The sequence below is a fragment of the Rhizobium sp. GW821-FHT14E12 genome (genome assembly GCF_058803745.1).
In genome coordinates, this window is record NZ_JBXAPH010000001.1 from 879,483 (window position 1) to 1,332,985 (window position 453,503).

General features: G+C 60.2%; 447 protein-coding genes, 2 tRNA genes, 2 pseudogenes and 1 riboswitch (2 of these 452 cut by a window edge). Of the genes and pseudogenes, 214 read left to right on the plus strand and 237 right to left on the minus strand.

Annotated features, from left to right (window positions below; all coding sequences use genetic code 11):
- From AC1RO0_RS04300 to AC1RO0_RS04315, 4 genes are all read left to right on the plus strand, one after another.
- Positions 1-693: the 3' portion of a LysR family transcriptional regulator VtlR gene (locus tag AC1RO0_RS04300; protein WP_007701562.1), read on the plus strand. It extends 204 nt beyond the left edge of the window; only the last 693 of its 897 coding nucleotides appear in the window; its start codon lies off the left edge, out of view; its stop codon occupies positions 691-693.
- A 566-nt stretch (positions 694-1,259) separates the two neighbouring features.
- The gene (locus AC1RO0_RS04305; protein ID WP_007701560.1) at positions 1,260-1,553 is read left to right on the plus strand and encodes an ArsR/SmtB family transcription factor; all 294 of its coding nucleotides are present in this window, start codon (positions 1,260-1,262) and stop codon (positions 1,551-1,553) included.
- A gap of 79 nt (positions 1,554-1,632) precedes the next feature.
- Positions 1,633-2,745, plus strand: a complete 1,113-nt coding sequence (locus AC1RO0_RS04310) for an alkene reductase (RefSeq protein WP_498591693.1) — start codon at positions 1,633-1,635, stop codon at positions 2,743-2,745.
- A gap of 338 nt (positions 2,746-3,083) precedes the next feature.
- Positions 3,084-3,887 carry an aminoglycoside phosphotransferase family protein gene (locus tag AC1RO0_RS04315; protein WP_498592376.1) on the plus strand — a complete coding sequence of 268 codons (804 nt, stop codon included), beginning with the start codon at positions 3,084-3,086 and terminating at the stop codon, positions 3,885-3,887.
- 9 nt (positions 3,888-3,896) lie between these two features.
- On the opposite strand, the gene AC1RO0_RS04320 is transcribed toward AC1RO0_RS04315, so the two are convergent.
- Complete coding sequence (locus tag AC1RO0_RS04320; RefSeq protein WP_498591694.1) at positions 3,897-4,871, minus strand: SDR family oxidoreductase; 975 nt, start codon at positions 4,869-4,871, stop codon at positions 3,897-3,899.
- 91 nt (positions 4,872-4,962) lie between these two features.
- Here AC1RO0_RS04320 and AC1RO0_RS04325 point away from each other — a divergent pair, with 91 nt between their 5' ends.
- A complete protein-coding gene (locus tag AC1RO0_RS04325) occupies positions 4,963-5,874 on the plus strand; it encodes a LysR family transcriptional regulator (RefSeq protein ID WP_498591695.1) in 912 nt (303 codons plus the stop codon).
- On the plus strand, positions 5,871-6,386 hold the full coding sequence (locus tag AC1RO0_RS04330) for a GrpB family protein (protein WP_498591696.1): 516 nt from the start codon (positions 5,871-5,873) through the stop codon (positions 6,384-6,386). Before AC1RO0_RS04325 ends, AC1RO0_RS04330 begins: the two co-directional genes overlap by 4 nt.
- A 3-nt stretch (positions 6,387-6,389) precedes the next feature.
- On the opposite strand, the gene AC1RO0_RS04335 is transcribed toward AC1RO0_RS04330, so the two are convergent.
- On the minus strand, positions 6,390-6,671 hold the full coding sequence (locus AC1RO0_RS04335) for a DUF2188 domain-containing protein (RefSeq protein ID WP_007701547.1): 282 nt from the start codon (positions 6,669-6,671) through the stop codon (positions 6,390-6,392).
- 231 nt (positions 6,672-6,902) lie between these two features.
- Here AC1RO0_RS04335 and AC1RO0_RS04340 point away from each other — a divergent pair, with 231 nt between their 5' ends.
- Positions 6,903-8,000, plus strand: coding sequence for a calcium:cation antiporter (locus tag AC1RO0_RS04340; protein ID WP_498591697.1), 1,098 nt, complete (start codon positions 6,903-6,905; stop codon positions 7,998-8,000).
- 69 nt (positions 8,001-8,069) lie between these two features.
- Here AC1RO0_RS04340 and AC1RO0_RS04345 read toward each other — a convergent pair whose 3' ends face one another.
- From AC1RO0_RS04345 to AC1RO0_RS04355, 3 genes are all read right to left on the minus strand, one after another.
- Positions 8,070-8,456, minus strand: a complete 387-nt coding sequence (locus AC1RO0_RS04345) for a type II toxin-antitoxin system VapC family toxin (protein ID WP_498591698.1) — start codon at positions 8,454-8,456, stop codon at positions 8,070-8,072.
- Positions 8,453-8,719 carry a type II toxin-antitoxin system Phd/YefM family antitoxin gene (locus AC1RO0_RS04350; RefSeq protein ID WP_498591699.1) on the minus strand — a complete coding sequence of 89 codons (267 nt, stop codon included), beginning with the start codon at positions 8,717-8,719 and terminating at the stop codon, positions 8,453-8,455. Before AC1RO0_RS04350 ends, AC1RO0_RS04345 begins: the two co-directional genes overlap by 4 nt.
- Before the next feature lie 83 nt (positions 8,720-8,802).
- Entirely contained in the window at positions 8,803-10,005 is a 1,203-nt protein-coding gene (locus AC1RO0_RS04355; protein ID WP_498591700.1) for a pyridoxal phosphate-dependent aminotransferase, read from the minus strand.
- A gap of 631 nt (positions 10,006-10,636) precedes the next feature.
- Here AC1RO0_RS04355 and AC1RO0_RS04360 point away from each other — a divergent pair.
- The 4 genes from AC1RO0_RS04360 (at position 10,637) to AC1RO0_RS04375 (ending at position 14,068) form a co-directional block, all read left to right on the plus strand.
- The gene (locus AC1RO0_RS04360) at positions 10,637-11,782 is read left to right on the plus strand and encodes a PQQ-dependent sugar dehydrogenase (protein ID WP_498591701.1); all 1,146 of its coding nucleotides are present in this window, start codon (positions 10,637-10,639) and stop codon (positions 11,780-11,782) included.
- A gap of 109 nt (positions 11,783-11,891) precedes the next feature.
- Positions 11,892-12,782 (plus strand): DMT family transporter, encoded by an 891-nt coding sequence (locus tag AC1RO0_RS04365; protein WP_498591702.1) that lies wholly within the window; start codon positions 11,892-11,894, stop codon positions 12,780-12,782.
- 496 nt (positions 12,783-13,278) lie between these two features.
- Complete coding sequence (locus tag AC1RO0_RS04370; protein WP_004116423.1) at positions 13,279-13,494, plus strand: cold-shock protein; 216 nt, start codon at positions 13,279-13,281, stop codon at positions 13,492-13,494.
- A gap of 148 nt (positions 13,495-13,642) precedes the next feature.
- A complete protein-coding gene (locus tag AC1RO0_RS04375; protein ID WP_498591703.1) occupies positions 13,643-14,068 on the plus strand; it encodes a BA14K family protein in 426 nt (141 codons plus the stop codon).
- Positions 14,069-14,127: 59 nt separating this feature from the next.
- On the opposite strand, the gene AC1RO0_RS04380 is transcribed toward AC1RO0_RS04375, so the two are convergent.
- On the minus strand, positions 14,128-14,766 hold the full coding sequence (locus AC1RO0_RS04380) for an MBL fold metallo-hydrolase (RefSeq protein WP_498592377.1): 639 nt from the start codon (positions 14,764-14,766) through the stop codon (positions 14,128-14,130).
- A gap of 408 nt (positions 14,767-15,174) precedes the next feature.
- Between AC1RO0_RS04380 and AC1RO0_RS04385 the strand changes: the two genes are divergently transcribed.
- The 5 genes from AC1RO0_RS04385 (at position 15,175) to AC1RO0_RS04405 (ending at position 19,178) form a co-directional block, all read left to right on the plus strand.
- Positions 15,175-15,435 (plus strand): hypothetical protein, encoded by a 261-nt coding sequence (locus AC1RO0_RS04385; RefSeq protein ID WP_007701529.1) that lies wholly within the window; start codon positions 15,175-15,177, stop codon positions 15,433-15,435.
- Between the two features lie 533 nt (positions 15,436-15,968).
- Positions 15,969-16,391, plus strand: a complete 423-nt coding sequence (locus AC1RO0_RS04390) for a MarR family winged helix-turn-helix transcriptional regulator (RefSeq protein ID WP_153510366.1) — start codon at positions 15,969-15,971, stop codon at positions 16,389-16,391.
- Positions 16,392-16,479: 88 nt separating this feature from the next.
- Entirely contained in the window at positions 16,480-17,181 is a 702-nt protein-coding gene (locus AC1RO0_RS04395) for a response regulator (RefSeq protein ID WP_498591704.1), read from the plus strand.
- Between the two features lie 25 nt (positions 17,182-17,206).
- Complete coding sequence (locus tag AC1RO0_RS04400; RefSeq protein ID WP_498591705.1) at positions 17,207-18,586, plus strand: ATP-binding protein; 1,380 nt, start codon at positions 17,207-17,209, stop codon at positions 18,584-18,586.
- Between the two features lie 10 nt (positions 18,587-18,596).
- Positions 18,597-19,178 (plus strand): DUF1349 domain-containing protein, encoded by a 582-nt coding sequence (locus AC1RO0_RS04405; protein ID WP_498591706.1) that lies wholly within the window; start codon positions 18,597-18,599, stop codon positions 19,176-19,178.
- Between the two features lie 31 nt (positions 19,179-19,209).
- Here AC1RO0_RS04405 and AC1RO0_RS04410 read toward each other — a convergent pair whose 3' ends face one another.
- The 4 genes from AC1RO0_RS04410 to AC1RO0_RS04425 form a co-directional block, all read right to left on the minus strand.
- Positions 19,210-19,551, minus strand: coding sequence for a tRNA-binding protein (locus AC1RO0_RS04410; RefSeq protein WP_174161297.1), 342 nt, complete (start codon positions 19,549-19,551; stop codon positions 19,210-19,212).
- Between the two features lie 26 nt (positions 19,552-19,577).
- Entirely contained in the window at positions 19,578-20,417 is an 840-nt protein-coding gene (gene proC / locus AC1RO0_RS04415) for a pyrroline-5-carboxylate reductase (RefSeq protein ID WP_498591707.1), read from the minus strand.
- A gap of 1 nt (position 20,418) precedes the next feature.
- Positions 20,419-20,919: a type III secretion system chaperone family protein gene (locus tag AC1RO0_RS04420; protein ID WP_007701517.1), complete on the minus strand. Its 501-nt coding sequence runs from the start codon at positions 20,917-20,919 to the stop codon at positions 20,419-20,421.
- A 391-nt stretch (positions 20,920-21,310) separates the two neighbouring features.
- On the minus strand, positions 21,311-21,571 hold the full coding sequence (locus AC1RO0_RS04425; RefSeq protein ID WP_498591708.1) for an accessory factor UbiK family protein: 261 nt from the start codon (positions 21,569-21,571) through the stop codon (positions 21,311-21,313).
- 262 nt (positions 21,572-21,833) lie between these two features.
- On the opposite strand from AC1RO0_RS04425, the gene lgt reads away from it, so the two are divergent.
- The 6 genes from lgt (at position 21,834) to AC1RO0_RS04455 (ending at position 27,944) form a co-directional block, all read left to right on the plus strand.
- Positions 21,834-22,721 carry a prolipoprotein diacylglyceryl transferase gene (gene lgt / locus AC1RO0_RS04430; protein WP_498591709.1) on the plus strand — a complete coding sequence of 296 codons (888 nt, stop codon included), beginning with the start codon at positions 21,834-21,836 and terminating at the stop codon, positions 22,719-22,721.
- Between the two features lie 78 nt (positions 22,722-22,799).
- Positions 22,800-23,897: a class I SAM-dependent methyltransferase gene (locus tag AC1RO0_RS04435; protein ID WP_498592378.1), complete on the plus strand. Its 1,098-nt coding sequence runs from the start codon at positions 22,800-22,802 to the stop codon at positions 23,895-23,897.
- Positions 23,898-24,032: 135 nt separating this feature from the next.
- Positions 24,033-24,815: a peptidoglycan editing factor PgeF gene (pgeF, locus tag AC1RO0_RS04440; RefSeq protein ID WP_498591710.1), complete on the plus strand. Its 783-nt coding sequence runs from the start codon at positions 24,033-24,035 to the stop codon at positions 24,813-24,815.
- 1 nt (position 24,816) lies between these two features.
- Positions 24,817-25,968 (plus strand): M24 family metallopeptidase, encoded by a 1,152-nt coding sequence (locus AC1RO0_RS04445; protein ID WP_498591711.1) that lies wholly within the window; start codon positions 24,817-24,819, stop codon positions 25,966-25,968.
- 55 nt (positions 25,969-26,023) lie between these two features.
- A complete protein-coding gene (locus AC1RO0_RS04450) occupies positions 26,024-26,905 on the plus strand; it encodes a hypothetical protein (RefSeq protein ID WP_498591712.1) in 882 nt (293 codons plus the stop codon).
- 106 nt (positions 26,906-27,011) lie between these two features.
- Positions 27,012-27,944, plus strand: a complete 933-nt coding sequence (locus AC1RO0_RS04455; protein ID WP_007701499.1) for a ribose-phosphate pyrophosphokinase — start codon at positions 27,012-27,014, stop codon at positions 27,942-27,944.
- An 18-nt stretch (positions 27,945-27,962) separates the two neighbouring features.
- Here AC1RO0_RS04455 and AC1RO0_RS04460 read toward each other — a convergent pair whose 3' ends face one another.
- From AC1RO0_RS04460 to AC1RO0_RS04470, 3 genes are all read right to left on the minus strand, one after another.
- Positions 27,963-29,198 carry an MFS transporter gene (locus AC1RO0_RS04460; RefSeq protein ID WP_498591713.1) on the minus strand — a complete coding sequence of 412 codons (1,236 nt, stop codon included), beginning with the start codon at positions 29,196-29,198 and terminating at the stop codon, positions 27,963-27,965.
- Between the two features lie 25 nt (positions 29,199-29,223).
- On the minus strand, positions 29,224-30,684 hold the full coding sequence (locus AC1RO0_RS04465) for a hypothetical protein (protein WP_498591714.1): 1,461 nt from the start codon (positions 30,682-30,684) through the stop codon (positions 29,224-29,226).
- Between the two features lie 106 nt (positions 30,685-30,790).
- On the minus strand, positions 30,791-32,251 hold the full coding sequence (locus tag AC1RO0_RS04470; protein WP_498591715.1) for a hypothetical protein: 1,461 nt from the start codon (positions 32,249-32,251) through the stop codon (positions 30,791-30,793).
- A gap of 302 nt (positions 32,252-32,553) precedes the next feature.
- Here AC1RO0_RS04470 and AC1RO0_RS04475 point away from each other — a divergent pair, with 302 nt between their 5' ends.
- The 5 genes from AC1RO0_RS04475 (at position 32,554) to AC1RO0_RS04495 (ending at position 37,780) form a co-directional block, all read left to right on the plus strand.
- On the plus strand, positions 32,554-33,153 hold the full coding sequence (locus AC1RO0_RS04475) for a 50S ribosomal protein L25/general stress protein Ctc (RefSeq protein WP_498591716.1): 600 nt from the start codon (positions 32,554-32,556) through the stop codon (positions 33,151-33,153).
- Between the two features lie 244 nt (positions 33,154-33,397).
- Positions 33,398-35,764 (plus strand): putative bifunctional diguanylate cyclase/phosphodiesterase, encoded by a 2,367-nt coding sequence (locus AC1RO0_RS04480; protein WP_498591717.1) that lies wholly within the window; start codon positions 33,398-33,400, stop codon positions 35,762-35,764.
- A gap of 14 nt (positions 35,765-35,778) precedes the next feature.
- On the plus strand, positions 35,779-36,510 hold the full coding sequence (locus AC1RO0_RS04485) for a substrate-binding periplasmic protein (protein WP_498591718.1): 732 nt from the start codon (positions 35,779-35,781) through the stop codon (positions 36,508-36,510).
- Positions 36,511-36,585: 75 nt separating this feature from the next.
- Positions 36,586-37,302 carry an aminoacyl-tRNA hydrolase gene (pth, locus tag AC1RO0_RS04490; protein WP_498591719.1) on the plus strand — a complete coding sequence of 239 codons (717 nt, stop codon included), beginning with the start codon at positions 36,586-36,588 and terminating at the stop codon, positions 37,300-37,302.
- 1 nt (position 37,303) lies between these two features.
- Positions 37,304-37,780, plus strand: a complete 477-nt coding sequence (locus AC1RO0_RS04495) for a GNAT family N-acetyltransferase (RefSeq protein ID WP_498591720.1) — start codon at positions 37,304-37,306, stop codon at positions 37,778-37,780.
- A gap of 21 nt (positions 37,781-37,801) precedes the next feature.
- On the opposite strand, the gene clpS is transcribed toward AC1RO0_RS04495, so the two are convergent.
- A complete protein-coding gene (clpS, locus tag AC1RO0_RS04500) occupies positions 37,802-38,113 on the minus strand; it encodes an ATP-dependent Clp protease adapter ClpS (RefSeq protein ID WP_012651940.1) in 312 nt (103 codons plus the stop codon).
- Positions 38,114-38,454: 341 nt separating this feature from the next.
- Here clpS and AC1RO0_RS04505 point away from each other — a divergent pair, with 341 nt between their 5' ends.
- From AC1RO0_RS04505 to AC1RO0_RS04525, 5 genes are all read left to right on the plus strand, one after another.
- On the plus strand, positions 38,455-39,672 hold the full coding sequence (locus AC1RO0_RS04505; protein ID WP_498591721.1) for an RNA ligase RtcB family protein: 1,218 nt from the start codon (positions 38,455-38,457) through the stop codon (positions 39,670-39,672).
- A complete protein-coding gene (gene prfH, locus AC1RO0_RS04510; protein WP_498591722.1) occupies positions 39,665-40,282 on the plus strand; it encodes a peptide chain release factor H in 618 nt (205 codons plus the stop codon). Before AC1RO0_RS04505 ends, prfH begins: the two co-directional genes overlap by 8 nt.
- Before the next feature lie 159 nt (positions 40,283-40,441).
- Positions 40,442-41,545, plus strand: a complete 1,104-nt coding sequence (ychF, locus tag AC1RO0_RS04515) for a redox-regulated ATPase YchF (protein ID WP_498591723.1) — start codon at positions 40,442-40,444, stop codon at positions 41,543-41,545.
- Positions 41,546-41,758: 213 nt separating this feature from the next.
- Positions 41,759-42,223, plus strand: a complete 465-nt coding sequence (locus tag AC1RO0_RS04520; RefSeq protein WP_498591724.1) for a MaoC family dehydratase — start codon at positions 41,759-41,761, stop codon at positions 42,221-42,223.
- Positions 42,220-42,687, plus strand: a complete 468-nt coding sequence (locus AC1RO0_RS04525; protein ID WP_498591725.1) for a MaoC family dehydratase — start codon at positions 42,220-42,222, stop codon at positions 42,685-42,687. The genes AC1RO0_RS04520 and AC1RO0_RS04525 overlap by 4 nt, the downstream gene beginning before the upstream one ends.
- A gap of 34 nt (positions 42,688-42,721) precedes the next feature.
- Here the strand turns inward: AC1RO0_RS04525 and AC1RO0_RS04530 are convergent, their stop codons facing one another.
- The 4 genes from AC1RO0_RS04530 to petA form a co-directional block, all read right to left on the minus strand.
- The gene (locus tag AC1RO0_RS04530; protein ID WP_007692558.1) at positions 42,722-43,264 is read right to left on the minus strand and encodes an adenine phosphoribosyltransferase; all 543 of its coding nucleotides are present in this window, start codon (positions 43,262-43,264) and stop codon (positions 42,722-42,724) included.
- Between the two features lie 120 nt (positions 43,265-43,384).
- On the minus strand, positions 43,385-44,251 hold the full coding sequence (locus AC1RO0_RS04535) for a cytochrome c1 (RefSeq protein ID WP_007692555.1): 867 nt from the start codon (positions 44,249-44,251) through the stop codon (positions 43,385-43,387).
- A gap of 15 nt (positions 44,252-44,266) precedes the next feature.
- Complete coding sequence (locus AC1RO0_RS04540) at positions 44,267-45,541, minus strand: cytochrome b (RefSeq protein ID WP_047456331.1); 1,275 nt, start codon at positions 45,539-45,541, stop codon at positions 44,267-44,269.
- Between the two features lie 14 nt (positions 45,542-45,555).
- The gene (gene petA / locus AC1RO0_RS04545) at positions 45,556-46,131 is read right to left on the minus strand and encodes a ubiquinol-cytochrome c reductase iron-sulfur subunit (RefSeq protein WP_498591726.1); all 576 of its coding nucleotides are present in this window, start codon (positions 46,129-46,131) and stop codon (positions 45,556-45,558) included.
- Between the two features lie 471 nt (positions 46,132-46,602).
- Here petA and AC1RO0_RS04550 point away from each other — a divergent pair, with 471 nt between their 5' ends.
- Positions 46,603-47,538 carry an endonuclease/exonuclease/phosphatase family protein gene (locus AC1RO0_RS04550; RefSeq protein ID WP_498591727.1) on the plus strand — a complete coding sequence of 312 codons (936 nt, stop codon included), beginning with the start codon at positions 46,603-46,605 and terminating at the stop codon, positions 47,536-47,538.
- A gap of 56 nt (positions 47,539-47,594) precedes the next feature.
- Here AC1RO0_RS04550 and AC1RO0_RS04555 read toward each other — a convergent pair whose 3' ends face one another.
- The gene (locus tag AC1RO0_RS04555) at positions 47,595-49,457 is read right to left on the minus strand and encodes an ABC transporter ATP-binding protein (protein WP_498591728.1); all 1,863 of its coding nucleotides are present in this window, start codon (positions 49,455-49,457) and stop codon (positions 47,595-47,597) included.
- Positions 49,458-49,648: 191 nt separating this feature from the next.
- On the minus strand, positions 49,649-51,502 hold the full coding sequence (locus AC1RO0_RS04560; RefSeq protein WP_498591729.1) for an ABC transporter ATP-binding protein: 1,854 nt from the start codon (positions 51,500-51,502) through the stop codon (positions 49,649-49,651).
- Positions 51,503-51,902: 400 nt separating this feature from the next.
- Here AC1RO0_RS04560 and AC1RO0_RS04565 point away from each other — a divergent pair, with 400 nt between their 5' ends.
- The 3 genes from AC1RO0_RS04565 (at position 51,903) to AC1RO0_RS04575 (ending at position 55,433) form a co-directional block, all read left to right on the plus strand.
- On the plus strand, positions 51,903-52,364 hold the full coding sequence (locus AC1RO0_RS04565; RefSeq protein WP_498591730.1) for a tRNA (cytidine(34)-2'-O)-methyltransferase: 462 nt from the start codon (positions 51,903-51,905) through the stop codon (positions 52,362-52,364).
- A gap of 82 nt (positions 52,365-52,446) precedes the next feature.
- Positions 52,447-53,577: a hypothetical protein gene (locus AC1RO0_RS04570; protein WP_498591731.1), complete on the plus strand. Its 1,131-nt coding sequence runs from the start codon at positions 52,447-52,449 to the stop codon at positions 53,575-53,577.
- A gap of 212 nt (positions 53,578-53,789) precedes the next feature.
- Entirely contained in the window at positions 53,790-55,433 is a 1,644-nt protein-coding gene (locus AC1RO0_RS04575; protein WP_498591732.1) for a Na/Pi cotransporter family protein, read from the plus strand.
- 30 nt (positions 55,434-55,463) lie between these two features.
- Here the strand turns inward: AC1RO0_RS04575 and AC1RO0_RS04580 are convergent, their stop codons facing one another.
- The gene (locus tag AC1RO0_RS04580; RefSeq protein ID WP_153365079.1) at positions 55,464-55,724 is read right to left on the minus strand and encodes a hypothetical protein; all 261 of its coding nucleotides are present in this window, start codon (positions 55,722-55,724) and stop codon (positions 55,464-55,466) included.
- A 158-nt stretch (positions 55,725-55,882) separates the two neighbouring features.
- On the opposite strand from AC1RO0_RS04580, the gene hemF reads away from it, so the two are divergent.
- The 3 genes from hemF (at position 55,883) to AC1RO0_RS04595 (ending at position 57,482) form a co-directional block, all read left to right on the plus strand.
- Positions 55,883-56,794, plus strand: a complete 912-nt coding sequence (gene hemF, locus AC1RO0_RS04585) for an oxygen-dependent coproporphyrinogen oxidase (protein ID WP_498591733.1) — start codon at positions 55,883-55,885, stop codon at positions 56,792-56,794.
- Positions 56,795-56,884: 90 nt separating this feature from the next.
- On the plus strand, positions 56,885-57,163 hold the full coding sequence (locus AC1RO0_RS04590; protein ID WP_498591734.1) for a hypothetical protein: 279 nt from the start codon (positions 56,885-56,887) through the stop codon (positions 57,161-57,163).
- A gap of 133 nt (positions 57,164-57,296) precedes the next feature.
- Positions 57,297-57,482: a DUF1059 domain-containing protein gene (locus AC1RO0_RS04595; protein ID WP_007692516.1), complete on the plus strand. Its 186-nt coding sequence runs from the start codon at positions 57,297-57,299 to the stop codon at positions 57,480-57,482.
- A 16-nt stretch (positions 57,483-57,498) separates the two neighbouring features.
- Here AC1RO0_RS04595 and AC1RO0_RS04600 read toward each other — a convergent pair whose 3' ends face one another.
- Genes AC1RO0_RS04600 through AC1RO0_RS04610 form a run of 3 tightly spaced genes read right to left on the minus strand, consistent with a single transcriptional unit; the run spans position 57,499 to position 60,007 of the window.
- The gene (locus AC1RO0_RS04600; protein ID WP_498591735.1) at positions 57,499-58,755 is read right to left on the minus strand and encodes a CCA tRNA nucleotidyltransferase; all 1,257 of its coding nucleotides are present in this window, start codon (positions 58,753-58,755) and stop codon (positions 57,499-57,501) included.
- Positions 58,752-59,387, minus strand: coding sequence for a CoA pyrophosphatase (locus tag AC1RO0_RS04605; protein WP_498591736.1), 636 nt, complete (start codon positions 59,385-59,387; stop codon positions 58,752-58,754). The genes AC1RO0_RS04600 and AC1RO0_RS04605 overlap by 4 nt, the downstream gene beginning before the upstream one ends.
- The gene (locus AC1RO0_RS04610; protein WP_498591737.1) at positions 59,384-60,007 is read right to left on the minus strand and encodes a DUF1285 domain-containing protein; all 624 of its coding nucleotides are present in this window, start codon (positions 60,005-60,007) and stop codon (positions 59,384-59,386) included. Before AC1RO0_RS04610 ends, AC1RO0_RS04605 begins: the two co-directional genes overlap by 4 nt.
- 168 nt (positions 60,008-60,175) lie before the next feature.
- Between AC1RO0_RS04610 and AC1RO0_RS04615 the strand changes: the two genes are divergently transcribed.
- From AC1RO0_RS04615 to AC1RO0_RS04635, 5 genes are read left to right on the plus strand one after another with little or no spacing between them, the layout of a single operon-like run.
- On the plus strand, positions 60,176-61,189 hold the full coding sequence (locus AC1RO0_RS04615) for an AAA family ATPase (protein ID WP_007692510.1): 1,014 nt from the start codon (positions 60,176-60,178) through the stop codon (positions 61,187-61,189).
- Positions 61,190-61,217: 28 nt separating this feature from the next.
- A complete protein-coding gene (locus tag AC1RO0_RS04620; RefSeq protein WP_498591738.1) occupies positions 61,218-62,138 on the plus strand; it encodes a DUF58 domain-containing protein in 921 nt (306 codons plus the stop codon).
- A complete protein-coding gene (locus AC1RO0_RS04625; RefSeq protein ID WP_498591739.1) occupies positions 62,135-64,960 on the plus strand; it encodes a DUF4159 domain-containing protein in 2,826 nt (941 codons plus the stop codon). The genes AC1RO0_RS04620 and AC1RO0_RS04625 overlap by 4 nt, the downstream gene beginning before the upstream one ends.
- A gap of 1 nt (position 64,961) precedes the next feature.
- Positions 64,962-67,034, plus strand: coding sequence for a hypothetical protein (locus tag AC1RO0_RS04630; RefSeq protein ID WP_498591740.1), 2,073 nt, complete (start codon positions 64,962-64,964; stop codon positions 67,032-67,034).
- Between the two features lie 5 nt (positions 67,035-67,039).
- The gene (locus AC1RO0_RS04635; RefSeq protein ID WP_498591741.1) at positions 67,040-67,465 is read left to right on the plus strand and encodes a GNAT family N-acetyltransferase; all 426 of its coding nucleotides are present in this window, start codon (positions 67,040-67,042) and stop codon (positions 67,463-67,465) included.
- A gap of 35 nt (positions 67,466-67,500) precedes the next feature.
- Here AC1RO0_RS04635 and AC1RO0_RS04640 read toward each other — a convergent pair whose 3' ends face one another.
- Together AC1RO0_RS04640 and AC1RO0_RS04645 are read right to left on the minus strand one after the other, a co-directional pair.
- A complete protein-coding gene (locus AC1RO0_RS04640; RefSeq protein WP_498591742.1) occupies positions 67,501-69,492 on the minus strand; it encodes a PhoX family protein in 1,992 nt (663 codons plus the stop codon).
- A gap of 141 nt (positions 69,493-69,633) precedes the next feature.
- Entirely contained in the window at positions 69,634-70,203 is a 570-nt protein-coding gene (locus tag AC1RO0_RS04645) for a GNAT family N-acetyltransferase (RefSeq protein WP_498591743.1), read from the minus strand.
- A 306-nt stretch (positions 70,204-70,509) separates the two neighbouring features.
- Here AC1RO0_RS04645 and AC1RO0_RS04650 point away from each other — a divergent pair, with 306 nt between their 5' ends.
- The gene (locus AC1RO0_RS04650; RefSeq protein ID WP_498591744.1) at positions 70,510-71,499 is read left to right on the plus strand and encodes a glutathione S-transferase family protein; all 990 of its coding nucleotides are present in this window, start codon (positions 70,510-70,512) and stop codon (positions 71,497-71,499) included.
- A gap of 12 nt (positions 71,500-71,511) precedes the next feature.
- Here the strand turns inward: AC1RO0_RS04650 and AC1RO0_RS04655 are convergent, their stop codons facing one another.
- The gene (locus tag AC1RO0_RS04655) at positions 71,512-72,003 is read right to left on the minus strand and encodes an NUDIX domain-containing protein (RefSeq protein ID WP_498591745.1); all 492 of its coding nucleotides are present in this window, start codon (positions 72,001-72,003) and stop codon (positions 71,512-71,514) included.
- Between the two features lie 68 nt (positions 72,004-72,071).
- On the opposite strand from AC1RO0_RS04655, the gene AC1RO0_RS04660 reads away from it, so the two are divergent.
- The 5 genes from AC1RO0_RS04660 to AC1RO0_RS04680 all read left to right on the plus strand — a co-directional run bounded on the left by AC1RO0_RS04660 (position 72,072) and on the right by AC1RO0_RS04680 (position 75,524).
- Complete coding sequence (locus tag AC1RO0_RS04660; protein ID WP_498591746.1) at positions 72,072-72,989, plus strand: metallophosphoesterase family protein; 918 nt, start codon at positions 72,072-72,074, stop codon at positions 72,987-72,989.
- 128 nt (positions 72,990-73,117) lie between these two features.
- On the plus strand, positions 73,118-73,651 hold the full coding sequence (locus AC1RO0_RS04665; RefSeq protein ID WP_498592379.1) for a tetratricopeptide repeat protein: 534 nt from the start codon (positions 73,118-73,120) through the stop codon (positions 73,649-73,651).
- Between the two features lie 213 nt (positions 73,652-73,864).
- Complete coding sequence (locus AC1RO0_RS04670) at positions 73,865-74,380, plus strand: RNA polymerase sigma factor (protein ID WP_498591747.1); 516 nt, start codon at positions 73,865-73,867, stop codon at positions 74,378-74,380.
- Positions 74,381-74,401: 21 nt separating this feature from the next.
- Entirely contained in the window at positions 74,402-75,220 is an 819-nt protein-coding gene (locus tag AC1RO0_RS04675; protein ID WP_498591748.1) for an anti-sigma factor family protein, read from the plus strand.
- Between the two features lie 100 nt (positions 75,221-75,320).
- Complete coding sequence (locus AC1RO0_RS04680; RefSeq protein WP_498591749.1) at positions 75,321-75,524, plus strand: hypothetical protein; 204 nt, start codon at positions 75,321-75,323, stop codon at positions 75,522-75,524.
- 52 nt (positions 75,525-75,576) lie between these two features.
- Here the strand turns inward: AC1RO0_RS04680 and AC1RO0_RS04685 are convergent, their stop codons facing one another.
- On the minus strand, positions 75,577-75,981 hold the full coding sequence (locus tag AC1RO0_RS04685) for a hypothetical protein (RefSeq protein ID WP_498591750.1): 405 nt from the start codon (positions 75,979-75,981) through the stop codon (positions 75,577-75,579).
- Between the two features lie 364 nt (positions 75,982-76,345).
- Here AC1RO0_RS04685 and AC1RO0_RS04690 point away from each other — a divergent pair, with 364 nt between their 5' ends.
- Positions 76,346-78,193, plus strand: a complete 1,848-nt coding sequence (locus AC1RO0_RS04690; protein WP_498591751.1) for an ABC transporter ATP-binding protein — start codon at positions 76,346-76,348, stop codon at positions 78,191-78,193.
- A gap of 71 nt (positions 78,194-78,264) precedes the next feature.
- On the opposite strand, the gene leuA is transcribed toward AC1RO0_RS04690, so the two are convergent.
- The 5 genes from leuA to AC1RO0_RS04715 all read right to left on the minus strand — a co-directional run bounded on the left by leuA (position 78,265) and on the right by AC1RO0_RS04715 (position 83,959).
- Complete coding sequence (leuA, locus tag AC1RO0_RS04695; protein ID WP_498591752.1) at positions 78,265-79,977, minus strand: 2-isopropylmalate synthase; 1,713 nt, start codon at positions 79,975-79,977, stop codon at positions 78,265-78,267.
- Positions 79,978-80,306: 329 nt separating this feature from the next.
- Entirely contained in the window at positions 80,307-81,491 is a 1,185-nt protein-coding gene (locus AC1RO0_RS04700) for a benzoate/H(+) symporter BenE family transporter (protein WP_498591753.1), read from the minus strand.
- Between the two features lie 134 nt (positions 81,492-81,625).
- A complete protein-coding gene (gene greA / locus AC1RO0_RS04705) occupies positions 81,626-82,108 on the minus strand; it encodes a transcription elongation factor GreA (protein WP_498591754.1) in 483 nt (160 codons plus the stop codon).
- Between the two features lie 135 nt (positions 82,109-82,243).
- Complete coding sequence (locus tag AC1RO0_RS04710) at positions 82,244-83,200, minus strand: MYG1 family protein (RefSeq protein WP_498591755.1); 957 nt, start codon at positions 83,198-83,200, stop codon at positions 82,244-82,246.
- Between the two features lie 171 nt (positions 83,201-83,371).
- A complete protein-coding gene (locus tag AC1RO0_RS04715; RefSeq protein ID WP_007692466.1) occupies positions 83,372-83,959 on the minus strand; it encodes an ATP-dependent Clp protease proteolytic subunit in 588 nt (195 codons plus the stop codon).
- A 234-nt stretch (positions 83,960-84,193) separates the two neighbouring features.
- Between AC1RO0_RS04715 and AC1RO0_RS04720 the strand changes: the two genes are divergently transcribed.
- Positions 84,194-85,000, plus strand: coding sequence for a DUF2076 domain-containing protein (locus AC1RO0_RS04720; RefSeq protein ID WP_498591756.1), 807 nt, complete (start codon positions 84,194-84,196; stop codon positions 84,998-85,000).
- 59 nt (positions 85,001-85,059) lie between these two features.
- On the opposite strand, the gene queF is transcribed toward AC1RO0_RS04720, so the two are convergent.
- Positions 85,060-85,524 (minus strand): preQ(1) synthase, encoded by a 465-nt coding sequence (gene queF, locus AC1RO0_RS04725; protein WP_498591757.1) that lies wholly within the window; start codon positions 85,522-85,524, stop codon positions 85,060-85,062.
- Position 85,525: 1 nt separating this feature from the next.
- Positions 85,526-86,440, minus strand: coding sequence for a CDF family cation efflux transporter EmfA (gene emfA / locus AC1RO0_RS04730; RefSeq protein ID WP_498591758.1), 915 nt, complete (start codon positions 86,438-86,440; stop codon positions 85,526-85,528).
- Between the two features lie 323 nt (positions 86,441-86,763).
- Here emfA and bluB point away from each other — a divergent pair, with 323 nt between their 5' ends.
- Positions 86,764-87,507, plus strand: coding sequence for a 5,6-dimethylbenzimidazole synthase (gene bluB, locus AC1RO0_RS04735; RefSeq protein ID WP_498591759.1), 744 nt, complete (start codon positions 86,764-86,766; stop codon positions 87,505-87,507).
- Between the two features lie 40 nt (positions 87,508-87,547).
- On the opposite strand, the gene AC1RO0_RS04740 is transcribed toward bluB, so the two are convergent.
- From AC1RO0_RS04740 to AC1RO0_RS04755, 4 genes are all read right to left on the minus strand, one after another.
- Positions 87,548-88,183, minus strand: coding sequence for a glyoxalase superfamily protein (locus AC1RO0_RS04740; RefSeq protein ID WP_498591760.1), 636 nt, complete (start codon positions 88,181-88,183; stop codon positions 87,548-87,550).
- Between the two features lie 273 nt (positions 88,184-88,456).
- Positions 88,457-90,646 (minus strand): anthranilate synthase, encoded by a 2,190-nt coding sequence (locus tag AC1RO0_RS04745; protein ID WP_498591761.1) that lies wholly within the window; start codon positions 90,644-90,646, stop codon positions 88,457-88,459.
- A gap of 256 nt (positions 90,647-90,902) precedes the next feature.
- Complete coding sequence (locus AC1RO0_RS04750; RefSeq protein ID WP_498591762.1) at positions 90,903-92,426, minus strand: ABC-F family ATP-binding cassette domain-containing protein; 1,524 nt, start codon at positions 92,424-92,426, stop codon at positions 90,903-90,905.
- Between the two features lie 411 nt (positions 92,427-92,837).
- Positions 92,838-95,063 (minus strand): TonB-dependent hemoglobin/transferrin/lactoferrin family receptor, encoded by a 2,226-nt coding sequence (locus AC1RO0_RS04755; RefSeq protein WP_498591763.1) that lies wholly within the window; start codon positions 95,061-95,063, stop codon positions 92,838-92,840.
- A gap of 297 nt (positions 95,064-95,360) precedes the next feature.
- Between AC1RO0_RS04755 and AC1RO0_RS04760 the strand changes: the two genes are divergently transcribed.
- Complete coding sequence (locus tag AC1RO0_RS04760) at positions 95,361-96,140, plus strand: extensin-like domain-containing protein (protein WP_498591764.1); 780 nt, start codon at positions 95,361-95,363, stop codon at positions 96,138-96,140.
- 44 nt (positions 96,141-96,184) lie between these two features.
- On the opposite strand, the gene AC1RO0_RS04765 is transcribed toward AC1RO0_RS04760, so the two are convergent.
- Positions 96,185-97,864 carry a formate--tetrahydrofolate ligase gene (locus AC1RO0_RS04765; protein ID WP_498591765.1) on the minus strand — a complete coding sequence of 560 codons (1,680 nt, stop codon included), beginning with the start codon at positions 97,862-97,864 and terminating at the stop codon, positions 96,185-96,187.
- Between the two features lie 168 nt (positions 97,865-98,032).
- On the opposite strand from AC1RO0_RS04765, the gene AC1RO0_RS04770 reads away from it, so the two are divergent.
- Positions 98,033-98,545 (plus strand): TIGR00645 family protein, encoded by a 513-nt coding sequence (locus AC1RO0_RS04770; RefSeq protein WP_498591766.1) that lies wholly within the window; start codon positions 98,033-98,035, stop codon positions 98,543-98,545.
- A gap of 15 nt (positions 98,546-98,560) precedes the next feature.
- On the opposite strand, the gene AC1RO0_RS04775 is transcribed toward AC1RO0_RS04770, so the two are convergent.
- Complete coding sequence (locus AC1RO0_RS04775) at positions 98,561-99,412, minus strand: COG3904 family protein (protein ID WP_498591767.1); 852 nt, start codon at positions 99,410-99,412, stop codon at positions 98,561-98,563.
- Positions 99,413-100,067: 655 nt separating this feature from the next.
- Between AC1RO0_RS04775 and AC1RO0_RS04780 the strand changes: the two genes are divergently transcribed.
- On the plus strand, positions 100,068-100,799 hold the full coding sequence (locus AC1RO0_RS04780) for a helix-turn-helix transcriptional regulator (protein ID WP_007692441.1): 732 nt from the start codon (positions 100,068-100,070) through the stop codon (positions 100,797-100,799).
- Between the two features lie 102 nt (positions 100,800-100,901).
- Here AC1RO0_RS04780 and AC1RO0_RS04785 read toward each other — a convergent pair whose 3' ends face one another.
- The 5 genes from AC1RO0_RS04785 to AC1RO0_RS04805 form a co-directional block, all read right to left on the minus strand.
- The gene (locus AC1RO0_RS04785; RefSeq protein ID WP_498591768.1) at positions 100,902-102,041 is read right to left on the minus strand and encodes a DUF2333 family protein; all 1,140 of its coding nucleotides are present in this window, start codon (positions 102,039-102,041) and stop codon (positions 100,902-100,904) included.
- A gap of 126 nt (positions 102,042-102,167) precedes the next feature.
- Positions 102,168-103,214, minus strand: a complete 1,047-nt coding sequence (locus AC1RO0_RS04790; RefSeq protein ID WP_498591769.1) for a hypothetical protein — start codon at positions 103,212-103,214, stop codon at positions 102,168-102,170.
- Positions 103,215-103,334: 120 nt separating this feature from the next.
- Positions 103,335-103,724: a VOC family protein gene (locus tag AC1RO0_RS04795; RefSeq protein ID WP_498591770.1), complete on the minus strand. Its 390-nt coding sequence runs from the start codon at positions 103,722-103,724 to the stop codon at positions 103,335-103,337.
- 87 nt (positions 103,725-103,811) lie between these two features.
- Positions 103,812-104,201: a c-type cytochrome gene (locus tag AC1RO0_RS04800; RefSeq protein WP_498591771.1), complete on the minus strand. Its 390-nt coding sequence runs from the start codon at positions 104,199-104,201 to the stop codon at positions 103,812-103,814.
- A 94-nt stretch (positions 104,202-104,295) separates the two neighbouring features.
- Positions 104,296-104,877, minus strand: a complete 582-nt coding sequence (locus AC1RO0_RS04805; protein WP_498591772.1) for a thymidine kinase — start codon at positions 104,875-104,877, stop codon at positions 104,296-104,298.
- Positions 104,878-105,121: 244 nt separating this feature from the next.
- Here AC1RO0_RS04805 and AC1RO0_RS04810 point away from each other — a divergent pair, with 244 nt between their 5' ends.
- The 7 genes and pseudogenes from AC1RO0_RS04810 (at position 105,122) to ade (ending at position 112,930) form a co-directional block, all read left to right on the plus strand.
- Positions 105,122-106,069, plus strand: coding sequence for a choline ABC transporter substrate-binding protein (locus tag AC1RO0_RS04810; RefSeq protein ID WP_498592380.1), 948 nt, complete (start codon positions 105,122-105,124; stop codon positions 106,067-106,069).
- A gap of 181 nt (positions 106,070-106,250) precedes the next feature.
- A complete protein-coding gene (gene choW / locus AC1RO0_RS04815; RefSeq protein ID WP_007692430.1) occupies positions 106,251-107,096 on the plus strand; it encodes a choline ABC transporter permease subunit in 846 nt (281 codons plus the stop codon).
- Complete coding sequence (gene choV, locus AC1RO0_RS04820) at positions 107,093-108,142, plus strand: choline ABC transporter ATP-binding protein (RefSeq protein ID WP_498591773.1); 1,050 nt, start codon at positions 107,093-107,095, stop codon at positions 108,140-108,142. Before choW ends, choV begins: the two co-directional genes overlap by 4 nt.
- 39 nt (positions 108,143-108,181) lie before the next feature.
- Positions 108,182-108,930 (plus strand): annotated as a pseudogene (locus AC1RO0_RS04825) (HugZ family pyridoxamine 5'-phosphate oxidase).
- A 114-nt stretch (positions 108,931-109,044) separates the two neighbouring features.
- A complete protein-coding gene (locus tag AC1RO0_RS04830) occupies positions 109,045-109,362 on the plus strand; it encodes an ArsR/SmtB family transcription factor (protein ID WP_007692427.1) in 318 nt (105 codons plus the stop codon).
- Positions 109,363-109,807: 445 nt separating this feature from the next.
- Entirely contained in the window at positions 109,808-111,136 is a 1,329-nt protein-coding gene (gene aptA, locus AC1RO0_RS04835) for an omega-aminotransferase AptA (protein ID WP_498591774.1), read from the plus strand.
- Between the two features lie 96 nt (positions 111,137-111,232).
- Positions 111,233-112,930 carry an adenine deaminase gene (ade, locus tag AC1RO0_RS04840; RefSeq protein ID WP_498591775.1) on the plus strand — a complete coding sequence of 566 codons (1,698 nt, stop codon included), beginning with the start codon at positions 111,233-111,235 and terminating at the stop codon, positions 112,928-112,930.
- Here the strand turns inward: ade and bglA are convergent, their stop codons facing one another.
- Complete coding sequence (gene bglA, locus AC1RO0_RS04845; RefSeq protein ID WP_498591776.1) at positions 112,931-114,577, minus strand: beta-galactosidase BglA; 1,647 nt, start codon at positions 114,575-114,577, stop codon at positions 112,931-112,933.
- Between the two features lie 298 nt (positions 114,578-114,875).
- Between bglA and AC1RO0_RS04850 the strand changes: the two genes are divergently transcribed.
- From AC1RO0_RS04850 to AC1RO0_RS04880, 7 genes are all read left to right on the plus strand, one after another.
- The gene (locus AC1RO0_RS04850) at positions 114,876-116,456 is read left to right on the plus strand and encodes a peptide ABC transporter substrate-binding protein (protein ID WP_498591777.1); all 1,581 of its coding nucleotides are present in this window, start codon (positions 114,876-114,878) and stop codon (positions 116,454-116,456) included.
- A 48-nt stretch (positions 116,457-116,504) separates the two neighbouring features.
- A complete protein-coding gene (locus AC1RO0_RS04855; protein ID WP_498591778.1) occupies positions 116,505-117,428 on the plus strand; it encodes an ABC transporter permease subunit in 924 nt (307 codons plus the stop codon).
- Entirely contained in the window at positions 117,425-118,342 is a 918-nt protein-coding gene (locus AC1RO0_RS04860) for an ABC transporter permease subunit (RefSeq protein ID WP_368509823.1), read from the plus strand. Before AC1RO0_RS04855 ends, AC1RO0_RS04860 begins: the two co-directional genes overlap by 4 nt.
- A 1-nt stretch (position 118,343) precedes the next feature.
- On the plus strand, positions 118,344-119,339 hold the full coding sequence (locus AC1RO0_RS04865; protein ID WP_498591779.1) for an ABC transporter ATP-binding protein: 996 nt from the start codon (positions 118,344-118,346) through the stop codon (positions 119,337-119,339).
- On the plus strand, positions 119,332-120,318 hold the full coding sequence (locus AC1RO0_RS04870; RefSeq protein WP_498591780.1) for an ABC transporter ATP-binding protein: 987 nt from the start codon (positions 119,332-119,334) through the stop codon (positions 120,316-120,318). Before AC1RO0_RS04865 ends, AC1RO0_RS04870 begins: the two co-directional genes overlap by 8 nt.
- A 94-nt stretch (positions 120,319-120,412) precedes the next feature.
- The gene (locus tag AC1RO0_RS04875; RefSeq protein ID WP_498591781.1) at positions 120,413-121,330 is read left to right on the plus strand and encodes a sugar kinase; all 918 of its coding nucleotides are present in this window, start codon (positions 120,413-120,415) and stop codon (positions 121,328-121,330) included.
- 123 nt (positions 121,331-121,453) lie between these two features.
- Positions 121,454-122,560 carry a glycosyltransferase family 4 protein gene (locus AC1RO0_RS04880; protein WP_498591782.1) on the plus strand — a complete coding sequence of 369 codons (1,107 nt, stop codon included), beginning with the start codon at positions 121,454-121,456 and terminating at the stop codon, positions 122,558-122,560.
- Between the two features lie 7 nt (positions 122,561-122,567).
- On the opposite strand, the gene AC1RO0_RS04885 is transcribed toward AC1RO0_RS04880, so the two are convergent.
- Together AC1RO0_RS04885 and AC1RO0_RS04890 are read right to left on the minus strand one after the other, a co-directional pair.
- Positions 122,568-122,855 (minus strand): type II toxin-antitoxin system RelE/ParE family toxin, encoded by a 288-nt coding sequence (locus AC1RO0_RS04885; protein ID WP_498591783.1) that lies wholly within the window; start codon positions 122,853-122,855, stop codon positions 122,568-122,570.
- A gap of 4 nt (positions 122,856-122,859) precedes the next feature.
- Positions 122,860-123,330, minus strand: a complete 471-nt coding sequence (locus AC1RO0_RS04890; protein ID WP_498591784.1) for a hypothetical protein — start codon at positions 123,328-123,330, stop codon at positions 122,860-122,862.
- A 207-nt stretch (positions 123,331-123,537) separates the two neighbouring features.
- Between AC1RO0_RS04890 and AC1RO0_RS04895 the strand changes: the two genes are divergently transcribed.
- Complete coding sequence (locus tag AC1RO0_RS04895; RefSeq protein WP_498591785.1) at positions 123,538-123,978, plus strand: MarR family winged helix-turn-helix transcriptional regulator; 441 nt, start codon at positions 123,538-123,540, stop codon at positions 123,976-123,978.
- Positions 123,979-123,990: 12 nt separating this feature from the next.
- Here AC1RO0_RS04895 and der read toward each other — a convergent pair whose 3' ends face one another.
- The 3 genes from der to AC1RO0_RS04910 form a co-directional block, all read right to left on the minus strand.
- Entirely contained in the window at positions 123,991-125,421 is a 1,431-nt protein-coding gene (der, locus tag AC1RO0_RS04900) for a ribosome biogenesis GTPase Der (protein WP_498591786.1), read from the minus strand.
- Positions 125,422-125,436: 15 nt separating this feature from the next.
- Positions 125,437-126,120, minus strand: coding sequence for a tetratricopeptide repeat protein (locus AC1RO0_RS04905; RefSeq protein ID WP_498591787.1), 684 nt, complete (start codon positions 126,118-126,120; stop codon positions 125,437-125,439).
- A 214-nt stretch (positions 126,121-126,334) separates the two neighbouring features.
- Complete coding sequence (locus AC1RO0_RS04910; protein WP_498591788.1) at positions 126,335-126,916, minus strand: NnrU family protein; 582 nt, start codon at positions 126,914-126,916, stop codon at positions 126,335-126,337.
- A 178-nt stretch (positions 126,917-127,094) separates the two neighbouring features.
- Between AC1RO0_RS04910 and AC1RO0_RS04915 the strand changes: the two genes are divergently transcribed.
- Entirely contained in the window at positions 127,095-128,075 is a 981-nt protein-coding gene (locus AC1RO0_RS04915; protein WP_498592381.1) for a polysaccharide deacetylase family protein, read from the plus strand.
- Positions 128,076-128,278: 203 nt separating this feature from the next.
- On the opposite strand, the gene sbmA is transcribed toward AC1RO0_RS04915, so the two are convergent.
- Entirely contained in the window at positions 128,279-129,544 is a 1,266-nt protein-coding gene (gene sbmA / locus AC1RO0_RS04920) for a peptide antibiotic transporter SbmA (protein WP_498592382.1), read from the minus strand.
- 415 nt (positions 129,545-129,959) lie between these two features.
- Between sbmA and AC1RO0_RS04925 the strand changes: the two genes are divergently transcribed.
- Positions 129,960-130,532, plus strand: a complete 573-nt coding sequence (locus AC1RO0_RS04925) for a PadR family transcriptional regulator (RefSeq protein WP_498591789.1) — start codon at positions 129,960-129,962, stop codon at positions 130,530-130,532.
- Positions 130,533-130,638: 106 nt separating this feature from the next.
- Here AC1RO0_RS04925 and map read toward each other — a convergent pair whose 3' ends face one another.
- From map to glpK, 13 genes are all read right to left on the minus strand, one after another.
- Positions 130,639-131,391, minus strand: a complete 753-nt coding sequence (gene map, locus AC1RO0_RS04930) for a type I methionyl aminopeptidase (protein ID WP_007692404.1) — start codon at positions 131,389-131,391, stop codon at positions 130,639-130,641.
- Positions 131,392-131,443: 52 nt separating this feature from the next.
- A complete protein-coding gene (locus AC1RO0_RS04935; RefSeq protein WP_498591790.1) occupies positions 131,444-132,505 on the minus strand; it encodes an LLM class flavin-dependent oxidoreductase in 1,062 nt (353 codons plus the stop codon).
- 104 nt (positions 132,506-132,609) lie between these two features.
- On the minus strand, positions 132,610-133,032 hold the full coding sequence (locus AC1RO0_RS04940) for a type II toxin-antitoxin system VapC family toxin (RefSeq protein WP_498591791.1): 423 nt from the start codon (positions 133,030-133,032) through the stop codon (positions 132,610-132,612).
- The gene (locus AC1RO0_RS04945) at positions 133,032-133,286 is read right to left on the minus strand and encodes a type II toxin-antitoxin system prevent-host-death family antitoxin (protein ID WP_498591792.1); all 255 of its coding nucleotides are present in this window, start codon (positions 133,284-133,286) and stop codon (positions 133,032-133,034) included. The genes AC1RO0_RS04940 and AC1RO0_RS04945 overlap by 1 nt, the downstream gene beginning before the upstream one ends.
- 119 nt (positions 133,287-133,405) lie before the next feature.
- A complete protein-coding gene (locus AC1RO0_RS04950) occupies positions 133,406-133,918 on the minus strand; it encodes a GNAT family N-acetyltransferase (RefSeq protein ID WP_498591793.1) in 513 nt (170 codons plus the stop codon).
- Positions 133,919-133,980: 62 nt separating this feature from the next.
- Positions 133,981-134,394: a DoxX family protein gene (locus tag AC1RO0_RS04955; protein WP_498591794.1), complete on the minus strand. Its 414-nt coding sequence runs from the start codon at positions 134,392-134,394 to the stop codon at positions 133,981-133,983.
- Between the two features lie 30 nt (positions 134,395-134,424).
- Positions 134,425-134,895 (minus strand): SRPBCC family protein, encoded by a 471-nt coding sequence (locus AC1RO0_RS04960; protein WP_498591795.1) that lies wholly within the window; start codon positions 134,893-134,895, stop codon positions 134,425-134,427.
- A 96-nt stretch (positions 134,896-134,991) separates the two neighbouring features.
- A complete protein-coding gene (locus AC1RO0_RS04965; protein ID WP_498591796.1) occupies positions 134,992-136,248 on the minus strand; it encodes an RNA polymerase sigma factor in 1,257 nt (418 codons plus the stop codon).
- Positions 136,245-136,619, minus strand: coding sequence for a YciI family protein (locus tag AC1RO0_RS04970; RefSeq protein WP_498591797.1), 375 nt, complete (start codon positions 136,617-136,619; stop codon positions 136,245-136,247). The genes AC1RO0_RS04965 and AC1RO0_RS04970 overlap by 4 nt, the downstream gene beginning before the upstream one ends.
- A gap of 63 nt (positions 136,620-136,682) precedes the next feature.
- Positions 136,683-137,732, minus strand: a complete 1,050-nt coding sequence (locus tag AC1RO0_RS04975) for a serine hydrolase domain-containing protein (protein ID WP_498591798.1) — start codon at positions 137,730-137,732, stop codon at positions 136,683-136,685.
- Positions 137,733-137,867: 135 nt separating this feature from the next.
- Positions 137,868-138,815 carry a S66 peptidase family protein gene (locus tag AC1RO0_RS04980; RefSeq protein ID WP_498591799.1) on the minus strand — a complete coding sequence of 316 codons (948 nt, stop codon included), beginning with the start codon at positions 138,813-138,815 and terminating at the stop codon, positions 137,868-137,870.
- Between the two features lie 59 nt (positions 138,816-138,874).
- Complete coding sequence (locus AC1RO0_RS04985) at positions 138,875-139,684, minus strand: membrane-anchored protein (RefSeq protein WP_498591800.1); 810 nt, start codon at positions 139,682-139,684, stop codon at positions 138,875-138,877.
- 186 nt (positions 139,685-139,870) lie between these two features.
- Positions 139,871-141,367: a glycerol kinase GlpK gene (gene glpK / locus AC1RO0_RS04990; RefSeq protein ID WP_498591801.1), complete on the minus strand. Its 1,497-nt coding sequence runs from the start codon at positions 141,365-141,367 to the stop codon at positions 139,871-139,873.
- Positions 141,368-141,601: 234 nt separating this feature from the next.
- Here glpK and AC1RO0_RS04995 point away from each other — a divergent pair, with 234 nt between their 5' ends.
- The 4 genes from AC1RO0_RS04995 to xdhC all read left to right on the plus strand — a co-directional run bounded on the left by AC1RO0_RS04995 (position 141,602) and on the right by xdhC (position 147,380).
- On the plus strand, positions 141,602-142,378 hold the full coding sequence (locus tag AC1RO0_RS04995; RefSeq protein WP_007694229.1) for a 3-hydroxybutyrate dehydrogenase: 777 nt from the start codon (positions 141,602-141,604) through the stop codon (positions 142,376-142,378).
- A 168-nt stretch (positions 142,379-142,546) separates the two neighbouring features.
- On the plus strand, positions 142,547-144,019 hold the full coding sequence (xdhA, locus tag AC1RO0_RS05000) for a xanthine dehydrogenase small subunit (protein WP_498591802.1): 1,473 nt from the start codon (positions 142,547-142,549) through the stop codon (positions 144,017-144,019).
- Between the two features lie 2 nt (positions 144,020-144,021).
- Positions 144,022-146,358: a xanthine dehydrogenase molybdopterin binding subunit gene (xdhB, locus tag AC1RO0_RS05005; RefSeq protein ID WP_498591803.1), complete on the plus strand. Its 2,337-nt coding sequence runs from the start codon at positions 144,022-144,024 to the stop codon at positions 146,356-146,358.
- Positions 146,359-146,567: 209 nt separating this feature from the next.
- Positions 146,568-147,380, plus strand: coding sequence for a xanthine dehydrogenase accessory protein XdhC (gene xdhC / locus AC1RO0_RS05010; protein ID WP_498591804.1), 813 nt, complete (start codon positions 146,568-146,570; stop codon positions 147,378-147,380).
- Here the strand turns inward: xdhC and AC1RO0_RS05015 are convergent.
- On the minus strand, positions 147,356-147,559 hold the full coding sequence (locus tag AC1RO0_RS05015) for a hypothetical protein (RefSeq protein ID WP_498592404.1): 204 nt from the start codon (positions 147,557-147,559) through the stop codon (positions 147,356-147,358). The genes xdhC and AC1RO0_RS05015 overlap by 25 nt on opposite strands.
- 102 nt (positions 147,560-147,661) lie before the next feature.
- On the opposite strand from AC1RO0_RS05015, the gene AC1RO0_RS05020 reads away from it, so the two are divergent.
- Positions 147,662-148,558 carry a LysR substrate-binding domain-containing protein gene (locus AC1RO0_RS05020; RefSeq protein ID WP_498591805.1) on the plus strand — a complete coding sequence of 299 codons (897 nt, stop codon included), beginning with the start codon at positions 147,662-147,664 and terminating at the stop codon, positions 148,556-148,558.
- 3 nt (positions 148,559-148,561) lie between these two features.
- On the opposite strand, the gene AC1RO0_RS05025 is transcribed toward AC1RO0_RS05020, so the two are convergent.
- Positions 148,562-148,894: a hypothetical protein gene (locus AC1RO0_RS05025; RefSeq protein WP_174161170.1), complete on the minus strand. Its 333-nt coding sequence runs from the start codon at positions 148,892-148,894 to the stop codon at positions 148,562-148,564.
- A 209-nt stretch (positions 148,895-149,103) separates the two neighbouring features.
- Here AC1RO0_RS05025 and AC1RO0_RS05030 point away from each other — a divergent pair, with 209 nt between their 5' ends.
- From AC1RO0_RS05030 to AC1RO0_RS05040, 3 genes are all read left to right on the plus strand, one after another.
- On the plus strand, positions 149,104-150,342 hold the full coding sequence (locus tag AC1RO0_RS05030; RefSeq protein ID WP_498591806.1) for a urate hydroxylase PuuD: 1,239 nt from the start codon (positions 149,104-149,106) through the stop codon (positions 150,340-150,342).
- Entirely contained in the window at positions 150,339-151,646 is a 1,308-nt protein-coding gene (gene guaD, locus AC1RO0_RS05035; RefSeq protein WP_498591807.1) for a guanine deaminase, read from the plus strand. Before AC1RO0_RS05030 ends, guaD begins: the two co-directional genes overlap by 4 nt.
- Before the next feature lie 95 nt (positions 151,647-151,741).
- Positions 151,742-152,884: an alpha-hydroxy acid oxidase gene (locus AC1RO0_RS05040; protein WP_498591808.1), complete on the plus strand. Its 1,143-nt coding sequence runs from the start codon at positions 151,742-151,744 to the stop codon at positions 152,882-152,884.
- Here the strand turns inward: AC1RO0_RS05040 and AC1RO0_RS05045 are convergent.
- The 10 genes from AC1RO0_RS05045 to AC1RO0_RS05090 form a co-directional block, all read right to left on the minus strand.
- Positions 152,878-153,144 carry a Txe/YoeB family addiction module toxin gene (locus tag AC1RO0_RS05045; protein ID WP_498591809.1) on the minus strand — a complete coding sequence of 89 codons (267 nt, stop codon included), beginning with the start codon at positions 153,142-153,144 and terminating at the stop codon, positions 152,878-152,880. The genes AC1RO0_RS05040 and AC1RO0_RS05045 overlap by 7 nt on opposite strands.
- Before the next feature lie 21 nt (positions 153,145-153,165).
- Positions 153,166-153,411, minus strand: a complete 246-nt coding sequence (locus AC1RO0_RS05050; protein WP_498591810.1) for a type II toxin-antitoxin system Phd/YefM family antitoxin — start codon at positions 153,409-153,411, stop codon at positions 153,166-153,168.
- Positions 153,412-153,481: 70 nt separating this feature from the next.
- Positions 153,482-154,222, minus strand: a complete 741-nt coding sequence (locus AC1RO0_RS05055) for a metallophosphoesterase family protein (protein WP_498591811.1) — start codon at positions 154,220-154,222, stop codon at positions 153,482-153,484.
- A 3-nt stretch (positions 154,223-154,225) separates the two neighbouring features.
- Complete coding sequence (gene uraH / locus AC1RO0_RS05060) at positions 154,226-154,582, minus strand: hydroxyisourate hydrolase (RefSeq protein ID WP_498591812.1); 357 nt, start codon at positions 154,580-154,582, stop codon at positions 154,226-154,228.
- The gene (locus tag AC1RO0_RS05065) at positions 154,579-155,079 is read right to left on the minus strand and encodes an ureidoglycolate lyase (protein ID WP_498592383.1); all 501 of its coding nucleotides are present in this window, start codon (positions 155,077-155,079) and stop codon (positions 154,579-154,581) included. Before AC1RO0_RS05065 ends, uraH begins: the two co-directional genes overlap by 4 nt.
- 5 nt (positions 155,080-155,084) lie before the next feature.
- Positions 155,085-155,447 carry a HepT-like ribonuclease domain-containing protein gene (locus tag AC1RO0_RS05070; RefSeq protein ID WP_498591813.1) on the minus strand — a complete coding sequence of 121 codons (363 nt, stop codon included), beginning with the start codon at positions 155,445-155,447 and terminating at the stop codon, positions 155,085-155,087.
- A gap of 34 nt (positions 155,448-155,481) precedes the next feature.
- Positions 155,482-155,985, minus strand: coding sequence for a 2-oxo-4-hydroxy-4-carboxy-5-ureidoimidazoline decarboxylase (gene uraD / locus AC1RO0_RS05075; protein ID WP_498591814.1), 504 nt, complete (start codon positions 155,983-155,985; stop codon positions 155,482-155,484).
- A gap of 1 nt (position 155,986) precedes the next feature.
- Positions 155,987-156,910: an allantoinase PuuE gene (gene puuE, locus AC1RO0_RS05080; RefSeq protein WP_498591815.1), complete on the minus strand. Its 924-nt coding sequence runs from the start codon at positions 156,908-156,910 to the stop codon at positions 155,987-155,989.
- A gap of 96 nt (positions 156,911-157,006) precedes the next feature.
- Entirely contained in the window at positions 157,007-157,714 is a 708-nt protein-coding gene (locus AC1RO0_RS05085; protein ID WP_498591816.1) for a DUF1045 domain-containing protein, read from the minus strand.
- 106 nt (positions 157,715-157,820) lie between these two features.
- Positions 157,821-159,005 carry an NAD(P)/FAD-dependent oxidoreductase gene (locus AC1RO0_RS05090; protein ID WP_498591817.1) on the minus strand — a complete coding sequence of 395 codons (1,185 nt, stop codon included), beginning with the start codon at positions 159,003-159,005 and terminating at the stop codon, positions 157,821-157,823.
- Here AC1RO0_RS05090 and mnmC2 point away from each other — a divergent pair.
- Positions 159,004-159,738, plus strand: a complete 735-nt coding sequence (mnmC2, locus tag AC1RO0_RS05095; protein ID WP_498591818.1) for a tRNA (5-methylaminomethyl-2-thiouridine)(34)-methyltransferase MnmC2 — start codon at positions 159,004-159,006, stop codon at positions 159,736-159,738. The genes AC1RO0_RS05090 and mnmC2 overlap by 2 nt on opposite strands.
- On the opposite strand, the gene AC1RO0_RS05100 is transcribed toward mnmC2, so the two are convergent.
- Positions 159,735-162,995, minus strand: coding sequence for a response regulator (locus AC1RO0_RS05100; RefSeq protein WP_498591819.1), 3,261 nt, complete (start codon positions 162,993-162,995; stop codon positions 159,735-159,737). The genes mnmC2 and AC1RO0_RS05100 overlap by 4 nt on opposite strands.
- Positions 162,996-163,209: 214 nt before the next feature.
- Between AC1RO0_RS05100 and AC1RO0_RS05105 the strand changes: the two genes are divergently transcribed.
- The 4 genes from AC1RO0_RS05105 (at position 163,210) to AC1RO0_RS05120 (ending at position 168,384) form a co-directional block, all read left to right on the plus strand.
- Entirely contained in the window at positions 163,210-164,796 is a 1,587-nt protein-coding gene (locus AC1RO0_RS05105; protein ID WP_498591820.1) for a trimethylamine methyltransferase family protein, read from the plus strand.
- 144 nt (positions 164,797-164,940) lie between these two features.
- Positions 164,941-165,264, plus strand: a complete 324-nt coding sequence (locus AC1RO0_RS05110; RefSeq protein ID WP_498591821.1) for a hypothetical protein — start codon at positions 164,941-164,943, stop codon at positions 165,262-165,264.
- Between the two features lie 309 nt (positions 165,265-165,573).
- Positions 165,574-167,244: a DEAD/DEAH box helicase gene (locus tag AC1RO0_RS05115; protein WP_498591822.1), complete on the plus strand. Its 1,671-nt coding sequence runs from the start codon at positions 165,574-165,576 to the stop codon at positions 167,242-167,244.
- A 261-nt stretch (positions 167,245-167,505) separates the two neighbouring features.
- Positions 167,506-168,384 (plus strand): DMT family transporter, encoded by an 879-nt coding sequence (locus AC1RO0_RS05120; RefSeq protein WP_498591823.1) that lies wholly within the window; start codon positions 167,506-167,508, stop codon positions 168,382-168,384.
- Positions 168,385-168,411: 27 nt separating this feature from the next.
- Here AC1RO0_RS05120 and AC1RO0_RS05125 read toward each other — a convergent pair whose 3' ends face one another.
- Positions 168,412-169,305 (minus strand): DMT family transporter, encoded by an 894-nt coding sequence (locus AC1RO0_RS05125; RefSeq protein ID WP_498591824.1) that lies wholly within the window; start codon positions 169,303-169,305, stop codon positions 168,412-168,414.
- A 401-nt stretch (positions 169,306-169,706) separates the two neighbouring features.
- Here AC1RO0_RS05125 and AC1RO0_RS05130 point away from each other — a divergent pair, with 401 nt between their 5' ends.
- From AC1RO0_RS05130 to AC1RO0_RS05150, 5 genes are all read left to right on the plus strand, one after another.
- Positions 169,707-171,116, plus strand: coding sequence for a circularly permuted type 2 ATP-grasp protein (locus AC1RO0_RS05130; RefSeq protein ID WP_039974008.1), 1,410 nt, complete (start codon positions 169,707-169,709; stop codon positions 171,114-171,116).
- Between the two features lie 7 nt (positions 171,117-171,123).
- Positions 171,124-172,065, plus strand: a complete 942-nt coding sequence (locus AC1RO0_RS05135; RefSeq protein ID WP_371108528.1) for an alpha-E domain-containing protein — start codon at positions 171,124-171,126, stop codon at positions 172,063-172,065.
- 12 nt (positions 172,066-172,077) lie between these two features.
- Complete coding sequence (locus AC1RO0_RS05140; protein ID WP_498591825.1) at positions 172,078-172,896, plus strand: transglutaminase family protein; 819 nt, start codon at positions 172,078-172,080, stop codon at positions 172,894-172,896.
- A 220-nt stretch (positions 172,897-173,116) separates the two neighbouring features.
- A complete protein-coding gene (locus AC1RO0_RS05145; RefSeq protein ID WP_498591826.1) occupies positions 173,117-174,970 on the plus strand; it encodes an ABC transporter ATP-binding protein in 1,854 nt (617 codons plus the stop codon).
- A gap of 127 nt (positions 174,971-175,097) precedes the next feature.
- The gene (locus AC1RO0_RS05150) at positions 175,098-176,033 is read left to right on the plus strand and encodes a GNAT family N-acetyltransferase (RefSeq protein WP_498591827.1); all 936 of its coding nucleotides are present in this window, start codon (positions 175,098-175,100) and stop codon (positions 176,031-176,033) included.
- A gap of 75 nt (positions 176,034-176,108) precedes the next feature.
- On the opposite strand, the gene araD is transcribed toward AC1RO0_RS05150, so the two are convergent.
- The 6 genes from araD to chvE form a co-directional block, all read right to left on the minus strand.
- Positions 176,109-177,854 (minus strand): L-arabinonate dehydratase, encoded by a 1,746-nt coding sequence (gene araD, locus AC1RO0_RS05155; protein WP_498591828.1) that lies wholly within the window; start codon positions 177,852-177,854, stop codon positions 176,109-176,111.
- A 63-nt stretch (positions 177,855-177,917) separates the two neighbouring features.
- Positions 177,918-179,351, minus strand: coding sequence for an aldehyde dehydrogenase family protein (locus AC1RO0_RS05160; protein WP_498591829.1), 1,434 nt, complete (start codon positions 179,349-179,351; stop codon positions 177,918-177,920).
- 65 nt (positions 179,352-179,416) lie between these two features.
- Positions 179,417-180,415: an AraD1 family protein gene (gene araD1 / locus AC1RO0_RS05165; RefSeq protein ID WP_498591830.1), complete on the minus strand. Its 999-nt coding sequence runs from the start codon at positions 180,413-180,415 to the stop codon at positions 179,417-179,419.
- A gap of 115 nt (positions 180,416-180,530) precedes the next feature.
- The gene (gene mmsB / locus AC1RO0_RS05170; protein ID WP_498591831.1) at positions 180,531-181,739 is read right to left on the minus strand and encodes a multiple monosaccharide ABC transporter permease; all 1,209 of its coding nucleotides are present in this window, start codon (positions 181,737-181,739) and stop codon (positions 180,531-180,533) included.
- Positions 181,739-183,274, minus strand: a complete 1,536-nt coding sequence (gene mmsA / locus AC1RO0_RS05175) for a multiple monosaccharide ABC transporter ATP-binding protein (protein WP_498591832.1) — start codon at positions 183,272-183,274, stop codon at positions 181,739-181,741. Before mmsA ends, mmsB begins: the two co-directional genes overlap by 1 nt.
- A 105-nt stretch (positions 183,275-183,379) precedes the next feature.
- Positions 183,380-184,444, minus strand: a complete 1,065-nt coding sequence (chvE, locus tag AC1RO0_RS05180; protein WP_007689749.1) for a multiple monosaccharide ABC transporter substrate-binding protein — start codon at positions 184,442-184,444, stop codon at positions 183,380-183,382.
- 272 nt (positions 184,445-184,716) lie between these two features.
- Here chvE and AC1RO0_RS05185 point away from each other — a divergent pair, with 272 nt between their 5' ends.
- Complete coding sequence (locus AC1RO0_RS05185) at positions 184,717-185,724, plus strand: LysR family transcriptional regulator (RefSeq protein WP_498591833.1); 1,008 nt, start codon at positions 184,717-184,719, stop codon at positions 185,722-185,724.
- Positions 185,725-185,802: 78 nt separating this feature from the next.
- The gene (locus AC1RO0_RS05190; protein ID WP_498591834.1) at positions 185,803-186,270 is read left to right on the plus strand and encodes a hypothetical protein; all 468 of its coding nucleotides are present in this window, start codon (positions 185,803-185,805) and stop codon (positions 186,268-186,270) included.
- Here AC1RO0_RS05190 and AC1RO0_RS05195 read toward each other — a convergent pair whose 3' ends face one another.
- Positions 186,271-186,531, minus strand: coding sequence for a hypothetical protein (locus AC1RO0_RS05195; RefSeq protein WP_498591835.1), 261 nt, complete (start codon positions 186,529-186,531; stop codon positions 186,271-186,273).
- Positions 186,532-186,749: 218 nt separating this feature from the next.
- On the opposite strand from AC1RO0_RS05195, the gene iolG reads away from it, so the two are divergent.
- The gene (iolG, locus tag AC1RO0_RS05200) at positions 186,750-187,742 is read left to right on the plus strand and encodes an inositol 2-dehydrogenase (RefSeq protein WP_498591836.1); all 993 of its coding nucleotides are present in this window, start codon (positions 186,750-186,752) and stop codon (positions 187,740-187,742) included.
- A 51-nt stretch (positions 187,743-187,793) separates the two neighbouring features.
- Here iolG and AC1RO0_RS05205 read toward each other — a convergent pair whose 3' ends face one another.
- Positions 187,794-189,071: an ROK family protein gene (locus AC1RO0_RS05205; RefSeq protein ID WP_498591837.1), complete on the minus strand. Its 1,278-nt coding sequence runs from the start codon at positions 189,069-189,071 to the stop codon at positions 187,794-187,796.
- Positions 189,072-189,294: 223 nt separating this feature from the next.
- Here AC1RO0_RS05205 and xylF point away from each other — a divergent pair, with 223 nt between their 5' ends.
- The 5 genes from xylF to AC1RO0_RS05230 all read left to right on the plus strand — a co-directional run bounded on the left by xylF (position 189,295) and on the right by AC1RO0_RS05230 (position 194,420).
- Positions 189,295-190,335, plus strand: coding sequence for a D-xylose ABC transporter substrate-binding protein (gene xylF / locus AC1RO0_RS05210; protein ID WP_498591838.1), 1,041 nt, complete (start codon positions 189,295-189,297; stop codon positions 190,333-190,335).
- Positions 190,336-190,625: 290 nt separating this feature from the next.
- A complete protein-coding gene (locus AC1RO0_RS05215) occupies positions 190,626-191,954 on the plus strand; it encodes a sugar ABC transporter permease (protein WP_007689766.1) in 1,329 nt (442 codons plus the stop codon).
- 15 nt (positions 191,955-191,969) lie between these two features.
- Complete coding sequence (locus AC1RO0_RS05220; protein ID WP_047456563.1) at positions 191,970-192,752, plus strand: ATP-binding cassette domain-containing protein; 783 nt, start codon at positions 191,970-191,972, stop codon at positions 192,750-192,752.
- Between the two features lie 167 nt (positions 192,753-192,919).
- Positions 192,920-192,996: transfer RNA gene (locus tag AC1RO0_RS05225), tRNA-Arg, on the plus strand.
- Positions 192,997-193,532: 536 nt separating this feature from the next.
- Positions 193,533-194,420 (plus strand): hypothetical protein, encoded by an 888-nt coding sequence (locus AC1RO0_RS05230; RefSeq protein WP_498591839.1) that lies wholly within the window; start codon positions 193,533-193,535, stop codon positions 194,418-194,420.
- Positions 194,421-195,309: 889 nt separating this feature from the next.
- Here AC1RO0_RS05230 and ampC read toward each other — a convergent pair.
- Both ampC and bla read right to left on the minus strand, forming a co-directional pair.
- The gene (gene ampC, locus AC1RO0_RS05235; RefSeq protein ID WP_498591840.1) at positions 195,310-196,500 is read right to left on the minus strand and encodes a class C beta-lactamase; all 1,191 of its coding nucleotides are present in this window, start codon (positions 196,498-196,500) and stop codon (positions 195,310-195,312) included.
- 54 nt (positions 196,501-196,554) lie between these two features.
- On the minus strand, positions 196,555-197,451 hold the full coding sequence (gene bla / locus AC1RO0_RS05240) for a class A beta-lactamase (protein WP_498591841.1): 897 nt from the start codon (positions 197,449-197,451) through the stop codon (positions 196,555-196,557).
- A gap of 168 nt (positions 197,452-197,619) precedes the next feature.
- Here bla and AC1RO0_RS05245 point away from each other — a divergent pair, with 168 nt between their 5' ends.
- Complete coding sequence (locus AC1RO0_RS05245) at positions 197,620-198,495, plus strand: LysR family transcriptional regulator (RefSeq protein ID WP_498591842.1); 876 nt, start codon at positions 197,620-197,622, stop codon at positions 198,493-198,495.
- A gap of 23 nt (positions 198,496-198,518) precedes the next feature.
- On the opposite strand, the gene AC1RO0_RS05250 is transcribed toward AC1RO0_RS05245, so the two are convergent.
- Positions 198,519-199,031: a GNAT family N-acetyltransferase gene (locus tag AC1RO0_RS05250; protein ID WP_498591843.1), complete on the minus strand. Its 513-nt coding sequence runs from the start codon at positions 199,029-199,031 to the stop codon at positions 198,519-198,521.
- 154 nt (positions 199,032-199,185) lie between these two features.
- Between AC1RO0_RS05250 and pyrE the strand changes: the two genes are divergently transcribed.
- The gene (gene pyrE / locus AC1RO0_RS05255) at positions 199,186-199,701 is read left to right on the plus strand and encodes an orotate phosphoribosyltransferase (RefSeq protein WP_498591844.1); all 516 of its coding nucleotides are present in this window, start codon (positions 199,186-199,188) and stop codon (positions 199,699-199,701) included.
- A gap of 15 nt (positions 199,702-199,716) precedes the next feature.
- On the opposite strand, the gene AC1RO0_RS05260 is transcribed toward pyrE, so the two are convergent.
- Entirely contained in the window at positions 199,717-200,712 is a 996-nt protein-coding gene (locus AC1RO0_RS05260; RefSeq protein WP_498591845.1) for a LysR family transcriptional regulator, read from the minus strand.
- Between the two features lie 120 nt (positions 200,713-200,832).
- Here AC1RO0_RS05260 and AC1RO0_RS05265 point away from each other — a divergent pair, with 120 nt between their 5' ends.
- A complete protein-coding gene (locus tag AC1RO0_RS05265; RefSeq protein WP_498591846.1) occupies positions 200,833-202,233 on the plus strand; it encodes an MFS transporter in 1,401 nt (466 codons plus the stop codon).
- Between the two features lie 72 nt (positions 202,234-202,305).
- On the opposite strand, the gene AC1RO0_RS05270 is transcribed toward AC1RO0_RS05265, so the two are convergent.
- The gene (locus AC1RO0_RS05270) at positions 202,306-203,577 is read right to left on the minus strand and encodes an RNA polymerase sigma factor (protein WP_498591847.1); all 1,272 of its coding nucleotides are present in this window, start codon (positions 203,575-203,577) and stop codon (positions 202,306-202,308) included.
- A gap of 32 nt (positions 203,578-203,609) precedes the next feature.
- On the minus strand, positions 203,610-204,002 hold the full coding sequence (locus AC1RO0_RS05275) for a YciI family protein (RefSeq protein WP_498591848.1): 393 nt from the start codon (positions 204,000-204,002) through the stop codon (positions 203,610-203,612).
- Between the two features lie 383 nt (positions 204,003-204,385).
- On the opposite strand from AC1RO0_RS05275, the gene AC1RO0_RS05280 reads away from it, so the two are divergent.
- Together AC1RO0_RS05280 and AC1RO0_RS05285 are read left to right on the plus strand one after the other, a co-directional pair.
- Positions 204,386-204,763 carry a VOC family protein gene (locus AC1RO0_RS05280; protein WP_498591849.1) on the plus strand — a complete coding sequence of 126 codons (378 nt, stop codon included), beginning with the start codon at positions 204,386-204,388 and terminating at the stop codon, positions 204,761-204,763.
- Positions 204,764-204,990: 227 nt separating this feature from the next.
- The gene (locus AC1RO0_RS05285) at positions 204,991-205,758 is read left to right on the plus strand and encodes a phosphatase PAP2 family protein (RefSeq protein ID WP_498591850.1); all 768 of its coding nucleotides are present in this window, start codon (positions 204,991-204,993) and stop codon (positions 205,756-205,758) included.
- Between the two features lie 22 nt (positions 205,759-205,780).
- On the opposite strand, the gene AC1RO0_RS05290 is transcribed toward AC1RO0_RS05285, so the two are convergent.
- Complete coding sequence (locus tag AC1RO0_RS05290; protein ID WP_498592384.1) at positions 205,781-206,173, minus strand: response regulator; 393 nt, start codon at positions 206,171-206,173, stop codon at positions 205,781-205,783.
- 225 nt (positions 206,174-206,398) lie between these two features.
- Here AC1RO0_RS05290 and AC1RO0_RS05295 point away from each other — a divergent pair, with 225 nt between their 5' ends.
- The 6 genes from AC1RO0_RS05295 (at position 206,399) to AC1RO0_RS05320 (ending at position 212,140) form a co-directional block, all read left to right on the plus strand.
- Positions 206,399-208,081 (plus strand): phosphoethanolamine transferase, encoded by a 1,683-nt coding sequence (locus AC1RO0_RS05295; protein ID WP_498591851.1) that lies wholly within the window; start codon positions 206,399-206,401, stop codon positions 208,079-208,081.
- 220 nt (positions 208,082-208,301) lie between these two features.
- Complete coding sequence (locus AC1RO0_RS05300) at positions 208,302-209,336, plus strand: LLM class flavin-dependent oxidoreductase (RefSeq protein ID WP_498591852.1); 1,035 nt, start codon at positions 208,302-208,304, stop codon at positions 209,334-209,336.
- A gap of 163 nt (positions 209,337-209,499) precedes the next feature.
- A complete protein-coding gene (locus AC1RO0_RS05305; RefSeq protein ID WP_498591853.1) occupies positions 209,500-210,405 on the plus strand; it encodes a MurR/RpiR family transcriptional regulator in 906 nt (301 codons plus the stop codon).
- Positions 210,406-210,447: 42 nt separating this feature from the next.
- Entirely contained in the window at positions 210,448-211,203 is a 756-nt protein-coding gene (locus tag AC1RO0_RS05310; RefSeq protein WP_498591854.1) for a COG4280 domain-containing protein, read from the plus strand.
- Positions 211,200-211,406 carry a hypothetical protein gene (locus AC1RO0_RS05315; RefSeq protein WP_498591855.1) on the plus strand — a complete coding sequence of 69 codons (207 nt, stop codon included), beginning with the start codon at positions 211,200-211,202 and terminating at the stop codon, positions 211,404-211,406. Before AC1RO0_RS05310 ends, AC1RO0_RS05315 begins: the two co-directional genes overlap by 4 nt.
- Positions 211,407-211,558: 152 nt before the next feature.
- Positions 211,559-212,140, plus strand: coding sequence for a histidine phosphatase family protein (locus AC1RO0_RS05320; RefSeq protein ID WP_498591856.1), 582 nt, complete (start codon positions 211,559-211,561; stop codon positions 212,138-212,140).
- Positions 212,141-212,215: 75 nt separating this feature from the next.
- Here AC1RO0_RS05320 and AC1RO0_RS05325 read toward each other — a convergent pair whose 3' ends face one another.
- The gene (locus tag AC1RO0_RS05325; protein ID WP_498591857.1) at positions 212,216-213,151 is read right to left on the minus strand and encodes a phytanoyl-CoA dioxygenase family protein; all 936 of its coding nucleotides are present in this window, start codon (positions 213,149-213,151) and stop codon (positions 212,216-212,218) included.
- 134 nt (positions 213,152-213,285) lie between these two features.
- Between AC1RO0_RS05325 and AC1RO0_RS05330 the strand changes: the two genes are divergently transcribed.
- On the plus strand, positions 213,286-214,149 hold the full coding sequence (locus AC1RO0_RS05330) for a cupin domain-containing protein (protein ID WP_498591858.1): 864 nt from the start codon (positions 213,286-213,288) through the stop codon (positions 214,147-214,149).
- Here the strand turns inward: AC1RO0_RS05330 and pdxR are convergent.
- The gene (pdxR, locus tag AC1RO0_RS05335; protein ID WP_498591859.1) at positions 214,139-215,566 is read right to left on the minus strand and encodes a MocR-like pyridoxine biosynthesis transcription factor PdxR; all 1,428 of its coding nucleotides are present in this window, start codon (positions 215,564-215,566) and stop codon (positions 214,139-214,141) included. The two genes, AC1RO0_RS05330 and pdxR, sit on opposite strands and share 11 nt — an antisense overlap.
- A gap of 96 nt (positions 215,567-215,662) precedes the next feature.
- Between pdxR and AC1RO0_RS05340 the strand changes: the two genes are divergently transcribed.
- Both AC1RO0_RS05340 and AC1RO0_RS05345 read left to right on the plus strand, forming a co-directional pair.
- Positions 215,663-216,346, plus strand: a complete 684-nt coding sequence (locus tag AC1RO0_RS05340) for a pyridoxamine 5'-phosphate oxidase family protein (RefSeq protein ID WP_498591860.1) — start codon at positions 215,663-215,665, stop codon at positions 216,344-216,346.
- A 34-nt stretch (positions 216,347-216,380) separates the two neighbouring features.
- Positions 216,381-217,043 (plus strand): GNAT family N-acetyltransferase, encoded by a 663-nt coding sequence (locus AC1RO0_RS05345; protein ID WP_498591861.1) that lies wholly within the window; start codon positions 216,381-216,383, stop codon positions 217,041-217,043.
- Here AC1RO0_RS05345 and aac(6') read toward each other — a convergent pair.
- Complete coding sequence (aac(6'), locus tag AC1RO0_RS05350; protein WP_498591862.1) at positions 217,040-217,477, minus strand: aminoglycoside 6'-N-acetyltransferase; 438 nt, start codon at positions 217,475-217,477, stop codon at positions 217,040-217,042. The two genes, AC1RO0_RS05345 and aac(6'), sit on opposite strands and share 4 nt — an antisense overlap.
- A gap of 49 nt (positions 217,478-217,526) precedes the next feature.
- Positions 217,527-218,012 carry an HIT family protein gene (locus AC1RO0_RS05355; RefSeq protein ID WP_498591863.1) on the minus strand — a complete coding sequence of 162 codons (486 nt, stop codon included), beginning with the start codon at positions 218,010-218,012 and terminating at the stop codon, positions 217,527-217,529.
- Between the two features lie 235 nt (positions 218,013-218,247).
- Here AC1RO0_RS05355 and olsE point away from each other — a divergent pair, with 235 nt between their 5' ends.
- Together olsE and AC1RO0_RS05365 are read left to right on the plus strand one after the other, a co-directional pair.
- On the plus strand, positions 218,248-219,246 hold the full coding sequence (olsE, locus tag AC1RO0_RS05360; RefSeq protein WP_498591864.1) for an ornithine lipid hydroxylase OlsE: 999 nt from the start codon (positions 218,248-218,250) through the stop codon (positions 219,244-219,246).
- A gap of 266 nt (positions 219,247-219,512) precedes the next feature.
- Positions 219,513-222,836, plus strand: a complete 3,324-nt coding sequence (locus tag AC1RO0_RS05365; protein ID WP_498591865.1) for a thiamine pyrophosphate-dependent enzyme — start codon at positions 219,513-219,515, stop codon at positions 222,834-222,836.
- Positions 222,837-222,927: 91 nt separating this feature from the next.
- Here the strand turns inward: AC1RO0_RS05365 and olsC are convergent, their stop codons facing one another.
- The 14 genes from olsC to AC1RO0_RS05435 form a co-directional block, all read right to left on the minus strand.
- A complete protein-coding gene (gene olsC, locus AC1RO0_RS05370; RefSeq protein WP_498591866.1) occupies positions 222,928-223,773 on the minus strand; it encodes an ornithine lipid ester-linked acyl 2-hydroxylase OlsC in 846 nt (281 codons plus the stop codon).
- A gap of 327 nt (positions 223,774-224,100) precedes the next feature.
- Positions 224,101-225,447, minus strand: a complete 1,347-nt coding sequence (locus AC1RO0_RS05375) for a voltage-gated chloride channel family protein (RefSeq protein WP_498591867.1) — start codon at positions 225,445-225,447, stop codon at positions 224,101-224,103.
- Positions 225,448-225,563: 116 nt separating this feature from the next.
- Positions 225,564-225,651: riboswitch (Fluoride riboswitch) on the minus strand.
- A gap of 157 nt (positions 225,652-225,808) precedes the next feature.
- On the minus strand, positions 225,809-226,837 hold the full coding sequence (locus AC1RO0_RS05380) for a DUF4062 domain-containing protein (RefSeq protein ID WP_498591868.1): 1,029 nt from the start codon (positions 226,835-226,837) through the stop codon (positions 225,809-225,811).
- A 126-nt stretch (positions 226,838-226,963) separates the two neighbouring features.
- Positions 226,964-227,791, minus strand: coding sequence for a class I SAM-dependent methyltransferase (locus AC1RO0_RS05385; protein WP_498591869.1), 828 nt, complete (start codon positions 227,789-227,791; stop codon positions 226,964-226,966).
- A 158-nt stretch (positions 227,792-227,949) separates the two neighbouring features.
- On the minus strand, positions 227,950-228,993 hold the full coding sequence (locus tag AC1RO0_RS05390; RefSeq protein WP_498591870.1) for a Gfo/Idh/MocA family protein: 1,044 nt from the start codon (positions 228,991-228,993) through the stop codon (positions 227,950-227,952).
- An 8-nt stretch (positions 228,994-229,001) separates the two neighbouring features.
- Positions 229,002-229,787 carry a ThuA domain-containing protein gene (locus AC1RO0_RS05395; protein WP_498591871.1) on the minus strand — a complete coding sequence of 262 codons (786 nt, stop codon included), beginning with the start codon at positions 229,785-229,787 and terminating at the stop codon, positions 229,002-229,004.
- 163 nt (positions 229,788-229,950) lie between these two features.
- The gene (locus AC1RO0_RS05400; protein WP_498591872.1) at positions 229,951-230,292 is read right to left on the minus strand and encodes a DMT family transporter; all 342 of its coding nucleotides are present in this window, start codon (positions 230,290-230,292) and stop codon (positions 229,951-229,953) included.
- A 19-nt stretch (positions 230,293-230,311) separates the two neighbouring features.
- A complete protein-coding gene (locus AC1RO0_RS05405; RefSeq protein WP_498591873.1) occupies positions 230,312-230,875 on the minus strand; it encodes a TetR/AcrR family transcriptional regulator in 564 nt (187 codons plus the stop codon).
- A gap of 31 nt (positions 230,876-230,906) precedes the next feature.
- Positions 230,907-231,995: an ABC transporter ATP-binding protein gene (locus tag AC1RO0_RS05410; RefSeq protein WP_498591874.1), complete on the minus strand. Its 1,089-nt coding sequence runs from the start codon at positions 231,993-231,995 to the stop codon at positions 230,907-230,909.
- Positions 231,996-232,090: 95 nt separating this feature from the next.
- Positions 232,091-232,975: a carbohydrate ABC transporter permease gene (locus AC1RO0_RS05415; RefSeq protein WP_498591875.1), complete on the minus strand. Its 885-nt coding sequence runs from the start codon at positions 232,973-232,975 to the stop codon at positions 232,091-232,093.
- 1 nt (position 232,976) lies between these two features.
- Entirely contained in the window at positions 232,977-233,879 is a 903-nt protein-coding gene (locus AC1RO0_RS05420) for a carbohydrate ABC transporter permease (protein ID WP_498591876.1), read from the minus strand.
- A gap of 73 nt (positions 233,880-233,952) precedes the next feature.
- Positions 233,953-235,221 carry an ABC transporter substrate-binding protein gene (locus AC1RO0_RS05425; protein ID WP_498591877.1) on the minus strand — a complete coding sequence of 423 codons (1,269 nt, stop codon included), beginning with the start codon at positions 235,219-235,221 and terminating at the stop codon, positions 233,953-233,955.
- Between the two features lie 250 nt (positions 235,222-235,471).
- The gene (locus AC1RO0_RS05430) at positions 235,472-236,365 is read right to left on the minus strand and encodes a sugar phosphate isomerase/epimerase family protein (protein ID WP_498591878.1); all 894 of its coding nucleotides are present in this window, start codon (positions 236,363-236,365) and stop codon (positions 235,472-235,474) included.
- Between the two features lie 19 nt (positions 236,366-236,384).
- Complete coding sequence (locus AC1RO0_RS05435) at positions 236,385-237,413, minus strand: Gfo/Idh/MocA family protein (protein WP_498591879.1); 1,029 nt, start codon at positions 237,411-237,413, stop codon at positions 236,385-236,387.
- A 135-nt stretch (positions 237,414-237,548) separates the two neighbouring features.
- Here AC1RO0_RS05435 and AC1RO0_RS05440 point away from each other — a divergent pair, with 135 nt between their 5' ends.
- From AC1RO0_RS05440 to AC1RO0_RS05450, 3 genes are all read left to right on the plus strand, one after another.
- Complete coding sequence (locus tag AC1RO0_RS05440; RefSeq protein ID WP_498591880.1) at positions 237,549-238,589, plus strand: LacI family DNA-binding transcriptional regulator; 1,041 nt, start codon at positions 237,549-237,551, stop codon at positions 238,587-238,589.
- Between the two features lie 85 nt (positions 238,590-238,674).
- Complete coding sequence (locus tag AC1RO0_RS05445) at positions 238,675-239,064, plus strand: group II truncated hemoglobin (RefSeq protein ID WP_498591881.1); 390 nt, start codon at positions 238,675-238,677, stop codon at positions 239,062-239,064.
- An 8-nt stretch (positions 239,065-239,072) separates the two neighbouring features.
- Positions 239,073-239,450 (plus strand): DUF423 domain-containing protein, encoded by a 378-nt coding sequence (locus AC1RO0_RS05450; RefSeq protein WP_498591882.1) that lies wholly within the window; start codon positions 239,073-239,075, stop codon positions 239,448-239,450.
- A gap of 16 nt (positions 239,451-239,466) precedes the next feature.
- Here the strand turns inward: AC1RO0_RS05450 and hmuQ are convergent, their stop codons facing one another.
- The 5 genes from hmuQ to AC1RO0_RS05475 form a co-directional block, all read right to left on the minus strand.
- Positions 239,467-239,781, minus strand: a complete 315-nt coding sequence (gene hmuQ / locus AC1RO0_RS05455; protein ID WP_498591883.1) for a heme-degrading protein HmuQ — start codon at positions 239,779-239,781, stop codon at positions 239,467-239,469.
- Positions 239,782-239,801: 20 nt separating this feature from the next.
- Positions 239,802-240,080 carry a hypothetical protein gene (locus AC1RO0_RS05460; protein WP_498591884.1) on the minus strand — a complete coding sequence of 93 codons (279 nt, stop codon included), beginning with the start codon at positions 240,078-240,080 and terminating at the stop codon, positions 239,802-239,804.
- Entirely contained in the window at positions 240,077-240,475 is a 399-nt protein-coding gene (locus AC1RO0_RS05465; RefSeq protein ID WP_498591885.1) for a DUF2325 domain-containing protein, read from the minus strand. Before AC1RO0_RS05465 ends, AC1RO0_RS05460 begins: the two co-directional genes overlap by 4 nt.
- Before the next feature lie 207 nt (positions 240,476-240,682).
- On the minus strand, positions 240,683-241,879 hold the full coding sequence (locus tag AC1RO0_RS05470) for an energy transducer TonB (protein WP_498591886.1): 1,197 nt from the start codon (positions 241,877-241,879) through the stop codon (positions 240,683-240,685).
- 4 nt (positions 241,880-241,883) lie between these two features.
- Complete coding sequence (locus AC1RO0_RS05475) at positions 241,884-242,339, minus strand: hypothetical protein (RefSeq protein ID WP_498591887.1); 456 nt, start codon at positions 242,337-242,339, stop codon at positions 241,884-241,886.
- 198 nt (positions 242,340-242,537) lie between these two features.
- Here AC1RO0_RS05475 and hemP point away from each other — a divergent pair, with 198 nt between their 5' ends.
- From hemP to AC1RO0_RS05510, 7 genes are all read left to right on the plus strand, one after another.
- On the plus strand, positions 242,538-242,711 hold the full coding sequence (hemP, locus tag AC1RO0_RS05480) for a hemin uptake protein HemP (protein WP_153365876.1): 174 nt from the start codon (positions 242,538-242,540) through the stop codon (positions 242,709-242,711).
- Between the two features lie 9 nt (positions 242,712-242,720).
- Positions 242,721-243,776 carry a hemin-degrading factor gene (locus tag AC1RO0_RS05485; protein ID WP_498591888.1) on the plus strand — a complete coding sequence of 352 codons (1,056 nt, stop codon included), beginning with the start codon at positions 242,721-242,723 and terminating at the stop codon, positions 243,774-243,776.
- 10 nt (positions 243,777-243,786) lie between these two features.
- Positions 243,787-244,719, plus strand: a complete 933-nt coding sequence (locus AC1RO0_RS05490; protein ID WP_498591889.1) for a heme/hemin ABC transporter substrate-binding protein — start codon at positions 243,787-243,789, stop codon at positions 244,717-244,719.
- A gap of 1 nt (position 244,720) precedes the next feature.
- Positions 244,721-245,830, plus strand: coding sequence for a FecCD family ABC transporter permease (locus AC1RO0_RS05495; RefSeq protein ID WP_498591890.1), 1,110 nt, complete (start codon positions 244,721-244,723; stop codon positions 245,828-245,830).
- A 7-nt stretch (positions 245,831-245,837) separates the two neighbouring features.
- Complete coding sequence (locus AC1RO0_RS05500; protein ID WP_498591891.1) at positions 245,838-246,629, plus strand: heme ABC transporter ATP-binding protein; 792 nt, start codon at positions 245,838-245,840, stop codon at positions 246,627-246,629.
- Positions 246,630-246,812: 183 nt separating this feature from the next.
- Complete coding sequence (locus AC1RO0_RS05505; RefSeq protein WP_498591892.1) at positions 246,813-247,160, plus strand: ElaB/YgaM/YqjD family protein; 348 nt, start codon at positions 246,813-246,815, stop codon at positions 247,158-247,160.
- 9 nt (positions 247,161-247,169) lie between these two features.
- Positions 247,170-247,574, plus strand: a complete 405-nt coding sequence (locus AC1RO0_RS05510) for a hypothetical protein (RefSeq protein ID WP_498591893.1) — start codon at positions 247,170-247,172, stop codon at positions 247,572-247,574.
- 99 nt (positions 247,575-247,673) lie between these two features.
- On the opposite strand, the gene AC1RO0_RS05515 is transcribed toward AC1RO0_RS05510, so the two are convergent.
- Together AC1RO0_RS05515 and AC1RO0_RS05520 are read right to left on the minus strand one after the other, a co-directional pair.
- Positions 247,674-248,225, minus strand: coding sequence for an RNA polymerase sigma factor (locus AC1RO0_RS05515; protein WP_007689879.1), 552 nt, complete (start codon positions 248,223-248,225; stop codon positions 247,674-247,676).
- Positions 248,226-248,236: 11 nt separating this feature from the next.
- A complete protein-coding gene (locus tag AC1RO0_RS05520) occupies positions 248,237-248,443 on the minus strand; it encodes a NepR family anti-sigma factor (protein ID WP_498591894.1) in 207 nt (68 codons plus the stop codon).
- A gap of 266 nt (positions 248,444-248,709) precedes the next feature.
- Between AC1RO0_RS05520 and AC1RO0_RS05525 the strand changes: the two genes are divergently transcribed.
- The 4 genes from AC1RO0_RS05525 to preA all read left to right on the plus strand — a co-directional run bounded on the left by AC1RO0_RS05525 (position 248,710) and on the right by preA (position 253,882).
- Positions 248,710-249,504 carry a response regulator gene (locus AC1RO0_RS05525; protein WP_498591895.1) on the plus strand — a complete coding sequence of 265 codons (795 nt, stop codon included), beginning with the start codon at positions 248,710-248,712 and terminating at the stop codon, positions 249,502-249,504.
- 186 nt (positions 249,505-249,690) lie between these two features.
- Positions 249,691-250,683 carry a sensor histidine kinase gene (locus AC1RO0_RS05530; RefSeq protein WP_498592385.1) on the plus strand — a complete coding sequence of 331 codons (993 nt, stop codon included), beginning with the start codon at positions 249,691-249,693 and terminating at the stop codon, positions 250,681-250,683.
- Between the two features lie 510 nt (positions 250,684-251,193).
- Positions 251,194-252,555, plus strand: a complete 1,362-nt coding sequence (locus AC1RO0_RS05535) for an NAD(P)-dependent oxidoreductase (RefSeq protein WP_498591896.1) — start codon at positions 251,194-251,196, stop codon at positions 252,553-252,555.
- Between the two features lie 13 nt (positions 252,556-252,568).
- Positions 252,569-253,882 (plus strand): NAD-dependent dihydropyrimidine dehydrogenase subunit PreA, encoded by a 1,314-nt coding sequence (gene preA, locus AC1RO0_RS05540; protein WP_498591897.1) that lies wholly within the window; start codon positions 252,569-252,571, stop codon positions 253,880-253,882.
- Between the two features lie 64 nt (positions 253,883-253,946).
- Here the strand turns inward: preA and AC1RO0_RS05545 are convergent, their stop codons facing one another.
- Together AC1RO0_RS05545 and AC1RO0_RS05550 are read right to left on the minus strand one after the other, a co-directional pair.
- Complete coding sequence (locus AC1RO0_RS05545) at positions 253,947-254,333, minus strand: hypothetical protein (RefSeq protein WP_498591898.1); 387 nt, start codon at positions 254,331-254,333, stop codon at positions 253,947-253,949.
- 141 nt (positions 254,334-254,474) lie between these two features.
- Positions 254,475-255,119 carry a TetR family transcriptional regulator C-terminal domain-containing protein gene (locus AC1RO0_RS05550; protein ID WP_498591899.1) on the minus strand — a complete coding sequence of 215 codons (645 nt, stop codon included), beginning with the start codon at positions 255,117-255,119 and terminating at the stop codon, positions 254,475-254,477.
- Between the two features lie 301 nt (positions 255,120-255,420).
- Between AC1RO0_RS05550 and AC1RO0_RS05555 the strand changes: the two genes are divergently transcribed.
- Together AC1RO0_RS05555 and hydA are read left to right on the plus strand one after the other, a co-directional pair.
- Positions 255,421-256,674 carry a Zn-dependent hydrolase gene (locus tag AC1RO0_RS05555; protein ID WP_498591900.1) on the plus strand — a complete coding sequence of 418 codons (1,254 nt, stop codon included), beginning with the start codon at positions 255,421-255,423 and terminating at the stop codon, positions 256,672-256,674.
- Positions 256,675-256,723: 49 nt separating this feature from the next.
- Positions 256,724-258,178, plus strand: a complete 1,455-nt coding sequence (hydA, locus tag AC1RO0_RS05560) for a dihydropyrimidinase (protein ID WP_498591901.1) — start codon at positions 256,724-256,726, stop codon at positions 258,176-258,178.
- Positions 258,179-258,208: 30 nt separating this feature from the next.
- Here the strand turns inward: hydA and AC1RO0_RS05565 are convergent, their stop codons facing one another.
- The gene (locus AC1RO0_RS05565; RefSeq protein WP_498591902.1) at positions 258,209-258,622 is read right to left on the minus strand and encodes a cupin domain-containing protein; all 414 of its coding nucleotides are present in this window, start codon (positions 258,620-258,622) and stop codon (positions 258,209-258,211) included.
- Positions 258,623-258,745: 123 nt separating this feature from the next.
- Here AC1RO0_RS05565 and AC1RO0_RS05570 point away from each other — a divergent pair, with 123 nt between their 5' ends.
- The 7 genes from AC1RO0_RS05570 (at position 258,746) to AC1RO0_RS05600 (ending at position 267,859) form a co-directional block, all read left to right on the plus strand.
- The gene (locus AC1RO0_RS05570; protein WP_498591903.1) at positions 258,746-259,537 is read left to right on the plus strand and encodes an ABC transporter ATP-binding protein; all 792 of its coding nucleotides are present in this window, start codon (positions 258,746-258,748) and stop codon (positions 259,535-259,537) included.
- A gap of 9 nt (positions 259,538-259,546) precedes the next feature.
- Positions 259,547-259,882: a hypothetical protein gene (locus AC1RO0_RS05575; protein WP_498591904.1), complete on the plus strand. Its 336-nt coding sequence runs from the start codon at positions 259,547-259,549 to the stop codon at positions 259,880-259,882.
- Between the two features lie 2 nt (positions 259,883-259,884).
- A complete protein-coding gene (locus tag AC1RO0_RS05580; RefSeq protein ID WP_498591905.1) occupies positions 259,885-260,772 on the plus strand; it encodes an ABC transporter permease in 888 nt (295 codons plus the stop codon).
- A complete protein-coding gene (locus AC1RO0_RS05585) occupies positions 260,769-261,902 on the plus strand; it encodes an ABC transporter permease (protein WP_498591906.1) in 1,134 nt (377 codons plus the stop codon). The genes AC1RO0_RS05580 and AC1RO0_RS05585 overlap by 4 nt, the downstream gene beginning before the upstream one ends.
- A 57-nt stretch (positions 261,903-261,959) precedes the next feature.
- Positions 261,960-262,928: an ABC transporter substrate-binding protein gene (locus tag AC1RO0_RS05590; RefSeq protein ID WP_498591907.1), complete on the plus strand. Its 969-nt coding sequence runs from the start codon at positions 261,960-261,962 to the stop codon at positions 262,926-262,928.
- Between the two features lie 396 nt (positions 262,929-263,324).
- Entirely contained in the window at positions 263,325-264,515 is a 1,191-nt protein-coding gene (locus AC1RO0_RS05595) for an efflux RND transporter periplasmic adaptor subunit (RefSeq protein ID WP_498591908.1), read from the plus strand.
- Between the two features lie 14 nt (positions 264,516-264,529).
- Positions 264,530-267,859 (plus strand): efflux RND transporter permease subunit, encoded by a 3,330-nt coding sequence (locus AC1RO0_RS05600; protein WP_498591909.1) that lies wholly within the window; start codon positions 264,530-264,532, stop codon positions 267,857-267,859.
- Positions 267,860-267,898: 39 nt separating this feature from the next.
- Here AC1RO0_RS05600 and ureG read toward each other — a convergent pair whose 3' ends face one another.
- The 15 genes from ureG to urtA all read right to left on the minus strand — a co-directional run bounded on the left by ureG (position 267,899) and on the right by urtA (position 281,402).
- On the minus strand, positions 267,899-268,510 hold the full coding sequence (ureG, locus tag AC1RO0_RS05605) for an urease accessory protein UreG (RefSeq protein ID WP_498591910.1): 612 nt from the start codon (positions 268,508-268,510) through the stop codon (positions 267,899-267,901).
- Between the two features lie 106 nt (positions 268,511-268,616).
- Entirely contained in the window at positions 268,617-269,288 is a 672-nt protein-coding gene (locus AC1RO0_RS05610; protein WP_498592386.1) for an urease accessory protein UreF, read from the minus strand.
- Between the two features lie 21 nt (positions 269,289-269,309).
- Positions 269,310-269,813, minus strand: coding sequence for an urease accessory protein UreE (gene ureE, locus AC1RO0_RS05615; protein WP_498591911.1), 504 nt, complete (start codon positions 269,811-269,813; stop codon positions 269,310-269,312).
- Positions 269,814-269,892: 79 nt separating this feature from the next.
- Complete coding sequence (locus tag AC1RO0_RS05620; protein ID WP_498591912.1) at positions 269,893-270,750, minus strand: GGDEF domain-containing protein; 858 nt, start codon at positions 270,748-270,750, stop codon at positions 269,893-269,895.
- A gap of 340 nt (positions 270,751-271,090) precedes the next feature.
- The gene (locus AC1RO0_RS05625; RefSeq protein ID WP_498591913.1) at positions 271,091-271,765 is read right to left on the minus strand and encodes a TIGR02117 family protein; all 675 of its coding nucleotides are present in this window, start codon (positions 271,763-271,765) and stop codon (positions 271,091-271,093) included.
- Positions 271,766-271,772: 7 nt separating this feature from the next.
- Positions 271,773-273,482 carry an urease subunit alpha gene (gene ureC, locus AC1RO0_RS05630; RefSeq protein WP_498591914.1) on the minus strand — a complete coding sequence of 570 codons (1,710 nt, stop codon included), beginning with the start codon at positions 273,480-273,482 and terminating at the stop codon, positions 271,773-271,775.
- A gap of 3 nt (positions 273,483-273,485) precedes the next feature.
- Positions 273,486-274,109: a glycosyltransferase family 29 protein gene (locus AC1RO0_RS05635; RefSeq protein WP_498592387.1), complete on the minus strand. Its 624-nt coding sequence runs from the start codon at positions 274,107-274,109 to the stop codon at positions 273,486-273,488.
- Between the two features lie 43 nt (positions 274,110-274,152).
- Positions 274,153-274,458: an urease subunit beta gene (locus AC1RO0_RS05640; protein ID WP_007689919.1), complete on the minus strand. Its 306-nt coding sequence runs from the start codon at positions 274,456-274,458 to the stop codon at positions 274,153-274,155.
- A gap of 22 nt (positions 274,459-274,480) precedes the next feature.
- On the minus strand, positions 274,481-274,783 hold the full coding sequence (locus AC1RO0_RS05645) for an urease subunit gamma (protein WP_007689920.1): 303 nt from the start codon (positions 274,781-274,783) through the stop codon (positions 274,481-274,483).
- A 31-nt stretch (positions 274,784-274,814) separates the two neighbouring features.
- Complete coding sequence (locus tag AC1RO0_RS05650) at positions 274,815-275,636, minus strand: urease accessory protein UreD (RefSeq protein WP_498591915.1); 822 nt, start codon at positions 275,634-275,636, stop codon at positions 274,815-274,817.
- Positions 275,637-275,801: 165 nt separating this feature from the next.
- Positions 275,802-276,497 carry an urea ABC transporter ATP-binding subunit UrtE gene (gene urtE, locus AC1RO0_RS05655; RefSeq protein ID WP_371108622.1) on the minus strand — a complete coding sequence of 232 codons (696 nt, stop codon included), beginning with the start codon at positions 276,495-276,497 and terminating at the stop codon, positions 275,802-275,804.
- 1 nt (position 276,498) lies between these two features.
- Positions 276,499-277,254 carry an urea ABC transporter ATP-binding protein UrtD gene (urtD, locus tag AC1RO0_RS05660; protein WP_498591916.1) on the minus strand — a complete coding sequence of 252 codons (756 nt, stop codon included), beginning with the start codon at positions 277,252-277,254 and terminating at the stop codon, positions 276,499-276,501.
- Positions 277,255-277,258: 4 nt separating this feature from the next.
- On the minus strand, positions 277,259-278,419 hold the full coding sequence (gene urtC, locus AC1RO0_RS05665) for an urea ABC transporter permease subunit UrtC (RefSeq protein ID WP_498591917.1): 1,161 nt from the start codon (positions 278,417-278,419) through the stop codon (positions 277,259-277,261).
- Positions 278,416-280,041, minus strand: a complete 1,626-nt coding sequence (gene urtB, locus AC1RO0_RS05670; RefSeq protein WP_498591918.1) for an urea ABC transporter permease subunit UrtB — start codon at positions 280,039-280,041, stop codon at positions 278,416-278,418. The genes urtC and urtB overlap by 4 nt, the downstream gene beginning before the upstream one ends.
- A 71-nt stretch (positions 280,042-280,112) precedes the next feature.
- Positions 280,113-281,402, minus strand: coding sequence for an urea ABC transporter substrate-binding protein (gene urtA, locus AC1RO0_RS05675; RefSeq protein ID WP_007689929.1), 1,290 nt, complete (start codon positions 281,400-281,402; stop codon positions 280,113-280,115).
- A 229-nt stretch (positions 281,403-281,631) separates the two neighbouring features.
- Here urtA and AC1RO0_RS05680 point away from each other — a divergent pair, with 229 nt between their 5' ends.
- Complete coding sequence (locus AC1RO0_RS05680; protein ID WP_498591919.1) at positions 281,632-285,021, plus strand: hybrid sensor histidine kinase/response regulator; 3,390 nt, start codon at positions 281,632-281,634, stop codon at positions 285,019-285,021.
- Entirely contained in the window at positions 285,014-285,937 is a 924-nt protein-coding gene (locus tag AC1RO0_RS05685) for a response regulator (protein ID WP_498591920.1), read from the plus strand. Before AC1RO0_RS05680 ends, AC1RO0_RS05685 begins: the two co-directional genes overlap by 8 nt.
- Before the next feature lie 140 nt (positions 285,938-286,077).
- On the opposite strand, the gene AC1RO0_RS05690 is transcribed toward AC1RO0_RS05685, so the two are convergent.
- The 11 genes from AC1RO0_RS05690 to AC1RO0_RS05740 all read right to left on the minus strand — a co-directional run bounded on the left by AC1RO0_RS05690 (position 286,078) and on the right by AC1RO0_RS05740 (position 299,665).
- A complete protein-coding gene (locus AC1RO0_RS05690) occupies positions 286,078-287,199 on the minus strand; it encodes a branched-chain amino acid ABC transporter substrate-binding protein (RefSeq protein ID WP_007689933.1) in 1,122 nt (373 codons plus the stop codon).
- Positions 287,200-287,378: 179 nt separating this feature from the next.
- Complete coding sequence (locus AC1RO0_RS05695) at positions 287,379-287,732, minus strand: DUF6867 family protein (RefSeq protein ID WP_498591921.1); 354 nt, start codon at positions 287,730-287,732, stop codon at positions 287,379-287,381.
- Between the two features lie 24 nt (positions 287,733-287,756).
- Positions 287,757-288,485 (minus strand): ABC transporter ATP-binding protein, encoded by a 729-nt coding sequence (locus AC1RO0_RS05700; protein WP_007689938.1) that lies wholly within the window; start codon positions 288,483-288,485, stop codon positions 287,757-287,759.
- A complete protein-coding gene (locus AC1RO0_RS05705) occupies positions 288,485-289,357 on the minus strand; it encodes an ABC transporter ATP-binding protein (RefSeq protein ID WP_498591922.1) in 873 nt (290 codons plus the stop codon). The genes AC1RO0_RS05700 and AC1RO0_RS05705 overlap by 1 nt, the downstream gene beginning before the upstream one ends.
- Positions 289,357-290,748, minus strand: coding sequence for a high-affinity branched-chain amino acid ABC transporter permease LivM (gene livM / locus AC1RO0_RS05710; protein ID WP_498591923.1), 1,392 nt, complete (start codon positions 290,746-290,748; stop codon positions 289,357-289,359). Before livM ends, AC1RO0_RS05705 begins: the two co-directional genes overlap by 1 nt.
- 4 nt (positions 290,749-290,752) lie before the next feature.
- Positions 290,753-291,655, minus strand: coding sequence for a branched-chain amino acid ABC transporter permease (locus tag AC1RO0_RS05715; protein WP_007689941.1), 903 nt, complete (start codon positions 291,653-291,655; stop codon positions 290,753-290,755).
- A gap of 306 nt (positions 291,656-291,961) precedes the next feature.
- A complete protein-coding gene (locus tag AC1RO0_RS05720) occupies positions 291,962-294,388 on the minus strand; it encodes a GcvT family protein (protein ID WP_498591924.1) in 2,427 nt (808 codons plus the stop codon).
- A gap of 218 nt (positions 294,389-294,606) precedes the next feature.
- Positions 294,607-295,161 (minus strand): sarcosine oxidase subunit gamma, encoded by a 555-nt coding sequence (locus tag AC1RO0_RS05725; protein ID WP_498591925.1) that lies wholly within the window; start codon positions 295,159-295,161, stop codon positions 294,607-294,609.
- 7 nt (positions 295,162-295,168) lie between these two features.
- Complete coding sequence (locus AC1RO0_RS05730) at positions 295,169-298,126, minus strand: sarcosine oxidase subunit alpha family protein (RefSeq protein WP_498591926.1); 2,958 nt, start codon at positions 298,124-298,126, stop codon at positions 295,169-295,171.
- Positions 298,123-298,398 (minus strand): sarcosine oxidase subunit delta, encoded by a 276-nt coding sequence (locus tag AC1RO0_RS05735; protein ID WP_498591927.1) that lies wholly within the window; start codon positions 298,396-298,398, stop codon positions 298,123-298,125. The genes AC1RO0_RS05730 and AC1RO0_RS05735 overlap by 4 nt, the downstream gene beginning before the upstream one ends.
- A gap of 13 nt (positions 298,399-298,411) precedes the next feature.
- On the minus strand, positions 298,412-299,665 hold the full coding sequence (locus AC1RO0_RS05740; protein ID WP_012652122.1) for a sarcosine oxidase subunit beta family protein: 1,254 nt from the start codon (positions 299,663-299,665) through the stop codon (positions 298,412-298,414).
- Positions 299,666-299,992: 327 nt separating this feature from the next.
- On the opposite strand from AC1RO0_RS05740, the gene cysQ reads away from it, so the two are divergent.
- The 3 genes from cysQ (at position 299,993) to AC1RO0_RS05755 (ending at position 301,925) form a co-directional block, all read left to right on the plus strand.
- Entirely contained in the window at positions 299,993-300,787 is a 795-nt protein-coding gene (gene cysQ, locus AC1RO0_RS05745; RefSeq protein ID WP_498591928.1) for a 3'(2'),5'-bisphosphate nucleotidase CysQ, read from the plus strand.
- 231 nt (positions 300,788-301,018) lie between these two features.
- Positions 301,019-301,294, plus strand: a complete 276-nt coding sequence (gene sciP / locus AC1RO0_RS05750; RefSeq protein ID WP_007533628.1) for a CtrA inhibitor SciP — start codon at positions 301,019-301,021, stop codon at positions 301,292-301,294.
- Between the two features lie 349 nt (positions 301,295-301,643).
- On the plus strand, positions 301,644-301,925 hold the full coding sequence (locus tag AC1RO0_RS05755; RefSeq protein WP_012652124.1) for a GNAT family N-acetyltransferase: 282 nt from the start codon (positions 301,644-301,646) through the stop codon (positions 301,923-301,925).
- 189 nt (positions 301,926-302,114) lie between these two features.
- Here the strand turns inward: AC1RO0_RS05755 and AC1RO0_RS05760 are convergent, their stop codons facing one another.
- Positions 302,115-302,471, minus strand: coding sequence for a hypothetical protein (locus AC1RO0_RS05760; RefSeq protein WP_007703800.1), 357 nt, complete (start codon positions 302,469-302,471; stop codon positions 302,115-302,117).
- A 440-nt stretch (positions 302,472-302,911) separates the two neighbouring features.
- On the opposite strand from AC1RO0_RS05760, the gene ctrA reads away from it, so the two are divergent.
- Complete coding sequence (ctrA, locus tag AC1RO0_RS05765; RefSeq protein ID WP_007703801.1) at positions 302,912-303,613, plus strand: response regulator transcription factor CtrA; 702 nt, start codon at positions 302,912-302,914, stop codon at positions 303,611-303,613.
- Between the two features lie 137 nt (positions 303,614-303,750).
- Here the strand turns inward: ctrA and AC1RO0_RS05770 are convergent, their stop codons facing one another.
- Both AC1RO0_RS05770 and chpT read right to left on the minus strand, forming a co-directional pair.
- Positions 303,751-304,113, minus strand: coding sequence for a response regulator (locus tag AC1RO0_RS05770; RefSeq protein ID WP_368509916.1), 363 nt, complete (start codon positions 304,111-304,113; stop codon positions 303,751-303,753).
- Positions 304,114-304,320: 207 nt separating this feature from the next.
- On the minus strand, positions 304,321-304,968 hold the full coding sequence (chpT, locus tag AC1RO0_RS05775; RefSeq protein ID WP_498591929.1) for a histidine phosphotransferase ChpT: 648 nt from the start codon (positions 304,966-304,968) through the stop codon (positions 304,321-304,323).
- A 306-nt stretch (positions 304,969-305,274) separates the two neighbouring features.
- Here chpT and AC1RO0_RS05780 point away from each other — a divergent pair, with 306 nt between their 5' ends.
- Positions 305,275-305,889, plus strand: coding sequence for a DUF1134 domain-containing protein (locus AC1RO0_RS05780; RefSeq protein ID WP_229202536.1), 615 nt, complete (start codon positions 305,275-305,277; stop codon positions 305,887-305,889).
- Positions 305,890-306,075: 186 nt separating this feature from the next.
- Positions 306,076-307,242: a hypothetical protein gene (locus AC1RO0_RS05785; protein ID WP_498591930.1), complete on the plus strand. Its 1,167-nt coding sequence runs from the start codon at positions 306,076-306,078 to the stop codon at positions 307,240-307,242.
- Between the two features lie 27 nt (positions 307,243-307,269).
- Here the strand turns inward: AC1RO0_RS05785 and AC1RO0_RS05790 are convergent, their stop codons facing one another.
- Positions 307,270-308,100, minus strand: coding sequence for a TrmH family RNA methyltransferase (locus tag AC1RO0_RS05790; RefSeq protein ID WP_498591931.1), 831 nt, complete (start codon positions 308,098-308,100; stop codon positions 307,270-307,272).
- 10 nt (positions 308,101-308,110) lie between these two features.
- Complete coding sequence (locus AC1RO0_RS05795) at positions 308,111-308,488, minus strand: hypothetical protein (protein WP_498591932.1); 378 nt, start codon at positions 308,486-308,488, stop codon at positions 308,111-308,113.
- A gap of 49 nt (positions 308,489-308,537) precedes the next feature.
- Between AC1RO0_RS05795 and AC1RO0_RS05800 the strand changes: the two genes are divergently transcribed.
- Both AC1RO0_RS05800 and rpoH read left to right on the plus strand, forming a co-directional pair.
- Positions 308,538-309,563 (plus strand): RluA family pseudouridine synthase, encoded by a 1,026-nt coding sequence (locus tag AC1RO0_RS05800; protein WP_498591933.1) that lies wholly within the window; start codon positions 308,538-308,540, stop codon positions 309,561-309,563.
- A 367-nt stretch (positions 309,564-309,930) separates the two neighbouring features.
- Complete coding sequence (rpoH, locus tag AC1RO0_RS05805) at positions 309,931-310,839, plus strand: RNA polymerase sigma factor RpoH (RefSeq protein ID WP_498591934.1); 909 nt, start codon at positions 309,931-309,933, stop codon at positions 310,837-310,839.
- 91 nt (positions 310,840-310,930) lie between these two features.
- Here the strand turns inward: rpoH and AC1RO0_RS05810 are convergent, their stop codons facing one another.
- From AC1RO0_RS05810 to AC1RO0_RS05825, 4 genes are all read right to left on the minus strand, one after another.
- Positions 310,931-313,234, minus strand: a complete 2,304-nt coding sequence (locus AC1RO0_RS05810; RefSeq protein WP_498591935.1) for a hypothetical protein — start codon at positions 313,232-313,234, stop codon at positions 310,931-310,933.
- Between the two features lie 61 nt (positions 313,235-313,295).
- Positions 313,296-314,591 (minus strand): adenylosuccinate synthase, encoded by a 1,296-nt coding sequence (locus AC1RO0_RS05815; protein WP_498591936.1) that lies wholly within the window; start codon positions 314,589-314,591, stop codon positions 313,296-313,298.
- 224 nt (positions 314,592-314,815) lie between these two features.
- On the minus strand, positions 314,816-315,667 hold the full coding sequence (locus AC1RO0_RS05820) for a GNAT family N-acetyltransferase (RefSeq protein ID WP_498591937.1): 852 nt from the start codon (positions 315,665-315,667) through the stop codon (positions 314,816-314,818).
- A 116-nt stretch (positions 315,668-315,783) separates the two neighbouring features.
- Positions 315,784-317,082 (minus strand): amidohydrolase family protein, encoded by a 1,299-nt coding sequence (locus tag AC1RO0_RS05825; RefSeq protein WP_498591938.1) that lies wholly within the window; start codon positions 317,080-317,082, stop codon positions 315,784-315,786.
- Positions 317,083-317,360: 278 nt separating this feature from the next.
- On the opposite strand from AC1RO0_RS05825, the gene AC1RO0_RS05830 reads away from it, so the two are divergent.
- Together AC1RO0_RS05830 and AC1RO0_RS05835 are read left to right on the plus strand one after the other, a co-directional pair.
- The gene (locus AC1RO0_RS05830; protein ID WP_498591939.1) at positions 317,361-318,683 is read left to right on the plus strand and encodes a UDP-glucose dehydrogenase family protein; all 1,323 of its coding nucleotides are present in this window, start codon (positions 317,361-317,363) and stop codon (positions 318,681-318,683) included.
- A gap of 14 nt (positions 318,684-318,697) precedes the next feature.
- Positions 318,698-319,702 (plus strand): NAD-dependent epimerase, encoded by a 1,005-nt coding sequence (locus AC1RO0_RS05835; RefSeq protein WP_498591940.1) that lies wholly within the window; start codon positions 318,698-318,700, stop codon positions 319,700-319,702.
- A 10-nt stretch (positions 319,703-319,712) separates the two neighbouring features.
- Here AC1RO0_RS05835 and rutF read toward each other — a convergent pair whose 3' ends face one another.
- Positions 319,713-320,252, minus strand: a complete 540-nt coding sequence (gene rutF, locus AC1RO0_RS05840) for an NADH-dependent FMN reductase RutF (protein WP_498591941.1) — start codon at positions 320,250-320,252, stop codon at positions 319,713-319,715.
- Positions 320,253-320,588: 336 nt separating this feature from the next.
- Between rutF and AC1RO0_RS05845 the strand changes: the two genes are divergently transcribed.
- Positions 320,589-321,386 carry a creatininase family protein gene (locus AC1RO0_RS05845; RefSeq protein WP_498591942.1) on the plus strand — a complete coding sequence of 266 codons (798 nt, stop codon included), beginning with the start codon at positions 320,589-320,591 and terminating at the stop codon, positions 321,384-321,386.
- Here AC1RO0_RS05845 and AC1RO0_RS05850 read toward each other — a convergent pair.
- Positions 321,374-322,342: a LysR family transcriptional regulator gene (locus AC1RO0_RS05850; RefSeq protein WP_498591943.1), complete on the minus strand. Its 969-nt coding sequence runs from the start codon at positions 322,340-322,342 to the stop codon at positions 321,374-321,376. The genes AC1RO0_RS05845 and AC1RO0_RS05850 overlap by 13 nt on opposite strands.
- Before the next feature lie 184 nt (positions 322,343-322,526).
- Here AC1RO0_RS05850 and AC1RO0_RS05855 point away from each other — a divergent pair, with 184 nt between their 5' ends.
- The 6 genes from AC1RO0_RS05855 to AC1RO0_RS05880 all read left to right on the plus strand — a co-directional run bounded on the left by AC1RO0_RS05855 (position 322,527) and on the right by AC1RO0_RS05880 (position 328,682).
- The gene (locus AC1RO0_RS05855) at positions 322,527-323,543 is read left to right on the plus strand and encodes an ABC transporter substrate-binding protein (RefSeq protein WP_498591944.1); all 1,017 of its coding nucleotides are present in this window, start codon (positions 322,527-322,529) and stop codon (positions 323,541-323,543) included.
- Positions 323,544-323,689: 146 nt separating this feature from the next.
- Positions 323,690-324,514, plus strand: coding sequence for an ABC transporter ATP-binding protein (locus tag AC1RO0_RS05860; protein ID WP_498591945.1), 825 nt, complete (start codon positions 323,690-323,692; stop codon positions 324,512-324,514).
- Complete coding sequence (locus AC1RO0_RS05865; RefSeq protein WP_498591946.1) at positions 324,514-325,380, plus strand: ABC transporter permease; 867 nt, start codon at positions 324,514-324,516, stop codon at positions 325,378-325,380. The genes AC1RO0_RS05860 and AC1RO0_RS05865 overlap by 1 nt, the downstream gene beginning before the upstream one ends.
- Positions 325,380-326,693, plus strand: coding sequence for a cytosine deaminase (locus AC1RO0_RS05870; protein WP_498591947.1), 1,314 nt, complete (start codon positions 325,380-325,382; stop codon positions 326,691-326,693). Before AC1RO0_RS05865 ends, AC1RO0_RS05870 begins: the two co-directional genes overlap by 1 nt.
- A 1-nt stretch (position 326,694) precedes the next feature.
- Entirely contained in the window at positions 326,695-328,104 is a 1,410-nt protein-coding gene (locus AC1RO0_RS05875; RefSeq protein WP_498591948.1) for an FAD-binding oxidoreductase, read from the plus strand.
- Positions 328,101-328,682: an NAD(P)H-dependent oxidoreductase gene (locus tag AC1RO0_RS05880; protein ID WP_498591949.1), complete on the plus strand. Its 582-nt coding sequence runs from the start codon at positions 328,101-328,103 to the stop codon at positions 328,680-328,682. Before AC1RO0_RS05875 ends, AC1RO0_RS05880 begins: the two co-directional genes overlap by 4 nt.
- A 19-nt stretch (positions 328,683-328,701) precedes the next feature.
- Here the strand turns inward: AC1RO0_RS05880 and AC1RO0_RS05885 are convergent, their stop codons facing one another.
- Entirely contained in the window at positions 328,702-329,121 is a 420-nt protein-coding gene (locus AC1RO0_RS05885) for a cupin domain-containing protein (protein WP_498591950.1), read from the minus strand.
- A 59-nt stretch (positions 329,122-329,180) separates the two neighbouring features.
- On the opposite strand from AC1RO0_RS05885, the gene AC1RO0_RS05890 reads away from it, so the two are divergent.
- On the plus strand, positions 329,181-329,672 hold the full coding sequence (locus AC1RO0_RS05890; RefSeq protein WP_498591951.1) for a MarR family winged helix-turn-helix transcriptional regulator: 492 nt from the start codon (positions 329,181-329,183) through the stop codon (positions 329,670-329,672).
- A 46-nt stretch (positions 329,673-329,718) separates the two neighbouring features.
- Here AC1RO0_RS05890 and AC1RO0_RS05895 read toward each other — a convergent pair whose 3' ends face one another.
- The 4 genes from AC1RO0_RS05895 to AC1RO0_RS05910 all read right to left on the minus strand — a co-directional run bounded on the left by AC1RO0_RS05895 (position 329,719) and on the right by AC1RO0_RS05910 (position 332,334).
- Complete coding sequence (locus AC1RO0_RS05895; protein WP_498591952.1) at positions 329,719-330,447, minus strand: class I SAM-dependent methyltransferase; 729 nt, start codon at positions 330,445-330,447, stop codon at positions 329,719-329,721.
- Between the two features lie 35 nt (positions 330,448-330,482).
- Positions 330,483-330,965, minus strand: a complete 483-nt coding sequence (locus AC1RO0_RS05900) for a VOC family protein (RefSeq protein ID WP_498591953.1) — start codon at positions 330,963-330,965, stop codon at positions 330,483-330,485.
- 20 nt (positions 330,966-330,985) lie between these two features.
- Positions 330,986-331,375, minus strand: coding sequence for a RidA family protein (locus AC1RO0_RS05905; protein ID WP_498591954.1), 390 nt, complete (start codon positions 331,373-331,375; stop codon positions 330,986-330,988).
- Between the two features lie 62 nt (positions 331,376-331,437).
- Positions 331,438-332,334, minus strand: a complete 897-nt coding sequence (locus tag AC1RO0_RS05910) for a DMT family transporter (RefSeq protein ID WP_498591955.1) — start codon at positions 332,332-332,334, stop codon at positions 331,438-331,440.
- A 218-nt stretch (positions 332,335-332,552) separates the two neighbouring features.
- On the opposite strand from AC1RO0_RS05910, the gene AC1RO0_RS05915 reads away from it, so the two are divergent.
- Entirely contained in the window at positions 332,553-332,978 is a 426-nt protein-coding gene (locus tag AC1RO0_RS05915) for a hypothetical protein (protein ID WP_498591956.1), read from the plus strand.
- A gap of 764 nt (positions 332,979-333,742) precedes the next feature.
- Here the strand turns inward: AC1RO0_RS05915 and AC1RO0_RS05920 are convergent.
- The 3 genes from AC1RO0_RS05920 to AC1RO0_RS05930 all read right to left on the minus strand — a co-directional run bounded on the left by AC1RO0_RS05920 (position 333,743) and on the right by AC1RO0_RS05930 (position 336,114).
- Positions 333,743-334,435 carry a hypothetical protein gene (locus tag AC1RO0_RS05920; RefSeq protein ID WP_498591957.1) on the minus strand — a complete coding sequence of 231 codons (693 nt, stop codon included), beginning with the start codon at positions 334,433-334,435 and terminating at the stop codon, positions 333,743-333,745.
- A gap of 119 nt (positions 334,436-334,554) precedes the next feature.
- Entirely contained in the window at positions 334,555-335,166 is a 612-nt protein-coding gene (locus tag AC1RO0_RS05925) for an alpha/beta hydrolase (RefSeq protein ID WP_498591958.1), read from the minus strand.
- A 15-nt stretch (positions 335,167-335,181) separates the two neighbouring features.
- On the minus strand, positions 335,182-336,114 hold the full coding sequence (locus AC1RO0_RS05930; protein ID WP_498591959.1) for a VOC family protein: 933 nt from the start codon (positions 336,112-336,114) through the stop codon (positions 335,182-335,184).
- 232 nt (positions 336,115-336,346) lie between these two features.
- Between AC1RO0_RS05930 and AC1RO0_RS05935 the strand changes: the two genes are divergently transcribed.
- The gene (locus AC1RO0_RS05935; protein WP_498591960.1) at positions 336,347-336,601 is read left to right on the plus strand and encodes a type II toxin-antitoxin system Phd/YefM family antitoxin; all 255 of its coding nucleotides are present in this window, start codon (positions 336,347-336,349) and stop codon (positions 336,599-336,601) included.
- A complete protein-coding gene (locus AC1RO0_RS05940; protein WP_498591961.1) occupies positions 336,601-337,011 on the plus strand; it encodes a type II toxin-antitoxin system VapC family toxin in 411 nt (136 codons plus the stop codon). Before AC1RO0_RS05935 ends, AC1RO0_RS05940 begins: the two co-directional genes overlap by 1 nt.
- Here the strand turns inward: AC1RO0_RS05940 and ung are convergent.
- The 3 genes and pseudogenes from ung to AC1RO0_RS05955 form a co-directional block, all read right to left on the minus strand.
- Entirely contained in the window at positions 337,008-337,706 is a 699-nt protein-coding gene (gene ung / locus AC1RO0_RS05945) for a uracil-DNA glycosylase (protein WP_498591962.1), read from the minus strand. The genes AC1RO0_RS05940 and ung overlap by 4 nt on opposite strands.
- A gap of 90 nt (positions 337,707-337,796) precedes the next feature.
- On the minus strand, positions 337,797-339,347 hold the full coding sequence (locus AC1RO0_RS05950) for an FAD-dependent monooxygenase (RefSeq protein WP_498591963.1): 1,551 nt from the start codon (positions 339,345-339,347) through the stop codon (positions 337,797-337,799).
- Between the two features lie 256 nt (positions 339,348-339,603).
- A pseudogene (locus AC1RO0_RS05955) lies at positions 339,604-339,828 on the minus strand (glycine cleavage T C-terminal barrel domain-containing protein); the annotation flags it as partial.
- Between the two features lie 281 nt (positions 339,829-340,109).
- Here AC1RO0_RS05955 and AC1RO0_RS05960 point away from each other — a divergent pair.
- Positions 340,110-340,547 (plus strand): hypothetical protein, encoded by a 438-nt coding sequence (locus tag AC1RO0_RS05960; protein WP_498591964.1) that lies wholly within the window; start codon positions 340,110-340,112, stop codon positions 340,545-340,547.
- A 121-nt stretch (positions 340,548-340,668) separates the two neighbouring features.
- Here the strand turns inward: AC1RO0_RS05960 and AC1RO0_RS05965 are convergent, their stop codons facing one another.
- Together AC1RO0_RS05965 and AC1RO0_RS05970 are read right to left on the minus strand one after the other, a co-directional pair.
- Complete coding sequence (locus AC1RO0_RS05965; protein ID WP_498591965.1) at positions 340,669-343,116, minus strand: GcvT family protein; 2,448 nt, start codon at positions 343,114-343,116, stop codon at positions 340,669-340,671.
- A 9-nt stretch (positions 343,117-343,125) separates the two neighbouring features.
- Positions 343,126-344,004 (minus strand): phosphotransferase, encoded by an 879-nt coding sequence (locus AC1RO0_RS05970; protein WP_498591966.1) that lies wholly within the window; start codon positions 344,002-344,004, stop codon positions 343,126-343,128.
- A gap of 336 nt (positions 344,005-344,340) precedes the next feature.
- Between AC1RO0_RS05970 and AC1RO0_RS05975 the strand changes: the two genes are divergently transcribed.
- Positions 344,341-345,144, plus strand: coding sequence for a DeoR/GlpR family DNA-binding transcription regulator (locus AC1RO0_RS05975; RefSeq protein WP_498591967.1), 804 nt, complete (start codon positions 344,341-344,343; stop codon positions 345,142-345,144).
- A 26-nt stretch (positions 345,145-345,170) separates the two neighbouring features.
- On the opposite strand, the gene AC1RO0_RS05980 is transcribed toward AC1RO0_RS05975, so the two are convergent.
- Positions 345,171-346,796, minus strand: a complete 1,626-nt coding sequence (locus AC1RO0_RS05980; RefSeq protein ID WP_498591968.1) for a Hint domain-containing protein — start codon at positions 346,794-346,796, stop codon at positions 345,171-345,173.
- Positions 346,797-346,918: 122 nt separating this feature from the next.
- Complete coding sequence (locus AC1RO0_RS05985) at positions 346,919-347,800, minus strand: LysR substrate-binding domain-containing protein (RefSeq protein ID WP_498591969.1); 882 nt, start codon at positions 347,798-347,800, stop codon at positions 346,919-346,921.
- A 115-nt stretch (positions 347,801-347,915) separates the two neighbouring features.
- On the opposite strand from AC1RO0_RS05985, the gene AC1RO0_RS05990 reads away from it, so the two are divergent.
- Positions 347,916-348,938 carry a YeiH family protein gene (locus tag AC1RO0_RS05990; RefSeq protein ID WP_498591970.1) on the plus strand — a complete coding sequence of 341 codons (1,023 nt, stop codon included), beginning with the start codon at positions 347,916-347,918 and terminating at the stop codon, positions 348,936-348,938.
- On the opposite strand, the gene AC1RO0_RS05995 is transcribed toward AC1RO0_RS05990, so the two are convergent.
- The 7 genes from AC1RO0_RS05995 to AC1RO0_RS06025 all read right to left on the minus strand — a co-directional run bounded on the left by AC1RO0_RS05995 (position 348,901) and on the right by AC1RO0_RS06025 (position 360,292).
- The gene (locus AC1RO0_RS05995) at positions 348,901-350,778 is read right to left on the minus strand and encodes a bifunctional diguanylate cyclase/phosphodiesterase (protein ID WP_498591971.1); all 1,878 of its coding nucleotides are present in this window, start codon (positions 350,776-350,778) and stop codon (positions 348,901-348,903) included. The two genes, AC1RO0_RS05990 and AC1RO0_RS05995, sit on opposite strands and share 38 nt — an antisense overlap.
- Positions 350,779-350,879: 101 nt before the next feature.
- Entirely contained in the window at positions 350,880-352,664 is a 1,785-nt protein-coding gene (locus AC1RO0_RS06000) for an IlvD/Edd family dehydratase (RefSeq protein WP_174161022.1), read from the minus strand.
- Between the two features lie 7 nt (positions 352,665-352,671).
- Complete coding sequence (locus AC1RO0_RS06005) at positions 352,672-353,556, minus strand: NAD(P)-dependent oxidoreductase (RefSeq protein ID WP_498591972.1); 885 nt, start codon at positions 353,554-353,556, stop codon at positions 352,672-352,674.
- On the minus strand, positions 353,553-354,539 hold the full coding sequence (denD, locus tag AC1RO0_RS06010) for a D-erythronate dehydrogenase (RefSeq protein WP_498591973.1): 987 nt from the start codon (positions 354,537-354,539) through the stop codon (positions 353,553-353,555). Before denD ends, AC1RO0_RS06005 begins: the two co-directional genes overlap by 4 nt.
- A gap of 247 nt (positions 354,540-354,786) precedes the next feature.
- A complete protein-coding gene (locus tag AC1RO0_RS06015) occupies positions 354,787-357,984 on the minus strand; it encodes an efflux RND transporter permease subunit (RefSeq protein ID WP_498591974.1) in 3,198 nt (1,065 codons plus the stop codon).
- 130 nt (positions 357,985-358,114) lie between these two features.
- The gene (locus AC1RO0_RS06020; protein ID WP_498591975.1) at positions 358,115-359,299 is read right to left on the minus strand and encodes an efflux RND transporter periplasmic adaptor subunit; all 1,185 of its coding nucleotides are present in this window, start codon (positions 359,297-359,299) and stop codon (positions 358,115-358,117) included.
- A gap of 180 nt (positions 359,300-359,479) precedes the next feature.
- Positions 359,480-360,292: an alpha/beta hydrolase fold domain-containing protein gene (locus tag AC1RO0_RS06025; protein ID WP_153364824.1), complete on the minus strand. Its 813-nt coding sequence runs from the start codon at positions 360,290-360,292 to the stop codon at positions 359,480-359,482.
- A 232-nt stretch (positions 360,293-360,524) separates the two neighbouring features.
- Between AC1RO0_RS06025 and AC1RO0_RS06030 the strand changes: the two genes are divergently transcribed.
- A complete protein-coding gene (locus AC1RO0_RS06030; protein WP_498591976.1) occupies positions 360,525-361,436 on the plus strand; it encodes a LysR family transcriptional regulator in 912 nt (303 codons plus the stop codon).
- A gap of 57 nt (positions 361,437-361,493) precedes the next feature.
- Here the strand turns inward: AC1RO0_RS06030 and AC1RO0_RS06035 are convergent, their stop codons facing one another.
- Entirely contained in the window at positions 361,494-361,952 is a 459-nt protein-coding gene (locus AC1RO0_RS06035; RefSeq protein ID WP_498591977.1) for a carboxymuconolactone decarboxylase family protein, read from the minus strand.
- 117 nt (positions 361,953-362,069) lie between these two features.
- Between AC1RO0_RS06035 and AC1RO0_RS06040 the strand changes: the two genes are divergently transcribed.
- A complete protein-coding gene (locus AC1RO0_RS06040) occupies positions 362,070-362,954 on the plus strand; it encodes a sigma-70 family RNA polymerase sigma factor (protein WP_498591978.1) in 885 nt (294 codons plus the stop codon).
- A 5-nt stretch (positions 362,955-362,959) separates the two neighbouring features.
- On the opposite strand, the gene AC1RO0_RS06045 is transcribed toward AC1RO0_RS06040, so the two are convergent.
- Complete coding sequence (locus AC1RO0_RS06045; protein WP_498591979.1) at positions 362,960-363,736, minus strand: AraC family transcriptional regulator; 777 nt, start codon at positions 363,734-363,736, stop codon at positions 362,960-362,962.
- A 113-nt stretch (positions 363,737-363,849) separates the two neighbouring features.
- Between AC1RO0_RS06045 and AC1RO0_RS06050 the strand changes: the two genes are divergently transcribed.
- The gene (locus tag AC1RO0_RS06050) at positions 363,850-364,821 is read left to right on the plus strand and encodes a DMT family transporter (RefSeq protein ID WP_498591980.1); all 972 of its coding nucleotides are present in this window, start codon (positions 363,850-363,852) and stop codon (positions 364,819-364,821) included.
- 317 nt (positions 364,822-365,138) lie between these two features.
- On the opposite strand, the gene AC1RO0_RS06055 is transcribed toward AC1RO0_RS06050, so the two are convergent.
- Positions 365,139-365,654, minus strand: coding sequence for a MarR family winged helix-turn-helix transcriptional regulator (locus AC1RO0_RS06055; RefSeq protein ID WP_498591981.1), 516 nt, complete (start codon positions 365,652-365,654; stop codon positions 365,139-365,141).
- A gap of 338 nt (positions 365,655-365,992) precedes the next feature.
- On the opposite strand from AC1RO0_RS06055, the gene AC1RO0_RS06060 reads away from it, so the two are divergent.
- Positions 365,993-366,499, plus strand: a complete 507-nt coding sequence (locus tag AC1RO0_RS06060; protein ID WP_498591982.1) for a MarR family winged helix-turn-helix transcriptional regulator — start codon at positions 365,993-365,995, stop codon at positions 366,497-366,499.
- A gap of 30 nt (positions 366,500-366,529) precedes the next feature.
- Positions 366,530-366,802 carry a hypothetical protein gene (locus AC1RO0_RS06065; RefSeq protein ID WP_498591983.1) on the plus strand — a complete coding sequence of 91 codons (273 nt, stop codon included), beginning with the start codon at positions 366,530-366,532 and terminating at the stop codon, positions 366,800-366,802.
- 124 nt (positions 366,803-366,926) lie between these two features.
- Here the strand turns inward: AC1RO0_RS06065 and AC1RO0_RS06070 are convergent, their stop codons facing one another.
- The 3 genes from AC1RO0_RS06070 to AC1RO0_RS06080 form a co-directional block, all read right to left on the minus strand.
- Positions 366,927-368,138, minus strand: a complete 1,212-nt coding sequence (locus tag AC1RO0_RS06070) for an adenylate/guanylate cyclase domain-containing protein (protein WP_498591984.1) — start codon at positions 368,136-368,138, stop codon at positions 366,927-366,929.
- A 156-nt stretch (positions 368,139-368,294) separates the two neighbouring features.
- Positions 368,295-369,197 carry an SDR family oxidoreductase gene (locus AC1RO0_RS06075; protein ID WP_498591985.1) on the minus strand — a complete coding sequence of 301 codons (903 nt, stop codon included), beginning with the start codon at positions 369,195-369,197 and terminating at the stop codon, positions 368,295-368,297.
- An 82-nt stretch (positions 369,198-369,279) separates the two neighbouring features.
- On the minus strand, positions 369,280-370,020 hold the full coding sequence (locus AC1RO0_RS06080) for an SDR family oxidoreductase (RefSeq protein WP_498591986.1): 741 nt from the start codon (positions 370,018-370,020) through the stop codon (positions 369,280-369,282).
- 124 nt (positions 370,021-370,144) lie between these two features.
- On the opposite strand from AC1RO0_RS06080, the gene AC1RO0_RS06085 reads away from it, so the two are divergent.
- From AC1RO0_RS06085 to AC1RO0_RS06095, 3 genes are all read left to right on the plus strand, one after another.
- Positions 370,145-371,056, plus strand: a complete 912-nt coding sequence (locus AC1RO0_RS06085; protein ID WP_498591987.1) for a LysR family transcriptional regulator — start codon at positions 370,145-370,147, stop codon at positions 371,054-371,056.
- Between the two features lie 141 nt (positions 371,057-371,197).
- Positions 371,198-372,544 carry an LLM class flavin-dependent oxidoreductase gene (locus AC1RO0_RS06090; protein ID WP_498591988.1) on the plus strand — a complete coding sequence of 449 codons (1,347 nt, stop codon included), beginning with the start codon at positions 371,198-371,200 and terminating at the stop codon, positions 372,542-372,544.
- A gap of 11 nt (positions 372,545-372,555) precedes the next feature.
- Positions 372,556-373,149, plus strand: a complete 594-nt coding sequence (locus AC1RO0_RS06095) for a carboxymuconolactone decarboxylase family protein (protein ID WP_498591989.1) — start codon at positions 372,556-372,558, stop codon at positions 373,147-373,149.
- A 92-nt stretch (positions 373,150-373,241) separates the two neighbouring features.
- On the opposite strand, the gene AC1RO0_RS06100 is transcribed toward AC1RO0_RS06095, so the two are convergent.
- Complete coding sequence (locus tag AC1RO0_RS06100) at positions 373,242-373,670, minus strand: OsmC family protein (protein WP_498591990.1); 429 nt, start codon at positions 373,668-373,670, stop codon at positions 373,242-373,244.
- Between the two features lie 154 nt (positions 373,671-373,824).
- On the opposite strand from AC1RO0_RS06100, the gene AC1RO0_RS06105 reads away from it, so the two are divergent.
- Positions 373,825-375,090 carry a glycerate kinase type-2 family protein gene (locus AC1RO0_RS06105; protein WP_498591991.1) on the plus strand — a complete coding sequence of 422 codons (1,266 nt, stop codon included), beginning with the start codon at positions 373,825-373,827 and terminating at the stop codon, positions 375,088-375,090.
- A gap of 3 nt (positions 375,091-375,093) precedes the next feature.
- Here the strand turns inward: AC1RO0_RS06105 and AC1RO0_RS06110 are convergent, their stop codons facing one another.
- A complete protein-coding gene (locus tag AC1RO0_RS06110) occupies positions 375,094-375,291 on the minus strand; it encodes a hypothetical protein (protein WP_498591992.1) in 198 nt (65 codons plus the stop codon).
- A 353-nt stretch (positions 375,292-375,644) separates the two neighbouring features.
- On the opposite strand from AC1RO0_RS06110, the gene ggt reads away from it, so the two are divergent.
- Both ggt and AC1RO0_RS06120 read left to right on the plus strand, forming a co-directional pair.
- Entirely contained in the window at positions 375,645-377,390 is a 1,746-nt protein-coding gene (ggt, locus tag AC1RO0_RS06115) for a gamma-glutamyltransferase (protein ID WP_498591993.1), read from the plus strand.
- A 334-nt stretch (positions 377,391-377,724) separates the two neighbouring features.
- Positions 377,725-379,179, plus strand: a complete 1,455-nt coding sequence (locus tag AC1RO0_RS06120; protein ID WP_498591994.1) for an MFS transporter — start codon at positions 377,725-377,727, stop codon at positions 379,177-379,179.
- A gap of 231 nt (positions 379,180-379,410) precedes the next feature.
- On the opposite strand, the gene AC1RO0_RS06125 is transcribed toward AC1RO0_RS06120, so the two are convergent.
- Complete coding sequence (locus tag AC1RO0_RS06125; RefSeq protein WP_498591995.1) at positions 379,411-379,932, minus strand: hypothetical protein; 522 nt, start codon at positions 379,930-379,932, stop codon at positions 379,411-379,413.
- Positions 379,933-380,392: 460 nt separating this feature from the next.
- A complete protein-coding gene (locus AC1RO0_RS06130) occupies positions 380,393-380,602 on the minus strand; it encodes a cold-shock protein (RefSeq protein ID WP_007703204.1) in 210 nt (69 codons plus the stop codon).
- A 497-nt stretch (positions 380,603-381,099) separates the two neighbouring features.
- Here AC1RO0_RS06130 and AC1RO0_RS06135 point away from each other — a divergent pair, with 497 nt between their 5' ends.
- A complete protein-coding gene (locus tag AC1RO0_RS06135; protein WP_498591996.1) occupies positions 381,100-381,324 on the plus strand; it encodes a hypothetical protein in 225 nt (74 codons plus the stop codon).
- Positions 381,325-381,478: 154 nt separating this feature from the next.
- Positions 381,479-383,032 (plus strand): VOC family protein, encoded by a 1,554-nt coding sequence (locus tag AC1RO0_RS06140; protein ID WP_498591997.1) that lies wholly within the window; start codon positions 381,479-381,481, stop codon positions 383,030-383,032.
- 51 nt (positions 383,033-383,083) lie between these two features.
- Here the strand turns inward: AC1RO0_RS06140 and AC1RO0_RS06145 are convergent, their stop codons facing one another.
- The 3 genes from AC1RO0_RS06145 to AC1RO0_RS06155 all read right to left on the minus strand — a co-directional run bounded on the left by AC1RO0_RS06145 (position 383,084) and on the right by AC1RO0_RS06155 (position 386,406).
- Complete coding sequence (locus AC1RO0_RS06145; RefSeq protein ID WP_498591998.1) at positions 383,084-383,833, minus strand: dienelactone hydrolase family protein; 750 nt, start codon at positions 383,831-383,833, stop codon at positions 383,084-383,086.
- Between the two features lie 94 nt (positions 383,834-383,927).
- A complete protein-coding gene (locus AC1RO0_RS06150) occupies positions 383,928-385,205 on the minus strand; it encodes an L-fuconate dehydratase (RefSeq protein WP_498591999.1) in 1,278 nt (425 codons plus the stop codon).
- A 40-nt stretch (positions 385,206-385,245) separates the two neighbouring features.
- The gene (locus AC1RO0_RS06155) at positions 385,246-386,406 is read right to left on the minus strand and encodes a CaiB/BaiF CoA transferase family protein (RefSeq protein WP_498592000.1); all 1,161 of its coding nucleotides are present in this window, start codon (positions 386,404-386,406) and stop codon (positions 385,246-385,248) included.
- Between the two features lie 222 nt (positions 386,407-386,628).
- Between AC1RO0_RS06155 and AC1RO0_RS06160 the strand changes: the two genes are divergently transcribed.
- The gene (locus AC1RO0_RS06160) at positions 386,629-387,042 is read left to right on the plus strand and encodes a carboxymuconolactone decarboxylase family protein (protein WP_498592001.1); all 414 of its coding nucleotides are present in this window, start codon (positions 386,629-386,631) and stop codon (positions 387,040-387,042) included.
- A gap of 72 nt (positions 387,043-387,114) precedes the next feature.
- On the opposite strand, the gene AC1RO0_RS06165 is transcribed toward AC1RO0_RS06160, so the two are convergent.
- A complete protein-coding gene (locus AC1RO0_RS06165) occupies positions 387,115-387,504 on the minus strand; it encodes a BRA0787 family protein (protein ID WP_498592002.1) in 390 nt (129 codons plus the stop codon).
- A gap of 642 nt (positions 387,505-388,146) precedes the next feature.
- Between AC1RO0_RS06165 and AC1RO0_RS06170 the strand changes: the two genes are divergently transcribed.
- From AC1RO0_RS06170 to AC1RO0_RS06180, 3 genes are all read left to right on the plus strand, one after another.
- Entirely contained in the window at positions 388,147-388,992 is an 846-nt protein-coding gene (locus tag AC1RO0_RS06170) for a MetQ/NlpA family lipoprotein (protein ID WP_498592003.1), read from the plus strand.
- 120 nt (positions 388,993-389,112) lie between these two features.
- Entirely contained in the window at positions 389,113-390,198 is a 1,086-nt protein-coding gene (locus AC1RO0_RS06175; RefSeq protein WP_498592004.1) for a methionine ABC transporter ATP-binding protein, read from the plus strand.
- Positions 390,188-390,844: a methionine ABC transporter permease gene (locus AC1RO0_RS06180; RefSeq protein ID WP_498592005.1), complete on the plus strand. Its 657-nt coding sequence runs from the start codon at positions 390,188-390,190 to the stop codon at positions 390,842-390,844. The genes AC1RO0_RS06175 and AC1RO0_RS06180 overlap by 11 nt, the downstream gene beginning before the upstream one ends.
- Positions 390,845-390,850: 6 nt before the next feature.
- Here the strand turns inward: AC1RO0_RS06180 and AC1RO0_RS06185 are convergent, their stop codons facing one another.
- Entirely contained in the window at positions 390,851-392,221 is a 1,371-nt protein-coding gene (locus AC1RO0_RS06185) for an LLM class flavin-dependent oxidoreductase (protein WP_498592006.1), read from the minus strand.
- A 221-nt stretch (positions 392,222-392,442) separates the two neighbouring features.
- Between AC1RO0_RS06185 and tauA the strand changes: the two genes are divergently transcribed.
- The 3 genes from tauA to AC1RO0_RS06200 all read left to right on the plus strand — a co-directional run bounded on the left by tauA (position 392,443) and on the right by AC1RO0_RS06200 (position 395,145).
- Positions 392,443-393,450 carry a taurine ABC transporter substrate-binding protein gene (gene tauA / locus AC1RO0_RS06190; RefSeq protein WP_498592007.1) on the plus strand — a complete coding sequence of 336 codons (1,008 nt, stop codon included), beginning with the start codon at positions 392,443-392,445 and terminating at the stop codon, positions 393,448-393,450.
- A 61-nt stretch (positions 393,451-393,511) separates the two neighbouring features.
- Positions 393,512-394,309, plus strand: coding sequence for a taurine ABC transporter ATP-binding protein (locus tag AC1RO0_RS06195; protein ID WP_498592008.1), 798 nt, complete (start codon positions 393,512-393,514; stop codon positions 394,307-394,309).
- Positions 394,306-395,145: an ABC transporter permease subunit gene (locus AC1RO0_RS06200; protein ID WP_498592009.1), complete on the plus strand. Its 840-nt coding sequence runs from the start codon at positions 394,306-394,308 to the stop codon at positions 395,143-395,145. The genes AC1RO0_RS06195 and AC1RO0_RS06200 overlap by 4 nt, the downstream gene beginning before the upstream one ends.
- 20 nt (positions 395,146-395,165) lie before the next feature.
- Here AC1RO0_RS06200 and AC1RO0_RS06205 read toward each other — a convergent pair whose 3' ends face one another.
- The 4 genes from AC1RO0_RS06205 to AC1RO0_RS06220 all read right to left on the minus strand — a co-directional run bounded on the left by AC1RO0_RS06205 (position 395,166) and on the right by AC1RO0_RS06220 (position 399,347).
- Positions 395,166-396,161 carry a prohibitin family protein gene (locus AC1RO0_RS06205; RefSeq protein ID WP_498592010.1) on the minus strand — a complete coding sequence of 332 codons (996 nt, stop codon included), beginning with the start codon at positions 396,159-396,161 and terminating at the stop codon, positions 395,166-395,168.
- Positions 396,162-396,236: 75 nt separating this feature from the next.
- Positions 396,237-397,268 carry a hydroxyacid dehydrogenase gene (locus AC1RO0_RS06210; RefSeq protein ID WP_498592011.1) on the minus strand — a complete coding sequence of 344 codons (1,032 nt, stop codon included), beginning with the start codon at positions 397,266-397,268 and terminating at the stop codon, positions 396,237-396,239.
- Positions 397,269-397,325: 57 nt separating this feature from the next.
- Positions 397,326-398,021, minus strand: a complete 696-nt coding sequence (locus AC1RO0_RS06215) for a DNA-3-methyladenine glycosylase I (protein ID WP_498592012.1) — start codon at positions 398,019-398,021, stop codon at positions 397,326-397,328.
- A 123-nt stretch (positions 398,022-398,144) separates the two neighbouring features.
- Positions 398,145-399,347 (minus strand): multidrug effflux MFS transporter, encoded by a 1,203-nt coding sequence (locus tag AC1RO0_RS06220; RefSeq protein ID WP_498592013.1) that lies wholly within the window; start codon positions 399,345-399,347, stop codon positions 398,145-398,147.
- Positions 399,348-399,570: 223 nt separating this feature from the next.
- Here AC1RO0_RS06220 and AC1RO0_RS06225 point away from each other — a divergent pair, with 223 nt between their 5' ends.
- Complete coding sequence (locus tag AC1RO0_RS06225; RefSeq protein WP_498592014.1) at positions 399,571-400,236, plus strand: TetR/AcrR family transcriptional regulator; 666 nt, start codon at positions 399,571-399,573, stop codon at positions 400,234-400,236.
- A 143-nt stretch (positions 400,237-400,379) separates the two neighbouring features.
- Positions 400,380-400,640: a DUF982 domain-containing protein gene (locus AC1RO0_RS06230; protein WP_498592015.1), complete on the plus strand. Its 261-nt coding sequence runs from the start codon at positions 400,380-400,382 to the stop codon at positions 400,638-400,640.
- Between the two features lie 300 nt (positions 400,641-400,940).
- Here AC1RO0_RS06230 and AC1RO0_RS06235 read toward each other — a convergent pair whose 3' ends face one another.
- Positions 400,941-401,195, minus strand: coding sequence for a hypothetical protein (locus AC1RO0_RS06235; RefSeq protein ID WP_498592016.1), 255 nt, complete (start codon positions 401,193-401,195; stop codon positions 400,941-400,943).
- 211 nt (positions 401,196-401,406) lie between these two features.
- Here AC1RO0_RS06235 and AC1RO0_RS06240 point away from each other — a divergent pair, with 211 nt between their 5' ends.
- The 3 genes from AC1RO0_RS06240 (at position 401,407) to AC1RO0_RS06250 (ending at position 404,410) form a co-directional block, all read left to right on the plus strand.
- Positions 401,407-401,649, plus strand: coding sequence for a hypothetical protein (locus AC1RO0_RS06240; protein WP_498592017.1), 243 nt, complete (start codon positions 401,407-401,409; stop codon positions 401,647-401,649).
- 423 nt (positions 401,650-402,072) lie between these two features.
- Entirely contained in the window at positions 402,073-403,161 is a 1,089-nt protein-coding gene (locus AC1RO0_RS06245) for a porin (protein ID WP_498592018.1), read from the plus strand.
- Positions 403,162-403,456: 295 nt separating this feature from the next.
- On the plus strand, positions 403,457-404,410 hold the full coding sequence (locus AC1RO0_RS06250; RefSeq protein ID WP_498592019.1) for a glycosyltransferase family 92 protein: 954 nt from the start codon (positions 403,457-403,459) through the stop codon (positions 404,408-404,410).
- A 298-nt stretch (positions 404,411-404,708) separates the two neighbouring features.
- On the opposite strand, the gene AC1RO0_RS06255 is transcribed toward AC1RO0_RS06250, so the two are convergent.
- Genes AC1RO0_RS06255 through AC1RO0_RS06265 form a run of 3 tightly spaced genes read right to left on the minus strand, consistent with a single transcriptional unit; the run spans position 404,709 to position 407,177 of the window.
- Positions 404,709-405,206 carry a DUF8453 domain-containing protein gene (locus AC1RO0_RS06255; RefSeq protein ID WP_498592020.1) on the minus strand — a complete coding sequence of 166 codons (498 nt, stop codon included), beginning with the start codon at positions 405,204-405,206 and terminating at the stop codon, positions 404,709-404,711.
- Between the two features lie 6 nt (positions 405,207-405,212).
- The gene (locus AC1RO0_RS06260) at positions 405,213-406,454 is read right to left on the minus strand and encodes a tyrosine-type recombinase/integrase (RefSeq protein WP_498592021.1); all 1,242 of its coding nucleotides are present in this window, start codon (positions 406,452-406,454) and stop codon (positions 405,213-405,215) included.
- Between the two features lie 3 nt (positions 406,455-406,457).
- The gene (locus AC1RO0_RS06265; RefSeq protein ID WP_498592022.1) at positions 406,458-407,177 is read right to left on the minus strand and encodes an Arc family DNA-binding protein; all 720 of its coding nucleotides are present in this window, start codon (positions 407,175-407,177) and stop codon (positions 406,458-406,460) included.
- A gap of 105 nt (positions 407,178-407,282) precedes the next feature.
- On the opposite strand from AC1RO0_RS06265, the gene AC1RO0_RS06270 reads away from it, so the two are divergent.
- The 5 genes from AC1RO0_RS06270 (at position 407,283) to AC1RO0_RS06290 (ending at position 409,223) form a co-directional block, all read left to right on the plus strand.
- On the plus strand, positions 407,283-407,468 hold the full coding sequence (locus AC1RO0_RS06270; protein ID WP_498592023.1) for a DNA-binding protein: 186 nt from the start codon (positions 407,283-407,285) through the stop codon (positions 407,466-407,468).
- Positions 407,465-407,653 (plus strand): hypothetical protein, encoded by a 189-nt coding sequence (locus tag AC1RO0_RS06275; protein ID WP_498592024.1) that lies wholly within the window; start codon positions 407,465-407,467, stop codon positions 407,651-407,653. The genes AC1RO0_RS06270 and AC1RO0_RS06275 overlap by 4 nt, the downstream gene beginning before the upstream one ends.
- Positions 407,654-408,181: 528 nt before the next feature.
- Positions 408,182-408,631, plus strand: a complete 450-nt coding sequence (locus AC1RO0_RS06280) for a hypothetical protein (RefSeq protein WP_498592025.1) — start codon at positions 408,182-408,184, stop codon at positions 408,629-408,631.
- Positions 408,628-408,903 (plus strand): DUF6074 family protein, encoded by a 276-nt coding sequence (locus AC1RO0_RS06285; protein WP_498592026.1) that lies wholly within the window; start codon positions 408,628-408,630, stop codon positions 408,901-408,903. The genes AC1RO0_RS06280 and AC1RO0_RS06285 overlap by 4 nt, the downstream gene beginning before the upstream one ends.
- Positions 408,900-409,223 (plus strand): hypothetical protein, encoded by a 324-nt coding sequence (locus tag AC1RO0_RS06290; RefSeq protein ID WP_498592027.1) that lies wholly within the window; start codon positions 408,900-408,902, stop codon positions 409,221-409,223. Before AC1RO0_RS06285 ends, AC1RO0_RS06290 begins: the two co-directional genes overlap by 4 nt.
- 33 nt (positions 409,224-409,256) lie before the next feature.
- On the opposite strand, the gene AC1RO0_RS06295 is transcribed toward AC1RO0_RS06290, so the two are convergent.
- Complete coding sequence (locus AC1RO0_RS06295) at positions 409,257-409,493, minus strand: hypothetical protein (protein WP_498592028.1); 237 nt, start codon at positions 409,491-409,493, stop codon at positions 409,257-409,259.
- Positions 409,494-409,658: 165 nt separating this feature from the next.
- Between AC1RO0_RS06295 and AC1RO0_RS06300 the strand changes: the two genes are divergently transcribed.
- The 4 genes from AC1RO0_RS06300 (at position 409,659) to AC1RO0_RS06315 (ending at position 412,758) form a co-directional block, all read left to right on the plus strand.
- Entirely contained in the window at positions 409,659-409,916 is a 258-nt protein-coding gene (locus AC1RO0_RS06300) for a hypothetical protein (RefSeq protein ID WP_498592029.1), read from the plus strand.
- Positions 409,913-410,494: a hypothetical protein gene (locus AC1RO0_RS06305; RefSeq protein WP_498592030.1), complete on the plus strand. Its 582-nt coding sequence runs from the start codon at positions 409,913-409,915 to the stop codon at positions 410,492-410,494. The genes AC1RO0_RS06300 and AC1RO0_RS06305 overlap by 4 nt, the downstream gene beginning before the upstream one ends.
- Before the next feature lie 104 nt (positions 410,495-410,598).
- Positions 410,599-411,033 carry a hypothetical protein gene (locus AC1RO0_RS06310; protein ID WP_498592031.1) on the plus strand — a complete coding sequence of 145 codons (435 nt, stop codon included), beginning with the start codon at positions 410,599-410,601 and terminating at the stop codon, positions 411,031-411,033.
- Positions 411,034-411,210: 177 nt separating this feature from the next.
- The gene (locus AC1RO0_RS06315) at positions 411,211-412,758 is read left to right on the plus strand and encodes a hypothetical protein (RefSeq protein WP_498592032.1); all 1,548 of its coding nucleotides are present in this window, start codon (positions 411,211-411,213) and stop codon (positions 412,756-412,758) included.
- A gap of 47 nt (positions 412,759-412,805) precedes the next feature.
- On the opposite strand, the gene AC1RO0_RS06320 is transcribed toward AC1RO0_RS06315, so the two are convergent.
- Positions 412,806-413,657 carry a hypothetical protein gene (locus tag AC1RO0_RS06320; protein WP_498592033.1) on the minus strand — a complete coding sequence of 284 codons (852 nt, stop codon included), beginning with the start codon at positions 413,655-413,657 and terminating at the stop codon, positions 412,806-412,808.
- Positions 413,658-413,754: 97 nt separating this feature from the next.
- Complete coding sequence (locus AC1RO0_RS06325) at positions 413,755-413,910, minus strand: hypothetical protein (RefSeq protein ID WP_498592034.1); 156 nt, start codon at positions 413,908-413,910, stop codon at positions 413,755-413,757.
- A gap of 137 nt (positions 413,911-414,047) precedes the next feature.
- Here AC1RO0_RS06325 and AC1RO0_RS06330 point away from each other — a divergent pair, with 137 nt between their 5' ends.
- Entirely contained in the window at positions 414,048-414,995 is a 948-nt protein-coding gene (locus AC1RO0_RS06330; RefSeq protein ID WP_498592035.1) for a hypothetical protein, read from the plus strand.
- Between the two features lie 130 nt (positions 414,996-415,125).
- Positions 415,126-415,755, plus strand: coding sequence for a DUF3102 domain-containing protein (locus tag AC1RO0_RS06335; protein ID WP_498592036.1), 630 nt, complete (start codon positions 415,126-415,128; stop codon positions 415,753-415,755).
- Between the two features lie 181 nt (positions 415,756-415,936).
- On the opposite strand, the gene AC1RO0_RS06340 is transcribed toward AC1RO0_RS06335, so the two are convergent.
- Positions 415,937-416,374 carry a hypothetical protein gene (locus AC1RO0_RS06340; protein ID WP_498592037.1) on the minus strand — a complete coding sequence of 146 codons (438 nt, stop codon included), beginning with the start codon at positions 416,372-416,374 and terminating at the stop codon, positions 415,937-415,939.
- Between the two features lie 45 nt (positions 416,375-416,419).
- Complete coding sequence (locus tag AC1RO0_RS06345) at positions 416,420-416,794, minus strand: hypothetical protein (protein ID WP_498592038.1); 375 nt, start codon at positions 416,792-416,794, stop codon at positions 416,420-416,422.
- A 161-nt stretch (positions 416,795-416,955) separates the two neighbouring features.
- Between AC1RO0_RS06345 and AC1RO0_RS06350 the strand changes: the two genes are divergently transcribed.
- Together AC1RO0_RS06350 and AC1RO0_RS06355 are read left to right on the plus strand one after the other, a co-directional pair.
- Positions 416,956-417,693, plus strand: coding sequence for a hypothetical protein (locus tag AC1RO0_RS06350; protein WP_498592039.1), 738 nt, complete (start codon positions 416,956-416,958; stop codon positions 417,691-417,693).
- Positions 417,694-417,978: 285 nt separating this feature from the next.
- Positions 417,979-418,527 carry a Panacea domain-containing protein gene (locus AC1RO0_RS06355; RefSeq protein ID WP_498592040.1) on the plus strand — a complete coding sequence of 183 codons (549 nt, stop codon included), beginning with the start codon at positions 417,979-417,981 and terminating at the stop codon, positions 418,525-418,527.
- Positions 418,528-418,980: 453 nt separating this feature from the next.
- On the opposite strand, the gene AC1RO0_RS06360 is transcribed toward AC1RO0_RS06355, so the two are convergent.
- Both AC1RO0_RS06360 and AC1RO0_RS06365 read right to left on the minus strand, forming a co-directional pair.
- Entirely contained in the window at positions 418,981-419,799 is an 819-nt protein-coding gene (locus AC1RO0_RS06360; RefSeq protein ID WP_498592041.1) for a site-specific integrase, read from the minus strand.
- A gap of 232 nt (positions 419,800-420,031) precedes the next feature.
- Positions 420,032-420,550 (minus strand): hypothetical protein, encoded by a 519-nt coding sequence (locus tag AC1RO0_RS06365; RefSeq protein ID WP_498592042.1) that lies wholly within the window; start codon positions 420,548-420,550, stop codon positions 420,032-420,034.
- Positions 420,551-420,876: 326 nt separating this feature from the next.
- Between AC1RO0_RS06365 and AC1RO0_RS06370 the strand changes: the two genes are divergently transcribed.
- The 5 genes from AC1RO0_RS06370 to AC1RO0_RS06390 all read left to right on the plus strand — a co-directional run bounded on the left by AC1RO0_RS06370 (position 420,877) and on the right by AC1RO0_RS06390 (position 423,013).
- The gene (locus tag AC1RO0_RS06370; protein WP_498592043.1) at positions 420,877-421,092 is read left to right on the plus strand and encodes a hypothetical protein; all 216 of its coding nucleotides are present in this window, start codon (positions 420,877-420,879) and stop codon (positions 421,090-421,092) included.
- A gap of 172 nt (positions 421,093-421,264) precedes the next feature.
- Positions 421,265-421,705 (plus strand): hypothetical protein, encoded by a 441-nt coding sequence (locus tag AC1RO0_RS06375; RefSeq protein ID WP_498592044.1) that lies wholly within the window; start codon positions 421,265-421,267, stop codon positions 421,703-421,705.
- Complete coding sequence (locus AC1RO0_RS06380) at positions 421,698-422,084, plus strand: hypothetical protein (RefSeq protein WP_498592045.1); 387 nt, start codon at positions 421,698-421,700, stop codon at positions 422,082-422,084. The genes AC1RO0_RS06375 and AC1RO0_RS06380 overlap by 8 nt, the downstream gene beginning before the upstream one ends.
- Positions 422,081-422,380, plus strand: a complete 300-nt coding sequence (locus AC1RO0_RS06385) for a hypothetical protein (protein ID WP_498592046.1) — start codon at positions 422,081-422,083, stop codon at positions 422,378-422,380. The genes AC1RO0_RS06380 and AC1RO0_RS06385 overlap by 4 nt, the downstream gene beginning before the upstream one ends.
- Positions 422,381-422,467: 87 nt before the next feature.
- Positions 422,468-423,013: a hypothetical protein gene (locus tag AC1RO0_RS06390; protein WP_498592047.1), complete on the plus strand. Its 546-nt coding sequence runs from the start codon at positions 422,468-422,470 to the stop codon at positions 423,011-423,013.
- 180 nt (positions 423,014-423,193) lie between these two features.
- Here AC1RO0_RS06390 and AC1RO0_RS06395 read toward each other — a convergent pair.
- From AC1RO0_RS06395 to AC1RO0_RS06430, 8 genes are all read right to left on the minus strand, one after another.
- A tRNA-Met gene (locus AC1RO0_RS06395) sits at positions 423,194-423,270 on the minus strand.
- Positions 423,271-423,434: 164 nt separating this feature from the next.
- The gene (mnmA, locus tag AC1RO0_RS06400) at positions 423,435-424,634 is read right to left on the minus strand and encodes a tRNA 2-thiouridine(34) synthase MnmA (protein WP_498592048.1); all 1,200 of its coding nucleotides are present in this window, start codon (positions 424,632-424,634) and stop codon (positions 423,435-423,437) included.
- Positions 424,635-424,824: 190 nt separating this feature from the next.
- The gene (locus AC1RO0_RS06405) at positions 424,825-425,475 is read right to left on the minus strand and encodes a CDP-alcohol phosphatidyltransferase family protein (RefSeq protein WP_498592049.1); all 651 of its coding nucleotides are present in this window, start codon (positions 425,473-425,475) and stop codon (positions 424,825-424,827) included.
- A gap of 4 nt (positions 425,476-425,479) precedes the next feature.
- Positions 425,480-425,866, minus strand: coding sequence for a hypothetical protein (locus AC1RO0_RS06410; protein WP_498592050.1), 387 nt, complete (start codon positions 425,864-425,866; stop codon positions 425,480-425,482).
- Positions 425,863-426,813 (minus strand): phosphatidate cytidylyltransferase, encoded by a 951-nt coding sequence (locus AC1RO0_RS06415; protein ID WP_498592051.1) that lies wholly within the window; start codon positions 426,811-426,813, stop codon positions 425,863-425,865. The genes AC1RO0_RS06410 and AC1RO0_RS06415 overlap by 4 nt, the downstream gene beginning before the upstream one ends.
- Positions 426,810-427,499, minus strand: coding sequence for a lysophospholipid acyltransferase family protein (locus AC1RO0_RS06420; RefSeq protein ID WP_498592388.1), 690 nt, complete (start codon positions 427,497-427,499; stop codon positions 426,810-426,812). Before AC1RO0_RS06420 ends, AC1RO0_RS06415 begins: the two co-directional genes overlap by 4 nt.
- Before the next feature lie 135 nt (positions 427,500-427,634).
- A complete protein-coding gene (gene serA, locus AC1RO0_RS06425) occupies positions 427,635-429,230 on the minus strand; it encodes a phosphoglycerate dehydrogenase (RefSeq protein WP_498592052.1) in 1,596 nt (531 codons plus the stop codon).
- 85 nt (positions 429,231-429,315) lie between these two features.
- The gene (locus AC1RO0_RS06430) at positions 429,316-430,494 is read right to left on the minus strand and encodes a phosphoserine transaminase (protein WP_498592053.1); all 1,179 of its coding nucleotides are present in this window, start codon (positions 430,492-430,494) and stop codon (positions 429,316-429,318) included.
- Positions 430,495-430,775: 281 nt separating this feature from the next.
- On the opposite strand from AC1RO0_RS06430, the gene AC1RO0_RS06435 reads away from it, so the two are divergent.
- Positions 430,776-431,528 (plus strand): glycosyltransferase family 25 protein, encoded by a 753-nt coding sequence (locus AC1RO0_RS06435; protein ID WP_498592054.1) that lies wholly within the window; start codon positions 430,776-430,778, stop codon positions 431,526-431,528.
- A gap of 8 nt (positions 431,529-431,536) precedes the next feature.
- Here AC1RO0_RS06435 and AC1RO0_RS06440 read toward each other — a convergent pair whose 3' ends face one another.
- Together AC1RO0_RS06440 and AC1RO0_RS06445 are read right to left on the minus strand one after the other, a co-directional pair.
- On the minus strand, positions 431,537-432,367 hold the full coding sequence (locus tag AC1RO0_RS06440; RefSeq protein ID WP_498592055.1) for an outer membrane protein: 831 nt from the start codon (positions 432,365-432,367) through the stop codon (positions 431,537-431,539).
- A gap of 250 nt (positions 432,368-432,617) precedes the next feature.
- Positions 432,618-433,472, minus strand: coding sequence for an outer membrane protein (locus AC1RO0_RS06445; protein WP_498592056.1), 855 nt, complete (start codon positions 433,470-433,472; stop codon positions 432,618-432,620).
- Positions 433,473-433,791: 319 nt separating this feature from the next.
- Between AC1RO0_RS06445 and AC1RO0_RS06450 the strand changes: the two genes are divergently transcribed.
- Positions 433,792-434,346 (plus strand): SH3 domain-containing protein, encoded by a 555-nt coding sequence (locus AC1RO0_RS06450; protein WP_498592057.1) that lies wholly within the window; start codon positions 433,792-433,794, stop codon positions 434,344-434,346.
- A 28-nt stretch (positions 434,347-434,374) separates the two neighbouring features.
- Here the strand turns inward: AC1RO0_RS06450 and AC1RO0_RS06455 are convergent, their stop codons facing one another.
- The 13 genes from AC1RO0_RS06455 to ybgC all read right to left on the minus strand — a co-directional run bounded on the left by AC1RO0_RS06455 (position 434,375) and on the right by ybgC (position 447,400).
- Positions 434,375-434,701, minus strand: a complete 327-nt coding sequence (locus AC1RO0_RS06455) for a hypothetical protein (RefSeq protein ID WP_498592058.1) — start codon at positions 434,699-434,701, stop codon at positions 434,375-434,377.
- 93 nt (positions 434,702-434,794) lie between these two features.
- On the minus strand, positions 434,795-435,247 hold the full coding sequence (locus AC1RO0_RS06460; protein ID WP_498592059.1) for a MarR family winged helix-turn-helix transcriptional regulator: 453 nt from the start codon (positions 435,245-435,247) through the stop codon (positions 434,795-434,797).
- A 175-nt stretch (positions 435,248-435,422) separates the two neighbouring features.
- Positions 435,423-436,775: a phosphoglucosamine mutase gene (glmM, locus tag AC1RO0_RS06465; RefSeq protein ID WP_498592060.1), complete on the minus strand. Its 1,353-nt coding sequence runs from the start codon at positions 436,773-436,775 to the stop codon at positions 435,423-435,425.
- A 240-nt stretch (positions 436,776-437,015) separates the two neighbouring features.
- On the minus strand, positions 437,016-438,959 hold the full coding sequence (ftsH, locus tag AC1RO0_RS06470) for an ATP-dependent zinc metalloprotease FtsH (protein WP_498592061.1): 1,944 nt from the start codon (positions 438,957-438,959) through the stop codon (positions 437,016-437,018).
- Between the two features lie 125 nt (positions 438,960-439,084).
- Positions 439,085-440,407: a tRNA lysidine(34) synthetase TilS gene (gene tilS / locus AC1RO0_RS06475; protein ID WP_498592062.1), complete on the minus strand. Its 1,323-nt coding sequence runs from the start codon at positions 440,405-440,407 to the stop codon at positions 439,085-439,087.
- A 5-nt stretch (positions 440,408-440,412) separates the two neighbouring features.
- Complete coding sequence (gene ybgF / locus AC1RO0_RS06480; RefSeq protein ID WP_498592063.1) at positions 440,413-441,468, minus strand: tol-pal system protein YbgF; 1,056 nt, start codon at positions 441,466-441,468, stop codon at positions 440,413-440,415.
- Between the two features lie 161 nt (positions 441,469-441,629).
- A complete protein-coding gene (gene pal / locus AC1RO0_RS06485) occupies positions 441,630-442,163 on the minus strand; it encodes a peptidoglycan-associated lipoprotein Pal (protein WP_498592064.1) in 534 nt (177 codons plus the stop codon).
- Positions 442,164-442,318: 155 nt separating this feature from the next.
- On the minus strand, positions 442,319-443,623 hold the full coding sequence (gene tolB / locus AC1RO0_RS06490) for a Tol-Pal system beta propeller repeat protein TolB (RefSeq protein ID WP_498592065.1): 1,305 nt from the start codon (positions 443,621-443,623) through the stop codon (positions 442,319-442,321).
- A gap of 20 nt (positions 443,624-443,643) precedes the next feature.
- Positions 443,644-444,069, minus strand: a complete 426-nt coding sequence (locus tag AC1RO0_RS06495) for a hypothetical protein (RefSeq protein ID WP_498592066.1) — start codon at positions 444,067-444,069, stop codon at positions 443,644-443,646.
- A 14-nt stretch (positions 444,070-444,083) separates the two neighbouring features.
- The gene (locus AC1RO0_RS06500) at positions 444,084-445,307 is read right to left on the minus strand and encodes a hypothetical protein (protein WP_498592067.1); all 1,224 of its coding nucleotides are present in this window, start codon (positions 445,305-445,307) and stop codon (positions 444,084-444,086) included.
- Between the two features lie 9 nt (positions 445,308-445,316).
- Positions 445,317-445,775, minus strand: a complete 459-nt coding sequence (gene tolR / locus AC1RO0_RS06505; protein WP_498592068.1) for a protein TolR — start codon at positions 445,773-445,775, stop codon at positions 445,317-445,319.
- Between the two features lie 27 nt (positions 445,776-445,802).
- The gene (gene tolQ, locus AC1RO0_RS06510) at positions 445,803-446,525 is read right to left on the minus strand and encodes a protein TolQ (RefSeq protein ID WP_007703346.1); all 723 of its coding nucleotides are present in this window, start codon (positions 446,523-446,525) and stop codon (positions 445,803-445,805) included.
- A gap of 416 nt (positions 446,526-446,941) precedes the next feature.
- Positions 446,942-447,400 carry a tol-pal system-associated acyl-CoA thioesterase gene (gene ybgC / locus AC1RO0_RS06515; RefSeq protein WP_498592069.1) on the minus strand — a complete coding sequence of 153 codons (459 nt, stop codon included), beginning with the start codon at positions 447,398-447,400 and terminating at the stop codon, positions 446,942-446,944.
- Between the two features lie 136 nt (positions 447,401-447,536).
- Between ybgC and AC1RO0_RS06520 the strand changes: the two genes are divergently transcribed.
- From AC1RO0_RS06520 to bioB, 5 genes are all read left to right on the plus strand, one after another.
- A complete protein-coding gene (locus AC1RO0_RS06520) occupies positions 447,537-448,757 on the plus strand; it encodes an NAD-dependent epimerase/dehydratase family protein (protein WP_498592070.1) in 1,221 nt (406 codons plus the stop codon).
- Positions 448,757-449,620: a glycosyltransferase gene (locus AC1RO0_RS06525; protein WP_498592389.1), complete on the plus strand. Its 864-nt coding sequence runs from the start codon at positions 448,757-448,759 to the stop codon at positions 449,618-449,620. The genes AC1RO0_RS06520 and AC1RO0_RS06525 overlap by 1 nt, the downstream gene beginning before the upstream one ends.
- Positions 449,617-450,528: an NAD-dependent epimerase/dehydratase family protein gene (locus AC1RO0_RS06530; RefSeq protein ID WP_498592071.1), complete on the plus strand. Its 912-nt coding sequence runs from the start codon at positions 449,617-449,619 to the stop codon at positions 450,526-450,528. The genes AC1RO0_RS06525 and AC1RO0_RS06530 overlap by 4 nt, the downstream gene beginning before the upstream one ends.
- Positions 450,529-450,870: 342 nt before the next feature.
- Positions 450,871-451,446 carry a biotin transporter BioY gene (locus tag AC1RO0_RS06535; protein WP_498592072.1) on the plus strand — a complete coding sequence of 192 codons (576 nt, stop codon included), beginning with the start codon at positions 450,871-450,873 and terminating at the stop codon, positions 451,444-451,446.
- Complete coding sequence (bioB, locus tag AC1RO0_RS06540) at positions 451,443-452,429, plus strand: biotin synthase BioB (protein WP_498592073.1); 987 nt, start codon at positions 451,443-451,445, stop codon at positions 452,427-452,429. Before AC1RO0_RS06535 ends, bioB begins: the two co-directional genes overlap by 4 nt.
- A 29-nt stretch (positions 452,430-452,458) precedes the next feature.
- On the opposite strand, the gene AC1RO0_RS06545 is transcribed toward bioB, so the two are convergent.
- Together AC1RO0_RS06545 and AC1RO0_RS06550 are read right to left on the minus strand one after the other, a co-directional pair.
- Positions 452,459-453,022, minus strand: a complete 564-nt coding sequence (locus tag AC1RO0_RS06545) for a DinB family protein (protein ID WP_498592074.1) — start codon at positions 453,020-453,022, stop codon at positions 452,459-452,461.
- Positions 453,023-453,036: 14 nt separating this feature from the next.
- Positions 453,037-453,503, minus strand: the 3' portion of a protein-coding gene (locus AC1RO0_RS06550; RefSeq protein WP_498592075.1) for an NUDIX hydrolase. 43 nt of this gene lie beyond the right edge of the window; the window shows 467 of its 510 coding nt (coding positions 44-510); its start codon lies beyond the right edge, outside the window — the gene reads right to left on this strand; it ends in the stop codon at positions 453,037-453,039.

The following is a 453,503-nucleotide window of genomic DNA, read 5'->3' on the forward strand; positions in this document are numbered from 1 at the left end:
ACTGCGCATGACGTTCTCCTGAAGCTCGAAACGGTCAAGATGCAATTGACCGAGACGACCGACAAGCCGAGCGGCAAGCTGCGCGTGACGACGACGGTCGGCCTCGGCCAGGGCTGGCTGACGGACAAGATCCAGGAGTTCCTGCAGCTTTATCCCGATATGCAGATCCAGCTCATCCTCGACAACGAGGAGCTGGATGTGAACATGCGCCATGCGGACTGCGCCATCCGTCTGCGCCAGCCGCAGCAATCGGATCTGATCCAGCGCAAGCTCTTCACCGTGCACATGCATGTCTATGCCGCCCCCTCCTATATCAACCGCTACGGTGAGCCGCAGTCGGTGGAGGATCTGGACGATCATCGCATCATCAGCTTCGGCGAACCGGCGCCGAACTATCTTCTCGACGTCAACTGGCTGGAGATCGCCGGCCGCTCGTCGGACAACAAGCGCCTGCCGCATCTGCAGATCAACAGCCAGACCTCGATCAAGCGTGCCTGCCTGCTCGGCATCGGCATCGCGGTGCTGCCGGACTATATCGTTGGCCGAGACCCTGGCCTCATTCAGCTTGCGATCAATGCCGACGTGCCGTCCTTCGACACATATTTCTGCTATCCCGACGAGATGAAAAATGCGGCGAAACTTAAAGTTTTCCGCGATTTTGTCGTTGCGAAGGCGCGGAACTGGAACTTCTAATCCGATCTAAACGATTGGAAAATCAACGATTTTTTGATCTAATATATCAGATACGCGTATTATGCATGGCTGATATGCACAAAACAGAGTTGAAGGATGCCCATTTAGACACCATATCGCACATAGCTGATGCACACGGTGGCTTTTCCTCCCAGTTCCACCGCATTGGCTGTTCCCCTCTGGAGGTTTTTGACCTTCATACCTATAGGGCCTCGGTTTACTCCGGAGGCCCTTTTTTTTGCCTTTTTTCGCCAGGCGCCGCCAACGCATAACTGCCATGCACAAAAAAGCATTGCGCAGTGCACAAATTAGCATCATAACGCCCACAGCTGATGCACATGGTGGCTTTTCCTCCCAGTTCCACCGCAGCAGCTGTTCCCCTCTGGAGGTTTTTAACCTTCACACCTATAGGGCCCTGGTTTATTCCGGTGGCCCTCTTTTTTTGCCCATTTTCTGAGCACGCGACAAAATACGCCACATAAAATAATATCTGGCGGCAGACCTTGATATATCGAAATCCGACGATACATAAATCGTCGACTTTCGATATTCGTGAGGTAAGCGCAATGGACAGGACTGAGATACTGAAGGCATTGGCCCATCCGGCCAGGCTCGAAATCCTCAATCACCTCAAAGACCCGCGCGCACATTTTCCAACCCAGGAGCACCCGCTGGAGCTGGGCGTCTGCGCCAGCCAGTTCGAGCGCTGCGGCCTGTCGCAATCGACCGTCTCGGCCCACCTCGGCACATTGCAGCGTGCAGAGCTGGTAACCACCAAGCGCCTTGGCCAGTGGATCTTCTACAAGCGCAACGAGGAAACCATCGCCGAATTCCTCGCGACCTTGCAGAAGGAACTCTGACAATAGGCCTTGGCTCTCTTCGCCCTCACATCGAGCCCCTCCTCCTCCCAACAATCCGCATAGCAAAATAGGACCCCCAATGACCAAACTCTTCGAACCGACAAAGCTTGGCGATATCGCCATCGCCAACCGCATCGTCATGGCGCCGCTGACGCGCAACCGCTCTCCTAACGCCGTTCCGAACGATCTGAACGTCAAGTACTATGCCCAGCGCGCCACGGCGGGCCTGATCATCACCGAAGCGACCGCCATTACCCATCAGGGCCAAGGCTATGCCGACGTGCCCGGCCTCTACACCAAGGAAGCCCTCGACGGCTGGAAGAAGGTGACCGACGCCGTGCATGCCAATGGCGGCAAGATCGTCGTGCAAATGTGGCATGTGGGTCGCATCTCCCACACCAGCCTGCAGCCGAACGACGGCAAGCCGGTCTCCTCGACCTCCAGGGCCGCCAAGGCCAAGACCTATCTCGTGCACAATGACGGCACCAGTGGCTTCGCTGAAACCTCCGAGCCACGCGCGCTTGATGCCAGCGAGATTCCGGGGATCATCGAGGATTATCGCAAGGCCGCCCGCGCCGCGATCGATGCCGGCTTCGACGGCGTCGAGATCCATGGTGCCAACGGCTATCTCCTCGACCAGTTCCTGCGCGCCGATATCAACGACCGCACCGACCAGTATGGCGGCTCGATCGAAAACCGCGCTCGCTTCCTCTTCGAGGTGGTCGACGCAGTGACCAAGGAAATCGGCGCCGGCCGCACCGCTATCCGCATCTCGCCTGTAACGCCGGCCAACGATGCCAGCGATCCGCAGCCGCAACCGCTTTTCACCTATGTCATCGAAGGCCTGGCAAAATACGATCTCGCCTATATCCACGTCATCGAAGGCGCAACCGGTGGGGCGCGCGACTTCCTGCCCTTCGACTATGACGCCCTGCATGCCGCCTACAAGGCTGCCGGCGGCAAGGCCGGCTGGATGCTCAACAACGGCTACAACCGCGAACTGGCGGAAGAAGCCGTCGACGGCGGCAGAGCCGACGTCGTTGCCTTCGGCAAGCCCTTCATCTCCAACCCGGATCTCGTACGCCGGCTAAAGGAAAATGCTCCGCTCACGCCCGTCGACCAGGCAAATCTATACGGCGGCAGCGGCCCGAAGGGCTATTCCGACTACCCAACTCTGGACGAGGTGGCTTAAGCTTCTCTTTTGCCCAAGAGAGAGGCCATTTTAGAACCGACAAGGCGCGGAATCTCCTCTCGTCCAAAAGGCCCTCGCAGCGCTGCTGCGGGGGATTTTTATGCCGGAATTTCCGGGAAGAAGACCTACTTGCAGAAATGGATGAAACCTGATCGCCTCATGATCGATGAAAGCAATGTCCGGCTTGGCAATGCGCCCCCCACACCCCATCTAACATCGCGACGATCGATGAGCAGCGCTCGCTTTTCGGTATAAAGGCCGTCCTGCGGATGACGGAGAGCAATCGATTGAAAGGACGCCCGGGCTACATGACAACGAACTCATTGCAAAACCAGGCTATATTTAAACCCTATATCGACCGTTGGTCGCTGACACCCGATGGCGAGCCCATCATCACCCATTCCAGCCATCTCCTCCCCGTGATCTGGCGCGACAAGCCGGCCATGTTGAAGGTCGCGCTCAATATCGACGAGAAATTCGGCAACCGGGTCTTGCGCTGGTGGGAGGGTGACGGGGCTGCTTACGTCTACCAGCATGATGACGATGCGGCACTTCTGGAGCGGGCAACCGGACCAGGATCGCTGCTGACCATGGCCATGGACGGCGGCGATGACGATGCAAGTCGGATCATGTGCCGTACGGCCGCGAAGCTGCATGCACCACGGCTGGCGGAATTGCCGTCCGATCTGGTGCCACTTGACCGCTGGTTCCACGAGTTGGAACCGGCCGCGCGCGCCCATGGCGGCATGCTGACTACCTGCGCCGAAGTTGCGCGGGGTCTGCTGGCGGATCAGCGGGACCTCACCGTGCTCCACGGCGATATCCACCATGAGAACATCCTGGATTTCGGCCCTCGCGGCTGGCTCGCGATCGACCCGAAGCGCGTTCATGGCGAACGCGGTTTCGATTTCGCCAACACTTTCTGCAATCCGGAACTACCGACTGTCACCGCTCCGGGCCGCCTGCAACGGCAATTGCCGATTGTCTGCGCAGAAGCAGGGCTTGAGCCGAGGCGGTTGCTACAGTGGGTCATCGCCTATGCCGGCCTTTCCGCCACCTGGTTCCTCAGCGACGGCGACACGAAAAACGCGGAGTCGGATTTTACCGTCGCCCGGATCGCACTCGCCGAACTCCAAGCCTGACGGCGCGCCTCATCGCGCCGGCAAGCAGCCGATTCCCATCAGACTTGCCTTCATCGCCTCGTCGATCGGCGTATGCGGCTCCTCACCAAGCACGGCCAGGAGCCTGTCGTTTCTCATCTGTAGCGGCACGCTCCACAGGTAGCGCATCTCGCGCAGTTCCTTCATGAGCGGCACGAAGGGTGCGGCAAGCGGCAGCACCCACCAGGGAAAGGATCTCGTCTTCACTTTATGCCCAACCGTGCGCTCGATCGCAGCGATCATCTGCCGGCCGTCGCCATCCCAATGGCCGCGCATGTGATAGACCGCGAAGGTCGGAAGCGCATCGCCCTTCTCGATCAGCCGGATCATCGTTTCGGCAACATCCGGCAGATAGGCCCATTGATGACCGATACCCGCCCTTCCCGGATAGCTCACCGACGTCACCGGCTTTCCAGCCTTCACGATCCCCTGCGCGAGCCAGCTATTACCGGCATGCTCGCCGAAGAAATCACCGGCGCGAACAATGATGACCGGCGAGCCACTCTCCGCCGCCGTCTTCAGGCGCCGCTCCATTTCAACGCGGATCGCCCCCTTGCGCGTCCGCGGACGCTGCGGGCTGTCCTCGGTCACGTTAGGAAAGACATCTGGGCCGAAATTATAGACCGTGCCCGGCAAAACGATCCGCGCGCCGATCGCCTTCGCCGCCGCGATCGTGCTGTCGAGCATCGGCAGGACCAGTTGCCCCCAGTTGCGATAACCGGGCGGGTTGACCGCATGCACGATCACATCGACCCCTTGCGCCGCCCTCAGCACATCGCTCGCCTGCATCGCATCGCCCTGCACCCAGTCGAAACCGGACTCACGACTGGCTGCCTCAGCAGCATTGCGGTTCAGCGCCCGGATGCGCCAACCGCGAGCGGCCAGCCCTCGCGCAACGGCACCGCCGATGCCGCCGGTGGCACCCAGTACAAGCGCGGTCTTTCCACTTTTCATCTGCTCAATCATCGTCATCTCCATCACTTTGATGGCGTGACTATGCCGCGCAGCGGCAATAAACGAAATTGCCGAAAAATCTGCGTATGATATACAAAAATTTATGACAACATCGGAACCGAGCTGGGATTTCTACCGCACCTTACTCGCCGTGCTGCATCACGGCTCGCTTTCGGCCGCCGCCCGGGAACTTGGCCTCACCCAGCCGACCATCGGCCGCCACATCGACGCACTGGAAGAAGCCATCGGCGCCGAGCTGTTCACCCGTTCGCAACAAGGTCTTTTACCGACGGACGCAGCCCTCGCCCTGAAGCCTTATGCGGAAACGCTGGCCAATACGACCGCCGCTCTTCTGCGTGCCGCCTCCAGTTCTCGCGACCAAGTCAGCGGCACAGTCCGCATCAGCGCCAGCGAAGTCATCGGCGTCGAAGTTCTACCGCCAATCCTGGCTGGGCTGCAGGCGACATATCCGGACCTCACTATCGAGCTTTCCGCCTCGGATGCCGTAGAAGATCTGTTGCAGCGCGAGGCCGATATCGCCGTTCGCATGGTCGCGCCCGCGCAGGACGTGTTGCTGGCGCGTTATATCGGCTCCATCTCCCTCGGCTTATTCGCTCATCGCAGCTATCTCGAACGATATGGCGAACCCAAGAACATCGGGGAGCTACGCCAGCATAAACTGATCGGATTCGACCGCCAGACCGCTTACGTCCGCACCATGATGAAGCGCTATCCCCTGTTCGACGGCGTCTCCTTCGCCTTCAAGTCGGATCATAGCATCGCCCTGCACAACGCCTTGCGCGCCGGTATCGGTATCTGCTTCTATCAGATACCGCTTGCGAAAAGGGATGGGGAACTTGTTCGGCTGCTACCAGAAATCGAACTGCCGCTCGACACCTGGGTTGCCATGCACGAAAATCTCAAGACATCGCCGCGCTGCCGCGTGACGTTCGACGCGCTGGTGGCGGGGTTGCTGGCTTACGTCAAAGAAACACCGGGATCAGGAAGAACATGACGACGAAAAATCCGGTTGAACTTGCGCCGTATAATCCGGATTGGCCGGCAGCCTTCACGCGCATTTGCGGAAGGCTTGAGGAGCTATTGACACCTTATGTCGTCACGATCGAGCATATCGGCAGCACATCCATTCCGGGTCTGGCGGCAAAACCGCTTATAGATATCGACATTGTTCTCCGTAGTTTGGACGATATCCCGCATGCCACGGAAGTCCTCCTCGAACGCAACTACGAGCCGCGCGGCAATCGCTACGACGACAATGTCTGGGCGTTCATGCTGAGGGATGGCAGGCCGCCTGAAAGGATCTATCTCTGCCCGCCGAATAACGCGACACACCAGCGGCGGATGATTTTCCGTGATCATCTGCGATCGCATCCTGCCGATGCAGCAGCATACGTCACGCTCAAACAGGATTTGGCGGCAAAATTCCGATATGACGGCGACCGCTATATCGCTTTGAAGCGGGACTTCGTCGACGCTATTATCGATCGAGCGCAGCGCAAGCCATAAAGCTCAAGCACCTGGCGCCGTATCCACCGGCGGAAAATGCACCTTGCCGTCGACCACTTCCGTTTCCGGGCGATCGCCGCCGTCGGCATATTCCTCGTGCCACTTGCCCCTTTCGTCCTGCCAGCTAATCTCGGCTGAATCGCCGCCGACCTGCTGCTCGGCCGCTACGATCCGGGCTGCCTCCACGGCTTCCGAATGGCTGGGAAACGCCTCGGAATAGACGTCTCGAAATCGATACGCCCATCCGCCGTCATGCGGCACGATTTCGTAAGTGACCTTGACCATGCATATCCTCCTTCTCATCTGCCAAGACTTTGAGAGCCGGGCACATCCGGCAGGACCGCGGTCCATCTGAGACGAGTATCGAGGATGCCGCGACATTTTATTGGGCAGACCTATGAACTCAGTATTCCATTAAACGCCGCCGACTGCAAATTTTGTCCCCCTCGTACGTGCTTGATGTGAAAAATCATTGGTTTAGAGTGCGAAAATGAATCGGCGCGCGAGGTGGGGATCTTGGCTATATCGAATTGGCTGAAGCAGGAAAAATTCCTGCTCATCGCATTGGCAATCGCGGTGATCGCCTATCTCTACGAACATGCGGTGCTGGAGATGGGACAGACCGCATCGATCCTGGCCGCCGCTGCGCTGGTTGCGACCATCGTGCTCGTCTCCATGCGCGTCGCCCATCATGCCGAAATTCTGGCGGTCAAGGTCGGCGATCCCTACGGCACGATGATCCTGACGCTATCGGCTGTCGCCGTGGAAGTCATCATGCTGGCGATCCTGATGGGCGGCGAAAGCTCGCCGACGCTGGTGCGCGATACCATCTATTCCGCCGTCATGCTCGACATCAACGGCATCATCGGCCTCGCCGCCCTGATCGGTGGACTGAAGCACGGCGAGCAGCCCTATAATGACGACTCCAGCAGGTCCTATGGCGTGATGATCCTGACGGCCATGGGCATTTCGATGATCGTGCCGGAATTCGTCCCCGAGGAGAAATGGCACTATTATTCCGCCTTCACCATCATTGCGATGATCGCGCTCTACGCGCTCTTCCTGCGCATGCAGGTCGGCAAGCACAGCTATTTCTTCAGCTACAGCTATCCGCGCATCGAAAAGCAGCAAGGGGCCGAGGAGGAGCATCACGGCGAGGAATCGACAACGACCTCCATCGTCACCATCCTGATCGGCGTCGTGCTGATCGGCGGACTTGCCGAGTTCATGTCCGCCTTCATGGATGTCGGCCTCAAGAATAGCGGCGCGCCGCCCGCGATCGCGGCAATCGTCGTCGCCACCATTTCCGCCGCCCCGGAAATCCTGACGGCACTGCGCTCGGCACTGCGCAACCGCATGCAGGCGACGATCAACATCGCCATGGGCGCCTCGCTCTCGACCGTCATCCTCACGGTGCCGGTCATGGAAGCGATCGCGCTCTACACCGGCCAGCCCTTCATCATGGCGATGACGCCGGTGCAGACCGTGATGATCATGATCACCCTCATCGCCGCCGCCATCAACCTCAACGACGGCGAGACCAACGCCATCGAAGGCATGACCCATTTCATCCTCTTCGCCACCTTCATCATGCTGACGATATTGGGGCTTTGAGTCTGATTTCAAAGGGTTGGAGCGGGAAGTGGAATCGAAATAAGAGGTCGTTGATTCATAAGCTCAATGTTAGACCTTCAATGCCAAATGGTGATGAGCCAATGCGCGATCGACAGTTGCTAGTTTAAGGCCCTCGACTTGACACTGGGCCAATAGCAATCGGTCAAAGGGATCACGCGTCGTCGGTTCAGGATCCGCTACCGTCAAGGCATGCGACGGTTCGATCGAAAGAATTGTGATCCCGAAATCTTCTAGGTGACCAGGAATGTCTTCCAATGGCATTCCTGGATCCAGCTTGCCCAATCTCGTTTTGATCGCCATTTCCCAAAGAGTTGCAACGCTAACGAAACTAACCGTCGCAGGGTCAAGCAACCGGCTCGCCATACGAGGATATTGCTTCTCGAGAATATCCCCGAGGAGGGCTAAAACGACATGGGTGTCGAACAGGACTCTCATATCTTGGGCATTGGCCTCAAAAGAAAATCCTCCGGCAGCTGCTCGTCGAAATCATCCGCGATGAATGGCACCGGGTTGACAACCCCTTTCGCACGGAGGGATGCCCTGCCCGCCTCCAGATTCAGACCGCCGCGTTTCTTATGCGGCACCAGATCGGCAACCGGCTGACCATTTCTGGTCACGACAATAACCTCGCCATCCTCGACTTCGCGGACGAGTTCGGTCAGCCTGTTCTTCATATCTCGGATGGCAACTGTCTTCATAATTTAAAAGTAGCTACATGTAGCCACAAAATCAAGAAGCCCGCCATCGCTGACGGGCTCCTTTAATTCGCTTGACTACTTGCTTACTTGCAAGCGCCGCAGAAGCGCTGGATGCGGCGGCAAGCTTCCTCGAGAAGCTCTTCCGAGGTCGCGTAGGAGATGCGGAAGTTCGGGCCAAGGCCGAAAGCGGAGCCGTGGACGACGGCCACGCCTTCCGATTCCAGCAGTTCCGATACGAAGTCCTCATCCGTCTCGATGACCTTGCCGGTCGGAGCCGTCTTGCCGATCAGGCCGGCGCAGGACGGATAGACATAGAAGGCGCCTTCCGGAACCGGGCAGGAAATGCCCTTTGCCTGGTTCAGCATCGACACGACGAGGTCGCGGCGGCCTTCGAAGATCTTCTTGTTCTGCGGGATGAAATCCTGCGGACCGTTCAGCGCCTCGACGGCAGCCCACTGCGCGATCGACGTCGCGCCCGAGGTCTGCTGACCCTGGATCATGTCCATTGCCTTGATGAGCACCAGCGGGCCGGCAGCATAGCCGATACGCCAGCCGGTCATGGCATAGGCCTTCGAAACGCCGTTCATCGTCAGCGTACGGTCATAGAGGCTCGGCTCGACTTCGACGGGCGTCGCGAATTTGAAGTCGCCGTAGGTCAGGTGCTCGTACATGTCGTCGGTCAGGATCCAGACATGCGGATGCTTGACCAGCACGTCCGTCAGCGCCTTCAGCTCAGCATGCGTATAGGCAGCGCCCGACGGGTTCGACGGCGAGTTGAACATGAACCACTTGGTCTTCGGCGTGATCGCCTTTTCGAGATCAGCCGGTTGAAGCTTGAAGCCGTTGGCCTGTGTCGTCTCGACGAAAACCGGGGTGCCGCCGCACAGCGCCACCATTTCCGGGTAGGACACCCAGTAAGGCGTCGGGATGATGACTTCATCGCCGGGGTTCAGCGTTGCCATGAAAGCGTTGAACAGGATCTGCTTGCCGCCCGTGCCGACGATAGTCTGCTCGGGGGCGTAGTCGAGATTGTTCTCGCGCTTGAACTTGGCGGCGATCGCCTTGCGCAGTTCGGGAATGCCGGCAACCGGCGTGTACTTCGTCTCGCCGCGATTGATCGCGTCGATGGCGGCCGCCTTGATATTGTCCGGCGTATCGAAATCAGGCTCGCCGGCGCCGAGGCCGATCACGTCGCGTCCTTTTGCTTTCAGCTCGCGCGCTTTCTGGGAAACGGCGATGGTGGCAGAAGGCTTTACACGGGAAAGGGCGTCGGCAAGAAAGGCCATGATGATCGGTCCTATTCGGTTGAAATGGGCAGAAAGCCTGTGGACCAGATTTCTGCGCTAAGCTCTATGTCGAATGTGGGCCGCTGTTTCAAGTGGAAAGGCGTCACCGTGACGTTATTTCGCGCGCGCGTAGACAGCGCGCCACACGTCATTGTTGGGCCACCATAGGCCTTCCATTCTCCCAAAAGGAGCGCCCCTACACGCCTTGAGTGAAACAAAGAAAGAAGACGGATAGACGTAAAAGCCGCTCGGCGGATGAATCATTTTATGAAGGACCTGATTCAATCCCTCAATTCACTCGAAATACTTCATTAAAATCAGCCATATCAGCATATATCTCAACCGCCATGAATTAACATCGCGATATTCCTTCGGCATCCAATCCGGCCTGACCGAGATACGTATTGCACACCTTTATCGTGTAGCCGTTGACCGCAACGCGTGGAAAACCCATGTTTTGGACGATGGTGCCATCACAGGTGGGTCGATCCAACATATCTCAGATGCCGAAAACCGCGGGCGACACCGGCTCGACGGACACAATGACGTTATCGACACCGTAGCGCGCTTGAACCGCGATCCGCCTACCCCACGTTGCGTAAGCTATCCTTACCACGGAGGAAATGGATCGATGCGTTTTCACAAAGCGGGATTTTCCGTTGCCCTTGTGGCGTCTGCCATACTGGCGGCAAGCGCCGCCGTCGCCGATCCGGTGAAGATCGTCAACACACAGAAAGTCGCCGTCAAGGTCGAGACCATCGCAAGTGGCCTCGACCACCCCTGGGCCGTGGAAGCGCTGCCGGACGGCGCCTATCTCGTGACGGAACGACCGGGGAACATGCGTATCATCCGCAACGGCAAGGCGTCGGAGCCGATTGCCGGGGTGCCGGAAGTCCATGCCCGTGGCCAGGGAGGGTTGCTCGACGTCGCCGTCGATCCGAAATTCACCAGCAACCGCACGATCTTCTTCACCGCATCCATTTCCGAGGACGGCGGCAGCGGTACGGCGGTCTTCCGCGCCATTCTGTCACCGGACGAGCGGCAGCTGACAGAGGTGAAGCGCATTTTCCTGATGAACAAGCTGTCACGCGGCAATATCCAATACGGCGCGCGTATCGCTATCGCCGGGGATGGCAGCCTGTTCGTCGGCCTCGGCGACCGTGGCGAGCAGGATCGCGCCCAGGATTTCCACGACGACGCCGGCTCGATCATCCACATCAAGGCCGATGGCAGCATTCCCGCCGACAATCCCTTCAAGGACGGCGCCAAGGCCCAACCGGAGATCTGGTCCAAGGGCCACCGCAATCCCCAGGGCGTCACCTTCGATACCAGCGACGGCAAGCTCTATACGGCCGAACATGGGGCGAGAGGCGGCGACGAGATCAACACGCCGGAAGCGGGCAAAAATTACGGCTGGCCGGTCATTTCCTATGGACGCAATTATTCCGGCACCAAGATCGGGGTCGGTACGGCCAAAGAAGGAATGGAACAGCCGATCTTCTATTGGGATCCCTCGATCGCACCCGGCGCCATTGCCGTCTATCGCGGCAAGATGTTTCCGGAATGGGACGGCGACCTTCTAGTCACGGCGCTGAAATTCGAGCTTCTCTCGCGCCTCGATCGCGACGGCACCGGCAAGGTGGTCGAGCAAGAACGCTTGTTCGAAGGCGATTTCGGCCGGCTACGCGATATCGTCGTCGCACCGGATGGGGCGCTGCTGATCACCACTGATGAAGATGACGGCGCATTGCTGCGTGTTTCGAGAGCAACGAACTAGCGACGGGATTTGCCGTTAGCGATCAGCCTTTCACCCTTGCCCCGGGAAAAAGCAGCTGCTAACGCAGCATCATCTTCCTTCCTTTGCTTCCCTCTCCCACAGGTTGTCGATGACTCGCATACAGGCGAATTTGGTATTGTTGCTGGCTGCCGCGATCTGGGGCAGCGGCTTCGTCGCGCAGTCGACAGCGATGAAGGCGATCGGGCCGCTCTGGTTCATAAGCCTGCGTTTTGCCGTCGCCACTATCGTCGTTCTGCCCTTCGTCTGGAAAGAAAAGCGCAAGGCCGAAAAACCGCTCACGCGCCACAACTGGCTCTTCTTCGTCCTCACTGGCGTCGCGCTTTTCGGCGGCGCGGCAACGCAACAACTCGGGCTCTTGACGACCACCGTCACCAATTCCAGCTTCATCACCGGCCTCTATGTCGTCTTCGTGCCGCTGATCGCTGTCGTCTTTCTGCGCCGGCAGCCGCACTGGATCATCTGGCCGGCAGCGTTGACGGCGCTGAGCGGTATCTATCTGCTGTCCGGCGGCTCCTTTTCCCAGCTCACCCCAGGCGATTTCCTGACCGTAGTCTGCGCCGTCTTCTGGGCTGTACAAATCACACTCGCCGGCTCGTCGGTCCGCGAAACCGGCCGACCGCTCGCCATTTCCGCCACGCAATTCGCCGTCGCCGCTGTCTTTGCCCTCGTAGTCGCCGCACTGGTCGAGCCCATCAGCCTTGCCGCCATCGGGGCGGCGCTCGGCGAAATCCTCTATCTCGGGATATTCTCGTCCGGGCTTGCATTCGCGCTGCAGGTTATCGGCCAGCGCTATACCAGCGCCCCGCAAGCGGCGATCATCCTCTCTTCAGAGGCGTTGTTCGGCGCTTCGCTTGGCGCACTGCTGCTCGGCGAAACCATGGGGCCGCTCGGCTATGCCGGCTGCGCCCTGATGTTCACCGCAATACTTGCGGTCGAATTGGTGCCTGAACTCGCGCGGCGGCGCAGCGTCGCCGCATAAAAGGCCATTGGAAATGCCCGTTATGGCTGTGCCGGATCGCTTCCGTTAGATTTTTTTAAATGACCGGAAAGACGTATTTCGAGGCCGTCATTTGGGAAAATTTCGCCTAACTTATATCGCAAACGATACAAAAACCTTGGAAATCCATTTCCCGTGAGGGAAAATTTGCGAATCGCCTTAGCACACGCGCATTACGGCAATACGCCCCTTTTAGGACATTAAAAACTTTTACTTGCCAATTCCCGATAAACACAGCACTCTCAACGGTGTTCGGGCATTTTTAAAGCATGGGAAGTCCTTAAGAAAGTGCGCGCCGGGAACGCTAATATTCCGGTCAGCCTGGTCGAGAAATGATACGCGGATATCGTTTCGTGGCCACGCCGAGGTATAGGGGACCTTTTCCTTCAAATTGCGAGAACTGCCTGCGAGCGCCCGCAAGGGCAATACAGCAATGCTGCCCGTGTGGATGGTGGGCAGAGAGAAAAGGACCTGACGCATGGCCGAGACTGGCACTGTAAAGTTTTTTAATACCGATAAGGGCTTCGGTTTCATCAAACCGGACAAGGGTGGCGCTGACATCTTTGTACACATTTCCGCAGTACAGGCTTCTGGTCTGGCAGGATTGTCGGAAAACCAGAAGGTAAGCTTCGACACGGAACCGGATCGCCGCGGCAAGGGACCGAAGGCCGTCAATCTCCAGATTGCCGGCTGAAAAGCCTGACGGCTATCATTCGAGTTGAGGCCCGGCAGAGATGCCGGGTTTTGTCATTCAGTCTGCATTCAGCTTGCCGTGCCTAGTTTATCCCCCAATGCAAGATTGGGAACGACGGTTCTACCGCTCCCGTTCAGAGGATAGACGAATGAACATGCTCGGCAAAACCCTTCTCATGTCCGCCATGGCTGCAACCCTGACGCTGACCTCCATGTCAGCGGCTTCGGCCGACGATCGCTGGCATCACCGCGACGGTTGGGTACTGGGCGGCGCCGCGGGCCTCGCCACCGGCCTGATTGTCGGCTCCGCCATCGCCAGCCAGCCACGTTATGTCGAGCCCGGCCCGGTCTATGTCGATCCCGACTACGACGCACCGCCCCCGCCCTATTACTATCGCGCGCCGCCGCGCCGCGTCTATGTCGAGCGCGATGTCAGCTATTACGCTCCGCCGACCGCCGGCCTGCGTCCCTGGTCGTCGCAATGGATGCGCTATTGCTACGATCGCTACAGAAGCTTCGATGGCCGCAGCGGCACCTATGTCGGCTATGACGGCATGCGTCACTTCTGCAACTGATCGACATATCGGCCAATGCTACAAAACGAAGCGCCGCCTCCCGCGGCGCTTTTTTTGTCCTAGAGCCCGCGCAGGAAGGGGTTGGTCCGGCGCTCCTCGCCGATCTGGCCGCCCGGGCCATGGCCGCAGATGAAGCCGACATCATCGCCCAGCGGAAACACCTTGTCACGGATCGAGTCCAGCAGCTGCTGATGATTGCCGCCCGGCAGATCGGTGCGGCCGATCGAGCCGTGAAACAGCACATCGCCGAGATGGGCGAATTTCTGCTTCCTGTTGACATAGATGACATGGCCTGGCGCATGGCCGGGGCAATGGAAGACCTCGAATTCGTGCTCGCCGAAAGATACCTTGTCGCCATCCTTAAGAAAGCGATCCGGCACGACGTTGCGCACGCCCTCGATATTGAACATCTCGCCCTTGGCCTCGATATCCTGCAACAGCGGCAGATCATCCTCATGCGGGCCAATCACTTCCAGCCCGAGTGCTTCGCGAACTTCGTCCGCGCCGCCGGCGTGGTCGATATGGCCATGCGTCAGCCAGATCGCCTTCAGCGTGATGTTGTTCTCACGAACCGTCTGCAGGATGAGATCGACATCGCCGCCGGGATCGACCACGACCCCTTCATTCGTCTCCGGGTCGAACAAGATCGTGCAATTCTGTTCGAAAGGGGTCACCGGAATGATGCCGGCCTGGAGCATGCCCATAAAGCGCCTCGTCTGTTGAATGTCCATTCTGCCGGTATAATCACAAACACCGGGCAAAACAGCCCCTTGCCCTGAAAATGCCGGGGCAGCAAGGGCAGCGCGCTGGATTCCGGCAGCAATCCGGATACGTGCTGCATCGCCTATACCGATCGCTGATTCGTCTTGCGGCGGCGTCAATACGTCGAAATCACGGGCGGCCGCATGGCCGCCTCCCCTCCAATGTGACTTTTCCCCCGAATTATTGCTAATTTCTCCCGCTTGAGTTGCCTTTCTATTTCCACCAGCCGATGCATGATGTAATTCTTATATAAATGAGGATTATCGCCACTCCCAAGGCTCGATCCGGGGCGCGGCGCGACGGCATCCGGAAATGGCTTCCGGTACAATGGGAGAAGGCTGATCATGGAAAGTTTAGGGCCTATCATCACGCAACTGGTTGCCGGCGCTATCGGCGGCAACGGGGCCAGCGCCGTTTTGAAGCAGGAAGGGATCAATCTCGTCGCAAGGACGATTGCCGGCGCTGTCGGCGGTCTCGGCGGCGGCCTCATTCTCAACCTGATCGGCAGCGAAGCCTTGACCGGCTATATCGCACAGGGCCTCTCCTCGCTGGTCGCTGGCGGCATACTCTCGGCAATCGTCGGCGCAGTGCTCGGCCGTAAGTAAGACGAAAGTATCAGATCAAGGAAAGCCGGGCGGGGAGAAACCGCATCCGGCTTTCCTTGAGTGTTCTGCGATTTTGCCCGACAGCGGCGGCAGTCGGGCAGCCATCCTTATATGGCCGCTTGTTAGGCTTTCACGGATTGCTGTCGGCGCGACGCGACAATGCCCGGTTTCTGCTACCGGCTGCGATGCTTACGTCGATCACTTTCGTTATCTCGCTACGATAAATCCCCAAAAAAACTGTCGCATCTGCGCCCATGACCGTCGGTTGTTATTCCGACAGCCTTTTCTCCACAAACTACGTGGGAGAACATGAGACCTGTTGGAGTTTTGCCAAGCCCGGTCTAGTTTCCACTTATGGCTATCCGTCCGGGCTGCAAAAGGTTGGAGAAACTTGCAGTGACGCAAAAATACGTCAATAAAGCTGACATATTTTTGCGTAAGTTTCCCCATTGCCCCAAAACAGGAAAGGAAATGCCAAGGTGACACGGCAGGTGAACCAAAAAGCGGCGAAACCGGAGCTACTGGCAGCGCCGATGCAGAATGTCGGGATCATCGATTTCGAAATCATCGAGCTGCTTTTCTTCGCCTATCGCGACTTCGTATCCGATCCTGACCAGATCCTGGACAAGAGCGGATTCGGGCGCGCGCATCACCGTGTCGTTCATTTCGTTAACCGCGAACCCGGCATGACGGTTGCGGACCTTTTGGAAACATTGAAGATCACCAAACAGAGTTTGGCGCGGGTTCTCAAACAATTGATCGATTCGGGTTATATTCGTCAGGTGGCCGGGCCTGAGGATCGTCGCCAGCGTAAGCTGTATCCGACGCAGGCCGGCCGCGATTTGGCGCTGGCGCTGGCGGAGCCGCAATCACGCCGTATTGAACGGGCATTCGAAGGCGCGTCCGACGCGACGCGCGAAAGCGTCAAACGGTTCCTGAGGGGAATGCAGGACTAAGACATGATCTCGAACCGGAGAACCGCGAAGCGGGTTTGGGATAAGATCATCTCAATCAAATAGATAAAACAAGATCGAGACGGATTGAATGACGACAAAGACAGCAATTTCCGATGATGCGGCACATCTCCTGGTCGTGGATGACGATACGCGTATCCGCGCCCTTCTCAATCGCTATCTCATGGAAAAGGGTTTCCGGGTGACAGTCGCCGCCGAAGGCGCCGAGGCCCGTCGCAAGCTCGAGGGGCTGGATTTCGACCTGATCATCATGGACGTCATGATGCCCGGCGAGTCCGGGATCGTGCTGACGTCAAGCCTCCGCGCCATCAAGAACATCCCGATCATCATGCTGACCGCCCTTGCCGAAGCCGATGCGCGTATCGCCGGATTGGAAGCTGGCGCCGACGATTATCTGCCGAAGCCTTTCGACCCGCGCGAACTGGTGCTGCGCATCAACAATATCCTCCGCCGCAATGCCCCGGCCGATGCGCCGAAGATAGAACAGGTGATGTTCGGCCCCTATACCTTCTCGCTGACCCGCAAGGAGCTGAAGAGGGCATCGGAACTCATCCGCCTGACCGACCGGGAGCAGGAAATCATGCTGCTCTTCGCCAAGCGCGCCGGCGACACCATTCCGCGCCACGAGTTGATCGGCAGCGATGCCGAAGTCGGCGAGCGCACGATCGACGTGCAGATCAACCGCCTGCGCCGCAAGATCGAGGACGATCCGGCCAATCCCATCTGGCTGCAGACGGTGCGTGGCATCGGCTACCGCCTGAGCATAGATTGATATCAAGTCTCAGGGGCCAGCGGCGATGGTGACATTCGACTCGATCAGGCGCGATCAGGACCACCCGCCGTCCAACGGCATGCGTTGGCTGTCACGCTGGCTGCGTCGACGTCTGCCGACTGGTATCTATGCGCGTTCGCTGCTGATCTTCATCCTGCCGATGATCATCCTGCAGGCAGTCGTCACCGTCGTCTTCATGGAGCGCCACTGGCAGATGGTGACGCAGCGCCTGTCGATGGCAACCACACGCGACATCGCCGCCATCATCGCGATCATCGAAACCTATCCGCAGGATGCCGACTATTCGGCCGTCACACAGATAGCCCGGCAAAAGCTCGATCTCACCATCTCGATCGAACCGGGTGGTGAGCTGCCGCCGCCGCGCGAAAAGCCGTTCTTCTCGATTCTCGACAGCATCCTCAGCGATGAAATCCACGAACAGATCAACCTGCCGTTCTGGGTCGACACACTCGGCAATTCCAGCCTTGTCGAAATCCGCGTCAAGCTGCCGGACAAGGTGCTGCGCGTCTTTGCCAAGCGCAGCCAGACCTATGCCTCGAACACTCACATCTTCATTCTCTGGATGGTCGGCACCTCACTGGTACTGATCGGCATCGCGGTTCTGTTCCTACGCGGCCAGATCCGGCCGATCCTGGCGCTGGCGCAAGCCGCCGAAAGTTTCGGCAAGGGCCAGCGGCTGGAGAATTATTCGCCGCGTGGCGCTGATGAAGTTCGCCGTGCCGGCCTCGCCTTCATCCTGATGCGCGAGCGCATCGAACGGCAGATCGAGCAACGCACGGCGATGCTCTCCGGCGTCAGCCATGACCTGCGCACCGTGCTCACCCGCTTCAAGCTGCAGCTCGCCCTCGTCGGCGAAAATCCCGATCTCGTCGGCCTCAGCGAAGATGTCGAGGACATGCAAAGCATGCTGGAGGGCTATATGGCCTTCGCCCGCGGCGAGGCGGAAGAGGATGTCGGCACGCTCCATCTCAGCGATATCCTCGACAAGGTCGAACAGGATTTCTCTCTCCACGGCAAATCCATGACCTACTCGATCGACGGCGACGATGAAATCTCCGTCCGTCCGAATGCCTTCGCGCGGCTGGTGACGAACCTTGCCTCCAATGCGCGCCGCTATGCCCAGACGCTGCGCGTCGACGCCAAGCACAGCGCCAAATGGCTGACGGTCATTTTCGACGACGATGGCCCCGGCATTCCCGTCAATGCGCGCGAAGACGTGTTCAAACCGTTCTTCCGGCTGGACGAGGCGCGCAATCTCGACAATTCCGGTACCGGCCTCGGCCTGGCGATTGCCCGCGATATCGCCCGCAGCCATGGCGGCAATGTCACGCTCGGCGACAGCCCCCTCGGCGGCCTGCGCGCCACCATCCGCATTCCTGCTTAGAGGGACGCACATGCCGATCGACATCAACGACATGCATTGGCTGAACGCGCCGCCCGTCTGGGAAATGAACCAGGGACGTATGCTCGTCCGCTCCGGCGACAAGACCGACTTCTGGCAGGGAACCTATTACGGCTTTCACCGCGACAACGGCCATTTCCTCGGCCGGCCGCGTCGAGGCGACTTTACCGCCGAAATCACCTTCATCGGGCAATATCGCGAACTCTACGACCAGGCCGGCCTGATGGTCCGCCATGACGCTACGCACTGGATGAAATGCGGGATCGAATATACCGACGGCGCCCGGCATTTCAGCGTCGTGGTCACCAACGGCAATTCCGACTGGTCCGCCTTCCAGCTCGAGCACGAATTCGATGCCATGTCTGTGCGGGTGACACGCAACGGCGACGCACTCTTCATCCAGTACCGCACCGACAGGATGGGTGAGTGGCGCATGGCCCGTCTCGCCTGGTTCGATCCGACCCTGGAAGAGGTCTCCGTCGGCCCCGCCTTCTGCTCACCGCAGCGCGAAGGATTTGAAGCAGAGTTTCTGGATTTCAGCCTGACGGAACCGCTATCGCGGGATATTCACTAAAAGACCTTCGCCCAAGGGGAGAAGGCAAGTATCACATCATCTTCTTGCCGTTTGGCACCGGCTGCGTCACGGCCGCAAGCACGATGGCACCATTTTCATCCTCGAAGCCGAGGGTCAGCACTTCGGAGCGGACGGGGCCGATCTGGCGCGGCGGGAAATTGACGACGGCGAGGATCTGGCGGCCGATAAGGCTCTCCAGCGTGTAGTGCACCGTAATCTGCGCCGAGGAGCGCTTGATGCCGATCTCCGGTCCGAAATCGATCCTCAGCTTGTAGGCAGGCTTGCGTGCTTCCGGAAAAGCCTCTGCCTCGATGATCGTCCCGACGCGGATATCCACCCGCTCGAAATCGCCATAGGTGATCTCTTCCGCCATACGCGTACCCTCTTGGTCGTGGAAATTTAGCCAGCCAGTTCCTGCGCGCGCTTGCGCGCCGCTTCCAGCGCCTCGTCGAACAGCGGCTGCATGCCGCCTTCGGCCATCAGAACGGAAAGGGCCGCCGCTGTCGTGCCGCCGGGAGACGTCACGTTCTGGCGCAGCCGCGAAGCGTCATCGGGGGACTGATGCAACAATTCACCAGCCCCCGCGACAGTTTCCCGTGCGAGCCGCATGGCGAGGTCCGCCTGCAGGCCAAGCTTCCGGCCCGCTTCCGCCATGCACTCGACGAGATAAAAAACATAAGCCGGCCCGCTGCCGGACACCGCCGTTACGGCATCGATATCGGCCTCTTCCGGCACCCATTCGACCGGACCGGACACCTTCAGAAGATCATGCACCAATTGCCGCTGGCTCTTGCCGACCTCAGCATTGGCAAAGGCACCGGTGACGCCGCGACCAACCATGGCCGGGGTATTCGGCATGGCACGCACCATCGCCGCCTTCCCCAGGCTCTTTTCGAGGGAAGCAAGCGTCTTGCCGGCAGCAATCGACACCACCACCGTATCTGGACCTACCGTTTCCTTGAACGGCGGAAGTACGGCATCCATCACCTGCGGCTTGACGGCAATGAAGAGAACGCCCGCAGTGACACCGGCGGGAACACCAGTCACATGGCCTGCGCCGGCATCGGCAATCAGCTTCAGCATCGTCTCGGACGGATTCGGATCGACCACGATCACCGAGGAACCCGGCACACCGTTTTTCAGCCAGCCCGTCAGCATCGCGCCGCCCATATTGCCGGCGCCGATCAGGATGATGGCACCGGACGATGCGAGAGCGCTTGAGGATGCCCCGGTCGTCATATCAGCATTCACCCACGGTTTCGAACAGCACGGCTTCCATGGCGCGATTTGCGTCAAGGCCCGACCATACGACGAACTGGAAAGCCTGATAGTAGGCCTCGCAGGTGTCAAGAGCGTTGGACAGTAGCACTTCCACCTGCCGGTTGGTCGGCTCGGCGCCGCCGGAAAGCAGCAGCGACTGCCGGAAGATGACGATATCCTCCTGCCGCCACAGGTCGAAGTGCCCCATCAGCACCTGCCCGTTGACACAGGACAGAAGCTTGATGACTTCGTTGGCGCGGATATCCGGAACCTTGATGTCGAAGGCGCAGGCGATATGCAGCGCCTCGAACTCCTCCATCCAAGAGAAGGATACATGATAGTCCGTCCATTTACCTTCGACGGTCATGGCGATTTCGTCTTCGCCCGACCGCTCAAACGACCAGTCGTTATTGGCGGCCACGAACTCGATCATATCGACCGGATTTGACTGGCGTTCGACTTCTATTTCCATAAGGCTCATGCAGCACCTTCTTGACCGGAACGAATGCAGCTTTCGCGTGCTTCAACATTGAGAGAACGCAAACTGTTTTACTCCGGAAACATCTTCGGGATGATGTTGAACGGCTGCCAGACTAACGCATCCACCCTGCCCGGAGCTTACCAAGTCCGTTTCGAATCATCATTTAAAATCAGTGTATAACGGCATGCCCGGCATGCCAGCCCCTGAAGGGAGATTTTGGGCAAGGGCGCTGTGGAAAGCTCTTCCGATGTCTATTCAGAAGGGAGTCATAACTGACTCTGGCGATTGGCTTTTTTGCCAGTGTCCACAGGTGGATAAATCACCGAAAATTTTAGAGGAAAAAGGCGCGAAAGCCAGTCGCCGCGCCTTTTTCTAGCAAAATTGATTGCCGTTACTTGCTTTTCGAGGAAAGACGCGCTTCCAGCGCCTCGATTCTGGCGAGCAGCACCTCGTTCTCGTCACGCGCCTTGATCGCCATTTCGCGAACGGCTTCGAACTCCTCGCGCTTGACGATATCGAGGCTGTTCAGCCAGCGTTCGGCATGTGCGTTGAAAGCCGTCTCGATCTCGCGGCGCACGCCCTGGGCCGCACCGGCGGCATCGGTCATCAACTTGGCGAATTCGTCCATGATACGGTTCGGTCCAGTGCTCATTGTAGTCTCCTTGCGGCCGTCGACCCCGAAAACGGATGGCATCATATAGGGGCCGGATAGTGCTGAGGTAAGATTTCCGAGGGGCCGATGCAAGCAAATTGAGATTGAGCGGGACAAGCCGGCCCATGACGAAAGACTTCCGAAAATCGACTTGACCGTTTCAATACCGAACGCCATCTTCCGGCCACATTGGATTTAGCATGCTCTTGTCCAAGAATCGCATCGCAATTTTGCGAACCATGCTCTAACGGATCTGACAATCTTGCTGACATCCGCCAACCTCGCCGCCATCCTGCCTTTTCCCGATATCGATCCGATCGCCTTTTCGCTCGGCCCCCTTGATGTCCATTGGTACGGCCTCGCCTATGTCGCGGGCATCCTGCTCGGCTGGCTCTATGCGCGACGGCTGGTCGACAACGGCAAGCTCTGGGTGAACGACACTGCGCCGATGACGCGCCAGCATCTGGACGATTTCATCCTCTGGGTGGCACTTGGCATCGTTCTCGGCGGCCGCATCGGCTACATCCTGTTCTACGATCTCGACAAGGTGATCGCCAATCCGATCCGCGCCATCCAGATCTGGAAGGGCGGCATGTCTTTCCATGGTGGATTGATCGGCACCACCATCGCCATGATTCTGTTCGCCAATCGCAGCAAGATCCCGGTCTGGAGCCTGTTCGATATCGTCGCCGCCGTTGCCCCGATCGGCCTTTTCTTCGGCCGCATCGCCAATTTCGTCAATGGCGAGCTCTGGGGCCGAGCCAGCGATGTCCCCTGGGCCATGGTCTTCTGCAGCCCGCACATCATTGCCGCCCATGAAGGCATCTGCCCGGCCGGCCCCGATCCGCGCCATCCGAGCCAGCTCTACGAAGCCGGCATTGAGGGCATTGTTCTCTTCATCGTCCTCTTCATCTTGACGCGTTGGGCCTTGGCACTGAAGAAACCGGGCGTCATCAGCGGCGTTTTCGTCATCGGCTATGCCTTCTCGCGCATCTTCGTTGAATTCTTCCGCCAGCCAGACGAGCAGCTCGGCTATCTCCTCGGTACCAGCTGGCTGACCATGGGTATGGTGCTGTCCCTGCCGATGGTCGCGATCGGCCTGTGGGCAGTCATTCGCGCCCGCCACGCCGCCGCCAGGCAGACGGCTTGATCTCTGGGTGAAATATCGCGTGATCCTTCCGAAAACTGCCTTATATTTTTCGGAATCATGCTCTAGCGAGACCAAATGATGACGACCCCGCTCGGCGAAAAAATCAAAGCCATTATCCGTGCGAACGGACCGGTCAGCATCACCGATTATTTCTCGCTCTGTCTCGCCGATCCGCAACACGGCTACTACAAGACGCGCGAACCCTTCGGCAGCGTCGGCGATTTCGTCACCGCGCCCGAGATCAGCCAGCTCTTCGGCGAGATGATCGGCATCTTCATGGTGCATGCCTGGCAGCGCCACGGCTCGCCGAGCGATATCCACCTGGTGGAAATCGGCCCTGGTCGCGGCACGATGATGGCCGACATGCTGCGCGTCATCAGCAAGCTCGCGCCACCGCTCTATGACGCCATGAACGTACACCTGGTCGAAACCAGCGATCGGCTGCAGGAGTTTCAGCGGCAGACGCTTGCCGACCATGGCGACAAGGTTTCCTGGCATTCCGACTTCAATGACGTGCCGGCAGGTTTCACCCTGCTTGCTGCCAACGAGCTCTTCGACGCCATTCCCATCCGCCAGTTCGTCCGCACCATGAACGGGTTTCGCGAGCGCACGGTCGGGCTTGACGCCGATGACGAGCTGACCTTCGCGGTCGGCGTCGCCGGCCTCGACCCGGCATTCCTTCCAGACGGGCAGCTACCGCCCATCGGTACCATCTTCGAGATCGCCCCTGCCCGACAGGCGGTAATGACGACGATCTGCGACCGGATCGCCGCACATGGCGGCACCGCGCTTGCCATTGACTACGGACATATGGCGACCGGCTTCGGCGACACGCTGCAGGCCGTGCGTATGCATGAATACGATCCACCGCTGGAGCATCCCGGTGAAGCGGATCTCACCAGCCATGTCGATTTCCAGCATCTGGCCCAGACGGCCGCCGCTTCCGGCCTGCAAATCAACGGATGCTGTCATCAGGGCGATTTTCTCCTCGGGCTCGGGCTGTTGGAGCGGGCATCGGCCCTTGGCCGCGATCGCGATGCGGTAACGCAGGACGGCATTCGTGCCGCCGTCGAACGGCTTGCCGGCGCCGGCGAAGGCAAGATGGGCGAACTCTTCAAGGTGCTGGCCGTCTCAAGCCCGTCGATCGATCTCCAGCCCTTTCGCCCTGCACGCTGAAAAAGACTGCTAGAGCCAGCGGATTGACAGAGCGCGCATGGCTGGGCCAACATCCCGGCCAAATCGAACCGCTTCGCCACAGATGCGTTATTCATCACGATCCACGCCAAAGAACCCATCAAAGGACACGCAGTATTGCCGACTCCGATCGAAAGCACGCTGCTGAGCGCCGCCAAAAGCGCCGGTATCCGCCACGGCTATTTCACCCGCGAGGGCGGCGTTTCGGAGGGCCTCTATCGCGGCTTGAACGTCGGTCTCGGCTCTCATGACGACCGCGCGCATGTGGAGGAAAACCGCCGCCGCGTTGCCGGCTGGTTCGGCCTGCCCCTGGAGCGGCTTGCGACAGTCCATCAGGTCCATTCACCCGACGTGATCACCGTCGGTGTCAATTACGACGGCAATCGCCCGCAGGCCGACGCAATAGTGACGGCGACGCCGGGGGTGGTGCTTGGCGTGCTCGCCGCCGATTGCGGCCCGATCCTCTTCGCCGATCCCGAAAACCGGGTGATCGGTGCTGCCCATGCCGGCTGGAAAGGCGCCTTGACCGGCGTGCTGGAGAACACCATCGAGGCGATGGTCGCGCTCGGCGCCAAGCGCGAGACGATCACGGCCTGCCTTGGCCCCTCGATCAGCCAGGCAAGCTATGAAGTCGGCCCGGAATTCGTCGATCGCTTTACCGCTTACAACCCGGGCTACACCAAATACTTCATTCCATCCGAAAAGACCGGTCACGCGATGTTCGACCTGCCGGCGCTGACGGTCGACCGCCTGCGCAAGGCTGGCGTCACCGCCGAAAGCCTCGCTCTCTGCACCTATCCCGATGCCGACCGCTTCTTCTCCTATCGCCGCACCACGCATGCGAAGGAGCCGGATTATGGCCGGCAGATTTCCGCCATTGCCATCGAGGAGACCTCCTAAAATGGCCCTGCATTTCGAACGCGGCGAATTCGACGCCCGCCTGGCCCGTCTCCTCGCAAAAATGCAGGAGGAAAAGCTAGACGCCATGCTGCTCTTCGCGCAGGAGAGCATGTACTGGCTGACGGGCTACGATACTTTCGGCTACTGCTTCTTCCAGACGCTGGTGGTCAAGTCGGACGGCACGATGGTGCTTTTGACCCGCTCAGCCGATCTTCGCCAGGCGCAACTGACCTCGATCATTTCCGACATTCGCATCTGGGTCGATCGCGTCAACGCCGATCCGACCGTTGATCTCAAGGAATTGCTGGTCGAGCTCGATCTGCTCGGCGCCCGCATCGGTGTCGAATATGACACGCACGGCATGACCGGCCGCGTTGCCCGCCTACTCGACAGCCAGATCGCCACCTTCGGCCAGATCGCCGACGCCTCCTATCTCGTCGGGCGCCTGCGTCTTATCAAAAGCCCGACGGAAATCGCCTATATCGAGCGCGCCGCCGCCCTCGCCGACGATGCCTTGGATGCATCTCTTGCGCTGATCGAACCGGGTGCCGACGAAGCCGATATCCTGGCCGCCATGCAGGGCACGATCTTTTCCGGCGGCGGCGATTATCCCGCCAATGAATTCATTGTCGGCTCCGGGCCGGAGGCCCTGCTCTGCCGCTACACCGCCGGTCGCCGCAAGCTTGACGCCAACGACCAGCTCACCCTCGAATGGGCCGGCACCTATGCCCATTACCATGCCGCAATGATGCGAACGGTCGTCATCGGCGACCCCAGCCATCGCCACCGCGAGCTCTTCAGCGCCTGCCTCGAAACCATCCAGGCGATCGAAACCGTGCTGAAACCCGGCCACACCTTTGGCGACGTCTTCGACATGCACGCCAAGATCATGGACGAGCGCGGCCTTGCCCGCCACCGGCTGAATGCCTGCGGCTATTCGCTCGGTGCCCGCTTCTCCCCTTCCTGGATGGAGCATGAGATGTTTGTTGCCGGCAATCCGCAGGAGATCGAGGAGAACATGTCGCTCTTCGTGCACATGATCATCATGGATTCCGATACCGGCACCGCGATGACGCTCGGCCAGACCTATCTGACGACATCCCAGGCCCCCAGAGCCTTGTCGCGCCATCAGCTTGAATTTCTTAACCGTTAGCGGCGTAAAATAGCGATCCTGAACGGGGTGCCCCTCGAAGGAAAGGATCGTGTACATGGGACAGGTCAGGACAACGTTGATTTCCGTTGGCTTCTGCCTTGCGCTCGCCGCCTGCAACACGACAGACGCCCTGACGCCGCCCGGAACCATCGGCGACGCCGGCTCCAGCCCCGTCACGCAACGCGATGTCGAACGTATGGCCTCCGCGCCGCAGCGCCAGCGGAGCTATCAGACTGCGCAAGACAGCTACAGCTATCAACGACAGGGCTATCAGCAGCAGGGTTACCAACCGCAAAGCTCGGGCGGAGGCTCGCTGGACGATCAGGCGGCAGCGCTCAGAAGCGGCGGCGGCAACCCTTACGCCTCCCGCCCCCTCGACGGCTCCCAGACCGCGTCCATTCCGCCGGGCAGTGCGCCGATCTCGGAATCCGACGAACAGCGCGAAGCCGATCGCCGCCTCGCCGATGACCAGCAGCCGCAGCAACAAGCAGCAGAAGATCAGCAGGGCGACCAGCAGCAGCCCGCGCAACAGCAAGAACAAGCCTCCATCGCCCCCGCAGCCGTAACCGCTGGAAACAGCGTTCGCTTCCTGCCGATTATCGGAGCCCCGGTCGAGGCCGTCACCCCGCTTTCGCGCCAGCTCGGCGCGGAGGCGCGTTCGCTTGGCCTTGCGATCAAGAGTTCGAGCGATTCCAGCGCCAGCTATATCCTGAAGGGCTATCTCTCCGCCTTCCAGGATGGACCACAGATTTCCGTCACCTATGTCTGGGATGTCCTCGACAATAGCGGTGCCCGCCTGCACCGAATTCAGGGAGCGGAAAGCGCACCGTTGAAGCGCGGCGACCCGTGGAGCGCCGTTCCGCCCGTCGTCATGCAGAAAATCGCCACCAAAACCATGTCGGAATTCAATTCCTGGCGTGACTCTCGCGGTGGATAGCCACAGGCTTTTCAGAAATATGAAAGCTATCATGCCTCTCCCCCCTTGCATTCGGGAGCAAGGCGGTTAAAAGCGCGGCTATCAGGTTGGTAACAGGCGGGCCAAAATGAAGATTTTCGCAGGCAATTCGAACAGGCACCTCGCCGAAGCGATCTGCAATTATCTCAATCTTCCTTTGGGGAAGGCAAGTGTTCGGCGTTTCGCGGACCAGGAAATCTTCGTTGAAATCCAGGAAAACGTACGTGGCGAAGACGTGTTTGTCGTTCAGCCGACATCGTTTCCGGCCAATGACCATCTCATGGAATTGTTGATCATGGTCGATGCGATGCGGCGCTCCTCGGCGCGGCGCATCACGGCTGTCATTCCCTATTTCGGTTATGCTCGTCAGGACCGTAAGGCCGGCCCACGCACGCCGATTTCGGCGAAGCTCGTGGCGAACCTCATCACCGAGGCCGGAGCCGATCGCGTATTGACGCTTGATCTACACGCCGGCCAGATCCAGGGCTTCTTCGATATCCCGACGGATAATCTTTACGCTCTGCCGATCCTGACGCGCGATATCGTGGCCAATTACGATATCGGCAACGTCATGGTGGTTTCGCCCGACGTCGGCGGCGTCGTGCGTGCCCGCGCGCTCGCCAAACGTCTCGACTGTCTGCTGGCGATCGTGGACAAGCGCCGTGATCGCCCGGGTGAATCCGAAGTCATGAACATCATCGGCGATGTCACCGGCAAGGATTGTATCCTGATCGACGATATCGTCGATTCCGGCGGCACGCTCTGCAACGCCGCCGAGGCGCTCCTGAAGAATGGCGCGACCAGCGTCACGGCCTATATCACACACGGCGTTCTGTCCGGTGGCGCCGTGACCCGCATCGCCAATTCGAAACTGAAGGAACTGGTGATCACCGATTCCATTCAGCCGACGACGGCGGTGCTCTCCGCGCCGAATATCCGCGTCATCAGCACCGCCAGCCTCATCGGCGAAGCCATCAACCGCACCAGCCAGGAAGAATCGGTTTCGAGCCTGTTCGACTAAGAACCGGCCGTCCCTTTCTTATGCCGGCTTAACACCGGCCGGATGTCTTTGCCGCCAGACAAGAAGCCCTATTCCGATCAGCCCGGCGACGAAAACCGCGGCACCCGCCCCCATGATCGATGGCCCGATGCCAAACCAGGCAAAGAGCGTCGGCGACATGAGATAGGCGAGGAAAAGGCCGAGGAAGATTGCGCACATCATCAAGCGGTAGATCTGCGCCAGACGGTGCGGCTCGCTCCTCGTCTGCATCAGATGCAGCATAGCGAGATTCTCGAAGGGGCCGTTGATCGAGGCAAAGCATGCAACGGCCATCAACCAGAAACGATCATGCATCAGCGGCAGCAGAAAAACGCCGGTGCCGAAAATCAGTTTTGCCACGATGATCCAGACCACCGGCCGCTGCGGCTTCATGTTGCTGAGGATGAGGTTAGTCGTCACGTTACCGACGCCGTAGGCCGTCATCATCAAGCTGTAATCGGTCAAGGGATCGGTGCTGGTGTCGCGCAGGTGCAGGATCATTCCGAGCAGAATGCCCATGGCCCAGGCGATATTTCCCATCAGGTTGGTGAATAGGCCATAGAGGATGGCGGCATGACCCCGTGCTGCCCTCCATCCGCCCAGAACGCCGTCGATCACCGCAGCCGCGCCAGAGAAGTCGCGACGGCGAGGCGCGGGCGGCAATCTGGCGACGGCCAGCCAGACCGCCAGGGCAGACAGCAGCAATGTCGCCGCCGTCACGGTGAAGAACTGAGATTTCGGCAGGAAGCCGTTGACCAGTGCAATCAAGCTCGGCCCCAAAATACGGGCCATGCGCCTTGTCGCGTCGAACAAGCCGTTGGTCGCATGCCGGATGTCGGGGTCGACGGCAATCGTCGGCAAGGTCGCCTGCAACGACGGATCGAACGCTGCCGTCAGCAGGGCGATGCATCCGGCAAGCACTATCAGCAACGGCAGGCTCATGACATCCATCAAGCCGGCAACGGACAGCACCAGCAACAAAAGCGCGCGCAGCACATCGGACGAAATCATCGTCGTGCTATGCCGCCAGCGATCCGTCAGGATGCCGCCGAAGAGGCTGCCGAACAGAAGCATGCCCGACTGCAACGCGGACACGTAGCCCGCGTTGCTGCCGATGAAATCCGCTGCAATCCAGACGACGGCGACCATGTAGAATTCGGATCCGGTCGCCGCCAGCACCTGGCCGGCCCATAGCAGAGAAATAGAGCGCTGGGCCAGCGGCCTTAGGACAAACATCTTCGCATTCTGAACTTCGAGCGGCTTACTTGATGACCTGGCCGTTGATCGTCACGGTCTTGTCGTCGGCGATGCTGACTTCCCAACGCGAACGTCCATCGGGATCGGTCTTGGCGAAACCCTTGGCCATCATCAGGCCGAAGGAGAACTGGCTCAGATCCGGCTGCGTCTTCGCGGCCTCCTGAACAGCGGCGATCGTCTTGTCGAGATCACGGGCAAGCACCGTCATGGTCATGGTGACACGATCGCTGTCGCCCAAAGCGCCGCGCATGCTGCCGGAAGCCTCGATGTCGTAGAGCCCCGAAACCGCACTGATCTTCGGAAAATTGACCGTTATCGTTCCATCCGGGAACATGGCCCGCTGCAACTGGTTATCCACGGCTTCCTGACCGGCAGGATGGTTGAGGTCAGTCTGCTGTAGAACGTCCGCGAGAGCGGAGAAGTTCAGATTCGGCAGTTGCACCTGCATTTCGGCAGTATCGGGAATGAAGGCGACATAGTCTTGCGGCACCAGGCCGGAAGCCAGTGTGAGCTTTTCCGCACTCAGGCCGAAATCGGCATTCATCGCATTGCTCGGCCCATCCACCTTGAAGGAGTAGCCCATGTTCTGCAGGCTGCCATCGCCAAAGAGTGTCGAGACGGAAAGATCCTTGATGGAGACCTTCTCCTCGAACGAACCGGCAATCGGCATCGCCTTCTGCAACAAGGCCTTGATCTCGGCGCTCTCGCTATCGGACAAGGTTTTCGCTTCCTTGTGATCGGAGACGAAGCGCAATATCTCGTTCAACGCCTTCAGCGGCAGCTTGGTTGCGCTCGCATTGAAATCGATCGCGCCGACCTTGATCTCGCCGAACGTCATATCGCCGGAGGAAATCTTGTTGTTGAGGGATTGCAGGCTGCCATCCATCTTGAGATCAAGCTTGCCCGGCTCGCCGCTGTCGGTCGAGGACAGCGAGTAGACAATGCTGTCGGCGGTGGCATCGTTCTTTTGCACGCCGTTGTCTTTGTCGGTGGCCTTGCTGGCGAAGGTAATGCCACTGCCCTTCAGATCCATCGAGCGGACGTAGTGGAGCGCGGGATCGAATGTCCCCTGGAAGCTGGAGGAAGCCAGGGCATAGCGAAATTCCATGTCCGTCGCGCTACCCGGCTTCGAACGCGCCGTCACGTCGATCGCATTGCTGCCTTCGATGGCCCAGAGGCCGTTGTCCTGCGGCGTCGCAAGTGCCGTCAACGGCTTGAGCCCGCTGATGACGATATCGCTGACCTTCAGCTTGTCGAAAAGCTTCTGAAGATCATAGGTGACTTCGTAATGGCCGCTTACCGGCTTCACCGCGACGAAGCCGCTCTTGGCCATGTCGTCGGGCAGGAAATAGGTCAGATTGCCAAGCAGATCCTTGGCGCCCTGCTCATTGACATCAGCCGCCTGCGACGCGCCAGCCAGGCCCGCGGCGAAAACCGCCGCCGCGGCTACTGCTTTGAAACGCATATTTCATTCCCCCAAAATACTTAGAAAAACAGTTGGAAACAAAAGAACCCTGAAGTGAGTTCCCGGTCAGATCGAAGACGCCGAAACGAGCGTCGGGTAAAAACTCTTAAGGGCTCTTCTGGCCTTTCGGCCCCTTCAACACTTGTCCGTTCACCGTGACGGTGCGGTTTTCATCCATGCTGACATCCCAGCGCAGACGGCCGTCCGGATCGGTCTTGGCGAAGCCCTTGGCAGCCATCAGGCCGAAGGACACCTTGTTCAGTTGCGGGTCCGTCTTGGCCGCATCCTGGATGGCGGTGACCGTCTTGTCGAAATCACGAGCCAGGATCGTTGCCTGCAGCGAGTAACCGGCATGGGACTGGGTAGCCCTCTTCAACGCACCGGAGACCTCGACATCGTAGACGCCGGAGGTCGCGCTGATTTTCGGAAACTCGAGCGTCGCAAGGCCGCCCGGGAACGCGATACGCTTCAGCGCCTCACCGGAAACCGGCGTTGCGCGCGTCGACACATTCTTCAGCGCTGCATCGATAATGCCCTCGAAATTGATATCGGGCATGCCGATCTGCACATCGAGCGTTTCCGGCAGGAAGGCGGCATAGGCAGACGGAATGAGGCCGGGATCAGGCGTGAAGTGCTCTGCGCGCAGGCCGAAATTGACGTTCGAGGCCTTGGTAAGGCCATCCATCTTGAAGCTGTAGTCGACCGCCTTGACGCCGACCTTTCCCTTGGCGGTCGTCACCAGCAGATTGTTCAGCGTTACGGACTCGTCCAGCGAGCCGAAACCGGGCAAGGCGCGGCGCACCAGTTCCGCGAATTTCTCGCTGCCGCTGTCGGACAGCTGCTTGGCCTTGACGTGCTGAATGAAGAAGTGGACGAGTTCGCGCAGTTCCTTCGCCGGCAGGCTTGTCGCCGCCACCTTGATATCGATGCTATCGGCGCCGAGGTTGACGGACGACGCACCGGACCCGGTCACCGTTTCATTGAAGCGCTGCAACGTGCCCTGCGATTGCAGGTTCACCTTGCCGGCCTCGGCGCCGTCGGTCACCGAACTGGAGAAGGATGCACTATCGATGGTGGCGTCCATCGTGTGACCGGTGTTTCTGCCGCTGCCAATGCTAGAGAACTTGATGCCGCTGCTCTTCGTCTCCAGCGACCGCATCACCTCGAGCGCCGGATCGAAAATACCGTCGGTCGAATTGGAGGCAACGGAATAGCTGACGTCCGCGGTCGGCGAATGGACCGAAACATCGAGGCTATTATCGCCCTTCAGATGCCATTTGCCTTCCGCGAGCGGCTGCGCGAACAGCAACAACGGCTTGAAACCGGTAACCGACAACGCGCTGGAATTGATCTTGTCGAAGAATTTCGCGAGGTCGTAGGTGATCTGATATTGATCGCCGGAGGGCGTCACGGTGACGAAGCCGCTGCGGGCAAGATCGCGAGAGAGGGAATGCGTCAGGATATTGCGCAATTCCTTGGCGCCCTGCTCATTGACGTCAGCCGCCTGCGACGCGCCAGCAAGACCGATGGAAAAAACCGCGGCGGCGGCAATAGCCCTGGAGCGCATACCCGACCTCTCCTTTTGACCCTGATCGATTGAAATCGACTGTTGAAGAGGCCGGGGGTATATGTCAAGGCATTGATAGAAATAGCATCACCGGCCCTTTATCGAGAGTTGCAATGTCATCACAGATGCGCTTTCTCCGGTGAGACTTGCACCTTGGGCCTGTTTGTACTATACGCCACGCGTCCGCGTAGACACCCTTGGAGGCAACGCGGATGAGGCAGGGCTTGCCCTCCTCCAGTTCAATCGGTCCCCGCATGCCGGCGACCGGATGAACTCTCCAAATAACCTCGAAAGGAATAGCTATGAGCCACGAAAGCTACGAGCTCAAGGCCGAGGCGCGCGAACGGGTTGGTAAGGGGTCCGCCCGTGAACTTCGCCGCAATGGTTTGATTCCCGCTGTCATCTATGGTGACAAGCAGGCCCCCATCTCGATCACTCTCAACACCAATGAAGTGACGAAGCGTATTCATGCCGGTGGTTTCCTCACCACCATCGCGACGATCGACGTCGGCGGCACGAAGATCAAGGTTCTGCCGAAGGACTACCAGCTCGATCCGGTCCGTGATTTCACGCTCCATATCGACTTTCTGCGCGTCTCCGGCAACAGCCAGGTGACCGTTGAAATCCCGGTTCACTTCGTCAACCAGGAAAAGTCCCCGGGCCTCAAGGCTGGCGGCGTGCTGAACATCGTTCGCCACGAAGTCGAAGTCCATTGCCCGGCCGACGCGATCCCGGAATTCTTCACCGTTGATCTGTCGGGCCTCAAGGCTGGCGACAGCATCCACATCTCGCACGTAACCCTGCCAAAGGGCGTAGTCCCGGTCATCGCCGACCGCGACTTCACGATCGCAACGATCGTCGCTCCGGCTGCCGGCCTTACGGAAGAAGAAGGCAGCGCCTAATCAGCGTCTTCATCGCTACGCATTCAGACCCGCCTCCCCTCTGGGGATGGCGGGTTTTTCATGTCTAGATTCTAATAAAAGTAACCAGAACTTCTACAATTTGCGGATTCAATACTTGGTTTAAATCCATTAACCCCATGGTTTCAGCAACATTTAACACATTCATGAAAGTTTACGCCAAACAGTTGTAGAGAACGGCACGCCCCAAGATCAGCCGGTCTGCGACCGGGGAGCAAGCGGAACTATGAACCATTCCGTCGAAAACAGGTTTTTCGCGATCGTCTGCGGTGCGCTGCTGGTTTTCGTCGCGCCGCTTTTTGTGCTGTTCCTTTTCCTCTCGTCCGGGCGGGCCGAAAAGGAAATCAAGGATCATATCTCCGTTCTGCTGGTCGCCAACGCCCAGGCGCTCGCCAAGCCGCTATGGGATCTCGACGAAGACAGCGTCACGCAGATCAGCGCGACGACGGTTGCCGAGGGGGCGATCGTCAAGGTCAATGTCCGCGATCTCTCCGGCCAGCTCGACGTCACGCAATCGACCATCCCCAAAGCCTATAAGGGTCCATTGGAGGCCGTCTCGCGCTCGATCATCTACAACGGTGTGGATGGCGCAAGGAACCTCGGCTCCATCACCGTCTACTATCCGACGCTCGGTCTCTTCGACGGATTGAAGAGCGAGGAGATCGTCTTCATCTCGATCTTCATCTTCGCCGTCCTGACCGTGTTCGGCGCCGCCCTGATCGGCAATCGCATCTTCGTCATCCAGCCGCTGATGCGGCTGACCCATGCGATCGAGGCGACACGGCAACTGGGTTCGCGCCATCATGTCGACTGGCAGTCGAACGACGAAATGGGCCGGCTCGCCCATAGCTTCAACGAGATGCAGAGCAAGCTGGAGCGCGAGGAGACCGAGCTGAAGCTCGCCCATCGCCGCGCCACCGATACCTATAACCTGACACCGGCCATGCTGTTCTCGCTCGACAAGGACGATTGCATCGCCGCCGTCAGCGATTATTGGCTGGCCGCCACCGGCTACGCCCGCACAAACGTGGTCGGACGCAAGTTCTCAAGCCTGGTCCTGCCGGAATCGCGCGCGAAATACGTCGAGCGCAAGCGCAGCCATCCCGACAGCGCCGCCCGCTTCGACGTCACGGTAAAATTCCATTGCCGGGATGAACGGGTCATGGACGTGCTGATCCTCGAGACGACGGCAATCCAGGATGGCCTTTCCCTCTCGGTCATGACGGATGTCACCGATCTCAAGCAATCCGAAGACCGGAACCTGCGCCAGGCGATCACCGATCATCTGACCGGCCTGTTGAACCGCCAGGGTTTCGAAACGGCGCTGGATGCCAAGATCAACGAGGCGGACAAGCGCAAGCGCGAGCTTGCCTGCCTCTTCATCGATCTCGACCGCTTCAAATGGATCAACGACAACAAGGGCCACGCCGCCGGCGACGCGGCTCTACGCGAACTGGTTGCCCGCTTGCAGGCACGGCTGGAGCCCGGCGATATCGCCGCCCGCCTTGGTGGCGATGAATTCGCCATCCTGCTGCTTGCCGAGGACGCCGAAGCGAGGGCGATCGACATGGCAACCCGCATCGCCGATGTATTCGAAGCCCCCTTTGGTGGCGATGCCCGCCTCAGCGCCAGCATCGGCATCGCCATCTACCCCCGCCACGCCGCCAATGCCGCCGAACTGCTGCTGAAATCCGATATCGCCATGTATGCCAAGAAACACGACGGCAAGAACGGCGCGCAGATCTTCGATAACGGCATGCTCGACGCATCCCGCCGCCGCGCTGAACTCGAGAACCACATCGAGAGCGGCCTCAGCGAAGACTGGTTCGAGGCTCACCTGCAGCCGATCGTCAATATCGATGATCGCTCCATCGCCGGCTTCGAGGCGCTGATGCGGCTGCATCATCCGCAGAAGGGCATTCTGCCGCCGGCCCGGATCATCGAGGTCGCCGAGGAGACGGGCTCGATCGTTCGCATCGGCAACCGCATCATGGAGAAGGCCGTCTCCAATTTTGCGCGTCTCTCGCGCCTCGACGGCATGCAGGACACCTATCTCGCTATCAATTTTTCGCCGCTTCAGTTCGAGCCGGAACTGCCGGTCCGCATCGCCGCCCTGCTCTCCCGCCATGATATCTCCCCGAAGCGGATCGTCGTCGAAATCACCGAAGCGGTATTGATGGACGACAACCCGGAAACCCGCATGGTCATCAACGAGATATGCCGCTACGGCTGCCGCATCGCGCTCGATGACTTCGGTACGGGCTATTCGTCGCTGAGCTATATCAACCGTTTCCCGGTAGACATCATCAAGATCGACCAATCCTTCATCCGCGCGATCAACGACACCGCCTCGGATGTCAGCGCCAAGAGCCGCATGCTGGTCGAAAGCATCACGACGCTGTCGCACAAGATGAACTGCACCGTCATTGCCGAAGGCATCGAGACCGAAGAGGAGTGCACGACGCTGCGCACCATGGGACTGGATTACGGCCAGGGCTATCTGTTCCACCGGCCGCAGCATCCGAACGATCTGATGAAAACATTGGCGGGATCGCAGGCGGACAGCCGTCCCTCCGTGGCGCAAGCATCGTAGAGGCGGGAAACCACATGCGCAAACTGCTGCTCCTCGTCCTTCTCAGCCTCTCCTCCTACAGCCTTCTTTCCGCGGCTCGAGCGGAAACGGTCGCCTTCACCACGGAAGAATATCCGCCCTTCAATTACCGCGACGGGAAGACGGCCGTCGGCGCGACTGTCGAGCAGGTGCGCAAGGTGATGGCCGATATCGGCGTCGACTATTCCATCGAGGTCATGCCGTGGGCGCGGGCCTATTCCCAGGCGCAGACGGTGCCGATGACCTGCGTCTTCGCCACCGCCCATAATGAAGAACGCGACAAGCTGTTCAAATGGGTCCAGCCAGTGCTGGTCGACCGTAACATCCTGATCAAGCACACTGGATCCAGCGTCACCGCTGCCACGCTCGATGAGGCACGGAAGTATATCGTCGGCACATGGCGGGAAGACTATACCGAGACCATCCTGCGGCAGACCAATTTCCCGCGGATCGATGTCGGCAGCGACTTCAGGGCCACGCTGAAAAAGCTGATGAGCGACCGCATCGACCTGATGCCGATCTCCGAAAGTTATTTCGACAAATTGAGGAAAGAAGGCAACGCCGTCGAGAAGGTAACCGTTCTCTCCGCGCAGCCCATGGGCATCGCCTGCCAGAAGGACTTTCCGGACGATTTGCTGAAGAGGATGCAGACAGCGCTCGACGCCTTGATTGCCGACGGCACGCAGAAGCGGATATTCCTGAAATACGGCCTCCACCTCGGCGACTGACGAGCGGTCCCGCCTTGACTTTGCCGTCAATTCCCTGTCGTGAAGGGCATCGGCATTTTCCAAAGGGCGAAGCGCATGCTTCTCATCGTGGGCCTCGGCAATCCCGGCGCCAAATATCAGGGCAACCGTCACAATATCGGCTTCATGGCCGTGGACGCGATCCATCGCCGTCATAGCTTTTCGCCCTGGTCGAAGAAATTCAGGGCGGAAATTGCCGAAGGCGAGCTCGGTGGCCAGAAAGTCCTGCTGATCAAGCCGCAGACCTTCATGAACCTCTCCGGCGAATCCGTCGGCGAGGCCATGCGCTTCTACAAGCTCGAGCCGTCCGACCTCGTCGTCATCTATGACGAACTCGACCTGCCCGCCGCCAAGGCGCGGCTGAAAACCGGCGGCGGCCATGGCGGACACAACGGCATCAAGTCGATCGATGCCCATTGCGGCCGGGAATACCGGCGGCTACGCCTCGGCATCGGCCATCCCGGCGTCAAGGAGATGGTGCAGAACCATGTACTCGGCGATTTCGCCAAGGTCGATCGCGACTGGCTGGAGCCGCTGTTCGACGCGATTGCCGACAATGCCGACATGCTGGTGCGCGGCGAGGATTCGCAGCTGATGAACAAAATCGCGCTGGCACTGGGCGGCAAGGCGGAAGAAGAGGCGCCGAAGCCGGAAAAGAAGACTGCCGCCAAATCGCATATCCATCAGGCCCGCAACCATAATCAACCGCGTATGCCCGAGAGCGGCCCGATGGCCGAGATGCTGAAGAGAATGTTCGGCAAGAAGGACGGTTGAGATGGCGGAAGCTGTCAACGGCAGCGACACGGTGGTGATCCGCCCGGCCGCCGCCGGCGATCTCCCCACCCTTCTCGCACTCTACCGGCACCTCAATCACGGCGATCCGGAGCTGGAACCGGCGCTGGCCGAGAGCCGGTTTGCCGACATCCTCGCGCATCCGGGCATGACGATCTTCGTAACGTTTGCCGGCACCCTCGCCGTCTCCTCCGTCACGCTGGTCATCATCCCCAACCTGACACGCGGCGCTGCGCCCTATGCGCTGATCGAGAATGTCGTCACCCATGCCGACCATCGCCAGCGCGGCCACGCCCGGACGTTGATCCATACGGCGATCGCAACGGCCTGGGAAAAGAATTGCTACAAGGTGATGCTGCTCACCGGTTCGAAGACACCCGCAACGTTGCGCTTCTATGCCAATTGCGGCTTCTCGCAGGACAAAACCGGCTTCCAGATCCGCCGCCCTATTGCGGGCTGACGGCCGCCCTTCTCCGAAACTCTACTCTTCCGGCTCGGTGGTGAACATCAACGGGAAGTCGGCGCTTTTCGCCAGATCGATGGCTTCCTGCGCCTTGGTCTCGGCAATGTCTCGCGCGCAGACCATCACCACGCAGCTGCCAAGCTTGTGCGCAGTCATCATGACACGATAGCCGGCCTCCTCGCTCATGCGGAAGACAGCTTGCAGCACCATGATGACGAACTCGCGCGGCGTGTAATCGTCATTGACGAGAATGATCTTATAAAGCTTCGGCCGCTCGACCTTGGGCTTCGTTTTGGTCTTCGGTTTTAGGACAACATCATTGTCACTCATCGGAGTCACCGTTGATGACAGGGGAAAAGGGCTTTTCGCTGATAACAGCTTTATACCGCACCGCAACCGACCATTCAAGCAAGACGAGGGTTCCACGATAGCCGTTCGGATCAATCGACCGTGAGCAGGAGGCAATCCCAACCATCAACACAACACTTGCAATCGTTTTTATTTCGCTTATACAGCCGCCATCAATTCTTCAGGACCGGGAGCAGCAAATGACCAGCGTCGTTTCATCGCGCCCCTTAGGGGCAAAAGCTTAAGCCAGCGTTGTTGCGCTGTCGCGGGCTTCTTTGATCGGCATTAACGCCGAACGATTTACCCTGTCCTGGGATCATATCATGGGCAATTCCATAGGGACCTCTGGTCCCATTGTCGTGCGCTGCGGTCAGCCTGCCGCGGTTGCACATTATTTTACATCGAAATCCTGGATCGAAGGATCGGCGCTGGAACAGCTTGCGGAACTGGCCAAGCTTCCCGGCATGCTGTCCATCGCCGGTTTCCCCGACCTGCATCCGGGGAAATACGGCCCGGTCGGTATGGCTGCGCTGGCGTCACGGCTCTATCCGCAACTGATCGGCAACGATATCGGCTGCGGCATGGCGCTCTTCGAACTCGACCTGCCACAGCGCAAGTTCAGGATCGACAAGGCAGCCAACGCGCTGCGCGAGCTTGAAAACATTGCGTTCGACGCACCCGATGTCGCAAAATTCGCACCGTTGTTTGACCTCGGAGCGAATACCGAAGCGCTTGGCACGATCGGCGGTGGCAATCACTTTTGTGAAATCCAGGCGGTCGAGGAGCTGTTTCAGTCCGACGCGGCTGAACTCTTGGACAAGCAGAAGCTCTATCTGCTCATCCATACCGGCTCGCGTAATCTCGGCGCCAATGTGTTCAACCGAACCATCGATGAAAACGGCGCTATGACAGGCGGCCTGGACCCGGCTTCGAAGGCTGGTGCAACGTGGCTGGCTCTCCACGATCTTTGTGTCGAGTGGGCAGCACTCAATCGACACATGATTGCGCAGCGAGCTGCCATGGCATTTCGCACAGGCGTACGCTTGATTGCGGACGTCCCGCATAATCTCGTGCGTACGCAAGCGGATGGCTATGTCCACCATAAGGGTGCCGCCGCCATCCAAAGCGGCGGCATCGCGCCCATTGCCGGCTCCAGAGCAAGCCTGAGCTATGTTATTGAACCGCTTGACGCAGCAGTTAAATCGCATTGGGCGATCTCGCACGGAGCCGGCCGGAAATACGATCGCCGCAACATGCACGGCCGCATCGGCACCACGCGTTCGGAGCGGGAGGCACTGCTGCGCAATCCCTGGGGCGGCATCGCCATCTGCGAGGATCGCAAACTTGCAATCGAGGAGGCAGCCGGCGCCTACAAGAATGCAGGGCAGGTATTGGAGGATCTGGTGGCCCACGGTCTCGTTCGGCCGCTCGCATCGATGAAGCCGCTGATTACCTACAAGAAGATCAGTGTCGATCACGAAGAGCCAAAGCAAGAGCGCATGCGTGACCGCAAAGCGGTAAGGAGGCGTGAAAATGGCTGACATCCATCTTCTCACCACCTCCGGCAACGGTCCGACAGAATGCCGTGTCGCGGTGAAATCCCTGCTATCCATTCTTGAAAAAGAGGCACAGGACAGAGGCTGCGAAATCGAGGTGACGGCATCGCAGGCACCGGACCAGCATGGCCCGGTTTCAGCAATCGTCACGCTGCGCGGTGCGAGTGCCGAAAACCTGGCGGAAGATTATTGCGGTTCGATCCGTTTCATCTTCAAGAGCAGGATCAGGCCGGGACACAAGCGCCAAAACTGGTTTGTCGGCGGCAGGCGGGTGGAACTCGCCGATACGTTGAACGAAACGGCTACCATTCATATGAATGATATTCGCTTCGAAACGCTGCGCGCCGGAGGTCCGGGCGGGCAGCACCAGAACACCACCGACAGCGCGGTCAGGGCAATTCATATCCCCACCGGCATCACAGTGACCTGCCGTGATGAACGCTCCCAGCACCGCAACAAGGCGCTCGCCGTGCGCCGGCTACAGGCTATGTTGCGGCTGCTGGCGGAGAGGGAGAACCAGAATGCGAAAGTCGCGCTCTTCCTAGCCAATAAGGAGCTGGAGCGCGGCAACGAAGTAAAAGTGTTCCGCCTTTGACATGACGGCCCGCCCGGCTGATTTCGGGCGGGCCTCTCTATATAGCCCAAAGCGACCCTTTTCGCCGGAAAATCGGCTCGTTCCTTGCACAAGACTTGACCCGCAACGGCCCTTCCCCCATACGCACTGCAAAGATTTTCAAGATATGGACAAGGTGCCATGGGTTTCAAATGCGGTATCGTCGGGCTGCCGAATGTCGGCAAGTCCACTCTGTTCAACGCGCTGACCAAGACGGCGGCCGCGCAGGCGGCGAATTATCCGTTCTGCACCATCGAGCCGAACACGGGTGAAGTGGCGGTTCCCGATTCGCGTATGGAGCAGCTTGCCCAGATCGCCAAGTCGAAAGAACTGATCCCGACACGCATCTCCTTCGTCGATATTGCCGGCCTGGTGCGCGGCGCGTCGAAGGGCGAAGGCCTGGGCAACCAGTTCCTCGCCAATATCCGCGAAGTCGATGCCATCGTGCATGTGCTGCGCTGCTTCGAAGACAGCGATATCACCCATGTCGAAGGCCGCATCAATCCGGTTGCCGACGCCGAGACCATCGAGACCGAGCTCATGCTCTCCGATCTCGAGAGCCTGGAGCGTCGCACCGAGCAGACGCGCAAGCGCGCCACCGGCAAGGACAAAGAATCCATGGCGATGCTGCCGCTGATGGAAGCCTCGCTCAAGCTGTTGAACGAAGGCAAGCCGGTGCGCAACCTGCTGTCGAAGCTCGATGAGGAGGAACTTCGTATCCTCAAGAGCCTGAACCTTCTGACCTCGCATCCCGTGCTCTACGTCTGCAACGTCGCCGAAGCCGACGCCGTTGCCGGCAACGAGCATACGGTCGCCGTCGCCGCCATGGCGAAGGAGCAGAATTCCGAAGTGGTGATCATTTCCGCCGCCATCGAAGCGGAAGTGGCGCAGCTGCCCGCGGACGAAGCCATGGAATTCCTCTCCGAGCTCGGCCTTACCGAAGCCGGCCTCGACCAGTTGATCCGCGCCGGTTACAAGCTGCTGCATCTCATCACTTATTTCACCGTCGGCCCGAAGGAAACGCGCGCCTGGACGATCGAACAGGGCACCAAGGCCCCGCAGGCCGCCGGCGTCATTCACTCCGATTTCGAACGCGGCTTCATCCGCGCCCAGACCATCGCCTATAGCGACTATGTCGCTTTCAAGGGCGAAGTCGGCGCCAAGGAAAACGGCAAGATGCGCTCCGAAGGCAAGGAATATGTTGTCCAAGACGGCGACGTCCTCAACTTCCTCTTCAATGCCTAGGAAATAACAGGATTGCCGGCCCTCACCTGAGCGCCGGCAATCTTCCCTGCACGGATACCGGCAGTGACCGGACCTTGGCGCGGTGCCCTCAATCAGCGCGATCGCCAAGGCGCAACCAAGAACCGCACCTCCTTCCCCGTCACGAAAATACTTGCGCCACTCCCGCCCGACATGCGATTGCGCTCGGGAGGAATGAGGAGGCCCGTGACGGATATGGCGAAACTGACATATGAGGATTTTCAGCCGGGACAGGTATTTCCGCTTGGGCCGAAGCATGTGACGGCCGAGGAAATCATTGAATTCGCAAGCGAGTTCGATCCGCAGCCGATGCATCTCGATGAAGCCGCCGGCCGCGCCAGCATTCTAGGCGGGCTTGCCGCCTCCGGCTGGCACACCTCGGCGATGTTCATGCGCATGATGTGCGACAGCTACCTGCTCAACACAGAATCCGAGGGTGCACCCGGCATTGATTTCATGGACTGGAAGAAGCCGGTTCTCGCCGGCGACACGATTTCCGGCCGCTCCATCGTGCTCGAAGCCCGCGCCATGCGCTCCCGCCCCGGCATCGGTATCATCAAGTTCCGGCATGAGATAAAGAACCAGCACGACGAACTCGTCTGCCTCGGCGAGAACGCCACCATGATCCGCATACGTTCGCCCGTGGAGGTCTCACCATGAAGATGATGGAGCTCTATCCCACCGGCGAACGGGCCGAGATCGGCAGCCATACGTTTACGGTCGAAGACATCATTCGCTTCGCTTCGCGTTTCGACCCTCAGATTTTCCATATGGACGCGGAAGCCGCCAAGGATACGCTGTTCGGCGGCCTCTGCGCTTCCGGTTGGCACACCTGCGCGGCCTGGATGAAAACCTTCGTCGCCTATTGGAAAGGCGAAAGCGCCCGCCTGATCGCCGAGGGCGGAAAACCACCCAATCTCGGCCCCTCGGCCGGTTTCCAGAAGCTGCAATGGCTGCGCCCGGTCTTCGCCGGCGACACCGTCACCTACGGCGTCACCCTGCTCTCCAGCCGCCCCCTGCCGTCACGCCCAGGCTGGACGCTCAACACCATCCTCTGTGACGGAACGAACCAGCATGGCGTGCCGGTGATACGCTTCGAGAGTACTGTGCTAGAGTTTGAGTGAGACCTTCTCTCCATCGGAGAGAAGGTGCTTGGAATCAATGTCCGCTGAATTCCACCAGCGTGTGGACCGGCACATCGAGTGCCTCCAGCTTCTTGCGGCCGCCGAGATCCGGCAGGTCGATGACGAAACAGGCGGCGACGACTTCGGCGCCGATCTGGCGCAGTAGCTGCGTGGCGCCAACGGCGGTACCGCCCGTTGCGATCAGGTCGTCGACCAGGATCACCTTTTCGCCGGGGTTCACCGCATCGCGGTGCATCTCCATCTCGTCGACGCCATATTCGAGGCTATAGGCGATACGCACGATATCGTGCGGCAGCTTACCCTTCTTGCGGATCGGCACGAAACCAGCCGACAGCTGATGCGCCACCGCGCCGCCCAGAATGAAGCCGCGCGCCTCCATGCCGGCGACCTTGTCGATCTTGGTGCCGGCATAGGGCTGCACCAACGCATCGACGGCACGGCGAAACGCCTTGGCATCCCCAAGCATCGTGGTGATGTCGCGAAAGATGATGCCGGGCTTGGGATAGTCCGGAATGGAGCGAATGCTGGCGGCAAGCTCCGAAGCGATAGTCTTCATGGAAATATATACTCTCAGGCTAAGATAGGGCCGGCCGCACCCTAGCAAGACGTGTGCGCGATACCAACAAAAAAGGCGACCACAAAGGGCCGCCTCTTGTTGATTGCAGGGCCGAACTGCCTAGTGAGCGCCAGCCTTGGCATAGACCGACCGCTTGGTGAGATAGATCAGCGTCGAAAAGATCAGCAGGAATATGATGACCATGAAGCCGAGGTGCTTGCGCTCCTCCAGATGCGGCTCCGCGGCCCACATCAGGAAGGCGGAGACATCGTGCGAATACTGATCGACCGTCTGCGGCGAGCCGTCGTCATAGGTCACCTGGCCGTCGGAGAGCGGCTTCGGCATGGCGAAGGTCGCGGCCGCATCGAAATACGGATTATAGTGCGAGTTCTGCGCGACCTGGAAGCCAGCCGGCGGTTCTTCGTAGCCGGTCAGCAGCGAGTAAATGTAATCCGGGCCGCCTTCCTGATACTGCGTGAAGATGTCGAAGATGAACTGCGGGAAGCCGCGCTCGATTTCACGCGCCTTGGCAAGCAGTGACATGTCCGGCGGCACGGCGCCGTTGTTCGAGGCGGCCGCCGCTTCGTCGTTCGGGAACGGCGACGGGAAATGGTCGGACGGAAGCGCCTTGCGCGTGAACATCTCGCCCTGAGGGTTCGGGCCGTCCTGCACTTCGTAGTTCGCCGCGAAGGTCTTGACCTGCGCTTCCGAATAGCCGAGCTCGCCCAGCGTGCGGAAGGCCACCAGCTTCATCGAATGGCAGGCGGAACAGACTTCCGTGTAGACCTTGAGGCCACGCTGGAGCTGCGCCTTGTCGTAGTAGCCGAAGGGGCCGGAGAAGGTCCAGTGCTGGGTCCTCGGCTCCTTAAGCGGGTAGTGCGGTGTCGCTTCCTCAGCGGCGGGCTTGGTCTCCGCGGCGACGGCGGCAACCGTGGCGAAGCCACCGATGAGTGCGAGCGACAGAAGGCCGGCAACAAGCTTTTTCATTGTTCTCTTCCCCGGTTACGCTTGAGCCGGAACGGCTGTCTTGCCGCTCTGCTTCTCAAGGACCGCCTCCGTAATCGAATTTGGAATGCGCCTCGGTGTTTCGACCAGACCGAGAACCGGCATGGCGACGAGGAAGAACAGGAAGTAGAACAACGTCGCGAACTGCGAGATCACGACGAAATTGCCTTCCGCCGGCTGCGAACCGAGCCAGCCAAGCAGAACGGCATCGGCGACGAACAGCCAGAAGAACAGCTTGTACCAGGGACGATAGACCGCCGAGCGGATCTTCGACGTATCCAGCCAGGGCAGGAAGAACAGCACGATGATCGCGCCGAACATCGTCAGGACGCCGCCAAGCTTGGAGTCGATCGGGCCAATGTTGAAGGTGATCGAGCGCAGCATCGCGTAGAACGGCAGGAAGTACCATTCCGGAACGATGTGAGCCGGCGTCTTCAGCGGATTGGCCGGAATGTAGTTGTCGGCATGGCCGAGGAAGTTCGGCAGGTAGAAGACGAAATAGGCGAAGACCAGCAGGAAGATGGAAACGCCGAGCGCATCCTTCAGCGTCGCATAGGGCGTGAAGGGCACGGTATCGGTCTTCAGCTTGACTTCGACGCCGGTCGGGTTCGTCTGGCCGGTCACATGCAGCGCCCAGATGTGCAGGATAACGACACCCGCGATCATGAACGGCAGCAGATAGTGCAGCGAGAAGAAGCGATTGAGGGTCGGATCATCGACGGCGAAGCCGCCGAGCAGGAAGGTCTGGATCCAGTCGCCGACCCAGGGAAAGGCCGAGAAGAAGCCGGTGATGACGGTCGCGCCCCAGAAGGACATCTGACCCCAGGGCAGAACATAGCCCATGAAGGCCGTCGCCATCATCAGGAGATAGATGATTACGCCGAGGATCCAGAGAATCTCTCGCGGCGCCTTGTAGGAGCCGTAATAGAGGCCACGAGCGATGTGGAGATAGACCGCGACGAAGAAGAAGGACGCGCCATTGGCGTGCATGTAACGCAGCAGCCAACCATGGTTGACGTCGCGAACGATCTTTTCGACGGAGTTAAAGGCAACGGTCGTATCCGCCGCATAATGCATGGCAAGAACGACGCCGGTCAGGATTTGCAGAATGAGCATCACGGCCAGCATGGCGCCGAACGTATAGGCATAGTTCAGATTGCGCGGGACCGGATAGGCAATGAAACTGTCATAGACCATGCGCGGTAGCGGCAACCGCGCGTCGACCCATTTTTCGAGCCCTGTCGATGGCTCGTAAGACGAATGACCACTCATGATTCAGTTCCCCCTCAACCGACCTTGATCTTTTTTTCTGCGGTGAACGCATATAGCGGAATGGCGAGGTTCTGCGGCGCCGGCCCATGGCGGATGCGACCGGCAGTATCATAGACCGAACCGTGACAGGGACAGAACCACCCGCCATATTCCCCTGCCTGACCGAGCGGTATGCAACCGAGATGGGTGCAGACGCCGATCATGACCAGCCAGTTCTCTTTCCCGTCACCGGCCGAACGCGCGACGTCGGTCGCTTGCGCATCCGCCGGTAGGTTGGCGTTGCGGGCGACCGGGTCCTTCAGATCGGCAATCTGCGCGCCCTTACCGTCGTCGATTTCTTTTTGGGTGCGGTTGCGGATGAAAACCGGTTTGCCACGCCATTTCACCGTCAGCGACATGCCCGGCTCAAGGCTGGACACGTCAACTTCGATGGAAGCAAGGGCAAGGGTCGACGCATCCGGCCGCATCTGGTCGATAAACGGCCATGCGACGGCGACGGCTCCGACCGCGCCGGCCATGCCCGTCGTCAGGTAAAGGAAATCTCGGCGAGTTGGCTCGCCCGTGGTTTCACTCGTAGTATGCTCGCTCAAAGCCGGACCATCCTCTTCCGCAAAACCGCAGCTAGGCGCTGCGGTACCCCCTCACTAACGGCGAATCAACGCGACCATAATTCCGCCATAGATTCCTCCGTATCCCGCCGCGTTCTAAGCTTGATCGCAAATTATGTCCAGTCTTGGCAAGGGGTGGAGGCACAATGTCGCGGGAAAAGCGCGCTATTTGGCTGCGAGCAGCGAGCTTAAAATCTCCGCCGGCAGTCAAATCGGCGTAAAAGCATGAAAAACCGTAAGATTCGCATAATAAATTTTCTCATTGCAGAGCAAAATAAACAATGATTTCAATGCTGCATCGCAACAAATTCAATGACACGCCGGTCATTGATCTCTAAGACGATAGTCTTTCCGTGCCTTGAAGCGTTATGGATTTCATGACGACATCACGCACCATTTCACGCCCTGCCGCCCGCTTTTGAGATGCGTTTTAGCAATGCCAAGGATATGTTTATGAGGCAGACGATTTACTGCGTTTTATGCGTGCTCGCGACCTTGTTGCTGGTCACGCTGTCGGCGCGCTATGTCATCGACATCTGGCTGCTCGCTTTTTTCGAGAGCCTGCAGACGCATTTCAGCCTTTTCGGCATCGCACTTGCCCTGCTCGCGCTTCTTTTCCGACGGCACTGGTATGCAGTTATCCTCGTCGTCTTCGGCGTCGGGCTCGCGTTCCATTCGGTCCTGATGCTGGGGGAATATGCCGCCGCCCCACCGACCGCGACCGATGCCGGCAAGAGCTTCAAACTGCTGTCCTTCAACATCGAGAACAGCAACTTCGAAAACGGTGCCCGCATCGCCGATTTCATCCTGAACTCCAACGCCGATGTCGTGGAAATTTTCGAGGCCGAGCCAATCAAAGTCGAGTTGCAGCGCATCAGCGATACCTACCCCTATCGCATCGGCTGCGGCGTCATGGCCACCGAATGCGATTCACTTTTACTGTCAAAGCGTCCATTTCAGGCGCAGGACATGCGCAGCCTCGGCAGCCTCTGGCGCAATCGTTTCATCCTTGCGACCATCGACATGGATGGTCAGCCGGTGAACTTTGTTTCGGCGCATCTGAGCAAGCCTTACTTCGACGAGTTTCATGCCGACGAGTTGAGCATCCTCGGCCCGATCCTTAAGGGTATTCAGGGGCCGCTGATCCTTGCCGGTGATTTCAACGCGTCGGTCATTGCCCCCGATATGCGGGACTTCCTCAAGGATACCGGGCTCAAACACACCTTTCCGGAGCCCGCCACTTGGCCGGTCATGGCCAGTGCTTACGGTATCGCCATCGACCATGTCTTCGCCCGTGCGCCGTTACAGCTGACATCCGTCCGGCAGATACCGGATGCGATGGGCTCGAACCATTTTGGCCTGATGACCGAGTTTAGCGTTTCAAAATAACAATTTGATTTTGTGCGAGCTTCTCAAGAAATCGCACGGCGCTTGCGATGACCGCGCTACTCGGCGTCCTCTGCGATAAAGCCGCCGGATTGGCGTGCCCAGAGCTCGGAATAGAGGCCGCCGCGGGCAATCAGCTCGTCATGCGTGCCGTCCTCGATAATCTTGCCCTCGTCGATGACGATCAGCCGGTCGAGCTTGGCGATGGTCGAGAGGCGATGCGCAATGGCCAGCACCGTCTTGCCTTCCATCAGCGTTTCGAGATTGGACTGTAACGCCGCCTCGGCTTCGGAATCCAGTGCCGAGGTCGCCTCGTCCAGCACCAGGATCGGCGCATCCTTCAGCATGACGCGGGCAATGGCGATGCGCTGGCGCTGGCCGCCGGAGAGTTTGACGCCACGCTCGCCGACATGCGCGGCATAGCCCTTTCGGCCCTTCTGGTCCTCCAGCGTCGCGATGAACCTATCCGCCTCCGCCCGCCGCGTCGCCTGTGCCATCTGCTCCTCGCTCGCTAGCGGACGGCCGAAGAGGATATTGTCGCGGACGGAGCGGTTGAGAAGCGCCGTATCCTGCGTGACCATACCGATCTCGGCCCGCAGCGACTCCTGTCGGACCATAGCGATATCCTGTCCGTCGATCAGGATACGGCCGCCTTCGAGATCGTAGAAGCGCAACAGCAGACTGACGAGCGTCGTCTTGCCTGCGCCGGAGCGGCCGACGATGCCGACCTTCTCGCCAGCGCGGACGGTCAGCGAGAAATCCTCGATGATGCCGCTGCCGCGACCGTAGTGGAAGGCCACATGCTCGAAGCGGATGTCCGGGCGAACGACCTGCAGATCCCTGGCGCCCGGCCGATCGACCAGACCGATCGGCTCCGAGATCATTTCCGCCGAATTCTGGATCGTGCCGAGATTGCGCATGATCGCATTGAACTGCGACATCATCCGGCCAAAGAGCATGTTGAGCCGCAGCACCATGCTGAGCGTGAAGGCAACGCCGCCGGTCGAGATCTCGCCGGCAAGCCAGAGATGGATGGCAAGGGCCGCCATCGTCGTGATCATCACACCCGACAGAAGCGCCAGCGACGAGCGCACGCCAGTCAGAAGCCGCGTGAACGGCATGACGGCTGCCTGGAAGCGGTCGAAGCCGTTGCGGATATAGTCGTCGTTCTGTTCTTCACGACCGAAGAGCTTCAGCGTCTGGATATTGGCATAGGCATCCACCATGCGGCCGTTCAACACCGACGCAGCTTCGGCGGAATTGCGGGCATGACGGCGGATGCGCGGCACGAAATAGCGGGCGAGCAGTGAGAAGACACCGATCCAGATGGTGATCACCAGCGCCAGGCGCCAGTCCAGCCCACCGACCAGCGCTATGGTCGAGGCGGCATAAATGATGATGAACCAGACCACCTGCAGCAGCGACACGACGAGATCGCCCGTCGATTGCCCCGCCGACCAGACCTTGGTGACGATTCGGCCGGAAAAATCGTTCTGGAAGAAGCTGATCGATTGACGCGCGACATGTGCGTAGGCCTGCCAGCGCACCAGATTGAGGAAGCCGGGAACGACCACCTGCTCTTCGACCAGCGCGCCGAGGCTCACCACAAGGAACCGCACGACCAGCACGACGAAGACCATGCCGAACAGCGTGCCGCCATGACCAGCAAGCAGTCCCGTCCAGCCCTCGCCCGGCTTTACCTTGTCCAGAATATCGACGAGATGCCCCACAAACCAGAACAGCGCCGCCTCGAGCATCGCCACGGCACCGCCCAATGCCGCCATCGCCAGGAACGGCCCTTTCGCCTGCCCGACATAATACCAGATGAACGCCCAGAGCGACCGCGGCGGACGAAGATCGCCGCTGCGGTAGTAGGGATCAATCCAGGTCTCGAACAATCGGTAGACGGAACGGATCAACATCCCATGCGATATAGGAGGTTTCGCCGAGCGCGCAAAGCAATGCCGTGGGTGGAGAACATTATATTTTTGTCATGTTTGGGATGACGGCGGTCCGTCAAACGAACATCGGGTGAGATGGATCTCAGCCAAACCGACCGTAGTACTACCCAAACAAAAAGGGCGAGCCCTAAAGCCCGCCCTTCCCTTGATCCCTACTGTGCCGCCGCCTCGGCCTCTTCGTGGTCCGCCAGGAACCCGCCGGACTGGCGGTTCCAAAGATCGGCGTAGATGCCGCCGCTCTGGACCAGATCCTGATGCGTGCCCGTCTCGATGATGTGGCCCTTGTCGAGAACGATCAGGCGATCCATCTCGGTCAAGGTCGACAGGCGGTGAGCAATCGCGATCACCGTCTTGCCCTGCATCAGCGCGAAGAGGTTTTCCTGGATCGCCGCTTCCACTTCGGAATCGAGCGCCGAGGTTGCCTCGTCCAGCACCAGGATCGGCGCGTCCTTCAGGAAGACGCGGGCGATCGCGATGCGTTGGCGCTGGCCGCCGGAGAGCTTGACGCCACGCTCGCCGACCTGTGCGTCGAGGCCCTGGCGGCCTTGCATGTCGACCAGCCCCTCGACGAACTCCCAGGCATTGGCACGCTTGGTCGCCTGGATGATATCGGCGTCTGTCGCCTCCGGATGACCATAGGCGATATTGTCGCGGATCGAGCGGTGCAGCAGCGACGTATCCTGCGTCACCACGCCGATCAGCGAACGCAGGCTGTCCTGCGTCACCTTGGAGATATCCTGGCCGTCGATGGTGATGCGCCCGCTTTCGAGATCGTAGAACCGAAGCAGCAGGTTCATCAGCGTCGTCTTGCCGGCGCCGGAGCGACCGACAAGGCCGACCTTCTCGCCGGCACGGATATCGAAGGTCAGGTTGTCGATGACACCCTTGGCCTTGCCATAGTGGAAGCGGACGTGATCGAAGTGGATCGCCCCCTGCTTGGCCGTGATCGCCGGAGCCGCCGGCACATCGACGATATCGTGCGGCTTAGTCAGCATCTCGATGCCGTCATAGATCGTGCCGATATTCTCGAACAGCGCCGAGACTTCCCACATGATCCATTGCGACATGCCGTTGACGCGCATGGCAAGGCCGATGGCGATAGCGATAGCGCCGATCGAGATCGAGCCGTTGAGCCAGAACCAGATCGACAGCGCCGAGACGACGAAAAGCGCCACGCAGTTGTTGACGTAAACCGCGATGTAGAACAGCGTCACCTTGCGCATCTGTCCATGAACGGTCTGCAGGAAACCGTCCATGCCGGCCTTGGCATAGCTCTCCTCACGACCCGCATGCGAAAACAGCTTCACGGTTGCGATGTTCGTATAGCTGTCGACCACCCGCCCCGTCATCGTCGAGCGCGCATCGGCCTGGGCGGCGGCGATCTTGCGCAGCCGCGGCACGAAGTAGCCGACGATGGCGATGTAGGCCGCCAGCCATGCCAGGATCGGCAACATCAGCCGCCAGTCCGCCACTGCGATGACCAGGATCATCGACAGGAAATAGGTGACGACATAGACGAAGACGTCGAGGATCTTGATGACCGCTTCGCGCACCGCGAGCGAGGTCTGCATCACCTTGGTGGCGACGCGGCCCGCAAACTCGTTGGCGAAGAAGGTCATGCTGTGGCGCAGCAGGAAGCGATGCATCTGCCAACGGGCGATCATCGGATAGTTGCCGAGCAGGACCTGATGCATGATGACGGAATGAATGACGGCCGCCAGCGGCAGGCCGACCACCACCATGGCACCCATCCAGAAGAGCTTTTTCCATTCCATCTGCAGGAACGTCGCCCGGTCGGCATGCGACAGCCAATCAACGATATTGCCGAGGAACTGGAACAGCGCGACTTCGCCGGCGGCGATCAGCATGGCAAGAAAAGCCATGGCGAGCAGCCAGGGGGCGGCCGGCTTGGTATAGTGCCAGCAGAAGGCAAACAGCCCCCGCGGCGGAACGTCCGGCACCTCGCTCGGAAAGGGATTTAGTCGCTGTTCGAACCAGCCAAACATGAAATATGCTCCAAAGACTCGACCCTTTGGCCACGGCTGCTGCATCTCAAGGGATCACAGGCTGACAGGGTGGCCGGGTGATAAAAGAACGAGGCCCTACCAGCCGCGTATCGAATCGAAAAAGGGGGAACTCGCGAAAATGCGCTTTATAGCGCCTGAATCACAGCCATGGTCGAATGGCCAGGAGGCGCATCATCACAAACGATATAGTCATCTAAGCCTCCCTGTGTCGCGAGTTGTAGAGCGGCTCCCTTTTACCGTGCATTTTTAGCTTTGAAAAGCGGAATATGCCTAAAGACGCACCGGAATCTTCAATTTTGCTGATGGACGTCATCACAAAAACAGAGCTATTCGACGAATACCCGAAGACAAATCCGGGCGTTTTCGCTAGTTGCAAACCATGACTTCGCTGCGCATCGCCCTATACCAGCCCGACATTCCCGGCAACACCGGCACGATCCTTCGGCTCGCCGCTTGCCTCGGCTTTGGCGTCGACATCATCGAGCCCACCGGCTTCGACATTTCGGACCGCAACCTGAAGCGCGCCGGCATGGATTACCTCTCCGCCGTCGCCCTGACGCGGCATGTCAATTGGGAGCGCTTCGAGGAGTGGCGAGCGACAAGCGGGCGGCGGCTGGTGCTCGCATCCACCAAAGCGGCCGAGCGCTACACGGCCTTTACCTTCCGGGAAAACGATATCCTGCTCTTCGGCCGCGAGAGTGCCGGCGTGCCTGATCATGTGCATGAAAAGGCCGACGGTCGCATCCTCATCCCGATGATCGAAGGCCAGCGCTCCATCAATCTCGCTATGTCCGTGGCGATGATATCGGGTGAGGCTTTGCGGCAGACGACGTGGTCGTGAATAGCCGTTGGCATGCCGAATAAAGTGTGAGAAGCTTTGCATTGGAATGCTCTAACTTACGGCAACCTTGGCGAGGTGACCCATGTTCCAGACGGCATTCACCCTCACTCTTACGCAATTCGCACGCACCCTCAGCCTGCCCGAACGACTGCAACGCTCGCCGATGCGCAATCTCGCCCTGGAAGCGCTTCGCCAGCGCAACACGACGCTTGATGCGCTGTTCTACGACGTCAAGGTCATCACCCCGGATGAAGCTTTCTACATCAGCGACTCCCTGGCCGCTGAAGGCACGATCATGATCGTTCCGCCAAGCGGCGGCGGCGCAACCATTCTCTGCGAGACGCTGGAAGAGTTCGCGCGACGCGGCGGGTGTGACGTGCAGGCGCTGGCGGTTGCCGGCATTGGCGGCTCTGCTCTCGGTGCGGCCGCCTTTGCCCGCAATGTTGCCGACGCGGTCGGCGCACCGGCCGCAGTCGTCGTTTCCGGCTATGGCCTCGCCGACGTCATCACCGAGACGCTTGGCGGACATTTCTTCTTCGGTCATCTCAAAGGCCTGCGCCCTGCTCTTGAAATGCTGGACGACTTTGCCGGACGGCCGAAATTCGGCGCCGCCGAAACAAACAGCGACGAGGCGACATCGCGCACCAGCCTGGACACCCGCACGGTGCGTGCGCTTCTGACCGACCCCCGCTTCTCCTTCCGCCTGCTCGTCGGCCACTCCAAGGGCAATCTGGTGCTCTCCGCAGCACTTCACGGCCTTAGTCGGCAGGACGAGGTCCGCGTCGCGAAACTGGCGGAGAGCACGAAGATCGTCACCATCGGCACGCGCATCGCCATGCCGCCGATCTTTTCCGACGTCATCGACGTCATCGGCGAGTGGGACTGGTTCGGCGAAATGAATTCCCGGCCGTTCATTACCGCCGACCGTCGCATTCCGCATGCCGGGCATCACACCAATACGGATTTGCACAGCCATCTGCCGGTGACATCAGTGCTTAAGGAGATCCTGGCCGCCGCGCCGCCACTGCATGTTGAAACCAAAACTGAAGCCTCGATAGCCGAACCCGCCGTCCCATCGCCTTCCGTGCGACCGATACGGCGGCCGGTGCCGATCGAGACGGTGAAAAAAGCATTCTCGAACAAGAGTTTGCCCAAGAGTCCGGCAAAGGAAACCAGCCCTTCCGACGAGGCGCCGCCGCCGAAGCCGCACTAAAATCGGGCACTGCGCAAATATTACTCCGATATGTCGCGCATAGTGTTGGAGCGCGGGCGCTGCGAGCGTATAATCCTTAGCCGGCGAGTAAAATCGCCGCGATTCCATACAGAAGAAAAATCACTGAAATACATGCCTTTTCAGTGACATACGTCAAGTTTCCATTTTATCGGCAATAACATCACGGCATGAGAAAGATATAAAAAGACGACATGGAATCCACCGTCGTGATGATCAATCTGTTCGGAGCCGTGGCTTTGCTGCTGTTCGGCCTCGCACAGGTAAAGGATGGTGTGTCGCGTGCCTTCGGTGCACGGCTTAGAACTGGCCTTGCCAGCGGCACGCGCGGCGGCCTTCGCTCCTTCGTCTCTGGCTTCGTCGCAACCGTGGCGCTGCAAAGCTCGACCGCGACCGCGCTGATGATCGCCTCCTTCGTCGAGCGCGATCTCGTCCTGCCCAGCATGGCGCAGATCGTGCTGCTCGGCGCCAATGTCGGCACCGCTGTCACGGCCTGGATCGTCGCAACCGGCATTGAATGGCTGTCGCCGCTGATCATTCTCATCGGCATCGTGCTCTACCGCCGCTCGGCCACCACCCAGCAGGGCGCAGGCACAGCCCTGATCGGCATCGGGCTGATGCTGCTGTCGCTGCAACTCCTGAGCCTCGCCACGGAACCGATGCGGCAGTCTCCGGCGCTCGCCGCCTTCATCGGCCTGCTCGACGGCGCACTGCCGGTGGCGCTGATCTTTTCCGCCGTGCTTGCCTTCGTCTCCTCCTCCAGCCTCGCCGTGGTCGTGCTGATCCTGTCGCTTGCCTCGGCCGGCATCCTCTCTCCGGCCCTGACGGTGGTGCTCGTCCTCGGCGCCAATCTCGGCGGCGCGATCCCGCCGGTCATGGCCACCCTCTCCGGCCCCGCCACCGCCCGGCGGGTGACGCTTGGCAACCTGATCGTACGCACCATCGGCTGTCTCATCGTGCTGCCCTTTGCGAGCTACATCGGTGCGTGGATGCAGGGCCTGCATTTTTCGCCCGCCAAGCTGCCGGTCGACGTGCATCTTCTCTTCAACATCGCCCTTGCCATCTGCGCCTGGCCTTTCTCATCCTTCCTGTCGAAGACGATGCTGCGGTTGGTGCGCGACGATCCACAGGCCGATGACGGGCCGAAGTTCCTCGATCATAATGCGCTCAGCACGCCGGTCGTGGCGCTCGCCAGCGCGACGCGCGAAGTCTTAGGCGTCGGCGATCTCATCGAGCGCATGCTGATCCGCACGGAAAATGCCTTCAACCACAACGACCTGTCGCCGCTGAAGGAAATCGCGATCCTGGAAAAGCGCGTCGACCGCATTCAGCAGGAAGTGAAGATCTATCTCTCCAAGCTCGGGCGTGAAGGGCTGGACGACGAAAATGGCCGCCGCTCGATCGTCATCATCGACTACGCCATCAACCTCGAGCATATCGGCGACATCATCGAAAAGGGCCTGGCCGAGCAGGTGGCGAAGAAGATCGGTAAAGGCCTGACCTTCTCGGACGACGGTTATCAGGAGCTGCAAAAGCTCTTCAGCATGACGATCGACAATCTGCGCATCGCCCAGACCATCTTCGTCACCCGCGATTTCAATCTCGCCCGCCAGCTCATGGAGGTGAAGGTCGATGTCCGCCGGCTGGAGAAACAATCCTCCGAGCGCCATCTCGAACGCCTGCGCGACGGCCGCGTCGACAGCCTTCAGACCAGCTCGCTGCATCTTGACATGCTGCGCGACCTGAAGCGCATCAACGCCCACATCGTCTCCGTGGCACATCCGATCCTGGATGAAAGCGGGCTATTGATCGAGAGCCGGCTGCGGAACACGCAATAGTCGCGCTTCAGTCTGCCGGCAACATTCCCATCAATCCGCCGATGGCAGGCGCCGCATGGTGAACTCGATGCGGTCGCCGTCGACCTGCCGCCAGCTTTCGACTTCGGTCCAATAGGCGGCTTTCGGGAAAGTATCGAACCATTCGCGCGCCTTGGCGCGTGCTTCCGGGCGGCTGAGACAAAAGGTCTCGCGAACGAAATCATTCTTTCTGCCAGCGGGATTTTCCTGCCGGTGCCGGAATATTCTCTGTTTCAACCCATCAAGGGGCGGCGGTCCGGGTATCTTCATCATGAAACCTCGCCTTTAACAGGGAACATAATACCGCATTTGGCAATTTGCGAGTCGATTCTCCTATGAGGCCAGCGTGCTGGTTCCGCCACGATGTTGCTGATATTCAAGGCGACAAATCGAATCGCGGGCCTCTGGCCGCCCGTATCCGGAGAGCACATATGGAACGACCGAACCTCCCCAAGGAACTGCCCGAAGACATCGAAGAAAAGAAGGAAGCGGCGCAAGGCTGGTTTCAGAGCCTGCGCGATGCGCTCTGCGCCGAGTTCGAACAGCTGGAAGACGAGCTTGCCGGTCCCCTTTCCGATCAGACGCCGGGGCGCTTCATTGCCAAGGACTGGCAGCGGGAGAACGGCGAAGGCGGCGGCGGGCGCATGTCGATGATGGAAGGCCGCGTCTTCGAGAAGGTCGGCATCCACACGTCCACCGTCTACGGCGAATTCTCGCCCGACTTTCGCAGCCAGATCCCCGGCGCCGAAGAAGATCCCCGCTTCTGGGCCTCCGGCCTGTCGCTGATCGCCCATCCGGTCAATCCGAATGTGCCGACCGTACACATGAATACCCGCATGGTGGTGACGACAAGCCAATGGTTCGGCGGCGGCTGCGATCTGACGCCGATGCTCAACCGGCGGCGCACGCAGGAAGACACCGATAGCGTCCTCTTTCACCGCGCGATGCAGATCGTCTGCGATCGCCATAAGGTGGCGGACTACCAGCGCTACAAGGCTTGGTGCGACGAGTATTTCTATCTGAAGCACCGCAATGAATCGCGCGGCATCGGCGGCATTTTCTTCGACTGGCTGCATTCCACGGAAGAAGCCGGCGGCTGGGATGCCGATTTCGCCTTCACCCGCGACGTCGGCCGCGCATTCTCCATGGTCTATCCGCGGATCGTCCGTTCGAACTTCAACGAAGCATGGACTGAAGAGGATCGTGACGAACAATTGATCCGTCGCGGGCGCTACGTGGAGTTCAATTTGCTCTACGATCGGGGTACAATCTTCGGGCTGAAGACAGGCGGCAATGTTGAGTCGATCCTATCGTCCCTGCCGCCCGTGGTGCGTTGGCCGTAAGCGCCAACATTAAAACATCAGGAGCACCCTGAAATCGTTCGGAGGAGTACCTAGGTTAGGTAATGCGCGTTTCAATCGGAGGAGATTGTAATGGCAGTACAGAATCAAGTTGCAGAGATTGCGAATGAACAGAAGCTTTCGCGCAGCGTCGATACGCCGGAGTTCATAGTTCGGCTGGCCGAGGATATGCGGGTCAGAAGCGGATCGGATCTGCCCCTCTCCTGTTTCATCGAGCAGGTCAGAATGCAGTTGGCCGGTAAGTCACCGGGCGAGATCGCCAGCATGACGGCGGATCGTCCGACGCGGCAAACGCCGGCTCCGAAATATCAATCTTCGGATTGCTTCAAGGCATGGGCCATGCCGGACTGATGTCCGGAAAGTATCGTCCGGCGGGGTGGAGGCCTTGCCGGACGGAGGAAACCTTTCTCCACCTTTCGCGTTCTGACCTTCATGCCTTACGGCATGAACAAATGACATCGCGTTGAAATATCAGGAGGCAGATATGCGACTGTTCGAATGTGGTACGCTCGTGCCCGGCTGCGACTGGCACACCCGCGCCAATGACGATGCCGAAGTAGTTCGTCGCGCCGTCGAGCACATGCGTAACGCCCATGGCGAGACGACCATCCGGGAAGGCATGGTCGACAACATCAAGGCCCGCATTCGCGACGAAGCGAACGCCGCCTAATTCCAGCCCATGGACATCAGGACTCGATCAATTCCTTCAGCCGGGCGAGCAGAGCCGCCCGGTCCATGGCGAAATTGCCGTCGAGCCATTGCTGTTCGAGCTTGCCGAGAATTTCGCCGACCCGAGGGCCCGCGCTGACGCCCGAAGCCAGCGCATCCGCGCCGCTGACCGGAAAGACCGGCTTCTTCCAGCGTGTCGTCCGCTCCAGCAGCTTTCCCAGCCGGGCGGTGCGCGCCATCTCCTCGAAATCACCTTCCGCCTTGCCCCGCGCAACGGCAAGCGCCAGCTTCAGCCGGGCCGCAACGCCGGACGTATCATAGCGGTAGAGCAAGCGATCGAAGGCCGCTTCGGAGATATCGTCCTTGATAACAGGCGTATTCGCCCAGCTCTGCAAAGAGGCCGCTTCCGCCTTGGACAGTCGCAATCTCTCGGCAAGCTTAGCCAGCCTAGCGGCATCCGGCGGCACGATGGACGCAAGCCGCAGCAAGGGATCGGGCGTCCAGCCAAGCGCTTGTTCCGTGGCGACCAGCGCCGGAATGGCATCGATGCCCCATTTCTCGGTCTCCGGCAGCACTTCGGTCAGGATCCCGACCTGCCGCATCCAGAGCAATGCCCGGCCCGGATCCTTGGCCGCAAGCAGCTTCTTCATCTCCGACCAGACACGCTCCGCCGACAGCGATGCGATTTTCGACCGCGCCGCCGCGCAGGCACGCAACCCGTCGGCATCCGGCCGGCCGCTGCCGTAATAGGCGAAGAAACGGAAGAAACGCAGGATGCGCAGATGGTCTTCGGCGATCCGCGTCGCCGCGTCGCCGATGAAACGGATATTGCGGCGCTCGAGATCGGCGAGCCCGCCGACCATATCGACGACCTCGCCGCTATCCGAGGCATAGAGCGCGTTGATCGTCAGGTCGCGCCGCTCGGCATCCGCCTGCCAGTCATTGCTGAAGGCAACCTGGGCACGGCGGCCATCTGTCTCAACATCGCGGCGCAAGGTGGTGATCTCAAACGGTTTTCCATCGATGACCAGCGTTACCGTTCCATGCGCGATGCCCGTCGGCACCGCCTTGATGCCGGCGACAACCGCCCTTTCGATGACCACCTCCGGCAACAAGGTTGTGGCGATATCGATATCGGCGACGGGCAACTCCAGCAGACTGTTGCGCACCGCACCGCCGACGACACGCCCCTCGCCGCCATCGGCGTTCAACAGGGACAGCACGCGCTGCAGGGCCTCGTCCTTGAACCAGGTCTCACCGGCAACGGAAGTCATGAATAGAGCCTTTCATAAAGCGTGCGGACAATGCCGGCTGTAATGCCCCAGATCATGTGCGATCCATAGGGCATGCGATAAAACTGACGTTCGATCCCCTGCCACACCATGCTGTCGGTGACGTGATGATCAGGGTCCATCAGGAAGGAAAGCGGCACCTCGAAAGCATCCTCCACCTCGGTTGGATTGAGCCTCAACTCAAAGCCGGGCTTGACCACCGCGAGGATCGGCGTGATGCGAAAGCCGGTCGCTGCCAGATAATGGGGCAAGCGGGCCACCGGCTCGATGAAGATATCCGCAAGGCCAATCTCCTCGGCCGCCTCGCGCATCGCCGCGATTTCCGGCGAGGCATCCTCCGGATCGATGGCGCCGCCCGGAAAGGCGATCTGGCCGGAGTGCTTGCGCAAGGTCGAGGTGCGCAGCGTGAAGATGACCTTGGCGTCCTCGCCGTCATCCACCACGGGCACCAGCACCGCCGCATCGCGCAGGTTTAGCCCCTCGACCTGCGCGATCGTTTCCGGATTGAGCACATGGTCGCCATGGTCGCGCCAGGCAAGCTCGACCGGGCCGCCGCTCTGATTGAGCGCGCGACGCCGGAATTCACCGGCGGAATAAAGGGGAAATTCGCTCATCGCGTCAGGGCATCCAGTTCGGCAACCGGCATGACGGGAAAGACAGAGGTGCCGGAGCGCACGCAGAAGATCTCCCGCCCGGCAATCACCACCGTCTCTCCCAGTTCGACGAGATCATACATCACCGCGCGCGTCACCAGTGCTTCCAGCCGGCCGCGGACATGCAGGTAGGGCTTCAATTCGTCATTATCGCCGCGAATGACGAAGCGTATAGGATGCTCCCTGCCCGCCTCGACGACATCGCCGACATTGGTGCGGAACGTCAGCAACCGTTTGCCATCTCGTTCGGTCACGCTCATCTCGACCGCGACAAAGGGCGCATCGACGACCCGGATGCCGACCTTTTCCACAGGCGTGACGAGATAGGTCTTCTCATCCGCATCCTTGCGCAGAACCGTGGAAAACAGCCGCACCAGCGGCGCGCGGCCGATCGGCGTGCCCATGTAGAACCAGGTGCCGTCGGCGCGGATTTCCATGTCGATATCGCCACAAAACGGCGGATTCCATTGGTCTACGGGCGGCAGGCCCTTCTTGCGTCCGCCACTATCGCCGGCCGCGCGCGAAATCAGCGCAGCCAGACTTGCCGCATCGCTGGTCGACCTGATTTCTTCGCTTGCCATTGTTCCGTCCCGGTTTGCACTTAGTCCTGAATACAGCCGTTTCTCACGAGATAGTCATTCGAAACGTGCTTGTCAGCTATCTTCATGGCGGTAAGTTGTATTGAGTATGAGGCAAATGTGTAAGGTCTGCGAATCGCGCGTACCGTTTTTCAGCCGTTGGAGATGCAAATGGGCATGATCAAATCGACCGAAACGAGCCTCGATGACCAGGCCATGATTGCATCGGCCGAGCGGGCACTGGGCGATATTGCCACCATCCGCGATGAGGTTTCCAAGGTCATTTTCGGCCAGGAAAGCGTCGTTGAAAACACGCTTCTCGCCGTGCTTGCCGGTGGCCACGCTTTGCTTGTCGGTGTACCGGGCCTTGCCAAAACCAAGCTGGTGACCACGCTCGGCGCCGTTCTCGGCCTTGCCGCCAACCGCGTGCAGTTCACGCCGGACCTGATGCCGTCGGATATTCTCGGCTCCGAAGTCATGGATCAGGATGAAAGCGGCCGCCGCTCCTTCCGCTTCGTCAAAGGCCCGGTCTTCGCGCAATTGCTGATGGCCGACGAGATCAACCGCGCCTCGCCGCGCACGCAATCGGCGCTGCTGCAATCGATGCAGGAATATCACGTCACCATCGCCGGCCAGCGCTACGATTTGCCGGCGCCGTTTCACGTTCTGGCAACCCAGAACCCGCTGGAGCAGGAAGGCACCTATCCGCTGCCGGAAGCACAGCTCGACCGTTTCCTGCTGCAAGTCGACGTCGACTATCCGGAACTTGCCGACGAACGCCGGATCCTGCTCGAAACCACGGGCCTTAACGAAGCGACGCCGCATGCGGTGATCGATGCCGAGCGACTGATCGAGATCCAGACGCTGATCCGCCAGATGCCGGTCAGTGACGGCGTCGTCGACGCCATCCTCTCGCTTGTGCGTTCCGCCCGCCCCGGTCAGGGCAATGCCTCGACCGACAAGCATGTCGCCTGGGGTCCCGGCCCGCGCGCCGGCCAGGCGATGATGCTCTGCGCCCGCGCCCGCGCGCTCTATGAAGGCCGGCTTGCGCCTTCGCTCGACGATGTGCACGCGCTGGCCGAGCCGGTGCTGCAACACCGCATGGCGCTGACCTTTTCCGCCCGCGCCGAAGGCATGTCGGTGCGAGACGTGATCGCAGGGCTGGTCAAGCAGTCAAGAACGTAACGCGGGATATCGAGGAGACTATAAGCGCGTGGCATCCATCGGACAGATCGTCAGCCCGACCTCAGGCAATGATGCCCTCTCCCGCGCTCGCAGCCGTGCCGCCCTCGTGCCGGATTGCCTCGTCGAAGCCAAGCGCATCGCCAACACCGTCATTGCCGGCTGGCACGGCCGGCGCAAGCGCGGCATCGGCGAGAATTTCTGGCAGTTCCGCCCCTATAGCGAAGGCGAGAGCCTGTCGCGCATCGACTGGCGCCGCTCGGCCCGTGACGATCATACCTATATCCGCGACCATGAATGGGAAGCCGCGCACACGATCTGGCTCTGGGCCGACATGTCGCCGTCGATGATGTACAAATCGACCTACGGCCATGTCTCCAAGGAAAGCCGCGCGCTGGTGCTGATGCTGGCGCTTGCCGAAATCCTCGCCCGCTCCGGCGAACGCGTCGGCTGCCCCGGCATCATGGAGCCGGTCTCCACCCGTAATGCCGCCGAACGGCTGGCGGCGGCACTGATGCATACGCCGCTCGAGGGCGGCCTGCCGCAGACCACGATGATCCGCGGCTGGAGCGATATCGTGCTGATCGGCGATTTTCTGGATGATGCCGACGATGTCATGAGCCGGATCGGACCGCTTGGCCGCCGGGGACTGCGCGGCCATGTGGTCGAGATCGCCGACCCGGCCGAGGAAATCTTTCCCTATAGTGGCCGCACCGAGTTCAGCGATCCCGAAACCGGCACGAAGCTAGTGGCCGGGCGGGCGGAAAACCTGCGCGAGGATTATCAGCGCGCCTATCTCGCCCGCCGCGATAGTCTCGGCCAGTCGCTGCGCCATCTCGGCTGGACCTTTGTGAGCCACCGCACCGACCGGCTGGCATCGGAAGCGCTGGTCGCCGTGCACATGTATCTTTCCGGCATGCCTGCAAAAGTAGCGTCGGGAGGGCAGCCATGAGCGGCCTCTCCTTCGCATTCGCCTCCCCCGCGATCCTTGGCGCCCTGATCCTGCTTCCGGCGATCTGGTGGCTGCTGCGTCTCACGCCGCCGCATCCGAGAGCGGAGGTCTTCCCGCCGGTGCGCATCCTCGCAACGATCCTGAAGCGCGAGGAAACGCCGGCGCGCAGCCCTTGGTGGCTGACGCTGCTGCGCATGGCGCTCGCCGCCCTCGTCATTCTTGCCATCGCCAATCCGATGTTCAATCCGCGCACCAATACGCTGTCGAGCAGCGGTCCGCTGGTGCTGCTCATCGACAATAGCTGGGCAACCGCCTCCGACTGGGAGCGCCGCGTGCAGACGGCGGATGCGCTGATCGACGATGCCGACGCCAAGGGCATACCCGTTTCCATCGCCTTCAGCGCCGAACAGAGCAACGACACTACGCCCGGCGCGGCCACTGCCGCCCGCGACAGGCTGCATGCGATCAATCCGAGACCGCTGGTGCCGGATCGTCAGCGCGCCGCACAGGCCATCAAGTCCGCCCTCAACGGCACCGAACCGGGCACGATCGCCTTCCTCTCCGACGGCGTCGAAAGCAAGGACAAGGACGATATCCTCACCCAACTCGCCGCCTTGAAGCCGAGCGAACTGCGCCTGATCCAGGGCGACGGCGGCGATGTGCTGGCGATCGCCGGCGCTGCCAACGCCGCAAACGACATGACGGTGACCGCGACACGGCTGAACGCCGCCAACCCGCTCCGGCTGGGCCTATCCGCCCTCGACAACCAGGGACGGCCGATCGCGGCCGGTTCGCTGAACTTCGCCGGCGGTCAGACGGTTGCCACCGGCTCGATCGCTGCCCCCTTCGAGATGCGCAACGATTTCGCCCGCATCAGCATTGACCGCCATGCAAGTGCCGGCACCGTGCATCTGCTCGACGACGGCTTCAAGCGCCGGCGCGTCGCGCTGCTGTCCGGGCAGGCCGCAGACGAATTCCAGCCGATCCTGTCGCCGCTTTATTATATCCAGCGCGCCCTGCAGCCCTATGCCGATCTGGTCCAGCCGAACAGCGCCGATCTGGCAAAGTCGATCTCTGAATTGCTCGCCGGCAATCCGTCCGTGATCATCATGGCCGATGTTGGTCGCCTGCCGCAGGAAAGCTATGGCCCGCTACAGCAATGGATCCAGAATGGCGGCACGCTGGTACGCTTCGCGGGGCCTCGCCTCGCCGCCGCTCCCGCCGACGACCCGCTGGTGCCGGTGACGTTGCGCCAGGGCGAACGTACCTTCGGCGGCGCACTCTCCTGGGCCGAACCGCAGCCGCTCGCCGATTTCCCAACCTTCGGTCCCTTCGCCGGCATGCCGAAGCCCGCCAACGTGCTTATCAAGCGGCAGGTGCTGGCCGAGCCGACACCTGACCTTGCGGAGCGCACCTGGGCAAGCCTTGCCGACGGCACACCGCTGGTAACCGAACAACAAATGAAGACCGGACGCATCGTCCTCTTCCATGTCAGCGCCGAACCGCAATGGTCCGATCTGCCGATCTCGGGTGACTTCGTCGAAATGCTGCGCCGTATCGTGCAGCTCTCCCGGTCCGGCGGCGTCAACTCGGGCAACAGCGCGCCGAAGACCAGCGAAGCCATGCCGCCCTACCGGCTGCTGACCGCCAAGGGTGCGCTGATCAGCGAAACCGGTGCTGCCCGACCGCTCGAACCGAACAACAAAGGCGCCATCACCGCCAATTTCGACAACCCACCCGGCCTCTACGGCTCGGAAGAAGGCTTTACGGCGCTCAATGTTCTACCGGACGGCGCGCAACTGAAGCCACTGGATGCCTCCGCAACGGGCCTCTCTGTTGCGCAGGAAGGCCTCATCGGCGGTGAAGCCTGGTCGGCCAAGCCGATCCTCTTCACCATCGCCTTTCTGGTCCTGCTTGCAGACAGCCTGATCGTGCTCTTCATGAACGGCGCCTTCCCGCGCCTTCGCAGATCGACAAAGACGGCCGCAACCGGTGCCGCGATGTTGCTGCTCGCAGTCTCGGTTGCCGCCTTCCTGCATCCGGGCAGCGCCTCGGCCGACGATTCCAAGCCAGGCGACGACACCATCTTTTCGCGGCTCGACAAGACGCATCTTGCCTATGTCGTCACCGGCGAGTCCGAGGTCGACCGTATTTCCGAGCGCGGTCTTGCCGGCCTTTCCGATTTTCTGACCTATCGCACGACGCTGGAGCCCGGTCCTCCGGTCGGGCTGGATCCCGCCAAGGACGAACTCGCCTTCTATCCGATCATCTACTGGCCGATTTCCGCCACCGCGCCGATGCCGTCCAACGATGCCATCAACCACATCGACGCCTATATGCGCAACGGCGGCACCGTGCTCTTCGACACGCGCGACGCGATCGACACGATGGGTGACAACACCACGCCGAGCCCGAACGGCCAGCGGCTGCAGGAAATCCTCGCCAATCTCGACATTCCCGCACTGGAGCCTGTGCCGAAAGGTCATGTGCTGACGAAGTCCTTCTATCTGCTCTCAAGCTTTCCCGGCCGCTATGCCGACAGTCCGCTGTGGATCGAAGCACGGCAGGATACGCGCGGCGACGGCAATGCCGTGACTTCGGCGGATGGCGTGACCCCGATCATGATCACCGGCAATGATTTCGCCGGCGCCTGGGCGATCGGCGACAATGGCTCGCCGCTGTTGCCGACCGTGCCGCCAGACGAGACGCAGCGCGAATATGCCTACCGCACCGGCGTCAACATCATGATGTACATGCTGACCGGCAACTATAAGGCCGACCAGGTGCATATCCCTGATATCCTGGAACGGTTGGGGCAATAGAATGAACATCGGTTTCGCCCCCTTCCTGCCCTGGCCTGTTCTCGCCGCCCTCGCGGTGATCACGCTTGCCATCGCCGCGCTCGCGGTCTTCCGGCGCATGCGTGGCGGCTGGATCCGTGCGCTTGCTGCATTCGCTCTCCTGGCGGCACTCGCCAATCCGGTGCTGATGCAGGAGGACCGCGACCAGCTCTCCACCATCGTCCCCGTCATCGTCGACCGCAGCCTGAGCCAGGAGACGCCTGAGCGCATCAAGATGACCGACGAGGCGCTGGACGCGCTGAAGGACCGGCTGGCGCAATTCCCGCGCATCGAGCCGCGCATCGTCGAAGTGCGCGAACCCGCCGAATCCGAATCACCCTCGACGCGGCTCTTCTCCGCGCTCTCCTCGGCAATCGCCGATGTGCCGCCCGCCCGCGTCGGCGGCGCGATCTTCCTGACTGATGGTCAGATCCACGATATTCCGGGCGTCAACCAGGCGCTCGGCTTCGACGCACCGATCCACGGGCTGATCACCGGCAAGCCGGACGAATTCGACCGGCGCATCGAAGTGGTGCGCGCGCCGCGCTTCGGCATCGTCAACGACGAGCAGCAACTCGTGTTGCGCGTCATCGACGACGGCAAGAGCCCCGGCGGTACGGCAGACGTGACCGTCAAGATGAACGGCGATGAGATCGCGACGCTGCAGGCGACGCCCGGCCAGGATACGCCTTTCAGCTTCAAGGTGCCGCGCGCCGGCAACAATGTGCTCGAATTCGCCGTTGCCGAAGTGCCGGGCGAAGTGACGCCCATCAACAACCACACCGTCCAGATGATCGAAGGCATCCGCCAGAACATGCGCGTGCTGCTCGTCTCCGGCGAACCGCATGCCGGCGAGCGCGCCTGGCGCAACCTGCTGAAATCGGACGCCTCCGTCGACCTCGTGCACTTCACCATCCTGCGGCCGCCGGACAAGCAGGATGGTACGCCGATCAATGAGTTGTCGCTGATCGCTTTCCCGACACGCGAACTCTTCGTCGACAAGATCACCTCTTTCGACCTGATCATTTTCGACCGTTACCAGGACCGCCCCAACGTCCTGCCGACGATCTATTACGACTACATGGCCCAATATGTCGAAAACGGAGGCGCACTGCTGGTGGCCGCCGGCCCCGAACACGCGGCCGGCAATTCGATCGCGTTGACACCGCTTTCCGCGGTGCTCCCGGCCGAACCAACAGGGCAGATGATCGAAAAACCCTTCTATCCGCGCCTGTCGGATCAGGGCCGCAAGCACCCGGTCACGCGCGGCCTCGACGGGTCGGATACCGAACCGCCGCATTGGGGCCGCTGGTTCCGCAGCGTCGACGTCGAGAAGCCGCAGGGCCAGACCGTGATGGTGGGCGCCGACAGCAATCCGCTGCTGGTGCTGAACCGCGTCGGCCAGGGCCGTGTTGCCATGCTGCTCTCCGACGAAGGCTGGCTATGGGCGCGCGGCTTCGAAGGCGGCGGGCCGCATGTGTCGCTCTATCGCCGCATCGCCCACTGGCTGCTGAAGGAGCCGGCGCTGGAGGAAGAGGCGCTGACCGCACGCGCCGCCGGCCGCACGCTGGAGGTGACCCGCCAGACGATCGGCGATGATCCCGGCCCCGCCACGATCAAGTCTCCCTCCGGCAAGACACAGACATTGCCGCTGAAGCAGACCGAGCCGGGCCTTTACCAAGCTGACAAGCGCATGGATGAGATCGGGCTCTATCAGATCGCCAATGGCAATCTCTCGACGCTGGTGCATGTCGGCGCCGTTGACGCGCCGGAATTCAAGGCGATGATCTCGACGACGGAGACGCTGAAGCCCTTGGCGGAAAAGACCAAGGGGCTTGTCACGCGGGTCGCCACCGCCAGCGGCGGCGTCACCGTCCCGCCGATCCTGCCGGTGCGCGGCGCCGTGCGTGTCGCCGACGATCAGCGCCTGACCATCCGCATGACCGACGAGACCATATTGAAGGGCATCAACAACCTGCCGCTCTTTGCGGGCTTTGCCGGTCTTGCCGCCCTCCTCTTTGGCTTTTCCGCCATGTGGTGGCGCGAAGGACGGTGAGTATCATGTCGCGACTTGATGTAACGGATACGCCTTCCGAAACCGACCTCGCGGCGATCAGCGAAGGCTTGACCGCCTTCAATACTGCCGATGTCGGTCCGTCCGAACGCCGTGCGCTCGCTGTTCTGATCCGCGACGAAAGCGGCAAGACCATCGGCGGCGTCTCGGGCTATACGGCCTGGGGCTGGCTGTTCACGGCATGGCTGTTCGTGCCGGAAACATTGCGCGGCCAGGGCATGGCCGGCAAGCTGCTGAACGCGGCGGAAGCGGAAGCGATGGCGCGGGGTTGTTTCGGCGCCTGGATCGATACCTTCAATCCACAGGCGCTGCGCGCCTATCAGCGGCAGGGCTACGCCATCTTCGGCGAGTTGCCGGACTTCCCTGCGGGTCGCAGCCGTTATTTCCTGCAGAAAAAACTATCGCCCCGCTGAGGCAGACGGGGCGATAGGTTGTTCTTTACAAAGCCTTAGACGGCGATCTTGCCACCACCGGTCTTGGTGATGGCCACCACGGCGGGACGTACCGGCATATCCGGCTTGAAGTCCGGCCAACGCGTCGACAGATCCTCGTAATAAGACGGACGGCCGTGACCGGACCAGTCATCGCCGCCGTCGCCCGGATGCTGCACGGCAACGAAAGCCGTCTGGTCATCGGGCAGGAACAACGGGCCGCAAAGCTCGGCACCGACGGGTACGCGATAGAACAGCTTCGACGTCGCTCGCGCATCGCCTTCCGTATCGACAGCCCAGAGGCCATCGGTACGGCCGGTCGCCTTGTTGCTGTTTCCGTCGGTCGCCACCCAGAGACGACCGGCGGCATCGATGGAACAGTTGTCGGGCATGCCGAACCAGCCGTTCTTCGTCGTCTCGGTCGAGAAGGAAGCGCCGACCGCTGCAACCGAAGGATCGCCGCATTTCAGCAGCACTTCCCACTTGCCCTTGGTCGCCGAGAAGACGCCGTCCTCTTCGCTGATCTCGATGATGTGACCGAAGGCATTGTCGGCGCGCGGGTTGGCGGCTTCGACCTGATCGGCCTTGCGCTTGCTGTTGTTGGTCAGCATCACATAGACCTTGCCGTTGACGGCATTGGGTTCGATGTCTTCCGGCCGGTCCATCTTGGTTGCGCCAAGCAGGTCGGCGGCACGGCGCGTTTCGATCAGCACGTCGGCCTGGCTGGCAAAGCCATGTTCCGCTGTCAGCGGCCCCTGACCGAAGGTCAGCGGCAACCAGGCAAGCGTACCATCCTCGGAGAACTTGGCGACATAGAGCGTGCCGTTGTCGAGCAAGTCGAGATTGGCGGCTCGGTCGGCGGTATTAAAGGTACCGGCCGTCACGAACTTGTAAACATAATCGAACCGTTCGTCGTCGCCGAGATAGAGGACCACGCGGCCATCCTTGGAGACGATATTGGCGGCACCCTCATGCTTGGTGCGGCCAAGTGCGGTGCGCTTCTTCGGCACCGATTGCGGATCGAGAACATCGACTTCGACGACCCAGCCATAGCGGTTCGGCTCATGCTGCTCCTTGGAGAGATCGAATCGGTCATAGAAATTCGCCCATTCGTAGCTGCCTTCCGGCACGCCATAGCGCTTGTAGTTGGCGGCCTCCTTGTGGCCTTCCGGCAGCTTGCCGGAGAAATAGCCGTGGAAGTTTTCCTCGGCCATGATGTAAGTGCCCCAGGGCGTGACGCCGCCGGCACAGTTGTTGAGCGTGCCGAAAACCTTGGCGCCGGTCGCATCGGCCAAGGTCTTCAGCCGGTCATTGCCGGCGGCCGGACCGGTCAGCTGCATCTCGGTCGTTGCAGTGATACGGCGATTATATTTGCCGTCAGGAACCACCTGCCACTTACCATCGACCTTGCGGATCTCGACGATGGTGCCGCCATGGGCCGCCATTTCGATATCCACCTGCTCCTTGCTCAGCGGCGCCTGCTTGATCTTGCCGTCGGCGATTGTCACCAGGCCCGGAAACATCAGATGCGGATTGGTATATTCGTGATTGACGACCAGCAGGCCATGCTCGGAGGAGCCCTCCAGCGGGATATAGCCGACATAATCGTTGTTGTAGCCGAACTGGCGGCGCTGTGCCTCGGCGGTCTGGTTCTTTGGATCGAAGACCGGTGAATCGGCAAAGAGCGCGTCGCCCCAGCGCAGCAGCACATTGGCGTCATAGCCTTCGGCGACATGGTGATCGGCATCGACGCCGGCTTCGACTTCCTTGAAGGCGAAGGCCGAGCCTCCGGCCGCGCGTGCCTTTTCCGCGCTTACCAATGCGAGCGGCCCCACCGTCGCAGCGATAGCGGAAACAGCGAGTGACCCTTGCAGGAAGCCGCGGCGGGAAAAGCGACGTCCGATGATTTCCCCCATCGTCGGATTGTCGGTACAGTTATGGCCTTCCCCGTCAGCGTCTTCCAGCTGACTGGTCGGAAATATATCTTTTTGCGTGAGATTTTCAGTCATTGCACTACCCCCAAAAGTTTCGCAATCGCTCTTCATCAGAACAGGCAAAACTCTAGGTTGGCCGTATGACAGGTAGATGAAAAATGCCCGCGCAAGGGAGTGCGCGGGCGGTAATCGGTCAGCCTGTGGAAATCGTGGCGGCTAAACCGCGATCGCCACCGGCGGCAGATCTTCGTCGTCAATATCCTCGGCAATGACAGCCGATGCGGCGTCATCATGCCAGGCAATCGTGCCCTTCAGCCGCTCATGCGTGTCAGCGGCGAGCGGCACGACGAGCACCCGGCCCGGATCGACCGGCCCCGGAAACGCCAGCGCGTTGTAAGCGACTTTTTCGAAGCCGAGCGGACTATAGTAAGGCGGATCGCCGACCAGGATCACGGATTCAGATCCCTTCCGCTTGGCAGCCTCGATCGCGATCCGCACCAATTCCCGGCCAATGCCCCGGTTCTTGTGCGACGGGCGGACGGCGAGCGGTCCGAGCAGATGCCCCTTGACCGAGCCGGCAAGCACCGGCGTCATCCGGACGGAGGCGATCGTCTCACCATCATCGGCGCAGATGAAGGAGAGCGAGCGGTCATGCGGGCCTTGTTCGCGAATCCGCGCAGCAGCGCGGGCGAACCGGCCGGGACCGAATGCTTCTTCGTTGATGAGTTCGATGACAGCGTCGTGCGACGCATCCTCAGTGAGGTAGACCAGATCGTGCTTGTACATTAGACCAAAGAAACCAGATAGACAGACGGGATGGTTCTCGAAAACGCTTTTCGAGCGTTCGGGATCATCGGCGTCGTCGCAGGCTTCTGGTTGCTTTCATGACAAGCGGTCCTCAAAGTGTGACAAGCCGGATAGCAGGAAATTTTCGGTTCGTCCAATGCAAAATGTGAGCGACCGTTTGCTGAGGCATGATCATGTCGGGATGATGACGTGACGCACTGTTCATCGTTTATTGTCTCGAAATTCCGCACGCACACCGTATCTTCCGGATCAAGTTTTCGACAGGATCGGCGAAAGGATGGAGCAATGGGCATGTTGGTTGACGGCGTCTGGCATGACGTCTGGTACGACACGAAGGAAACCAAGGGCCATTTCAAGCGCGCCGCCTCGCAGTTCCGCAACTGGATCACCGCCGATGGCGCGCCGGGGCCGAGCGGTACGGGCGGCTTCAAGCCCGAGGCCGGGCGCTACCATCTCTACGTCTCGCTCGCCTGCCCCTGGGCGCACCGCACGCTGATCTTCCGCAAGCTGAAGAAGCTCGAGGGCCTGATCTCCGTTTCCATCGTCGATCCGCTGATGCTGGAAAATGGCTGGGAGTTCAAAGGCCAGGATGGCGGCACGGTCGATCACCTCTTCGGTGCAAAGGCGCTCTGGGAAGTCTACGTCAAGGCAGATCCGCATTATTCCGGCCGCGTCACCGTTCCCGTCCTCTGGGACAAGCAGACCGGCACGATCGTCAACAATGAGTCCGCCGAGATCATCCGCATGTTCAACAGCGCGTTCGATGGCTTGACTGGCTCGAAGGACGACTTCTATCCATCGGACCTCAGAGCCGAGATCGATGCACTGAACGAGGTCGTCTACGACACGGTCAACAACGGCGTCTACAAATCCGGCTTCGCCGGCACGCAGGAAGCCTATGACGGCAATGTCCGTCGCCTGTTCGAAACGCTTGACATGCTCGACAAGCGTCTGGAGACGAACCGCTATCTCCTAGGCGACCGGCTGACCGAGGCCGACTGGCGGCTCTTCACCACGCTCATCCGCTTCGACGCCGTCTATGTCGGCCATTTCAAATGTAACATCCGCCGCATCGAGGATTATCGCAACCTGTCAGCTTACCTGAGAGATCTCTATCAGGTCCCCGGTATCGCCGAGACGACCAACCTTACGCATATCAAGGACCACTACTACCGCAGCCACCGAACGATCAATCCGACCGGTATCGTCCCCGTCGGTCCCGATCTGGATTTTGACCGCCCGCATGGGCGCGAAGGATTGGCGAAGGCGGCTTGAGGAACTGAAGCACTACCAATAATTCGACGGCGTCTCGCCACCTTCCAGCTCCTTCAGTCGGCGATACGTCGCCTTGGTCGTCCCCATGGGCAGGGCGTCGAGCGGAAAGAAGCCGCTTTCGACGATCTCGAGATCCGGCTTGCGCGGCGCGGTCTGCTCCACTTGCACGCGGAAGAAGACGACATGGTCTCGCTTGCTGGTGCGGTTGTTGAGATAGACGTGGAAGAGTTGCGGCCGGCCCGATATCACCAGATTGCCCTCCTCCCGCAATTCCTTCGCCAGCGCCTGCTCCACCGTCTCATGACGCTCGACGCCGCCGCCGGGCATGTGCCAGCCGGCAATATAGGAATGCCGCACCAGGAAGATCCGCCCTTCCCGATCGAAGCAGGCTGCCCGCACGCCCAAGGTCATGCCGCGGGTGAACGCGAAATAGCTGTGGAGTATCCAGCCAAGCAACCTTGCCCGCCAGCTACGGGATTCGTCGGGAGCAGCGCCGTCGCTCATGTCGCAGCCCCGCCGAAGTGACCGGCCAACGGCAAATGGGTGTATTTGTTTTGACAATGGACTGGGCTATGTCTCAACCCATGTTCAAACTCGCGCATATTTCCGACGTTCATCTGGGTCCCTTGCCCCGGCTTTCGATCAGAGAACTCGCCTCCAAACGCATTACCGGATTTGTGAACTGGCACCGAAACCGGCGCAAGCATCTTTTCGGCGGCACCCTCGATCTTCTTCTGGACGATATCAGGGCGAAGCAGGCCGACCATCTCGCCGTAACCGGCGATCTCGTCAATCTCGGCAGCGGTATCGAGATCCGCACCGCCGCCGAATGGTTGAAAACCGTTGGCGACCCCGCCTTCACCTCCGTCGTTCCCGGCAACCACGATGCCTATGTGCCCGGCGCCTACGAGAAGGCCATGCGCGCCTGGTATCCCTATGTTCAGGGAGATCTTGCCCCGCCGGAGTGGCCGGAAGATCAGCACGTCTTTCCCTATCTTCGCATCCGCGACCGCGTCGCCCTAATCGGCTGCTCGACGGCGGTCGCCACGCCTCCCTTTGCAGCAAGCGGCTTTTTTTCTGCCCGGCAGGCGCGCGAGACGGTGAACATGCTGCGCGCCGCCGGCGAGGCCGGTCTCTTTCGCGTGGTAATGATCCACCATCCGCCGATCCGTGGCGCCACCAGCTTTTACAAGCGCATGATCGGCATCCGCCGCTTTGCCGCGGTGATCTCTACCGGCGGCGCCGAGCTGGTCCTGCACGGCCATACCCATCTCAACACGCTGCATTGGTTGAATGGCCCGATCGGCCCTGTGCCCGTCGTCGGCATCGCGTCAGCTTCGCAAGGCCCTGGCGGGTTGAAGCCGGCAGCAGCCTATAATCTCTTCACCGTCGCCGGCCACCCGGGTGCATGGGAGCTTAAGGCCGAACGCTTCAGCCTCAATGCCCGTGGCGATGGCGTGGAGGCCCGGGGCGTCGATATCCTGGCGTGATAAAGGTGGTATTTTATCAACGCGGAGCTATCGTTTCGGTAGCGTTTTCGAATATCCGGAGCTACAATCCACCCAGGTGATTTCGGGAGGATGATATGGGCTTTCGCGTCGCGACGAAGAATTCCGCCATGACGGCGTTTGCCGCCATATTTCTGCTCGGCACCAGCCTGCAAGCCTTTGCCGCCGGCTCGGAGAGCGACGAGACCGCGCCGCCGCCGAAGACCAAAACGACCACCCAATGCAAGGACGGCAAGGTCTGGGACAAGGACAAGAAGGAATGCGTGAAACCGCAGAAAAGCGGCTTCAACGATGACAAGCTTTTCCAGGCCGCGCGCGAGTTCGCCTATGCCGGCCAATATGACAACGCCATCACCGTCCTGAAGCTTGCCAGAAACCAGGACGATCCCCGCATTCTCAATTATCTCGGCTATTCCAACCGCAAGGCCGGCCGCATGGAGCTCGGCATGAGCTACTACCGCAAGGCCCTGCAGCGGGACGAAAATTACATCCTCGCGCGCTCCTACATGGGTCAGGCCCTGCTCGAACAGGGCGACGTCCAGGCGGCCCGCGTGCAGCTCGTCGAGATTCGCGATCGCGGCGGCGAAAACAGCTGGGCCTATCGCTCGTTGCAGCAATCGCTGAAAGGTCAGATCACCTATTGAGACGGGGACAGGGCATCGTCTTTCTCGAGATCCTGTGAGACCGTGAAGAGGACGTGTTCAACCGCTTTTTGAAGGCTTGCGAAACGGCAGGAAAATGGTTCATACCAACACGGAACGATCCTTCGGCTCACGCAGCTTTTTCCCAGAGAAAAGCCGTCTTTTGCCGCAAGGCGTCCACAACACGACAAACCTCAACATCTCCCTGGAAAGACAATGCCGACGCCGGTAGCAGCCATCGACATCAGACGCGATCTGGTCGGCCTTCTCCCGAAGCTCCGGCGCTTTGCCGTAACCCTGACCGGCGACCTGACCGAGGCGGACGAGCTCGTGCAGAACGTCTGTCAGCGCGGCATCGCCAAATTCCATCTCTGGAACAATGATGGTCGGCTGGAAAGCTGGCTCTATACCATGGCCCGGCATCAATGGGTCGACGAGGCACGGCGCCACCGGCTGCGGTCCGTCACCAAAGGCAGCGCGCTGGAACAAGGCGAGCTGGCGACGCCCGGCATGCATATTAATCCGGTCGAGGCGAGCGAAGCGCACCGGATGGTCACATCTTTGCCCGAAGGATTGGCCAGTGTCTTCCTGCTCGTCGATATCGAAGGGCACAGCTACAAGCAGACGGCCGATATTCTCGGCATCCCCCTGTCGACAGTGGTGTCGCGGCTTTCCAGCGCCCGCCTTCACCTTGCCGCCCAGGGGCACAGCCGCTCGCCGCGAAGGTTTTAAGCATTGCAGGACATGAAGAAAATGCCGCTCGAAGCCCGCCTGTCCGCCTTTATGGACGGCGAGACGAGCCGTGAGGAAAAGGAAGAGCTGGAGCGGCTCATCGCCTCGGATCCGGAAGCACGACGGATTTTCGACGAACTGAGGCACGGCTCCGATGTCGGCCGCAAGGCTTTCGAGGAAGTGCTGAAAGAGCCTGTGCCGCTGGCACTGGTGCGTTCCATCAAGAGCGCCCAGGCCCCGAAGGCGCGTGAGCCCGCTCCCAAGCTTTCCCGGCCATCCCTGAAACTTGCCCCGACAGGCCGCCAGGCGCTCGCCGCCGCGCTCATCCTTTTCATTGTCGGCGGCGGCATCGGCTACCTCCTTGGTGTCCTGCCGCCCAGCGCGCCTCCCGCCCCCCCGGTCTCTTCCGCACAGAGCCGCACCTGGCTTGACGATATTGCCGCCTATCACCGCATCTATTCGCGCCAGCCGCGCCATGTCGTCGAAGTACAGGCGACCGAGGCCGACGAGATCAGCAAATGGCTGACAAGCACGGTCGGGGTGAAGTTCAACGTGCCGGATCTTGCCGCCGACGGACTGGTCTTCCAGGGCGCACGCATGTTCATCGCCGACGGCAAGCCGGCCGGCCAGCTGATCTACAAGAACCTCGACGGCGACGTCATTGCCATCTGTTTCACGAAAGATGACGGCGTCGCGGATAACGGCAATCTCGATGAGACCATCAAGGACGATGTGAGCATCGTATCCTGGCATCGCAACGGCACCACCTATGCCGTCGTCGGCCCCTCCTCCGACGCGATGCTCGATGAGATCGCCAACCGGGTCTCGACGGAGATCTGAGCTGGCGGCTGGCCGAAGTCCTCACTTGCGGCCTTGCCCCCGCAGGAGGATACTGCTCGTCAGTCATCGCACCCGATGGGTGCTCCCTTGGAGATCGACCATGTCCGACATCTTTCTGACTGTCCCGGAGATTGACGAGCGCATCGCGGTCATCAGAGGAAATCTGCGCGAACTGATCGAGCAAGCGGCCGCCTATTCCGGCGCTGCGGACGAAGAGCGGGCATCGGAGCGCATCGCCGATCAGGAAGAAGAACTCGAACGCCTGATCAAACGTCGCGATGAGCTTTCCAAAACGCAGTCCTGAGCACGGAGAGACGGGAGGCGCGAACCACCCTTTCCCGTCTCTTGTCGCAGGGTCAGCGAGACGGCGCGGCTGAAATCGTCGTCACGGTTTGCTCGCCCGTGAAGATGATGACGGCGAACAGCAGCACGCCGATGAAGGTGACGATCGACGCAACCGCCACCACCGGCTCCATGGCCATATTGCCGAGAAGCATAAAATAGAGCGACGGCACCATGACCGCAACGCCTGCCGTGTAGACGTAGTACTGGATCATCGCCAGCCGCCTTTCCGCCTTTCGCGGGTTCAGGGCATGATAGCCGCCGAATATCGCCATCGTCACCCAACCGAGAAGATTGGCATGCGCGTGGGCGCCGATGACGCTGTGATCCTCGGTGATCGCCATATTCAGGCCCATCCCAATTCCGACGATCAGGAATATAATCGCTGTCTTGAAGTATAGATTGGCAATGCGCGGCATGGTTCCCCCCATAAATCTATTGGATCTCAAACTTACCACACGCATGGCTTTACGAAAATAAATATTTAAAAATCGCCGCCCAAACTATTTTCTTTAAAAAATCTGATCTTTACCTGAAGCGCCATATCAATGAGCAGTATTGAGACCATCGCTCCCTGCGAGCATTCGCCCTGACGGCTCCGGCTAGAAAATCCTGCTGACATCGCCGCCATCATGCGCTATACAACCAGCAAGCGACCTTTAGAGGAGAGCACTTTGATGAGACCACACGGCACAGGAAATCACCGCTGAAAAGCAGTGCCGTGAAGGGCTGCTTGTTCGGCCCGTCCATCAAATTGCCATCTCTCGCCCCTGGAGGGCACTCATGTTTCGTCGCTTCGAAAAGCTCGTCGATCCATTCCAGAATTATGACGATCTGACCCCACCGCCGGATGTCTGGCGGTATCTCAAAAGCAGTCTGCATCCCTTCCGCTTCGTCATGACCATGAGCCTTGCACTCACCGTCATCGGCGCGGCGATCGAGGTCTGGCTGATCGGCTACACCAGCCAGCTCGTGGATATTCTCGCCACCGCCCGCCCGGATCAACTCTGGGTGTCCCACGGCACCGGCCTGCTCGCCGCGGCCGCACTCGTCCTCATCGGGCGGCCGATTGCCGGCTATCTCCGGGAAAGTCTCGACGATATCGCGTTCCGGCCGAATGCCGAGACATTGGTCCGCTGGCGAGCGCACCGCCATGTGCTCAGGCAATCCGTCGGCTGGTTCCGTCAGGATTTTTCGGGCCGCATCGCCGCGCAAGTACGCGATATCGGCAACTCCGCCACCGGAGCAGCCTATGCGGCGCTGCATACGCTGTCCTTCGTCAGCATCTATGTCGCCGGCTCGCTTTGGCTCATGGCTTCGATCGATCCGCGTCTTATCTGGCCGCTGCTCATCTGGGTCGTCTGCTATCTCGGCCTGATGGCCCTCGTCATCCCCAAGCTGCGCAAGGCATCCGAGGAGTTCCAGGGCGCCTATGCTTCCCTGACCGGCATGCTGGTCGATACCTACGCCAATATCGACATCATCAAGCTCTTCGCCAATGCGGCCGAAGAGGACCGTGAAGGACGGGAGCGTTTCGCTGCCGCCCGCGAGACCTTCGTGCGGGTCCAGAAGCTCGAGGTCATGGTCAACTCCAGCATGCTATTCCTCGGCAGCTTTCTGATCGTCGGGCTGGTCGGCTATGCCGTCATCCTGTGGCAGGGCGGCGGCGCACCGCTTGGCCTCATCGCCGCTTCCCTCGCCTTGAGTTTCCGCATCACCGGCATGGCCGAATGGATGCTCGACGCCGTATCGTCGTTGTTCAGCCATCTCGGCGCGATGCGGCAATCGCTGCTGACCGTGGCGCAACCGCTCGCTATTGCGGATGAGCCCGATGCGCGAGAGCTTGTGGTCAATAGTGGTGCGATCACCTTCCAAGATGTCACGCACCATTACGGCAAGGGCAATGGTGGCCTCAACGGCGTCTCGCTACGGATAGCGCCAGGCGAGAAGGTCGGCCTTGTCGGTCGCTCCGGCACCGGCAAATCGACGCTCGTCAATCTGCTGCTGCGGTTCTTCGATCCGGAAGCTGGCTCCATCGAGATCGACGGCCAGGATATCCGACGCGTCGCCCAGGAAAGCCTGCGCCGGCAGATCGCCATGGTAAGCCAGGATGCCGCCCTACTCCACCGCTCCGTTCGCGACAACATCGCCCATGGGGACCCGCGCTTTTCGGAGCGCGCGATTGCAGCGGCACTGGATAAAGCTGCGGCCAGTGAATTCGTCGCCACTCTGCAGGACCACGAGGGCCGCACCGGCTACGATGCCCATGTCGGCGAACGTGGCGTCCAGCTTTCCGGCGGCCAGAGGCAACGCATCGCCCTTGCCCGCGCCATTCTGAAGGACGCGCCGATCCTCGTGCTCGACGAGGCCACCTCCGCATTGGATTCGGAGGTGGAAGCCGTGATCCAAGATACGCTCTATCGTGTCATGGAGGGCAAGACGGTGATCGCCATCGCCCACCGTCTCTCGACCATCGCCCGCATGGACCGCATCGTGGTTCTCGACGAAGGGCAAATCGTCGAGAATGGTACGCATGGCGAACTACTCAGCCGAAACGGTATCTACGCCGCTCTCTGGGCACGCCAATCCGGCGGCTTCATCGGCGACGACGATCCCGCTCTGGCTGAATAGGCAGAAACAAAAAATCCCCTCGATCAGCTCGAGGGGATTTTGTCTTCACTGAACTTTTTAGTGGCTGAAATTCAGCCCTTCTTCGCCTTGATATCGAGCACGCGGTTCGCCGCCGAGACGATCGCCTCGAGAGAAGCGGCGACGATGTTGGTGTTGATGCCGGCACCGAAGAGCTTGCCGCCGGGATAGGAGGTCTCGACATAGGAGATCGCCGCGGCGTTGGAGCCATGCTGCAGCGAATGCTCGGAATAATCCTCGACCGTCATCTGAATACCGAGATAGATCGACAGCGCATTGATGAAGCCATCGATCGGGCCGTTGCCACGGCCTTCGATACGCTTCACCTCGCCATTGTCGGTAATCTCGGCTGCGACGATGCGCAGACCCTTATGCTCGGGGTCGGCAAAGGTATGGTGATCGACGAAACGGATGCGGGCACCCGGCTGATCCACATAGCGCTCGATGAAGTGCTCGTAGATCCGCTTGGCCGGCAGCTCCTTGCCTTCTTCGTCGGTGATCTTCTGGATCTCTTCGCGATATTCCACCTGCAGGTTGCGCGGCAGGTTGAGGCCGTAATCCTGTTGCATGATATAGGCGATGCCGCCCTTGCCGGACTGCGAGTTGATGCGGATAATCGCCTCGTAATTGCGGCCTACATCCTGCGGGTCGATCGGCAGATACGGCACTTCCCAGACGGGATGATTGGCAACCTTCGCCGCCTTCATGCCCTTGTTGATCGCATCCTGATGCGAGCCGGAAAAGGCGGTGTAGACCAGTTCGCCGACGTAAGGATGACGCTCGCCGATCGCCATCTGGTTGGAATATTCAAAGACGTCCTTCATGCGCTCGATATTGGAGCAATCCAGTTCCGGATCGACGCCCTGCGTGAACATATTTAGCGCCATGGTGACGACATCGACATTGCCGGTGCGCTCGCCATTGCCGAACAGCGTGCCTTCGACACGGTCGGCGCCGGCCAGCAGAGCCAGCTCGGCGGCGGCGATGCCGGTGCCGCGGTCATTGTGCGGGTGCAGCGAGATCAGCAGGTTTTCACGATTGTCGAGATTGCGGCACATCCATTCGATCTGGTCGGCATAGATGTTCGGCGTCGCCATTTCGACAGTGGACGGCAGGTTGATGATCAGCTTGTTGTCCGGCGTAGGCTTCACCACTTCGATGACGGCGTTGCAGATTTCCAGCGCCACATCCAGCTCGGTGCCGGTAAAGCTTTCCGGCGAATATTCGAAGCGATAGCCGCCGCCGGCCTTGGCCGCCATGTCGGTGATCATCTTGGCCGCATCGACGGCGATCTGCTTGATGCCCTGCACATCCTTGGCAAACACCACGCGGCGCTGCAATTCGCTGGTGGAATTGTAGAAATGCACGATCGGCTTGTTGGCGCCTTCCAGGGATTCGAAAGTGCGGGTGATCAGCTCGGGCCGGCACTGCACTAGGACCTGCAGCGACACATCGTGCGGCACATTGCCCTGCTCGATGCACCAGCGGGCGAAATCAAAGTCGGTCTGCGAAGCCGAAGGGAAACCGATCTCGATTTCCTTGAAGCCCATGTCCAGCAGCAGCTGGAACATGCGCGCCTTGCGGTCGTGACCCATCGGGTCGACCAGCGCCTGATTGCCGTCGCGCAGATCCACGGAACACCAGATCGGCGCCTTGGTGATGACTTTGGAAGGCCAGGTTCGGTCGGGAATATTGATCTGCGGATAAGAGCGGTATTTCACCGCTGCTTCGGGCATGCCTTTGGGGGAATGGCTGTTCGCGTCCATGGTTTCGTCTCTTCCTTTCCCGTCATATGCCCCGCGTCTTAGCCGATCATAGGCGGCTTGGCGATGACAAATACGGACCCGCTACGGGTATGCTGTCGATTTTGGGAGTGTGTCTCGAGGAGCGATGGCCGGGCGGGCTTTACGGCCGCCGAGCGCTCCTCAAAGGACCCGGCAACCGCGCGTAAGGCCGAGAAGAAGAAGCGAAGTGAGGGCGCGCGTATTGTCACGCAGGGCAATGCGCCCACGTACAATCTGCTCGGAAATCTTTGCGCCAGTCGTCTTCATGACCGCGCTTATAACCGCGCGGTGGAAAGGAAGCAACCCCCTGCTTATCTTTTCAGCATCTGCACCAAATGCGAGAGCGCCATCATCAACAAGCCGGCAATCAGGCCCCAGAAGGCGCCGGAAATCCCGGCAAAGGACACACCGGATGCCGTAACGAGAAAGGTGACCGCCGCCGCCTCGCGCGATTCTGCCCTTTGAAAGGCGTTCATGGCCGAGTTGGACAGAGCCCCAACCAGCGCTAACCCCGCAACGGCCTCGATCAGGACCGGCGGCGCCAAGGTCACGAAGGCGATGACGGCGCTCGCAAGCAATCCGAGGATGATATAGACGACACCTGCGATGATGGCCGCCCAATAACGTCGCTTGGGATCGGCATGCGCGTCCTGCCCGGCGCACATGGCAGCGGTGACGGCGGCAAGATTGACGGCATTGCCGCCGAAGGGCGCACTCAGCAGCGAAAACAGGCCGGTGACGGCAAAGAGCGGGCCGGGCTTCGGATCATAGTGATGCACCTTCAGCACCGCGATCCCCGGAATATTCTGCGATGCCATGGTGACGATGAACAGCGGCAGTGCAATGGAGACGAGCCCGGCGACGGTGAAGACTGGCCTGACCAGTTCGACGCTTGGCAGCAGCGAATGCTCCAGCGACATCAGCGCTCCATCCGGTATATTCACGCCGAAGGTCAGCACCAGCGCGAAGGCGACCACCGCCGCCGGCACCGCCCAGAGCCGCTTGACCGCGCCGACCACGATCCAGGCAAGAACGATGGGCAGGCCGAGCAACGGATTGAAGGCGATCGCGTTGACCGGCGCAAAGCAAAGCCCGATCAGCACACCGGCGAGCATGGCATTCGCCAATGGCGCCGGAATAGCCGCCACAGCGCGCCCAAGCGGCCGAAACAGGCCAGCAATCACGATCAGCACCGCGCAGACCAGAAACGCACCCACCGCCACCGGAAAACCACCCTCGATCGCGCCGCTGCTGGCCAGCAACGCCGCCCCCGGCGTCGACCAGGCAATGCTGATCGGCATCTTCGTGACGGCACTGACCAGAATGGCGCAAACGCCCATGGAAACCGACAGAGCCATCAACCCGGACGCCGCCTGCGCATCCGTCGCCCCTACCGCCTGCAACCCATGCACGATGACCGCAAAGGAGCTGGCAAAGCCGACAAAGGCGATGAGGCAGCCCATGAACAGGCTTTGAAGGGAGAAATCTTTGAGCATGGCAGTGGTACAGGACTCGTGGATGCGCGGGAGCGCATGGAGCATCTTGGGGGGTGGTCATGCAAGTGCTGTTTTAGGGAAGCGTGGCGCGAAGCTAAAGCTGATCGCGCTCGCACGGTAGCCAAATGTGCGCTCTACGAGATGGCAATAATCTCGAGTTCCTGATCACCGACGCTCGCGACATCTCCAACCGCTTTGCCCATCAGCAGCTTTGCCACCGGCGATACGAAGGAAATCGAGCCGGCCTTCGGGTCCGCTTCGTCCTCCCCGACGATACGATAGGTCTGCACGCGCCCATCGTCGCGACTGAAGGTCACGGTGCTCCCGAAGGCAACCGTGTCGGTCGAAGCAGGCGCAGGGATAGGCTGAGCCGTGCGAATTCTTTCCGCCAGGTAGCGCAGATCGCGCAACGGACCGGCTGCCTGGCGCCGACGCTCATTCACGTCTTCGATCGTACTCGCGGCAGCATAGGCCGCGCGTGCTTGTTGCAGCTGCAATTCAAGAGCTTTCAGCCCCGCTTCCGTCACAAGGTTCGGGTGCGGCGAGATCGGACGGTCGGGCAGCAGGGTTTCCGAAGCAGTTTCGAAACTCTCTTCCTTGGTGAAGGCAACGGCCAATCTCGAACTCCCTTTCAGCACGGCTGGGTTCTAGCCGCGCGGCGGCGATCACCCCACATGCTTGTCAGAACCATATATACGACGAGAATAGACGAACCGCCAATCTTGGCTATTAGGTGACGAGAACAGTCGGCTTTACACAAGGCCCGCATCGACTGCGGGCTTCTGCTCGATGGAGACAGCTTCCGTTACGGCCAGCTCAGCCATGGCAAGAGCGGCCTCGCGGGTCTTGGCAGCAGCGATGAAACGGCCATTGTGGCAGAAGCTCGCTCCCTCCACGCCGCAAGCCGCTTCCAGATCGCCGTTGGTAAGGCCAGCCCATGCCGCGGGCAGGTCTGCGCGCAACTCAAATCCTTGGTCGGCGCGGCGGATACCGGTCAGGCACCAGTCCTTGTCGCGCGGGTGAACGACAAACAGCAGGTGATCGGCGCCCGCCTTCACGATGGCGGGACGGAAGGGCATTCCCATCGGGAGTTCCAGAATACGCCCCTCGCCTGTCTCGACGATTGCCTGGTGCACCAGCGCCTCGGCGCGCAATTTTGCAGCGCTCTGGCCGATCCTTGCCTCAACGAAACTGCGGGCAATGCCAAGCGCATTTTGGAAACCGCGATCTTCCGCCTCGGGGTCAGTCTCATCAAAAACGGGTTTCAGAGTTTCGAGCAGAGCCGGCAGCGTGAGCCCGGCCAACTGCCCGGCAATGGAGGGGCTGAGCGCGCCATTGTCGACCAGATCGACCGGCAGAACGAAGCTGTTGTCGAAAGAGGTGTGTAGCGCCTCGATATGCGCTTCCGGCAGGCCGAAAGCGGCGAGATAATCGCGGCCGTAGTGTTTCCAGATCAATCCGAACGAACTGTAGGGCTGGCCATCGTCGCGCAGCGGTGCGCCGCGCTGGTGGTGATCGAATATCCGCTCAGCAGCGTCATAAATGCCGCCCACATCGTAGATGATGCGGTCCGCGCCGGGCGTGATCCATTCCGGCGCCCTGCTGCGGACGATACGAGCCAGTGGGAAAAGCCGGGTCAGGATGACACTGGACAGCAGTTCGTCGGCATGGAAGCCACCGGAATGGGTGACGAGGAAGTCTGGGGTCATGCCGATATGCGCCTTGTTGTTCGCGGAAGGGTCTCTTGAGGTAGGCCCCAGATAGACGTTGCCGAAGGACAGCTCAACCCATCATTCGCGGTTAAAACAGCTGTCGCTGCACGAAAAACGCCCCCGCCTGCCTTCCGGCAAGCGAGGGCGCCTACAATCGATATCGCTAGATCAAATCTCGGCCTGAGACGTGACGATCCGCGAAACCAGGCCGTAAGCCTTGGCTTCTTCGGCGGACAGCCAGTAATCGCGATCGGTGTCCTTGGCGATCTTTTCGATCGGCTGGCCGGTGGCTTCCGAGAAGATCCGGTTCAGACGCTCGTTCATCTTGATGATCTCGCGTGCCTGGATCTCGATATCGGAGGCCATGCCGCGCGTGCCACCGGACGGTTGATGCAGCAGGAAGCGCGTGTTCGGCAGGCAAATACGACGCTCCTTGGGAACCGAAACGTAGATCAGCGCGCCGGCGGAAGCGACCCAGCCGGTGCCGATGATCCAGACCTTCGGCTTGATGAATTTGATCATGTCGTGAATGGAGTCGCCGGATTCGACGTGGCCGCCGGGCGAATTCACGTAGATGCGGATATCGTCATCGCTGGCGGAAGAAAGCGCGACGAGCTGCGAGCAGACCTTCTGAGCCAATTCCTGCGTGATGCCGCCGTAAATGAAGATCGAGCGCGACTTGAAAAGATTCGCCTCCGCGTCCTTGCCCAACGGCGCTTCGTTCTTCTTGTCTTCCTGTTCGTCTTCGTCGTTCATTCGCAAGTCTCCAGCATGATGCGTCGTTCACCGCACATAGTGCGACTCAATGCGTAAAACAATGCTGGAAAAAGACAAGGCGCGAATAGACCACGAAAGCATGCCACTATGGTTGCGGGTTACCGAAATGTAACTTGCCGCGGCTTTGAAAAACCGAAATTGCATCTTACGTCAGGTCAGCGCGAGAGAAATCGCGCCCCGAATTTGCAGCAACAGATCGCCAAGGAGGCCATCATGTCGCCTGAAGAACGTCAATTGCTCGCGTCTCTCTTCGACCGCGTCCGCTCCGCAGCCAGCACCCAGCGCGACGCTGATGCGGAAACCTTCATCAACCAGTCGGTTCACGACCAGCCGTACGCGCCCTATTTTCTCGCGCAGGCCGTCATCATGCAGGAACAGGGCATGAAGGCTGCGGCCGACCGCATCCAGCAACTCGAAGCTCGCGTGCACGAGCTGGAGCAGCAGGGCACCGACAACCACGCGCAGGCCCAAAGCGGTGGCTTCCTCGGTGGCCTCGGCTCGCTCTTCGGCGGCGGCCAGCAGCAACAACGCGGTCCCGCGCCGCAAGCCGGCTATCCGCAGCAGCAGGGCCATCTCTATGACGATTACGCCCGCAATGCTCAGCCACAGCCCGGCCCATGGGGCGGCCAGCAACAGCCGAGCGGTCCCTGGAGCCAGCAGGCGGCAGCGCCTTCGGCCGGCGGCAGCTTCCTGCGCGGAGCCCTTGGCACGGCAGCCGGCGTCGCCGGCGGCGTGATGCTGGCGGAATCGCTTTCCAGCCTCTTCAGCCCGCATCTGGGCGGTTCCGCCGCAGGCGGTCTCGGCGGCCTCTTCGGCGGCACAGGCACTGGGGCCGCTGCCGGCATTGCCGGACAGCCGGCCCAGGAGACGGTCATCAACAACTATTACGGCAACGACGACAATAGCAGCCAAAATGATCAGAGCGCGGCCGATTACGCCCAGGATGCTGCCCAGGACGCTCAGGACGACGCCAATGACGATTCGTTCGACAATAGCGGCGACGACAGCTCGTTTGCCTGAGGTCAGGCTACGTGACTCAAGGAAAAGGCCGCCATCCTCAGGATGGCGGCCTTTTTCATTCAGCCTCTGCCGCGATAGGGCTGCACGCCCTGATCCGGCAGCCACACACCTTCCGGCGGCTTGCCCGTCTGCCAGAAAACGTCGATCGGGATGCCGCCGCGCGGATACCAGTAGGCGCCGATCCGCAGCCACTTGGGCTCCAGCAGTTCCACCAGCCGCTTGGCGATATAGATCGAGCAATCCTCATGGAAAGCGCCGTGGTTGCGGAAGGAATGCAGGAAGAGTTTCAGTGACTTCGATTCCACCAGCCATTCGTTCGGTACATAGTCGATGACGATATGGGCGAAATCGGGCTGGCCGGTCATCGGGCAGAGCGAGGTGAATTCCGGCGCGGTGAAGCGCACGACATAATCCGTGCCGGCATGGCCGGCTGGCACCTTCTCGAGAATGGCCACTTCGGGGTTCGCGGCCGTTTCCGTCTGGTTGCCGAGCATCGACAGGCCGGAAACATCGGTCTTGGGCATATCAGGTCTCCTTGATCACTTTGACGCGGATGCCGTGAGCCTTCTCGCCCTCCGGTTCCACATGAATGGTTATTTCCGCGCCCGCATGGATCGCCCGTATGGCGTCTTCAAGGCGGTCGCAGATACGATGCGCTTCACGTACCGGCATGGCGGCGGGCACGACAAGATGAAAATCGACGAAAGTCACAGCCCCTGCCCGGCGCGTCTTCAGGTCATGCACGCCGAGCGAACCGCCCGCATGCGTCGCGATCGCCTCCTTGATCACCACTTCCTCTTCCGGCAAAACGGCCTTGTCCATCAGTCCGTCGATGGAGGTCGAGATGACCTTCCAGCCCTGGTAGAGAATGTTGATGGCGACGAGAATGGCAAGCACTGGGTCGAAGATCGGATAGCCGGTGCCAAGCGCCAGGAGCAGGCCGACAAGCACGCCGACGGAGGTATAGACATCCGACATGATGTGCTGCCCATCCGCTGTCAGCGCCGGAGACCGATGCTCCCGACCTGCGCGGATCAAGGTCACCGCCCAGAAGGCATTAATGACGCCGGCAACGAGATTGATCGCAAGGCCGAGGACAGGCGCCTGCATCGGCTGCGGATTGCCGAGATGCCCCATCGCCTCCTGCACGATCATCAGCGCCGCGACGACGATCATCACGCCCTCGGTGACGGCGGAAAGATATTCCGCCTTGTGATGGCCGAAGGGATGGTCGTGATCGGCGGGCTTTTGCGCATAGCGGATGACGAAGAAGGCGATAAAGGCGGCTACGACATTGACGACGGATTCGAGACCATCCGACAGCAGCGCGACGGAACCCGTCACCCACCAGGCGGCCATCTTCAGTCCCATGACGCCAAGGGATAGCGGCATGCCCCAGAAGGCTAGTCGCCGTATCGTCTGGTTGCCTTGCTCGTTCATGCGTATCTCCAAAGCGGATGCGGCCCATGCATATGCGAATGAATTGCAAAAACAGCGCCATTGAAATGCAAAACCGCCCGCGCGAAATTCGCGCAGGCGGCTCATTGGGGGCTCATATGGTGCAGAACGTGCCATTTGTCAAAGGATGACCTGCGCCTGGCACACCACAATTTATCCCCAATACACCGGTTAAACGAGGCCGAGTCGCCAAACTGCTCGCGGGCTCGCCAGTGAAAATCATATTGGTAGTTTCCCGCGTGATCGCGCACTAAGCTATATCCTAGCCCAACACATCGCCGTCCTCGGTAAAACCATGGTTGAACATGCCCGCTCTTGATGATCGCATCGATCCGAACACCCTTCCTCCCGCCGCCGCGTTGCCAAAGGAGCTGGATCATCTGATCGCGGCATGCGCCTTTTCGGAAGCGGAACGCGCTGCTGTCTACCACGCCATCGAAACCCGCCGCGATGTGCGCGACCAGTTCCGCTCAGATCCCCTCCCCGAAGACCTCGTCCGCCGCCTGCTCGAGGCCGCCCACCACGCGCCGTCCGTCGGCTTCATGCAGCCGTGGAATTTCATCATGATCAGGCAGGCCGAGACGCGGGAACGCGTATGGCAGGCGTTCAGCCAGGCGAATGAGGAAGCCTGTCTGATGTTCGAGGGGGATCGCCGCGCGCAATATCAGCGGCTGAAGCTCGAAGGCATCCGCAAGGCGCCGCTCAGCATCTGCATTACCTGCGATACCAAGCGCGGCGGCCCCGTCGTGCTCGGGCGTACGCACAATCCCGCAACGGATGTCTATTCGACAGTCTGCGCCATCCAGAATCTTTGGCTGGCGGCCCGCGCCGAGGGCGTCGGCGTCGGCTGGGTCAGCATTTTTCACGAAGACGCGATCAAGACGATCCTCAACATACCGGAGCATGTCAAAATCGTCGCCTGGCTCTGCGTCGGCTATGTCGAAGAACTCTATGATATGCCCGAACTCGCCGTGAAGGGCTGGCGCGACCGCCTGCCGCTCGACAAGCTGGTCTTCGAGGAATGCTGGCAGGACTGCGAGGACATGTAAGGGGCCGCCGCTTTCCGGCAGCCCGCGGCGGCTTCAAACGTCACGATCTGAACGCGACAAACGAGATCACGTTGCCGTCCGGATCGCGCACATGAAAATCGGTGCCACCCCACGCCTGCTTGGTCAGCGGCTGCGCGAACTCCACGCCCCTGGCCTTGAACTCCTCGAACAGCCCCTGGACATTCGAGACCTCGATCGAAGCCAGAATGAGCGACCCCTCCCTTGCCGCAGCCGCCGCAAAATAGGGCTCATAGACGAGCCGCAAGTGAATCCAGATGCCGTCGCGCGACACCGCTCCATAGAAAGGTGGCGCGCCATGCAGGAATTCTGCCGCGAAGCCCAGTCTGTCCCTGAAGAAGGCCGCGCTGGCCGTCACATCCCGCACGAAAAGGATCGGCACGACACTCTTGAAAACCGGTGGCTCCGTTGATGGGGCCGGCGTCTTCGGCGCATCTGCGGCAACCGCCTTCAACTCAGCCCAATTTTTGTGGCCCGCTTCGACCGCAACGATCTCTTGCGCCAGCGCCAAAGGGAATTTCATCGCCAGGATCTCGCGATCCGTCAACGCGCTGAAACGGTCGAGCGTTCGAACTCTTCCGCCAATGGAATAGTCACGATCACGGTGCCAGCGCATCAGCAGCTTGGCTTGTTTGCGATAGGTATCGAGGGTTGGCATAGACGGACTCCTGCTGAAGATTATCAGCGGGCGGGCCTAGCCCTTTCGGCCTCCATGCCGATGTGCCCCACAGGAACGCGGAAAGATTAATTTACAACCCGAGGCAAGTCAAACCGCCCATGACATGCCTGTGTGAGCGAGATTTACAGCGACATACTCATCGCTATCATCAATGAGGTCGTGAGTTGTTGGCTCTACCAAAAAAATGCCCGCATGCACTTTTTCAGAGTGCATACGGGCATGTCCAAACTTCGAAGCTAACGGCGATCGGCCTCAGGCCGCCTTCGTCTTCACCTTGCGCGCCAGATGTGCCACCACATTCTCGATCATCCGCATACCGGCGTCGCCGCCGAGCGTCATGATCGATTCCGGATGGAACTGCACAGCCGCGATCGGCTCTTTCACATGCTCAATACCCATGATCGTGCCATCCTCGCTTTCGGCCGTGATCATGAAATCACGCGGCAGCGTCGAGGGATCGGCAAAGATGGAGTGATAACGGCCGACGGTGACTTCGCGGCCAAGGCCGGAGAACACCAGGCCCGGCTCCAGCACGCGGATACGTGACGGCTTGCCGTGCATCGGCAAGGCCAGATGGCGAAGCTCGCCACCATAGGCTTCGGCCAGCGCCTGCAGACCAAGGCAGACGCCGAAGATCGGCAGATTGCGCGCCCTCGCCTTCTTGATCGTCGCCTTGCAGTCAAAGTCCTTCGGATTGCCAGGACCGGGCGACAGCACCACCAGATCCGGATCCAGCCGGTCGAAGACCTCTTCCGGTACCGGCGTACGCACGGTCGAAACCGTGGCACCTGTCTGGCGGAAATAATTCGCCAGCGTGTGCACGAAGCTGTCTTCATGGTCGATCAACAGGATCTTCACACCCTTGCCGACGGACGCGACGTCGCGCTGCTGCTTGCCGGAATTGCCGGTCTTGGCATCACGGATGGCGGATAGCATGGCGGAGGCCTTCAGTTCGGTTTCGGCTTCTTCTTCCTCGGGGTTCGAGTCGTTGAGCAACGTCGCGCCGGCGCGCACCTCGGCAATACCGTCCTTGATACGCACGGTGCGCAGCGTCAGGCCGGTGTTCATGTCGCCGTTGAAGCCGACCATGCCGATCGCGCCACCATACCATGCGCGCGGGCTCTTCTCATGGCTCTCGATGAAGCGCATGGCCCAGAGCTTCGGCGCACCGGTGACGGTGACAGCCCATGCATGGCTCAGGAAGCCGTCAAAGGCGTCCATATCGTCGCGCAGGCGACCTTCAATATGGTCGACCGTGTGGATGAGGCGCGAATACATCTCGATCTGCCGGCGGCCGATGACCTTGACCGAACCCGGCTCGCAAACGCGGCTCTTGTCGTTGCGGTCAACGTCCGAGCACATGGTCAGCTCGGATTCGTCCTTCTTGGAATTCAGCAACTTCAGGATCTGCTCGCTATCGGCAATCGGATCGTCGCCACGCTTGATCGTGCCCGAGATCGGGCAGGTCTCGATGCGGCGGCCGGAGACACGCACGAACATTTCCGGCGAGGCGCCGACCAGATATTCCTGGTTGCCGAGATTGATGAAGAAGGAATAGGGCGACGGATTGATCGCCTTCAGCCGCTTGGAAATATCCGAAGGCTTGCTGTCGCAGCGCTCCATGAATTTCTGGCCGGGCACAACCTCGAAGAGATCACCCTTGCGGAAGCTTTCCTTCGCCTTGGTCACAAGTTCCGCATATTCGCCGGGACGATGGTCGCTCTTCGGCGGAATAGCGTCGGTATGATGGAACGGCTCGGGAGCGATATCGCCGGCCTTGCCTTCGGTGGAAATACCGCCCTTGGCGAAATCGTAGCGATCGATCCAGGCCTTGGCGGAATAGTTGTCGACCACCAGGATTTCGTCCGGCAGGTAAAGCACCATGTCGCGCTGGTCGTCGGGACGCTTGAGCTTCAGATTGATGGCATCGAACTGGAAAGCGAGATCATAGCCGAAGGCGCCGTAGAAGCCGATGCTGGCATCGGCCTGCGAATAGAAGAGATCGGTCACGGCGCGCAGCACGGTGAACACCGTCGGCATCTTCGAGCGCTCTTCCTCGGTAAAGACGCGATCCGGCGTCTTTACCGTCAGGTCGAGCTTGCGCGGCGTCGACGCGCCGAGCGTCACCTCCGAAACCGTCTTCAGCTTTTCAGTGATGAAACCGAGAATGACCTCGCCACGCTCGTTATAGGCTTCGATCCAGACGTCGCGCCCATTGCAGGACAGGCCGAGCGGCGGATCGACGACGGCGGTGTCCCAGCGAGTATAACGGCCGGGATATTCGTAGTTCGACGAAAACACCGCGCCGCGGCGCTCGTCGAGCTTGTCGATATAGGACAAAACCGCATCCGCATAGGGCGTCGGCCTACGCTGCCGGGTGACGGTAATCCCGCCCTTGGTCTCGTAGATTTCCGCACCATCATCCCGAAGGATCGTTACCATTGTTCCTCACTCCGTTATCAGGCCCGGATGACAGACGGCCAATATAACAAAAAAGCCGCCTCGAAATCTCGGGCGGCTCACTCGTCGTCTTTGAACACGATTGGTCGAGGCCGCCTTAGCGAGCCCACCACCAAACTGCAATGTTGTTCAAGGACGTGTTCATGGTGCGAATTGTTAGCGTGAGATGACGTGATGCGCAAGCCGCAATCTCAGGGAACGGACAGAAACGATATTCGGCCCGTTCCCTTGCCTTCCCCTAATCCCGCCGTCCCGCTTCCGCAAAAAACGCTTCCGGCCCTTCCACCTCGATCAGCTTCTTCCGGTCGATCAGCCAGAAACGGTTGCCGATGTTTCGGACGAAGCTGCGGTCGTGGGAGACGAGCAGGCAGCTTGCCTCCTGCGCCATCAGCTCACCCTCCAGCGCCTCCTGCCCGTCAATATCGAGATGGTTGGTCGGCTCGTCGAGCAGATAGAAGTTGGGATTGGTGAGTCTGAGCACCAGCATCGCCAGCCGGGCCTTTTGCCCGCCCGAAAGCCTGCCGATGGCGCGGCCCTGCATGTCGATGCCCATGCCGGCGCCGGCTAGCAGCGTGCGAGCCCGTTGCTCGCCAAGCTCGAACAGCCGCGTGATGACGCCAAGTGGCGTGTCGTCTTGACCGAGATTGGACAAGGCCTGGTCGCTATAGCCGAGCACCAGCGACGGCGTGGTCTTGACCGCTCCCAAGGCGGCCTGATCGGCAATGGCCTTGCGGATCATCTCGACAAGCCGGGTCTTGCCGGCGCCGTTAGGCCCGAGCAGGACGATACGGTCGCCCTGGCAGATCCAGTGCTTGCCGGTCTTGAACAGCAAGGTCCCGTCCGGCGTCTCGACGGCGGCGTCGTCGAGTGTCACCAGTATTTTCGCCTGCGTACCGCGATTGCTAAGCTTGATCGCACCAGCCGAACGTTCCTGATAGCCCGGCCGGGCCGCCTCTTCCAATCGTTCGGCGCGTGCCTTCAGCTGCTTCGTCTTCACCGTCAGCAGGTCGCTGCCGGAGTTGATGCCGAGATTGTTGAGCTTGGCCGCCTGCTTGCGCAGTTGCTGCGCCACCTTCATATCCTTCTGGAAACGCCGCTCATCCGAGGCATCGGCCTCATCCAGCGCCGCCCGCGCCCTACCGTAGGGCAAGGCATAGGTCTGCGACTGCTCTTGCCGCAGGAATAGGGTCCGGTTGGTGACGGCGTCAAGAAAGGCGCGGTCATGGCTTGCGATCAGCACCGGCACATCGCGGGGCAGAGCGTTCAGCCACTCTTCCAGCAAAGCGATCTTGGCGAGATCGAGATGATTGGTCGGCTCGTCCAAGAGCAGAACATCGGGCTCGGTCACCCAGACGCGGGCAAGCATCGCCAGCCGCTGCCAGCCACCGCTGAGCGCGGCAAGCGCCCTCCCGCGCAGCACTTCCGGCACGTCGAGTGAATCGAGTGTGACATCGACGCGCCAGCCCTCGCTCTCGGCCTGCTCGGCCGGCAGAGCGCGAAGAACCGCATCGTAAAAGGGGACATTTGAGAGATCGGCGGGCACATTCTGCTCGACATAGCCAACCGTGAGGCCGCGCGAACGGGTAATATCCCCCACCGTCGGCTCCAGCCTGCCGGCGATGCAATTGAGCAGCGTCGACTTGCCCCGTCCGTTGGCCGCAACGATGCCGATGCGGTCGCCGGCCGCGACGGTGAAATTGAGATTGGAGATCAGCGGCACACCGAGCGTGATGCCGAAATTGCGGAGATTGATCAGAGTCATGGTCTTCTTCCGGTCTGACCCGAACAAGACATCGGCGTCGATCAGAGACGCCTTGTCGCCACGCAAGCGGATGTCGTTCGGTAAATCATCGTGACGCAGCCGCGCGAACAGAAACGTTCGGCGCTGCGATACCCACAGGGGCAGACCAGAAGGAAATGAGTGAGTGACAGCCTCTGATCAGCCCTGCAAACGCATTTGCAGGGCCGGAGTCGGACCGAACTGGCGAATATGCCAAACTATCTTGCTCATACGGTCCTCCTCTCTCTTTCTCTCAAAGTGTTAAAAACTGCGTGTTTCCAATAACACCGAACATTGCGATTTTCAATTGCGCAACCTTCCGATGCCGAACCTAACGGACAAAAAAAGGCGATGCCGAAGCACCGCCCAAGTTTGCTGCATCGATAAGACGACTTAGAACTTCTGCGTCAACGTCAGCTTGAAGACCCGGCCGGGCTCGGAATAGAAGGCGGCGGGCTGTGTCATTGTCGTGGTGGTAGCGGCGCTAAGTGCATCGTAGTAGGTTTTGTTGAAGATGTTGTAGACGCCAGCGCGCAGCGTCAGGCCCTTCACCTGCTCTGGCTCCCACCATCCAGTCAGGTCGAAGATGCCGTAACCGGGCGTGCGGAAATTATCGCTGGTCTTCTTCGGCTCGCTGGTGGCTGCGATGAAGGTCAGGTCAGTTCCCCATATGTCGGTCGCATATCCCACAGTGAAGGCCGCCTTGGCGGGTGCGACGGAGTCGATCCATTCGCCGCTGTCGGAGTCCTTGCCGTTGACATAGGCAAGCGCGCCCTTGATGTGGATACCGTTGTCGAACTTCTTGTGCGCGTTGACCTCGATACCGAACATACGGACATTGGCGCGGTTGAAGTATTCGGTGATCCCCAGCGGATAGGTGCCGGTCGGATCGCGGGACACTTCCGTGTCGATGAAGTTCTTATATTTGTTGTAGAATGCGCCGATGTGGCCGCCGAAATCGTCATCGCCGAGGTTGGTGCCGATTTCGATGCCGTTGCTGGTCTCCGGCTTCAGGTCGGAGTTGCCATAGCTGACATAACCGCCGGGCACGCCGTAGTTGAGGTAGAGCTCGCTGGCATTCGGCGCCCGGAAGCCCATCGCCCATTGCGCATAGAATTCGACATTGTTCTGCGGCTGGTACGCGGCGCGAAGCTTCGGTGAAAAGCGAACATCAGACTGGCCAGACGGCAAGCCGGTGTAATTGGAGCTGTCACGATAGGCCGCCGTGTTCTTCGGCGCGTAATCATACCAATCGAAGCGCAGGCCCGGCGTCAGCGAGAAGTTGCTGGAGCCGATCTCGATCTTGTCGTCAATGAAGGCGCCGACGCGCTTGCCATCAACATCGGGCATATCAGACTGGTTGGTGTGCAAAAATGCGCAAGTCGCGCGCCAACGGGGAAGAGCGCAGTTATCCTCGCCCGCTGAATACTGATGCACCTTGGAAAAGGCGACGTTGAGACCAACCGTGACATTGTGACGGAGATCGCCGGTGTCGAAGGACTTCGACGCATTGCCGTTAAAGCCGATGCTTCGTTCTTCCAGCTCGTTTCGGCGCCAGTAATCGCCGATAACCGAGGTATTGCGATAGCCTTCCGCCCCGTTCTCGCGCACCAGGTTCTGCCAGTAGAAGACTGCATTGGCGGTGTCGATGAGGGAATCGGCGCTCTCGGCCTCATATTTGTAATCGAGCGACACGCGGTTGCGCTCGACATTATCGGTCTTGTCGTAGTCGCCCGGGCGGAAGTTGCCCGTCAGGCTCTGGGCGCTGCGCCAGTCGATGATCTTGTCCTTGTTGTAATGCTCCGCCGTAATGCCGAAGGTGCCGACATCGGTATACTGGCGGATCTTGAACAAGCCGCTCCGCTCATTGTAATCGGCTGGATCCTGCTCTGTGCGCTTGGTCGAGTAGCCGCCGACATCGCCGTTGTTTTCGCGCTCATGCCCATGCGTATAGCCGCCCTGGAAGAGGACGGCGGTATTGTCGATACGCTTGGCAACCCCTGCCGAACCGCCGATACTGCGGTCGGTTCCGTCATAGCCGAACTTGAAGATACCGCCCCAAGTGGCGTCGGGACCGATCAGGTCTTCCGGTTCCAATGTGCGTAATACGAGTGCACCGCCTAGAGCACCCGAGCCCGCACGGCTGGAATCGGCGCCGCGCACGACATCGACTGCCGAAAGTGCATTGAAGCTGAAGCTGTTGACGCCACCATCGGCATCGCGCGAGCCGTCGAGCAGATAGGGAATCTCGATACCGTCGACCGTGGTCAACACCCGGTCGTCGCCGAGGCCACGGATGTTGACGCCACCGCTGGTGCGATTGAAGCCGACGCCGATTTCAGTGCTGCGGCCAAGATCCTCGATGCTGTTGATCTGCTTGTCGTCGATCTGCTGCGCCGTGGTCTCGGTGGTCGTCGGCGAGTCGGCGAGCACATCCTTTGCCGCCTTGCCCTTGACGACGATCGGCTTCAGAGCTGTGACACGGTCGCCCTTCGGCGCCGCATCGTCTGTGGCCGTCTCATTCTGAGTTGCAGTCTGCGCAAAAGACGCCGTGCCGAGCCCAAGGGCCAGAAGCGCGGTGCATGCCAAGAGAACCGAGCGGGAGTGCCGGACAACCATAACCATTCCTTTCGAATTGCTTCACCGGGCTGGCTGGTTGCTACCGTTAAGAGCGCAAGGGGCTGGCTAGGTTCATTCCGTTAACAAGGCGGAAAAATATGCCTTCTTTCTGCCGCATAAAAAACATGAGTATTATTGTCAATATATCCACCCAAGATAATCATGAATAAAATTATCATGTTTAAAAGTGGATCGGCAGAGTTGCTGAATTGCAACGAAATCGCTGCATCGAGCGTTTCCACCATGCCATCATTAGAAACAGGCAAAATACTTCATTAGAGAGGGGTGAAATACTTGATGCTATTCCGGATCATCTCCGCCATGACTGCCATCACCGTGCTGACAGCAGCATCCCTCCCCCAAACCGGCCCGATGCCACAGCAAAAACCCGATCAAGAGCAAGCTCAGCCCTCCGCCGGGCCGCCTGTCCCGATCGAGAAACCGGAGGCTCCGGAGCCCCAGTCAACCACCGGGGAAATGCAGGGGCCACCCAGACCGCTGCTGACCATCGCGGGGGAATCGGACGACGAACATCGGGCTTGCCTGGCGCAATTGACCGCCATCGGCGCCACCTTCAAGGACATCCCCCGCATCGACGACGGCAATGGCTGCGGCATCGACAAGCCGATCGCTCTTTCCGAACCACTACCGGGCATCCAGATGAAACCGGAAGGCACGATGCGCTGCGAGACCGCCCTGGCACTCGCTCATTGGATGAAGGAAAGCGTGATACCCTCCGCCACGGCGCTGAAGGACAATGGCCGGATCGTCACAGTCAACCAGGCCTCGACCTATATCTGCCGCCTGCGCAACAACGCCACCACCGGCAAGATCTCCGAACATGCCCGCGGCAATGCCGTCGACATCGCCGGCTTCACCTTCGAAAACGGCAAGACAATCGGCATCGAGCCCCGCCGCGAGGATCCGACGCTGACCGGCGCGTTCCAGCGCACCGCCAGCGCCTCCGCCTGCCTCTATTTCTCAACCGTCCTCGACCCGGAAAGCGATGCCGCCCACGAGACGCATTTCCATCTGGATGTACTGAAGAGGAACGGCGGCTTTCGCTATTGCCATTAAGAGCAGTCACCTCGACACAAGCCCAGTTCCACCGGAATCAGAACTTAAAACAATCCCTCGATATAGCCCTGATCATTGAGGAAAATCCGTTCCGCCGCCGGCGCTTTTGGCAGGCCGGGCATGGTCATGATCTCGCCGGTGATGACGACGACGAAGCCGGCGCCGGCCGAGAGGCGCACTTCGCGGACCTGTACGATATGCCCCTCCGGGGCGCCGCGCACGTTCGGATCTGTCGAGAAGGAATATTGCGTCTTCGCCATGCAGACCGGCAGATGACCATAGCCCTGGTCCTCCCAGGAGCGCAGCTGGTCGCGCACGGCCTTATCGGCAGTCACCTCTCCGGCATGATAGATCTTCGACGCGACGATCTCGATCTTCTCGAGCAGTGGTAGATTGTCGGGGTAAAGCGGCTGGAATTTCGCCTGACCGGATTCGGCGAGCTCCACCACCTTGTAGGCCAGCTCCTCGATCCCCGCTGAACCCTCAGCCCAATGGCGGCAGAGGATGGCCTCGGCGCCAAGCCGCGCGACATAATTCTTCACCGCCTCGATCTCGGCATCGGTATCCGAGATGAAGTGATTGATGGCGACAACGACGGGCACGCCGAACTTGCGGACATTGGCAAGGTGCCGGCCGAGATTGGCGCAGCCCTTCACCAGGGCCTCGACATTCTCCTGACCGAGATCGTCCTTCTTGACGCCACCATTCATCTTCAGCGCCCGCACGGTCGCGACGATGACCGCCGCATCCGGAGAAAGTCCGGCCTTGCGGCATTTGATGTCGAAGAACTTCTCCGCGCCGAGATCTGCGCCGAACCCGGCTTCGGTCACGACATAATCGGCAAGCTTCAGCGCCGTGCGCGTGGCGATCACCGAATTGCAGCCATGGGCAATATTGGCGAAGGGACCACCATGCACCAGTGCCGGATTATTCTCCAGCGTCTGCACCAGGTTCGGCTGCATCGCGTCCTTCAACAGCACCGCCATCGCACCGTCAGCCTTGAGATCACGGGCATAAACCGGCGTGCGATCGCGGCGATAGCCGATGATGATGTCGCCGAGCCGCTTTTCCAGATCCTTCAGATCCGAAGCCAAACAAAGGATCGCCATGACTTCGGAAGCGACGGTGATGTCGAAGCCGCCCTCGCGCGGATAGCCGTTCGCCACGCCCCCGAGCGAGGCGACGATATCGCGCAGCGCACGGTCGTTCATGTCCATGGCGCGCCGCCAGGTAATGCGGCGGACATCGATGTTTTCTTCGTTGCCCCAGTAAATGTGGTTGTCGATCAGCGCCGCCAGCAGATTGTGGGCCGAGGTGACGGCATGGAAATCGCCGGTGAAGTGAAGGTTTATATCCTCCATCGGGATGACCTGCGCATAGCCGCCGCCGGCAGCCCCGCCCTTGACGCCGAAACAAGGGCCGAGGGACGCCTCGCGCACGCAGACGATCGCCTTCTTGCCGATGCGGTTCAGCCCGTCGCCAAGGCCGACGGTCGTGGTCGTCTTACCCTCGCCCGCCGGCGTCGGATTGATGGCGGTGACGAGGATCAGCTTGCCGTCCGGCTTGTCTTTCAATGCGGCAATGAATTGGGCGCCGATCTTCGCCTTGTCATGCCCGTAAGGCGCAAGATCTTCGGCCGGAATGCCGAGTTTCGCACCGATCTCGATGATCGGCAGCTTCTTCGCGGCACGCGCGATTTCGATGTCGGATTTTACCGTTGCCATGATAACCGGTCCCGCCCTGGACATGAGGTATTCACACAACCGGGATAACCCAATAAATATCCACTGTGAATAGCCGCGAATTGTCGTCCGTCGTGAAACTATCCCGCCTTGCCGCGAGGCGGCCGCCCACCTATTGTCCCGCGCCGGACGAACGAAAAAGGAAAAGACATGAAGTCCCTGGAACTACTGATCGAGCGCATCATTCTCTCCAGCCGCTGGATTCTGGTCGTCTTCTATCTGGGTCTCGCGGCGTCGCTGGCAGTCTATGCCGTCTCGTTCGGCTACAAATTCTACAAGGTCACCATCAACGTCTTCCAATATGAAGAGTCGGACATGATTCTGGCGATCCTCGGTCTCATCGACGCTGCCCTGGTGGCAAGCCTGATCGTCATGGTGATGATTTCCGGCTACGAGAATTTCGTCAGCCGCTTCGATGAAGGCGAAGGCGAGGTCTCATTCCTCGGCAAACTCGATTCCGGCAGCCTGAAGATCAAGGTCGCCTCCTCGATCGTGGCGATTTCCTCGATCCACCTGCTGCAAATTTTCCTGAACGCCACCCAGTACGACAATAGCAAGCTGATGTGGTTCACGATCATCCATCTTGCCTTCGTCGTCTCGGCCGTCCTGCTCGGCTACCTCGAAATGATCATGGCGAAAGCTAAGGGTAGCAAAGACGTCTGAGATCGGAGCGCGCGATCACTCGCCGACCGTCGCAGGTACTGCGGCGGCTGGCGGCGTCGCGCAGTCCGCAATCGATTGCCTATCCTTGCAATCCCTCGCGACGACAAGCTGATCGGCGGCGGCAAGCTCCGTCGTCAACCGCAGCTTCAGCGCATCCGTCTGCGTAATGAGATGGATCGAGGTGGGTTGAGTGCCCAGCATCAGATCGAAGAGCGTTTCATCCACGCCCATTTTCTTCAGGAAGCCGGTAAGCCTTGCCCTTTGTTGCCTGCCGAGCTTGGTCGTGTCGTATTTCCCGACGAACTGACGCCCGATCTCCTGCTTGGAAAGGACCTTTCTCTTGCCGTTCACCGTCTCGTATTCGGTGCGGTATCGGATACGGACTTCGCTGTAGGTCGTGGTGATCTGATGCACACCGAGGAGCGCGAAGGGGCTGGAGACGCGCCGGACACCGCCGGCGAAAAACAGCGGACAGGCCGAAAAGCAGATGGCGCCGACCGAAAATGTCTCGCCCTTGATGGACCCATCCTTTGCGCGCGCCGCCGAACAGATCGGTTCGGCATAGGGGCAATCGCGCGAGCGCGTCCGGCCGACCGCGATCGCCAGCTTCTGCTTACGGATCACATGGGCCATCTCCATGGCCGCCCGAACATCGCCGCCAGGCGAGCTGACGATGATCGGCAGCTTCCTGCCGCCAAGGCGCTTCAGCAATTTTTGCAATTTCTTCGGTGAATCCGCCATGATCTGCCCTTCGGCGGAAATCCAGTCCGGGCAATTGTCGGCCACGCGACAGGTGGCCATATCACCGTGAACCAGCAGGAATTCCATCGGCTGGCCAACGCTGGAACCGGCCGCCTCGGCGGGCATGCAGGAAAAGACCAGAAGAAAAATACCCGCCAGAAACCATGAGGTCTGCCGGCAACAGCACGCAACAAGCTGTTGGGAAAAACAAAAGGGCATGAAAAAGGCCTGGGAGCGATTACTATCGCAAGACCGATAGCAATCGCTTTCGGCCTTCGCAAGGCACGCCGGCATCAACGTTCATTCGTCGCGATCGGCGGGCATTGCCGCCGGCCGTTGCCGTTTTGACGGAAACCGCCTGTTCACGCGCGAAGCGTTGCGGTCGAGCCAGGCCCCACCCTCTAAGCTACACGCGGAAAGGCTGCGTGCAGATCATGCTGCGGCTGACTTGAATGTTGCCGGCATCGACAATGCCGGACCCACATGCCGCAACCCATGCACGCGCCTGCCACGGAGATTTACCGGTGGTTTTGCCTGAAATCATTACCCTTATCCGCTGTCCGGAGGGCATGTCCCGGCACCATCATGAAGGAAGTTGAGCAAACAACTTTTTTACTTGCTTAGGTGCCATTTTTAAAAAAGTATTACAAATCAGCACTTTACAATATTAAGATATATGGAAATGAAATTATTTCTGGATATGTGGTATTTTTGCGTCTAGCATTCGCCTGCAAATTCAGTATTTGATAGTGAGAACACGCTGTGGGCGCCAATAAGTCACATGTCCTATTTCATCACTGCTGAGAGACAACTGTTGCTTTCTGCCGAGTTGGCCACAGCCCGGACTCAGACTGCTTTTGCCCAAGCTTTGGAACGGACGAGCTCCGCCTTTGGCTTCAGCCAGGTGGCCTTTCTCAACGCCCCGGTTTCCGAAGACTCCATGCTGACGCCACTCGTCATCGAAGGTTCGGTACAACCGCAATTTCTGCGCGATTTTGATCGCCAGCAACTGCTCCGCCGCTGCCCGATGCTGCAGCGGGTACGGGACTCCGTGATGCCGCGCGCCTGGCACCTCCTGGAGAAGAACATCTCGCAGGACATGGAGCTGCCGCGCGAACTGCATGCGCTCCTGCTTAGCCACAATTGTCCGATGGGCATCGTGATCCCCATCAATTCCTCCGATGGGCAGCGCCTCGTCTTCTGGTTCATGGGCAACCGCAGCAGCCTCGGTCAAAGCGAGCTCAACGAGCTGAATATGATCATGCTGCAGGCACACGACATCTATAACTGCATCAAGCGCAATGACGGCTCCGTGCTGCACATGCTTTCGGCCCGGGAGCTGGAAGTCGTCCGCTGGACCGCGCAGGGCAAGACCTCGGTCGAGATCGGCCAGATCCTTTCCCTCTCCGACCACACGGTCAACGCCTACATGATGAATGCGATCAAGAAGCTCGATTGCGTCAACCGCACCCAGCTTGTCGCAAAAGCTATCCGGCTGAAACTGATCAGCTAGCCCCTCCGGCTATTCCCTAAAATTCCGAAACGTCTGGTCCGTCGACTCCGCAGGTCGCGCTTGAGAATTGGCGACCGTCAGAACAACGATCGCCCTGTCGCTTTAACGTCCACCAAGGACGGAGCGCATTTCCACCAGGTTCGAGCGAACGCGCAGGATATAAAAGCCCATCGTCGCCAGATGGCTCGGCATGATCCAGCCATCTTCGCGCCCGTTCGAGATGATGAAGGGCTGGATACGCAGCGCCGCCTCCAGCTGCTTCATGGTGCCGCCCCAGAGCGTACCGAGATTGCGTTCGGCGATGACCTGCTGGAAATCGGCCTCGATGGCGCTCAGGATGCCGTAATAGCCATAGAGCTGACCATAGGCGAACCAGAAGCGGTCGTCGGCCCGCATGTCGAACCAGCCGTAATTATGGTTCTCCGATCGCTCTGCAAGGATATCCGATGTGCTGCCGAGGTCGTTGGCGACACGATCGATGAATTGCAGGAGGTTGTCGGCCCGGCTGTCGAAGACGGCGTTGCAGGTGCCGAGATCGGTGTTGAACTTGCGCAGGCTGTTGATTGCCGCGCGATAGTAGCTCGGCGTCGGCGTCTTCGGACCGAAGGGGCGCATGCCGAAATACCAGCTCGCTTCGTCGAACTGCAGATTGCCACGGGCGCTTTGCAGATCGCCGTTGATGCCGGAGGTGCCGCGTACGCGCCCAAGCGTATCGACCAGTTCCACCGCCGTGCGCCGCACCGCCTGGTTCACGCCGCGCTGAAAGGCTGCCTTGTTGTCGAGGAACGGTGTGTCGTCCCAAGCGATACCGAAGAACCCGAGCTTGAAAAGCAGCATCGAGGAGATCCAGGCATTCTGGTTCACATTGAAATCGATGAGATCGGCGGTGACATCAACTGTCCCGGACGTCTGGCAGGCTTTCGGCGCGGTCCCAGCGGCCTGCTGTCCGCTCGCTGCCGGTAATTCCTGCCCTGCCCCGACCTTGCGGTCGTCGAACCTGTAGACGCTGGGATAGCTGGTGTCGAAGCCGCTCCAGACCTGCGTCTGCCAGATGAAATAGATGTAGAGTACCGCCAACAGCGTCACGAAGGCGGCAACCGGCAGCTTGATCAGCCAATTGCGCCGCTGATACCAGCCGTGAGCGGCGAGGAAGGGCCATACGATCCCGACGACGAGAAGCCCAAGGCCCCGCGCGATGGCGGCGCCGATCCGCTTGAAGAACGCAGTAATCGAATCAAGCATGGACGTCTCCTCTAAAGAGCCGCAGTCCTTCGGATAGGCAAAGGACGCAAGGACACTTTGAAACTGCGCAACATATTCACGCCCATGCAGATATGTGTTTCCGCAGGAGACGGCAACCGGCTGATATCATTTTTCAATCGCAGACGATAACGAGGTCTCAGGCTTGGGCTCGACCGGCTGCTCCTCTTCCGTCATCGGCACGGCCGGCAGCAGAGATTCCAGACGCCGCGTAAAGACCTTGTCGGCGTGCTCCTTGCGTCTTGCAAGATCATGACCGGCGAGCACATTGGCCTCGAATGCCCTGATCAGCGCGGTGACCGGGGCCGGTCTTTCCACGGCGGGCAAAGGTGGCGCAGCCTCCGATATCACCGCCTTCAGCAAGGCGATCCGCTGTTCGGTATCGACTGCAAGCTTGGCCGCCATCGCATTGATGGCGGCGATCTGCGCATTCAGAACTGTCGCCACCTCCTCATAGATATCGATGAGCCGCTGCAGCGCCGTCCTCTCCGGCTGCAGAGCCTGCTCCCGCGCTTGCAGATCGCTCTGCTCTGCAAGCAGCCGCTGATAGTCCGTTTCCAATTCGGATTGCGAAGTCGCATTGCGGGTGGACAAGGCGCCGGCGCGCCGGTCCAGAATTCTCGGCGCCAAATCGTCCACCTGACGCTGCAGGTCTTCTATCTCGAAATCGGCGCGCTGCCGCCGCTCGATGACCTGCGCTAGATGCGTCTCACAATCATGAAAAGCCTGGACCAACAAGGGCCTTGCCACCTTGAACAGGACATCGAGCGAGGCAGATGCTCCCAGCGCCGCATCCAGTTCCGCCACGATCAACGCCGGCTTGACATGTCCTTGGCCGATCCTGCGCCTGAACCAACTTGACGTTTCGGCCCCGGCCTTTTCATCGAACAATCGCCGATGCTGCAAATCGGCCGCCGCAGAGACCCTATCTAGTTCCTTGACCAACGACCGGCCGAGGCATTTCCAGCGCTCGAGCAACTCAAGCGTCGCGCGTACCTGCGCCTCCTCCACCGGGAAATTGATGGGGCCGAGGCGTGTGCCTCCGCGGGCGTGACCGGCAAGCATGGTGTCTGCCGCAACCAAGCCCTTGATCGCATCGTCGAGCGTCACGCGCGCCTTGTCGAGCTCGCCGCCGAAGGAATGAACCTTGACCATGAAAGCGTCTCTCAATTGCCGTTACTGGCGAGATTAACCGCTTATAGATGCAAAGAAAATGACGGAGCGCACATTGCTCGCCGGCTTCAGCCGTCGCCGAGCGACACATCTGTTGTTGTGTCAATTACCCTTGGGCACTTTATTCTGTGGTTCGCCGATCTCGATCGCGTGCCCATCCGGATCATAAAAGCGGAAGACTCGCTGCCCCCATTCCTGCTTTTCGACGGGGTGGATCAATTCGACATGCGGCGCGATATCTACGAAAGCCGCGTCAACATCCTCATGTTCGAAATACAGAAGCACGTTCCTTTGCCCATAGGGCTTGGCGGGGTCGCCGCTTTGCCGCCAGATCGTCTTCTCAAGTGAGCTGCCGTCGTGGATCGCAAAGCCGGTCTCGAAGAGAACAAAATTTCCGAAGTCTTCTATGATCTTCAGGCCGAGCCGCTCGTTGTAGAATGCCTTCGAGCAATTTATGTCGCGAACAAATGGGATGGGATTCACAAAACGCATTGCTTTTTACCGACAGGGTTTGAGAAACACGCTTGCAAGCGGTCTTGAGGCAGCGGTCCAATGATAGCGGCGGCAGAGTTTCAAACTTTACTGCGCCGCACCCGAATTCTTCAGATAGGCAATGACGTTGTCGATATCCTTGTCGCTCTTCAAGCCCTGAAAAGTCATCTTCGTGCCCTTCACCAAGAATTGCGGGCTGGGCAGGTATTTCCGCAGTAGCGCCTCATCCCAGACCTTGCCGCCATCGGCGCCGAACGCTTTCATCGCCGTCGAGTAATTATAGTCCGGCACGGTGGCGACGGGACGGCCGACCACGCCCATCAGCGATGGCCCGACATGGTTCTCATGCGCGGTCGCCGTGTGGCAGACGGCGCATTTCTTGAAGACCGTCGCGCCGGCGACCGCGTCGCCATCGGCAAAGGCAGCCGAACTGGAGAAGAGAGCAGCAGCGATGGCCAGCAGACAGAGCGATTTCATGATTCCTCCCCGATCGGGAGGCGATCCATCCCGTTGCCGCAACCATAGAGACAATTGCGATCTATTGCCGGATGACGCAATGACGCGGACGGTCCTATTCCTCCGCCATCGCCGCTTCCCAGTGACGGCGGCAGAGCGAAACATATTTGTCGCTGCCGCCGATCTCGATCTGCGCGCCGTCGCGCGCCGCTTTGCCGGCAGCATCCAGGCGCACCACCATCGTCGCCTTGCGCCCGCAATGGCAGATCGTTCGCACTTCGCGCAACTCGTCGGCAATCGTCAGCAGCTCTTGCGAGCCTGGAAATAGCTTCCCATGAAAATCTGTACGCAGCCCATAGGCCATGACCGGCAGATCAAGACGATCGACGACATGGGCAAGCTGCCACACCTGCTCGTGCGACAGGAATTGCGCCTCATCGACGAAGACGCAGGCCAGCGGCTCCTCGGCATGCATTTCATCGACCAAGGCGTAGAGATCGTCGGCGGCATCGAACGGTATGGCGTCCATCGTCAGACCAATACGCGACGCGATCTTGCCGCGACCGGCGCGATCGTCCAACGCCGCGATAAAGGCCGCGGTACGCATGCCGCGCTCCTGATAATTGTAAGCGGCCTGCAACAGCATGGTCGACTTGCCGGCATTCATCGTCGAATAATGGAAATAGAGCTTGGCCATGACGTTCTCCTTGATCGCTTCATGAGTGCTCCGCCACACGAAGGAAAGACGCCTTTGGCGAAAACCACAGGATTTACCGTGGATTCACGCAATACGGGATCAGCGCGGCAGCACTCGACCGGAAAAATGAGGGGCGTCGCAATCAGCCCCTCCAAACCGGCGCAAATACGCAGTGGTCGCTTGTAAATCTCGGTTATTGGTGGTTGCTTGGGAACGTTAGACTGGGAGTCACGTAATGATAAAAATGACATTTACCGCACTTGCTTTCGCTTCAACCCTTTCCGCGCTCACGCTGGGCGCAACCGTAGCTTCCGCCGCCGAACCGGCAAGCTGTAGCACCGTGCATTTCGCCGATGTTGGCTGGACGGATATTACCTCCACCACGGCGACGGCCTCGATCCTCCTGAAGGCTCTCGGCTACGACACCGACGTCAAGGTGCTCGCTGTGCCGGTGACCTATCAATCGCTGAAAAACAAGGACATCGACGTCTTCCTCGGCAACTGGATGCCGTCCATGGCCGAGAACATCAAGCCGTTTGCCGAAGACAAGTCGGTCGAAACCGTCGGTGCCAACCTCGAAGGCGCGAAATACACGCTCGCGACCAACGAAAAGGGTGCGGCACTCGGCATTAAGGACTTCAAGGACATTGCCACCCACAAGGACGACCTGGACGGCAAGATCTACGGCATCGAGCCGGGCAATGACGGCAACCGCCTGATCATCGACATGGTCGACAAGAACACCTTCGGCCTCAAGGGCTTCGAAGTGGTCGAATCCTCCGAACAGGGCATGCTTGCCCAGGTGTCCCGCGCCGACAAGGAAGGCAAGCCGATCATCTTCCTCGGCTGGGCTCCGCATCCGATGAACACCAACTACAAGATGACCTATCTCTCCGGCGGCGACGACGTCTTCGGAGCAAACTATGGTGGCGCTACGGTTTACACCAACGTCCGTGCCGGTTATCTGCAGGAATGCCCGAACGTCGGCGCCTTCGTCAAAAATCTCGTCTTCTCGTTGCCGATGGAAAACGAGATCATGGGCAAGATCCTGAACGACAGCAAGGAACCGGAAGTGGCTGCAACGGAATGGCTGAAGGCCAATCCGACGGCAATCACCCCTTGGCTTGCCGGCGTCACCACCAAGGATGGCGGTGACGGGCTTGCGACAGTCAAGGCCAAGCTCGGCCTCTAACATTGAAGGGACAAGGGGCGGCTTAACCGCCCCTTTCTCTTCCATGGACGGACTGCTTCCCTCCTATAGCGCCGCACATCGGGTCATGCCCCATGTGGCGCCATAGGCCGTTATTCTCCGGCGGCCGCATCCGGAACGACCCAAGACGTCCGGGTTCGCCGCCCCAAGAGTGGGCAAAGACGTGAACTGGTTAACCGATTATCGCATCCCCATCGGCCCCTGGGCCAAAGCCGTCGTCGACTGGCTGACGACCAATTTCATATGGTTCTTCGACGGCCTTTCCTTCGTCGCGTCGCATGGGATCAAAGGACTGCTATTCCTCTTGCAGGCGCCACATCCGCTGATCGTCGTCGTCGTTATCGCGGCCATCGCCTACTGGATGCGCCGGAGCGTTGCGGTCACCGCCCTCACCTTCATCGGACTGCTCGTCACCATCAACCAGGGCTACTGGAAGGAGACGACGGAGACGCTTGCGCTGGTGCTGGCCTCGACCTTCGTCTGTATGCTCGTCGGCGTCCCCCTGGGCATCGCCGCCGCGCGCCGCCCATGGCTCTATGCCATCATGCGGCCGATCCTCGATTTGATGCAGACCATCCCGACCTTCGTCTATTTGGTGCCGGCGATGATCCTGCTCGGCCTCGGCATGGTTCCGGGCCTGATCGCCACCGTCGTCTTCGCCATTCCCGCATCGATCCGCATGACCCGCCTCGGCATCATTTCGACACCGCCCTCGCTCGTGGAAGCGGCCGAAGCCTTCGGCGCGACGCCGCGACAGGTGCTGCGTAAAGTCGAGGTGCCCTTCGCCATGCCGCAGATCATGGCAGGTCTGACCCAGACGATCATGCTATCGCTCTCCATGGTATCCATCGCCGCCCTCGTCGGAGCCCCTGGCCTCGGCGTGCCGGTGCTGCGCGCACTGAACAGCGTCAATGTCGCCAAGAGCTTCGATTCCGGCTCCTGCATCGTCATTCTCGCAATCATTCTCGACCGCATGTTCCGTGCCCCCGGCGAAGGAGACCGCTCATGACCACCGCCGTCGCCTTCAACAATGTCAGCATCATCTTCGGCGACCGCCCCGAGGCGGCCCTCAAGCTTGCGGACGAAGGAAAAACCCGCGACGAGATCGGCAAGGCAACAGGCCTGGTGCTCGGCGTCGCCAATGCCTCGCTAGAGGTCGAGGAAGGCGAGATCCTCGTGCTCATGGGCCTTTCCGGTTCCGGCAAGTCGACGCTGCTGCGCGCCGTCAATGGCCTGGCGCCAGTCGTGCGCGGCAATGTCGTCGTCAACACCAAGACCGGGCCAGTCAATCCCTATGACTGTAGTCCCAAGACGCTGCGCGACCTGCGCATGCACACGGTCTCCATGGTGTTCCAGCAGTTCGCATTGCTGCCCTGGCGCACCGTTGCCGACAATGTCGGCTTCGGCCTGGAGCTTGCCGGCGTGCCGGAGCCTGAGCGCAAGAAGCGTGTCGACGAACAGCTGGAACTCGTCAATCTGACGCAATGGGCCAACCGTCGGGTCAACGAGCTCTCCGGCGGCATGCAGCAGCGCGTCGGCCTCGCCCGCGCCTTTGCCACCGGCGCGCCCATCCTGCTCATGGACGAGCCTTTCTCGGCGCTCGATCCGCTGATCCGGACCCGCCTGCAGGACGAGCTTCTGGAATTCCAGCGCCGCCTGAAGCGAACGATCCTCTTCGTCAGCCACGATCTCGACGAAGCCTTCCGCATAGGCAACCGCATCGCCATCATGGAGAGCGGCCACATCATCCAGTGCGGCACGCCGCAGGAAATCGTCAGGAACCCCGCCGATCAGTATGTTGCCGACTTCGTGCAGCACATGAACCCGATCAGCATGCTGACGGCAGGCGATGTCATGCAGCAGGGCCTCGGCCATCCTCCGGTCGGCGGCTCCGTTACCGGCACGACGACCGTGACAACGCCGCTCATCGATATTCTCGATGCGCTGACGCGCCAGCCGGGCAATATCGGCGTCGTTGACAACGGCGTGATTATCGGGACGATTTCCGCCCAGGATGTCGTGGCTGGCCTCACCAGTCATCGGCGAAAGGAATAGTCCGCCCGGACTGCTCCTTTATCCTGCGGGAGAGAAACGATGAGCGACAAGCCGTCCGTGCTGCGGGAAACCGACGACGAAGCGCGCGGGCAGGCGCGTATGCTGTTGCGCTCGGCCCGCTACGCGGCACTTGCCGTCATCGATCCTGAAACTGGCTTTCCTTCCGTCAGCCGCGCGCTGACCGGCACCGATATCGACGGCGTGCCGGTCATTCTCGTCTCCGGCCTCTCGGCCCATACCAAGGCACTGTCGAAGGACCCTCGCGCCTCGGTTCTCTTCGGCGAGCCCGGCAAGGGCGATCCCCTCGCCCATCCACGCCTCAGCGTCCAGTGCAACGCCGAGCGCGTCGATCGCGAACATCCGCTGCATGAACGCATCCGCTCACGCTTTCTCGCCCACCATCCGAAGGCGAAGCTCTATGTCGATTTTCCGGATTTCTGCTTCTTTCGCCTCGTCCCACTTGTCGCCAGCCTGAACGGCGGCTTCGGCAAGGCCTATGCTCTAACGGGCACCGATCTGATGATTCTTTCGGCGGCTAACGAAATGCTGGCAAATGAGGCAGACGCCATAGTGCGAGAATTAGTATCCCGTCGCCCGACATAGTCTCGGCCATCACGGGTGGGTCAGAGGGAGAAATGGGCGAATGGTGGCGGATTTACGACCTGGATATGGCTCGAATCGACCTAATTCGGGAAAATGGGGCGTTCAGAGGGGAATTGGACCTACCCATATGGGCGGGAGGCGGCGATATAACACACATATCTAAAATAGCATACTCGATACCTTAAATTTAGGTATATACAATCTTTCACCCGACTTGGTATTGTTAGCTATCGGGTTAGCTCCCCGGTTTAGAAATTACGCAATTTCTGATGTACGCTCCGCATTAGGAAGATCAAAAGATGAAAACAAGAAATTTGGCCGACCACTCCAACGTGGCGGCAGCACTACTATCTGCAATGGCGAACCCCAAGCGCCTGATGATTCTTTGCAGCTTGGTCAAGGGTGAAGTCCCGGTCGGCGTCTTGGCCAACCAAGTGGGGCTCAGCCAATCTGCGCTTTCCCAGCATCTTTCGAAGCTCCGTGCCCAGAAGCTGGTAAAGACCCGCCGCGATGCTCAAACCATTTACTACTCCAGCACTTCAGAGTCGGTCATCCGGGTCCTGGAAACGCTGGAAGACATTTATTGTGAACCGGAAAAAAGTAGAACGGCCGCTTAAGAGCCAAAACTGGCTCTAGGACTGCCGGAGCATGACCCTCAGGGGAACGAAACGTTCCAACCCTTGAGATCAAGCTGCTTTCATGACCACAACTATATATCTGATTTGGCTGGCAAATTTTCAATTTGCCAGCTTTTTCGTGTTGAGCCCCCATCTGCGTACAAGCGACCCACGTCACGGCCCCATCGCGTTCGCTCGTCGCTTCTCTCCGTACTGGATACGATCTGATCTGATTTGGCTTGAGCAAACAAGACAAGACGAGACAGAACTGGACTAAAAACGAAATCACCACCTCCTGCCCTTCATCCGCACCCGACCCTACCCCGTCTCCACCCCCGGCTTCATCTTGACGCCAAGGGGCCGACTGATAATTTGACCAGACAGTCAATAATCGCGCGGCCTGTGCCGCGATCGGGAAATGGCCCCGAAGGCCATGGAGAACAACATGTCCGACCGTCTGAACGCCACCCCCAACGATCTCAGCGCCTTTTGGATGCCGTTTACCGCCAATCGTCAGTTCAAGAAGGAACCACGCCTCTTCGTCGGCGCCAAGGACATGTACTATACCACCCATGACGGACGGCAGGTACTGGATGGAACGGCGGGTCTGTGGTGTGTAAACGCCGGACATTGCCGCCCGAAAATCACCGAAGCCATCAGCCGGCAGGCAGGCGAACTCGATTATGCTCCGGCCTTCCAGCTTGGCCATCCCAAGGCCTTCGAACTGGCCAACCGGCTGGTGGATATCGCACCCGAGAGCATGAACCATGTTCTTTATACCAATTCCGGCTCTGAATCCGTCGAGACCGCGCTGAAGGTGGCGCTCGCCTATCATCGCGTGAAGGGCAACGGCTCTCGCTCCCGCCTGATCGGCCGTGAGCGCGGCTATCACGGCGTCAATTTCGGTGGCATCTCTGTCGGCGGCATCGTCACCAACCGCAAGATGTTCGGCACCTTGCTGACCGGCGTCGATCACATGCCGCACACGCATGTTCCTGGGAAGAACGCCTTCACCCGCGGCGAGCCCGAACATGGCGGCGATATCGCCTCCGAACTCGAGCGCATCGTCACCTTGCATGACGCCTCGACCATCGCTGCCGTCATCGTCGAGCCGGTCGCCGGCTCCACCGGCGTGCTGATCCCGCCGAAGGGCTACCTGCAGAAGCTGCGCGAAATCTGCACCAAACACGGCATCCTGCTGATCTTCGACGAAGTCATCACCGGCTTCGGCCGCCTCGGCACGCCCTTTGCCGCGCAATATTACGACGTCACCCCCGATATCATCACCACGGCCAAGGGCCTCACCAACGGCGTCATCCCGATGGGCGCGGTTTTCGTCACCTCGGAAATCCACGACGCGTTCATGCAGGGACCCGAGCATATGATCGAGTTCTTCCATGGCTACACCTATTCCGGCAACCCGATCGCCGCGGCGGCCGCTCTCGCCACGCTCGATACCTACAAGGAAGAAGGCCTGTTGACGCGCGCCGCCGAGCTCTCGGACTACTGGGCCGATGCGTTGCATTCCCTGAAGGACTGCCCCAACGTCATCGATATCCGCAACACCGGCCTGATCGGCGCCATCGAACTCGCCCCCATCGCCGGCGAACCCACCAAGCGCGCCTTCACCGCTTTCCTCAAAGCCTACGAAAAGGGCCTGCTGATCCGCACCACCGGCGACATCATCGCCCTCTCCCCGCCACTCATCATCGAAAAGCATCACATCGACGAACTCTTCGGCAAGCTTCGGGAGATCTTGCAGAATAATATCTGAGGCTTAGTCTTCAAGAAATCACCGCCCCTCATATCCCCATTGTTGCAAACGCGGAATGGTCGGATATGAGGGGCGAACTTTATGCGAGGGATGAACATGACCGCCAAACTCGAACGCTATATCGACCAGGGTGTCGGCCGGGAGCCGGCGGATATCGTGCTCAAGGGCGGGCAGTTCTTCGATCTGGTGACGGGCGAACTCGTTACCTCCGACATTGCCATCTGCGGTGACCGGATCGTCGGCACCTGCGGCGATTATCAGGGTCGCGAGGAGATCGACATTTCCGGCCGGATCGTCGTCCCCGGTTTCATCGACACGCACCTGCATATCGAATCCTCGCTGGTGACGCCGCATGAGTTCGACCGTTGCGTCCTGCCTTACGGCGTGACGACCGTCATCTGCGACCCGCATGAGATTGCCAATGTGCTCGGCACGGAGGGCATCCAGTATTTCCTGGACAGCGCCCTCGAGACCATCATGGATATCCGCGTCCAGCTCTCCTCCTGCGTGCCGGCGACTCATCTGGAAACCTCCGGCGCCGATCTGCCGATCGAGAAGCTGCTGCCCTTCCGAGACCATCCGAAGGTGATCGGTCTCGCCGAATTCATGAATTTCCCGGGCGTCGTCTACAAAGACCCTATCTGCATGGCCAAGCTCGACGCCTTCCAGGGCGGCCATATCGACGGGCACGCGCCGCTGCTGCGCGGCAATGATCTCAATGGCTATCTCGCAGCCGGCATCCGCACCGAGCATGAATCGACGACCGCAGAAGAGGCCCTCGAAAAGATCCGCAAGGGCATGCATATCCTCGTGCGCGAAGGATCGGTCTCCAAGGACCTGCACGCGCTGATGCCGATCCTGACCGAGCGGCTGTCGCCCTATCTGGCGCTCTGCACCGACGACCGCAATCCACTCGATATCGCCGAACAGGGTCATCTCGACTACATGATCCGCACAGCAATTGCCCATGGCGTCGAGCCGCTGGCGATCTATCGCGCCGCCTCGATCTCCGCCGCCCGCGCCTTTGGCCTGCGCGATCGTGGCCTGGTGGCGCCCGGCTGGCGCGCCGATCTGGTCGTCATCGACAGCCTGGAGAACTGCAAGGCGGAGACGGTGTTCTCGGCAGGCCGCCGTGTCACCACAGAGCTATTCGCCACCCGCAAGCCGGTCGCCCCGGTCGGCCTCGACAGCGTCCGGGCGCGCCCGATCAATGCGGCCGATTTCGGTGTGCCGGTCGCAGAGGGCGAAAGCTCGGTCATCGGCGTCATTCCCGGTAAGATCATCACCGAACACCGCCGCTGCCGCCTGCCGCTCAAGGGCAACCAGACCGACCTCGACCTCGGCAATGACATCATCAAGGTCGCCGTCATCGAACGCCACGGCAAGAACGGCAACCACGCCAATGGTTTCGTTCAGGGTTTCGGGCTGAAGAAGGGAGCAATCGCCTCGACCGTCGGCCATGATAGCCACAATATCTGCGTCGTCGGCGTCAACGAGGACGACATGGCCCGCGCCGCCAACCGTTTGAGCGAAATCAACGGCGGTTTCGTTGTCGTCGAAAACGGTATCGTCACGGGCGAAATCGCCCTGCCCGTCGCCGGTCTGATGAGCCTTGAACCCTATGAAAGCGTGCGCGACACGCTGCATCATCTGCGCCAGGCAGCCTACGCCCTCGGCGCGACGCTGGAAGAACCCTTCCTTCAGCTCGCCTTCCTGCCGCTGCCGGTCATCCCGCATCTGAAGATCTCGGACCGGGGCCTTGTGGATGTCGACAAGTTCATGCTGATCGGCTGATCACCCAACCTGCCCGCAGAACACATCCAGTGCTGCGAGCGTCACCAACTCGCCCACGTCGGAGCCCTCGAAGCCCGGCATCGGCACGGCCTTAGTCACCTTTACCCCCTCCGGCAGGGCGACCTTTACAGGTTGGCGGGAAAGATTGAAGACAAAGAACAGCGTCTCATCGCCCTTCCTGCGCGTGAAGGCGAGTACGTCTTCCTTGGTGTCGAGAAAGGTCATGTCGCCGTCGAGCAGTGCCGGATGCTGCTTTCGGAAGGCCAGCGTCTTGCGATAATGATGCAGCACGGATTGCGCATCCGCCTCCTGCTTGTCGACGGCAAGTGCGGCGTGCTGATAGGGCACCGGCAGCCATGATTTCTCCGAGGTGGTAAAGCCGGCATGCGCGCGGCTTGCCTCCCAGGGCATCGGGGTGCGGCATCCGTCACGCCCCTTGAAGGCTGGCCAGAAGCGGATGCCGTAGGGATCGCGCAGGTCCTCGAAGGAAAGCTCAGCTTCGGGCAGGCCCAGCTCCTCACCCTGGTAGAGGCAAATCGAGCCGCGCAAGGTAGACAGCAGCGAAATCGCCAGCTTGGCAACACGCGGCTGCTCACCCTCCGTCTCGGCGAAGCGACTGACATGACGGTTGACGTCGTGGTTGGAGAAAGCCCAGCAGACCCAGCCGTCGGCGACATTGGCCTGGAAATCACCGACGCAATGGCGGAAATGCGCCGGCGTGAAATCCGGTCCGAGCAGATCGAAAGTATAGCACATATGCAGCTTGTCGCCGCCGCTGGTATAGGCGGCCACCGTCTGCAGCGAGCGGGCGCCATCGCCGACTTCACCGACGGTCGCACGCCCCTCATACTGATCGAGCAGCGCACGAAAACGCTTCAGGAAATCGATATTTTCCGGCTGCGTCTTGTCGTAGAGATGGTTCTGCATGCCATAGGGGTTGCTCTCCGGTGCATCCAGTCCGCCGATGACGCTTGTCGCTGGCGGATTATCCCTCAGCTGCTTGTCGCAGAAATAGTAGTTGACCGTATCCAGCCGGAAGCCGTCGACGCCACGATCGAGCCAGAACTTGACGGTGGCAAGCAAGGCATCCTGGACTTCGCTATTATGGAAATTCAAATCGGGCTGCGAGGTCAGGAAATTATGCTGGTAATATTGCCGGCGTACGCCGTCCCATTCCCAGCCCGGCCCGCCGAAGATCGACAGCCAGTTGTTCGGCGCCGTGCCGTCCGGCTTCGGATCGGCCCAGACATACCAGTCCGCCTTGGGATTATCGCGGCTCGCTCGGCTCTCGACGAACCAGGGATGGCGGTCCGACGTATGCGAGATCACCTGATCGATGATGACCTTGAGGCCGAGTGCATGCGCCGATGTCATCATCTCGTCGAAATCGGCGAGTGTCCCAAAGATCGGATCGACATCGCAATAATCAGCGACATCATAGCCCATATCCGCCATCGGCGATGTGAAGAACGGCGCCAGCCAGATGGCGTCGACACCGAGCGAGGCGATATGCGGCAGGCGGCGGGTGATGCCCTTGATATCGCCGAGCCCGTTGGCATCGGTATCCTGAAACGACCGCGGATAGACCTGATAGATTACCGCGCCACGCCACCAATCGGCTGCCGTCACCTTGCTCGCTGATGTCATCAACAATCCGCCTCGATTTCATAAGGTTTCCTTCAAGTCGCACACTAAACTTGAGGCGGCAAGCTGCCAACCGGGGAAGCATGCCACCTCAATTGAACGCGCAGGTTTTATGAGGCGGATTTCGCAAAACTCCCAGGCTGCAAAACTCCCGACCGCCAGCGGCGATTCGTCTGGGGGGCTTGAAAGCGACGTTGCTTCAGATAACTTGCGACATTGACCTGCACGTCCAGGTCATCTGCGGAACTAAAATAACCTTGAAAAAACAAGGTCCGTAACTCCAGAAAGGTGGGGAATAGATATGGCTTATTTCACCCGAAAATTCATCGCGTCGGCATTCGTCGGCACCTTATTGAGCGTTTCCGCACATGCGGCGACCCTCAATATCCACAATGGCGGCGACCCCACGTCGCTCGACCCACAGAAGATTTCCGGCGACTGGGAAAACCGCATCGACGGCGATATTTTCGAAGGCTTGGTGACCGAAGATCCCAAGGACAACCCCATCCCCGGGCAGGCCGCAAGCTGGACCATTTCCCCGGACCAGAAGGTCTATACCTTCAAGCTGCGTGACGGCATCAAGTGGTCGGACGGCACGCCGGTAACCGCCAGCGACTTCGTCTTCTCCTTCCAGCGCCTGATGGATCCCAAGACGGCCGCCCAATATGCCTACCTGCAATATACGATCCTGAACGCGGAAAAGATCAACAAGGGCGAGATCAAGGATCTCAGCCAGCTCGGCGTCAAGGCGATCGACGACAAGACACTGGAAATCACGCTCGAAAACCCGACCCCCTACTTCCTCAACGCATTGATGCACTACACGGCCTATCCGGTGCCGAAGCATGTCGTGGAAGCCAAGGGCGACGAGTGGGTCAAGATCGGCAACATCGTCACCAACGGCCCCTACAAGCCCACCGAATGGGTGCCTGGTTCGCATGTCAGCATGGTCAAGAGCGATCAGTATTACGACGCCAAGGACATCAAGATCGACAACGTCAACTACTATACGCTGGAAGATCAGGCTGCGGCGCTGAAGCGTTACCGCGCCGGCGAATTCGATATTCTGACCTCTTTCCCCGCCGACCAGTATGAATGGATCCAGAAGAACCTTCCTGGCCAGGCGCATGTGGTGCCGTTCCTCGGCACCTACTACTACGTTCTGAACTCCACCAAGCCGCCCTTCAACGACAAGCGCGTCCGCCAGGCCCTCTCCATGGCCGTCAACCGCGAAGTCATCGGCCCGAAGATCCTCGGCACCGGCGAACTGCCGTCGTATTCCTGGGTGCCGCCGGGCACCGCCAACTATGGCGAGCCGGCCTATGTCAGCTGGAAGGACGAGCCCTACGGCAAGAAGGTCGAAGAGGCCAAGAAGCTGCTCAAGGAAGCTGGCTTCGGTCCCGACCATCCGCTGAAGGCGCAGCTGCGCTACAACACCAACGACAACCACAAGCGTATCGCCGTTGCAATCGCCGCCATGTGGAAGCCGCTTGGCGTGGAAATCGAGCTCTACAACACCGAAACCAAGGTGCATTACGACGAGATGCAGCGCGGCGAAGTGCAGATCGGCCGTGCCGGCTGGCTCGCCGACTACAACGATCCGATCAACTTCCTCAATCTTCTGTCGACCGGCGTCGAGATGAATTACGGCCGCTGGAGCAACAAGGATTACGATGCGCTGATCAAGCAGGGCAATGAAGAGATCGATCTGAAGAAGCGCGCCGAGATCTACAAGAAGGCCGAACAGCTGGCACTCGACGACAGCGCCGCTATCCCGATCTACTATTATGTTTCGCAGAATATCGTTGCGCCGAAGGTTGAAGGCTTCGTGGACAATATTCAGGACATTCACCGTACCCGCTGGCTGTCCATCAAACAATAATAGGAAAAGGCCCTGCCCGCTCTTGCCGGGCGGGGCCTCAACGCACCCATGTTTCGCTATGCTCTCCGTCGTCTGCTGTCGACAATCCCCGTCTTGTGGATTGCCGTAACAGTGTGCTTTTTCATTTTGCGTCTCGCTCCCGGCGGCCCTTTCGATGGCGAACGGCCATTGCCGCCGGAAGTCAAAGCCAACCTCGCGGCCCACTACAATCTCGATAAGCCGCTGGTCGAGCAATATCTGATCTATGTCGGCGATGTGCTGAAGGGCGACCTTGGCCCCTCCTTCGCCAACCAGGATTTCAGCGTCACTCAGCAAATCATGTCCGGCTTTCCCTACACGCTGACCATCGGTGGCTGCGCCTTCGTGCTCGCCACGATCATCGGCGTGTTCGTCGGCTGTCTTGGGGCGCTGTATCAGAACCGCGGCGCCGATTACTGGCTGGGCGGAGGCCTGCTCCTTGGCCTCGTCATGCCAAGCTTCCTGATTGCTCCGATCCTTCAGCTCATCTTCGGCAACACGCTTGGCTGGCTGCCGGTCGGCGGCTGGGGCGACGGGTCGATCCGGTTCCTGGTCCTGCCCATCATCGTTCTGACCCTGCCGCACGCGGCGCGCATCTCACGCCTGATGCGCGGCTCGATGATCGAGGTGATGGGCCAGAACTTCATCCGCACCGCCAAGGCCAAGGGCATCGGCCCGCGGCTCACGGTGATGCGTCATGCCTTGAAACCGGCCATGATGCCTGTTGTCTCCTATCTCGGCCCGGCGGCAAGCTATCTGCTCACCGGTTCGCTGGTGGTGGAAAGCATCTTCGGCCTTCCCGGCATCGGCCGTTATTTCGTCGGCGCAGCGCTTAACCGCGATTACGGCATGGTTCTCGGCACGGTCATTTTCTACATGGTTCTGATCGTGGTCCTCAACCTGATCGTCGATATCGCCTATGCCTGGCTCGACCCGAAAGTGAGAATGCGATGATCCTCAATTCCGCAAAACGAGAATTGCTGGAAGCGGAATTGCTCTCAGCCGAGGGGCTGGCGCCGAAAGGACGCTCCCTCACCGGCGACGCGATGCGCCGCCTGCTGCGCAACAAGGCGGCAGCACTTTCTCTCATTGTGCTGGCACTGCTGGTGCTCATCGCCATCGTCGGCCCGAGCTTGCTTCCCTTCAACTATGAGGACCCGGACTGGAACTCCTTCCGGGGCGCACCGGATTTTGCCGTCGGCCACTATTTCGGCACCGATGGCAACGGCCGCGATCTTCTGGCACGCACGCTCTACGGCACGCGCGTTTCACTGACCGTCGCGCTCGTTGCCACCCTGGTCTCGGTCGTCATCGGCGTGCTCTACGGCGCCGTATCGGGCTATTTCGGCGGCCGCGTCGACGCCATTATGATGCGCTTCGTCGATATCATGTACGCGCTGCCCTACGTCCTTTTCGTTATCCTGCTGATGGTGATCTTCGGCCGCAACGTCTACCTGCTGTTTGCGGCGATCGGTGCACTCGAATGGCTGACCATGGCGCGTATCGTGCGGGGCCAGACGCTGTCCATCAAGCAGCGGGAATTCATCGAGGCGGCGCGGGCTTCCGGCCAACGTCCGTTCAAGATCATCCTCAAGCACATCGTTCCGAACCTCGTCGGGCCGGTCGTTATCTATGCAACGCTCACCATTCCCGAGATCATCGCCACGGAAAGCTTCCTGTCCTATCTCGGCTTCGGTGTGCAGGAACCCTTGACCTCGCTCGGCACATTGATCGCCGAGGGGTCGGCCGGCATGGAGACCACGCCCTGGCTGCTGTTCTTCCCCGCCGGTTTCCTGGTCGCGCTGCTGATGAGCCTGCTCTTCATCGGCGACGGCCTGCGCGACGCTTTCGATCCGAAGGATCGCTGACATGACAGAAACACTACTCGAACTCAAAGACTACTCCATCACCTTCCGCACGCCGGAAGGCGAAGTCGCCGCCGTCTCGAAGATGAACCTGAAGATCGGCCGTGGCGAACGCATTGCCATCGTCGGAGAATCCGGTTCCGGCAAGAGCCAGACCTTCCTCGGACTGATGGGCCTGCTCGCCAAGAACGGCCGCACCAGCGGCCAGGCGCTGCTGGACGGCAAGGACATCCTGAAACTGAAGCCGCGCGAACTCGATCATGTGCGCGGCAAGGATGTGGCGATGGTCTTCCAGGACCCCATGACGGCCCTCAATCCGTCGCTGCGTATCTCGCGACAACTGACGGAGCAGCTCGAAGTTCATGGCGGACTATCCGCACGCGCTGCCTCGACGGCCGCCCTGGACATGCTGAAGCGCGTCGGCATTCCCGACCCTTCCAGGCGCTTCAATCTCTATCCGCACGAGCTTTCCGGCGGCATGCGCCAGCGCATCGTCATCGCCATGGCACTGCTGACCAAGCCGAAGCTCCTGATCGCCGATGAGCCGACAACCGCGCTCGATGTTACCATCCAGGCCCAGATCCTCGATCTCTTCAACGAGCTGACGGCCGAGATGAACACGGCGCTGGTGATGATCACCCACGATCTCGGCGTCGTCGCCGGCCTCGCCGATCGCGTCGCCGTCATGTATGCCGGCCGCATCGTCGAGGAAGCGCCGGTCGAGGAGCTATTCGAAAATCCGGCTCATCCCTATACGGCGGCGCTGCATGCCTCCATCCCACGGCCGGACCAGGACGTCGACGATCTCGCCGTCATCCCCGGCCGGCCACCCAACCTGATGCACCTGCCGCGCGGCTGTTCCTTCTCGCCGCGCTGCGCCCATGTGGAGGACGACTGTCTGGATGCGGCGCCGCCCCTCGATCGGCTGACACCACAGCGCTGCGCCGCCTGCTTCCACCCACTTTCGGCTAATCAGGAACGGAGCCTCGTCCATGGCTGAGCAAACGCTTCTGAAGGTCGAACACCTGACCACCGAATTCGAGCTGCCTTCAAAATCCTTCTTCAAGCCGCCCTTGATCCTGACGGCAGTCAACGATGTCAGTTTCGAGCTGAAGACCGGGCGCACGCTCGGCATCGTCGGCGAATCCGGCTGCGGCAAGTCCACGCTCGGCCGTTCCATCCTGCGGCTGATCAAGGCGCAGAAGGGCCGCATCATGTGGCAGGGCGGCAACCTCCTGGATCTGTCCGAAGAGGAAATGCGCGCCGCCCGCCGCGACATGCAGATCATCTTCCAGGATCCGATCGCCTCGCTCGATCCGCGCATGACCGTCGGCGACATCATTGCCGAACCACTCACCGTATTCGAGCCGAAGCTGTCGAGAGCACAGCGGCAGGACCGCGTGCGTGAGATCATGGCGGCCGTCGGTCTGGTGCCGGAAATGATCAACCGCTATCCGCACGAGTTCTCCGGCGGACAGGCGCAGCGCATCGGCATCGCCCGCGCCGTCATCACACGGCCGAAGCTCATCGTCTGCGACGAGCCGGTCTCGGCCCTCGACGTCTCGATCCAGGGCCAGGTGATCACGCTTCTGCGCAAGCTGCGCAAGGAGTTCGGCCTGACGCTGATCTTCATCAGCCACGACCTCTCCGTCGTGCGCCTGATTTCGGACGACGTGCTGGTGCTCTACCTCGGCAAGGTGGTGGAAGCAGGTTCCGCCGCCACCGTCTTCGACCATCCGGCGCATCCCTATACGCAGGCGCTGTTCTCGGCGGCACCGATCCCGGATCCGAAACTGGCGCGCGGCCGCGAGCGTATCCGCCTGCAAGGCGACCCGCCCTCGCCGCTCTATCCGCCGCCGGGTTGCGTTTTCTCGCCGCGCTGCTGGAAGGCGACGGATATCTGTCGGACAAAGGCGCCGCCGACCGAGCAGGTCCGTCCCGGCCAGACCGCGGCGTGCTATCATATGGACTTGCCGTAAGGCTGCAAAAGTGGACGGCGGAGCCCGCCGTCCACCTTGCCCAAGCGGCCCCATGCGGGTATGCAGCAAGCAGGCAAACTGCGGGAGGCAAGTCTTGGGCGGGCGTTTTCTATCGATCGGCGAATGCATGGTGGAGCTGTCGCAGACCAAGGACGGTCACCTGCGCAAGGGCTTTGCCGGCGATACCTTCAACACCGCCTGGTATGCCCGCGCCTGCCTGCCGCAAGATTGGTCGGTCGATTATTTCACCGCGCTCGGCGATGACGCAATGTCCGACGAGATGCTTGCCTTCATGGGCGCACACGGCATCGGCACGGCCAATATCCGCCGCCTTCGCGGCAAGACACCCGGCCTCTACATGATCAACCTGAAGGACGGCGAACGTTCCTTCAGCTATTGGCGCGACAGTTCCGCCGCCCGCCAGCTCGCCGCCGACGGTGATACCCTGCGCACGGCGATCGAAGCCTCCGACGTCCTCTATTTTTCCGGCATCACCCTGGCAATCCTCTCGCACGAGGATGCAGAGACGCTGCTCGCCGAGCTCCGCCGCGCCAAGGCCATCGGCAAGCTGGTGGCCTTCGATCCCAATATCCGCCCGCGCCTCTGGTCTAGCCTCGACGCCATGCACACCCTGATCGGCGAAGGCGCCCGCGCATCGACGCTGGTTATGCCGAGCTTCGACGATGAGGCCGCACATTTCGGCGACGACTCGATTGCCGGCACCATCCGCCGCTACCGGCAGCACGGCGCCAACATGGTCGTCGTCAAGAACGGCCCAGACGGCGCGACCATCGGCACCGACGCCGGCGAAACACTGGTATCGGCGGTGAAAGTCGCCAAGGTCATCGACACCACCAGCGCCGGCGATAGCTTCAACGGCGGTTTCCTCGCCCATTATCTGGAGCACGACGATCCCATCGCCGCCGCTCGTTTCGCCGCCGAGATCGCCGCGAAAGTCATCCAGGAACACGGCGCCCTGGTGCCCCCGGAGAAGCTCCAGCTAGCGGGCTGAGCGCTGTAATATTTCCATCATGGACAACCCGCACAATAGAACAGGCGCGGGAATCACCTTTGTTGCACCGCATTTGGTTGTACCGGCACCACGAGGGCGCGGTGCGGATGGAACGTTTTGGACATGTTGCAACGTTTGTCGAACATCGATCACAATATATGGGATCAGGCTGCGACCCCGGTCGCAGTGCCCGAACGCTTGCTCATCGTTAGCGATGCCTGGCATCCGCAGGTGAACGGCGTTGTGCGATCGATCGAAAACACCAATCGCGAGCTGGCACGCATGGGCGTTGAGGTGACCATGATCACCCCGGAAGGCTTCCGCAACATTCCCTGCCCGACCTATCCGGAAATCCGCTTGTCGATCGCAAGCTACCGCAAGGTCGCAGCCCGGATCGAAGCAACCCGACCGACCTATGTGCATATCGCCACGGAAGGCCCGCTCGGACTGACGGCCAGACGTTGGTGCCTGAAGAACGGTATGCCGTTTTCAACCAGCTACCACACCCGCTTCCCTGAATATGTCGCCGCCCGGCTGCCGATCCCGCAAAACTGGCTCTATGCCTTCGTCAAATGGTTCCATAATGCCGGCTTCGGCTGCATGGTCGCGACACCGAGCCTTGCCTACGAGCTCAAGCAGAAGGGCATCAGCAACCTGCTACCCTGGAGCCGCGGCATCGATTCCACCCTGTTTCGTCCGCAGCCGCTGGAGGAGAATCCCTTCGGCCTGCCCCGCCCGATCTTCATGACCGTCGGTCGCGTCGCGCTCGAGAAGAACCTGCCGGCTTTCCTCGATCTCGACTTGCCGGGCTCAAAGGTCGTTGTCGGCGACGGCCCGGCGCGCGCCGAGTTGCAAAAGCTCTATCCGAAAGTGCATTTCCTCGGCTCGAAGTTCGGCGAAGCGCTAGCGCATGCCTATTCGCAGGCCGACGTCTTCGTCTTCCCGTCGAAGACCGACACATTCGGCAATGCCATCCTCGAAGCGCTGGCAAGCGGCGTCCCCGTGGCCGCCTATCCCGTCACCGGCCCCGCCGACATTCTCAGTGGCGATGAAACCGCCGGCGTCGTCAACGAGGACTTGGGAGAAGCCTGCCGCGCCGCCCTCTCCTCCTCCCGTGAGGCCGCCCGAGCACTAGCGCTCAACTACTCCTGGGAAGCCGCCACGACGCAATTCATCGGCAACGTCCGCGTCGCCAATCATCGCGGCCGGACGTTGGTACGCAAACACTAAATCCTTATTACTCGCTGTCGACCGGCGGCCATCGTTGCGCGCCGTGCAGGACACGGATCAGCTCGATACTGTCCTCGACCTTGTAGACGACGAGGAACGAGGTCCGCGTCACGACCAGCTCCCGCGTGCCTGGCAAGCGACCAATACGACCGGAATGAGGGAAATCGACGAGCCGTTGAATTTGCGCCTCGATCTCCCGAAGCTGGCTTCGAGCCGCAGCCGGATTGCGTTCGGAGATATAGAGCATGAAGCGCTCAACATCACCGATTGCTGTTTCATGCCAGACCAATCGCACCGGCTTACTGCGCCCTGCGTGTCAATTCAGCGCGTAGAGCGTCAAGCCGGTCTTTGACTTCCTCATCCGGCACGATGCGATTCGTCCCATCCTTGATCCCATCGAGCGCCTCCTGCACTTGCGCGCGAAACCATGTGTCGTATGCCGCCGCTTCCTGCTGCTGGCGGAGCCGCTCCGTCTGGTCGGGGCGCCTGCGCTCGATCGCGTCCGGATCGTAGTCGACAGTATCGATTTCAAAACGCGGCATTCCCAACTCCTCTCGCACAAAAGAAACGGCGGTATTCAGGTTCCGCCAGAGCCGGGGCTGATGTGAGCGTTGCGCGGCGACGGCTCGTTCGACCGTGCCATAGCGAACAAGAACGGCCCAGCCTCCCGGTTGGCCGACGACCACCGCGCCCTGGATCGCATGCGCCTCGGCAAGGTTCTTGACGGCCTTGCCGTCGATAATTTCTGTGGGCTTACCCGCGCGGATCATTTTCACCCCATGGATTTTGAGTGATCTTGGTTGAATTATTGAGTAATCGCGCAAAAAAGTCGAGGAAGAATGTAACGATAAGCAGCGTCCGCGAAATTCAACAACCATTTCTCGGGAAATCGGGAACCATGCATGGCAGTCATGCATTTTTATGGTTACGATTGTTTATCGCACGACTTAAACAGACTCCCTTACGGAGCGTTACAGATGACCGACGACCTATTGAAATTGGATAACTTCATATGCTTCGCCCTCTATTCGGCGAACCATGCGATGAACCGGCTGTACAAGCCCATGCTCGACGAACTGAACCTCACCTATCCGCAATATCTCGTCATGGTGACGCTGTGGGAAGAGGATGGTCAGACGGTCGGCGGCATCGGAGAGAAGCTGTTTCTCGAATCCAGCACGCTGACGCCGCTGCTGAAGCGTCTTGAAGTCGCGGGCTTCATCCAGCGCACCCGCAGCAAGGAAGACGAACGGCAAGTGCTGATCCGCCTGACGAGCGAAGGGACGGCGCTGAAGACCAAAGCCGCCGCCATCCCCCCTTGCATCCTTGATGCGTCGAATACGACGGCAGCCGAGCTGACGCGGCTGAAGGCGGAAATCGTCACGCTGCGCGAAGCGTTGAACAAGGGCGCGGCCTGATCCCTCAGGCCGTCACCGCTTCTTCTTGGTCTCGTAGGGATTTTCCGATGTACGGAAATGGATGCGGATCGGCACGCCCGGCATGGCGAAATCCGTACGCAGGCCGTTGATGAGATAACGCACGTAGGATTCCGGCAGAGAATCCGACCGCGTGCAGGAAATCATGAAGGCCGGCGGACGTGCCTTGACCTGTGTCATGTATTTCAGCTTGATGCGCCGTCCGGAAACAGCCGGTGGCGGGTGCTGAACCTGCTGCGTTTCCAGCCAGCGATTGAGCTTGGCGGTGGCGATGCGCTTGTTCCAGACCTTGTCGGTATCGACAATCGCCTGCATCAGCCGATCCAGGCCGTCGCCCGTCTGGCCGGCAATCGGCACAGCGCGGATGCCGCGAGCCTGCGGCAGCAGCCGGTCGGTCTTTTCGCGAAGGTCGGCAAGCACGGCCTGGCGATCCTCGATCATGTCCCACTTGTTGAAGGCGATCACCGCGGCGCGGCCTTCGCGGATAACCAGATCGACGATCTGCAGATCCTGCTTCTCGAAGGGAATGGTAGCGTCGAAAATGATGACCACGGTCTCGGCAAAACGGATAGCGCGCAGCGTATCGGCAACGGAGAGCTTTTCCAGCTTCTCGGTCACCCGGGCCTTGCGGCGCATGCCGGCGGTATCGAACATCTTCACGGTGCGGCCGCGCCAGGTCCAGTCGACCGAAATCGAATCGCGGGTGATGCCTGCTTCCGGGCCGGTCAGCAGCCGGTCCTCACCGAGAAAGCGGTTGATCAGCGTCGACTTGCCGGCATTTGGGCGGCCGACGATGGCGACGCGCAGCGGCCGGGTCTCATCATAAACCGGCTCTTCTTCTTCGATCTCCTCGCCATCCTCGCCTGTGGGGGAACGCGGAATTCTGACATTCGTCTCTGCTTCGTCATCCCTGGGCGGGAAGGCCTGGTCATGGCCGATCGCCTCGACGATCGCGTCGCGCAGATCCATCATCCCCTGGCCATGTTCGGCAGAGATCGGGCAAGGGTCGCCAAGGCCGAGCGTATAGGCATCGTAAAAGCCACTGTCGGAGCCGCGTGCTTCGGATTTGTTGGCAACCAGCACGACGGGACGGCCGCGCTTGCGCAGCATTTCCGCCAGCGTCTTGTCGACATGCGTCAGGCCCATCTTGGCGTCGACGACGAACAGCGTCAGGTCGGCCTCATCGATCGCGAGCTCGGTCTGGGCGCGCATGCGGCCTTCGAGCGTCTCTTCGTCCGCTTCTTCGAGACCGGCGGTATCGACGATGCGAAAGCGAAGATCGATCAGCTTGGCCTCGCCGGGACGGCGGTCCCGCGTGACGCCCGGCGTGTCATCGACAAGCGCCAGCTTCTTGCCAACCAGACGGTTGAAAAGGGTGGACTTGCCGACATTCGGGCGACCGACGATCGCAACCGTGAAACTCATTTAATGATTTACCCTTCAGCCGTTTGCAGCCGGAGCCTTGCCGGAAGCCGTGATGAGATCAAGCAGCATTTGCGCGCGGTTGCCGACATTGCGCGGGCTCTGGGGATCGTCGACGATCGCCTGGAACCATTGCCGCGCCTTGGCGAAATCGCCTGCCTTGTAGGCGGCAAGACCCAATACGTCGCGCGCCGAATGCCGAAATGTATTGGCGGGCACCGCCAGTTCCTGCGCCTCGGCCGCGACCTGATCATAGGTGCCGGTATCAACCAGCAGATAGGCGGCACGCAAGCGAGCCGCATCCCGGATAACCGTCGGAAGAGCTGTCTCCTTGCCGATTGCCGAGAAGGCGGCGACGGCACCGGCGGTATCGCCCTTCTGTGCCTGCAGCGTGGCGGCGCGCATGCGCGCCAGGAGCGGATAGGAACCGCTGCCATCCTTCTCGATGGCGGCAAGGGCTGCCAGCGCCTCGTCCGTCTTGTTCTGATCGGCCAGCGTCAGCGCGGAAATGAACTGATCGCCGCTGTTTCCGGCCTGCTGGCCAGACCAATAGCGATAGCCGCTATAGGCGGCGGTGCCGACAACGATAAGCACGGCAGCGCCGATGATAAGCCGGCCAAAACGGCGCCATACGAACCGCAATTGGTCCGAACGCAGTTCCTCGTTCACCTCACGGATGAAGCTGTCGTCATTGAATGCCATTCTCGTCTCCGGCCCAGGCCAAATTATTCCAAAAGAGCTTATGGGTTAGAGCATGATGCCGAAAAGTGTGAGCGGTTTTCGGACGACATCATGCTCTACTCTCATGATGCTAGAGCGGATTCAGATTTTAGGTCTATTCGACCTAAAATCATCCGCTCTACTGGCGCCTTCTACCCCATTTTGCGTCCGTTGTAAGGGGGAATGGCAGAAATCGTCACATAACGAGCGGCGAAACCCCGATAATCCACGCATGCAGCTTCCAAATAATCAATCCCCAGGCGACGACGCCGATGACGACCGCATAGAGATCGTATTTCGCCGAAACGAACGGGCGCAGCGATATCTCACCGGCGCGCTCACGCTTCTTCAGCGAAATCCGGAGAATGACACCCCAGGCGAGGAAGGCGGCAAACAGCAGCATGGCGGCGCCGTCGCCATTGGACAGCAGATGCGCCAGAGCCCAGATCTTCACCGACAGCACCATCGGATGCTTCGTCTTCACCGCGATATGCCCCGCTGGCAACAGCGAGGCGACAAGACAGATCATCGCGAACAGCATCAGCAGGATGGTGATGTGGCTCATCCAGAACGGCGGCGACCAGATCGAGGTCATGTCACGCGCCTGCCCGAAACCATAGATCAGGAGAATCAGCGTGAGAACGCTGGCAACCGAATAGCCGATCTTCCATCCGGACTCGCCGATGCTGGAGATCATCGAGCTGCGGAAACCCGGCGCGACGACGCGGATCAGGTGGAGACCAAGGAAAAGAACGATGCCGAGAATAAGCAATGACATGAGGAAATCCTGTTTCGTCGTTGTAACAACATCAGTATCTATTATGGCGAAAATTACCAGCGTCACCGCAGCTTTGCCGCATTTCCGGCAGAGGAAATGACTGGACCGGGGCATGATCCCCAAACACATGTAGCGGCTTTCGGATGAAAGCGTGCTCGTTCAGATAATCGTGGTGCCCATGTTTCGTTTTGTCTCCTTTGCGTCCCTCGCCCTTTCCCTGGCGCTTCCCGTTGCAGCACAGGCCGATGAGAAGCCTAGGCAATTGGTGATGATCTCCTTCGATGGCGCGCATGACAACGCGCTGTGGACGAAGAGCCGCGAGATCGCCTCGCGCAACGGCGCGCATTTCACCTATTTCCTCTCCTGCACCTTCCTGATGAACCACGCGCAGGCCAAGGCCTATCAGGCGCCGGGGCAGCGGGCCGGCAAGTCCAATGTCGGCTTCGCCAAAAGCGAGGACGACGTTCGCACCCGCATCGCCAATATCTGGGGCGCGCATCTGGAAGGCCACGATATTTCCAGCCACGCCTGCGGTCATTTCGACGGCAAGACATGGAGCGCGGCCGACTGGAAACAGGATTTCATGAGCGCCCGCCTGGCGCTGCGCGACGCCTGGAAGAATGTCGGCCTGGCGGACAAGGAGCCGCAAGGCTGGGAAGATTTCGCCACCCACGACGTCAAGGGTTTTCGCGCGCCGTATCTCTCCACCAGCGACGGGCTGGTGCCGGCGGAAAAGGCGATGGGCTTTCAGTATGACGCAAGCCTTGTCACCAAGGGTCCGGCGCTGCCGCAGGTGGTCGACGGCCTCTACCGCTTCGGCCTGCCGCTGATCCCCGAGGGACCCGAGAACCGTCTGGTGATCGGCATGGACTACAACCTCTATGTCCGCCATTCCAAGGGCGTCGAGGACAAGGCCAATTCCAAGACCTACGAGGACCGCACCTTCGCCGCCTTCGAAGCCGCCTTCAACAAGCAGTATAACGGCGACCGCATCCCGCTACAGCTCGGCTTCCACTTCGTCGAAATGAACGACGGCGCCTATTGGCGGGCGCTGGACCGCTTCGTCAGCGACGTCTGCCACAAGGACGGCGTCGCCTGCGTCAGCTATTCCGAGGCGATCCCGCTGATTGCGGCACGCGGCAAGCCGCAGCAGGGGTGAGGAGCGATCCAGCATAACTGGAGCAATCGACCCGGTGGGTCGATTGCAGCGACGAACGCCCTGAGCCAAAGCGAAGGACCGGTGGCGCGGCAAACGCAGAACTTCTCTCGTGAGTCTAGTTGCGGGATGAGACCGTGACCGACATGAGGTTACGCGCGATCATCGAGACATGAAAAAGGCCCCGTTTCCGGAGCCTTGTTTCATCAGCCATCCGCATGAATGACGCCAGCTTCACGCTCCAAATAGCGCTGATCGATTGTCGGCAGCGGCGTGTCATCAATCGCCGCTTCGAATGCCCGTAGGCGCTTGTAGATCGACAACAACTCGATGATCGTCGTCCATGAACTGACAAGATACTGGAACGAACCACGCACCTGGTCGAAGACGTTGGTGATCTGTGTCATCAAGCCAAGCGTCAGCTTGCCGGCAACAATCGAGGGAACCAACACGACGAAACTGAATATATTGTCCGCCTGCGAGTAGAAAATCCGCGCCACATTGAAATAGGTATAGTGGAAATAGATGCGGAAATAGTTGCGGCGCACGTTGGCGAACAACTCTGCGACCGTAGGCGGCGACGCGCGATCCGCGTGATCTTCGCCGTAAACAAGTTCCTTGCGGTAGGATGCTTCCACTCGCTGATTGAGGAATTGCAGACCGGGCAACTTGATGCCGACCGCAGCGAGGAAAACGGTTCCAAAGATAGACCAGAAGATCGCAGCCCAGACGAGCGCATGGGGAATATTGCCAACGAGCGGTAGTTCCGTGATATTCGAGCCAAGACGGAAGAGTACCGGCAGGAAAGCAATCAGCGTCATGATGGAGCCGATAAAGCTCACGCCGAGGGATTCAACAGTCTGAGAAAAGCGCATCGTATCATCTTGTACACGCTGTGATGCGCCTTCTACATGTCGCAGCTTCGGCCAGTTGGCCATATAGTAATCATTCATCGCCGTGCGCCAGCGAAAGACCCAGTGGCTGACGAAAAACAGATTGAACACACCGACAGTGATGGCCACAAAGGCGATACCGGCAAACACGAGCATGCTGAGATAAAACTCGGAAGCCGGCACTGAACCGACGGTCGTCAGCGCCTTCTGAACGAGATTGTAGAATGGGCCATACCACGCATTAACGGCAACACTGACCTGCACCGAGAAATAGGTATTGAAGATGATCAGGGCCGTACCGAGCACCGACCAATACTGCCAAGGGTGCGGGCTGTAGCGGAACCAGAAGAGCGTAAACAACGCTACGGCGACGACGTAATAGATGTAAAACCAAATAAACGGCGCCGACCAGAACACCGAAACGCCCACCGGAGCGTCCTGCCCGTCCGCCGCCGGTGGCAGACCGATGTAGGCACCCGCTTGTTCACCGCCGAAGTACCAAAGAAATATGGCGGCGAGTGACCAGACAGCGGCCGAGATGAAAAAGGCTTTCGGCTTGGGAAAGAATGATAAAAACACGAGAAGCGCAGCTTTCTTGATTGGGTTTTCGAACCGCAATGACGTTTGTTAACGGCGAACCTAAGGCAGTTCGCAAGAGGCGGCAACCGGCCTGGTCTGATTCTTACGCAGATGTAATCGCTTATCCCGTGATCGTGACGCGATTGTTCAGCTGGCCATAGGCAGCTCTCCCGAGCCGCTGCCCGATCCACTAACCCCACTCAGCAAAAAAATCACCGTCCCCTTGCAAGATGTTATCTTACGATATATATCTTACGACATGACTAACGATACAAAATCACATCACCCCAACAGGAGACACACGATGAAAGGCTTTAGAGATCACATCTTCGGCGATGGCTTTGACACCGTCGAGGCATATATCCTACGACATGGCGAACGCCGCGATTCCCGCGGCAGGCATGGGAGAGAGTTCATGAGAGGCTTCAAGGGCGGCATGTTCGGCGGCGGGTTTCGCACCGGGCGCAAATTCGACGCCGCCGATCTGCAGCTCATCATCCTCGCTTTGCTTTCCGAGCAGCCGCGGCATGGCTATGAACTGATCAAGACGCTGGAAGAGCGCTCCGGCGGCTTCTATGTGCCGAGCCCGGGCGTCATCTACCCCGCCCTCACCTATCTCGAAGAAACCGGCCTGGCCGAAGTCGAGGCCAGCGGCACGAAGAAACTTTACCGCATCACCGAAAGCGGCCAGACGCGGGTCGAAGAGAACCGCGAGCTGGTCGAGGCGACGCTTGCCAAGCTGGGTGCCATCGGCGAGAGAATGGCGCATGTCAAACGGGCGTTCGACGGCGAGAACAACGGCGGCGATGAAGGTCGTGACGGCCCATTCGGTCGCGACGCCGGCGAAGTTGACCGCGCACGTCACCTTCTGCGCGCTGCACTGCACTCGAAGCACCCGTGGAGCAAGACTGAGGGCGCACGCATTGCGGCTATCCTCGAGCAGGCCGCCGCCGACATCATCCGTGGCGAGACGAAGACCGAAGACTGAGCAATTCCAGGAAAAGCGCGTAGCGGTTTTCCATCCGGAATAGCAATCAAGACAAAAGGCTGAAGTGCTGAAACGCTTCAGCCTTTTAGCTGTCCGCTCCAGCCTTTCAGCTATCCGCCAGCGTCAGGATCATCGGCCCGTTGCGGGTCGCAACGACGGTATGCTCGAACTGGACCGTCGGCGCGCGCGGATCGCCATAAAGCGTCCAGGCATCATCGCCGCCTTCCGCCCAGGTGGCGCCAAGCGACAGAAACGGCTCGACAGTGAACACCAGGCCGTCCTGCATGATGCGGGTCTCGTCGGGATCCGCCCAGGTGGAAACCTCCGCCGGCTCCTCATGCAGCGAACGGCCAATACCGTGGCTGGCGAGGTTAGCGACCAGCGTATAACGGTTCTTCTGCGCGAAAGCGCCGACGGCGTGGCCGATCTTGGAGAAAGGCGCGCCGCTGCGCACCTGGTTCAGCCCGACCCAGAGCGCCCGCTTGCCATCACGGCAAAGACGCTCGATCTTCGGCTTCACCGGCGGCACCGCAAAGGACGAGCCGGTATCGGAAAAGAAGCCATCCTTCTCGGCGGAAACGTCGAGATTGACGAGATCGCCGGCCTGGATCACCCGTGGTCCGGGAATTCCGTGCGCCACTTCCTCGTTGACGCTGATGCAGGTGGCGCCCGGAAACCGATAGACGAGCTCCGGCGCGGAACGCGCGCCGGCGTCTTCCAGTACCTTGCGGCCGATTGCGTCAAGCTCCAGCGTCGTGATGCCCGGCTCCAGCGCCGCTGCCATCGCCTGCAGCGCATTGGCGCAGATGCGGCCGATCTCTTTCAGCTTGGTCAGTTCGTCGTCGTTCGAGATGATCATTCACGGCTTCCGGCTGGCTCGCACACGCCCCGCAAACTCCAAAGGCGAAGGCTCAAGCAGTCGCTTTCGCCTCTCCACCCTGTCCAGTCAATGCCTTTCTGACGAGCGGCGCGACTTTCGTACCGTAGAGCTCGATGCCGCGCATGATCTGATCATGCGGCATCGTGCCGATCGCCATCTGCAGCAGGAAGCGGTCGTTCTTGAACAGCTTGTGATGCGCGACGATCTTTTCGGCCACGGTTTCCGGATCGCCGACGAAGAGCGCACCGTTCGGCCCGCGTGACTGGTCGAACTGTGCCCGGCTCGTCGGTCCCCAGCCACGTTCGCGACCGATGCGGTTCATCACCTCGGCCTGCGGACCATAGAACTGATCGGCGGCAGCCTCGGTCGTATCGGCGATGAAACCGTGGACATTGATGCTGGTTTTCAGCTTTGCCTGATCCTGATCGGCGCGGCGGGCGGCCTCGCGATAGAGATCGACCAGCGGCGCAAACCGGCGTGGCTCGCCGCCGATGATGGCAATCGCCATCGGCAAGCCCAGCGCACCAGCACGCGCCACCGACTGCGGCGTGCCTCCAACCGCGATCCAGATCGGCAACGGATCCTGCAACGGCCGGGGATAGACCCCTCGCCCGTTGATCGGCGCGCGCATCTCGCCCGCCCAGCTCACCTGCTCGCCATCGCGGATCGCCAGTAGCAGATCTAGTTTTTCCTCAAAGAGCTGGTCGTAATCCTCGAGATTGTAACCGAACAGCGGGAAGGACTCGATGAACGAGCCCCGCCCCGCCATGATCTCGGCACGGCCATTGGAAATGAGGTCGAGCGTCGAAAACTGCTGGAAGACCCGCACCGGATCGTCCGAGCTCAGCACCGTCACGGCGCTGGTCAGCCGAATGTTCTTCGTCCTTGCGGCAGCGGCGGCAAGCGCGACAGCCGGAGCCGATGCCGCATAGTCTGGGCGATGATGCTCGCCAAGCCCGAAGACATCGAGGCCGACCTGATCGGCCAGCTCGATTTCTTCGATCAGATTGTTCAGACGCCGCGCCGCTTCCGCGCCCTTGTTGAGAGCAGGATCGGGATTGACGTCGGCGAAAGTATAAAGGCCAAGTTCCATGGTGAAACATCCATCTGTTGTTGATGGACGAGATAAGAAGACAAGGCTGCAATCGCAAATATGAATTATCGAACGGTTTGTTCGATAATATCGATGGGCAAGAACTAGGAAGCTTCGGTCCACGGATTGATGATATCGATATCCAATCCCTGAAAATCACGGACATTACGGGTGATAAGCGTAAAGCGATGCGCGGCGGCCGTGGATCCGATGAAGGCGTCACGCCACGGTCGAGGATTGGGAACGAACGTCGCCGCACAATGCATGGCCACAGGCTCGTCGATGGACAATATGCGCCCGTGCAGACTGGCTCTTATCTTCTCGGACCAGTCTCGTAGAATCTTGGCCTGTAAAGGATCGCGTCGTTCAAGAAGCAATATGCCATTTTCAATTTCAAAAAGCGTAATGACCGACGTGTAAAGAATATCCAGCGCAATGGCATCGAACCATTGGGCAAAGGCTGGATCGGCCTTTCCATTGCTGAGCTTTCTCAGCTCGGAAATGACATTGGTATCCAGCAGATACATTATGAAAAATCGGCCGGCTTGAAACCAAAATCACCGTCCAGCTTTGGGATTTCGAAATCAATCTCATCTGCGCCCGGAGAATAGAACGCCTCCGCGACGGTCGGCCCCTTCTTTGCCAATTTCAGATACTCATCCATGCTGAGTAAGACATGGGAAGGCTTGCCGCGATCCGTAATAAAGACCGGGCCTTCCGAGGCAGCGCGCTTGGCACCGCTTGTATCCTGATTGAACTCTCGGCTGCTCATGATCGTCATTGCCCGAACTCCATTTGTAGAGAAGTTACTACATACATTGGAGATAGGCAATTCGAATCCGAAATCAACAGCTTCCCCGCCGTCTCGGATTCAACCTCCAAAGCACCTCACGTCCAACATCAAAGCCGCGGATCGTCCGCCAAAAGCGCCCAGCGCTCATGATCGCACCACACGCCACCGATCTTCAGATATTTAGGCGAAAATCCCTCCATGCGGAAACCGAGCCTTTGCACGAGCGCGATGGAGGCCCGGTTTGCTGGCTGGATATTGGCTTCCAGCCGATGCAGGCCGACGGTATCGAATGCGTGGCTAACTGCCAGACGCAATGCCTCGGTCATGAAACCCCGGCCGGCAAACCCTACCATCCCATGGTAGCCGAGAAAGGCACTGCGGAAACCACCCCAAACCATCTGGCTGATATTGACCACCCCGACGATGCCGCCCGAACTGGTGTCGCGCGCCACCAGGCCGATATTGGGTCCGGTGACGGTCTGCCCAAACCAGACATCGAAGCCATCGCGATCGACAAAGGGAAAGGCCCAGGGCGCATGATAGGCGCGGCTCGCAACATTGGCCGCAATCAGGTCTTCGGCATCCGATTGCGCGACTGGCGCTATGGTGACGTGCAGCATGGCTCGCTCCTCTCGTTCATGCGGGAGCGAGCCTTAGCAAATCGAATCCGAAATCAACAGCTTCAGCGGCGGAACGGAATCATTTTCCGAACAGCCTCGTAGCGAAGATAAAGCCCGCCCCAGGCGATGATGCCGAGATAGAGCCCGAACAACAGGTGCGAAAATATCGGGCTACCGATCCTCAAATGTGTCGCCATCGCCCCGCCGAGTAGGCCGGTGAGGAGGATAGCCCCGAGGACAGACGTCGCCGGGATTGCGTAGAGAACAGCGCAGACGAGCGTGATCACGCCAAGCAGCCGCGCAAGCGCAGGATCACCGGAATAGCCGAGCGCCACCATCGTCTCCGTAACAACAGGCAGTGGAATGATCTTGATCGCGCCATCGAAAACGAGAAAGGCGATGATCAAGCCGCTGAGGATCAAGCCGGCCACGCGCTGCGCCCGCGAACCTGAGGATGAATCTGCTATGTAGGACATTCGTGTATCCCCCGGAATGACTTCGATAATTCAGATCCTGGCCGCTAGCGCCGCGAGTTGGTCGGTACACTGGCCCCATCCCTGGTGGAAGCCCATCTTCTCATGTGCCTCCCGGTCCTCCGCTGTCCAGTGCAGGACCGTCGCGGTGTACCGCGTCTTACCGCCGCCGAGGTCCTCGAACTGGATGGTCACCACCATAAAGGGCTTGGCTGACGGCACCCAGGCGCTGGTGAAAGCATCGGTGAAGACGATCCGCTCGTTCTGGACGACCTCGAGATAGACGCCGACATTCGGATAATCCTCACCTTCGGGGCTGCGCATGGTGACGGAGCTGGTGCCGCCAGCGCGGACATCGAGTTCGGCCGCCGACGTCGTCCAGGGCAGCGGCGAGAACCATTGCTTCACCAGCTCCGCTTGCGTCCAGCAGCGATAGAGTTTCTCGCGCGGCGCGTCGATGATGCGGGTCAGCGAAAGCTCGTGGCGTGCGGTTTGTTCAGTCATGATCCTGTCTCTCCAGTGTAAATCGGCCCGACCGGCCCATGCTCCAAGGACGTTTGCGGCCACCTCACCCCGACAGAGGATGAGAAAATTCGTCGATTATTTTGCAATTGCCGGAGCCGTCGCGCTCAAACGGTCAAGCTGCTGGCGGATATGCTCGGCCTCCGCCGGCGAGCGGGCAAGCGCGATGGCACGGTCGAAGGCCGAACGCGCCTCCCGCCCCCGATGCAATTGCATGAGCAGGCCGCCCCTCAGCCCATGAAAATAGAAATAGCTGTCGAGCTGATCCGCCAAGGTCTCCACCAGGGCTAATGCCACCTCTGCCCCCTTGAGCTTGGCAACTGCAACGGCACGGTTCAAGGTGACGACCGGTGACGGATGCACCCGCTCCAATGTTTGGTAGAGCAGATCGATTTCCGCCCAGTCCGTATCGCCGGCCCGCTTGGCCCTGGAATGCAGCGCCGCAATTGCCGCTTGAAGCTGATAGGGTCCGGGACGGCGGTGGCGGATCGCCTTGTCGAGGAGAGCCAGAGCCTCGTCGATGAGCGTGTGGCTCCAGAGCGACCGGTCCTGGTCTTCCAGCAGCACGATCTGGCCGCTCGCATCGAAGCGCGCCGCCTGGCGCGATTGTTGCAGCAGCATCAGCGCCAGCAACCCCATGATTTCGGGTTCGGTTGGAAAGATGCGCAAGAGCAGCCGACCGAGCCGGATCGCCTCATCGGCAAAGGCAGAGGCCTCGCGCCCCGGCCCGCCGGCGGAATAGCCCTCGTTGAAGATGAGATAAATCATCGCACTGACGAGCGCCACGCGCTCGGCCCGCTCGACGGCGCCCGGCGTCTCGAACGGCACGCCGGCCGCGGCAACCCGCGCCTTGGCGCGGGTAATGCGCTGCTCCATCGCGCTATCGCTGACCAGAAAGGCGCGGGCGATCTGCGCCACCGAAAGGCCGGAAACGACGCGCAGTGCCAGGGCGACCTGCTGCGTCGCCGGCAGATCCGGATGGCAGCAGATGAACAGCAGCCGCAGGATGTCGTCGCGATAGTTGGAGCCGTCCAGCCGTTCGGCGAGATCGCTCTCGGCGTCGCCGGTATCGGAGATCGCCTCTTCATCCGGCAGGGCCTGCGTCTTCGCCTGCTTGCGCACGGCATCGATGGCGCTGTTACGGCCGACGAAGATCAGCCATGCCACGGGATCACGCGGCGGCCCTTTGTCCGGCCAAGTCTTCAAGGCCCGGAGGCAAGCCTCCTGAAATGCCTCCTCGGCGATATCGAGATTGCGGAAATAGCGCAGCAGCGCGCCGACCACCTGCGGCCGGGCATTGGTGAACGCAATATCGATCCAGGCAAGATCCGTCATGTCGCGATCGTCCCCGGTCTGAAGACGTGGAGCGGTCGGATCTCATAGGAACCGACACCCGGATTGGCGACCGCCAGTTTCTTTGAAAATTCAATCGCTTCGTCGAGAGATTCAAAGTCGATGACATAGAAGCCGAGCAATTGCTCCTTGGTCTCGGCGAAGGGGCCGTCGATGACGAGCGGTTCGTTCTTGCCCTTGCGCAACGTCGTTGCCGCCGTCGTCGGCATCAGCCGCGCGACGGGACCAAGCTTGCCGGCTTCGCTCAGTGGCGCCTGCACGGCCAGCAACCGCTCCATCGTCGCCTGCTCCTCCTCCTTGGACCAGGCAAACACGGTATCTTCGTCGTTGTAGCATAGGATCGCGTAGAGCATGAGCTCCTCCTTCTCATGTAAAGACGAAGGAGTATCACCCGTACCGACAGGCTGCGTCAAAAATTATCGTTGGGAATGATCGGCTTGGCGGATGAGGCCAATCAAATTGGCCACCTGGTGCAGCCGGGGAGACTTCAATGGCAGATCGCGGTCGGTGCGCTCGACAATGACCAGATCCTCCTGAGGAATGACAAAGGCATATTGCCCGCCCGCGCCCCAGGCGAAATAAGCGCCCGTTGGAAGGCGAAACGCATTGGCGCTTGCATCGGTGGCCGCCGACGGCCGATCCGCGGTCCACCAGAGATACCCGTATCCGAACCCATGATCGGCATCCGAATCGGGCGTGGTGCTGTCCCGCACCCATTGTTGGGGAACGATCTCCTGCGCGTTCCAGCGTCCGCCGTCCAGAAAGAGAAGAGCGAAGCGGGCAAGATCCCGCGTGCTCATCCGGAACGTATAGGCGGGATGGACCGATGCGCGCCCGTAAAACTTGTGCTGCGTATGCGGGTCATAGTCCTGCATGCCAATCTTCCGGGCGATCTCATTCTCGAAGGCATCGTAGATGGAGGTGCCGGTTGCCTTCTCGTAGATCGTGCCGAGAACGTTGAAATCCCAGTTGTTGTAGTACCAGAACGTTCCCGGCGCATGGCTGAAGCGCTGCGGCCGTCGCGCGGCCATCGCCTCCGTCTCGTAAAGCGCCGGATGATAGATGCCGGACCGCGCCTCCAGGAGCATCCGGACCGTCGCCTGCTTCTCCTGATCGGACAGCGATGGGGCTTTGTCATCGATGCCCAATTGCTGGAGCGTACTGCCAAGATCGATTTGATGATGCGTAACGGCAATCCCGATCAGGGAATTGAGCAGGCTCTTGCGGATGGAGGCCAATTCCATCGGCTTGCTCGTATCTCCCCATTCGGCAACGACGGCGCCATGCTGAACGACCATGACGGCGCTGACATCGTGCCCATCGGCAAAGGCCTTCGCCTCGGCCAATTTCGGCGCCGACCATCCGGATGTCTGAGGAGATAGATGTGTCCACTCGGCTGAAGGCACAGTTTGCGCCAAGGCCGGGGTCGACAGCAGTCCAACGAATAGCAGCCAGATGAAACGCATAGCCGATGCCCTGTTTCAAACGTCGGCATCGAATTTCCGGGTGAATAAGTCTTTTCGTTGGCTGAAGCGCACCCGGCAAGTTTCTGCGACATCAGGACGCATGCGTTCCTATTCACAACGCACGGAACCGAGCAGCTAGATGCCACAGCGCCGGAGCGTCAATGTCCCTGTTTCCGCATCCAGCTCCGCAACGGCGCCGATCAAGGCGCTAACAGGGCTACGCCCATGCCCCAGCGGCAAACCGCCAAGGACCGGCACACCGAGCACAGCAAGATGTTCGCGCAGAATATCGATGACCGAGAAACGGAGATCGAATTCAAAATCGGTGAACTGGCCGACCGCGACACCTACCAGACCATCCAGATGCCCGGCCTTGCGCAGCATCGTCATTTGCCGATCCACCTGCCCTCGGTATCTGCCGTTAGCTTCAAGCAACAGGATCATCCCACTCAAGTCCGGCAAGGCCCAACCGGCCGCCGCCGTCACCGTTTCGAGATGCCCGCCGATCAGCCGCCCCGTGACCCTTCCACTCGTCGTCAACGCTGCCGTCGGCTCCTCCGGACGGGATCGGATGACGATATCCTCCGCCGTCATCAGTGCCCGGTGAAGCGCGCTGATGGTCCCTGCACTGACATCCTCTTCCCCGGAACCGGCAAAAAACGCCCCATGAATGCCGATCACGCGGCAATGCTTCAGGACACTGAGATGCAAGGCGGTGATATCGCTGAAACCGATCAGAAACTTCGGATCACGCCGGGCAGCCACGAAATCCACGCGATCAGCGATCCGGTACGATCCCTTGCCACCGCCCGTGGTAAAGATTGCCCGAACCTCGGGGTCGCGAAGCGCGGCATCAAAATCCGCCAATCGCTCCTCATCGGTCCCGGCAAGATAATCACGCTTGTGAAAGGCATGCTCGCCGAAATCGACACGAAGCCCCCAGCCTCTCAGTATTTCGGCGTGCCTCAGAACCCTATCCCTGTCGGGCGGACTTGCGGGAGAGACGAAACGGATTTTATCGCCCGGCCGCAATGGCGGCGGCGTCAAAACCCGATTGGTCTTTGCATGATCCAGTGATTCCATGCCGCAATTCTGGCATGGAATGATGACAGGTGGCAGCCTTCGATCGAATGACTAGTTCGTCAGCCGAGCGACGGGGTCAAGACGCCAGCCGCTTTTGAAACCGACCGCGCAGCCTTCGCATGGGCTTCGGATATCTGCCGGGCGCGGGCCTTGCCCTCCCAGAGCGGCAGGCCGAGGGACTGCGCGACTGCCGGGTCGGCGGTGAAGACCGGATAGCCTCGCTCGATCAGCCGCAACAGGATTTCTCTGTCCTTGCCGATGTGCAAGCGAGTCAGATTTTCCTGATTGTAAACATGACCGCCGGAATCGGGGTTGATGCCGGTGATGACGACGGCTGTAGCGCCGTTATAGAGCGCGAAAAGCACGGCGTTGATGCCGTTCGAGCATTTGTCGTCGGCGCCCAGCTCGCTGCATTGCATGCCGCCAACCCGATCGAGAAGCGCCATGCGCCGGTAGCGGTCGACGATTTCGAGATTGTCGTAGCAATAATTGAAGGCTTTCAGCCCATCCTCGAGCCGCTTGAGCCCATCACGCCAGAGCAGGATGTACAGCATCTTCGCCCGCTCGCCATTCAGCACGCGCCGGACTTCGACGGCATTGGTGTTCGTTCCCTCGATCTGATTGAACTGCACCAGCGCGACATCGGGCGCCTCGACGCCCCATGTCTTGGTGACAACCTGAGAGCCATTGATGGTAATTACCCGGAAGGTCTCGTCGAAATCCGCGGGCTTGTGCGACACCGGTGCTGATCCGACCACGACAACAGGCCCAGAGAACGGCTCTGAGAGTGTGGGAGGTTTCGGCCGAATAAGCCGATATTTCAGGCGCCGATAAAAATGCTTCTTCAGTTCCGTAAATTTAGCAGTCATGCCCCGCCCTAAGACCCCCGAAGGCGTTCACTGAGAGATAGTCGAACCCACCGAAAGCGGATCCCGGCAACAAGATGTCGCCGGGCCGCTCGTAACATCGACTATCGCCGCTTCGGGTTGCATTAGGAAAATAAAGAAATCTTACACGATCAAATTTTCGGTGAGCTGTGGATAATTCAGTGGCGTTTATCCCGCGCTCAAGGTCCGCCGCACCGCATCTTTCCAACCCTTGAGTTTGCCGCTCCGCGTTTTCTCGTCCATCGCGGGCTCGAATCGTCTGTTGCGCGCCCACGCCTTGGCGAAACCTTCGCGGTCCGGCCAGACGCCGGCGCGGCTGCCGGCGAGCCAGGCGGCGCCCAGGGCCGTGGTTTCCAGGATGGTGGGGCGATCGACGGGGGCGTCGAGCAGGTCCGCAAGCCGCTGCATGGTCCAGTCGGAGGCGACCATGCCACCATCGACGCGCAGCACCGTCTCTTTGCCATTGCCGTTGCGCCAATCCTTGTGCATGGCGTCCAGCAGGTCGCGCGACTGATAGCAGACGGCTTCCAGCGCTGCGCGGACGATCTCCTCCGGACCGGTATTGCGCGTCAATCCGAAGATGGCGCCGCGCGCATCCGGATCCCAATGCGGAGCGCCGAGGCCGGTGAAGGCTGGCACAAGATAGACCTCCTGCAGCGGATCGGCTTTTTCCGCCAGCTCGCCGGAATCGGCAGCGCGCTTGATCACCTTCAACCCATCACGCAGCCATTGCACGGCCGCGCCGGCGATGAAGATCGAACCTTCCAGCGCATAGGTCGTTTCCCCATCCAGCCGGTAGGCGATGGTGGTCAGCAGCCGATTTTTCGAGCGCACGATATCCGTGCCGGTATTGAGGAGCGCAAAGCAACCAGTGCCATAGGTGGATTTCATCATCCCACGCTCGAAGCAGGCCTGACCGATGGTCGCCGCCTGCTGATCGCCGGCAACGCCGAGGATGGGAATGGCAGCCCCGAAAAGCGACGCATCGGTAACGCCGAAATCGGCCGCGCAATCCTTCACCTCCGGTAGCATGGCGGCGGGCACGCGCAGGATATCGAGCAAATCCTCGTCCCACTCATTGCTGGCGATATTATACATCAGCGTCCGCGAAGCATTGGTCGCATCGGTGACGAAGCTCTTGCCACCGGTCAGCCGCCAGATCAGGAAGGTGTCGATGGTGCCGAAGCAGAGCTCGCCCTTGGCGGCGCGGGCGCGCGCGCCCTTCACATTGGCCAGCATCCAGGAAAGCTTGGTGCCGGAGAAATAGGGGTCGAGCAGCAAGCCGGTGCGGCGGGTGAAGAGCTTTTCCAGGTCCTGCCGCTTCAGCTTGTCGCAATAGCTCGCGGTGCGGCGGTCCTGCCAGACGATGGCATTGTGGATCGGCTTGCCGCTCTCGCGGTCCCAGACGACAACGGTTTCGCGCTGGTTGGTGATGCCGACGGCGGCGATATCTTTTGCCGTGATGCCGGCCGCCGTGATGGCCTTGCCGACAGTGAACAGCACGGACGCCCAGATTTCCTCCGGATCATGCTCGACCCAGCCGGGTTTCGGATAATGCTGCGTGAACTCCTTCTGCCCGACGCCTGCAACCTTCATATTGCCGTCGAAAACGATCGCCCGTGTCGAGGTCGTTCCCTGGTCGATCGCCAAGACATAGCCGCCCATGCATTCCTCCCGATAGTTCTGTCTTTAAAGCAACAGATACGACAGCAAAACGAATGTGAAAAGAAAGCAAAACGAAATTTTTGTCGAAAACGCCCGTTCCCGCTCGCGAATATATGAAGCATGCTGTCGCAAAAGAGTCTTGCAGCGGTGCGATTGCCATATTCGCGGGTTTGGGACTAACCTCAAGCCGCTATTGCGCTGCAACAACACGCCGCGCCGTCCAAGGAGAAGATCATGGCAAGAACAGTCGTTGTCACCGGTTCTACAAGCGGTATCGGCCTCGCCATCGCGACCGCCTTCGCCGCGAAGGGTGAAAACATCGTCATCAATGGTTTCGGCAAGCCGGAAGAGATCGATGCCATCAGAAACACGCTCGAAGCATCGGGTGGCGGCAAAGTGATCTACCATCCAGCCGACATGACCAAGCCCGCCGAGATCGCGGACCTGATCGCGACCGCCAATTCGACCTTCGGCAGTGTCGACGTCCTGGTCAACAATGCCGGCATCCAGCATGTCGAGAAGATCGAGGATTTTCCGATCGACAAATGGGACCAGATCATCGCCATCAACCTGTCGAGCTCGTTCCATACCATTCGCGCGGCCGTGCCGCTGATGAAGGCGAAGAAATACGGCCGCATCATCAATATCGCGTCGGCCCACGCCCTCGTCGCCTCCCCGTTCAAATCCGCCTATGTCGCGGCAAAACATGGTATATTGGGCCTGACCAAAACGGTAGCGCTCGAGCTTGCCGAATTCGGCGTCACGGCCAACGCCATTTGCCCCGGCTACGTCCTGACCCCGCTCGTCGAAAAGCAGATCCCGGATACGGCCAAGGCGCGCGGGATGACCGAGGAGCAGGTCAAGAACGAGGTGATCCTCAAGGCGCAGCCGACGCATGAATTCGTCAAGGCCGAGGAGATCGGCGCATTGTCGCTCTACCTTGCCAGCGACGACGCGCGCCAGATCACCGGTACACACGTCTCGATTGACGGTGGCTGGACCGCGGAATAACGATAGACGGTCGAGCATGATCCCAAAAAGTGCGAAGCGGTTTTTGGATAAGATCATGCTCAACCAAACAGATGGAATGAGATGACGGTTCGAAGAAAAGTTATCTCGTTCCAAGGCCGGGTGCGTTGCGCGTATCCGGCCTTGAAAAACACAATAATCGGGAACGACATGAACGACAGCATTCGCTTTATCCTCAACGGCGAGGATATCTCAATTTCCAGCCTGCGCCCGACCGAGACGCTCCTCGATTTCCTGCGTCTCAACCGGCATTTGACGGGCACGAAAGAAGGATGCGCGGAAGGCGATTGCGGCGCCTGCACGGTTCTGGTCGGCCGGCTGATCGACGGCGGACTTCACTATGAGTCGGTCAATGCCTGCATCCGTTTCGTCGGTTCACTGCATGCCACCCACGTCGTCACCGTCGAGCATCTGGCTGCCAAAGACGGTACGCTGCATCCGGTGCAGCAGGCCATGGTCGACTGTCACGGCTCGCAATGCGGCTTCTGCACGCCGGGCTTCATCATGTCGCTCTACGGCCTGTGGCTGACAACTGAAAAGCCGAGCCGAGAGCAGATCGAAAAGAGCCTGCAAGGCAATCTCTGTCGTTGCACCGGCTACGAGCCGATCGTCAAAGCCGCCGAACAGGTGAGCCAGAAGCGCCCGAGCGCCCTGTTCGATCCGCTGGAAAAGACACGCTCCGACATCGTCGCCCGTCTCTGGGCCATGCAGGGTGGCGACACGATCAGCATGACCTCCTCCGACGGAGATCGCCTGATCGTGCCTGGTTCGGTTTCGGCCCTTGCGCAGGTGCTCGCCGACGAGCCGAAGGCGACCGTCGTCGCCGGTTCCACCGATGTCGGCCTCTGGGTCACCAAACAGATGCGCAAGCTCGACCCGGTCGTCTTCATCAATCACCTGACCGACCTGCAGAAGATCACCGTGGACGACACTGGCCTTACCATCGGCGCCGGCGTTACCTACAGTCGCGCCTTCGCCGCCATTGCCGAAAAAATCCCGGCCTTCGCAAGCCTGATCAACCGCATCGGCGGCGAGCAGGTGCGCAACATGGGAACGATCGGCGGCAATATCGCCAACGGGTCACCGATCGGAGACACGCCGCCGCCGTTGATCGCGCTCGGCGCCACCGTCAAGCTGCGTTCGGTTGCCGGCAGCCGTACGCTGCCTCTGGAAGATTTCTTCATCGACTACGGCAAGCAGGACCGTAATCCCGGCGAATTCGTCGAAGGCATCTTCGTGCCCTACCCCGCCGAGGACATCCATTTCGCTGTCTACAAGATCTCCAAGCGCCGCGATGAGGATATCTCCGCGCTTTGCGGCGCCTTTTATCTGGCCCTGGATCAGGCCGGTGATGTCGCCGATATCCGCATCGCCTTTGGCGGCATGGCCGGCACACCGAAGCGCGCCCGCACGGTCGAGGCCGAACTGATCGGCAAACCCTGGACGGAAACGACGGTTACCGCCGCACGGCCCGCCTTCGATGCCGACTACACACCGCTCACCGACTGGCGCGCCACCGCCGAATACCGGCAACTGACCGCCAAGAACCTGCTCATCCGCTTCTATCTCGAAACCGCCGGTGCGCCGCAGGAATTGAAGCGTTTCGCGACGGTGGAGGCATAGTCATGGACAAATCCACCTTCGAGGAACGCAAGGTCATCAACGGCTCGATGCATGGGTCGCAGAAGCATGACTCGGCACACAAGCATGTGACGGGCGGCGCCGACTATATCGATGACCTGCCGGAGCCGTCTGGCTTGCTGCATGGCGCGCTAGGTCTCTCCGACCGCGCCCATGCCGACATCGCCGGCATCGATCTTTCCGCCGTCAAAGCCTATCCGGGCGTCGTCTGGGTGTTTACCGGCAAGGACATCCCCGGCGTCAACGACACCAGCTCGAACGGCATGCATGACGAGCCGCTGCTTGCCGAGACCAAGGTCGAGTTCCACGGCCAGCCGATCTTCGCTGTTATCGCCGAGACCCGCGATGCCGCCCGCCGGGCCGCTCGCCTTGCCAAAATCGATTATCGCGATCTGCCGCATTGGAGCGACATCGATGGTGCGCTCGCCAATGGCGCGCCGCTGGTCTACGAGCCGATGACGCTGAAACGCGGCGAGCCGGAAACCGAGATGGCCAATGCCAAAAACCGCATCAAGGCGCAGATGCGCATCGGTGGCCAGGAGCATTTCTATCTCGAAAGCCATATCGCCATGGCGATCCCCGGCGAAGACGACGAAGTGACCGTCTGGTCTTCCACCCAGCATCCAAGCGAAATCCAGCATATCGTCGGCCATGCGCTGAACATTCCGTCCAATGCCGTCACCGTCAATGTGCGCCGCATGGGCGGTGGCTTCGGCGGCAAGGAGACGCAGGGCAACCAGTTCGCGGCACTTGCCGCCGTCGCCGCCAAGAAGCTCGGTCGCGCCGTCAAGTTCCGCCCCGACCGGGACGAGGACATGGCCGCCACCGGCAAGCGCCACGACTTCCTGGTCGATTACGAAATCGGCTTCGACGACGACGGCCGCATCCACGCCGTCGATGCGACCTATGCCGCCCGCTGCGGCTTCTCGTCTGACCTCTCCGGCCCGGTCACCGACCGCGCGCTGTTCCATGCGGATTCCAGCTACTTCTATCCGCATGTGCATCTGACATCGAAACCCTTGAAGACGCATACCGTCTCCAACACCGCCTTCCGCGGCTTCGGCGGCCCGCAGGGCATGGTCGGCGGCGAGCGCTTCATCGAAGAAATCGCCTATGCGCTCGGCAAGGACCCGCTGGAGATCCGCCGCGCCAATTTCTATGGCCAGCCCGGTTCCGGCAGGACGCTGACGCCCTATCATCAGGAGGTGGAGGACAACATCATCCACCGCATCGTCGATGAACTGGAAGAATCCGCCGGTTATCAGACCCGGCGCAACGCCATCATCGAGTTCAACCGCTCCAGCCGCTTCATCCGCAAGGGCATCGCGCTGACGCCGGTGAAGTTCGGCATCTCCTTCACGCTCACCGCCTTCAACCAGGCGGGCGCGCTGGTGCATGTCTATCAGGACGGCTCGATCCACCTGAACCATGGCGGCACCGAAATGGGTCAGGGCCTCTATACCAAGGTGGCGCAGGTACTGGCCGACAGCTTCCAGGTCGATATCGACCGGGTGAAGATCACCGCGACCACGACCGGCAAGGTGCCGAACACATCCGCCACCGCCGCCTCCTCCGGCTCCGACCTCAACGGCATGGCAGCCTTCGACGCCGCACGGCAAATCAAGGAAAGGCTCGTCGCCTTCGCCGTCGAGAAATGGGGCGTCGGGGCAGAAGAAGTGCAGTTCCTGCCGAACCGCGTGCGCGTCGCCGATAGCGAGATCCCCTTCCCGGATTTCATCAAGCAGGCCTATTTCGCCCGCGTGCAACTCTCTGCCGCCGGCTTCTACAAAACGCCAAAGATCCACTGGGACCGCAAGGCCGGTCGCGGCACGCCGTTCTATTACTTCTCCTACGGCGCGTCCGTCTCCGAAGTCTCGATCGACACGCTGACCGGCGAATATCTGATCGACCGCACCGATATCCTCCACGATGTCGGCCGCTCGCTGAACCCGGCGATCGATATCGGCCAGGTCGAGGGCGCTTATGTGCAGGGCATGGGCTGGCTGACCACGGAAGAGCTCTGGTGGGACGCCAAGGGCCGGCTGCGCACCCACGCACCATCCACCTACAAGATCCCGCTCGCCTCCGACCGGCCGAAGATCTTCAACGTCCGCCTCGCCGAGTGGTCCGAAAATGCCGAGGCCACCATCGGCCGCTCCAAGGCCGTCGGTGAACCGCCCTTCATGCTGGCGATTTCCGTTCTCGAAGCCTTGTCGATGGCGGTGGCCAGCGTCGCGGACTACCGCGTCTGCCCGAGGCTGGATGCACCGGCAACACCGGAACGGGTACTGATGGCGGTCGAGCGGTTGAAGGGGATGTGATGGTTGGGGAGGTGGCCTACACTCCCTTCTCCCCTCGGGGAGAAGGTGCCCAAAGGGCGGATGAGGGGGTAGCGCGGCAAACTCCAACTTATCCTTCTTTTGTGCTCAGTATACTCGTCGCTACGCTCCTCGTCCCCCTCATCCGGCCTATCGGCCACCTTCTCCCCGAGGGGGAGAAGGGACTCCTCACCCTCGGGAGCAACTAAATCATGCTCCCCCTCGAAACCTTCCTCTCCCAAAACCTGCACACCATCCTGATAGAAATCACCGGCACGCAAGGCTCCACCCCGCGCGAGACCGGCACTTTCATGCTGGTCTCGGCGGATCATATCTGGGGCACCATCGGCGGCGGGCAGTTCGAGTATCTGGCTATCGGCAATGCCCGTGAGATGCTGGCAGGCACCGGCGGCATCGAATTGATGGATATCCCACTCGGTCCCGAGATCGGCCAATGCTGCGGCGGCCGCACGCAACTGCGCTGCCGGCCAGCGACGCCGGAGACGATCGACTCACTGAAACGACGACTGCGGGACGAAAGCGGCGACTGGCCGGAAGTCTATCTCTTCGGCGCCGGCCATGTCGGCCGTGCCCTGGCGATCGCGCTGAAACCGCTACCGATGGTCACCACGGTGATCGAAACGCGGCAGGAGGAGCTGGACGAGCTTCCTGCGGATATCCAAGCCCGTCTCGTCGCCATGCCGGAAGCCTTGATAGCGGATATTCCGGCCGGCGCGGCCGTCGTCATCCTGACCCATGATCACGCACTGGATTTCCTGATCGCCCAACAGGCGCTCGCACGCACCGATCTCGCCTATATCGGCATGATCGGCTCGGCGACCAAGCGCGCCACTTTCGCGCACTGGCTTGCCCGCGAGGGCGGCGACAGGACTTCGCTCGACCGGCTGACGCTGCCGATCGGCGGCGGGGCGGTGAAGGACAAGCGCCCGGAAGTCATCGCCGCCATGACGGCGGCCGAGCTGTTGACTGCGTTTACGGCTTACCGCATTCGACTATCTTCGTAGTGCGGCGCGCGCCCATCGAGAAACCCGAGATCCCGCTTGATCTGCTCGGGCATCTCATCCAGATCAAGACGCGGCAAAGACGCCGTCCGTCCGGGAAAGACCTGCGCCAAGGTTTCCAACATGCGGACCAAAACGGAAGGCCTTGCGATATTCACCTGTTCCACAGCATGGTAGTTCATGACAACACCTCAATCCAATCGATGATATGGATTGCACGTTGCTCCCGAAAATGCTGAAATTCCAATCGAACGTTCGTCTGCATACATAAAGAGAGCTTATCCATGAAGCTGTCGAAACAGTTTCCGCTGAACGCACTCCGCGTCTTCGAGGCCGCCGCCCGGCTCGGCAGTTTTACCCGCGCCGGCGAGGAGCTGGGCATGACGCAGACGGCCGTCAGCTATCAGATCAAGCTTCTGGAGGGGAATATCGGCGAGCCGCTATTCCTGCGGAAACCAAGGCAGATCGAGTTGACCGAGTCCGGAGAGCAACTGGCGCCGAAGGTAAGCGAGGCTTTTGCTCTGCTGCAGGAGGCTATGGCTTCTGTCAGCGGCGACGCCGAGACCACGCTCCTCATCGATTCGACGCCGACCTTCGCGTCGCAATGGCTTGCTCGACATCTCGGCTCGTTTCAACTGCAGCATCCGAATGTCGCCGTCCGGCTCGCCACCTCGGGCAAGCTCGTCGACTTCTCTCGCGACCCGGCCGATATCGCTATTCGCAGCGGCCGCGGAACATGGCCGGGGCTACGTGCCCATCTGTTGATGAAAGTGAACTTCACGCCGATGCTCAGTCCGGAGCTGGCAGCCAGCATCGGCGGCGTCCACGAACCGGCCGACCTTCTCAAGCTGCGGATCATCGACGCCGGCGATCCCTGGTGGGAGCAATGGTTCCAGGCGGCTGAGGTGCCTGATCCCGGCCTGCAGGGCAGGCCGAGAAGCCGGCTCGGCGCGCAATCCTTCGAAGCAAGCGCCGCCATCGCCGGACAGGGCGTGGCGATTCTGACACCCGAATTCTACGCTGACGACCTCGCCCGTGGCCGATTGATCCAGCCGTTCGATATTCTCTGTAGCGATAGCTCGGACTACTGGATTGCCTATCCGGAAAGCAGGCGCCACACGCCGAGAATCCGTGCCTTCAGGAACTGGATTCTTGGCGAATTCGGCATGCCGTTGGAATAAGGCTCAATAAGCCATGTCCGGCGCGTAGAAGCAGCGTGGTGTGTTCTCGTCCGGAAACAGGCAGAGATGATAGGACCCATCCGGCGAACGCATCGTCTTGCCCTGCGGCAGCGTGAAGATATGGGCGTGTGTCACATAGCGGTGATCGCCCGGTTGCAGCATGATCCGATAGCCACCGGGGATAACGGTGACCGTGCGGGACGGGATCATCTCGCAATCGCCAGTCTTGCTGTCGCCACTGCAACAGTAGGGATCATAAGCCCAGCCGGAAGGCGCATCATGCGCCAGGGCCGCGGTAGCAAAAAGAAAGAATACGAACGCCAGAATACCACGCATGGGCAATTCTCCGTCGAAGTGGACGGCTGCCGCGGACGCAGTCCGCTCAAAGCAGCCGATGGCGTTTCATAGCTCGCCATATTCTGATCTAATGCGAACCGAACGCACGACAAGAGTGTCGCTTTTCCCTGACATATCAAACTCCCCTCTTTCCTCCGTCCCCAACATTTTGCAATGTGTCGAGTCGGAGGAAGAAAAAGGGGAACTGAATGTATGAATATGCCATCGCGTGGGAATGGCTGGCCTTTGCTGCCCGCTGGTTCCACGTCATCACCGCCATCGCCTGGATCGGTTCGTCCTTCTACTTCATCGCGCTCGATCTCGGGCTGGTGAAGCGCGCCCATCTTCCACCCGGCGCCTATGGCGAAGAGTGGCAGGTGCATGGCGGCGGCTTCTATCATATCCAGAAATATCTGGTGGCCCCCGCCTCGATGCCGGAACACCTGACCTGGTTCAAATATGAGAGCTATTTCACCTGGCTCTCCGGCTTCCTGATGCTCTGTATCGTCTATTACGGCGGTGCCAATCTGTTCCTCATCGACCGGCATGTGCTCGATGTCAGCGTCCCCGTCGCTATCCTGATATCCTTGGCCTCGCTTGCCGTCGGCTGGATCGTCTACGATCTGCTCTGCAAATCGCCGCTGGGCAAGAACACCTGGGGCCTAATGGCGGCGCTCTATGTCGTGCTGGTCTTCATGGCCTGGGGGTATACCCATCTTTTCACCGGCCGGGCCGCGTTTCTGCATCTCGGCGCATTCACGGCGACGATCATGTCGGCCAACGTCTTCTTCATCATTATGCCGAACCAGCGCATCGTGGTCGCCGATCTCATTGCCGGACGAACACCCGACGCGAAGTACGGCGCGATCGCCAAGCAGCGTTCGCTCCATAACAACTACCTGACGCTGCCCGTCATCTTCTTCATGCTGTCGAACCACTATCCGCTGGCCTTCGGCACCGCCTACAACTGGGTCATCGCCGCGCTGGTGTTCCTGATGGGCGTCACCATCCGCCACTGGTTCAACACGACGCATGCCCGCAAGGGCCGACCGACCTGGACCTGGATCGTCACCGTCATCCTCTTCATCCTGATCATGTGGCTTTCCACCGTGCCGAAGATCTTGACTGGCGAGAAGGACGCCGAAGCCGTGGCGCCCGCCTTCCAGCAGTTTGCCTCAGATGCACATTTCCCGGCGGTAAAGCAGATGGTTTCGACACGCTGTTCGATGTGCCATGCCGCCGAGCCGGTTTATGAGGGCATTGTGCGCCCACCGAAGGACGTAAAGCTGGAAAACGACGCAGAAATCGCTATGCATGCCCGCGAGATCTATATCCAGGCCGGCCGCAGCCACGCCATGCCTCCCGGCAATGTCACCGAAGTGACGCCGGAGGAACGCAAGCTGCTGGTCGCCTGGTTCGAAAGCTCCGTCGGAGAAAAAGACCAATGACCACCCTTTTGCGCGGCCGCCTGCTGTCCTTCAAGCGCGCGCCGCAAAGCCTTGATGACACGGGCAGCTATACTTACGAAAGCGATGGCGGCCTGCTGATCGAAAACGGCGTTATCGCCGCTGTCGGCCCCTATGCCGAGGTCAAGGCGAAAGCACCGGCAGACGTTGCCGAAGTCGATCACCGGCCGCATCTAATCCTGCCGGGCTTCATCGACATGCACCTGCATTTCCCGCAGATGCAGGTCATTGCCTCCTATGCCGCGAACCTGCTGGAATGGCTGAACACCTACACCTTCCCCGAGGAATGCCGCTTTGTTGAGAGCGCCCACGCCGAGCGCATCGCCACCCATTTCTATGATGAGCTGATCCGCCACGGCACGACGACGGCGGTTGCCTATTGCTCCGTGCACAAGACCTCCACCGACGCCTTCTTTGCCGAAGCCCTGCGCCGCGACATGCGGATGGTCGGCGGCAAGGTGATGATGGACCGCAACGCGCCGCAGGGCCTGCTCGACACGCCTGAGATGGGTTACGACGAAACCCGCCAGGTGATCGCCGACTGGCATAGCAAGGGCCGCAACCACGTCGCCATCACCCCGCGCTTCGCCATCACCTCGACGCCTGAGCAGATGGAGGCCACCGCCGCCCTTGCCCGCGAGTTTCCTGATCTGCATATCCAGACGCATCTCTCCGAGAACCACGACGAGATCAAATTCACCGGCGAGCTCTATCCGGACGCGATCGACTATACCGACATTTATGCCCGCTACGGCCTGCTCGGCCCGAAAAGCCTGTTCGGCCACGCGATCCACCTGTCAGAGCGCGAAGCCGACGCCATGAGCGAGGCCGGTGCTGTCGCCGTCCACTGCCCGACGTCCAACCTCTTCCTCGGCTCCGGCCTCTTCCCGCTAAAAGCCCTGGCCCGCCGCGAAAAGCCCGTCCGCATCGGCGTCGCCACCGACATCGGCGGCGGCTCCAGCTATTCGATGCTGCGCACCATGGACGAGGCCTACAAGATCCAGCAGCTCCTCGGCGAACGCCTGAACCCGCTGGAAAGCTACTATTACATGACGCTCGGCAACGCCGAATCCCTGTCGCTCGCCGACAAGATCGGCACCCTAGAACCCGGCACCGACGCCGATCTCACCATCCTCAACGCCGCCACTACGCCGGCCATGGCGCTGAAGATGGAGGTGGTGAAAACGCTGCCCGAGGAGCTATTCCTGTTGCAGACGATGGGCGACGACCGAGCGATCGTGGAAACATATGTCGCGGGGAGACCTGCGAAATCAATCTTGAATTGAGAGCCTTCTCCCGCGATTATCAAAGTCTCACATCCGGAAACAAACCGTTCTGATCCAATCTCCCCATACCGTTTTCGTCAAGAAGGCAGACCGCCATGACCGCGCCGCTCACCATTGCCGACCTGAAGCAGCTCGCTAAACGGCGCGTGCCGAAAATGTTCTTCCAGTACGCCGATTCCGGTTCCTGGACCGAGTCGACCTATGAGGCCAACGAAGCGGATTTCAGCAAGGTCAAGCTGCGCCAGCGCGTGCTCGTCGACATGACCAACCGCTCACTGGAAAGCACGATGATCGGCCAGAAGGTGTCGATGCCCGTGGCGCTGGCGCCGACGGGGATGACCGGCATGCAGCATGCCGATGGCGAAATGCTGGCGGCGCGGGCCGCGGAAGAGTTCGGCATTCCCTTCACGCTTTCGACCATGAGCATCTGCTCGATTGAGGACGTCGCCTCGGCGACCACAAAGCCCTTCTGGTTCCAGCTCTATGTGATGCAGGACCGCGATTTCGTGATGAGCCTGATCGACCGCGCCAGAGCGGCAAAATGCTCGGCGCTGGTCCTGACGGCCGATCTGCAAATTCTCGGCCAGCGCCACAACGACGTCCGCAACGGCCTGTCGGCGCCACCGAAATTCTCGCCGAAACATGTGTGGCAGGTGGCAACCAGGCCCTCATGGTGCTGGCAGATGCTGCAGACCAAGCGGCATTCCTTTGGCAACATCATCGGCCACGCCAAGGGCGTGAACGACGTTAAATCGCTTTCGAACTGGACGACCGGGCAGTTTGACCAGCGGCTGTCCTGGAGCGATGTCGCCTGGATCAAGGAATATTGGGGCGGGCCGCTGATCATCAAGGGCATTCTCGACGTGGATGACGCCAAGGCGGCTGTCGACACCGGCGCGGACGCGATCATCATCTCCAACCATGGTGGCCGTCAGCTCGATGGCGCTCCCTCCACCATCAGCATGCTGCCCAAGATCGTCGATGCGGTTGGCGACAAGATCGAAGTCCATATCGACGGCGGCATCCGCTCCGGTCAGGATGTGCTGCGCGCCGTGGCACTCGGCGCCAAGGGCACCTATATCGGCCGCCCCTTCCTCTATGGCCTCGGCGCCATGGGCAAGGACGGCGTGACGCTGGCGCTGGAGATCATCCGCAAGGAGCTCGATCTCTCCATGGCATTCTGCGGCAAGCGCGACATCAGGGCGGTGGACCGGGGGATTATCGCGGAAATTCAATAGTGGAAGCGGCATTGAAGGACGATCAGCATTTGCCGCTCCCCTTCGCCTTCGACCCTGTAGATCAACCGATGCTCTTGCGTGACCCTGCGTGACCACAGGCCCTTTAGTTGATTGCGTAAGGGCTCCGGTTTACCAAGCCCTTCAAAGGGATGGCGCAATGCATCCCGCAAAAGCTCGTTTATCCTGATGACAATCTTGCGGTCATTTTCCTGCCAATAGAGATAATCGTCCCAACCATGTGCATGCCAGACAAGTAGCATGACGGGCTTACTTCGGATCAATCAGATCGTGGGAGACAAGTTCCTTCCATTGTCGACATCGGCGAGCGCCTCCATCAACCGTGCCGCATTGGCTGGCGTTGATAGGACATGTAGCGTCTCCATCATGCCCTCATACTCATCCTTGTCGATCAGAATAGCCGATGGCTTGTCGCGGCGAACGATCTCCACGGCAACACGATCCTGTGAGACCTCATCGAGCAAGCTCGCAAGCTCATTTCGGGCCGTTGAAAACATGACGGTTCGCATGGCTCTGGCTCCTTGGCATTACACTTGTACAATAAATGGTACAAGTCTCCGAGGAAGTCAAGAATCCTGCTTACCTTAACCAGCCCGTCGCCAGCCCACTCGCCCAGTCGGCACGACCGGCTTGGGTGGCGAATTCGGCCATCACTTGATGATCGTAAACCACCTGCCGGAAGGTCGGCACCCAGATGCCGCCAACCTTTTCCATGATGGCGTAGGACGCAAAAGGATGGCCTGCTTCGACCTTGTGATAATAAGGGAGATCATCGTCATAGGCCGGACAGCCGACGCTGCCGGGATTGACGATCAGGCGTCTGTCGGAAAGGCGGACGGCGCGTGGGATATGGCTATGGCCGCACAGGATCAGCGGAAAATCAATGCCGCCGGCGAAGGCTTCGATCTCTTCGAGCGGCTTGAGATGAACTTTACCGTCCGGCGAGACGGTTTCGAGCCAGTAGATGTTGTCGTTTACCGGCGTGGCATGGCAGAGATAGGCTTCGCCCTTATAAATCGTGCTGAAGGGCAGGCTTCGCAGCCAATCGAGATGATGCGCAGACAAGTCCGTATAAGCGGCCCTGTCCGAAATGTGCATCGCCTCTGGCGCCTGTTCAATCAAATAACGATCGTGATTGCCACGAACTGTCACGGCATCGAGCGCCAGCAAAATATCAGCCGTCTTGCCGGCGGTCAGCGGCCCGCTGAAGCAATCACCGAGATTGACGATGTCCTCGATGCCCTGCGCGCGGATATCGGCAAGTACCGCCTCCAGCGCCAGATGATTGCCGTGGATGTCCGCAATGACAGCAAAGCGCAAAACTCAGCTCCCGCGATAGGTGGAATAGCCATAGGGCGAAATCAGCAGCGGCACATGATAATGCGCCGTCGTGTCGGCAATTCCGAAACGGATCGGCACGAGATCGAGGAATGCCGGATCGGGCAGCTTGGCTCCGCTCGCGCGCAGATAATCACCCGCGTGGAAGAGCAGCTCATAGGTGCCGGCAAGGAAGCTGTCAGCTATCAGGATCGGCCCGCCATCGACGCGCCCGTCGGCATTGGTCGTCACGGTCTTCAGATGCGTCCGCGCCTCGCCGTCAATCCTGAAGAGATCGATCACCAGACCTTCGGCCGGCTTGCCGAGGGCAGTGTCGAGCACATGGGTGGTCAGTCCGGTCACAGGGTCGGCGCTCCGATGATGAAGGGGGTGTCGAAGAAGAATTCCACCAGATTGTTCCCCGGCCCGTCGCGATCGACAATAAGGAAATCACTCGGCTCGCCGAGAGCCATCAGCGGATAGTGCCAAACATTGGCACGATAGTTCACGCCCTGGTCGCCGCGCGCCAGAAAGACCTGCGGCCTGTCAGGCCTGCCATCTTCATCCTTTGAAACGACCACAAGGAACGGACGGCCGTTGAGCGGCACGAAGCTCTGGCTACCGAAGGGATGGCGCTCCATCATCTCGATCGCATAGGGAAAAGCTCTCGGCTGACCACGAAAGAGGTTCAGGATCACCCGTGCGCCGTCGCCAAGGGCCTCGGCGCTGGAAAGCGCATGAAACCGCTCCGTGGTACCGCCATTGATGAACCGCATCGTCGCCGGATCGGCCTCGATCACATCCCCGAATGGCGCGAAAGCAGCCTTTGTCAGAGGATGAATTTCGAGCGTTTTTGTCATTGTGGTCATTCACCTTCTGCCCGCCAGTGGCGGATCGCTTCGAGTTGGGATAGCAATTCCGGGACCGTGTGCGCAACGGCAGTCCAGAGATCCTCGACATCCATCGAAGCTTCGTCGGACAACAGCCGCTCACCCATGTCCCCCAGCTCGGTCCAATGCACATCCGGATGCTCGGTCTCGAATTCCGGATGTTTTTCCTGCAACTCGGCCGCCGCCGCACCAATGACGCAAAGGCTGTAGGCGACCGCGGATTGCACAAGCTTGTTTCCAGCAAACGCAACCCCATCCATGCCTTGAACGAAAAGACGCGCCTCGTCGGCGGCCTTCTGCATGCGATCCAGATAATCGACAGGGCTCTGCGTGCTCATACCTAGGCCTTGTCGCCGAAAAGCCGGAGCCGCATCACACACCTTCGTCCGGAAGCATGGATTGCAGGCGCAGCAGGGCGATCTTCTCCACCTGCGCCGTTGCGGTTGTAAATTCCGCGTCCCGGTCATTGCCGATCCGCGTTTCGAAGGCGGCAAGAATGTCGTCCTTGCCGAGGCCCTTGACCGCAATAATAAAGGGAAAGCCGAATTTCGTCACGTAGGCCGTGTTGAGTTCGGTGAAGCGGGCATGCTCCTTCGGGCTCAGCCGGTCGAGCCCCGCCCCCGCCTGCTCCTTGCGGCTGTCCTCGGTGAGCTCACCAGCAATCGCCAGCCGGCCGGCGAGATCGGGATGTGCCCGCAGGACGCCAAGCCGCTCGTCAGCGCTGGCGGCGCGGAAAATAACGGCCAAAGCGGCATGCACGCCGCCCGATGTCAACGGCTCGGCAATAGTGCCGGCGTCATAGGCACGCTGGGCGATGAACGGCGAGTGCTCGAAGACACCGCCGAAACGGCTCACGAATTCGTCACGCGACACCATCTCAGAGCGCGCCCGTGGGACGGTGATTCTCGTACCAATGATTGGCAATATCGATGCGCCTGGGCACCCAGACCTTGTCGTGCTTCAGCACGTATTCGATGAAACGCCTGAGCGCCGCCGCGCGACCCGGCCGGCCGACCAGACGGCAATGCAGGCCGATCGACATCATCTTCGGGCTGCCCTGCCTGCCCTCTTCATAGAGCGTGTCGAAGGCATCCTTGAGATAGGTGAAAAACTGATCGCCGGAATTGAAGCCCTGCGGCGTGGCGAAGCGCATATCGTTGGTTTCGAGCGTGTAGGGGATGATCAAGAATGGCTTGCCGTCGAGACCATCGACCCAATAGGGCAGATCGTCGGCATAGGAATCCGAGGAATAGAGGAAGCCGCCTTCTTCCTGCACCAGCCGCAACGTATTGTCCGAAGGCTTGCCCTGGTACATGCCGTAGGGTCGCTCGCCGGTCAGTTCGGTATGCAGGCGCACGGCTTCAAGAATGTGCTTGCGCTCCAGATCCTCGGGAAAGTCCTTGTATTCCAGCCAGCGATAGCCGTGGCTGGCGATCTCCCAACCGGCTTCCTTCATGGCGGCGACGGCTTCGGGATTGCGCGCCATGGCGAGCGTCACACCATAGACGGTCGCCTGAACCTTGAGCTCGGTGAACATGCGCCACAGCCGCCAGAAACCGGCGCGCGAGCCATATTCATAGATCGATTCCATGTTGAGATTGCGCTGGTTCGGCCAGGCAGCCGCGCCGACGATTTCCGACAGCAGGTTCTCCGAAGCCGGATCACCGTCGAGAATGCTGCTTTCCCCGCCCTCTTCATAATTGATTACGAATTGCACCGCGACGCGGGCATCACCGGGCCACTTCGGATCGGGCGTGTTGCGGCCGTAGCCGACGAGATTGCGGGGATAAATATCAGACATGAAAGCACCTTCTCGAATATGCGGAGACGGTAGCATCCACGGCCGGAAAGTCGAGACGGAAAGTGAGAAACTCACTTTCCCTTCAGGAATAAATCCCTAGGCGATTTTGCGGGCGCTGATCTTGCCCATCGGATGCAGGGAGTGCACGCGGAACGGCCCGCCCATGCCTTCTTCCATCATCAGCGCGATGTTCGACACCGGCACCGGCTCGGCAAGCACCGGCTCGAAGACATCGCGCAAGACCTGCTCCATGCGCGCGGTATCTGTGGGATTGACCGTACCCGTCAGCATCATATGGAAGCGGAATTCGTCCATGACATGCGGGTGGCCCCAGCGATGCAGATTGGCGAATTGCGTGGCCGAGAGACCGTCCGGGTCGCTGCGTTCGATTTCCGCCTCGGTCAGCGGCGCGCGGTAATGATCGAATGCCTGGATCACCGATGCGGCGAGGAAGTGCATTTTCTGGCAGGGCACCGACGGCACCAGGCCAAACGCGCTGCCGAGACGCGCGACCTCCAGCCGCGGAATCTCGAAGGGTGTAAGCGTCCCGGAAAAGCGCATGAGATCGCGCAACAGCCCCGCCTCGGACATATCCTCGGCCAGGCGAAACGGCGATTTCAACGTACCATTGAAGCCGTAGCGGCGTGGCACGGCGGTATGGAAGGCGATTTCGTGAATACCTAGCCCGCGGGTAGCCGGCGGATCGACCATCTCGCCGGAATAGACATTGCGGCCGAGCCAATTCGCGGCCACGAGCGTCAGCGGATCGCTCGCGGACGGCGTGAAGCAAATGGCGTAGCGCATAAAATCTCCTCCGGAGGGCGATAAACCGGCTGATCCACTCGGTTGCCGATGAGCAAGGAGATAGGTGATTTGCGTGACAGATTGACGACCTGAACGCAGCTTACGTTCACGTTTTATGTGATGCAGCTACAATATGGTTCAAAAGCGCAAAGCCCTGCGGCAGCTTGAAAGAACACGGAATCTCTGCGGCCTCCCGAACGGCCGCCTCGGCCAGACGATGAGCCAGGCCGAAGCTGACCTTGAAACCGCCGGTCAGCGCGATCAGACGCGGATGATCCGGATGTGTCCCCACCATTGGGTCGCGATCGATCGCCTTCGGCCGCAAACCGGCCCAGCGCTCGACCACCTCTGCATCGGCAAGAACCGGCGCCATCGCTCGGGCGGCGGCGAGCAGAGTGTCCAACTGGCTGTCCGTCGACGTCGGATCGTCGAAACGGTTCTCACTGGTGCTTCCGACCGCGACCAGCCCGCCTTCATGCGGAACGATATAGAGCCCATCGCGAAAGATCACCGGCAGGCAGGCATCGATATCCGCCTTCAACAAAGCCGCCTGCCCCTTGACCGGTTGGCCGAGCTTGGAATGGCGGCCAAGCGTCAAGCCATCGAGTATCGGAAAGGACTGATGACCGGCGGAAAGAATGCAGCGGCCGAAATGAATAGGCCCCTCGCGGGTCGTCGCAACGCCTCCCTCCGGATCGATGCTCTCGACTTCCACTCCCTCAACAAGCCGAACACGTTTCGCCTTACCGAGAAACGCGGAGAGAACACCAAGCAGCGCACGGGGCGAGACACGGGCAGCGAGCGTGTCGAAGACAAATCCGCTGGTCCCGGCGGCTGGATCGATCCAGCCATCGACAGGCACGGCGTCCAGCACCTGCCAATGAAACCCCCGCTCGCCATGGTGCCAATGCGTTTCCGCATCCTGTGAGTGGCCGAGCGCAATCTTACGCAAGTGCGGTTTCGGCAGAGGAATGAGCCGGCCGGAACGACGATATCCGGCGGAAAGCCCGGTTGCCGCTTCCAGCGCCGCAACATCACTCTCCAGAGCCACCAGCGCATCGAACTGGAACTGCTTCTTCTCGGACCATTTGTCGGGCATATGCGGCATCAGCGCGCCAAGCAGGCCGCCGCTTGCTCCGCTTCCCAGCCCGGCACTGTCGACGAGCAGCGTCTCGATGCCCAGCCGCTCCGCATGTACAGCCGCCCACAGGCCCATGATGCCGCCGCCGACGATCAGAAGCTCAACGGATGATTGACCGGCAGGCCCCGGAGGATTATCGGCTTTTCCCATGACAGATCCAGTTTCCGATCGGACGCACGCGGCCGAGACCACTGCAGTGAGCCAAGAGCTCGAATGGCGCGACGGCGATATGCCCTATTCGACCGCCTTTGGCGACCATTTTTATTGCCAGACCGACGGCCGGCTGGAATGCAGCCACGTCTTCCTCGACGGCAACGGCCTGCCCGCGCGCTGGAATGAGCAGCAGACCTTTTTGATCGGCGAGCTCGGCTTCGGCACCGGCCTGAACTTCTGCGAGACCTGGCGGCAATGGAAGCAACACGGCGAGCCGGATTCGCAACTGCATTTCATGTCCTTCGAACTCTACCCGATGCGCGCCGAGGAGATCGACCGTGCGCTATCGCGCTGGCCGGAGATCGATGCCGAACGTCAGGGACTTGTCGCCGCCTGGCCGGAAGAACCACATGGCATCGTCACGCTTGCCCTTGATGCCCGCACTCGCCTCAGCGTCGTTTGCGGCCCGGCAATGGACGGCGTGAACCAGGCAAACGCAGGCTTCGACGCCTGGTATCTCGACGGCTTCGCGCCGTCGCGAAACGCCGAGATGTGGTCGCCGGAATTGATGCAGCGTCTTTATGACAAGACCGCCTCCGGTGGCACCTTCGCCACCTATGCCGCCGCCGGCTTCGTGCGCCGTAACCTGCAAGCGGCAGGTTTTGCGGTCGAGCGACGCAAGGGCTTTGCCGGCAAGCGCGAAATGCTCTGCGGGATCAAACAGGCTTAGTTGTGGGAACGCTCGGTCTGAAGCGCTTCGTCGCCGAGCCAACGGCGAACCTTGGCTTCAAGGAGTTCGGGGCTGATCGGCTTCGACATGTAATCATCCATGCCGGCCTCCAGGCACATGTCGCGATCGACATCGAGCGCATGGGCGGTGACGCCGACGATCGGCACATGGCATCCCAACCCGGCTTCCGCCTCCAGCTGCCGGATCGTGCGCGCCGCCTGATGGCCGTTCATGACCGGCATGGAGACATCCATCATGATTAGCGACGGCCGCAGCTTGAGCCAGGCGTCCACCGCCTCCTGGCCATTCTGGACCACGAGGAAGCGCAGGCCCGTAACCTGCAGGATCTGCGTGAAGACGATCTGGTTGACTTCATTGTCCTCGGCGACGAGAACATCGATGGCGCTGACGGGTCTTGCTGACACCTCCTGCTCGACGGCCTGAATGGCGGCTTCCGCTTCAGCCTCTATCGGCAATTGCGAGGCGACCGCGGTCGCATAACCGGTCATCTGTTGCCTGCGCGCCATGCGTATGACATCGATGATGGTGCCACGCAGCACATTGGCGCGAACGGGCTTCATCAGATGTGCCTGACCGTTCAGCGCCGCGAATTCCTTGTCGCTGCCGACCACATCCATGGATGTCAGGAAAATCAACGATAGAGCTTCGAAGCGCGCGTCGGCGCGAATGGTGCGCGCCACCTCATCGCCATTCATGTCCGGCATATGGTAGTCAAGGATCACGGCATCGACCGGCATACCCATCTCGGAAGCAGCGCGGAGAATGGCGAGCCCCGTCTTGCCGTCCTCAGCGGCATAGCCGTCAAAGCCCCACTGCTGCAATTGCTCGCTCAATATCCGCCGGTTGATGTCATTGTCGTCGACAACAAGAATGCGCGCGCCCTTGACATTGACCGGCACCGTGCGCGGTTCGCTGCGCGCCGCTACCGGCGGCATGGGCAGATGTACGGTGAAGGTCGAGCCCTTGCCCCATTCGCTGTCGACTTCGAGATAGCCGCCAAAGAGATCGACCAGCCCGGCGGTGATCGCAAGACCGAGACCGGTGCCTTCATGGCGGCGCGTGGTGGAGGCGTCGACCTGCGAGAATTTCTCGAAAATGGAATCGAGCTTCTCCCTGGAAATACCAAGGCCGGTATCCTCGACGCGAAGCGTCAGCATGATCTCGCCATTGTCGATCGGCTGGCTATCCACTTCGACCAGCACATGGCCGCGCTCGGTGAACTTGATCGCATTGCCAAGCAGGTTGGTCACGATCTGGCGGAAGCGGCCGGCATCGCCCAGCACCATGGCCGGCACCTCGGGCGTGGCGCGCACCAGGAGCTCGATGTCTTTTTCCGCCGCCGGCGACGACAGGAGCGTCGCGACATCCTCCACCGCCTCGGCCGGATCGAAGGCGGCCTTGCGCAGGCGCATCTGGCCGGCATCGATCTTGGAGAAATCGAGGATATCGTTGATGATCGTCAGAAGCGCATTGCCCGACTTGACGATGATGTCGATGAAAGTCTTCTGCCGAGCATCGAGATCGGTCTTGGCCAGCAATTCCGCCATGCCGAGAACGCCGTTCATCGGCGTACGGATTTCATGGCTCATATTGGCGAGGAATTCGGATTTGGCCCGGTCGGCCGCTTCACTGCGGGCCAACAGCAGCTGTAGTTCCGCCTCGCGCTTTTTCATCTCAGTGACGTCGGTCAGCACAACGGTCCAGCGACGGCTCTCGCTCATCGCCGCTTCGAGCTGTACCCAACGCTCACCAGCCACCCGGAAGATCATAGACACCGGTTTGTCCGCCGCCATATTTTCGCGCCAGACAGATCGCAAGGACTCAGGATCGGCGCCGAAATCGCCGCGGGCAGCACAATGATCAAAGGCGGCGGACCAGTGCTTGCCGACCGCCAGACAATCCGCCGGAACGAGCAGCATGTCCGTCAGCGCGTCGTTCGCCAGCATGATGATGCCGTCCTGCAAGATCAGCAGCCCTTGCGACATCGCATGCGTCGCGTCCGTCATCAGATCGCCGAGACGTTCCAGCGCAAGATGCGCCTCGCTGATCTCTCGCTCCTGCTGGCGCACGGAGGAAATGTCGGCATAGGTGACGAGCGTGCGGCCGTTCGAAATGCGGCGCGTATCCATGATCACGGATTTGCCGTCGGCATAGCTCATCTCGGTCTGGAGATTTGGCCCGGCATTGCGGGAAGCCTCCATGCGGGCCTGGTAGATATCGTCGATATCGCCGGCATCGGCGCCGTAACGGCCAAGTTCGAAATGCTTGACGATGAGATCGCGAACAGGCCGGCCCTCGAAGCGCTCGTCCTTGGAGAAATCCCAGATGTCATAAAAGGCATCATTGGTATATTCGACGTTGCGATCGCTATCGTGGATCATCACGCCGATCGGCATGGAACGGAGGATACTTCCGAGATCCTGATGCAACGCCTCGGCGCGCGCCTGCGCCTCGATCAACTGCGTCTCGCGCAGCTTCAATACGGAAATATCGTTCATGGAACCAACGACATATCGCTTGCCATCCGAGGTGACGACACGGTTGATGCGCGTCATGATCGGATGCGGTACATGCTGCCGATCGACCACCTGCCCCTCGAAGGCGAGCCCTTGCCCCTCGTTCAGCACTTGCTCGTTTTCGACAAAATAATCATCGGCACCGGTTTCGAACATCTCATGTTCGGTCTTGCCCAGCACCTCGGCTCGGCTGAGCCCCGTAATCGCCGCATAGGCCTCGTTGGAATAGATCAGCCGATGATTGGCGTCGCGCACGAAGGAGGCAACCGGCAGATCCTCGAGAATGGTGCGATAAAGCCCGGTCTCGTCGACGTCTCCACCTAGAGCGCCGTCGTCACGCGTCTCGGAGGACGAAACCGAAGGCACGGGCGACGCATCGAGAAATATGCCGAAGACATAGAGGCGGTCCTCGGATGGCGAGAAGCTTTCGATCTGCACCCGAGACCGGACATGGCCGGCCGGATCGAAGCACAGCGCCGTCTCCTCGGAACCGAACACCAGCGACCGGCGCTCCTTGTCCTCCCGGTCGACTTCCTCGCCGCTATCGAAGAGATCGCGGCTGCGATTACCAATGAAATCGGAGATATCGCGCCGGAAAAACCGCGCATAGGCCTGATTGACGGCGACATAGCGCAGATCGCTGTTCTTGACATAAGCCGGCTGATCCAGATCGGCGATCCGGCGGCAGGCCAACTCCAGCAGTTCACCGTCCGAGTTCAACAGCGCCCCTCTTCTCACCGCTCACGATAGTTTACTGAACCAAGGCTGTATCACAAAGCGCTTTAACAAGCCGTTAACCATATTTCGCCACCCCAAACGTCGCGTTCAGGCCACTGAATATCCCAAAACGGTCACTCCCTGGTCGCAAACGACGGCAGCATCCGACGTTGAACTCTGCCAAGAATCACATTGGGACAATGGCGGAGAAAGAGCGATGAGCGACGATGCAACAACGGCCTTGCGCGAGACCGATACAGCAGCGGTGCCGGCCGAGCGCCGCCGCCGGACCGGTGGCCGCGGCGCTGAACGCAGCCGTAAACCGAGCGGTTCGAAGTACCTCAATCTCGTCAACAATCTCGCGCGCACCGAGCTTCTGTCGCCGGAGACGCTGGACGACATTCACGAGGCGTCGCTGACCATTCTCGAAGAGATCGGCATGGACATCATCCTGCCGGAAGCGCGCGAGCGCATGAAGGCAGCCGGCGCAGACGTCACGCCCGGCACCGAGCGCGTCCGCTTCGATCGCGGCATGATCATGGAACTGATCGCCTCCGTCCCCTCGACCTTCACGCTGCATGCCCGCAATCCGCTCAGAAACGTAGAAATCGGCGGCAAGAACCTCGTCTTTGCCCAGGTCGCCTCCGCACCCTTCGTCGCCGATCGCGAAGGCGGCAGGCGGGCCGGCAATCAGGAGGACTTTCGCAAGCTGATCAAGCTTGCTCAATCCTATGACATCATCCACATGACGGGCGGCTATCCCGTCGAGCCCATCGATATCCACGCCTCGGTGCGCCATCTCGACTGCCTCTCCGACATCGTCAAGCTGACCGACAAGGCGTTTCATTGCTATTCCCTGGGCAAGCAGCGCAATCTCGACGCCATCGAGATCGCCCGCATCGGCCGTGGCATCAGTATGGAGCAGATGGAGCGCGAGCCATCGCTCTTCACCATCATCAACTCCTCCTCCCCGCTACGCCTCGACGGGCCGATGCTGCAAGGCATCATCGAGATGTCGTCGCGCGGTCAGGTCGTGGTCATCACGCCCTTCACGCTGGCGGGCGCCATGGCGCCGGTGACCATTGCCGGCGCGCTGGTGCAGCAGAATGCCGAAGCGCTCTGCGGCATCGCGTTCAGCCAGATGGTGCGCAAGGGAGCGCCGGTCATGTATGGCGGCTTCACCTCGAATGTCGACATGAAGACGGGCGCGCCCGCTTTCGGTACCCCGGAATATATGAAGGCCGTGATCGCGGGCGGCCAGCTCGCCCGCCGCTACGGCATCCCCTATCGCACTTCCAACACCAACGCCTCGAATACGCTGGACGCACAGGCGGCCTACGAGTCGGCGCTGTCGCTGTGGGCGCTGACCCAGGGCGGCGGCAATTTCGTGCTACACGCCGCCGGCTGGAGCGAAGGCGGCCTGACCGCCTCCTTCGAGAAATTCATTCTCGATGTCGACATGCTGCAAATGGTCGCTGAATTCCTGACGCCGCTGGATGTCAGCCAGGACGCCCTGGCGCTCGACGCCGTGCGTGATGTCGGCCCCGGCGGGCACTATTTCGGTACCGCGCATACGCTCGCCCGCTACGAGACCGCCTTCTACTCGCCGATCCTCTCCGACTGGCGAAATTACGAGACCTGGACGGAAGCCGGCCGTCCCACAACCTATGATCACGCCAACCGCATCTTCAAGGAAACGCTTGCCCGTTATGAGCGCCCACCGCTCGATCCGGCGATCGAGGAGGAGCTCGATACCTTTGTGGCAAGGCGCAAGCAAGAAGGCGGCGTGCCGACTGATTTCTAGAGCGAAATCAACAAGCTCCATACGCCCTGCATGAACAAAATTTAATGTGGCGGGCGTCCGTTTGGCCGCGACTTCGCCCTGTTTCCCACCCAATTTCAACCTCGGCTTCGGCTGGGAGGCCTTTTGTTTGGGAAAGGAATTTCAATGTCTGTGCTTCGCACTGTAACCACGGCGGGCCTCATAGCGCTGACACTCGGCAGCGCAGCCGCCGCAACGACCACAACTGCCGCCGCTTCCGAGCGCGGCGCAATCTTCGGCGGCCTTGCTGCCGGCCTTGTCGGCGGCGCCCTTGTAGCGGAGGCGGCCCGTCCGGTTTACCCGGCTTATCCGACCTACTACCGCACCTACCCGGCCTATTACGACGGTCCGGTCTATGAGCGGGTCTACGAGCGTCCATACCATGGCTGCTACTGGTCATGGCGCCACGACCGCTGGGGCCAGCCGTTTCGTGTCGAGGTCTGCCGTTAGGTCCAACCTGCCAATCCATTAACCTGTTGACGCCGCCGGCCTTCCGGCGGCGTTTTTATTGCGCTTGCGAACAAGCTTTCGGCCGTACCCCTTGACTTTGGCGGCGAATAGGACCAAATGCGCATCAGCTTTCACCTTCCGGCCGCCGCGTGAGCGTGCCCTGCGGGACTTTATGTACGCAAGAGAAGGACAAAAGCGCTTTTGAAATGAGACCGCACCCAAGGCGGTCAGATGCGCTGGAAAGCTTTTTCCAACTTACAAGTTCCCACTTCACGCGGGGTTCTTGACGCTAGAGACAGACCGGACCGCATGGTGCGACCCGGCCTATTTGCTTTGGCGCCCCCGAAAGGTATTGAATTGACCGATTTTCACTCGCTTGGTCTCTCCAAGCAGATCGTCGATACGCTGTCGCAGAACAACTTCGCGACGCCGACGCCGATCCAGGCACAGGCTATCCCGCTTGTCCTGCAGGGCCGCGACCTCATCGGCCTCGCCCAGACCGGCACCGGCAAGACCGCCGCTTTCGGCCTGCCGATCATCGAAATGCTGTTGAAGGACGCCAAGCGCCCCGACAACCGCACCGTCCGTACACTTATCCTCGCCCCCACCCGCGAACTGGTGAACCAGATCGCCGACAACCTCAAGCTCTTCGTCCGCAAGACGGCGCTGAGGATCAACGTCGTCGTCGGTGGCGCCTCGATCAACAAGCAGCAGCTCCAGCTCGAGCGCGGCACCGACATTCTAGTCGCCACCCCCGGCCGTCTGCTCGACCTCATCAGCCGCCGCGCCCTGTCGCTCGGCCAGGTTAGCTACCTCGTCCTTGACGAAGCCGACCAGATGCTCGACCTCGGCTTCATCCACGATCTGCGCAAGATCTCCAAGATGGTCCCGGCCAAGCGCCAGACCATGCTGTTCTCGGCCACCATGCCGAAGACCATCGCCGATCTCGCTGCCGAATACCTGACCAACCCGGTCAAGGTCGAAGTATCGCCTCCGGGCAAGGCCGCCGACAAGGTGGAGCAGTATGTCCACTTCGTTTCCGGCCAGAACCACAAGACCGAGATCCTGAAGGAAAACATTTCAGCCAATCCGGATGGCCGCGCCATGGTCTTCCTGCGCACCAAGCACGGCGCCGAGAAGCTGATGAAGCATCTCGAACACGTCGGCTTTGCAGCCGCCTCCATCCACGGCAACAAGAGCCAGGGTCAGCGCGAACGTGCCCTGAAGGGCTTCCGTGACGGCGAAGTCCGCGTTCTCGTCGCCACCGACGTCGCCGCTCGCGGCATCGACATCCCCGGCGTTACGCATGTCTACAACTACGACCTGCCGGAAGTGCCGGACGCCTACGTCCACCGCATCGGCCGTACCGCACGCGCCGGTCGCGACGGCATCGCCATCGCTTTCTGCGCTCCCGACGAAGCCCGCCTGCTGCGCGACATCGAACGCCTGATGGGCATCGAGATTGCCGTTGCCAGCGGTGAAGCTCCGGCCGACCGTGGCCGTCCGGCTCGTGGCAACAACCGCGCAGGCGGTCGTGGCGGTCAGGGTCAAGGCCAGGGCCGTGGTGGCGCAGGTCAGGGACGTGCCGAAGGCCGCCCAGCCCGTCCGGCTCGTCGTCCTCATCATGAAGGTGAAGCCGGCGAAGCCCGCGCCCATAACGGCGAGCGTCAGGAACGTCGTCCACAGCGCGAGAACAATCGCAATGCCGACTTCCGCGGCCAGCGTCGCGACGAGCGCGCCCCGCGTCCGGAAGTGGACAATGATCTCGCATCGACGTCGGATTTCCGTCCGGCCAAGAAGCCCCAGCACAATGGTGCTGCAAACGAAGCTGGCGCCCATCGCGGTCCCCGCCACGCTCACGGCCGCCCCACGGGTCGCCATGAAGATCGTGGCCAGAGCGCTCAGGGCGAACAGCGCAAGGAAGGCGGCATGAAGCGCCGCGGCCCCGGTAACGGCGGCCAGCGCCGTGAACGCGCTTAATTCAATCAAGATTGAATGACGAAGGGGGCCGATTGGCCCCCTTTTTTGTTGCTGTGCGAAACCATGGAGTTCCGGCATCGGACAGTCACGGCAACAGTTTCGAAGCCTTAGAGATTTCTTGAAAATCTCATTCCGATCAGCCGAGAACATTTGAACAGTTATTCCGCCTAAATCCGGCTCCGCGCGGATAGACTGTCGATACATTCGCAAAATTCCCAATATTGGGGCAGAGCATTGCGCACGGCAGCATTGACACGGTCGATGTCGGCAAGCGACTGGGGGCAACTCTTGCTTCTCGGCGGCCTTTGGGGCGGCTCGTTCTTCTTTGCCCGTATCGCAGTGGCGGAAATTCCACCCTTGGCGCTCGTCCTCTACCGCGTATCGATCGCAGCGCTTGTTCTGCATGTGTGGCTGCGGTTGCGCGGCATTTCCTTCGCACCCGCCTTGGCAAGACCGGGCTCGTTCCTGTGCCTCGCCTTGCTCAACAACGTCATTCCGTTCTCGCTGATCTTCACCGGACAAACGAAAATCGGTGCGGGTCTGGCCTCCGTGCTCTACGCGACGACGCCGCTCTGGACGATTTTGGTGGCAAACCTGCTGACTGCGGATGAGAAGTTGTCGACAGCCAAGCTCATCGGTGTGGCGTTCGGGATCGCTGGAGCGGCCATCATGATCGGCCCGGGTCTTCTATTCCAGACCGACGGCCCGACATGGGCGAAGTTGGCGGTAGTCGGGGCGGCGATTTCCTATGCCTTTGCCGTGGTCTATGCCAAGCGCTTCAGAGATATCAAGCCATCCGTCGTTGCAACCGGCCAACTCACCGCTTCTACTATCCTGATGGCGCCGATTGTCTTCGTTCTCTACCGGCCCGAGAGCATCGCCACGTCGAACATGTCCATCTGGATGGCTGTCGGCGTTCTCGCAGTTTTCACAACGGCATTCGCCTTCATTCTCTATTTCAACATCATCGCCTCGGCCGGCGCGACAAACGCATCCCTCGTCACGCTGCTGGTGCCCGCGAGCGCAATCATCCTGGGTGCTGCCTTTCTGGGCGAAAGGCTTGAGCTTTACGAATTCGCCGGATTGGCTCTGATCGTTTCCAGCCTGCTCATCATGGATGGCAGGCTTTTCCGCCGATGAGGATGAAAACAGCCCTCGCCGGATGCCCTATTCCGGCACCACATCCGCCGTGCGCCGGTTGGTCAGATAGACGCCCATCACCACAACTAGAGTGCCGATGATGATCGGCAGGGTCAGCGGTTCGCCGAAGGCAATCGCCGCCTCGATGGCAACGGCCGGCGGCATTAGATAGATCAGCGACGCCGCACGCGACACCTGCCCCCGGCGGATAAGATAGAGCAACAGGCCGACCGCGCCCATCGACAGGCCGAAGACGGACCAGATGACGGCGAGGATCGCCTCATGGGTGCCGTCGAAATGCAGATCCTCGAACATCTGCGCCAGCGGCACGGTGACGATCAGCGCGCCGACATATTGCAGCGTCGCGATGGTGCGGAGATCGCCGGTCTGCAGATGGCGCTTCTGATAGAGCGTGCCGTAGGTCACCGACACCATTGCCAACAGATTGACGCCGAGCGGGATCGCCGATTGCCAGAGGCTGGCCGTATCCGCGCCCAGGAGCTTCGGTGAAATGGCAATCGCGATGCCGATGAAGCCGAGCAGCAGACCAAGACGCTGCACCGGCTGCAAACGTTCGCCAACCAGATAGGGCGCGGCCATCGCCGTCATCAGCGGCTGCAAGGCCGCGATGATGCCGGCGATCCCCGCCGGCACGCCCCTGGAGATCGCCCACCAGAGACAGCAGAGATAGATCCCGTGCAGAAAGATGCCCGAATAGATGGCGCGAAAGACGCTCGACCAATCGCGCGGCCATTTCGCGCCGGTAAACGAGCAAAACAGCACAAAAGCGAGCGCGGACAAGCTGTAGCGGATCATCAGGAAGGTGAACGGCCCCGAATGCATCGTCGCATATTTCGCGACGATCCAGCCCGTGGACCATAGGAAGACGAAGATGGCCGGCGCGAATTTATCGAGGGACATGGGGCTCGGACTGACATTGATTTCGCACGCCGGAGCCGGCGTCAGAATTGAGGCCGGAACGTCACGCGCCCAAGCGGGCAACCCGCTGATAGCCTAGGGCATGGAAACCGTCAAAATCGATCCGCTGAACACAAGGATCAATTTTCCTTCATGTCAGCTCTCGCCAGTCGGGCACGAGGAGATTCGGCGTGCAGTTCCGGCGCCCGGACAATGGAATAAGCAAATGCTCAAATTTTGATCGTTAGTTAGAGGCAATCGTCCGCCGCCTTCCGCCATGACAATCCAGAATGCCTGCAAATCCGGCATTTTTGGCGACTTCGAAATTCGTGCACGCAAACGCGCATACTTCTTGCATTGTCAAAACTGTTGTACTCAAATGGAAAAAAATGGGGACCGCACCTTTGGCATTTGATGAAATGATTACTGCGGATGAAAGTCCGCGCACGCCTTACGAAAAATATTTCGAATGGTACTCCGGCCAGGACAGAGGCCATCTCATTGCCAAATCCCGTGACGCGGAAAACATCTTCCGAAAGACGGGCATCACCTTTGCGGTCTACGGACACGCAGATTCCTCCGAGAAGCTCATCCCCTTCGACATCATTCCGCGCATCATTTCCGGCCGTGAATGGCGCAAGCTCGCCCAGGGTATCGAACAGCGGGTCATCGCTCTCAACGCTTTCCTCCACGACATCTACCACAAGCAGGAAATCATCCGCGCCGGCCGCATCCCGCGCGAACTGATCGAGAAGAACGATGCCTTCCTGCCGGAGATGATCGGCTTCCGCCCGCCCGGCGGTGTCTATACCCACATCGTCGGCACCGACATCGTGCGTACCGGCGAGGACGAATTCTACGTACTGGAGGACAATGCCCGCACACCTTCCGGCGTCAGCTACATGCTGGAAAACCGGGAAACCATGATGCAGATGTTCCCGGAGCTGTTCCACCAGAACAAGGTGCAGCGCGTCGAGGACTATCCGCTACAACTGCGCCAGAGCCTCGCCTCGCTCGCCCCTCCCGGCTGTACCGGCAAGCCGCGCGTCGCGGTGCTGACGCCCGGCATCTACAATTCCGCCTATTACGAACATTCCTTCCTCGCCGACATGATGGGCGTGGAGCTGGTGGAAGGCTCGGACCTGCGCGTCATCGACGGCAAGGTGAAGATGCGTACCACGCGCGGCTACGAGGCGATCGACGTGCTCTACCGCCGAGTCGACGACGATTTCCTCGACCCCCTCACCTTCCGCTCGGATTCGGCGCTCGGCGTTCCCGGTATCATGGATGTCTATCGCGCCGGCCACATCACCATCGCCAATGCCCCCGGCACCGGCATTTCCGACGACAAGGCGATCTATTCCTACATGCCGGAGATCGTCGAATTCTACACCGGTCGCAAGCCGATCCTCGAGAACGTGCCGACCTGGCGCTGTTCCGAGCCGGACAGCCTGCAATACGTGCTCGACAACCTGGCCGACCTCGTCGTCAAGGAAGTGCATGGCTCCGGCGGCTACGGCATGCTTGTGGGACCGACCGCCTCGAAGAAGGAGCGGACGGAATTCGCCGAAAAGCTGAAGAGCAGACCGAACAACTATATTGCCCAGCCGACCCTTTCGCTGTCGACCGTGCCGATCCTCGTCAACAAAGGCATCGCGCCCCGCCACGTCGATCTGCGCCCCTATGTCCTCGTCTCCGACAAGGTACGGATCATTCCCGGCGGCCTGACGCGCGTGGCACTGAAAGAAGGCTCGCTGGTGGTCAATTCCAGCCAGGGCGGCGGCACCAAAGATACCTGGGTTCTGGAGGACTGAAACGGACATGCTTGGAAGAACCGCGAATGGCCTCTACTGGATGTTCCGTTACATCGAGCGCGCCGAAAACATAGCCCGCCTTGTCGATGCCGGTCAGCGCATGTCGCTGACGCGCAGCGGAGCGGTGGAAGACGATTGGGACGGCGTGCTGCAAAGCGCCGGCGTCCGCGAAGCCTATAACGAAGTGCACGGCAAGCTGACGGGCGCCGACGCGATCGACTATCTGATGCGCGACCGCTCCAATCCGTCGAGCGTGATGTCCTGCATCGAATATGGCCGCAACAATGCCCGCATGGTCCGCACGGCGCTGACGCGCGACACCTGGGAAGCGACCAATGAGTGCTGGATCGAGCTGAAGACATTGCTCGGCAAGCGTTTGAAGACCGCCGAGCTGCCGGAGACGATCGACGTCATCAAGCGCCGCGCCGGATTGATCCGCGGCGCCTTCCACGGCTCGATGCTGCGCAACGAACTCTATAACTTCGCCCGCATCGGCACCTTCATCGAACGCGCCGACAATACGGCCCGGATCCTGGACGTTAAATATTACGTCCTGTTGCCGTCGGTCTCACATGTAGGCTCCTCGCTCGATAATGCACAGTGGGAATCGATCCTGCGTTCGGTCTCCGCTCACCGCGCCTACAAATGGGCCTACGATCCGGAATACAAGCCGGCCAATATCGCCGACTTCCTGATCCTCAACAGCCAGATGCCGCGCTCGCTCGCCTATTGCTACGACAAGATCGTCAGCAATATCAGCTACCTGGCACTGGAGCACAGTAAGCGGCTGCCGGCGCACGATACCGCCGACGCTATCTGCGAGATGCTGCAGAAGCTGACCATCAAGAACATCATGGATCAGGGCCTGCACGAATTCCTGGAGGATTTCGTTTCGCGCAACAACAAGCTCGGCGCGGAAATCTCCGACGGCTACCGGTTTTATCAGTAAGCGGATGACAATATGAGACTGACGATCAGCCACATCACGGAATACCGCTACGACGAACCGTCGCAGTTCTCGCTGCAACGCCTGCGGCTGACGCCGCTGACCGGCATCGGCCAAACCGTCCACAACTGGAAACTCACCGTGGAAGGCGCCCATCCGGAGGTCGAATATGACGACCAGTTCGCCAATCGTGTCACGCTCGTCTCGCTCGACGGCGAGCAGGATTCAACCCGCATCGTCGCCACCGGCGAGATCGAAACGCAGGACCTGAACGGTGTTCTCGGCCCGCATACCGGCTTCGGCCCCCTCTGGCTCTTCCTGCGGGATACGCCGCGCACGAAGGCCGGCAAGCTGACCAAGGAACTGCTGCGCGGCGTTTCCGGAGACAATGAACTCGGCCGGATGCACGCGCTGATGAGCGCCATCCATCAGACGGTGGACTACAGGCCCGGCACCAGCGACACGGAAACGACCGCCGAACAGGCGCTGGAGAAGAAGAGCGGCGTCTGCCAGGACCATGCCCATATCTTCATCGCCGGCGCCCGCGCGCTGAATATCCCGGCGCGCTACGTCTCCGGCTATCTGATGATGGAAGGCAAGAACGAACAGGCCGCGACCCACGCCTGGGCCGAAGCGCATGTTCCAGGCCTCGGCTGGGTCGGCTTTGACCCGGCCAACGACGTCTGCCCCGACGAGCGCTACGTCCGCATCGCCACCGGCCTCTGCTACCGCGACGCCGCCCCCGTCTCCGGCATGCGTGTCGGCGGACCGGGTGAAAGCCTAACGGTCAAGGTGACGGTGGCAAGCCAGGGGCAGAGCCAAAGCCAGAGCTGAGAGGCGCAGGGGCAGTCTGCGGGGGAACCTCGACGTGGCCTTTGTCGTCATAGCCGTAGACGACTAGATGACGATCGCCTGATATCTAGGCGCCGAGATGACCCCCATGGTCTTCTGGATAGCGAGTGTGGATGTTCTGATTGAGATTGCAGCCGGAAGGTGATCCTATTCCTGCTAACTGAGTCCTCGCCCTCCTTTCCATTTAGAGCCCGAGCGAGCCATGTCGATTTCAGATGCGATCTACCGTCCGTTCGAAAATTTGATCCGGCCACTCGATATTCCCTACCGGCCGCTACCCTCAAAAGGACCTGTCACCGTCCTTCTGCACTTCATCTCGATGTTCCGTGGCGTGTTGATCGCCATGGCCCTTTCGTCCATGGCGGTCGAAGCCATCAATCTGACGATCGTTTGGGGGCTTTCGGTCATAGTCGATGGCGTGACGAAAATGGGAGCGGCTGCCTTCCTGCACGCTGAATGGCCACTCCTTACTTTCCTCGGCCTTCTGATCTTTCCGCTCATGCCAATCGCCTCGTTCCTGACAAACACGCTGACCTCGCATACGCTTAGCGTCGGCATGCCGGCCGCCATCCAGTGGCAGGGTCACAAGGCAGTGGAGCGGCAGGATCTCGACTTCTTTCACGATCTTTTTGCCGGACAGGTCGCTTCGCGCCTGTCGCAGGTGGCATCCGCCGTACAGCAGCAGATCATCGTCGGCTTCCAGACCATACCACGCTTCTTGCTGAAAATGGTCGGGTCCCTGGTTCTGCTTGGCGCGCTATCCTGGCAGCTCGCCCTGCCCGTTTTCATCTGGATTGCACTTAATGTCGTGCTCGCCGTCAAGATGGCGCCGATCTTTACCGAACGCTCGCGCCGCACCGCCAAGCAGCGCAGCCTCGTAGCCGGAGCCATTACCGATCTCTATAGCAACATGCAGATGATCAAGCAGTTCGCGGCGGAGGATAGCGAAGCGGGTGCCATCCACAGCATCATTCAGCAGTCCGTACGAACGCAGCACAAGGAACAACGTATCTATCGCACGGCCGAACTCATCGTGATGGCCCTTAATATGGCGCTCTGGCTGTCGATACTCTCCATCGGTCTTTTCGGTTTGGTCGATGACTTTCTCACGATCGGTGAATTCGTCGCGGCAGTCTATATCTTGTATGGGCTATCCGCCTACACCTTCACTTTCCTGCAGATGGGCCAGCAGATCTTTCAGGCGATCGGGACGATCAAGGACGCGATGCCGGTGATGACGACGCCGCCCACCATCACGGATCGACCTGACGCGGCGAGCCTCGCGGTCAACAGCGGCGAGATTCGTTTCCAGGATGTCCGCTTTGCATACAAGTCCGGGAAGACTGTCATCGATAATCTGTCGCTGACGGTTCGACCCGGCGAGAAAGTGGGGCTGGTCGGCCTTTCCGGGGCTGGCAAGACGACGCTGGTGAGCCTGTTGCTGCGCTTCTACGACATCGGAGACGGCGCGATCCTCATCGATGGACAGGACATCCGTGAGATCACGCAGGCAAGCCTTCGCCGCAACATTGGCGTCATCGCGCAGGACGTCGCGCTACTGCACCGTTCGGTCGGCGATAACATCCGCTACGGCCGACCGGAGGCGACGCAGGACCAGATCGAACAGGCGGCAAAGACGGCAAAAGCCGATGGATTCATCAGCGATCTTACGGACGGCGAAGGCCGTAAAGGCTATGACGCCTTCGTCGGTGACCGCGGCATCAAGCTCTCCGGTGGTCAGCGGCAGCGCGTAGCGATCGCCCGCGTTTTGCTGAAAGACGCGCCGATCCTCGTGCTCGACGAGGCGACCTCCGCCCTCGACAGCGAATCCGAGGCCGCTATCCAGGAAAAACTCAACCTCGTGATGGAGGGAAAGACAGTGATCGCCATCGCACATCGCCTTTCGACCATTGCCATGATGGACCGGATCGTCGTGCTCGATCAGGGCCGTATTCTGGAAGAAGGCAGACCGGACGAACTGGTCGAGCAGGATGGCCTGTTTGCCCGCCTGTGGAAACGCCAGACAGGCGGCTTTATCCCTGAAGAAATTAGCTAGCTATGCTTTCGCCGCGAAACTCCCAGTTTTCTCAACACTACCCATCCACGATTATCGCACTTTTCCCACGGACAGCTGAGTTTGATAGCAACATTCGTACCCACCCCGTACCGGAGAGCTACGCGACTTGAAGCCAGATTTTCGAATTCGTCCCCTTCGAGACGGCGATACCAATGCCGTCATCAGGCTTTACGATGAGGCATCGAGCTGCGATGCCAACATCGGCCCGATCACAAATGCGCAATGGACGACATTTGTCAGGCGCCCTCAGAACCACGATGGCCGGGATTTCCGGATCGTTCTGCATGATGAGCAGCTGATAGGGTTGGCGGAATCGTCGCTGCGAGACCAAGATGGCAAGAGGGTTCGGTTCTTCAAGCTATTGGTTCAACCATCAATGCGTCGCCAGGGCATCGGAACTGCACTTTTGACCGAACTCCTGTCACTCGACGCACCCGCCACCGATCTTTCGCTTCAGGCGGTGGCGGCGAGCGGGTGGACAGATGGCATCGCCTTTCTTGAAACGTTCGGGTTTTCGCATATCGAATCCGAAATCAGCATGAGCTGTTCGTCTTTAAGGACGAGTGCGGCGTCCTCGTTGACCGGAGTTTCTATTGAACGGGCAGAAACACCGGCACTGTACGCAGACGTAGTCGCCCGCATCCATAATGCGGCTTTTGCTTCCGACGTAGCCTTTCATGCCTACCACGCATCGGAGATGGCGAACCTTCTTGCAGAAGACGAACAGGAACTCTGGATTATCAGGGACATTTCGCGGGTCGTCGGGTACTGCCGCTTCGAAAGCGAGCCGAAACAGATATGGCTAGAGGAAATTGCCATTGACCCGAGTGATCAGGGGAAGGGTCTCGGCGCGGCGCTCGCCTACCACGCTTTGCAAACAATTGGGATCGATCTAGAACGCCCCGCTGGTTTGAGCGTGTCCAGTGTCAATCGGGCAGCAGTGGCAATGTATCAAAAGCTCGGTTTCGCTATCCGGAATGAAAAGCGTCGATACAGCGCACCGCAAGTGAATTTGAACACCCGCATTTCGCGAAAATCCTGATCCTCGCAAAGTATTCCACATATCAAAAAGGGGCGGAACTTGCGTCCCACCCCTTTCCGACTTCAAACACCAATCTCAGTGGCTGTCGCGGTTATTCGGGATTTCCGAGCCGCGTGCGCCAACCAGGAAGTCCAGGTCGGCGCCGGTGTCGGCCTGCATGACGGTCTTAACGTAGAGGCCGCCGTATCCACCGGTAAGCGGCTTGACCGGGGAAACCCAGGCGGCGCGGCGCTTCGCCATTTCCTCATCGGAAATCTCGAGCTGGATCGTGCGGGCCGGCACGTCGACCGAGATCATGTCGCCGTTCTGAACCAGGGCCAGAGGTCCGCCATCGGCGGCTTCCGGAGCGGTGTGCAGGATGACGGTGCCGTAGGCCGTGCCGGACATGCGCGCATCGGAGATGCGGATCATGTCGGTGATGCCCTTTTTCAGCACCTTCGGCGGCAGACCCATATTGCCGACTTCGGCCATGCCCGGATAGCCCTTCGGGCCGCAATACTTCAGCACCATGATGCAGTTCTCGTCGATGTCGAGATCGTCGCGGTTGATGCGGGCGTGGTAGTCCTCGATGCTTTCAAAGACGACGGCGCGGCCCTTGTGCTGCATCAGATGCGGCGAGGCTGCGGACGGCTTCAGCACGGCGCCCTTCGGAGCCAGATTGCCGCGCAGAACCGCGATGCCGCCCGACTGTGTCAGCGCCTTTTCGCGCGGCACGATGACGTCGTCATTGTAGTTGACGACATCCTTGACGCCTTCCCAGATGCTTTCGCCGGTGACGGTGATCGCATCCTTGTGCAGCAGGCCCATATCGCCGACCGCCTTGATGACGACGGGCAGGCCGCCGGCATAGTAGAACTCTTCCATCAGGTGCTTGCCGGACGGCTGCAGGTTGACGATGGTCGGCACTTCGCGGCCAAGGCGATCCCAGTCGTCGAGCGACAGATCGACGCCGATACGGCCGGCAAGCGCCAGGAGATGCAGCACGGCATTGGTCGAACCGCCGACCGCGCCGTTGACGCGAATGGCGTTCTCGAAGGCTTCCTTGGTCAGGATGTCGGAAGGCTTCAGGTCTTCCTTGACCATATCGACGATGCGACGGCCGGAGAGTTGCGAGATCACGCGGCGACGAGCATCGACCGCCGGGATGGCGGCATTCCCCGGCAGGGTCATGCCAAGGGCTTCGGCCATCGACGCCATGGTCGAGGCCGTGCCCATGGTCATACAGCTACCGGCCGAGCGGGCCATGCCCTGCTCCGCATCCATGAACTCTTCCAGCGACATCTCGCCGGACTTGACCATTTCCGAGAACTGCCAGACCGCCGTGCCGGAGCCGACATCCTTGCCGCGCCACTTGCCGTTCAGCATCGGGCCACCGGACACCAGAATGACTGGGATATCGACAGAGGCCGCGCCCATCAGAAGGCTCGGCGTGGTCTTGTCGCAGCCGCCAAGCAGCACGACGCCATCGACCGGATTGCCGCGGATCGCCTCTTCGACGTCCATGGCGGCGAGGTTGCGGAACATCATCGCCGTCGGGCGCAGCGTGCTTTCGCCGACCGAGAACACCGGGAACTCAACCGGGAAGCCACCGGCTTCATAGACGCCGCGCTTCACGCGCTCGGCAAGGTCGCGCAGATGCGCGTTGCAGGGCGTCAGCTCCGACCAGGTGTTACAGATGCCGATGATCGGACGGCCGTCGAACGTGTCGGCCGGCAGACCCTGGTTCTTCATCCACGACCGATGCATGATCGCGTTCTTGCCGGTACCGCCGAACCAGTCATAGGAGCGCAGTCTGCGCGGCCATTCAGCTTTCTTCTTCATAATCTCACTACCTTTTCCGTCGTCCAGGTCGCCTCGTACGAGCCTGGACCTTGAAGTCTATGGTCAGGCCAGCGTGTAGGCCGTCTTGACCGTGGTGAAGAATTCGGAGGCGTATTTGCCCTGCTCGCGCGGACCGAAGGACGACCCCTTGCGGCCGCCGAACGGCACATGAAAGTCCACACCCGCCGTCGGCAGGTTGACCATCACCATGCCGGCTTCGGCATTGCGCTTGAAATGCGTCGCATGCTTCAGGCTGGTGGTGGCGATGCCTGAGGAGAGGCCGAACGGCGTGTCGTTGGCGACGGCAAGCGCCTCTTCGTAGTTCTTCACCCGGATGACCGAGGCGACCGGCCCGAAGATCTCTTCGCGGCTGATACGCATCTGGTTCGTCGCTTCCGTGAACAGCGTCGGCTGCAGGTAGAAGCCGGGCGTCTCGCGGCTGACAATCTCGCCACCGAAGGCAAGCTTGGCGCCTTCTTGGCGGCCGATCTCGATATAGTCTGTGTCAGTCTTCAGCTGCTTGGCGTCGACGACCGGGCCGATATGCGTGCCGGCCTTGGTGGCGTTATCGACATTCAGCGTCTTCAGTTTCTCCGTCAGCGCCGCCACGAACTTGTCGTGAATGCCTTCGGTGACGATCAAGCGCGACGAAGCCGTGCAGCGCTGGCCGGTCGAGAAGAAGGCGGAGTTTGCGGCGGCTTCGACCGCGACCGTCAGATCCGCATCGTCAAGAACGACCATCGGGTTCTTGCCGCCCATTTCCAGCTGGTACTTGCGGCCATGCTCGACGGAGGACAGCGCCACGCGCTTGCCGGTGCCGACCGAGCCGGTGAAGGTGATGCCGGAGAGAACCGGGCTGTCGAGCATGGCCTGGCCAACGACCGAGCCCTTGCCCATGACAAGGTTCAGGACGCCCTTCGGCAGGCCGGCACGATGGAGAATATCGACGATCGCCCAAGAACAACCGGGCACGAGATCGGCCGGCTTGAAGACAATGGTGTTGCCGTAGCAAAGCGCCGGCGCGATCTTCCAGGCCGGAATGGCGATCGGGAAGTTCCAGGGCGTGATGATGCCGATGACACCAAGCGGCTCGCGGGTGATCTCGACGCCGATGTTCGGACGCACGGAAGGCAGCACTTCGCCTGCAAGACGCAGGGCCTCTCCGGCAAAGAAATCGAAGATCTGCGCTGCGCGGATCGTCTCGCCGATCGCCTCGGGCAAGGTCTTGCCCTCTTCGCGGGCGAGCAGCGCACCGAGTTCGTCCTTGCGGGCGAGGATCTCGTCGCTGGTCTTCCTCAGGATCGAGTGACGCTCGAGAATGCCCGAACGCGACCATGCCGGAAACGCAGCCTTGGCGGCGGCGATGGCATCGGCAACGTCCTGGACGCTGGCGCTGGCATAGAGGCCGACGACCTCGTTGGTGTCCGACGGGTTGATGTTCTCGGCGCCGGTCGTACCGGTCCATTCGCCGGCGATCAGATTCTGATGAATGGTCATGGCCTCATGCCTTCCTGGATCTTTTTGAAAACGACCGGCCGCACGAGGCAGCCGGCCTCGACGGATTAGAGCTGGCGAACCGTCACAGCTTCTTCGGCGGCGACGGCGAGCGGATTGCGCAGCGGCAAGCCGAATTCGGCGACTTCGATTTCAAAGACATCGCCCGCTTCCGGCTTGATGCCGTCGGCGAAAGACAGCGTCGCGGTGCCGAACATGTGGACATGAACGTCGCCAGGCGCGCGGAACAGGTCGTACTTGAAGTGATGATATTCGAGATTGGCAAAGGTATGCGACATGTTCGCCTCGCCCGACAGGAACGGCTTTTCGAAGATCACCTTGTCGCCGCGCTTGATGCGGGAAGAGCCGCGAATATCCTCCGGCGCAACGCCGATGCGGATTTCCGGACCGAAGCTTGCCGGACGCAGCTTGGAATGGGCGAGATAGAGATAGTTGATCCGCTCGGTGACGTGATCGGAAAATTCGTTCGAGAGCGCAAAGCCGATGCGGAACGGCGTGCCGTCCTTGGCGATGACATAGATGCCGGCCATTTCGGGCTCTTCGCCGCCATCAAGCGCGAAGGACGGAGAAACAAGTGCCGCGCCCGGCGCTGCCGCGCCATAGCCGTTGCCTTTGTAGAACCACTCGGGCTGTACGCCCTTCTCGCCGTCCCTGGGCTTGCCGCCCTCGATGCCCATCTTGAACATCTTCATGGAGTCGGTGAGTGTCTCTTCGGCGGCTTCGTTCGTCTTCTTGTGCATGGAATCGCGGGTCGCGGCGGAGCCGAGATGCGTGAGGCCAGTGCCGGTCAGGTGCAGGTGAGCAGCGTCCGGATGGGTGATCGGCGACAGGAAGCGACCGTCAGCATAGGCTTTTTCCAGATCGATCGTCTCGCCGAGGCCATGCGCTTCGATGACGGAGACAAGCGACTTGCCGCTCTCGGCAGCTTCCATTGCCAGTGCATAGACGCTGCCTGCATTGACGACAGCCTTGGCAGCATCGCCCGGCCCGTTGCGCACGGCGACAACGATCTCGCCGTTCGAACCCTTGATCTGGGAAATCAGCATAGTTTCATCCTTTCCTAATAGACAGAGGCTGGATGCATTCCACCGCTCCGGCTCTCAGCGAGAGCCGGACTCTGTCATGGATTTGGTTTTAAATCTCGGCTGAGCGCTGTAGCGATCAGCCCTTGTTCTTGTTGTAGACGTCGATGAAGACGGCGGTGAGCAACACCGCGCCCTTGATCATCTTCTGCGAATCCGTCTGGTAGCCGAGGATCGACATACCCTGGTTCAGAACACCCATAATCAGGGCGCCGATCACCGCGCCGGTCACCTTGCCGACGCCGCCGGAAGCGGAAGCGCCACCGATGAAACAGGCCGCGATGACGTCGAGTTCCAGACCGTCGCCGCCCTTGGCGGTGGCTGAATTCAGACGCGTCGCAACGATGATGCCGGCGATGCTGGCCAGCATGCCCATGTTCACGAAGGTGTAGAAAGTCAGGCGCCTTGTATCGATACCGGAGAGCTTGGTCGCCTTCTCGTTGCCACCCATCGCATAAATGCGGCGGCCGATCGTCGTCCGCTGGGTCACGAAAGCATAGATTGCGATCAGCACCAGCATGACGATCAAGACGTTGGGCAGGCCCTTGGCGGAGGAAATCTGATAGCCGAGGAACAGGGTCGCTGCGAAAAGCAATAGATTCTGCCCGATGAAAAAGCTCATCGGCTCGACGTCGATACCGTGTTTTTCGTTCACCTGACGACGACGCCAGGAAAGGAAGAACATCACAATCGGTATGGCGACGGTCAGAAGGATCGATGTTCCATGGATACCGCCGATGTCAAAAAAGTCCGGCAGGAAGCCAGTCGCCATGATCTGGAAAGCCGGCGGGAACGGACCAATGCTGCTGCCGCTGCCGGTCATGTTGATGATCGCATAGGTCAGGCCGCGAAACACCAGCATGCCCGAAAGGGTCACGATGAACGACGGAATGCGGTGATACGCAACGAAATAGCCATGCCAGGCACCGACAAGGGCGCCCATCGCCAGGCAGATAACCGTCGCGAGAACCAGGTTCACCTGCCATTGCACGACAAGGACGGCGGCAACCGCGCCGACGAAACCGACGACGGAACCGACCGACAGGTCGATATGACCGGCCACGATGATCAACAGCATGCCGAGCGCCATCACGACGATGAACGAATTCTGCAGCACGAGGTTGGTCAGGTTCAGCGGCCTGAACAGAACGCCGCCGGTAACGATCTGGAAGAAGACCATGATGGCGACAAGCGCGATCAGCATGCCGTATTCGCGGATGTTATTGCGGATATAGTCGCCGATCGAGACGACGCTGGGGCCTTCTTTGCTTGGGCTGGCCGTAGTCATTAGTGCTTCTCCCCTGAGCGCATGATAGCGCGCATGATGGTTTCCTGGCTCGCCTCTCCCTTCGGCAATTCAGCGACGATCCGGCCTTCATTCATGACGTAGATGCGGTCGCAAGTGCCAAGCAGTTCGGGCATTTCCGATGAGATCATCAGAACGCCCTTCCCGTCGGCGGCAAGCTGGTTGATGATGGAATAGATTTCATATTTGGCGCCGACGTCGATGCCTCGCGTCGGCTCGTCGAGGATCAGCACCTCGGGATCGGAGAACAGCCACTTCGACAGCACCACCTTCTGCTGGTTACCGCCGGAAAGATTGACCGCCTCCTGAAATACGCCCGAGGAGCGAATACGCAGCTTCGAGCGGAAATTGGTAGCGACCTGCAGCTCGCGGACATCGTCGATGACCGTCGCCTTGGAAACGCCCATGAGATTGGCGAGCGTCGTGTTGTGCAAAATGCTTTCGGTCAGCACCAGGCCAAGCTGTTTGCGGTCTTCGGTGACATAGGCAAGCCCGGCATCGATGGCGCGACGCACGGTGCTGACATCCACCGGCTTGCCGTCAATAAGCACCTCGCCGCTGATCTTGTGGCCGTAGGATTTGCCGAAGACGCTCATGGCGAATTCGGTGCGGCCCGCGCCCATCAGGCCGGCAATGCCGACCACTTCGCCCTTACGGACGTTGACATTGATGTCGTGCAGCACCTGGCGGTCGCGGTGTTGCTGGTGGAAGGCATTCCAGTTCTTGACTTCGAGGATCGTCTCGCCGATCGGCACCGAGCGCGGCGGATATCGGTCAGCAAGTTCGCGACCGACCATGTTGCGAATGATGATGTCTTCGCTGATCTCTTCTTCGTGACAGTTCAGCGTCTTCACGGCCATGCCGTCGCGCAACACGGTGATCTCGTCGGCCACCTTGCGCACTTCGTTGAGCTTGTGCGTGATGATGATCGAGGTGATGCCCTGATTACGGAATTCCATCAGGAGATTGAGCAGCGCGTCCGAGTCGCTTTCGTTGAGCGAAGCAGTCGGCTCGTCGAGGATCAGAAGCTTCACACTCTTCGACAGGGCCTTGGCGATCTCGACGAGCTGCTGCTTGCCGACGCCGATGTCGGTCACGAGCGTGCTCGGAGATTCCTTGAGGCCGACCTTGGCGAGAAGTTCCTTGGTGCGGCTGAAGGTTTCCTGCCAGTTGACAACGCCTTTGGTTGCGACCTCATTGCCCAGGAAGATGTTTTCGGCAATCGACAGCAGCGGCACGAGCGCCAGCTCCTGATGGATGATGATGATGCCGATCTCTTCCGAGTCCTTGATGGTCTTGAACTGACGCACCTGGCCGTCATAATAGATATCGCCGTCATAGCTGCCGGCCGGATAGACGCCGGAGAGCACCTTCATCAAGGTGGACTTGCCCGCCCCGTTTTCGCCCACCAAAGCGTGGATCTCGCCCTGCCGGACCTTCAGATTGACATTTTCCAAAGCGTTCACACCGGGGAACGATTTGGTGATGGTCCGCATTTCGAGGATTGTATTGTCCATGTTTTGTATCCAACGCCGCAGCCGAACATAACAGACCGGGCGACCGTCTTAAATATCAGAGTCAGGGCCCGTCTTGCGGCGGGCCCTGATCGGTAAATCGGAAGACTACTTCAGCTGGTCGGCCTTGTAGTAGCCGCCCTCGACGAGAACCTTCTCATAGTTGGTCTTGTCAACTGCGACCGGGGTCAGCAGGTAGGACGGAACAACCTTGACGCCGTTGTCGTAGGTCTTGGTGTCGGTGACTTCCGGCGTCTTGCCTTCCATCAGAGCGTTGACCATGTCGACGGTGACCTTTGCGAGGTCACGGGTGTCCTTGAAGATCGTGGAGTGCTGCTCGCCAGCGATGATGGACTTGACCGAAGGAATTTCGGAGTCCTGGCCGGTAACGATCGGCAGCTTCTGACCGCCGGTGCCGTAGCCGACGCCCTTGAGCGAAGACAGGATACCGATGGAGAGACCGTCATATGGAGACAGAACGGCATCGACATGTGCATCGGTGTAGTAAGCCGAGAGCAGGTTGTCCATGCGGGCCTGAGCCGTTGCCGGGTCCCAACGCAGCGTGCCGACCTTGTCCATGCCCTGCTGGCCGGACTTCACGACCAGCTTGCCGCTGTCGATGTAAGGCTTGAGAACCGACATTGCGCCGTCATAGAAGAAGAAGGCGTTGTTGTCGTCCGGCGAACCGCCGAAGAGCTCGATGTTGAACGGGCCTTTGCCATCCTTGAGGCCGAGGCCGTCAACGATCGAGTTAGCCTGGAGAACGCCGACCTTGAAGTTATCGAACGTGGCGTAATAGTCGACATTGCCGCTGTTGCGGATCAGGCGGTCATAAGCGATGACCTTGATGCCGGCATCATGCGCCTTCTGCAGAACGTCGGACAGCGTCGTGCCGTCGATTGCAGCGATAACGAGAACCTTGTCGCCCTTGGTGACCATGTTCTCGACCTGCGAGAGCTGGTTCGGAATATCATCGTCGCCATACTGAAGGTCGGTGCCGTAGCCGGCAGCCTGAAGCTGCTTGACGATGTTGTTGCCGTCATCGATCCAGCGCGCCGAAGCCTTGGTCGGCATGGCGATACCAACGGTGCCCTTGTCTGCCGCGAAGGCAGGCGCCACAAACATAGCGACGCCGATAGCAGCGGCAGCCGTCAATGAGATAATGGACTTCATTACTCTCTCCCTTGTTTAATAATGCGACGGACAAAAAATGCCCGCCCGAAACTGCGGCAGGTTCCGTAGAAGGAACAGTTACTTCTGGTTGTGAGAAACGAAGTAGAACTCCTCCACGCTCTCACGTGCATGAGCTGCACCCGGCGCACGCTGGGCAAATTCGTACGATTTCGTATAACTGTCAAATAGAATAACTGGCAAAACATATACCGAATTTGGTATAATGTTAAAAAATAGTACTTTTTTGCCGGCGAAAGGGAAAATTGGCGGCCATGGAGAAAATATATAACGATTATTCGAGCGAAGGCATTGAGATTCACTCGGACAGTTTTCGCGACGACACCCTGCTCAGAGCCGGTTTGAAGCTCAATCACCTGCGCATGATCGTGACGATCGAGGATCATGCGCAGATTTCCGCCGCCGCCGAGTCCATGAACATGTCACAACCTGCGGCTTCGCGCATGCTCTCCGAAATGGAGTCGATTGTCAAAAGTCCGCTCTACGAACGCGTCGCGCGCGGCGTCGTGCTGACACCGTTCGGGCTGGCGCTCGCCAAGCGAGCACGGAAGATTCTACTCGAGTTGCGCGAGGCGAGCCGCGAGATCGGCGAGCTTCGAACCGGCAAAGGCGGCTCCGTCTTTCTGGGCGCCGTCACCGCCCCGGCCATCAGCCTCGTCGTACCGGCGATCCAGCGTGTGACACGCGCCTATCCCGGCATAGAAATCAATATCGAGGTGGAAAACAGCAATGTGCTGGCGCGCGAGCTCCTTGCCGCCCGCCATGATTTCATCATCAGCCGCATTCCGGACGAGCTCAATCCGCGCCTGTTCACCTCCCATGAGATCGGCGTCGAGAAAGCCTGTCTCGTGGTCCGCAATGGTCATCCGCTATTGGAGAAAGGGGTCGCCAGCCTTGAGGACCTGCCCGGCTACGATTGGGTCTTCCAGCCGCCCGGCACGATGCTCCGGCGCAAGGTGGAGGATATCTTCATTACCGCCGGCGTGCCCCTGCCGGAAAATATCGTCAACACATCCTCGCTACTGCTGACACTCGCCGTCGTCTGCAAGACGGACGCCATTGCCCCGATCGCGCTCGACATGGCGCAATTCATCTGCGGGCAATCATCGAAAGCGGGCGAATCCTGCATCCTGCCGATCGATTTCGAGCTTGAGGTAAAACCCTACAGCCTGATCACCGCCCGCGAACGCGCCATGCCGCCAAGCGCCCGGTTGCTGCACGACATGATCCTCGAGGAAAGCCGGAATCTGCTTCTGGCATGATCTCCACCCATGATCGGGCTCCCACCATAAGCTCCGCACCAACTTGAGCGCCTATCCAGAATACCTCTGGAGGCAGGCATGTTATTCGGGCAGTCACTGTTTCAATCCGTCCTCGATCGCCTCGACACGGAAGACGAGAAATCGGCAAAGAATGAGGCGGCGCATCGCATCCGCGGTCTCAACGTGAGTTTTGTCGCGACCGTCCTCGGCGGCGAGCCGGCCGGGTCCTCTCGTCCGGACGATGCCTATATCGACAATCTTGGCAATGAGATCCCCTCGCCGGAGCCGCTGCCGGTACCCGAACCGAAAGAACCGGAGCCGCCCGTCATGCCGGATCACCTGGCGCGGACATCGAGGGAAGAGGTGGCCACGGATCTTGCGATCTCCCCGCAAAGCACGCTGCAATCTCTCCACGAGAAACGCCGCGCTTTCGCCAAGGCCAATCATCCGGACAGTGTCGCCCCGCCCTTTCGCGAACAGGCAACCACGCGCATGATGATCGCCAATCAACTGATCGACGAAGCCCTGCGGCGACTGGCGCGCTAGCTATTTCTTTTCGTCAGCCGGCTCGTCGTCTTCGTCCTGATCGTCCGCAACGGCGTTTTCGACCTCAGCCTTAGGCGGCTCCGGCTTGAAGTTCAACAGCAGCATCCAGGCGCTGTAGGCCCCAAGCGCACCGACGATAACCGCCCAGAACGGCTCCGGACCGAAGGCCTCGATGGTCGCCCAGCCAAGGCAGACGCCAACGATCAGAACCCGCACCCAGAGCGGCTTATAGACGGGATGGTTGGGATCGATCAGTTGCATGGGCCTCGTTCGCCTGTTGGAGAGATCCTGTCTTTAGCGCATGATCTCGAAAACTGTGAAGCGGTTTCGGAAAAGCCTGTCCAAGGATAAGCCGTTTTCGCGATGTGAATTTCAAAATAGTGAAACGCTGGCGGCTTGACGTCGCCTTCGGAAGATGGAATGAAAATTCCATATTGATTTTTGTTCGGTTCATTTGTTCCGAATCCAGGGAGGTAAAAATGACTGTCAGATTTGGTCTTCTCGGCGCCGGACGCATCGGCAAGGTGCATGCGAAAGCCGTCAGCGGCGATGCCAACGCCAAGCTCGTTGCGGTAGCGGATGCCTTTCCAGCGGCTGCGGACGCAATTGCTTCGGCCTATGGCTGCGAAGTCCGCACCATCGAGGCGATCGAGGCCGCCAAGGATATCGACGCCGTCGTGATCTGCACGCCGACCGACACCCATGCCGACCTGATCGAGCGCTTCGCTCGCGCCGGCAAGGCAATCTTCTGTGAAAAGCCTGTCGATCTCGATGTCGCCCGCGTCAAGGCCTGCATCAAGGTGGTTGACGAGGTGAAGGGCAAGCTGATGGTCGGCTTCAACCGCCGCTTCGACCCGCATTTCATGGCCGTCAAGAAGGCCATCGACGAGGGCCGGATCGGCGCGGTCGAGATGGTGACGATCACCTCGCGCGACCCCGGCGCGCCGCCGGTCGACTATATCAAGCGCTCCGGCGGTATTTTCCGCGACATGACCATTCATGATTTCGACATGGCCCGCTTCCTGCTCGGCGAAGAGCCGGTTGCCGTCACCGCCACTGCCGCGGTTCTGGTCGACAAGGCGATCGGCGAGGCCGGTGACTACGACAGTGTTTCCGTCATCCTGCAGACAGCCTCCGGCAAGCAGGCGATCATCTCCAACTCCCGCCGCGCCACCTACGGCTATGACCAGCGCATCGAAATCCATGGCTCGAAGGGCATGGTTTCCGCCGAAAACCAGCGGCCCTTCTCGATCGAAGTCGCCAATGGCGAAGGCTATACCCGCCCGCCCCTGCACGACTTCTTCATGACGCGCTACACCGAAGCCTACGCCAACGAAATCGCCAGCTTCATCGCCGCGATCGAAAAGGGCGTCACGATCACGCCATCGGGCGCCGACGGTCTTGCCGCACTAAAGCTTGCCGACGCGGCGCTGCAGTCGGTCAAGGAAGGCAAATTGGTGAAGGTCGATTGAGACCTGCCAGTGTTATCAGAATCAGAATGGCCGGGTTATCGCCCGGCCATTTCAGTTTGCCCGCGTCACTTCGCCGGCCGCTGAACGGCCGGCGGAAGAATCGGGCATTTCCGGCGCCACGACACCCGCCTTGACGATATCGCTATCCATGATCGTCAGCGCGCGGTTGAGATGCCCCTCGAACACCAGCGTGGGTTCGTCGGCCATCACCCGCAACTCCGGCATGCCTTCCATACGCACGACATGCGAATCCGCCAGTCCTTCCGTTATCCCCTCCAGCAGCAGGTCATAATAGCGTGCGCCGGGGCCGGTGATGGCGATCGGCATGCTCTCATGCAGGCTGAGCACGCGCGACAGGCCGTTGCCGAGCGCAAGCCCCGCCTGGCGAAAGGCGAGGATGTTGCGGCGGCTGCCTTGGCGGGCGCTGGCCGCAATCTTGTCGAGTTCGGCGACCGGCACGAATTTCGCCGGGATCGTGTCGAGTGGCACATCGAAGGCGGAGCGCAGAATGGCGTAGAAGCCGGCATAAGCTTCGATGCAGCCGCGCGACCCGCAGCGACAAAGGCCGCCTCCCGGCAGATGCAGCATGTGACCGAAATTCGGCGCCGATATCTGATGACCGCCCTCCTCGCTGCGGCGCACGATGCCGAGGCCGATGCTATGGCCGAGCGACAGGGCGGCCAGCGCCCGGAAATTCGCCCCCTTCTCATTCTCTTCCTGCCGTCCCACAGCGGCGGCAACCAGCAGCGTCTCGTTGCCAAGGATGATCTTTGCCGGCCAATCGTCACGCAGCACCGCGGCAAAATCGATCTCGTCGCGCCCGAAGATCGGCGACCAGCGCAAGATCGGCTCGGACGCATCGACCAGCCCCTTGCTGCTGATCGAGATCATCAGAACCTTGTCGCGCGACAACTGCGAACGGGTAACGATACGGTCCAGCGCACTCCGCAGACCGACCACAAAGGAGCCGACGCCGGAGACATCCTGCGGCCTCTCCTCGGTGAAACGATCCATCAACCGGCCGGCATAATCCACAAGCGAATATTGCACGGCATCGGATGAAATGATGACGACGATGAGATAGCCGCAATCGCGCCGCTGCGAGAACAATACGCGCGGACGACCGCGGCCGCTGGCGGCCTGCTGCTCGGCCTTTTCGATGATCTGCGCGCGCTCCAGATCGGCGGTGATCACCGATACGGTGGCGGATGAAAGCTTCGTGAAATCAGAGAGTTCGGTATGGGCAAGCGGGCCGTGATGGCGCAGCGCCGTCAGCACCAGGACACTGTTCTTCTGACGGACCAATTCGGTGCTCGATTTGGCCAACATCAACAAGCCTCCCCCTCATTCCACCCTCCTGTCCGCACCTCCAGATGGCTCTTCTTCAACGGCCGGTTAAACCTGGCGGTGCGGGTGTTGACAGTTGAAAAAATCTCTGACACTAAATTTCTCGACTGTCGAGAAAAAAGTTGAAACCTTTCTCGTCAGCATTATCGCGGCGGCCGACGGGAGTTTCAGGATACGTGCGGTCGCATTCACTCGGGAGGATAATATGAAAGCTTTCATCAAGCTGGCTGCGGGCGCGGCCATCGTTTTGACCATGCAGACGGCAGCCTTCGCCAAGGATCTCGTCGTTGGCGTTTCCTGGTCTAACTTCCAGGAAGAGCGTTGGAAGACCGACGAAGCCGCCATCAAGAAGGCGCTTGCAGCCGTCGGCGCCAAGTATATTTCCGCTGATGCCCAGTCTTCCGCTTCCAAGCAGCTGACCGACGTTGAATCCCTGATTTCCCAGGGCGCCAACGCTCTCATCATCCTCGCTCAGGACTCCGACGCCATCGGCCCGGCCGTCGAAAAGGCCGCCGACGAAGGCATTCCGGTTGTCGGCTATGACCGCCTGATCGAAAATCCGGCCGCTTTCTACATCACCTTCGACAACAAGGAAGTGGGCCGCATGCAGGCTCGCGAAGTCCTGAAGGCCAAGCCGGAAGGCAACTACGTGTTCATCAAGGGCTCGTCTTCCGACCCGAACGCCGACTTCCTCTTCTCCGGCCAGATCGAAGTGCTGAAGTCCGCCATCGACGCCGGCAAGATCAAGAATGTCGGCGAAGCCTACACCGATGGCTGGCTGCCGCAGAACGCACAGCGCAACATGGAACAGTTCCTGACCGCCAACAACAACAAGGTTGACGCGGTCGTCGCCTCCAACGACGGCACCGCCGGCGGCGCCGTTGCCGCTCTCGACGCCCAGGGCCTCGCCGGCTCCGTACCGGTTTCCGGTCAGGACGCCGACAAGGCTGCGCTCAACCGCATCGCGCTTGGCACGCAGACCGTTTCCATCTGGAAAGACTCGCGTGAGCTCGGCAAGCGCGCCGCTGAAATCGCCCTGTCGCTTGCCGGTGGCAAGACCCAGGACCAGATCGACGGCGTCCAGACCTTTGATGGCGGCCCGAAGCATGTTGCCATGAAGTCGGTCTTCCTGACCCCGATCGCCATCACCAAGGACAATCTGAACGTCGTCATCGACGCCGGCTGGATCTCCAAGGCTGAAGCTTGCCAGGGCGTCAAGGCCGGCGCTGTCGCCGCCTGCAAGTAAACGGCGACCCTTGGACGGTTGATCCAACGATACGATCGACGCCGCAGCGGCTTTCCGTTGCGGCGTCGAATGCGGATTAGAAGCCGACAACTCTTCCTTGCAGTTGGAGACAGAGCTTCCCGCAGCGTGCCGCGCCATCGCATAACCCCTTGGCTTGCCGCATGGCGATCATCGGGACCGGACGAAGACCGGCAGGACAGGCGATGGCGAATTTTTGAGATTGGCGCGGTTGCCAGCGATAGCCAGAATGCATCGCAGGCCGCGCCCAATAGAGGGAGAACGGCAAAGCGATGGCCGACATGACACAGTCCACCACATCGAGCGGGCCTCGAAACGCAGATGCCGGCGCAATTACCCGCTTCCTGCGCGCCACCGAAATCGATACCCGCCTGCTCGGCATGATCGGAGCGCTGCTGATCATCTGGATCGGCTTCGATCTTTATCTCAGGGTCTTCGACGGCCGCGAATTCCTGACGGCCAGAAACCTCTGGAACCTTTCGGTGCAGACCTGCGAAATCGCGGTCCTTGCCACCGGCATGGTCCTGGTCATCGTCACCCGCAATATCGACCTTTCGGTCGGCTCGCTGCTCGGCTTCGTCGCCATGATCATGGGCGTCATCCAGGCGAAGTGGCTGCCGCAATATCTCGGCTTCGACAGTTCCTGGACCTGGATCATCACGCTCCTCTGCGGCCTGGCGATCGGCACGGCCATCGGCGCCTTTCAGGGCGCGATCACCGCCTTCATGAATGTCCCCTCCTTCATCGTCACGCTCGGCGGCCTTCTCGTCTGGCGCGGTCTCGCCTGGTACGTCACCAGCGGCCAGACCGTTGCGCCGATGGACTCCACCTTCGTCATCATGGGCGGCAGCGGCGCCACGGGCTCGATCGGCGCCACCTGGAGCTGGGTCGTCGGCGTGTTCGCCTGCCTGATGATCGTCGCCAGCATCGTCGGCTCACGCCGCCAGCGGAAGCGCTTCGGCTTTCCGCGCCGTCCGCTCTGGGCGGAGTATTTCCTGGGCTGCCTCGGCTCCGCCGTGGTGCTCGGCACGGTCTATCTCTTCAACAGCTATAACTGGCCGGTCGGCATCGCCAAGAGATACGCCACCGAACACAATATTACCTGGCCGGATGCGGGCCTGGATATCCCCTATGGTATCTCGGTTCCGGTTCTGATCGCCGTCCTCATCGGCATCGTCATGACCTTCATCGCCACCCGCCTGCGCTTCGGCCGCTATGTCTTCGCGATCGGCGGCAATCCGGAAGCAGCCGAGCTTGCCGGCATCAAGACCCGCTGGGTGATCATCAAGATCTTCGCGCTGATGGGCTTCCTCGCCGCCGTCGCCGCCGCGATCTCGACCGCCCGCCTGAATTCGGCCGTGAATTCGCAGGGCACCACCTACGAACTCTTCACCATCGCTGCGGCCGTCATCGGCGGCACGTCGCTCGCAGGCGGCAGCGGCACAGTCGCCGGCGCCATGCTCGGCGCCCTGGTGATGCAGTCGCTACAATCGGGCATGGGCCTCGCCAATGTCGATACGCCCATTCAGAACGTCGTCGTCGGCGTTGTCCTGGTGGTCGCTGTCTGGCTCGACATCGTCTATCGCTCGCGTGCCAAGTAAAAGGAATTCTGAACCATGACGGATCAAACCACTCCGCTTGTGGAAATGAAGAACATTTCCATCTCCTTCGGCGGCATCCACGCTGTCGACAACGCCTCGGTCGATCTCTACCCCGGCGAAGTCGTAGCCCTGCTTGGCCACAACGGCGCCGGCAAGTCGACGCTGATCAAGATCCTCTCCGGCGCCTACAAGCGCGACAGCGGCGATATCCTGATCAACGGCGAGCCCGTCGATATCCGCACCCCGCGCGACGCCAAGAAATACGGCATCGAGACGATCTACCAGACGCTGGCCGTCGCCGATAATGTCGACGCCGCCGCCAACCTCTATCTCGGCCGCGAGCTGCAAACCCGCTGGGGCACGCTCGACGACGTCGCCATGGAAGCGAAAGCCCGCGAAGTGATGGGGCGCCTCAACCCCAACTTCAAGCGCTTCAAGGAGCCGGTGAAGGCGCTCTCCGGCGGCCAGCGCCAGTCGGTGGCGATTGCCCGCGCCATCCTCTTCGACGCCCGCATCCTGATCATGGACGAGCCGACGGCAGCGCTCGGCCCACAGGAAACGGCGCAGGTCGGCGAGCTGATCAAGCAGCTGAAAAAGGAAGGCATCGGCATCTTCCTCATCAGCCATGACATCCACGACGTCTTCGACCTCGCCGATCGTGTCTCGGTGATGAAGAACGGCCAGGTCGTCGGCCACGCCCGCACCGAAGACGTCACCAAGGACGAAGTGCTGGGCATGATCATCCTCGGCAAAGTCCCGCCCAAAGCCATCCCCGGCCCCGGCGCCATGAAGGTCTGAACCACAACATTGCCACCCCATAAACAAGGCCGCGACCCCAAGGGCTCGCGGCCTTGTTTCATTTGATCGCACCGATCTGCACTTTCCCGCATTTTCCGCATTGAAGCCAAACGCTTCCTAGGCTAAGAACCTGCCATCGGACAGGCGAGTCAACCCGCCTCAGGCATGCACCCGTAGCTCAGCTGGATAGAGTGTTGGATTCCGATTCCAAAGGTCACAGGTTCGAATCCTGTCGGGTGCGCCATTTTCCCAAATCGTTCGTCCTTTTTAAGCGCAGATTGTCATTTCTTTAAACAACTCCAATTCCCCCCGCGTTGGCAGCATGCGAAATTCTCGTATGGCGGTTAGCCGCCAATGCGTATGCTCCTCATCGCTGTCACGTTTGATCGGCCCGATTTGCCTAAGGGAAATCGCCTCGGCGTCCCTGATGCCAGCAACTACGCTTCTGCGGACAGCCTCTATGTTTCTTGGGTCTCGAACAATCCCGACTCGGGTAAACGGCGTTGCGTCACCCGTTTTAATGTTCAAGTCGGTTACATTAAGCCACACGCGGTGGCGTTCTTTATGATGGGCTCCACCTTCGAATCGCACCAAATAGACTGGCATGTTTGTCTCCATGCTACATATCAACACGACCCGTCCTAGAACAACCAAACCAACAATCGTTTAAGTCAAACGTTAAATTGCAATGGTTGGTGTCTCTGCTTGTATGAGCAACCGAGGATTGATTAAAAGATCCAACTATGGGAGAAAAGATTCAACGGGTTAGGAGATTTGGACGTGACAGCACAAAAACCAAAAAACGAGAACGCACCGGACGAAGTAGCCGGGGACGCGAAATCGAAAACGTGCTTCGTCATGATGCCCATTTCCGACGTTGATGGTTACCCGGTCGGGCATTTTACTGAAGTCTACAAGCAGTTGATCGAGCCTGCCGTAACCGCAGCGGGTTACGAATGCGAACTGGCCACCTCGACCAATTCCGCACACATGATCCAGTTGGAAGTCGTAACAAAAGTGGCGACTGCCGATCTCTGCATTTGCGATCTCTCGACAAACAATCCGAACGTGCTTTTCGAGTACGGCATCCGCCAGGCATTCGATAAGCCGACAGTCCTAATCAAAGACGACAAGACACGCCGCCTTTTCGATCTGTCCGGCTTCCGAGATATTGAGTATGACTATAGCCTTCGGATCGGAAATACGCTTGAAACTCGGACACTCATCGAAAAGGCTATCATCGACACCGTGAACGGATCAAAAGATGGCAATCAAGTGTTTTCGCTCGTGAAATTGATGCAAATGACCAAAGCGGCTCTACCCACAGGACACATAGATGCGCAAGATGCCCGGTTTGCATTGCTGAACCAGAAACTAGATCGGCTTGATCGATCTCTCAACCCACCACGACCTCCTCGGCCTCCTGAGTTCGACCCATCAAACCCACTGGCTCCCGGCATTGGCGTTAGCCTTCGCAAAAATGACGATCCACCTCTCAAACTACATTTGGATGATGGCGTCCTTAGTATCTTAACACTCGACGGTTCGCTCCTTGACGCGTTCCCACTGGAGCAAGTCCACCTCAACAATATCGCCAAAAAGTTCGGTGATGCGACGGCGGTAAGAGTTCATGGTATGATTGCGTCGAAGAAGGCAAATGATCTCTGAAAACTCTCAGAGCCATATCAAATAGTTGGGCAAGTATAGACATTTTTTAGAACTGACGTAGGGGCTCAGACGTGTTTCACCCCGAGAAAAAGCAATCACAGGGTCCATAGGAGCATCATACAGCGCGACCAGCACGAATCTTGCAGCGTGCAGCGTATTGTCTTCCCGCTTGTCCTTGATATGTCTGAGGTTACAAGCGACGTAGCATCGGACTACTTGCCCTGCTCTCCATTCGGAACCACGCGGCGTTTGTATAGCGCGGTTATTAAGTTCATGCGCAATTGCTGCCGGACTATCGATGCCGCTGTCCATGAGCGTCCTAAGGACTTCTTGAAGCGATCCCGCAAAGGTATTTGCTTCCTCGATGTTGAGTTCCCCGATGAATTACCCCCTTTTTCTGCTTGCTACCGACCAGTCCCGGTCTGAGACAAGGCAATGAAAAACATCGTTTTTCATGACGCTCGATGGGGCACGGCAAGACGGCAATCTGCGTGAGGTTCGTACGGAATTCACCTGGCAGACTTCCACCCAACAATAGCCGGCTTAACAACCACCAGCTAAAAATCATGAAAAAACTGTAACTTGTCTCTCGGCTCATTGAGAGCGACATTTCCCTCGCGCCGGATAAACGAGGTGATAGACATGTCAGACTTGGAAATGTTGGTGAGACGCCGGATCGAGGAAGAACGTGCCAAGGGCACTTCCCCGGAGCGGATAACCCAGCTCATTCAAGAGCTCTTCAACAGCGTGGATGCCGCCCAGGCGAACGCGCCCGTAGCGGCTTCCCGCAGACGATAGCAAAACTCCCGTAGACTGACAGCGGCCGGCTCGCGGCATATATCCGGAGCCGGCTTGCGTCTGGAAAGAGGGCCGCGAGACCGCAGTTGCGTCAGCGCGTGCCCGCCGAGCCCGACTCCTTGTCCAGCGCCGTCAGGATTCGGTATGCGGCCTTGATCCGCGCGGGGATCGGATAGTTCTTGTTCGCCAGTATCACGATGCCGATCTCCTTGGCGGGCACGAAGGCGACATAGGCGCCGAAACCGTTGGTGGCGCCGGTCTTGTTGATCAGCACGTCCTTGCGTGGCGCCTGCGGCGGGGCAAGCTTCTCCGCCTTGTTGGGGTTGCGCGACATCTCGTTGGAATTTCCCGCCTGCAGCTGCTCAAGGCTCGTGGGATAGGCATACATCTCCCAGCCCAGCCCCTGCGTCATATCGCCAATCCTGTAATACCCCGTATGTGTCGTGGCGATCGCGTCCTGAAGCGTCTTGTCGAGCTTCGAACTGTCCATATTTGCCTCAAGGAATTGGATCATGTCGGCCGCGGTCGTCTTCACGCCATAGGCCTCCGAGTCCATCGGCCCCGGCCCGACGCGAACGGGCTTGTTGCTCTTCGAATAGCCATAGGCGTAGCTGCCCATCTGGTCCTGGGGCACACGGATATAAGTATGGGTCAGGCCAAGCGCCGGGAAGATCCTCCCTTCCATCAGATCGTCGAAAGGCTTGCCCATGCTCGCGGCGGCGAGATAGCCGAACAGGCCGATGCTCGGGTTGGAATAGAGCCGATGGGTGCCGGCGGCGTATGCCGGCTTCCAGTTCCGGTAATAGGCGATCATCTTGTCCTGATCGGTCACCTCATCCGGAAACTGCAGCGGCAGGCCGCCCGCCGTATAGGTGCTGAGATCAAGAAGGCTGATCGTGTCGAAGCTGCTGCCAGCCAGAGCCGGCAGATATTTGCTCGCCTTGTCGGAGAAGGACAGCTTTCCCTGCAGCTGCGCATAGGACGCAAGCGTCGCGGTGAAGGTCTTGCTGATGGAGCCGAGCTCGAAGAGCGTATCGTCGGTCACCTTCTGCCCGCTCTCCCTGGAGGCGACACCATAGTTGAAGACATAGCGCTTGCCCTGGACCGTGACCGCCACGGCCATCCCCGGAATGTCGTTTTCCTTCATAACGGGCCGGATCACATCGTTGACGGCGCGCTCGAGACGGTCTTGCTCGCTGCTATCGGCGGCGTGAACGCTGGTCCCATGGAGCAGAGACGCAACAGCGATCATTCCAAGTGCTGGAAGAGAGATGTTTTTCATAATGGAAACAATGTCCTCATATTCATAATTGGTCAGGGCAAAGCCCCGGCGATTTCATATCTCAGCCGCGATCCGGCCGATTTCGGCGATGACGGCATTGCGTTCGTCAGCGGCGATCGCGGGTATTTCGCAAAAGGCCGTGACGATGATCGGCGCCCGGTCCGCCGGCCAGATGGCGGCGATGTCGTTGGCATTGCCGGCCTTGTCGCCGTTGGTACCGGTCTTGTCACCGACCAGCCAGGTTTTCGGAAGGCCGGCGCGAAGGCGCGTGTCGCCCGTCTTGTTGCTGACCAGCCACGCCGCAAGCTGAGAGCGCGAGGGACCTGACAGGACATCGGTAAAGAGAAGCCGCCGTAAGTTCTCCAGCATCGCTGCCGCCGTGGTGGTGTCGCGAATATCGTCCGGGCTATCGTGATAGTTAAGCTCGGGTTCGATGCGGTCGAGGCGCGAGACCTCATCGCCGAGGCTGCGACAGAAGGCAGTCAGTGCCTCTGGGCCGCCAAAGCTGGCAAGAAGCAGGTTTCCAGCCGTATTGTCGCTACGCGTCACGGCGGCATCACAAAGCTCCGCAATCGTCATGCCCGGCGAACCGATATGCATCTCCGTCACCGGCGATCCTGACTGCACGAGGTCCTTTTTCGTGAACTTGACGCGCCGGTCGAGTGTTTCTTCTCCCCTGTCGACACGCGCAAGGACGAAGGCGGCGGCCAAAGCCTTGAAGGTGCTGCACATCAGGATGCGTTCGCTCGCGCGGTGATCGACGCGTTTGCCGCTTGCCAGATCGAGAATGCTCACGCAGATGCGACCGGGATGTTTGCGCTCAAGCTCCGCAAGCTTGGCCTCGGCGGCTTGCGTGTTCTGGGCTTTAACCTCCGAGCTGAGCACCGCGAGCGCCGGGATCGCAAGCAAACTGCCGGCAAACGTCTGCCGGCGTGACAATACCATCGTCATTCCTGTCTTCCACTTCGGGTTGGTGTCGGGGAGAGGTCGGCGATTGATCCCGTTGATGTCATTGGGGTCGCCTGTGCCTCTCGAAGCGGACTATGGCGGCGGGCGTTGCCCTAGACAAACGATCAATTCTGGGCTTAGACATGAGAAAAACTTGGGCATTGAGGGATCATGGACATCTCGCAGCTACCGCTGAACGCCCTGCGCGTCTTCGAAGCCTCGGCGCGGCATGGCAGCTTCACGCGGGCCGGCATGGAGCTTCGGGTCACGCAGACGGCCATCAGCCATCAGGTCAAGGCGCTTGAGGACGTCCTCGGCATCACTCTGTTCAAGCGGCTGCCGCGCGGCTTGGCGTTGACCGATGAAGGACATGCGTTGCTGCCGGTGCTGACCGATGCGTTTCGCCGCATGAGCGCGACGCTCAGCCAGCTCGAAGAGGGAAACTTCGACGAGATACTGACCGTCGGCGTGGTCGGCACCTTCGCGATCGGCTGGCTCCTGCCGCGCCTCTCCTCGTTCAAGGCACAGCATCCGCATGTCGACCTGCGCCTCAAGACCAACAACAACCGCGCCGACATGGTGCTCGACGGCCTCGATTTCTTCCTGCGGTTCGGCGACGGCGCGTGGCATGGAACGGAAGCAATCCACCTGATGGATGCCCCCCTTTCTCCGGTCTGCACGCCGGTATTAAACGAAGGGCTTCGCACACCGGCGGACCTGGCCGGCATGGACCTGCTGCGATCATACCGGATCGATGAATGGCCGCTCTGGTTCAGGGCGGCGGGGGCACCACCACCCAATCTTCGCGGCTGGATGTTCGATTCGTCGCTGACGCTGGTGGAGGCAGCGGCGCGCGGTGTGGGCGTGGCACTCGTCCCCGTTGCCATGTTCTCTCACGAGATCGAAACCGGCCGCATCGTCCAGCCATTTCCCATCACGGTGCTGACCGGCAGCTATTGGCTGACGCGGCTGAAATCACGCGCCGAAACCGCTTCCATGAAGGCGTTCCGACAATGGCTGATGGCGGAAATGGAAGATCAGCAGTAGCGGGCCGAAGGTCCTCGCTCAGCTTATCCCTGGCGCTGCGCGGAGAGCGCAAAAAGATTGGTCGGGGCGCCATGTAGCATGACCTCCCGCTCCAAGGCGAAGCCGCATTTCTCCAGCACATTGCGCGAGGCGACATTGACCGGACGGACAAACCCGATCACCCGCTCGGCATGCAGGTCATTGAACGCAAAGTCCAAGACCTGCCGCACCAGTTCGGTCGCATAGCCCCTGCCCCAGCTGTCCGGATGCAGATGATAGGACAGGTTAAGACCCTCGAACTCCTTCGACACGGTCACGCCGCCGAACCCGACCAGCCCGCTATCCGCTTCCACGGCCCAGCGTCCAAATCCATGGCTGCGCCAATGATCCATATCGCGCGCAAGGCGCCGGGCACTCTCCTCCGGCGTATCTGGCGTCGGGTCGGGCCGATGCACGACAAGCTCTTGTCGCGAAAAAAGCGCGGTGACGAAATCGACGTCCGTCTCCACCGGCATCCGCAAAAGCAGGCGCTTTGTCCGCCAAACCCGCTCAGTCATCGATCATCCTAACAAGCCCTCTCCCGGGAATGAGTACTGCCGCCGCAATGAGAAGTGAAGAAAAACGCCTCCGATCCCTTGTGATCGTCATGGGCACTTTGCGGTCTTCCACGGATTATGTAAATCGAAGGCGAACACGGATTAGGAGATGGTTATGAGCGACGACTTGCTGGGCACTGATATCAATGCGATTGCGCGGATCCATGGGACTTTCACGCTGCGATCCGGTCAGGTCTCAAACGAATATTTCGACAAATACCGATTCGAATCCGACCCGGCTCTTCTGCGCCGCATAGCGCGACGCATGTTGCAGCTTCTGCCGAGTGACACGCAGGTTCTGGCCGGGCTGGAACTGGGCGGCGTCCCGATTGCCACCGCAATGTCGCTGGAAAGCGGCCTGCCAGCCGCATTCATCCGCAAGGAAGCAAAGAGCTACGGCACATGCAAGGCCGTCGAGGGCCTGGATATCAAGGATAAGAAGGTCACGTTCATTGAGGACGTGATCACCACGGGCGGCGCAGTCGTCGACGCAGCTAAGCTGGTCAATGCCGAAGGGGCTGAAATCCTCGCTGTCGTCTGCGCCATCTGGCGGGGGAAAGGCGAACCCTCTCTCCCCGGACTGCCGGACCTGCGCGTCTTTCCGGCGCTACTGGCATCGGAATTGCGATAGAGCCGCAACCCAAACCTATACGGCTACGGCCAAGGGCGCCTGTTCGTAGCAGCAGGCGGCCTTGGAAACACCCACGCGGCATCCGGATTCATGAAGCGCATCCGCCACCACCTCCACAAAGAGCCGGCGGAACCATACGGCCCTGCTATCGGCCTGGTCGACCCGACGATAGAGCATGGTCACCGGATCAGCCGGCAGGTCGAGAGGCGGCTGCGAAACAGTCAGATTATGCAATTGCGCCATGCATCGGGCGATCGATTCCGGGATCGTCGCAATAGCCGGCATGGCTCTGAGCGCCATCGGCAAGGCAGAATAACGCGGCACGGTCGCCACGACCTGACGATGATATCCGACACGGGCAAGAGCGAGATCGACATTGGTCAGCGTGATGCCTTCCAGCGAGACGGTAATGTGGTCCGCCTTCGCAAAATCCTCAAGCCCAAGCGGCGCGTCCAACTTGATGTGCCGGGGATCGTAGATGCAGGCCGATGCCTGGTCGAACAGTGGGGCGCGAATGTGCCAGGATGCCGGTTCCTCATGCACCGAGATGCTGAAGTCATAGGCCCCTTCGTCGAGCAGGCGCCCGGCTTCACGCCGGTCGAAAGCCACACCGGTCAGCCGGGCATTTGGCGCAAGGCCACGCAGCCGCGCCGCCAGCGGGCCGAAAAAATCCGATTCGAGATTGTCGCACATGCCAACGCGAAACTCGCCCTGCCAGCTTGAAGGGTCGAAAGCCGCCGGTGGCCGAATGGCGCGTTCGATGCCGGAAAGTGCCTCCTCGATGGCAGGCGCAATGGACAGCGCCCGCGCCGTCGGCTGCAAACCGCGCCCGACCCGCACGAACAATTCGTCGTCGAGCGTCTCGCGCAACCGCCGTAGCGCGGCCGACAGGCCCGGCTGACCAAGCAACAGGCGTTCCGCGGCACGGCTGACATTCCGTTCCTGCATGAGCACGGAAAAGGCGAGCAGCAGATTGAGATCTATTTTTCGAAGTGCGGCATCATTCATCATCGCCAGTAATACCTGACATGGTTACTATCAATTTGCAATAGGGTTTGAACGTGTACATTTTCTCGTTCCCTGCCGTTCGCCACCTCCCAAGAGGCGGCAGCATAGAAAGGAACGATCCCGATGACTTCTTCCCAAACCCGAAGCGGGGCTGGATTGGCGTTGCTGCTGCTATGCGCCGCCAACTTCCTGGACGCCATGGATGTCTCCACCATTGGCGTGGCCCTGCCCGCCATCCAGAAAGAACTCGGCATGCAGGCGACATCGCTGCAATGGGCCGTCAGCGCCTACGTGCTCGGCTATGGCGGCTTTCTGCTGCTTGGCGGCCGTGTCGCCGATCTTTTCGGCCACCGTCGCGTCTTCCTCTGGTCGCTCGCCGTCTTCGCCGCCGCCAGCATCGCCGGCGGCTTCGTCGACAGCGCGCCGACCCTGATTGCCGCGCGCCTGATCAAGGGCATCGCCGCTGCCTTCACTGCGCCGGCAGCCCTCGCACTGCTGCTCTCCGTCTTTGGAGAAGGCAACGCCCGCGCCAAGGCGCTCGGCGTGTTCTCGTCCACCGGTGCCGCCGGCTTCGTGCTCGGCATGGTACTCGGTGGTGCTGCGACCATCATCAGCTGGCGGGCAACTCTGGTCATGGGTGCACCCGTCGCCATCCTCGCGCTGATCGTTGCGCCTTTTGTCCTGCCTGCCGATCACAAGCGAAGCGGCCCACGCGTCGGCTTCGACTGGGCAGGCGCAATCACCATCACCCCCGGACTACTGCTCTTCGTCTTCGGCGTTACCAATGCAGCAGCCGATGGCTGGCAGGCATTTGCTACGTGGGGATCCCTGGTGGCGGCTCTGGTGCTGATCCTGCTCTTTCTGCTCGTCGAGTCGCGCCATAGCGATCCGATGGTGCCGCTTGCCATGTTCCGCCGCGCCAAGCTCAGTCACGCCAATGCCATCGCCGCGCTGTTCCAGGGGGCCTATGTCGGCTTCCAGTTCATCGCGACGCTCTACTATCAGACCGTCGTCGGCTGGTCGGCCTTCGCCACTGGCTTCGCTTTCGCCATTGGCGGCGTCTGCGTCATGTTCCTCGCACCGCGCTTCGCCAGCATCGGGCAGGCTCGCGGCACGACCCTGCTCATGACGCTGGGCGTCGGACTGCAGGCCATCAGCTATCTCTTCTGGGCGCTGTCGGCCGGCCATATCGACACGATCCTGCTGGTCGCCATCTCACAGCTGCTGCTTGGTATCGGCTATGCCATGACCTATCCGTCCATTCAGGTCGCCGCCCTGTCCGATATCGAAGAGGATAAGTCCGGCCTGGCTTCGGGCATGCTCTTTGCCTCCTTCCAGATTGGCGGCGGCATCATCCTGGCGGCAGCTTCGGCCGTGTTCAGCGCAGCACCCAGTTACGGCTGGAACCCCTATATCGCCGGCATCGGTTTCGTGACGATCCTGGCCGCCGCCATAACGCTGCTGGCCGCCGTCGGGCCAAGAAAGGCGACATCGCGTCCGGATGCTTACCAGGCTGCCGAATAGCCAGCGACTTTCATACCCGCGCCAATCCGGCGCGGGTATGAGCAACCAAAGTCGTCGTTACCGAGATGAATGCTATTGCGATGACAGCGCCGCCGCGTCAGCGGCGCGTCGCCTCAACAGGTCTCGTTCACGCTGGTTTCCAGCGAGCGTGGCAGCTTCCTCGAAGGCTGACCTCGCCTCCTCGTAGCGAGCAAGCTTGTGAAGCAGATCACCGCGAACGCTCTCCAACAGATGATATCCTTTGAGCGCCGGCTCGCAGACAAGCTGGTCCATGATCGCCAGCCCAGCCTCCGGCCCTTCGGCCATGCCCACCGCAACCGCGCGATTAAGCTCGACGATCGGTGAAGGCGCAACCGCCGCAAGTTCCCCATAAAGCTTAGAAATGCGCGACCAATCGGTCGCATCGGCTGTAGGGGCCTGCGCGTGGCAAGCGACGATTGCCGCCTGCAACGCGTAAACGCCGCTGGCACCGCCAAGGTCGCGTGCCTGCGCAAGGGCCTGCAGACCTCGCCGGATCTGCAACTGATCCCACAGGGCTCGGTTCTGCTCCAAAAGAAGGATGGGCTCGCCGGCCGGATCCGTACGCGCCGCCGTGCGTGAGGCATTCAGCTCCATTAGCGCCAGCAATGCATGTGCTTCGGGCTCACCGGGCGCGACGGAAATGAGCACACGGCCCATGCGCAGAGCCTCGTTGCAGAGCTGCGGCCTCAGCCAGTCCTGGCCACGCGCTGCCGTATAGCCTTCGTTGAAAATCAGATAGACGACCTCCAGCACGGATGCGAGCCGTTGCACAAGCTCCGCGCCGCGCGGTGTCTCGTAGGCCAGCCCTGATTCTGAAAGGGTGCGCTTCGCACGGACGATGCGTTGGGCGATCGTTGCCTCGGGCAACAGGAAAGCCCTGGCAATCTCCTCGGTCGTCAGGCCGCAGATCATCCGCAACGCCAATGCGACGCGGGCCTCACGCGAGATCAGCGGATGGCAGGCAGTGAAAACGAGACGAAGCAACTCATCGCCTATGTCGTCATCGAGGGCGGCGTCCAGATCGGGCATGGCCTGCTGCTCCTCGTCCATGTCCAAGGCGATCATCTCATGCTTGCGATCGAGCATCTGGCGGCGGCGCAGATGATCGAGCGCCCGGCGCTTGGCGATCGCCATCAGCCATGCGCCCGGCCTTTCCGGAACGCCGATCTTCGGCCATCGTTCGAGGGCTGCCACCAGCGCCTCCTGCGTCAGGTCTTCGGCAAGCGGCACGTCGCGCAACATCCTTGCGAGGCTGGTGATCAGCCTCGGCTGCTCGATCCGCCAGACAGCCAGGATCGTGCGGTGGGTGTTGGCGGCCGTCATGGCCGCCTATCCCGTCTCTTTCGGCGTTTGCCTCACGCGACCGCGGCCGCATGTGGGTCGCACACACCCTCCATATCCGGCGTAAAGAATGGGCGAACCTCGCATGTGCCCTCCCAGCCCGGCATGAAATCTATGTGAAGCTGCATGAACTCGACTGCCAGCGCCACCGCTTCTTCCTTGTTCTGAAATTCGAAGATCGCATAGCCGCCGATAACCTCCTTGGCTTCGACGAACGGGCCGTCGAGGAGGTTGAGCTTCCCGCCCTTGATGCTGACGCGGGCGCCTGTGGCCATCGGCATCAGCCCGCCGGTATCGATCATGCGGCCGGCCTTGATCTCACGGTCGGCAAGCCTGCCCATGGCCTCCATGAGTTCAGGTGTCGGCACACCAACGTCAGCAGAAGTAATGATGGACATGAAGCGCATTTGACCATTCCCTTCGAGACGAGCAGCTGGCGCCATTGCCGCTGAATTGGCTCGCTCAATACAACGACGAAGCAATCCTCCGAGAATCGACAGGCGAGTTGAAAAAAGTGTCGCAGGGATCGAAAGACGGCAACTCCTCCAAGACCGTCAACGCGGCTAGACTATCAATGTCACGCCTACGTCGGCAACGTGCCCAATCGCGGCGATCCGGAACCTCGCCTTATGCCTCGAATCCAGACAAACACCTGACGCGGTTCATTGACTCCGAACGGTCGTTGCAAGATGTTGGGCCAACGCTGGAGCTCCTGGTTTTTGAAGGAATAGCAAGCCCTTCGCCTTGGGACGCGTGACACCGCTGGAGCGGGCAACGGGAGGTTACATCCATGTTCGATCACATCTCGATTGGCGTCAAAAGCCTGGAACGATCCCAGCAATTCTACGATGCAGCGCTGGCGCCTCTCGGCTACGAGCGGCTGACGAATTTCGACGGCACGGTCGGCTATGGCGCGGAACGGGCGCAATTTTGGGTCAGCCAGGTGGAACGTCCCGTCCCCGCAGATCGCGGCTCCGGCCTGCATTTCTGCTTCGTCGCACCCAGCCGGGAAGCGGTCGACGCCTTCTATGCCGCCGGGCTCGCGCAAGGCGGCGAAGACAATGGCAAGCCGGGCATCCGGCCGGATTACAGCCAGTTCTACTATGCCGCCTTCGTTATCGACCCCGACGGCTACCGCCTCGAAGCCTATTTCCAGACCGGCTTATGACGCCTGCCCGCGTGGCGGGCGACATCCCATCCGGCGACCTGCCCCACGGAATGCTGCTCGTGGCGGCGTCTCCGCGCGCCATTTTTACTAACTATTTGATGTTTCAGGCTACTGTCAGGCTTCTGCAATAAGTGCACAGTCGATGGGGATTGTCAGTGCCGTTGCCTAAGACGCCAATGAAATTCCGTCACACCTTTGCATTCGATGACGGAAGGCGACGTTTCCTGATGTATGACGACTATATTGCGTATCCGAAACGCGCGACGTCGCTCAGCAGACCTCTTGCATCGTTTCTGGCGTTGTTTGCCTTCTGGTGGCTGCTGCTGCTTGTCTTCAACAGATTTCCCGAGATCGATCTTTCTGTCGCCCAAAGCGTCTTTACCAATACGCCCTGCCCTTCCGGCGATCCGGCGAGCAAGGTCTGTGGCATATTCGCTTACGACAGGAATGCGCTCTTCGCTTTCGCGCGCACCGTCACGCTCGTCCTACCCTATATCGCAATCATCATATTGCTTGCGCTGCCGATCCTGTCCTGGAAGCGGCTCGGACCGCTTTGGCGCACGCCGAAAATCGATCGGTGCATAGCCGCGCTGTTGTCAGTGGCGCTTGGCTGCGGCGTCCTCGTCAACCTCATCCTGAAAGGCTTTTCCGGCCGGCCGCGACCACGCGGCACCGATCTCTTCGGCGGGGCGCTGGATTTCGTCCAGGCGGGCTCTTTCGCCGGCAAATGCTTGAGGAACTGTTCCTTCATTTCCGGAGAGGCATCATCAGCCGGCTGGCTTCTCTGTCTCATCCCGCTGCTGCCACCACGCTGGCGTCTTCCGCTGGGCATTCCGCTGGCTATCGTATCGTTCCTGATGCCGACCATGCGCGTGCTTACAGGCGCCCATTACCTGTCAGATGTAGTCCTTGGCTGGCTTTCGTCGCTGGTGATTTTCGCCGGCATGCTGGCGATTCTCGAGTTTTTCAGCTCCAGATCGCCGCAGCGAACCTGACAACCGCAGAACTTGCCGCTTCTCAGCCAGCCTTGGGCAGGCAGCGTGATCGATCATCCTTGGTTTTTACCGCCCTGCGGATCCGAGCCGTCAATTCGGCAAGCCCAAACGGCTTTACCAGATAATCGACCGCACCAATGCTCAATCCCGTCATCTGGTCAGAGATCTGGTCATAGGCGGAAAGGATGATCACCGGCGTCGTCCCCACCTGCGCCTCCATGGATTTCAGCAGGTCCAGACCACTTCCGTCCGGCAGGCGCAAATCAAGAAGAACCAGGTCGTAATGGCCTCCGGCAACCGCAATCTTCGCCGCTCCAAGGTCCATCGACCAGTCGACCGCAAACCCCTCCGCCAGCAGATGATCCTGCACGGCATTGCCAATAATGGCGTTGTCCTCGACCAGTAAAACCCACACGGCTGCTTCCTTATTCAAGAAAGCAAGCTATGATGGGGATTGCTGACGGTGACCTGAACTCCACCTGGCCGTGCGACAAAAAGCGCGGATAAGTGGAATCGACCAATGCACAGGCGGACGCTATTCAGGTAAATGTCAGGAAGGGTGGGCATGGTCTCGCGCTCAAACAGTCTGAGCCGCGTTCCGCGCGCTGCATTGTAAGGTATTCCCGCTCTGTTCAGGGGAATGCCCTGGAGAAAACCGTTGAACAATAAAAACACTCGGCCTGGCGGACGAAGCGTCCGACCAGCCATCGGCAGCGTCACCCTTTGCCTTATAGCTAGCCTTTATATCCTTCTTGTGACGAACCGGATGTTCTGGACCAAGGCTTACGGCTATTTTCTTGCCGAGCCTGCCGCCTTCGCCGGCTTCGTCATCGGCATCTCGGCCGTCATCATGGCGCTCTTCACGCTTTTCTCCGCCAAATACATCACCAAGCCGGTCCTTATTTTCTTCGTTCTCGTGGCATCGGTGTCCTCGTGGTTCAACGACCAGTTTGGCGTAATCATCGACAAGGAAATGATCCGCAACGCGGCGGTATCGACGGGCGCCGAGGCCGGCCACCTGATTACCACGCGTTTTTTGACGCATGTGCTGCTGACCGGCGTTCTTCCATCGCTGGTGATCGCGTCCGTACGCATCATCCATCGCCCCATTCTCAAGAAGCTTGCCTATAACACCGCCGTCATTCTTTCCTGCGTCGCGATCTTCATGGTCGCCGGCATCAGCTTCTACAAAACCTATGCCGGCGTCGGCCGAGCGCATCGCGACTTGTTGGATACGCTCAATCCGGTGATGCCGATCAACAGCGCCGTTCGCTACGTCATCGACTCCGGCCGGAACGCAAACGTCGTTGCAAAGCCTCTGGGCACTGACGCCCGTAGGGTTGGCGCCGTCGACAACGGCAAGCCGCGCGTGACGATCATCGTCGCCGGCGAAACGGCCCGCGCCCAGAACTTCTCGCTTGGCGGCTACGGCAAAATGACCAATCCCGAACTGGCGAAACAGAACATCGTCTATTTTCCCAACACCACCAGTTGCGGAACGGCAACGGCGACATCGATCCCCTGCCTGTTCTCCGTCTATACGCGGCAGCAATACAGTCATCGCAAGGGTCTGGAAACGGAGAACCTGCTCGATGTGTTGACCCATGCCAAGGTCGATGTGACCTGGCTGGACAATGACACCGGCAGCTACAATGTCACCGACCGCGTTCCCTACACCTACCTGCCGACATCGGCCGATCCCCGCTTCTGCAAGGAAGGCGAATGTCTGGATGCGATCCTGGTCGACAAGGTCGACAACTGGCTCGACAATATCAAGGGAGACAGCGTCCTCGTGCTGCATCAGCTTGGCAGCCACGGCCCGGCCTACTACCAGCGCTATCCAGAGGAATTTCGCCGCTTCACGCCCGATTGCCGAGCCAATGATTTCGGCAAATGCTCGCAGGAACAGATCAACAATGCCTATGACAATACGATCCTCTACACGGATCACATCGTTTCGGCGGTCATCGATAAGCTAAAGCAGCGCTCGGCCACGATATCGGGAGCCGTCATGTATTTCTCGGATCACGGCGAGTCGCTCGGCGAGAACGGTATCTACCTGCACGGCGCGCCATACATCATCGCGCCATCGGAGCAGACGCAGGTACCATTCCTGGTCTGGATGGCCGACGATCTGGCGAAAACCGGCGGCTATGACATGAACTGCGTTGCAAAGCAGGCGGCCGCCGGCACCCACTCGCACGACAATATCTTCCACAGCGTCCTCGGGATGATGGACATAGCGACGAAGGTCTACGACCCCAGCCTCGACGTCTTCGCCGCTTGCCGCCTTCCGGCGAACAAGCTGGCGCAACTGAATTGAGATCTGCGGGCTTGTGACGTCAATCGCGGTATCGCTAATCCGATATCGCGATTCTTTCCTTCACCCTGCAAGGCACGTCTGCGGCGTTGCTCACCCTCACTATCGCTATCGTCATATCGAATTCCTCGAACGGAACCCTCGAAACTTTGCGGGTGTTTCGCGATCGGGAACGCGCGTAAATGCCACCCGGACAATATGGCGATAGGCAACGGACACAATCATGACGGCAAACACAGTCGAATTCGGGCTCGATACTTTCGGCGACGTCACCCATGACGAGAGCGGAAAGCCGGACTCTCATGCACAGGTCATCCGTAACGTCATCGAGGAAGGCGTGCTCGCAGACCAGCTCGGGATCGACTTCTTCGGGATCGGCGAGCATCACCGCGAGGATTTCGCCGTCTCCTCGCCGGAGACCGTTCTGGCTGCGATTGCTAGCCGCACGTCGCACATCCATTTGGGATCGGCGGTCACGGTTCTGAGCTCCGACGATCCGATCCGCGTCTTCCAGCGCTTTTCGAGCCTGGACGCAGCATCGAACGGACGCGCCGAGGTGATCCTCGGCCGTGGATCCTTCACCGAATCCTTCCCGCTCTTCGGTTTCGAGCTGTCGCAATATGAAAAGCTCTTCGAGGAAAAACTCGATCTTTTCGCCGCCCTGCTCACCAACGAACCGGTGACCTGGAAAGGCAGCATCCGGCCGCCCCTCGACAAACAAAGGGTCTTCCCGACGATCGAGAAGGGTCACCTGAAGACATGGATCGGCGTCGGCGGCAGCCCGGCTTCGGTCGTGCGCGCCGCGCAATATAATTTGCCGCTGATGCTGGCGATCATCGGCGGCAGCCCCTATCGTTTCCAGCCCTATATCGATCTCTATCACAAGGCATTCGCGCAACTAGGCGGCACGGCCCAGCCGATCGGCATCCACTCCCCCGGCTATATTGCCGATACCGACGACCAGGCGCGTGAAGAACTGTGGCCTTGCTACAAGGTGATGCGCGACCGCATCGGCCGCGAGCGCGGCTGGCCGCCGGTGACACGTAGCGAGTTCGAAAGTGAAATCGAACATGGCTCGCTCTATGTCGGCTCGCCCGAAACGGTCGCCGCCAAGCTCACGCCGGTGATCAAGACACTCGGCATCAACCGCTTCCAGCTGAAATACAGCACCGGCACACTCAGCCACCAGAAGCTGATGCGCTGCATCGAGCTGTACGGCCGGGACGTCATCCCCGCGGTGCGGGCGGGATTGGCGTAACACTCTCCAACCTCAACTGTCGTGCCTGATCGGCCGAAGAGGATGATTGCAGCCGCGACAGCTCGACGCGGCCGCTGGAATCCTGTTGCCACACTTGGTAATGAATACTACATTGATCTATATCGGTAGCATTTGCTACACGACGATAGATGGAAGCATCAGCATGACAACGGATGCACGATCGCAGCCGAAGCCCAATTTCGATGCCCGGATTCTCGCTGTGATCGAGGGGCTCCCGCCCGCTGAACAGCGCATGGCCCGCTTCTTCATCGATCAGAAGCAGGCCGTGCTGTTGAACTCCGCCGCCCAGATTGCCGAGCTTGCCGGCGCCAGCGATGCGACGGTGGTGCGAACCGCCCGCGCGCTCGGCTTCGAGAGCCTCTCCGCGCTTCGCGCGGCATTACTTTCGGAGCTCACCGGAACTCCCTCACCCGGCAACCGGCTGGAGCGGACGCTCGCCGAAACCGACGGCGACGCCGCCGGCATCCTTCATCATGTCATCGGCATCCACGAAAACGCGCTGGACGTTTTGCGACGTCCGGAGATCGCCGCGAGCTTCGCGCGCGCCATCGATATTCTAGCGGCAGCAAACCGGCGTCATGTCTTCGGCATCGGCCCTTCCGGCGCAATGGCGGACTATGCCAGCCTGCAATTCAACCGCATCGGTCTCCCCACCTACCCGCTCTCCGCATCAGGCATTGCTCTCGCCGACCGCCTTCTCTGGCTCGGCAAGGGCGACGCTATCCTGATGATGGCTTACGCGCCGCTCTATCGTGAAGTCGAAGTCGTACTCGACCAGGCCGGCCGGCATGACGTGCCGGTGATCCTCATCAGCGACAATCTCGGCCCCCTGGTCGCCGACAAGGTGGCGGAAATTCTCCCCATCCCACGCGGCAAGGCCGATCATCTCGCCATGCATGCCGGCACCATGGTGCTGATCGAAGCCATGATCGTCGGGCTCGCCGCGCATCGCCGGCAAGCCGCCTTCGACAGCCTGGATCATCTGAGCACCCTGCGCGGCTCCATCGACAAAGCTTGGAGCAAACGCGGCACGAAGAGAAAGAAATAGCATGCGGAATCAAACCCCTATCCGCCACTCAGGATTCATTACATGAATAGCCTCACCCCCATACTCTCTACCCTGACGGCTTCTTTCCTCGGCTCCTTCGTCGAGGTCGTGGAAGCCTTCACCATCGTCCTTGCCGTCGGGGTCACCCGCAGCTGGCGCCCGGCCTTGATCGGTGCGGCGCTCGCGCTCGCCCTGCTGGCCGCCCTCGTCCTCATTTTCGGGCCGCTGCTAGCGCTGATCCCGATCCATACGATGCAATTCGTCATCGGCGTTCTCCTGATCCTGTTCGGCATGCGCTGGCTGCGCAAGGCCATCCTGCGCTCGCTCGGCGTCATCGCGCTCCATGACGAGGCAGCCGCCTTCACCAAGGAAACGGCAACCCTGCGGCAACAGTCAGACGACCGGCGCGCCGATTATCTCGCCGGCCTCGCCTCCTTCAAGGCGGTGCTGCTGGAAGGTGTCGAGGTGGTCTTTATCGTCATCGCCGTCGGCGGCGCGCACGGCATGACGCTCTATGCCGGCCTCGGGGCGCTCGCCGCCTTCGTCCTGGTGATGCTGATCGGCCTCGTGGTGCACCGCCCGCTCGCTACCGTGCCGGAAAACACGCTCAAATTCGTCGTCGGGCTGATGCTGACCAGCTTCGGCATCTTCTGGACCGGCGAAGGCATCGGTGCGGACTGGCCGGGAGCGGATCTGGCGCTGATCGCCATCTTCGCGATCGTCTCGCTGGTGTCCTTCATCATCGTTCGCAGCCTGCGCGGCTCGACCGGAAAACCCACGGCAAAGGCAGCCCAATGAGTATTCTCCGTACCACCCTGTCCGAACTGATCGGCATGTTCATCGATGACGGCAGCCTTGCGACCCTCTGCCTGATCCTGGTCGCCGCCATCGCCGGAGCCGTCGAGCTTCTGGCACTACCGCCGTTCGCCGGCGGAGTTCTCCTACTCGCGGGTTGCTTGGCCATTCTGGTGCACAGCGTCCTGCGTGCCGTAAAACGATAAGATCATCATTCCCCTGCAAGCCATTGGCGCGCAGGGGAAATCGTAAAACTCCTCATGCCTTCCGCCAGACGCGACCATGTCTCTATCCCTCGACAGAGCGTCTGGCAGATGCGAAGAAGCTGAAAGGTTCAGCGTGATCGAGAGGCGTTCAGATGAGCAATGCATATCCGGAGATCTATCTGGTTCGGCATGGGCAGACGGAATGGAGCCTGTCCGGCAGGCATACCGGACGAACCGACATTCCCTTGACCGCCGCCGGAGAAAAGGCCGCCCGTAAGGTCGCCGCCCGCCTGCCCGCCATCGACTTCGCCGCCGTCTGGTCGAGCCCGTCGCAGCGCGCCCGGAACACCTGTGCGCTGGCCGGCTTCGGTGACGTCGTTGTCATCAAGGACGATCTGGCGGAGTGGGATTACGGCGCCTATGAAGGCATCACCACCAAGGAGATTCAGGCACAACGCCCCGGCTGGGAGATTTTCCGCGACGGATGCCCAAATGGCGAGACGACAGCCGATGTCGGTGCACGAGCCGACCGGATCATCGGCCAGCTCCGAGAGGTCAACGGCAACGTCCTGATCTTCTCCAGCGCCCATTTCCTAAGGGTCTTCGCCCCCCGCTGGATTGGCCTGCCGCCGGAAAATGGCGCACGTCTCGTGCTCGACACCACCAGCATCAGCACTCTCGGCTACGACCACGACCTGAGCGAACCCGTCATCCGCCGCTGGAACCAGATCTAACGGGTCATCAGACAGCGATCGAGCGGCAACAAGGCCGCTCGATCAGTGCTTTACATCAAACCGCAACCAACCGCCCTACCAGGCAGCCAGCCCCAACAACTTTTCACCGAGCGGCGTCAGAACCGCCGTCTCCGCATTATGCTTTTCCCATTCACGGGGATCACCCGGAAACGAATCGCGCTTCGGATGATCACGCTCGCGCCATAGGCGGATGCGCTCCTCACGTTCGGCGACATCATCGAATTCGGCCGGGTGCATCGACACATATTGCGCCATACGCACGCGGTTTTCCGCATGGTTGGGACGGACACCGTGAGCCAGCAGCGAATTGAAGATCATCAGGTCGCCCGGCTCCATCTCGATATTGACGACCGAGAGGCCGGTCATGTCGGGATGCATCGGGTCGCGATCCCTCGGCTGCGTCTTCTCCCACTCGTCGAAACGCTCGAACAGCTCCGGCACGCATTGAAAGCCGCCGACGTCTCCATCCTGTTTCTTCAGGCTCAGGACACCCTGCACGCCGATCGGCAGCGGACGGCGCGATGTGTCGACATCCCAATGGATGAAGCCGTTCGGATTGCCCTTGACCTTCTTCGGCGCATTGAGATTAGCACGGTCGATCGTCACCCACAGGTCCTCGCGATCCCAGATGTCCACGAAGACATCGTAGATGCGCCGTTCCATGCGGTTGTCCCACAGCGCCTGGTGATTGTAGATCTCCAGCATGCCGGTGTTGTTGAGCTCCTTCATCTTGTGCTCGCGGCGCTGCGGCGCATACCAGGTCGATGGATCGTTCGGATCTTTCTCGTCAAATGCCCAGAGCACATCCACAAGCCGCTCGACATTGGCGGCGGGTACCGCCTGCCGCACGATCACGTAGCCCTTGGTGATCCAGTGCTGCCAGTCCTGCTGCGAAAGAACGCGCAGCGGCAGCGTCTTATTGATGTCCTTCAATTGCGTCGTGACCGAGGACGCGGTCGGATGAGCGTCTCGTTTCAGGGCCTGTTGCATATGGTTCCTCCCATCGGATCGATGCCTGTCGTTTCAGGCGACGACCGATTTGTAACGGGATGCATGCCGCTCATGTTGCCCTGCCCCGGCAATTTCTGATACTATTCTGGCTTATTTGAGTATAGTGGCGCCCGATGAGACCCTATCTTGAAGTATTGCAGCGCTCGCCCGAGGCCTCGTGGAGCATGCTCAACCGGCGGCTTGACGACGCCATCCCCTTCCAATGGCACCATCATCCCGAATTCGAGCTTACACTGACGCTGAATTCGATCGGCCAACGTTTCATCGGCAATCACAGCGGCGACTACGACGACGGTGATCTCGTGCTGGTCGGGCCGAACCTGCCGCATACATGGGTCTCGCGCGCCAAGATCGACCAGCACCAGCCGCATGTGGCGCTTGTCCTCTGGTTCCATCGCGATTGGCTGTTGCGCATGACCGGCGGCGCTGTTGAATTTCGGCCGGTCGAGGCGATGCTGGAACGAGCCGATGGCGGCCTGCATTTTTCGAAGGAAACCGCAGAGGCAGTGCGGCTGGAATACGAAGCCGTCTTCGACAAGCCGCCAGTGGAGCGCCTGTTGTCCCTCTTGAACATCCTTGCCAGAGTTGCCGATGACCGGCAGGCGACACCGCTTGCGAGCGTGCCGAGCCAATCATCCGAACTCAAGGAGAGCCGCGAGCGCATCGACCGCGTGCTGACGCATATGCATCTCCACTATGCGCGCACCATAGGCCTGGAGGAACTGGCCGATATAGCCGCACTCAGCGTTTCCGGCCTGCATCGCATGTTCCGCCGCCACACCGGCACCGCCATTTCCGACTACCTGACGCGCATGCGCATCGGCGACGCCTGCGCCCGCCTCTCCTCCACCACTCAGGCGATCCATCACATCAGCGATGCCGTCGGCTATCACTCCATCGCCAACTTCAACCGGCAGTTCAAAACCCTGAAGGGCATGACACCGCGAGAGTACCGGGCGTTGTTCGTCAGGCGATAGTCGGCAAACCCCGAAGCATCTTGGCAATCCTTGCCGCCGCGGCATCCGCCGCCTCGGGCGGCATGCGCGCAATGCCGAACAGCAGGCCCGGCCGTGGTGGACCAAGGTGCAGGGATGACATGGCACGGAGCGCAAATCCCTTCGCGTTGATCCTTCGCACCGCCGCCAGATCATCGGTACTTGCATCTCTAAACCAGGTGGCCAGTTGCAGCCCGCCAGTACCCTCGCCCACCTCGAGCCAATCGCCGCAATGGCGGCGTAGTGCGGAAACCGTGGCCACCATGCGCGCGGCATAAACCGTGTTCATATGCCTCAGATGGGCGCGAAAACGGCCATCACGGATGAAGTCGGCAAGCGCCGCCTGAATATGGATGGGGACGACAGCTCCTCTCAATAGCTGCGCGGCGGTCACCTCCGGCACGAGCCGGGGCGGCACGACCGCGTAAGCAATACGCAGGCCGGGAGCAAGCGTCTTCGAGAAGGTGCCGAGATAGGCAACCACTTCGCCACGATCGATGCCCTGCAGGGCGGCAATCGGGCGCGAGGCATACTGGAATTCGCTGTCGTAATCATCTTCCAGCACGACCGAACCGTTGGCGCGGGCAAATTCGAGCAGGGCCAGACGGCGTGAGAGGCTCATTGTTGCGCCGGTCGGATATTGATGCGAGGGCGTGACATAGATCAGCCGCGGCCGCGGACCCGCGGCTTTGGCAATATCGATGCCCGCCTCGTCGCAAGGTACAGGAACGAGGTTCGCGCCCGCCATCCGCAGCAAGGCCTGCGCGGTCGCATATCCCGGCTCTTCCATCCAGGCGGCAGCGCCATCCGGACGATCGGATCGCAGCAGCACGCGCGCCAAAAGGTCGATGGCGGCTCCAGTCGAGGGAACGATGATCAACTGTTCAGGAAGGGCGATCACGCCGCGCGTGGCGGAGATGTGCTCGAGGATTACTTCGCGCAACTCGCGAATGCCGCTATGAGCGCCGTAGCCGAGGTCGTGCACCCGGAGCGAACGGCCACGCGCACCGAGATACCGTGCCCAGGCGGCATGCGGAAAGGCGACGACATCCGGTACACCGGACTTGAACAAACCATCGGCGGCGACCTCGAGCGCTGGCGGCGGGCTGAGCGGAGATGGCTCCGCCTGCCCTTGCAGAGGTGGCGTTGCAAATTCGGCGACGCGGGTCGCCGCCCCCGTCATCGATTGCAGATAGCCTTCAGCCTTCAGCCGCTCATAGGCATTGACCACGGTGGAACGCGCCACGCCGAGCGAGATCGCCAGCGTCCTTGTCGACGGCAGCTTTTGTCCCGGCGACATCTGCCCACGGAGGATGCGGTCGCGCATCAGGCGATAGACCTGCCCCTCCAGATCGCCCGAGGTTCGATCGAGCGCCGGCCATTGCGCCGCGGATGTCATGACGCCCCCAACTGGTCTGTTTAAAATATAAGAACTGGCTGTTTATAACATACCTCTTTGGCAGCAAAGATCAAAATGACACCAACGAGGAAAACCATGGCCGATCTCCCCCCGCCACCCACCGACAACTATCCGACCACCGAACGCACGCGCGTGCGGCGCGAACACCATCGCGGCAGCCATGCCCAGGCGGATGTCCATGCTGTTCTGGACGCCGCCCCTCTCTGTCACGTCGGCTATGTCATCAATGGTGCGCCCTATGTGACGCCGACGCTGCATTGGCGCGAAGGCAATCATGTCTACTGGCACGGCTCCGCCGCCAGCCGCTTTCTGCGCGCGGCGGAGGATATGCCCGTCTGCCTCACCTGCAGCATCATGGATGGCTACGTGCTCGCCCGCTCCGCCTTCTACCATTCGGTCAACTACCGCTCCGCCATGGTCTTCGGCAAAGCACGCCTACTGGAGGACGCTGAGGCGAAGGCCGACGCCCTGCGCCGTTTCGTCGAGAACCTGTTTCCCGGCCGCTGGGACAGCCTGCGACCGATGACCAGCCAGGAGGTGAAAGCGACCTCCGTGCTGCGGATGGAAATCGAGGAGGCGACCGCCAAGGTGCGCAACGGCCCGCCTGGAGATCCCGACGAGGCGGATATTCCAGTCTGGGCGGGCGTCTTGCCGGTGCGCAGCCATCTCGCCCCGGCGGAAGCCGCACCGGGATTGCCCGACGGAATCGAGCTACCCGAACCGCTTGCGGCGCTGATACAATCAGGCCGGCTTCGATAGACTACCCTCGCATTTGATACCAAAGGACTTCGACATGGACCTTACGAATTGGAACGGCGTACCGCGCCCGGAACGGATTACCCTGGAAGGCAGCTATGTCCGGCTGGAACCGCTCGACGCCGCACGCCATGGCGCCGATCTCTTCGCCTCGGCGCAGGCGCCCGGCGCCGACGATCGTTTCCGCTATCTGTTCGAGAACGCCCCCGCCGATCTCGCCGCCTTTGCGCCCTGGCTCGAGAAAGCCGCAGCCAGCACCGACCCGCTGTTCTTCGCCACGATCGACAAGCGGACCGGCCGGGCCGAAGGCCGGCAGGCATTGATGCGTATCGACCCCGCGCACGGCGTCATCGAGATCGGCAGCATTCTCTGGGGTCCGGCAATCGCCCGCAGCCGCGTCACCACCGAGACGCTCTATCTCTTCGCCTCCTGCGTCTTCGACACGCTCGGCTATCGTCGTTTCGAATGGAAATGCAACAATCTCAACGAGCCCTCCAAACGCGCCGCCGAGCGCTTCGGCTTCACCTTCGAAGGCATTTTCCGCCAGCATATGGTCGCCAAGGGCCAAAACCGCGACACCGCCTGGTTCGCCATGATCGACGCCGACTGGCCGCGCCTGAAGGCCGGCTATGAGCGCTGGCTGAGCCCGGAGAATTTCGACGAGGCCGGACAGCAGAAGAGCAAGCTGACATTCGGCTAAAGCGGCTTTCGGAAATACACCACGCGTTGGGTTTCCTCGAAACCCAACGCGTGGTGAAAGGCATGGCTTTCGACATTGTCGAGCAGCGCATCCGAAGCAAATTCCCGGCATCCGGCAGTGCGTCCCCAATCGGCGACGGCGCCACAGAGCAATTGCGCGACGCCCTGCCGCCTGTACTCCCGGCGCACATAGATGCCCTCGAGGAAAAGCACCGGAGAGGTCTTGCAGCCATTGACATAATCATACCGGAGCGTCGCCTCGGCAAACCCCACGTGACCCGTCCGATCGCAAGCAATGAAGGCTATAGCGTTTTCTTTCGTGAGAATTTGCATCAGTTCAGCACGATGATCCTCCGTCGAGCTATCCGGCCAGAGTTCCGCGCGCAGACGCGACCATGCATCCTGATGTTTGAGACCGGCTTCCTTTATTTGCATCTTCCCTGCCCATCGTTTGATAGACTTAGCCGCAATGACACTCCCCCAGCTAAGCCGTCAGAAACGCGCTTCGCATCATCGCGACGACGTCCGAAACAGTCGGCCCCATGACTGGCGGCGGCTTTGGCGCCTCGCAAAACTCCCGCCAGATAAAGAATGTCAGCTCGGCACCATCCGTCCCCACTTCCCCCGCAGGCCGGCCGAAGGAGGCGAGAACTCGATAGCGCTCATCCTTCCAGAACAGGGCCTCAAGCCAATCATAGACCGGTATGATATGGAAATGTAACGGATGTCCGGGCGAGTGACCATAGCGACCAATATAGACCCGCCTGGGTCGAAGCAAAGTTTCGATCTCCCGTTGCGCCTTGGCAAGAAGAGGCCCAAGCGACGCAAGCGCTTCGGTTGGCAGATCGTACAGCGCGTTCGTTCCGACCTTGGAGCCGACCATCAGATAGCCCGGCAGGACCGTGTCCATGCGATGGTTCACCAGCCAATGCTCTGTCTCACGAATTCTAAATTTGGAAGGAATGTCCAACGACGACACCTTTCATTACGGCCAGTGTGGCCTCTACCCAAGACTTTCGTCGGCAAAGACCCTTGTCTTGAGGCGGAGTAACTGAAGACGACCAGCTTGACCCACACCAGCAACACATTGATACAAAAACGCTTCCGTTCCGCTCAAGATTTCGCTTTCGCGGCCACAATCATCGCGTTACATATCGCGCATATTCAAGCGCCAACCCACATGATGACAATTCGAGGACAATGGCATGACGTCTAAAAACAGTTCGCGCCTTTACGCTGCTGTTTCATCCCTGTTGTGGCCAGCCATCTTTTGTGCCGGCCTGACAGGCTCCTATTTCGCCTTTCAGTCGAACATGCATCTGCTGTGGTTCAATGTCACTTATTTCTCGATCGTCGCGATCATCGCGCTCTTCGAGCGGCTGATGCCCTATGAAGAGACTTGGCTGGACAGCGATGGCGAGACGTTCAACAACATCGCCCATACGCTCCTGAGCAAGGGCGGCGTGCAGATCGCCGCGGCCATCGGCACGTCATTCCCGATGGCGGTGGCGACCGTGGCGCAGCCGTTCCTCAGCCACAAGGCGAATATCTGGCCGGAGCAATGGCCGATGGCCCTGCAGGTTGTGCTCGGGCTCGTCATCGCCGAATTTGGCCTCTATCTCGCACATCGCCTTGCGCATGAATATCTGTCGCTCTGGCGCTTCCACGCCCTGCATCACAGCGTCGAACGCCTGTGGGTCATCAATACTGGACGCTTCCATATCATCGATTCGCTTTTCAAGATCGCGCTCGGCCAGATCCCGCTCTATCTGCTCGGCGCGCCGCTGCCGGTCTTCCTGTGGATCGGCGCGGTCACCGCCTTTATCGGCCTTCTGACCCATTGCAACATCGATGTCCGCACCGGTCCGCTCGACTGGTTTCTCTCGACGCCGCGCCTGCACCGCTGGCATCATTCCAAGCTGCTGGCCGAGGGCAACACCAATTATGGAGAAAACCTGGTGATCTGGGACCAGATCCTCGGCACCTATTACAATCCGCCCCGCCCCTCCTCCACCGACATCGGCATTACCGGCAAGGTCGCCGACAATTTCCTCGCCCAACTCGTCCAGCCCTTTTCCAAGAAAGGCGCCAAGCAGATCATCGGCAAGAAGCCGAAGGAAGTCCGGGACAAGGAAGAACTGGCCGCCGCCAAGGCCGCCTCCCGCCGCAAGCAGGCCGAGGAGCCGATCCGCAAGTCGGGCTGAAAGACACGCGACACCGGTCAAATTTTCGAATGGATATGCGGCGAAGGGACAGGCAGGGATGAAATGGCCTCGCCCCGCTGCCGCGCGAAAGCGCATAGACTGTGTCCGGGGAACCCATTCGATCCAATTCGAAGTGCCGCCGACACACGTAAACCTATTTCAAATCGAGAAGATATTGTCATTTAACGTGTATTGAAAAAGGCACCCTAGGGGGTTACCTATCCCTCGCAAATTATTGACCATGAAAGATTAGGAAAACTATTGAAATGGAAGGGAGATTTACCACAGATCATCTCAAGCAACTCCATAGAATATTTTTCACATCTCGTGAAATTGATAGACTTGAACGAGAATTCATTAAGCAAGGCATAGCACACTTTCATGTTTCCGGCGCCGGACACGAGTCGACGGCGCTCCTGAATGAATTCCTTCACGACGACGATTGGCTGCATCTGCACTATCGCGACAAGGCCCTGATGCTGGCGCGCGGCATGCCCATTCGTGAGTTTTTCTCCAGCCTTCTCGCCACGGGCAACTCCCATTCCGCCGGCCGCCAGATGAGCGCGCATCTTTCCTCCCGCGCTCTCAACATCACGTCCATCGTCGGTCCGGTCGGCAACAATGCACTTCATGCCGTCGGCGCCAGCGCCGCGCTGAAGCATAAGGCAGGCATGCCGATCGCCATCTGTTGCGTTGGCGACGGCACCACGCAGCAAGGCGAATTTCTCGAAGCCGTGGCCGAAGCCGTGCGCGGCCAATATCCCGTCGTCTTCGTCGTCGAGGACAATAGTTTCTCCATCTCGACGCGCACCAGAAAGCAGACCTTTTTCGATCTGCCGACCGGCCCCGCACCGTCCTTCTACGGCCTGGACATTATCCGCGCCGAAGGCGACGATCTGACAGCCTCCCGCGAAGCCTTCCGCAAGGCCGTTCGCCATAGCCGCAACAACCGCACGCCGAGCCTCGTCGTCATCAACATGGAGCGGCTGACCGACCATACCAACGCCGACGACCAGAAGACCTATCGCACGCAGGATGAGATCGAGAACGCGGCTTACCGCGATCCTCTCATCAATTTGCGAGCTGCCCTGTTGAAGGCGGGCATCGACGACGACGCGCTGGACAAGATCGAAAAAGACCTGACCGCCGAGGTACAGGCGGAAGCAGCCCTTGCCCGCAAGGAAGATGCGCCTAAGGTCGAGCCGGAAGCAAAGGCGCCCTACCCTGCCTCCTTCGACAAGACAGCCGAATATCGCGGCGGCGCCAGTGCCGCGACGCTGACGATGCGCGAGGCATTGAATGGCGTGCTCGACAAGCAGCTGGCCAACAATCCGGATGTCGTCCTCTTCGGTCAGGATATCGAGGACCCCAAGGGCGACGTCTTCGGCGTCACGCGCGGCCTCAGCACGAAATATCCCGAGCGCGTCTACAATGCGGCGCTGAGCGAATCGACCATTGTCGGCACCGCCGTCGGCCGGGCGCTCGCCGGTCAGCGCCCGGTTGCCTTCCTGCAATTCGCCGATTTTCTGCCGCTCGCCTATAACCAGATCGTCTCGGAAATGGGCAGCATGTTCTGGCGCAGCAATGGCGCCTGGGAATCGCCCGTCATCCTGATGGTGAGCTGCGGCGGCTACAAGCCCGGTCTCGGACCGTTCCACGCGCAAAGCTTCGAGAGCATGCTGGCGCACACGCCCGGCATCGACGTCGTCATGCCCTCCACGGCGGGCGATGCTGCCGGCCTGCTCAATGCTGCTTTCGAATCCAGACGCCCGACCGTCTTCCTTTATCCGAAGGCTGTGCTCAACAATTCCGACGGCCGCACCTCCGTCGATGTCGACCAGCATTTCGTCCGTCCCGGCCTGTCGCGCTATGTCGCCCGCGGCCGTGACCTGACGCTGGTCACCTATGGCAACACGGTGTCGCTCTGCGCCAAGGCGGCAAGCGCCTTCGAGACCCAGGGATTTTCGGTTGAGGTCATCGACCTGCGCTCGATCTCGCCATGGGATGAGAAGGAAGTGCTCGCCAGCGCCAAGCGCACCAAGCGCCTGATCGTTGTGCATGAAGACAATCGAACGGTCGGCATGGGCGCCGAAATCGTCGCCACCGTCACCGAGAAGACCGACGTGCCCGTGGTCGTCCGCCGTCTCGCCCGCTCGGACTCGCATGTCCCCTTCAATTTCGGCAACCAGCTCGAAACGCTGCCGTCCTACAGCAAGCTGGTCGATCTGATGGCCGAGGTCCTCGAATGCGAGGTCACCTGGCATGAAGAGGACAAGTCTGGCCCGACGGCCGCCATCAAGGCGATCGGCTCCGGCCCCGCCGACGAAAACGTGCTGGTGACCGATCTTCTGGTCAAGCCGGGCGATACGATCGAGGTCGGCCAGCTCGTTGCCGTGGTCGAGGCCACCAAGGCTTCGGTTGAGATCTGCGCCAATATCGGCGGTGTCGTGCAGGAAGTCTTCGTCAAGATCGGCGACCAGATTGCCACCGACAGCCCGCTTCTGACCGTCGACGCCGACCGCGATCTCAGCGAACGCAATTTCGCGCTTGCCTCTGAAGTTCAGAACAAGTTCGTGCTGCGCCGCCTGAAGTCGCATGCCATTCCGGCGCTTCGCCGCCATTCCGGCAACTTCACGGAAATCGCCGTCAGCGGCATGGGCTTTGCGACCGGCGCCCGCCGGGTCACGAATGAAGAGATCATCCATAACTGGCCGAGCCGGCGCGCCGAGGAAATCTTCGCGCTGACCGGCATCAAGAGCCGCTACTGGGTCGGCCCCGGCGAAAGCACGCTGAGCCTTGCGACCAAGGCCGTTCGCGACCTTCTGCACCAGACCAACACGACGATCCATGACATGGATCTCGTCATCGCCGCCACTGGCACGCCCGATATCTCCACGCCGTCGCTCGCAAGCCGCGTTTCGGTTGCCGTTGCGGAAGACGGCGTGCGGCCGTCACTCGCCGCCTACGACATGGGTGCCGCCTGCTCCGGCTATCTCTACGCCCTGCAGCAGGCTTACGATTTCATTGCCCAGCAGAACGACGCCAAGGTGCTGATCGTTACCTCGGAAGTGCTGTCGCCGCTGCTCGACATGAGCGATTTCTCCACCGCCATCCTGTTCGGCGATGCGGCCACCGCCTGCCTGGTGACCAGCCGCGACATGGCGCGCAATCCGCTGTTTGCAGCCAGCCGCCCGGTCATCAGCGGCCGTCCGGAACCGGGCGATCTTCTCTATGTACCGCTGCCGGACAAGGGCGTCATTTCCATGAACGGGCGCTCGGTCTTCACTGAAGCCGTTCATTCCATGTCGCGCTCGATCGAGGATGCCTGCGTCGATGCCGGATTGGAGCTCGCCAATCTCGACCTTCTGGTGCCTCACCAGGCCAACCAGCGCATCATCGACACCATCGCCAAGCGCAGCGGTCGCCCGGCGCTGAGCGTCATCGAGAACTACGGCAACACCAGCTCGTCGAGCATCCCGCTCGCCATGATGCATGTCGCCAAGGAACGCTCCGAGCCACTCAACCTCGGCCTCGTCGCCTTCGGCGGCGGCATGACCTCGGGCGCGGCCATCGTACGCACGATCAAATAGCCGCAAACGGCTCTTCGCATCGATAAAAAACAAAACCCCGGAATCCACAGCGGATTCCGGGGTTTTCGTAAAGTCCACAAGCCGGCCTGGATTATGCCTTGGGGCGATTTCTCAGCGCCTCGGCTTGGGCATAGAACTTCTTTTCCCATTCCTTGTGATTGTCGAGGCCCTCTTTGATGAACGGCGTGAAGATCGCCAGATTCATCAAAGCCCAGTTTACGATGCGGGCCGGGAATTTCAGCGGTTTGACGAAATCGACGAAGAGGACGACGCGGGTCTTGTCCGTGTGGTTCCAGGCCTCGTGCTCATAGGCGTCGTCGAAGATCAGCGCCTTGCCTTCTTCCCAGTGGCAGATCTGCTTGTCGACGCGGATGGCGAGCTGGTCCTTCGGTTCCGGCACGATCAGGCCGACATGCAGGCGCAGTACGCCGTTATAGGGGCCGCGATGGGCCGGCAAGTGCTTGCCGGGCTCGAAGATCGAGAACATCGCCGTGGTCAGCCCCGGGATCTTCTGCACCGCCGCCCAGGTGTTCGGGCAGGCCTTGATGTTCTGCTCCGACTTTACGCCGAAGCCGAGAAGGAAGAAGGTCTTCCAGCGATTATCGGTCGAAATCGTCTTCACATCGGTGGAAATATCCTGGAAGGTCGGCAGCTCGCTCTGGCGCAGCAGCACCTTCTCCAGCTCGGCGCGGATCGCGGGATAATCCTTCTCGATCTCGGCTGCCCAGGGGAAGGTGGCATTGTCATAGACCGGCGGATTGCCGAGCTTGGCGTATTTCAGGTTAAGGCTTTCGGCCCAGGCGACAACGCCCATAAAGAAGCGTGTCACCGCGCTTGGGCGATCCATCGGCGCAATGCCGGTTGTACCAAAGGTTTGTTCCGGAGCATTCGGCTCGGTGGTTGTGGGAGCTGGTGCGCTCAAAGTGCTCTCCGTCATGTCTGTCTGCGTAGGGGTTATTTGGGAGGAGGAAATCTTGTCCCAGGGGAATCTGAGTGGGAATCTTGGAGCGGCAACAGGTCCAGCAATGTCTGCATTTGCCTGGCCGATCCACGATCTGCGCCCGACTCCTCTGTTATGCAATGATCATAATAAGCGATTATATGAGTTCATTAGTCGAATTTCGCAAGAGCGTCCGTTCGTGAGAGCGGTGCTTTGTTATGCGCGTTTTTCAACGTCTGTTTTCCGGGGATATCTGCCCCGGAACCGGCGGAAATACGGCCAAGTTCAAGATTTTTTCCGCAATGTTTTCACAATTTTGCGAGCTCACGGCTCCTCTCGCTTCGTCCTGGTGTTCAGCAGCGAGCGGATCGACAAACCCGACGAAATGCCGCCGTCGGCGGCACTCTTTGCGGTGCCGATACGCTGCGACAAATAGATGCTGGTATGGCCGCTGCAGATATAGGCGAGGAAGCAGGCGACGGCGAGATAGACCGTATGCGTCGCGCCGAAGAGCTCGATGCCCATGATCATGCAGGCGAGCGGTGTATTGGTGGCGCCCGCGAAAACCGCGACGAAGCCGAGTGCCGCAAAGAGATCGACAGGCGCGCCGAGAACGGCGGCGATGGCATTGCCGAGGGCGGCGCCGATGAAGAACAGCGGCGTCACCTCGCCGCCCTTGAAGCCGGAACTCAGCGTCACGATGGTAAATATCGCCTTCCAGAACCAGCTCCAATAATCGACGCGCGCCGGATCGAAGAAGCCCACGATCGTGGCATCGCCAGGATTGGGCGACCAGACGCCGAGGCCGAGATATTCGCGGGTGCCAAGCGCATAGACGAGGCCGATCAGCACGGCGCTGGCAATCACTGGCCGGAGCGGCGCATAGGCGCAGACCTTCTTGAAGGCGGCCGACATCCGGTGAGAAATCTCGCTAAAGCAGCGAGCCATCAGCCCGAAAAGTACCCCCGCGATGCCGACCTTCAAAAGCAACAGCGCATCGAGATGGAAGGTACTGGCCGGTGTGCCGGCGAGATAGGCGATATGGTACTGGATGTGCTCGATCCCCCAGGCATGGCACGTCCAGTCGGCCGCGATCGCCGCCACGAGGCTGGGGATCAACGCTTCATATTGCATGCGCCCGATCGTCAGCACTTCGAGAGCAAACACTGCCCCGGCAATCGGCGTGCCGAAAACAGCACCGAAGCCGGCGGCGATGCCGGCCATCAGCAGGATGCGGACTTCGGCGTGGCTCAGCTTGAAAAGCTTGGCGAAAGCGCTGGCGATACTGCCGCCGAGCTGCACCGCCGTTCCCTCCCGCCCCGCCGAACCGCCGACCAGATGCGTCAGAACGGTCGAGACCAGAATGAACGGCGCCATGCGCAGCGGCACGCCACCGCCCGGCTCATGGATCTGCTCGACGATCAGATTATTGCCACCCTCGGCTCCCCGACCAAAACGCTGATAGGCCAGCACCATCAGGAAACCTGCGACCGGCATCAGGAAGATCAGCCAGGGATAGTCGAAGCGCGCCGCCGTCGCCCGATCGAGGCTCCAGAGAAACAGTGCGCAAAGCGAACCGACCACGGCCGCCATCGGCACCACTAGGAAGATCCATTTGAATATGCTGCGCAATTGTTGAAAACGATGATGAAAAAACTCGGATACGGACATCAATTCGTCCCTCCCGGAAGACCGGTTGAGGGCCTGACGGGGGCAATGATCATAAAACAAAACTGGGGTAACAGCAGGATTGCGGACACGACTCTACTCCTTCGCCCCGCTGGGCACGTTGAGTAGGAGTCATCAGCTTCCCTGAAAATTCAGAGCAGCGGTTCGGCCACCATGGCCCGGCAGAAATCCATTACCGTTGGATTCTCCATACAGACAGGAGAGCGCCCCTGTCAATCCGCACCGCCATTGCATAAAGAAAGCGCTATGTTAGCGGACTGTGGGGCAAAAGCACCATCACCGAAATTGCTTACTTTTCGCCTGGAATTTCCTACTGGATTTCAATGGCAAAACCCTGCCGAGACTATACATCTCGGTCGGTGGGGATAGCTGCATCCCCACTCTTTCGTTTAGCCGCGCCCCAATTGAGCAGCATCGCGTGGCCGAAGTCTGTGAGACTCCAGAACAGCCCCATTTCGCCTTTGACCGTTGGCAGATAACTAACAATTACTAGCCCCAAGGCCTGAAGATGAGTTCGAATGAGCTTGAAGTTTTCAGGCTCTACGGAAACCGTCTGTTTGTGGGTTGGGGACGATATTCGGAGTACAGTCTCACCCAACGTATAATTGACTGCGCCGTCACTCGGGTGTCTGTGCAGCTCTGGCGCGATTCTGACAAAAAGCTGCCGCCAGGTAAGCTTGATATGGCCGTGCTCGGTGCGACTGTATTGACCTCCTGTATGCCAACTAAAAGACACAGTTACTTCGTCGTCGATATCAGCGATATCTCGATTTTCGAACTTGGGTCTTTGCGTGACCTTAAGCTCCTCCTTCAGACTTTCGATCTGTTTCAACAGAGCGTTCTGCTCTTGAACAGCAACCTCGGTTGCGATCTTATCTGCCCTTACCCGTCCTGTGGCCGGATAAGTTTTTATGGTCTTGTTCAAGCTTAGAGCGACCAAACCTGGAAGGTCTGCGCCATCCTTCCAAAATCGCACCAGACGTCCGTTTTTGACTTTTTCACGAAATGCAGCGAGCTTCGCTTGCAAATCCGGGCTGCTATCAATGAACTTTGAAGGTATCTCGCCCGGCTCCTGATGGATAAATGCCAAAACCTTCAATCCACGGTCGACGGCGTAATCGTACTCCATTTCCGTGTAGCTAATTCCATCCGGTGAGACCGAGCCATATCGCCCACCAATAATCAGAATATAGTAGTCGCTATCGTCAATAATCCTCTGAATAAATTTGAACTGCTCTTCATCCATCGCCGGAAAGAGCTCCATCCCGGCCGGAATGCAATCCATCTCCATCAGGGTCTGGAAGACTGCGCTCCTTTCGTTCTTTAAGTCGTAGAATGTGGAGCTAATAAAAACTTGGTAGCGAACGTCCATGACTGTTACCCCTCAAGAGGTCGAGCCTTACTGAATTCTAAAGGAACATCAATATGGGCTTAGCTTCCTACTAGCTTTTTCTGCGAGCGGCACTCCATGCGAAAGCACCAGGAATGTGGTCACCTCTTAAACCGCTTTGGCAATCATTTCGATCGGCGCGATCAGGCCGCCGCCGACCGACATGCCGACATTGCCTACGCGCTCTACCGCCCTTGGCCCCATCAGCGCGCCGAGACCCGGTCCCTGCCCGCCGCCGCTTGCGGCACTGGCACGCATCTCCTGCGCCAACCGAATTGCCAGCGCGCTGCGATCCTGCTCGGACTCCACCGTGAAACCGGCCTCCTCAAGCAGCCGGCGATAGGTTTCGGGAGTGCAAACGAAGCTCGTCTCCGGCGTCATTGCCCAGGGCATCGGATAGGGCAGCGCACCGTCACGCATCTGCATGATTTCATAGAGACCGAAGCGGCCGCCGGGCTTCAGCACGCGCCGCGCCTCGGCAAACAGCTTTGCCTTGTCCTCGATGTTCATGCCGACATGGATAAGTGTTGCGCGGTCGAAGCTTTCGTCGGCGAAGGGGAGCGACAGCGCGCTCGCCTGCCGGAACGACACTTGCGCGGCCATATCGCAACGCTCGGTCAGAACATTCGCGACCTTGACGAATTCATCGGTGAGATCGACACCGGTAACGATACAGCCATAGGTGCTGGCGATATAGCGTGCCGGCCCACCGAGCCCCGATCCGATGTCAACGAGCCGCATACCGTCGACCAGGTCGAGATTCCGGGTAAATTCCCGCGTGGCCTCGCGCCGCCCGAGATGGAATTCATCAATACCGGCGAGATCATCGATGCTGAGATCATCAATATCCTTGCCGCTGGCGGTGAGCCCCGCAAGGATCGTCTCCTCCAGAGAGCCATGCGTATAGTGGCTCGCAACCTTTTCCTCGGTAGACATGCCCCCTCCTCCCATGACCTCGTATCGAGAGCATCACGGAAGTGATGCTGCGCCTGCCTCCCTATCCCGTCAAGCAATTGCGATAATACGGGCAGACCTCAATGAAACGGCCGCCCGAAGGCGGCCGCTTAAATGTCGGAGATAGAGCAGAGACAGCATCAAACCTTCAGTTCGCGCCGCTCCGTTTCCGTGACCATGGCAAGATCCAGCACACGCTGCAAATTGGCCGCATGACGGAAGCTCGGATCCTGGTTGCTGCCGGTCATCACTGCCTCGGCGAAACGCTGGTAGTTGGTCGGCACCGGCGGCACCTCGATGACCTTCCACGTCGCCGTTTCCGTATCGTCGCCAAGGCAACCGCGCAATTCCGAACCGTTGGGGCTATGGTTGACCTCCAGGCCACCGCGCTCGCCATAGATGCGCAGCTTCAGCTCGTTCAGATGCCCCGTTGCCCAGCGGCTTGCATGCACGACGCCGAGCGCGCCATTGGCGAAATCGACCGACATGGAGAAGCTGTCGTTGGCGTCGAGCGTGTATTCGCCGATGCGCTCATCCGGCGCCTTGTTGAAGGTCTTCAGCCGGGCGAAGACATGATCGATATCGGTCGCCGCGCCATAGGCGGCAAAATCGAGGATATGAATGCCGATATCGCCGAGTACGCCGTTGGAGCCGTGACCGGTCGACAGCCGCCATAGCCACTTGGACTCGCTGCGCCAATCGCCCCAGGCCCTGGAAACGAGCCAGCTCTGCAGATAGGAAGCCTCCACATGCTTCACTGTGCCGATCTCACCCGAGATCACCATCTCGCGCGCCTTCTGCAGCTGCGCGACATTGCGATAGGTCAAGTTGACCATGTTGATGACACCGGCGCGTTCGGCCGCCTCTGTCATCTCCAGCGCCTTGTCGTAGTTCTCCGCCAGCGGTTTCTCGCAGAGAACATGCTTGCCGGCGGCCAGCAGCGGCAAGGTCGTCGGGTGGTGGGCCTTGTCCGGCGTGACGTTGGTCGCCGCGTCGAACTCGCCCCAGGCCAGCGCCTCGTCCAGCGACGAGAAGCGGTTCTTGATATCGAACGTATCGGCGAAAGCGGCGAGCCTCGTCGCATCGGTGTCGACGGCGCCGACAATCTCGACGCCTGGGATACGGACGAAGTGTTCGGCCTGGTTTTTCGCCATGCCGCCCGTGCCAACAATTATGAGACGCATTTTATACCTCAGCGATAACCGGCTTCGCCGGCCTGGTGGAGTTTCGGACCACGTTCGACGATCGGCTCCAACGCCTTCTCGACCGGCACATTCGGCGCATCATGGATGCTCGCCTGTGTGCCGAGCGGATTGTGAGCCCATTTGACGGAATTGATCAGCACCTTATGCACGGTGTCGTTGTGGTAGGTCGGATAGGTCTCATGACCGGGGCGGAAATAGAAGATATTGCCGGCACCGCGGCGCCAGGTCATGCCGGAACGGAAGACTTCACCACCCTGGAACCAGGAGATGAACACCGTTTCCAGCGGTTCGGGAACGGAGAACTGCTCGCCGTACATCTCTTCGTTTTCCAGCTCGAAGTGCTCGCCGAGGCCGGCGGCGATCGGATGGCGCGGGTTGATGACCCAAAGGCGCTCGCGTTCACCCGCCTCGCGCCATTTCAGCGCGCAGGGCGTGCCCATCAGCCGCTTGAAGATCTTCGAGAAATGGCCGGAATGCAGCACGATAAGCCCCATGCCTTCCCATACGCGCTTGGCGACGCGCTCGACGATCTCGTCATTTACCGCGCCGTGATCCTTGTGGCCCCACCAGAGCAGCACATCGGTGTCCTTCAGCCGGGCTTCGCTCAGGCCGTGTTCCGGCTCCTGCAACGTTGCAGTGGTTGCTTCAATGCCGGCATCGGCATTCAGCGCCTTTGCGATCGTCGTATGCATGCCTTCCGGATAGATTTCGGCGACGACCTTGTTTGTCTGCTCATGAATGTTCTCGCCCCAGACGACGGCACGAATAGTCATTACGGCACTCCTCTAAAACCATTGAGATTGAACGGATTATACGATCCAAAGCGCTTTGGGAAAGCGCCGCTTTTAGACCTCCATCAGCCCTTCCAGCGCAAGAGATAATGCGTCCGAAGCGATTTGACAAAGGCAAAAATTACCATGCGAAACACCTGTCTTTTCAGTGCGACACGGATTTTGAAAACAGGTTGACGACGATGACGCCGGCGATAATCAGACCGAGGCCGATGATCGCCGCCAGATCGAGTTTCTGGCGGAAAAACACCAGCCCGACGGTGGAGATCAGCACGATGCCGAGCCCGCTCCAGATGGCGTAGGCAATGCCGACCGGGATCACCCGCAGGGTCACCGACAGGCAATAAAAGGACGCGGCATAGCACAGCACGAGCACGATCGAGGGGCCGAGCCGGGTGAACTGCTGCGACATCTGCAATGCCGTCGTGCCCATCACCTCCAGCACGATCGCCACCATCAGCACTGCATAGACGGATGCGTTCGTCATCAAACCCTCTCGATATCCATTAGAGTTGCGTGAGCTCGATCAGCCGCTCGACCAGTTTCTCGCGGGCGCTCTCGTCCATCGCATGGCTGTCGAGCAGATCGGCGAGCCAGAGCCCATCGGTCGCCAGCCGCACGATCGCCGCATCCACGGAGGAGTCCGTGCCGACATATTCCTCGCTGCGTTCGCGCACCCAGTCGCGCCAGCGCTGCCGCAATGGCGGCTCGCTGAGCAGCACCATCGTCACCTGCGCCCAATCCTGCGTTTCCTCCGGCCGGTCGCGCAGCGCCAGGCAGGCGCGAAGATAGCCGCGGGTAAAGCGCCCGTGCGGCAGCGGATCGGCCCGCATCTCCTCCTCGATCGCCCGGTCCAGCCGCTCGATCAGACTGTCGAACAGGGCCTCCAGCAGCGTATTCTTGTTGGGGAAATGATGCAGCAATCCGCCTTTGCTGACGCCGGAAGCGCCCGATACGGCATCCAGCGTCACCGCCGTCATGCCCTTCTCCGACACCAGCCGCGCCGCCACCTCCAGCAACTGCTGGCGGACGAGCAAAGGCTGTTTCTTTCTGTGGTGCGCTGTAGACATATCGGCATAACATACCAATTGGACGGTTTCGTCAATGTGCGGCGTGATGGGCTACATCGTTCTGGTCGAAAATGGTCAGCTTTGCTCCATCGACGGCAAAGGCGATCGGCGCGCCGCTGGTAATGGTCGTCATTCCCGGATCGGTGCCGATGATCTTCGAGCCATCCTTCAGACGGACATGCACGAGCGACCGATCGCCCAACCGTTCCACCGTCTCGACCGTTCCGGCGATGTCGCCCTTGTCCGCCGTCGTCGCCACCAGATATTCCGGCCGGATGCCGAGCGTCAGTTCCGAGCGCGCCATGCCGTTCAGCGGAACCGCCGTCCTGATGGCCGAACCATCGGGCAAGGTCGCCGTCGCAAAGCCCCCGGCATCGCTGACACCGGCCACGTTGACGAAGTTCATTCCGGGCGAGCCGATGAACTGGGCGACATAGCGCGTCGCCGGCCGCGTATAGATCTCCACCGGCGTCGCCACCTGCTCGATCTTCTTGTTGTTCAAAAGCACGATCCGGTCGGCAAGCGTCATCGCCTCGATCTGGTCGTGGGTGACGAAGACCATCGTTGCACCCAGCCGCTCATGCAATTGCGCAAGCTCCACGCGCGTACGATTGCGCAGACCGGCATCAAGATTGGACAGTGGCTCATCGAACAGGAAAACGTCGGGCTCCCGCACGATGGCGCGGCCAATGGCAACGCGCTGCCGCTGGCCGCCCGAAAGCTCCGACGGTTTGCGGTCGAGCAGATGCGGCATCTCCAATATGGTGGCTGCGATGTCGATACGCTTTGCAATCTCCGCCTTCGGCGTGCCGATGTTTCTAAGGCCGAACGACATGTTGTCGCGCACCGTCATGTGCGGATAGAGCGCATAGGATTGAAACACCATCGATACGCCGCGTTCGCCGGGCGGAAGCTGGTCGACCCGCCGCCCGCCGATCCAGACCTCACCGCTGGTGATCGCCTCAAGCCCGGCGATCATCCGCAGCAAGGTCGATTTCCCACAGCCGGAGCCACCGAGGAACACGACGAACTCACCGGGCTCGATCGTGAGATCTATGTCGTTGAGAACCTGCACCGCACCGAAATGCTTGGTGACGGACTTGATGTTGATTCCTGCCATTTTTCCTCCTCCGGAAGAATTGAACTTCGCCAGACCTGCCGTCTCTTGTCTTGTATTCCGGCCTCGCGTGAGACCGCATGCGTTCCGGCATGCGTCTATTTGACAGCACCAGCAGCAACGCCCCGCGTCAGGGTGCGTTGGAAAATCAGGAAGAAAATCACCGTCGGCGTGACGCCGAGCAGCGAAGCTGCGGCAACCGCCGTCGGATCCTGCGTATTGGCGCCCGAGAGGACACCCATAGCGACCGAAACCGTCTGATTATTGTTGGAGACCAGGAACACCAGCGGGATCAGGAACTCATTCCAGGTCCAGATGAAGAAGAAAGTCGCAAGCACGGCAAGCGTCGGGCGCAGGACCGGTACGATCACCAGCCACAGGATCTGCCAGCGGCTCGCATTGTCGATCTGCGCCGCCTCGATGATCTCACGCGGAAAGGTGGTCAGCACCGAGGACAGGAGATAGGTGCCGAAGGCGGTGTGCAGTACGCCGATGATCAGGATCACCGATAGCATGGAATCGAACAGGCCCACCTGCTTGGCCATGTAGTAAAGCGGATAGATCAGGGCTTCTTGCGGCGCCATGATCGAGATCAGCAGGATCACCAGCAACACCCGCCCGCCCCGCACGCGGCCGATACCGATGGCATAGGCGTTGAGGAGGCTGAGAACCACCGCGAGAATTGCGGTGCAGCCGCTGATCAGCACGCTGTTGAAGAGCTTGCGGGTGAAATCGACATTGCTCCAGAAATTCTTGAGCGCCGTCAGGTCGAAGCTATGCGGGAAGGCAAGCGGACCATTGGCCGCATAGTCGGTCGGGGTCTTGATGGCGTTGAAAGCCGCCAGGAAGAACGGAAACAGCGTACCGCCAAGAAAAACGAACAGGACGGCTAGGACGATCCAGCGGGTCATGCCCTTCTTCTGGCGATGCTCCGTCGGCGCATCCGATGCGATCGGGGTCGAAAGTGAAACCGTAGCAGCCATCTCAGCGCTCTCCCTCTGTCTGTTTGGATTGCATGCGCAGGAAGAAGATACCGAGCATGATCGTCACGACCGTTTGCAGTGTCGCGATCGCCGCCGCATAGCCGACGCGGTTGGTGGTGAAGAAGTGGTAGTAAGAGAGGTAAGACGGCACCGTCGTCGCATTGTCCGGCCCGCCGGATGTCAGGACGTAGATCGGCGCGAAAACCTTCAGGGCGGCGATCAGTGTGGTGAGAGCAACCACGAAAATCTCCGGCATCAGCATGGGGATCGTGATGTAACGAAAGCGGCCGAACCAGCTCGCATTATCAAGCTCGGCGGCTTCGTAGAGCGAGGGATCGACACGCGCCAGCCCCGACATGAAGACCACCAGACAGTAGCCGACCTGGATCCAGACGATGACGGCGGAGACGGCCCAGAGCGCATAGGTCGCATCTCCCAGCCAGTTCTGCGCCATGAAATCGAGACCGATCGCTTTCAGGACCGCGTTAACGATCCCGATCGGATTGAGGATCCATCCCCACAGCACGCCGGCCGCGGTCAGCGGCAAAATCTGCGGCAGATAAAAGCCGGCGCGGAAGAAGCTCGACAAGGTCTCGCCGAACTGCGCGCTGATATAATCGAACAGCACCGCCGCCAGCACCAGCCCCAAAATGATCGGCACGATCGTCATCGAAATGATGAACAGGAGCGTGTGCTGGATCGATCCCCAGAACGCGGCATCCACGAGCAATCTCTCGTAGTTCTGAAACCCGACATACCTCGGCGTTCCGATGCCTTTCCAGGTCGTGAAGCTGATCGCGAAATTGGCGATCAGGGGGACAAGCACGATCAGAGCGAACCCCAGCATGCCGGGGAGAATATAGAGATAATACCCCGCCCTGCCGGAGTTTTTGGACTTCTCCATCGCATTCCTCCAGTTCGAGACAGCGAGACGGCATCAAGCCGTCCCGCCGCTGCGAATTACTCCAGTACAGGGGTTACTGCGCTGCCTGCGCGTCGTCGTAAGCCTTCTTCAGGCGATCGGCGAATTGCTCCGGCGTCGTCGAGCCGTTCACCAGGCCGGTGGTCGCCTGGATCAGCAGCTCATAATAGCCAGGAACCGGCCAGTCCGGATAAAAACCGAGGCCGCCCTTGCTCGAGATCTCGTTGAAGAGCTCGACATTGCGCTTGCCAACTTCGTCGGTGACGGTAGCCGGATCGGCAGCGATGGCAACACCACCGAGATTGGCTTGCAGGTTCTGGTTCTCCTTGCTCAAGATCAGATCGATGAACTCGTAAGAGAGATCCTTGTTCTTGGCACTCTTGGGCACCATGAACAGATTGCCGGTCGAAGCCGTGCTGTACTTCGGGGTCGGAAAGACGAACTGGCTCCACTTAAAGTTCTTGATCGAGCTGGCGAAGTTGCCATTGTTCCAGGTGCCGCTGACGAACATTGGCGCTTTGCCCGACGAGAAGAGATTGTCAGCACCGCCCGTGCCCTTCAGGCCCGTCGAATCCTTGGATATGTAACCCTTGCCAACCCAGTCGACGATCTTCTGTGCCGCAAACAGGAATGGCTTCGTGTCTAGCGGCGCCTTGAGGCCCTGGTAGTTCTTTACCCAGGTGTCGTCGGCCTGCGTCAGGGCCAGCGTATAGAGCAGGTGCTGTGCGTTGGAATCCACAGTGCCGTAGGCAAGCGGCGTAATGCCCTTCTGCTTGAAGGCGTCGAGAGCGGCTTCGAATTCGTCCAGCGTGGTCGGGACTTTCACGCCATTGGCTTGAAACATGTCGATATTATAGAAAACCGAAACGAATTCGGCATGGACGGGAATGCCGATGATCGGACCGGAGCCATAGATGCCGTTCGTATCGTATTTGCTGAGCTGGCTATTGGTTTCGTTGAGGATCTTATCCCAGCCCCGCGACTTGAATTGATCGTCGAGCGGCGTGAGCAGACCCTGTGAAGCAACGAGGCCTGCCGTGGCATTGCCCTTGTTATATTCCAGAAGATCCGGCGCCTGGTCCGAATTGAGGATGAGGCTGCCTGCCTTCTGCAATTGCTCGAAGGTCTTCTGTTCGAAATTGATCGTGACGTCGGGATGCTTGGCTTTTAGCTCTTCGAGCGCCTTGGTCCATGCCTTGGCCTGCGAAGTATCCGGCAGTTCGAACCACCAGACGTTAAAGGTCTTGCTCTGGGCTTGCGCGACGCCGGCAGCCAACAAGAGCGACATGCCGGCGGTGATCGCCAGCTTCGAAAGCATTTTCATTATATTTTCCTCCACCATGCGAACCGTGACGGTATCAGGCCGACGGCATGGCTCGCGATGCGCGTCGACACGTTCTTCTTTGCTTTGCCCCTCGTCCGTTCATCGACGATGAGACGAACCCCTGGACATCGCAATGCTCCTCCATTCCGATGTCCCGGCACTGGAGCGCCGCACGGGGACGTCGCTCCAGTTCGCCGAATTAACGCACAACTCGCACCTTAAATCGATTCAGATTCAAAGTGCGGTCGCGCTATTCGACGAATTCACCGCCCCGGCTCTGCTTCAGATAGTTCAGGCCATGGATCTGGCCAGTCATTTCCAACTCATCGCGATAGACCGGGTCATGCCAGCCTTCGATATCGATCGAACCCGACCATCCCGCCAGGCGCAGTTCGGAGATAATGTCCGTCCAGTTGCTGTCGCCAAAGCCGGGCGTGCGCATGAAGACGAACTTCTCCTTGCCGAAAATGCCGTGCTCCTTGATAACGTCCCAACGGATCGTCGCGTCCTTGCCGTGAACGTGGAAGATCTTGCTTGCCCATTTGCGGATCTGCGGCAGCGGCTCGATGAGATAGACCATCTGATGGCAAGGTTCCCATTCGAGGCCGATATTGTCGTCCGGCGTCTCGTTGAACATCAGCTCCCAGGCATCCGGATTATGCGCGATGTTCCAGTCGCCGGTCGCCCAGTTGCCGTCCATGGCGCAGTTCTCAAAAGCAATCTTGATGCCTTTGTCGGCGGCACGCTTGGCAAGCTCGCTCCACACCTCTCTGTAGCGCGGCAGGCTATCAGTCAGCGGCTTGTTGCGAATACGGCCGGTGAAGCCGGCAACGCAGGTGGCGCCAAAATGATGGGCGTTGTCGATGCAATCCTTCCAGCCCTGCAACGTCTGCTGGTCGAGGTCGGTGGTTTCAAGCGGATTGCCGAACATGCCGAGCGTGGAAATGGTGATGTCGCGGCCGCCGATGGCGTCGAGGCAGCGCTTGCCGAGTTCAGCAAGGTTCTGGCCGTTGGTCGTTTGCCAGAAGAAGGGTTCGAAGCTTTCGAAGCCGTGATCGACGATCTTGGCGATGCCCTTGGCGGCATCCTCGCTGGTCGACTTGATCATCGTGCCGATGCGGATGGCTTTTGCGGGATTTGTCATGATTTCGCTATCCTTACGCTTAAATTTCAATCCGCTGGCCGGACTTGGCGCTTTCGATCGCACCGAGGACCATGGCGAGGCTGTGGATGTTGTCGCTGCTTTCGGTTTCCGGCCGCTTGCCCGTCTTCACCGCGTCGATGAAGGAAGCGATGACGCTCGCATGCCCATGCGTCTCGTCATCATGCCTGGGACCGGGAACCTCGATCGGGGTAAAGCCATGCAGCAGGCCGGGTTCATGACCAGCCACGGAGGCTTCGAAATGCTCCTCGCCGTCCCAGGTCAGCATGCCCTTGCTGCCGGTGAGCCGCCATTGGCTCTCCCAGCTCGTGCGCTTGCCCTCAGTGCACCAGGAGCCGCGATAGCTGAAGACGACATCGTCGGAAAATTCGAACAGCGCATGCGCGGACGCACCATGCTTGTACCAGGAACCGGCGGGATTTTTCTCGACGCAATAGACCGAAAGCGGCGTCTTGCCGGCGACGAAACGGGCGGCATCGAAAGTGTGGATCGCCATGTCGAGCAGGAGCACATTGTCCATCTCCTCACGGAAACCGCCGAAATGCGGGCCGAGGAAGAAGTCGCAATGGATGCCGGTGAGCTCACCGATCGCGCCATCCTCGACGAAGCGGCGCATGCGGCGCACGCCGGAGATGAAGCGGCGGTTCTGGATGATGGCATGCACCTTGCCGGTCTTGGCGGCGAGAGCGATGAGGGCAGCCCCCTCTTCAAGCGAGGTCGCCATCGGCTTTTCGCTGAGAACATGGCAACCGGCCTTCAGCGCCGTCGAGACGACGCCGAAGCGAGCGGCGGGAATGACGACGTCGAACACCAGGTCGGCTTTCGTCGCCGCAATAACTTCGGCAAGGTCCGAACCGATGACGGCCTCTTCGAGACCGAACTCTTTCGCAAGGTTTTCGGCGGTCGCTCGATTGAGATCGACCAGGCCCACGACCTTGATGGTTTCGGCAAGCGACGGCGTCGAGGCGATGGCCTTGAGCCAGCCTTTGGACATAGCTCCGCACCCGCACAAAATGGCATTAAGTTTCACGATTTCCTCCAGCGAATGGTGTCAAACTCCTCGTGACACGCATTCCGTAAACGTTTACGATCCTATGCGAAAAGATTTTCCTGTGTCAATAGAGGAGGACTATGGAAAATGGCGCATGGAGGAAAACACCCGCCGATGAAGGGAATTCGTCAGCTCGCAGACCACCTCGATATCTCGATCGGCACAGTATCACGCGCGTTGAATGGCAAGCCTGATGTCAACGAAGAGACGCGCAAGCGCGTGCTCGCGGCTGCCGAACAATTGGGCTATGTGGCCAACCAATCGGGGCGCAGCCTGCGGCAAGGCACGACGAACGTCATCGGCCTGATGATCCAGTCCAGCAAGGAAACGGTTGAAAACAGCGACAATTTCTTTCTGACCGTGACGGGTGGACTGCAGAGCGTGTTCGCGCGTCACAACCTCGATCTGATCATGCTCCCCTGCCCAAACGATGAAGATCCCTACGAATACCTGAAACGCATGGTGGCAAGGCGCATCGTCGATGCCCTGATCATTTCCGAGACACAGCGCATCGACAAACGTTTTGATCTGCTCGCGAAAACGAAGATCCCTTTTGCCGCGCTTGGCCGCAGCCTCTCGATCGGCCAGCATCCCTGGGCCGATCTCGATTTCGACGGCGTCGCCAATTGCGCTGTCGACCGGCTCGTGGCGCATGGGCATCGTCGCATTGCCATCAGCGCCCCCGCCAGCGACATCAACCTCGGCTTCATCTTCGTCGAAGGCTATCGACGCGCGCTGGAGCGGCACGGCATTACCTATGATCCGGACCTGGTCATTCGGGCGAAATCGAGCGAACAGGGTGGCTATCAGGTCGCCGACAAATTGCTTCACCTCGATGACAAGCCAACGGCCGTAATCCTGATTTACGAATTGATGGCCATCGGCTTCTACCAGCGCGTGATGGAAGCCGGCATCATTCCGGGGCGCGATATTGCCGTCGTGGGCTTTCGCGAGGCGCCGCGCGCCAAGTTCCTGCAACCACCGCTGACCTGCTTTCGCACATCCCTGCACGAACTCGGTGTCGAATTGGCCGAGATCCTGCTCTCCAGCATGCCGGCTTACAGCCATATCTACCCCAAGACCAAGCGCCAGATGATCTGGCCACTCGAGCTCGTCCCGGGAGAAAGCGACAGCTTTCACCTGAAAGCGGAGTAGCGCCGAAACGCCGCATGAGTGGAATCCGCGATTGCGATCCCGCTTGCGAATTGCCATGTAGAGCGCAGCGAACGGGGACCGGCATTTGAGCGAAGAGACCATCACACTCTACCAGGCGATCGGCGGTGACCGGACTGTGCGGACTCTGACGACGCGCTTCTACGATCTGATGGACACGCTGCCGGAAGCAGCCAACTGCCGCGCCGTGCATCCACCGAGCCTCGAAGGCTCCCGCGAAAAATTCTACGAATATCTGACCGGCTATCTAGGCGGACCGCAGCTCTATATCGAGAAGCGCGGCCATCCGCGCCTGCGCAGCCGTCATTTCGTTGCCGCCATCGGCCCGGCCGAGCGCGACGAATGGCTGCTCTGTTTCCACCACGCCATGGCTGAAACCATCGAGAACGAAAAGCTGTGGGCGATCATCTGGGAGCCCATCGAGCGCCTCGCCTTCCATATGCAGAACCGGGAATGAGAGAAGACATGAGCTTCAGCACGATAATCCGTCCACTCGCCCTGTTTATCGCCGGCACTCTCGGCGCCGCCGGTGTCGCGCTCGCCGCTGCCGCATCCCATGGCGGCGATACGCACTTCCTCGGCTCCGCTTCGACCATGTGCCTGGCGCATGCCCCTGCCCTGCTCGCGCTTTATGCCGGCTATGACCGCATCCGCACTGCGCCGGTGGCAGCCGTCCTGCTCGGATTAGGAACGCTGATCTTCGCCGGCGATCTCGTCAGCCGCCATTTCCTCGGCAGCTCGCTGTTCCCCCTGGCCGCGCCGACCGGAGGAATGGGCATGGTGACGGGATGGGTTGTTGTGGCGCTGGGAGCATTCTTCAGGAAAGCCGCGGCGGGAGCTTGAGACGCCTCAGCCTATCTCAAACCCCGGCAACCACGTTAAATCCCTCGAACTTTGGCGGCCCCCAGTACAATGCCTTGTTGCTGCCGGCATTGCGGTGCGCCTCGCGGAAATTCTCGGATTTCGTCCAGTTGAGGAAATCCTCTTCGCTGCGCCAGATCGTGTGCGAGGAAAACAGCGTATAGCCCTCCTCGACATTGATGGAACCGCGCAGCAGGCGGAACTCCACGAAACCGGGAACCTCCCCCAGCCGGGAATCACGGTCTTTCCAAATAGTTTCGAAAGCAATCTCTGAACCGATGACGACCTTGAAGCGGTTCATGGCGATGTACATGGGCCAAATCTCCCGGGCAATCAGACCTTCTTGCGACGGTCGACAGTTTTGCCCGGTTGAGGTGTAAAGGCAATGACATTCGTGCCATCGCGTGCCGTAATATCTGGCGCTATATCCGATTGCTCTCCCGGCAGGCGTGCCTGCCAGGATGGAAATGCCGTCACGTTGGGAGTCTGCCGCTGCTCCTCCGCGCGACGCATCAGCAATTCATAGAGTTCCGGCACGAGGCCATCACCATTCTGCGCAGCCAGCTTGTGCAGGCCGATCATCATGAACCCGTCAGGGCCTTTGTCATTCATCGGGCGGCGTCTCGTTCGTTCATCGTCGTCAGCGCCCGCTCGAGGCTCGACTTGCTGCCGTTGCGCAAGGGTATGAACGCCTTGCCGAACTTCTTGCAACCGGTCTTCACCCGCAGGCAGGCATCATGGCTGATACAGTCGATCGGGCAGAAGACGCAGTCGACGGACGGCAACACTGTGTCGATGCGCGACACCGCCTCGCGCAAGCCGCCATCATGATGGATCAGCTCGGCACCGAAATTGCTGGCGATCTGGCGCAGATGCGCCACCTGGCAATCGCGACCGCCGACATACAGGAAACTGCGCCCATCGAGGCTGGATTTCCCGGGTGCCTGCTCCGGCTTTTGCGCCTCGCGACTATCCCGGCCCAAATCCCTCTTCGCCTTACGCGCCATACATCACCCGTTCATTGATTGCTCTTGCGCACCCGACTCCGCCGAGCGCAAGGCGACCATATTAAACATGAGTTTTAGAGTAAAGTATAAAGTTGAGAATTTTTATCATATTTTGATGCAGCATATTTCCGCACATAGCAATCAAGCGTTTGCGATGGCCAACCGATTGAAATTGATAGTCTGCGTATCGCAAATGCCGATGCCAGCTTATCGCCCGGTCACCTGAACCTCTTGCGTGAACGTCCAATTCGGCTTGCCCCATTCCGGGGGCAATGACGGGAACGGTGCAGCGCGCTGAACGCCGCTGGTGACGGCCTCATCCAATTCCGGGATTCCGGAACTCCGCACCACAGAAACAGAAGTCAGCTCGCCACTCGCGCCGATCGTTAGACGCACGCGTACGGTTATACCCTTTTCATATTTCGACGACAGGCGGACAGCGCGGCGAATACGCGCGCCAACCTTTCCCGGGTAGTTTGCAACGGCTGCGCTACCTGAGCCCATGCGGCGAGCGGCCGTCTGCGAATTCGTATCGGACTGCGCGGTCTCGGTTCCCTCTACAGAGCCCTTCTTCGAATCCTGCTGATTCTCACCTTTCGAACCGGACTTCATCTTCGCAATCTTCGGCACCGGCTTCTTGACGACTTCCTTCGGCTTTTCCTGACGAACGGGCTTCTCGACCGGAGTGACGACTTCAGGCGTCGGCTCAACGGGCTGCACGGTTTCTGCCGGCTGCACGACCATCGTCTCGGCAGGCGCTTGCGTTGCAAGGACCTGTGGCTGCTCGGTCGGCTGAACCGCTTCCGCCATCTCAGCCGGCTGCACATCCGTCTCAGTGGGCTGAACAGCTTCCGCTTCGGTTGGCTGCACCTCCTCCGGCCTGACTTCCGTCGGTTGTACCGTTTCCGGCTGCACGGCCTCCGCCGTCACCTCTTCAGGAGGCTGCTGCGGGCTTTCCTCGCCCGCCGCCATCTGGTCCGCATCGGAATTGCCAATCATTACGACACTGACAGTGTCGCCGGCCTCTTCCTGCGCCTCTTCAGGCGTTGCGACGATCGCCACCAGCAATGCCGCAATCACCAGAGCGTGGAAGAAGCAGGACCCCAAACTGGCAAAAGCAATCGACTTCTTACCGGCGGCCGCTACCTTATGCGCCCTCTCCGCCGACAACATATCCATGACCGGCGGCTCGGAGGCATCCGGCGCGGGCTCGGTCGGGTGAGCGGGATAGGAGCCGATCTGGGTGAAGCGGCTGTAGTGCGATACCGCCTCGGCGGTCGGCGGACGCGGCAGGTTGTCTAGGCCGGCCAGTTCGTGGCCCGGAAGCACACTCGGATAGTTATCATTCAAGCCATCGCCGGAGCGGCGGCGATCGATGGAAACCTGAACCGAGCGGCGTGCCATGGCGTCAGCCTTCGAAAGGAACGGAAAGCTGGGAACGCGTCGTCAAGGCGGCCTTGCAGGCGCCTGCCACCGGGCCATCGCAAACCGGCGTATCGTTGACGATGATGCGGCTGACGCTTTCGCACTTCACGCCGGGCATATCGAATTGCCGCACCCGCTTCTTGCCGATCGGCAGGTCGCGGAAGTCGAGAACAGTGACGCGGTCGACCGCATTCTTGTCATTGAAGAAGGCAAGCTCGAAGGAGATCTTGCTGATCGGCGTCGCTAGGTCGTTTTCGGCGACGAAGGTCATCATGCAGCCCTTCTGGGACGGCGCCAGCGCATTGAGTTCGACGTTAAGCTTCTGCGCATCCGTTGCAGGAGCCGGCGCCGCGACCGCATCCTCGGCGAGGGCCGGGACGCAGGAAGCCATGGCAAACAGCCCACCGGCGGCAACGGCCAAAATCGTCTTGGTCAGCATCAACAATCACTCCCGAAATGTCTCTTGGCGAACGCAAAGCGAGCATTGGATGCCAACGCGTGCACCACCTAAAATTTTAAACTTGACTCCAACAGTCTTCTATTGCGTCTTTATGAAACCATGACTATGTGAGTCAAGTTAAATCTGGCCGGAGCAACCCTTCGGTCCCCTATGAATTTTCAGGCAAAACCAAGCAGGATGATTGCTGAGAAGCCCCCAATACAGCCGGTGCCGCCAGTGGCCGCACAGCAAATTAGAATGGTCGAGAGCACGGATATTTTCCGGGGCCAGACCGAAATCATGATCAGGCATGAGGGCGTCATCTATCGGATGAAGATCACGCGCCAAGGCAAACTCATTCTCAACAAATAGGCATAGCAGATGACCGAGACGACCCGCCCCACCCCCGCCGCCATCCGCGCCTTCCGCGCCGAGAATTCGAAAATGCGCGAGCGCGATATCGCGGCTCGCCTTAGCGTTTCCGAAGCCGCGCTGGTTGCCGCCGAAGTTGGCATTTCCGCCATTCGCATCGATGCCGACGCCAACCGCTTCCTTGAACACATCGCCTCGCTGGGCGAAGTCCTGGCGCTGTCCCGCAACGAAAGCGCCGTGCACGAGAAGATCGGCATCTACGAGAACATCAAGTCCGGCGTACAGGCCGCCATCGTACTCGGCGAGAACATCGACCTGCGCATCTTCCCGAAGCGCTGGGCGCATGGTTTCGCCGTCACCAAGACGGATGGCGACCAGCAGAAGCTCAGCCTGCAATTCTTCGACAAGGCCGGCGACGCCGTGCATAAGGTCCATCTGCGTCCCGCCTCCAATGTCGAGGCCTATCACCAGATGGTCGCGGCACTTCGCCTCGATGACCAGTCGCAGGAGCTCATCGAAGACCTCTCCGGTTACGACAATGGCGCGATCAACGGCGATATCAGCCGCGACGAGCTGCGCAACCATTGGAGCCGCATGACGGACACGCATGAATTCTTCGGCATGCTGAAGAAGCTGAAGATCGGCCGCCAGGCGGCGATCCGCGCCGTCGGTGATGACTACGCCTGGAAGCTCGAGACAGGTGCTGTTGCTGAGATGATGCACGCCTGCGTGCGCGAGGGCCTGCCGATCATGTGCTTCGTCACCAATGAAGGCACCGTGCAGATCCATTCCGGCCCGATCATCAACGTCGCGACCATGGGGCCATGGATCAACGTCATGGATCCCACCTTCCACCTGCATCTGCGCCAGGACCACATCGCGGAAGCCTGGGCCGTGCGCAAGCCGACCAAGGACGGCCACGTCACTTCGTTCGAGGCCTATAATGCCAAGGGCGAGATGATCATCCAGTTCTTCGGCAAGCGGAAGGAAGGCTTCGACGAGCGCCGCGACTGGCGCGCCATCATCGAAAACCTGACACGGGCTGACGCCAGCGTCGCCGCCTGAGGATCGAGCCATGACGATGTTGACCAATATCAAGCGCATCAAGCCGTGGGAAATCGCGCTCACCGCCGTGGTGATGATCCTGCCGCTGGTGCCTGTCAGCCCGATCAAGGGCAACTATAGCCTGGTTCAGCGCGCCCATGCGACAGAGGTGCCGAAGATCGACACATCGCGACTTGTCTCGGTCGGCGGCGATGTCACCGAGATTATCTATGCGCTCGGCGAGGAAAAGCGGCTCATTGCCCGCGACTCCACCAGCAACTATCCGGAAGCCGCGGCCAAGCTACCCGACGTTGGCTATATGCGCGCGCTGTCGCCGGAGGGCATCCTTGCCGTCAATCCGACGGCCATCATCGCCGTCGAAGGTTCCGGCCCGCCGGAGGCGCTGGCCGTGCTGCGCAACGCCAGCCTGCCCTTCGAAACCGTACCGCAGACCTACGATCGTGACGGCATCCTGAAGAAGATCGACGTCGTCGGTTCGCTGCTCGGCGTGCCGGACAAGGCAAGGGCGCTGGAAGGCAAGGTTGCCGCCGACCTCGATGCCGCCATCGCCAATTCAGAAAAGCGTCCGGAAGCCGAGCGCAAGCGCGTACTCTTCATTCTGAGCAACCAGAACGGCAAGATCCTCGCCTCCGGCGACAACACCGCCGCGAGCGGCATCATCAAGCTTGCCGGCGCGATCAACGCGGTCGACAGCTTCTCCGGATACAAGCCGCTGACGGACGAAGCCATCATCGAGGCCAAGCCTGACGTCATCCTGATCATGGATCGCGAAGGCCCGCTGTCGATGAAGGACGAGGACCTGTTGAAGCAGCCGGCGATTTCGCTGACGCCCGCCGCCAGTCACAAGGCGATCATCCGCATGGACGGCCTGCATCTCCTGGGCTTCGGACCTCGCACCGCCAGCGCCGTGCGCGAGCTGAACGCGGCGATCTACGGAGGCTGACATGGCGCTCAGCGAGGTCATGGCGGAGCTGAAGCACATGTCGCACGCAACGACGCGCCGTCGCGAGGGTGACCGCACCCTGCTCGCCGTCCTCGTCCTCGCTGGCCTCGTCGTCGCCTCCTTCCTCGCTTTCGCCTTCTCGATCACCATGGGCGCGTCGAATGCGTCGATCGTCGATGTCATCGCCACCATGATCGGCAATGGAACGGACAGTGCGCTCAGCAGCCGTGACCGCATCATCATCTTCGACATCCGCCTGCCCCGCGCCATCCTCGGCTTCCTGATCGGCGGCGGGCTCGCCGTCTCCGGCGCGGTCATGCAGGGCCTGTTTCGCAATCCGCTGGCCGATCCGGGCCTGATCGGCATTTCGGCCGGCGCCAGCCTCGGCGCGGTCGGGATGATCGTGCTTGGCGCCGGCATCCTCGCGCCGGTCGCCCAGCTTTTCGGCATCTTCGCCCTGCCGATCGCCGCCTTCGTCGGCGGCCTCGTCACGACGATCATCCTCTACAAGGTGGCGACGCGGCATGGGCAGACGTCGATCGCCACCATGCTTCTCGCCGGCATCGCCATCGGCTCGCTGACGCTGGCTGCAACCGGCCTCTTGATCTACATGGCCGATGACCGGCAATTGCGCGACCTCACCTTCTGGAGCATGGGCTCGCTGGCCGGTTCAACCTGGGACAAGATCGCCGCAGCCGGTCCGATCATTGTCCTTGCCATGCTGCCATTGCCGTTCATGGCGCGCGGTCTCAACGCCCTGACGCTCGGCGAAGCCGCCGCCTTCCACATGGGCATCGCCGTCCAGCGCTTGAAGAATACCGCAATCATCAGCGTCGCCGCCGCGGTCGGCGCCTCCGTCGCGGTCAGCGGCGGCATCGGCTTCATCGGCATCATCGTGCCGCATATCCTGCGCATGGCGATCGGCCCGGACCACCGTTTCCTATTGCCGGCCTCGGCGCTGCTCGGCGGCTCCCTGCTGATCATCGCCGATGTGGTTGCCCGCACCATCGTCTCGCCGGCCGAACTGCCGATCGGCATCATCACCGCCAGCGTCGGCGGGCCGTTCTTCCTGTGGATGCTGCTTCGCCAGCGCTCGCGCCTCAGCCTGTGAGTTCCCGATGATCGACGTCTCGAACCTTTCCGTCCGGCTCGCCGGCAAGACAGTCGTGCACGACGTCTCCTTCATTGCCGAACCCGGCGCACTGACCGCAATCTGCGGACCGAACGGTTCCGGCAAGACGACGACTATAAAGGCCATTTCCGGCGAACTTGCTTATCAGGGCTCGGTGCGCCTTAATGCAGCAGAGATCGGCAGCCTCCAGCCGTGGCAACTGGCGGAAACGAGGGGCGTGCTGCCACAGGCAAACACCATCTCCTTTCCCTTCACCGTCCGCGAAATCGTCCGCATGGGGCTGACGACCGGACGCAACCGCCATCCCGAACAGGCAGATCGTATCGCCGCCGATGCGCTTGCCTCCGTCGATCTCACAGGCTTCGAGGGGCGCTTCTATCAGGAGCTTTCCGGTGGCGAACAACAGCGCGTCCAGCTCGCGCGGGTGCTCTGCCAGATCCCGGAGCCCATTGTCGACGGCGAGCCCTGTTGGCTGCTGCTTGACGAGCCTGTCTCCAGCCTCGACATCAGCCACCAACTAACGATCATGACTCTTGCCCGGCAATTCTGTCAGCGCGGCGGCGGTGTCATCGCGGTGATGCACGATCTCAACCTTACCGCGCTTTTCGCCGACCAGATGGTGCTGCTCAAGAATGGGCGATTGGCGGCGGCAGGCCCGGTCGCCGAGGTGCTGACAGACCGGCATCTGCTGGATGTTTTCGGCTGTGCGTTACGGGTTAACCGCGTTCCCAGCGACGGCGCTCCCTTCGTCCTCGCCCACAGCGCGCTTGCCGACTGATCTCCTCTTCGTTGTATCATCTGGAACCTTTCGTTGCATCGCCGCGTTGTTGACAGGTGACCCGGATCGATTTTCTGCGCGCCTGACGGCGCAACATGTCTTGCAGCATTCGGTCATCGCAACAGCCAGCGCGTCGTTCCGGACGCCAGGGCAAAGACGCAAACGATGCAAGGGAGAAAGACCATGGCCACATCCATCCTTCAATCGGCGAAAGCCAAGCGTAATGGCAGCCTGAACGACATCGAAAGCAGCATCGAAGATCAGATCGAACATCTGCGCAGCGAAATCGCTTCCTTTGCCAAGATCATCGGTGAAAGCGGCACCAAACAGAGTCAGAAGGTACGCGCCCGCGCCGAAACCGGCTTGGAAGACCTGACGGCGCGCGGCGAAGACCTACTGCATGAGTTGCAGCGAGGCTACGCCAAGGGGTCTCGCGAAATGCGCAGGACCGTCCGGCAGCATCCGGTCGCAACCATCGGGGCCGCGGCCGTCTTCGGTCTGGCGATCGCCCTGCTTCTGTCCCGCCGCTAAGGAGCCGCGATGCTCGCTCCAATCCTCGGCCTGTTAATGTCAGGCACACTGAACCGTACCGTTGCGCGCACCAAGCGCAACGGTATTTTCGTCGCCATCGCCGCGATCCTTCTTCTCACGGCCTATGGCTTCGCATTGGTGGCCGCCGCCATCTGGCTTGCCACCATCTACGGTGCCGCCGCCTCTGCGCTGCTGATCGCCGCAGGCGCGTTGCTGCTCGGACTGATCGTCCTGGTCATCATGGCGATCCTCAACAAGCAGGAGGAGCGCCGTGCCCGTGAACGCCGCGCCTCCCTGGAGACCATGGCCGTTGCAGCACTTGGCCTTGCAAAGACCCAGCCGCTGCTGACCGCCGCCATCGCCACGGCTTTGGTGTTCGGCAACCTGCTTGGAACGAAGAAACGGGATGATTGAGCGGCGGCCCAGCCGATCGACAGGGTTCGCGACTACGCGCAAACGCATAAAATGATCAGCCCGCACCATCATGAGTGATCGTGCGGGCTGATTGCATTCTCAGAAGGCAAACGCCTTGGAGGTCAGCGGCGCGGACGTGGCGTCCGGGCCGAAATCCGCTTCGCCTGAAATCTGCAGCACTTCCTGCAGCCGCTGGCGGGCACGGTTGACGCGGCTCTTGATGGTGCCGACGGCGCAACCGCAGATCTCGGCGGCTTCCTCATAGGAAAAACCGGAAGCGCCGACGAGGATGATGGCTTCGCGCTGATCGGGCGGCAACTGATCCAGTGCCTTGCGGAAATCCTGCAGGTCGAGTGCACCATATTGGGAAGGATGCGTCGCCATCGATTCGGTGAACAGGCCATCGCTGTCCTGCACCTCGCGGCCACTCTTGCGCATCTGGCTGTAAAGTTCGTTGCGCAGGATGGTGAAGAGCCAGGCCTTCATGTTAGTGCCCATCTCGAAATGATCCTGCTTCGCCCAAGCCTTCATGATCGTGTCCTGCACGAGATCATCGGCACGGTCGTGACGACCGGTGAGCGAAATGGCGAAGGCACGGAGGCTCGGCAGGGCAGCCAGGAGTTCGCGCTTGAAGCTCGGTTGCTGTTCCATGATGCTTCCCCTCAATCGGAGACTTTTGCGGAAGCCAAGCGCTCAACCTGATCCAGTTTCTCGAGCAGGTCGAGAAAGCGATCGGGGATAGCTTCATCCTGCACCGCGGCATAGAAGGAGCGCAGCCGGTTGCCGATCTGATTGTTGGGATCGAGGATGTCGGCAGCGCGCAGATCAGCGCGGCTCCGGTCCGCTTCCTCTTGATTTTGGGTGGTCATTTGGCCTGCTCGCTTCCGCATTTTCTCACGTTCATGGGTCGGGTGCGCCTATATGCCCTGGTCCGGATGACCAGTCTGCCTCGTTCACGTCCGCTTCAATCCGAAATCGGAGGAGGATGAAACCTACTGTTCGTTCGCAGGGTAATGCCATTGCCTAAAAAAAGTTCCGGTGCAGAGGAACTTTTTTACCAAACTGGCGTTTCTTTATCATTGCAGCTCGGAGGCTGTGTTTCAATTAAGAATTGATTAAAAGGCGGGAGCCATTAATGACACTTTCCACACGCATTGCGCCGCATCTTCCGTACTTGCGCCGCTACTCCCGCGCGTTGACCGGGACACAGACTTCGGGAGACGCCTATGTCGCGGCGGTCCTGGAAGCGATCATCAGCGATCTTTCCATCTTTCCGGAAACATCCAACGATCGCGTCGCCCTTTATAAACTCTTCACCAAGCTCTTCGGTTCCACGGCGATCCAGATCCCCGAACCGACCTCGCCCTATGCCTGGGAGCAGCGTGCTTCGATAAACCTTGCAAAGGTGTCGCCGATCGCCCGTCAGGCCTTCCTTCTTGCCTCCGTCGAAAACTTCCGCCTCGGCGAGATCGCCAACATTCTTGAAGTATCGGAAACCGAAGCCATGAGCCTGCTCGACAAGGCGTCGCAGGAGATTTCGCGCCAGGTTGCCACCGATATCATGATCATCGAGGACGAGCCGCTGATCGCGATGGATATCGAGCAGATGGTGGAAAGCCTCGGGCATCGCGTGACCGGCATCGCCCGCACCCATGCGGAAGCTGTCGCCCTGCACAATGCCACCAAGCCCAGCATGGTGCTTGCCGACATCCAGCTTGCCGACGGCAGCTCCGGCATCGACGCCGTCAACGACATCCTCAAGACATCGAACATTCCGGTCATCTTCATCACCGCTTTCCCGGAGCGTCTGTTGACCGGCGAACGCCCCGAGCCGACCTTCCTCGTCACCAAGCCGTTCAATCCGGACATGGTGAAAGCCCTGATCAGCCAGGCGCTTTTCTTCAACGAAACCACAAAGGTGGCTGCCTGACTCGATTCGACACCCTGTCGCGGAACAAAGATGGCAACCGAACGTTCCGGCTGCTAAGGGACGCTTTACCGACTGTTATGGCGAGTGATTGTATGGACCGGGCTGAGTTCTTCCGGCCGAGAATGCCCTGTCGGCGGGGTTCTCGAAATTCGAGTGAAAGGCAAACCGGTGAATACGACTGAACCATTGTCCGGCGCGCCTTTGAGTTTTGAAGGCAAGGCCGCTATGATGGAGCGGGCGCTCGGAAGCGCCGGCATCTCGATCCTCTTTCAGGATACGACCCTTGCGATCCGCTATGCCGAAAACCTGCCCGACCACCTGAAACCATCCCTGATCATCGGCGGGACCGACCTGCACCTCTTCGGCGAGAAGGACGGCGCGCACCTGCTGCAGCTAAAGCGCGGCGTGCTGGAAAGCGGCAAGCCCGCCAGCGCGGAAGTAGAGCTCCCAACCGGCGACGGCGTGCGCGTCTACGAGCTGAAGATCGAGCGCATAGGCGGACGCAAGCCGCAGGGCCTGCTCTCCGTCATCTCCGAGGTCACCGAGACGCGCCACCGCGAAAAGGTCCTGAAATCGCTGCTGCGCGAGCTGTCGCATCGCTCCAAGAACCTTCTGGCGATCATCCAGGGCATCGCCACGCAGACGGCGCGCCATACGCTGACGATCGAAAACTTCCTGATCAAGTTCCGCGGCCGCCTGCAATCGCTGTCGAATTCCCAGGACCTGATCACCGATTCCAGCTGGCGCGGCGCCTATCTGTTCGAACTCGCCGAAAAGCAATTCGCCCCCTACTGGCCCGATGCCGGCGTACCCATGCCGATCTACGGGATCAACGCGCATCTGACGCCGAATGCCGCCGTGCATCTCGGCCTTGCCCTGCACGAACTGATCGTCAATTCCGCCTCGCACGGCGCCATTTCGGCCGGCGCCACGAGCATCACGCTGAATTGCAGGGAATCCGAACTCGACGGCAAGAAAGCGATCGAAGTCGCCTGGTCGGAACGCTTCTATTTCCCCGCCGATCATGAGTTCGAGGATAACAGCTTCAGCCGCACCGTGCTTGAGCGCGTGGTGCCGAGCTCCATGAACGGTCGCGCCGATTTCTCCATCGGCGACGACAGCATCGGCTATCGCCTGACCATCCCGGAAACCGAATACGAAATCCTCCGCCGCCGCTGAGCGGCGCGCGTGAGGACGACAAATGAAAACAGCCAGTGCGAGGGCGGCGCACTGGCTGCTTTTCACTCATCGGGAGGGGACCGTGAGTAGTTGCCCGGTAACGATGTTGGGGGCGTGCATCTATCGATGCACTCATCACCAAGCATTCTCTAAACGACGACGCCGGGGGCTTGGTTCCCATCTTTCTCAAAAAAATTTTGATTTTCTTCTCATGCGGCCATCGCCATCTCGACAGAGCGTCAACGACAGCCGTCGCACAGTTTGAGAACTTCTCCATAATTCTGGACTATTACAGTTAAGTTTCTTGATCTTTCACCGATCAGCAACGCAAGAATACAAAATACAAAACATACCCTTAGTAGAGGCTCTCCGGCCAGGTTCAGCACTGTGCGGTAGAGACGAAAAATTCTATTTCGATAAAAGCGAAATCCAAAATTTTACCGTTTGATAAATTTTTTATCCTGAGTTACCGTTTGTTCCACTGGCCGTTTACTATAAGAGGGAACGTCAATGGGACGACTGGAAACAGGGATTCATAAGGGCCGGCTGACGCCTGCCGAATATGATGCGAACTTCTCCGATCTTCATCCGCGCCTGAACGATCACGAGGCGCTGGTCGCTGCCGACCGCTGTTATTTCTGCTACGACGCGCCGTGCATGACGGCCTGTCCCACCTCCATCGACATTCCGCTGTTCATCCGCCAGATCTCGACGGGCAATCCGATCGGCTCGGCCAAGACCATCTTCGACCAGAACATTCTGGGCGGCATGTGCGCCCGCGTCTGTCCCACCGAACAGCTCTGCGAGCAGGATTGCGTCCGCAATACTGCCGAAGAGCGCCCGGTCGAAATCGGCCGGCTGCAACGCTACGCGACCGACATAGCCATGGCCGAGAACAAGCAGTTCTACGCCCGCGCCGCGTCGAGCGGCAAAAAGATCGCCGTCGTCGGCGCCGGTCCCGCCGGCCTTGCCTGTGCCCATCGCCTTGCGGTGAAGGGCCACGAGGTCGTAATCTTCGACGCCCGTGAAAAGGCCGGAGGCCTCAACGAATACGGCATCGCCACCTACAAGGCCGTCGACGATTTCGCGCAGAAGGAAGTCGATTACGTGCTGTCGATCGGCGGCATCGAGGTGAAGAACGGCCAGGCGCTCGGCCGCGATTTCAGCCTTGCCGATATCGCCTCGCAATATGATGCCGTCTTCCTCGGCCTCGGCCTTGCCGGCGTCAATGCGCTGCGCGCCGAAGGCGAGGATCTCGACGGCGTCGCGGATGCTGTCGCCTATATCGCCGATCTGCGCCAGGCGGGCGACAAGGCGGATATCGCCATCGGCCGCCGCGTCGTCGTTCTCGGCGGCGGCATGACCGCTATCGACGCCGCCGTGCAGGCAAAACTGCTCGGCGCCGAAGAGGTGACGATCTGTTATCGCCGCGGCAAGGAGCACATGAATGCTTCCGAGTACGAGCAGGATCTCGCCGCTTCCAAGGGCGTCATGATCCGCCATTGGCTGGCGCCGAAGCGCATTCTCGACAAGGACGGCAAGGTCGCCGGCATCGAGGTGGAATACACCGAACTGCGAGACGGCAAGCTCACCGGCACCGGCGATATCGGCGTCATCGCCGCCGACCAGATCTTCAAGGCCATCGGCCAGACCTTCGAAGCCTCCGGCCTCGGCGCATTGCGCATGGAAGCCGGCCGCATCGCCATCGACAGCGAAGGCCGCACCTCGCTCGAGCATGTCTGGGCCGGCGGCGACTGCGTGCTCGGCGGCGACGACCTGACGGTGTCAGCCGTCGCACAGGGCCGTGACGCGGCCGAATCCATCAACCACGCGCTCGCTGCCTCTGTGCAACCGAACGCCGCCGTCGCTTGAAGGAGAAATCGATATGGCTGATCTCCGCAATAATTTCGTCGGCATCAAATCCCCGAACCCGTTCTGGCTCGCCTCCGCGCCGCCGACCGACAAGGCCTACAATGTCGAGCGCGCCTTCAAGGCCGGCTGGGGCGGTGTCGTCTGGAAGACGCTCGGCGAGGAAGGCCCGCCGGTCGTCAACGTCAACGGCCCGCGCTACGGCGCGATCTGGGGTGCCGACCGCCGCCTGCTCGGCTTGAACAATATCGAGCTGATCACTGACCGCGACCTCTATACCAACCTGCGCGAAATGAAGCAGGTGAAGATGAACTGGCCGGACCGCGCCCTCATCGCCTCGATCATGGTCCCTTGTGTCGAGGATGCCTGGAAGGCGATCTTGCCGCTGGTGGAGGAAACCGGCGCTGACGGCATCGAACTCAATTTCGGCTGTCCGCACGGCATGTCGGAGCGCGGCATGGGTGCTGCGGTCGGACAGGTGCCGGAATATATCGAAATGGTCGTGCGCTGGTGCAAGCAATATACCCGCATGCCCGTCATCACCAAGCTGACGCCGAATATCTCTGACATCCGCAAGCCCGCCCGCGCCGCCAAGGCCGGCGGTACCGATGCCGTGTCGCTGATCAACACGATCAACTCGATCGTCTCCGTCGATCTTGACAATTTCGCGCCGAACCCGACGGTCGGCGGCAAGGGCAGTCATGGCGGTTACTGTGGCCCGGCAGTCAAGCCGATCGCGCTCAACATGGTGGCCGAGATCGCTCGTGATCCGGAAACCTACGGCCTGCCGATCTCCGGCATCGGCGGTATCACCACCTGGCGTGACGCGGCCGAATTCATGGCGCTCGGCTCCGGCAATGTGCAGGTCTGCACAGCGGCGATGACCTACGGCTTCAAGATCGTTCAGGAGATGATCACCGGCCTCTCCGACTGGATGGACGAAAAGGGTCACCGCAATCTCGACGACATCATCGGCCGCGCCGTGCCGAATGTCTCCGACTGGCAGTATCTGAACCTCAACTACATCGCCAAGGCCAAGATCGACCAGGACGCCTGCATCAAGTGCGGCCGTTGCTACATCGCCTGCGAGGATACCTCGCACCAGGCGATCACCAACATGGTCGACGGCGCGCGGCATTTCGAGGTGATGGACGAGGAATGCGTCGGCTGCAATCTCTGCGTCAGCGTCTGCCCGGTCGAAAACTGCATCACCATGGAGGAACTGCCGGCCGGCAGCCTCGACAAGCGCACCGGCAAGATCGTCGACCCGAACTACGCCAACTGGACGACCCATCCGAACAACCCGATGGCGCAGCAGGCGGCGGAGTAACGACCGACTCCGGTGCCCTGCTATCGCGCGGAAGTTCGGTCAATATTGGCGAAGTGGCGCGACCCTAGGCGGGGTTGCGCCTCAGCCACCACCAGCCGCGAATGCCGGCGATAGCCAGCAACATGTATAGGACGGCGAGCGCCGAACCCAATATTGGGAAAAGCAGAACGTTTACGGCCAAATTGATCAGATACAAAGGCATGACTATCGGTATGACGTGGAAGGCGCCGGCGCGAATGCGCCAACCAACGGCGGCGATAAATAAACCAAGTGCAATGGTCAGGAGCGGGGTTATCGGACCATTGTCCCAGGAACCATTGGCCAAGGCCAGAGTGGTCGTAGAAAGTCCGGCGAGGAAGATCGGCAGTCCGCTCATTCTTGCCGCATAAGTCGCACCTTCGCGGTCAGATATCCTGATCCAGTACCACCGCTGATCTTCTTTTTCTGCCAATCTTCGACACCGCCCGTTCACCGCACTGACCTTGCTGGGCCATCGCATAAACTGCGCGCATCGTAAACACCGATTCCCAGACAGTGCGCCTTCGATCCACCAAATTTCACCCACTATATTAGCGAGCACAAGCTAGTGGGACTACGGCCGGCGAATGCCGAGCCCGTCGACAAACAGCTTTTCCAGATAGCGCGCCGCATCCTCGAAGCGCCCCTCGCCCGAATGTTCCTGCCCGAGCACGGCACGCACCTGCACGTCGAAATCCGCATAATGCTGCGTTGTCGACCAGATGGAGAAGATCAGGTGGTAGGGATCGCATTTGGCGATCTTGCCGGCCTTGGCCCAGGTGCGGATGACCTCGGCCTTTTCATCGACGAGGCTCTTCAGCGGGCCGCGAAGCTCGTCCTCGATATGCGGCGCGCCCTGCAGCATCTCATTGGCGAACAGACGGCTTTCGCGTGGGAAATCGCGGGCCATTTCGAGCTTGCGGCGGATATAGGAGCGGATCTCGCTTTCGGGATTGCCATTGGCATCGAAGGCACGCAGCGGCTCCAGCCAGGTGAACAGCACGCGGTCGATCAGCGCCCGGTGCATGGCCTCCTTGGTGCGGAAATAATAGAGCACATTGGGCTTCGACATACCGGCGACATCGGCGATCTGGTCGATGGTCGAGCCGCGGAAACCGTGGACGGAAAACACGTCCAGCGCGGCCTCGAGTATCACTTCCTCTTTTTCTTCCTGGATGCGGGTGCGGCGCTGGGTCTTGGCGGCTCTGGGAATGGCCATGTCTGCTCTGTTTCTCCTTGAAATCCAAGCCCTTCGGCCAAGTTCTCATTGCACCCTGCCCGCGCTGTAAATTTGGGCAATTGCCTGAAATTTTATCGGGAATTTTCGCGCTTTTCGTCTTGAGCGCCGCCACGGAAGTTGTAATGTTTACCAATCGGTCAAATTATCTGTCAGATGTCTTACAAAGGCAACCGGCGATTTTCCGGGGCAAGAAAAACAAGCAAACGCTCCGGCAACGACCATCGGGAACAATTGGGCATGCGCCTTGCATGCCCCAGGACAAACAGGTGAGGATTGCATCATGGTGGCAGCGCCAGGAGAAAACATGCGTATCAACGGCGACCGCCTTTGGGATATGCTGATGGACATGGCGAAAATCGGCCCCGGCATTGCCGGCGGCAATAATCGTCAGACGCTGACCGACGCCGACGCCGAAGGCCGCAGCCTTTTCAGGACATGGTGCGAAGATGCCGGCATGAAGGTTGGCGTCGACAAGATGGGCACGATGTTCGCCACCCGCGCCGGCACCGATCCGGACGCACTGCCGATCTACGTCGGCTCGCATCTCGACACCCAGCCGACCGGAGGCAAGTATGACGGCGTCCTCGGCGTCCTCGGCGCCCTCGAAGTCGTGCGCACGATGAACGATCTCGGCATCAAGACCAAGCATCCGATCGTCGTCACCAACTGGGCCAACGAGGAAGGCGCGCGCTTCGCCCCAGCCATGCTCGCCTCCGGCGTCTTCGCCGGCATGCATACGCTGGATTACGCCTATGGCCGCAAGGACCCGGATGGCAAGACCTACGGCGAGGAACTGAAGCGCATCGGCTGGCTCGGCGACGAAGAGGTCGGCGCCCGCAAGATGCACGCCTATTTCGAATATCACATCGAACAGGGTCCGATCCTAGAGGCCGAGGAAAAGACGATCGGCGTCGTCACGCACTGCCAAGGCCTGTGGTGGCTGGAATTCACGCTGACCGGCAAAGAGGCGCACACCGGCTCGACGCCGATGAACATGCGCGTCAATGCCGGGCTTGCCATGTCGCGGATCATCGAGATGGTGCAGGGCGTCGCCATGGAAAACCAGCCAGGCGCCGTCGGCGGTGTCGGCCAGGTATCCTTCTCGCCGAATTCACGCAACGTGCTCCCCGGCAAGGTGGTCTTCACCGTCGACATCCGCACGCCCGACAAGGACAAGCTTGACCGCATGCGCGCCAAGATCGAAGCCGAAGCGCCCAAGATCTGCGACGCCCTCGGCGTCGGCTGCTCGGTCGAGGCTATCGGCCATTTCGAGCCGGTGACCTTCGACCCGAAGCTGGTCACATCCGTGCGCAACGCCGCCGAGAGGCTCGGCTACAGCCACATGAACATCATCTCCGGCGCCGGCCACGACGCCTGCTGGGCCGCCAAGGTAGCACCCGCCACCATGGTTATGTGCCCCTGCGTCGGCGGCCTCTCGCACAACGAGGCGGAAGAGATTTCCAAGGAATGGGCAGCCGCCGGCGCCGATGTCCTGTTCCACGCGGTCGTGGAGACGGCGGAGATCGTGGCGTGATGCCTGTCTTTGCCGAGCACCAGAACTTCATACATCGGGAGCAGACACCATGAGCACAGTCATCAAGGGTGGAACCATCGTCACGGCCGATCTGACCTATAAGGCCGACGTCAAGGTCGAAGGCGGGAAGATCGTTGAGATCGGGCAGAACTTGTCCGGTAGCGAAGTGCTCGATGCCACCGGCTGTTATGTCATGCCGGGCGGCATCGACCCACACACCCATCTCGAAATGCCGTTCATGGGCACCTACTCCTCCGACGATTTCGAAAGCGGCACGCGGGCGGCGCTCGCCGGCGGCACGACGATGGTGGTGGATTTCGCGCTGCCCTCGCCCGGCCAGTCGCTGCTTGAAGCGCTGACCATGTGGGACAACAAGTCGACGCGGGCGAACTGCGACTACTCCTTCCACATGGCGATTACCTGGTGGGGCGAGCAGGTCTTCAACGAGATGGAAGCCATCGTCCGCGACAAGGGCATCAACACCTTCAAGCATTTCATGGCCTATAAGGGCGCGCTGATGGTGGATGACGACGAGATGTTCTCGTCCTTCCAGCGCTGCGCCGAGCTTGGCGCGCTGCCGCTCGTCCATGCCGAAAACGGCGACGTGGTGGCGCAGATGCAGGCGAAACTGCTGGCCGAAAGCAATAATGGCCCGGAAGCGCATGCCTATTCCCGTCCGGCCGAGGTCGAGGGCGAAGCGACGAACCGTGCCATCATGATCGCCGACATGGCGGGCTCGCCCGTCTATATCGTCCACACCTCCTGCGAACAGGCGCATGAAGCCATCCGCCGCGCGCGCCAGAAGGGCATGCGCGTCTATGGCGAGCCGCTGATCCAGCACCTGACGCTGGACGAAACCGAATATACCAATGCCGATTGGGACCATGCCGCCCGCCGCGTCATGTCGCCGCCATTCCGCAACAAGCAGCATCAGGACAGCCTCTGGGCAGGCCTCGCCTCCGGCTCGCTGCAGGTGGTCGCCACCGACCATTGCGCCTTCACCACCGAACAGAAGCGTTTTGGCCTTGGCGATTTCACCAAGATTCCGAACGGCACCGGCGGCCTTGAAGACCGCATGCCGATGCTCTGGACCTATGGTGTCAACACCGGCCGCCTGACCATGAACGAATTCGTGGCGGTGACCTCGACCAATATCGCCAAGATCCTCAACTGCTACCCGAAGAAGGGCGCGATCCTCGTCGGCGCCGATGCCGATATCGTCGTCTGGGATCCGAAGCGGTCGAAGACCATTGCCGCCAAGACGCAGCAGTCGGCAATCGACTACAACGTCTTCGAGGGCAAGGAAGTGACGGGCCTGCCGCGCTACACCCTGACCCGCGGCGTGGTCGCCATCGAGGAAGGCACGGTGAAGACGCAGCAGGGCCACGGCGAATTCGTCAAGCGCGACCCCTTCACCGCCGCCAACCGTGCGCTTTCGACCTGGAAGGAAGTCACCGCGCCACGCAAGGTGCAGCGCAGCGGCATCCCCGCAAGCGGGGTGTAACGCTTGGCTCCGGCATTTCGGCCCATCAGCTCAAAGCGGCACCAACCGCTCCAGATCCGGCAGCAGGACGACGCTTTCCTGCTCGTTCGGGTCGGTGCGGGCGATGATGGCCGTCGCCGGCTGATCGCTGAGATTGGCGGGCAGATGCGGCACGCCAGCCGGAATGTAGAACATCTCGCCGGCGCGAACGACAACGTGCTCTTCCAGCTGATCCCCGAACCAACAGTGCGTCTCTCCCGAAAGAGCATAGATCGCAGTCTCGTGCGAAACATGCAGATGCGCCTTGGCGCGGCCGCCCGGCGGGATCGTCAGAAGATGCATGCAGATGCCTGTCGAGCCGACGGTCTCGGCGGCAATCCCCTCGAAATAGCTAAAGCCCTGCTTGCCGGCATAGGTGCCGCCAGGCCGCACGACACGGCAGGTGGGCTTCGATGACATACTCATGGCATTGCTCCTCTGGATCGGGCAGCCGCGCAGCGGCCCTGTCTTCCCAAATTACCGCAATGCCAAACAGGATAACAAGCAATCCGCCGCTCTACGCGGCGAAAACATGACTGGTAGGTGTTAATGACGTCGTCCGCTTCTTCCGTCGTCTCCGCGCGGAACCTCTGTCTCGCCTACGAGACCAATGACGGGCCGGTGCATGCGCTGAGCAATGTCGATCTCGAGGTACGCAAGGGCGATTTCGTTTCCTTCATCGGCCCCTCTGGCTGCGGCAAGACCACGTTCCTGCGTGTCATCGCCGATCTCGAGCGCAAGACCTCCGGCGACATCACCGTCAACGGCATGACAGCGGATGAGGCGCGGAAGGCCCGTGCCTACGGCTATGTCTTCCAGGCGCCCGCCCTTTATCCCTGGCGCACCATCGAAAAGAACATCGCCTTGCCGCTGGAGATCATGGGTTATGCCAGGGACGAGCAGGCCAAGCGCATCGCCCAGACGCTGGACCTGGTCAACCTCACCGGTTTCGAGAAGAAATTCCCCTGGCAGCTTTCGGGCGGCATGCAGCAGCGCGCCTCGATCGCCCGCGCGCTCGCCTTCGACGCCGACCTGCTCTTGATGGATGAGCCCTTCGGCGCGCTCGACGAGATTGTTCGCGACCACCTCAACGAACAGCTATTGAAGCTCTGGAAGCGCACGAACAAGACCATCTGCTTCGTGACGCATTCGATCCCGGAAGCGGTCTATCTCTCCACCAAGATCGTCGTCATGTCGCCCCGCCCGGGCCGCGTCACCGACATCATCGAATCCACGCTGCCGCTGGAGCGCCCGCTCGATATTCGCGAAACACCCGAATTCCTGGAGATCGCCCACCGCGTCCGCGAAGGGCTGAGAGCGGGGCATAGCTATGAGGAATAGGATCACATCATGAACCCGCAATTCCTCCTCTGGCTCGTCGGCGCCATGGCGGTCTTCATCGGCGGGGCAACCGCCTCGCGGACCTATATCGCCAACAACAACATGTTCGTCCTCATCCTGGCGCTCATCCTCTATTGCATCGGCAATCTTATGATGATCCGGCTCATGCGTGAGGGCGGGCTGGGGCTGGCGATATCAGCCTCGTCCATCGCCCAGCTCGTGGTTGTCAACATCGTTGCCTTCATCGTCTTCGGCGAGCGGCTGAGCCTGCCGCAATTGGCCGGCGTCGGGCTCGGCATCGTCGCCATGGTGCTGATGCTGTTTCCCGCGCAAGGGAGGGCATAAGCATGGAGAAGGAGCAGTTCTTCAAGCATAAGTTCCTGCCGGTCACGACCATCGTGCTGGCGATCGTCCTGCTGTGGTACGTCTTCGCCGTCATCCTCAACGCGCCGTTCCAGCGCGACCTCGACCGGCGCGGCAATGTCACCTCGACGACGATGGAGTTCATCAGCAAGACGCTGGCACAACCGAAACCGATCCTGCCGGCGCCGCATCAGGTGGCGCAGAACGTCTTCGAAAACACCTTTCTCCGAACCCCGACCAGCAATCGCAGCCTCGTCTACAACGCCTGGGTAACGCTCGCTCCCACGGCTGTCGGCTTTGCCTTCGGCACCGTGCTCGGCATTCTCTTTGCCGTTGGCATCGTGCATATGGTCGCGCTCGACCGCAGTCTCATGCCCTGGATTATTGCATCGCAGACGATCCCCATCCTGGCAATCGCGCCGACGATCATCGTCGTCTTCAGCGCCCTGGGCATCGACGGGCTGATCCCCAAGGCGCTTATTTCCACCTACCTGTCGTTTTTCCCCGTCACCGTCGGCATGACCAAGGGACTACGTTCGCCGGAGGTCATGCATCTGGACCTGATGCGCACCTATAATGCCAGCGCGTCGCAGACCTTCTGGAAGCTGCGCGTGCCGGCCTCGATCCCATTTCTCTTCACCTCGATGAAGGTGGCGATTGCCGCAAGCCTCGTCGGCACCATCGTCGGCGAGCTTCCGACCGGAGCCGTGGCTGGCATCGGTGCCAAGCTGCTCGCAGGCTCCTATTACAGCCAGACGATCGACATCTGGGCGGCACTCGTCGCTGGCTCGGTACTGGCGGCAATCCTTGTCGCCATCGTCGGAATTGCCGCACGCATCGTCAATCACTCGATGGGAGGGAGGCCGGCATGAAACTGATCCAGCTCTCCTGGCAGGGTCTTCTTGCCCTCCTGCTTTGCCTTGCCGCCGCGCTTACGCTACCGCTGTTTGCGGAGGGCGCGCCGGAGCCGATTCAGCCGAGCATTGTAGCACTCGTCTTCTTTCTCATCGTTGTCACTGCGATTTTTTCCCAATCCACTCTGCCGGCAGCGATTACTGCGGCCATCCTGTTTCTGGGCGCGCACGAAACCGCCTGGCTGTTGCTGTCCCAGATTACCGGCAACGAAGGCAACGCACAGCCCTCCTTCTTCCTGCTGGTCGCGGCCGGCTGGCTTCTCGCCTGGCGCTGCGTCTCCGTGCTGTCATCAACCCGGCCACACTCCACCATCGGCAATTATGGGCTGCGGCTGCTGATTCCGGTGATTTTCGGCGTCTGGATTCTGATCATATGGGAGGCGGTAACGCGTGGCGCCGGCGTCTCCCTGGTTCTGCTGCCGCCGCCAAGCGCCATCGGGGCAAGGATTATCAGCTCACTTCCAACACTTTGGACCGATATACAGCAGACCATCTTCAAATCCGTCCTAATTGGCTACATCATCGGCTGCGGCAGCGGTTTTGTCGTCGCCATCCTCGCCGACCGCTTCGCCTTCCTGCGTCGTGGCCTGCTGCCGATCGGCAATTTCGTCTCGGCGATGCCGATCATCGGCGTCGCGCCGATCATGGTCATGTGGTTCGGCTTCGACTGGCAGTCCAAGGCCGCCGTCGTTGTCATCATGACCTTCTTCCCGATGCTGGTGAACACCGTCGCCGGCCTTGCCGCCGCCGGCAACATCGAGCGCGACCTTATGCGGACCTATGCGTCGAGCTACTGGCAAACGCTGTTCAAGCTGCGCCTGCCGGCCGCCGCTCCCTTTATTTTCAATGCGCTAAAGATCAACTCGACCTTGGCCATGATCGGTGCCATCGTGGCGGAGTTCTTTGGTACACCCATGTCGGGTATGGGGTTTCGCATCTCGACCGAAAACGGTCGGCTGAATCTCGACATGGTCTGGGCGGAGATCGCGACCGCCGCAATCGCGGGGTCCGTGTTCTACGGCATCGTCGCCATTCTTGAGAGGATGACGACGTTCTGGCATCCGTCTATCCGCGGTGGAAAGACGTAAACTAAGATCCTAGGCAAGGGATCAGGGCATAACTTCAGAGGGAAAAGGGTGAAGACCATGAAAAGACTGATGCTTACACTGATGGCGAGCGCCATGGCGCTGACCATGGCTCAGGCAGCTAACGCCGCCGACAAGCTGACGCTGCAGTTGAAATGGGTGGCACAGGGCCAGTTCGGCGGCTATTTCGTCGCCAAGGACAAGGGCTTCTACAAGGAAGAAGGCCTCGACGTCGACATCAAGCCGGGCGGCCCGGACATTGCGCCGGAACAGGTGATCGCCGGCGGCGGTGCCGACGTGATCGTCGACTGGATGGGTGGCGCCCTGGTTGCTCGCGAAAAGGGCGTGCCGCTGATCAACATCGCCCAGCCCTTCGAAAAGTCCGGCCTCGAGCTGATTTGCCCGAAGGATGGCCCGGTCAAGACAGAGAAGGATTTCAAGGGCCATACGCTCGGTGTCTGGTTCTTCGGCAACGAATATCCCTTCTTCGCCTGGATGAACAAGCTTGGCCTGAAGACCGATGGCGGCAAGGATGGCGTCACCGTCCTGAAGCAGAGCTTCGACGTCCAGCCGCTCGTCCAGAAACAGGCCGACTGCATCTCCGTCATGACCTACAATGAATACTGGCAGGCGATCGATGCCGGCTTCAAGGCGGAAGACCTCACCGTCTTCAACTACTCCAAGCTCGGCATCGACCTTCTGGAAGACGGCCTCTATGTCAAGGAGGACAAGCTGAAGGATCCGAAGTTCAAGGCCGACATGGTCAAGTTCGTCCGTGCTTCGCTGAAGGGCTGGAAATATGCCGTCGAGCATCCGGACGAAGCCGCCGAAATCGTCATGGATAATGGCGGCCAGGACGAAAACCACCAGAAGCGCATGATGGGCGAAGTCGCCAAGCTGATCGGCAGCGGCAAGCTCGACACCAAGCTTTATGATCGCACCGTCGAGGCCCTTCTCGACCAGAAGATCATCAACAAGAAGCCGACCGGCGCTTACACGCACGAGATCACCGACGCCGCGCTGAAATAGTCCCAGTGCAGCAGATGAATCGGAGCGCGCGAGGTTTATCCCTCGCGCGTTCTTTTCATTTTGTAACAACCACCACAAAAAGCTGGCTTTATCCTCGCATCTGGATGAAAAGCCAGGCGTCGATCAAGTATTTGAATGCTGACATCACATTGCCGTGATTGATTCATAGCGTCGCCCACACTAGAATTATCCTGCGGTAGAAATCATTTTCTCGTGATCTTGCGGGATTTGGAAATCGCTCCCATTTAATGGGACGAGTTGAGGATGAGGGACTTTCTGGCATGACAGACGGATGTTGATCCGCCGGACGAAGCCGGCCCGCATGCATATCCCCCGTGTTCGCGACGGAAACAGCGAAATCCCCTTTACCCAAAATGCCGAACTGGAACCGGACGCATGGCCCTCACGCCGCATAGATTTCTGAGCACGACCGCAATCCTGCTTGCCCTGCTGTCAGCGCCCGCGGCCTTCGCGGAAGAGCCCACTGTAACCGCTCCGAAACAGAACCTGCCGGCCATCGTCGTCACGCAGGCGCAAACGCGAAAGCTTGTCGACAAGGTGGTTGCCACCGGCACGGTGAAAGCCGTGGAAGAGGTCTATATCCAGCCGCAGGTCGATGGCCTGTCTGTCCGATCGCTCAACGCCGATGTCGGCGACAAGGTCGAGGCGAACGGTACGCTCGCCACGCTGAACGATGACGCGCTCATCCTGCAGAAAAGCCAAATGGCGGCGACGAAGGCCAAGGGCCAGGCAACGCTTGCCCAATTGCGCGCGCAGCTTATCGAGGCCCATGCCAATGCGGATGAGGCGGAACTGGCGCGTGCCCGCGCCGTCGCCATGGGTGCCAGGGGCACGGTCTCGACCTCGTCCGTCGAGCAGGCAAACGCCACGGCGGCCGCCAACAAGGCGCGCGTGGCCTCGGCCGAACAGGCAATCGCCGTTGCCGAAGCCGATCTCAAGGTCACCGACAGCCAGATTGCCGATACCGATCTGAAACTCGCCCGCACCGGCATCAAGACGCCGGTTGCCGGCACCGTCGCCTCGCGCAACGCCCGCATCGGCGCCATCGCCAACGGCAGCAGCGATCCGCTCTTCACCATCATCCGCGACAGCAAGCTCGAGCTTGTCGTCGACGTTTCCGAAAGCGACATCACCAAGATCACCATCGGGCAGAAGGCGTTGATTTCGCTTTCCGGCAGCCGCGAAAAGCTCTCGGGCACGGTGCGTCTGGTTGCGCCGATCGTCGACTCCGTGACCCGTCTGGGCGCCGTTCATATCTCCATCGATGAGGGCGACAAGGCACGCGCGGGCATGTACGGCAGCGCCGAGATCGTCATTCGCGAGACCCAGGGCGTCGCCCTGCCGCTCACCGCCGTCAACAGCGACGAGAATGGCTCCTCCGCTCGCAAGGTCGAGAGCGGCGTGGTCAAGTTCGTCAATGTCGAGACCGGCATCCAGGACGGCGCCTATGTCGAGATCGTCAAGGGCCTGCAGGATGGCGAAGAGGTCGTGGCCAAGGCCGGCGCCTATGTCCGCGATGGCGACCACATCACGCCCGTCAAACAAGCGCCGCAAGCGTCCAACTGAGCGAGAACGGCAAGATGAACTTTTCCGCCTGGTCCATCCGAAATCCGGTCGCGCCGCTCCTGGGCTTTTTCCTGCTGATGGTGGTGGGCGCGCACGCCTTCTTCAATCTGCCGATCACCCGTTTCCCGAATATCGACGTACCGGTCGTAAACGTGACCGTGACGCAGAGCGGCGCATCGCCCGCCGAACTTGAAATGCAGGTGACGAAGGAGATCGAAGACGCCGTCGCCAGCATCAACGGCATCGACGAGATCCAATCGACCGTCACTGACGGTCAATCGCAGACCGTCGTGGTCTTCCGCCTCGAAGTGCCGACACCACAGGCCGTTCAGGATACCAAGGACGCGATCGACCGCATCCGCGGCAACCTGCCCTCCACCATCGATGAACCGATCGTCTCCAAGGTCGACGTCGAAGGACAGGCGATCCAGAGCTTCGCCGTCTCCTCGCCGAACATGACGCTCGAAGAAATGTCCTGGTTCGTCGACGATGTCGTCAAGCGCGCCCTGCAAGGCCAGTCCGGCATCGGCCGTGTCGACCGCTACGGCGGCGCCGACCGCGAAGTCCGCATCGAACTCGACCCCAACAAGCTGAATGCCCATGGCATCACCGCACTTTCGGTCAGCCAGCAACTGCGCGGCACCAACGTCGACCTCGGCTCCGGTCGTGGCCAGGTGGCCGGCAGCGAACAGGCGATCCGCGTGCTTGGCGACGCCCGCGATGTCGCACAGCTCGCCGACACCACGATCGCGCTGACCGACGGCCGCTTCGTCAAGCTCTCCGATCTCGGGACGATCAAGGATACCTATCAGGAGCCGAAATCCTTCTCGCGCTTCAACAGCACGCCCGTCGTCACCTTCGGCGTGTTCCGCGCCAAGGGCGCCAGCGAAGTAACCGTCGCCAAGACCGTGAACGACACGCTGGACAAGGTGCGCGCCGAAAACCCGAATGTCTCCATCGAGCTGATCGACGACTCCGTCTACTACACCTACGGCAACTACGAAGCCGCCATGCACACGCTGCTCGAAGGCGCGCTGCTGGCGATCATCGTCGTCTTCCTCTTCCTCCGGAATTGGCGAGCGACACTAATCTCGGCCGTCGCCCTGCCGCTTTCGGCGATCCCGACCTTCTGGATCATGAACGAGATCGGCTTCTCGCTGAACCTCGTCAGCTTCCTCGCTCTGACGCTCGCGACCGGTATCCTCGTCGACGACGCCATCGTCGAGATCGAGAACATCGCCCGCCATATCAAGATGGGCAAGACGCCCTATCGCGCCGCGATCGAAGCCGCCGACGAGATCGGCCTTGCCGTCATCGCCACCACCTTCACCATCATCGCCGTTTTCGTTCCGGTCTCCTTCATGCCGGGCATTCCCGGCCAATATTTCATCCAGTTCGGCCTGACCGTCGCCTTCTCGGTGTTCTTCTCGCTGCTGGTTGCGCGCCTGATCACGCCGATGATGGCCGCCTATCTGATGCGGGCCGAGGATGGCGTGGACGACCATCAGGACAATGACGGCCCGCTCATGCGCGGCTATAGCCGGCTGGTGCACCTGACGACGAAGGCCTGGTACACGCGCTATCCGACCTTGCTTGCGGCCTTCGCCTTCTCCGTCGCCTCGATCTTTGCGCTGATCATGTTCGTTCCCGGCAGCTTCATCCCTCCGGAAGATGCCTCCCGCATCGTGCTGTCAGCCGAATTGCCGCCGAATGCCCGGCTGGATGACACCGAGGTGGCGACCAATGAGATTTACAAGCGCGTCAAGGATATCGACGGTGTCAAAAGCGTCTTCGTTCTCGGTGGAGCCTCGCCCAAGGGCGATCTGGAATTGCGCCGTGCAACGGTAACGCTGACGCTCGGCAGACTTGACCACTCCCTCACCAAGAAGCTGGTCAACGATGTCCTCGGCTCGATACCCGTCATCGGTCCCTATCTGCCGAAGGTGACCGTCCATGGCCGCGAGCGCCCGCAATGGGATATAGAAAAGGAAGTCTTCGCCAAGCTGCGTTCGCTTCCCGACGTCCGTATCACCAAGCTCAACGACCGCGGAGAACGCGATCTGGCCTACAACTTCCTCTCCCGCAACGAGAAGGATCTGAACCAGGCCGTCGGTATTCTCGAAGCCAAGCTGCGCAGCGATCCGGCGCTTGCCAATGTCAGCGCCGACGGCGCCCTGCCCCGGCCGGAGCTGCAGATCTATCCACGCAAGGATGAAGCCGCCCGCCTCGGCATCACGCCGCAGATGATTTCCGACACTGTGCGCGTTGCGACCATCGGCGATATCGACGCCTCGCTGGCCAAGATCTCGCTTGATGATCGCCAGATCCCGATCCGGGTGCAGGCATCGCTCGGCCTGCGCCGTGACCTCGCCTCGATCCGGGCACTGCGCATCAAGACTGCCTCGGGCACCACGGTGCCGATGTCGAGCGTCGCCGATATCGACTATTCCGAGGGCCTGTCCTCGATCAAGCGCAACAACCGCTATCGCGTCGTCGCGATCGGTGCCGACCTACCGCAGGGCGTGGCGCTGGATACGGCTTCGAGCCACTTCCTCGACATCGTCAACAACGCCAAGATACCCGCCAGCGTCCATCTGGCGGAAAGCGGCGACACCAAGGTCCAGAAGGAAATGCAGACAAGCTTCGGCAACGCCATGCTGATGGGCCTGCTGCTGGTGCTGACCGTGCTGATCCTGCTGTTCAAGGATGTGATCCAACCCTTCACCATCCTGCTGTCGCTGCCCCTGGCGATCGGCGGCGTGGCACTGGCGCTGATCATGACCGGCAATGCCCTGTCCATGCCCGTCATGATCGGCATTCTGATGCTGATGGGCATCGTCACCAAGAACGCTATCCTGCTGGTCGATTTCGCCATCGAGATGATGCATCACGGCATGCCGAGGCTGGACGCCGTGGTCGAGGCCGGCCGCAAGCGCGCCCGCCCGATCATCATGACCTCGATCGCCATGTCCGCCGGCATGTTGCCATCTGCGCTGGGCGTCGGCGAAGGCGGTTCGTTCCGTGCGCCGATGGCGATCGCGGTGATCGGTGGCATCATCGTCTCTACCGTGCTCAGCCTGGTGGTCGTGCCGTCCTTCTTCCTGATCATGGACGACCTGTCGCGCCTGCTGGCCTGGCTCTTCGGCCGTCTCGTCGGCAAGAAGGACGCGGATGACGAGGTTCTGACCAAGGAAAGCCTGGCGGTCGCCGTCAACGAGAACCGCAAGTCGCTGACCGCGTTGGAAGAGCGTATCGACGCCGTGGAGCACAAGGACGCGCCGCAACATGGCAGCGCGACGGCAAGGACGAATATCCTGAAACTGCCGCCATTCGCCGCCGAATAGCGGCGGCCCGACAGTAGAATGAATGAACGGCGGGGCGGCTTAAAGGCCGCCCTGTTCCTTTAGGAAGTCGACGATCGTTCCAACGCCGTCGCCGCGCTTCATATCGGAGAAGACGAAGGGACGAGCCTGACGCATCCGCGTCGCGTCGCGGTCCATGACATCGAGATCGACATCGACGAAGGGGGCGAGATCCTTCTTGTTGATGACGAGAAGATCGGACTTGGTGATACCAGGACCGCCCTTGCGCGGAATTTCCTCACCCTGGCAGACCGAGATCACATAGATGGTGATATCGGCAAGATCCGGCGAAAAGGTCGCCGCCAGATTATCGCCGCCGGATTCGATGAAGACAACATCAAGATCGGGAAGCCGCTCGTTGAGCCCGGCAATGGCCTGCAGATTGATCGTCGCATCCTCGCGGATGGCGGTATGCGGGCAGCCGCCGGTTTCGACGCCGACGATGCGATCCGAGGTCAGCGCCTGCATTCGCACCAGCGCCTCGGCATCTTCCGTCGTGTAGATATCGTTGGTGACGACGGCGACGGAATATTCGTCCCGCATCGCCTTGCACAGCTTCTCCGTCAGCGCCGTCTTGCCCGAACCGACAGGCCCGCCGATGCCGACGCGCAGAGGTCCATTTCTCGATTTCATGCTCAAAACTCCAATGAAAAATCAGAATAGCGAAGCGCGGTCCTGCCGCACAGCGGCGAATGACGTAGGAATGGCTCCGAATATAACATTTTCTCGCACCGCCACCTCATGAACGAAAGAGGCGCGTGCCCTGCGTTTCATGACGAAGGCTCGCAATGTCGGCCTGAACCGTCGCGGCGCCGAGATCATCGAGGCTCGAGCGCGCGGCACGTTTCGCCGCGTCTGCGATGATATCCTCCAGCCCCGCCAGGATTGCGACACCGTCCTTCTGACCGCTCACCCCGAGCCGGATGCCGGCCGACATCATCTGCGATGCCAGGGCATGCAGGAAGGCCGCGAGCGCCTCCTCGCAGGCGATCCCATGCGCGCGGGCGACGGCACCCACCGCGACAGGATAGGCGGTCTTCGCGGACAAAATCGAAAAGACCGGATGTGGCCAGGCTTCAGCCGCTGAGAGGAAGGCCTCGCCGAGCAGCATGGTCTCCTGATGCCGCTCCTTCGAACCGGCGAGCGCCTCGGCAAGCTCGGCCACGTCCGCCAGCCGCGCCGCATCCTCGCCGGCCCCATGTGCCTCAGCCAGCAGCACCGCATCGTTCCAGGCGGAGCCGTGGCGGATCAGCGCCGTGATCCAGTCCTTGAGGCTCTTCGCATCCCGCACAAGACCATCATGCACGGCGCGCTCCAGGCCGCCCGAATAGGCAAAGGAACCGACGGGAAAGGCCGGCGACAGCCATGCCATCAGCCGCAGGAGCGCCTGCAAATCGCGATTGCCTGTCACTGGAAGCTCGGTCATCGACGGTCAGTCGTGCGAATGGTCGTGGTGGTCGTGGCCATGACTGTGCCCGTGGTCGTGACCGTGCGAATGACCGCCATGGGCGTGATAGGCGCCGCGGGCCGGCTGGAAGGGCTCGCTGACCTCCGTCACGGTCGCACCAAGGCCTTCGAGCATCGAACGGATGACATGATCGCGCAGGATGAGGATACGCTCGTCCTCGATCTGCGCCGAAAGATGCCGGTTGCCCAGATGCCAGGCGAGCTCGATCAGATGCCGGCGGTCACGCGGCTTGATCTCGAACAGCTTTTCCTCGGCGGCGACGATCTCGATCAGCTCACCGTCCTCGCGCACTAGCAGGTCGCCATTGGCAAACAGAACCGGCTCCTTGAGGTCCAGCATGACCATCTCGCCATTTTCGAGATGCAGCAGCTTGCGGCGCAGATGGCGGAGATCATGCGGCAGTTCGACACGATCGATCGGATTGGAGGAAGGGGTGCCGGCCGGCAGATAGGAAGTGACGCGTTGCATGACGGATCCAATTCAAAGCTTTGTCAGACCATGCAAAATAGTCGCTTTCCGCGCAAGGACCAATGCCGGTTTCGCAGAGCTATATCCTGTTGCCATATCGATATTGCTCGACATGATCCAGCGCCGTCTCCTGCTCATCACTCGAACAGCGATGCCAGGCCTGGTTCATCCATTCGCTTTCATGAACGATGCGATTGCGACCGAGTGCCTTAGCGAGATAGAGCGCTTTGTCGGCGGCGGCATAGGCGGCTTCTTTCCTGCGCGGACCCCACATGTCGGCGATCCCCGCTGAAATGGTGATCTTCACCACGCCGCCCTCGACGGCAATGGCATGGTTCGCAATCAGCGTCTTCACCTCCTCGATGCGGGCGATGCGCTCAGCCATATCGCGGCCATGGACGATGGCGCCGAACTCTTCGCCACCCAGCCGAGCAACTACATCTCCACCCCGGAAGATACCAGAAAAGATCTGCGACACCGCCACGATGACAGCATCGCCCGAGGCGTGCCCATAACGGTCATTGATCGTCTTGAACCGGTCGACATCGAAGATCACCAGAGAGGCATTGTTCTCGACCCGGTCCAATGCCTCGGTGAAGGCGCGGCGATTCAGCAGGCCGGACAGCGTGTCCGTGCGGCTCAGCCGTTCGAATTCGGCATTGGAGAGGGCGAGCTTGTGAATAGCATGGCCGGCCAGCAACGCCAGAGCAGCGGAAACAATGCCGCCGATGAACGATGCGAGGAGAATGCAGAGACGGATGGCATCCAGCATCGGCAGCGGCAACAAACCAAGCCACTGCACGATCGGCAGCATCACAAGGATGATGGCGACCGACAGAACGATGGCGGCGCAACTCATCTTCAGCGCGAAAAAGTATATCGTGCGGTGGCACTGAAAATCACCCAACTCGGCCTGCAGCGAAATCCATTGTTTCATGCGATTCACCTTCCTCAGCCCACCGTGCCCATGACGTGAGATAGGGGTGAAGGCTCTTCGATGTCTTTAATGCAATGATTAAAATGCGTGGCATTTCCCAACTTGTGAACGATTAGAAATGACCGCCGACGTCATGCCCTGCGCCAAGCGAAACACCAGCTCAAGTGCCTGCTGGCTCAAGCCTATGATAATGCTGAATTAGTTCCTTGGCCTTACGAAAAACCCCTGAAATCCTAGGGATATCGACACCGGCAACCCATAAAACACCACAGCAGCGACACAAGACTGGGGATAAAAATGGAGCATCGGCTCGTGAGCGGGCTCGCCGATTAGAAGCGCCTTAATTGTAAAGGGCAAGCGACAGCTTCAGCGTCTCCGGAACAGGGTTCCACAGACCGGTTCTGATCCCGGCTGCTCGCAATGCGGCCGCCGTCCAGGTGTTGCAGCCGAACAGCGCATTGAAATAACCCTTCGCCTCGAAGAAGCGATCGGTAACACCATAGGCTGCATCGGCGATGGGCGTTACTTTGCCGTTTTGCTCTTCAAAGCTCGTCGCAATGAACCCCAGCAAGGCCGTGAATTCACTCGAACTGACGTCAAACACCTGAACGTCGGGATGCTGCTCGGGAAGGTGTCCTGCGACATCGACGTGCAGCACCGAGCTGTCCAGCGTCAGCGCCCGCAGCACCGGCATCGGTTTCAGGTCCGTCCAGCGCGGCGTTTCCAGATAAAAGGCGCGGCCGCCCCAACCGAAGATCAGCCACTCCGCATCGGGCGCCGCCAAGGGAATGCCGGCCTGTCCAAGAAAGGAAAACGCCGCCCGGGTCTCGTCATTGAGCGGCACGGCGATGTCGGTATGGATCGGGTTGGAAAGCACCAGAATGCGCCGCGAACCCACAGCTTCGGGTACCGCCTCGGCCGGCGCAAACAATGGCCTCGGAATAAAAGTTCCGCCCGCCACGGCCAGCACAGCCAGCAGCACCAGGCGAAACAACCAGCGAATGGCTCCCCCCATTAACCGCTCAGAACAGGAAGTAACGCTGCGCCATCGGCAGCACTGTCGCCGGTTCGCAGGTCAGAAGCTCTCCGTCGGCGCGCACTTCGTATGTCTCCGGATCGACCTCGATATGCGGCGTCAGGCTGTTATGGATCATCGACGTCTTGGAGATGCCGCCGCGGGTATTCTTGACCGCAAGGAGCTTCTTGGCAACACCAAGCCTGCCCGCGAGACCGGCATCGAGCGAGGCCTGCGACACGAAGGTGACCGAGGAATTCGTCAGGCTCTTGCCGTAGGCTGCGAACATCGGACGGTAATGCATCGGCTGCGGCGTCGGGATCGAGGCATTCGGATCGCCCATGGGCGCAGCCGCGATCGAGCCGCCGAGCAGAACCATCTCCGGCTTGACGCCAAAGAAGGCCGGGTTCCAGATCACCAGGTCGGCGCGCTTGCCGACTTCGATCGACCCGACCTCATGGCTGAGACCCTGGGCGATCGCCGGATTGATCGTATATTTGGCGATATAACGCTTGACGCGGAAATTGTCGTTGTCGCCGGTTTCCTGGGCTAAACGGCCGCGCTGACGCTTCATCTTGTCGGCGGTCTGCCAGGTGCGGATCGCCACTTCGCCGACGCGGCCCATGGCCTGGCTGTCGGAGGAGATGATCGAGAAGGCGCCGATATCATGAAGGATATCTTCCGCCGCGATCGTCTCCTTGCGGATACGGCTTTCGGCGAAGGCGATGTCTTCCGGGATCGACGGCGACAGGTGATGGCAGACCATCAGCATGTCGAGATGCTCGGCAATGGTGTTAACCGTATAAGGTCGCGTCGGATTGGTCGAAGACGGAATGACGTTCGACTGGCCGCAGATCTTGATGATGTCGGGCGCATGGCCGCCGCCGGCACCTTCGGTATGAAAAGCATGGATGGTGCGGCCCTTGATGGCACCGATCGTATCCTCCACGAAGCCGCTTTCATTCAACGTATCCGTGTGGATCATCACCTGCACATCATACTCATCGGCGACGCTCAGGCAGCAGTCGATCGCGGCCGGCGTCGTGCCCCAATCCTCGTGGAGCTTCAGCGAGCAGGCGCCGGCAAGTACCATTTCTTCAAGGGCGGCCGGCAACGACGCATTCCCCTTGCCGGCAAGCGCGAGATTCATGGGAAAGGCATCGAAGCTTTCGATCATTCGTTCGATATGCCAGGCACCGGTGCAGGTGGTTGCGAGCGTGCCATGCGCAGGCCCCGAACCGCCGCCGAGCATGGTCGTCACGCCGCTCATCAGCGCCTCTTCGATTTGTTGCGGGCAGATGAAGTGGATATGCGCGTCCATGCCCCCGGCAGTCAGGATCTTGCCTTCACCGGCAATGATTTCCGTCGAAGGACCGATGATGATCGTGATCCCTGGCTGGGTGTCCGGGTTGCCGGCCTTGCCGATCGCGGCGATACGGCCGTTCTTCAGACCGACATCCGCCTTGACGATGCCCCAGGTGTCGACGATCAGCGCGTTGGTGATGACGGTATCGACGGCGCCGTTTGCCCGCGTCACCTGGCTCTGCCCCATGCCATCTCGAATGACCTTGCCGCCGCCGAACTTCACCTCTTCGCCATAGGTGGTGAAATCCTTCTCGACCTCGATGAAGAGCTCGGTGTCGGCAAGCCGCACCTTGTCGCCGGTGGTCGGCCCGAACATGTTGGCATAGGCGGCGCGGGAGATCTTGTAGGACATGAATCAGGCTCCTTGGGAGGAAAGAATGGATGTTGTGCTGGCCATGCGCCGGAGGCGGCCAAGGGAAATATAAAAATCGACCAATCGCTTCTCAGCCGCGAAGGGGTGACCGTCCCAGCCGGTGTGGCTGAAGCCGGTGATGGCGATGTCGTCGTCGGGGTGGAGCAAAAGCAGCGCGCCGATCGCGACCAAGCCGCTGCTTGGTACGATATAAGAACCCGGTTCATGCGCAGAAAGCGCCTCGTCAAGGCGCTCATGAACGGATTGGTCGATCACGACGTGGCGCTTGCCGGTTGCGCGGCAAAAGGCGGTGAACTGATCGGTGTAATCGTCGCAGAAATCATTGAGTTCCGGATGCGACAGGGCAAGCGACGCGCGCAGTGCCGCAAACTTCCGGGGATCACGCGCACTCCAGATTTCCGACGCAGCCGCAACGGGCGGGCTTTTGCGCCATTCGGCGGAGCCAAGCATGGCGCGGGCGGGCCTGCCGGTGTTGCAGATGGCGACGATATCGGTGCGGCTGCCGCCTGTCCCGAAAGAGCGACAATCATTGAAACGCACGACCATGTCGGCGGCGTCGATCTCACTCGCCGCCCCCTCAGCAATCTCGCCGTTGCCGACGATCATGATCCTGCGTTTCGCGCTCACTGTGCGCCCTCCCCGACAAGCCTCAGAGCTTGCCCATGACCTGCTGGCGGAAGCCGTAGACCTCGCGCTTGCCGGACAGCGGGATGAGCGTCACCGAGCGCGTCTGGCCCGGTTCGAAACGCACGGCGGTGCCTGCGGGAATATCGAGCCGCATGCCCCTCGCCTTGTCCCGATCGAAGGACAGGCCACCGTTCGTCTCGGCAAAATGATAGTGGCTGCCGACTTGCACCGGCCGGTCGCCCGTATTGGAAACCTCCAGCGTCACGGTCGGTGCGCCGACGTTGAGTTCGATATCGCCGCTAGCAGCAATGATTTCGCCTGGGATCATGGTCTTTCTCCTCTGCCGTCGCTCAGCGGATGGGCTCGTGCACGGTCACCAGCTTCGTTCCATCCGGAAACGTCGCCTCGACCTGCACGTCATGGATCATCTCGGCAATCCCTTCCATCACCTGATCGCGGGTGATGACATGAGCGCCAGCCTCCATCAGCTCGGCAACCGGGCGGCCATCGCGGGCGCCTTCGACGACAAAATCGGAGATCAGCGCGATGGCTTCGGGATAGTTGAGCTTGACGCCGCGCTCCAGCCGCCGCCGCGCCACCATCGCCGCCATGGAAATCAACAGTTTGTCTTTTTCTCTCGGAGTGAGGTTCATCGCCTACCTATGTAATTGCTATGGTCTTGAATTATAGATTCCAGACTTTCGGCACAGGCGCTCCATTGCGCAAGGCGGAAATGACCGGGATCAGGATTTTTCTGAGTGCAAAACCATCGGACGCCGCCAGCCGCACCACCAGCTTGTCGCGCCATTGGCTGGCACCGCCCATGTGCCCCTCGACGAGCGGCCGCACCTGCGCGAGATAGGTTTCCGCCAGCGGCCCGGTGTAAAGCAGGGTCGCAAAGGCGACCTGACCGCTCAACACGGCATGCTCGGCGGTCAAGGCCGCGACATCACCGTCGAGCCGCAATTCCTCGGCATGGATCAAGCGACCGGCCCGGCGGATGCGCCAGCGGTCGCGGAACAATCCCTGCCTCATCGCCTCGCCCATGGCCTTGCGCCCCAAGAGGATCGCCTCGACAGCCAGGAATTCGGCCGTCTCGTCAAGATCGACATCTAGCCTGCGGGAGAGCGAGGCACGATCGAACAGAATGGTCTCCTGCGGCAACCAGTCGACGCGCGCCCCGGCGCCAGCCCTGATCGAGGTTACGACCTCGGCAGTGCTGGCGGATGCCTTGTAGATCTTCTCGCAGGCCTGCGTGGTCACGTCGATGCGTGTACCCGGCCCGGCGACGACACTCCAATCCATGCGGTCGCCGCCGGTCAGCCCGCCGGCGGTGTTGATGATGACCGCTTCCATGGAATTGTCGAAGGTTGCGGGCAAGCGGATCTTCGCCGACCCCTCCTGGAAAAGCTCGGCCAGGCGTGTACGCCCGTCAAGCGCCTTGGCCGCCAGATGGCCGCGCCCGCGCGCCCTCTGCGGTCTCGTGCTCGCCGCCGCCACCGTCATCCCGTTTCTCCACTTAACCCATCATGTCGTCGCAGGTCATTGAACCCCGTCAAGGAACAAACGGAAGCAATTTCTGTGCCTTATGCGACCGCCCTGAACTCCGGCTGAGAGCATCCCGGTAGCCGCTGCATTTTTCGCCAGACGATGAAAACAGAGGCAGGGGCCTCAGACCGTCAGATGCCGGCGCGCCTCGGGCGTATCCAGCGTCTCCGCCAGCCCCTCATGAACGATCTCGCCGCGGTCCATGATGTAGACGTAGTCGGCGAGCTCGCGGCAGAAATCGAGATATTGCTCGACCAGCAGGATCGCCATGCCGGTGGAATCCCGGAGATAGCGGATCGCCCGGCCGATATCCTTGATGATCGACGGCTGGATGCCCTCGGTCGGCTCATCCAGCACCAGGATCCTCGGCCGTGTCACCATCGCCCGGCCGATCGCCAGTTGCTGCTGCTGGCCACCTGAGAGATCACCGCCACGGCGCGACAGCATGGATTTCAGCACCGGGAACAGATTGTAAATATCATCGGGAATAGTGCGGTCGCGGCGCGGTACGGGCGCAAAGCCGGTCTCCAGATTTTCCTTCACCGTCAGTAGCGGAAAGATCTCGCGGCCCTGCGGCACATAGCCGATACCCTGCTTGGCGCGGGCAAACGGCGCCATGCCGTTCAGCGTCACGCCATTGAAGGCGACCGTCCCGGCCGACAACGCATGCTGGCCGGTGACGGCGCGCAACAGCGAACTCTTGCCGACGCCATTGCGCCCGAGCACGCAGGTAATCTTGCCCATCTCGGCCTTGATCGAGATGCCACGCAGCGCCTGTGCGGCGCCATAATGCAGATTTGCGTTTTCGACTGTCAGCATCTCATCGCCCCAGATAATTCTCGATCACCTTAGGATCGCTACTGACGAAATCGATCGATCCCTCAGCCAGCACAGACCCTTCCGCCAGGCACGTCACCTTGACGCCGAGATCGCGGATGAAACCCATGTCGTGCTCCACCACCACCACCGACCGCGTCTTGGCGATTTCCTTCAGCAGCACCGCCGTCTCCGCCGTCTCGGCATCGGTCATGCCGGCAACCGGCTCGTCGACCAGAAGCAGCTTCGGCTCCTGGGCGAGCAGCATGCCGATCTCCAGCCATTGCTTCTGCCCATGCGAGAGATTGGCGGCCAGCTCGTCGCGGCGATGCGAAAGCCGCACCGTGTCGAGGATTTCGTGGATGCGGTCGCTGTCGGTCGGCGTCAGACGATAGAACAGCGTCGAGAAAACGCCGCGCTTGCGGTTGAGTGCCAGCTCCAGATTGTCCCAGACCGTATGGCTTTCGAAGACGGTCGGCTTCTGGAATTTGCGGCCGATGCCGAGCTGGGCGATATCAGCCTCGTCCTTCTTGGTGAGGTCGACCTGGCCATTGAAGAACACCTCGCCTTCGTCGGGCCGCGTCTTGCCGGTGATGATATCCATCATCGTCGTCTTGCCGGCGCCGTTCGGGCCGATGATGGCGCGAAGTTCTCCCGGTTCGATGACGATCGACAGCGAATTCAGCGCCTTGAAGCCGTCGAAGGAGACGGAGACGTTGTTGAGGTAGAGCATGCTGTTGGGTTTGATATCCGGGATCATGCTCTTACTCCGCCGCCTGAATGGTCTTGCTGGCTTCGTCTTCCTCGGCCTTCGGCTTTGGGCTGACGGGCTTGCGGCCATTGCCGATATACTGCGCCGCCGTACCAACGATGCCCTTGGGCAGGAATAGCGTCACCGCGACGAAGAGGCCGCCGAGCGCAAAGAGCCAGAAACTCGGGAACAGGCCGGTGAAGATCGTCTTGCCACCATTGACGAGGATAGCGCCGATGATCGGCCCGATCAGCGTTGCCCGGCCGCCGACCGCCGTCCAGATAACCACTTCGATCGAATTGGCCGGCGCGAATTCGCCGGGGTTGATGATGCCGATCTGCGGCACATAGAGCGCGCCGGCAATACCCGCCATCATCGCCGACACGACGAAGACGAAGAGCTTCATGTGCTCGACGCGATAGCCGAGGAAGCGCGTCCGGCTCTCCGCGTCACGCACACCCACCAGCACCTTGCCGAACTTCGAGCGGACGATCGCCGAGGACAGCATCAGCGCCAGCGCCAGGAGCAGCGCAGTGATGGCAAAGAGCGCGGCACGCGTGCCATCGGCCTGGATGTTGAAGCCGAGTATATCTTTGAAATCCGTCAGGCCGTTATTGCCGCCAAAACCCATGTCGTTGCGGAAGAAGGCAAGCAACAGCGCATAAGTCATCGCTTGCGTGATGATGGAGAGATAGACGCCATTGACGCGTGAGCGGAAGGCGAACCAGCCGAAGACGAAGGCGAGCAGGCCGGGGGCCGCCAGCACCATGATCATCGCGAACCAGAAATGATCGAAGCCGTACCAGAACCAGGGCAGCTCCTTCCAGTTCAGGAAGACCATGAAATCCGGCAGGATCGGATTGCCATAGGTACCGCGCGTGCCGATCTGCCGCATCAGATACATGCCCATCGCATAGCCGCCGAGCGCGAAGAAGGCGCCGTGGCCGAGCGAGAGAATGCCGCAATAGCCCCAGACGAGATCGAGCGCCAAGGCGAGCAGCGCATAGGTCAGATACTTGCCGAACAGTGACATCAGATAGGTCGGCACATGCAGCGCGCTGGTTTCCGGCAACAGCAGGTTCGACAGCGGCACGAGGAAGGCGATCGCAATCAATATCGCGATGGCGATGCTGATGCGGCGGTCGAGCGAGCGAAGGATAAAGGCCGTGATCATGCTTCCACCGCCCTTCCCTTGAGGGCAAAGAGCCCGCGCGGACGTTTCTGAATAAAGAGGATGATGAGGACGAGGACGAGGATCTTGCCGAGCACCGCGCCTGCATAGGGCTCTAGAAACTTGTTGAGGATGCCGAGCGAGAAGGCGCCGACCAGCGTGCCCCAGAGATTGCCGACGCCGCCGAACACCACGACCATGAAGCTGTCGATGATGTAGCTCTGGCCGAGGTTCGGCGAAACGTTGTCGATCTGTGAAAGCGCGACGCCCGCCATTCCGGCAATGCCCGATCCGAGTGCAAAGGTGAAGGCATCGACCCAGGGCGTGCGGATGCCCATGGAGGAGGCCATGCGCCTATTCTGCGTCACCGCCCGCATTTGCAGCCCGAATGCCGAACGCTTTAGCAGCAGAAGCAGGGCAACGAAGACAGCGAGCGCGAAAACGATGATCCAGAGGCGGTTCCAGGTGAACGAGAGATAGCCGATATCGAAGGAGCCGGACATCCAGGAGGGATTGCCGACTTCCTGATTGGTCGGCCCGAAGATCGAACGCACGGCCTGTTGCAGGATCAGCGAAATGCCCCAGGTGGCAAGCAGCGTTTCCAGCGGCCGGCCATAGAGAAAGCGGATGACGCCGCGCTCGATGACGAGACCGACGGCACCCGTCACCACGAATGCAACGGGCAAGGCGATCGCCAGCGACCAGTCGAAGAGTTCCGGATAAGACGTGCGGATAACGCTCTGGACCATGAAGGTGGAATAGGCCCCGAGCATCACCATCTCGCCATGCGCCATGTTGATGATGCCCATGACACCGAAGGTGATGGCAAGGCCGATGGCGGCCAGCAGCAGCACCGAGCCGAGCGACAGGCCGTACCAGACATTCTGCGCGACATCCCAGATCTGCAATTGATCCTCGATGCCGGCAATGGCGGCGGCAACGTCGGGCTTCAGGCTGTCATCGATGGAGACGGAGGAAAGGATGCCGATGGCATCACGTCCGCCCTCGGTCTTGATCGTTTCGATCGCGGCCTTCTTCTGCTCCAGCGAACGATCGGAGCTGAGGACGACAACCGCGCGCGCCTTTTCCAGCACGCCACGAATTTCGCCGTCCTTCTCATTCTGAAGGGCTGCCTCCAGCACCTCCAGCGAATCCGGGCTCGGCGACTTCAGCACCGATTGCGCGGCCTCAAGCCGGACGCCGCGATCCGGGCTCAACAGCGTCAAGCCGCCGAGCGCCGCGCGGACCGAGCGACGGAGATTGTTATTGATCTTGATTTTCGTGAGGTTGCCCTTGGCTTCCTCGCCAGCCGCCTGCCCGGTGACCGGATCGATCAAGCTCATGGCGTCGCCGGAGGATTTGGCAATGAAGACCTGGTTGTCGGATTTGCGGACATAGAGATCGCCATCCGAAAAGGCCTGCAAGGCCGGCACCACCTTGGGATCGCCGGTCTTGGCCAGATTCTTGACGATCTCATCGGCCTGCTGGAAGTTCGCCGGACCAAGCGCGTTGATGAGGCTATGTGCATCCTCCTCAGCGCGCAGCGCCGTGGCGGTCAGCACCAGCATCAGGCAAAAGCCGGCGGTAAGCGCCAAGGCTATGCGGTAAGCGAATTTGTCGATCATCGCGCTTGTCCCCTCAAGCTGTCGCGGGCAGAGAAGCCTGCCCGCGACGGTCTCACATCAGCGGGCGGAACTCAGGAACCCTTGCCGCCGCACTTGCCGGTGGCAACGTTGAAGTTGCCGCAGTTCATTGGCAGACGCCAATCCGAGATCAGATCCTTGCTGTCGGGCAGAAAGTCGGACCATTCATCGCCAACGACTTCCGGGGTCTGCGAAACGACGTCGAACTGGCCATTCTCCTGCACTTCCCCGATCAGTACCGGCTTGGTGATGTAGTGGTTCGGCATCATGGTGGCGTAGCCGCCGGTGAGGTTCGGAACCGAGACGCCGACGAGCGCGTCGATCACCTTGTCCGGATCGGTCGTGCCGGCCTTTTCGACAGCCTTCACCCACATGTTGAAGCCGATATAGGCGGCTTCCATCGGGTCGTTGGTAACGCGCTTGTCGTTCTTGGTGTAGGCGTGCCATTCCTTGATGAAGGCAGCATTGGCGGGTGTATCGACGGACTGGAAGTAGTTCCAGGCGGCGAGATGGCCGACCAGCGGCTTGGTGTCGACGCCGGCCAGCTCTTCTTCGCCGACCGAGAAGGCGACAACCGGAATGTCTTCCGCCTTGACGCCCTGGTTGCCGAGTTCCTTGTAGAAGGGAACATTGGCGTCGCCGTTGATGGTGGAGACGACCGCGGTCTTCTTGCCGGCGGCGCCGAAAGCCTTGATCTTCGAGACTTCCGTCTGCCAGTCGGAGAAACCGAACGGCGTGTAATTGGTGATGATGTCTTCGTCCTTGACGCCCTTGGACTTCAGATAGGCTTCGAGGATCTTGTTGGTCGTGCGCGGGTAGACGTAGTCGGTCCCTTCCAGAACCCAGCGCTGCACGCCTTCGTTCTTCATCAGATAATCGACGGCGGGGATAGCCTGCTGGTTCGGAGCAGCGCCCGTGTAGAAAACGTTGCGCTCGGACTCTTCACCTTCGAATTGCACAGGGTAGAACAGGATCGAGTCCAGTTCCTTGAACACCGGCAGGACCGACTTGCGCGACACCGAGGTCCAGCAACCGAACACGGCCGAAACCTTGTCCTTCTGGATCAGCTCGCGCGCCTTTTCGGCAAATAGCGGCCAATCGGATGCCGGGTCGACGACGACGGGCTCAAGCTTCTTGCCGAGAACGCCGCCCTTCTTGTTCTGCTCGTCGATGAGCATCAGCATGGCGTCTTTCAGCGTCGTTTCCGAAATTGCCATGGTGCCCGAAAGCGAGTGGAGAACGCCGACCTTGATGGTGTCGTCGGCAGCAAAGGCTCCATGGAATGCCGTTGTCGACATGATGGCGCCCAAAAGCGCGCCGGAGACGAGAGTCTTCAATTTCATGTTTAGTTCCCCTCTTTTTATCTGCCGCAACGGCTCGTAAACGAAGATTAACCGTTGCCTGCCCGGAATATCCGGCAGCACCGGGGGAAACCACATACGTAATATGACGTAGACGCCGGGGCGAAATGTGCAGTCTATGCCACTCTCATGCCCTTAAGCGCCGTATCGATCCGTGTTACGACATCTCTCTACCGCCGGAATACTGTGGCGGAACTGCTGAAGGGTTGGCATGGCAGCGCGGCAACGCATCATTCCGGTAAGACGCGAATATAATCGCTGGGTCGCGAACCAGACGCTGGAAGACTATGCCCTGCGCTTCACCGCAAAGAGCGCCCGGCAATTCTCCTCGCAGCGCATCTCGCAGACGGCAATCGGCGCTATCTCCTTCCTGGCGCTGGAGGCGATCGGCGGCGCCATCACGCTCTCCTACGGCACCACCAACGCCTTCTACGCCATCATCGTCGCCAGCATCGCCATGCTGGCAATCGGCCTGCCGATCAGCCGCTACGCCATCCGCCACGGTGTCGACATCGATTTGCTGACCCGCGGCGCAAGCTTCGGCTATATCGGCTCGACCATCACCTCGCTGATCTATGCCAGCTTCACCTTCATGCTGTTTGCGATCGAGGCATCCATCATGTCGGGAGCGCTCGAGCTGACGCTCGGCATACCCTTGTGGATTGGCTACATCATCAGCGCCGTCATGGTTATTCCGTTGGTCACGCACGGCGTTAGCCTGATCAGCCGGTTCCAGCTGCTGACGCAGCCGTTCTGGATCGTCCTCAACATCCTACCCTTCGTCTTCATCGCCTTCTCCGACTGGGGGAAATTCGACCTCTGGCGGGCTTTCGCGGGCATCCATCATACCTCGGGCGTGCCCGGAAGCGCTGCTCCCTTCAATCTCGTCGAATTCGGCGCGGCCTCCGCCGTCATCCTGGCGTTGATGTCGCAGATTGGCGAGCAGGCCGACTTCCTGCGCTTCCTGCCGCCGGAAGGCCATCGCAAGTGGCGGCACCGCCTGGTGATCTTCCTCGCCGGCCCCGGCTGGGTGATCATCGGCGCGCCGAAGCTGCTGGCCGGCTCGTTTCTTGTCGTCCTGACCTTGAGTTCGGGCGTGCCGGCCGATCGCGCCGCCGACCCGGCGCAGATGTATCTCACCGCCTTCGGCTACATGATCCCCTGGCACAATGCAGCCCTGCTGCTGATGGTCTCCTTCGTCATGGTCTCGCAGTTGAAGATCAATGTGATGAACGCCTATGCGGGATCGCTTGCCTGGTCGAATTTCTTCTCCCGGCTGACCCACAGCCATCCCGGCCGCGTCATCTGGCTGATCTTCAACGTCGCCATCGCCCTGCTATTGATGGAGCTCGGCATCTACAAGCTGCTGGAGGAGACGCTCGGCATCTTCTCGATCATCGCCATGGCCTGGCTCTGCACCATCTCCGCCGATCTCTTCATCAACAAGCCGCTGGGCCTTGCTCCGCCCGGCATCGAGTTCAAGCGCGCCCATCTCTACGATATCAATCCGGTTGGCCTCGGCGCCATGGCGCTGTCGGCAACGATCTCGCTGATCGCCCATTTCGGCGTTTTCGGCGCGGTTGCCGCCTCGCTCGCTCCCTATATCACCCTGGTCATCGCGCTGATCGCCTCGCCCACCATCGCCTGGGCGACCAAGGGTAAGTTCTATCTCGCCCGCAAGCCGCGCCAGAGCTGGAAGAACCTCAGCACCATCACCTGTTCGATCTGCGAACATCCTTTCGAGCCGGAGGACATGGCCTGGTGCCCGGCCTATGCAGCCCCTATCTGCTCGCTCTGCTGCTCGCTCGACAGTCGCTGCCACGACATGTGCAAGCCAAAGGCGCGGCTCAACACGCAGATCGGCACCGTCGCCAAGACGCTGCTGCCGGCAACCATCGTCGCCAAGCTTGCTACCCGCCTCGGCCGCTACGGCATTGCCGTTGCCGTGGCACTGACGGCCGTCGGCGCCATCCTCGCAATGATCGCCCATCAGGTCGGCTCCGCCTCGCCCGAGACGGCGCAGGTGGTCGACCGTACCATCCTGATCGTCTTCTTCGTCTTCGCCGTCATCGCTGGCGTCGTCTGCTGGTTCTACGTGCTGGCCCACGACAGCCGCGTCGTTGCCGAGGAAGAATCCTCGCGCCAGAACACGCTGCTGCTGAAAGAAATCGCCGCACACAAGAAGACGGACGCCGCCTTGCAGAGCGCCAAGGAGACGGCGGAGGCCGCGAACCGCGCCAAGAGCCGCTACGTCGTGGGCTTGAGCCACGAATTGCGCACGCCGCTCAACGCCGTGCTCGGTTATGCCCAGATCCTCGAGCGCGACGAGACCATTCCGGCGCCGCGACAATCCTCACTGAAAGTCATCCGCCGCAGCGCCGAGCACCTGTCGGGCCTGATCGACGGGTTGCTGGATATTTCCAAGATCGAAGCCGGTCGCCTGCAGGTCTATTCCAACGAGATCAACATCAAGGATTTTCTCGACCAGATCGTCGACATGTTCCGCCCGCAGGCACAGGCCAAGGGTCTTGTCTTCGTTTACGAACCCACCGCCGCCCTGCCCGACTATGTCCGCACTGACGAGAAGCGGTTGCGGCAGATCCTCGTCAACCTGCTCTCCAATGCCATCAAGTTCACCGATACCGGTAGCGTTCGCTTCGAGGTCGGCTATCGCAGCCAGGTCGCGACCTTCACGATTGCCGATACCGGCCGCGGCATCGCCGAAAAGGACCTCACCCGCATCTACGAACCCTTCCAGCGCGGCGAGGCCGAGAGCATCCGCCCGATGCCGGGCCTCGGCCTTGGTCTCACCATCACGCAACTGCTCACCAACACGCTCGGCGGCGAGATCGCCGTCGTTAGCGAGAAAGACAAGGGCTCGACCTTCAAGGTGCGCCTGATGCTGTCGGCGGTGCTCCGGCCGATGAAGCCGCCGGCACAGGAACAGCGGATTATCGGCTATGAAGGCCCGCGCCGCACCATCGTCGTCGTCGACGACAATGAGGACCATCGCGAGCTGATGCGCGAGGTGCTATCGCCGCTCGATTTCATCGTGCTGACGGCGACTGGCGGCCCGGACTGTCTGACGCTGATCGAGGGCATCAAGCCCGATCTCTTCCTCGTCGATATCTCCATGCCGGGCATGAACGGCTGGCAGCTGGTCTCGCGGCTGAGAGAGAGCGGCCAGATGGCGCCGATCCTGATGCTATCGGCCAATATCGGCGACAGCGCCGCCGCCAAGGGCAGCGACGACAGCCATAATGACGCAATCGCCAAGCCGATCGATATCCGCCAGTTGCGCGACAAGCTTGCGCTGCATCTCGGCCTGAAATGGGTCTATGCCGATGCTTCCGCGCCGGTCCTGCCGAAGCCGCCGCTGCCGATGAAGAGCCCTGGGATAGAGCATGTGCGCGAGTTGATACGGCTCGGCGAAATCGGCTATGTCAGGGGTATCGAGGCGAAGCTCGCGGACCTTGCCAAGCTGGATGAAAACCAACCCTTCACCGATGCTCTACGCACCTATGTCCAGGCCTTCAACCTTGACGGATTCCTGGATTTCCTGAGCAAATTCGACAACGAAAAGGTAGAACCGATTGGCTGAGCCCGCCCTTCCCCGCGATATAGTCTTGCTCGTGGACGATTCGCCGGAGGCACTCGGATTCCTGACCGATGCCCTGGAACAGTCAGGCTTCTCGGTGCTGATCGCCACCTCGGGATCGGCGGCGTTGAACATCGTCGAGCGCATCACGCCGGACCTGATCCTGCTGGACGCCGTCATGCCTTCGATGGATGGCTTCGAGACCTGCCGGCGGCTGAAGGCCAATGTCGGCGTCGCTCAAATCCCGGTCATCTTCATGACCGGGCTGACCGAGACCGAACATGTGGTGCACGCGCTGGAATCCGGCGGGGTCGACTATCTCTCCAAGCCGATCAACGTCGACGAGCTGCGCGCCCGCATCCGTGTCCACCTGCGCAATGCCCGCTCCGCCCAGAGTGCCCGGGTGGCGCTCGATGCTGCCGGACGGCACCTGCTGGCGGTCAAGGGCGATGGCGCGATCCATTGGTCGACGCCGCAGGCAACCCGCCTGATCAACGCCGCCACCGGCAGTGACGACGGGCTGGAGCTTGTCGTGAAGCACATCGCCGCCTTTATGAGCGAACGCGCCCGGCTCGGCTCGGCGCGCGACAACCTGGTCTCGATCAGCAATGGCGGCCAAGCCGCCCTGCAATTCGCCTTTCTCGGTGCCATCGGCCCGGACGAATATCTCTTCCGCCTCACCGCCACCAACCAGCGCGCCGATGACGGCGTATTGCGCCAGCATTTCTCGCTTACCCAGCGCGAATCCGAAGTGCTTCTCTGGATCGCCAAGGGTAAGTCCAATCGCGATATCGGCGAAATTCTCGGTCTCTCCGCTCGGACGGTGAACAAGCATCTGGAGCAGATCTATGTGAAGCTCGGCGTCGAAAACCGGGCCTCCGCCGCCGTCAAGGCAGCGCATGTGCTGCATGAGATGTAGATAAGACTGCTCCCTCCTCCCGCTTGCGGTGTGAAGAGACTTCCCCCGATCCAGCGGTTCGCAGCCCCGAACGAAAGAAGCCCGGCCAATGGCCGGGCTCCCCAGATCGAACGCATCGCCGAAAACCGGCGTCTCAAAGATTACTTCGAGATTTCGTCGTAGGTGTACTTGCCGTCGGCACCCTTGGACCACTTGTACATGACGTAGTCCGGACGGGTGATGTCGCCCTTCGCGTTGAAGCCGAGTTCGCCGATGGCGGTCTTGAACGGACCCTTTGCCTTCAGCGCGTCAGCAACAGCCATCGGGTCGTTGGAGCCGGCAGCCTTGGCGGCGTCGGCAATGACCTGTACGGCAGAGTAGGCGTAGAGCGTGTAGCCTTCCGGCTCGTAGCCCGCAGCGCGGAACTTGGCGACGAGGTCGGTGGAAGCCGGGTTCTTGCGCGGATCGGGAGCGAAGGTCATCAGCGTGCCGTCAACAGCGTCGCCAGCGATCGAAGCCAGTTCGTTCGAGACGATACCATCACCGGACATGAAGTGTGCCTTGACACCCTGGTCAGCCAGCTGACGCAGGATCAGGCCGGCTTCGGTGTGCAGACCGCCGTAGTAGACGAAATCGACGCCGGCATCCTTCATCTTGGCGATGAGGGCCGAGTAGTCCTTGTCACCAGGGGTGATGCCTTCATAGAGAACTTCCTTCACGCCAGCGGCGTTGAGGTTCTTCTTGGTTTCGTCGGCAAGGCCCTGGCCATAGGGGGTCTTGTCGTGAACGACAGCAACCTTGGCGCCCTTGAAGTTGTCGGCGATGTACTTGCCGGCGACTGCACCCTGCTGGTCGTCGCGACCGCAAGTACGGAAGGTGTTCCACAGGCCGCGCTCAGTAAAGGTCGGATTGGTCGAAGCGGGAGTGATCTGCAGAATGCCGTTTTCGGCGTAGACTTCCGAAGCCGGGATGGAAACGCCCGAGTTGAAGTGACCGACCACGAACTTCACACCGTCAGCGACGAACTTGTTGGCAACCGAAACGCCCTGCTTGGCGTCGGAAACGTCGTCGCCGAGTTCGAGCTTGAGCTTTTCGCCATTGATGCCGCCGGCTGCATTGATGTCGGCAACAGCCTGTTCGGCACCCTTCTGGAGCTGAGCACCGAAGGCAGCATTCGGGCCTGTCAACGGACCGCCGACGCCAAGGAGGATGTCAGCCTTCGCAACGCCGCTGAAAGCGATCATCGCCGACAGAGCCACGGCCGACATGAGATACTTCTTCATATTGTTACTCCCAATTTTTTAAGCGGGTTCCGTTTGCTTTGCCCTGCGCAATACCCACCAACCATCGCGCCGGTATATTTGCCTCTTAACGCCTGGAAAGTATGTTCTCGAAATATGTTAAGCGATTTCGCGAGCATTTCCAGCTTGGTATTCAGACTGTGCCCAGTTTCAGCGCGGTGTCAATTCTTCTTCTTCCATGAAAAGGCCGAGGTCTTTTCATAGAGCCAATAATAATTATTCACCATCTGATCCGTGCGCCGGTAACGATATCCGGCGGTGGCGAAGACGAGCAGAAGAGCCACGTCGACGATATAGTTGAGAAGGTCGAACACCGGCCCATTGAACAGCGCGTGATGCAGGAATTGCAGCGCAAGCCCGATCATGAACGTATAGATGACCGCGAGCGGATAAGAGTTCCAGTTGGACGCCACGGCGCGGCCGGCACGCCATGCAGTCCAGAAACCCAGGAGCACGATGACCGTGCGGATGATCATGCGGCCGCCGGTATCGCTATCGATGAAAAGTCCCTGCATATCAAATTCTCCGCGAAACGGGGCTCAATGGTGGCCACCTTCGAGATAGGCCGCGCGCACTTCGGGATTGGCGAGCAACTCCCTGCCCGAGCCGCTCATTGTCACCCGGCCATTGACCATGACATAGCCGCGGTCGGAGAGTTTCAGCGCCGCAAAGGCGTTCTGCTCGACGAGGAAGACGGTCAGTCCCTGGGTCTTGTTCAAAACCTTGATGGCCTCGAAGATACCCTTGACGATCAACGGTGCAAGGCCCAGCGAGGGCTCATCGAGCAAAAGCAGCTTCGGACGCGCCATCAGCGCGCGACCGATCGACAGCATCTGCTGCTCGCCACCCGACAGCGTGCCGCCGCGCTGCGACTGGCGCTCCTTCAGGCGCGGGAACAGGGTAAAGATCTTCTCGACGTCCTCATTGAAATATTTGAGCTTGTCGAGGCTCGCGCCCATCTGCAGGTTTTCATAGACCGTCATGCGCGGGAAGATGCGTCGTCCTTCCGGTGACTGCGCAATGCGCAGCCGGGCGATCTCATGCGTCGGCATGCGGGTGATGTCCTGGCCGTCGAAGGTCACCGAACCAGCGCGGGCCTGCGGACTGCCGCAGATCGTCATCATCAGCGTCGACTTGCCGGCGCCATTGGCGCCGATCAGGCTGACGATCTCGCCGCTGTTGACTTCGACATTGACGCCGGCAAGGGCGCGGATATTGCCATAATAGGTTTCGACGCCGTCAACTTTCAGAAGCGGTTGGCCCGTCATCAGTGTTCACCCTCCTGGAGGTGCTCGACTTCGGCGATAACCTCTTCCACTTCTTCATCCTCGACGCCGAGATAGGCCGCGATCACTCTCGGATCGTTCTTGACCTGGTCCGGCGTGCCGTCGGCAATCTTTTGTCCGTATTCGAGCACGACCACATGATCGGAGATTTCCATTACCACCGACATGTCATGCTCGATCAACAGGATCGACGTGCCGGCATCCTTGCGGATGTTGCGCAGGAACTCGTTGAGAACAAGTGATTCGCGCGGGTTGAGACCGGCGGCCGGCTCGTCCAGGCACAAAAGTTCCGGACCGGTGCACATGGCGCGGGCGATTTCCAGGCGGCGCTGCGCGCCATAGGGAAGATCGCCAGCAGGATCGTCGGCGCGATCGATGAGATCGGCCTTCTCCAGCCAGAAGCGCGCCAGTTCGATGGCATTCTTGGCCTCAGCGCGATACTTGCCGATGCCGAGCAGGCCGAGCACCGTATAGCCGGATGCCTTCATCAACTTGTTGTGCTGCGCCACCAGAAGGTTTTCGAGCACGGTCAGGCCGGAGAACAAACGGATGTTCTGGAACGTACGCGCCACCTTGGCTTCGCGGGTGATCCGGAAATCCGGCAGCCGCTCAAGGAGATACTCCTTGCCGCTCTTCTGGTGGAGCGTGATCATCCCCATCGTCGGCTTGTAGAAGCCGGTGATGCAGTTGAACACGGTGGTCTTGCCTGCCCCGTTCGGTCCGATCAGCGCGGTGATGTCGCCGCGCTTGGCCTCGAAGGAGAAGTCGTTGATGGCCATCAGGCCGCCGAAGCGCATCGAGAGATGATCGACCTTCAGCAGGACGTCGTCGGGGGTTGTGGTCACAGCGTTCATCAGCCGTGGCCCTCCTTGGTAAAGCTGCCGGACACTGCTCTTCGCTCCTTGAGGAAGGCGGTCGGCTCACGGGTTCCGACAAAGCCGCGCGGTTTCACCAGCATGACGACCACCATGGCGAGGCCGAAGATCAGCATGCGGTAAAGCTCCGGCGTAAAGTCGGCACCGAAGATAATCTTGAGGAAGCCCATGCTGCGCAACAGTTCGGTGCCGCCAATCATGGCGATCGCGGCAATGGCGATGCCCTTCAGCGAACCCATGCCACCGAGAACGACGATGGCAAGAATGACCGCCGATTCAAGGAACACGAAGGATTCCGGCGAGACAAAGCCTTGGCGGGCAGCGAAGAAGGAGCCGGCAAAGCCGCCGAACATCGCGCCGGTGGAAAAGGCCGTAAGCTTGGTCGTCACGGTATTGATGCCGAGCGAGCGGCAGGCGATCTCGTCTTCACGCAACGCTTCCCAGGCACGACCGATCGGCATACGACGCAGCCGGATCGTCACATAGGCGGTCAACGCGCAGAGCGCCAGGATGACGTAAAACAGGAAGATCTTGTACCAGGCCGACGAGGTCGACAGGCCAAAGGTCCTGATGACGTTGTGCGGATCCTTCATATCGAAGGTGTAGAGGCCGAACAGCGATGCCTTGGTGATGTTGGAAATACCGAAGCTGCCCTTGGTGACATCGGTCCAGTTGGTGAGCACGATGCGGATGATTTCACCGAAGGCCAGCGTCACGATCGCCAGATAGTCACCGCGCAGGCGCAGCACCGGAAAGCCGAGGACCATACCCCAAAGGGCGGCGAAGATGCCGGACAGCGGTAGCAGGATCCAGAAGGACAGGCCGAAATGCGTCGACAGCAACGCGTAGGAATAGGCGCCGACCGCATAGAACGCCACGTAGCCGAGGTCGAGCAGACCGGCGAGACCGACGACGATGTTCAGGCCCCAGGCAAGCATCACGTAGATCAGGATCTGGATGCCGAAATTGTCGACATAGGTCAGCGATCCCTGTGGGCCGAAAAGCGCCAGCGCCAGCATCGGATAGACGAGCAAGAAGGCCAGCGCCATCTTGTTGAAGTTCTTCGAGACAAAGCCCGGCTCGGCAATGACCGGCGGCGCCTTTGCCTTGGTTGCCTTCCGTGCTGCCAGTTGAGGCTGGATGAAGACCGTAACCAAGAAACGACCGACCGTCGCAATGGCAACGATGGATGCCAGAAGACCCCAGCGCTGAACGATAACCAACTGGTTGTCGATGTTCTGATCAGTCTTCAGACCGATATAGAGCACGAACATTCCGAAGGTGATGAGCGCCGTCCAGAGAGCGTCGGTAAGCCCTTTCCGGACAAGGCCGGGCGCGGTCTTGCCTACAACGAAATTTGAATTTGCCATGGCGTTATACCTTCTCGACTTCCGGCCGTCCGAGGATACCCGTCGGCTTGAAGATCAGTACGTAGGCGAGGATGGCATAGGTCGCGACATCCTTATACGCGATGGCGAAATTGCCCGACCAGAACGATTCGATGAAGCCGATCATCAGGCCGCCAAGAACCGCGCCCGGCAGCGAGCCGATGCCGCCGAGAACGGCCGCTGTGAACGCCTTGACACCGGGGGTGAACCCGTCGGTGAAATTGGCGACGCCATAATACATCAGGTACATCGTGCCGGCGACGGCGGCGAGTGCCGCGCCCATGATAAAGGTGACGGAAATGGTCCGGTCGACATTGATGCCGAGCAAAGCCGCCATCTTGCGGTCCTGCTCCGTGGCGCGCTGGGCGCGGCCAAGTGCTGTCTTGTTGACCAGGTACCAGAAGGCCGCGAGCAGGACGACGGTGATGACGAAGATGATGATCTGCTTCAGCGACAGCGATACACCGTCGAAGTTGTAGACATCGCCCACCAGCGTCGGGATCGGCTTGTTACGCGGACCCTGAGCCACCTGGATGAAGTTCGACAGCACGATCGACATGCCGATTGCGGTGATCAGCGGCGCCAGGCGGAACGAACCGCGCAATGGCCTGTAAGCGATGCGCTCGATCACCCAGTTCCACAGGCTCGTCATCAACATGGCAACGATGAGCATGACCAGAAGCAAGACCGCCACCGGCAGGCCGGCGAAGAACGATACAAGAACCAGATAAGTGATGAGAGCGGCGAAGCCACCGAGCATGAAAACATCGCCATGGGCAAAGTTGATCATGCCGACGATGCCGTAAACCATGGTATAGCCAATGGCGATCAGGCCATAAATAGACCCGAGAGTCAGCCCGTTTAGGAGCTGCTGGATAAAATAATCCATATGTCATTTCCCCTGGATGCGGAGTCTATGGACCGCATCTCTTATTGATTGAGGTTCCTTTCGAGAGGGCCCTTGGGCGCGATTCCATACTGCTTTCGAAGGAAATGTGAAGCCAAAAAGGCAGGAAATTGACAAATTCTTTTCAAATGACCGTGCAATGGCGCAAATCGAACCAGAAATGGTAGAAAAACGGCATGTTCCAGCTCAAAAAACAGTCAGGACAGCATAATAGATGGTTTAGGCCGAAAATATCTCTTCGGGAACAGGCTCTCCAGCGAGCCCGTTCCATTCGCTCGAGGCTGACGTTCAGGAGCGCATGCGCGCACCATCGGGATCAAACAACGGCAGTGGTTGCAGCCTCGCCGGCACCATGTCGCCGAGCAGCTCGATCGACCACCCCCACGCCTCGTCGGCAATCTCCTTAGGCACATAGCCAATGGCGACCGAAACGCCCGAGGCATGGGCATAGCCGCCCGAGGTCACCCAGCCGCAGACCGCCCCTTCGTGATAAATCGGCTCGTCGCCGATGACGTCGGCATCCTTCGCGGCCAGAATGAAAGTGCGCAGCCTCATCGCTCCACCCTCGGCCTTCTCCCTGGCGGCCGCTGCCTTACCGATGAAGTCCGCCTCCTTGGAAAGCGCCACGAATCGGCCGAGCTCTGCCTCAAACGGCCCGTAGAGCGGGCGATATTCGCGCGCCCAGCTGCCATAGGATTTGTCGAGACGCAGCGCGTTCAGCGCCCTCAGGCCAAAAAGCCGGATGCCGAATTCGGCGCCTGCCTCCATCAGCAGATCGAAGAGATAGCGCTGATGCTCCGGCTTCATCCAGATCTCATAGCCGAGATCACCGGTATAGGAGACGCGACCGACAATGGCCGGCGCCATGCCGATATCCATGGGACGAATGGACATGAAGGGGAAAGCGGCGGCTGACACATCCTGATGCGTCAGCTTTTCCAAGAGCTTGCGCGCATTCGGTCCGGCGAAGGAGAGGCCGAGCAACGACAGGCCGAGCGCCTTCAGCTCCACCGAGCCGTCCTTCGGCAGCAAGTCTTCGAACCAGCGCATATGATAGGCTTCGGCAATGCCCGAGCCGATGAGGAGGAAATCCCCCTCGCCCAGCTTGGCGAGCGTGAAGTCGCCGATCAGCTTGCCATCATGCTTCAGCATCGGCGCCAGCGTCATCCGACCGATGGTCGGAATACGGCAGGCAAGCAATTGGTCGAGAAAGGCTTCCGCGCCCGGTCCCTTGACCGAATATTTGGCGAAACCGGAGGTCTCCATTAGCCCGACGCTGTCGCGGACTGTCTTGGCCTCGACGCCAACCACGTCGAAATCGTTGGAACGCCGCCAGGAGAACTGGTCCACCTCGCCCTCGGGCGCAAACCACAAGGCTTGCTCCAGCCCATAATATGCCCCGAAGACACCGCCCGCCGCCTTGAGCTTGTCGTAGATCGGCGTCGTCAGCAGCGGCCGCGCCGCCGGCAGCTCCTCATTGGGATAGCGGATGGAGAAGCGGCGCGTGTAGTTCTCGCGCACCTTGGCATTGGTGTAGGCAAGTGTCGCATAGTCGCCATAGCGCGAGACATCCATGGCAAAGACGTCAAAGCCCGGATCGCCGTGGATCATCCAGTTGGCGAGCGCCAGCCCGACGCCGCCGCCCTGGCTGAAGCCAGCCATGACGGCGCAGGCCGACCAATAGTTCGTCAGTCCGCGCACTGGCCCAACCAGCGGATTGCCATCCGGCGAGAAGGTGAAAGGCCCGTTGATGATCTTCTTGATGCCGGCATTGTTGAAAGCGGGGAAATGGCGGAAGCCGACTTCGAGCTCCGGCGTGATACGCTCGATATCTTCGGCCAGCAGCTCGTGACCGAAATCCCAGGGCGTGGTCACCGGTGACCACGGACGACAGGCCTTTTCATAGGTGCCCATCAGCATGCCCTGCCGCTCCTGGCGCAGATAGATTTCGCCGTCGAAATCGACGCAGTGCATCAGCTCCTTGCCGGTGGATTTGTTGAAGTCCATCACCTCGGGCATGTCCTCGGTGATCAGATACATATGCTCCATGGCAAGCACAGGCAGCTCCAGCCCGACCATGCGCCCGACTTCGCGCGCCCAGAGACCGCCGGCGTTGACGACATGCTCGGCGATGATCTCGCCCTGATTGGTGATCACTCGCCAGGAGCCGTCCTCGCGCTGCACCAGCTCTTCCACCTTGGTATGCAGATAGATATCGGCGCCGTTCTTCTTCGCCGAGCGGGCATAGGCATGCGTCGTGCCATAGGGGTCGAGATGGCCCTCGACGGGGTCGTAGAGAGCGCCGACGAACTGATCTGGATCCAGAAGCGGCATCATCTCATGCGCTTCCTTCGGCGTCAGCAATGTCGCCTCCAGGCCGTTGTAACGGCCCTTGGCGAGGATCGACTTCAGCCAGTCGAAACGCTGCGGCGTCGCCGCCAGCATGAGGCCGGAGGTCATGTGCAGACCGATATCCTGGCCAGAATATTCCTGAATTTCCTTGTAAAGCTCGACCGTGTATTTCTGCAGCTTGGCGACATTCGGGTCACCATTGATCGTGTGCATGCCGCCGGCCGCATGCCAGGTCGAACCCGACGTCAGTTCGGAGCGCTCCAACAGGACGACATCAGTCCAGCCGAATTTCGTCAGGTGATAGAGCACCGAACATCCGACGACCCCACCGCCGATGACGACGACCCTGGCATGGCTTTTCATCTGGAAATCCCCTGTTTTCGGCTCGAAGCCGCAGGGAGTTTTCCGCTGTGACCGGCCGTATTTGCAGGGCAGCCTAGAGACTATCCGGAGGGCCAAATAGCCCGAACTGCGAAACCGATATGTCTGTTTGCGCCATCGCGATTGTTCGGATCGCGCCATTCGCTTTCGGACGCATGGCCCCGTTGGAAAACCGCACTACACCGTTCCGGATTGCAGTCTCAATCGGCGAAGCCGGCCGTCAACGCGAACTCGCGTCCCATCTCCATCACTTCCTCAAAAACACTGCCGGCATAGGAGCGCGGAACGATGATTTCGAAACGGTCGGGGCCGGTGCGGGCGAGATTGGCGCTGACATGGCAGCACAACATGCTGGCCGACTGTCCCTCGGCAAAGACCTGCGGATGCAGGTCAACCGCCACGCATTTCGCCAGGATGCGGCGAACGCTTGGGCCGGAGAGGCGCAGCACCACGCGACCGTCGCTCTGCTCGAAGAAGGAAGCGCGGGCCGCATCCAGCATGGCGAGATCGCGCGCCAGGCTCTCCGCGCCGAGCGTCTCGGACACCGCCAGCCATTCGCCAGGCCCGACATGGCGAACGGAAATATCCGGCATCGCCTTCAGCGCCACCAGCGCCCAGTCCTCTTGCCCAGCATGACCAAGCACGGAGAAGATGACAGGGTGACGGACGACGGCGAGATGGTTCGGATTGGGCTCAGCCTCGAAGCCGGAGATATGATCTTCCAGAACGTGCCTGTTTTGATATGCGGCGCTCATCGGACCCTCACCCTAAAAGCTTCTTGTTATCGGGATCGACGAAGACCGGATTGCAGACCTCGGCAACCACTTCCTCACCACGCAATCCGTCCCAGACGATCACATGTTCTCCGATCCTCTCGCGGCCTGATTTCAGAAAGGCAAGCGCGATGAAATGATCGAGAACCGGCGAGAAGCAGGCCGAGGAGACATGACCCTGATCATTCGCGGTCGACGGCTTGGCGCCCTCCCTCAGAAGGTGCGCGCCGGCCCGGATTTCCTTGCCAGCCTCAAGCGGCTTCAGCCCGACAAGCTGGCCACGGTCGGCCGCGGTCAGGCCGAAGCGGGTCGAAAGACGCTTGCCGATGAAATCCGGCTTCTGCGTCGACATCATCCGGCCAAGACCGACATCGTCGGGCGTGGTGCGGCCATCCAGTTCGTTGTGAGTGACATGACCCTTTTCGATGCGCAGCACATTCAGCGCCTCGACACCATAGGCACAGATACCATGCGCCTTGCCCGCCTCCATGACCGCATCCGCCACCGCCTCGCCATATCCGGCTGGAACGGCGAGCTCGTAGGCCAGTTCACCGGAGAAGGAGATGCGAAACAGCCGCGCCTTCAATCCGCCCTTCAGCATCACCTCCGAGGCGGCGAGGAACGGGAAGAACGCATCGGAAATATCGTCCTCGACGATCTGTTCCAGAACCAGCCGCGCCTTCGGTCCGGCGATCGCCATCTGCGCCCATTGATCCGACGAGGAGACGAAACGTACATCGAGTTGCGGCCAGAGGTTCTGGGAGCAGAACTCCATATGCGTCATCACCTCGCCGGCCATTGCCGTCGTGGTGGTGAGGAAGAAGTGATTCGGCGATAGATGGCTCGCCGTGCCGTCGTCGAACACGATGCCGTCTTCGCGCAGCATCAGCCCGTAGCGCGCCTTGCCGATCGGCAGCTTCAGGAAAGCGTTGGAATAGAGCCGATTGAGAAACTCGGCGGCATCCTTGCCGAAGATTTCGATCTTTCCGAGTGTTGAGACATCGCAAAGACCGACATTGCTGCGGACATTCAGCACTTCGCGGTCGACGCTGTCACGCCAGGTCTTTTCGCCCGCGCGCGCAAACCACGAGGAGCGATACCAAAGGCCGGATTCGACGAAAACAGCGCCATTCTTCTTGGCCCAGCCATGCAACGGCGATTCCCGCACCGGATGCGCGTGCTTGCCGCGCGACGTGCCCGCCAGGGCACCGAAGGAGACAGGCGTATAGAAAGGCCTGAATGTCGTCGTTCCCACAGCGGCCGGGCTGACGCCACGCATGCCCGCGATGATCCCCGCAGCGTTGACATTGCCGAGCTTGCCCTGATCCGTCGCCATGCCGCTGGTCGTATAGCGCTTGGCATGCTCGGCATGGCCGAAACCTTCGCGCAGTGCCAGGCCCAGATCCTTGGTGTGCACGTCGTTCTGGAAGTCGACGAAGGCCTTGTCCTTGGCGCCCGGCAAATGCCAGGTCGCCGCGAAGGACGGATCGTAATCGCCTTCCACTTCCGGCATCTCGGCCGCCTGCGCCTTACGACCAAGGCTTGCGATCACCAGCCGCGCCTTGGCGGCACCATCGGCAAGACAGCCCGAAACGCCATCGATGCCGGCCGCCGAACCGGCAATCTCCAGCTCGCCGCCGACCGTCGGCGCCATGAAGGCCTGCTTCTCCTCCGACCAGACCGGCTTTGCCCCGCGCTGGCAGGCAAGATGGATGATCGGCGACCAGCCGCCGGAGATGGCCAGCGCATCGCAGGCGATCAGCTCGTCCAGGCCGCCACGATCGGCGATGACGCCGCTGATGCGATATTTGCCCTTCGTCGCTTGCACGGTGCCACCGTGAATGATGCGAACGCCCTGCGGCGCGACGTCGGATGCGCTGCTGCGCGTATCGATGATCGCCGATATCTCGACACCTTCGGCGGCCAGATCCTGCGCCGTGCGATAACCGGAGCCGCCATTGGTGAACACCGCCACCTTCTGGCCGACAACGACGCCATAGCGATTGAGATAGCTGCGCATCGCGCCGGCCATCATCACCCCAGGCTTGTCATTGCCGCCGAACACCAAAGGTCGCTCTTCAGCACCGGTCGCAAGGATGGCGCGCTTGGCGGCGATACGCCACAGGCGCTCCACCGGCAGATCTGGCGACGGCATCGCCACATGCTTCTGCACTTTTTCGACCGCGCCGAAGACATTGTCATCGTACCAGCCGACCACCGTTGTGCGCGGCATCAAGGTGACATTCTCGAAGCTCTGAAGTTCCTCGAGCGCTGCATGCAAGAAGGCATCGGCGGAAACGCCGCCGATCGACAGCCGTTCGGACAAAAGCGATCCGCCTAGACGAAATCCTTCGTCAGCAAGAATAATGCGCAGACCGGCACGCGCCGCCGTCAGCGCCGCCATCAGCCCGGCGGGGCCGGAGCCGATCACCAACAGGTCGCAATGCGCCCAGGCCTTCTCATAACGATCTGGATCCGGCTCCATTACCGCCTTGCCGAGACCGGCGGCGCGGCGGATCAGCGGCTCGTAGACCTTTTCCCAGAAGGCTGCTGGCCACATGAAAGTCTTGTAGTAGAAGCCGGCGCCAAGGAAGGGCGACAGCAGTCCGTTGATCGAGGCAACATCATATTTCAGCGACGGCCAGCGATTCTGGCTGACGGCGGTCAGGCCTTGATAGAGTTCGGCAACGGTCGCCCGCGTGTTCGGCTCGGTGCGGCCGTCCTTGCCGATCGTCACCAGCGCGTTCGGTTCGGCCGAACCCGCCGTCAAAATACCGCGCGGCCGGTGATATTTGAAGCTGCGGCCGACGAGCAGCTGGTCGTTGGCAAGAAGGGCGGCGGCAAGCGTATCGCCCTCCAATCCCTTCATATCCTTGCCATCGAACTTGAACGAAAGCGGCCGGCTGCGATTGACGAGGCCGCCGGAGGAGAGACGATAGGCGGTCATTGCGCCGCCTCCCGCGCCTTGTCGGCCGCATCGGTGACGGAAAAAACCTCGTGAGTGACATTGCTGCGCTCGACGATCAGCCAGCGGCGGCAACCGGCCGCATGATGCCAATCTTCGAAAATGCGCCCGCGCTCGTTGTCGCGAATATAGACATAACGATTCCAGTCCTCATCCGGCGCGGACAATGCCGGACGGACGACCGAGGTGCCACGAATGGTGAACTCTTCCTTCGGGCGCGTGCCGCAATGCGGGCAGTTGATCAAGCTTGCCATTGGTTTCGTGCCCTCAATGCAGATTCGGCTGCGGACCCTTGCCGCTTTCGTCGATCACAAAACCGCGCTCGAAGCGATCGAGGCGCATGAAGCGGCTGACCTCATGGCTCTCGCCCTTGGCGATCAGATGCGCGAAGCAGAAACCGGAGGCCGGCGTCGCCTTGAAGCCCCCATAGTTCCAGCCGCAGTTCAGATAAAGATTGTCGATATGCGTGCGGTCGATGATCGGCGAGCCGTCCATGCTCATATCCATCACCCCGCCCCATGTCCGCAGCACGCGGACGCGCGACAGGCCGGGGATCAGCGACACCCCTTCCTCCATCGTGTGCTCAACGGTGGCCAGATTGCCGCGCTGGGCATAGGAGCTGTAGTAGTCGATATCGGCGCCGAAGACCAAACCGCCCTTGTCCGACTGCGATATATAGAAATGTCCGGCGCCATAGGTGATGACGTGGTCGATCACCGGCTTCAGCCCCTCCGAGACGAAAGCCTGCAGCACATGGGTTTCGATCGGCAGCTCCAGATCCGCCATCTGGCCGAGGATCGAGGTGTGGCCGGCCGCCGCCAACGCCAGCTTGCCGCAGCCGATGAAGCCGCGCGTCGTCTCGACGCCGGTCACCGCCCCGCTTTCGTCCCGACGAATGCCGATCACCTCGCATTGCTGGATGAGATCGACGCCCCGGCTGTCGGCGCCACGCGCATAGCCCCATGCGACGGCATCGTGCCGCGCCGTGCCGCCACGCTCTTGCAGCAGGCCGCCGAGGATCGGAAAGCGCGCGTGGTCGAAATTGAGATAGGGCATCATCTTGCGGACCTGATCCCGGTTCAGCAGCTCGGCATCGACCCCATGCATACGCATCGCATTGCCGCGCCGGGCATAGGCATCGCGCTGGCCATCGGAATGGAAGAGATTCAGGACGCCGCGTTGGGAGACCATGGCGTTGTAATTGAAGTCCTGCTCCAGCCCTTCCCAAAGCTGCATTGAGAATTCGTAGAAGGGCTCGTTGCCCGGCAGCAGATAGTTGGAGCGGATGATCGTGGTGTTACGGCCGGCATTGCCGGAGCCAAGATAGCTCTTTTCGAGCACGGCGACATTGGTGATGCCGAACTCCTTGGCGAGATAATAGGCCGTCGCCAGCCCATGGCCACCGCCGCCGACGATGATCACATCATAATGCGGCTTCGGCTCCGGGGTTCGCCACACAGGTTGCCAATGCCGGTTTCCCGAAAGCGCCTGTTTTAGAAGCTGATATGCCGAATAACGCATGAATTCATCCCGATCTCTACCCGGCCGCACATTCGCATATGCAATAAAAACGACAAGTCCCGAAAGGACGGAAAATCTTCGCAAACAGGACATCTTCTTTCCCGAATGCGCTACGGCGGCCAACCGCTATATCCCAAAAAGCACGCGGTTGCGTGGATGCCACCGGGATCGGCGCAGGGCTGCAAAGTCCTCTTGTCGAGTCACGATCCGATAGCTAAGCGGTAAAAACGTGATCGACGCCGGGTCTACACTTCATAGTGAAGACCTCTTAAGTATTATAACTCCCAACTTGCAACGCAGACGAGCTGCGGAAAGACGAACAGGCAAATGCTCGCGACATTTGAAAAAGCGGCCCTTGAGGCAGGTAAGGCCATTTTGGAGGTCTACCGCGCGGGCTACGCTGTCGCCTTGAAGCAAGACCAGAGCCCCGTCACCGTCGCCGACGAACGCGCCGAACATATCATTCTCGAGCATCTGACGCGCGACTTCCCCGACATCCCGGCAATTGCCGAGGAATCGGTGGCTGCCGGCAGGATTCCCGACATTCGCGGCCGCTCCTTCTTCCTCGTCGATCCGCTCGATGGCACGCGCGAATTCATCGAGCATCGCGACGAGTTTACCGTCAACATCGCCTATATCCACAACGGTGCTCCCGTCGCCGGGATCGTTTTCGCGCCGGCGCTCGGCATTGCCTTCACCGGAGAAGGCGGCGAGGCGCGCAAGCTCGCCATTTCGGACAATTTCACCGTCTCCGACCGCTCGATCATTGCCGTGCGCGGGCGGCCCGACAGGCTGCTGGCGCTTGCCAGCCGCTGCAACAGCAGCCCGAGGACGGACAGCTTTCTGGAAGAAAACGCCGTCTCTGCCTGCACTTCGATCGGCTCCTCGCTGAAATTCTGTCTTCTCGCCGAAGGCAAGGCCGATGTCTATCCGCGCTTTACTCGCACGATGGAATGGGACACGGCGGCCGGCGACGCCGTATTGCGCGCCGCCGGCGGCTCGACCGTCACGCTCGACGGCCATCCCCTCGCCTACGGCAAGACCGATCAAAGCGAGGATTCCGATTTCGCCAACCCCAATTTCATCTGCTGGGGCGGAAAGAAAAATCTGGTCGACGCGTAGTTTTCGATCCGGAAACGTAAGTTTTCACTGACAAAAAATAGTGGCGAAGCCTGTTTTCTCCTACGAATTATAGGGGATTGCTTGGCCGGTTGTGGCACCATGCCAGGTGCAAATCAGCCCGCGGCGGTTTTTCTTAAAATTCTTAGCAAAGTGTTACTATGCGCTTAGGCAATTTTTAAATGTGGCAAGCTAGAGTGGCTCTTGTGGTCTTGAGTATGTGTAGAGAGTCCAATGACCGAAATGATACGTCCCCGAGTAAAGTATGTCATCGGCCCCGATGGCAGCCCGCTGACGATAGCCGACCTGCCGCCGCCGAACACGCGCCGCTGGGTTATCCGTCGTAAGGCCGAGGTTGTCGCCGCTGTGCGCGGCGGCCTGCTGAGCTTGGAAGAAGCCTGCGAACGTTATACGCTCACTGTCGAAGAGTTCCTTTCCTGGCAGTCGTCCATCAATTCCCATGGCCTCGCGGGCCTGCGGACGACCCGCATACAGCAGTATCGTCACTGACGATTGCAGCAGCCGCGATATCCGTTTGATCTTCGGTTCGGGCCTCCTTCCCTCCTCTCCAGGACAAGAAGAAGGCCCGAAATCATGATGCAGCCAGCGTAAAAACCACAGACCTGGCTGTATGGACGTCGCGGCAAGCCCGCCTGTTTTGGCGATAGCCAAGCGGCCGCGGAAAACCGCATTTGGCAAATCAAGCATAAAATCCGTCCAATTGGACTGTTTAATACTCTCCTTGATATCGAAGTGATATTCGAGAAGGAGACGAGACGATGCGTTGCCGATTTCACCGGTTGGCAGCTCGCCTTCCGCATGTCACTCTTCCCAATATGCAACATTTGGGAGGTTGATCATGGATATTCGCAACGAAAACAATGCGTCAGGCGGCCGCTATGTCGCGACGGTCGAAGGCCACGAGGCCGAGATGACCTTTTCCCGCGCGTCCCCGAACCTTATCATTATCGATCATACCGGTGTTCCGGATGCGCTTCGCGGCAAGGGCGTCGGCCAGGCACTCGCCCTTCATGCCGTCGAGGAAGCCCGCCACGGCGGCTGGAAAATCATCCCGCTCTGCCCCTTTTTCAAGGCGCAGTCTCTACGTCATAAAGAATGGCATGACGTTGTGAATATGTAGGCGTCCCTTCAGCAAGGACGGCCCACTTTTTCTCCAGAAAACACCAAAAACCGTGCATGGCCGGCCCAATCAAGGCCAGTCATGCACGGCTCTCGTGCCGTTCCCGTCGCTTCCCGTATCCCCCGGAAAACATTCCGATTTCGGAACACAGTCGGCTTAGGGGCAACAGCTGGCGACGGAATGGTTAGATCAGGCGCGTGCCCTAACCGGACCAGAGCCGTCACGCTCTTCCAAGGCTGCCGCCTTGGCATATTCGGCCTGCATTTCTTCCAGCGATGTTTCCAACGCCTCTTCCTGCACCTGCAATTCCCGGATCGACACCTGCAGGTTGTCCGCACGCTGGCGTGCGGCCTTGGCAAAGGTCGGGTAGGCAAAGTGGCTCGGGTCGACAATGCCGGACTTTTTCTCTTCCAGCACGATCTGGCTCTCCAGATCCTTTGTCATACGGTCGAATTCCGCCATCATCATCTGCAATTGCTGCAACTGACGGCGTTTTTCGTTCACCTGAAACTCTTTCAGGCGCGTTAGGCTCTCACGTGACTTCATACGCATTACTCCCGTGATGCGAGACCCCGGCTCTCGATAAAATGACCCGCCGCGCCGCTTTGAAACGGTTTGGTTAAAAAAATTTCCAGCGATCTTAATAAAAACCTACCGCTGGTAACCTTTCGTTTACGGGCATCGTTAATGATAGGGACAATGATTTAAGGGTCAGTAAATGCCGCAGTCGGAATTCGATATGTTGGCATTGGCGAGTCGAATGAATCACTTGGCGTGTCTTCTTAATGCAACACTTTAGGATTGATATTTGCCGATTGTCTTTGGAAAACAGTGCAATGGAAAAATTATTTAATAAATTCGATACGACTTGCCAGAGTGAATCAGAATTTGTTAACCATTCCATGGCAGCTTCCAAATCAGGCAGTGATTTGTTCGGTATCGCGTAGGGGGCTGACGACCTTTCGGCGGCGGTAAAGGGGATAATTATGCGGGTTCTATTAATTGAAGACGATAGCGCGACAGCGCAGAGCATCGAGCTGATGCTCAAATCCGAGAGTTTCAACGTCTACACCACCGATCTCGGTGAAGAAGGCGTGGATCTTGGAAAGCTCTACGACTACGACATCATTCTGCTCGATCTTAACCTTCCCGACATGTCCGGCTACGAAGTGCTTCGTACCCTGCGCCTGTCGAAGGTAAAGACACCGATCCTCATTCTCTCCGGCATGGCCGGTATTGAAGACAAGGTTCGCGGTCTCGGCTTCGGTGCAGACGACTATATGACCAAACCCTTTCACAAGGATGAATTGGTCGCACGAATTCACGCCATCGTCCGCCGTTCCAAGGGCCATGCCCAGTCGGTGATCATGACCGGCGAACTGATCGTCAATCTCGACGCCAAGACCGTCGAAGTCGGCGGCCAGCGCGTACATCTGACGGGCAAGGAATACCAGATGCTGGAGCTGCTTTCGCTCCGCAAGGGCACCACGCTCACCAAGGAAATGTTCCTGAACCACCTTTATGGCGGCATGGACGAGCCGGAACTCAAGATCATCGACGTCTTCATCTGCAAGCTGCGCAAGAAGCTCGCAAATGCCGCCGGCGGCGCTAACTACATCGAAACTGTCTGGGGTCGCGGTTATGTGCTGCGCGAACCCGACAATAACGAGCTAGCCGAAAGCGCCTGAGCCGCCTACCCCACAACCGCCACACCAATCGAAATCCCGCCGCATCAGGCGGGATTTTTTGTTGTCGGTGTCACTGCAACAAAAAAGCCGCCCGGAGAGGCGGCTGTCATCCATAGACTGGAACGGCTTGGCTGGGATCAGGCCGCGATGGCGCGATTGCCGAAAACGGCAGTCAGGATCTTGCGGTCGAAAGGCTTCAGAAGGAAATCGGTGGCGCCGGCCCGTTTTCCGGCCATCAGCTTGCGCAGATCCGCCTCGATGACGCAGTAGTAGATCTTCACGTCCTTGCCGTTCGGCATGGCGCGGATGCTGGCGATCAACTCGAGAGCGCCTTCCATGCCGGCATCGACGATCAGATAATCGGGAATTTCAGCCTGGCAGCGCGCCAACGCCTCGCGGGCATCGCCGGCTTCGCTCACGAGAAAATCCAGCTCTGACAGAATGCGCTTGCCGACCTTGCGTACGACATCCGACGTATCCGTAATCATGAACCGCTGCATTATCCGCTCCTTCGCGCCCGGTCGCCATCGGTCGGGCACCAACCTCAAATTGGAACGATAGGGGCGCGAGGCTAAGGATTCGTTACCGTTATATTGTCAATTGCGCGAACGGCCAAAAGATTGTGCAGAGGTATTTCGATACACGTAAAAATACCCCCGCAACCGGTTCCGTTGCGGGGGTATCGAAATAGAGTCTACGAAAACCGACTATTCGCCGCGCATGGTGGCGATGAAGGTCAGCTCTTCCGGCGTGGCCTTGTAGGAAAGTTCCATGCCGCTCTCGTCAGCCAGAAGCACGGTGTAGTAAGGCTGGATCGAATGGGCGTCGACCGCCTCTTCCAGCGTGCCGGAGCAGATTTCGGCGAATTTCGGCGGAACACGCATCAGCCGGCCCTTGGTGGTGATCGTGAACTTGGCGTCAAGATCGGGATTTTCCAGCGTCACGTCGATATTGCCGCCGCGCGGGATCGAGCCATAGGCGACGAGGAAGAGATTGAGCAGAAGCTTGACCCGGTTCTTGGGGATGATGGCGCGCGGGCCGGTCCAGCTCACCTCGGCCTTCTTTTCGGCGGCGGCGAAATCCTTGGCGGCACGCTCGGCCTCGCCCGTATCGATCGAGGCGCCGACAGAACCGGAGGCGCCGAAGGCAAGACGCGCGAATTTGAGGCGGACCGAAGCGTTGAGGGCGCTGGTGCGGATCAGGTCCATGGCATCGGCATCAGCACCGCCCTCGTCGAGCAGCTCCAGGCCGTTATTGATCGCACCGACCGGCGAGATCACATCATGGCAAACGCGGCTGCATAGCAGCGCGGCCAGATCCGGTCCGGTCAAGGTGAGGTTCGGATTCTTCGACATTCATTGTCTCCTGAATGCTGACAAGGCGGAACGCCGTATGATTTTACGTTGCCACGGCAAGATTGCTCGAGGATTGCCGCAGGCGGCGTACCACTCGCCATAAAGACACCATATTTGGTAAACCGATTGTTAAGATGATCGACGCAAAATGCATTCATCACCACCAGACTTTTTCGCGCGCGAATCGCCGTGCGGAAATCGGGCGGAACAGTCTGGAACGGGGAGCGAGGCATATTGGGCGCGTTCATGCGAATGCGCCACACGCCCGCTCTCAATCGCACCGACCATGATGAACGGATGACTGACATGCGCTATCAACTCCTGAAGAGAATGCCCAGCCCCGGCTCAAGAACGGTAGGCCTCGGCTTGATCTTGGCCATCGTTGCGTTCGTGAGCTTCGCATTGCCGGTTCGTCAGGCGGCGGCGGCGCCGACCAACCAACACTATTCGATGCAGGAAATCGTCGACGCCGGACATTCCTTCTTCGGCTCCACCAGCGGCGGCCTCGCCAAGGTCGTTGAACGCGCCTTCCAGCAATATGGCCTGCCGAACGGCTACATCCTCGGCCAGGAAGGTTCCGGCGCCTTCATCGCCGGCCTGACCTATGGCGAAGGCCAGCTCAACACCAAGAATGCCGGCGAACACCCGCTCTATTGGCAGGGGCCGTCCCTCGGCCTCGATTATGGCGGCCAGGGCGCCCGCGTCATGATGCTGGTCTACGACCTGCCGAGCATCGACAGCGTCTATACTCGTTTCGGCGGCGTCAGCGGCCAGGCCTTCGTCGTCGCCGGCTTCGGCATGACGGTACTGAAGAACAACAACATCGTGCTGGTGCCGATCCGCACCGGCCTCGGCGCCCGTCTCGGCGTCAATCTCGGCTACCTCAAGGTCACGCCGAGCGCGACATGGAATCCTTTCTGAGGTTACGAGCAATATCGCCTCCCATGCCTTCGATCTCCTGGCCCGCGCCAATCGCGGGCCTTTTCTTATCCGGGAACGTCGGCCCGCCGGTAAACCATATCCGATTTAAACCCTTGCCCGTCGGCTCGCCCCCATGCTTAATCAATTCACCGATATCGCAAACAACTCCCAGATGCAGGCAGTGCCGTGATTGAATTTGCTCTGTTGTTCGGATTGGGCTTTCTAACCGCCGCCTTTCTGGCTTTCCTGATTGCGCCCGCGATCCATCGTCGCATTGTCTGGTTCACGGAAAAGCGGCTGAAGGCCACGATGCCGCTGAGCCCGCAGGAAGTGCGAGCTCAGAAGGACATGGCACGCGCCCTTTTTGCCGCCGAGAACGCCAAGACGGAACAGCGGCTGACCCAGGAGCGGGACAAGGGCGTCGCGCTGCAGATACACAATGGCAAGCTTCTGCAGGAAGCCAGCCGCTTTGCTGCCGAGAGCCGCGAGTTGCAGACCCGCATCGACGATCTGGAAACCGAGGCCGGCGAGCTGCGCTCACGCCTGCGCCGTGAGGAAAGCGATATCAGCCAGCTGAAATCCGGCGTGCATGCGGTCGAGCAGGCAAGTGCCGAAAAGGATGCCGATATCGACAGCCTGCGCAAGCGGATGACCAAGATGGCCGCCGACGCCGATAATCTGAAGATCGATCTGGCGGCGCGAGAAACCGAAGTCGAAAGCCTGAAGCTGCGCATCAACACGTTGCGGGACGAGCGCGACACGCTGCGCCAGGATCTGAACCAGGCAAGCCAGCGCGCCAGGGATGCCGAAACGCTGCTGGGTCAGGAGAGCGACAAGGCCCGGCGACTCGACGAGCGGCTGAACCGGGAGATTGCCGGCAACGCCGACAAGGAAACCGCGATGGCGCGCCTGAAGGACAAACTGGAAGCCGGCAATGGTGAGGCACGACCAACCGGCCGAACACCCCGCGCCGCCCATCTCGTCTCGTCCGCCAAGCGGGCCAACGGCGCCAAGCCGATGGCCGAACAGGCAATCCCGGCAACCGCGGACAATGACGCCAACGCATCGAAACCGGAGCGCAGCTTGGAAGACGATATCGCCCATATGACGGAAGAGGTGCGCAATCGCGCCGCAGCCCTTTCGGACCGCCTGTCCAAATCGCGCTCACCGGCGCATGACCAGGCCATGCGCGAGGAAATCGCCGTTATCGCCGCCAACATGGTGGCGCTGACCGCCCGCCGGGAAGGCGATCAATCGCCGATCTTCGATCTCCTGCCGAAGGAAGCCAACCCCGCCGCACAGGGCACGCGCCTTAGCCTCGCCCATCGCGCCGCCGCCCTCTTGCGGAAATAGCCGCAAAGGTTCGGTGAAGGCGGAAATTCAGACCCGCTTCAGCAGCGATGCCATCTCGAAAAGCGCGATGCCGCTCGCCGTCGCCACATTCAGGCTATCCAGCCCCGGCGCCTGCGGTATCCGCACGCTGCCAAAACCCGACAGGATCTCCTGCGGCAGCCCCTCCCCCTCCGTGCCGACCACCAGCGCCATACGATCCGTTGGAGGAACGGCGCGGATATCGGTGGTTCCGCGCGGCGACAGGCTCCAGATAGCAAAGCCGCGCTCCGCCAGCGCCGCAAGCAGGTCGACATCGCTCAGCTGACGGCGGTAAGGCATGGTCAGCACCGAGCCGACCGAGACGCGCAACGCCTTGCGATAGAGCGGATCGCAGCAAGTCTCGTCCAGCAACACCGCATCGGCGCCGAAAGCCGCGGCATTGCGAAACATCGAGCCGACATTGTCATGATTGGAGATGCCGCAACCGACAAGAACGAGCGAACGTTTCGGCAGCCGTTCGAGAAAGGCGTCCATATCCGTGTCCGCCGTCCGCCGTCCGAGCGCCAGGACACCCCGATGCAGATGGAAGCCGACGATGCCGTCCAGGATCGCGCTTTCCGCAACATAGATCGGCACGTCGGGCGGAAAGGTCGCGATGATCTCTTCCAACCCGGCGGCGCGATTGCGCAGCAACAGCACCTTTTCGGCAACGAAATCCCCGCCAGCTGCATGCGCTCCGGCCAGGAGCCGCAGCACCACCGTACCCTCGGCAATGAAGCGGCTTTCGCGGCCGGTCAGGTCACGCTCGCGGATATCGCGAAACTCGGCGATGCGCGGATCGTCGGGATGCTTGATCTCGATCAGCCGATCGCCCGCCATCGTCAAGCCGTCAGTTGGGGAGCGCTATCGTCGCAACGATGCGGCCGATGCCGTAATCGAAGACGATGGCCTGGCGCTGGCCGCTGGCAAGCGTGCCGTAGAACAGCACCTGATTGCCGGAAAGCGCCGTCGACTGGACAGTAAATCCCTGCGGCAGGGCAGCCGTCACGGAGACGGGAGCGTCCGAAGGAATATTCGAGGCAGCCGAGCCCGCAGGCTTCGCCGGAGCGCGCATCGTCTTATAGACAACGGCGCCGAACACGGCCATAAGGCTCACCACCATGACGGCCGCCGAGACGATCTGCAGGCGGACCATCTTGCGTCGGACACTTTCCAGGGCCGGATCGAGGGGCTTCTCCTCTTGATCGTCTGGCTCGAGATTCGTCATCGATGCGTCCTTATTTCCTGAAGAGCGCCTGTGCGCCGGAGAAATGCGTTTGAGCGACCCCTTTAAAGAAGCCGCGGGCAATAGAAAAGTCCTAACTGCCGATGAAACCGCCGAAGGGCGGCTCGATGCATGGCTGACAGCGCAAATGGACGAGGAATTGTCCCGTAGCCGCATCCAGGCGCTGATCAAGGCCAATGCCGTTCTGCTCAACGGCACCCCGGTGACCGACGCCAAGCGCAAGGTGCGTCCCGGCGACACCTACGAGATCTCAATGCCCGAACCGGAAGATCCGACGCCGCAGGGAGAGGATATCCCGCTCGACGTGCTCTTCGAGGACGAAGACGTCATCGTCATCTCCAAGCCCGCCGGCCTCGTCGTGCATCCCGGCGCCGGTAACTGGACCGGTACGCTGGTCAACGCGCTCATCCATCACTGCGGCGACAGCCTCTCCGGCATCGGCGGCGTGCGCCGACCAGGCATCGTCCATCGGCTGGACAAGGACACGACCGGCGTCATGGTCGTTGCCAAGAACGATATCGCCCACCGCCACCTGTCGCTGCAATTTGCCGACCACGGCCGCACCACGCCGCTGGAACGCGCCTATCAGGCGATCGTCTGGGGCCGCCCGCGCCAGCTCGTCGGCACCGTCAACGCGCCGCTCGGCCGCGCCACCGGAGACCGGACGCGACGTTCCGTCAAGCGCCCCGGCAGCCCGGACGCCGACGAAGCCATCACGCATTATGAAGTGATAGAGCGCTTTCACGAGGCTCCGGACGCCACCGCGCTCGCCTCGCTGATCGACTGCCACCTCGAAACCGGCCGCACCCACCAGATCCGCGTCCACATGGCACATATCGGCCACCCGCTTCTCGGCGATGCCGCCTATGGCGGCGGCTTCAAGACCAAGGCGAACCTCCTGCCGGATGCCGCAAGGGAAGCCGTCAACCGCTTTCCGCGCCAGGCGCTCCACGCCTACCTGCTGCAATTCGAACATCCGCGCACAGGCGAAGTGATGCATTTCGAAGCGCCCCTGCCGGACGATATGGAAGAGCTGGCCGCCATACTGCGCGGGTGAGGATCGGCGACCCCTACAATCACATGGCTGGACGCCTGCCTCTCCCGCGCCTATAATGTGTCTCGGAACCGATTTCCGGCACATCCCTCATCCGCCCTGAACGCAAAGTATTTGCTGTTCAAGTGGTTGGATCCCCCAGGGCCGGAAGATTCGGGAGGATAGTCACAAGGGCGAATGTCACGGCGTGATTAGCATTCACGCCGAGTAACAGCTGCGTGACCATGTTCTTGAATCACTGTTTGGCCGTACTTATCTACATATTGGTTTAGTGCGGGGTCTTCAGACCTGCACGCCTTGGTCAGCTTCGCAAAGAGCGTGCAACACGCCCCCAGAAGGGACCAAATCTCGAATAGGAGGGTGCACATTCATGGCCCGTAATACCTTGCCGTCCATTGCCGCCGGTGAAGCCGGCCTTAACCGTTATCTCGACGAGATCCGCAAGTTCCCGATGCTGGAGCCGCAGGAAGAGTATATGCTCGCCAAGCGCTACGCGGAACATGCAGACCGTGAGGCCGCACACAGACTCGTCACCAGCCATCTGCGCCTCGTGGCGAAGATTGCCATGGGCTATCGCGGCTACGGCCTGCCGATCGGGGAAGTCGTCTCCGAAGGCAATGTCGGCCTGATGCAGGCTGTCAAGAAATTCGACCCGGAACGCGGCTTCCGCCTGGCAACCTATGCCATGTGGTGGATCAAGGCCTCGATCCAGGAATATATCCTGCGCTCGTGGTCGCTGGTGAAGATGGGCACGACGGCCAACCAGAAGCGCCTGTTCTTCAACTTGCGCCGCCTGAAGGGCCGTATCCAGGCCATCGATGAAGGTGACCTGAAGCCGGAGCATGTCTCCGAGATCGCCACCAAGCTGAAGGTCTCCGAGGAAGAGGTCATTTCGATGAACCGCCGCCTCTCGGGCGACGCTTCGCTGAATGCACCGATCAGGGCATCCGAGGGCGAGTCCGGCCAGTGGCAGGATTGGCTGGTGGACGATCATGAAAGCCAGGAAGCCGTGCTGATCGAGCAGGATGAGCTTGATACGCGCCGCCGTATGCTGGCCCGCGCCATGAGCGTCCTGAACGACCGCGAACGCCGCATCTTCGAGGCTCGTCGCCTCTCGGAAGATCCAGTGACGCTGGAAGATCTCTCGTCCGAGTTCGACATCAGCCGCGAACGCGTCCGCCAGATCGAGGTCCGTGCCTTCGAAAAGGTCCAGGAAGCCGTCCAGAAGGACGCGATGGAACGCGCCAAGGCGCTACGCGTCGTCGAGGCCACCGCTTAACGAGCGAGGTGCCAACGCCACACCCAAAGCTTTCAAACAAAAAGGCGGGCCGCAAAGCCCGCCTTTTTCGATTCCAACTATTTGAAGCCAGTTACTGGCCGCTCGAAGCAACGCCGCCGAGCGCCTGCCATTCAGTGATCGCCTTGTTGAAGGCGTCGGTGCCGGTCGGACCTTTTTCCATGGTCAGCAGGGCGCGACGGCCGTTACGATAAACCACGGGGATGTCGATCCAGTTGCGAGTTTTCAACAGATCAAGGTTGGTCTTGCGCGCATCCGGGAAATCGTTGAGCGCGACCATGTAGACATCATCCGTAACCTTGGCCGGCACCGCAATCAGCGCGTCGCCACGATCCTGCTCGGTCGCCTTGAGCGCAATGCGCTGCACGTTGTCGATCGCGCCACCCTCAAAATTCGGCGGAACCTGGAAGGCCAGTTCCACCAGATGGCTTGCCGGAAGCGAAGAGTCCGTATTGCGCGACACGGTGATCGTCGCCGTCAGCCCACGCTGCGGTACGCTGATGAGACCCTGAACGGATGGCTCCGGACGACCATCAGCGCCCTTGCCTTCCTGTACCGACCAGGTGACCGTGCCTTCGAAAGCCGTCGGCGATGTCTGGCCGAGACGTTCCTCATAGAGGAACACCTTCTGTCCATCCGCGACCGGCGCGGCCTGCTGAGGCGTGGCGGAAGCCTGCTGATCAGCGGCAGCCGGTGGTGTCGCGGCCGGGACGGTCGCGGCAGGGTTCTGCGTCGCCTGAGCGGCGTCCGCATTGCCGGCGGGCGCAGCCGCGGCACCAGTCGCTGGAGCGGCGGAAGCGACGTTCTGTTCGGCGACGGACTTGCCTTCGGCCACGCCTGGCTGTCCGCCGGCCGCCGGGCCTTCATCCTCTTCCGTACCGTTTGCCAGCAGGCGCTGGGTGAACTTGGTGTTGACCGTATTCGGATCGCTGTCGAGCGAGGCGACATTGGTATTGCCCGCTGCCGGCGTGGTCGCGGCGGCGTTGCCATTTTGCGCTGGCGTGGTCGCAGGCGAAGCTGCAGGAGGAGTGGTGGCCGGCGCGGTATTGTTGCTGGCGGTGTCCGAAGATGGCGTGCTGGTCGCGGTCTTCGGCGCCGAACTGATGAGATCCGTGACCATCTTGTCGAGCGCTTCGCGGTTCAGCCAGGCGGCATAGCCGCCACCGGCAACGGCCGCAACGCCGATAAGCGTCAAGATAGCAGCAGTCGCGCCGAAACGGCGGCGCTTCGGCTCCATGCGGAAGCTCTTGCCCTGCAGCCGCGACGCCATGTCCCGATCGATATCCGGCGGAATGGAGGAGCCGTTACCGCTATCCCCATTTTCGGCAAGCTTGTCGAAACCGGCGAGTTCCTTGAGTTCGCGCCAACCGTCACTATCAGCCTCGCTCTTCGGCGCGGCTTTCGGCGATGAATGCACGTCGGCAAAAAGATCGACATCGTCAAAGGCATTGTCCGGCACCTGCCGTGCGGGCTGCGCCGGCTTGGCAGCCGGGGCCGATTGCAGTTCCCCGAAGACATCCGCGTCCCAGGCAAAACCGTTATCGACCGTTGCCGTCTTCGCGACAGCAGGCTCCGCGACGGGATGACCGAAGGGAGCCGGCGTGAAGGCGGCGGCGGGCATGACGGGCTCGGGCGTGGCCTGCTTCGAAGGCGCGCCGACCTCGGCCCAAATCTCCTCGACCTGACTGATGACGTCATCGGCGGAAGAGTGAATGACATGCGGTCGCTGCGGAGCCGGCTCAGGCTCGGCGGCAACGGCCGGCTGTTCCTCAGCATGGTGCTGCGGCTCTTCGTAATGAACCTCTTCGTGGACAGGTTCGGCATACTCATCGACAGGCTCGACATGGGCCTCGGCGTGATGAGCCGCCACGGGCTCCGGCTCTTGCGGCGCGTCGTGCCATGCTTCTACCGGCTCGTGTTCGTCCACAACCTCGTGCTGGACATGCACCGGCTCTTCTTCATGGATGGGCTCTTCTTCATAGACAGGTTCTTCATGCGCCGGAACGTAAGCGGCTACTTCCTCTTGCGCATGCACCTCGGCGGGAGCTGGTTCCGGCTCCTCTACGACATGCTCTTCCTCGACATGGTGCTCTTCGGGAAGTCCTACCTGCGGCTCTTCATGCACAACAGGGACTTCCGCGACAGGCTCCTCGGTCGACGGCAAGGCTTCGGCGTGTTCCGCTTCCACCTCGACGATCGCGGTTTCGAGCTTGTCGAGCTGGCGGCGTAGCATCTCCTCCGGCGGACGCGGCTTCATGCTCTCGAGCTGCCGCTGCACGGCACCACGAGCGCGCTCGTAAACCTTGACCCGCATCTCGGGAGTGTTTTCGGTCAGGCCATCCACGGCCCGCCGAATGACTGCTACAAAATCCGCCATCAGTACTTTCTCATGATGCCCGCCACACAGCCGGACCGGGATTCGTCATTAATTCGTGACATTAGCCCTCAAACGGATCAGTCACAAGTATGGTGTCTTCGCGCTCCGGGCTGGTCGAAAGCATCGCCACGGGCGCACCGATCAGCTCTTCCACCTGCCGGACATATTTGATCGCCTGCGCCGGCAGATCGGCCCATTTGCGAGCACCGACGGTCGATTCCTTCCAGCCTTCGAGCGTGATGTAGATCGGCTCGACACGGGCTTGCGCCGCCTGGCTCGACGGCAGGTAGTCGATTTCCTTGCCATCCAGTCTGTAGCCGATGCAGATCTTCAGCTCGTCGAGACCATCGAGCACGTCGAGCTTGGTCAGCGCAATACCGGTAATGCCGGAGGTCTTGACGGTCTGGCGAACCAGTACGGCATCGAACCAGCCGCAACGGCGCGGACGGCCGGTGTTGACACCGACTTCGCGACCGACCGTCGACAGGTGCTTGCCGATCTCGTCATGCAGTTCGCAGGGGAAAGGTCCTTCGCCGACGCGCGTCGTATAGGCCTTGGTGATGCCGAGCACATAGCCGAGCGCCGTCGGTCCGAGGCCAGAGCCGGCTGCCGCCTGTCCCGCCACCGTGTTGGACGAGGTTACGAAGGGATAGGTGCCGTGGTCGTTGTCGAGCAGCGCGCCTTGCGCGCCTTCGAACAGGATGCGGGCGCCCGCCTTGCGCTGCTCGTCGAGCAGCCGCCAGACCTGGTCCATATAAGGAAGAATGTGTTCTGCAACCGAGGTCAGTTCCTCGTGCAACGAATCGAAGGAGATTTCATCGAGACCCATGCCGCGACGCAACGCATTGTGATGCGTCAGCAGCCGGTCGATCTTGGCGGGCAGCGTTTCCGGCTCGGAGAGATCGATAACGCGGATAGCGCGACGGCCGACCTTGTCTTCATAGGCAGGTCCGATGCCGCGACGCGTCGTGCCGATCTTCGTGCCGCTGTTGGAGGCGGCGTCTTCGCGAAGCGCGTCGAGATCGCGGTGCAGCGACAGGATCAGCGGTGCGTTTTCGGCGATGCGCAGCACGTCGGGCGTGACCGCGATGCCCTGGGCGCGCAGCTTCTCGACTTCGGCGACGAAATGATGCGGATCGACGACGACGCCGTTTCCGATAACGCTCAGCTTGCCGCGAACGAGCCCCGAGGGCAGCAGCGCGAGCTTATAGCTGACACCATCGACAACCAGCGTATGACCGGCATTGTGGCCACCCTGAAAGCGCACGATCACATCGGCGCGTTCCGAAAGCCAGTCGACAATCTTGCCCTTGCCTTCGTCACCCCATTGCGAACCGATCACAACTACGTTCGTCATTTCTCCATTCCCGCTTCCTGCGCGCAGAGACGCGCCTTGCTCAAACCCGCGCATCTATAAAGCTTTGTTTTTCGGAAAGCGACCCTGTTGTCTCAGGAGATTCGGCTTTTTACGTGACGAATCAGCGCCTCCAACAGGATTCTTCCTGTCGGCACGCGCCGGCGAAAGCCAAACCCTTCCTGGATCTATCGGATTTCAGGAGCAAAAACGTAAAAAACCGAGAACTAGCCGAGTTCGAGCGTGGTGACGGCGAAGACGCGATTGAGCGGCATGTTCGGGGCAGCACCTCGATACATCCGTGCCGTTTCGAACACCGGAGACAGCCCGCAGGCTTCGGCAAGCCCGATTGCCTCGGCATTTTCAGCGGGCACGTCCAGATACACCGGCCTCCCCTTGGCCTCCGACAGCAGTGTGGCCAGCAGGGCTGCCGCGACATCGGGGCTGTTTGCAAAGAGCGGGCCGATCTTGAGCCCCTCGAAACAGCGCCGGATCGTGCCATAGCCGCGGATCCGGCTGCCGCTGCCGACCATGAAGGATTTTCGTCTCTCGGGTGCGCCGCACCAGGCATTGAGAAAGGAATAGCGCAGCCCCGGGAAAATGCCGGCATCGTAGCGCAGCAGCGCCTCAAGCCTGCCCTGCGTGACCGGCACGACTTCGACGGCCTTGTCTATGTCGGGCACTTTGGCGACGCCACCGTAGCGCAGGGTGCGATAGGCCGCCTCGAAGCCGTGGCGGCGATAGTTTTCCTGCTGCGCAACGACGCCGTCGAGACCGACGGTGCGGTTGCCCGCGAAGGCCATGACCTTGTTCCACAGCGCCTTGCCATAACCCTTGCCGCGAAATTCCGGGTGGACCATGAATAAGCCAAGAAAGGCGAAGCTTTCGCCATAGCGCACGAGGGAAATGCAGCCGACCGGCACCTCACCGATCGCGCCGACGAAAAAGCCGGAAGGATCCGCCTCCCAGAATGCCGGAGCATCGTCGACACCGGGATTCCATCCCTCCTGTCGAGCCCATTCCAGAGCAAGCTCCAATTCCCCGGCTCGCATTGTACGCACGGCGAAACTCGACTTCATGCAAACGCCCCACATCGCCCATTCAGCACCGTTCCCGTCGAAACGACTGCGCCCCGCCTATCATGGTGCAATGCAGTGGCAATCACAAGCAACAGACCGCGACATGCCTGGCCGCTTCAGCCCTCGGCTGCATTTGGCGCATAAGTGGCCGGATCGACCGATCCCGGCCTCCCAGCAAGCGACAGCGTTGCAACACGCGCCGGCGTCTCGCTGATCACCTTGCCGCGGCGGACGACGAACAGGCGGCCGGCGCGCATCCGGACAGCCTCGATCGTATCCCGGGCCTGCAGCACGACGAGATCGCCGTTGCAGCCGACGTCCAGCCCGTAACCGTCGATGCCCATCACCTTGGCCGGATTGGCGGTGACGGCGTCGAAGCAGAAACGCATGGCTTCGCGTGACGCCAACTGCCCGACATGTAGCCCCATATGCGCGACATCCAGCATGTCGGCGCCGCCGAGCGAATACCAGGGGTCCATGCAGCAATCCTGGCCAAAGGCGATATTGATGCCGAATTCGCGCATCTCCTTGACTCGGGTCAGCCCGCGCCGCTTCGGATAGGTGTCGTGCCGCCCCTGCAGCATGATGTTGATCAGCGGGTTCGGGATCGCATGCACACCCGCTTCCGCAATCAACGGCAGGAGCTTCGAGACATAATAATTGTCCATCGAATGCATCGAGGTCAGATGCGAGCCGGCCACCCTGCCCTGAAGACCGAGCCGCGTGGTTTCGGCCGCCAGCGTCTCGATGTGGCGCGACAGCGGATCGTCGGTCTCGTCGCAATGCATGTCGACCATCAGGCCGCGCTTTTCGGCGATCTCGCAAAGCGCCCGCACCGAACGCGCGCCATCCTCCATCGTCCGCTCGAAATGCGGAATGCCGCCGACGATATCGACGCCGAGATCAAGCGCGCGCTCGAGATTCTGTGCCGCCGTCGGCGAACGATAATAACCGTCCTGCGGAAAGGCGACGAGCTGCAGGTCGAGATAGGGCGCGACCTGCTTCTTCACCTCCAGCAGCGCTTCAACAGCAAGCAGCCGGTCGTCACAGATGTCGACATGGGTGCGCACGGCCAAAAGCCCCTGCGATACCGCAAGATCGCAATAACGCAGGGCCCGCTCTGCCACCGCCTCATGCGTCAAGAGCGGTTTCAGCTCTCCCCAGAGTGCAATGCCCTCCAGCAGCGTCCCCGAGGTATTCAAACGCGGCAGGCCGAGCGACAGGGTTGCGTCCATATGAAAATGGCAATCGATGAAAGGAGGCGCCACCAGATGGCCGCCGGCATCGATCACACGCCCCGCCTCCGCCTTCAGTCGGGGCTCGACAGCCACGATCTTGCCGCCGGCAATGGCAATATCCTGCCCCTTGCGGCCGTCAGGAAGGTTGGCATTGCGGACGATGAGATCGAATGTCATGGGGAATTGCCTTCAGATGAATGGAATGGCGTTGATCCCAAATGTCTAGCATGCCACCGAAGGCTGGCAAGCCGTTCGACGGTTTGGAACTGTAGCGATCCACGCATGTCACATTGCCTTTATCTTTTTGGTCTTTATGACACGTCTGTGCAGTGCCCTGGATAAGCACCGCAACGTATAGGCGTCCCCGGCGATCCTGTGTATAAGCGCAGGCGACCGCCAATGAAGGGATCGCGCCGCAGCGCTGAGCCCACTGCAAGCAAGAGGATTGAAGTTCCATGCACATCACGATGATCGGTTCGGGTTATGTGGGTCTTGTGTCTGGTGTCTGCTTTGCGGATTTCGGCCATGACGTCATTTGCGTCGACAAGGACGTCGGCAAGATCGAGGCGCTGCTGAAAGGTGAAATCCCGATCTTCGAGCCTGGCCTCGAACAGCTCGTCGCCGACAATGTTCGCGCCGGTCGCCTGTCCTTCTCGACCGATGTCGAAACCAGCGTTGCCGCCAGCGACGTCGTCTTCATCGCCGTGGGCACGCCGTCGCGGCGCGGCGATGGCCATGCCGATCTTTCCTACGTCTATGCCGCCGCCCGCGAGATTGCCGAGCACGTCAAGGGCTTCACCGTCATCGTCACTAAGTCGACCGTACCGGTCGGCACCGGCGACGAGGTCGAGCGCATCATTCGCGAAACCAATCCGGATGCCGATGTCGCCGTCGTCTCCAATCCGGAATTTTTGCGCGAAGGTGCGGCCATCGAGGACTTCAAGCGTCCCGACCGCATCGTCATCGGCCTTAACGACGACCGCGCTCGCGGTGTCATGACCGAGGTCTACCGGCCGCTCTATCTCAACCAGGCGCCGCTGCTGTTCACCACCCGCCGCACGTCGGAACTGATCAAATACGCCGCCAACGCGTTTCTCGCCATGAAGATCACCTTCATCAACGAGATGGCCGACCTCTGCGAGAAGGTCGGCGCCAATGTGCAGGAAGTGTCGCGCGGCATCGGGCTCGACGGCCGCATCGGCTCGAAATTCCTGCATGCCGGCCCCGGCTATGGCGGCTCCTGCTTCCCGAAGGATACGCTGGCGCTCGCCAAGACCGCGCAGGATTTTGACAGCCCCGTGCGGCTGATCGAGACGACCATCTCGATCAACGACAATCGCAAGCGCGCCATGGGCCGCAAGGTGATCGCGGCCATGGGCGGCGATGTCAGGGGCAAGACCGTTGCCGTACTCGGCCTGACCTTCAAGCCTAACACCGACGACATGCGCGACAGCCCGGCGATCTCGGTCATCCAGACGCTGCAGGACGCCGGCGCCACGGTGACCGGCTACGATCCCGAGGGCATGGACAATGCCCGCCAGGTGATCGACGACATTGCCTATGCCCCCGACGCCTATCGCGCGGCGCAGGGTGCCGATGCTCTTGTCATCGTCACCGAATGGAACCAGTTCCGCGCGCTCGACTTCGCCCGGCTGAAGAGCGTCATGAACGCTCCCGTCCTTGTCGACCTCAGAAATATCTATCGCCATGAGGAGGTCACAAAGCACGGCTTTGTCTATACAAGTATCGGCAGACCCATGAACGGGGCCGAACTGTAAGCAAGGGCCGACGAATGCGCTATCTCATCACCGGAACCGCCGGCTTCATCGGCTTTCATCTCGCCAAGCGCCTGCTCGACGACGGACATTTCGTCGTCGGCTTCGACGGCATGACGCCCTATTACGACGTCAAGCTCAAGGAGAAGCGCACCGCCATCCTCGCCCGCTCCAACGGCTTCAAGGCCGTGACCGGCATGCTGGAGGACAAGGCGGCGCTGGATCACGCAGCCGAACTCGCGGAACCCGACATCATCGTCCACCTCGCGGCCCAGGCCGGCGTGCGCTACAGCCTGGAAAATCCACGCTCCTACGTGGATTCCAACCTCGTCGGCTCGTTCAACGTGCTGGAACTGGCGAGAAGCATTCAGCCGAAACATCTGCTGCTCGCCTCCACCTCCTCGGTCTACGGCGCCAACGAGAAGATCCCTTTCGCGGAAAGCGACAAGGCCGACGAGCAGATGACGATCTATGCGGCGACGAAGAAGAGCATGGAGTTGATGGCGCATAGCTACGCCCATCTCTTCGACATCCCGACCACCGTCTTCCGCTTCTTCACCGTCTACGGTCCCTGGGGCCGGCCGGACATGGCGCTGTTCAAGTTCGTCGACGCCATCAAGAACGACCGCCCGATCGAGATCTATGGCGAAGGCAAGATGAGCCGCGATTTCACCTATATCGACGACCTCGTCGAAGGTATCGTCAAGCTGATCGGCGTCATTCCCTCGGAAGAAAACCGCGTCGTATCGGACACGATCAGCGATACGCTGTCGAAGAACGCCCCTTTCCGCATCGTCAATATTGGCGGCGGCCAGCCGGTCGGGCTGATGGCCTTCGTCGAGACCATCGAGGCGATGCTCGGCAAGAAGGCGATCCGCCAGATGCTGCCGATGCAGCCCGGCGACGTGCACAACACCTATGCCGTGCCGGACCTGCTGGTGGCGCTGACCGGCTTCAAGCCGCAGATCGAGGTCGACGAGGGCGTGCGCCGCTTCGTCGAGTGGTATCAGGAAAACTACTGAGAAAGCTGACCTATTCGGCCTGACCCGCCGGATGATAGGCCCGGTCGAAGTAAACCAGCCCCTGCCCGCCGTCGCGCTGGCGGATGGCGTCGACTTCGCACATCAGGATATCGTGCGTGCCGCCATCGGCGCGGCGTACGATGCGGCAGTCGAAGGAGACGAGTGCGTCCTCCAGTGCCGGCGAGCCGGTCGACAGTTCCGACCATGCGGCCGCGGCGAAGCGTTCGGCAACCGGCGTCTTGCCGCCAAAGAGGCGCGAGAGGTCCTGATGTCCTTCCGACAGCACGTTGACGCAGAGCACGCCGTTTTCCGTCACCGCCGGATGAACGGACGCGCCACGATTGAGACAGACGAGCAGGGTCGGCGGGCTGTCGGTAACGCTGCAAACGGCGGTCGCGGCGAAGCCTGCGAGCCCCGCCGGGCCATTGGTGGTGACGATGTTCACGGCCGCGGCCATGCGCGCCATGGCGTTGCGAAATTCGGCTCGCGCCACATCGGGATCGGCGACGGGCACCGCCTTCTCGAACGCCACGGATGTCTTCATGTTCATTCCCATTGTCCCCGCATGTCGCGCCGAAATCTGGATGCAAGCAACGTACCAAGTCAAACTGCTTATCTCAAGCAACCGCATTTCACGGAACCGCTATTCGCAGGGCAATTAGTTTTCTATAAAATCTATCAACAAAAGGAAAAACAATCCTGTCCATGCGCCTTTGGGGCATTTCCTCCTGCGTTCCGAAAGCGAAGCAGCATGGCCGGCAATCGTGACGCCCCTCACCGCCTGCGTACACAAAAAGGCAGCGGCACGGCCGCAAATTGATGCTTTCCTCCGTCAGCATCCTTGCCGTATCCGTTAGATGAGAGACGCACATGAGAGGATATGGCCATGGCGAAGCCCTTCTATTGGAACGAACTGAACACCTATGATTTCGCCGGCCTTTCGCCAGACACCACCATCGCGATCCTGCCGATCGCCTCGACCGAACAGCACGGTCCGCATCTGCCGATCGCAACCGATGTCGCTATCGCCACCGGCATGCTGGCCGAACTGAAGGTCCAGCGTCCCGATGATCTCGATTTTCTCGTGCTGCCGACCCAGGAGATCGGCAAGGCCAATGAGCATGTCTATGGCCCCGGCACGCTCTCGCTCAGCGCCGAACTGCTGATCCCGGTCTGGACCGCGATCGGCGCCAAGGTTGCCGAGGCCGGCATTCGCAAGATGGTGATCGTCAATTCCCATGGCGGCAATCTCGACATCATGGGCATCGTCGCGCGCGAATTGCGGGTGCGCTACCAGATGGCCGTCGTCGCCACCCAATGGATGCGCTTCGGCACGCCTGATGGCATGATCAGCGAGCATGAGCAGCGCTACGGCATCCATGGCGGCGACGTCGAGACCTCGCTGATGTTGCATTTCCGTCCCGAACTGGTGCGGATGGACAAGGCGGAAAACTTCTCCTCCAAGGCGGAGTGGATGAAGGAACACTCCAACTATCTTCAGCCGCTGCCGCCGCATTCGCTCGCCTGGATCGCCCATGATCTCAACCCCAACGGCGTCGTCGGCAATGCCGCCAACGGCACGGCGGAAAAGGGCGCGCTCATCTGCAGTCATCAGATCAAGGGCTTTATCGAGATGCTGCACGATCTCCGGGACTATCCGCTGACAAACCTCTACTCGAAATAGGCGTCAGACCGGCGCCGTTCCGACGGCATCAGGATGTGTCCTTTTGCCTGTAGCTCCTCCACCAGGCCGGCCAGTTCGGCGAGCAGATATTCCACGAACAGGCTGGTCGCCGCATCCAGCGGCGCCCGCGCCCGCGCAAAGAGCTTCAACGGCTGATGCCGAGAATGCGGTTCCGCGATCGGCCGGAACACCAGCTCGCCGCGCCGGCAATCGGTGATCACGTCGAGCGGGTTGAGCAGCGTCAGCCCTGCCCCGCATTTGACGAGCTGCTTCAGCATTTCCGACGCATTGCTTTCCAGCACCGGCTCGACCTGCACCGACAGCCGCGCCAGCGTCAGGTTGATGATGTCGCGCAGGCTGGTGCCCGGCTGCGCCAGGAGCAGCCGTTCCTCCACCACATCGGCCAGATTGATCGGCCCCGGCTCGATCAGCGGATGGCCCGGCGGCAACACGACGCCGATCGGAATGTCGAAATTGCCGAGCGAGCGAATGCCCGGGGTCGCGGGAATGTTGAAGCCGAGGCCGATATCCACCTCGCCCGAAAGTACCGGCGCGACGGTGGTCGAGCCGGAATCATTGCGCAACTGGATGAAAACGCGGGGATGTTCGGAAAGGAACCGCGTGATGATCTCCGGCAGCGGCCCGGCGGCAAGGCCGACCGTCGTGACGATCCTGACCTTGCCGGCCTGCTGCATCTTGAGGCTGCGGATGCGCCCCTCCAGCCGCTCGTAATTCTTCAGCACCTCGCGGATATGCTCGATGCAGAGTTCGCCCGCCGCCGTCAGCCTGAGGCCACGCGGCAGTCGCTCAAATAGCGGCGCTCCCATCTCCTCTTCCAGCGCCAATATCTGCCGATTGATCGCCGAGGACGCCACGTTGAGCCTCGCCGCCGCCTTGCGGATCGAGCCGCAGCGAGCGATCTCGTCGATATAGAGCAGTCGTCTTGAATGCAGCATAGGCGTCCCCATTGCATAAATTTTACCCAGGCCGCACAATTTAGGCACAGACCCGGGTTGAGATGCCTAAAAGGCATCAATGCGCACGAATTTTGATGCTTTTCAAAGCGCAACGCAATCGCTCAAATGTACAAAATGGGCGTCACTGGTGGCGTCTCATGGCGAATAAGGGGAACAACCAGCCATGTTCAATGCATTGAAGTCCAAAGCATTTCTGACCGCCATGGGCCTGATGGCCGCCGTTGCCGTAGCGGAGCCCGCAAGCGCCCTCGATAAGGTGACCTACGGCACCAACTGGCTCGCCCAGGCCGAACACGGCGGTTTCTATCAGGCAGTGGCCGACGGCACTTACAAGAAATACGGTCTCGACGTCACCATCGTCCAGGGTGGCCCGAATGCCGCCAACTCGGCGCTGCTGATTTCCGGCAAGATCGATTTCTACATGGGCGGCCCGCAGCAGGAAATCGACGCCGTCAAGCAAGGCATCCCGATCGTCGACGTCGCCGCCATTTTCCAGAAGGATCCGCAGGTGCTGATCGCCCATCCGGACGCCGGCGTGGAGAAATTCGAGGATCTTGCCAAGCTGCCCACCCTGTTCATGAGCAAGGACGGCTACGTCACCTATTTCGAGTGGATGAAGGCGAACTTCCCGGGCTTCAAGGACGAACAGTTCAAGCCCTACAATTTCAGCGCGGCGCCGTTCCTCTCCGACAAGCAGTCGGCCCAGCAGGGCTATCTGACCTCCGAACCCTATGAGATCGAAAAGCAGGCCGGCTGGAAGCCGAAAGTCTTCCTGATCGCCGATGCCGGCTATTCGCCCTATTCGACAATGATCACCGCACAGACCGCAATGGTCCAGAAGAACCCGGACCTCGTGCAACGCTTCGTCAACGCCTCGATCGAAGGCTGGTACAACTATCTCTACGGCGACAACAAAGCGGCCAACGATCTGATCAAGAAGGACAATCCCGATATGACGGACGGCCAGATCGCCTATTCCATCGCCAAGATGAAGGAATACGGCATCGTGGAATCCGGCGACGCCATCGACAAGGGCATCGGCTGCATCACCGACGCGCACTACAAGAAGTTCTTTGACGAGATGGTGCAGATCAAGATTTTCGACGCCGATACGGACTATAAAAAGGCCTTCGATCCGCAGTTCGTCTGCAAGGGTTTTGGGATGGCGCTGAAGAAGTAAGTCTTAGTACCTCCCCCTTGGGGGGGAGGTCGCCGCAAAGCGGCGGGTGGGGGTGACACCCCGAGATTTCGAAGGATCACCCCACCCCGGAGCTTCGCTCCGACCCTCCCCCTCAAAGGGAGGGTGGATCAACAAAGAGCCGAACCATGACACTGCCTGAAGCCGCTACGACCACCCGAACCGAACCGCGCAAGCGGCCGCTGGTCGTCATGGAGCAGGTCTCGAAGGTCTTCTCCAACGGCACGCTGGCGCTCTCCGGCATGTCGCTCAACGTGGAAAGCGGTGAGTTCATCAGTCTCCTCGGCCCCTCCGGCTGCGGCAAGTCGACGGCGCTGCGTATCATCGCCGGCCTCGGCGGCGCCTCCAGCGGCCGGATAGACTGGCCAAGCTCGCGCATCAATTCCAAAGGACTTCCGGATGGCGATATCAGCTTCGTCTTTCAGGAGCCGACGCTGCTGCCCTGGAAGACCGTCTTCGGCAATGTCCATCTGCCGCTGAAGCTGCGCGGCGTTTCCGAGACATCGGCCCGTGATCAGATCATGGCGACGCTGGCGACCGTCGGTCTGCAGGATTTCGCCGAGGCCTATCCGCGCGAATTGTCGGGCGGCATGAAGATGCGCGTCTCCATCGCCCGCGCTCTGGTCACCAAGCCGAAGCTGCTCCTGATGGACGAGCCCTTCGCAGCACTCGACGAGATCACCCGCCAGAAGCTCAACGACGATGTGCTGCGGCTGTGGCAGACCACCGGCATCACGGTGATCTTCGTCACCCATTCCGTTTACGAGTCCGCCTACCTTTCCAACCGCATCGTCGTCATGAAGGCCCGCCCCGGCCGCGTCCACATGGATTTCCCCCTGCACACCAGCGGTGAGCGCGATCCCCTCTACCGGTCCTCCGAGGAATATCGGCAGGTCTGCGAAAAAGTGTCCCGTTCCCTGATCGAAGCCATTGGCTGGCCGGAGGCCCATTGATGAGCAACAGCACCAGCCTATCCGCAAACCTCTCCACGGAAGCAGCGGACTCCCCGCCGACGCCGGCCGTCCGCACCAGAAATGCCGAACGCTCCCTCGGTATCATCGTGCCGGTCCTGACCGTCGTCGTCCTGATCGTCCTCTGGCAGCTTCTCGTCGTCGGCGCCGATATTCCGCAATATATCCTGCCGAGCCCGCTGGCCGTTGCCAAAGCTCTTGTGTCCGACTGGGGCATTCTCTGGCCGGCGCTCTGGGTCACCACACAGATCACCTTTATTTCCCTGGCGCTGGCCCTGATCGGCGGCGTTGGATTCGCGATCTTCCTGGTGCAGTCGCGCTGGATCGAGCTTGCCTTCTATCCGCTCGCCGTCATCCTGCAGGTAACGCCGATCGTGGCGATCGCACCGCTGATCCTGATCTACGCGCCCACCCGCGAATCCGCGCTGCTGATCTGCGGCTTCCTCGTCGCCTTCTTCCCGATCCTCTCCAACATGGTGCAGGGCCTGAAGAGCGTCGACCACAATCTCCTGAACCTCTTCGACCTCTACGGCGCCTCGCGCTGGCAGATGCTGCTGCATCTGAAACTGCCGGCGGCCCAGCCCTATTTCATGACGGGCCTTCGGATCGGCGGCGGCCTGTCGCTGATCGCCTCCGTGGTCGCCGAATTCGCCGCCGGCTCCGGCGGTCCCAATTCCGGCCTCGCCTTCCGCCTGCTTGAGGCGCAATACCGCCAGAATATGCCGCGCCTGTTCGCCGCCCTGCTGCTGCTCTCGGCGCTCGGCGTCGCCATCTTCGCCCTCACCTCCTTCATCTCATGGCTGAGCCTGCATCGCTGGCATGAAAGCAGCCTCAAGCGGGAAAACTGATGTCCTATTCCTTCATGTCCCCGCCAAACGCCGCACGCTTCGTGCTGAGCAACGCCACCGTCCCCGCTGTGACACTGACCGGCTTTATCGGCCCGTCCAGCGAAGGCCTCGTGAAAGCCGACATCGTCGTCGCCGATGGCCTCATCAAGGACATTCTGCCCGCAGGTACTGCCCCTGCGGAATTCGCCAAGGCCGACATGAGAGACGGCATGGTCTGGCCCACTTTTGCCGACATGCACACCCATCTCGACAAGGGCCATATCTGGGAGCGCCGCGCCAATCCGGACGGCAGCTTCATGGGTGCGCTCGATGCCGTGCGCTCCGACCGCGAAGCCAACTGGTCCGCAGCCGATGTCCGTAAACGCATGGAGTTCTCGCTGCGTGCCGCCTACGCCCACGGTACCAGCCTGATCCGCACCCATCTAGATTCGCTGGCGCCACAGCACCGCATTTCCTTCGAGGTGTTCTCGGAGGTGCGCGAGGCCTGGAAGGACAAGATCGCGCTGCAGGCCGTTGCCCTCTTCCCGCTGGACTTCATGGTCGACGACGCCTTCTTCGCCGATCTGATCACGGTCGTCCGCGAGGCCGGTGGCCTCCTCGGCGGCGTCACCCAGCTGAACCCTGAGATCGACAGCCAGCTCGACAAGCTGATCCGCGCCGCCGCCGACAATGGTCTCGATATCGACCTGCATGTCGACGAGACCGAGGACCGGGAAGTGCTGACGCTGAAGGCGATCGCCGAGGCCGTGCTGCGTAACGGCTTCACCGGCAAGGTCACCGCCGGCCATTGCTGCTCGCTCGCCCGCCAGGATGAGGATGTCGCCACCGCGACGATCGATCTCGTCGCCAAGGCCAGGATCTCGATCGTGTCGCTACCGATGTGCAACATGTATCTCCAGGACCGCCATCCGGGCCGCACGCCGCGCTGGCGTGGCGTCACGCTGCTGCATGAGCTTACCGCCGCTGGAGTGCCCACTGCTGTCGCCTCCGACAATACCCGCGACCCCTTCTATGCCTATGGCGATCTCGATCCCGTCGAGATCTTCCGCGAGGCCGTGCGCATCCTGCATCTCGACCATCCGCTGGATACGGCCGCCCGCGTCGTCACCACCTCGCCGGCCTCCATCCTCGGCCGCCCCGATATCGGCCGCATTGCCGTCGGCGGCCCCGCCGACCTCGTCCTCTTCAGCGCCAGGCGTTGGAGCGAATTCCTCTCCCGTCCGCAGTCCGACCGCGTCGTCCTTCGCAAGGGCAAGGTCATCGACCGCAGCCTGCCGGATTACCGTGAACTCGATACCACTATTGGAGCCTGACATGCCGGATTATCAGCTCATCAAGAAAGAACTCGAAGGCATCGCCATCGAAGACAATCCGGCGCTGGTGCGCCAGAAGAGCCGCGACTTCTACTGGTATTCGCCGATCCTGAAGGCGCAGCTCGACAACGTCACCGCCGACCTCGTCGTCACGCCGAAGACCGAGGACGAGGTGATCCGCACGCTGAAGGTGGCCTATGCCCATGATGTGCCGGTCACCCCGCGCGGCGCGGGCACCGGCAATTACGGCCAGGCCATGCCGCTCTCCGGCGGCATCGTGCTCAACCTCGCGGCCATGAACAAGGTGAAGGAAATCCACACCGGCCGCGTCATCTGCGAGCCCGGCATCATCATTGCCGAGCTCGACCGCCAGACCAAGGCCCATTCCGGCCAGGAACTGCGCTTTCATCCCTCGACAGCGCAGACGGCAACCATCGGCGGCTTCATCGCCGGCGGCTCCGGCGGCGTCGGCTCGATCACCTGGGGCGGATTGCGCGATATCGGCAATATCCTGCGCCTGCGCGTCGTCACCATGGAGGCGGAACCGCGCGTCCTCGATCTCACCGGCTGGGACCTGACCAAGGTCAGCCACGCCTACGGCACCAACGGCATCATCACCGAGATCGAAATGCCGCTCGCCCCTGCCTATGACTGGGTGGACGTGCTGGTCGGCTATGACGACTTCATGGACGCCGTCCGCTTCTCGGACGCTCTCGCCAAATGCAACGGCATCCTGGTCAAGGAAATCGCGCCGATCGCGGCTCCCATCCCGCACGAATATTTCACCCGCCACAAGCCTTACATCCGTCACGGTCAGTCGGTCGTGGCGCTGATGATCGCGCCGCATTCCATGGAGCCGTTCGTCGCTTTCGCCAGCCAGCAGAAGGGCGAGATCACCTTCCGCTCCGACAAGGTGGAGAGCATGAAAGGCATCCCGCATGCCTATGAACTCGCCTGGAACCACACGACGCTGCGCGCCATCAAGGTCGATCCGAGCATCACCTATCTGCAGGTGCAGTATCCGGGACCGGACCATGTCGCCAAGGTGCAGAAGATGGTCGAAATCTTCGGTGACGAAGTGCCCGGCCATCTCGAATTCATCAAGTTTGACGGCCAGATCCAGTGCGCCGGCCTGCCGCTGGTGCGCTACACCTCCGAGGCGCGTCTGGAGGAGATCATCAAGATCCATCAGGACCACGGCTGCCCGATCTTCAATCCGCACCGCTATACGCTGGAAGAAGGCGGCATGAAGCAGACCGACACTGTGCAGCTCGCCTTCAAGAAAGAGACGGATCCGAAGGGCCTGCTCAACCCCGGCAAGATGATCGCCTGGGACAACCCGGACTTCGATTTCAAGGCCGGCAAGAACTATCTCTTCCCCGGCCTTGCGGCGCTGATGGAGGCCTCATGAGGGTTCTCGTCCTTCATTCGCATCCCGTCGAGGAAAGTTTTGGCGGTGCGCTGCATCGCCAGACCCTCGAGAGTCTCAAGGCCGCCGGCCATGAGATCGACGACTGCAACCTCTATTCCGAGGGCTTCGACCCTATCCTATCCCGCCATGATCGGCTGATCTACCATGACTATCCCGAGAATACCGAGGCGCTAAAGTCCTATGTCGAACGTCTGGAACGTACCGAGGCTCTGGTGATCGTCACGCCCGTCTGGAACTTCGGCTTTCCGGCCATTCTCAAAGGCTATTTCGACCGTGTCTGGCTTCCGGGCGTCTCCTTCGAACTCGTCGACGGCAAGGTGCGCTCCAAGCTGCAGCATATCCGCAAGCTCGGAGCCGTGCTGACCTATGGCGCCGATCCCTTCCGAGCCTTTGTTGCCGGCAATCCGCCGAAGAAGATCGTCAAGCGCGTGCTGCGGGCACAGATCAAGCCTTTCGCCCCCACCGTCTTCCTCGCCCATTACGACATGAACCGCTCGACCGACGAGACTCGTAAACGGTTTCTGGAGAAGGTGAAACGGGAGATGGAGCGGTTTTAAAACGCTCCGGAATTCGGGCCTAAGCCGGGACGAGCCCGTGGCGCAACATGACTTCCTGCGCCTTGGCAAGGTCAGGTTTGCCGGGCACATTGACCACTTCGGCAATCTCCTCGAAGTAGCGGCGGGAAATGGAGCCCGGCGTGATGACGACCAAAGCTCGTGCGCGGCCCTCATGCAGGTTCTCATGGTGATGGACGCTGCCGCGCGGGATGAAGACAGCGTCGCCGACACCCAGTTCCTGCTTTCGACCATCAACCATGACCGTCACAACACCCTCGATCCCATAGAGGATTTCGTCCGCATCCTTGTGATAGTGGGGCGCGGGTACGCGGGCGTGGGACGGAACGATGAACTCGAATACCGTAGCGCCTTTGTCGTTCACCAGGAAGCGCAGTTCCAACTCCCCGATGCGTACGACATCATGTCCATTCGCTTCCATTGGCCCGATCCTTGCTGTAAAGTGACTTTACAAGATAAACGTAAAGCGACTTTACAAATATGTCAATGTTCAATGAGCTGACAAAGCAACCCAATACGAGCGAAGAATTGCAGCCGCCTTTCTTCGGCGCTCTACTGCGCATCGTCTGGCAGGATGTTCGCAGTCGGATGCACAAAGCTATTCACGACGCCGGCTTCGCGGATTTTCAGGACGCTCACTTCGCCGTGTTCTCCTATCCCCTGCCGGACGGCATCAGGCCATCCGAATTAGCACGGCAGAAGAAAATGTCGCGGCAAGCGATCAACTATCTAATCACCCAACTCGAAGAGCTGGGGTATGTCGAGCGGCGCGCTTCTGAAGGCAGCGATCGGCGTCTTATATACCTCAGTGCGCGGGGACAGGAGATAGCCGAAACGATCTTCACCTGTCTGCGTCGACTGCACACAGAATGGGCTGAAGAGATCGGTCACGAGCGGTTCGATGTTTTCCTTGACGTGCTGAAACAGCTTTCCCTCAAAGCACAGGAAAGTACGCCAGAGGCTGGCCCATAATCCATTCGCTCAAAGGCACACCGAGGCAGACAGCAGCATCCGTAAGTCACTTCATCGTCGATATCAGCAGAAACATCGGGCGCTCGCGCTCGATCGCCCAATCCGGATGCGCGGCAAGATCGTCATCGGTCGGCGCCCACTCTTCGACATGGGCAATCGTAAAGCCCGAGTTGATCAGCAGGTTCAACGTCGTCCCCATGGTGCGATGCTGCTTCACGACGCCTTCGGCGAGCCAGTTCGTCACCCGCGGCCCTTCCATCTGGTAGCTGTCGAGCGGCCATGTCTTGCGGCCTTCGCCATCGGCCAGCCAATCCGGCCGTCGAGGCGACATATAGATCGGATGCTCGATCGAGAAAATCAGCCGCCCGCCCGGCTTCAAAGCCTGATGGATCGTCGCCAGAAGCCCGGAGACGTTCTTGATGTAGTGAAAGGCGAGCGAACTATAGACGAGATCGAAAGCCGCCGCCGGAAGCTGCAAATCTTCGAGATCGGCCTTGCCGTAGCAAATAGCCTTGTCAGCCGTCTCACCCTCCGCGCGGGCGAGCATATTGTCGGAGACGTCGAGGCCCAGCACATTGGCCGCCCCCTGCTCCCTCGCCCAGCGGCAGAACCAGCCGAAGCCGCAACCGAGATCGACAATATCCAGACCGCGCAAGTCAGGTAGCAGCGCCCGCATCGACGGCCATTCCGCCGCGCCCGCAAGCCCGTCGATCGATCGTTGCAGCTGGCTGTAGCCTTGGAAGAAGGCCGGGTCATCATAGATGTTCTGGGTCATGTTCGCCTCCCAAGGCTCGATGCCGCCTATCCCCATCAGATCGAGGGTTTCGGCCGCGCCAGCCACTGCGAATAAGGCTTCACGCCGAAGCCCGGATCGGCCGCGTCTTCAAGCACATGGATATACTCGATCGAATGCCCATCCGGGTCCAAAAAATATTGCGACACCGCCGGCATCCAGCCGAGGACGACGGGTTCGTCCGATGGATTATCGTTCAAATCGAGCGGCTGAATGCCATGCGCCTTCAGCGCGGCGGCAGAGCCGAGAACATCCTCCAGAGTGACCCGAAAAGCAATGTGAAGCCGCATGCGCAGGGGCGCGCTGCCTATGGCCCAGAGGCCGAGCATGCCCTTCCTTTTGTCGTCGATCCAGAAGAACGCGACGTTCCTGGCTTCGATGACGGTTGCCAGCTCCAGCCTGATGACATCCCGATAAAACCGGATCGAACGATCAAGATCGACGACCGTCAGATGGGTCTCATACAGACCCAGGATTTGCGGCATCGGCACATTTGTCATGTCTTCTGAAGCTCCTGTCATCATACTATTTTCGCTGCGGTCACTTCGACCTCCACCAGAAATTCCGGCCGCGTAAACCCGCCGACGATGATCAGCGTCGAGACCGGCTTCGGATCGAGCGTATAGCGGTCGCGGACGGCCATGTAGGCGGGAAAATCCTCACGCCTGGTGACAAAACCGGAAATGCGGATGACGTCGGCAAAGCTCATGCCCGCCTCATCGAGGATCGCCTTGATCGCCTCGAAGCAAAGCTCCGCCTGGCCGGTCACGTCGGAGGGAATAGTCTCATCGAGAGCAATTCCCACCTGGCCCGAGGTCACCAGCAGGCTGGCGCCCGGCGGCACCAGCAGGCCGTGATTGTAGTTGCCGAACGGGCGGCGGACGGAGGGCGGATTAAACGTCTTCTTCATCAGCATCGGTTCCTCGTTTGCAGGGCCGATTTCAGCACTTCAACAATCGGTGGACAAGCCGCTCAATGCACCTGAACGGGCTCCTTCACCCGATTTCGCCGCACTTCCAAAAGGATATGGCCGAAGAGCGCGGCAAGCACGATCGGCCCGCCGACCAACGTCGCCTTTGACGGCAACTCCGCCAGGAACATCCAGGTCCACAGCGGCGTCAGCGGCACTTCGAGTGCAGTCAGCAGCGTCGCGTCGGCGGCCGGGATCAACCGTGAGCCGAAGGTGTAGAGGCTGAGACCCATGGCGCTCTGGACGAGGCCGAAAGCAACGATCAGGCCCAGATCATGTCCCGACACCATGGATGGCGACGCGAACCAGAAGGTGACCAGGGAGCAGAGCCATGCGGACAGAGCCATCGCCGGCAGCATCGGTACATCCCGATGCTGGCGCATGATGACGGCAAGACCGGCAACAGCCAGGGTCATGATGACGGCAAGCCCCTTGCCGAGCCAGCTTCCGTCACCGGCGGACTCGCCGGAAAGCATTACCAGCACGCCCCCCAAGGCGACGACGCTGGCAACGAGCGTCGTGGCGCTCGGGCGCTCCCGGATGAAGAGATAGGCAACACCGGCGGTGACGAAAGGCACGGTCGCGTAGATCACCATCGCATCGGCAATGGAGGTGTAATAGATCGAGCCGATACCGCCGATCATGGCTGTCGTGGAGAACACCGTCGCGGCCAGCGACGGCCAGCGCATCGACCGAATAATCCGCCAGCCATTGCCGCGCTCGATGTAGAAAAACAGCGCGAAGACGCCAAAGCCGGTGACGATGCCACGGCAGAAGAGAATGGTCATCAGATCGGCGTGGATCGTGCGCACGAACAGGCCTGATGTCGACCACGCCAGGGCCGAAAGCGCCACATAGGTCACACCCAGGCGATACTGCTGCTGCTCCGCCAGCGTCACGACGAATCCTCCCAAACTTTCTTATGTTTTATGGCGCGACTATTAGCGAGTGCCGGAACAACCCACAAGCCATGCTTGCGGCTTGCATGTCGCGGACACGCGAAGAAAATGCGCCGGTTGCAGAACCACCACGCCTGCTTCAATCCAAACCGGCCCCTCCGTCTTGCGGATATTTCGGCTGCCTTTAGGGTATGGATGATTCGGCAGAGGGAGAAACAATGCAGCTATTGCTGGCAGGCCTGTTTGCATGCGGCTGCGTGAGCCTGGTCGATGCCGTGCCGTGGCCTGTTGCCGAGAGCTATATCAACCCCGCCGTGGAATGCAGCCAAAGCGCTGATCCCGGCGCTTGCCGATATACGCGAGACACCTGGAAAACGGAGTACAGCGACGCCATCGACGGGAAATATCAGGGGCAGCGAAACGTTGCCTTCTGCCTGAGCATGGGCTGCGACAAAGCCATCCAGCCGGACAAGATCCTCGGCTGCGCCTGGCGCATCGTCATTGCGAAATCCGGGCATGCGGAATTCGATGACACGGATGCCATGAACCTTAAGGTTTTCTGTGGGCCGGACTATGTTGATCGTGCGGAGCGGCAGGCGGCGGAGATCCACGCCAAGACGATGTTGATGATGATGGGGAAATGACTGGGTGCATGGCTGGCCTCGACTTCTAACTTCCCAAAGCGTTAATCCAATTTAGGCAGCGTTGGGTGGTAAATGTCCGCTAGGGCAGCTTGCGGCAGAGGCGGGCGTCTGTTTGTCGCTTGAAATCCTTAACGAGGCCAAATGGTATAAGAGCGCGGGTTTATCAAGGGGGTCTTCGCCCCGGCTAGAAACAGGCCTCGTATGCACCGTATAGCGAGCCAAGCCAACGGTACGTAGCCTGCAAAATTGCTGAAAGCCAGCCAAGTCCGAAGGTTCGTTGTTTCAGCGTAATTTTTTCCGTTCATTAGGAACATTGTCACCGCACCAATGCCGAACAAAACGGCTCTTATCACTAGATAGGCCGCTGCACTGCGATATTGCATTTCATAATGAGATCTTTCCCAATCCTCGCTGTCGTAACGCCTCCTCTTAGAGAAGATCATCGCGACTATCTGAATAGGAAATAAAAATAAGCCGAACAATATGATAGCGTAGTTCGATGGGACGCCACCCGTTTTCTTGACTACTGCTTCGATCATATACGGGAACCTTTTTCATTTTCAGTCGAGCAATGGAGTTCAGCTACAACTTGGCGATTAAATATTGATATCCAATTTCGGTGAATTTGTCCTCGATCAAAGCTAACGTCCCCAGCGACTAATCACTAGATGCTAAGCTTTTTTACGTGGCTGCTAATGGCGCTTTTGAGCCAGCCGCCGATCTTCCGCCATCGACCCAAAGCGGTCAAAGGATCGCTCACTGGATTACCGAGATATCCAGACTTGAAGAGGGCCAAGTTTTGCCAGCCCCATCTCTTCATCGCTAAGATCGTCCGTAGACCAGCACACGATAGGTAGCCCTTGAGAAGCCGATCCTGCAGCTTTTAACACTCCCATCTGCGCGAATGAATGGCTTTTGAGGGAGAACCAATTGGATAATCCAAGCGAAAATCCGGTGTCAAAGCTGATAAAGCCAGATTCGATTGCACCAAGCTCACCCTTGAACCAAAATTTTAGTCTATCGTCTTCAAGTAAGGTGCTTGGAAAAATGGTGTCGTCAGGAGAACCCCAAGCTCTTTCCCATAAATGCAACTCGTCTGGGGACGTTACGGTCTTCCAGCCGACAGACTCGCCGCTCGAAACCGTACCACCGTACCAATGCCCAGCGAGTATCCGTTCGAAACCCTGCTCGGTAAGAATTAGGTCTGCGAAACTATCCTTGATCCCCCACTTTCGAGGCTGGTTGGCTTCACGAACTTTGTGAGCGAGTTCAGCAACTTCGTTCTGAACGCCCTTTTTGCGAGTTATAATGTTCGGATAAAACGGCGGCGAAATAGCCAAATTCACCCAAGCCCTCGAAGACGTCGTTTCGTTCGACCCATGTGCAGAACAGACCCTACTGCACCAAGCGATATTGTCTTCCACGGCGATATGAAGCAGTCGGGAGGTATCAGTCATAATAAGCACCCTCGATACGCGGGAAGGATAACCTATTTGGCAATGACCGCAATTGGCAGCAAGCTCACCGCCAGAAGCACTTCGGAAAAGCCGGTGGCCTTTGCCACCGGCTTTTCTGTTTACACATAGGGCGCAAGAAACCCCCGAATCGCCTCGATCTCGTTCGGGCGGATATCGTGGCCGCCCGGATGCCAGTCGAGCGTGACCTCAGCCTTCTGCCGCGTAAAATAATCCGCCAGCGCCTTGGTCACCGGCGCCGGCGAGATCGGGTCGCGTTCGCCGGCCGTAATCAACACACGCCGGCCGTCGAGCCCGGCATTGTCGCGGGGCTGGAACGGGATCAGCGGATGCATCAGCACGGCGGCGTCGAAGAGATCGCCATGCTCGATCAGCACATTGGCGAGAATGTTCGCGCCATTGGAAAAGCCGAGGCCGAGCACTTGCGAGGCACCGTGATCGATGGCGAGGCCTTTGACATAGGCAGCCATCTTTTCCGTTGCGCGGGCAAGGTCGACCATGTCGTAGACGCCCTCGCCGGTGCGGCGGAAGAAGCGGGCGGCGCCATGTTCCGAAACATCGCCGCGCGGCGAGACGATGGTCGCGTCCGGCAGCAGGCGACTGCCGAAATCGAAGAACTGGTTCTCGTCACCGCCCGTGCCGTGAAAGGTGAAAAGGATGGGTTTGCCGGGTGCACCGGGCTTTACCCGGTGCACGTAGGTCGTATCCGTCATGATCTTGCTCCTCGCTTAGGCGTCCAGCGGTTCGAGATGCTCTTCGAGCAGCGAACGCAGATGTGCGTGCTGTTCCGGCAGCGTCAGTGCCTCGCCGAGGTGAGCCGTATCCTCGTCGCGGTTGAAGCCCGGCTCGTTGGTGGCGACTTCGAACAGCACGCCGCCTGGCGTGCGGAAATAGATCGCCCAGAAGTAGTCGCGGTCGATGACCGGGGTCACCTGATAGCCCGTATCCATCAGCGCCTTGCGCACCTCGAGCTGCTTGGCGCGGTTCTCGACGGCAAAGGCGACGTGGTGGACGGAGCCGGCACCCGGAAGCGCGCGGTTGATGTTCGGCATGGTTTCGAGATCGACGACATCTGCACCATTACCGCCGGGAATGGCGAGCCGCTTGACGCCCTCATGCGTGTCGACAACTTCATAGCCCATATACTTCAAGAGTTCGGCCGTGGCGCCCTCGTCCCGCAGCCGCATGGCAACGGAATGAAAACCCCTGATCGCGTGTTCGGCATCAACGCCGCCATGGGTCCAGGGATCACGCTTGTCGTTCTTGACCTCGACGAGCGCGAAACCGTCGCCATCGGGACCGGCGAAATGCAGGCGCTTCTGGCCGAAGGATTCATCAGCCTTCAGTCCCTCGACGCCCTGCTTGCCGAGCCGGTCGGTCCAATAGCCGATCGCACCTTCCGGAATGGAATAGACGGTATTGCCAACTTCGCCGGTGCCCGGACGGCCACGCGCCATTTTCGGGAACGGGAAATAGGTCATGATCGTGCCAGGCGTACCGATCTCGTCACCATAGTAGAGGTGATAGACATCGGGCGCATCGAAATTGACGGTCTTCTTGACGCGGCGCAGGCCGAGGGTGTTGGTGAAGAACTTGTTGTTCGTACGGGCGTCTTCCGCCATCGAGGTAACGTGGTGAAGACCCTTGATCTGATTGAGCATCTCTAACCCCTTGTCTCGCCCGCAACGGCAGGCGTTTTCCATGGGCAGAAGATGGTCCGAGAGCGGGCGTTTCGATAGCCCTCAATAGCCAAACGGATTGTCTCTAATTATTGAACGATGAGGGGGCGTCGTTCACCGCATGTATTTTCTTGCAACACCCGACCCATCCGCATTGCATAAGACAACCATGTATATTAAATTAATCTAGACAGTCTAGACAGGAGATCGACCGATGGATTGGCCATTGCAAGACGCTAAAAATCAGTTTTCGAAAGTCGTGCAGAAGGCTCGTAGCGAAGGTCCGCAAACCGTGACGCTGCGCGGCGAGCGCGCGGCCGTCGTTCTCTCCGCTGAAGACTATGACGCCCTGCGGGCCGGCAAGCCGAGTTTGGTCGATGACCTGCTGTCGGGACCGATCTGGGATGATGAGCTGGCCGATACGGTAGCGACGCGAGACAAGACCCCAAGCCGGGATGTAGCCTTCTGATGTATTTGGTCGATACCAACGTTATTTCCGAAGCCCGTCGCGGTACAGCCGAAGCAATCTCCTGGCTCCGTTCAGTCGAGCCCTCGACCGTATATCTGAGCGTCATCACGCTCGGTGAGGTTATGCGCGGGGTTGCACTAAAGCGCAGGTCCGATCCGCGATCCGCCGCGCATTTGGAGGAATGGCTCCGCAAACTCCGCCATGATCACAGCGGCCGTATTCTGCCCATCACCGACCAAATCGCCGTCGAATGGGGGCGTCTCGCGGCACTGCGCCCGCGCGGCGATGCCGATGGTCTGATCGCTGCTACCGCAATCGTCCATGACCTTATTGTCGTCACCCGCAATACCAGGGATTTTGACGATACCGGTGTGTCGATGGTCGACCCCTGGGATCAGGCATCTCACTAACCGCCCGGATTACTCGGCAGAGCCCATTCGATCGGCTCCCGGCCATGTTCTTCCAGATAGGCATTGGCCTTGGAAAAATGCCGGCAGCCGAAGAAGCCATTATGGGCGGAGAGTGGCGATGGGTGCACGGACTTCAGAACGAGATGCCGATCGGTGTCCACGAACGCCGCCTTCTTCTGCGCATAGGAGCCCCAGAGCATGAAGACGACGCCGTCGCATTCGTCGTTGACCTGACGGATGACGGCATCGGTGAAACGCTCCCAGCCCTTGCCCTGATGCGAGGCAGCCTGCGATTCCTCGACGGTCAGCACGCTGTTCAGCAGCAGCACGCCCTGTTTCGCCCAGCTTTCGAGAAAGCCGTGACGCGCCGGCGGAATGCCGAGATCGGTCTCCAGCTCTTTGTAGATATTGACCAGTGATGGCGGGATACGCACACCGGGGCGGACGCTGAAGCACAGCCCATGGGCCTGTCCAGCGCCGTGATAAGGATCCTGCCCGAGGATCACCACCTGCACCTCATCCAGCGGCGTCAGGTCCAGCGCCCGGAAATACTCGCTGCCGCGCGGAAAGATCACCTTGCCGCGCTGCTTCTCCTCGACGAGAAAGGATTTGAGCTGCTGCATGTAGGGGCTCTCGAACTCCGGCGACAGCGCCTCCTTCCAGCTCTCTTCCAGCTTGATGCCCGTTTCCGCCATCGTCTCTCGCCTTCGTCCGTTTGTCAGCATGTCGATTGAGGATGAAAGCAGCGGCGTGTCAAGAAAATGGCGGATGCCGTGATAGCGAGATCACAGTTTTTCGGCTTCGCCGAACCATCGTGACGCGACCTGCGCAACCTCCTCCTGGTCAGGTGCATCCTCACTGATCCAGGCGACGACGCCGTCGGGACGCACGAGCACGGCGCTCAAGCCAAGCCTGTCCCTGGCATCGCTTGCGACATAGATCATCCGACCATTCCAGCGGCTCGCCAGCGCTTGAAGCGGTGTATCCGCCTCAAAGTCCAACAACAGGCCTTTCCCACGTCTGAGGTGATCACCGAGTTTCGTCCCGTCGGCCAGCTCGAAATCGGGAGCGCTGCGGCCGACGAGCGCGTGACTGCCTCCAAGCTCATAGCGGAGAGACACTCCCCAGACGCGCTCGGCGAAATAAGTCGCGCCGTCGCGTGTGTCGATGAGATCACGAATAATGGCTTCGAGCGCGCGCGAACTTCTGCTCGGTCGCATGAGCCCCACCTGGGCGCGCGACCAGTCGAGAACCTGCGCTCCGACCGGATGACGCTCGCTGACATAACTATCAAGCAGATCGGCTGGCGCGTTACCGTGGATCGTCGCAGCCAGCTTCCATCCCAGGTTCAGTGCGTCGCCAAGTCCGAGGTTAAGCCCCTGACCGCCCAGCGGAGAGTGGATATGGGCGGCATCGCCGGCGAGCAACACCCGCCCGTTACGATAAGCCGTTGCCTGGTAGGCGCGATCCGTCCAGGTGGTCGCAAGCCGGAGGGCTGTCAACGTGACGTCGGTGCCGGAGATATGGCGCAATACCGCCTGCACATGTTCGAGCGTCATCGGCTGTGCCCGGTGGAAAGAACCCCCGTCGAAATCGACCATCGCGATGGTACCCGGCTTTTGGTAAGTATACATACCCGTCGGCGTATAGTGACGGCCCACGCGGAGCTTGTCAGGGTCGGCCATCTCGACGTCAACGGAATAGCCGGTGAACTCGGGATCGGTGCCGACGAATGCAAATCCCGCCGCCTTGCGCACCGTGCTGCGGCCGCCATCGCAGCCGACGAGCCAGCGTCCGCGAAAAGCCTCACCACCGGCGCGAATGGTCACCCCCTCGCCCGACTGCTCGAGGCTCTCGACGCCGAGGCCGCGCCGGATCTCGACGCCCATCGCGCTTGCACGCGCGGCCAGGACGGTTTCGAGATATTCCATCTCGACCGCTAGGCTGGTGCCGGCCGGACTTGGCAGGCGATACGGCCATTTTGAGGTGTCGATGTTGTCGTGGAAAAACTGGATACCAGCGAAATGGCCGCCCGGGCGGCGCTCCTGTTGCATCCAATGCGGGGTTGCCGAAGCACCGCCGTCGGCCGTTTGATCTTTCGTGCGCTGCGGTTTCGCGATGTCGTCCAGCAATCCGCGCCGGTAAAAGGCTTCGATGGTGGACGCGGAAAGGCCGCGCATGCCAAACGGGAGCCGCTTCAAGGGCGAATGCGGGTCTTCCGCTTGCTCCAGCACCAATACCGAGAGGTCTGCCAGGCGAAGCTCACAGGCGAGAAACAGACCTACGGGGCCTGCACCGGCAATCACAACATCATGAATTATAGGCAGATCGGACATGAACTACTCCTTGTGGCCGTTCGACCGGAGCGGTTCGTCGATTTTAGAACCACACGGACGAACAATATGGACGCGCGAGCGTCCGTTGTTCGTCGTGGGACTCATGCACTGAGCATGGACAGAGCTTCCGTTTCCGGAAGGACTTGGGCTAGACCACACCAAGTCGTGCCTTTTTTCGACATAGGCAACATAGCGCCTGGCCGGTCGATCGGCAAGAGAGACGTTTTTGTCGAAACCCGCGTCGCGCCTTTCGGCATCAAGATTTGATCCGCAGCATCTGCGGATCGTAGAGCGGCTTCAGCGAAACCTGACACGGCACGCGACGCTGCGCGACATCGAGTTCATAATGGCCGCCCAGCACGAAATCCTCCGTCACCCCACCGGGATCGCGGACATAGCCATAGCCGCCGCGCGAAAGCCAACCGACGCGCTGGCCATCGCGATAGATCGTCTCGCGGCCAAGAAGAACGGTCTCGGGATCCCGGCCGAAGGGAAATGCGGCGTTGGAAACATCGGCCGACGTCACGGCCTCCAGCACCGCGCGCGAATGCGGCCCCATCGTCTCTCGCCTCGGACGTTGTCAGTGTGCCGATTGAGCATGAAAGTGGCGGCAGGGAGATCACAGTTTTCGGAAGGCAGCGCGGCTTGGTTCCAAGCTTATCTGGCAAATGGCAGCGATGGCGATCTTCGGCCCAAAGCAGCCTTCGATGTTGGAAAATCAGATACGGACAAATATAGTAGCGTTTTACGCCGGGGAGCATGATGACGACGCGCTACATTCCATTTGAAGTCTTCCAAAACCTTTCATGCACCGGAATGGAGCTTTACGACCTTCGCCACAGCTATTTCGGCGACGATGGCAACCCTCTTACCGCCTTTTTCTCTCTGCCAGATGGTGACGATCTGCTAAAAGTTCGCTTTCGCCATGCAGACGTTGTGCGAGCGCTGGACGAACTTTTACTTTCCACGGAAGAGTTTGGCATCGAATGTAGCGGTCTTATGCCCTATCACTTTGCTTATCGCGTGGAGAATAGCCGTTTCTTGCTTTCAGAGTCCGAGTTCTATCGCGATCAAAGTCGCGATGCGGTACACTACCGATTTGTAACAGGCGGCGCGTGCTTGGACGTTCTCACGAAGTGTGAGCCCAATTTCGATCTAGTTCAGTGCTTTACCCGTGACCACGAGCCTGACAAAGGCTGACCGTTTTACAAGGTGGAGTGACTGCTTCTGGCGCAACTCGGCCAGTCTCACCGTCCCGCACAAATTGGTGACATTTGTTACAGAACTCGCATCACCTCGCCGAGACAAGCCCCCTCCGCAATCACCCCTTGATCCGCGCCATCTGCGGATCGTAGAGCGGCTTCAGCGACACCTGACAGGGCACACGACGCTGCGCGACATCGAGTTCGTAGCAGCCGGAAAGCACGAAATCCTCCGTCACCCCACCGGGATCGCGGACATATCCATAACCGATCGGCTTGCCGATCGTGTAGCCATAGCCGCCGCTCGAAAGCCAGCCGACGCGCTGGCCATCGCGATAGATCGTCTCGCGGCCGAGAAGCACGGTCTCGGGGTCATCCGGCACGAAGCAGGCGAGCATCTTCTTCACGCCCGACGCCAGTTGCCGCTCGATGGCCTCGCGGCCCCGGAAGGGAGTGCCCTTCTTCATCTTCACCGCCCAGGCAAGTCCCGCCTCAATCGGTGTGTGGTCAGGCCCGATGTCGGAGCCCCAGGCACGATAGCCCTTTTCCAGCCGGCAGCTTTCGATGGCGCGATAGCCGGCATTGACGAGGCCATGGTCGCGGCCGGCGGCCATTAGCGTGTCATAGACCGTGGTGGCATATTCCACCGGCACATGCAGCTCGTAGCCAAGCTCGCCGACATAGGTGATGCGCAGCGCCCGGACCGGGCAGCCGTCGATGCCGATGGTTCTTACCCGGCCGAAGGGAAATGCGGCGTTGGAAACATCGGCCGACGTCACCGCTTCCAGCACCGCGCGCGAATGCGGCCCCATCAGCGACAGCACGGAATAGGCGGAGGTGACGTCGACGAGTTCGGCATGCATCTCGGCCGGGATGTTGCGGGCGATCCAGTCGAAATCATGGATGGCGAAGCCCGTGCCGGTCGTGATGTAGAACTCGTTCTCGGCGACACGCGCTACCGTAACATCGCATTCGATGCCGCCCCGGTCGTTGAGCATCTGCGTATAGGTCAATGCTCCCACAGGCTTGGCGACGTCGTTGGAGGCTATCCAGGAGACCGCCGCCTCGGCGTCGCGCCCCTTCAGCACAAATTTGGCAAAGGAGGTCTGGTCAAAGATAACAGCGGCCTCGCGCACCGCCTTGTGCTCTCGTCCCACGGCATCGAACCAGTTCTGCCGTCCGTAGGTATAGACGTCATTCGGCTCTTCGCCGGCAAAGAGGTCGGCAAACCAGTTGGGTCGCTCCCAGCCCAGCTTTTCGCCGAAGCAAGCGCCCTGCGCCTTCAGCCGGTCATAGAGCGGCGACTTTCGGCAGGGGCGGCCGCTCGAATATTCCTCGAAGGGCCACGCCATGGTGTAATGCTTGCCATAGGCTTCCAGTGTGCGGGTGCGTACCCAGTCCGTGTCGAAATGCGGACGGCCGAAGCGGCGGATATCGACCGGCCAGAGATCATAGGGCGGCTCGCCCTTCGTCACCCATTCGGCGAGCGCCATGCCCGCCCCGCCGGCAGAGGCAATGCCGAAGGCGTTGAAACCGGCGCCGACGAAGAAATTCTTCAGTTCCGGCGCCTCGCCGAGAATGAAATTGCCATCCGGCGTAAAGCCCTCGGGGCCGTTCAGAAGCTGCTTCACGCCTGCCGTCTGCAAGCCCGGCACGCGCGCAAGCGCCTGCTCCATGATCTGCTCGAAATGATCGAAATTGCTGTCGAGCAACGTGTAATGAAAACCCTTGGGAATGCCGTCGACCGCCCAGGGGACCGGGTTCGGCTCATAGCCGCCCATGACCAGCCCGCCGACCTCTTCCTTGTAATAGGTCAACCTGTCGGGATCGCGCAGCGTCGGCAGGTTGGAGGGAACGCCGAAGGATTCGGTGATGAGATATTGATGCTCGACCGAGACGAGCGGCACGTTGACGCCGAAGCGTGCCGCAAAGCTCCGCGTCCATTGCCCGGCGCAGACGACGACGCGCTCGCATTCGATGCGGCCTTTGTCGGTGATAACGGCGCGGATCCTGCCTTTGTCGATCTCCAGATCGAGAACTTCGGTATCCTCGAAAATCGAGACGCCGGCCATGCGGGCGCCCTTCGCCAGCGCCTGGGTGATATCGGAGGGATTGGCCTGTCCGTCCGTCGGCAGAAAGGCCGCGCCGACCAGATCGTCTATATCCATCAGCGGCCAGAGGTCGAAGGCCTCCTGCGGCGTCAGGAGGTGCATCTGCAGCCCGAAGGATTGTGCCGTCGTCGCCTGGCGCTTGACCTCCGTCCAGCGTTCTTCGTTGCAGGCAAGGCGCAGGCCACCATTCATCTTCCAGCCAGTCGCAAGCCCCGTCTCGGCCTCCAGCCTCTTGTAGAGATCGACGGAATAGCCGAGCATCTGGGTGATATTGGCGCTGGTCCGCAATTGCCCGACGAGGCCGGCAGCGTGGAATGTCGTGCCCGACGTCAGTTTCTTGCGCTCCAGCAGAACCGTGTCGGTCAGCCCGAGCTTGGCGAGATGATAGGCTGTCGAGCAGCCGATAATGCCGCCGCCGATGACGACCGCCTTGGCTGTTTTGGGCAGTTCCTTCATCGCATCACCTCAAGAATTGCGGAATGATTGATAGGCACGTTCAAACCGCGCCAGATTTTCGCTCGTATAGGCAGAATAATCGAAGTCGATCTCGGAGTGGATTTCCGAGACCATGCTCCACATCGTCTCGCGCAACAACGACGCGCATTTCATCGCCTGATAGCGCCGCCACAGATCGTCACTCACCGGTGCCTCAAAATAGGCCTCCAGCATCGCGGTTTCCTGGGCCTCGGAGAAATCATTGTTGGAGGCGAGACCGCCGAGATCGAAGAGCGGCGAATTGAAGCCGGCATAGTCCCAATCGATCAGCCAGAGCCGTTTGCCATCGTCGAGGAAATTGGCGGCCAGCAGGTCATTGTGGCCGAAAGCGATGTCGAAAGGGCCGGCCGCCTGCTCCAGCCGCGCGGCGCTATCGAGAAAGGAAGGCAGCATTGACTGATGCCGACTGCCCCCTTCTTCGAGAAGGGCGGCATAGTCGCGCACGACATGAAAAACCCAGAAGATCGCGGCGGCACCGCGAAAATGCTTGGAAATATCTAGATGGCAGGAGCGGACGAGCGGCACGATGCGCGCCAGCATCGACGGCTTGCGGACATCCTCGGCCGTAAGCGCCTTGCCGTCGATATAGTCGAGTACGAGGACGCCGGGTCCATGATGGATCACCGCGGGCGACAATCCGGCCGCATGCGCGGCCCTGCTCGCTGCCACCTCATTGGCCCGGCTGATGTGATGAACCGGAATATCGGTTCCGAGCCTGACGACGAAACGCCGCCCACTATCCGTCACCAGAAAATTGCGATTGGTGATGCCGCCCACCAGCGGAGCGATCTCGATCGGCCCACGCCAGATGCCAAGAGCATCTATCCTGTCTTCGGGCGTTGCGGTCATCCCTACCCCAGCGCGACGATTGCGCATCTCTTGGATGCAAAAGGTTTCCCACAAACGACGAACTGTCAAGAACCAGCCACAAAATGAAACGGCCAAGAGGCTTTTTGTTGGGTTGCGTCAGCCAAAAAGGGCCTGCCGCATATTGGGCTATGGATTGCGACAACAGAAAGCTTCATCGTCGCCGGGATTTGGCTTAAAAATTAAATCTCGGGATGATTGCATCAAGATCGCTTGTCTTCGAGGCATTATCCCGCTCTAGATGTTGTTCGCAGGCATGGCCTCCTCCGCGAGCCGCTTTCGGCGTTTTCGGATCATGCCCCAGATAGGATCGAAACCATGACGGGCATCTCGCCGACGCCGCTTCATTCGAACCATCGGGAACGCGAGATCCTGGAGGAGCTTCGGCTCGCCGGTGGGGCCAGCCGCATCCAGTTCCTCGCCGAGCGGCTTGATGTCTCGGAAGAGACCATCCGCCGCAATATCCGCAGCCTGGAGGCCCATGGCCTCGTCACCAAGGTCCATGGCGGCGTCCACATCAAGGACTCGTTCATCGAGCAGCCCTTGCATTTCCGCATGAACGAGAACGCGGAAGCCAAGCGCGTCATCGCCGCCCGTGTCGCGATGATCATACAGGACGGCGACACGATCTTTCTCGATATCGGCTCGACCACGGCCTTCATCGCCGTGGCGTTGCAGAAGCATCAGAACCTCTTCGTCGTCACCAATGCGGTTTCAGTGGCGCATGCGCTGGCAACCCGCAATGGCAACCGCATCTTCTTTGCCGGTGGTGAGCTGCGCAGCCACGACGGCGGCGCCTTCGGTGCTGAAGCGACCAATTTCCTGCGCCGTTTCAACGTCCGTCATGCAATACTATCCGTCGGCGCCGTCAACGCCACTTCCGGCTTCATGCTGCATGATCTCGAGGAAGCGGAATATTCCCGCGAAGCGGCGCGGCGTGCCGAAAACCGCATCATCGTCGCCGACAGCGCCAAATTCGGCCGCAGCGCGCCCATCATCATCGACGATCCCGCCATTTACGACATGATGGTCACCGACGACGTGCCGCCGCCGGATATCCAGGCCATGCTTGAGCGCAACGACATCGACCTCGTCGTCGCCGGCCAGCGCCGCGCGGAGTAGCACTGAGCTGAACCAGCCCGGCGACCCTAGGCCATTTCCATCGAAGGCGCGGTGACGACGGAAGCTTCGGAAAATGCCGGTGGAATCCAGCGCGGCACGGCAGGACCGGCAAGATCAATGGTCAGGGAAAATGACTCGCGGCAACCTTCCCATAAAGATGAAGGCAAGCGTGTCCGCCCGGAGGTCCAACGCCGACTTCCGTCCTCGACATAATGGAAGCCATCGGTCAGCCGGTCGTCATCCACGGAGATATGCCTGGCATCCGTCAGGTCATCATCGATAACCAGTTTCGAGATGCAGACACCGAGCCGGCGGCCATCGCCGGAGGAGCCAATCAGGTTCGGCGCCCCCCATTCCGAGGCGAGCCATAGTTCGGACACCGAGGCCGGTACACGAAACTCCGCCCGCCAGTCGTTAATGACGGGATCGATGCGTTGTCCGTCGGCAACCAGATGCACATCGGCAAAGGGATCGTCGCTCAAGGTCCAACCCAAATCGAGGGCGCGCGCGTGGAGCTGCATCCGAACGGCCTCGACGAGAGGCCCCTTCGAGACATAGGTTAGGCATCTCTGGCCGCCACCCTTCGTCAACTGAATGGGATTGTCCGTCGTCCGGGAAAAAAAATCGCGGCTCCCGTGGTCGGCATAGCTTTCCGTCGGCAATCCATTCGTCACGAGAATATCGTGCTCGTCCAGTTCGACATGCCAGTATGTCACCCTCTCACACTCGGCCTGGGCAATTGTCGCTCCATTCACAAGCGCCGAAGCGGGCATCAGAACGTCGGTCACGATGGTGGTGCGGATACCATGCGCCGGAGAGACAAGAAGGTCATGCGCAGGCTTGTTCGGCCCGAGGGCACCGGCTGCGATACGGATCGGCCAGCATGTCCAGGGATCTCTCACATTGGTGCAATCCAGCTCCGCGCTTCCGATCCATCGGATGGGGCGTTGTTGCGACGAGGCGGTGATGACGACGTCCCCAACCCGCAGCTCTTCGACAGGAATGTCTCCTCGCGTCGTTTGGATGAGCGTCCCCGTGACAAAACAAACGACGATCGTTCCGGTCGCAGCGTCCAGTATAAACGTCGAAGGGTTGAGATTGGCCGCAAAGTTGAGCGTAAAATCACCGGCAGTTGTGACGAATGTCGCCGTCTGACCGTCGACCGAAATGCTCGAGACTGCCCCCGGGCCGTTATATGCGATGGTTGTCGCACCGGTGCCTTGCTGATAGATAATTCCGCCGAATTGCGTTGAAAAATTGAACTGTGCGCCATCGGCCAGCGTAACCACTTGAGAGGAGTCCGATCCGCCCCATTGATAGCTCCCCGCAACATATACCCAACCGACGGCAGAGGTTACTCCGCTGCCGGCTTCAAGGTGGGACAGGGAGCTAATGGAGATACCGCCGCCGCCGGTAATCGGTCCATCTATCTTTATCCAGGTTTGGCGGAAGCCGCCATAAAGACTGAGGGTACTGGTGGGCGAAAGAAAGAGGCTGCCGATATCAGGCTGATGTCCAAAATAAGGGGTGATGGTGTCGCCATTATCAACGACAATAGAATCTCCAAAGTCAGGAAGAGCGTTCGGGGACCAATTGCCGGGATCGATCCAAAGACCGTTGCCGTCGTGGTTTGTCCAGGTATAGATTGCCATCGATATCCCCTCGGATCATGATGCCATCTGGAAACGCCGCAAATGCGCCTAGCGGCTACCGAGTAAACGGTATCATGCAACTCGCCTATTAGTCGAGTCTCATATATCAATAGTCTAGCTGTTCAACCCTTGCACATGGCTTCCAGCGTCAATGCTGCCTTGCTGGCATGGCGTTCCTTGTGGCGCAGCAGACGGAAGCTGCGGACGGGTAGGTCGAAGGCTGCTTGCACCAGCAAACCCTGTCCGAGATAGGCCCCGGCCGCCGCGCTCGAAATCGCCGCCGCACTCTGCCCGGAGCAAACCGCCGACAGCACGGCCTCGTTCGACGGCAGGACCAGCGCGACGCTGAGATCGCGCGGCGACGCCCCGAGTTTCGCGATGGCATTTTCAAATTCCGATCGGGTGCCAGAACCCTCTTCGCGCATCACCCATGAGGTGCCCCCGGCAAGATCGGCTGCGGAAAGCTGCCTTCCGTCCGCCCAGGGATGGTCCGGCGGGGTGACGATCACCAGCGCGTCCTGCGCCACGACTTTCATCGACAGCGCCGGCGCATCCACCTCACCCTCGACGAAGCCGAGTTCAGCGCTGCCCTCGATCACCGCCTCGGTGACCGTGCGCGTATTGCCGATCGTCAGTTCGAGATCAATGCCGGGATAATCGCGGTGGAAGCGCATCAGGATGGGCGGCAACCAGTAGCTGGCGATGGTCTGGCTGGCGCAGAGGCTGAGCCGACCGCGCTGCAAGCCACCGAGTTCGGAGAGCATGAATTCGGCGGAGCGCACGCGCGCCAACGTCGCCCTGGCCTCACCGAGAAAGATACGGCCGGTCTCCGTCAGCTCGATCCGCCGCCCGACCCGATGAAACAGCTCGACACCATAATAGGCTTCAAGGTTCTTGATCGCCGAGCTCACCGCCGACGGCGTCAGGTGGATAGCCTCCGCTGCTTGAGTCAAATGCTCCCGCTCGGCGACGGCGACGAAAATGGCGAGTTGCTCGAAGGTCATGGGAAATCATTCTAATTTATCGAACGAAACATAGGATAATATTCGATGGATGTCGACATCAGGAGATGAGACTTTCCCGGCACGGAAATTCTTCATAGCCGAATGGCGGTGCCGCATGCCCCTTTTCCAACGAACCGCGATCATCCTTCCAGGCCTCGCCCTCACCAGCGCCGTGGCGCTTCTCGCCTATGCCGGCGAACGCGCCGAGATCGGCATTTTCGGTGGCAGGTGGATCGAGAGCCTGGTACTCGCCATCGCGCTCGGTATCGTCGTCTGCACCGTCAGGCCGCTCTCGCCCTCCCTGCGCCCTGGCATCGACTTCAGCGCCAAGATCCTGCTGGAAATCGCCATCGTCCTGCTGGGCGCTTCGATCAGCCTTGCTGCTATCGATCAGGCCGGCGTCTGGCTGATCGCCGGCATCGCCATCGTCGTCGTGCTATCGATCGCCGCGACCTATGCGATCGGCCGGCTGCTTGGCCTACCGCCGAAGCTGGCGACGCTGATCGCCTGCGGCAACTCCATCTGCGGCAATTCGGCCATCGTCGCCGTCGCCCCGGTTATCGAGGCGGGCTCTGAGGAAACCGCAGCGGCCCTTGCCTTCACCGCCGTGCTCGGCATCGCCGCCGTCTTTCTGCTGCCGCTTCTCTATTTCCACGCAGGCATGAGCGTGGGGCAATATGGCGTGCTGGCGGGGCTCACCGTCTATGCCGTGCCGCAGGTGCTTGCCGCCACCACGCCGGTCGGTCTGCTGGCCGTGCAAACCGGCACGGTGGTCAAGCTCATCCGCGTGCTGATGCTCGGCCCGGTCATATTCCTGCTCGGCATCATCACCAAGACCGAGATGGCGGCCACGGACGGCCGCACGAGCCACCGCCGCTCGCTGGTCCCCTGGTTCATCTGCGGCTTTCTCGGGCTGATGGCGTTGCGCTCCTTCGGCCTGATCCCGGACACGCTGGTCGCGCCGATGGCATTGGTTTCGAACATATTGACGGTGATTGCGATGGCGGCACTCGGCCTGTCGGTGAATATCCGCTCTGTCGCCCATGCCGGCGGTCGGGTGATCGCGGCGGCGACGCTGTCACTGATGGCGCTCGGGGTCATCAGCTACGCGCTGATTGCCGTCCTGCAGATCCACTGACGCCGCCCTTGCCTTGGGCGGCAACGGGGCTCCGCGCCGCAACTGGCTTCTGAGCCGACGCCAGCAACGCGGCAATCTCACTTGCCGGCGAAGGATATCCGATCGCGTAGCCCTGAAGCCCATCGCAGCCGGCATCCGCCAGGATCTGCGCATGTTCCTCGGTCTCCACACCTTCGGCCATGACCTCGACGTTAAGCGCCCTCGCTATCTCGACGATCGAGCCGACAAGGCGGCGCTGCTCGTCCGAGACGGTAATCGCCGTCACCAGTTGCCGGTCGATCTTCAGCCGTTTCGGCTTCAGCTTCACCAGGCCGATCAACGAGGCATGGCCGGAGCCGAAATCGTCGATCTCTATATCGATATCCATCCGTTTGATCGCGTCGACATTGGCGAGCACCCTGTCGTCAGGATCATCAAGGAAAATCGTCTCGATCAGCTCGAAGACGATAGCATGGCGCGGTATGTTCAGCGTCTGCAACCGCTCGACCAGGCCGGGATCGGCCAGGCGGCTTGCGGAGATATTGACGGAGATGCGCGGCGGCGTCAGGCCTTGCAGAGCCCAGGCAGCGCGGTCGGAGAGCGCACGATTGAGAATGGCCGCATCGATCTCGGCCGTCAGTCCATATTCCTCCGCCACCTTCAGGAAGGCCGCCGGCGGCAACAGCCCCTTGCCCGGATGCCGCCAACGCGCCAGAGCCTCGAGCCCAACGATCCGCCGGCTGCGCGCATCCACCTGGATCTGGTAGAAGGGCACGATTTCGTTCCGCATCAGCGCCAGCCGCAATTCCTCCGCCAGCCGCCGCTCAGCCTGAAGATCGGATTGCAGCTTCGGCGTGAAGAACTCGACGCGATTACGGCCTAGCTTCTTGGCCTGATAGAGGGCGATATCGGATTCCGCCAGAAGATTGCTGGCACCATCGGCAACACTCCAGGCCGCACCGATTGAGGCGCCCACCTGCAACATCTCGTCACCAAAGCGTATGTCGCGCCGCAACCGCCACAGAATATCCTCTGCAATGGTTCCGACTTCGTCTGAAGTCGCGATATTGACCAGCACCGCGACGAACTCGTCGCCACCGACGCGGGCGACCATGTCACCAGCAGCGATCCCTCCCAGGATCCGCGCCGCCGCCATCTGCAATGTCGTATCACCGGCCGCATGGCCCCATTTGTCGTTGATCTGCTTGAAGCCGTCGAGATCGATATGCAGGATGGCCAGTGTCTCCACCGCCTGATCCGCACACAGCTCCGCCAGCCGGCGGTCGAAATAGCGGCGATTGGGAAGCCCCGTCAGATAGTCATGGTCGGCCGCATGCTCGACACGCGCGCGGCTTTGCTCCAAAGCGACGGCGCGAGCTTCGGCAACCGCCTTCTGCTCCGTCAACTCGCGGTTGAGCAAGATATCGGCGGTGACATCCCATTCCGCCCCGATGAAGGACGGCGCACCATCAGGCCCCTCGAAGAAATGAGCGCGCGAGCGCAGATAGCGAACATCGCCGTTCGGCAGGATGATGCGAAACTGCGAATTGTAAAAGCCTTTTTCCGCGATAGCCGTATCGAAGTCGGCGATGGCCTGTTCGACATCATCGGGATGCAGGGCATTCAACCAGACCGCCGATGACACTTTACGGTCGCGGAGGCCCGTCTGATAAAGCGTATGCATCTGCAGATCCCAGAGCATTTCCTCCCCGTTGAGATTATGCTCCCAGACCCCGATTTGCGACGTCTCCAACGCCAGCTCCAGCCTCCTCAAGAGGTTCTGGAACTCCAACTCGGATCGCCCTGATGTCGCCTCTCCCACCGAGTTCGAACCCCCTGCGGACACATGGAAAGCTTGCATAGTCTTGGCAATATCCTGGCAGCACTCCCTTTCGCCTTATTTAATGATGTCCGCCTGGTTGCGGGCTTTTACTCGCAACCATCGTTCCGATGGTATTTTGGTTAATGATTGTGACGTGGCGGATTGGCCGCGAGATCGCGGAAATCGGCCGCGCCATCGAGCACCGCGCCGTCCGAAAGCTGCGTGACCGAGCGGCGGTAGATGCGCTGCCAGGGCGTCGCGTCCGGCGGGACGGCGGGAATGCCGTCGCCCTTGCGCCGTTCGATCTCGGCCTCCTCCACCAGCATGTCGCAGCGGCCGTGATTGAAGTCGATCCGGATCGTGTCGCCGGTTCTGAGCCAGGCAAGCCCGCCGCCCGCCGCACTTTCCGGCGAGGCATTGAGGATCGACGGGCTATCGGCGGTGCCGGACTGACGGCCATCGCCGATCGTCGGCAGGCTGCGGATGCCGCGCTTCAAAAGCGCGTCCGGCGGCTGCATGTTGACGACTTCGGCCGAACCCGGCCAGCCGATCGGTCCGGCGCCACGGATGACGAGAATGGTGTTCTCGTCGATGCCAAGATCCGCGTCGTTGATGCGCTTGTGATAATCTTCCGAGCCATCGAAAACCACGGCCCTGCCCTCGAACACGCCCTCGCGTCCCGGCTCCTGCAGATAGCGGCTGCGAAAATCCTCAGACACGACGCTCATCTTCATGATGGCGAAATCGAAGAGATTGCCCTTCAGCACCAGGAAGCCGGCCCGTTCCTTCAGCGGCGCGGCGAAGGGGAGGATAACCTCACGGTCCGTTGCCTCGCGCCCCTTCAGGTTCTCCGCCATGGTCTTGCCGGTGACCGTTGGACAGTCGCCATCGAGCTTGCCGACCTGCAGCAGCTCCCACATGATGGCCGGCACGCCGCCGGCGCGGTGGAAGCGCTCGCCGAGATAGGCGCCCGCCGGCTGCACATTGGCCAGCAGCGGGATATCGAAGCCATGCACCTGCCAGTCCTCGGGATGAAGCTCGACACCGGCATGCTTGGCCATGGCCGCCAGATGCGGCTGGGCGTTGGTCGAACCGCCGATCGCCGAATTGACGCGGATGGCGTTGAGAAAAGCCTGCCGGGTCAGTACATCGGACGGCTTGATATTTTCGAGCACGAGTTCGACAGCGCGCCGGCCGGTGCGATAGGACATCTGTCCGCGCTCGCGATAGGCGCCGGGGATAGCTGCGCAGCCGGTGAGCGACATGCCGAGCGCTTCGGCCATGGCATTCATGGTCGAGGCCGTGCCCATGGTGTTGCAATGACCGATCGAGGGCGCCGAGGCGAGCGACGCCTCCATGAACTCCTCTTCGTCGATCTCTCCGGCCGCGAGCTTGCGTCGCGAGCGCCAGATCACCGTGCCGGAACCAGCCAATTCGCCATCATGCCAGCCATCGAGCATCGGCCCGCCGGAGAGCACGATCGCCGGAATATTGACGGTGGACGCTGCCATCAGCGCCGACGGCGTGGTCTTGTCGCAGCCCGTCGTCAGCACGACGCCGTCGAGCGGATAGCCGTAGAGCACCTCGACAAGGCCGAGATAAGCGAGATTGCGGTCGAGCGCCGCGGTCGGGCGCTTGCAGTTCTCGAAGATCGGATGGGTCGGGAACTCGATCGGAATGCCGCCGGCATCGCGAATGCCGTCACGGACGCGCTTGGCGAGGTCGATGTGGTGACGGTTGCAGGGCGTCAAGTCGCTGCCGCTCTGGGCGATGCCGATGATCGGCTTGCCGGAGCGCAGCTCCTCCGGCGTGATGCCGTAATTCATGAAGCGTTCGAGGTAGAGCGCCGTCATGTCGATATGATCGGGATTGTCGAACCAATCCTGCGAGCGCAGACGACGTTTGGATGGGCTATTGTCGCTCATGTCTTTCTCAAGCCTTTCCTCGGCCATTCTTGTCTTCCAGATGCAGCAGCAGGCCGCTGTGATCGCTCTCCGCGCCACCATTCTCGACGAATTCGGCGAATTCCGTCCTCACGGTTTCGGTCAGCGGCAGATGAAGCGACAGGTTTCGGGCAGCGGCCAGAACCGCATCGAGATCCTTCAGCTGATTGCGGGAGGTGCCGCCGGGCTCGAAATTGCGGTCGATCATGCGCTGGCCATGCAGCTCGAGAATCCGGCTTTCGGCAAAGCCGCCGCGAATGGCGGCGCGGAAAGCCTCGCGCGAGCCGCCGCCAGCCTCGACCAGCAGCATGGCCTCGGCGATCGCGCCGATGGTGACGGCGACGATCTGCTGATTGCCGAGCTTGGCGAGCTGGCCCGTGCCGCTCGGTCCGACATGGGTGACGCGGCCCAGCGGGGCGAGCACGTCGCGAACACTATCGATGACATCGGCGTCGCCGCCAGCCATGATCGCCAGTGTCCCGGCAGCAGCCCCCACCACGCCGCCCGAAACGGGCGCATCGATATGGCGAAAGCCGCGCTCGGCGAGTTTCGCCGCATGCTCGCGGGCGATCGGCGGCGCGATCGAGCTGTTGTCGATGACGACGGCGCCAGGGGCCAGCGCGTCCGTTACTCCGCTCCCGAAGAGGACCTCGCTCACCGCGCCGCCATTGGTCAGCATGGTGAAAAGCACCGATGCGCCCTTGGCCGCGTCCGCCGTCGTCGCGGCAACGATCGCTCCGTCGGCCGCCAGTGCATCCGCCTTGCTCCGGTCGCGGTTCCAGACGGTGACGGCAAAGCCGGCGCCAAGCAGGCGCCGCACCATCGGAGCGCCCATCAATCCGGTCCCCAGAAAAGCGATCTTCCGACCGGTCATGACAGCTGTCCTCCCAATTCGTCTTCAATATGAACACGGATGATCTCGTCGAAGGATTTTTCGGCCACGAAGCCGAGCTTCTTCGCGCGCTTGGCGGTAAAGCCCTGCGCCCAACCGGAGACGATCCGCATCACCAGCTCGTCGGGCTCGCGGCGGATGAGCTTCACCGCCTTGTCGCCAGCGATGCGGCGGAGCGCTTCGATCTGTTCGCCGACCGTGGCGCTGACACCGGGCATGGAGAGGCTGCGATCCGCGCCGAGCGGCGCCAGATCGACCGTCGCACCGTGAACGAGGAAGCCGACCGCCGAGCGCGGCGAGGCATGCCAATGCCGAACCTCCTCCGGCACCGGCAACACAGCCTCCATGCCAACGAGCGGCTCGCGCAATATGCCGGAGAAGAAGCCGGAGGCGGCACGGTTCGGCTTGCCGGGGCGAATGCAGATGGTCGGCAGGCGAATGCCGATGCCATCGAGAAAGCCGCGACGCGTATAGTCGGCCAGCAGCAGCTCGCTCACCGCCTTCTGCGTGCCGTAGCTGGTGAGTGGCGCCAGATGGAAATCGTCCGGGATGGGCGTCGGGAAAGGCGAACCAAAGACGGCGCAGGAGGAGGTGAAAACGACGCGAGGCCTATATCCATCCTTGCTGTTGGCAGCCCGGATTGCTTCGAAAAGCTGCCGCGTGCCGTCGAGATTGATACGGTATCCCTTATCGAAATCCAGCTCGGCCTCGCCCGAAACGATGGCGGCGAGATGAAAGATCACATCCGGCCGGCGGGCCACGATCTTCTCGGCGGCACCGGGCGCGGATAGATCCCTGGCGCGCGCCTTGACCTTGCCGCTGAACCCTTCCGGTTGCGGCGGCTCGATCACATCGACCAACGTCAGCCGCGTGATCTCACGGCCACCGAGCCCGCCATCGGCCACCAACCGCGCCGTCAGTTTTCGGCCGATCATACCGGCTGCTCCGATAATGGCGATATGCATGCATCCTCCTCGCAATAACGCGCATCGGGACAGCTCCTCCGGCCCGATGTACGTCAGTCAATATGCCTATGTGCTTGATAAACCCATGGCGTCCGCATGCAAACGAAATTGGCGGGCGAGCGGCAAAATCTTCGAAAAACAGATTGGCCCAAAAAGAAAAATTGCCCCACAAGAACGAAAGAGGGCGGGACCTTGCGGTCCCGCCCATGTCATGCCGGGCATTAGGGTACTACCCGACACGGCATCCCTATTCGGCGGCGATCGGAAGCACCTCCGCCGAATGATTGTTGTCGTTGCTGTGATGCTGCTTCAGCGGACGGTTGCCGCCCATCCTGCGAATCAGCACGTAGAACACCGGCGTCATGAAGATGCCGAAGAAGGTCACGCCGATCATGCCGGCAAACACCGCGACACCCATGGCGGCGCGCATCTCGGCACCGGCACCGGTCGAGGTGACCAGCGGCACGACACCCATGATGAAGGCCATGGAGGTCATCAGGATCGGGCGCAGACGCAGGCGGCTGGACTCGATGGCTGCCTGGACCGGCGTGCGGCCCTCGAATTCCAGCTCGCGGGCGAATTCCACGATCAGGATCGCGTTCTTCGCCGACAAGCCAACCAACACCATCAAGCCAATCTGCGTGAAGATGTTGTTGTCGCCTCCCGTCAACCAGACACCCGCCAGAGCAGCAAGCACGCCCATCGGTACGATCATGACGATCGCAAGCGGCAGGGTTACGCTTTCATACTGGGCGGCCAGCACGAGATAGACGAGCAGCAGGGCCAGCGGGAAGATCAGGATGCCTGAACTGCCGGCCAGGATCTGCTGATAGGTCAGATCGGTCCATTCGAAGGCGATGCCCTTGGGCAAGGTTTCGTTGGCGATGCGCTCCACGGCAGCCTGGGCCTGGCCGGACGAGAAGCCCGGAGCCGGACCGCCGTTGATATCGGCGGCGAGGAAGCCGTTGTAACGCGTCGTCCGCTCAGGACCGGTGCTGGCCTCGACCTTCAGGAGCGCCGACAGCGGGATCATCTGACCCGATGACGAACGGACCTTCAACTGGCCGATATCGCTTGCATGAGCACGGAAGTTGGCATCCGCCTGCACACGCACGCTGTAGGTACGACCGAAAGCGTTGAAGTCGTTGACATAGAGCGAACCCAGATAGATCTGCAGCGTGTCGAAGACATCGGTCACCGAGACACCCAGCTGCTCGGCCTTGGCGCGATCGAGATCGGCGAAAAGCTGCGGCACATTGATCTGGTAGCTCGAGAAGATGCCAGTGAGCTCCGGCGTCTGATAGGCCTTGGCAAGGAACGCCTTGTTGGCCTCGTCAAGCGCCTGGTAGCCGAGACCGGCACGGTCCTCGATCTGCAGCTTAAAGCCGCCGGTCGTGCCGAGACCCTGGACGGGCGGCGGCGGGAACATGGCGATGAAGGCATCCTGGATCGCACCGAACTTCTGGTTCAGCTGCATGGCGATGGCGCCGCCCGAAAGATCCGGTGTCGTGCGCTCCTCGAATGCCTTCAGGGTCACGAAGACGATGCCGGCATTGGAAGAGTTGGTGAAGCCGTTGATCGACAGGCCAGGGAAAGCGATGGCATGTTCGACGCCCGGCTGCTCCAGAGCAATCTTGCTCATCCGCTGGATGACATCATCCGTGCGGTCGAGGGTCGCGCCATCCGGCAGCTGCGCGAAGCCGATCAGATACTGCTTGTCCTGCTGCGGCACGAAGCCGCCCGGTACGGTCTGGAACAGGAAGTAGGTCGCGCCGATCAAGGCGAGATAGATCACCATGACCAGGCTTTTCAGCGACAAGATGCCGCCGACGCCCTTGCCGTAGGCATGCGAGCCGCGGTTGAACACCCTGTTGAAGCCGCGGAAGAACCAGCCGAAGACCGTGTCCATCACCCGCGTCAGCATATCCTTCGGCGCATGATGGTCCTTCAAAAGAAGGGCCGCCAGAGCCGGAGACAACGTCAGCGAGTTGAAGGCGGAAATCACCGTCGAAATGGCAATCGTCAGGGCGAACTGACGATAGAACTGACCAGAGAGGCCGGAGATGAACGCAAGCGGCACGAAGACGGCGACCAGCACCAGCGCGATCGCGATGATCGGGCCGGACACTTCCTTCATGGCACGATAGGTCGCGTCGCGCGGACTGAGGCCGTTTTCGATATTGCGCTCGACGTTCTCCACGACCACGATGGCGTCGTCGACGACGATACCGATCGCCAGCACGAGACCGAAGAGGCTGAGCGCATTGATCGAGAAGCCGAAGACATACATCACCGCGAAAGTACCGATGATCGAGACGGGAACGGCAATCAGCGGAATGATCGAGGCACGCCATGTCTGCAGGAACAGGATGACGACGACGACGACCAGCGCGATAGCTTCGAGCAGGGTGTGAACGACCTTGTCGATCGAAGCGCGCACGAACTGCGTGGTATCGTAGACGATCTCATACTTGACGCCGTCGGGCATCGCCGTCTGCAACTCGTTCATCGTCTTGATGACATTGTCGGAGATGGTGATGGCGTTCGAGCCCGGAGCCTGGAAGACCGGCACGGCAACCGCCGGCTTGCCGTCGAGCAGCGAGCGCAGCGAATAGTCCGATGCGCCGAGTTCGACGCGGGCGACATCGCGCAGACGCGTGATCTGGCCGTTGGTGCCACTCTTGACGATGATGTTGCCGAACTCCTCCGGCGTCGTCAAGCGGCCCTGGGCGTTGACCGAGAGCTGCACGTCGAGACCGGGAACACTGGGCGATGCGCCGATGATGCCAGCGGCAGCCTGGACGTTCTGCTGGCGGATGGCAGTGGCGATATCGCTGGCGGCAAGACCGCGTTCGGCGGCCTTCTGCGGATCGACCCAGACGCGCATCGAATAGTCGCCAGAACCGAACACCTGAACCTGACCGACGCCCTCGATGCGGGCCAACCGGTCCTTGATATTCAATGTGGCGTAATTGCGCAGATAGGTGATGTCGTAGCGATTGTCCGGCGAGATGAGGTTGACCACCATCATCAGGTCCGGCGAGCTCTTGACTGTGGTGATACCAAGGTCGCGAACGTTCTGCGGCAATCGCGGTTCGGCCTGCGAGACGCGGTTCTGCACCAGTTGCTGCGCCTTGTCCGGATCGGTGCCGAGCTTGAAGGTGACGGTCAGCGTCAACAGGCCGTCCGAGGTCGCCTGGCTGTTCATGTAGAGCATGCCGTCGACGCCGTTGATCTGCTCTTCCAGCGGCGTCGCCACTGTTTCAGCGATGACCTTCGGATTGGCGCCCGGATATTGCGCCGTGACGACGATCGAGGGCGGCACGACCTCCGGATATTCGGAAATCGGCAACAGCCGCATGCCGATCAGGCCGGCGACCAGGATAAGGACCGATAGCACTCCGGCAAACACCGGACGGTCGACGAAAAATCTTGAGATGTTCATGGCAGAACCCTCTCCAGGGGTGAATGTAAGAGGACACGGGGTCCAGGCCCGTCCGCGATATGCGCCACGAGCATTCCAAAATCAGAGCATTGGGACGGCCGCCGGGAGAGTTGCCTCCCGGCGCTGTCGATTACTGAGCGGCCGCGACTTTTTCTTCCAGCTTCGGATCGACCACGGCGCCCGGGCGAACCCGCTGCAGGCCGTTGACGATGACCCGATCGCCGGCGTTCAGGCCGGTCTCGACGATACGCTGGCCATCGGCGGTGTCGCCAAGGCTGATCTGGCGATAGACCACCTTGTTGTCGCCATCGACCACGAAGACGAACTTCTTGTCCTGGTCGGTGCCGATCGCCCGCTCGCTGATCACCAGCTTGCTCTCAGCCTTCGGCTGGCCCATGCGGACGCGCACGAACTGGCCGGGGATGAGACGCCCGCCCGGATTGTCGAAGACGGCGCGCACGGTGACGGTGCCGCTTGCTGCATCGACTTCATTGTCGATCAGTTGCAGCTTGCCGTTGATCGGCGTGCCGCTGTCACTGGTGGTGCCGATCTGCACGGGAATCTGTTCGACCGGCGGCGCTGCGCCATCGGTGACCGGAAGCTCAGCCAGCGCCTGGGTGACTGTCTGTTCGCTCGCGTTGAAGCTGGCATAGATCGGATTGACCGAGACCAGCGTCGTGAGCGCCGGCGAAGCCGAACCGCCGGCGACAAGGTTGCCGACCGTAATGGCGATCTTGCCGACACGGCCTGAGATCGGAGCGTGAACCTCGGTATAATCAAGGTTCAACTGCGCGGTCTGGAGCGATGCCTGTGCAGCCTTCAGATTGGCTTCCGCTTCCGCATAGTTGCTGGAGCGCGTATCCATGTCGCTCTGCGAGATCGTCTTGTTATCGAAGAGCTTCTGGCCGCGGTCGACTTCGACCTTGGTGAGATCAAGCTTGGCCTTTGCCGCGCCGACTTGTGCCTGCGCCTGGGCGACAGCCGCCTGGAAAGGCGCCGGATCGATCGTCACCAGCAGGTCGCCCTGCTTGACCAGAGCACCTTCACGGAAATGCACCGACTGGATGGCTCCGGCCACACGCGGACGGACCTCTACCCGGTCTATGGCTTCGAGCCGACCGGAAAATTCCTGCCAGGCGGTGATATCGCGCGCCTGCACGGCCGCGACGGTGACGGGGATGGCCGGCATTGCCGCCGCCTTCTCGGTTGCTTGCGCACCGCGCGGCAGATCCAGATAGAAGGTCGCCCCTGCAACAGTCGCAGCAACACCCATGCCGGCGCCCCACAGGGCCCAGCGCTTACCGTTGGACGTCATGTTAGTCTCTCCTTGTGGTCCCGGCTTGGGACACGGGACCGAAAATTCCTATCGACTCGCTATCGTCAGGCTCCAGGCATCGCACGTTCAAATGAACGGCCGCGATCGCTCTCATTTCTGCGCCCAGAGCATCCTATCCGCTTACGGCGGCGCCACTCGAAAGTGGCATGCTCTGATCGATCAGGCCTGCACGTCTTCGACAAAACCCTTGAAAGAACAGCAGACATCCTGCTGCCACGACGGCTTGTCCTTCGACTGCCCGCCATAGAGGGTGGGCCAGCCTGTCCCGGCGGGGAGGACTTGCTGGCGAACACGGACGCCTGCCTCCTTGAGGCGGCGGCCATATTCCATGCTCTCGTCGCGGAGCGGGTCGTCCTCGGCCGTGAGCACCAATGCCGGCGCGAGGCCCGAAAGCCGCGAACAGTATCGAGGCGCCGCATAGGGATGACAGACACCGCCCAGAAAACCCAGGTAGCGATTCCAGCCTTCCGTCCAGCGCTCGCGCATGCCGCTTTCCTCCGCCTGGAGGAAAGATTTCGATCCCATGAAGGGATCAAGAAGCGGCGATATCAACACCTGTCCGTCCAGCGAACCGGGCATCTGATCGCGCGCCTTTAAAGCAACACCCGCTGCGACATTGCCACCCGATTCCTCACCGGCGACAAACAGCAGCGATTTTTTCGCTCCACCCAACTCAAGCATGTTTCGCTTGTTGCTGAGGTAGGCGAGGATCCCGTAGGCGCATTCCAGCACCTGCGGAAAGGCATTCTGATTGCCGCTGGTATAGTCTGCGGCAACCACGATCACACCGGCCTCCGCAAGACTGGCGGCGACAGGCCGGACGGTTGCATGCTCGGTATCGAGAAAGGCGCCACCATGCAGATAAAGCACGATGGGTGCTGCCTTCTTGAGACCCTCGCCGTTATAGATCCGCGCTGCGACCGGTCCCGTAGGCACGTTTTCCAGCACAACATCTTTCCACGGCGCGCTCATGAACCCATATCCTTGTCTATTCTGTCGAACATGCCCCTTTCCTAAAGCCATTTCACAGGCTTGGCGACCATGTTCAGGATAATGCGGCTTCTAGCGCCCCGTGCCGCATTGCAACAATCATGGAGACAACATATTGTTATTCCGTTCTGAGAATAAGTGGCCTATATTCGACTAGACTATTCACGATAACAAACAATCGACTGCTTTCTCCGTGGTCGAAGGGCACCCTGAAATGGACCAGCTATCAGCAATGCGGGCATTTGCACGCGTGGTGGAAACAGGCAATTTCACCCGCGCCGCCGCAACCCTCTCCATGCCAAAAGCGACGGTGACGACGCTCATCCAGTCGCTTGAGGCGCATCTGCACGCCAAGCTCCTGAACCGCACCACCCGGCGCGTCATGGTGACGACCGATGGCGCGCTCTATTACGAACGTGCCATCCAGATCCTCTCCGAGATCGACGAACTCGACGGCAGCATCAGCAATTCGCAGAGCCTGCCGAGCGGTCGCCTGCGCGTCGAAATGGCCGGCGCCTTCGCCGAAAAGATCATCATGCCGGCGCTTTGCGATTTCTACCAACGCTATCCGGACATCCATATCGACCTCGGCGTTGGCGACCGGCTGGTGGATTACCTGGCGGAGAATGTCGACTGCGCGCTGCGCGCCGGCATGCCGAGCGACCAGTCGCTGATTGCCCGGCGGGTGGGTGAAATACCGCTCATCACCTGCGCCGCTCCCCGCTATATCGAGAAATTCGGCCTGCCCGAACGACCGGACGAACTGGAAAGCACGCATTATGCCGTCAGCTATTTTCGCGCGCAAACCGGGCGGGTCATCCCGTTCGAATTTCAGCGCGGCAATGAATCGCTGGAAATCAGCCCGCGCTATATCCTCTCGGTCAACGACAGCCGCAGCTACGTCAACGCCGCGATGGCCGGCCTCGGCATCGCCCAGGCCCCCGCGTTCATGATTCGCGACGAGCTTGCCAGGGGCGACCTCATCCCCGTCCTCCCCGGCTGGACCCGCAGCCCCATACCGCTGCACATCGTCTATCCCCCGAACCGGCACCTGAGCAACAAGGTGCGTGTTTTCGTCGACTGGCTGGCGAAGCTGCTGGTGACGTCGAAGGTAAGCGAAGCCTGACATGTGGGCCAACCGCCTCCCTGCTGGGAGACGGCTCTTCCTTCGGCACGATCCGGATCAGCTCCAGGATGCCCCCGCCTGTTGCCGGACCGTCGCGTTCAGCCTGTTCCAGACATTGTCGACCGCGATCGAGACGATCAATGCTGACAGCGCCTTCTCGTCGTAGTGCCGGGCAGCCTCGTTCCAGATCTCGTCGCTGACGGCCTCCGGCCGGTCGGCGAGCCGGGTTGCCGCCTCGCCAAGCGCAAGGGCGGCACGTTCAGCCTCGGTGAAATAGGGCATTTCACGCCAGGCGGAGACGCCGACGATACGCTCGATCGTTTCCCCGTCCTTCTGCAGCTTGCGGAACCCCATGTCGGTGCAGACGCTGCAGCCATTGATCTGGCTGACGCGCAGATGCACGAGGTCCATGGTGTTTTCGGACACGCCGCGATCCCTCAGCGAGGCGCTGAGCGCCAAAAGCGCCTGCAGGGTTTCCGGCAGGATAACAGCGGGGTTTTTCATACGGGCTTGCATCATTCTCTCCTTGGATGTTTTGGTCTTGACGATGTCGCTCCCGTGCCGATCCATTGTCACACCAGCCGGACCTCGTTCGTCATAGGCATGACGGAACAGGATGAGGGAATGTGACCGATGGACGAAAAAAAGTGGCAGGCGGAAAAATTCGAGGCCAACCGGCCGCATCTGCGCGCCGTTGCCTATCGCATGCTAGGCTCACGGACGGAGGCGGAGGACGCGGTGCAGGAGGCATGGCTGCGGCTCAACCGTGCCGACACGTCCGAGATCGACAATCTCGGTGGCTGGCTGACGACGGTCACCGCCCGCATCTGCCTCGACTGGCTGCGCAGCCGCAAATCCCGGCGCGAGGAGCCGCTGACCATCCGCGTCCCCGAACCGGTCGTCAGCCATGAGGCCGGAAACGGCACGGACCCGGAGCGGGATGCGCTACTCGCAGATTCGGTCGGCCTTGCGCTGCTGGTGGTGCTGGAAAAGCTGGTGCCGGCAGAGCGGCTCGCTTTCGTGCTGCACGACATGTTTGACATGGCCTTCGACGATATCGCCCCGATTGTCGGGCGCAGCACGGTCGCCACGCGCCAACTCGCCAGCCGCGCCCGCCGGCGAGTGGAGGGAGTACCGGTCGCCGCGGAAGCAGACCTCAGCCGTCAGCGCCATCTGGTCGATGCCTTCTTTGCGGCATCGCGTAACGGCGACATGACTGCCCTTCTGACGGCTCTCGATCCCGACGTTGTCTTCCGCGCCGATGCGGTCGCGACGCGGATGGGCGCGCTTGCCGAAATTCGCGGCAAGTCCGCCGTTGCCGAAACCTTCCGCGGCCGCGCCCAGGGCGCTCGGCTTGCCGTCATCAATGGAGCCGTCGGCGCCGTCGTCATCCTCGGCGGGCAATTGCGCATCGCGCTTCGTCTCACCGTGGCGGATGACGGCAGGATTATTGGTATCGACGCGATGGCCGACCCCGAAGAGCTGCGCAAGCTCGAGATATTGCTGATCGATCCATGAGGGCCTCAACCCAACCGCGTCGGGCTCGTCCCCGTCAGCCGGCGAAACATGGCGATGAAGGCGGAGGCGCTGCCATAGCCGAGCTGCGTCGCGATCCCACGCACCGGTTCACCGGCCTCGATCAGCGCCAGCGCCTTGACCAACCTCAACCGCTGACGCCATTCGTTGAAGGAGATGCCGAGATCATCGTTGCACCGGCGGGACAGCGTCCGCTCGGTCGTTCCCATCCTGCGCGCCCATTCCGCCAGCGAATACCGGTCACCGGGATCGGCCTGCAACGCTTTCAGCACCGGACCGAGCAGCGGATCGTCGGACAGCGGCAGATAGTTTTCACTGCGCGGGGCAAGACGGATCTGGTCGACCAGGACTTGCGCCAGCCGCAGGTCCTCTTCCGTTTCGGGAAGCGTAATATCTCGGGCGGCAAAGTCTGCCAGGATAGCCTTCAGCAATGGGCTGATGCTGAGCGTCGAAGGCTCGACCGGCAGATTGGCGCAAAGCGTGCGCTCGACGTAGACGGTGACATAATGCAGGTCGTGCTGGTTCCACGCGCCATGCATCGTATCCGGCGGCAGCCAGATGGCGTAATGCGGCGGAGACAGATAGCGGACACCTTCGATGACGAACTCGGCAACGCCCGCAAGGGCATAGTTGAGTTCGCCCCACGGCTGGCTTTTGGCCGGGAAGACCGTACCACCCTTGTAACGCTCGGTCCGGAAGGAAACCGGGCGCGGCGGATCTCCCTGAATGCGTGGTTCGCGCGCCGCCATCTTCTGCTCCGACATGTCCGCAATCCGCTACCTATGTCTGAAACTCGCTATATACCGGAAATCAGACAGCCAGTAAAAGCAACATCAACATAACCCCGACCCGGCCGGCCATCCGACAGAAGGACGCCATGAGCAACAAGCCGACCTCTTCCGCCAACGACACCGCCACTATCATGACCAGCGCGGCGCTGGCGCCGTTGCTCACCGTCCTCATCTGGTCCGGCAACACCGTTGTCACCAAGGCGGCAGCCGGCGTCATTTCGCCCGGCTCGATCTCCTTTTATCGCTGGCTGCTGGCCCTCCTCATCCTGCTGCCCTTCATCGGCCCGGCCGCGTGGCGGAACCGCGCGCTTCTCAGCCAATACTGGCTGAAGATCGCCACTCTTGGCGCACTCGGCATGGTGATTTACCAGAGCCTCGCCTATGAGGCGGCCAGGACCACTTCGGCGGTCAATATGGGCGTGATCGTGGCGCTGATGCCGCTGCTGTCGACATTGCTGGCCGGGGTTCTGGCCGGTGAACGGCTGACGGCGACCAGCCTTGCGGGCGGGGTTATCTCCCTGATCGGCCTGATCTACCTGACCTCGCAGGGCCATCCCGCAGCCTTGCTGAGCGGCGGCTTCCATATCGGCGACGGCTTGATGATCGTCGCCGTTCTGTCCAACTCGCTCTACGGCGTGATGCTGAAGCGCTGGGCGATGCCGCTTCCCATGTGGCAACAGCTTTTCTGGCAGATCGGCTTTTCGACCATTCTGCTGATCCCGGTCTTCCTGATCGGCGATATCTCGCCGATCACGTCAGCCAACTTGCCGCTGATCCTCTATGCGGCCATTCCGACATCGCTGCTGGCGCCCCTTTGCTGGATGATTGGCATCCAGAAGCTCGGGGCGGCGCGAACCTCCCTGCTCATCAACCTCCTACCAATCGCCGTCGCGGCGCTCGCCTGGGCCGTCCTCGGGGAACAACTACACACCTATCACGCCATCGGCGGCGCACTCGCCCTCTTCGGCGTCGGCATCGGCCTCCGCCAGGCAAAGGTCGCTAGGGGCGAAGAAGAGCCAAGTGCCGATCAGGCCGCTTGGGAAACCGAGGAGGTTTGACACGGCTGCCCTTCGCTCTACGATATCCGGCTGCGCGGCGGCCATATAGTCGCTGCGTGCCTGATGAACGTCTCGGCCTTTCAATGGAAACAGGCGCAATCCGCTTTTCTCTGGTACACTACGACAAACTCGAAGAGATCGCCCGCTTCGAAAAAGTTCTTACCGAGGTCATGGCGCGGCACAGATAAGCCGCGTGTGAGCGGTGGCGGCGCCCGAACAACTCCGCCACCGCAATGCCTCGCCGCCCCAATTCTGGCCGACGGCTTGATGGTGCTCGAAAAGAGATCAAGAGCGAGCGGGCACGATAGATCTAGCCATCAATCGAAGGCAGCGCCGGAGAGGTGATTGTTGACCGACGATTTGACCTCGCCGATATCCTTCCAGAGTCCGGCGATGATGGTGGGCTCGACATCGGCCATCAGCTCGCGCAGCCAGCCCTCATGGGCCGCTGCCATGGCGGCAAAAATCTCGTTGCCCTTCTTTGTCAGCTTGGCGACGGTCACGCGCCGGTCGCCGTCCGGCGTCACGCGCAGCACCAGACCGTCGGTTTCCAGCCGCTCCACCAGCCCCGTGACATTGCCGTTGGTGACCATCGTGCGCTTGGAAAGCTCGCCGAGCCGCAGACCGTCATGCTCCCGATGGAGCTGCGCCATCAGGTCGAACTGCGGTAGCGTTGCGCCGAACTCATTGCGCAGACGACGGCGGATTTCCTGGGATATCAGCTTTGTGGTCGATAGCATCCGCAGCCAGAGCCGCAGCTCCTGCTTCTTACCCTCCTGGGCACCCTGGACGATGATCTCCAGATCGACGGTTCCGCTCTCGGATTCTGCCATGGTTTCAGCTCAGATCGCCACGTTGCTCTTTCATATAGGAACGGTCTACGGAGCAATATTTGAAATGTCAAAGGTCTAGCGGTTAAGCTCGGAGACAGTCACTTCGCCTGTATTTCCCCCAGGATGAGCAACCATGATTGCGCAATTGGCGGCAAGGCCGACCGGCCGGCTAGGCCGGCTTTTCCTCTGGCGCCCCTTCAACTCCTCTGTTAACCACCGCACCCATGTAGCAGCTCTATGCTCAAAGGTGCCTGCGACGGGTCCGGGTCTTGGCGGCGACTCAGATTCTTGCTCGCGTCATCACTGAAATAGTAAGATCCCACGAGGAGATATCGTTCATGGAGGAACGGTTTTCAGGCGCCGCGTTGCGGTATAACCATAGTGGCTCGGAGAAGCGCCCGACCATGGGCGAAATCGGGCTCAACCACTTTGCTCCCTATCTGATGAACCGGCTGATAGCCCGCTGGAACAACAGCATGTCGGAGGAGCTGCGCGAATACGACATGACGACCACGAAGATGCGCGCGCTCGCCATCCTCAGTGTCTCCTCCTCGGTCACCATCAACGAGCTCTCCGTCTTTGCCGTTACCGAGCAATCGACGATGAGCCGCACCCTGGACTCCCTCGAGCAACACGGCTTCATCCGCCGTCAGCCTCGCGCCGAAGACATGCGTATCCGCGACGTCTCCATCACCGAAGACGGCCGCGCCGCCTTTGAAAAAGTCTGGCCGACCATATACGATCTGTTCCTGCAGATGTTCGACGGCGTGGAAGAAGCCGAATACCGCGCCTTCATCGCAACGCTGCATAAGGTGCTGCATAATATCAGGAAGCATGAGATTTGAAGGCACGCTCGTACTAGCTGGACCAACTCGATGACAAAGAGGGTAATTCTGGGTCAGGAACACGATCAAACCCTTCGAGAGACCGTCATGGAGGTTGTGCATCAACTCGGAGCATCTATTGTAAATCGGAACCGGGCATTCGCTGGCTCGCAAGAAATCGAGACCGTTCTGCTGCAACTGGCTGGGCAGGAAATAACCATTGAGGCAGAAACTTACGCTGGACTGTCCATCACCGGCGACGAGAAAACGATCAATGAAATCTCGGAGCGCGTAAGGCAGGCCATTCGCAACATCCCAAGGTGATGCTCTGCTCACGGAAGGCATCGCCGCCCGCGCCAGCGATATCGATCTCGTAATGATCAGCGGCTACGGTTTTCCGTCACACAAGAGCGGACCGATGTTTGCCGGCGGCTAGCGATGAAAACCGTTACGCCGCTGATGATAGCAGCGTGAACAGTTCCTGCGGACGGTTGACGCCGCGCAGCGCGTAGCGGCCGACCGAGACGAGATCGTTGCTCTGATCCGCTGCCAAGGTCTCGACGAAATTCGACGACATCAGGATATTGCGATCGGCCGAACGGCACATGGAGGCGATACGGCTGACCTCGTTGACAGCCGGGCCGATGACGGTGAAATCCAGGCGGTCCATGCTGCCGATATTGCCGTAAAAAACGTCACCAATATGCAGGCCGAGATAGACATCGGTCACCGGCCTGCCCTCGATCTGCCGTTGAGAATTGAGATCACGCAGCCGTTGGCGTAGCAACGATTCCGCCATCAACGCCGCAGCGCAAGCATCGGCGGCGTCTCTCGCCTTGAAGATCGCCAGCGTGCCGTCACCGATCAGCTTCAGCACATTGCCGCCGGCCTCGTGGATCGAGGAAATCACCGCATCGGCATAGGCATTCAGCATCGGAATGATTTCGTCAGGCTCGGCCGTGTCCGAGATGCGGGTGTAGTTGGCAAGGTCGGAAAACCATAGCGCCGCCGAGATACGCTCGGCCTTGCCGCGCGTGATCTTGCCCTCGAGAACATGCCGGGCGGCATCCTCCCCCAGATAAACCTCGGCAATGGTGCGCGCGATGCGACCAGTGGCGGTGCATTTGATCGCCAATGCCAGCGCCGGCGTAAGCTTGCGCAGCACGCGCAAATCCTCGTCCGGGAAACCCATGGCGGCGGCGGTGGCGAAGTTGGAGTAGAAACAATCCATCTCGCCGATCGTGCCGCCCTCTTCGAAACGGTGCACCATGGCGATGTAGTCGGTGTGACCATCGGCGTGCAGCGTATCAAGACCGTAGAAATCGATCGGATCACCGAAACCGATGCGTCGGCGCACTTCGTCCGTATCCGTCGTCAACATGTGATGAAAGGAAGTACGCTGCCAGTTCTCGGCGGCGATCCCCTGATGCGACGGGCCATATTCGAATTCGCGCTCGATCACCTGACTGCCGTCCCAACGAAAAGCGCGACCTTCGTAGACCGGATGAAGCGTGTCCATCAGCGCCATGGCGCGATCGAGGTTGAGACCATGCTGGCGGCACTGCTCGCAGAAGCCCGCCAGGATATCGGCTTCTCCCATGCCCTTGAGACCGGCCTGCATGAGCCAGCTGGCGATTTCGCCAATGTCCTTCGCGTCCATGGATATCTCCCGACCCTTTAAAGGATTCGCTTTAATACGAAACTTATAGGCTTGGAATGCCGCGCGACACAAAATAGTCCCGACGGAAGCAAGTGATCGCCGCTCCTGTGGCACAGAAGCGGCGATTTGACGCGCGAAAGGGGTGTAAGCGAAGCCTCAGCCCCTCACATGCGGCTTCAGCAGATCCTCCAGGCCGATCCGGCGGAAGAGTTCGGCACGGACGCGATCGGCGACGCCATTGACGATTTCCGCGCCATCCTCAGACGGATCGATATGGACGCGGAACGGACGCCTGCCGAAGGGCATGTTGACGACATCGACGATGGCGACGGCAACCGAGGCGGCATCCGCATCGGCAGGCTCAAGCGAAGCCAGTCCCTTCAAGGCCTGGTCCGGCACACCGGCATAGGGACCATCGTCATATTCGGCGGAACGCACCTTGTCGGCGGGCGAGCCGGAATGAGCGAAATGGTTCGTGCCCTTGGTGAAGGCGCCGGGCACGATGATGGCGGTCTCAATGCCCCAGCGGGTCAACTCGGATGCATAGGAGACGGCGAGCGAATCCATGGCGGCCTTGGCGGCGAAATAGGGCGAGAGATAAGGTGGCGTACCGCCACGGGTGCTCGACGACGACACCCAGACGACTAGACCCTTGCCCTGCTTGCGCAGATGCGGGAGTACGGCGCGATTGACGCGCTGTGTGCTGAGCACATTGATATCGTAGAGCTCGGCGAATTGCTCCGGCGTGAAGGCCTCCGCCGGGCCGAAGGACATGTGGCCGGCATTGTGGATGATGGTATCGATGCGGCCTTCCTGCTCGATAACCCTGGCGATACCGGCGTCGACGGAAGCATCCGCGGCGACGTCGAGTTCGACGGCTTTCAGGTCGACACCGTTCTCCTTGGCAAAGGCGGCGGCTTCAGCCACTTGCGGCACGTTGCGGCCCTCGGTTTGGCGCATGCCGGCATAGACGGTGTGGCCGGCCTTGGCGAGAGCGCGGGCTGTCAAGGCGCCAAAGCCGCTCGATGCGCCGGTGATGACGATAACTTGCTTGCTCATGATCCTGTTCCTCTTGGAAGTGACTATGTTGGGGGGGAATGGCTGGTGAGCGGCGGGAAGAACCCGCCGTCGATCGGGAGGCTCAGACCATGCCGCCATTGGCGCGCAGCGTCTGGCCGTTGATCCAGGAACCATCGGGGCCGGCGAGGAAGGAGACGGCGGCGGCGATGTCATCCGGCGTGCCAAGGCGTTCCAGCGGGTTCATCTTGGCCATGCGGTCGATCAACTCGTCGCTCTTGCCGTTGAGGAAGAGATCGGTAGCGGTCGGGCCGGGAGCGACGGCGTTGACCGTGATCGAACGGCCGCGCATCTCCTTGGCCATGATGCCTGTCAGCGTCTCGACCGCAGCCTTGGTGGCGGCATAGACGCCATAGGCTTCGAGCTTGAGCCCGACGACGCTGGTCGAGAAGTTGATGATGCGGCCGCCGTCGCGCAGGCGTTTGCCAGCTTCGCGCAGCGTGTTGAAGGTGCCCTTCAGATTGATGGCGATCTGGCGGTCAAAATTGGCGTCGTCGGCATCGGTGATCTTGGCGAGCTGCATGATGCCGGCATTGTTGACGAGGACATCGATACCGCCAAAGGCGGCTTCAGCAGCGTCGAACATCCGGCGCACGGCTTCGGCATCGGAAACATCTGCCTTGGAGGTCAGCGCCTTGCCGCCCTTTTCTTCTATTTTGCGGGCCAGTTCCTCGGCGGCGGCTTCGCTGCCTGAGTAGTTGATGACGACGGTGAAGCCGTCCGTTGCGAGGCGCGCGGCAATCGCCGCGCCAATGCCGCGAGATGCGCCGGTAACGATGGCTACTCTGTTGGAATTGTTGGTCATTGTCTTCATCCTTCATATCTCTGCGCCGTGGCGCGTTTCGATGAAGGGAAGATGCCTCTTTTCAATTGGCGGATAATCATCCATTAATCGGCATCACTATCCGAAATTAGCGAACAAAGAAAAAATGGACAGATTCGATGCCATGCGGGTGTTTTCCCGCGTCGTGGAACGCCGCAGCTTCACGCTGGCCGCCGAAGACACCGGCCTGCCACGCTCGACCGTGACCGACGCCGTCAAGCAACTGGAGGCGCGGCTCGGCGTTCGCCTGCTGCAGCGGACCACACGGCATGTCAGCCCGACGCTCGACGGCGAGGCCTATTACCAGCGCTGCCTGCGTATCCTCTCAGACATTGAGGATGCCGAAGGCGCCTTTGCCGGCGCCAAGCCGAAAGGGCTGTTGCGGGTTGATGTCCACGGAACACTCGCCCGGCATTTCGTCCTGCCGAACCTGCCGTCCTTTCTCGAAACCTACCCCGAGATCGAGCTTTACATGACGGAGGGCGACCGTTTCGTCGACCTGATCCGCGAAGGCATCGACTGCGTGCTGCGCGTCGGCACGCCGCAGGACAGCGACATGATCGCCCGCCGCGTCGCCATGCTGGAGGAGATCACGTTGGCCGCGCCGGCCTATATCGAGCGCTTCGGCATGCCCCAACATCCGGAAGCGCTCGATGGCCACCGCATGGTCGGCTTCCGCTCCTCGGCGACGGGCGGATTGTTGCCACTGGAATTCACCATTGACGGCGTGGTGCGCAATATCACTTTGCCCGCCACAATCTCCGTCAACGCCGCCGAGAGCTATTTTGCGGCGGCCAAGCTCGGTCTCGGCCTGATCCAGGTGCCGCGCTATCACGCTGAAGAAGCCCTGAAATCCGGCGAGTTGCTTCATGTCCTCAAGGACTTTCCGCCGACCAGAACACCGGTCTCGATGCTCTACCCCCGCAACCGCCAGCTCTCGCCGCGCGTGCGCGTCTTCATCGACTGGCTCGTCCGGGTATTTGCCCGACAAACCGAAGCTGAGGGCAGCGGCGGATGAATATTTCCCCGAACCGATCAAATAAATGAAACCAGCTCTTTGAATGCGCCCACAGCGCTCCTACGTCGAAGGAGATTGTCTCGCCGGCGCCCGTCCGCCCACGCTGCCCTGACCCCATGATTTTCGAGAGGGACTGGATCCATGACTGAACAGAAGCAATTGAAGCTTGGGGCCTTCATGCGTCCCGTCAGCCTGCATACCGGCGCATGGCGCTATCCCGGCGCTTACCCCGATGCAAATTTCAATTTCAAGCATATTGTCAGCTTTGCGCAGGAACTGGAAAAGGCGAAATTCGATGCCTTCTTCATGGCCGATCATCTTGCCGTGCTGAACATGCCCGTCGAAGCGCTAAAGCGCAGCCATACCGTGACCTCCTTCGAGCCGTTCACCCTGCTCTCAGCACTTGCCGCCGTCACCGAAAGGATCGGCCTCGTCGCCACGGCGTCGACCACCTTCGACCAGCCCTACCACATAGCCCGTCGCTTCGCCTCGCTCGACCATATCAGCGGCGGCCGCGCCGGCTGGAATATCGTCACGACCTCCAACCCGGACGCAGCACTGAATTTCGGTCTCGACGAGCATATGGAGCACGGCGAGCGCTATCACCGCGCCCGTGAATTCTACGATGTCGTCACCGGCCTCTGGGACAGTTTTGCCGACGATGCCTTCATCCGCGATGCCGAGAGCGGCATCTTCTTCGATCCGGACAAGATGCATGTGCTTGCCCATAAGGGGGAGGAGCTCAGCGTACGCGGGCCGCTCAACATCGCCCGCCCGCCACAGGGCTGGCCGGTGATCGTCCAGGCCGGGCAGTCCGACGTTGGCCGCCAGCTTGCGGCCGAGACGGCGGAAGCGGTCTTTGCCGCCCCGCGCAATCTCGCCGACGGCAAGGCGATCTTCGCCGACATCAAGGGCCGCATGAAGCGCATCGGCCGCAACCCGGATCACCTGAAGATCCTCCCCGCCGCCTTCATCGTCGTCGGCGATACGATCGAGGAAGCCAAGGCCAAGCGCGCCAAGCTCGACAGCCTGGTGCACTACGACAGCGCCATCGCCTCCCTGTCGATCTCGCTCGGTCATGACGCTTCCGGCTTCGACCCCGACGGCCCGCTGCCGGCAACGCCGGAAACCAATGCCAGCAAAAGCGGCCGCGAGCGCGTCATCGCTTTGGCCGAGGAGGAGAAGCTGACCGTGCGCCAGCTGGCCCAGCGCCTCGGCGGCTATGCCGGCCTTGCCTTCGTCGGCACGCCGCAGAGCATCGCCGACGAGATGGAGCAATGGCTGCATGAGGAAGGTTCCGACGGCTTCAACGTCGTCTTCCCCTTCCTGCCGCAGGGCCTGCTTGACGTCACCACCCGCGTCGTTCCGGAACTGCAGCGCCGCGGCATCTTCCGCCGCGATTACGAAGGCACGACCCTGCGCGAACATCTCGGCCTGCCGCGTCCGGAGAACCGCTTCTTCAAGCCCGTTTCCGAAGCGGCGCAATAAGAGACATGCCGATGAGCCATATCACGCCGATCGACTACGACACCGCCTCAGAAGCCGTCCGCGCCGAGCATGACCGCGAGGTGGCGCTGCGCGGCCGCATGACCAACATGAAACGAACGCTGATGCATTCGCCGGTGGCGCACCGCATCTATGCCGAGTGGTTCACCCTGCGCGAGGAGCTGCGCCCGGCACTGGACGACCGCGCCGTCTGGCTGTTCTGCCAGGCCATTTCGCTAGAAAGCCGCGCGATCATTCCGGTCGGTTTCTTCCGGCGAGCACTGATCAACGCCGGCCTGACGCCGGAGACCATCGTGCCGACGGAAGACGAAGCACTGCTGATCGATTTCGGCAAGGCCATCGTCAGGGATTCCAATGCCGTGCCGGAGGAACTCTGGGCGCGGTTGAAGGCGCGTTATGACGAACCGACCCTCGTCAACCTCGTCGCTTTCGCCGGCATCATGATTGCCACGGCGGTCTACACCAATGTGGTGAAGGTGGATATCGATCCGGAGCTTGGGGCATATCTTGAGGGGTTTGAGCTGCCGTTTACTCCTTCTCCCGTTGGGGAGAAGGTGCCCGACAGGGCGGATGAGGGGGCGCCCTGAGCGGCAAGCGAAGGGCAGCCTTACGGTGCAACGCCCCCTCAACCTGCGCTTCGCGCATCCTTCTCCCCGCTGGGGGAGAAGGTTTTATCGCCTCACCCCGAAATCACAGTCTCGAACTTCGGATTGCCACGGATCGTATTGCTGACCGTGCAGATCCCGTCCTCGGCAGCATGCGCAATCGCATTGCGGATCTCATCGCCGAAATCGCCCTTGATGGTGAAGGCGATGTTGAATTTTTCGACGCGCGACAGCCCTTCCGTCGCCTTCTCGCCGGTCACCACGGCGGTGACTTCGGTGAGCTTGTCGAGCACGCCGAGGCTGCTTGCGGCCATGCGGGCGCTGAGCACGAGGCAGGCCGACAGCGACGAGTAAAGCAGGTCGAGCGGGTTGAAGCCCGGCTGCGATGGCGAGGTGACGATATCGATCTCGCCGCCGGTGACCGATGTCACATGCGGAAAGCCGGTGCGGCCGACGGTGGCGGTGGCGCCCGTCTGTCTCGTCTTCACTCTCAACTCGGCCATATCGAAAATCCCTCAAATTAAAAGGTTGAAACTGGTGTTTGAAACATAGGGATTCACATTGGCGGACACAATCGGCCTTCCCCACCCTTGCGCGTGGGCGCCAGTTGAGCCACCAAATGGTTACAAGCTCATCGCAGACAGGCAGAATTCCGATATGACCGTTTCCGATCCCCGCGCCTTCCTCACTTTCCTCTTTGACGCAGCCGTCCGCGCCGCCGATCCGCTGACCGGCGTCCGCACGCACCTGCCCGCAAAGCCGAAAGGGCGCACCATCGTCATCGGCGCCGGCAAGGGCTCGGCGCAGATGGCGGCCGCGTTGGAGCAATGCTGGGACGGCCCGCTGGAAGGGCTGGTGGTGACGCGCTACGGCTTTGCCGCCCCCTGCCGCCATATCGAGATCATCGAAGCTGCCCATCCCGTGCCCGACGAGGCCGGCCTTGTCGCCTCCAAGCGGCTGCTGAAGCTGGTCGAAGGACTGACGGAGGATGATCTGGTGATCGCGCTGATCTCCGGCGGTGGCTCGGCACTGCTGCCGTCGCCCGCGGGCGATCTCACCCTTGCCGACGAGATCGCCGTCAACAAGGCGCTGCTCGCCTCCGGCGCGCCGATCTCAGTGATGAACGTCATTCGCAAGCACCTGTCGACCATCAAGGGCGGCCGTCTTGCCACGGCGGCCTATCCGGCCAAGGTGGTCTCGCTGGTGGTCTCCGACATTCCGGGCGACGATCCGGCCCTGGTCGCCTCCGGCCCGACGGTGCCCGGCGCCGGCACCCGCACGGAAGCGCTGGACCTCATTCGCCTTTACCGCATAGACCTGCCCTCCGCCGTCCTCGCACATATCGAAAAGCCAGAGGCCGATGCGCCACGGCCTGATGATTCGCGCTTTGCCCGCAACGAAGTGCATCTCATCGCCTCAGCCGGTGTCTCACTGGAAGCTGCCGCCCAGGTGGCGCGCGAAGCCGGCATTGAGGCCGCCATCCTTTCGGATGCGATCGAGGGCGAATCCCGCGAGGCCGCGCACATGCATGCCGCCCTCGCCCGCGAGATCCTGCATCGCAACCGACCCTTCCCCAAGCCGATCGTGCTGCTCTCCGGCGGCGAGACGACGGTGACCCTGACGGGCAAAGGCAAGGGTGGACGAAACTCCGAATTCCTACTGTCGCTGGCGATCGATATCGACGGTCACGCCGGCATTCATGCCATGGCCGCCGACACCGACGGCATCGACGGCAGCGAGGACAATGCCGGCGCCTTTGCGGACGCAAGCACGGTGGCACGCCTGCGCAAGGCCGGGCTGGTGCCCGCCGAGATGCTCAGAAACAACGATGCCTGGACGGCATTCAACGCGATCGGCGACCTCTTCGTCCCCGGCCCGACCGGCACGAACGTCAATGATATCAGGGCTATTCTGATCGCCTGATCGTCAGGATTGAACCAGGTCGGCGGCTTGCATGCAATCCTCGCAACGCCAATAGGCTGACGCCGTCGATATCCACCGAAAGAAATGCCGGCGGCAATGCGCGCATTCGATTTCCACAACGTGCGTCTTTTCGGCAACGACGAGGGGTTCGGGCGTATTCTTGCGTTCGTTCTTCCACTGCTCAAGTCTCGTGACGGCCATCGTTACTCTCCACGCAATACTTCGGCCTCGATAAGAACTTATATATTTTAGACTGAACTAATGAATAAAATATTGCAACTACGAAATTGGCCCTGCCATGTGGCTTTCAGAACACCAGATCAACGGATCAATTGCGCGATTTCCAAACAATACTGAAAGCCTCCGGCCATCGATGCCGGCGGTCTCGGTTTTGAACAGTAACTGCTGATGCCAAGGCAAGCCTCATTCCGACAGTCCGCGGCTACGGCGCATACCGGAAAAATCTAAACGGAGGAAATCGCCGCATCCGGACTGGACAAGCCTATCGGCCATAGGCTCCTCTACCCGAATAACAAACTGCAAGAGGGACCATCATGCGCCATTTCCGCCAGCGGGCGATATCCTCGGCCACCATCCTCGCCTTCGGGCTTTTCTCCATCACGACAGTCCAGGCCGCCTCACCCGAGCCGGTTGAAGCCGAGCATGGGATGGTGGTGACCGCCCAGCATCTGGCGACCGATATCGGCGTCGACGTGCTGAAAAGCGGCGGCAATGCGGTCGATGCGGCAGTGGCGGTCGGCTATGCGCTCGCCGTGGTCTATCCGACGGCCGGCAATATCGGCGGCGGCGGCTTCATGACCATACGGCTGAAGGATGGCAAGACCGCCTTCCTCGATTTCCGCGAGCGCGCGCCCCAGGCTTCCACCAAGACCATGTACCTCGACGACAAGGGCAATGTCGTCAAGGGCGCCAGCACGGACGGCTATCTCGCCGTCGGCGTCCCCGGCTCCGTCATGGGCTTCGAGACTGCCCGCGAGAAATACGGCACGAAAACCCGCCAGGAGCTGATGGCGCCGGCGATCCGCTATGCCAAGGAAGGCTTCGTGCTGAATCAGGCCGATGCCGCCGAACTCAACGAAGGCAAGAAATGGCTATCGCGCGATCCGGCGACCGCTGCGATCTTCACCAAGCCGAACGGCGCTCCCTTCTCGACCGGCGACCGGTTCACCCAGCCGGACCTCGGCGCGGCGCTGTCGAGCATTTCCGAACAGGGACCTGATGGCTTCTACAAGGGATCGACCGCGGATGCCATCGTCAAGGCCAGCCAGGACAAGGGCGGCATCCTGGCGAAGGTTGACTTCGACCAGTACAAGGTCCGTGAACTCGATCCGGTAAAATGCAATTACCGCGGCTACGAGATCATCTCCTCGCCGCCGCCCTCCTCCGGCGGCGTGATCATCTGCGAAATCCTCAATGTGCTGGAAGGCTACCCGCTCTCCTATACCGGCTACGCCTCGGCCGACACCGTGCATCTCATGACCGAGGCCATGCGCTACGCCTATGTCGACCGCAACTCCACGCTGGGCGACCCGGATTTCGTCGACAATCCCGTCACCAAGCTGCTGGACAAGGATTATGCCAGGAAGATCCGCGACAGCATCAACCCCTATCGTGCCGGTGTCTCCAAGGATCTGATGCCGAAGGGTCTCGGCGAAAGCCATGAGACGACGCATTATTCGATCGTCGACAATGACGGCAATGCGGTAGCGGTCACCTACACGCTAAACGGCTCCTTCGGCGCCGGCGTCGTCGCGCCCGGCACAGGCATTCTTCTGAACAACGAGATGGACGACTTCACCTCCAAGCCCGGCGTACCGAACCTCTATGGCCTGGTGCAGGGCGAGGCCAACGCCATTCAGCCGAAGAAGACGCCGCTCTCCTCCATGAGCCCGACGATCATCGCCAAGGACGGCAAACCCTTCATGGTGATCGGCAGCCCCGGCGGCTCGCGCATCATCACCATCACGCTGGAAGCCATCATCAACGTCATCGATTTCGGCATGGATATCCAACAGGCGATCGACGCGCCGCGCATCCATCACCAGTGGCTGCCGGACCGGATCTATACCGAACCCTATGCGCTCTCGCCCGATACGATCAAGCTGCTGACCGGCATGGGATACAATGTCCAGATCGGCGGCGACTGGCCGGTCTGGGGGAAAGCGGCCGGCATTCTCGTCGGGGGCAAGAGCCTCAGCGATATCGCCAAGGGCGACGGCGCCCGCTACAACGGCGCGATGGACAGCCGCGCCGGCTCGGGCCTTGCCGCCGGCTATTGATTCCGGCGCGTAGCAGGGTAATCGCATATGAGGCGTGTCGGCGTCGCACACTTCTTCTCCCCGCTGGGGAGAAGAAGTGTGCGAGAAAACGGGCCGTGATCGGCACAACCACTCTCGATCACGGCCTTCTGTTCATCTGGCATTCATCGGCTGTGGCATTCCTGCCCACCTGCGTCACTTTTTCCATTTTGATCAATAAGATTTGCGATTTCTGATATAGTCATCGCGCGTAAGCGGGAGTATACAACCCGCATTCCAATCGGCCTTTGCGCTGTTGTCAGACTTGCGGTTCTGTCTTTGGACCCCTCCGCACCATCGAGAGCGATCCCCGACAATGTCGGATCAGATTTTCCAGGCCGCCCCAACCCGGCGGGCCGCACCGAATTTTCGTGTAGTAGCGCTTATCGTAGCAAGCGCCATGTTCATGGAGCAGCTTGACGCAACCGTGCTCGCCACGGCCCTGCCGACCATGGCGAGGGACTTCGGCGTCAGCGCACCGGCGATGAGCATCGCGCTCACCTCCTATCTGCTCAGCCTTGCAATCTTCATTCCAGCGAGCGGCGCCATTGCCGACCGCTTCGGGTCACGCACCGTCTTCCGAACGGCGATTGCCATTTTCGTCGTCGGCTCGATCCTCTGCGCCCAGGCGCCGAATCTGTTTCTCCTCGTCATCGCCCGTCTGATACAGGGCCTCGGCGGCGCCATGATGCTTCCAGTCGGCCGCCTGGTGCTGATGCGCAGCGTCGCGCGCAAGGATATGGTGAACGCCATGTCCTGGCTGCTCATTCCGGCGCTTGTCGGCCCGATCCTCGGCCCACCGGTCGGCGGCCTTTTCGTCACCTATCTCGACTGGCGCTGGATCTTTTACATCAACGTGCCGATCGGCATCATCGGTTTCATCCTGGTATCGATGTTCATCGAAGAGGTGAAAGGCCCGAGGAATGGCCGCTTCGACCTGTCGGGCTTCATCCTCTCGGGCATCTCGCTCGGTTCGCTGCTGTTCGGCTTCGAAATGTCGAGCCGCGAGGGCGAAGGCTATATGGCGATTTTCCTGATCGCGATCGGCCTGCTGTTCGGCATCGCTTACCTGCGCCATGCCCGCAAGCACCCCTCGCCGATCATGGATTTCTCGCTGATGAAGGTACCGACCTTCCGCACATCCGTCATCGCCGGCTCGCTGACCCGTATCAGCCAGGGCGCGCATCCGTTCCTTATTCCGTTGATGCTGCAGCTTGGCTTCGGCATGTCAGCCGCCGCAGCCGGCCAGATCGCCATCGCGACCGCGCTCGGCTCCATGGCGATGAAGCCGTTGCAGGTCAGGATCCTGCGCACGCTCGGCTTCCGCACCGCCTTGCTGATTTTCGGCGTGATCGGCACGCTCGGCTACGGGCTTTGCTCGATCTTCCAGCCCAACTGGCCCCTGCCGGTGATTTTCGCGATCCTGTTCTTCTGCGGCTTCTTCATGTCGTTCCAGTTCACGGCCTACAACACCATCGCCTATGACGAGATCGAACGCGATCAGATGAGTTCAGCGACGAGCTTCTACTCGACGTTCCAGCAGTTGATGCTGTCGCTCGGTATCTGCATCGCCGCCCTTGCCCTGCATGGCTCGACGCAGCTGCGCGGACACGCGACCGCCCAAATGAGCGACTTCTCCGTCGCCTTCATCGTCGTTACCGCAATCGCGCTTCTCGCCGGGATCTGGAATGCCCAATTCTCGCGCACCGCCGGTTCCGAAATCAGCGGCCACCGCAAGAAGGCACCCGAGGATATGCTCAACGGGCACTGAAGCCCCGAGTGCTGATATCGGGTCCATCCAAGGATGGCGGGATAACAAAAGGCTTCGGTCGTGGACCCCAACCACTAACCAAAATGCGGAATGCTTACTGTCGCAAAAATCGGTCGCACAACTTTGATTTCTGCGATTGAGTTTACGACAAGAATAATCGTGAATTTTCATCGCTGGTGATTTTGTTGCGAAGATTAGGAGTTACGCGATGGCGCAGCGTGCGAAAAACCCCTACTCCCTCTCCGCGGACTTCATGGATGTCAGCCTCGATTGAACTTCGAACGGTTTCAAAGCCGCCAGCGAGCCTACGAAGGGTTCATGCTTCGTTGCTGTCATTGATCTCCGTGCGTTGAGTCTTATATAGTCCGCCGACTCTTCCTTTGCAGCGACAAGCCATTCCTCAAAGTCGTCGTAGCTTAGGTTGTCCCACGGTCCTTTTTTCGGAGTGCTGTAGTCGTAGATCCCAACGCGAGGACGGTCACTGATGTCGCTTCCGTCAAATAGCGCCAAAGTCACATAGCCGTCGTTGTGCAGCCCTGTCTTGTCGCAGATGATCGCAAACGGAACCAGGGGGCCTTCCTTGAATTTCTCGAGCATCGCACCGTAATAGTACAGAGACTGTGGCATATTGTCAGCCAACCAAATCCATGGCTCAATATCGGGCCTAGAATTACTTTCCACCAGTTGCCTGTAGGTTTTGGGAAATCTAAAGCCGTCCGGCAGAATCGGCGATTCAAACAAGAATTTTTTCACTCTGATCGTCCGGTTATTCTGGGGTACCTTTACTCCGCTATTTCAGCCAGTCTGAGCCCCGTCTTAATATCACCAACAACTACAATATCATGCCCCAGAACATTTTGCTGTCGCCGTGCCAGAAAATGAAGCCGCCTCCGGCCAATGCAATATTTTTAAGAGATGTACGTGGGAGGAATTTTTTCGGCTCCGCAAAACGGGCGCTCTGCAACGGTTGAGCATGCATAATGCGTTACGAAGACATTTCGAGCAAGAAAAACGCCCGCAACGCCCATGCCGCAAGCGGATTCGGCACAATTATCTACGTCTCAACTAATAGCTGTCTCTTAAACCAAGGCCCTTCGATTCACAACTTGCCTGAATCAAGACAACAAAAAAGGCCGGGCTAACCCGACCTCTTCCTTCATCGCCTCAACGATCTATGCCAGTACATCCGTGGTCAAAGACCGGAGGCAGATGCTTACAGAGATTCCAGCTGATCAGCCGACATCTTGCCCGAACGCTTGTCCTTGACAAGCTCGTAGGAAATCTTCTGGCCGTCACGGAGGCTGCTCATTCCAGCGCGCTCAACAGCGGAAATGTGCACGAAAACGTCCGTTGCGCCGTCGTCAGGCTGAATGAAACCAAAACCCTTGGCGGCATTGAACCACTTTACAGTACCTGTGCTCATAACGATGACCTTTCAATCACTCATATAAAGATCGCATTCCAGGCAACCGCCTGGGTGCATTAGACCGATTTTGAGAGGAAGTTCGTCAGTGTCGCGCAGAGTGCGTCGAGGCAAAGTTCATTCAGCAATATCGATGCACGGCTTATAACGGAGGATCAAATCCTCCACAAGGAAAAACATATAAAACATCGAAAACGACCAAATATTTCATAAAAATCAGCTCCTGCGACATAAAATCATCACGTCTTGAGCGCCAAGATTCGCTAGTCGTTTTCCTGATTCTCGGGTTGATTTCGGCAAGATTTATCGAAGTTTTTCTTTCCATTTCACTGGTTTTAACGGCAAGTTCTCGCCTTATTTCTTGGGAAACGACAGAATTATATCGCCAATACGGGCGTCATCCGATACACGATGTGATTTCTCGCCTTGCGAGCGCGGAAACGACCCGCGCAAGTCGGCAAGCACCGCCAACGCCGACACGAACCCTGGAGGCCAACATGGCGCCCAACAAAGACAATCTATTCGGATCCAAGAAACAGGCATCCTTGGTCAAGGCCAGCCAGCTCGACTCCACCGTCAGGGATATCCTGGCCAGCGAGCAGACGAGCCGCGAGAAGAAGACAGCACGCCTGCGGGAGCTTCGCCTGCAGCAGGAAGCATTGCTGCCACCAGAGGAGCCGAAGACAAAGGCCAAGAAGAAAACCGCAAAGGCAGCCGAATAGGCAAAATCGGATCCGGCCCATGATGTACTCCGATCTGTGACACAGCTGAACGTTACGCGTTTGGTGAACACAGCCTCCATGGACTGCGCATTGAATTGACGGCGGCTTCCGCCCTAAATAGCGACCAATTGCACAATCCGTTCTGGAGCATCCCATGGTCGCCGGCATTCACCACATCACGCTGATCACTCGCAAGGTGCAGGCGAATGTCGATTTCTACGCGGGCTTTCTCGGCCTGCGGCTCGTCAAGCGCACCGGCGGCTTCGAGGATGCGACGCAACTGCATCTCCTCTATGGCGATGCCAAGGGATCGCCGGGATCGCTGATCACCTTCCTCGTCTGGGAAGACGGCGCTCCCGGCCGCGCCGGCGTCGGCCAGGTCGGCGAAATCTCGCTCGCCATCGACCCGATGAGCATCGGCTTCTGGCTGACACGCGCGCTCAGCGCCGGCCTGAAGCCGGAAGGCCCCTCCGAAGAATTCGGCGAACCGGTCCTGCGCCTGAAGGATCCCGACGGCGTCATCGTCAAGCTGGTCGGCGCGGCGGAGCTGCCATCGGCCGCCCCCTGGGCCAGCGACAAAATCCCGCCCGAACATGCCATCCGGCGCATTCGCGGCGCAACCCTGTTCAGCGAAACGCCCGAGCAGACGCAAAGCCTTCTGGTCAAACATTTCGGCTACCGGCCACAAGCGGCCAACGGCGCGATCAACCGCCTCGTCGCCGAGCCCGGCGACATCATCGACATCCGCGATGCCAGCGGCTTCTGGGCAAGCGCACCGGGGACTGGAACGGTCGACCATGTGGCCTTTCGCGCCGCCGACGATAGCGAATTGCAGGCCGTGCACGACGGGCTGCAGGCGCTCAACTCCTCGCCGACGGTAACGCATGACCGGAAATATTTCCGTTCGCTCTATGTCCGCGAGCCCGGCGGCATCCTGTTCGAGCTTGCCACGGATGCGCCGGGGCCGCTGGTGGATGAAGACGAGGCGACGCTCGGTACGCGCCTGTTTGCGCCCGACGACAGTCCGGAACGGCTGGCGGAGCTGAATGTCATCCTGCCGCAATTCTCGATGCCCGGCGAGCCGCGCGTCATCTATCGGGACCTGCCCTTCATCCATCGCTTCTTCACGCCACAGGAGCCGAACGGCAACACCTTCATCCTGCTACACGGCTCCGGCGCCAGCGAGACGACGATGCTGCCGATCGCCCACAAGGTCGACCCACAGGCGACCTTGCTCGGCGTGCGCGGCCGGGCGCTGGAGGAGGGCTCGCCGCGCTGGTATCGCCGCATCACGCCCTTCTCCTTCGATCAGGCCGATATCGCCAGGGAGGCAGAAGCCTTCGCTGCCTTCATCGATGGCGCGGTCCATGCCTATGGTCTCGATCCCGAGCGCATCGTCTATATCGGCTACTCGAACGGTGCCAACCTGCTAAACGCCATGCTGTCGCTGCAACCCCACGTCATCCGCCGTGCCGTACTGCTGCGTTCCATGGCCGTGCTCACCGGCCCACCACCAGCGGACATGTCGGGCGCCGACGTGCTGATCATCGCCGGAGAGAAGGACATGTATGGCCCATACTCTCAACCCCTCGCCGAACGTCTGCGGGCCGGCGGCGCGACGGTGAACCTGCAAACCATCCCCTATGGCCATGACCTGGCAGACGCCGACGTGCCGCTTATCCAGGCCTGGTTGAAGCGCTCGAACTGAGCGCTTCAACGGCGGCAACAGGAACATGTGCCTTCCTGCATCGGGTAAGGATTATTTCGACAGCTGCGATAGGAAGAATTCGGCGGCGCCCTGGTGAGCCGCTGCCGCTTGCGGACCTGATTTCAGGAAGAAATTATGCGGTCCACCCTGATAAACCTTGAGGCTGACAGACCCGCCCAAACCTTGTGCCATCCGCTGCAACTCCCGCGCCGTTGCGACGGGAAAGACCCGATCAGCACTTCCCCAAGCCATATAGAGTGGAGGCAGGGAGCGTATCGGCTGAGAGTAGCCATCCGGAAAGCCGCCATCGACAAGCACGAGTGCGCCGATATCGCGGCTGTCAACCGAAGCGGCGGCAGCTGTCTGCGCTCCCAAGGATATGCCGAGCACGCCGACCTTGCCGGCATAACGGGGCTGACTGTTGAGATAGGAAACCACGCCCCGAACCGCCGCGATCCAGTCCTGCAGCCGCGTCGCATAATAGTCGATACGGGCGGGTGCACTGCCGGCACGGGCGATAGCCTGCTGATCAGCCGGTGAGAGCAGATGAACGAGATAGGCATCGAGGCCGGCCGCATTGAAGCTCCGTCCGAGTTCGTCATAGGCGGACGAAACAAACCCATGACTGCCGCTCAGGATGATCACTGCCGGACGCGCGGCACCTGAACTGCTCGCAAAGCCCTCGACCAGAACATTGCCGCCAGGCGTCGCCACGTTGAACTGGTTGCCGCCGGCGGCTTCTGCCTTTCCGCATACGAGGGATAGTAAAAACGTCAAGACGACGGCAAAAACGGCTCGCATGCACCAATACTCCGACAGAGGTGCGCGGATATTGCACAGCCTCTGCGGCCGAATAAAGGGCCAGTGGGTGAGCAATACCGACCGACCCTAAGGATCACCCCTTGAACGTATACTCCGCGATCGACTCTGGCTTCATCTCGATAGAAAAGCCCGGCAGGCTCGGCGGCATATAGGCGGCGTCGCGGATGACGCAGGGGTCGATGAAGTGTTCGTGCAGGTGGTCGACATATTCGATCACACGGCCGTCCTTGGTGCCGGAGACGGCGATATAGTCGATCATCGACAGGTGCTGCACATATTCGCAGAGCCCGACGCCACCGGCATGCGGCCAGACCGGCAGGCCGTATTTCGCTGCGACCAGCAGCACGGCGAGCACCTCGTTCAGCCCGCCCATGCGGCAGGAATCGATCTGCACGATATCGATCGCGCCTTCGGCGATGAACTGCTTGAACATGATGCGGTTCTGGCACATCTCGCCGGTCGCGACCTTCACCGGGCCGATCGCCTGGCGGATCTTGCGGTGGCCGGCGACATCGTCGGGGCTGGTCGGCTCCTCAATGAAGAAGGGCCTGGCGAAGGCGAGCTTGTTGACCCAGTCAATCGCCTGCCCGACTTCCCAGACCTGGTTGGCGTCGATCATCAGGTAGCGGTCGGGACCGATCACCTCGCGGGCGATGGTGAGCCGACGAATATCGTCCTCGAGATCGCGGCCGACCTTCATCTTCACATGGTTAAAGCCGGCATCGATCGCCTCCTGGCACAGGCGGCGCAGCTTGTCGTCGCCATAGCCGAGCCAGCCGGCCGAGGTCGTGTAGCAGGCATAGCCCTCACGTTCGAGGGTGGCGATGCGTTCCGCCTTGCCGGGCTCGGCTTTTTTCAGGATGGCGACGGCCTCGTCGCGGGTAAGCACGTCTGTCAGATAACGATAGTCGACGATATCGGCGATCTGTTCCGCATCCATCTCAGCCACCAGCCGCCAGACCGGCTTGCCGGCCTCCTTAGCGAGCAGATCCCAGACCGCGTTGACGACAGCGCCGGTGGCCAGATGCATCGCGCCCTTCTCCGGCCCGATCCATCGCAGCTGGCTGTCGCTCGTCAGGTGCCGCCAGTATTTGCCAGGGTTTTCCAGCACGGTCGCAAGCTCGGTTCCGACGACCAGATGCCGCATCGCCTCGATCGCCATGCAGCAGATGTCGTTGCCGCGACCGATGGTGAAGGTCAGGCCGTGCCCAGCAAGACCGGGCTTGTCGGTGTCGAGAATGACGTAGGCGGCGGAATAATCCGGATCCGGGTTCATCGCGTCGGAGCCGTCGAGGCTCTGCGATGTCGGAAAGCGCAGGTCGAATACGCGGAGATTGGTGATGCGTGTCATGGGAAACTCCTTCTAAATCTCTCGGGCGATCCCTCGGTTATCAACCGAGATCGAATTCCTCCCAGATCGCCGCATTATGCTCGCCGACTTCGGGGGCCGCACGCTCGAATTTCGGTCGCTGTCCGTCGATCCGGATGGGAGAGCGCGTCGTCGCCAGCGAAACGCCATCGCCGCGCCCGACCGTCTGCAACATATCCAGCACGCCGAATCCTTCACTCTGCAACAGCTCCGGCCAGTTCAGCACCTTGGCACACCAGATATCCGCCGGCTCCAGGATGGACAGCCATTCATCGACCGTGCCGGTGGCGATGCGCGCCGCAATCAGCGTCTTGATCTCGTCTCGCGCCGTGAACCAGCTTTTCGGATCGTCACGATAGGGCGCAAGTTCGTCCATGCCGAGCAGGTCGGCGAGCTTCGAAATCGGCGTCATCGCAATGGCGAGATAGCCGTCACTGGCCGGATAGACGCCATAGGGCGCCGAGAGATATGCATGGGCGCTGCGAAAGCCGGAGCGCTGCGGCAGCTTGTTGCCGCTGTTCATGTGGACAGTCAGAACCTCCACCTGCAGATCGACCAGCGCCTCCAGCAGGCTCGTCTCCACCAGCCCGCCCTTGCCGGTAACACCGCGACGCACCAGCGCCGCCAGAATGCCCTGTGCCGCAGCAGCGCCCGCCAGCATGTCGCCGATCGCCAGGCCAAACGGCACCGGCCCCTGCCCCTCGTCGCCGTTCAGCCACATGACGCCGGAGCGCGATTGCGCCAGGAGATCCTGCCCGGGGCGCGAGACCCAAGGACCTTCCTCGCCATAGCCGCTGATCGAGCAATAGACGAGCCGCGGGTTGATCTTGCTTGCGGCGTCATAACCCAATCCAAGCCGCTCGATCACGCCGGGCCGAAAATTCTGCACCAGGACATCGGCCTGCGAGATCAACCGGCGCAGCGCCTGCATGTCGCGCTCGCTCTTCAGGTCGATCACCAGGCTCTCCTTGGAGCGGTTGATGGCATGGAAAATAGTCGAATCGCCGCTCTCATTGTCGCTGAGATAAAGCCTGCGGGAAAGATCGCCGCCTTCCGGCCGCTCGATCTTGATGACCCGGGCGCCGAGATCCATCAGCCTGAGAGTACAATAGGGTCCGGACAGAAACTGGCTCATATCCACGACCAGCAGGCCGGCCAGCGGCAATTCCTTCTCCATCACCATCGCTATTTCCGCTCCCCCGACATCGCTCCCGGCAGGCCGCGCACCTCGATATCAATCAACGCACCCACCGCCCTCAATCTTCTTATGTAAATAGTATTTTCACATATGGATAAGTTTTGCAAACAAAAAGAGGCAGCATAATCGACCATCGCTCGGCACGGACCGCGCGAAAATGCGCTATAGTTTTCGCACCAAAAGCAGTTTGTTGAGAGGAGAGTTGAGATGACGACAGTCAAATTGCTGAGTGATGCGGAGGCCGAGGCGATCCCGGCGGTCAAGGCCGTGTTCGACGACATCCGCAAGGTGAGAAAATCCGATTTCGTCAATAATTTCTGGCGCGGCCTTGCCAATGATCCCGCACTTCTAAAGCGCACCTGGGAAGGGCTGAAGGCGGTGATGATGACTGAGGGCGCGCTTGATCCGCTGGTGCGCGAAATGATCTATATCGCCGTCTCGACGGCCAATGGCTGCAGCTACTGCGTCCATTCGCATACCGCTGCCGCCAGGGCAAAAGGCATGACGGACGCGCAGCATGGCGAATTGCTGGCTGTCATCGGCCTTGCCGGACAAACCAACCATCTGGTGACGGCGATGCAGATCCCCGTCGATCCGGAATTCGATGTCAGCCGCCGCTGAGATCGCAAAAAGAAAGCCCGCCGGAAATCAGCCGGCGGGCTCTTCGATAGATCACAAGATCACACGCTGTTTTTAGCGATCCGACTTTTCCGTCGCTTGACCATTCACGGCAACGGCGACGACATCGACGCCATTGCTGACAGCCAGGAGCCGTTTGCGGACGAGAACGCCCATCACCCGGGCAGCTGTCGAAAAGGTCATCGTGTCCAGCGGACCTTCGCCTGCCCAAGGCTTGGTCAGGCGCTCGGTAACCGCCGAAACGATATTGTTCGGCACGATGTCGGTGCATTCGCGCATGGCTTCAAAAACGACGCTGACGGGGAAAATCCTCCCGTCGAACGTTACGATCGGTTCAGTGACCTCCGCATCCCATTCCTCGAATGCATAGAGCGCTTCGCGGAAGAGCTGCTGCAAGGTAATGGGGGCATGACCCTCATGAAGGGGCGGCAAGGCATTCGACATGTCTGTCTCCTTTCAAGTGGAAGTCCGGCGCATAATGTAGAAACTAATCGGCCTCCCCCGAGGCCCACGCGCTGCTTCTGGGTTTGGCGCACCCCGAAACAGTCAATCGGGCAAGCGGCGCGGCAAACCATCTTCTGTAACCGGCGCAACGCGGGAGCACACGAAATGTTCCCACCGGTCACTTAACTTGATCAAGTCTATAGATTAATCTCAACTTGAAAAGCCTCTTTCGAAATTTTCTGCAATTCCCTATATTTTTAAATAGTTTAGCCGCAGAGCGAAATCGGACTCTGACCTGACGAGACGTGCGAATCCCCTCCTGGTTGTGAGGGAATAGCCATGAGCAACGACCCCACATGGGATCGTGACGAGCACCATGAACCGGTGGAAAAGCCGGAAGAGTGCTCTGGATGAACCTGGCATCGCTGATATGCACAATTCGCATGCAATCGAATCCTCAGATGCACAATAATATATCATTCCTATAGAAAATTAGTTCTCGATCAGGCACAGCTCAAAAAGAGTTTTTCAGAAGTGCGGTGCACAACAAATGATCCTTCTTCGCGTAAATGGCGAGCGTCTGAAATGATTGAGACTGTCAACGAGACAATGGCGTCTCAATCACATGGAACAGGATTTCCCATGACGAAAAAGTCTTCTCAGGGTCTCGACACGCTGCGCTTTACGCGCCGGACCGGCCTTGCAGCTCTCATTGCCTCCGCTGTCGCCGTCGTCGGCTTGACGGTCGCCACCCCCTCCTTTGCCGCTGACAAGACGATCAAGGTCGGCATCATCAGCGGTGAAGACGAAGACGTCTGGCGCGTGGTCACCACGGAAGCCGCCAAGAAGGGCCTGAAGATCGAGACTGTCGTCTTCAACGACTATACCCAGCCGAACGAAGCGCTGGAGCGCGGCGAAGTCGACGCCAACGCCTTCCAGCACCAGCCCTATCTCGACAACCAGATCAAGCAGCACAGCTATCATATCGTCCGCGTCGGCTACACCGGCGTCTGGCCGATCGGCCTCTACACCAAGAAGTACAAGACCGTCGCCGAGCTGCCGAAGGGCGCCGTCATTGGCGTGCCGAACGATCCGTCCAACGAAGGCCGCGCGCTGCGCGTGCTGCAGAATGAGGGCGTCATCAAGCTCAAGGACGGCACCGGCATTCTCGCCACCATCGCCGACATCGTCGAGAACCCGAAGAACGTCGAAATCAAGGAACTCGACGCCGGCATCGTCGGCCGCTCGATCGACGACCTCGACGCCGCCGTCGTCAACACCGACTGGGCGCTGAAGAGCGGACTTTCGCCGAAAGACCGCATCGCGCAGGAGCCGATCGACGGCAACCCCTACCGCAACTTCATCGCCGTCAAGCAGGGCAGCGAGAACGAAGCCTGGGTGAAGACGCTGGTCTCCGCCTACCAGAACGATACGGTCAAGGCCGAATTCGAGAAGGTCTACAAGGGCACTGGTCTCAGCGCCTACTAACAGCAATTCAGCGCCGGGGGCTGCGCTGAGAACCAAGGCGGCCTGGGCATTTTTGCTCGGGCCGCCTTCGGTGTTTCCAGCAGGTCGGCACCCGACGACACAAGCCGAGAGAAGATTGACATGAATTCCTTCGTTTCCGCCACCGCCATTAAGGGGCATGCGCCGCCTGGCTCATTGGGCAATGACGAGATCATTCGCCTCGTCGATGTCCGCCGCCGGTTCGGCGCGACGCCTGCGCTCGACGGTGTTTCGCTAAGCGCCAGGCGTGGCGAGATCGTCGGCATTATCGGTCGCAGCGGCGCCGGAAAGTCGACGCTAATCCGCTGCCTGAACGGGCTGGAGCGCGCCGATAGCGGCGAGATCCATATCGAAGGACGCGATATCGCCGGCCTGTCGGAAAACGAACTACAGCCGTTGCGTCGCCGTATCGGCATGATCTTCCAGCATTTCAATCTGCTGTCGGCAAAGACGGTGGAGGAGAACGTCGCCCTGCCGCTGAAGATCGAAGGCGTCGCCAAGGCAGAGCGCCTGAAACGTGCCCGCGAGCTGCTCGACCTCGTCGGCCTTGCCGACAAGGCCAAGGCCTATCCCGCGGCTCTCTCGGGCGGCCAGAAGCAGCGCGTCGGCATTGCCCGGGCGCTCGCTGCCCGCCCCGCACTTCTCCTCTCCGACGAAGCCACATCCGCCCTCGATCCCGAGACGACCCGGTCGATCCTGGCACTGCTGAAGGATATCAACCGTAAGCTCGGCCTGACCATCCTGCTCATCACCCATGAGATGGAAGTGGTGCGCTCGGTTGCCGATCGCGTCGCCGTCATCGATGCCGGTAAAATCGTCGAGGAGGGAGCCGTCTGGTCGGTCTTTGCCAATCCGCAGACCGAGATCACCGCAAGCCTGCTCAGCACCATCCGCCCGCAACTCCCCGACCATATCGCCGAACGCCTGTCTCAGACGCCGGGTGCCGAGGCTATTCTCAGCATCGACCTCGCCGGCCCGGCCGCGCAAGGCGCGCTGTTCGCCGAGCTCTCGGCGGCGCTGCCGCATTCCTTCCGCCTCGTTCATGGCGGCATCGACCATATTCAGAACCAGCCGGTCGCCCGCTTCTTCATTGCCGTGCCGACGCGCGATGAGGGCCTGCCGGCACAGGTGATTGATTTTCTGACGGCCCGGTCCGCCCGGGTGGAGGTTCTAGGCTATGACAACTGACATCATCCTCGGCCTGCTCTGGCGCTCCTTCTGGGAGACGATCTGGATGACCGGCGCATCCGGCCTGCTCTCGCTCGTCATCGGCCTGCCGCTCGGCCTCGCCTTGGTCGTCACCGGCCGCGACGGTATTGCCGAGCAGCTCACCGTCAACCGCATCCTCGCGGCCCTGGTCAACGGCTTCCGCGCCGTACCTTTCGTCATCCTGCTGATCGCGCTGATCCCGCTGACACGACTGATCGTCGGCACGGCACTCGGCACCACAGCGGCCATCGTGCCGCTCACCATCGCGGCCATCCCCTATTACGCCCGCATCGCCGAGGTATCCTTGCGCGAAGTCGATAGCGGCGTGATCGACGCCGTGCGCGCCATGGGCGGCAATCGCTGGACGATCATCCGCGAAGTGCTGGTGCCGGAAGCTCTGCCCGGGATCGTCGCCGGCTTCACCGTGACGCTGGTGACCCTGATCGGCGCATCCGCCATGGCCGGCACCATCGGCGGCGGCGGCCTCGGCGACCTTGCCATCCGCTACGGCTACCAGCGCTTCGAAACCGGCGTGATGATCGCCGTCGTCGTCGTACTGATCATTCTGGTCTGCGGCATGCAATGGCTCGGCGACCGCCTCGTCGCCAAGCTCGATCATCGCTAACCAAGTCTACCCACGATGACGGAATGCGGCTGCCGGATGACTGGCCGGCAGCCGCCCATCGCCACGGCCAAACAGCTTCTGGCGCAACGTGCTCTCAGCATAATCCGCCTTGAACAGCCCGCGCTCCTGCAGCAGCGGAACGACGAGATCGACGAAATCCCGCAGGCTTTCCGGCGCGACCGTACGCGCCATATTGAAGCCGTCGATGCCGCCCTCCTCCATCCATAGCTGAAGACGATCGGCAATTTGCTCTGGCGAGCCGACCATCGGCTTCTGCCGGCTGCCGAGCACCATCTGGTCGATGATCTCTCGTGGCGTCATCGCCGGCTTGCCGCTCGCCTTGCCGGTCACCACGGCGAGAGCCGCCTGCTGCGCATTCGTCGTCTTCTGCTCGATCGGCTCATCGAGGCCGAACTTGGAGAGATCGATGCCGATGGAGCTGGAATAATGCGCCAGCGACGCCTCGACGCTGGCGTGGCGGCGATAATCCTCCAACTTGTCCTCAGCCTCCTTCTCCGTCCGCCCGACGACGACGGTCACGAGATTGAGGATGCTGAGATCGTCCGCACGCCGGCCGAAATCCACGGCCCGCTGCCGCAGCGCCTCCGTCATCGGCTTCGCGCCCTGCGGCGTCGGGCTGGCGACGAAGACACATTCGGCATGCCGCGCGGCAAAATCCTGGCCTCGCGCCGAAGCACCCGCCTGAAACAGCAGCGGCGTGCGCTGTGGCGAAGGCTCGCTCAGATGAATGCCTTCCATCCGGTAGTGGCTGCCCTCATGCCGGACGGCGCGCACCTTGGAGGGATCGGCAAACAGCCCGCCCGTTTTGTCACGCTTGACCGCATCGTCGTCCCAGCTTCCCTCCCAGAGCTTGTAGACAACCTCAAGATATTCTTCGGCGGCATCGTAACGGGCATCGTGATCCGGCTGCCGTTCCATCCCCATGCTGCGTGCGGCACTGTCGAGATAGCCGGTGACGATGTTCCAGCCGATGCGGCCCTTGGTCAGATGATCGAGCGTCGACATCCGCCGCGCGAACAGAAACGGTGGCTCATAAGTGGTGTTGACGGTGACGCCGAAGCCGAGATGCTTGGTCACATAGGCCATGGCCGAGAGTGGGATGATCGGGTCGTTGACCGGTATCTGCGCACCCGTGCGGATCGATGTCTCGGGGCCGCCCTTATAGACATCGTAGACACCGACGATGTCCGCCAGGAAAATGCCATCCAGCTTGCCACGCTCGGCTGTGCGGGCGAAATCCACCCAGTAGTCGAGATCGGTATAGTTCAGCGACAGGTCGCGCGGATGCGTCCAAAGGCCGTGATTGATATGCCCGACACAGTTCATATCGAAGGCGTAGATCTGCATCGGCTTCATTGTACGGTCCTCAACCCTTGAATTCATCGTCTCGCCTGTTTTCCATCATCAACCGCAAAAAGATCCGGAGTTTCGCGATATTTGGAAGCAGGTTGCGACGGATGACCCGAATCCGGAATTTTGTATCTCTATATTTTCTATCAATTTCACGATCATTAGTGCGGATCGGCTGCCATGTCAGCGATTAAAGACCATTTCGAAACACCGTATCCGGGGGAAACATGACCATCAATCGACGCAACCTTCTGACCACCACAGCCGCCGCCGTTTTTGTCGCAACGTTCGGCTCCTACGCAAGTGCCGCCGACGTAACGCTCAATATCGGCTACCAGCCGATCGTCGAGCCTTCGCGCGTGCCGCAGGCGGATGGCGACTATGAAAAAGCGACCGGCGCGAAGATCAGCTGGCACAAATTTGACGGCGGCGCCGATGTTGTTGCCGCCATCGCCTCGGGCTCGATCGATATCGGCTATGTCGGCTCTTCGCCGCTTGCCGCTGCCGCCAGCCGCGAATTGCCGATCGAAGCCATCTACGTCGTCGGCAATATCAGCGATGCGGAAGCACTCGCCGTCAAGGGCATTGACAAGCCCGAGGATCTGAAGGGCAAGAAGATCGCAACACCCTTCGTCTCCACCTCGCACTATAGCCTGCTGACCGCGCTGAAGCATTGGAACATCGATCCCAAGACGGTGCAGATCCTCAACCTGCGCCCGCCGGAAATCGCCGCCGCCTGGGAGCGCGGTGACCTCGATGGCGCCTATGTCTGGGATCCAGTTCTGTCGCAGATCAAGAAGAACGGCAAGATCCTCGCGACATCCGGCGATGTCGCCAAATGGGGCGGCCCGACCTTCGATGCCTGGATCGTCAGCAAGAAATTCGCCGATGCTCATCCGGAAATCGTGACCAGCTTTGTTCAGGTCACCGGCAAGGCCTATGCGTCCTACCACGCCGATCCGGCGAGCTGGAACGCCTCGTCGCCACAGGCCGCCAAGATCGCCAAACTCACCGGCGCCAAGCCGGAAGAGGTGCCGGAGCTGCTGAAGGGCTATTACTTCCCGACACTCAAGGAGCAAGCGAGCGCCCAATTCCTCGGCGGAGACACGGTGAAGGCAATCGCCCAGACATCGGCCTTCCTGCTGGAACAAGGCAAGGTCCCGGCAGTGTTGAAAGACTATGCTCCCTATGTCAACGCCCAGTTCGTCACCGACGCGGCCAAGACCGGTCTTTGATCCACGCTTTCGGTGCAGGCAGGGGCTCCCTGCCTGCACCTAATCATTGGAGTCCCCACATATGAGCATCCTCTCCCTGCAATCCGTCTCGCTGAATTTTCCCGGCGACCGCCGCCGGCAGGATGCCCGCCGTGTCCTCGATAATCTGACGCTGCATATCGCCTCCGACGAATTCGTCACCGTCATCGGCCGCTCCGGCTCGGGCAAGACCAGCCTGCTCAATCTCGCCGCCGGCTTTCTCGCGCCCTCCGAAGGGCGCATCCTGGTCGACGGCAAGGAGATCGACGGACCGGCCGCCGACCGAGCCGTCGTCTTCCAGGATGATGCGCTCTACCCCTGGCTCAATGCCCGCGACAACATCGCCTTTCCGCTGCGCCTGCGTGGCATCGCGAAGGAAGAGCGTCGCCGCCGCGCCGATGGGCTACTGGCCAAGGTTGGCCTGGAAGGTGCCGGCGACCGCAATATCTGGGAGCTCTCCGGCGGCATGCGCCAGCGGGTCGGTATCGCCCGGGCACTCGCCTCTGACCCGCGTTTCCTGCTGATGGACGAACCGCTCGGCGCGCTGGATGCGCTCACCCGCACCCGCATGCAGCAGTTCCTGTTGAAGGTCTGGTCGGAAAGCGGCACCGGCGCCCTGCTCATCACCCACAGCATTGACGAGGCCCTGCTACTCGCCACCCGCGTCATCACCCTGACGCCCAATCCCGGCCGCATCACCGCCGATATCCCGCTATCCTTCGGCAAGCGCTACCTTGCCGGCGAACCGCTTGCCGAGATCAAGGCATCCGCCGAATTCAAGCGGCTGCACGACGAGCTGACCGGCCTGATCCACGACGAGAATGAGGAGGAGGCAGCTTGACCGCCGATATCGAAAAGATCGCGACCGTCGCCGCCAAATCCGACGCCCTGCCCGCAGTCAAGAGCAGCTCATCCGGTTCGACGCTATGGATTTCGCTCGCAACCGTGCTGGCGCTGCTGGTGATCTGGGCTATTGCCGCCGCCTATAGCGTCGTCTCGCCGGTCTTCCTGCCCTCGCCCTGGACCGTCGCCAAGGCGCTCTACACGCTGAACATCACCGGCTTTGTCGATTCGACGCTGGCCGAGCACGCCTTCGCCAGCCTGCTCAGGATCTTCGGCGGTCTCGCCGTCTCGCTGGTGATCGGCATTCCCGCCGGGCTGGCGATTGCCACCAGCCGTGTCGGCAAGGGCATCCTCGACCCGATCGTCGAATTTCTGCGGCCGTTGCCACCGCTTGCCTATCTGCCGCTGGTCATCATCTGGGTCGGCATCGGTGAGGCATCGAAGATCACCGTCATCGCGCTCGCCATGCTGCCGCCGATCATCCTGTCGACCGCCGCCGGCGTGAAGGCGGCCCCCGTCGACTATGTCAACGCGGCCCGCTCCTTCGGTGCCAGCCGGCTACAGGTGCTGCGCCACGTCATCCTGCCGGGCGCCATCCCCTCGATCCTCACCGGCATCCGCATCGCGCTCGGCGCCGGCTGGTCCACCCTGGTCGCCGCCGAACTGGTCGCGGCGTCTCAAGGGTTGGGCTTCATGATCCAGTCAGCCGCGCAGTTCCTGGTGACCGATATCGTCATCAGCGGCATCATCGTCATCGCGCTGATCGCCTTCCTGTTCGAGATCACCGTCCGGCTGATCGAACGTCGCTTCGTGCCCTGGTCGGCCCATCGCTGAGCCGACCAACCGAGCTGGCCCTATTCCTGTCCCGCAGGCGCGGCGGAAGTCTGCCGCGCATCGAGGTTGAGCATCGGCACGGAGCCATTCGGCAGCATGGTGGTCGGCAGCTGCCCGTTCCACTTTTCCGCCTGCGTCAGGAAGATCAGGTTCGGATTGTCGCGGAGCGCATCACCGCGCGCCTTGATGGCTTTCGCCTCGGCATCGCCGCGAAGCTGGATCGCCTGTGAATCGGCTTCCGCCTGCAACCGCACAGCATCGGCCTGCGCCTGCGCATCGGCGCGGCGAGCATCAGCCGCCGCCTGGGCCTGCGTCACCGTGATCTGCGCCTGCACCTTTTCGCGCTCGGCATTCTGCCGCAGCTTCTGCACCTCGACCTCGGCCAGCATGCGCTGCTCGATGCTGTTCTCATAGGCGTCGGAGAAATCGATATTCTCGACCTGAACGCTGTCGATCTGTACCGGCCCCTGGATGCCGGCCTCGATCGCCGCCTGAACGTCGGTGTTGAACTGCGCCCGGTTCTGGATGACGGAGGCGGCGGTGAACTTGCCGAACACCGTCTTCACGTCCTGCGGCGCACGCCGCGACACCAGCCGCGATTCCAGATTACCGAGCGAGCCGAATTCGGAATAGACCTTCTCGACCGCATCCGGCGGCACATGCCAGGAAATGGTCACGCGCATGTCGGCCGGCTGCTGGTCCTGCGAATAGGCCTGCATCTGCGGATGCTCGCCGGCCTCGCAGTTCGCGCCGTTCTGGCAGGTCCAGTAGGTCACCTGCTGCGTGACGGGGATTTTGACGACGGTTTCGATCCACGGCAGCTTGAAATGCAGGCCCGGCTCGGCCGTGCCGACCATGGCGCCGGTGCGCAGAATGACGCCGCGCTCGCCCTGGTCGATCGTGTACCACGAGCTGAGGACGAGCATGATGATAGCGATGACGGCGGCAATGCCTAGAAAGGCTGGCAGTCGACCCCTGGTCGCCGCATATGCCAGGTCGATTTCCCGATTCGCCATCTCTGTCCCCACCATATCGTCAATGGCCGAGACATAGATGAGTCGGACAGAGAATGCACCCGTCCAGGTAGCCCGTCAGTTCCGGGTAACCGGCTTCGACCGCATGCGCGACACCGTCTCCCGCTCCGCCCGCTTGCAGCGCATCGGCGGCAGGCCACGATCCATCAGGTCCATATCCTCAAGCACCATGTCACCCATCTTCTTGAAGGCGCTGTCCATCGCGCCGGCGCGGTGCGCCGATCGGATGAAACCCTTGAGACTGCGCACCGGATGATCTCCGCTGAGCGGCTCCTCCGGATAAACATCGCTCGCCGCAACGATATGGCCGGAGGCAACCGCCGCCATCAGCGCTTCGAAATCCACAACATCGGCGCGGCTGAGCAGGATGAAGGCCGCTCCCTTGCGCATACGCGCAAAGGCCGTTCCACCGAGAAAACCCTTGTTCTCGCTGGTGACGGAAGCGACGACGAAAACGAAATCGCTGCCCGACAGCACCTCGTCGAGACTGGCCGGCTGGACGCCATGTTCCCTGAGAATAGACGGCGGCATCCAGGGGTCGAATACCCTGACCGTCGCGCGGAAGCCGGATAGCAATCGGTTCAGCGCCTTGCCGAGGTCGCCGAAGCCGACAATGCCGATATCGCTGCCGGAAAGCAGCCGGGCGCTGGCATTGCCGTCCCCACCCCAAAGCTCCTTACCCTGACGAAAATCGACATCGGCATCGACGATGCCGCGCGCCAGGCTGAGTGCAAAGCCAAGCCCGATCTCCGCCACCGGCTCGGCGAAGACCTGCCCGGTGGTGACGACATGAATGCCACGCTCGAAGAGCACATCATAGGGCATATTGTTGATGAGATTGCTCTCGACATTGAGGATGCAGCGCAGGCGCGGCATGCGGTCCAGCACCTCCTTCGAGAGCGGCGGCTGGCCGATGATATATCGCGCCTCGCCAAGAATATCGTCGCCAAGGCCGGCGATATTCTCCGGATCCGCCTCGACGATCCGATATTTCGAATGGAGAAGCGACAGCGCGTCCTTGCTGAAGATAAGCTCAAGCGAACGCGGCTCGGGCGCGCTGATGGCCAGGGGCCGGTTGTCGGTCGACATGATCGTTTCCTCCCACTTTCGAGGCGCGATCCAATATCATTCGGCGGGGCAAATCAATCAGTCCTCCGCCTCTTCCCCCGGCATTCCGACGGAGAAGGCGCAGATGCGCGAGAGGTAGGTTTGCGGCAGGCCGGTTTCGGCGCCCCAGGCATTGAACTGGTCCTGGATCAGCCTGAAATCCTTCTTCCCCGGCTTCGTCTCCGAGATTGGCAGACCGGAGAGACGCAGGCAAACGAGCACGTCACGGCTCATAACGAAACTGTCGCGGCCGATGGCACGCAGGAAATATTGACCACTCATGCCGCCCAGCCGGTTGGCGCGCTTATCGAGCACGGCAAGCAGGCCGATATGATCCTCCACCGGCCAATCGGCAAAGAAGCGCCCGGCGCTGCCATGCTCCTCGGCAAGCTCACGGATGAAGTGCGCGTTGGCCGTGACCGACATGATCTTGGCGCCATTGCGCACCACACGCGTATCCGAGGTCAGGTCATGCCAGTAATCGTCGGGCGCGAAATTGAGGAAAACCGGATCGAAGCCGGAAAAGGCCGCTTCGAAACCCGGCCATTTGGAATCGATGACATTGCGAACGAAACCGGCATAGAAGACATAGCGCGTCATCTCCGACAGCAACCGGTCGTCCGGCATGGCGCGCAAAACGTCGTGATCCGGCGCCTTGGGCATCAGCGCCTTCAGCCCTTCAGCCCCACCCTTGCGCTTCTCCGCCCGCTCAAGAATCTCCGCGAAGCTGCCCATTAGCCTCTCTCCCTTTTGGGTTCGAAGTTCTCATGATCTTGGCCCGCTCCGCAAGATGCGAGTGCCGGAATCGAAAAGGCCGGAGCAATGCCCCGGCCTCATTCTTCTCCCTGTAAAAGCGTCCTATTCCGCGGCCGCTTCCACCACCGGCCGGCGAGCGATCGTCGCCTGCGTCAATAGCAGCGCGGCAACGGCGCAGAGCGCGATGCCGGCAACCATCGGCAGGGCGGTACCATCGAAGAACACGGCCGCAATGATCATGGCGATAGCGGCCGTGACGAATTGCAGCGTTCCCATCAGCGCCGAGGCGGTACCGGCGATTTCGCCATGATCCTCGAGTGCCAGCACCGCCGTCGTCGGGATGACCAGGCCAAGGAAGCCATAGCCAACGAAGAGGAATACGACCAGCACCGGCAATTGATTGAAACCAAGGCTCATGACGATGGCAAGCAGCGCCATCGTGGTGGCAAAGCCTGTGACGGCGATCCGCATCACCCGCACCAGGCCGAAACGCTCGCCGAGCCAGCCGGTGAGCTGCGACACGGCGAAGAAGGAGACGGCATTGACCGAGAAGGCAAAACTATATTCCGTCGGCGTCAAGCCATAATGGTCGATCAAAATGAACGGCGAATTGGCGAGATAGACCAGGAAGCTGGAGATGCCGAGGCCACCAATGAAAGTCAGCGTCAGGAAATTGCGATCACCGAGCAGTAGCCGATAGGCCGCCATGGCACTGCCCAGGCCGCTTTGCGCGCGTTCCGCCTTCGTCCGGGTCTCCTCGAGCTGCGTCGACAGCAGGACGAGACCGATGATCGCCGCGATCGTCACCGCCCAGAACACGCCGCGCCAGCCATAGAAGGCAATGACGGCGCTGCCCGTCAGCGGCGCCAGGATCGGCGAGATGCTGAACACCAGCATCAACAGCGACATCAGCCGCGCCGCCTGAACGCCGGTATGCATGTCGCGAACGATGGCGCGCGGCACCACCATGCCGGCCGCGCCGCCGATGCCCTGCAGGAAGCGGAAGGCAATCAGCGTCTCGATGTTACTGGCCGTGGCGGCGCCGACGCTTGCCACCGCAAACAGGCCGATGCCGATATAAAGCGGCACCTTGCGGCCCCACATATCCGACAGCGGCCCATAGAGAAGCTGAAAAATGGCGAAGGGAATGAAGAAGAACAGCAGGCTGAGCTGAACGACATTGTTTTCCGCCGCAAGATCCTTGCCGATCGACGGCAGAGCGGGGAGATACATGTCGATCGCAAAGGGACCGATGGCCGAAAGCAAGCCAAGGATGATCGCATAGCGAAGGAAGGACGTCGTCATGGTGATGATCTTTCAGAAAGTTTCGAGCGCGAAAGCCGGATTGCCCTCGCGCCGCATCTCCCTTGAAGGGAATTCAAATCTAGGTGGTCACCGGAACGCTACACGGCCTTGGGAGGAAAACGCGGGTTCCAAATTGCGCTTAACAGTCTCGTCCATTTTTTTGGACATAGCTGTCAAATTAGACACTATTGTCCAAATCGTCAATACGCATTATCTTCATCCCATGAACAGCCGAAACGCCGCCTTGCAGGCAAGAACTGCAAGACCCGCCCAATGCCTGAAACGCGTCCCCATCCTCGATGCCGCGGCCGACGTCTTCTGCCGCGAGGGATTTTCGGGCGCGAGCATTGACGAGATCGCGGCGCGGGCCTGCGTCTCCCGCCAGACCATTTACAATCACTACCGCGAAAAAGAGACACTGTTCATCGCCGTCGTCGCCGACGTGACCGCGCGCGCCAATACCGCCGTCTTCGCAGCACTCGCCGCCTTTCCCGACAAGCCGCAGAACCTGCGGGAAGAGCTAGTCGCCTTCGCCGTCGATCTGAACCGCAACTGCCTCTATAATCAGGACGGAAAATTCCTGCGCAAGCTCGTCCAGTCCGAAGGTCCCCGCTATCCGCACCTCTTCGAAGCATGGCGCGAGCATGGCCCCTGCAAGATCGGCACGGCAATCGGCGCCATCTTCGCCCGCCTCCACCACCAGGGCCTCCTCCGCATCCCCGACTGCGATGTCGCCGCCCGCCAGTTCACCGCGCTGATCAACGCCGACCTGCAGATGACGACACTCTTTGGCGAAACACCAACCGAGGCGAACATCGAGATATCAGCCCAACAGGGCGTGGATATGTTCCTGCGAGGCTATGGAGTTCAAGCGGAAACCGTCGCCTGAACCCTCACAGTCGTGTCCTTCGGAAAGCTATTTTAACGATGGCTTTAGTACCTTCGCCGCGCAACCAATGTCGCCTCGAAATTTACTTGTGCCCTTGCCCGGCAAGGCGCTAACGTGCGCGGCATGGGTCGGAGCTTCGAACAATGAGCAATAGACGTTGGAATTACCCCGTACTGGTGATCTGCACTCGTACTGGGACAACCTACACCGTCAGCACGACGAAAGAGGCCATGGACATGCTGCTGAATGCATGGCCGGTTGCCGAAGGCAAGGCGTTCCTGCGAGCCCTGCTCGTCTGCGCGGACGTTGAAAGCGGGCTGAGGCAACCGCTCGAAGCCCGTAGCAGCTTCATTGCCGCCGCCACGGAAGCCGGCGTTCCTATCGAGACCGTGATGGCCGATTAGGCCGGCCGGCGTCTCTTGCGCCGTGCCCATCCGACAAGCCCTTTCATTCCGATCTGATGTCCTTCAGCTAGGCTTCAGCTTATGGTGGTAGACCTTTGTCGTGCGGACGAGCTCGCCGCCCCCCAAAAAGCTCGTTCGCACTTGAGCCAGTGCCTGGCCTCCCGGCTCTGCCTTTCCTCGGAAGGCAGAGCCGATTTCTTGAGGCGAATTGCACGTTCGGCGATCATTCATCCCCCGTTCAGCCCTTTGGTTTCAGGATGAGGACGATGAAGGAGGTTCATCATGAAAATCTTTAAAACTCTACTTGCCGGAATCCTTGGCATCGGTCTGCTTATTGGCGCCGGTACCGCATCCGCCACGCCGATGATGAATATGACGAAGCCGGAGGTTCAATCGTCCGTCCAGACGGTCGACTATCGTCATCATCGCCATCATCGTAATTGGCACGGCCAACGACATCACTGGAAATCGCATCGCAGCCACCGTAGCCACTACTGGCGCGGCCATCACCGCGGCTGGCACAAGCATCACCGGCCCCATCGTCATCATCGGCATCACTACTATCGAGCCTGAAACGGCTCGCTGGGTAGTTTAATGTCGACATAAAATAGCAGCGCTCTCGCGAGCGCTGCTATTTAGAAATGTCTTGCGCGTTTATCGACGCCTGAGTTTATCAGGAGCGCGCCCTCGCAACGGCATCAGTACTATTCGAAACCCAATAAATCGGCACACCAGCGGCCCCGGTCACTCACGGGAACCGGCTCGATTGCTGGCGCAGCCTCGCCCTTCGGCAAGCCTGAAGGGTATTGCGATGGAAGCCGACTTCCGGCGGCTCGCGCGGCGTAGTGAATATCTCGCCGCGCATCAGGGAAAGATCATCAATCGACTGCTTGGCAAACTTATGGTCACCGGGAAGGTACGATCGAAAGAGGAAGTCGTTCCTGTCGTGCTCGCCTGGAAGGAGGCTGTCCTCTATTCGCGCGATTTCCGTGGGAATAGATGCGCTTGATTCTTGCAGCAATGAACCGAACCGAGCGGTCACCCTTCAAAGTTTGCGCTGCCAAATGTGGCACTCGCCGCGGGCGGAAAGCAGACGCGCCGTTGATGAAGATAGATGCACCAACAGGGAAAGCGCGAATCACCACAATGGATGTCCAAATTAAGATACATATTTCCCAACCTTTCTAGAAATATAACCAAGTTTAAATCACGAAACGATACGTTGAATATCGAGATATTTTGGCAACACATCCTTGAATCACTTAGATTATCTGAGTTGTTGCTTGATGAATATTCGAAACTCCAGAGGTTTTCACAGCTAGATATAGCGCGGAAGCCAATCAGCTTTCAGCCGGAAACCGTAAAGCTAGAACGAGGCATCGCCAGGTCGCTTCGCGATGCCCGTAGGTAGCCAAAACCAAATGGAGCCAGAATGAATATCAAGGGCCTTATGCTCAGCTCAGCAGCCGCTCTCATCGTCGCATCGCAAGCCAGTGCTGCCGATGCCGTTGTCGCGGCCGAGCCGGAGCCGCTGGAGTATGTAAAAATATGCGACGCTTTCGGCGCCGGATACTTCTTTATCCCCGGCAGTGAGACGTGCCTGAAGATCGGCGGCAAGGTTCGCACCGAAGGTGAATGGGGCAACGCCTACAATCCGAGCAGCAAAAACGGCACGCTCTGGCATACGCGTGCCGAACTGCAGCTGCAGACGGCGACCGACACCGAATACGGCCCGCTGAAAACCAACGCGGAACTGCGTTGGGACTGGAACGACGGCAATTCGACCACGACCAACCTGCTGCACGCCAGCATCAGCCTCGGCGGCTTCACCGTCGGCAAGGAAGACTCGCAGTACAACGTCTTCACCGGCTACGCCGGCGACGTCATCAACGACGACGTTGTCTATGACGGCCCGTACGAACTCAACCAGATCACCTACAACTACGACGCCGGCAACGGCTTCACGGCTGTCATCTCGCTCGAAGACACCAATTCATCCGATGACGCCAGCAGCTACGACGGCGCCTGGGTCACCTCCGAATCCAATCACTATGCTCCGAACGTCGTTGCCGGTGCCGGTTACAAGGCTGGCGCATGGTCCTTCAAGGTCGTCGGTGGTTATGACTCCATCGTCGAGGAAGGCGCTGTCAAGGCTCGCGTCGATGCCGATTTCGGTGTTTTCTCGGCCTTCGTCATGGGCGGCTACAACACCGATGGCAGCAAGCTGAACCAATATGCCGGCTCGAACAACGATGACTCAACTTGCCCAACCAACCAGGGCTACCTTTGCGGCTGGGGCGATTGGGCAGTCTGGGGCGGCGCGAGCGTTCCGATCAACGAAAAGCTGAAGTGGAACGCACAGGTTGCCTACACCGACTCGAAGATCTTTGCCGCGACCACGAACCTCAAGTTCAACCCGGTCAAGAACCTCCTGATCGAGCCGGAAGTCTCCTACACCAATTGGGATTCGGTCAACGAAAGCCAGTGGGCCGGTATCCTCCGCTTCGAACGCAGCTTTTGATCTGATCAGAATTTGACCTCCGATCAGTGACAGGAAGGTCCGGCTTCCCCTGCCGGGCCTTCTTCTGGCTAATTTTCAAGCCAGCCAAGTGGATCAACGACGCCGGATCAGCGGCGGCGATTGGCGAGGTGCGATCACCTGCGCGTGACGTCCGCCACCCGAAGTCCAATGAACTCTTCGCCCTCGGATGGCGATCATATTGACAACGCCTGCCAAACCGAGCGGGCGAGCGGATTTTCGATCTTTTGCGGCTGGATTCGGTTTCGGTTGGGCTGCTTCGACTATGGGAACATCAATGCGGTGGTTCGGACGCGGAAAGTCATCGATCAAGAAACTCGCAATACAGCCGCTGACGCCGTTTCCTGAAAGGCACGGCATCGCCATCGTGGTGTGCGTGAAGGACGAGGGAGCCTATATCGGCGAGTGGGTTCTCTTTCACCAGGCTGTCGGTGTGCGCCATTTCATCGTCTACGATAACGGCTCAACGGATGACACCTGCAGGATCTTGCGACAGACCCTCTCGCCGGACGCGCTGACAATCGTGCCCTGGGCCGGACGGATGACCTATGGTGAGGATGAGCGCTTCCTCGATTGCCAAGTGATTGCCTTCGCCCACGCAATTCTCAACTTCGGCGGCGCTTTTCGGCGGATGGCTTTCATCGACGCCGACGAATTCCTCCTCCCAAAAAAAGGCGCAACGATCGAGGAGGCGCTCGTCGCCACCCAGAATTTCCCCAACATATCCCTGCCCTGGCATATGTTCGGCACCAGCGGCCACAAGACAAAGCCGGAAGGACCCGTCCTGTTGAACTATACCAAGCGCAGCGCCGATCCGCTGAGCCGTAGAGAGCATTCTACCAATTTCAAATGCATCGTCGATCCGTGCGAGGTCGTCGAGGTCAGTATCCACCAGTTCAAGACGCGCGAATTTGGCGATCTCACCGTAAACGATAGCGGGCACCACTTCACGCGCAGAGGCCGCAAATCAGCCGCCTTCTATTCAAACCAGTTCCTGCAGCTCAACCACTATTACAGCAAGTCCGAAGAGGAAATGCGGGCAAAGATGCAGCGAGGATCGAACTTTGCCGCCTCGAGTGAGAAGCTTGAGGCGAAGATGCAAACGACGATTGCGAACATCGAGGCTGACGAGATCGAAGATCATGCCATGGCGGAATTCGTGATCCACAGCGCCATTGAGCTTACGGTTGACGATCGCAGTCAGGACCGCGCTGTGGCTCAGTCCCGGTGAGCCTCCTTGTTATACAAGGCATCCTGCCCGCAAATTCGACCATGCGGCTATAGAGCAAAGGGATCCACTGACCGAGTGCGGTCTTGCTCTCCATCCGATCATCGTTTGGAAACGATCAATCAGATTGCGGGCCTCGATCAAGGCGGGAACACCGGCCTCCATAGCCTCGATCGTAATTATGTCGGCTGCTTTGATGGTAGCGGAGGAGGGATTTGAACCCCCGACACAAGGATTATGATACCTTCTACATAGACTGAATTTCAGGCAATTTAGCCGTAGCTGTCGCATGTATGTCGCATCACGGCCGCCAGGCCGCGCCAGTGAAACTATCCGAGTCAGCGATAATTATCTCTTGCTCCTCCAGATAAACCTTCCCAAACCAACCTTCATAACGGATCCAAATCGTAACCTTAGAGAGCGGCTTCCAAAAACCATTACCACTAGAGTTTGTGAAACCAAAAGAACACGAGACCTCGGCCCCGTTTTGCAAAATCGGTATAACCGTTGTGGCTTCAAAGCATTTCAAGAACAACGCACGACGATCGGCGGTAGCCACATTTAGGGCTGCCTCCAATTTTCGTTTATCGTGAACATGCAATGTTATATTTCGCGCGGGGATACTTCCCGCATTCTGCACCGTAAGATTGTACACTATAGAAATGTTACCGCCGGAAACAGTCTTAACCATAGCGGTCACGATCGGGCGAAATGATCGCCCAAAAAAATAGATCGACTGAGACAACGCTATGAGCGAAACGAAAAGCGCCAACAAGGCAATTTTATCGGACAAAGACACTTAAGATTACCCCAACAGAGACGCCTCGGCAGCGGCCATCTCATCCGCGTGATCTAGTTTCGGAAACAGGTGCCCATAGGTGTCTGCTGTCATCGTGATTGAGGCATGTCCCATTCGTTCCTGGACCATCTTAAGCGGTAAGCCTAGACCGCCATCTTGAGGACGGTTGATCAGCCAACTCGCATAGAAATGACGCAGCGCATGCAGGCCCGTGTATTTGGCCTTCAGGATAGGTTTGCCTTCCTTGTTCTTCTCCCCAATATCGATCACAACGCCAGCGGCGATCATCGCAGGAACCAAGCCGCGGTTGATGATATTGGCATGGCTTTCGACCTTGCCGGCGCCATTGGCGAAGATCAGGTGCTCTGGTCGGGCATCCTCATAGATCGGCTTCCCCTCCCCATCTTTGCCAATGGTCGGGCGGCTGTAACCAAGCTTCCATTCCTTCAGAGCGTTCATGACGATCGGGGGGACCGGAATGCGGCGCTCACCAGCTTCTGACTTCGGCCTGCCGATCTCACCGAATTCATCTGCCCTCTGACGGACCGAAATCGCCTTTTCATCAATTTCGAGATTTACCCACCGCAAACCTCGTAGCTCTGAGGATCGCAGCCCCGTGAAAATGGCAGTGAGCAGCAGAGGACGCCAGCGGCCCGACAGAGAGGCTACGAGTGCTTTGATCTCTTCGCGGGCGGGAATATCCTCACCGACGCGCAAACGCGCCCTGTGGCGCCCCTCGTGACGCTTGTCGCCTTTCCGCCTCACACGCATTTCTCTCACAGGATTGCGCATCGCAAGGCCCCTCTCCTGCGCATCGGCCAAGATGCTACCAAGCGAACCCAGAACCTTCTTCACCATCGCTGGTGATCGGCCCTCTTCCCGCAATCGATCCTCAAAGTCACGCACCGCTGGCACATTCAGTTTTGAAAGAAGTGTCTGCCCGATAATCGGATTGATGTGAAACTTCAAATGGCGCTTGCGCTGGTTGATGCTGGAAAGCTCGAGCCCAGCGGCATCCCCCGACTTGATCCAGAACTGACCGGCCTTCTCGACCGTGACGCTGGCTGAATCGGCAACATGGACGCCCTCCCTCACCTCGACCGTAGCAGTAGCGGCGAACTGATCGGCGTCCTTCTTCTTCGTAAAAGTCTTCAGATGGCGCTTGCCCTGCTGGTCGGTATAGTCGACGACCCAGGCGGACCTTTCTTCGCCCTTCGGCGTGGTCCATGTGCGCTTGCGGACTGACATGGGTTATTCCTCTCGTCCGAACGGGTCGGAGCCGTCAGCGGGCGGTTCTTCGCGTGCATCCCTCAGCCGCTCTCTCTCGAATATCGATAGTTTTTCTTCCTCAATCCATCGCGTGAGTACTTTTGGATCTAAGCTCGCCAGCAATTCCGCCGCGCCCTTTGTGTCGGCCTTACGCAATTTCGCTGTCAGAAAAGCCAATATTTCTGGTGGAAGGATGTCCATGAGGTACAGATGGTCTCGACGCGGATCCGGCTTGCTCGGAAGCGGAACAGCGTACTTTTCGTAATTGCCTGTCACCTCGTACGCCGCTATTTCTTCATCGGTGCGACCCCAATGCTGATCTTGGATCTGGTCAACCTCCACCTCACTCTCGCGCAGTTGGTATGCATCCCACATTGATTGCACCGCATTGCGCGCCTCTATACCGACACCAGTTACCCGTCCAGACAGAATGCCTTTGATGGTGTCGCTAAGCTTTTCCGAAAATTCGGCAAAGCGTGGGTCTTTCCTTCCCGCGGTCAAAATAGAAAGCATCTCGGCTAGCTCAGCAAGGCGATCCTCGACGGGCCACTGCTCTGGGAATTGGAGTTCAAGTATCCTGATAATCTCATGGTTCATGCTCGTGCCTTCGCGCTCGGCGACTGCTTTGATCCGGTCTCGCAAGCCGTCCGGCATGCGAAGCACATATTTATCCTGGGGTTGAATTACGGGCTTTTTTGTCATGATGGCTACCAGCCATACTTTTCCGCTTGACGCAATACCGGCTAGTAGCCATAGTTAACGGATGGCTACTAGCCATTACGCACAGTCACTATCACGGAAGAGTCCATGACGGAAGAAAAAGAGAGTTTCGACCTCATCTGGGGCGGGGACGAGATCGCAAAGGTGATCGGCCGCTCCCGCCGGATCACGTTTCACCTGCTCGAAAAGGGTGAACTGCCCGCCCGCAAGGTTGGTGGGCGCTGGGTCGCAGAGCGCGGCAAACTCATTGCGTTCTTCATGGAGGCAGCATGACCGGCGCTGATCACCAGCACAGCGAGGCGGTCATCCAGGCCGCTCAATGGCTCGCCGATCAGAACCCAACGCCTCAGCCGATCATTCCCGAGCTGCGGAAGCGATTTCCTCTCTCAGCTCTCGAGGCTTGCGAAGCGGCGGCACTATCGACCAAATACCGTATTTCCCGGAGGGCTCACGGTTGACGATCCACCGGAACCCATATTTGACAGAGGGAGTGGAGGAGAAGTTTGTCTTCTCCAACCAAGCTAGGCGCTTCCCCGTCGTGGACGCAAGACCATATCGATGGCCGACGACCTCCGCTGCGGCCGGCGAGTTGATTGAGGATTGGCGTGCTAACGCCGGCCTCGCGCTGGCCGATTACAAGCTTTCGAAAGCGACGATGGGATGCATAGCCTCTCACACGTCGCGGAAGGACGGCACTTGCCCTCTATCCGACCGCGCCCTTGCTAGCCGATCCGGCCGCACAATTCCGTCGACCAAACGCGACATTGGCAGGCTCAAGAAGATGGGTTTTCTGATCGCGGAAGTCGAGGCCGACAACGGCTACAGACAGCGCCGCCGTCTGCTGAAATTGTCGGTACCCGACCGAGTAGATGGGGATCAACGTATCCCCCCGAATGACGATCAACGTATCCCGGTCGACTTAAGCATCGATTGTGGATCAACGTATGGGGGATACGTTGATCCTACTGATAAGGGAGAACGCCGCGATGACTGAGCAACTCTCTCTCCTCGATTGGAAGCCACCTGCAGAGATCCTGCCGTTTCCTTCGCATCGATCGCATGGAATGACCGCGTGTGTGGCGAGGGGTATCATGAACCTTGAGACGGCAAAGAGAACCGGCCGACTAAACAGCCTTCGCGCGCAAACACGGAAACGAATGGAGTCGCTGTTTGGTGCCGAGCGGGCTGATAAGATCGCAGATGACCTTATCCGAATGATCAAAATCCAGATCGCCTACCAGGATCTGAGAATTCCTCCTCCCAAGCAAATTGAAACATCGGTGGTGATTTTCTCTCCGAATGTGCCGCGCACATTGAACAATCCGCATGGTTACGGCGGTGGCGAAGCCATCGCTTGCGTTCCAAGGCCGCAGGCTTTGGTCGCCGAAGGCTCTGAGCAAGAAGCCGCGCGCGTGCGCGAGGGAGGCGCGGTATGAGCGTGTCGATGATCGTTTTTCCAGTGGCTAACCGCGTCGGCAAGATCCGCGACGTTGCCTCCAATATGCTCGACAAGACCACTGACCGGCACGCTGACTATTACCGCCAGCAGGTGACCGAAGTCATCCTTTCCCAGCTTGATCGCCTTGGCATTCCCGAACAGGCGCAGGACGAACAACTGCGAGCTTTCTGGCACGCGGTTCAGGACGAGATGATCCGGCAGTGCTATGCTCGAGTGGCCGGCGGGAATAATCCTCAGGGCGCCGCATGAGTGGGATGCTTTTCTCAAGCGGCGATCTGCCTTCGACCGATGGTCTCGGCCCATGGCCGATCCTGATGCGATCCGACGAGATCATCAATCTCAAGACGGCAGCCCATCGTACCGGCCGCAATGAGAAGACCCTCCGCATCTGGTGCAAGGAGTTCGGCATTGGTCGACAGGCCAAGCCAGGCGCATCGTTGGATATCTCGGCGCCGGCGCTGGAGATGGTCATTCATGGTGATGTGATAGCGCTGGAGATGCTGCGCGAAGGAAAACGCACCCACCCGCGTGTGCGCCGCTATTTCAATCACCTCGGACTTCTGGTCTGATCTATCACAAAATCGAGTAGCGACCCTAACCTCTCACCCGAAAAAGAATTGTTTGCTCGCTTGAGCCGCAACGCTAAGCGCCGCAGCCGCAGCCGCCCATCCGTTAATGTTTGCCTGTTTGTTCAACGGGTCGATGATATCCGAGAAGTCATCGTTCAGCTTTCTGTCTAGAAACGATTTCTTTTTCAATGGTATTGCTGCTGCCCATGCCCAAAGGCCGGCCGAAATTACGCCCGTCAGAAATGATCCCCATGTTAAAAGCCACATCATCACAATCTCCATCAACAATCAGAAATTTGTAATATTTCAGCCGTTAAGCAATCGTAAATTGCACTCACCAAAGAAGTCGGCACACATTGCCGCACGCTTCCAATCCTCAACCGCTGAAATCCGTGGTCTTCTGCATCTCGAAATGGAGATCAGGAGATAGCGGGAATGACCATTATTGCTAGCAGACAGCGCCGGCAGAAGGGCCCCATCGTCAACGTGATGTTGAACGGCGGCCGGGTGACCTCTGGCTTCCGCGCCGCCCTCTTTGCCGCCGCCAGCCGCGCCGGCGTGTCCGTCAACGAATTCGTGCTGACCGCTGCAGCCGAGAAGCTTCGCGCTTCCGGAAGCCAGTTCTCAGGCGTCTTCATGCCGGGTGATCTCCTCGACCTCAACGACAATCACCAGGCAGGAGATACCCTTTGACCAAGGCCGACCTTGAAACCCGGATTGCCGACGCGATCGGCGCCGATCTTTCATCGAAGCAATTTGCGGATCTCCTCGCCGAGGTTGCAAAGGCTTCCGAAGAGGCCAAGGCAGCAAGTACAAGCGCGAACGAAATCGCACTCGATCCTTCCACCCGCCCGGAAGATGTGTCCAAGGCGCGCAAGGATATGGAGGACGCGAGTTTCCGCCAGATGCGCATGGAGCGCGCCGCAGCAAAGCTGGAAGACCTGAAGGGTGCTGCCCGCCGAAAGGAAGAGGCGGCGGTTCGCAACGAACAGCGCAAGCAGGCGATCAAGACCCGCGATCAAATGGTGAAGGATCTCGCAGAATACGAGGAGCTTTCCATCAAAATCACCAATCTGCTTGTCCGGCTCGAGTATAGCAATTCCCTTGTTGGCCCTCATGAGACCGCGGAAGCGATTGCCCGCGGTGCTGATGATCGTTGGCTAGTCAATTTTGATGAATCTTTGCCGAGGTTGCTAGATCGCGTTCGCCTGCCGAAATTCCGGCGTGACGACAACTACGGTTATCTGTGGCCGAAACGGCAGCGCTATTGAGATCAATGATTGCCCCGGGTCGATTGGTAACCGTCTGGGCATGCGGCGGAGAGGCTTCATCGAAGGGTGTCTCTCCGCCACCTCAACTTTGAAAGGGACTTCGAATGATCATCTGCGACTGCTTCGCCAAGGGACACAAGGGTTGTGTTTGCGGCGCCTTCAAAGATGGCGTCTTGGTCGACAAGGCCACGGTGCGTGTCCCGCTCTTTCTGGCCGATGGTGCTACCACCCAACGAAAGGAACCGCACATGATGACCGATGCAGAAATCAGGGACATGAAGACCAGCGTCCGCGGTATGCCGCTTTCGCAGGCCAAGGATCTCCCGATCTACAACGAATTCAAAGGTCTTTTCACCGACGGAATGCCGGCGAACGAATTGCGCGCGCTCTACGATGGCGCCGTCGTGGATTTGTTTTGTTCGGCCGATGAGGTGAGCCGGGTTGAAGCGCACCGTGATCACATGATCGATGCGATGCGCAACGAGCACCAGCGGGCCGTAAACGACAACGACCCTCAGAACACGCGCACGCAGCTCTGATCGGTAGCGATAAAACGGGTCACACGTTACCGGACGCTTCCAATGCAAAGGCTTAGCCGTCTGTGGTCTTCTGTAATCAACACGAATTGCGGCTCTAACCGCTGCCCAATCGCGCCTTAGGCAAGCGCTCCTGGCCCGTCGGATGACGCGCCCGTCCCCTAGAAGGAAGCCTTTTAAATGGCAGATAGTGGCGCCATCGAGCAACTCACAATTCGAACCCTTTCGCATGTCGTCGGGCACGACGGCAGCGGCAGGGTAGGCCGAGAACCCGTCACGGATTTTGTTAAATCAAACAGGCAGATCGCCATTGGTGAGGGCCTGACCGGCGGCGGGTCTTTGTCCAGCGATGTGACGGTTGGGCTGAACTCTGCTTCGATCGCATCACTAGAATTGGCCGATGGTTCGGCACAGAAGGGGCAAAATCTTGCGGATTTGTCGAGCAAACCAACTGCTCGTTCCAACGTCTCCACACCTGGCTATGTCGCAGACCGAACAGCTCTTGCAGCCATCAATCCGGTAGCAGAGCAAAGCACCATTCTCTATGAAGATACACAAAAGGGCATATTCTATCCGAAACTGATATCTTCCTTATCCAGCGCGACTGCTGCGGCCATGGCCGTCGACCTGACGCAGCAAATCTATGTCCAGTCGACCCAAAATCCCGCCTATGTATCGATACGTCAAGGTGCGGAGCTTCGGGGATTCTGGTCAAACAGCGCCACCCCAGCCTATGTGCATCGCCTTCGCGAACGTGTGATGATCGGGGAGAGTGCAGGGTTCGACTGCTCGACAACGCCTGACACCAATACCGGGGCATCGTGGTTACATACGATCAAGCCCGGCGCCACTCATGGCATGGGCTATCTAGAGGTCCATGGCCGAGTCGTCTCGACCGGTAGCAATGGCGCTCAATTTGTTGGTGCTACTCGGATAACCGGCGCAGCGTTGGTCGAGGGCTACGGCGGTATTTTCCATGTCCGCAATGAAAGCACCAACGACCGCGATGCGTGGGGCATCTATATCGACGCGGTGCGCGGCTCAGCGACGGCCGGCAATGTGGCTGGTGTCGAACTGGATATCGCCAACTGTTCCGGAACGACCGACGCAAAATATTTGCCTTATGGGTTTGAAGGCCAGTCGACGCCGACCGCATGGTCTTATGGACTTTCCCTTGCGTCGGGGGGTGATATCACCACCAACCCAGATGCACTGCCAGTCTCACATGCTCTTGGAATCATCAATAACGGCTCGACGTTTCACACGGGCATCGTCTTCCGCAGTGATGCTCTTACGTTAGACGGCTCAGGCTATGGTGAGGCAATCGCCCTTGGGCAGAAACATAAAATTGGATGGCATCTTTCGGGCGGCGAGGCATCGTACCTAACCAGCGTTGCAACCACTCTAGCAACGGGAGTTAGGGCGCTCTTGATTGATAACGGGTTGGAATTGAGGCGAAGCGGAAATGATCAGCCATTTTTTCGGGCTTTGACGTCATCCACCGCGGTTAATTTTATCGAATTGGCGGCAAACGTCACGGGCTCGGGACCGATCATCCGCGCGGCGTCGTCTGGGGATGCAAATCAAAATATTGTTTTTCAACCCGCCGGAACAGGTGTTCTGCAGGTGACTTATGTCGCAGCTGTCACAGCCGACGTGGCCTCGAACCGTCGAGTTCGGATTCGCACAGCTGGCGAAAATATCGATCTCCTCGGCGTGCTCGTCTAACTAAAGGGGAAATCATGAAAAGCGACTTTCGCCTAAGCGTCAGAAAGTTAGCTGCGGTACTCCCAATCTTCGTAGGTCTCTGTTTCGAACCGCCCTTTGCTCACGCTGTACCTGCGGCAGAAATGTGTCCAATATCTCAAATCGAAAGATCCTTTGTACGTGATGTATCCGATGATATAGAGCATCACGTCCCCGGAATTGATTTGATTGACTTGATCAATCGTCAGGGCAGCGTCCGCAGAAAAATTAATCATCCGGACCTCGCCTGCCGGAATTGGGACATCTCTGAAAGTCGTGTCTGGATTGTTTTTTCCTCGATTCCACGTGTTTCTTACTTTGTGCCTGGTTGGATTTGTCTGAGGCAATTTGCCAACCTGAAGACGTACCGTACATCTGTAGATTTCGATACAGGCGGCCTCGCCTCCTTCGTTGGTTACGATGAACTCGCCAGCTTCAGTTCCTTCGTTGACATTGAACACGAACTGCATCGCCTTCAGGCGAGGCCTCATGGAAAGTTGATAAGTGCGCCGCGCGTAAATGACAGTGAAGAAGAGGCCCACCAATCCCAAGAAAGCAACAACAACTCCGGCCCAACTGGCCCAAGCCGCAAATTGCGCTATGGCGAGTTCGGCATCGTTGGCGGTCTTTTGATTGTTCTCTTCGCGGCGCTGACCACCCTCTTGCTCATTAAAACTCTGGATTCTTCCGGGCTCGTTGGGCGCATATCCTGGGGAACCGCCTGCTTGATATGCGTCGCTACTTTTCTCATCGGGTCCGCCTGGGTGATGATCCCGAACGTCTTCTGAGTGCGCAAAATCCACTGATGCAAGGGCAATAAATAACGAGATGATCGCGAGAGACTTTCTCGATGATCGAAAAAACTCGCGTCTACCGCGCATATCCCTCTCCATTTAGATCGAACGCATATCGTAGATCATGAGGTTATCGATGAGTCTAGCGTGCCACGCGAAACTCAGACGGACTGCTCGCCTTTAGTTAAGCGCCGCCGGCCTCCAAACCATCAAATAACATTCCGTGAAACCGAAACTCGTCACAAGGACGGTGTGCTACACCGACAACATCCGCAAGGGTATGGTCGAAACCAATGCCGGATGCGATGCGCGGCTCGTAAAGAAGATAGAGCACCATCATCGCTAACTTTTCTAGCTGCCATATCGCCTACAGCCAAACGGTCAAACGCTACCGGATGCTTCCAATAGCTCATTAGCCATAACGATTATATCGTCTCAACTCAGGAAAACGGGCGTTTGCATTGCTGAGGTGGGCCGATGACTAGCGATAACGGGAATTCTCGTGACACGAAGCTGAAGCATTTGGCGGCCATGATGGACCGCTTGTCAGCCGGCGAAACGGTCGAGAAGATCAAGGCAGGGCCGGCGCCTGAGTATCAGCCGAAGCCTCACGAACTCGAAGCGGCTAAGGCTTTCCTTGAGCGCCCCGATCCACTGCCGAAGTTCTGGATCGTTCCCCATATCGACAAGATCGCTTTCCGTCACCCTCGCCAGGAGATCGCGTTGGCCGTCGTTATGAAGGCGGTTGGGGTGACTGATCAAACCGTGTTCAATGCGCTCATCAGCCAGATCGCGAACGCCCTATCTCGCGACGATAAGGCCGACGTCGACGAGTTGAATGCGGCGGTAGCGATGGTGGCCGGCGTGAGCCCACGGGACAACCTCGAAGCCATGCTCGCCTTTCAAATGGCTGCGGTTCACGTTCTTTCTCTCCGGCATACCCGCAAGATGGTGACCGCGGAGATGCTCGCGCAGCTCGATATCCACGAGCGGATCGTCAACAAGCTTATGCGGACCTTCACGAGCCAGATGGAAGCCCTCCGGAAGCATAGGAATGGCGGAAGGTCGTTGTTGAGCATGTCCACGTCTACGATGGTGGCCAGGCGATCGTCGGGAACGTCAACCAAGGGGGGCGGGGCAGAAAGCGAAAAGGTGCGCAATTCCATGAACAAGACAATTTATCCGTATCAGCAGGCGCCGCGGTGCTCGGCCACATCGAAGCGGACAGGATGCCAATGCCAAGCGCCGGCGGAACGTGGCAAGAAGGTGTGTCGGTTCCACGGCGCAAGAGCCGGAGCGCCCAAGGGTAAGCTCAATGGTGCCTACAAGCATGGCCGTTTCACCTGCGAAAGCATCGCCGATCGCAAGGTGATTGCCGACATTGGCCGTCGACACCGTGAGTTATTGGCACTTCTCGATGAATAAATGTTTCTGATGGACTAGTAACAATCCATCTATCTGAGTTATCTATTAAGTCTGCGACCACGGATGTACTGGCGCGATGAATCGGCCGGCCTTTCGAAGTTCGGCCTTTTCTTTTTCTGGGAGCTTCCGAATGACTTCAGAGATCGAGATCGCTGTCCGAGCGATCTGCGCCGAATACGAGGTCGAAATCGTTCCTGGCAATGTTTTCCCCATGCCTGGTCAGACGCGCGCTATCGCGACGATGTGTCAAATCCTAGCCAAGTATGGCGAGGGCCATTTCCGGCTCGTCATGACGACGCTGAGTGAAACCAGGGGCAACAACGCGCTGATAGATCAAGCGAGCCTGTGGGCCGTCTCCGACCTCATACGGGCCTGCCCGGAATGGGTGGAGCAGCGAACATCGGAATGGCTGGAATGGTGGGACCGGATACCTCTCGGGCCGATTATGGCGACCATCAACCAGCTCCGCGGTTTCAGCCATCAGCGCCATGCTCTCGCCGGCGCGATCTATTATCGGCTGTGCACCTTCAGCAATGAACGGCTAGCAGCTCAAGACACGGCGAGCACGATCAAAAACAAGGTGCCAGAGGTTGGGCAAGCTCGGCGCCGCGCCGAAGCAGAGCGAGCGATCGAACTTGGCAAACGGCTGATTGCGATACGAGACGAGATCCCACACGGGCACTGGCTGCCATGGGTGGAGAAATCTGGGATGAGCTATGGCGCCGTTCAACGGTATATGAAGATGGCGAGGGCAGCATGACCGTCTATTCCCGCTCCAAGCCACTCCGCACCTGGCTGGTGTCGATCGACGATGCAGCGAAAGCCCTTGGCCTCACCGTTGCCGCCGTGCGCCGCCTGCGCGATGAAGGTTACCTCCGGCCGGCCACTGGTAGGGATTCTTCTGGGTTGGCAAATCTGATCGATAGGTATGCTGAAACCGCTTATTTCCCCCACCAGAGGGCAAACATTGCGACAACAAGGCCCAAGATGCCTGTCAGGGCATTAGCATAGCTCAGTATCGCATCGCGCTGTTCTTTCTGTTGTGCACGTAGTTGCGGACGAAGGAAAGAGCGTCCCTCGTCCGTCAAAGAGTACGTGCCAAGAACGCTTGATCGAGTCCAATATGTTGCGTCTGAATGGGCATCGTGAGGTGGCAGTGAAATTGAATGTTTGCGAGCTGTTCTTATTAGACGTTTCGTTTCAATTTCTGCAATCTCGTCATATGGCAAGCTGGTTTCGAAATCCATATCACGCAAAGCCGCTTGGCGATCTTCTCCTTTTTGGGTTGAAGCAAGCTTTGGACGAAATGCGAATTCAATTTCCTTTGCCTGTCGTCGCAGTTTCACAATCTGTCGCTGCTCTTCCAACCACAAAATCATCCTTAACCTCCTTCACCCCGCAGACGGGCGGACTGGGCATTTGTATCAAAGACAGGCTCCAATGCCCAATCGGATCGATTCGGTGATGCTCGGAAGTATCATCTGCCCCTTGTAAAGCGACAGCGTAGATCCAGATCCGTTGGGTTTGACGTTCACCGTGTAGAAGTAATGACCATTGACGAAGCCGTCGGTCGGCACGATGTCGTATTCTTTGCCGGGCGCAATTGTTTGCGCAACGAAGCGCTGTTGCTGAATGGCCTTATAGTGCTCTGCCAACGACGGAATAAGGCACATTACGGCTGCGTCAGGTGATTTCGAGCTGTGGTATTGGTCAAGCGGTGGCGCGCTACGCACTTGGGCGTCGGTTTGACAACTCGACAATAGGCAGGCGACCGCGAACAATGCGAAATAGGATTTCATCCTCCTCCCCCCTTTTTTATGCGCCTTAAGGTTGCGTCAAGGGCGACACCTCGTCAAGCGTATAAATTGCAGGGAGAAAAACGCCTATCGCTACAAATCTTCTTGCAGCCCTTTGCCGGGTTTGATTTTCTTTGAGCGAATTTCAATCAGAGGGCGATGGAATGAGTGATGGATCGAAACTTCCGGGCTATCCGACGCGAGATAGTCGGTCAGCAGCGTATGAGGTCGCAAGAACAGCCATCGATGCCGCAACCTCGATCATCCCTGGCGGAAGCTATGCTGCTGGTGCAATTATCGAACATTTCGTTGCTGCTCCTCTGCAAAAGAGACGTGACGAATGGTTTGAGCGTGTTGGTCTCGCGATACAAGACCTTCAGGAAGCAGCTAGTTCGTTCGATCCTGCCAAACTGGCCGAGAACGAAGACTTCATAACGGCGACGTTCGAAGCCACTCACTGCGCCATGAAAACGAAGAGCGAAGAAAAGCTCGAAGCGCTGAGGAACGCTGTCTTAAATATAGCCGCAGGTTTCACTTTAGATGATACGCTTCGTGGGACCTTTTTCAGTTATATCGACCGCTTTACGCCAGCTCACATCCATGTTCTCAAGATGCTCCATAATCCATCGGCATTTCCTGCAATGACGGAGAAAGCCAAAGGAATGTTGGCTGGATCTCAGATGTCGATTCTGAAGGAAGCCATCCCACCAACAATGGTATCGGGCGATGCACTCGGCAGGATACTCTCCGACTTCGAAAGAGAGGGGCTCGCACAAACCAGTGGCATGTCCGCGATGGGTACGTCAGGCACCTTTCTCGCAAAGCGCACGACGGTATCCGGTGACGCGTTTCTCGCTTTTATAGCAAGTCCATTCGCAGAGAAGACGAACGCCAGCTTGTGAGTGAAAGGTGCGTTCGTTGCGTGCGGTCGCCGCAGCGACTCTCGATCTGAGAGACGAACTTTTCATAGATGGCCTTGCACGCGCCTTGTACGAAGCGTGCTTTGTAGCGATAATCTCGGTTATCGCTTTGAATTCGTGACTGATCGCCACAGTGATGGGCGGCTAAAGAGACCACGGAACCAGCGCGCCACAGCCGCGTTGTCCTTGAAAGTTCGTGATTTGGTCACGACTTTCATATACAAAGAGATTCTAAGGCGCTCTTGGCGGAGCGTCACAGGTGGGTAAATGATAAGATTCTCCTTCGATTGGGAGAAGGCAATTGATGCAATAGAGTTCCTAGCTAGGCAGAGACCCGGCTTAACTCAATATTACATCGGGAAATTGCTCTTCTTCGCCGATCGCGAGCACATCCTAGATTACGGGCGTCCGATTACGGGCGATCGATATGTGGCTATGGAGCATGGCCCAGTTCCATCTGCTGTGCGCAATCTGTTGAACGGGGAATACCCGGACGAAGTCGCTGATCGACTTGAGGAGCGCGTGCGGATCGAAGTCGACGGGAACAAGCAGCACGTTTTCGCTCGCGGGGCCGACTATCCGTCCCGCCTTTCTGGCAGCGATCGGGAATACCTCGCCGACGCCATCAATACGTACGCGAACATGTCATTTGGAGAGCTGCGGGAAGCTTCCCATGAAGACCCGGCTTGGGTTGAAGCATGGGAGCGTCTGGGTACCGCAGCGAACGAAATGAAAGTGGAGCTATGGCTTGACCAGCTCGAAGATCCTGAGATTGCAAAGTCGCAGATGATCGAGAACTCGCGGTGCGTTGCCTAAAAAATGCAGAAGTGGGACGTTGTTCGGATATTCTGCCCGTTCCTACCTAATCCGCACGATAAGTATTGCGTGTGCATATGCCCGATAGACAACCGCTTCTATTTCATAAACAGCGAGCCCCCGCAGTTCCGAAAGGCGAGAGATGTCGCCGTCTCTATCGAGAGCTGGGAAGTGCACTTCCTCAATCATACTTCGTATGTCGATACGACAAACTTGCTGAAAATCGAGGCATCTCTCGTCCAAGGCGCTTGGGCTCAAGAGGACAGACAATGCGGTAGCATTGCTCCGTTTCTCCGGGACCGGATCAGGGAAGGCGCACAGTCTCATAACGTCCTTGAAGACGATGATTTGGCTCTCGTTCTGAGTTAGGCGGCACACCCGTTCGGAACTCAAACGGTGGCGCTTCTACGCCTGTCTGGGAGGTGTCTCTCGGCGAAGATCAAAGTGACCGAATCATAAGAAACCGTCTCCCGCATGGTCCTTAAACCGATCGGCGCGACGAACGTAAGTTTCCACTGTCCGCGGATCGCGATGCCTGGTCACTTCCATGACGCGGCTGATTGAGGCACGGTTCTCTGCGGCCGAGGTAACGAAGCCGGCGCGCAGCGAGTGGCCGGAAAGCTTCTCCACATCGAGGCCGGCCGCGTCGGCATACTTCTTCAAGATCAGCGCCACGGACTGGGCCGACAATGGCTCGTCCGTCAGGTGGTCGCCACGGTTGATACGGCGGAAGATCGGGCCAGCGAGTATCCCTGCAGCCTCAAGCCACTCCCTGAGCCTGTCCGCCGGCCGGAGCGCCTTGCCGTTCAGCACGGCCACCGACTGTCCCTTTGCCTCCTGGTCGGTCTTGGACTTCGGCAGGAACACGTCCACGCCTTTGTCGGAGAACGTCAGATCCTCAACGGTGATTGCAACGAGCTCGGAGCGGCGGAACGCGCCAGCAAAGCCCAGCAGCAGAATGGCACGGTTGCGCTTTCCCTGCAGCGTGCGAGCATCGACGTGGGCAAGGAGTGCATGGATCACGTCAACGGTCGCTGGCGCCCTCTGGTTGGGCGCCATGCCGACGGTGCGGCGGATGCCTTTCAGGATGGCAGCCACGCCGGCATTGTCGGTCGGGTTATCCATTCCTGCGCCGCGGTGGAAGAAACAAATGACAGCGAGCTTGCGGGCGATTGTGGGCACTTTCTTACCGGCGCCAGCAATGCCGAGGCGTAGTTCGCCACGGTCGCAGGCGAGGCCGGCAGGTGCGCTCGCTGCCGAGTTGCGCACCATCCCTCGAATTCCTGCCAATCGCCCCGATAGGCCCGCATGGTGTTCGCCGAGAGCGCCGCACGCCCGTAGTCGAGCGCGTCGGCGCTGAGATCAGAAGCAGCGTCTATACCCGGCTGCGGGGTCACCAACGTCAATGCGGACATACTCAGATCCTCGGTTGATATTTTGAATTATCAAATGGAAATCAAAGGGCACATGGACGCCTGATAGGTAGCGATAAGAGGCGTTCTCGTTAGATTGTCCTGAGGGCAGCAATGACGCACCATGCGCTGATACAAAAGCATAGGCTTGCCAGAATACCGACGATAGCTGAGGCGTAGAGAGTTCCATTGATCTTCCACGCGCCCTTTAACCTGCCAGGGTACTTGTCTCTCCGATAGAGCACAGCGGGATCTACCCAGTCCTCATATATCGAGTGTGCAAACTGGAAGTTCAGCCATGCTCCGAAGCCCGCCAGCAAAGTCAGAAAAATGCCGGTCAAATTCCAAGCCGCGCCATTGATGAGCCCCGACAGTTGGTCTGGCTGCACCGAATCTTTCAATCCGCTGATGGCAAATATGGCTCCGCCATGTACAGCCAACAATGACGCGATCAACCATTTTCCGTAACCGACGTGCCCACTATAGGCTTCAGCTCGCAGGCGCTCGATGCGATCATAAAATTCACGAGCGTGCAGCTTCTCGCGCTCTCGTTGATTGGCATCCGCCACATCATCGTAGAAGGGTGACATCTCGTTTGCTGGATCGCTCATTTCCCCATCCTTACACTTGGGCCGCCAGCTGCATCGAGCAGAATGTTCCTGACCCAGTCACTGACTGACGTGGCGCCGGCCGCTTGAGCCGCTGACGCTAATGCGGACAACTCATCATCGGTCATCATCACCACAAGGCGCTTATCTCTCTTCAGGTGCGATAACACCGGGGGTCTTCCCATTTCCATAACCTCTGTTTGCGTGACCAGCTCACCATACCTGCTCTAATTTATTTTGCAATAAATATGCACATAGATATTGACTGATGGATTAATCATGATAATTAATATGCACATAGAAACTATTACTCACCAACGGAGATGATCATGACAGAGAAGCCTCTTCAGGCCGCCTGCGAAGCTATGCCTATCCGCCTCTCCAGCCTCTTCACCAACCCGGCCGTCAAGGCAGCCTTCGAGCGTGCTGATCGCGATAACGGCGCTGCCCTGGTCGTGCCGGCGCCACGCTCGCCGCGCTTCATCGGTAGCGCTGGTGCCTCGCTGCAGTGGCGGCGCCAAATTGAAGCACTCGAGCTCGCCTGAGAGCCAGTCAGATCAAAACATCCAATCTGGCTCAACCCCACCCTTACGATGATGACAGGATCTCGTTGTCAGTGGGGAGGAGACGCGAATAGAGCGAGCTGTGCACAGGGCAGCCCGTCGACATTTCAGCCACCGCGCTAGCGGACAACCTCAAGTGAAACGGAGTTCTACAATGGCCGTCAAATCCAAAGATACAACCGCTGGCCAAGCTACGCCTGCGGAAAACACCCTCAGCCGCTTGGCGGAGTTATTGAAAGCTGGAGAAGTGCAGAGTGCGCTTAGCTTGATCGGGTCTACCGCACCAAGAGTGCCCGTTCCAACGGTTGGCGAAGCCATCTCGCGCGCCAGACCAACAGACGAACAAGTCGCCGATGCGATGCGCCAACTTGAGGCACCCGTCTATGATTTGAAGCTTATGGCCCGGATCGCCAGCGACTTCGCAGAGAATCTCTTCAATCGGCCCGATAGAGAAGCGGACGGCATGCTTCATTTCAAGATCAGTAAAGAGGAGCGCGAGACGGTTCTATTCGCGCTGTTCAACGTGGAAAACCGGATTTCCAGCCTGAAAAAACAGTTTCTGGCTGCTTGGGATGGGGAGAAGTGCAATGGCTAAAAACTCTGTCAGCATGTCCACGGCTTCTGCCGCGACGGGAAATACGCTTGGTCGCCTAGTGGAGCTTTTAAAAGTGGGAGATTCTCAAGGCGCCCTCGATCTCCTGACTGCTGAATCCCTCGGCAAGCAAAAAGTCGAGAACACGGTGTCGGTAATTACAGCGCGACCTCTAGAAGCGATTGACGACGTCGACCGCGCACTTGCCATCGTACAAACTTGCTGGCTTGCGATGACGAGCGCTTCCTACTCCTTTGAAGATGACGCGGCGGCAGTCACCGATACGCTCTATGAGGGCATGGCGAAACTACAAAAGGCCAACGCGACATTCAGCAAACAGAACGATCGAGACATCGCTGAGGCCTGCGGGAGGAAATTATGACAAATAATCTGTCTGACCTCTTTTACGAACTCCGCGATCTTCATCAACTGACCGAGACCATTCACGATATTCTGATGGAAATGGACTATGAAGTCGGTGATGGACGCAATCAACAGCTCGACCGTGTAGCATCCCTTTGCAATATAGTGTCGGCGTCGGTCGAGCGCATGGTCGAGTTTACCAGCCGCTATGACCATCCAGAATTCATGACAAGCGATGGAGAAAACCCAGCGGCGCTTCCTGTTGCAGCACTCCGCGCGGCGAACGCCAAGATGAAGGCTGCCGCGCCGCAGTGAATTACGGTAACAACAGCGGCAATTGCTTGCCAACAACCATCTTCCACTCAATCCTGTCGGCCATTAATTTGAGCGACAGGATTTTTCATGACCGATGAACCCAAGAAGCCGAAGCTGGCGATCATAGCCGAGAATTCTCAAAAGCAGATCGATACGGAATACGCCCAGCAACGCGTCGATCGAGCCATGGTCGAGCTCGCGGCGAACATAATAAGGGTAGTACGTGGCGCTGGAAAACCTGAGGAGTTAATCCGGCAATGCGTCGACGTCGTGAACACGGCCGTTGCGTTTGATGAAGTGACGCACGCTTTTCCGTCGCCGGTTTCATTAGCCACGGCGATACAGCTAAAGCACGATCCACTGGAACACGGCAACGCGTTTTGGGTTGGCCGGCAGGCCGCATATCGGAAAATGGTCAGCGGAACCCTCCAATTCACTGCGTCACGGCTACTCGGGCAACTAACACAAGAACGCCGTGGTGAGAGTGAAATGGATGATGCATTTCGTAATCTCGAAGGCGCCCACGAAGCACTCCGAAAAAGGCGCGCTGCAGAAGAGCGGGAGGCCCGTAGCAAGGCCAATTCGGGAAAAAAGCCAGCGAAGAAAAAGGCCAAAAAGAAAATCAGTCTCTGATTCCGCGCCCATAATCGCCATAGATCTTTTCATGTCGCGTTTCATGTTGCGTGGAGTTGCCGTGCCCGATTGGAAACGCCTGAAAATCAAGGGGAATAGCGCGCAACACGTTGCAACACCAAAACAGCCACACCTCACCCGAGTAGTGCAGATAAATCTTTGATTTAATTAAGAAAATTCTGGTAGCGGAGGAGGGATTTGAACCCCCGACACAAGGATTATGATTCCTCTGCTCTGACCTACTGAGCTACTCCGCCACATCCGCGCATAGTCATTACTTATGCACAAGGGCCAAACGAAACCGTCGCTCAAGGAGCGTTGGCTCGTCGGTTGAGCGGCTTATAAGGTGCGGTTCGGCTTTGTGTCAAGCGGATGATTTGGAAAAATCAACGCTTTCCCCTGCCCGGCCCACCGCCTGCCTTCAGGCCGCGACCGGGCTTGCCAGCAATGCCTTCAGCGACGCCTCAGCCATCGGCTCGCGCTCGGAACGTTCGATGAAGCCGCCGCCATAGACGCGGGCGTCGTCGCCGGGGGCGGAATAGAGGGCGCAGGCCTGGCCGGGCGCGACGCCGGCTTCGCCGATCGTCAGGTCGACATAGATGCCGTCCTTGTCGGCACGCAGCACGGCAGGCTCCGGCGGCCGGGTGGAGCGGACCTTGGCGTAGCAGGCAAAGCCTTCGCCGGAGGCGGCTTCCAGCAGCGGTTCGTCGCCAAGCCAGTTGACGTCGCGCAGATAGACGCGGTGCGTTTCCAGCGCCTCCTTCGGGCCGACGATGACGCGGCGCGAGCGGGCGTCGAGATAGACGACGTAGAGCGGATCACCGGTGGCAACACCGATGCCGCGGCGCTGGCCGATCGTATAGTGCAGGATGCCTTCGTGGCGACCGAGCACGCGGCCGTCGAGATGGACAATCTCGCCGGCCAGCGCCGCATTCGGCTTCAGCTTGGCGATCACATCGGAATATTTGCCCTGCGGCACGAAACAGATGTCCTGGCTGTCGGCCTTCTTGGCGACGACGAGGCCCATCTCTTCGGCCAACGCGCGGGTCTCTGCTTTCGGCATGCCGCCGAGCGGGAAGCGCAGGTAGTCGATCTGCTCCTGCGTCGTCGCAAAGAGGAAATAGCTCTGGTCGCGATCGGCGTCAGCTGGGCGATAGAGCGCGCGGCGGCCGGGATGGTCGGCGGACGGGTTCGGGCGCGAGCGGATATAATGGCCGGTCGCCAGCGCGTCGGCGCCGAGCTCCTTGGCCGTCGCCAGCAGGTCGGCGAACTTGACGGTCTGGTTGCAGGAAACGCAAGGGATCGGGGTCTCGCCGGCGACATAGCTTTCGGCGAAGGGATTGATCACCGTCTCGCGGAAACGCTTCTCGTAATCGAGTACATAATGCGGAATGCCGATCGTCTCGCAGACGCGGCGGGCGTCGTCGATATCCTGGCCGGCGCAACAGGAACCGGCGCGATGTACGGCGGCGCCGTGATCGTAAAGCTGCAGCGTGATGCCGAGCACATCATAGCCCTGGCGCTTCAAAATGCCGGCAACGACGGAGCTATCGACGCCGCCCGACATGGCGACGACGACGCGGGTGTCTTCCGGCTTCTTGTCAAAATCCAGTGTGTTCACGGTCTTGCCGCCAATCTCAGTCGATCTTCGGTGCTGTCTTCTGTCCACCGGTTGCCATGCAAAAGCGGCGGATTTTTATCATCTGCGGGCACACGGCAGCGTTAACCGCCCGGCCTCAATCGATCAGGGATATAGAAAGGATTGCCCTCGTGCGCAAGGGGCGGCGAATCAGCAAGGCCGAGAGCGACGCTCAGTGCTTCGCTTTCAGCTGCCGGATGAGGTTGAGCCCGCGCCGTAGCGCCGTCACTGCCGCCCCGACAGCGACGATCCAGAGTGCAATGGTCAGCACCCAGGTTCCGCCATTCCAAAGCACTTCGAGAATGGAAAGCAGCGCTGCGGCCGTGATTACCGCCATGCGATGCTGCTTGGCCATCGGCCCGCCGAAATCGCTGGGGGCGCCGGTGGCCCGGCCAAGCTCGCGGACATAGGCGGTGAGCACGGCAAAGGCGGCCGCAGCCCAGCCAAGGCCGGGCGCGGCGATGCCATAGCCGACACCGGTAAAGATCAGGATATCGGCGATGCGGTCCGGGAATTCATTCCAGAACGGCCCATCCGCCTCACCCTTGCCGCCCTCGACGGCAACCATGCCGTCAAGCAGATTGCATAGCAGCCGAAGCTGACAGAAGAGCGCCGCAAGGATCAGGAACAGGATGCGCAGCCCGCTATCCTCCTGCCCGGACAGCCAGAAGGAGCCACCGGCCAGTGCCGCCATGACCATGCTTGCCTGCGATATCTGGTTCGGCGTCACCGACAGCTTGGTCATGCGCCGCGCCAGTCCCTGCGCCCAGCGTGTATTGCGGCTGGCCAACGGCCGCCTGTCGCCTGTCCCTTCGCCTGCCATGACCTTAGCGCCTCCCGCCGGAAATCGAATAATTGTAGAGCGTCGCATAGCTGGTCGACACCAGCAGCGGTACTGCGATGGTCTTCACTATCTCCGGCGTACCGCTGAGCGCATGGATCGTCACCAATATGCCAGAGGAGCCAAGGCAGGCGATCAAGGGTGGCGCCCAAAGGGCGGCAAGACCACGGAACCTTCTCGACAGCGCCTCGATCACCGACTTGAGAAACAGCGTCAGACAGGCCGACAGAATGCCCTGGACAAGACCGGCGACTACGGGCCGCGGCATCGGATGCATCCGGTTGGCGAACACGGCCCAGCCGCCCATGGCGAGGAAAGCGAAAAGCACATGCACGATGCTGCTGCCGGCAAGCGCCTTCACCCGCGCCTTCATGATACCGACCACCAGTAGCGGACCAAATGAAAGAAGATCGGCGCGGAGAAGACGACGGAATCCAGCCGGTCGATCAGCCCGCCATGGCCTTCGATCAGCTGCCCCCAATCCTTGACGCCGCGATCCCGCTTGATCGCCGACATCACCAGACCGCCGAAGAAGCCCATGATCGTAATCACGAAAGCAAGCAGCCCTGCTTGCAGCGGCGTGAACGGCGTGATCCACCACAACGCCGCGCCGATCAGCGTAGCGCTGGCGACGCCACCGACAAAGCCTTCCACCGTTTTCGACGGCGACAGTTTCGGCGCGATCTTATGGCGGCCGAACAACTTGCCCCAGACATATTGCAGCACATCGCTGAGCTGCACGACGATGACGAGGAAGGCGATCAGAAGGACGTTGCGGCCTTCATAGCCGGGAATATGCAAGGTCAGCAGCGCCGGCACATGCGAGGCGCAGAAAACGCAGATCATCAACGCCCATTGCACTTCGGCGATGCGGATCAGGAAGCGCTCGGTATCGCCGCGCAAGACCGCGATGATCGGCATGAGCAGGAAGGCATAGACCGGGATGAAGATCGCGTAGATGCCGTATTCTTCCGCCCAGAGCAGATAATATTGCACCGGCAGGGCGATGAAGAACGCGGCGGCAAGCGCCCAATGATCGGCGCGCCGGGTGCTGATCAGCGTGATGAATTCGCGTAGCGCCGCGAAGGAACAGAAGGCAAAGAGCAGGATAACGCCGGCGCGGCCCGCCAGAAAAGCGAGACCGATCAGGATGACCATCACCCACCAGGCCTTGATGCGGGCATTCAGGTTTTCGATCGCCGCGTTCGATCCGTCCGGCGACAGCCGCTGCTGCAACACATAGCCGATGACGGACGCGACGATCAGCACACCGAAAATGCCGAGAACCAGATGGATCAGATCGGAGCTTGCCGCGCTCATTCGCCATGCCCCGCTTGCTTGGGCGACAAAGCCAATAGCGACGCCTGCGCCCGCGTCAGAAAGTCCGTCTTCTCTTCGTTTGCGCCGATATGCAGCGCCTCGCCGAAGGTCACCGTGCAGATCAGCGGAATGGGCACGAACTCACCCTTCGGCATGACGCGGTTGAGATTGTTGATCCAGACGGGAATGAGATCGATATCGGGACGAGCCATCGCCAGATGATAAAGCCCGCTCTTGAACGGCTGCAACGGCGCATCCGTCAGGTTCCGCGTGCCCTCGGGAAACAGGATCAGCGAGGAGCCGACGTCGATTGCCGCAGCCATCTGCTCGACCGGATCTTCCGTCCGAGCTTCCCGATCGCGCTCGATCAGAACGGCATTGAAGACGTCGCGGCCGATGAAGCTGTTCAATTTCGACTTCAGCCAATAGTCGGCACCAGCGACCGGCCGCGTGCGCTGACGAAGCCGCGGCGGCAAAACGGTCCAGATCAGGATGAAATCGCCGTGGCTGGAATGATTGGCGAAATAGATGCATCGGTCGGTCGGAGCACCGCTCTCCGGCCAGATCGCCCTGACAGCGGTAACAGCCCGCGCGAACAGCACGATGGCAACGGATGCCGGTTTCGCAAGCCATTCGATCGGCTTGCCCAGCGTGTCCCCGAAAATGCTCTTTTGCAACGCCCCCATGACAAAGAAATAGGCCTGTTTGCAGGTGCCCGATAGCCTGCTCGCCAAGCTTATCCACAGCCATAGAAGGTAAAGAAAAACCCGGCGCAACTGACGTTATGCCGGGTTTTTCAGATAGCTCTTGGGAGGAGCGATTTAGTCGACGTTGAACACCAGCGGTTTGGCCTGGCGGATCGCCTGGTGGGCGGTCAGCTTGCCCAGAACCTCGTCGTTGATCGGACCATCGACATAGAGCAGCGCGATGGCGTCGCCACCCTGCTTGTCGCGGCCGAGCTGGAAGTTGGCGATGTTGACGCCGGCGGAACCGAGCGTCGAGCCGATGAAGCCGATCATGCCGGGAACGTCGGTATTGGCGAGATAGACCATATGGTTGCCGACATCGGCGTCGAGATTGATGCCCTTGATCTGGATGAAGCGCGGCTTGCCGTCGGAGAAGACGGTGCCGGCGACCGAGCGGCTCATGCTGTCGGTGGTGACCGTCAGCTTGATGTAGCCGTCATAGACGCCGGTCTTGTCGCGTTTCACTTCGGCAAGGACGATGCCCTTTTCCTTGATCATGATCGGCGCCGAAACCATGTTGACGTCGGCGACCTGGTTGCGGATGAGACCGGCCAGTAGCGCGCTCGTCAGCGCCTTGGTGTTCATGCCGGCGGTGACGCCGTCATAGAGGATCTCGATTTCCTTGATCGGATCGTCCGTCACCTGGCCGACGAAGGCGCCGAGAACATCGGCAAGCTTAATGAACGGCTTCAGAAGCGGCGCTTCCTCGGCAGTGATCGAAGGCATGTTGATGGCGTTGGAAACCGCGCCCTTGACGAGATAGTCCGACATCTGCTCGGCCACCTGCAGAGCGACATTCTCCTGCGCTTCCGTGGTCGACGCGCCGAGATGCGGCGTGCAGACGACGTTCGGCAGGCCGAACAGCGGGCTTTCCTTGGCGGGCTCGACCTCGAAGACGTCGAAGGCGGCACCGGCGACATGACCGGACTTGATGGCGGCGGCAAGCGCTGCCTCATCCACCAGACCACCGCGGGCGCAGTTGATGATACGCACGCCCGGCTTGATCTTGGCGAGCGCTTCGGCGTCGATGATGTTGCGAGTCTTGTCCGTCAGCGGCACATGAAGCGTGATGAAGTCGGCGCGAGCGAAAAGCTCATCGAGCTCGACCTTGGTAACGCCCATTTCCTCGGCGCGCTCCTTGGAGAGGAACGGGTCATAGGCGACGACATGCATCTTCAGGCCGATGGCGCGGGCAATGACGATCGAGCCGATATTGCCGGCGCCGATGACGCCGAGCGTCTTACCGGTGATTTCGACGCCCATGAACTTCGACTTCTCCCACTTGCCGGCCTGGGTCGAGGCGTCGGCAGACGGAAGCTGGCGGGCAACGGCGAACATCAGCGCGATGGCGTGCTCGGCCGTGGTGATCGAATTGCCGAACGGCGTGTTCATGACGATGATACCGCGGCGCGAGGCAGCCGGGATATCAACATTATCCACGCCGATACCGGCGCGACCGACGACCTTGAGGTTCTTCGCCGCTTCGATGATCTTCTCTGTCACCTTGGTGGCGGAACGGATGGCGAGACCATCATAATTGCCGATGATTTCGAGCAGCCTGTCCTTGTCCTTGCCAAGCTGCGGCTGGAAATCGACTTCGACGCCGCGATCACGGAAGATCTGGACGGCGGTTTCCGACAGTTCGTCGGATACGAGAACGCGAGGTGCCATGGGAGGCCTCCTGAAAAAGGGTCTATGCGAATGAATTCGGAATGCTGGGCTCCGCCTTTTTGGCGGAGCCGGGAACGCTTGAACCTCAGGCAGCAGCCTGGGAGAGCGTTGCCTTCTGCGTTTCGAAAGCCCAGGAAAGCCAGGGCATCAGCTTCTGCATGTCGGCGGCTTCGATCGTCGCGCCCGCCCAGATGCGCAGGCCCGACGGTGCGTCGCGATAATGGCCGACGTCATAGGCGACGCCTTCCTTTTCGAGAAGAGCGACCAGGCCCTTGGCGAAGTTCGCCTGACCGTCATTGTCGAGAGCGACGACATCCTTGTCGACGATCTTCAGGCAGACGGAGGTGTTGGACTGCGTCTCGACCTTGGCGGAGAGATTGGCGATCCAGTCGTTGGCGGCCACGAAGTCATGGATGACCTTGGCGTTAGCGTCGGCGCGACCGATCAGAGCCTTGAGACCGCCGAGGTCCTTGGCCCAGAGCAGCGCGTCGATATAGTCCTCGACGCAGAGCATCGACGGCGTATTGATCGTTTCGCCGGTGAAGATGCCTTCGATGAGCTTTCCGCCGCTGGTCATGCGGAAGATCTTCGGCAACGGCCAGGCGGGCTGATAGGTGGTCAGACGCTCGACGGCACGCGGCGACAGGATGATGACGCCATGCGCGCCCTCGCCGCCGAGAACCTTCTGCCAGGAGAAGGTGACGACATCGAGCTTGGCGAAATCAAGGTTCTGCGCAAAAGCCGCCGAAGTGGCGTCGCAGATCGTCAGGCCCTTGCGGTCGGCCGGGATGAAATCGGCGTTCGGGACGCGGACGCCCGAAGTGGTACCGTTCCAGGTGAAGACCACGTCGCGGTCGAAATCGACAGCGGAAAGATCGGGCAGCTCGCCGTAACCGGCTTCGAGCTTGCGGACGTCCTTGAGCTTCAGCTGCTTGACGACATCGGTAACCCAGCCGGCGCCGAAGCTTTCCCAGGCGAGCATGTCGACGCCGCGCTCTCCGAGCAGCGACCAGAGCGCCATTTCGACGGCGCCGGTATCGGAAGCCGGAACTATGCCGATGCGGTAATCCGCCGGCACGTCCAGAATGTCACGGGTAAGATCGATGGCCTGCTTCAGCTTGGCTTTGCCGACTTTCGCGCGGTGCGAACGGCCGAGAGGCGCGTCGGAAAGGGCATCGAGCGACCAACCGGGGCGCTTCGAGCAGGGGCCAGAAGAAAAATGGGTGTTGTTCGGACGGATGTCCGGCTTGGCGAGCTTAGTCATGATGCTATCCTCTCAGATAGAAAGCTCCTCGTTGGGGAGGAGTGTCCCGCCGCCGGATATATTGGAAGCCGAGCTTGGGCGCAATAGGCAAAAAATGCGTGTGGACAAGGCTTCACGAATTCGTGCAGGAATGTGCTTCGGAAGCACGCTGGATTAGCCACACAAAAGCTCGCTTCTTTGCGGACACGCCACCATATGTTATGGCGTTTCATGGATTTGCGCCGACCGATGAAGAACAAATGTCTCTAATACATCAAGCCGCATTGTCCGAAAGCCCTCGCATGCCCGCGCAGCCCCTGCCTGTCTACCTCATCAACATTGATCGGGCGACGGACAGATTGGCTGAAATTCAGCGGCAGAGCGATGAACTCGGCATCACGATCGAGCGCGTTAACGGCGTTGACGGCGCACTGTTACCGCAGGAGCAATGGGTCGATGTCGATCACGAGCGATTCCAGCGCCGACATGGCAGGGTCATCCTGGCCGGCGAGTATGGCTGCTACCGCAGTCACCTTCTGGCACTTCGACAATTTCTGGCGGGCGGCAGCCAATCGGCCATCATCATCGAGGACGACATAGCGCTGGATGGCAACTTCCTCGCCCGCGCTGTTGCAGCGCAAGAGGCGGCGCCGAACGCCGAGGTCATCAAGCTCGTCAACCATCGCTGGGGCGGTTTCCGTGCCACGGCCCGCAGCTGCAAGGGGGATGTGATCGGCCGCTGCCTCTTCGGCCCGCAGGGTTCGACGGCCTGCTATCTGGTGACGCGCCGCGGCGCGGAAAAGATCGTCAAGTCGCTCGCCGTCATGTCCCTGCCCTGGGATGTCGCCATCGAGCGCGGCTGGGACATGCGGACGTCCATCGTCACCACACGCGTCAATATCGCCGGCTTCAGCCCGTTGCAGAGAACCACGATGATCGGCTGGCGCCGCGACTATCACGCCGCGAAGTCCACCGCTTTGCGGCGCATCCCGGCACATCTTTTCCGCACTTTGGATTTCTTCCGCCGCATCGCCTACGTTCTCACGACGCCGTAGGAGACGGCCTACCAGGTGGTGATTCGCAGCCCGACGCGAATTTCGTGGCGTGACAGGGCACCGTCGCGGCCCATTGTGCCGCCGGCACCCGCCGCCGAATCGGCTGCGGAATAGCCGAACATGTCGCCGCCGGCCACATGCGAGAAACGATAGCCAAGATCCAGCTTCACATTCGGCGCGACCTCATAGGCAACGCCGGCCATCAAGGCGTAAGTGAAGCGCCAGTCGCTGTCGCCAGGATAACGGGTGCTGACCGAACTGCCGCCACCGCAGCTGGAGGTGCCGTCGACGCAGGAACCGATGGCATTGACGCTGCTCCAGGAAATCCTGGTCGCACCGAGACCGGCGCCGACATAGGGCGTAAAGCCGGCAAGCGTGCCGAGATCGACATAGCCGTTCACCATCAGGCTGCCTGCCTTGAAGGAGGAGCGAGCCTTGGTGGAGCAACCCGTGCCGCCTGCCCCGCCCGAGCAGGACGATCCGCTCGATACCTGGCCTTCATAGTCGCCGCTGAAGTAATCGCCGGTGAGGTCGGCGCGAAACAGGTCGTTGAACTGATAGCCGACACCCAGTCCGCCGGAGAAATCGCCACTGAAGCGATCCGAATCAAAACGGCCGGAGCTGTAGTCGCCGCCGGCGGGATCATAGCTGCGGAAACTCGTATCGCCGTGACTGGCGTTGACGGCGTAGCCGAGATCGGCGCGCGCATACCAACCCTGGGCGTCCTTGACGCTGACTTCCGGCATTTTGATTTCCGGCGGCAGATCACTCGCAAAGGCAGTGCCCGCAGATGCGCTCGCCATCATCGCAGCCAGCGCCAAAGCGTCGAAACGGATCATTACCCCTCGCCTTCCATCCTCGGGCAGGCGCCCGCATTCCGAGCCCGGCCGGCTCTTGTCGTTCGCACAGTCTGGCTCTCCAGGAGGAAAGGCCGGGGCCGAGCCGCTGCCATTGTTATTTCATTAACCATAGGGAATTCATGGTTAATGAAGATTTAAGACGCGGCGGAATTGCTTAACGACGGCGGTAAAAAAGCAAAAGCCGCCCGGAGCAACCGGGCGGCTTTTCAATGGTTTGGAGCGAAGACGCTTACTTGTAGACCGGCTGCGGCTGGACGGGGATGTCGGCCGGCGGCATGTAGCTGGCGGTCTGGCAACCGCCGAAGGTGTAGCGAGCGCCGATGCGGGCTTCATGCAGGTTGATGCCCTTGTCGTAGCCGGGACCGCCGTTTTCCGCATAACCGAACATGTTGCCGCCCTCGATATGGCGATAGCGATAGCCGACATCGGCCTTGAGGTTGCACGAGAGGTCGATGGAGGTGCCAGCCATCAGCGCGTAGGTGAAACGCCAGCTGCCGCGGCCCTTATGTGTGACGGTGCCATCGCAGGAGTCCGGATTGGCGTCGGAGCAGGAGGTATTCTTCAGGTCGCTCCATTTGACGTAGGTGCCGCCGAGACCGCCGCCCACATAAGGCGTGAAGATGCTGTATGTGCCAAGATCGACATAGGCATTGGCAAGCAAGCTGTAGGCCGTCAGCGATGCGCGATCGCGCGAGGTCGCCGGCACCGCGGTGAAGCCGGGGCCGCAGCCACCGCAATCGCCGGTCGTCGAGCCCTTGAAATTGGATTTGAAGAGATAGTCCAGTGTCACGTCGGTGCGCAGGTAGTTGTTGACCTGATAGCCGACACCGCCGCCGAGCGTCATATTGCCGTTGAGCTTGGCGCTGTCGAAATCCACCAGGCTGGAGTTGGAACCCTGGAAGTAGTTAGAGCCGCGCAACTTGGTGAAGGCGTAGCCGACATCGCCGCGCAGATACCAGCCGCTGGATTGGCTGACCGCCACTTCCGGCGTCTGCTGCGCCGGCTCAGGCGTATAGAGATCAGCGGAAAAGGCAGACGTGCCAACCAACAGAGCGGCAACGGCCCCAATCAGGGATTTCATCATGGATTTGGCTCCGAAATAATGCCATTGGCACGACAAACGCTTGCCAATTGAAAAGACATGGCATGATTAATGGTCGATAATAGTTAAAAGCCAATTAACTACGAATATTTACTCTGTTTTGTTGTAAGATATACTATATTTTATACATTAGTAATTTTTAATTATATCATTATAACAGCAAGGTATCTTGGGTGGCCGGATTTTCATGCCGCAAGCCGAGATGGGTTGCAGCGCGCCGCTACGAAGGCTTTAAACCAATTGGCAAGAATCGAGCCGTTACCATAACGCCCATATGGGGCCTACAACATGGAGAAAGTCATTGACTTACTTTCGCAAGCTATGTGTCGGCCTCTGCCTGACGTTGGGTTTCCTGACCTCGGCCACTCTGGCCACGCCGATGCCGGCCCAGCCCGTCGCGGCAACAGCCTGGAACAAGGGGCGGGAGACCGGGCTGCCGATCCCCCGCTACGTCTCGCTGAAAGCACAGAAGGCGCGCATGCGCGTCGGACCGTCGACGATCTACGCCACCAAATGGATCTACATGAAACCCGGCCTGCCGCTGGAGATCATCGACGAATACGGTCGCTGGCGGCAGGTTCGCGACGACACCGGCACCACTGGATGGATGCACGGCGCGCTGCTTTCGGGACAGCGGACCGCGGTGGTCGCACCTTGGTTGAAGACGAACGCCATGCTGCATGGCGGCCCGGAAAAGACAGCCAACCTCGTTGCTGAGCTGCAACCCCGGGTGCTGCTCTCGTTGCATTCTTGCACCGGCGCATGGTGCAGCGTTTCCGTACGGGAACATGCCGTGCGCGGCTATGTCAGACAGGACTTGCTATGGGGTGCCTATCCCGGCGAAATGTTCCGGTGATATCGGTCTGACTGCGTTTCAACGGCCATCAGTGTTCGAGGGTGTTGCCGCCGTGAAAGCGACCGAAGTGCCGTGCCGAAAATAGAGCGATAAGGACAGCGCCCAAACCGACCGCCAGGGCGTCGGGTAAGTTGTGCAGCGAGAAATCACCGACGTCGCAGAGCAGAAGATAGGCAACGACCATGTTGGCGAAGCCCCACAGCACGTTGACGGTCGATGAGGACAAGCCTTGTCCCGGTGGCTTGGCGAAGGGAGTCTGGAACGGCCGCCCCATGATCCCGCTGACCGCATGCGGCACGGCGTTCATAAGAAACAGGCCACCAAAGAAGTACGATAGAAGATGGAGCCATTGCATATCAGGCAGTCCTCGATGCGAGCGGGTTGACGATATCCCCCGGCTGCTGGCCGATCTCGGGAATGAAATCTGCGAAGACGAGCGATGCGCGCGTCAGTCGTCGGCCAGCCGCTGGAGCAGTTTGACCGCAGACAGCAGATGGTCCTGCTCCTCGCTGGAGAGCCGCGCTTCTATCGTACGGGAAAGCCAGTCCTGCCGCGCCGCGCGGCCTTCCTCGATCCATCTACGGCAGGCTTCGGTGATCGACAGGATCGTTTGCCGCCCATCATTTGGATCGGCTATTCCCCTCACATGTCCAGCCGCGTCCAGGGCTGCGATGACGGTTCCCATGGATTGCGGTCGCATGCCCTCGGCTCTAGCCAGGCTGGACGTCGTCATCGGGCCGTCTTTCTCAAGACGGAGGAGCACCGAGGCCTGCGTCGGCGTCAGATCCCCTACATCAGCCTGATCGCGCAGTCGACGCTTGAGTTTGCTCACGACGCTGCGCAGCTCCTGCGCGATCGCGGCGGCAACAGCAAGCTGCGGTCGGTCCAATTGGTCGTTCATACGCACGATCTAGCATATAAGAAGCAAAACTGCAAAGATAAACTTCATATATGGAACCAGGCTTACCATCTTCGGCGCATCCCTGGACCCTGCAACACAACCCTAAAACGACAGGGCCGCCCTCAATGGGGCGGCCACAGGTCCAATGTTAGATGTCAATAAGTGATCGCCCGGATCAGGCAGCGTTGCGAACGCTCGAGATCACGTCGATCAGGCCACCGACAATGCGCTCGATCTGGCCGCGATCATCGCCTTCCGCCATGACGCGGATCAGCGGCTCGGTGCCCGAGGGGCGGATGACCAGGCGGCCGTTACGGGCAAGCTCGCTCTCCGCATCGGCGATTGCCTTGCGTACCTGATTGTCCTCCAGCGGCTTGCCGCCGGAAATGCGGACATTGCGCAGCAGCTGCGGCACCGGCTCGAAACGCCGGCAGACTTCGCTGACCGGCTTGCCGGTGCGCTTGACCACGGCGAGGATCTGCAACGCCGCCACGAGGCCGTCGCCGGTTGTGCCATAGTCTGAGAGCACGATATGGCCGGACTGCTCGCCGCCGACATTGAAATTGTGCTGACGCATGTGCTCGACGACATGACGGTCGCCGACCGCGGTGCGGGCAAGTGCCATGCCCCGGTCTTCCAGAAAGCGCTCAAGACCAAGATTGGACATGACGGTGGCAACGATGCCATTGCCGCGCAGCGACTGGTTTTCTGACCAGCTCTCGGCGATGACGGCCATCAGCTGGTCGCCATCGATGATGGTGCCGGTCTCGTCGACGATGATGACACGGTCGGCGTCGCCGTCGAGCGCAATGCCGATATCGGCCCGCACTTCGTCCACCTTCTTCTGCAACGCCACCGGGCTGGTGGAACCGCAATTGAGATTGATATTGGTGCCGTTCGGCTCGTTGCCGATAGTAACGACCTCCGCGCCGAGCTCCCACAGCACGGCCGGCGCGACCTTGTAGGCGGCGCCGTTGGCACAGTCGATGGCAATGCGCAGTCCCTGCAACGTCACATCGCGCGGCAAGGTGCGCTTGGCATGCTCGATATAACGGTCATGCACGCCATCGACGCGCTTGGCGCGACCGATATTCTCCGACTTGGCGAGATGCGCCGTCATGTCCTTCTCGAGCAGATCCTCGATTTGCATTTCGAGATCGTCGGACAGCTTGTAGCCGTCGGGACCGAAAAGCTTGATGCCGTTGTCTTCGTAAGGATTGTGCGAAGCCGAGATCATCACACCGATATCGGCGCGCAGCGACCGCGTCAGCATGGCAACGGCCGGTGTCGGGATCGGGCCGAGAACGAAGGCATCGACGCCGGCGGCGGTAAAGCCCGCCACCATGGCATTTTCCAGCATATAGCCGGAAAGGCGCGTATCCTTGCCGATAACAACGCGATGGCGATGGCTGCCCCGATGGAAGATCGTGCCAGCAGCGATACCCACGCGCATGGCAAGATCCGGCGTCATCGGATAGATGTTGGATTGTCCGCGGATTCCGTCCGTTCCGAAATAGCGACGTTTCATATGCACTCCCGTGATTGCGGCGTCCCACTGTGGGACAGCGGCATCCCGTCCAGCTCCCGTGAATTCCATGGGCGGCGCGAACATCGATGCTTGAGGCTCATGCCACAGATTGCAAAACTCGGCACTTAAATTACCGAGAATGCCTATTACACCGCGTTACCGTTAAAAAGCACTAAAAAAGGCCAGTTCCCGTTTGCAAGGGAGCTGGCCTCTTCGTTTAGGCTCGATTGCCTCTATCGTTCAGTGCGGCTGCGGTTCGAAACCGCCCTCGGGCTCTTCGCCCTTGGCACCGAGCGAACCGTCCTTCTTGGCGCCGGTCTTCGGCACTGCTGAACCACGGCTCGGCGGCGTGTCATCGCCAAGATCGCGGGCGGGCTTTTCGCCGCGAATAAGCGCCTTGATCTCTTCGCCGCTCAGCGTTTCGTATTCGAGCAAGCCCTCGGCGATCGCCACGAACCCGTCGTGCTGTTCGGTGAGAATATCCTTGGCCTGACGGTAAGCCTGATCGATCAGGCGACGCACTTCGTTGTCGATCGTCTGGGCGGTCGCTTCCGAAACGTTCTTTGACTGCGAAACGGAGTGACCGAGGAAGACTTCCTGTTGGTTCTCACCATAGGCGACCAGACCGAGCTCGTCGGAGAAGCCCCATTGCGTCACCATGGCACGGGCAAGCTTGGTGGCCTGCTCGATATCCGAGGATGCGCCGGAGGTGATGTTCTCCTTGCCGAAGGTCAACTCTTCCGCAACGCGGCCACCCATCATGATGCAGAGGCGCGACACCATCCACTTGTAGCTCATCGAGTAGCGGTCGCCCTCGGGGAGCTGCATGACCATGCCAAGTGCACGGCCGCGCGGGATGATGGTCGCCTTGTGCAGCGGATCGGCAAGGGCGACATAGAGCGCCGTGATCGCGTGACCGGCTTCGTGATAGGCGGTGAGCTTCTTCTCCGCTTCGGTCATCGCCGAAGAGCGGCGCTCGGCGCCCATCATGATCTTGTCCTTGGCGTCTTCGAATTCCTGCATGGTCACCAGGCGCTTGTTGCGGCGGGCGGCCATCAGGGCGGCTTCGTTGACGAGGTTCATCAGGTCGGCACCGGAGAAACCGGGCGTGCCACGGGCAAGCGTCTTCAGATCGACGTTCGGAGCCAGCGGAACATTACGGGCATGCACCTTGAGGATGCGCTCGCGGCCGACGATATCAGGGTTCGGCACGACGACCTGGCGGTCGAAGCGGCCCGGACGCAACAGCGCCGGGTCGAGGACGTCAGGGCGGTTGGTGGCGGCAATGAGGATGATGCCCTCATTGGCTTCGAAACCGTCCATCTCGACCAGCAACTGGTTCAGCGTCTGCTCGCGTTCATCGTTGCCGCCGCCGAGACCGGCGCCACGATGGCGGCCGACGGCGTCGATTTCGTCGATGAAGATGATGCAGGGCGCGTTCTTCTTGGCCTGCTCGAACATGTCGCGGACGCGGCTTGCGCCGACACCGACGAACATTTCCACGAAGTCGGAACCGGAAATGGTGAAGAACGGCACGTTGGCCTCGCCGGCAATGGCGCGCGCCAGAAGCGTCTTACCGGTGCCGGGAGGGCCGACCAGAAGGACGCCGCGCGGAATACGGCCGCCAAGACGCTGGAACTTCTGCGGATCGCGCAGGAATTCGACGATTTCTTCTAGGTCCTGCTTGGCTTCGTCGACACCGGCGACATCGTCGAAGGTGACGCGGCCATGCGCTTCGGTCAGAAGCTTGGCCTTGGATTTGCCGAAGCCCATCGCGCCGCGCGAGCCGCCCTGCATCTGCCGCATGAAGAACAGCCAGACACCGAGGATCAGAAGCATCGGCAGCAGCGTGCCGAGATAGCTCAGGAAGCTCGAGGAGCCATCCGATTCCGGACGGCCGACGATGTTGACGTTCTTGCTTTGCAGACGATCAAGCAGGCTGTCATCCACGACCGGGGCATAGGTCTGGAAGGGTGTTCCATTCTCGACATAGCTGCCGACCACGCGATTGCCCGTGACGGTAACGTCGCGGACACGGCCGGAATCAACTTCCCGCAGGAATTGCGAATATGGAATTTCCCTGGAGCCTGTTTGTGCCGGCGCGTTCTGGAACATACTGAACAAGGCAATCAATAGCAGAGCTATGATTGCCCATAGAGCGAAATTACGAAAATTAGGGTTCATCGAACTCCCCAGCACTGAAACTTCCACCGTTGAACGGCGGCATTACTTGATCCCTAACATAGGGTTGCGCCAAGCCGTTGCCAAGGCAAACCACACCGACAGATGCTTTATTCCGTCAATAAGTCTCAAAGCGGCGGCGGCACATAGGGTTCGCGGCCGAGGCAAGCCGCCAACCGGTTGGCGAATGTGAGATTGAATCGTGTCAAAAACCGGTCGAAGGGCGCCAGATAGGGCGCAAACGTGACCGACGCGGCAGCGCCCTCGTCACCTGCAATGACTTTCGGCAGCACGGCGCGCGCGCGCAGCACGGCACCTTTCGGCAATCCTTCCGGAAACTCCGTTGCTCCCGTTATCCCCGCAGCTTCGACGCGAATGGCGGCGGCTCCATGATTGACGATCTGGAAACGGCCATCCCAGATACCAGCGGCTCCGGCGGCAAGCACAAGCGGCCGGATATCGCGGCTCTCGCGCATGAGGTAAAGCCCGTCCCGGCGCAAATCGAAAACGACACCGCCAGCCGTACGCCGACCCGGCCTGCCCTCGCCGATGAAATCCAGGATGCGGCGCATCCGTTCACGGCCAGGCCCATAGGGTTCGCCACCGAAGACAGCGGCGAGATGGGAGATTGCATAGGCGATGACGGCTTCATCGGCCGCGAGTGCCGCTCGGCTGATGGCGCATAGGACCCCGGCATGAACCGTAACATGTTCCTCCAGCCACGCCGCAGCGTCGGCCGAGCGCGCAACGCGCGCGGCACCTGCGTCCGGCGGAAAGAACAGCGCCGGTCCCTGCGACAGGCTTTTGCGCGTGCGGACGCGCTCGTAGCGGATATCTTCGTTGCTCGGGTCGTCCAGCCAGGACATGCCACGCCCCTCGAGATAGGCGCGAATATCCGCGCGACGGCAGGCCAGAAACGGCCTGGCAATCCAGATGCGCCGGTCGAACAACATCGCCTCGGCAATGCCCGTTCCCGCCCCAACCTCACCTTCGTTCAGGCGTGCCGTACGCATGGCCAGCGTCTCGCGCTGATCGTCTGACGTATGGGCGGTGACGATGACATTGGCCGAGATTTCAGCGGCGATATCGGCAAGCAGCCCATAGCGCGCTTCGCGAGCGGCGGCCATGATACCGTTTTTCGGCTTCTCGCCCTCCCATCGGCGAATGACATGCGCAATTCCAAGCGATGCGCAAAAAGCGGCGACTTCGCGCGCCTCCTCGGCGGCTTCGGCGCGCAGTCCGTGATCGACGGTGGCGGCGGAGACGATGGCGTCGGAATTCGGAAGGGATTTCAGATGTTCTGCAAGAGCGGCCAGGAGGCCGGTGGAATCGCTGCCGCCGGAAATGGCGACCAGAATATGTGCGGGCTTGAAAAGGGAATAAATGAAATCGGCCGCTGCGGCTTCGGGCATTTGCACTGTGGCAGCACCATTCGCAGCGTCAGTGGACATGGCAATCAGCAGGCAAGACGCTTTTCTTCGCTGGCCACCTTGTTGGTAACAGGCTTCGAAGCCTTCGGATAACGCTTGGTCACTTCGCGCAGCGTCGCGCAGGCGGTGTCCTTGTTGTCGAGGGCAGCAAGCGACATGCCGAGCTTCAGGAGCATCTCCGGCGCCTTCTCGGAAGTGCTGTATTTCTGATGCGCATTCAGGAAGGTCTTGGCGGCATCATTGTACTTGCCTTGCGAATAGAGCGCTTCGCCAAGCCAGAAATTGGCGTCCGCCGATCGGCTGCTGCTCGGGTAGCTGTCGATATACTGGCGGAACTCCTGTTCGGCGACACTGTAGTCGCCGGACAGAACGTGGCCATAGGCCGCCTTGTATTCATCATTCTCGCTACCGAGCGACGCCGTCTGCGTGCCGGAACCCGCGCTCGGCGGTGCGCCGGAGCTATTATTGGCGCGCGACGCCGTCGCGCCGATCTGCTTGCCGTTCTGATCCAGCTGTATCGAGCCGAGCTGGGTCGGCGGCTTGCCGGAACCACCACCCTGCTGAGCCGTGGCCGGCATATCGCTACCTGAATCGCCGATGACGCCGGCGATATCGTCCTGCTGGCCGCCAGCTGGAGCCGGAACATCGGCTTCGCTCTTCTTCATCGAGCCGCCAGTCGCCGCGCCGCCAGCAGGGGGATTGCCCGAACCGCCGCTGCTGTTGCTGCCGCTACCGCCGCCGCGCTTTTCAAGCTGCTGGAAACGAAACTCGTTGTCTTCCTGCGTCTTGCGAATCTGCTCCTGCATCTGCAGCAACTGATAGCTCATCTCTTCGACGCGGCCGTTCAACTGGCGCATCTGGTCCTCAAGTTGCTGCAGGCGGACTTCCGCATTGCTGCTCTGGACGTTGATGACAGGCGCCTGTTCGACCTGACCCTGACGAACGGCATTGCTCGGAGCAGCCTGTTCCGAGGCACCACGGCCGCCAAGATGCAGTCCGAAAAGTGAAAGGGCAGAGGCGTCACGCTCACTACCGACGACAGCGGCGAGGCAAAGCACGCTCGCCACGACAAGTTTTCTCATATGGATCTATCCTGTTCCATTGATTCTTCGCGCCTTGGGCACAACACAGGAGATTTTTACAATTACTCTCAAAAAGCAACGGAGTTCGGCCAAAGTGTGGTCAAAAAACCAAAGGCGGCCACGGGGGCCGCCTTTGCACGTTTTGAGCGGAATTTCGGCTATCAGGAACCGGCGCCGTTGAGCACGGTGACGGCGCGACGGTTCTGCGACCAGCAGGAAATGTCGTCGCAGGTCGCGACCGGGCGTTCCTTGCCGTAGGAGATCGTCTTCATGCGCTGAGCCGGAACGCCGCGCGAAGCGAGATAGTCCTTGGTAGCGGCAGCACGACGTGCGCCGAGAGCAAGGTTGTATTCGCGCGTGCCGCGTTCGTCGGCATGGCCTTCAACGGTGATTGCGTAGTTCGGATAACGGGCGAGCCACTGAGCCTGACGGTCGAGCGTCTGGGAAGCATCAGAACGGATCGACGTGCTGTCAGTGTCGAAGAAGATGCGATCGCCGACGTTGACCGTGAAGTCCTGCGCCGAGCCCGGAGTAGCACTGCCGGCACCATTGAGGCCGAGGCCGTTGGCATCGTTCGGCAGGCCCTTCTTGGAGGCGCAGCCAGCCAGCGAAAGGCCGACGAAAAGCGCGATCATGATCGGGTTGCGTGCGAGGGTCTGCATGTGGCCAAGGGCCGGGGTAGCGATGCGGCTCATGGCCGGTCTCTCCTTAAACATCTCTATCAGGGTTGCCAGACTGTAACCGGATGCGGTTAATCCGATTTCAACAAATATGGTTAATGCTGTCTTAAAATTGTCCTTAACTGGTCCAGTCACAGGACTTTGCGGCGATAACGTGGCGCGCGCCTTCCCTACTCGAGAAGCGGCGACCAGGCCGGGTCGGAAGCGAAGCCCGGAGACGGGATCTTCTGCTCGTTGTAACCGGTCAGGTCGATCGAATAGAGCTGCGGTCCGCTGGAGCCGGCCGGCTCGCGGAAGAACATGATGACACGGCCGTTCGGCGCCCAGGTCGGGCCTTCGTTATGGAAGCCAGTGGTCAACAGGCGCTCGCCCGAACCGTCGGTCTTCATCACGCCGATCGAGAAGGTCCCGCCCGACTGCTTGGTGAAGGCGATGAGATCGCCGCGTGGCGACCAGACCGGCGTCGAATAGGAACCGTCACCGAATGAGATGCGGCGCTGGTTGGAGCCGTCGGCGTTCATGACATAGATCTGCTGCTTGCCGCCGCGGTCGCTTTCGAAGGCAACCTGAGTGCCGTCGGGTGAATAGGACGGCGAGGTGTCGATGGCTGCCGTCGACGTCAGGCGCGTTGTCGTGCGCGAGCGCAGGTCCATCGTATAGATGTTGGCATTGCCTTCCTGCTGCAGGCTCATGATCACCCGCTGGCCGTCCGGCGAGAAGCGCGGCGAGAAGGTCATGCCGGGGAAGTTGCCGACGATTTCTCGCTGGCCCGTCTGCAGCTGCAGCAGATAGACGCGCGGCTGCTGGTTGGCGAAGGACATGTAGGTCACTTCCTGCCGGCTCGGCGAGAAGCGCGGCGTCAGCACGAGGTCGCTGCCGTCGGTCAACATGCGAACATTGGCACCGTCCTGATCCATGATGGCGAGCTGCGTCTTGCGGGCGGTCTTCGGACCGCTTTCGGCGACGAAGACGACGCGGGTGTCGAAGTAACCCTTTTCACCGGTGATCTTCTCATAGATCGCATCGGCGATGATATGGGCGACACGGCGCCAGTTGTCCGGCTGGGCATAGAACTGCTGGCCGATCATCTGGCTGTTGCCGAAGGTGTCCCACAGGCGGAATTCGGCGCGAAGGCGGCCTCCATCCTGGGTCACGCGGCCGGTCACCAATGCCTGGGCATTGATCGCCGTCCAGTCCGGGAAACGCGGGGTCGAGTCGGGATTGCTGATCTTCTCGATGAAGGCCTGCTTGTTGATCGGCGCAAACAGGCCGGACCGCTGCAGGTCGGCGGCAATCACGCCCGAGATCTGCGCCCCGAGACCATCATTCGACAGCAGATCGGTAATCGCGATCGGCATGGGCTGGACATTGCCCTTGTTGATGTTGATCTCGACCACGGCGTAAGCGGGCGAAGCATAGGCTGCCACCAGGCCCGCCAGCACCAGCAGGAGACGGAAGAAGGGTTTTTTGAACATATGTGCCAAGCCTTTCAGCATTAATGCGCCAGGTTGCTGGTATCGAAGTTGATGATGACTTCTTTCCAGGCATCGTATTTATCGAGTGGCAAGTTCTTGAAGGGGGCGGATCTGAGAACAGCACGAGAGGCGCTCTTCGCGATCGCTTTACGTGTCTGTTCCGGCCCACCGGTTGCCGTCACCTCTGGGGTGCCAATAATTTGCCCGGATTTATCGAGTTTCATGTGCACTGCGACACGTACTTTGTCAGCATGAGGCAAATCAGCTGGGATATTCCAATTCTTCGTGACCTGCTCATGGAACGCGAGCATTTCAGCTTGACTGAAACCCGTCTTGTCAGCGCCATCGACCGTTTGGCTTCCGGCGATGGCCGGAGCGGCCACGGCGACGGCCACAGCCAGCGTCAGCAGCGACGGACAGTTGAGGTGACGCCAGACCTTGTTCATCAAGCTCTTCCGCATCACATTCCCAGGTCCGCTGCACTGAAATTGACGACGACTTCCTGCCAGTCTTCATATTTGTCCGGCGGCAGGATCTTTAGGTAATCCGATTGCGCCCGCATGACAGCGCGCACAGCGGCGCTCTGCATTGCCGACTGCGTCGAAGCCGGGCCGCCACTCGTCGTAGCATCCGGTTCGCCAACGATCTGCCCGGACTTGTCGAGCCTGAAGTGCACCTTGATCCGCACATCGCCCGCACCTTCCAGGCCTGGCATCAGGTTCCAGTACTTGGCGATCAGGTCGCGCAAGCCGTCCTGCTGGCTCTGGCTGAGTTTGCCACCACCGAGCGATTTCATGCCGCCGCGCGAGGTAACTTGAGTATCGGCTCCGGCGGAAGCCTGCTGAGACGAGCGCTTCGCGCCGCCCTTCGACGACGTATTGCTCAGAACGTTGGCGATCTCATCAGCAAGGCCGTCATCCAGACCCTTGTTGGAGCCTTTGGCACTCTCGCGCTTCTTGTCGCTGTCTTTCTTGCCATCGTCCGCCGAGGTGGTCTTGCTGGTGCTCTGCGTCGTCGTCTTGTCCGTCGGCTTGGCGTCGGCCACCTTCACATCCGGCTTCGGCGCAGGTTTGACTTCCGGCTTCTGCTCGGCGGTCTTCGGCGGCGTGGGTTGCGGCTTTATGTCCGGCACGGGAACATTGTTCGGCAGTTGGATTTCAGCCTGCTGTTCGGTCGGCGGCGGTGTTGGCGTCGCATCAGCCTTCGGGGTCGGCGGCGTCGGATCGGTCTTCGGCGTCGGAGTAGGCGTCACGTCCGGCTTCTGCTGCGGGACGGCAGCCACTTCCTTCGGCGCGGCTTCGGTGTCCTTCTGCTCGATCGTCTTGACGTCGTTCGGCCGTGGATCGTTCTGCGGAACAGGCGCGTCAACCTTCTTCGGCGCCAAGGCTGCGGTGTCGCTCTCCGGCCGCTTTGTCGGCACAACCGGGCTCTTGATATCCACGTTGTTCTCGCCAGTATTTTGAGCGTTGGCGACCTGGTCCTGCTTCGTTGTCTGCTTGCGGGAGACGTGATCCGTCACCGGCGCCTTCTTCTCACCCTGCTGGAGCTGGTCTGCCGTCACGATGTCGACATCCATCGCCGTGCTCTCCGGCGTCTCCAGCGGAGCCGGCGCCGTCAGCGTCAGCATGGCGCCGACCAGCACCAGGATATGAAAAACCGCCGATGTGACGAGACTGCGCTTCATGTCGATCCGTCAGTGATCCGTTGTCTGCTGCGTGACCAGGCCGATATTCTTGTAGCCGGCCTCCTGAATGCGCGACATCACGTCGGCGATCACGCCGTAAGGCGCTTTTCCGTCGCCGCGCACGAAGATGCGCTCGTTGTAGCCGGTCGTAGCGATCGCCTGCAGCTTGGCGGCAATATCAGCCGCATCAATCTGCGTTTCCTGCAGGAAGACCTGGCCGTCGGCCTTGATGGAAAGGGTGATCGGCTGGGTCTGGGCATTCAATGCACCAGCCTGCGTTTGCGGCAGGTCGATCGGTACGCCCGATGTCATCATCGGCGCGGCCACCATGAAGATGATCAGCAGCACGAGCATGACGTCGACCAGCGGCGTCACGTTGATCTCGGAGATCGGGCCGCCCCGGCTTCCGCCACGACGACCGCCCCGGCGGCCACCGCCGCCACCATTGCCTCCAACAGACATTCCCATATGAGTTACTCCGGTTCCGTCTGTGCTTTACTGAGCAGCCTGACGAGGCTGCAGCTTCTCGTCGATCTGGCGCGACAGGATAGCGGAGAATTCATCCGCAAACCCTTCCATGCGCGCCGACAGCTTGCCGGCATCGGCCGAGAACTTGTTGTAGGCGATAACCGCCGGAATAGCGGCGACGAGGCCGATGGCGGTTGCGAGCAGAGCTTCGGCGATACCCGGAGCGACGACCGCGAGATTGGTCGACTTCGAACCGGCGATCGCCTGGAACGAGGTCATGATACCGACAACCGTGCCGAACAGACCGATGAACGGACCGGCCGAGCCGATGGTTGCGAGCGATCCGAGGCGGGCGCCCAGATGTTCCGATTCACGCGCCAGCGTCACGTCCATGGCGCGGTCGATACGCATCTGCAGACCGATCGGCGACCGTGCGCCGCGCTCGAACGACTTCTTCCATTCGCGCATGGCGGCGACGAAGATGGCGCTGAGGCCGGTATTGGTGCGCTCCGAAAGCGTGCGGTAGAGCTCTTCGAGCGACTGGCCGGACCAGAAGACCTGTTCGAAATGATCGAACTGCCGGCGTGCCCGGGCAAAGCTCAGATATTTGTCGATGACGATCGCCCAGGTCCATACGGACGCCGCGAGCAGACCGAGCATGACAAGCTTGACCACCAAGCCCGCCTGCATGAAGAGTGACCAGAGTGTGATGTCCGGTGTGGTGGCCGCGGCCAATGCTACTTGTTCCATTGATCCAAAATCCCCGAATCCAAACGCCCGGCGCTAGACCGGGCGGCTAAAAGTGATCTCACAAGAATTGTTTGGCAGCCGCCGCTGAACGCCCTGGTCAAGCCTTCCAAGCTATACTGCCTTCTTGCCGTCAAATTTGGTCAAAGGAAGGCGTGCACCGCACAAACTCTGACGCGATCAGTAAGACACTATTATGGTTAAAAGAATGTTAGCGTCGAAACATGAAAGATTTAACAGTGAAGGCTATTCTAGCTCCTGGAAAGAACTGACCGGGCGATGCCGGCGGCAGACGCAGACAAATCTTGCGCGCGGCAATTCCTTCACATAAAACTCATGTTTAAGCAAGACGACTTTTGGGCGCTGCAATATTCACCCGCATAATACCGCCTAATTTAAAAGTGATCGCTAATGCGACACTAAAGCGCAGTAGCGTCCGACGCCACCAGCATTTGCGCGGCCAGTTTCTCCGGCAGCCGTCGAGGCCGTCCCTTGGCATTGATCACGGCAATGATGACCTTGGCGGCGATCAGTAGCGTGTCGTCGCGCCGGATCTCCTGGGAAAGCACCATCTTGGCACCGCCGGCCTTCTCGGTCACGGTACGGATCGTCAGAATATCGTCCATCCGCGCCGGCCCCTTGAAGTCGATCTCCATGCGATGGACGACGAAAACCAGCCCCTCTTCGTCGGCATTCAGCAGCTCGCGCTGCTCCACGCCAAGGCAGCGCAGATAGTCCGTGCGCCCCCTTTCGAGGAAATGCAGATAGCGCGCGTGATAGACGAGGCCGGAAAAATCCGTATCCTCATAATAGACTCGCTGCACCAGCCGGTGGCTACCGGCCTCCAGTTCCCCGGCAATCAGAAAGGGGCTGTTCATCGTTGCCGCTTCTCCAAAAAATTATCGGGCTCTCTTTGGCCGAAGTTCTGCCATCAAGCAAGCTTTGAACAATTGTCACAGATTCTGACTATCCGGGATGGTGCCGGATAGCGAACGATGCAGAAGGAACGATCTCATGAAAATAGCGGTAATGGGCGGCGACGGTTTCATTGGTTGGCCAACCTCGCTGCATCTCTCCGATGCCGGTCATGAGATCCATATTCTCGACAATCTCTCCCGCCGCTGGATCGACACGGAACTCGGCGTGCAATCGCTGACCCCGATGGATTCGATCCAGGAGCGCACCCGCATCTGGCACGCCGAGACCGGCCGCCGCATCCACTTCAACCTCATCGACCTTGCCAAGGACTATGAGCTTTTGAAGAAGTGGCTGGCTGAGCACCGCCCCGATGCCATCGTGCATTTCGCCGAGCAGCGCGCCGCGCCCTATTCGATGAAGAGCGACCGTCACAAGAATTATACGGTCAACAACAACGTCAGCGCCACGCACAATCTCCTGAACGCGCTGGTCGAGCTCAATCTCGACGCCCACCTCGTCCATTTGGGCACTATGGGCGTCTATGGCTATTCGACCGTCGGCGCCGCCATTCCGGAAGGCTATCTACCGGTCGGCATCGAGACGGCGGATGGCCGCTCCGTCAGTCAGGAAATCCTCTATCCGGCCAATCCGGGCTCGATCTACCATATGACCAAGTGCCTGGATCAGCTTCTCTTCCAGTTCTACGCCAAGAATGATGGGCTCAGGATCACCGACCTGCATCAGGGCATCGTCTGGGGCACACATACGGAACAGACCCGCCGTCACGAACAATTGATCAACCGCTTCGACTATGACGGCGACTATGGCACCGTGCTCAACCGCTTCCTCATCCAGGCGGCGATCGGCTATCCGCTGACGGTGCACGGCACCGGCGGCCAGACCCGCGCCTTCATCCATATCCAGGATTCGGTGCGCTGCATCGAGCTCGCGCTGAAGAACCCACCGCAGTGCAATGCCCGTGTCGAGATCTTCAACCAGATGACGGAGACGCATCGCATCCGCGATCTCGCCGAGATGATCGCCAAGATGAGCGGCGCGGAGATCGTCCGCCTGCCCAACCCGCGCAAGGAAGCCCCGGAAAACGACCTGATCGTCAAGAACGACAAGTTCCTCGGTCTCGGCCTGGCGCCGATCACGCTGCAAGCGGGGCTTCTGAGCGAGATCGTCGATGTCGCCAGGAAATACGCCTATCGCGTCGACCGCTCGCGCGTCCCGGCCGTATCCGCTTGGACCAAGGATCTGGCGACGACGGTCAACCACGATCCCGAAGGCAAGCGATTGAAGTCCGTCTCATGATGTTCGGGAGCGAACAGTTGCAGGGAGTGCGGCCGCGCAGCAGATCACGGGCGCGGCAGGCCTTCGTCACGCTTGTTACCAATACCGACTACGCCATGGGTGCGCTTGCACTGGCGCGCTCGATTGCGCGCACAGGCACCAGGGCGGATATCGTCGTGCTGCACACAGCTGGCGTCGACGAAAGCGATCTGGCGCCGCTGGAGGCGCTCGGCTGCCGGCTGGTGGACGTCGATCATCTGCCGCTTTCCGACGAATTCAACGAGCGCCACGCGCGCGGCAATCTCCACGCCAATGCGCCCTTCACCAAGGGCCGCAAGCCATCCTTCCATTCGCCGCTCGACAATTTCTGCAAGCTGCGGCTCTGGCAGCTCATCGACTACGACACCTGCGTCTTCATCGATGCGGATGCGCTGGTGCTGAAGAATGTCGACAAGCTCTTCGACTATCCCGAATTCTCCGCCGCGCCCAATGTCTATGAGAGTCTTGCCGATTTTCACCGGATGAATTCCGGCGTCTTCGTCGCCAAGCCTTCGCTCGCAACCTTCAAGGACATGCTGACGCTGCTCGACAGCCCCGGCGTCTTCTGGCGGCGTACCGACCAGACTTTTCTTGAGACCTTCTTTCCGGACTGGCATGGCCTGCCGGTCTTCATGAACATGCTGCAATATGTCTGGTTCAGCATGCCCGCGCTTTGGGACTGGAACAGCATTTCGATCCTGCATTATCAATATGAAAAGCCTTGGGAGGAGAACCACCCGAAGGCCGACAGATTGAAACCGCTGATCGATCTCTGGCACGAGTTCCACGCCGGGCGCGATGTGCCCGATATCTCCGCCTTCGCCAATCCGGACGTGGCTGCATGAAAGTCCTGGTATCGGGCGGAACAGGTCTCGTCGGCCGCTATATCGTCGAGGAACTGCTTTCCGCCGGATATCACGTTGCCGTCGGCGGCCGCAGCCCGCCGCAACCCCACCTCTTCTCGCAGCCAGTCGCCTTCGTGCCGCTGAGCCTCGATCCGTCCGACAATCAAAGCGGGGCCTTCGACGACGCTTATTTCTTCGTCCACGCGGCTTTCAGCCACGTCCCCGGCAAATATCGCGGCGGCGAAGGTGACGATGCCGAAGGCTTTCGCCGGCTCAACCTCGACGGCACAGTCAAGCTGTTCGAAACGGCAAAACAGGCCGGCATCCGCCGCTGCATCTTTCTGTCATCACGCGCCGTCTATGGCGACCGGCCGGCCGGCGAGGTGCTGACGGAGACAAGCAAACCGGCGCCGAACACGCTCTATGGTGAAGTGAAGCGCGATGCCGAGCATGCACTCTTCTCGCTCGCAGCCCCCGGTTTCACCACGGCAAGCCTCAGAGCCACCGGCGTCTATGGCGACCTTCGCCCAAATAAATGGGACGGGCTTTTCGCCGATTATCTCGCCGGAAAGCTCGTTACCTCCCGCGCCGCAACCGAAGTCCACGGCCGCGATCTCGGCCGCGCTGTTCGCCTGCTTCTGGAGACCGAGACGAGCCGCGTCGACGGCGGGGCGTTCAATCTCTCCGACGTCCTGACCGACACGCACGAGATTCTCGGGCATCTGCAAAGGGCAACCGGCTGTCCGCATGCCCTGCCCGCCCCGGCTCCGCGAGGTGTCGTCAGTGAGATGGACACCTCGAAAATCCGTGCACTCGGCTGGCGCGGCGGCGGAACGGCGGCGCTGAAGGAAACCATCGAGAACTTGGCGAAAACTACAACGCAGCATGATGCGCCTTCCCGCGCCTAGATTCGCGTTAACGTGCAGTCTCGATAAAATTATCTATAAAAATTCAATAGTAGCTGCATCTATTGCCATCCCGACGGAGATCGGCGAAGGGCTCACGTAAGCCGACCGTTATTATCGCTTTATTCCAAAAACTTAACGAGAGATCCAGCGCAAGATAGCTGTGTCGATAGCTCACCGAACATGCCGATCGGAACAGTTAAACACCTTCAAAATTCGACGTTCCGCTCACCATCTTCCGCGACATGATAGATTTTAAGCCACTCACCATTGCTATCTCGGCAACCTTATAGATAATTTAGCGATAGAATCACGGTATTATCTATAATTTATCAGAGGAGCAGCATGACCCACCCCACCGCCAGCCCCATCGAAAGCCGATTTACATCTCCCGTGCGAACCGCGTTGACAGTCATTGCCGGCGCCGCGCTGATGACGATTGCCGCCAAGACCCAGATTCCGTTCTGGCCCGTGCCGATGACCCTGCATACGCTTGCCGTCATGGCATTCGGGGTGGCCCTTGGGCCACGCATCGCCGTCTCGATCTTCCTGACCTATCTCGCGGCCGGCGCCGCAGGACTGCCCGTCTTCTCCGGCTCGCCGGAACGCGGCATCGGGCTTGCCTATATGGCTGGACCGACAGGCGGCTATCTTGCCGGTTATCTCGTCGCCTCCTGGCTGGTCGGCACACTGGCGCTCGGCAAAGGCGCCCTCGGACGCACAGGCGCCATGCTTGCCGGGCTCGTGACCGTCTATGCACTCGGCGCGGCATGGCTCGCGGCCTATGTGCCGCTCGACCGCCTGCTGAGCGTCGGCGTCGTGCCGTTCCTGCTCGGCGACCTCATGAAAATCGGCCTTGTTGCAGTAGGTGCAGCGATATTGCCGGCCACGCTCGCTCAGCTTCAGGGGAAGCGCCCATGATGGCGGCGGACGGTACGATCCGGCATGACTGGGCCATCGACGAAATTGTCGCCCTGCACAATCTGCCTTTGCTGGAGCTTGTTGGGTGGGCCAATGCCGTGCACCGCATGCATCACGACCCGAACAAGGTTCAGAAGGCCAGCCTGCTGTCGATCAAAACCGGCGGCTGCCCGGAAAATTGCGCTTATTGCCCGCAATCGGCGCATCACCGCGAGGTTGACCTCACCCGCGACAGGCTGATGGATCCCGAAAGCGTGGTGGCGATGGCCGCGACCGCCAGGGAAGCGGGAGCGGAGCGCTTCTGCATGGGTGCTGCCTGGCGCCAGGTCCGCGACGGCCGTGAGTTCGATGCCGTCATCGAGATGGTCGAGGGCGTCCGCGCGCTCGGCATGGAGGCTTGCGTCACGCTCGGTATGCTGAAGCCCCACCAGGCCGAACGGCTCGCCGCCGCCGGCCTTACCGCCTACAACCACAATCTCGATACCAGCCCGGAATTCTACGGGCAGATCATCACGACGCGCACCTATCAGGACCGGCTGGATACGCTGGCGACGGTACGATCCTTCGGCATCGACCTGTGTTGTGGCGGCATCATCGGCATGGGCGAAACGATCCGTGACCGCGCCTCGATGCTGCATGTCCTTGCGGGAATGGAGCCGCACCCCGAAAGCGTGCCGATCAATGCGCTTGTTCCGGTCGAGGGCACGCCTCTGGCAAAGCGGCCGGTGATAGACCCGCTGGAGCTCGTGCGTATGGTAGCCACGGCCCGCCTCGTCATGCCGGCCTCGACGGTGCGGCTTTCAGCCGGCCGGTCGAATCTCAATCGCGAAGCACAGATCCTGTGTCTCGTCGCAGGCGCCAATTCGGTCTTCTATGGCGACACGCTGCTGACGACGCCCAATGCCGGTATTGGCGAGGATGCCGAGCTCTTTGCCGCGATAGGGGAGCTGGAATGCGACCACGTTTCCGCTTCCGCGGCGTGAGCAAGGACAGGTAACCGACGACGAGGCGGCTAACGCATCAGCGTCGCCTCGTCCCAGCCAAGCTCCATCAGTTCCTCGCCGCGAAACCTGGCATCATCGGCAACGATGAACTCATCCAGTTGCGGCGGGGCGACGCTGCTGCCGGCAAGCATGGCATGCACCTGACCGCGATGATGGGTCTGATGCTGGAACAGATGACTGAGCACGTCCTCGGCCCGTTCCCGCTGGATGCGATTGCCACGATGAAGATCGATTACCCTTGCAAGTGCGTCGGGATCGAGTGTCTCGCAAACAGTGACGAGCCGTCGGTCGACGCTACCCTGCTCGACCGACAAGGCCTCGAGCGTGTCAAACGGCTCATCGACATCGAAAGCCTTCATGCCGAGCGTGCCGCCTTCCAGCGCATCGACGTAAAACCAGTCGACGATCAGGATATGATTGAGCGTTGCCTTGATCGACGGGAAGAAGCTGACACGTTTCGCCTCGAACTCGCCGGGCTGAAGCGCCGCGCAGGCCCAATAGAGCCGGGCGTTCGCCAAGGCATTGTTGTAGGCCAGCTTGCGGAAGACACGGGTCGGATCGAAAGCGGACATGCATCACTCCCCCTCTAGGCTTTGTCCAGGTCGCCATCCCGCCAGACCAGATGACGCGGCGCCGGCGGCAGGTTCTCGATCTCGTCAGCGATGAAATAGGGCGGGATATCGAGCGCGACCAGCGCCTCCCGCGTCGCCCGCACCCATTTGAATTCGAGCTGGTTGTCGCCATCCTCGATACGGTGGACGATCTCCTGCGGGTGAAACGGGAAACTCTGCGGGATATCCATCAGATAATAGAGCCCCAGCTCGTGCCAATCGCGCTGCTCGTAGTGGAAGAAATTCTCCACCATCCAGAGCAGCCGGCCAACCGTCACCTCGACGCCCAGCTCCTCGACCATCTCGCGCTGCAACGTCTCCTCCGACGTCTCGCCGATCTCGGCCCGGCCGCCCGGGAAGGTCCAGAACGGCTCATGCTCGGCGCGGTGAACGAGTACATGCCCGTCGCGAAAGCCAAGGCCCGCCACGCGCACCTGAAACC

Coding starts and splice junctions, on each gene's coding strand:
- AC1RO0_RS04305 (WP_007701560.1), top strand. CDS start 1,260: ATGGACAGGACTGAGATACTGAAGGCATTGGCCCATCCGGCCAGGCTC.
- AC1RO0_RS04310 (WP_498591693.1), top strand. CDS start 1,633: ATGACCAAACTCTTCGAACCGACAAAGCTTGGCGATATCGCCATCGCC.
- AC1RO0_RS04320 (WP_498591694.1), bottom strand. CDS start 4,871: ATGATTGAGCAGATGAAAAGTGGAAAGACCGCGCTTGTACTGGGTGCC.
- AC1RO0_RS04325 (WP_498591695.1), top strand. CDS start 4,963: ATGACAACATCGGAACCGAGCTGGGATTTCTACCGCACCTTACTCGCC.
- AC1RO0_RS04330 (WP_498591696.1), top strand. CDS start 5,871: ATGACGACGAAAAATCCGGTTGAACTTGCGCCGTATAATCCGGATTGG.
- AC1RO0_RS04335 (WP_007701547.1), bottom strand. CDS start 6,671: ATGGTCAAGGTCACTTACGAAATCGTGCCGCATGACGGCGGATGGGCG.
- AC1RO0_RS04345 (WP_498591698.1), bottom strand. CDS start 8,456: ATGAGAGTCCTGTTCGACACCCATGTCGTTTTAGCCCTCCTCGGGGAT.
- AC1RO0_RS04350 (WP_498591699.1), bottom strand. CDS start 8,719: ATGAAGACAGTTGCCATCCGAGATATGAAGAACAGGCTGACCGAACTC.
- AC1RO0_RS04355 (WP_498591700.1), bottom strand. CDS start 10,005: ATGGCCTTTCTTGCCGACGCCCTTTCCCGTGTAAAGCCTTCTGCCACC.
- AC1RO0_RS04360 (WP_498591701.1), top strand. CDS start 10,637: ATGCGTTTTCACAAAGCGGGATTTTCCGTTGCCCTTGTGGCGTCTGCC.
- AC1RO0_RS04365 (WP_498591702.1), top strand. CDS start 11,892: ATGACTCGCATACAGGCGAATTTGGTATTGTTGCTGGCTGCCGCGATC.
- AC1RO0_RS04370 (WP_004116423.1), top strand. CDS start 13,279: ATGGCCGAGACTGGCACTGTAAAGTTTTTTAATACCGATAAGGGCTTC.
- AC1RO0_RS04375 (WP_498591703.1), top strand. CDS start 13,643: ATGAACATGCTCGGCAAAACCCTTCTCATGTCCGCCATGGCTGCAACC.
- AC1RO0_RS04380 (WP_498592377.1), bottom strand. CDS start 14,766: ATGCTCCAGGCCGGCATCATTCCGGTGACCCCTTTCGAACAGAATTGC.
- AC1RO0_RS04385 (WP_007701529.1), top strand. CDS start 15,175: ATGGAAAGTTTAGGGCCTATCATCACGCAACTGGTTGCCGGCGCTATC.
- AC1RO0_RS04390 (WP_153510366.1), top strand. CDS start 15,969: ATGCAGAATGTCGGGATCATCGATTTCGAAATCATCGAGCTGCTTTTC.
- AC1RO0_RS04395 (WP_498591704.1), top strand. CDS start 16,480: ATGACGACAAAGACAGCAATTTCCGATGATGCGGCACATCTCCTGGTC.
- AC1RO0_RS04400 (WP_498591705.1), top strand. CDS start 17,207: ATGGTGACATTCGACTCGATCAGGCGCGATCAGGACCACCCGCCGTCC.
- AC1RO0_RS04405 (WP_498591706.1), top strand. CDS start 18,597: ATGCCGATCGACATCAACGACATGCATTGGCTGAACGCGCCGCCCGTC.
- AC1RO0_RS04410 (WP_174161297.1), bottom strand. CDS start 19,551: ATGGCGGAAGAGATCACCTATGGCGATTTCGAGCGGGTGGATATCCGC.
- proC (WP_498591707.1), bottom strand. CDS start 20,417: ATGACGACCGGGGCATCCTCAAGCGCTCTCGCATCGTCCGGTGCCATC.
- AC1RO0_RS04420 (WP_007701517.1), bottom strand. CDS start 20,919: ATGAGCCTTATGGAAATAGAAGTCGAACGCCAGTCAAATCCGGTCGAT.
- AC1RO0_RS04425 (WP_498591708.1), bottom strand. CDS start 21,571: ATGAGCACTGGACCGAACCGTATCATGGACGAATTCGCCAAGTTGATG.
- AC1RO0_RS04435 (WP_498592378.1), top strand. CDS start 22,800: ATGACGACCCCGCTCGGCGAAAAAATCAAAGCCATTATCCGTGCGAAC.
- AC1RO0_RS04445 (WP_498591711.1), top strand. CDS start 24,817: ATGGCCCTGCATTTCGAACGCGGCGAATTCGACGCCCGCCTGGCCCGT.
- AC1RO0_RS04450 (WP_498591712.1), top strand. CDS start 26,024: ATGGGACAGGTCAGGACAACGTTGATTTCCGTTGGCTTCTGCCTTGCG.
- AC1RO0_RS04455 (WP_007701499.1), top strand. CDS start 27,012: ATGAAGATTTTCGCAGGCAATTCGAACAGGCACCTCGCCGAAGCGATC.
- AC1RO0_RS04460 (WP_498591713.1), bottom strand. CDS start 29,198: ATGTTTGTCCTAAGGCCGCTGGCCCAGCGCTCTATTTCTCTGCTATGG.
- AC1RO0_RS04465 (WP_498591714.1), bottom strand. CDS start 30,684: ATGCGTTTCAAAGCAGTAGCCGCGGCGGCGGTTTTCGCCGCGGGCCTG.
- AC1RO0_RS04470 (WP_498591715.1), bottom strand. CDS start 32,251: ATGCGCTCCAGGGCTATTGCCGCCGCCGCGGTTTTTTCCATCGGTCTT.
- AC1RO0_RS04475 (WP_498591716.1), top strand. CDS start 32,554: ATGAGCCACGAAAGCTACGAGCTCAAGGCCGAGGCGCGCGAACGGGTT.
- AC1RO0_RS04480 (WP_498591717.1), top strand. CDS start 33,398: ATGAACCATTCCGTCGAAAACAGGTTTTTCGCGATCGTCTGCGGTGCG.
- AC1RO0_RS04485 (WP_498591718.1), top strand. CDS start 35,779: ATGCGCAAACTGCTGCTCCTCGTCCTTCTCAGCCTCTCCTCCTACAGC.
- pth (WP_498591719.1), top strand. CDS start 36,586: ATGCTTCTCATCGTGGGCCTCGGCAATCCCGGCGCCAAATATCAGGGC.
- AC1RO0_RS04495 (WP_498591720.1), top strand. CDS start 37,304: ATGGCGGAAGCTGTCAACGGCAGCGACACGGTGGTGATCCGCCCGGCC.
- clpS (WP_012651940.1), bottom strand. CDS start 38,113: ATGAGTGACAATGATGTTGTCCTAAAACCGAAGACCAAAACGAAGCCC.
- AC1RO0_RS04505 (WP_498591721.1), top strand. CDS start 38,455: ATGGGCAATTCCATAGGGACCTCTGGTCCCATTGTCGTGCGCTGCGGT.
- prfH (WP_498591722.1), top strand. CDS start 39,665: ATGGCTGACATCCATCTTCTCACCACCTCCGGCAACGGTCCGACAGAA.
- ychF (WP_498591723.1), top strand. CDS start 40,442: ATGGGTTTCAAATGCGGTATCGTCGGGCTGCCGAATGTCGGCAAGTCC.
- AC1RO0_RS04520 (WP_498591724.1), top strand. CDS start 41,759: ATGGCGAAACTGACATATGAGGATTTTCAGCCGGGACAGGTATTTCCG.
- AC1RO0_RS04525 (WP_498591725.1), top strand. CDS start 42,220: ATGAAGATGATGGAGCTCTATCCCACCGGCGAACGGGCCGAGATCGGC.
- AC1RO0_RS04530 (WP_007692558.1), bottom strand. CDS start 43,264: ATGAAGACTATCGCTTCGGAGCTTGCCGCCAGCATTCGCTCCATTCCG.
- AC1RO0_RS04535 (WP_007692555.1), bottom strand. CDS start 44,251: ATGAAAAAGCTTGTTGCCGGCCTTCTGTCGCTCGCACTCATCGGTGGC.
- AC1RO0_RS04540 (WP_047456331.1), bottom strand. CDS start 45,541: ATGAGTGGTCATTCGTCTTACGAGCCATCGACAGGGCTCGAAAAATGG.
- AC1RO0_RS04550 (WP_498591727.1), top strand. CDS start 46,603: ATGAGGCAGACGATTTACTGCGTTTTATGCGTGCTCGCGACCTTGTTG.
- AC1RO0_RS04555 (WP_498591728.1), bottom strand. CDS start 49,457: ATGTTGATCCGTTCCGTCTACCGATTGTTCGAGACCTGGATTGATCCC.
- AC1RO0_RS04560 (WP_498591729.1), bottom strand. CDS start 51,502: ATGTTTGGCTGGTTCGAACAGCGACTAAATCCCTTTCCGAGCGAGGTG.
- AC1RO0_RS04565 (WP_498591730.1), top strand. CDS start 51,903: ATGACTTCGCTGCGCATCGCCCTATACCAGCCCGACATTCCCGGCAAC.
- AC1RO0_RS04570 (WP_498591731.1), top strand. CDS start 52,447: ATGTTCCAGACGGCATTCACCCTCACTCTTACGCAATTCGCACGCACC.
- AC1RO0_RS04575 (WP_498591732.1), top strand. CDS start 53,790: ATGGAATCCACCGTCGTGATGATCAATCTGTTCGGAGCCGTGGCTTTG.
- AC1RO0_RS04580 (WP_153365079.1), bottom strand. CDS start 55,724: ATGATGAAGATACCCGGACCGCCGCCCCTTGATGGGTTGAAACAGAGA.
- hemF (WP_498591733.1), top strand. CDS start 55,883: ATGGAACGACCGAACCTCCCCAAGGAACTGCCCGAAGACATCGAAGAA.
- AC1RO0_RS04590 (WP_498591734.1), top strand. CDS start 56,885: ATGGCAGTACAGAATCAAGTTGCAGAGATTGCGAATGAACAGAAGCTT.
- AC1RO0_RS04595 (WP_007692516.1), top strand. CDS start 57,297: ATGCGACTGTTCGAATGTGGTACGCTCGTGCCCGGCTGCGACTGGCAC.
- AC1RO0_RS04600 (WP_498591735.1), bottom strand. CDS start 58,755: ATGACTTCCGTTGCCGGTGAGACCTGGTTCAAGGACGAGGCCCTGCAG.
- AC1RO0_RS04605 (WP_498591736.1), bottom strand. CDS start 59,387: ATGAGCGAATTTCCCCTTTATTCCGCCGGTGAATTCCGGCGTCGCGCG.
- AC1RO0_RS04610 (WP_498591737.1), bottom strand. CDS start 60,007: ATGGCAAGCGAAGAAATCAGGTCGACCAGCGATGCGGCAAGTCTGGCT.
- AC1RO0_RS04615 (WP_007692510.1), top strand. CDS start 60,176: ATGGGCATGATCAAATCGACCGAAACGAGCCTCGATGACCAGGCCATG.
- AC1RO0_RS04625 (WP_498591739.1), top strand. CDS start 62,135: ATGAGCGGCCTCTCCTTCGCATTCGCCTCCCCCGCGATCCTTGGCGCC.
- AC1RO0_RS04630 (WP_498591740.1), top strand. CDS start 64,962: ATGAACATCGGTTTCGCCCCCTTCCTGCCCTGGCCTGTTCTCGCCGCC.
- AC1RO0_RS04635 (WP_498591741.1), top strand. CDS start 67,040: ATGTCGCGACTTGATGTAACGGATACGCCTTCCGAAACCGACCTCGCG.
- AC1RO0_RS04640 (WP_498591742.1), bottom strand. CDS start 69,492: ATGACTGAAAATCTCACGCAAAAAGATATATTTCCGACCAGTCAGCTG.
- AC1RO0_RS04645 (WP_498591743.1), bottom strand. CDS start 70,203: ATGTACAAGCACGATCTGGTCTACCTCACTGAGGATGCGTCGCACGAC.
- AC1RO0_RS04650 (WP_498591744.1), top strand. CDS start 70,510: ATGGGCATGTTGGTTGACGGCGTCTGGCATGACGTCTGGTACGACACG.
- AC1RO0_RS04655 (WP_498591745.1), bottom strand. CDS start 72,003: ATGAGCGACGGCGCTGCTCCCGACGAATCCCGTAGCTGGCGGGCAAGG.
- AC1RO0_RS04660 (WP_498591746.1), top strand. CDS start 72,072: ATGTCTCAACCCATGTTCAAACTCGCGCATATTTCCGACGTTCATCTG.
- AC1RO0_RS04665 (WP_498592379.1), top strand. CDS start 73,118: ATGACGGCGTTTGCCGCCATATTTCTGCTCGGCACCAGCCTGCAAGCC.
- AC1RO0_RS04670 (WP_498591747.1), top strand. CDS start 73,865: ATGCCGACGCCGGTAGCAGCCATCGACATCAGACGCGATCTGGTCGGC.
- AC1RO0_RS04675 (WP_498591748.1), top strand. CDS start 74,402: ATGCCGCTCGAAGCCCGCCTGTCCGCCTTTATGGACGGCGAGACGAGC.
- AC1RO0_RS04680 (WP_498591749.1), top strand. CDS start 75,321: ATGTCCGACATCTTTCTGACTGTCCCGGAGATTGACGAGCGCATCGCG.
- AC1RO0_RS04685 (WP_498591750.1), bottom strand. CDS start 75,981: ATGCCGCGCATTGCCAATCTATACTTCAAGACAGCGATTATATTCCTG.
- AC1RO0_RS04690 (WP_498591751.1), top strand. CDS start 76,346: ATGTTTCGTCGCTTCGAAAAGCTCGTCGATCCATTCCAGAATTATGAC.
- leuA (WP_498591752.1), bottom strand. CDS start 79,977: ATGGACGCGAACAGCCATTCCCCCAAAGGCATGCCCGAAGCAGCGGTG.
- AC1RO0_RS04700 (WP_498591753.1), bottom strand. CDS start 81,491: ATGCTCAAAGATTTCTCCCTTCAAAGCCTGTTCATGGGCTGCCTCATC.
- AC1RO0_RS04710 (WP_498591755.1), bottom strand. CDS start 83,200: ATGACCCCAGACTTCCTCGTCACCCATTCCGGTGGCTTCCATGCCGAC.
- AC1RO0_RS04715 (WP_007692466.1), bottom strand. CDS start 83,959: ATGAACGACGAAGACGAACAGGAAGACAAGAAGAACGAAGCGCCGTTG.
- AC1RO0_RS04720 (WP_498591756.1), top strand. CDS start 84,194: ATGTCGCCTGAAGAACGTCAATTGCTCGCGTCTCTCTTCGACCGCGTC.
- queF (WP_498591757.1), bottom strand. CDS start 85,524: ATGCCCAAGACCGATGTTTCCGGCCTGTCGATGCTCGGCAACCAGACG.
- emfA (WP_498591758.1), bottom strand. CDS start 86,440: ATGAACGAGCAAGGCAACCAGACGATACGGCGACTAGCCTTCTGGGGC.
- bluB (WP_498591759.1), top strand. CDS start 86,764: ATGCCCGCTCTTGATGATCGCATCGATCCGAACACCCTTCCTCCCGCC.
- AC1RO0_RS04740 (WP_498591760.1), bottom strand. CDS start 88,183: ATGCCAACCCTCGATACCTATCGCAAACAAGCCAAGCTGCTGATGCGC.
- AC1RO0_RS04745 (WP_498591761.1), bottom strand. CDS start 90,646: ATGGTAACGATCCTTCGGGATGATGGTGCGGAAATCTACGAGACCAAG.
- AC1RO0_RS04750 (WP_498591762.1), bottom strand. CDS start 92,426: ATGACTCTGATCAATCTCCGCAATTTCGGCATCACGCTCGGTGTGCCG.
- AC1RO0_RS04755 (WP_498591763.1), bottom strand. CDS start 95,063: ATGGTTGTCCGGCACTCCCGCTCGGTTCTCTTGGCATGCACCGCGCTT.
- AC1RO0_RS04760 (WP_498591764.1), top strand. CDS start 95,361: ATGCTATTCCGGATCATCTCCGCCATGACTGCCATCACCGTGCTGACA.
- AC1RO0_RS04765 (WP_498591765.1), bottom strand. CDS start 97,864: ATGGCAACGGTAAAATCCGACATCGAAATCGCGCGTGCCGCGAAGAAG.
- AC1RO0_RS04770 (WP_498591766.1), top strand. CDS start 98,033: ATGAAGTCCCTGGAACTACTGATCGAGCGCATCATTCTCTCCAGCCGC.
- AC1RO0_RS04775 (WP_498591767.1), bottom strand. CDS start 99,412: ATGCCCGCCGAGGCGGCCGGTTCCAGCGTTGGCCAGCCGATGGAATTC.
- AC1RO0_RS04780 (WP_007692441.1), top strand. CDS start 100,068: ATGTCCTATTTCATCACTGCTGAGAGACAACTGTTGCTTTCTGCCGAG.
- AC1RO0_RS04785 (WP_498591768.1), bottom strand. CDS start 102,041: ATGCTTGATTCGATTACTGCGTTCTTCAAGCGGATCGGCGCCGCCATC.
- AC1RO0_RS04790 (WP_498591769.1), bottom strand. CDS start 103,214: ATGGTCAAGGTTCATTCCTTCGGCGGCGAGCTCGACAAGGCGCGCGTG.
- AC1RO0_RS04795 (WP_498591770.1), bottom strand. CDS start 103,724: ATGCGTTTTGTGAATCCCATCCCATTTGTTCGCGACATAAATTGCTCG.
- AC1RO0_RS04800 (WP_498591771.1), bottom strand. CDS start 104,201: ATGAAATCGCTCTGTCTGCTGGCCATCGCTGCTGCTCTCTTCTCCAGT.
- AC1RO0_RS04805 (WP_498591772.1), bottom strand. CDS start 104,877: ATGGCCAAGCTCTATTTCCATTATTCGACGATGAATGCCGGCAAGTCG.
- AC1RO0_RS04810 (WP_498592380.1), top strand. CDS start 105,122: ATGACATTTACCGCACTTGCTTTCGCTTCAACCCTTTCCGCGCTCACG.
- choV (WP_498591773.1), top strand. CDS start 107,093: ATGACCACCGCCGTCGCCTTCAACAATGTCAGCATCATCTTCGGCGAC.
- AC1RO0_RS04830 (WP_007692427.1), top strand. CDS start 109,045: ATGAAAACAAGAAATTTGGCCGACCACTCCAACGTGGCGGCAGCACTA.
- aptA (WP_498591774.1), top strand. CDS start 109,808: ATGTCCGACCGTCTGAACGCCACCCCCAACGATCTCAGCGCCTTTTGG.
- ade (WP_498591775.1), top strand. CDS start 111,233: ATGACCGCCAAACTCGAACGCTATATCGACCAGGGTGTCGGCCGGGAG.
- bglA (WP_498591776.1), bottom strand. CDS start 114,577: ATGACATCAGCGAGCAAGGTGACGGCAGCCGATTGGTGGCGTGGCGCG.
- AC1RO0_RS04850 (WP_498591777.1), top strand. CDS start 114,876: ATGGCTTATTTCACCCGAAAATTCATCGCGTCGGCATTCGTCGGCACC.
- AC1RO0_RS04855 (WP_498591778.1), top strand. CDS start 116,505: ATGTTTCGCTATGCTCTCCGTCGTCTGCTGTCGACAATCCCCGTCTTG.
- AC1RO0_RS04860 (WP_368509823.1), top strand. CDS start 117,425: ATGATCCTCAATTCCGCAAAACGAGAATTGCTGGAAGCGGAATTGCTC.
- AC1RO0_RS04865 (WP_498591779.1), top strand. CDS start 118,344: ATGACAGAAACACTACTCGAACTCAAAGACTACTCCATCACCTTCCGC.
- AC1RO0_RS04870 (WP_498591780.1), top strand. CDS start 119,332: ATGGCTGAGCAAACGCTTCTGAAGGTCGAACACCTGACCACCGAATTC.
- AC1RO0_RS04880 (WP_498591782.1), top strand. CDS start 121,454: ATGTTGCAACGTTTGTCGAACATCGATCACAATATATGGGATCAGGCT.
- AC1RO0_RS04890 (WP_498591784.1), bottom strand. CDS start 123,330: ATGATCCGCGCGGGTAAGCCCACAGAAATTATCGACGGCAAGGCCGTC.
- AC1RO0_RS04895 (WP_498591785.1), top strand. CDS start 123,538: ATGACCGACGACCTATTGAAATTGGATAACTTCATATGCTTCGCCCTC.
- der (WP_498591786.1), bottom strand. CDS start 125,421: ATGAGTTTCACGGTTGCGATCGTCGGTCGCCCGAATGTCGGCAAGTCC.
- AC1RO0_RS04905 (WP_498591787.1), bottom strand. CDS start 126,120: ATGGCATTCAATGACGACAGCTTCATCCGTGAGGTGAACGAGGAACTG.
- AC1RO0_RS04910 (WP_498591788.1), bottom strand. CDS start 126,916: ATGTCATTGCTTATTCTCGGCATCGTTCTTTTCCTTGGTCTCCACCTG.
- AC1RO0_RS04915 (WP_498592381.1), top strand. CDS start 127,095: ATGTTTCGTTTTGTCTCCTTTGCGTCCCTCGCCCTTTCCCTGGCGCTT.
- AC1RO0_RS04925 (WP_498591789.1), top strand. CDS start 129,960: ATGAGAGGCTTCAAGGGCGGCATGTTCGGCGGCGGGTTTCGCACCGGG.
- map (WP_007692404.1), bottom strand. CDS start 131,391: ATGATCATCTCGAACGACGACGAACTGACCAAGCTGAAAGAGATCGGC.
- AC1RO0_RS04935 (WP_498591790.1), bottom strand. CDS start 132,505: ATGGAACTTGGCCTTTATACTTTCGCCGACGTCAATCCCGATCCTGCT.
- AC1RO0_RS04940 (WP_498591791.1), bottom strand. CDS start 133,032: ATGTATCTGCTGGATACCAATGTCATTTCCGAGCTGAGAAAGCTCAGC.
- AC1RO0_RS04945 (WP_498591792.1), bottom strand. CDS start 133,286: ATGACGATCATGAGCAGCCGAGAGTTCAATCAGGATACAAGCGGTGCC.
- AC1RO0_RS04950 (WP_498591793.1), bottom strand. CDS start 133,918: ATGCTGCACGTCACCATAGCGCCAGTCGCGCAATCGGATGCCGAAGAC.
- AC1RO0_RS04955 (WP_498591794.1), bottom strand. CDS start 134,394: ATGTCCTACATAGCAGATTCATCCTCAGGTTCGCGGGCGCAGCGCGTG.
- AC1RO0_RS04960 (WP_498591795.1), bottom strand. CDS start 134,895: ATGACTGAACAAACCGCACGCCACGAGCTTTCGCTGACCCGCATCATC.
- AC1RO0_RS04965 (WP_498591796.1), bottom strand. CDS start 136,248: ATGACGGATCTTGCCTGGATCGATATTGCGTTCACCAATGCCCGGCCG.
- AC1RO0_RS04970 (WP_498591797.1), bottom strand. CDS start 136,619: ATGCTCTACGCGATCCTATGCTACAACGACGAAGATACCGTGTTTGCC.
- AC1RO0_RS04975 (WP_498591798.1), bottom strand. CDS start 137,732: ATGCGTTTCATCTGGCTGCTATTCGTTGGACTGCTGTCGACCCCGGCC.
- AC1RO0_RS04980 (WP_498591799.1), bottom strand. CDS start 138,815: ATGGAATCACTGGATCATGCAAAGACCAATCGGGTTTTGACGCCGCCG.
- AC1RO0_RS04985 (WP_498591800.1), bottom strand. CDS start 139,684: ATGACTGCTAAATTTACGGAACTGAAGAAGCATTTTTATCGGCGCCTG.
- glpK (WP_498591801.1), bottom strand. CDS start 141,367: ATGGGCGGCTATGTCTTGGCGATCGACCAGGGAACGACCTCGACACGG.
- AC1RO0_RS04995 (WP_007694229.1), top strand. CDS start 141,602: ATGGCAAGAACAGTCGTTGTCACCGGTTCTACAAGCGGTATCGGCCTC.
- xdhA (WP_498591802.1), top strand. CDS start 142,547: ATGAACGACAGCATTCGCTTTATCCTCAACGGCGAGGATATCTCAATT.
- xdhB (WP_498591803.1), top strand. CDS start 144,022: ATGGACAAATCCACCTTCGAGGAACGCAAGGTCATCAACGGCTCGATG.
- xdhC (WP_498591804.1), top strand. CDS start 146,568: ATGCTCCCCCTCGAAACCTTCCTCTCCCAAAACCTGCACACCATCCTG.
- AC1RO0_RS05015 (WP_498592404.1), bottom strand. CDS start 147,559: ATGAACTACCATGCTGTGGAACAGGTGAATATCGCAAGGCCTTCCGTT.
- AC1RO0_RS05020 (WP_498591805.1), top strand. CDS start 147,662: ATGAAGCTGTCGAAACAGTTTCCGCTGAACGCACTCCGCGTCTTCGAG.
- AC1RO0_RS05025 (WP_174161170.1), bottom strand. CDS start 148,894: ATGCGTGGTATTCTGGCGTTCGTATTCTTTCTTTTTGCTACCGCGGCC.
- AC1RO0_RS05030 (WP_498591806.1), top strand. CDS start 149,104: ATGTATGAATATGCCATCGCGTGGGAATGGCTGGCCTTTGCTGCCCGC.
- guaD (WP_498591807.1), top strand. CDS start 150,339: ATGACCACCCTTTTGCGCGGCCGCCTGCTGTCCTTCAAGCGCGCGCCG.
- AC1RO0_RS05040 (WP_498591808.1), top strand. CDS start 151,742: ATGACCGCGCCGCTCACCATTGCCGACCTGAAGCAGCTCGCTAAACGG.
- AC1RO0_RS05045 (WP_498591809.1), bottom strand. CDS start 153,144: ATGCTACTTGTCTGGCATGCACATGGTTGGGACGATTATCTCTATTGG.
- AC1RO0_RS05050 (WP_498591810.1), bottom strand. CDS start 153,411: ATGCGAACCGTCATGTTTTCAACGGCCCGAAATGAGCTTGCGAGCTTG.
- AC1RO0_RS05065 (WP_498592383.1), bottom strand. CDS start 155,079: ATGACAAAAACGCTCGAAATTCATCCTCTGACAAAGGCTGCTTTCGCG.
- AC1RO0_RS05070 (WP_498591813.1), bottom strand. CDS start 155,447: ATGAGCACGCAGAGCCCTGTCGATTATCTGGATCGCATGCAGAAGGCC.
- uraD (WP_498591814.1), bottom strand. CDS start 155,985: ATGGTGTCGCGTGACGAATTCGTGAGCCGTTTCGGCGGTGTCTTCGAG.
- puuE (WP_498591815.1), bottom strand. CDS start 156,910: ATGTCTGATATTTATCCCCGCAATCTCGTCGGCTACGGCCGCAACACG.
- AC1RO0_RS05085 (WP_498591816.1), bottom strand. CDS start 157,714: ATGCGCTACGCCATTTGCTTCACGCCGTCCGCGAGCGATCCGCTGACG.
- mnmC2 (WP_498591818.1), top strand. CDS start 159,004: ATGACAGATCCAGTTTCCGATCGGACGCACGCGGCCGAGACCACTGCA.
- AC1RO0_RS05090 (WP_498591817.1), bottom strand. CDS start 159,005: ATGGGAAAAGCCGATAATCCTCCGGGGCCTGCCGGTCAATCATCCGTT.
- AC1RO0_RS05105 (WP_498591820.1), top strand. CDS start 163,210: ATGAGCGACGATGCAACAACGGCCTTGCGCGAGACCGATACAGCAGCG.
- AC1RO0_RS05110 (WP_498591821.1), top strand. CDS start 164,941: ATGTCTGTGCTTCGCACTGTAACCACGGCGGGCCTCATAGCGCTGACA.
- AC1RO0_RS05115 (WP_498591822.1), top strand. CDS start 165,574: ATGGTGCGACCCGGCCTATTTGCTTTGGCGCCCCCGAAAGGTATTGAA.
- AC1RO0_RS05120 (WP_498591823.1), top strand. CDS start 167,506: ATGTCGGCAAGCGACTGGGGGCAACTCTTGCTTCTCGGCGGCCTTTGG.
- AC1RO0_RS05125 (WP_498591824.1), bottom strand. CDS start 169,305: ATGTCCCTCGATAAATTCGCGCCGGCCATCTTCGTCTTCCTATGGTCC.
- AC1RO0_RS05135 (WP_371108528.1), top strand. CDS start 171,124: ATGCTTGGAAGAACCGCGAATGGCCTCTACTGGATGTTCCGTTACATC.
- AC1RO0_RS05140 (WP_498591825.1), top strand. CDS start 172,078: ATGAGACTGACGATCAGCCACATCACGGAATACCGCTACGACGAACCG.
- AC1RO0_RS05145 (WP_498591826.1), top strand. CDS start 173,117: ATGTCGATTTCAGATGCGATCTACCGTCCGTTCGAAAATTTGATCCGG.
- araD (WP_498591828.1), bottom strand. CDS start 177,854: ATGAAGAAGAAAGCTGAATGGCCGCGCAGACTGCGCTCCTATGACTGG.
- AC1RO0_RS05160 (WP_498591829.1), bottom strand. CDS start 179,351: ATGACCATTCATCAGAATCTGATCGCCGGCGAATGGACCGGTACGACC.
- araD1 (WP_498591830.1), bottom strand. CDS start 180,415: ATGCTGATTTCCCAGATCAAGGGTTCGAACGGCGAGATCGTTGTCGCC.
- mmsB (WP_498591831.1), bottom strand. CDS start 181,739: ATGACTACGGCCAGCCCAAGCAAAGAAGGCCCCAGCGTCGTCTCGATC.
- mmsA (WP_498591832.1), bottom strand. CDS start 183,274: ATGGACAATACAATCCTCGAAATGCGGACCATCACCAAATCGTTCCCC.
- chvE (WP_007689749.1), bottom strand. CDS start 184,444: ATGAAGTCCATTATCTCATTGACGGCTGCCGCTGCTATCGGCGTCGCT.
- AC1RO0_RS05185 (WP_498591833.1), top strand. CDS start 184,717: ATGGAGAAAATATATAACGATTATTCGAGCGAAGGCATTGAGATTCAC.
- AC1RO0_RS05190 (WP_498591834.1), top strand. CDS start 185,803: ATGTTATTCGGGCAGTCACTGTTTCAATCCGTCCTCGATCGCCTCGAC.
- AC1RO0_RS05195 (WP_498591835.1), bottom strand. CDS start 186,531: ATGCAACTGATCGATCCCAACCATCCCGTCTATAAGCCGCTCTGGGTG.
- iolG (WP_498591836.1), top strand. CDS start 186,750: ATGACTGTCAGATTTGGTCTTCTCGGCGCCGGACGCATCGGCAAGGTG.
- AC1RO0_RS05205 (WP_498591837.1), bottom strand. CDS start 189,071: ATGTTGGCCAAATCGAGCACCGAATTGGTCCGTCAGAAGAACAGTGTC.
- xylF (WP_498591838.1), top strand. CDS start 189,295: ATGAAAGCTTTCATCAAGCTGGCTGCGGGCGCGGCCATCGTTTTGACC.
- AC1RO0_RS05215 (WP_007689766.1), top strand. CDS start 190,626: ATGGCCGACATGACACAGTCCACCACATCGAGCGGGCCTCGAAACGCA.
- AC1RO0_RS05220 (WP_047456563.1), top strand. CDS start 191,970: ATGACGGATCAAACCACTCCGCTTGTGGAAATGAAGAACATTTCCATC.
- ampC (WP_498591840.1), bottom strand. CDS start 196,500: ATGAAAAACATCTCTCTTCCAGCACTTGGAATGATCGCTGTTGCGTCT.
- bla (WP_498591841.1), bottom strand. CDS start 197,451: ATGACGATGGTATTGTCACGCCGGCAGACGTTTGCCGGCAGTTTGCTT.
- AC1RO0_RS05245 (WP_498591842.1), top strand. CDS start 197,620: ATGGACATCTCGCAGCTACCGCTGAACGCCCTGCGCGTCTTCGAAGCC.
- AC1RO0_RS05250 (WP_498591843.1), bottom strand. CDS start 199,031: ATGACTGAGCGGGTTTGGCGGACAAAGCGCCTGCTTTTGCGGATGCCG.
- pyrE (WP_498591844.1), top strand. CDS start 199,186: ATGAGCGACGACTTGCTGGGCACTGATATCAATGCGATTGCGCGGATC.
- AC1RO0_RS05260 (WP_498591845.1), bottom strand. CDS start 200,712: ATGATGAATGATGCCGCACTTCGAAAAATAGATCTCAATCTGCTGCTC.
- AC1RO0_RS05265 (WP_498591846.1), top strand. CDS start 200,833: ATGACTTCTTCCCAAACCCGAAGCGGGGCTGGATTGGCGTTGCTGCTG.
- AC1RO0_RS05270 (WP_498591847.1), bottom strand. CDS start 203,577: ATGACGGCCGCCAACACCCACCGCACGATCCTGGCTGTCTGGCGGATC.
- AC1RO0_RS05275 (WP_498591848.1), bottom strand. CDS start 204,002: ATGCGCTTCATGTCCATCATTACTTCTGCTGACGTTGGTGTGCCGACA.
- AC1RO0_RS05280 (WP_498591849.1), top strand. CDS start 204,386: ATGTTCGATCACATCTCGATTGGCGTCAAAAGCCTGGAACGATCCCAG.
- AC1RO0_RS05285 (WP_498591850.1), top strand. CDS start 204,991: ATGTATGACGACTATATTGCGTATCCGAAACGCGCGACGTCGCTCAGC.
- AC1RO0_RS05295 (WP_498591851.1), top strand. CDS start 206,399: ATGCCCTGGAGAAAACCGTTGAACAATAAAAACACTCGGCCTGGCGGA.
- AC1RO0_RS05300 (WP_498591852.1), top strand. CDS start 208,302: ATGACGGCAAACACAGTCGAATTCGGGCTCGATACTTTCGGCGACGTC.
- AC1RO0_RS05305 (WP_498591853.1), top strand. CDS start 209,500: ATGACAACGGATGCACGATCGCAGCCGAAGCCCAATTTCGATGCCCGG.
- AC1RO0_RS05310 (WP_498591854.1), top strand. CDS start 210,448: ATGAATAGCCTCACCCCCATACTCTCTACCCTGACGGCTTCTTTCCTC.
- AC1RO0_RS05315 (WP_498591855.1), top strand. CDS start 211,200: ATGAGTATTCTCCGTACCACCCTGTCCGAACTGATCGGCATGTTCATC.
- AC1RO0_RS05320 (WP_498591856.1), top strand. CDS start 211,559: ATGAGCAATGCATATCCGGAGATCTATCTGGTTCGGCATGGGCAGACG.
- AC1RO0_RS05325 (WP_498591857.1), bottom strand. CDS start 213,151: ATGCAACAGGCCCTGAAACGAGACGCTCATCCGACCGCGTCCTCGGTC.
- AC1RO0_RS05330 (WP_498591858.1), top strand. CDS start 213,286: ATGAGACCCTATCTTGAAGTATTGCAGCGCTCGCCCGAGGCCTCGTGG.
- pdxR (WP_498591859.1), bottom strand. CDS start 215,566: ATGACATCCGCGGCGCAATGGCCGGCGCTCGATCGAACCTCGGGCGAT.
- AC1RO0_RS05340 (WP_498591860.1), top strand. CDS start 215,663: ATGGCCGATCTCCCCCCGCCACCCACCGACAACTATCCGACCACCGAA.
- AC1RO0_RS05345 (WP_498591861.1), top strand. CDS start 216,381: ATGGACCTTACGAATTGGAACGGCGTACCGCGCCCGGAACGGATTACC.
- olsE (WP_498591864.1), top strand. CDS start 218,248: ATGACGTCTAAAAACAGTTCGCGCCTTTACGCTGCTGTTTCATCCCTG.
- AC1RO0_RS05365 (WP_498591865.1), top strand. CDS start 219,513: ATGGAAGGGAGATTTACCACAGATCATCTCAAGCAACTCCATAGAATA.
- olsC (WP_498591866.1), bottom strand. CDS start 223,773: ATGACGGAGAGCACTTTGAGCGCACCAGCTCCCACAACCACCGAGCCG.
- AC1RO0_RS05375 (WP_498591867.1), bottom strand. CDS start 225,447: ATGTCCGTATCCGAGTTTTTTCATCATCGTTTTCAACAATTGCGCAGC.
- AC1RO0_RS05380 (WP_498591868.1), bottom strand. CDS start 226,837: ATGGACGTTCGCTACCAAGTTTTTATTAGCTCCACATTCTACGACTTA.
- AC1RO0_RS05385 (WP_498591869.1), bottom strand. CDS start 227,791: ATGTCTACCGAGGAAAAGGTTGCGAGCCACTATACGCATGGCTCTCTG.
- AC1RO0_RS05390 (WP_498591870.1), bottom strand. CDS start 228,993: ATGCGTCTCATAATTGTTGGCACGGGCGGCATGGCGAAAAACCAGGCC.
- AC1RO0_RS05395 (WP_498591871.1), bottom strand. CDS start 229,787: ATGACTATTCGTGCCGTCGTCTGGGGCGAGAACATTCATGAGCAGACA.
- AC1RO0_RS05400 (WP_498591872.1), bottom strand. CDS start 230,292: ATGACGAACGCATCCGTCTATGCAGTGCTGATGGTGGCGATCGTGCTG.
- AC1RO0_RS05405 (WP_498591873.1), bottom strand. CDS start 230,875: ATGTCTACAGCGCACCACAGAAAGAAACAGCCTTTGCTCGTCCGCCAG.
- AC1RO0_RS05410 (WP_498591874.1), bottom strand. CDS start 231,995: ATGGCAGGAATCAACATCAAGTCCGTCACCAAGCATTTCGGTGCGGTG.
- AC1RO0_RS05415 (WP_498591875.1), bottom strand. CDS start 232,975: ATGGCTGCTACGGTTTCACTTTCGACCCCGATCGCATCGGATGCGCCG.
- AC1RO0_RS05420 (WP_498591876.1), bottom strand. CDS start 233,879: ATGGAGAAGTCCAAAAACTCCGGCAGGGCGGGGTATTATCTCTATATT.
- AC1RO0_RS05425 (WP_498591877.1), bottom strand. CDS start 235,221: ATGAAAATGCTTTCGAAGCTGGCGATCACCGCCGGCATGTCGCTCTTG.
- AC1RO0_RS05430 (WP_498591878.1), bottom strand. CDS start 236,365: ATGACAAATCCCGCAAAAGCCATCCGCATCGGCACGATGATCAAGTCG.
- AC1RO0_RS05440 (WP_498591880.1), top strand. CDS start 237,549: ATGAAGGGAATTCGTCAGCTCGCAGACCACCTCGATATCTCGATCGGC.
- AC1RO0_RS05450 (WP_498591882.1), top strand. CDS start 239,073: ATGAGCTTCAGCACGATAATCCGTCCACTCGCCCTGTTTATCGCCGGC.
- hmuQ (WP_498591883.1), bottom strand. CDS start 239,781: ATGTACATCGCCATGAACCGCTTCAAGGTCGTCATCGGTTCAGAGATT.
- AC1RO0_RS05460 (WP_498591884.1), bottom strand. CDS start 240,080: ATGAATGACAAAGGCCCTGACGGGTTCATGATGATCGGCCTGCACAAG.
- AC1RO0_RS05465 (WP_498591885.1), bottom strand. CDS start 240,475: ATGGCGCGTAAGGCGAAGAGGGATTTGGGCCGGGATAGTCGCGAGGCG.
- AC1RO0_RS05470 (WP_498591886.1), bottom strand. CDS start 241,879: ATGGCACGCCGCTCGGTTCAGGTTTCCATCGATCGCCGCCGCTCCGGC.
- AC1RO0_RS05475 (WP_498591887.1), bottom strand. CDS start 242,339: ATGCTGACCAAGACGATTTTGGCCGTTGCCGCCGGTGGGCTGTTTGCC.
- hemP (WP_153365876.1), top strand. CDS start 242,538: ATGATTGCTGAGAAGCCCCCAATACAGCCGGTGCCGCCAGTGGCCGCA.
- AC1RO0_RS05485 (WP_498591888.1), top strand. CDS start 242,721: ATGACCGAGACGACCCGCCCCACCCCCGCCGCCATCCGCGCCTTCCGC.
- AC1RO0_RS05490 (WP_498591889.1), top strand. CDS start 243,787: ATGACGATGTTGACCAATATCAAGCGCATCAAGCCGTGGGAAATCGCG.
- AC1RO0_RS05495 (WP_498591890.1), top strand. CDS start 244,721: ATGGCGCTCAGCGAGGTCATGGCGGAGCTGAAGCACATGTCGCACGCA.
- AC1RO0_RS05500 (WP_498591891.1), top strand. CDS start 245,838: ATGATCGACGTCTCGAACCTTTCCGTCCGGCTCGCCGGCAAGACAGTC.
- AC1RO0_RS05505 (WP_498591892.1), top strand. CDS start 246,813: ATGGCCACATCCATCCTTCAATCGGCGAAAGCCAAGCGTAATGGCAGC.
- AC1RO0_RS05510 (WP_498591893.1), top strand. CDS start 247,170: ATGCTCGCTCCAATCCTCGGCCTGTTAATGTCAGGCACACTGAACCGT.
- AC1RO0_RS05515 (WP_007689879.1), bottom strand. CDS start 248,225: ATGGAACAGCAACCGAGCTTCAAGCGCGAACTCCTGGCTGCCCTGCCG.
- AC1RO0_RS05520 (WP_498591894.1), bottom strand. CDS start 248,443: ATGACCACCCAAAATCAAGAGGAAGCGGACCGGAGCCGCGCTGATCTG.
- AC1RO0_RS05525 (WP_498591895.1), top strand. CDS start 248,710: ATGACACTTTCCACACGCATTGCGCCGCATCTTCCGTACTTGCGCCGC.
- AC1RO0_RS05535 (WP_498591896.1), top strand. CDS start 251,194: ATGGGACGACTGGAAACAGGGATTCATAAGGGCCGGCTGACGCCTGCC.
- preA (WP_498591897.1), top strand. CDS start 252,569: ATGGCTGATCTCCGCAATAATTTCGTCGGCATCAAATCCCCGAACCCG.
- AC1RO0_RS05550 (WP_498591899.1), bottom strand. CDS start 255,119: ATGGCCATTCCCAGAGCCGCCAAGACCCAGCGCCGCACCCGCATCCAG.
- AC1RO0_RS05555 (WP_498591900.1), top strand. CDS start 255,421: ATGGTGGCAGCGCCAGGAGAAAACATGCGTATCAACGGCGACCGCCTT.
- hydA (WP_498591901.1), top strand. CDS start 256,724: ATGAGCACAGTCATCAAGGGTGGAACCATCGTCACGGCCGATCTGACC.
- AC1RO0_RS05565 (WP_498591902.1), bottom strand. CDS start 258,622: ATGAGTATGTCATCGAAGCCCACCTGCCGTGTCGTGCGGCCTGGCGGC.
- AC1RO0_RS05570 (WP_498591903.1), top strand. CDS start 258,746: ATGACGTCGTCCGCTTCTTCCGTCGTCTCCGCGCGGAACCTCTGTCTC.
- AC1RO0_RS05575 (WP_498591904.1), top strand. CDS start 259,547: ATGAACCCGCAATTCCTCCTCTGGCTCGTCGGCGCCATGGCGGTCTTC.
- AC1RO0_RS05580 (WP_498591905.1), top strand. CDS start 259,885: ATGGAGAAGGAGCAGTTCTTCAAGCATAAGTTCCTGCCGGTCACGACC.
- AC1RO0_RS05585 (WP_498591906.1), top strand. CDS start 260,769: ATGAAACTGATCCAGCTCTCCTGGCAGGGTCTTCTTGCCCTCCTGCTT.
- AC1RO0_RS05590 (WP_498591907.1), top strand. CDS start 261,960: ATGAAAAGACTGATGCTTACACTGATGGCGAGCGCCATGGCGCTGACC.
- AC1RO0_RS05595 (WP_498591908.1), top strand. CDS start 263,325: ATGGCCCTCACGCCGCATAGATTTCTGAGCACGACCGCAATCCTGCTT.
- AC1RO0_RS05600 (WP_498591909.1), top strand. CDS start 264,530: ATGAACTTTTCCGCCTGGTCCATCCGAAATCCGGTCGCGCCGCTCCTG.
- ureG (WP_498591910.1), bottom strand. CDS start 268,510: ATGAAATCGAGAAATGGACCTCTGCGCGTCGGCATCGGCGGGCCTGTC.
- ureE (WP_498591911.1), bottom strand. CDS start 269,813: ATGCAACGCGTCACTTCCTATCTGCCGGCCGGCACCCCTTCCTCCAAT.
- AC1RO0_RS05620 (WP_498591912.1), bottom strand. CDS start 270,750: ATGAAACAATGGATTTCGCTGCAGGCCGAGTTGGGTGATTTTCAGTGC.
- AC1RO0_RS05625 (WP_498591913.1), bottom strand. CDS start 271,765: ATGGGGGGAGCCATTCGCTGGTTGTTTCGCCTGGTGCTGCTGGCTGTG.
- ureC (WP_498591914.1), bottom strand. CDS start 273,482: ATGTCCTACAAGATCTCCCGCGCCGCCTATGCCAACATGTTCGGGCCG.
- AC1RO0_RS05635 (WP_498592387.1), bottom strand. CDS start 274,109: ATGATCGTCGGCAACGGCGAGATTGCTGAGGGGGCGGCGAGTGAGATC.
- AC1RO0_RS05640 (WP_007689919.1), bottom strand. CDS start 274,458: ATGATCCCAGGCGAAATCATTGCTGCTAGCGGCGATATCGAACTCAAC.
- AC1RO0_RS05645 (WP_007689920.1), bottom strand. CDS start 274,783: ATGAACCTCACTCCGAGAGAAAAAGACAAACTGTTGATTTCCATGGCG.
- AC1RO0_RS05650 (WP_498591915.1), bottom strand. CDS start 275,636: ATGACGGTGGCGGCGGCGAGCACGAGACCGCAGAGGGCGCGCGGGCGC.
- urtE (WP_371108622.1), bottom strand. CDS start 276,497: ATGCTGACAGTCGAAAACGCAAATCTGCATTATGGCGCCGCACAGGCG.
- urtD (WP_498591916.1), bottom strand. CDS start 277,254: ATGATCCCGGATATCAAACCCAACAGCATGCTCTACCTCAACAACGTC.
- urtC (WP_498591917.1), bottom strand. CDS start 278,419: ATGATCACGGCCTTTATCCTTCGCTCGCTCGACCGCCGCATCAGCATC.
- urtB (WP_498591918.1), bottom strand. CDS start 280,041: ATGATCGACAAATTCGCTTACCGCATAGCCTTGGCGCTTACCGCCGGC.
- urtA (WP_007689929.1), bottom strand. CDS start 281,402: ATGAAATTGAAGACTCTCGTCTCCGGCGCGCTTTTGGGCGCCATCATG.
- AC1RO0_RS05680 (WP_498591919.1), top strand. CDS start 281,632: ATGGCAGCGCGGCAACGCATCATTCCGGTAAGACGCGAATATAATCGC.
- AC1RO0_RS05690 (WP_007689933.1), bottom strand. CDS start 287,199: ATGAAGAAGTATCTCATGTCGGCCGTGGCTCTGTCGGCGATGATCGCT.
- AC1RO0_RS05695 (WP_498591921.1), bottom strand. CDS start 287,732: ATGCAGGGACTTTTCATCGATAGCGATACCGGCGGCCGCATGATCATC.
- AC1RO0_RS05700 (WP_007689938.1), bottom strand. CDS start 288,485: ATGACGGGCCAACCGCTTCTGAAAGTTGACGGCGTCGAAACCTATTAT.
- AC1RO0_RS05705 (WP_498591922.1), bottom strand. CDS start 289,357: ATGAACGCTGTGACCACAACCCCCGACGACGTCCTGCTGAAGGTCGAT.
- livM (WP_498591923.1), bottom strand. CDS start 290,748: ATGGCAAATTCAAATTTCGTTGTAGGCAAGACCGCGCCCGGCCTTGTC.
- AC1RO0_RS05715 (WP_007689941.1), bottom strand. CDS start 291,655: ATGGATTATTTTATCCAGCAGCTCCTAAACGGGCTGACTCTCGGGTCT.
- AC1RO0_RS05720 (WP_498591924.1), bottom strand. CDS start 294,388: ATGAAAAGCCATGCCAGGGTCGTCGTCATCGGCGGTGGGGTCGTCGGA.
- AC1RO0_RS05725 (WP_498591925.1), bottom strand. CDS start 295,161: ATGAGCGCCGCATATCAAAACAGGCACGTTCTGGAAGATCATATCTCC.
- AC1RO0_RS05730 (WP_498591926.1), bottom strand. CDS start 298,126: ATGACCGCCTATCGTCTCTCCTCCGGCGGCCTCGTCAATCGCAGCCGG.
- AC1RO0_RS05735 (WP_498591927.1), bottom strand. CDS start 298,398: ATGGCAAGCTTGATCAACTGCCCGCATTGCGGCACGCGCCCGAAGGAA.
- AC1RO0_RS05740 (WP_012652122.1), bottom strand. CDS start 299,665: ATGCGTTATTCGGCATATCAGCTTCTAAAACAGGCGCTTTCGGGAAAC.
- cysQ (WP_498591928.1), top strand. CDS start 299,993: ATGCTCGCGACATTTGAAAAAGCGGCCCTTGAGGCAGGTAAGGCCATT.
- sciP (WP_007533628.1), top strand. CDS start 301,019: ATGACCGAAATGATACGTCCCCGAGTAAAGTATGTCATCGGCCCCGAT.
- AC1RO0_RS05755 (WP_012652124.1), top strand. CDS start 301,644: ATGGATATTCGCAACGAAAACAATGCGTCAGGCGGCCGCTATGTCGCG.
- AC1RO0_RS05760 (WP_007703800.1), bottom strand. CDS start 302,471: ATGAAGTCACGTGAGAGCCTAACGCGCCTGAAAGAGTTTCAGGTGAAC.
- ctrA (WP_007703801.1), top strand. CDS start 302,912: ATGCGGGTTCTATTAATTGAAGACGATAGCGCGACAGCGCAGAGCATC.
- AC1RO0_RS05770 (WP_368509916.1), bottom strand. CDS start 304,113: ATGCAGCGGTTCATGATTACGGATACGTCGGATGTCGTACGCAAGGTC.
- chpT (WP_498591929.1), bottom strand. CDS start 304,968: ATGTCGAAGAATCCGAACCTCACCTTGACCGGACCGGATCTGGCCGCG.
- AC1RO0_RS05780 (WP_229202536.1), top strand. CDS start 305,275: ATGCGCTATCAACTCCTGAAGAGAATGCCCAGCCCCGGCTCAAGAACG.
- AC1RO0_RS05790 (WP_498591931.1), bottom strand. CDS start 308,100: ATGGCGGGCGATCGGCTGATCGAGATCAAGCATCCCGACGATCCGCGC.
- AC1RO0_RS05795 (WP_498591932.1), bottom strand. CDS start 308,488: ATGACGAATCTCGAGCCAGACGATCAAGAGGAGAAGCCCCTCGATCCG.
- rpoH (WP_498591934.1), top strand. CDS start 309,931: ATGGCCCGTAATACCTTGCCGTCCATTGCCGCCGGTGAAGCCGGCCTT.
- AC1RO0_RS05810 (WP_498591935.1), bottom strand. CDS start 313,234: ATGGCGGATTTTGTAGCAGTCATTCGGCGGGCCGTGGATGGCCTGACC.
- AC1RO0_RS05815 (WP_498591936.1), bottom strand. CDS start 314,591: ATGACGAACGTAGTTGTGATCGGTTCGCAATGGGGTGACGAAGGCAAG.
- AC1RO0_RS05820 (WP_498591937.1), bottom strand. CDS start 315,667: ATGAAGTCGAGTTTCGCCGTGCGTACAATGCGAGCCGGGGAATTGGAG.
- AC1RO0_RS05825 (WP_498591938.1), bottom strand. CDS start 317,082: ATGACATTCGATCTCATCGTCCGCAATGCCAACCTTCCTGACGGCCGC.
- AC1RO0_RS05830 (WP_498591939.1), top strand. CDS start 317,361: ATGCACATCACGATGATCGGTTCGGGTTATGTGGGTCTTGTGTCTGGT.
- AC1RO0_RS05835 (WP_498591940.1), top strand. CDS start 318,698: ATGCGCTATCTCATCACCGGAACCGCCGGCTTCATCGGCTTTCATCTC.
- rutF (WP_498591941.1), bottom strand. CDS start 320,252: ATGAACATGAAGACATCCGTGGCGTTCGAGAAGGCGGTGCCCGTCGCC.
- AC1RO0_RS05845 (WP_498591942.1), top strand. CDS start 320,589: ATGGCGAAGCCCTTCTATTGGAACGAACTGAACACCTATGATTTCGCC.
- AC1RO0_RS05850 (WP_498591943.1), bottom strand. CDS start 322,342: ATGCTGCATTCAAGACGACTGCTCTATATCGACGAGATCGCTCGCTGC.
- AC1RO0_RS05855 (WP_498591944.1), top strand. CDS start 322,527: ATGTTCAATGCATTGAAGTCCAAAGCATTTCTGACCGCCATGGGCCTG.
- AC1RO0_RS05860 (WP_498591945.1), top strand. CDS start 323,690: ATGACACTGCCTGAAGCCGCTACGACCACCCGAACCGAACCGCGCAAG.
- AC1RO0_RS05865 (WP_498591946.1), top strand. CDS start 324,514: ATGAGCAACAGCACCAGCCTATCCGCAAACCTCTCCACGGAAGCAGCG.
- AC1RO0_RS05870 (WP_498591947.1), top strand. CDS start 325,380: ATGTCCTATTCCTTCATGTCCCCGCCAAACGCCGCACGCTTCGTGCTG.
- AC1RO0_RS05875 (WP_498591948.1), top strand. CDS start 326,695: ATGCCGGATTATCAGCTCATCAAGAAAGAACTCGAAGGCATCGCCATC.
- AC1RO0_RS05880 (WP_498591949.1), top strand. CDS start 328,101: ATGAGGGTTCTCGTCCTTCATTCGCATCCCGTCGAGGAAAGTTTTGGC.
- AC1RO0_RS05885 (WP_498591950.1), bottom strand. CDS start 329,121: ATGGAAGCGAATGGACATGATGTCGTACGCATCGGGGAGTTGGAACTG.
- AC1RO0_RS05890 (WP_498591951.1), top strand. CDS start 329,181: ATGTCAATGTTCAATGAGCTGACAAAGCAACCCAATACGAGCGAAGAA.
- AC1RO0_RS05895 (WP_498591952.1), bottom strand. CDS start 330,447: ATGACCCAGAACATCTATGATGACCCGGCCTTCTTCCAAGGCTACAGC.
- AC1RO0_RS05900 (WP_498591953.1), bottom strand. CDS start 330,965: ATGACAAATGTGCCGATGCCGCAAATCCTGGGTCTGTATGAGACCCAT.
- AC1RO0_RS05905 (WP_498591954.1), bottom strand. CDS start 331,375: ATGAAGAAGACGTTTAATCCGCCCTCCGTCCGCCGCCCGTTCGGCAAC.
- AC1RO0_RS05915 (WP_498591956.1), top strand. CDS start 332,553: ATGCAGCTATTGCTGGCAGGCCTGTTTGCATGCGGCTGCGTGAGCCTG.
- AC1RO0_RS05920 (WP_498591957.1), bottom strand. CDS start 334,435: ATGACTGATACCTCCCGACTGCTTCATATCGCCGTGGAAGACAATATC.
- AC1RO0_RS05925 (WP_498591958.1), bottom strand. CDS start 335,166: ATGACGGATACGACCTACGTGCACCGGGTAAAGCCCGGTGCACCCGGC.
- AC1RO0_RS05930 (WP_498591959.1), bottom strand. CDS start 336,114: ATGCTCAATCAGATCAAGGGTCTTCACCACGTTACCTCGATGGCGGAA.
- AC1RO0_RS05935 (WP_498591960.1), top strand. CDS start 336,347: ATGGATTGGCCATTGCAAGACGCTAAAAATCAGTTTTCGAAAGTCGTG.
- AC1RO0_RS05940 (WP_498591961.1), top strand. CDS start 336,601: ATGTATTTGGTCGATACCAACGTTATTTCCGAAGCCCGTCGCGGTACA.
- ung (WP_498591962.1), bottom strand. CDS start 337,706: ATGGCGGAAACGGGCATCAAGCTGGAAGAGAGCTGGAAGGAGGCGCTG.
- AC1RO0_RS05950 (WP_498591963.1), bottom strand. CDS start 339,347: ATGTCCGATCTGCCTATAATTCATGATGTTGTGATTGCCGGTGCAGGC.
- AC1RO0_RS05960 (WP_498591964.1), top strand. CDS start 340,110: ATGACGACGCGCTACATTCCATTTGAAGTCTTCCAAAACCTTTCATGC.
- AC1RO0_RS05965 (WP_498591965.1), bottom strand. CDS start 343,116: ATGAAGGAACTGCCCAAAACAGCCAAGGCGGTCGTCATCGGCGGCGGC.
- AC1RO0_RS05970 (WP_498591966.1), bottom strand. CDS start 344,004: ATGACCGCAACGCCCGAAGACAGGATAGATGCTCTTGGCATCTGGCGT.
- AC1RO0_RS05975 (WP_498591967.1), top strand. CDS start 344,341: ATGACGGGCATCTCGCCGACGCCGCTTCATTCGAACCATCGGGAACGC.
- AC1RO0_RS05980 (WP_498591968.1), bottom strand. CDS start 346,796: ATGGCAATCTATACCTGGACAAACCACGACGGCAACGGTCTTTGGATC.
- AC1RO0_RS05985 (WP_498591969.1), bottom strand. CDS start 347,800: ATGACCTTCGAGCAACTCGCCATTTTCGTCGCCGTCGCCGAGCGGGAG.
- AC1RO0_RS05990 (WP_498591970.1), top strand. CDS start 347,916: ATGCCCCTTTTCCAACGAACCGCGATCATCCTTCCAGGCCTCGCCCTC.
- AC1RO0_RS05995 (WP_498591971.1), bottom strand. CDS start 350,778: ATGCAAGCTTTCCATGTGTCCGCAGGGGGTTCGAACTCGGTGGGAGAG.
- AC1RO0_RS06000 (WP_174161022.1), bottom strand. CDS start 352,664: ATGAGCGACAATAGCCCATCCAAACGTCGTCTGCGCTCGCAGGATTGG.
- AC1RO0_RS06005 (WP_498591972.1), bottom strand. CDS start 353,556: ATGACCGGTCGGAAGATCGCTTTTCTGGGGACCGGATTGATGGGCGCT.
- denD (WP_498591973.1), bottom strand. CDS start 354,539: ATGCATATCGCCATTATCGGAGCAGCCGGTATGATCGGCCGAAAACTG.
- AC1RO0_RS06015 (WP_498591974.1), bottom strand. CDS start 357,984: ATGAACATCTCAAGATTTTTCGTCGACCGTCCGGTGTTTGCCGGAGTG.
- AC1RO0_RS06020 (WP_498591975.1), bottom strand. CDS start 359,299: ATGACGTCCAACGGTAAGCGCTGGGCCCTGTGGGGCGCCGGCATGGGT.
- AC1RO0_RS06025 (WP_153364824.1), bottom strand. CDS start 360,292: ATGAGCGCGCCGTGGAAAGATGTTGTGCTGGAAAACGTGCCTACGGGA.
- AC1RO0_RS06030 (WP_498591976.1), top strand. CDS start 360,525: ATGGACCAGCTATCAGCAATGCGGGCATTTGCACGCGTGGTGGAAACA.
- AC1RO0_RS06035 (WP_498591977.1), bottom strand. CDS start 361,952: ATGCAAGCCCGTATGAAAAACCCCGCTGTTATCCTGCCGGAAACCCTG.
- AC1RO0_RS06040 (WP_498591978.1), top strand. CDS start 362,070: ATGGACGAAAAAAAGTGGCAGGCGGAAAAATTCGAGGCCAACCGGCCG.
- AC1RO0_RS06045 (WP_498591979.1), bottom strand. CDS start 363,736: ATGTCGGAGCAGAAGATGGCGGCGCGCGAACCACGCATTCAGGGAGAT.
- AC1RO0_RS06050 (WP_498591980.1), top strand. CDS start 363,850: ATGAGCAACAAGCCGACCTCTTCCGCCAACGACACCGCCACTATCATG.
- AC1RO0_RS06055 (WP_498591981.1), bottom strand. CDS start 365,654: ATGGCAGAATCCGAGAGCGGAACCGTCGATCTGGAGATCATCGTCCAG.
- AC1RO0_RS06060 (WP_498591982.1), top strand. CDS start 365,993: ATGGAGGAACGGTTTTCAGGCGCCGCGTTGCGGTATAACCATAGTGGC.
- AC1RO0_RS06065 (WP_498591983.1), top strand. CDS start 366,530: ATGACAAAGAGGGTAATTCTGGGTCAGGAACACGATCAAACCCTTCGA.
- AC1RO0_RS06070 (WP_498591984.1), bottom strand. CDS start 368,138: ATGGACGCGAAGGACATTGGCGAAATCGCCAGCTGGCTCATGCAGGCC.
- AC1RO0_RS06075 (WP_498591985.1), bottom strand. CDS start 369,197: ATGAGCAAGCAAGTTATCGTCATCACCGGCGCATCGAGCGGCTTTGGC.
- AC1RO0_RS06080 (WP_498591986.1), bottom strand. CDS start 370,020: ATGACCAACAATTCCAACAGAGTAGCCATCGTTACCGGCGCATCTCGC.
- AC1RO0_RS06085 (WP_498591987.1), top strand. CDS start 370,145: ATGGACAGATTCGATGCCATGCGGGTGTTTTCCCGCGTCGTGGAACGC.
- AC1RO0_RS06090 (WP_498591988.1), top strand. CDS start 371,198: ATGACTGAACAGAAGCAATTGAAGCTTGGGGCCTTCATGCGTCCCGTC.
- AC1RO0_RS06095 (WP_498591989.1), top strand. CDS start 372,556: ATGAGCCATATCACGCCGATCGACTACGACACCGCCTCAGAAGCCGTC.
- AC1RO0_RS06100 (WP_498591990.1), bottom strand. CDS start 373,670: ATGGCCGAGTTGAGAGTGAAGACGAGACAGACGGGCGCCACCGCCACC.
- AC1RO0_RS06105 (WP_498591991.1), top strand. CDS start 373,825: ATGACCGTTTCCGATCCCCGCGCCTTCCTCACTTTCCTCTTTGACGCA.
- AC1RO0_RS06110 (WP_498591992.1), bottom strand. CDS start 375,291: ATGGCCGTCACGAGACTTGAGCAGTGGAAGAACGAACGCAAGAATACG.
- ggt (WP_498591993.1), top strand. CDS start 375,645: ATGCGCCATTTCCGCCAGCGGGCGATATCCTCGGCCACCATCCTCGCC.
- AC1RO0_RS06120 (WP_498591994.1), top strand. CDS start 377,725: ATGTCGGATCAGATTTTCCAGGCCGCCCCAACCCGGCGGGCCGCACCG.
- AC1RO0_RS06130 (WP_007703204.1), bottom strand. CDS start 380,602: ATGAGCACAGGTACTGTAAAGTGGTTCAATGCCGCCAAGGGTTTTGGT.
- AC1RO0_RS06135 (WP_498591996.1), top strand. CDS start 381,100: ATGGCGCCCAACAAAGACAATCTATTCGGATCCAAGAAACAGGCATCC.
- AC1RO0_RS06140 (WP_498591997.1), top strand. CDS start 381,479: ATGGTCGCCGGCATTCACCACATCACGCTGATCACTCGCAAGGTGCAG.
- AC1RO0_RS06145 (WP_498591998.1), bottom strand. CDS start 383,833: ATGCGAGCCGTTTTTGCCGTCGTCTTGACGTTTTTACTATCCCTCGTA.
- AC1RO0_RS06150 (WP_498591999.1), bottom strand. CDS start 385,205: ATGACACGCATCACCAATCTCCGCGTATTCGACCTGCGCTTTCCGACA.
- AC1RO0_RS06155 (WP_498592000.1), bottom strand. CDS start 386,406: ATGGTGATGGAGAAGGAATTGCCGCTGGCCGGCCTGCTGGTCGTGGAT.
- AC1RO0_RS06160 (WP_498592001.1), top strand. CDS start 386,629: ATGACGACAGTCAAATTGCTGAGTGATGCGGAGGCCGAGGCGATCCCG.
- AC1RO0_RS06165 (WP_498592002.1), bottom strand. CDS start 387,504: ATGTCGAATGCCTTGCCGCCCCTTCATGAGGGTCATGCCCCCATTACC.
- AC1RO0_RS06170 (WP_498592003.1), top strand. CDS start 388,147: ATGACGAAAAAGTCTTCTCAGGGTCTCGACACGCTGCGCTTTACGCGC.
- AC1RO0_RS06175 (WP_498592004.1), top strand. CDS start 389,113: ATGAATTCCTTCGTTTCCGCCACCGCCATTAAGGGGCATGCGCCGCCT.
- AC1RO0_RS06180 (WP_498592005.1), top strand. CDS start 390,188: ATGACAACTGACATCATCCTCGGCCTGCTCTGGCGCTCCTTCTGGGAG.
- AC1RO0_RS06185 (WP_498592006.1), bottom strand. CDS start 392,221: ATGAAGCCGATGCAGATCTACGCCTTCGATATGAACTGTGTCGGGCAT.
- tauA (WP_498592007.1), top strand. CDS start 392,443: ATGACCATCAATCGACGCAACCTTCTGACCACCACAGCCGCCGCCGTT.
- AC1RO0_RS06195 (WP_498592008.1), top strand. CDS start 393,512: ATGAGCATCCTCTCCCTGCAATCCGTCTCGCTGAATTTTCCCGGCGAC.
- AC1RO0_RS06205 (WP_498592010.1), bottom strand. CDS start 396,161: ATGGCGAATCGGGAAATCGACCTGGCATATGCGGCGACCAGGGGTCGA.
- AC1RO0_RS06210 (WP_498592011.1), bottom strand. CDS start 397,268: ATGTCGACCGACAACCGGCCCCTGGCCATCAGCGCGCCCGAGCCGCGT.
- AC1RO0_RS06215 (WP_498592012.1), bottom strand. CDS start 398,021: ATGGGCAGCTTCGCGGAGATTCTTGAGCGGGCGGAGAAGCGCAAGGGT.
- AC1RO0_RS06220 (WP_498592013.1), bottom strand. CDS start 399,347: ATGACGACGTCCTTCCTTCGCTATGCGATCATCCTTGGCTTGCTTTCG.
- AC1RO0_RS06225 (WP_498592014.1), top strand. CDS start 399,571: ATGAACAGCCGAAACGCCGCCTTGCAGGCAAGAACTGCAAGACCCGCC.
- AC1RO0_RS06230 (WP_498592015.1), top strand. CDS start 400,380: ATGAGCAATAGACGTTGGAATTACCCCGTACTGGTGATCTGCACTCGT.
- AC1RO0_RS06235 (WP_498592016.1), bottom strand. CDS start 401,195: ATGCCGATGATGACGATGGGGCCGGTGATGCTTGTGCCAGCCGCGGTG.
- AC1RO0_RS06245 (WP_498592018.1), top strand. CDS start 402,073: ATGAATATCAAGGGCCTTATGCTCAGCTCAGCAGCCGCTCTCATCGTC.
- AC1RO0_RS06250 (WP_498592019.1), top strand. CDS start 403,457: ATGCGGTGGTTCGGACGCGGAAAGTCATCGATCAAGAAACTCGCAATA.
- AC1RO0_RS06260 (WP_498592021.1), bottom strand. CDS start 406,454: ATGTCAGTCCGCAAGCGCACATGGACCACGCCGAAGGGCGAAGAAAGG.
- AC1RO0_RS06265 (WP_498592022.1), bottom strand. CDS start 407,177: ATGACAAAAAAGCCCGTAATTCAACCCCAGGATAAATATGTGCTTCGC.
- AC1RO0_RS06270 (WP_498592023.1), top strand. CDS start 407,283: ATGACGGAAGAAAAAGAGAGTTTCGACCTCATCTGGGGCGGGGACGAG.
- AC1RO0_RS06275 (WP_498592024.1), top strand. CDS start 407,465: ATGACCGGCGCTGATCACCAGCACAGCGAGGCGGTCATCCAGGCCGCT.
- AC1RO0_RS06280 (WP_498592025.1), top strand. CDS start 408,182: ATGACTGAGCAACTCTCTCTCCTCGATTGGAAGCCACCTGCAGAGATC.
- AC1RO0_RS06285 (WP_498592026.1), top strand. CDS start 408,628: ATGAGCGTGTCGATGATCGTTTTTCCAGTGGCTAACCGCGTCGGCAAG.
- AC1RO0_RS06290 (WP_498592027.1), top strand. CDS start 408,900: ATGAGTGGGATGCTTTTCTCAAGCGGCGATCTGCCTTCGACCGATGGT.
- AC1RO0_RS06295 (WP_498592028.1), bottom strand. CDS start 409,493: ATGATGTGGCTTTTAACATGGGGATCATTTCTGACGGGCGTAATTTCG.
- AC1RO0_RS06300 (WP_498592029.1), top strand. CDS start 409,659: ATGACCATTATTGCTAGCAGACAGCGCCGGCAGAAGGGCCCCATCGTC.
- AC1RO0_RS06310 (WP_498592031.1), top strand. CDS start 410,599: ATGATCATCTGCGACTGCTTCGCCAAGGGACACAAGGGTTGTGTTTGC.
- AC1RO0_RS06315 (WP_498592032.1), top strand. CDS start 411,211: ATGGCAGATAGTGGCGCCATCGAGCAACTCACAATTCGAACCCTTTCG.
- AC1RO0_RS06320 (WP_498592033.1), bottom strand. CDS start 413,657: ATGCGCGGTAGACGCGAGTTTTTTCGATCATCGAGAAAGTCTCTCGCG.
- AC1RO0_RS06325 (WP_498592034.1), bottom strand. CDS start 413,910: ATGATGGTGCTCTATCTTCTTTACGAGCCGCGCATCGCATCCGGCATT.
- AC1RO0_RS06330 (WP_498592035.1), top strand. CDS start 414,048: ATGACTAGCGATAACGGGAATTCTCGTGACACGAAGCTGAAGCATTTG.
- AC1RO0_RS06335 (WP_498592036.1), top strand. CDS start 415,126: ATGACTTCAGAGATCGAGATCGCTGTCCGAGCGATCTGCGCCGAATAC.
- AC1RO0_RS06340 (WP_498592037.1), bottom strand. CDS start 416,374: ATGATTTTGTGGTTGGAAGAGCAGCGACAGATTGTGAAACTGCGACGA.
- AC1RO0_RS06345 (WP_498592038.1), bottom strand. CDS start 416,794: ATGAAATCCTATTTCGCATTGTTCGCGGTCGCCTGCCTATTGTCGAGT.
- AC1RO0_RS06350 (WP_498592039.1), top strand. CDS start 416,956: ATGAGTGATGGATCGAAACTTCCGGGCTATCCGACGCGAGATAGTCGG.
- AC1RO0_RS06355 (WP_498592040.1), top strand. CDS start 417,979: ATGATAAGATTCTCCTTCGATTGGGAGAAGGCAATTGATGCAATAGAG.
- AC1RO0_RS06360 (WP_498592041.1), bottom strand. CDS start 419,799: ATGGTGCGCAACTCGGCAGCGAGCGCACCTGCCGGCCTCGCCTGCGAC.
- AC1RO0_RS06365 (WP_498592042.1), bottom strand. CDS start 420,550: ATGAGCGATCCAGCAAACGAGATGTCACCCTTCTACGATGATGTGGCG.
- AC1RO0_RS06370 (WP_498592043.1), top strand. CDS start 420,877: ATGACAGAGAAGCCTCTTCAGGCCGCCTGCGAAGCTATGCCTATCCGC.
- AC1RO0_RS06375 (WP_498592044.1), top strand. CDS start 421,265: ATGGCCGTCAAATCCAAAGATACAACCGCTGGCCAAGCTACGCCTGCG.
- AC1RO0_RS06380 (WP_498592045.1), top strand. CDS start 421,698: ATGGCTAAAAACTCTGTCAGCATGTCCACGGCTTCTGCCGCGACGGGA.
- AC1RO0_RS06385 (WP_498592046.1), top strand. CDS start 422,081: ATGACAAATAATCTGTCTGACCTCTTTTACGAACTCCGCGATCTTCAT.
- AC1RO0_RS06390 (WP_498592047.1), top strand. CDS start 422,468: ATGACCGATGAACCCAAGAAGCCGAAGCTGGCGATCATAGCCGAGAAT.
- AC1RO0_RS06405 (WP_498592049.1), bottom strand. CDS start 425,475: ATGGCAGGCGAAGGGACAGGCGACAGGCGGCCGTTGGCCAGCCGCAAT.
- AC1RO0_RS06410 (WP_498592050.1), bottom strand. CDS start 425,866: ATGAAGGCGCGGGTGAAGGCGCTTGCCGGCAGCAGCATCGTGCATGTG.
- AC1RO0_RS06415 (WP_498592051.1), bottom strand. CDS start 426,813: ATGAGCGCGGCAAGCTCCGATCTGATCCATCTGGTTCTCGGCATTTTC.
- AC1RO0_RS06420 (WP_498592388.1), bottom strand. CDS start 427,499: ATGGGGGCGTTGCAAAAGAGCATTTTCGGGGACACGCTGGGCAAGCCG.
- serA (WP_498592052.1), bottom strand. CDS start 429,230: ATGGCACCTCGCGTTCTCGTATCCGACGAACTGTCGGAAACCGCCGTC.
- AC1RO0_RS06430 (WP_498592053.1), bottom strand. CDS start 430,494: ATGACTAAGCTCGCCAAGCCGGACATCCGTCCGAACAACACCCATTTT.
- AC1RO0_RS06435 (WP_498592054.1), top strand. CDS start 430,776: ATGCCCGCGCAGCCCCTGCCTGTCTACCTCATCAACATTGATCGGGCG.
- AC1RO0_RS06440 (WP_498592055.1), bottom strand. CDS start 432,367: ATGATCCGTTTCGACGCTTTGGCGCTGGCTGCGATGATGGCGAGCGCA.
- AC1RO0_RS06445 (WP_498592056.1), bottom strand. CDS start 433,472: ATGATGAAATCCCTGATTGGGGCCGTTGCCGCTCTGTTGGTTGGCACG.
- AC1RO0_RS06455 (WP_498592058.1), bottom strand. CDS start 434,701: ATGCAATGGCTCCATCTTCTATCGTACTTCTTTGGTGGCCTGTTTCTT.
- AC1RO0_RS06460 (WP_498592059.1), bottom strand. CDS start 435,247: ATGAACGACCAATTGGACCGACCGCAGCTTGCTGTTGCCGCCGCGATC.
- glmM (WP_498592060.1), bottom strand. CDS start 436,775: ATGAAACGTCGCTATTTCGGAACGGACGGAATCCGCGGACAATCCAAC.
- ftsH (WP_498592061.1), bottom strand. CDS start 438,959: ATGAACCCTAATTTTCGTAATTTCGCTCTATGGGCAATCATAGCTCTG.
- tilS (WP_498592062.1), bottom strand. CDS start 440,407: ATGTCCACTGACGCTGCGAATGGTGCTGCCACAGTGCAAATGCCCGAA.
- ybgF (WP_498592063.1), bottom strand. CDS start 441,468: ATGAGAAAACTTGTCGTGGCGAGCGTGCTTTGCCTCGCCGCTGTCGTC.
- pal (WP_498592064.1), bottom strand. CDS start 442,163: ATGAGCCGCATCGCTACCCCGGCCCTTGGCCACATGCAGACCCTCGCA.
- tolB (WP_498592065.1), bottom strand. CDS start 443,623: ATGTTCAAAAAACCCTTCTTCCGTCTCCTGCTGGTGCTGGCGGGCCTG.
- AC1RO0_RS06495 (WP_498592066.1), bottom strand. CDS start 444,069: ATGAACAAGGTCTGGCGTCACCTCAACTGTCCGTCGCTGCTGACGCTG.
- AC1RO0_RS06500 (WP_498592067.1), bottom strand. CDS start 445,307: ATGAAGCGCAGTCTCGTCACATCGGCGGTTTTTCATATCCTGGTGCTG.
- tolR (WP_498592068.1), bottom strand. CDS start 445,775: ATGGGAATGTCTGTTGGAGGCAATGGTGGCGGCGGTGGCCGCCGGGGC.
- tolQ (WP_007703346.1), bottom strand. CDS start 446,525: ATGGAACAAGTAGCATTGGCCGCGGCCACCACACCGGACATCACACTC.
- ybgC (WP_498592069.1), bottom strand. CDS start 447,400: ATGAACAGCCCCTTTCTGATTGCCGGGGAACTGGAGGCCGGTAGCCAC.
- AC1RO0_RS06520 (WP_498592070.1), top strand. CDS start 447,537: ATGAAAATAGCGGTAATGGGCGGCGACGGTTTCATTGGTTGGCCAACC.
- AC1RO0_RS06525 (WP_498592389.1), top strand. CDS start 448,757: ATGTTCGGGAGCGAACAGTTGCAGGGAGTGCGGCCGCGCAGCAGATCA.
- AC1RO0_RS06530 (WP_498592071.1), top strand. CDS start 449,617: ATGAAAGTCCTGGTATCGGGCGGAACAGGTCTCGTCGGCCGCTATATC.
- AC1RO0_RS06535 (WP_498592072.1), top strand. CDS start 450,871: ATGACCCACCCCACCGCCAGCCCCATCGAAAGCCGATTTACATCTCCC.
- bioB (WP_498592073.1), top strand. CDS start 451,443: ATGATGGCGGCGGACGGTACGATCCGGCATGACTGGGCCATCGACGAA.
- AC1RO0_RS06545 (WP_498592074.1), bottom strand. CDS start 453,022: ATGTCCGCTTTCGATCCGACCCGTGTCTTCCGCAAGCTGGCCTACAAC.